This is a genomic window from Vibrio penaeicida (assembly GCF_019977755.1).
Lineage (GTDB): Bacteria > Pseudomonadota > Gammaproteobacteria > Enterobacterales > Vibrionaceae > Vibrio > Vibrio penaeicida.
Genome location: NZ_AP025145.1, coordinates 1,614,803 through 2,076,175 on the forward strand (window position 1 = coordinate 1,614,803; position 461,373 = coordinate 2,076,175).

At 44.2% G+C, this 461,373-nt stretch carries 393 protein-coding genes, 1 tRNA gene and 5 pseudogenes (2 of these 399 only partly in view); 134 read left to right on the forward strand and 265 right to left on the reverse strand.

Annotated features, from left to right (window positions below; translation table 11 throughout):
- From LDO37_RS25505 to LDO37_RS25575, 15 genes are all read right to left on the reverse strand, one after another.
- Positions 1-91, reverse strand: partial view of a phage tail protein gene (locus LDO37_RS25505; protein ID WP_126608509.1) — the 5' portion only. It extends 2,492 nt beyond the left edge of the window; the window shows 91 of its 2,583 coding nt (coding positions 1-91); its start codon is at positions 89-91; its stop codon lies beyond the left edge, outside the window.
- Positions 88-723, reverse strand: coding sequence for a phage adaptor protein (locus LDO37_RS25510; protein WP_104402610.1), 636 nt, complete (start codon positions 721-723; stop codon positions 88-90). Before LDO37_RS25510 ends, LDO37_RS25505 begins: the two co-directional genes overlap by 4 nt.
- Positions 723-1,313: a hypothetical protein gene (locus LDO37_RS25515; RefSeq protein ID WP_185829853.1), complete on the reverse strand. Its 591-nt coding sequence runs from the start codon at positions 1,311-1,313 to the stop codon at positions 723-725. The genes LDO37_RS25510 and LDO37_RS25515 overlap by 1 nt, the downstream gene beginning before the upstream one ends.
- 6 nt (positions 1,314-1,319) lie before the next feature.
- Positions 1,320-1,742, reverse strand: coding sequence for a hypothetical protein (locus LDO37_RS25520; RefSeq protein ID WP_126608507.1), 423 nt, complete (start codon positions 1,740-1,742; stop codon positions 1,320-1,322).
- A gap of 19 nt (positions 1,743-1,761) precedes the next feature.
- Positions 1,762-2,073, reverse strand: coding sequence for a hypothetical protein (locus tag LDO37_RS25525; RefSeq protein WP_224055534.1), 312 nt, complete (start codon positions 2,071-2,073; stop codon positions 1,762-1,764).
- 80 nt (positions 2,074-2,153) lie between these two features.
- The gene (locus tag LDO37_RS25530; RefSeq protein ID WP_126608506.1) at positions 2,154-3,368 is read right to left on the reverse strand and encodes a N4-gp56 family major capsid protein; all 1,215 of its coding nucleotides are present in this window, start codon (positions 3,366-3,368) and stop codon (positions 2,154-2,156) included.
- A gap of 70 nt (positions 3,369-3,438) precedes the next feature.
- Positions 3,439-4,419 (reverse strand): hypothetical protein, encoded by a 981-nt coding sequence (locus LDO37_RS25535; protein ID WP_126608505.1) that lies wholly within the window; start codon positions 4,417-4,419, stop codon positions 3,439-3,441.
- Positions 4,420-4,921: 502 nt separating this feature from the next.
- Positions 4,922-7,006, reverse strand: a complete 2,085-nt coding sequence (locus LDO37_RS25540; RefSeq protein WP_185829855.1) for a portal protein — start codon at positions 7,004-7,006, stop codon at positions 4,922-4,924.
- Between the two features lie 5 nt (positions 7,007-7,011).
- On the reverse strand, positions 7,012-8,658 hold the full coding sequence (locus tag LDO37_RS25545; RefSeq protein ID WP_126608504.1) for a terminase: 1,647 nt from the start codon (positions 8,656-8,658) through the stop codon (positions 7,012-7,014).
- Positions 8,655-9,314 (reverse strand): hypothetical protein, encoded by a 660-nt coding sequence (locus tag LDO37_RS25550; protein WP_126608503.1) that lies wholly within the window; start codon positions 9,312-9,314, stop codon positions 8,655-8,657. Before LDO37_RS25550 ends, LDO37_RS25545 begins: the two co-directional genes overlap by 4 nt.
- A gap of 76 nt (positions 9,315-9,390) precedes the next feature.
- Positions 9,391-9,663, reverse strand: a complete 273-nt coding sequence (lysC, locus tag LDO37_RS25555) for an Rz1-like lysis system protein LysC (protein ID WP_224055539.1) — start codon at positions 9,661-9,663, stop codon at positions 9,391-9,393.
- Positions 9,599-9,856 (reverse strand): hypothetical protein, encoded by a 258-nt coding sequence (locus tag LDO37_RS25560; protein WP_185829852.1) that lies wholly within the window; start codon positions 9,854-9,856, stop codon positions 9,599-9,601. The genes lysC and LDO37_RS25560 overlap by 65 nt, the downstream gene beginning before the upstream one ends.
- A 34-nt stretch (positions 9,857-9,890) precedes the next feature.
- Positions 9,891-10,499, reverse strand: coding sequence for a lysozyme (locus LDO37_RS25565; RefSeq protein WP_126608501.1), 609 nt, complete (start codon positions 10,497-10,499; stop codon positions 9,891-9,893).
- The gene (locus tag LDO37_RS25570; RefSeq protein ID WP_104402621.1) at positions 10,496-10,696 is read right to left on the reverse strand and encodes a hypothetical protein; all 201 of its coding nucleotides are present in this window, start codon (positions 10,694-10,696) and stop codon (positions 10,496-10,498) included. Before LDO37_RS25570 ends, LDO37_RS25565 begins: the two co-directional genes overlap by 4 nt.
- A 99-nt stretch (positions 10,697-10,795) precedes the next feature.
- The gene (locus LDO37_RS25575; RefSeq protein WP_126608500.1) at positions 10,796-11,596 is read right to left on the reverse strand and encodes a TIGR02642 family protein; all 801 of its coding nucleotides are present in this window, start codon (positions 11,594-11,596) and stop codon (positions 10,796-10,798) included.
- Positions 11,597-12,286: 690 nt separating this feature from the next.
- Here LDO37_RS25575 and LDO37_RS25580 point away from each other — a divergent pair.
- Positions 12,287-14,776, forward strand: a complete 2,490-nt coding sequence (locus LDO37_RS25580) for a reprolysin-like metallopeptidase (RefSeq protein ID WP_185829851.1) — start codon at positions 12,287-12,289, stop codon at positions 14,774-14,776.
- A 135-nt stretch (positions 14,777-14,911) separates the two neighbouring features.
- Here the strand turns inward: LDO37_RS25580 and LDO37_RS25585 are convergent, their stop codons facing one another.
- From LDO37_RS25585 to LDO37_RS25595, 3 genes are all read right to left on the reverse strand, one after another.
- The gene (locus tag LDO37_RS25585) at positions 14,912-15,406 is read right to left on the reverse strand and encodes a pilus assembly FimT family protein (protein ID WP_185829850.1); all 495 of its coding nucleotides are present in this window, start codon (positions 15,404-15,406) and stop codon (positions 14,912-14,914) included.
- A 295-nt stretch (positions 15,407-15,701) separates the two neighbouring features.
- Entirely contained in the window at positions 15,702-15,926 is a 225-nt protein-coding gene (locus LDO37_RS25590) for a maltose ABC transporter permease (RefSeq protein WP_224055546.1), read from the reverse strand.
- Between the two features lie 231 nt (positions 15,927-16,157).
- Positions 16,158-16,403, reverse strand: coding sequence for a GDCCVxC domain-containing (seleno)protein (locus LDO37_RS25595; RefSeq protein WP_126608497.1), 246 nt, complete (start codon positions 16,401-16,403; stop codon positions 16,158-16,160).
- A 431-nt stretch (positions 16,404-16,834) separates the two neighbouring features.
- On the opposite strand from LDO37_RS25595, the gene LDO37_RS25605 reads away from it, so the two are divergent.
- Together LDO37_RS25605 and LDO37_RS25610 are read left to right on the forward strand one after the other, a co-directional pair.
- Complete coding sequence (locus LDO37_RS25605) at positions 16,835-17,563, forward strand: AHH domain-containing protein (protein ID WP_126608496.1); 729 nt, start codon at positions 16,835-16,837, stop codon at positions 17,561-17,563.
- Entirely contained in the window at positions 17,563-18,135 is a 573-nt protein-coding gene (locus LDO37_RS25610) for a hypothetical protein (protein ID WP_126608495.1), read from the forward strand. The genes LDO37_RS25605 and LDO37_RS25610 overlap by 1 nt, the downstream gene beginning before the upstream one ends.
- A gap of 216 nt (positions 18,136-18,351) precedes the next feature.
- Here the strand turns inward: LDO37_RS25610 and LDO37_RS25615 are convergent, their stop codons facing one another.
- The 7 genes from LDO37_RS25615 to LDO37_RS25645 form a co-directional block, all read right to left on the reverse strand.
- Positions 18,352-18,927, reverse strand: a complete 576-nt coding sequence (locus LDO37_RS25615) for a hypothetical protein (protein ID WP_224055608.1) — start codon at positions 18,925-18,927, stop codon at positions 18,352-18,354.
- Between the two features lie 41 nt (positions 18,928-18,968).
- Positions 18,969-22,220 carry a VWA domain-containing protein gene (locus LDO37_RS25620; RefSeq protein ID WP_126607840.1) on the reverse strand — a complete coding sequence of 1,084 codons (3,252 nt, stop codon included), beginning with the start codon at positions 22,218-22,220 and terminating at the stop codon, positions 18,969-18,971.
- A gap of 250 nt (positions 22,221-22,470) precedes the next feature.
- Entirely contained in the window at positions 22,471-22,791 is a 321-nt protein-coding gene (locus LDO37_RS25625) for a hypothetical protein (RefSeq protein WP_126606412.1), read from the reverse strand.
- Positions 22,778-23,482 carry a replication protein P gene (locus LDO37_RS25630; RefSeq protein WP_126606396.1) on the reverse strand — a complete coding sequence of 235 codons (705 nt, stop codon included), beginning with the start codon at positions 23,480-23,482 and terminating at the stop codon, positions 22,778-22,780. Before LDO37_RS25630 ends, LDO37_RS25625 begins: the two co-directional genes overlap by 14 nt.
- A 13-nt stretch (positions 23,483-23,495) precedes the next feature.
- Entirely contained in the window at positions 23,496-24,434 is a 939-nt protein-coding gene (locus LDO37_RS25635) for a replication protein (RefSeq protein ID WP_224056070.1), read from the reverse strand.
- Positions 24,431-25,033: a hypothetical protein gene (locus LDO37_RS25640; RefSeq protein ID WP_126606398.1), complete on the reverse strand. Its 603-nt coding sequence runs from the start codon at positions 25,031-25,033 to the stop codon at positions 24,431-24,433. The genes LDO37_RS25635 and LDO37_RS25640 overlap by 4 nt, the downstream gene beginning before the upstream one ends.
- A gap of 20 nt (positions 25,034-25,053) precedes the next feature.
- Positions 25,054-25,269: a helix-turn-helix domain-containing protein gene (locus LDO37_RS25645; protein WP_104403501.1), complete on the reverse strand. Its 216-nt coding sequence runs from the start codon at positions 25,267-25,269 to the stop codon at positions 25,054-25,056.
- A 118-nt stretch (positions 25,270-25,387) separates the two neighbouring features.
- Between LDO37_RS25645 and LDO37_RS25650 the strand changes: the two genes are divergently transcribed.
- The 6 genes from LDO37_RS25650 (at position 25,388) to LDO37_RS25675 (ending at position 30,266) form a co-directional block, all read left to right on the forward strand.
- On the forward strand, positions 25,388-26,116 hold the full coding sequence (locus tag LDO37_RS25650) for an XRE family transcriptional regulator (RefSeq protein WP_126606399.1): 729 nt from the start codon (positions 25,388-25,390) through the stop codon (positions 26,114-26,116).
- Between the two features lie 150 nt (positions 26,117-26,266).
- Positions 26,267-26,635, forward strand: coding sequence for a hypothetical protein (locus LDO37_RS25655; RefSeq protein WP_126606400.1), 369 nt, complete (start codon positions 26,267-26,269; stop codon positions 26,633-26,635).
- A complete protein-coding gene (locus tag LDO37_RS25660; protein ID WP_126606401.1) occupies positions 26,628-27,701 on the forward strand; it encodes a YqaJ viral recombinase family nuclease in 1,074 nt (357 codons plus the stop codon). The genes LDO37_RS25655 and LDO37_RS25660 overlap by 8 nt, the downstream gene beginning before the upstream one ends.
- Before the next feature lie 10 nt (positions 27,702-27,711).
- The gene (locus tag LDO37_RS25665; protein ID WP_126606402.1) at positions 27,712-28,668 is read left to right on the forward strand and encodes a RecT family recombinase; all 957 of its coding nucleotides are present in this window, start codon (positions 27,712-27,714) and stop codon (positions 28,666-28,668) included.
- 220 nt (positions 28,669-28,888) lie between these two features.
- Complete coding sequence (locus LDO37_RS25670; protein ID WP_104402999.1) at positions 28,889-29,134, forward strand: excisionase; 246 nt, start codon at positions 28,889-28,891, stop codon at positions 29,132-29,134.
- Entirely contained in the window at positions 29,118-30,266 is a 1,149-nt protein-coding gene (locus LDO37_RS25675; RefSeq protein WP_126606403.1) for a phage integrase Arm DNA-binding domain-containing protein, read from the forward strand. The genes LDO37_RS25670 and LDO37_RS25675 overlap by 17 nt, the downstream gene beginning before the upstream one ends.
- A 191-nt stretch (positions 30,267-30,457) precedes the next feature.
- Here the strand turns inward: LDO37_RS25675 and LDO37_RS25680 are convergent, their stop codons facing one another.
- The 5 genes from LDO37_RS25680 to LDO37_RS25710 all read right to left on the reverse strand — a co-directional run bounded on the left by LDO37_RS25680 (position 30,458) and on the right by LDO37_RS25710 (position 35,952).
- Positions 30,458-30,778 carry a hypothetical protein gene (locus LDO37_RS25680; RefSeq protein WP_126606404.1) on the reverse strand — a complete coding sequence of 107 codons (321 nt, stop codon included), beginning with the start codon at positions 30,776-30,778 and terminating at the stop codon, positions 30,458-30,460.
- Positions 30,779-31,718: 940 nt separating this feature from the next.
- Entirely contained in the window at positions 31,719-32,351 is a 633-nt protein-coding gene (locus tag LDO37_RS25685; protein ID WP_126606405.1) for a hypothetical protein, read from the reverse strand.
- A 1,427-nt stretch (positions 32,352-33,778) separates the two neighbouring features.
- Positions 33,779-34,414: a hypothetical protein gene (locus LDO37_RS25690; RefSeq protein WP_126606407.1), complete on the reverse strand. Its 636-nt coding sequence runs from the start codon at positions 34,412-34,414 to the stop codon at positions 33,779-33,781.
- Between the two features lie 132 nt (positions 34,415-34,546).
- Complete coding sequence (locus tag LDO37_RS25700) at positions 34,547-35,062, reverse strand: hypothetical protein (RefSeq protein ID WP_126606408.1); 516 nt, start codon at positions 35,060-35,062, stop codon at positions 34,547-34,549.
- Positions 35,063-35,196: 134 nt separating this feature from the next.
- Positions 35,197-35,952 carry a DUF5677 domain-containing protein gene (locus LDO37_RS25710; protein ID WP_126606409.1) on the reverse strand — a complete coding sequence of 252 codons (756 nt, stop codon included), beginning with the start codon at positions 35,950-35,952 and terminating at the stop codon, positions 35,197-35,199.
- Positions 35,953-36,310: 358 nt separating this feature from the next.
- On the opposite strand from LDO37_RS25710, the gene LDO37_RS25715 reads away from it, so the two are divergent.
- A complete protein-coding gene (locus LDO37_RS25715; protein WP_126606411.1) occupies positions 36,311-36,550 on the forward strand; it encodes a hypothetical protein in 240 nt (79 codons plus the stop codon).
- A gap of 826 nt (positions 36,551-37,376) precedes the next feature.
- Here LDO37_RS25715 and LDO37_RS25725 read toward each other — a convergent pair.
- A complete protein-coding gene (locus tag LDO37_RS25725) occupies positions 37,377-37,886 on the reverse strand; it encodes a hypothetical protein (RefSeq protein WP_224055954.1) in 510 nt (169 codons plus the stop codon).
- A gap of 39 nt (positions 37,887-37,925) precedes the next feature.
- Positions 37,926-38,084: pseudogene (locus tag LDO37_RS30380) on the reverse strand (DUF4365 domain-containing protein); the annotation flags it as partial.
- Between the two features lie 472 nt (positions 38,085-38,556).
- Here LDO37_RS30380 and LDO37_RS25735 point away from each other — a divergent pair.
- Positions 38,557-39,670: pseudogene (locus LDO37_RS25735) on the forward strand (IS3 family transposase).
- Positions 39,671-39,924: 254 nt separating this feature from the next.
- Here LDO37_RS25735 and LDO37_RS25740 read toward each other — a convergent pair.
- From LDO37_RS25740 to LDO37_RS25750, 3 genes are all read right to left on the reverse strand, one after another.
- Entirely contained in the window at positions 39,925-40,290 is a 366-nt protein-coding gene (locus LDO37_RS25740; RefSeq protein WP_126608616.1) for a hypothetical protein, read from the reverse strand.
- Positions 40,272-40,751, reverse strand: coding sequence for a type VI secretion system amidase effector protein Tae4 (locus LDO37_RS25745; RefSeq protein WP_126608615.1), 480 nt, complete (start codon positions 40,749-40,751; stop codon positions 40,272-40,274). The genes LDO37_RS25740 and LDO37_RS25745 overlap by 19 nt, the downstream gene beginning before the upstream one ends.
- Positions 40,752-42,345: 1,594 nt before the next feature.
- Positions 42,346-42,690: a hypothetical protein gene (locus LDO37_RS25750; protein ID WP_126607806.1), complete on the reverse strand. Its 345-nt coding sequence runs from the start codon at positions 42,688-42,690 to the stop codon at positions 42,346-42,348.
- 1,536 nt (positions 42,691-44,226) lie between these two features.
- Here LDO37_RS25750 and LDO37_RS25760 point away from each other — a divergent pair.
- The 3 genes from LDO37_RS25760 to LDO37_RS25770 all read left to right on the forward strand — a co-directional run bounded on the left by LDO37_RS25760 (position 44,227) and on the right by LDO37_RS25770 (position 45,506).
- Positions 44,227-44,499, forward strand: a complete 273-nt coding sequence (locus LDO37_RS25760; RefSeq protein ID WP_126608258.1) for a type II toxin-antitoxin system TacA family antitoxin — start codon at positions 44,227-44,229, stop codon at positions 44,497-44,499.
- A complete protein-coding gene (locus tag LDO37_RS25765; RefSeq protein ID WP_017053840.1) occupies positions 44,496-44,993 on the forward strand; it encodes a GNAT family N-acetyltransferase in 498 nt (165 codons plus the stop codon). Before LDO37_RS25760 ends, LDO37_RS25765 begins: the two co-directional genes overlap by 4 nt.
- A gap of 105 nt (positions 44,994-45,098) precedes the next feature.
- Complete coding sequence (locus LDO37_RS25770) at positions 45,099-45,506, forward strand: hypothetical protein (protein WP_126608259.1); 408 nt, start codon at positions 45,099-45,101, stop codon at positions 45,504-45,506.
- 751 nt (positions 45,507-46,257) lie between these two features.
- On the opposite strand, the gene LDO37_RS25775 is transcribed toward LDO37_RS25770, so the two are convergent.
- Positions 46,258-46,593 (reverse strand): hypothetical protein, encoded by a 336-nt coding sequence (locus tag LDO37_RS25775; protein WP_126607678.1) that lies wholly within the window; start codon positions 46,591-46,593, stop codon positions 46,258-46,260.
- A 350-nt stretch (positions 46,594-46,943) separates the two neighbouring features.
- Between LDO37_RS25775 and LDO37_RS25780 the strand changes: the two are divergent.
- Positions 46,944-48,057 (forward strand): annotated as a pseudogene (locus tag LDO37_RS25780) (IS3 family transposase).
- Between the two features lie 304 nt (positions 48,058-48,361).
- Here LDO37_RS25780 and LDO37_RS25785 read toward each other — a convergent pair.
- The 6 genes from LDO37_RS25785 to LDO37_RS25810 all read right to left on the reverse strand — a co-directional run bounded on the left by LDO37_RS25785 (position 48,362) and on the right by LDO37_RS25810 (position 51,535).
- Positions 48,362-48,538: a hypothetical protein gene (locus LDO37_RS25785; protein WP_224055503.1), complete on the reverse strand. Its 177-nt coding sequence runs from the start codon at positions 48,536-48,538 to the stop codon at positions 48,362-48,364.
- A gap of 8 nt (positions 48,539-48,546) precedes the next feature.
- Positions 48,547-48,825: a GNAT family N-acetyltransferase gene (locus LDO37_RS25790; RefSeq protein ID WP_224055504.1), complete on the reverse strand. Its 279-nt coding sequence runs from the start codon at positions 48,823-48,825 to the stop codon at positions 48,547-48,549.
- A 132-nt stretch (positions 48,826-48,957) separates the two neighbouring features.
- Complete coding sequence (locus LDO37_RS25795) at positions 48,958-49,341, reverse strand: hypothetical protein (protein WP_224055505.1); 384 nt, start codon at positions 49,339-49,341, stop codon at positions 48,958-48,960.
- 158 nt (positions 49,342-49,499) lie between these two features.
- A complete protein-coding gene (locus tag LDO37_RS25800; protein WP_126609048.1) occupies positions 49,500-49,952 on the reverse strand; it encodes a GNAT family N-acetyltransferase in 453 nt (150 codons plus the stop codon).
- Between the two features lie 1,017 nt (positions 49,953-50,969).
- Positions 50,970-51,257, reverse strand: a complete 288-nt coding sequence (locus LDO37_RS25805; protein ID WP_104403463.1) for a type II toxin-antitoxin system RelE/ParE family toxin — start codon at positions 51,255-51,257, stop codon at positions 50,970-50,972.
- Positions 51,254-51,535 carry a type II toxin-antitoxin system Phd/YefM family antitoxin gene (locus tag LDO37_RS25810; RefSeq protein ID WP_011080399.1) on the reverse strand — a complete coding sequence of 94 codons (282 nt, stop codon included), beginning with the start codon at positions 51,533-51,535 and terminating at the stop codon, positions 51,254-51,256. The genes LDO37_RS25805 and LDO37_RS25810 overlap by 4 nt, the downstream gene beginning before the upstream one ends.
- A 402-nt stretch (positions 51,536-51,937) precedes the next feature.
- Between LDO37_RS25810 and LDO37_RS25815 the strand changes: the two are divergent.
- Positions 51,938-52,895 (forward strand): annotated as a pseudogene (locus tag LDO37_RS25815) (IS110 family transposase).
- Between the two features lie 43 nt (positions 52,896-52,938).
- Here LDO37_RS25815 and LDO37_RS25820 read toward each other — a convergent pair.
- Positions 52,939-53,307, reverse strand: coding sequence for a hypothetical protein (locus LDO37_RS25820; RefSeq protein WP_224055563.1), 369 nt, complete (start codon positions 53,305-53,307; stop codon positions 52,939-52,941).
- Positions 53,308-53,343: 36 nt separating this feature from the next.
- Here LDO37_RS25820 and LDO37_RS25825 point away from each other — a divergent pair.
- Positions 53,344-54,497 (forward strand): IS3 family transposase gene (locus tag LDO37_RS25825; RefSeq protein WP_224055256.1). Its coding sequence is split into 2 segments (ribosomal slippage): positions 53,344-53,590 and positions 53,590-54,497, totalling 1,155 coding nucleotides; the frame shifts between segments, so codons are not numbered across the junction.
- 667 nt (positions 54,498-55,164) lie between these two features.
- Here the strand turns inward: LDO37_RS25825 and LDO37_RS25830 are convergent.
- The 10 genes from LDO37_RS25830 to LDO37_RS25880 form a co-directional block, all read right to left on the reverse strand.
- Positions 55,165-55,506, reverse strand: a complete 342-nt coding sequence (locus LDO37_RS25830) for a hypothetical protein (RefSeq protein WP_126610338.1) — start codon at positions 55,504-55,506, stop codon at positions 55,165-55,167.
- 733 nt (positions 55,507-56,239) lie between these two features.
- A complete protein-coding gene (locus LDO37_RS25835) occupies positions 56,240-56,686 on the reverse strand; it encodes an SMI1/KNR4 family protein (protein WP_126608696.1) in 447 nt (148 codons plus the stop codon).
- A gap of 137 nt (positions 56,687-56,823) precedes the next feature.
- Positions 56,824-57,429 carry a DUF6680 family protein gene (locus LDO37_RS25840; RefSeq protein ID WP_126608697.1) on the reverse strand — a complete coding sequence of 202 codons (606 nt, stop codon included), beginning with the start codon at positions 57,427-57,429 and terminating at the stop codon, positions 56,824-56,826.
- Between the two features lie 168 nt (positions 57,430-57,597).
- Positions 57,598-57,918 (reverse strand): GFA family protein, encoded by a 321-nt coding sequence (locus tag LDO37_RS25845; RefSeq protein ID WP_126608698.1) that lies wholly within the window; start codon positions 57,916-57,918, stop codon positions 57,598-57,600.
- A 652-nt stretch (positions 57,919-58,570) separates the two neighbouring features.
- The gene (locus tag LDO37_RS25855; protein WP_224055564.1) at positions 58,571-59,047 is read right to left on the reverse strand and encodes a hypothetical protein; all 477 of its coding nucleotides are present in this window, start codon (positions 59,045-59,047) and stop codon (positions 58,571-58,573) included.
- A gap of 42 nt (positions 59,048-59,089) precedes the next feature.
- A protein-coding gene (locus LDO37_RS25860; RefSeq protein ID WP_224055501.1) for an IS3 family transposase occupies positions 59,090-60,201 on the reverse strand; the annotation gives its coding sequence in 2 pieces (ribosomal slippage) (positions 59,090-59,949 and positions 59,949-60,201; 1,113 coding nt in all).
- 59 nt (positions 60,202-60,260) lie between these two features.
- Entirely contained in the window at positions 60,261-60,740 is a 480-nt protein-coding gene (locus LDO37_RS25865; protein ID WP_224055565.1) for a hypothetical protein, read from the reverse strand.
- 569 nt (positions 60,741-61,309) lie between these two features.
- Positions 61,310-61,801 (reverse strand): hypothetical protein, encoded by a 492-nt coding sequence (locus LDO37_RS25870; protein ID WP_126606841.1) that lies wholly within the window; start codon positions 61,799-61,801, stop codon positions 61,310-61,312.
- Positions 61,802-61,955: 154 nt separating this feature from the next.
- Positions 61,956-62,294 (reverse strand): hypothetical protein, encoded by a 339-nt coding sequence (locus tag LDO37_RS25875; RefSeq protein ID WP_126606840.1) that lies wholly within the window; start codon positions 62,292-62,294, stop codon positions 61,956-61,958.
- Positions 62,295-63,310: 1,016 nt separating this feature from the next.
- On the reverse strand, positions 63,311-64,057 hold the full coding sequence (locus LDO37_RS25880; RefSeq protein WP_224055567.1) for a hypothetical protein: 747 nt from the start codon (positions 64,055-64,057) through the stop codon (positions 63,311-63,313).
- Between the two features lie 275 nt (positions 64,058-64,332).
- Here LDO37_RS25880 and LDO37_RS25885 point away from each other — a divergent pair, with 275 nt between their 5' ends.
- A complete protein-coding gene (locus LDO37_RS25885; RefSeq protein ID WP_224056071.1) occupies positions 64,333-65,289 on the forward strand; it encodes an IS110 family RNA-guided transposase in 957 nt (318 codons plus the stop codon).
- Positions 65,290-65,311: 22 nt separating this feature from the next.
- On the opposite strand, the gene LDO37_RS25890 is transcribed toward LDO37_RS25885, so the two are convergent.
- From LDO37_RS25890 to LDO37_RS25960, 14 genes are all read right to left on the reverse strand, one after another.
- On the reverse strand, positions 65,312-65,881 hold the full coding sequence (locus LDO37_RS25890; protein ID WP_126607347.1) for a hypothetical protein: 570 nt from the start codon (positions 65,879-65,881) through the stop codon (positions 65,312-65,314).
- 153 nt (positions 65,882-66,034) lie between these two features.
- Complete coding sequence (locus tag LDO37_RS25895; RefSeq protein ID WP_185829773.1) at positions 66,035-66,436, reverse strand: GIY-YIG nuclease family protein; 402 nt, start codon at positions 66,434-66,436, stop codon at positions 66,035-66,037.
- Positions 66,437-66,597: 161 nt separating this feature from the next.
- Complete coding sequence (locus tag LDO37_RS25905; RefSeq protein ID WP_126607345.1) at positions 66,598-66,912, reverse strand: hypothetical protein; 315 nt, start codon at positions 66,910-66,912, stop codon at positions 66,598-66,600.
- A 647-nt stretch (positions 66,913-67,559) separates the two neighbouring features.
- The gene (locus LDO37_RS25910; RefSeq protein ID WP_224055618.1) at positions 67,560-68,348 is read right to left on the reverse strand and encodes a hypothetical protein; all 789 of its coding nucleotides are present in this window, start codon (positions 68,346-68,348) and stop codon (positions 67,560-67,562) included.
- An 812-nt stretch (positions 68,349-69,160) separates the two neighbouring features.
- The gene (locus LDO37_RS25915) at positions 69,161-69,919 is read right to left on the reverse strand and encodes a maleate cis-trans isomerase family protein (RefSeq protein ID WP_126609594.1); all 759 of its coding nucleotides are present in this window, start codon (positions 69,917-69,919) and stop codon (positions 69,161-69,163) included.
- The gene (locus tag LDO37_RS25920) at positions 69,916-70,974 is read right to left on the reverse strand and encodes a carbon-nitrogen hydrolase family protein (RefSeq protein WP_126609595.1); all 1,059 of its coding nucleotides are present in this window, start codon (positions 70,972-70,974) and stop codon (positions 69,916-69,918) included. The genes LDO37_RS25915 and LDO37_RS25920 overlap by 4 nt, the downstream gene beginning before the upstream one ends.
- A gap of 9 nt (positions 70,975-70,983) precedes the next feature.
- Positions 70,984-71,898: a fumarylacetoacetate hydrolase family protein gene (locus tag LDO37_RS25925; RefSeq protein WP_126609596.1), complete on the reverse strand. Its 915-nt coding sequence runs from the start codon at positions 71,896-71,898 to the stop codon at positions 70,984-70,986.
- Between the two features lie 61 nt (positions 71,899-71,959).
- Positions 71,960-73,090, reverse strand: coding sequence for a cupin domain-containing protein (locus tag LDO37_RS25930; protein WP_126609597.1), 1,131 nt, complete (start codon positions 73,088-73,090; stop codon positions 71,960-71,962).
- A 45-nt stretch (positions 73,091-73,135) separates the two neighbouring features.
- Positions 73,136-75,460, reverse strand: coding sequence for a bifunctional salicylyl-CoA 5-hydroxylase/oxidoreductase (locus LDO37_RS25935; RefSeq protein ID WP_126609598.1), 2,325 nt, complete (start codon positions 75,458-75,460; stop codon positions 73,136-73,138).
- On the reverse strand, positions 75,457-75,996 hold the full coding sequence (locus tag LDO37_RS25940; RefSeq protein ID WP_126609599.1) for an acyl-CoA thioesterase: 540 nt from the start codon (positions 75,994-75,996) through the stop codon (positions 75,457-75,459). The genes LDO37_RS25935 and LDO37_RS25940 overlap by 4 nt, the downstream gene beginning before the upstream one ends.
- Before the next feature lie 12 nt (positions 75,997-76,008).
- A complete protein-coding gene (locus LDO37_RS25945; RefSeq protein WP_126609600.1) occupies positions 76,009-77,472 on the reverse strand; it encodes an indolepyruvate oxidoreductase subunit beta family protein in 1,464 nt (487 codons plus the stop codon).
- A gap of 9 nt (positions 77,473-77,481) precedes the next feature.
- On the reverse strand, positions 77,482-79,659 hold the full coding sequence (locus LDO37_RS25950; protein ID WP_126609601.1) for a thiamine pyrophosphate-dependent enzyme: 2,178 nt from the start codon (positions 79,657-79,659) through the stop codon (positions 77,482-77,484).
- 390 nt (positions 79,660-80,049) lie between these two features.
- Positions 80,050-81,705 (reverse strand): phytoene desaturase family protein, encoded by a 1,656-nt coding sequence (locus tag LDO37_RS25955; protein ID WP_126609602.1) that lies wholly within the window; start codon positions 81,703-81,705, stop codon positions 80,050-80,052.
- A gap of 72 nt (positions 81,706-81,777) precedes the next feature.
- A complete protein-coding gene (locus LDO37_RS25960; protein WP_126609603.1) occupies positions 81,778-82,563 on the reverse strand; it encodes a cyclase family protein in 786 nt (261 codons plus the stop codon).
- Positions 82,564-83,003: 440 nt separating this feature from the next.
- Here LDO37_RS25960 and LDO37_RS25965 point away from each other — a divergent pair, with 440 nt between their 5' ends.
- Positions 83,004-84,512, forward strand: coding sequence for a catalase (locus LDO37_RS25965; protein WP_126609604.1), 1,509 nt, complete (start codon positions 83,004-83,006; stop codon positions 84,510-84,512).
- 160 nt (positions 84,513-84,672) lie between these two features.
- On the forward strand, positions 84,673-85,140 hold the full coding sequence (locus LDO37_RS25970; protein WP_126609605.1) for an ankyrin repeat domain-containing protein: 468 nt from the start codon (positions 84,673-84,675) through the stop codon (positions 85,138-85,140).
- 107 nt (positions 85,141-85,247) lie between these two features.
- Here the strand turns inward: LDO37_RS25970 and LDO37_RS25975 are convergent, their stop codons facing one another.
- The 6 genes from LDO37_RS25975 to LDO37_RS26000 all read right to left on the reverse strand — a co-directional run bounded on the left by LDO37_RS25975 (position 85,248) and on the right by LDO37_RS26000 (position 92,758).
- The gene (locus LDO37_RS25975) at positions 85,248-86,360 is read right to left on the reverse strand and encodes a GGDEF domain-containing protein (RefSeq protein ID WP_126609606.1); all 1,113 of its coding nucleotides are present in this window, start codon (positions 86,358-86,360) and stop codon (positions 85,248-85,250) included.
- A 175-nt stretch (positions 86,361-86,535) separates the two neighbouring features.
- Entirely contained in the window at positions 86,536-87,333 is a 798-nt protein-coding gene (locus LDO37_RS25980; RefSeq protein ID WP_126609607.1) for a FadR/GntR family transcriptional regulator, read from the reverse strand.
- Entirely contained in the window at positions 87,302-88,252 is a 951-nt protein-coding gene (locus LDO37_RS25985) for an ABC transporter ATP-binding protein (RefSeq protein ID WP_126609608.1), read from the reverse strand. The genes LDO37_RS25980 and LDO37_RS25985 overlap by 32 nt, the downstream gene beginning before the upstream one ends.
- Entirely contained in the window at positions 88,249-90,129 is a 1,881-nt protein-coding gene (locus LDO37_RS25990) for a dipeptide/oligopeptide/nickel ABC transporter permease/ATP-binding protein (protein ID WP_126609609.1), read from the reverse strand. Before LDO37_RS25990 ends, LDO37_RS25985 begins: the two co-directional genes overlap by 4 nt.
- Positions 90,126-91,073, reverse strand: coding sequence for an ABC transporter permease (locus LDO37_RS25995; protein ID WP_126609610.1), 948 nt, complete (start codon positions 91,071-91,073; stop codon positions 90,126-90,128). Before LDO37_RS25995 ends, LDO37_RS25990 begins: the two co-directional genes overlap by 4 nt.
- A gap of 128 nt (positions 91,074-91,201) precedes the next feature.
- Complete coding sequence (locus LDO37_RS26000; RefSeq protein ID WP_126609611.1) at positions 91,202-92,758, reverse strand: ABC transporter substrate-binding protein; 1,557 nt, start codon at positions 92,756-92,758, stop codon at positions 91,202-91,204.
- Between the two features lie 157 nt (positions 92,759-92,915).
- Between LDO37_RS26000 and LDO37_RS26005 the strand changes: the two genes are divergently transcribed.
- From LDO37_RS26005 to LDO37_RS26030, 6 genes and pseudogenes are all read left to right on the forward strand, one after another.
- Complete coding sequence (locus tag LDO37_RS26005; protein ID WP_126606921.1) at positions 92,916-93,575, forward strand: DUF1028 domain-containing protein; 660 nt, start codon at positions 92,916-92,918, stop codon at positions 93,573-93,575.
- Entirely contained in the window at positions 93,572-94,792 is a 1,221-nt protein-coding gene (locus tag LDO37_RS26010; RefSeq protein ID WP_126606923.1) for a M20 family metallo-hydrolase, read from the forward strand. Before LDO37_RS26005 ends, LDO37_RS26010 begins: the two co-directional genes overlap by 4 nt.
- 286 nt (positions 94,793-95,078) lie before the next feature.
- Positions 95,079-96,650 (forward strand): hypothetical protein, encoded by a 1,572-nt coding sequence (locus LDO37_RS26015; RefSeq protein ID WP_126606925.1) that lies wholly within the window; start codon positions 95,079-95,081, stop codon positions 96,648-96,650.
- A 400-nt stretch (positions 96,651-97,050) separates the two neighbouring features.
- Positions 97,051-98,202: pseudogene (locus LDO37_RS26020) on the forward strand (transposase); the annotation flags it as partial.
- Positions 98,195-99,025, forward strand: a complete 831-nt coding sequence (locus LDO37_RS26025; protein WP_126609953.1) for a hypothetical protein — start codon at positions 98,195-98,197, stop codon at positions 99,023-99,025. The pseudogene LDO37_RS26020 and the gene LDO37_RS26025, both read left to right, overlap by 8 nt.
- A 562-nt stretch (positions 99,026-99,587) precedes the next feature.
- Positions 99,588-100,313, forward strand: a complete 726-nt coding sequence (locus LDO37_RS26030) for a hypothetical protein (RefSeq protein WP_224055620.1) — start codon at positions 99,588-99,590, stop codon at positions 100,311-100,313.
- Between the two features lie 42 nt (positions 100,314-100,355).
- Here LDO37_RS26030 and LDO37_RS26035 read toward each other — a convergent pair whose 3' ends face one another.
- A complete protein-coding gene (locus LDO37_RS26035) occupies positions 100,356-100,781 on the reverse strand; it encodes a hypothetical protein (protein ID WP_224056072.1) in 426 nt (141 codons plus the stop codon).
- Between the two features lie 747 nt (positions 100,782-101,528).
- Between LDO37_RS26035 and LDO37_RS26040 the strand changes: the two genes are divergently transcribed.
- Both LDO37_RS26040 and LDO37_RS26045 read left to right on the forward strand, forming a co-directional pair.
- The gene (locus LDO37_RS26040) at positions 101,529-103,031 is read left to right on the forward strand and encodes a DUF1800 domain-containing protein (RefSeq protein ID WP_126609878.1); all 1,503 of its coding nucleotides are present in this window, start codon (positions 101,529-101,531) and stop codon (positions 103,029-103,031) included.
- A 4-nt stretch (positions 103,032-103,035) separates the two neighbouring features.
- Positions 103,036-104,808, forward strand: coding sequence for a DUF1501 domain-containing protein (locus LDO37_RS26045; RefSeq protein ID WP_126609877.1), 1,773 nt, complete (start codon positions 103,036-103,038; stop codon positions 104,806-104,808).
- 13 nt (positions 104,809-104,821) lie between these two features.
- Here the strand turns inward: LDO37_RS26045 and LDO37_RS26050 are convergent, their stop codons facing one another.
- The 4 genes from LDO37_RS26050 to LDO37_RS26065 all read right to left on the reverse strand — a co-directional run bounded on the left by LDO37_RS26050 (position 104,822) and on the right by LDO37_RS26065 (position 108,483).
- Positions 104,822-105,529: an SDR family oxidoreductase gene (locus tag LDO37_RS26050; RefSeq protein ID WP_126609876.1), complete on the reverse strand. Its 708-nt coding sequence runs from the start codon at positions 105,527-105,529 to the stop codon at positions 104,822-104,824.
- Position 105,530: 1 nt separating this feature from the next.
- Positions 105,531-107,081 carry a cryptochrome/photolyase family protein gene (locus tag LDO37_RS26055; RefSeq protein ID WP_126609875.1) on the reverse strand — a complete coding sequence of 517 codons (1,551 nt, stop codon included), beginning with the start codon at positions 107,079-107,081 and terminating at the stop codon, positions 105,531-105,533.
- A gap of 189 nt (positions 107,082-107,270) precedes the next feature.
- Complete coding sequence (locus LDO37_RS26060; protein WP_126609874.1) at positions 107,271-107,951, reverse strand: hypothetical protein; 681 nt, start codon at positions 107,949-107,951, stop codon at positions 107,271-107,273.
- Positions 107,952-108,033: 82 nt separating this feature from the next.
- Positions 108,034-108,483 carry a c-type cytochrome gene (locus tag LDO37_RS26065; RefSeq protein WP_126609873.1) on the reverse strand — a complete coding sequence of 150 codons (450 nt, stop codon included), beginning with the start codon at positions 108,481-108,483 and terminating at the stop codon, positions 108,034-108,036.
- A gap of 140 nt (positions 108,484-108,623) precedes the next feature.
- Between LDO37_RS26065 and LDO37_RS26070 the strand changes: the two genes are divergently transcribed.
- The 3 genes from LDO37_RS26070 (at position 108,624) to LDO37_RS26080 (ending at position 110,268) form a co-directional block, all read left to right on the forward strand.
- Positions 108,624-109,247 (forward strand): cytochrome b/b6 domain-containing protein, encoded by a 624-nt coding sequence (locus LDO37_RS26070; protein WP_224056088.1) that lies wholly within the window; start codon positions 108,624-108,626, stop codon positions 109,245-109,247.
- 9 nt (positions 109,248-109,256) lie between these two features.
- Positions 109,257-109,694, forward strand: a complete 438-nt coding sequence (locus tag LDO37_RS26075; protein ID WP_104403242.1) for a MarR family winged helix-turn-helix transcriptional regulator — start codon at positions 109,257-109,259, stop codon at positions 109,692-109,694.
- Between the two features lie 154 nt (positions 109,695-109,848).
- Entirely contained in the window at positions 109,849-110,268 is a 420-nt protein-coding gene (locus LDO37_RS26080; protein WP_101113001.1) for a VF530 family protein, read from the forward strand.
- A 68-nt stretch (positions 110,269-110,336) separates the two neighbouring features.
- On the opposite strand, the gene LDO37_RS26085 is transcribed toward LDO37_RS26080, so the two are convergent.
- The 3 genes from LDO37_RS26085 to LDO37_RS26095 all read right to left on the reverse strand — a co-directional run bounded on the left by LDO37_RS26085 (position 110,337) and on the right by LDO37_RS26095 (position 111,871).
- Positions 110,337-110,786 carry an acyl-CoA thioesterase gene (locus tag LDO37_RS26085; RefSeq protein WP_126608522.1) on the reverse strand — a complete coding sequence of 150 codons (450 nt, stop codon included), beginning with the start codon at positions 110,784-110,786 and terminating at the stop codon, positions 110,337-110,339.
- Between the two features lie 179 nt (positions 110,787-110,965).
- The gene (locus tag LDO37_RS26090; RefSeq protein WP_185829856.1) at positions 110,966-111,466 is read right to left on the reverse strand and encodes an RDD family protein; all 501 of its coding nucleotides are present in this window, start codon (positions 111,464-111,466) and stop codon (positions 110,966-110,968) included.
- 45 nt (positions 111,467-111,511) lie between these two features.
- Positions 111,512-111,871, reverse strand: coding sequence for a RidA family protein (locus LDO37_RS26095; RefSeq protein WP_126608520.1), 360 nt, complete (start codon positions 111,869-111,871; stop codon positions 111,512-111,514).
- 429 nt (positions 111,872-112,300) lie between these two features.
- On the opposite strand from LDO37_RS26095, the gene LDO37_RS26100 reads away from it, so the two are divergent.
- Entirely contained in the window at positions 112,301-114,244 is a 1,944-nt protein-coding gene (locus LDO37_RS26100; protein ID WP_126607471.1) for an acyltransferase family protein, read from the forward strand.
- Between the two features lie 81 nt (positions 114,245-114,325).
- On the opposite strand, the gene LDO37_RS26105 is transcribed toward LDO37_RS26100, so the two are convergent.
- The 4 genes from LDO37_RS26105 to LDO37_RS26120 form a co-directional block, all read right to left on the reverse strand.
- Positions 114,326-115,870: a glutamate synthase-related protein gene (locus LDO37_RS26105; protein ID WP_126607472.1), complete on the reverse strand. Its 1,545-nt coding sequence runs from the start codon at positions 115,868-115,870 to the stop codon at positions 114,326-114,328.
- Positions 115,871-116,196: 326 nt separating this feature from the next.
- Complete coding sequence (locus LDO37_RS26110) at positions 116,197-117,075, reverse strand: LysR family transcriptional regulator (RefSeq protein ID WP_126607473.1); 879 nt, start codon at positions 117,073-117,075, stop codon at positions 116,197-116,199.
- An 82-nt stretch (positions 117,076-117,157) separates the two neighbouring features.
- Positions 117,158-118,057: a zinc-dependent metalloprotease family protein gene (locus LDO37_RS26115; protein WP_126607474.1), complete on the reverse strand. Its 900-nt coding sequence runs from the start codon at positions 118,055-118,057 to the stop codon at positions 117,158-117,160.
- 87 nt (positions 118,058-118,144) lie between these two features.
- Positions 118,145-118,828 (reverse strand): hypothetical protein, encoded by a 684-nt coding sequence (locus LDO37_RS26120; protein WP_126607475.1) that lies wholly within the window; start codon positions 118,826-118,828, stop codon positions 118,145-118,147.
- Positions 118,829-119,192: 364 nt separating this feature from the next.
- On the opposite strand from LDO37_RS26120, the gene LDO37_RS26125 reads away from it, so the two are divergent.
- Positions 119,193-119,981: a hypothetical protein gene (locus LDO37_RS26125; RefSeq protein WP_126607476.1), complete on the forward strand. Its 789-nt coding sequence runs from the start codon at positions 119,193-119,195 to the stop codon at positions 119,979-119,981.
- Between the two features lie 82 nt (positions 119,982-120,063).
- Entirely contained in the window at positions 120,064-120,537 is a 474-nt protein-coding gene (locus LDO37_RS26130; RefSeq protein WP_101113009.1) for a peroxiredoxin, read from the forward strand.
- A 52-nt stretch (positions 120,538-120,589) separates the two neighbouring features.
- Here the strand turns inward: LDO37_RS26130 and LDO37_RS26135 are convergent, their stop codons facing one another.
- On the reverse strand, positions 120,590-120,961 hold the full coding sequence (locus tag LDO37_RS26135; protein ID WP_126607477.1) for a GNAT family N-acetyltransferase: 372 nt from the start codon (positions 120,959-120,961) through the stop codon (positions 120,590-120,592).
- A gap of 98 nt (positions 120,962-121,059) precedes the next feature.
- Positions 121,060-122,265 carry an ROK family protein gene (locus LDO37_RS26140; protein ID WP_126607478.1) on the reverse strand — a complete coding sequence of 402 codons (1,206 nt, stop codon included), beginning with the start codon at positions 122,263-122,265 and terminating at the stop codon, positions 121,060-121,062.
- Between the two features lie 374 nt (positions 122,266-122,639).
- Here LDO37_RS26140 and LDO37_RS26145 point away from each other — a divergent pair, with 374 nt between their 5' ends.
- From LDO37_RS26145 to LDO37_RS26180, 8 genes are all read left to right on the forward strand, one after another.
- Positions 122,640-123,911: an ABC transporter substrate-binding protein gene (locus LDO37_RS26145; protein WP_126606850.1), complete on the forward strand. Its 1,272-nt coding sequence runs from the start codon at positions 122,640-122,642 to the stop codon at positions 123,909-123,911.
- A gap of 109 nt (positions 123,912-124,020) precedes the next feature.
- Positions 124,021-125,160, forward strand: a complete 1,140-nt coding sequence (locus LDO37_RS26150) for a Gfo/Idh/MocA family protein (protein WP_126606849.1) — start codon at positions 124,021-124,023, stop codon at positions 125,158-125,160.
- Positions 125,157-126,044 (forward strand): sugar phosphate isomerase/epimerase family protein, encoded by an 888-nt coding sequence (locus tag LDO37_RS26155; RefSeq protein WP_126606848.1) that lies wholly within the window; start codon positions 125,157-125,159, stop codon positions 126,042-126,044. Before LDO37_RS26150 ends, LDO37_RS26155 begins: the two co-directional genes overlap by 4 nt.
- On the forward strand, positions 126,041-126,988 hold the full coding sequence (locus LDO37_RS26160; protein WP_126606847.1) for an ROK family protein: 948 nt from the start codon (positions 126,041-126,043) through the stop codon (positions 126,986-126,988). Before LDO37_RS26155 ends, LDO37_RS26160 begins: the two co-directional genes overlap by 4 nt.
- 115 nt (positions 126,989-127,103) lie before the next feature.
- On the forward strand, positions 127,104-128,225 hold the full coding sequence (locus LDO37_RS26165; RefSeq protein ID WP_126606846.1) for an ABC transporter ATP-binding protein: 1,122 nt from the start codon (positions 127,104-127,106) through the stop codon (positions 128,223-128,225).
- An 11-nt stretch (positions 128,226-128,236) separates the two neighbouring features.
- Positions 128,237-129,157: a carbohydrate ABC transporter permease gene (locus LDO37_RS26170; protein ID WP_101113017.1), complete on the forward strand. Its 921-nt coding sequence runs from the start codon at positions 128,237-128,239 to the stop codon at positions 129,155-129,157.
- Positions 129,154-129,990 carry a carbohydrate ABC transporter permease gene (locus LDO37_RS26175; protein WP_126606845.1) on the forward strand — a complete coding sequence of 279 codons (837 nt, stop codon included), beginning with the start codon at positions 129,154-129,156 and terminating at the stop codon, positions 129,988-129,990. Before LDO37_RS26170 ends, LDO37_RS26175 begins: the two co-directional genes overlap by 4 nt.
- Positions 129,991-129,993: 3 nt before the next feature.
- Positions 129,994-130,698 carry a 6-phosphogluconolactonase gene (locus LDO37_RS26180; protein WP_126606844.1) on the forward strand — a complete coding sequence of 235 codons (705 nt, stop codon included), beginning with the start codon at positions 129,994-129,996 and terminating at the stop codon, positions 130,696-130,698.
- Between the two features lie 111 nt (positions 130,699-130,809).
- Here the strand turns inward: LDO37_RS26180 and LDO37_RS26185 are convergent, their stop codons facing one another.
- Positions 130,810-133,002: a hypothetical protein gene (locus LDO37_RS26185; RefSeq protein ID WP_126606843.1), complete on the reverse strand. Its 2,193-nt coding sequence runs from the start codon at positions 133,000-133,002 to the stop codon at positions 130,810-130,812.
- Positions 133,003-133,507: 505 nt separating this feature from the next.
- Between LDO37_RS26185 and LDO37_RS26190 the strand changes: the two genes are divergently transcribed.
- The 14 genes from LDO37_RS26190 (at position 133,508) to LDO37_RS26255 (ending at position 151,080) form a co-directional block, all read left to right on the forward strand.
- The gene (locus LDO37_RS26190) at positions 133,508-134,707 is read left to right on the forward strand and encodes a DEAD/DEAH box helicase (RefSeq protein WP_126610236.1); all 1,200 of its coding nucleotides are present in this window, start codon (positions 133,508-133,510) and stop codon (positions 134,705-134,707) included.
- A 381-nt stretch (positions 134,708-135,088) separates the two neighbouring features.
- Positions 135,089-137,344, forward strand: coding sequence for a PKD domain-containing protein (locus LDO37_RS26195; RefSeq protein ID WP_126610237.1), 2,256 nt, complete (start codon positions 135,089-135,091; stop codon positions 137,342-137,344).
- A gap of 585 nt (positions 137,345-137,929) precedes the next feature.
- Positions 137,930-139,474 carry a purple acid phosphatase family protein gene (locus tag LDO37_RS26200; protein ID WP_126610132.1) on the forward strand — a complete coding sequence of 515 codons (1,545 nt, stop codon included), beginning with the start codon at positions 137,930-137,932 and terminating at the stop codon, positions 139,472-139,474.
- A 386-nt stretch (positions 139,475-139,860) separates the two neighbouring features.
- On the forward strand, positions 139,861-140,634 hold the full coding sequence (gene agaR / locus LDO37_RS26205; protein WP_126610131.1) for a transcriptional repressor AgaR: 774 nt from the start codon (positions 139,861-139,863) through the stop codon (positions 140,632-140,634).
- A 381-nt stretch (positions 140,635-141,015) separates the two neighbouring features.
- Complete coding sequence (gene agaR / locus LDO37_RS26210; RefSeq protein ID WP_126610130.1) at positions 141,016-141,792, forward strand: transcriptional repressor AgaR; 777 nt, start codon at positions 141,016-141,018, stop codon at positions 141,790-141,792.
- An 8-nt stretch (positions 141,793-141,800) separates the two neighbouring features.
- Positions 141,801-143,108: a D-tagatose-bisphosphate aldolase, class II, non-catalytic subunit gene (locus LDO37_RS26215; protein WP_126610129.1), complete on the forward strand. Its 1,308-nt coding sequence runs from the start codon at positions 141,801-141,803 to the stop codon at positions 143,106-143,108.
- Positions 143,108-144,280 carry an SIS domain-containing protein gene (locus LDO37_RS26220; RefSeq protein WP_126610128.1) on the forward strand — a complete coding sequence of 391 codons (1,173 nt, stop codon included), beginning with the start codon at positions 143,108-143,110 and terminating at the stop codon, positions 144,278-144,280. The genes LDO37_RS26215 and LDO37_RS26220 overlap by 1 nt, the downstream gene beginning before the upstream one ends.
- Before the next feature lie 2 nt (positions 144,281-144,282).
- On the forward strand, positions 144,283-144,756 hold the full coding sequence (gene agaV / locus LDO37_RS26225; protein ID WP_126610127.1) for a PTS N-acetylgalactosamine transporter subunit IIB: 474 nt from the start codon (positions 144,283-144,285) through the stop codon (positions 144,754-144,756).
- A 34-nt stretch (positions 144,757-144,790) separates the two neighbouring features.
- Entirely contained in the window at positions 144,791-145,567 is a 777-nt protein-coding gene (gene agaW / locus LDO37_RS26230; RefSeq protein WP_126610126.1) for a PTS N-acetylgalactosamine transporter subunit IIC, read from the forward strand.
- Complete coding sequence (gene agaE, locus LDO37_RS26235; protein ID WP_126610125.1) at positions 145,557-146,441, forward strand: PTS N-acetylgalactosamine transporter subunit IID; 885 nt, start codon at positions 145,557-145,559, stop codon at positions 146,439-146,441. The genes agaW and agaE overlap by 11 nt, the downstream gene beginning before the upstream one ends.
- Before the next feature lie 113 nt (positions 146,442-146,554).
- A complete protein-coding gene (gene agaF, locus LDO37_RS26240) occupies positions 146,555-146,995 on the forward strand; it encodes a PTS galactosamine/N-acetylgalactosamine transporter subunit IIA (protein WP_126610124.1) in 441 nt (146 codons plus the stop codon).
- Positions 146,985-148,229, forward strand: a complete 1,245-nt coding sequence (gene nagA / locus LDO37_RS26245) for an N-acetylglucosamine-6-phosphate deacetylase (protein ID WP_126610123.1) — start codon at positions 146,985-146,987, stop codon at positions 148,227-148,229. The genes agaF and nagA overlap by 11 nt, the downstream gene beginning before the upstream one ends.
- Positions 148,220-149,074 (forward strand): tagatose bisphosphate family class II aldolase, encoded by an 855-nt coding sequence (locus tag LDO37_RS26250; protein ID WP_126610122.1) that lies wholly within the window; start codon positions 148,220-148,222, stop codon positions 149,072-149,074. Before nagA ends, LDO37_RS26250 begins: the two co-directional genes overlap by 10 nt.
- 338 nt (positions 149,075-149,412) lie before the next feature.
- Positions 149,413-151,080, forward strand: coding sequence for a metallophosphoesterase (locus LDO37_RS26255; protein ID WP_126610121.1), 1,668 nt, complete (start codon positions 149,413-149,415; stop codon positions 151,078-151,080).
- A gap of 89 nt (positions 151,081-151,169) precedes the next feature.
- Here LDO37_RS26255 and LDO37_RS26260 read toward each other — a convergent pair whose 3' ends face one another.
- From LDO37_RS26260 to LDO37_RS26275, 4 genes are read right to left on the reverse strand one after another with little or no spacing between them, the layout of a single operon-like run.
- Entirely contained in the window at positions 151,170-152,231 is a 1,062-nt protein-coding gene (locus tag LDO37_RS26260) for a threonine-phosphate decarboxylase (RefSeq protein ID WP_126610120.1), read from the reverse strand.
- Positions 152,228-153,220 (reverse strand): adenosylcobinamide-phosphate synthase CbiB, encoded by a 993-nt coding sequence (gene cbiB, locus LDO37_RS26265; protein WP_126610119.1) that lies wholly within the window; start codon positions 153,218-153,220, stop codon positions 152,228-152,230. Before cbiB ends, LDO37_RS26260 begins: the two co-directional genes overlap by 4 nt.
- Positions 153,221-153,760 carry a histidine phosphatase family protein gene (locus tag LDO37_RS26270; RefSeq protein ID WP_126610118.1) on the reverse strand — a complete coding sequence of 180 codons (540 nt, stop codon included), beginning with the start codon at positions 153,758-153,760 and terminating at the stop codon, positions 153,221-153,223.
- Positions 153,761-153,820: 60 nt separating this feature from the next.
- The gene (locus LDO37_RS26275; RefSeq protein WP_126610117.1) at positions 153,821-154,504 is read right to left on the reverse strand and encodes an ArsR/SmtB family transcription factor; all 684 of its coding nucleotides are present in this window, start codon (positions 154,502-154,504) and stop codon (positions 153,821-153,823) included.
- Positions 154,505-154,594: 90 nt separating this feature from the next.
- Between LDO37_RS26275 and LDO37_RS26280 the strand changes: the two genes are divergently transcribed.
- Positions 154,595-154,942, forward strand: coding sequence for an NIPSNAP family protein (locus LDO37_RS26280; protein WP_126610116.1), 348 nt, complete (start codon positions 154,595-154,597; stop codon positions 154,940-154,942).
- Positions 154,939-155,265 (forward strand): antibiotic biosynthesis monooxygenase family protein, encoded by a 327-nt coding sequence (locus LDO37_RS26285; protein WP_126610115.1) that lies wholly within the window; start codon positions 154,939-154,941, stop codon positions 155,263-155,265. The genes LDO37_RS26280 and LDO37_RS26285 overlap by 4 nt, the downstream gene beginning before the upstream one ends.
- Before the next feature lie 28 nt (positions 155,266-155,293).
- Here the strand turns inward: LDO37_RS26285 and LDO37_RS26290 are convergent, their stop codons facing one another.
- The 5 genes from LDO37_RS26290 to LDO37_RS26310 form a co-directional block, all read right to left on the reverse strand.
- Entirely contained in the window at positions 155,294-155,995 is a 702-nt protein-coding gene (locus LDO37_RS26290) for a cupin domain-containing protein (protein ID WP_126610114.1), read from the reverse strand.
- A gap of 98 nt (positions 155,996-156,093) precedes the next feature.
- Positions 156,094-157,041 carry a DNA-binding transcriptional regulator DsdC gene (dsdC, locus tag LDO37_RS26295; RefSeq protein ID WP_126610113.1) on the reverse strand — a complete coding sequence of 316 codons (948 nt, stop codon included), beginning with the start codon at positions 157,039-157,041 and terminating at the stop codon, positions 156,094-156,096.
- A gap of 64 nt (positions 157,042-157,105) precedes the next feature.
- On the reverse strand, positions 157,106-158,476 hold the full coding sequence (locus LDO37_RS26300; RefSeq protein WP_126610112.1) for a cytochrome P450: 1,371 nt from the start codon (positions 158,474-158,476) through the stop codon (positions 157,106-157,108).
- A 126-nt stretch (positions 158,477-158,602) separates the two neighbouring features.
- Positions 158,603-159,280, reverse strand: a complete 678-nt coding sequence (locus LDO37_RS26305; protein ID WP_126610111.1) for a hypothetical protein — start codon at positions 159,278-159,280, stop codon at positions 158,603-158,605.
- Between the two features lie 35 nt (positions 159,281-159,315).
- A complete protein-coding gene (locus tag LDO37_RS26310) occupies positions 159,316-159,963 on the reverse strand; it encodes a class I SAM-dependent methyltransferase (protein WP_126610110.1) in 648 nt (215 codons plus the stop codon).
- A gap of 191 nt (positions 159,964-160,154) precedes the next feature.
- Between LDO37_RS26310 and LDO37_RS26315 the strand changes: the two genes are divergently transcribed.
- Positions 160,155-161,483: a D-serine ammonia-lyase gene (locus LDO37_RS26315; protein ID WP_126610109.1), complete on the forward strand. Its 1,329-nt coding sequence runs from the start codon at positions 160,155-160,157 to the stop codon at positions 161,481-161,483.
- 63 nt (positions 161,484-161,546) lie between these two features.
- Here the strand turns inward: LDO37_RS26315 and LDO37_RS26320 are convergent, their stop codons facing one another.
- Entirely contained in the window at positions 161,547-162,005 is a 459-nt protein-coding gene (locus LDO37_RS26320) for an RNA-binding S4 domain-containing protein (protein ID WP_126610108.1), read from the reverse strand.
- A gap of 59 nt (positions 162,006-162,064) precedes the next feature.
- Positions 162,065-162,760 carry an HAD family hydrolase gene (locus LDO37_RS26325; RefSeq protein ID WP_126610107.1) on the reverse strand — a complete coding sequence of 232 codons (696 nt, stop codon included), beginning with the start codon at positions 162,758-162,760 and terminating at the stop codon, positions 162,065-162,067.
- A gap of 173 nt (positions 162,761-162,933) precedes the next feature.
- On the opposite strand from LDO37_RS26325, the gene LDO37_RS26330 reads away from it, so the two are divergent.
- Complete coding sequence (locus LDO37_RS26330) at positions 162,934-163,557, forward strand: LysE family translocator (RefSeq protein ID WP_126610106.1); 624 nt, start codon at positions 162,934-162,936, stop codon at positions 163,555-163,557.
- A 35-nt stretch (positions 163,558-163,592) separates the two neighbouring features.
- On the opposite strand, the gene LDO37_RS26335 is transcribed toward LDO37_RS26330, so the two are convergent.
- Together LDO37_RS26335 and LDO37_RS26340 are read right to left on the reverse strand one after the other, a co-directional pair.
- A complete protein-coding gene (locus tag LDO37_RS26335) occupies positions 163,593-164,105 on the reverse strand; it encodes a GNAT family N-acetyltransferase (RefSeq protein WP_126610105.1) in 513 nt (170 codons plus the stop codon).
- A gap of 48 nt (positions 164,106-164,153) precedes the next feature.
- Positions 164,154-165,278, reverse strand: a complete 1,125-nt coding sequence (locus tag LDO37_RS26340; RefSeq protein WP_126610104.1) for a hybrid sensor histidine kinase/response regulator — start codon at positions 165,276-165,278, stop codon at positions 164,154-164,156.
- A 164-nt stretch (positions 165,279-165,442) separates the two neighbouring features.
- On the opposite strand from LDO37_RS26340, the gene LDO37_RS26345 reads away from it, so the two are divergent.
- Positions 165,443-169,393: a response regulator gene (locus LDO37_RS26345; protein WP_126610103.1), complete on the forward strand. Its 3,951-nt coding sequence runs from the start codon at positions 165,443-165,445 to the stop codon at positions 169,391-169,393.
- Positions 169,394-169,475: 82 nt separating this feature from the next.
- On the opposite strand, the gene LDO37_RS26350 is transcribed toward LDO37_RS26345, so the two are convergent.
- Positions 169,476-171,782: a response regulator gene (locus LDO37_RS26350; protein WP_126610102.1), complete on the reverse strand. Its 2,307-nt coding sequence runs from the start codon at positions 171,780-171,782 to the stop codon at positions 169,476-169,478.
- A 416-nt stretch (positions 171,783-172,198) separates the two neighbouring features.
- Here LDO37_RS26350 and sstT point away from each other — a divergent pair, with 416 nt between their 5' ends.
- A complete protein-coding gene (sstT, locus tag LDO37_RS26355) occupies positions 172,199-173,413 on the forward strand; it encodes a serine/threonine transporter SstT (protein WP_126610242.1) in 1,215 nt (404 codons plus the stop codon).
- A gap of 80 nt (positions 173,414-173,493) precedes the next feature.
- Here sstT and LDO37_RS26360 read toward each other — a convergent pair whose 3' ends face one another.
- The gene (locus tag LDO37_RS26360) at positions 173,494-174,591 is read right to left on the reverse strand and encodes a tetratricopeptide repeat protein (protein WP_126610241.1); all 1,098 of its coding nucleotides are present in this window, start codon (positions 174,589-174,591) and stop codon (positions 173,494-173,496) included.
- Between the two features lie 525 nt (positions 174,592-175,116).
- Between LDO37_RS26360 and glgX the strand changes: the two genes are divergently transcribed.
- Both glgX and LDO37_RS26370 read left to right on the forward strand, forming a co-directional pair.
- Entirely contained in the window at positions 175,117-177,066 is a 1,950-nt protein-coding gene (gene glgX / locus LDO37_RS26365; RefSeq protein ID WP_126610240.1) for a glycogen debranching protein GlgX, read from the forward strand.
- A gap of 292 nt (positions 177,067-177,358) precedes the next feature.
- Positions 177,359-179,062 carry a sensor domain-containing diguanylate cyclase gene (locus LDO37_RS26370; protein WP_224055623.1) on the forward strand — a complete coding sequence of 568 codons (1,704 nt, stop codon included), beginning with the start codon at positions 177,359-177,361 and terminating at the stop codon, positions 179,060-179,062.
- Between the two features lie 2 nt (positions 179,063-179,064).
- Here the strand turns inward: LDO37_RS26370 and LDO37_RS26375 are convergent, their stop codons facing one another.
- On the reverse strand, positions 179,065-180,060 hold the full coding sequence (locus LDO37_RS26375) for an arginine deiminase-related protein (protein WP_126610238.1): 996 nt from the start codon (positions 180,058-180,060) through the stop codon (positions 179,065-179,067).
- Between the two features lie 602 nt (positions 180,061-180,662).
- On the opposite strand from LDO37_RS26375, the gene LDO37_RS26380 reads away from it, so the two are divergent.
- The 3 genes from LDO37_RS26380 to LDO37_RS26390 all read left to right on the forward strand — a co-directional run bounded on the left by LDO37_RS26380 (position 180,663) and on the right by LDO37_RS26390 (position 183,913).
- Complete coding sequence (locus tag LDO37_RS26380) at positions 180,663-182,528, forward strand: ABC transporter ATP-binding protein (RefSeq protein WP_126606481.1); 1,866 nt, start codon at positions 180,663-180,665, stop codon at positions 182,526-182,528.
- Between the two features lie 148 nt (positions 182,529-182,676).
- Complete coding sequence (locus tag LDO37_RS26385; RefSeq protein ID WP_126606480.1) at positions 182,677-183,288, forward strand: outer membrane protein; 612 nt, start codon at positions 182,677-182,679, stop codon at positions 183,286-183,288.
- 376 nt (positions 183,289-183,664) lie between these two features.
- A complete protein-coding gene (locus LDO37_RS26390; RefSeq protein WP_126608361.1) occupies positions 183,665-183,913 on the forward strand; it encodes a hypothetical protein in 249 nt (82 codons plus the stop codon).
- A 128-nt stretch (positions 183,914-184,041) separates the two neighbouring features.
- On the opposite strand, the gene LDO37_RS26395 is transcribed toward LDO37_RS26390, so the two are convergent.
- Positions 184,042-184,116, reverse strand: a tRNA-Gly gene (locus tag LDO37_RS26395).
- A gap of 116 nt (positions 184,117-184,232) precedes the next feature.
- Positions 184,233-184,697, reverse strand: a complete 465-nt coding sequence (locus tag LDO37_RS26400; RefSeq protein ID WP_126608360.1) for an Lrp/AsnC family transcriptional regulator — start codon at positions 184,695-184,697, stop codon at positions 184,233-184,235.
- 410 nt (positions 184,698-185,107) lie between these two features.
- On the opposite strand from LDO37_RS26400, the gene LDO37_RS26405 reads away from it, so the two are divergent.
- Positions 185,108-186,061, forward strand: a complete 954-nt coding sequence (locus tag LDO37_RS26405) for a nucleoside recognition domain-containing protein (RefSeq protein ID WP_126610353.1) — start codon at positions 185,108-185,110, stop codon at positions 186,059-186,061.
- A gap of 35 nt (positions 186,062-186,096) precedes the next feature.
- Here LDO37_RS26405 and LDO37_RS26410 read toward each other — a convergent pair whose 3' ends face one another.
- Together LDO37_RS26410 and LDO37_RS26415 are read right to left on the reverse strand one after the other, a co-directional pair.
- The gene (locus LDO37_RS26410) at positions 186,097-186,759 is read right to left on the reverse strand and encodes a DUF1223 domain-containing protein (RefSeq protein WP_399482030.1); all 663 of its coding nucleotides are present in this window, start codon (positions 186,757-186,759) and stop codon (positions 186,097-186,099) included.
- A gap of 128 nt (positions 186,760-186,887) precedes the next feature.
- Positions 186,888-187,844: a DHH family phosphoesterase gene (locus LDO37_RS26415; RefSeq protein WP_126610356.1), complete on the reverse strand. Its 957-nt coding sequence runs from the start codon at positions 187,842-187,844 to the stop codon at positions 186,888-186,890.
- Between the two features lie 241 nt (positions 187,845-188,085).
- Here LDO37_RS26415 and LDO37_RS26420 point away from each other — a divergent pair, with 241 nt between their 5' ends.
- A complete protein-coding gene (locus LDO37_RS26420) occupies positions 188,086-188,445 on the forward strand; it encodes a diacylglycerol kinase (protein ID WP_126610358.1) in 360 nt (119 codons plus the stop codon).
- Between the two features lie 87 nt (positions 188,446-188,532).
- Here the strand turns inward: LDO37_RS26420 and LDO37_RS26425 are convergent, their stop codons facing one another.
- Complete coding sequence (locus tag LDO37_RS26425; RefSeq protein ID WP_370693391.1) at positions 188,533-188,700, reverse strand: alternative ribosome-rescue factor A; 168 nt, start codon at positions 188,698-188,700, stop codon at positions 188,533-188,535.
- A 147-nt stretch (positions 188,701-188,847) separates the two neighbouring features.
- Between LDO37_RS26425 and LDO37_RS26430 the strand changes: the two genes are divergently transcribed.
- Positions 188,848-189,618 carry a DUF4344 domain-containing metallopeptidase gene (locus LDO37_RS26430; protein ID WP_126610360.1) on the forward strand — a complete coding sequence of 257 codons (771 nt, stop codon included), beginning with the start codon at positions 188,848-188,850 and terminating at the stop codon, positions 189,616-189,618.
- Between the two features lie 202 nt (positions 189,619-189,820).
- Entirely contained in the window at positions 189,821-192,982 is a 3,162-nt protein-coding gene (locus tag LDO37_RS26435; RefSeq protein WP_126610362.1) for an Ig-like domain-containing protein, read from the forward strand.
- A gap of 88 nt (positions 192,983-193,070) precedes the next feature.
- Here the strand turns inward: LDO37_RS26435 and LDO37_RS26440 are convergent, their stop codons facing one another.
- Together LDO37_RS26440 and LDO37_RS26445 are read right to left on the reverse strand one after the other, a co-directional pair.
- The gene (locus LDO37_RS26440; protein WP_126610364.1) at positions 193,071-193,382 is read right to left on the reverse strand and encodes a hypothetical protein; all 312 of its coding nucleotides are present in this window, start codon (positions 193,380-193,382) and stop codon (positions 193,071-193,073) included.
- On the reverse strand, positions 193,379-194,353 hold the full coding sequence (locus LDO37_RS26445) for a hypothetical protein (protein WP_126610365.1): 975 nt from the start codon (positions 194,351-194,353) through the stop codon (positions 193,379-193,381). The genes LDO37_RS26440 and LDO37_RS26445 overlap by 4 nt, the downstream gene beginning before the upstream one ends.
- A gap of 298 nt (positions 194,354-194,651) precedes the next feature.
- Here LDO37_RS26445 and LDO37_RS26450 point away from each other — a divergent pair, with 298 nt between their 5' ends.
- The gene (locus LDO37_RS26450; RefSeq protein WP_167404888.1) at positions 194,652-195,029 is read left to right on the forward strand and encodes a VOC family protein; all 378 of its coding nucleotides are present in this window, start codon (positions 194,652-194,654) and stop codon (positions 195,027-195,029) included.
- Positions 195,030-195,083: 54 nt separating this feature from the next.
- Here LDO37_RS26450 and LDO37_RS26455 read toward each other — a convergent pair whose 3' ends face one another.
- The 23 genes from LDO37_RS26455 to LDO37_RS26565 all read right to left on the reverse strand — a co-directional run bounded on the left by LDO37_RS26455 (position 195,084) and on the right by LDO37_RS26565 (position 223,223).
- Positions 195,084-195,698, reverse strand: coding sequence for a fumarylacetoacetate hydrolase family protein (locus tag LDO37_RS26455; RefSeq protein WP_126610367.1), 615 nt, complete (start codon positions 195,696-195,698; stop codon positions 195,084-195,086).
- 33 nt (positions 195,699-195,731) lie between these two features.
- Entirely contained in the window at positions 195,732-196,184 is a 453-nt protein-coding gene (locus tag LDO37_RS26460) for a MarR family winged helix-turn-helix transcriptional regulator (protein ID WP_126610368.1), read from the reverse strand.
- A 28-nt stretch (positions 196,185-196,212) separates the two neighbouring features.
- Positions 196,213-199,881, reverse strand: a complete 3,669-nt coding sequence (locus LDO37_RS26465; protein ID WP_126610370.1) for an AAA family ATPase — start codon at positions 199,879-199,881, stop codon at positions 196,213-196,215.
- Positions 199,878-201,158 (reverse strand): exonuclease subunit SbcD, encoded by a 1,281-nt coding sequence (sbcD, locus tag LDO37_RS26470; RefSeq protein WP_126610372.1) that lies wholly within the window; start codon positions 201,156-201,158, stop codon positions 199,878-199,880. Before sbcD ends, LDO37_RS26465 begins: the two co-directional genes overlap by 4 nt.
- Positions 201,159-201,575: 417 nt before the next feature.
- Positions 201,576-201,986 carry a VanZ family protein gene (locus tag LDO37_RS26475; RefSeq protein ID WP_126610373.1) on the reverse strand — a complete coding sequence of 137 codons (411 nt, stop codon included), beginning with the start codon at positions 201,984-201,986 and terminating at the stop codon, positions 201,576-201,578.
- A gap of 25 nt (positions 201,987-202,011) precedes the next feature.
- A complete protein-coding gene (galU, locus tag LDO37_RS26480; protein ID WP_101113084.1) occupies positions 202,012-202,878 on the reverse strand; it encodes a UTP--glucose-1-phosphate uridylyltransferase GalU in 867 nt (288 codons plus the stop codon).
- Between the two features lie 126 nt (positions 202,879-203,004).
- Positions 203,005-204,312 carry an HlyD family type I secretion periplasmic adaptor subunit gene (locus LDO37_RS26485; RefSeq protein WP_185829962.1) on the reverse strand — a complete coding sequence of 436 codons (1,308 nt, stop codon included), beginning with the start codon at positions 204,310-204,312 and terminating at the stop codon, positions 203,005-203,007.
- A gap of 10 nt (positions 204,313-204,322) precedes the next feature.
- Positions 204,323-206,023, reverse strand: coding sequence for a type I secretion system permease/ATPase (locus LDO37_RS26490; protein ID WP_126610376.1), 1,701 nt, complete (start codon positions 206,021-206,023; stop codon positions 204,323-204,325).
- Between the two features lie 211 nt (positions 206,024-206,234).
- A complete protein-coding gene (locus LDO37_RS26495; protein ID WP_126610377.1) occupies positions 206,235-207,140 on the reverse strand; it encodes a hypothetical protein in 906 nt (301 codons plus the stop codon).
- A 385-nt stretch (positions 207,141-207,525) separates the two neighbouring features.
- Positions 207,526-208,779, reverse strand: coding sequence for an O-antigen ligase family protein (locus LDO37_RS26500; RefSeq protein WP_126610379.1), 1,254 nt, complete (start codon positions 208,777-208,779; stop codon positions 207,526-207,528).
- Positions 208,780-208,782: 3 nt separating this feature from the next.
- Entirely contained in the window at positions 208,783-209,541 is a 759-nt protein-coding gene (locus LDO37_RS26505) for a heparin lyase I family protein (RefSeq protein ID WP_126610381.1), read from the reverse strand.
- A gap of 1 nt (position 209,542) precedes the next feature.
- Positions 209,543-210,265, reverse strand: a complete 723-nt coding sequence (locus tag LDO37_RS26510; RefSeq protein ID WP_224055625.1) for a WecB/TagA/CpsF family glycosyltransferase — start codon at positions 210,263-210,265, stop codon at positions 209,543-209,545.
- Complete coding sequence (locus tag LDO37_RS26515; protein ID WP_126610384.1) at positions 210,258-211,376, reverse strand: glycosyltransferase; 1,119 nt, start codon at positions 211,374-211,376, stop codon at positions 210,258-210,260. Before LDO37_RS26515 ends, LDO37_RS26510 begins: the two co-directional genes overlap by 8 nt.
- A gap of 2 nt (positions 211,377-211,378) precedes the next feature.
- A complete protein-coding gene (locus LDO37_RS26520) occupies positions 211,379-212,263 on the reverse strand; it encodes a glycosyltransferase family 2 protein (protein ID WP_126610385.1) in 885 nt (294 codons plus the stop codon).
- Positions 212,264-212,288: 25 nt separating this feature from the next.
- Positions 212,289-213,416, reverse strand: coding sequence for a glycosyltransferase (locus LDO37_RS26525; RefSeq protein WP_126610387.1), 1,128 nt, complete (start codon positions 213,414-213,416; stop codon positions 212,289-212,291).
- 13 nt (positions 213,417-213,429) lie between these two features.
- On the reverse strand, positions 213,430-214,842 hold the full coding sequence (locus LDO37_RS26530; RefSeq protein WP_126610388.1) for an oligosaccharide flippase family protein: 1,413 nt from the start codon (positions 214,840-214,842) through the stop codon (positions 213,430-213,432).
- Positions 214,835-215,815, reverse strand: coding sequence for a polysaccharide pyruvyl transferase family protein (locus LDO37_RS26535; protein ID WP_185829963.1), 981 nt, complete (start codon positions 215,813-215,815; stop codon positions 214,835-214,837). Before LDO37_RS26535 ends, LDO37_RS26530 begins: the two co-directional genes overlap by 8 nt.
- 4 nt (positions 215,816-215,819) lie before the next feature.
- Entirely contained in the window at positions 215,820-216,815 is a 996-nt protein-coding gene (locus LDO37_RS26540) for a glycosyltransferase family 2 protein (protein ID WP_126610391.1), read from the reverse strand.
- Positions 216,816-216,824: 9 nt separating this feature from the next.
- Positions 216,825-219,035: a GumC family protein gene (locus LDO37_RS26545; protein ID WP_126610392.1), complete on the reverse strand. Its 2,211-nt coding sequence runs from the start codon at positions 219,033-219,035 to the stop codon at positions 216,825-216,827.
- Positions 219,036-219,062: 27 nt separating this feature from the next.
- The gene (locus LDO37_RS26550; RefSeq protein WP_101113098.1) at positions 219,063-219,596 is read right to left on the reverse strand and encodes a polysaccharide biosynthesis/export family protein; all 534 of its coding nucleotides are present in this window, start codon (positions 219,594-219,596) and stop codon (positions 219,063-219,065) included.
- An 8-nt stretch (positions 219,597-219,604) separates the two neighbouring features.
- Positions 219,605-220,855, reverse strand: coding sequence for an outer membrane beta-barrel protein (locus LDO37_RS26555; RefSeq protein ID WP_126610394.1), 1,251 nt, complete (start codon positions 220,853-220,855; stop codon positions 219,605-219,607).
- A 13-nt stretch (positions 220,856-220,868) separates the two neighbouring features.
- The gene (locus tag LDO37_RS26560) at positions 220,869-222,269 is read right to left on the reverse strand and encodes an undecaprenyl-phosphate glucose phosphotransferase (RefSeq protein ID WP_126610395.1); all 1,401 of its coding nucleotides are present in this window, start codon (positions 222,267-222,269) and stop codon (positions 220,869-220,871) included.
- Positions 222,270-222,575: 306 nt separating this feature from the next.
- A complete protein-coding gene (locus LDO37_RS26565; protein ID WP_224055626.1) occupies positions 222,576-223,223 on the reverse strand; it encodes a LuxR C-terminal-related transcriptional regulator in 648 nt (215 codons plus the stop codon).
- A gap of 562 nt (positions 223,224-223,785) precedes the next feature.
- On the opposite strand from LDO37_RS26565, the gene LDO37_RS26570 reads away from it, so the two are divergent.
- Entirely contained in the window at positions 223,786-224,268 is a 483-nt protein-coding gene (locus LDO37_RS26570) for an acyl-CoA thioesterase (RefSeq protein WP_126608608.1), read from the forward strand.
- A gap of 297 nt (positions 224,269-224,565) precedes the next feature.
- Complete coding sequence (locus LDO37_RS26575) at positions 224,566-224,817, forward strand: hypothetical protein (RefSeq protein WP_126608609.1); 252 nt, start codon at positions 224,566-224,568, stop codon at positions 224,815-224,817.
- Positions 224,818-225,307: 490 nt separating this feature from the next.
- On the opposite strand, the gene malG is transcribed toward LDO37_RS26575, so the two are convergent.
- From malG to malE, 3 genes are all read right to left on the reverse strand, one after another.
- Positions 225,308-226,198, reverse strand: coding sequence for a maltose ABC transporter permease MalG (gene malG, locus LDO37_RS26580; RefSeq protein ID WP_126608610.1), 891 nt, complete (start codon positions 226,196-226,198; stop codon positions 225,308-225,310).
- Between the two features lie 10 nt (positions 226,199-226,208).
- Positions 226,209-227,780, reverse strand: coding sequence for a maltose ABC transporter permease MalF (malF, locus tag LDO37_RS26585; RefSeq protein WP_126608611.1), 1,572 nt, complete (start codon positions 227,778-227,780; stop codon positions 226,209-226,211).
- Between the two features lie 123 nt (positions 227,781-227,903).
- Entirely contained in the window at positions 227,904-229,085 is a 1,182-nt protein-coding gene (gene malE / locus LDO37_RS26590) for a maltose/maltodextrin ABC transporter substrate-binding protein MalE (RefSeq protein ID WP_126608612.1), read from the reverse strand.
- Between the two features lie 397 nt (positions 229,086-229,482).
- Here malE and malK point away from each other — a divergent pair, with 397 nt between their 5' ends.
- Positions 229,483-230,592: a maltose/maltodextrin ABC transporter ATP-binding protein MalK gene (gene malK, locus LDO37_RS26595; RefSeq protein ID WP_126608613.1), complete on the forward strand. Its 1,110-nt coding sequence runs from the start codon at positions 229,483-229,485 to the stop codon at positions 230,590-230,592.
- 74 nt (positions 230,593-230,666) lie between these two features.
- On the opposite strand, the gene LDO37_RS26600 is transcribed toward malK, so the two are convergent.
- The 4 genes from LDO37_RS26600 to LDO37_RS26615 form a co-directional block, all read right to left on the reverse strand.
- Entirely contained in the window at positions 230,667-230,837 is a 171-nt protein-coding gene (locus LDO37_RS26600) for a hypothetical protein (RefSeq protein ID WP_185829862.1), read from the reverse strand.
- Positions 230,838-230,978: 141 nt separating this feature from the next.
- Positions 230,979-231,632 carry a LuxR C-terminal-related transcriptional regulator gene (locus LDO37_RS26605; RefSeq protein ID WP_325050018.1) on the reverse strand — a complete coding sequence of 218 codons (654 nt, stop codon included), beginning with the start codon at positions 231,630-231,632 and terminating at the stop codon, positions 230,979-230,981.
- Between the two features lie 584 nt (positions 231,633-232,216).
- A complete protein-coding gene (locus LDO37_RS26610) occupies positions 232,217-232,417 on the reverse strand; it encodes a restriction endonuclease subunit S (protein ID WP_126609409.1) in 201 nt (66 codons plus the stop codon).
- Positions 232,418-232,496: 79 nt separating this feature from the next.
- The gene (locus LDO37_RS26615) at positions 232,497-234,413 is read right to left on the reverse strand and encodes a methyl-accepting chemotaxis protein (protein WP_126609408.1); all 1,917 of its coding nucleotides are present in this window, start codon (positions 234,411-234,413) and stop codon (positions 232,497-232,499) included.
- 273 nt (positions 234,414-234,686) lie between these two features.
- Between LDO37_RS26615 and LDO37_RS26620 the strand changes: the two genes are divergently transcribed.
- Genes LDO37_RS26620 through LDO37_RS26645 form a run of 6 tightly spaced genes read left to right on the forward strand, consistent with a single transcriptional unit; the run spans position 234,687 to position 241,568 of the window.
- The gene (locus tag LDO37_RS26620) at positions 234,687-235,643 is read left to right on the forward strand and encodes an AAA family ATPase (RefSeq protein ID WP_126609407.1); all 957 of its coding nucleotides are present in this window, start codon (positions 234,687-234,689) and stop codon (positions 235,641-235,643) included.
- Between the two features lie 9 nt (positions 235,644-235,652).
- Positions 235,653-236,573 (forward strand): DUF58 domain-containing protein, encoded by a 921-nt coding sequence (locus LDO37_RS26625; protein WP_126609406.1) that lies wholly within the window; start codon positions 235,653-235,655, stop codon positions 236,571-236,573.
- A 1-nt stretch (position 236,574) separates the two neighbouring features.
- Positions 236,575-237,063 (forward strand): DUF4381 domain-containing protein, encoded by a 489-nt coding sequence (locus LDO37_RS26630; protein ID WP_126609405.1) that lies wholly within the window; start codon positions 236,575-236,577, stop codon positions 237,061-237,063.
- Positions 237,060-238,022, forward strand: coding sequence for a vWA domain-containing protein (locus LDO37_RS26635; RefSeq protein ID WP_104402807.1), 963 nt, complete (start codon positions 237,060-237,062; stop codon positions 238,020-238,022). Before LDO37_RS26630 ends, LDO37_RS26635 begins: the two co-directional genes overlap by 4 nt.
- On the forward strand, positions 238,015-239,946 hold the full coding sequence (locus LDO37_RS26640) for a VWA domain-containing protein (RefSeq protein WP_126609404.1): 1,932 nt from the start codon (positions 238,015-238,017) through the stop codon (positions 239,944-239,946). Before LDO37_RS26635 ends, LDO37_RS26640 begins: the two co-directional genes overlap by 8 nt.
- Entirely contained in the window at positions 239,940-241,568 is a 1,629-nt protein-coding gene (locus LDO37_RS26645) for a BatD family protein (protein ID WP_126609403.1), read from the forward strand. The genes LDO37_RS26640 and LDO37_RS26645 overlap by 7 nt, the downstream gene beginning before the upstream one ends.
- 144 nt (positions 241,569-241,712) lie before the next feature.
- Here LDO37_RS26645 and LDO37_RS26650 read toward each other — a convergent pair whose 3' ends face one another.
- The 3 genes from LDO37_RS26650 to LDO37_RS26660 all read right to left on the reverse strand — a co-directional run bounded on the left by LDO37_RS26650 (position 241,713) and on the right by LDO37_RS26660 (position 245,966).
- Positions 241,713-242,936 (reverse strand): sensor histidine kinase, encoded by a 1,224-nt coding sequence (locus LDO37_RS26650; RefSeq protein WP_185829915.1) that lies wholly within the window; start codon positions 242,934-242,936, stop codon positions 241,713-241,715.
- 32 nt (positions 242,937-242,968) lie between these two features.
- Entirely contained in the window at positions 242,969-243,640 is a 672-nt protein-coding gene (locus LDO37_RS26655) for a response regulator transcription factor (protein WP_101111509.1), read from the reverse strand.
- Between the two features lie 301 nt (positions 243,641-243,941).
- Complete coding sequence (locus tag LDO37_RS26660; protein ID WP_126609401.1) at positions 243,942-245,966, reverse strand: sensor histidine kinase; 2,025 nt, start codon at positions 245,964-245,966, stop codon at positions 243,942-243,944.
- Positions 245,967-246,358: 392 nt separating this feature from the next.
- Between LDO37_RS26660 and LDO37_RS26665 the strand changes: the two genes are divergently transcribed.
- Positions 246,359-247,879, forward strand: coding sequence for an HD domain-containing phosphohydrolase (locus LDO37_RS26665; protein WP_224055628.1), 1,521 nt, complete (start codon positions 246,359-246,361; stop codon positions 247,877-247,879).
- 424 nt (positions 247,880-248,303) lie between these two features.
- On the opposite strand, the gene LDO37_RS26670 is transcribed toward LDO37_RS26665, so the two are convergent.
- A complete protein-coding gene (locus LDO37_RS26670) occupies positions 248,304-249,074 on the reverse strand; it encodes a coiled-coil domain-containing protein (RefSeq protein ID WP_126609400.1) in 771 nt (256 codons plus the stop codon).
- 692 nt (positions 249,075-249,766) lie between these two features.
- Here LDO37_RS26670 and LDO37_RS26675 point away from each other — a divergent pair.
- Positions 249,767-250,768, forward strand: a complete 1,002-nt coding sequence (locus LDO37_RS26675) for an adenosine deaminase (protein WP_126608384.1) — start codon at positions 249,767-249,769, stop codon at positions 250,766-250,768.
- Between the two features lie 109 nt (positions 250,769-250,877).
- Here the strand turns inward: LDO37_RS26675 and LDO37_RS26680 are convergent, their stop codons facing one another.
- The 5 genes from LDO37_RS26680 to LDO37_RS26700 form a co-directional block, all read right to left on the reverse strand.
- Positions 250,878-252,764, reverse strand: coding sequence for a methyl-accepting chemotaxis protein (locus tag LDO37_RS26680; protein ID WP_126608385.1), 1,887 nt, complete (start codon positions 252,762-252,764; stop codon positions 250,878-250,880).
- A 268-nt stretch (positions 252,765-253,032) separates the two neighbouring features.
- Positions 253,033-253,926, reverse strand: coding sequence for a heme o synthase (cyoE, locus tag LDO37_RS26685; RefSeq protein ID WP_126606856.1), 894 nt, complete (start codon positions 253,924-253,926; stop codon positions 253,033-253,035).
- A gap of 2 nt (positions 253,927-253,928) precedes the next feature.
- On the reverse strand, positions 253,929-255,011 hold the full coding sequence (locus LDO37_RS26690; protein ID WP_126606857.1) for a COX15/CtaA family protein: 1,083 nt from the start codon (positions 255,009-255,011) through the stop codon (positions 253,929-253,931).
- Between the two features lie 20 nt (positions 255,012-255,031).
- Positions 255,032-255,604: a hypothetical protein gene (locus tag LDO37_RS26695; protein ID WP_101111515.1), complete on the reverse strand. Its 573-nt coding sequence runs from the start codon at positions 255,602-255,604 to the stop codon at positions 255,032-255,034.
- Positions 255,582-256,412 carry an SURF1 family protein gene (locus tag LDO37_RS26700; RefSeq protein WP_126606858.1) on the reverse strand — a complete coding sequence of 277 codons (831 nt, stop codon included), beginning with the start codon at positions 256,410-256,412 and terminating at the stop codon, positions 255,582-255,584. Before LDO37_RS26700 ends, LDO37_RS26695 begins: the two co-directional genes overlap by 23 nt.
- Between LDO37_RS26700 and LDO37_RS26705 the strand changes: the two genes are divergently transcribed.
- Positions 256,411-256,626 carry a DUF2909 domain-containing protein gene (locus LDO37_RS26705; protein ID WP_101111517.1) on the forward strand — a complete coding sequence of 72 codons (216 nt, stop codon included), beginning with the start codon at positions 256,411-256,413 and terminating at the stop codon, positions 256,624-256,626. The genes LDO37_RS26700 and LDO37_RS26705 overlap by 2 nt on opposite strands.
- Positions 256,627-256,656: 30 nt before the next feature.
- On the opposite strand, the gene LDO37_RS26710 is transcribed toward LDO37_RS26705, so the two are convergent.
- From LDO37_RS26710 to coxB, 4 genes are read right to left on the reverse strand one after another with little or no spacing between them, the layout of a single operon-like run.
- Positions 256,657-257,532, reverse strand: a complete 876-nt coding sequence (locus tag LDO37_RS26710) for a cytochrome c oxidase subunit 3 (RefSeq protein WP_126606859.1) — start codon at positions 257,530-257,532, stop codon at positions 256,657-256,659.
- Entirely contained in the window at positions 257,529-258,122 is a 594-nt protein-coding gene (locus LDO37_RS26715) for a cytochrome c oxidase assembly protein (protein ID WP_126606860.1), read from the reverse strand. The genes LDO37_RS26710 and LDO37_RS26715 overlap by 4 nt, the downstream gene beginning before the upstream one ends.
- A gap of 14 nt (positions 258,123-258,136) precedes the next feature.
- Positions 258,137-259,732 carry a cytochrome c oxidase subunit I gene (gene ctaD / locus LDO37_RS26720; RefSeq protein WP_101111520.1) on the reverse strand — a complete coding sequence of 532 codons (1,596 nt, stop codon included), beginning with the start codon at positions 259,730-259,732 and terminating at the stop codon, positions 258,137-258,139.
- Positions 259,729-260,844, reverse strand: a complete 1,116-nt coding sequence (gene coxB / locus LDO37_RS26725) for a cytochrome c oxidase subunit II (RefSeq protein ID WP_224055940.1) — start codon at positions 260,842-260,844, stop codon at positions 259,729-259,731. The genes ctaD and coxB overlap by 4 nt, the downstream gene beginning before the upstream one ends.
- Before the next feature lie 502 nt (positions 260,845-261,346).
- On the opposite strand from coxB, the gene LDO37_RS26730 reads away from it, so the two are divergent.
- Together LDO37_RS26730 and LDO37_RS26735 are read left to right on the forward strand one after the other, a co-directional pair.
- Complete coding sequence (locus tag LDO37_RS26730) at positions 261,347-263,059, forward strand: phospho-sugar mutase (RefSeq protein ID WP_126606861.1); 1,713 nt, start codon at positions 261,347-261,349, stop codon at positions 263,057-263,059.
- 198 nt (positions 263,060-263,257) lie between these two features.
- Entirely contained in the window at positions 263,258-264,004 is a 747-nt protein-coding gene (locus LDO37_RS26735) for a substrate-binding periplasmic protein (protein WP_185829740.1), read from the forward strand.
- Between the two features lie 23 nt (positions 264,005-264,027).
- Here LDO37_RS26735 and serB read toward each other — a convergent pair whose 3' ends face one another.
- A complete protein-coding gene (gene serB, locus LDO37_RS26740) occupies positions 264,028-264,936 on the reverse strand; it encodes a phosphoserine phosphatase SerB (RefSeq protein WP_126606863.1) in 909 nt (302 codons plus the stop codon).
- A 350-nt stretch (positions 264,937-265,286) separates the two neighbouring features.
- Between serB and LDO37_RS26745 the strand changes: the two genes are divergently transcribed.
- The 3 genes from LDO37_RS26745 (at position 265,287) to LDO37_RS26755 (ending at position 269,260) form a co-directional block, all read left to right on the forward strand.
- Positions 265,287-265,925 carry a response regulator gene (locus LDO37_RS26745; RefSeq protein ID WP_185829741.1) on the forward strand — a complete coding sequence of 213 codons (639 nt, stop codon included), beginning with the start codon at positions 265,287-265,289 and terminating at the stop codon, positions 265,923-265,925.
- Between the two features lie 366 nt (positions 265,926-266,291).
- Positions 266,292-267,710, forward strand: a complete 1,419-nt coding sequence (locus LDO37_RS26750; protein WP_126606865.1) for a coniferyl aldehyde dehydrogenase — start codon at positions 266,292-266,294, stop codon at positions 267,708-267,710.
- Between the two features lie 23 nt (positions 267,711-267,733).
- Positions 267,734-269,260: an AMP-binding protein gene (locus LDO37_RS26755; RefSeq protein WP_126606866.1), complete on the forward strand. Its 1,527-nt coding sequence runs from the start codon at positions 267,734-267,736 to the stop codon at positions 269,258-269,260.
- A 180-nt stretch (positions 269,261-269,440) separates the two neighbouring features.
- On the opposite strand, the gene LDO37_RS26760 is transcribed toward LDO37_RS26755, so the two are convergent.
- On the reverse strand, positions 269,441-270,568 hold the full coding sequence (locus LDO37_RS26760) for an AraC family transcriptional regulator (RefSeq protein ID WP_126606867.1): 1,128 nt from the start codon (positions 270,566-270,568) through the stop codon (positions 269,441-269,443).
- A gap of 602 nt (positions 270,569-271,170) precedes the next feature.
- On the opposite strand from LDO37_RS26760, the gene LDO37_RS26765 reads away from it, so the two are divergent.
- Complete coding sequence (locus LDO37_RS26765) at positions 271,171-273,453, forward strand: lipoxygenase family protein (protein WP_185829742.1); 2,283 nt, start codon at positions 271,171-271,173, stop codon at positions 273,451-273,453.
- A 13-nt stretch (positions 273,454-273,466) separates the two neighbouring features.
- Positions 273,467-273,814, forward strand: a complete 348-nt coding sequence (locus LDO37_RS26770; protein ID WP_126606869.1) for a hypothetical protein — start codon at positions 273,467-273,469, stop codon at positions 273,812-273,814.
- A 156-nt stretch (positions 273,815-273,970) separates the two neighbouring features.
- On the opposite strand, the gene LDO37_RS26775 is transcribed toward LDO37_RS26770, so the two are convergent.
- The 15 genes from LDO37_RS26775 to LDO37_RS26845 form a co-directional block, all read right to left on the reverse strand.
- Complete coding sequence (locus LDO37_RS26775; protein ID WP_224055629.1) at positions 273,971-276,643, reverse strand: ATP-binding protein; 2,673 nt, start codon at positions 276,641-276,643, stop codon at positions 273,971-273,973.
- A gap of 5 nt (positions 276,644-276,648) precedes the next feature.
- Positions 276,649-277,683: an amino acid ABC transporter substrate-binding protein gene (locus LDO37_RS26780; protein ID WP_185829730.1), complete on the reverse strand. Its 1,035-nt coding sequence runs from the start codon at positions 277,681-277,683 to the stop codon at positions 276,649-276,651.
- Positions 277,684-277,729: 46 nt separating this feature from the next.
- Complete coding sequence (locus tag LDO37_RS26785) at positions 277,730-279,364, reverse strand: Na/Pi cotransporter family protein (RefSeq protein WP_126606676.1); 1,635 nt, start codon at positions 279,362-279,364, stop codon at positions 277,730-277,732.
- An 18-nt stretch (positions 279,365-279,382) separates the two neighbouring features.
- Positions 279,383-280,123 carry an amino acid ABC transporter ATP-binding protein gene (locus tag LDO37_RS26790; RefSeq protein WP_126606675.1) on the reverse strand — a complete coding sequence of 247 codons (741 nt, stop codon included), beginning with the start codon at positions 280,121-280,123 and terminating at the stop codon, positions 279,383-279,385.
- 11 nt (positions 280,124-280,134) lie between these two features.
- Positions 280,135-281,265 carry an amino acid ABC transporter permease gene (locus LDO37_RS26795; protein WP_126606674.1) on the reverse strand — a complete coding sequence of 377 codons (1,131 nt, stop codon included), beginning with the start codon at positions 281,263-281,265 and terminating at the stop codon, positions 280,135-280,137.
- Between the two features lie 12 nt (positions 281,266-281,277).
- Positions 281,278-282,447: an amino acid ABC transporter permease gene (locus LDO37_RS26800; protein WP_126606673.1), complete on the reverse strand. Its 1,170-nt coding sequence runs from the start codon at positions 282,445-282,447 to the stop codon at positions 281,278-281,280.
- Positions 282,448-282,506: 59 nt separating this feature from the next.
- Complete coding sequence (locus LDO37_RS26805; RefSeq protein ID WP_126606672.1) at positions 282,507-283,526, reverse strand: amino acid ABC transporter substrate-binding protein; 1,020 nt, start codon at positions 283,524-283,526, stop codon at positions 282,507-282,509.
- 221 nt (positions 283,527-283,747) lie between these two features.
- Positions 283,748-284,836 (reverse strand): DUF917 domain-containing protein, encoded by a 1,089-nt coding sequence (locus tag LDO37_RS26810; protein ID WP_126606671.1) that lies wholly within the window; start codon positions 284,834-284,836, stop codon positions 283,748-283,750.
- Between the two features lie 15 nt (positions 284,837-284,851).
- Positions 284,852-286,390, reverse strand: coding sequence for a hydantoinase/oxoprolinase N-terminal domain-containing protein (locus LDO37_RS26815; protein ID WP_126606670.1), 1,539 nt, complete (start codon positions 286,388-286,390; stop codon positions 284,852-284,854).
- A gap of 30 nt (positions 286,391-286,420) precedes the next feature.
- The gene (locus LDO37_RS26820) at positions 286,421-287,503 is read right to left on the reverse strand and encodes an ABC transporter ATP-binding protein (protein ID WP_126606669.1); all 1,083 of its coding nucleotides are present in this window, start codon (positions 287,501-287,503) and stop codon (positions 286,421-286,423) included.
- Positions 287,504-287,640: 137 nt separating this feature from the next.
- Complete coding sequence (locus LDO37_RS26825) at positions 287,641-288,747, reverse strand: type 2 periplasmic-binding domain-containing protein (RefSeq protein ID WP_126606668.1); 1,107 nt, start codon at positions 288,745-288,747, stop codon at positions 287,641-287,643.
- A gap of 31 nt (positions 288,748-288,778) precedes the next feature.
- Positions 288,779-289,579: an ABC transporter permease gene (locus tag LDO37_RS26830; RefSeq protein WP_126606667.1), complete on the reverse strand. Its 801-nt coding sequence runs from the start codon at positions 289,577-289,579 to the stop codon at positions 288,779-288,781.
- Positions 289,579-290,499 carry an ABC transporter permease gene (locus LDO37_RS26835; RefSeq protein WP_221768508.1) on the reverse strand — a complete coding sequence of 307 codons (921 nt, stop codon included), beginning with the start codon at positions 290,497-290,499 and terminating at the stop codon, positions 289,579-289,581. The genes LDO37_RS26830 and LDO37_RS26835 overlap by 1 nt, the downstream gene beginning before the upstream one ends.
- Positions 290,496-291,263: an aspartate/glutamate racemase family protein gene (locus LDO37_RS26840; RefSeq protein WP_126606666.1), complete on the reverse strand. Its 768-nt coding sequence runs from the start codon at positions 291,261-291,263 to the stop codon at positions 290,496-290,498. Before LDO37_RS26840 ends, LDO37_RS26835 begins: the two co-directional genes overlap by 4 nt.
- A 105-nt stretch (positions 291,264-291,368) precedes the next feature.
- On the reverse strand, positions 291,369-293,228 hold the full coding sequence (locus tag LDO37_RS26845; RefSeq protein ID WP_126606665.1) for an integrase arm-type DNA-binding domain-containing protein: 1,860 nt from the start codon (positions 293,226-293,228) through the stop codon (positions 291,369-291,371).
- Positions 293,229-293,996: 768 nt separating this feature from the next.
- Here LDO37_RS26845 and LDO37_RS26855 point away from each other — a divergent pair.
- Both LDO37_RS26855 and LDO37_RS26860 read left to right on the forward strand, forming a co-directional pair.
- A complete protein-coding gene (locus LDO37_RS26855; protein ID WP_126606664.1) occupies positions 293,997-294,254 on the forward strand; it encodes a hypothetical protein in 258 nt (85 codons plus the stop codon).
- 39 nt (positions 294,255-294,293) lie between these two features.
- Positions 294,294-296,366 carry a hypothetical protein gene (locus tag LDO37_RS26860; RefSeq protein WP_126606663.1) on the forward strand — a complete coding sequence of 691 codons (2,073 nt, stop codon included), beginning with the start codon at positions 294,294-294,296 and terminating at the stop codon, positions 296,364-296,366.
- Positions 296,367-296,798: 432 nt separating this feature from the next.
- Here LDO37_RS26860 and LDO37_RS26865 read toward each other — a convergent pair whose 3' ends face one another.
- The 21 genes from LDO37_RS26865 to LDO37_RS26965 all read right to left on the reverse strand — a co-directional run bounded on the left by LDO37_RS26865 (position 296,799) and on the right by LDO37_RS26965 (position 329,214).
- A complete protein-coding gene (locus LDO37_RS26865; protein ID WP_126606662.1) occupies positions 296,799-298,034 on the reverse strand; it encodes an ATP-grasp domain-containing protein in 1,236 nt (411 codons plus the stop codon).
- Positions 298,027-298,788, reverse strand: coding sequence for a DMT family transporter (locus LDO37_RS26870; RefSeq protein ID WP_126606661.1), 762 nt, complete (start codon positions 298,786-298,788; stop codon positions 298,027-298,029). The genes LDO37_RS26865 and LDO37_RS26870 overlap by 8 nt, the downstream gene beginning before the upstream one ends.
- 128 nt (positions 298,789-298,916) lie before the next feature.
- Positions 298,917-300,344 (reverse strand): FAD/NAD(P)-binding protein, encoded by a 1,428-nt coding sequence (locus tag LDO37_RS26875; protein WP_126606660.1) that lies wholly within the window; start codon positions 300,342-300,344, stop codon positions 298,917-298,919.
- A gap of 322 nt (positions 300,345-300,666) precedes the next feature.
- Positions 300,667-301,026 (reverse strand): hypothetical protein, encoded by a 360-nt coding sequence (locus LDO37_RS26880; RefSeq protein ID WP_126606659.1) that lies wholly within the window; start codon positions 301,024-301,026, stop codon positions 300,667-300,669.
- A 3-nt stretch (positions 301,027-301,029) separates the two neighbouring features.
- Complete coding sequence (locus LDO37_RS26885) at positions 301,030-301,404, reverse strand: hypothetical protein (RefSeq protein ID WP_126606658.1); 375 nt, start codon at positions 301,402-301,404, stop codon at positions 301,030-301,032.
- Between the two features lie 320 nt (positions 301,405-301,724).
- Positions 301,725-301,991 (reverse strand): hypothetical protein, encoded by a 267-nt coding sequence (locus LDO37_RS26890; RefSeq protein WP_126606657.1) that lies wholly within the window; start codon positions 301,989-301,991, stop codon positions 301,725-301,727.
- A 536-nt stretch (positions 301,992-302,527) separates the two neighbouring features.
- Positions 302,528-314,626: a SpvB/TcaC N-terminal domain-containing protein gene (locus tag LDO37_RS26895; RefSeq protein ID WP_126606656.1), complete on the reverse strand. Its 12,099-nt coding sequence runs from the start codon at positions 314,624-314,626 to the stop codon at positions 302,528-302,530.
- A 488-nt stretch (positions 314,627-315,114) separates the two neighbouring features.
- Positions 315,115-316,854, reverse strand: a complete 1,740-nt coding sequence (locus LDO37_RS26900; RefSeq protein ID WP_126607559.1) for an ABC transporter ATP-binding protein — start codon at positions 316,852-316,854, stop codon at positions 315,115-315,117.
- A 10-nt stretch (positions 316,855-316,864) separates the two neighbouring features.
- Positions 316,865-317,812 carry an acetamidase/formamidase family protein gene (locus LDO37_RS26905; protein WP_126607560.1) on the reverse strand — a complete coding sequence of 316 codons (948 nt, stop codon included), beginning with the start codon at positions 317,810-317,812 and terminating at the stop codon, positions 316,865-316,867.
- Positions 317,802-319,415: an ABC transporter substrate-binding protein gene (locus LDO37_RS26910; protein ID WP_126607561.1), complete on the reverse strand. Its 1,614-nt coding sequence runs from the start codon at positions 319,413-319,415 to the stop codon at positions 317,802-317,804. The genes LDO37_RS26905 and LDO37_RS26910 overlap by 11 nt, the downstream gene beginning before the upstream one ends.
- A gap of 14 nt (positions 319,416-319,429) precedes the next feature.
- Positions 319,430-320,356, reverse strand: coding sequence for an ABC transporter permease (locus LDO37_RS26915; RefSeq protein ID WP_101111539.1), 927 nt, complete (start codon positions 320,354-320,356; stop codon positions 319,430-319,432).
- Positions 320,353-321,201, reverse strand: coding sequence for an ABC transporter permease (locus LDO37_RS26920; RefSeq protein ID WP_126607562.1), 849 nt, complete (start codon positions 321,199-321,201; stop codon positions 320,353-320,355). Before LDO37_RS26920 ends, LDO37_RS26915 begins: the two co-directional genes overlap by 4 nt.
- Complete coding sequence (locus tag LDO37_RS26925) at positions 321,201-321,782, reverse strand: ANTAR domain-containing response regulator (protein ID WP_126607563.1); 582 nt, start codon at positions 321,780-321,782, stop codon at positions 321,201-321,203. Before LDO37_RS26925 ends, LDO37_RS26920 begins: the two co-directional genes overlap by 1 nt.
- On the reverse strand, positions 321,779-322,903 hold the full coding sequence (locus tag LDO37_RS26930) for a transporter substrate-binding protein (protein WP_126607564.1): 1,125 nt from the start codon (positions 322,901-322,903) through the stop codon (positions 321,779-321,781). The genes LDO37_RS26925 and LDO37_RS26930 overlap by 4 nt, the downstream gene beginning before the upstream one ends.
- A gap of 473 nt (positions 322,904-323,376) precedes the next feature.
- Positions 323,377-323,832 (reverse strand): GNAT family N-acetyltransferase, encoded by a 456-nt coding sequence (locus tag LDO37_RS26935; RefSeq protein ID WP_126607565.1) that lies wholly within the window; start codon positions 323,830-323,832, stop codon positions 323,377-323,379.
- A 35-nt stretch (positions 323,833-323,867) separates the two neighbouring features.
- Entirely contained in the window at positions 323,868-324,437 is a 570-nt protein-coding gene (locus LDO37_RS26940; RefSeq protein WP_126607566.1) for a hypothetical protein, read from the reverse strand.
- Between the two features lie 102 nt (positions 324,438-324,539).
- Positions 324,540-324,929, reverse strand: coding sequence for an SMU1112c/YaeR family gloxylase I-like metalloprotein (gloA2, locus tag LDO37_RS26945; RefSeq protein ID WP_126607567.1), 390 nt, complete (start codon positions 324,927-324,929; stop codon positions 324,540-324,542).
- A gap of 108 nt (positions 324,930-325,037) precedes the next feature.
- The gene (locus tag LDO37_RS26950; protein WP_126607568.1) at positions 325,038-325,781 is read right to left on the reverse strand and encodes a sporulation protein; all 744 of its coding nucleotides are present in this window, start codon (positions 325,779-325,781) and stop codon (positions 325,038-325,040) included.
- A gap of 101 nt (positions 325,782-325,882) precedes the next feature.
- Complete coding sequence (locus LDO37_RS26955) at positions 325,883-326,230, reverse strand: hypothetical protein (protein WP_126607569.1); 348 nt, start codon at positions 326,228-326,230, stop codon at positions 325,883-325,885.
- A gap of 52 nt (positions 326,231-326,282) precedes the next feature.
- On the reverse strand, positions 326,283-328,271 hold the full coding sequence (locus tag LDO37_RS26960) for a YadA C-terminal domain-containing protein (RefSeq protein WP_224055631.1): 1,989 nt from the start codon (positions 328,269-328,271) through the stop codon (positions 326,283-326,285).
- Positions 328,272-328,779: 508 nt separating this feature from the next.
- Complete coding sequence (locus tag LDO37_RS26965; RefSeq protein ID WP_126607593.1) at positions 328,780-329,214, reverse strand: hypothetical protein; 435 nt, start codon at positions 329,212-329,214, stop codon at positions 328,780-328,782.
- A 269-nt stretch (positions 329,215-329,483) separates the two neighbouring features.
- Between LDO37_RS26965 and LDO37_RS26970 the strand changes: the two genes are divergently transcribed.
- Positions 329,484-330,116, forward strand: coding sequence for an SDR family NAD(P)-dependent oxidoreductase (locus tag LDO37_RS26970; RefSeq protein WP_126607571.1), 633 nt, complete (start codon positions 329,484-329,486; stop codon positions 330,114-330,116).
- A 99-nt stretch (positions 330,117-330,215) separates the two neighbouring features.
- Here LDO37_RS26970 and LDO37_RS26975 read toward each other — a convergent pair whose 3' ends face one another.
- From LDO37_RS26975 to LDO37_RS27010, 8 genes are all read right to left on the reverse strand, one after another.
- Positions 330,216-331,229: an acyltransferase family protein gene (locus LDO37_RS26975; RefSeq protein WP_126607572.1), complete on the reverse strand. Its 1,014-nt coding sequence runs from the start codon at positions 331,227-331,229 to the stop codon at positions 330,216-330,218.
- Between the two features lie 385 nt (positions 331,230-331,614).
- Positions 331,615-332,091 carry a GNAT family N-acetyltransferase gene (locus tag LDO37_RS26980; protein ID WP_126607573.1) on the reverse strand — a complete coding sequence of 159 codons (477 nt, stop codon included), beginning with the start codon at positions 332,089-332,091 and terminating at the stop codon, positions 331,615-331,617.
- 470 nt (positions 332,092-332,561) lie between these two features.
- The gene (locus LDO37_RS26985; RefSeq protein ID WP_126607574.1) at positions 332,562-333,008 is read right to left on the reverse strand and encodes a methyltransferase family protein; all 447 of its coding nucleotides are present in this window, start codon (positions 333,006-333,008) and stop codon (positions 332,562-332,564) included.
- A gap of 65 nt (positions 333,009-333,073) precedes the next feature.
- A complete protein-coding gene (locus LDO37_RS26990) occupies positions 333,074-333,661 on the reverse strand; it encodes a Crp/Fnr family transcriptional regulator (protein ID WP_126607575.1) in 588 nt (195 codons plus the stop codon).
- Positions 333,662-333,707: 46 nt separating this feature from the next.
- Positions 333,708-335,207 (reverse strand): SgrR family transcriptional regulator, encoded by a 1,500-nt coding sequence (locus tag LDO37_RS26995; protein WP_126607576.1) that lies wholly within the window; start codon positions 335,205-335,207, stop codon positions 333,708-333,710.
- A gap of 27 nt (positions 335,208-335,234) precedes the next feature.
- Positions 335,235-336,239 (reverse strand): Gfo/Idh/MocA family protein, encoded by a 1,005-nt coding sequence (locus tag LDO37_RS27000; RefSeq protein WP_126607577.1) that lies wholly within the window; start codon positions 336,237-336,239, stop codon positions 335,235-335,237.
- Positions 336,240-336,681: 442 nt separating this feature from the next.
- Positions 336,682-336,816 (reverse strand): entericidin EcnAB, encoded by a 135-nt coding sequence (locus tag LDO37_RS27005; protein ID WP_126607578.1) that lies wholly within the window; start codon positions 336,814-336,816, stop codon positions 336,682-336,684.
- Between the two features lie 124 nt (positions 336,817-336,940).
- Positions 336,941-337,336 carry a RidA family protein gene (locus tag LDO37_RS27010; RefSeq protein WP_126607594.1) on the reverse strand — a complete coding sequence of 132 codons (396 nt, stop codon included), beginning with the start codon at positions 337,334-337,336 and terminating at the stop codon, positions 336,941-336,943.
- Between the two features lie 173 nt (positions 337,337-337,509).
- Between LDO37_RS27010 and LDO37_RS27015 the strand changes: the two genes are divergently transcribed.
- Positions 337,510-338,205: a helix-turn-helix transcriptional regulator gene (locus tag LDO37_RS27015; RefSeq protein WP_126607579.1), complete on the forward strand. Its 696-nt coding sequence runs from the start codon at positions 337,510-337,512 to the stop codon at positions 338,203-338,205.
- Between the two features lie 30 nt (positions 338,206-338,235).
- On the opposite strand, the gene LDO37_RS27020 is transcribed toward LDO37_RS27015, so the two are convergent.
- A complete protein-coding gene (locus tag LDO37_RS27020) occupies positions 338,236-339,117 on the reverse strand; it encodes a LysR family transcriptional regulator (protein WP_126607580.1) in 882 nt (293 codons plus the stop codon).
- Positions 339,118-339,320: 203 nt separating this feature from the next.
- Here LDO37_RS27020 and LDO37_RS27025 point away from each other — a divergent pair, with 203 nt between their 5' ends.
- Together LDO37_RS27025 and LDO37_RS27030 are read left to right on the forward strand one after the other, a co-directional pair.
- Complete coding sequence (locus LDO37_RS27025; protein ID WP_126607581.1) at positions 339,321-340,508, forward strand: MFS transporter; 1,188 nt, start codon at positions 339,321-339,323, stop codon at positions 340,506-340,508.
- A gap of 202 nt (positions 340,509-340,710) precedes the next feature.
- Entirely contained in the window at positions 340,711-341,313 is a 603-nt protein-coding gene (locus tag LDO37_RS27030; RefSeq protein WP_126607582.1) for a LysE/ArgO family amino acid transporter, read from the forward strand.
- A gap of 123 nt (positions 341,314-341,436) precedes the next feature.
- Here the strand turns inward: LDO37_RS27030 and LDO37_RS27035 are convergent, their stop codons facing one another.
- From LDO37_RS27035 to LDO37_RS27050, 4 genes are all read right to left on the reverse strand, one after another.
- Positions 341,437-342,720, reverse strand: coding sequence for an extracellular solute-binding protein (locus tag LDO37_RS27035; protein ID WP_126607583.1), 1,284 nt, complete (start codon positions 342,718-342,720; stop codon positions 341,437-341,439).
- Between the two features lie 69 nt (positions 342,721-342,789).
- Positions 342,790-343,662: a carbohydrate ABC transporter permease gene (locus LDO37_RS27040; protein ID WP_126607584.1), complete on the reverse strand. Its 873-nt coding sequence runs from the start codon at positions 343,660-343,662 to the stop codon at positions 342,790-342,792.
- Positions 343,662-344,801: a carbohydrate ABC transporter permease gene (locus tag LDO37_RS27045; protein ID WP_126607585.1), complete on the reverse strand. Its 1,140-nt coding sequence runs from the start codon at positions 344,799-344,801 to the stop codon at positions 343,662-343,664. Before LDO37_RS27045 ends, LDO37_RS27040 begins: the two co-directional genes overlap by 1 nt.
- Complete coding sequence (locus LDO37_RS27050) at positions 344,788-345,888, reverse strand: cellulase family glycosylhydrolase (protein ID WP_126607586.1); 1,101 nt, start codon at positions 345,886-345,888, stop codon at positions 344,788-344,790. The genes LDO37_RS27045 and LDO37_RS27050 overlap by 14 nt, the downstream gene beginning before the upstream one ends.
- A gap of 193 nt (positions 345,889-346,081) precedes the next feature.
- On the opposite strand from LDO37_RS27050, the gene LDO37_RS27055 reads away from it, so the two are divergent.
- The 5 genes from LDO37_RS27055 (at position 346,082) to LDO37_RS27075 (ending at position 349,843) form a co-directional block, all read left to right on the forward strand.
- Positions 346,082-347,089 carry a LacI family DNA-binding transcriptional regulator gene (locus LDO37_RS27055; protein WP_185829781.1) on the forward strand — a complete coding sequence of 336 codons (1,008 nt, stop codon included), beginning with the start codon at positions 346,082-346,084 and terminating at the stop codon, positions 347,087-347,089.
- Between the two features lie 15 nt (positions 347,090-347,104).
- Positions 347,105-347,524, forward strand: coding sequence for a GFA family protein (locus LDO37_RS27060; RefSeq protein WP_126607588.1), 420 nt, complete (start codon positions 347,105-347,107; stop codon positions 347,522-347,524).
- 14 nt (positions 347,525-347,538) lie between these two features.
- On the forward strand, positions 347,539-348,072 hold the full coding sequence (locus LDO37_RS27065) for a cysteine hydrolase family protein (protein WP_126607589.1): 534 nt from the start codon (positions 347,539-347,541) through the stop codon (positions 348,070-348,072).
- Positions 348,073-348,123: 51 nt separating this feature from the next.
- Positions 348,124-348,708 (forward strand): NAD(P)H-dependent oxidoreductase, encoded by a 585-nt coding sequence (locus LDO37_RS27070; protein ID WP_126607590.1) that lies wholly within the window; start codon positions 348,124-348,126, stop codon positions 348,706-348,708.
- Between the two features lie 112 nt (positions 348,709-348,820).
- Positions 348,821-349,843, forward strand: a complete 1,023-nt coding sequence (locus LDO37_RS27075) for an alpha/beta hydrolase family protein (RefSeq protein WP_126607591.1) — start codon at positions 348,821-348,823, stop codon at positions 349,841-349,843.
- Between the two features lie 49 nt (positions 349,844-349,892).
- Here the strand turns inward: LDO37_RS27075 and LDO37_RS27080 are convergent, their stop codons facing one another.
- Positions 349,893-350,747: a helix-turn-helix domain-containing protein gene (locus tag LDO37_RS27080; protein WP_185829782.1), complete on the reverse strand. Its 855-nt coding sequence runs from the start codon at positions 350,745-350,747 to the stop codon at positions 349,893-349,895.
- Between the two features lie 226 nt (positions 350,748-350,973).
- On the opposite strand from LDO37_RS27080, the gene LDO37_RS27085 reads away from it, so the two are divergent.
- A complete protein-coding gene (locus LDO37_RS27085) occupies positions 350,974-351,132 on the forward strand; it encodes a hypothetical protein (RefSeq protein ID WP_185829783.1) in 159 nt (52 codons plus the stop codon).
- A 426-nt stretch (positions 351,133-351,558) separates the two neighbouring features.
- Positions 351,559-352,455, forward strand: a complete 897-nt coding sequence (locus LDO37_RS27090; RefSeq protein WP_224055943.1) for a LysR family transcriptional regulator — start codon at positions 351,559-351,561, stop codon at positions 352,453-352,455.
- Positions 352,456-353,128: 673 nt separating this feature from the next.
- On the opposite strand, the gene LDO37_RS27095 is transcribed toward LDO37_RS27090, so the two are convergent.
- Positions 353,129-354,064: an ornithine cyclodeaminase family protein gene (locus tag LDO37_RS27095; protein WP_126607916.1), complete on the reverse strand. Its 936-nt coding sequence runs from the start codon at positions 354,062-354,064 to the stop codon at positions 353,129-353,131.
- Positions 354,065-355,207 (reverse strand): alanine racemase, encoded by a 1,143-nt coding sequence (locus LDO37_RS27100; RefSeq protein ID WP_126607917.1) that lies wholly within the window; start codon positions 355,205-355,207, stop codon positions 354,065-354,067.
- Positions 355,208-355,298: 91 nt separating this feature from the next.
- Here LDO37_RS27100 and LDO37_RS27105 point away from each other — a divergent pair, with 91 nt between their 5' ends.
- Positions 355,299-356,213 (forward strand): LysR substrate-binding domain-containing protein, encoded by a 915-nt coding sequence (locus tag LDO37_RS27105; RefSeq protein ID WP_126607918.1) that lies wholly within the window; start codon positions 355,299-355,301, stop codon positions 356,211-356,213.
- A 174-nt stretch (positions 356,214-356,387) separates the two neighbouring features.
- On the opposite strand, the gene kdgR is transcribed toward LDO37_RS27105, so the two are convergent.
- The 4 genes from kdgR to LDO37_RS27125 form a co-directional block, all read right to left on the reverse strand.
- Positions 356,388-357,176 (reverse strand): DNA-binding transcriptional regulator KdgR, encoded by a 789-nt coding sequence (gene kdgR, locus LDO37_RS27110; protein WP_101111571.1) that lies wholly within the window; start codon positions 357,174-357,176, stop codon positions 356,388-356,390.
- A 651-nt stretch (positions 357,177-357,827) separates the two neighbouring features.
- On the reverse strand, positions 357,828-359,522 hold the full coding sequence (locus LDO37_RS27115; RefSeq protein ID WP_126607973.1) for a dipeptide ABC transporter ATP-binding protein: 1,695 nt from the start codon (positions 359,520-359,522) through the stop codon (positions 357,828-357,830).
- Positions 359,522-360,685 carry an ABC transporter permease gene (locus LDO37_RS27120; RefSeq protein ID WP_101111573.1) on the reverse strand — a complete coding sequence of 388 codons (1,164 nt, stop codon included), beginning with the start codon at positions 360,683-360,685 and terminating at the stop codon, positions 359,522-359,524. Before LDO37_RS27120 ends, LDO37_RS27115 begins: the two co-directional genes overlap by 1 nt.
- A 2-nt stretch (positions 360,686-360,687) precedes the next feature.
- Positions 360,688-361,695, reverse strand: coding sequence for an ABC transporter permease (locus tag LDO37_RS27125; protein WP_101111574.1), 1,008 nt, complete (start codon positions 361,693-361,695; stop codon positions 360,688-360,690).
- Between the two features lie 372 nt (positions 361,696-362,067).
- Here LDO37_RS27125 and LDO37_RS27130 point away from each other — a divergent pair, with 372 nt between their 5' ends.
- Positions 362,068-363,300, forward strand: a complete 1,233-nt coding sequence (locus tag LDO37_RS27130; RefSeq protein ID WP_126607974.1) for an aspartyl protease family protein — start codon at positions 362,068-362,070, stop codon at positions 363,298-363,300.
- A 124-nt stretch (positions 363,301-363,424) separates the two neighbouring features.
- Here the strand turns inward: LDO37_RS27130 and glpK are convergent, their stop codons facing one another.
- Entirely contained in the window at positions 363,425-364,915 is a 1,491-nt protein-coding gene (gene glpK, locus LDO37_RS27135; protein WP_101111576.1) for a glycerol kinase GlpK, read from the reverse strand.
- A 293-nt stretch (positions 364,916-365,208) separates the two neighbouring features.
- Here glpK and glpD point away from each other — a divergent pair, with 293 nt between their 5' ends.
- Positions 365,209-366,765 carry a glycerol-3-phosphate dehydrogenase gene (gene glpD, locus LDO37_RS27140; RefSeq protein WP_126607376.1) on the forward strand — a complete coding sequence of 519 codons (1,557 nt, stop codon included), beginning with the start codon at positions 365,209-365,211 and terminating at the stop codon, positions 366,763-366,765.
- A 346-nt stretch (positions 366,766-367,111) separates the two neighbouring features.
- Positions 367,112-368,077: a GlxA family transcriptional regulator gene (locus tag LDO37_RS27145; protein ID WP_126607377.1), complete on the forward strand. Its 966-nt coding sequence runs from the start codon at positions 367,112-367,114 to the stop codon at positions 368,075-368,077.
- Positions 368,078-368,111: 34 nt separating this feature from the next.
- On the opposite strand, the gene LDO37_RS27150 is transcribed toward LDO37_RS27145, so the two are convergent.
- The 20 genes from LDO37_RS27150 to LDO37_RS27245 form a co-directional block, all read right to left on the reverse strand.
- Positions 368,112-370,040 carry a hypothetical protein gene (locus LDO37_RS27150; protein WP_224055632.1) on the reverse strand — a complete coding sequence of 643 codons (1,929 nt, stop codon included), beginning with the start codon at positions 370,038-370,040 and terminating at the stop codon, positions 368,112-368,114.
- A gap of 15 nt (positions 370,041-370,055) precedes the next feature.
- On the reverse strand, positions 370,056-370,697 hold the full coding sequence (locus tag LDO37_RS27155) for a protein kinase domain-containing protein (RefSeq protein ID WP_224055633.1): 642 nt from the start codon (positions 370,695-370,697) through the stop codon (positions 370,056-370,058).
- 8 nt (positions 370,698-370,705) lie between these two features.
- Positions 370,706-374,164, reverse strand: coding sequence for a type VI secretion system membrane subunit TssM (gene tssM / locus LDO37_RS27160; protein WP_126607378.1), 3,459 nt, complete (start codon positions 374,162-374,164; stop codon positions 370,706-370,708).
- 1 nt (position 374,165) lies between these two features.
- Positions 374,166-375,308 (reverse strand): type IVB secretion system protein IcmH/DotU, encoded by a 1,143-nt coding sequence (gene icmH, locus LDO37_RS27165; RefSeq protein ID WP_126607379.1) that lies wholly within the window; start codon positions 375,306-375,308, stop codon positions 374,166-374,168.
- Between the two features lie 7 nt (positions 375,309-375,315).
- Entirely contained in the window at positions 375,316-376,632 is a 1,317-nt protein-coding gene (gene tssK / locus LDO37_RS27170) for a type VI secretion system baseplate subunit TssK (RefSeq protein WP_101111581.1), read from the reverse strand.
- Complete coding sequence (gene tssJ / locus LDO37_RS27175; RefSeq protein WP_126607380.1) at positions 376,632-377,102, reverse strand: type VI secretion system lipoprotein TssJ; 471 nt, start codon at positions 377,100-377,102, stop codon at positions 376,632-376,634. Before tssJ ends, tssK begins: the two co-directional genes overlap by 1 nt.
- Complete coding sequence (locus LDO37_RS27180) at positions 377,102-378,055, reverse strand: type VI secretion system-associated FHA domain protein (protein ID WP_126607381.1); 954 nt, start codon at positions 378,053-378,055, stop codon at positions 377,102-377,104. Before LDO37_RS27180 ends, tssJ begins: the two co-directional genes overlap by 1 nt.
- A 33-nt stretch (positions 378,056-378,088) precedes the next feature.
- Positions 378,089-378,784, reverse strand: a complete 696-nt coding sequence (locus LDO37_RS27185; protein WP_126607382.1) for a transporter substrate-binding domain-containing protein — start codon at positions 378,782-378,784, stop codon at positions 378,089-378,091.
- On the reverse strand, positions 378,781-379,920 hold the full coding sequence (locus LDO37_RS27190; protein ID WP_126607383.1) for an ABC transporter substrate binding protein: 1,140 nt from the start codon (positions 379,918-379,920) through the stop codon (positions 378,781-378,783). Before LDO37_RS27190 ends, LDO37_RS27185 begins: the two co-directional genes overlap by 4 nt.
- The gene (locus tag LDO37_RS27195) at positions 379,917-382,115 is read right to left on the reverse strand and encodes an MFS transporter (RefSeq protein WP_126607384.1); all 2,199 of its coding nucleotides are present in this window, start codon (positions 382,113-382,115) and stop codon (positions 379,917-379,919) included. The genes LDO37_RS27190 and LDO37_RS27195 overlap by 4 nt, the downstream gene beginning before the upstream one ends.
- A gap of 9 nt (positions 382,116-382,124) precedes the next feature.
- The gene (locus LDO37_RS27200; RefSeq protein WP_101111587.1) at positions 382,125-383,279 is read right to left on the reverse strand and encodes a D-alanine--D-alanine ligase family protein; all 1,155 of its coding nucleotides are present in this window, start codon (positions 383,277-383,279) and stop codon (positions 382,125-382,127) included.
- 165 nt (positions 383,280-383,444) lie between these two features.
- Entirely contained in the window at positions 383,445-386,051 is a 2,607-nt protein-coding gene (gene tssH, locus LDO37_RS27205) for a type VI secretion system ATPase TssH (RefSeq protein WP_126607385.1), read from the reverse strand.
- Positions 386,052-386,059: 8 nt separating this feature from the next.
- Positions 386,060-387,043, reverse strand: coding sequence for a type VI secretion system baseplate subunit TssG (locus LDO37_RS27210; RefSeq protein WP_126607386.1), 984 nt, complete (start codon positions 387,041-387,043; stop codon positions 386,060-386,062).
- Positions 387,025-388,806 (reverse strand): type VI secretion system baseplate subunit TssF, encoded by a 1,782-nt coding sequence (gene tssF / locus LDO37_RS27215; RefSeq protein ID WP_126607387.1) that lies wholly within the window; start codon positions 388,804-388,806, stop codon positions 387,025-387,027. The genes LDO37_RS27210 and tssF overlap by 19 nt, the downstream gene beginning before the upstream one ends.
- Positions 388,799-389,215, reverse strand: a complete 417-nt coding sequence (tssE, locus tag LDO37_RS27220; protein ID WP_126607388.1) for a type VI secretion system baseplate subunit TssE — start codon at positions 389,213-389,215, stop codon at positions 388,799-388,801. Before tssE ends, tssF begins: the two co-directional genes overlap by 8 nt.
- Complete coding sequence (locus LDO37_RS27225; protein WP_126607389.1) at positions 389,212-390,567, reverse strand: type VI secretion system contractile sheath domain-containing protein; 1,356 nt, start codon at positions 390,565-390,567, stop codon at positions 389,212-389,214. The genes tssE and LDO37_RS27225 overlap by 4 nt, the downstream gene beginning before the upstream one ends.
- 46 nt (positions 390,568-390,613) lie before the next feature.
- Entirely contained in the window at positions 390,614-392,092 is a 1,479-nt protein-coding gene (tssC, locus tag LDO37_RS27230) for a type VI secretion system contractile sheath large subunit (RefSeq protein ID WP_101111593.1), read from the reverse strand.
- Entirely contained in the window at positions 392,092-392,601 is a 510-nt protein-coding gene (gene tssB, locus LDO37_RS27235; protein WP_101111594.1) for a type VI secretion system contractile sheath small subunit, read from the reverse strand. The genes tssC and tssB overlap by 1 nt, the downstream gene beginning before the upstream one ends.
- Positions 392,602-392,676: 75 nt before the next feature.
- Complete coding sequence (locus LDO37_RS27240; protein WP_101111595.1) at positions 392,677-393,210, reverse strand: Hcp family type VI secretion system effector; 534 nt, start codon at positions 393,208-393,210, stop codon at positions 392,677-392,679.
- A gap of 26 nt (positions 393,211-393,236) precedes the next feature.
- The gene (locus LDO37_RS27245) at positions 393,237-394,628 is read right to left on the reverse strand and encodes a type VI secretion system protein TssA (protein WP_126607390.1); all 1,392 of its coding nucleotides are present in this window, start codon (positions 394,626-394,628) and stop codon (positions 393,237-393,239) included.
- 668 nt (positions 394,629-395,296) lie between these two features.
- On the opposite strand from LDO37_RS27245, the gene LDO37_RS27250 reads away from it, so the two are divergent.
- The 3 genes from LDO37_RS27250 to LDO37_RS27260 are packed head-to-tail and all read left to right on the forward strand — an operon-like array spanning position 395,297 to position 398,159.
- Positions 395,297-397,288 carry a type VI secretion system Vgr family protein gene (locus LDO37_RS27250; protein ID WP_185829948.1) on the forward strand — a complete coding sequence of 664 codons (1,992 nt, stop codon included), beginning with the start codon at positions 395,297-395,299 and terminating at the stop codon, positions 397,286-397,288.
- The gene (locus LDO37_RS27255; protein WP_126610050.1) at positions 397,288-397,851 is read left to right on the forward strand and encodes a DUF6931 family protein; all 564 of its coding nucleotides are present in this window, start codon (positions 397,288-397,290) and stop codon (positions 397,849-397,851) included. The genes LDO37_RS27250 and LDO37_RS27255 overlap by 1 nt, the downstream gene beginning before the upstream one ends.
- Before the next feature lie 11 nt (positions 397,852-397,862).
- Complete coding sequence (locus LDO37_RS27260) at positions 397,863-398,159, forward strand: PAAR domain-containing protein (RefSeq protein ID WP_126610049.1); 297 nt, start codon at positions 397,863-397,865, stop codon at positions 398,157-398,159.
- A 33-nt stretch (positions 398,160-398,192) separates the two neighbouring features.
- Here the strand turns inward: LDO37_RS27260 and LDO37_RS27265 are convergent, their stop codons facing one another.
- The 3 genes from LDO37_RS27265 to LDO37_RS27275 all read right to left on the reverse strand — a co-directional run bounded on the left by LDO37_RS27265 (position 398,193) and on the right by LDO37_RS27275 (position 402,785).
- Entirely contained in the window at positions 398,193-398,588 is a 396-nt protein-coding gene (locus LDO37_RS27265) for a hypothetical protein (protein WP_126610048.1), read from the reverse strand.
- A 68-nt stretch (positions 398,589-398,656) separates the two neighbouring features.
- Entirely contained in the window at positions 398,657-400,534 is a 1,878-nt protein-coding gene (locus LDO37_RS27270) for a S8 family serine peptidase (protein ID WP_126610047.1), read from the reverse strand.
- Between the two features lie 355 nt (positions 400,535-400,889).
- Positions 400,890-402,785 (reverse strand): sigma-54-dependent Fis family transcriptional regulator, encoded by a 1,896-nt coding sequence (locus tag LDO37_RS27275; protein WP_126610046.1) that lies wholly within the window; start codon positions 402,783-402,785, stop codon positions 400,890-400,892.
- A 346-nt stretch (positions 402,786-403,131) separates the two neighbouring features.
- On the opposite strand from LDO37_RS27275, the gene LDO37_RS27280 reads away from it, so the two are divergent.
- The 6 genes from LDO37_RS27280 (at position 403,132) to LDO37_RS27305 (ending at position 409,087) form a co-directional block, all read left to right on the forward strand.
- Positions 403,132-404,220, forward strand: coding sequence for an ABC transporter ATP-binding protein (locus LDO37_RS27280; RefSeq protein ID WP_101111603.1), 1,089 nt, complete (start codon positions 403,132-403,134; stop codon positions 404,218-404,220).
- 5 nt (positions 404,221-404,225) lie between these two features.
- Positions 404,226-405,329, forward strand: a complete 1,104-nt coding sequence (locus tag LDO37_RS27285; RefSeq protein WP_126608550.1) for an ABC transporter ATP-binding protein — start codon at positions 404,226-404,228, stop codon at positions 405,327-405,329.
- The gene (locus LDO37_RS27290; protein WP_101111605.1) at positions 405,326-406,189 is read left to right on the forward strand and encodes a carbohydrate ABC transporter permease; all 864 of its coding nucleotides are present in this window, start codon (positions 405,326-405,328) and stop codon (positions 406,187-406,189) included. Before LDO37_RS27285 ends, LDO37_RS27290 begins: the two co-directional genes overlap by 4 nt.
- Positions 406,190-406,200: 11 nt before the next feature.
- Positions 406,201-407,001 carry a carbohydrate ABC transporter permease gene (locus LDO37_RS27295; RefSeq protein ID WP_126608549.1) on the forward strand — a complete coding sequence of 267 codons (801 nt, stop codon included), beginning with the start codon at positions 406,201-406,203 and terminating at the stop codon, positions 406,999-407,001.
- A gap of 11 nt (positions 407,002-407,012) precedes the next feature.
- A complete protein-coding gene (locus LDO37_RS27300) occupies positions 407,013-407,285 on the forward strand; it encodes a DUF2160 domain-containing protein (protein ID WP_101111607.1) in 273 nt (90 codons plus the stop codon).
- Positions 407,286-407,365: 80 nt separating this feature from the next.
- Positions 407,366-409,087 (forward strand): ABC transporter substrate-binding protein, encoded by a 1,722-nt coding sequence (locus tag LDO37_RS27305; protein WP_126608548.1) that lies wholly within the window; start codon positions 407,366-407,368, stop codon positions 409,085-409,087.
- A gap of 135 nt (positions 409,088-409,222) precedes the next feature.
- Here the strand turns inward: LDO37_RS27305 and LDO37_RS27310 are convergent, their stop codons facing one another.
- From LDO37_RS27310 to LDO37_RS27365, 12 genes are all read right to left on the reverse strand, one after another.
- A complete protein-coding gene (locus LDO37_RS27310; RefSeq protein WP_126608547.1) occupies positions 409,223-410,965 on the reverse strand; it encodes a toxin-activating lysine-acyltransferase in 1,743 nt (580 codons plus the stop codon).
- Positions 410,955-411,395, reverse strand: a complete 441-nt coding sequence (locus LDO37_RS27315; RefSeq protein ID WP_126608546.1) for a toxin-activating lysine-acyltransferase — start codon at positions 411,393-411,395, stop codon at positions 410,955-410,957. The genes LDO37_RS27310 and LDO37_RS27315 overlap by 11 nt, the downstream gene beginning before the upstream one ends.
- A complete protein-coding gene (locus LDO37_RS27320; RefSeq protein WP_126608545.1) occupies positions 411,388-412,833 on the reverse strand; it encodes a protein adenylyltransferase SelO family protein in 1,446 nt (481 codons plus the stop codon). Before LDO37_RS27320 ends, LDO37_RS27315 begins: the two co-directional genes overlap by 8 nt.
- Positions 412,834-412,846: 13 nt before the next feature.
- Positions 412,847-414,016 carry a glycosyltransferase gene (locus LDO37_RS27325; RefSeq protein ID WP_126608544.1) on the reverse strand — a complete coding sequence of 390 codons (1,170 nt, stop codon included), beginning with the start codon at positions 414,014-414,016 and terminating at the stop codon, positions 412,847-412,849.
- Between the two features lie 15 nt (positions 414,017-414,031).
- On the reverse strand, positions 414,032-415,333 hold the full coding sequence (locus LDO37_RS27330) for an HlyD family efflux transporter periplasmic adaptor subunit (protein ID WP_224055634.1): 1,302 nt from the start codon (positions 415,331-415,333) through the stop codon (positions 414,032-414,034).
- Between the two features lie 27 nt (positions 415,334-415,360).
- Positions 415,361-417,001: a peptidase domain-containing ABC transporter gene (locus LDO37_RS27335; RefSeq protein ID WP_224055635.1), complete on the reverse strand. Its 1,641-nt coding sequence runs from the start codon at positions 416,999-417,001 to the stop codon at positions 415,361-415,363.
- On the reverse strand, positions 416,992-418,317 hold the full coding sequence (locus tag LDO37_RS27340) for a TcdA/TcdB catalytic glycosyltransferase domain-containing protein (RefSeq protein ID WP_224056073.1): 1,326 nt from the start codon (positions 418,315-418,317) through the stop codon (positions 416,992-416,994). Before LDO37_RS27340 ends, LDO37_RS27335 begins: the two co-directional genes overlap by 10 nt.
- 289 nt (positions 418,318-418,606) lie before the next feature.
- Complete coding sequence (locus LDO37_RS27345; protein ID WP_126606647.1) at positions 418,607-418,792, reverse strand: hypothetical protein; 186 nt, start codon at positions 418,790-418,792, stop codon at positions 418,607-418,609.
- A 56-nt stretch (positions 418,793-418,848) separates the two neighbouring features.
- The gene (locus LDO37_RS27350; protein WP_126606648.1) at positions 418,849-419,049 is read right to left on the reverse strand and encodes a hypothetical protein; all 201 of its coding nucleotides are present in this window, start codon (positions 419,047-419,049) and stop codon (positions 418,849-418,851) included.
- 65 nt (positions 419,050-419,114) lie between these two features.
- Positions 419,115-419,321 (reverse strand): hypothetical protein, encoded by a 207-nt coding sequence (locus LDO37_RS27355; RefSeq protein WP_224055636.1) that lies wholly within the window; start codon positions 419,319-419,321, stop codon positions 419,115-419,117.
- A 65-nt stretch (positions 419,322-419,386) separates the two neighbouring features.
- Positions 419,387-419,581 carry a hypothetical protein gene (locus tag LDO37_RS27360; protein WP_101111617.1) on the reverse strand — a complete coding sequence of 65 codons (195 nt, stop codon included), beginning with the start codon at positions 419,579-419,581 and terminating at the stop codon, positions 419,387-419,389.
- Positions 419,582-419,739: 158 nt separating this feature from the next.
- The gene (locus tag LDO37_RS27365; RefSeq protein WP_126606799.1) at positions 419,740-420,579 is read right to left on the reverse strand and encodes a hypothetical protein; all 840 of its coding nucleotides are present in this window, start codon (positions 420,577-420,579) and stop codon (positions 419,740-419,742) included.
- 396 nt (positions 420,580-420,975) lie between these two features.
- Here LDO37_RS27365 and LDO37_RS27370 point away from each other — a divergent pair, with 396 nt between their 5' ends.
- The 3 genes from LDO37_RS27370 to LDO37_RS27380 are packed head-to-tail and all read left to right on the forward strand — an operon-like array spanning position 420,976 to position 422,042.
- Positions 420,976-421,296 carry a hypothetical protein gene (locus LDO37_RS27370; protein WP_126606800.1) on the forward strand — a complete coding sequence of 107 codons (321 nt, stop codon included), beginning with the start codon at positions 420,976-420,978 and terminating at the stop codon, positions 421,294-421,296.
- 38 nt (positions 421,297-421,334) lie between these two features.
- Entirely contained in the window at positions 421,335-421,676 is a 342-nt protein-coding gene (locus LDO37_RS27375; protein WP_126606801.1) for a hypothetical protein, read from the forward strand.
- 42 nt (positions 421,677-421,718) lie between these two features.
- Entirely contained in the window at positions 421,719-422,042 is a 324-nt protein-coding gene (locus LDO37_RS27380; protein ID WP_126606802.1) for a hypothetical protein, read from the forward strand.
- A 65-nt stretch (positions 422,043-422,107) separates the two neighbouring features.
- Here the strand turns inward: LDO37_RS27380 and LDO37_RS27385 are convergent, their stop codons facing one another.
- Both LDO37_RS27385 and LDO37_RS27390 read right to left on the reverse strand, forming a co-directional pair.
- Positions 422,108-422,578 carry a hypothetical protein gene (locus LDO37_RS27385; protein WP_126606803.1) on the reverse strand — a complete coding sequence of 157 codons (471 nt, stop codon included), beginning with the start codon at positions 422,576-422,578 and terminating at the stop codon, positions 422,108-422,110.
- 150 nt (positions 422,579-422,728) lie between these two features.
- A complete protein-coding gene (locus LDO37_RS27390; protein ID WP_126606804.1) occupies positions 422,729-423,871 on the reverse strand; it encodes an ROK family transcriptional regulator in 1,143 nt (380 codons plus the stop codon).
- A 210-nt stretch (positions 423,872-424,081) separates the two neighbouring features.
- On the opposite strand from LDO37_RS27390, the gene LDO37_RS27395 reads away from it, so the two are divergent.
- The 4 genes from LDO37_RS27395 to LDO37_RS27410 all read left to right on the forward strand — a co-directional run bounded on the left by LDO37_RS27395 (position 424,082) and on the right by LDO37_RS27410 (position 428,927).
- Entirely contained in the window at positions 424,082-425,074 is a 993-nt protein-coding gene (locus LDO37_RS27395; protein WP_126606805.1) for an extracellular solute-binding protein, read from the forward strand.
- Positions 425,075-425,181: 107 nt separating this feature from the next.
- Entirely contained in the window at positions 425,182-426,264 is a 1,083-nt protein-coding gene (locus tag LDO37_RS27400; RefSeq protein WP_126606806.1) for an ABC transporter ATP-binding protein, read from the forward strand.
- Positions 426,261-427,949: an ABC transporter permease gene (locus LDO37_RS27405; protein WP_126606807.1), complete on the forward strand. Its 1,689-nt coding sequence runs from the start codon at positions 426,261-426,263 to the stop codon at positions 427,947-427,949. The genes LDO37_RS27400 and LDO37_RS27405 overlap by 4 nt, the downstream gene beginning before the upstream one ends.
- Positions 427,950-428,036: 87 nt before the next feature.
- Positions 428,037-428,927: a hypothetical protein gene (locus tag LDO37_RS27410; protein WP_126606808.1), complete on the forward strand. Its 891-nt coding sequence runs from the start codon at positions 428,037-428,039 to the stop codon at positions 428,925-428,927.
- 96 nt (positions 428,928-429,023) lie between these two features.
- On the opposite strand, the gene LDO37_RS27415 is transcribed toward LDO37_RS27410, so the two are convergent.
- Positions 429,024-430,730: a glutamate decarboxylase gene (locus LDO37_RS27415; RefSeq protein WP_126606809.1), complete on the reverse strand. Its 1,707-nt coding sequence runs from the start codon at positions 430,728-430,730 to the stop codon at positions 429,024-429,026.
- A gap of 337 nt (positions 430,731-431,067) precedes the next feature.
- Between LDO37_RS27415 and LDO37_RS27420 the strand changes: the two genes are divergently transcribed.
- Positions 431,068-431,544: a hypothetical protein gene (locus LDO37_RS27420; RefSeq protein ID WP_126606810.1), complete on the forward strand. Its 477-nt coding sequence runs from the start codon at positions 431,068-431,070 to the stop codon at positions 431,542-431,544.
- Here the strand turns inward: LDO37_RS27420 and LDO37_RS27425 are convergent.
- From LDO37_RS27425 to LDO37_RS27460, 8 genes are all read right to left on the reverse strand, one after another.
- Positions 431,538-433,040: a sensor histidine kinase gene (locus LDO37_RS27425; RefSeq protein ID WP_126606811.1), complete on the reverse strand. Its 1,503-nt coding sequence runs from the start codon at positions 433,038-433,040 to the stop codon at positions 431,538-431,540. The genes LDO37_RS27420 and LDO37_RS27425 overlap by 7 nt on opposite strands.
- 1 nt (position 433,041) lies before the next feature.
- A complete protein-coding gene (locus LDO37_RS27430; protein WP_126606812.1) occupies positions 433,042-434,748 on the reverse strand; it encodes an ABC transporter substrate-binding protein in 1,707 nt (568 codons plus the stop codon).
- On the reverse strand, positions 434,745-436,274 hold the full coding sequence (locus tag LDO37_RS27435) for an HD domain-containing phosphohydrolase (protein ID WP_126606813.1): 1,530 nt from the start codon (positions 436,272-436,274) through the stop codon (positions 434,745-434,747). Before LDO37_RS27435 ends, LDO37_RS27430 begins: the two co-directional genes overlap by 4 nt.
- 413 nt (positions 436,275-436,687) lie before the next feature.
- Entirely contained in the window at positions 436,688-437,251 is a 564-nt protein-coding gene (locus tag LDO37_RS27440) for an Lcl C-terminal domain-containing protein (RefSeq protein ID WP_126606814.1), read from the reverse strand.
- Positions 437,251-438,822 carry an Lcl C-terminal domain-containing protein gene (locus tag LDO37_RS27445; RefSeq protein WP_126606815.1) on the reverse strand — a complete coding sequence of 524 codons (1,572 nt, stop codon included), beginning with the start codon at positions 438,820-438,822 and terminating at the stop codon, positions 437,251-437,253. Before LDO37_RS27445 ends, LDO37_RS27440 begins: the two co-directional genes overlap by 1 nt.
- Before the next feature lie 9 nt (positions 438,823-438,831).
- Entirely contained in the window at positions 438,832-441,090 is a 2,259-nt protein-coding gene (locus tag LDO37_RS27450) for a proprotein convertase P-domain-containing protein (RefSeq protein ID WP_185829736.1), read from the reverse strand.
- A 9-nt stretch (positions 441,091-441,099) separates the two neighbouring features.
- On the reverse strand, positions 441,100-443,253 hold the full coding sequence (locus LDO37_RS27455) for a TonB-dependent hemoglobin/transferrin/lactoferrin family receptor (protein ID WP_126606817.1): 2,154 nt from the start codon (positions 443,251-443,253) through the stop codon (positions 441,100-441,102).
- A 3-nt stretch (positions 443,254-443,256) separates the two neighbouring features.
- Positions 443,257-445,263, reverse strand: coding sequence for a prolyl oligopeptidase family serine peptidase (locus LDO37_RS27460; RefSeq protein WP_126606818.1), 2,007 nt, complete (start codon positions 445,261-445,263; stop codon positions 443,257-443,259).
- A gap of 555 nt (positions 445,264-445,818) precedes the next feature.
- On the opposite strand from LDO37_RS27460, the gene LDO37_RS27465 reads away from it, so the two are divergent.
- The 8 genes from LDO37_RS27465 to LDO37_RS27500 all read left to right on the forward strand — a co-directional run bounded on the left by LDO37_RS27465 (position 445,819) and on the right by LDO37_RS27500 (position 454,017).
- Positions 445,819-447,063 (forward strand): extracellular solute-binding protein, encoded by a 1,245-nt coding sequence (locus LDO37_RS27465; protein ID WP_126608993.1) that lies wholly within the window; start codon positions 445,819-445,821, stop codon positions 447,061-447,063.
- A gap of 96 nt (positions 447,064-447,159) precedes the next feature.
- Positions 447,160-448,146, forward strand: coding sequence for a carbohydrate ABC transporter permease (locus LDO37_RS27470; RefSeq protein ID WP_126608994.1), 987 nt, complete (start codon positions 447,160-447,162; stop codon positions 448,144-448,146).
- 1 nt (position 448,147) lies between these two features.
- The gene (locus LDO37_RS27475; RefSeq protein WP_101111633.1) at positions 448,148-449,014 is read left to right on the forward strand and encodes a carbohydrate ABC transporter permease; all 867 of its coding nucleotides are present in this window, start codon (positions 448,148-448,150) and stop codon (positions 449,012-449,014) included.
- A gap of 6 nt (positions 449,015-449,020) precedes the next feature.
- Positions 449,021-450,370: a GH1 family beta-glucosidase gene (locus LDO37_RS27480; RefSeq protein ID WP_126608995.1), complete on the forward strand. Its 1,350-nt coding sequence runs from the start codon at positions 449,021-449,023 to the stop codon at positions 450,368-450,370.
- The gene (locus LDO37_RS27485; protein WP_101111635.1) at positions 450,370-451,461 is read left to right on the forward strand and encodes an ABC transporter ATP-binding protein; all 1,092 of its coding nucleotides are present in this window, start codon (positions 450,370-450,372) and stop codon (positions 451,459-451,461) included. The genes LDO37_RS27480 and LDO37_RS27485 overlap by 1 nt, the downstream gene beginning before the upstream one ends.
- Before the next feature lie 22 nt (positions 451,462-451,483).
- The gene (locus LDO37_RS27490; RefSeq protein ID WP_101111636.1) at positions 451,484-452,497 is read left to right on the forward strand and encodes a LacI family DNA-binding transcriptional regulator; all 1,014 of its coding nucleotides are present in this window, start codon (positions 451,484-451,486) and stop codon (positions 452,495-452,497) included.
- An 80-nt stretch (positions 452,498-452,577) separates the two neighbouring features.
- Positions 452,578-453,513 carry an alpha/beta hydrolase family protein gene (locus LDO37_RS27495; RefSeq protein WP_221768567.1) on the forward strand — a complete coding sequence of 312 codons (936 nt, stop codon included), beginning with the start codon at positions 452,578-452,580 and terminating at the stop codon, positions 453,511-453,513.
- A gap of 18 nt (positions 453,514-453,531) precedes the next feature.
- Positions 453,532-454,017 carry a YbaK/EbsC family protein gene (locus LDO37_RS27500; RefSeq protein WP_126608997.1) on the forward strand — a complete coding sequence of 162 codons (486 nt, stop codon included), beginning with the start codon at positions 453,532-453,534 and terminating at the stop codon, positions 454,015-454,017.
- Positions 454,018-454,152: 135 nt separating this feature from the next.
- Here LDO37_RS27500 and LDO37_RS27505 read toward each other — a convergent pair whose 3' ends face one another.
- The gene (locus tag LDO37_RS27505; RefSeq protein WP_126608998.1) at positions 454,153-455,499 is read right to left on the reverse strand and encodes a DEAD/DEAH box helicase; all 1,347 of its coding nucleotides are present in this window, start codon (positions 455,497-455,499) and stop codon (positions 454,153-454,155) included.
- A gap of 358 nt (positions 455,500-455,857) precedes the next feature.
- Between LDO37_RS27505 and LDO37_RS27510 the strand changes: the two genes are divergently transcribed.
- On the forward strand, positions 455,858-456,148 hold the full coding sequence (locus tag LDO37_RS27510; RefSeq protein WP_101111640.1) for an Lpp/OprI family alanine-zipper lipoprotein: 291 nt from the start codon (positions 455,858-455,860) through the stop codon (positions 456,146-456,148).
- 139 nt (positions 456,149-456,287) lie between these two features.
- On the opposite strand, the gene LDO37_RS27515 is transcribed toward LDO37_RS27510, so the two are convergent.
- From LDO37_RS27515 to LDO37_RS27535, 5 genes are all read right to left on the reverse strand, one after another.
- Entirely contained in the window at positions 456,288-457,187 is a 900-nt protein-coding gene (locus tag LDO37_RS27515; protein WP_101111641.1) for a L,D-transpeptidase family protein, read from the reverse strand.
- Between the two features lie 144 nt (positions 457,188-457,331).
- A complete protein-coding gene (locus LDO37_RS27520; protein ID WP_224055639.1) occupies positions 457,332-458,834 on the reverse strand; it encodes a cryptochrome/photolyase family protein in 1,503 nt (500 codons plus the stop codon).
- Between the two features lie 7 nt (positions 458,835-458,841).
- The gene (locus LDO37_RS27525; RefSeq protein WP_126609000.1) at positions 458,842-459,678 is read right to left on the reverse strand and encodes a MerR family transcriptional regulator; all 837 of its coding nucleotides are present in this window, start codon (positions 459,676-459,678) and stop codon (positions 458,842-458,844) included.
- A 27-nt stretch (positions 459,679-459,705) separates the two neighbouring features.
- A complete protein-coding gene (locus tag LDO37_RS27530; protein ID WP_101111644.1) occupies positions 459,706-460,659 on the reverse strand; it encodes a YbgA family protein in 954 nt (317 codons plus the stop codon).
- 231 nt (positions 460,660-460,890) lie between these two features.
- Positions 460,891-461,373, reverse strand: partial view of an FGGY-family carbohydrate kinase gene (locus LDO37_RS27535; protein WP_126609692.1) — the final stretch only. The gene runs 1,161 nt beyond the window's last position; the window shows 483 of its 1,644 coding nt (coding positions 1,162-1,644); its start codon lies beyond the right edge, outside the window — the gene reads right to left on this strand; its stop codon occupies positions 460,891-460,893.

The window sequence follows — 461,373 nt, forward strand, 5'->3', positions numbered from 1 at the left end:
GCCCTGCATTTTGGCTGGATACCAACTCCACCACAGCATAAGCCAGCGTATGACCACCGGCGTCTGAGAGTGTGCCTTTAAAACGGATCATCTTGGCGTCTCACTCAAGCGGATCCGCTCATCGTCTGTTGTGTCGGTCTGGCTTTTGCCTGTTAATAGCAATTGGAACGACTGCAAGTGATGCAGGGCTTTATTGTGTTCACTCTCGTTCTGACCGTCTTTGGAATACGCCCGGTACATCATGAAATCAAACACCATCACCTCATAGATGACAGGCAGAGGAAAAGCCTCGGTTTCACTCTGGATCCGAGTTTGACGAGCATACTCGTGCTCAACAGAGACTGGTACACTGGGCGTGGGAAACAAGAAATACGACAGGTCATCATGATCGTTGCGAGTCCAGTTGGTGGGCTGGGGATCTTTGAGCGTGCGCCAATTGGGGTAATTCTGATTCAGACGATACAGATCCACGTATTGCAGTGCGTAGCCATTCACGTGATTAACAGACAGCAATTTGTACGCATTGACTGGCAACTGAACGCGTCCGGTATCGGCTAACACTTGAGTCGTGTCCGTCACGCGACCCAGATCGGGACGGAGCAAAAGTATCGAGGCAATGGCGTCGTTCAAATTGCTGATATGGGTGGGTTTACTCCATCTGGTATAGCGCTCATCCACCAATTCTCGGGATACGCGCCCAATCAGTTCAGACACAAGAGCCATCAGTAAAACTCCCGTTGATGCCTGACGGGCGGCAATGAGAGCGAGGGATGATTCTCCAACCGCCAACGACGGGCTCGGCGCTTACCTTCGGTAAAAGCCTGTTCGTGAAACCTCACTCGTTCTAGATGGAGTGCACCGGGCACCGCATACAATCGGCTTGCCGCACCGTGACAAATCGCTTCTTGCCAATCTTCCCACAAGGCAGCAGGAAAAAAGTGCGTGGTGAGTGCTGGCTCCACGGCGATCACCAGATGAACTCGCTTCCACGGCTGCAATGCGTAAATCTGATCCAAACTGAGGACTTCATAATCACGCTCCGCCATTAATGGCTGACCGTCGGCACTGACGGAGATCAAACCGGCGGACTTAATGTCCCCTAATGTGCGGTGGTTGAGACCCGAACTTTCAATCAGGTTTAACGTGGTGCCCGCTCGCACCCAATCCAGCCCCCGTGTATGGACAATCACTTGACTGTCTCGACAAAATTCCGATGCCGAACGGATCAAGGCCACGTCCATGTCCGCATTGAGCGGAACGTCAGTCATGTGTCGGAGTACTGGGTAAAAATCCGAGACAGGCACCATCTCCATCAGATGTTACCTTAGGGCATCCCGCACACGCTGCTTGTACTGCTCCGCTGTCTCTTTCCCCTCTTTCGGTGCGATAGCCAAATCTGCCGCTTCAATCAATGTGGCGATTCGACCGCAGGCTAACTTGCTCAGGTCGACGCTTTTTTCGTTGATCGTCACCACCATAGATTGTTCGGCTTGTTGCACGTCACGTTGCGCCTGTTGCTCCACCGCCTCTTGTTCCCGCTTCGCTTGCTCACGCGCCATTCGTTGGATAGCCTCATCAACCGCATCGGCTTCCACAAACACTTGGTCAAATCGAAGTAATATGGCGGCGTTTTCCGCCGGGACTTTGATGGCTTGAAATTGAGGGAACACCAAACGCGTTCCAGTGACCGTGTCACGCTTAACCGCTTTGGGGCCCACATACGCAATACTGACTTCGCTCATTGGTTCATCCTCTAGGTTGTCAATACCCGACTGCCACGTATTGTGGGGTCACCGCCAACTCACCATTGGCGACCCCACCCGTGATGGTGGCACGTAACACAGATTTGCGTTCGGTGTACGCTTCACACGGCAGTGTCTGCACGCCAGCCGTCGCAACATCCACTTGCGAAAGCAGTGGCGTGTCTCCAAGCGCAAGATCCAATTTGACGTTCAGCCCCAAACCGGAACTTCGGATCTGAACCCCCATGACCTTGATGCCAATGGGCACTTCAATCAAATCGACGACATCATTGACCGCGACATTCTGCAGTAAGGCACCGGCGAAGGCCACCGAGACATTACCGTGGGTGCCGACATACATGCGATCGTGCATGGACGGCGCTGTGATGGTTGCCATGATCTTCTCCTTCTTTATCCACTTACTGCGGTATCGAGAGCAATAACGCCATGGTCATTGACTCGCCCTTGTTTGTCCGCAAAACGAATTTTCTTCAGCCCATTCATCCAACCGATGGTGATTTCAGTGCGGTTGCCCGCATCCACTTTCTCTTCATGAATGGAAAACTGACTGCCGTGTTGCGTTTTCCCCCACGCCGTCGCGACGGCTTGCCCACCGATGAGCATGCCTCGATCAATGGTGGTGCCCGCCACTTTGTCCGAGACACTGGCGTGGTCGGTGTTATCCGACACTTTCACACGAGAACCTGCATTAAATCGTACGGGGATCCCTTTGTATTTGCGCACTAAGATGTTACCGCGCATCGCACATTCACCAGAGAAAACGGGGTGCTTGAAGTTCCTCGCGCGATTCAAGGCGTTCGCCGCCAGTTGCTGCCAATCTTTGTAAGTGGTGGTTTGCTTCCAATCGTGCCACTGCCTTGGCGTCACCATTAGCAGGTAAAACGGTTCATCCCCAGACAATTCATCCCCGTGGTATCGGATCGGCTGCAATGGATGCGCCATTTCTTCCAGATACAAACACAGGTTGTCGACCGTGCCCAAACTGAACTGGTCAGCCTGATCCAACAGCTCAAATGCGGTGGCATCCCCCCCAAAGAAATGACGGTCATAGGTAGGCGGCATCAGATCATTGACCATGATTTCTCGAAATTCATCATGCCCCTCTAGCGGCACAATGACATCGTCATGGAGGTAATCTCCTCTCGCACCCGCAAATTGAAACGTGGCAACCTGATCTTGCAGGTTATTGAAATAAGGTCCCAGCAGAGTTCTCGCGGTTTGACGCAGGTCGTGAACCGTACGTTGCTGCGACATTTTACCGCCCGCATCCACTTGATGACGCCCTTGATTGATGCTGAGCTCAAAGCTGGTGAAATCCAGTGATTCACCTCGTCCAGCAATCTTGCGATCCCCCATGGTTGGGCGTTTGGACAAATTATGGACAATCTGCATGTCCACAGTGTCCCCTGCACTCTTGCTGAGATCGGTGACTCGGACAATAGGGGCATGGGGAGAGGTTTGCCTCTCCCGTTTTTTCTTGTCGCCCTTGGCCCTTTTGGGTGACGCTTCGGTCAACATGTTGACAAAGCTTCGGTGACGCAGGCTCGCGGTATACAGCGCAACTTGCTGTATCTTTCGCGCCTGCTCCTTAGTGATGGTGGTCATGGTGCTCGTCCTCAAACGAAAACACCCGCCAGAATGGGGCGGGTGCTTTGCGATTGGCGTCTACACGCCGTTACAAACTGGCGAGGAGATGCTCCATGTCTTCGTCACTCATTGCCCCCATCATCGCCATCAGTTCGTCTTCATTGGCCGTCGCCATCCGCTCTCGAACAGAAGGTTCGTGAGTGGTGGGCGAGCCGACCTCACTGGGTGAGACGGGCAACGAATCTGATACGACAGACAGTTGCTCCTCGACATTGGCTTGAACGGATTGTTGAGAAGGACGTGGCGTCGACGGCGTGACAAACGCAGCATGAGTCTGACGCACGACCTCCTCAAAACGTTCCGTGAGCGGTTTATTCGCCCACTCAGGAGAGACACGCAATGCATCATCGATGTCGAGCGCCTTTTGCCATTGCTCTCCGCCTACCCGTTGCCATTGAGTCAGCTCCGCGTTCTGCGCAATGGCTTCCGATACAGGATCGGAGGCTTGTGCAGAATCCACTTTGCTGTCCACATGGTTGACTTTGGCAACCAAGTGCCTCAGCACATACGCCAAATCGGGGTAGTCTTCGGTGAGCGCATCCAGCTGCTCATCTGAGATGTTGACCTTTTCCGGTAACTCATCTGGCGGGATCCCCAGCTTCTCCAACTGCTTATTTCTCAGTTCCAATCGCCGCTGGGTTTCCTCCCAATCCAGCTGTTGGCTCTGATACTCGTCCAGTTGAGCTTTCAACGCTTTGTTGGTTGCCCGCTCCTGCTCAAGGACGTGATAGGGAATAATATTTTTCCCATCTTTTGCCTCGATGGCATCGTGAGAGGGTAACGCCTGAGTGCGTGGCTCATCCTCGCCAGCAGATGCCGAGTCTGCTTGCTCACTGTCGACAGGGGGCGAAGGGTTGGGCTCACTTTGGTCGTCATTCGATGGTGGCTCAGATTTTGATAAGACGCCCTGTTCATCAGGTGCATCCGTCTCATGCTCAATCTTATCCAATATGGCGTCCAGTTCTTCAGGGGTTTGAGTATCGGTTAGATCTAAATCGTCAATGTCCATTGGGCTCTCCTATGGCAGACGTATCGCTGTCTGTGCGGCTAAAGTCACTGCGAGAATGACTTTAGCGGCGCAGACAAAAAAGGCCCCGAGGGGGATCGGGACCAAGTACGACAGGATAAGGAAACATCATGGTCTCTTAGGTAGCCTAAATACCAAACCACAAGCGCCTCACCTGGGAAGGAAGGTGAGGTGAAGTGGGATAGACCATGATGATAAAAATATAAATAACTTTTTACCCATTATCAACACTAAAATTGTGGTTATTGAGTGGCAGTACGAACAAATAAAGGGGCAATGACAAAAAACACATAAACAAAAAAGGTCCCGATAGGTTTCGGGACCAAGAGATAGGATTAAGAATCATCATGACCGTTATGTGGGTTGGTCGTCCATCCAAACCGCATACGCCTTACTTGAGTAGGCGTCAGAAGCAAGACCAGCCATGATGGATAAAATTTAACCAATCTCTGGGCGAATTTCAATACAAAATATGTGGTTAATGTCAAGATAATGCAATATCGTCAATCTGCCTTTGCAGGTGCTCAGAAAACTGCTGTTGGAGCAGGGCGATGTCTTGGCTGAGTTTGTCAATCTCTTTAAGGAGTTTCGCTGTCTCTGCTTGCGTTTTGGCATTCGCATAGTGCTGACTTTGGGTGGACATGGTCTCTCTGCCCGCTGTGGCGCGGGTTTTCAATGCCTCCGCCTCCAATTTATCGACGTTCGCCTTCATTTCTCGCATTTGCAGATCAAGCTGTGCCTGCCGAGCGACCTGATCCGCGAGAAATTGCGCTCGCTCGTCTGGTGTCATATCCTGCTCCGCTTTCGGCACATTGAGTGCTCCTCTCACCCGTTCCATGAATTCCGATTTGTTCGGGATATCCGACAGCTCTGCCACCAAATCGATAACCGCCGCTTGCACGTCTGGCGGCAATTGAGCCGTAAGTTTCATCATCCTATCCGCCAGTTGCGCCTTATACGCTGTGGTTTGTTGAATGGGGGCAAGCGCAACGTGCGACCTGAGCCGGGAAATGTCATTGCTCAGCCCCTCTGGCGTTTCTTCATTGATGATCACCGTTTTGCGTTTGTGTTTGTCATCTCGATTGATCACAACACGGTGATTTCGGACGCCTTTGAGATCTTCAATCAAATACCCCAACAGCAATTCCCCCACCAACTGGCAGCCAAACCGATAATTGTCATTGATTTCCGCCAGTGTCGTCGCCCCCTGCTCCACCAAATTGGCGATCGCCACGCCAGACTCTGCCGCGCCCTCCTGCCCGAGAAACGCGGAGTATATCCCCATGGTGTCTTGTATGAGCTTCATTGACTCTTGCATCACTTGAAACTGTTGCGACGCAACCGCAAAGTCTTGTTCCACTTGAAAGGTATCACTGAGGCTTTTTCGATGACGGCGATCAGAATTTAATGTGATCAAGCCGTCTGGCTTTTCGACTTCCTCTAGGACTTGAACCCGACTCATGTTCGTCGCATCTTCATCCATAATGACCCGTTTAGCTTGCAGCAACCAAGTCAGCTTAATGCGTCTAAGGTTGACCTCATTTTGGGCGGGGATCGCGCGTGAAATTAAGCCATAAGGCTCGCCTGAGCCGTCTTTTCGGTAGCCAAAAAACGGCACAATCGGGAACATCCCTTGCGGGGCATGGCTTGGGCGACTGCCTAAGAAGTGCGGTCCGGCGTACCAGTATTCTTTGATATGACTGATCTGCCCCGATTCCAGTTGAGCTTTACCCAGCGCCAGTGCACTTTTATGTATCGGGTTGTTTTTGCTGAACACGATGCGTCGACCGCTAGGCAAACGCAGAATGGGCGCCCGTTCAATGTGTCTGCGATAGATGATTTGCAAGCGAATTCGCTGTCTGTCTTGGCTCAGGTATTCGGTATGGCTTCGGCTCCACCCTTGATACTCTTCCCACGCACTCATCAGATCCGGCTCGATGCCTTCGGCCAAGTCGGTCTCAATGAATCCTTCCCAGCCATTGATGGCGTGTTTGATGATCGGTGCTTTGCTTGGCAGCAGCGACATCAGATCATCCACATCAATCCATCGTTGACGCATGATCCAACGACAATCGGACCAATCGCATTCGGTAGATAGCCAATCCCAATACACTTCATCTCGAGGGACATACTTGATTTTGTACCGCGCCCCTAACGGGTTAGGGTTGCGATACACTTCCACCAATCCGATACCACACTTGATTTGACCCGCGTACGCTTCGGATCGGGCTTTATCGAGTCGACCGAGCCGCGCTGCATCCGCAAACAACGAATTCAACCCTTCCGCCAACGCTTCAATCTGGTCATCGGGTTCGTCCGCCGTAACCATCAAATCCGTTCGTGTTTTGGCTTCCATTCCCAGTACACCGTCGACCGCCGGAGCAATCAGATTGTGTAAGGTTTCTGGCTGACCGCGCTCTCGCAATTTTTCCATCACGGCTTGAGGCAACTGATCACCCTCATAATACGCATGGGCGATGTTGGCGTTGCTGCGCCAAGGAGGCTGGGCATCAATGTCCGCCATGAACGCCAGTAAGTGACGATGGCGAGATGAGGACGTGTCCGACATACTCATCAGTGGGTCATCCAATGGGCTTTCCGTGTTGGCAGTTCGTCGCTAGGGCGACGCACTGGCATCCGGACTCGCATTTCCTGAGCAATCATGTAGCTCATCAACTGGTCGTCATAGCACCCTTCCTGTGCATTCATACTGCCTCTGGCGTCGTACACAAAGGTGTGAATTTCGGAGACCGTACCCACCCAACGGATCCCACTTTGTTGGTCGGACAGTAATGACTTCAAACCTTCCGTCAATATGGGCTTGCTGTGACGCGTAGTCAGCCAACCAAGACGCTCGGTCTCGTCTTCGCTATCACGGTCAATCAGCTGCTCAGCATAGATCCGAGAGGGAGGATAGAGCTCCTTAAGCTTAAGAATAAAGGCATGCCCATGATTGTTGCGCTCCGGTCCCACAAACGCATTTCGGTACCACTGAGCGATATGCGCCGTCAACATCGCCAGCCTTTCCACATCTAAATACCCAAACCAGTGTGCCACTTGCTCTCCCGTACTCTGCTTTACCACGTCAATCGAACTGCGATCACCGTGCTCCAGACCTTCCGCGATATCGATCCCCATGGCGTAATCCTCATCATCGGGCAACTCCCAAATCAGCAGTCGATTCATCAGCGTCTGCTGACCTTGCGCATCCAACCTTGTTGGCAAATGGGACTTAGTGCGCCGACCGGTCTGTGGCTCCATGTCGTACAGCAAGATGGGAGCTTCGCAATGGGCTTCAGCGTGCATCGTATCGGTCGCACTGAACACTCGACGCCCCGACACCAGAAACGCTTCGATGGGCGTGGAAGGAAACTCCTGTTTCATTTCCTCTCTTTGTTCCGCCTCTTTTTGGATGTACCACTGCTTTTGTTCGTCACTCAATGTGGTGTTGGCGGCACGCTCGATGGCAACAAAATAATCCATATGGTGACGACTGAGCACCAACTCCGATGTTGGCACTGGCAACTGATATTTGGGCTCCTGCCACCACGGGAAAAAATGAAACTTCCAGTCCATTCGAGATAACGCCGCATCATGGTGGCTCAGTGCTAACGCACGCATCGTCATAGTGTGAAAGTCCCCGCCCACCCCTTCGGCCGTACTTTCAATAAAAGCAATGCAATCTGGGTGAATGGTATTGAGTGTTCCGGTGCGAACTTCCCGAGCTTTTTCTGGGTACTTTGCACAGATTTTACCGTGCTCCGAAATATGAAGTCGCTGCACGGTCCCAGAGCGAAACGACGTCCCCACTTGGATGCTCGACTGATGCCCAAACAGAATGTATCCCCCAGAAGCACCACTGCGTCTGGACAGAACACGAAATCGACGTTTAAGCCAGGAAGGCAAATTATCAAAGGGAACCTCGACTTTGGTGCGGAAGATCTCCCCAGCCGACGTTTTGTCTTGCGCGATGATCCCACATTTGAGGTTTGCGTTGAACAGCGCCTCATCCAGCAAAAAGATGTCAATGGCCGTCGAGAAGCCCATTTGGCGTGCTTTAAGGATCAGGTTCAGCCACCACATTTGGGTCAGTAAACGCTGTTGAGCCGGTCGAAGCACAAACGGCACCAACTCCCCTTTCTCATTTTCAATCTTGTACAAGTGGTTCAAACGCCACCAACGGTCACCGAGTCGCGCCTTGATGTCCTCCACCACACTCATGAGGGTAAGCCTCCGGTCCCCATGGCTTGCAGCTCCGTTAACATCTCATCCAAAGGCGTACCATCCCCTTCCTCTTCTTGAGCCAGCTTGTCGCTCTCCAGCCGAAGTTTGCGTGCCGCTTCTCGGGCTTTCTCAGTTTGAGCGCGATCGGCATCGAGAGCGGATAAGGTTTTCTCAAGCGACTCCACACGTGCCGTTAACGCATTCAAATCTTGCCCTGCTCGCTGGACGCGCTCATGCAAACTCATTCGCCGCTCTTGGTCATCACACAGACCAAGCTCGCTGATCAGTAGCGCCAAATATTCAAACCCCGATTGCAGTCGAACACGGGTCATCATTAGCTCGTCAACCAAGGTGGCACTGCGCGCCAAATCAAACATGTAGCGCTTTTCTTCGGGATAATAACGCGCGTAAATACCACTCTTCCGAGCGCGTTGATTGCCCGTTTGAAACTGACCCGAAACCCGCTTTCTCTGCGCACTCTGACGTCCTGTCTGCGCACTTTTACATGGCGCAGATTTGCGCACTTTGATGTACCGTCTGGCGCTGTGGTAGTTGAGCCCATGTTGCTCACACCATTCTCGCGCTCCAACCCCGTTTTCCCGATTCTCGCGTTCAAATTGTGTCTGCAGCTGTGCCCAGTCGGTCTTTGCCATCACCAACCATCACGATGGCGACTGCCCTTTTTGGCGTCGCATTCTTAACCCAGCCCATTTAATTATCCGCATGATGTCACTCCTCCGTATCGGATGCTTGTTGGGCGGCACGCCATTTCAAGTAGGATTCCGCTTGAAACGCACACTCTTTCAACGCCCGTTTTAGGTTAGGAATATCCGTTGAGAGCGTTTGTATTGGCGTTCGTCCCACGAGAGATGGCTTGTCACAAGGAACGATGAGCCCTTCTGGCGGCAAAATGCGGATCATCTGAACCGATACGGGTTCAATAGGGCTGGTGCAAGCGCTCAATAACAGCATCGGGCCAAGGGCGCTGATAACAGGTTTCATCTGCGAGGGCGTTCTGATAAAAGAGCCGTTCGGCTTTCAGCGCTTTGCGCTTTGCCTGCTCTCGTTGTAAGCGCTCAGCATAAAGTCGGGTGCTCTCTGCATTGTGTTTTTTGAGTTGTTCGATCACGGAGCGTTGCTGATCTACTGACGTTTGGCTCTGTATCAAGTGCGATTTGAGTTGTTCTATTTCCACCTGGTAACTCCGATTCTGGAGCCACAAAAGCCCACTAGGCACCAAGGTGATCAAGGCGAGCCCTAACCACTTCATCAGTGGTGACAGCATCAGCATTTAACTGCTCCAGAATATCGGCGTCTAAAGGAGATTGCCCTAACGCCTTAAGTGCGTCATTGATGGACATGTCACCCAAACATACTTGTGATGTGATCTGCCTTCTGACCACAATGCCTCGGCAGCGGTTTTCAGCTAAGCGGCAGTCTTTATTATTTACGAACCGCCAACGCAGCGGCTCAAGACAAGCTCGCGGGTAGTCTTGCTGCTCCAGTAGCTGATACATCGTAGAACGCTGGAACGCATGAGTTCCAATGTTGTACGCCAGATCCAGTGACGCCATGTGGACATGAGCAGGTAATTCATGAGAGAGCGACTCCAAAGGGGTGTTGTGCCGACTGAGAGATGCCCCAAACATGGCGTCACACTCTTCGGGTGAGAATCGTGCGTCAGGCTGGATCCCCAACGTTTCACCATAACAAGCGGTCCATACACCACCGCTGTCTTGATAAGCAATCAATCGGTACCCTTCAAATCCACCCGTGAGTGCGATCACCGCAATGAGTAAAGGTTTGGTGAGCTGATTGAGTTGAGGTCCGGCTCTCATTGCAGCTTGATCCCTTTTTCTCGGGCAATTTTTCGCATCGCTCTTTTATGACGAATGTTGATGATCAGCATGGCGAGTCCAAGCACCAGCGAACAGAGAAACTGCCACCACTCCAAACTCAGCGTACTGAAGAAGGCACCGGTTGCACTGAATAAATACACCAGCCAAGCGGTCACACGATCGAACACATCCGTCATGTTTCTATCCTCGAAGAGCGGAAACGAAAAAGCCCCACCCATGAGGGTGAGGCTTGTGATGATGGGGTAATAATGAACCAGATTTAGGCCAAGTTCAAGTCACACGACCTGTTTCTCCTTCACCAAGCGTTCTTCCAAATAACGCACAGCCTCGTCGTGCTCAAGGTGTAAACGCGAACTGACATGATAAAAGAACGGTTTCAGTTCATCTCGCCACACCGGTTCCGTCACTCTGGCTACCCCAAGTGCACGAAGGTGCTGGCGTATCTTATTTGGATCGGGGGCGATCCGCCCATGACCGCCACACTCATGACACGTTTTCCCCGGTTGACTCACTCCGGTACCTCGACATTTTGGGCAGTGTGTACTTTGTGTGGCTTGCGCAGTCGCGTAGGCATCAATGCGTGTTTTTTCCCGAGCGATGAGCTGTTCATAGTGTTCCACTTCCTTTTGGCGTTCGTCCAGCCGATGCGGCGTCGTCCCATCAGAGAGTTGAGTTTGAAGGCGTTTGCTCTGAATTCGCCATTGTTTGATCAAACGTTTGCTTCGACGCCCTTGTTCACTGTGCTTTCGCCATAGTGACGTCAACTTTCGGCGTTGCGGCAAAATAGGTTTACCACAAAAGACTTCAAAGGCAATGTAGGCGACGTGATTGGCAAGATCTTTTCGCTGTAAAGGGGCGTCGTTCACCCATTGGTGCAAGGCGTCAATCACACGTGAAATTGCGGGGTGGTCATCCAGCCAGCGAGCCATAATGAGATCGCTCCCTAAGGGATGTTGTCTTTGCATCAACCCCAATATGCCGATGATCACATCCCCAGTCAGGACGGCTTTCCCCCGCTCAACGGTGGGTGTTTTTTCCAGATGCATTCGCATCAAAAGTTCAAGCGCTCTGCTCATGGTGCCTCCTATCCGCGTTTATTCAGACAAGGCACTGCCGCATACCAAGAACGCGTTTCGATGAAAAGCGACCTTTGATAGCCCATGCATCTCGTCATGACAAATTCACGTTAGAACACCATTATACACTGTATATAAAAACAGTCCCAGTCAGCTTGGCGCTTTTGTTTCTTCAAGTTGAAAAAACTGCACTCCAAACTCATTCGTATGTATAGAAAGACCAAATGGTGGTGCGTACGAGTTAGAAACAATAAATGAAACCACTCAGTAAGCCTGATGAACAACACGTTACAAAGTCGTCAGCTGAGATCCGATTTGATAGTTCGCCACATGTCCGACTCCGTAGCGAACATTCTCTTAAATTCCTGCTTATTATCAATCTTTTATAAAATAAAGCGTAAATTATTAATCGTATGAATAAACTCTCATTTTGAGTTCAACATCGTTTCAATTCATTGAAATGACACGAAAAACCTAATCCCTACTATTGGTGCGACTAATGAATTATGTCATTGATATTAGGCAACTTATGGTTTTCTCAATAGAGTGAGCATTCCTACCTTGGGCGTCACAGACATGCTTTTTTTACTGTACGCAAACGTTCTATTGTGAGATTCAGCGAGCTGCATTTACCCAAATATCACTGTGTTTACGTATGTCCGAAAGGATATGTCACTCTTGGAGCCCGACATGAAAAAAAATATGAATCGATGGATTAATGTCTGTTTTGCTTTATCTGCAACAGCCCTTGGTGTGAGTCAAGCAATAGCGGCTAATGACGTCCACTCAGCAATGTTAGAAAAAGAACACATAAATCAGCCATCAAGCACCCAGTTTTGGCAAGAAACGGTGGAACACTCTTCTACTTCCGAAGTTGACCGCCAACGTTATATCAAGCCAGCTAAATTCCGCTTAATCCAGTTAGAGCTTGACCACCTTAAACATCATCTGAATCAGACCGTAACGGCTTCTACAGATCTAGCGAATGAAAGGGTGGCAAGCGTCGATCTTTCTATACCATTGCCGAATGGGGGTTACGAAACCTTTGTTGTTGCGCCAAACCAAGTGCTGCCGGCAGAACTGGCTGCGCGCTATCCCGAGATTAAAACGTTTAGCGGAACCAGTGCGGAAACTAAGAATACTCGGATCGTACTGGACTACACGTCGCAAGGGTTTCATGCGATGGTGACATCAGAGAAATACGGTACGTTCTATATCGACCCTTATGAGTCAGGAAATACCAGAACATACATCAGCTATTTCAAAAAAGATTATCACAAAACAAAGGATCTGCGTCTTCTCGAAGAAACACTGACTCGCAGTGAATCGCAGCTTAACAGAGGCACTTCATTCCGTTCTGGTCGCTCAGGTTTTGGAACTTCAGATATGTACCCGTTAAGAACATATCGTTTAGCAATAGCAACGACTTATGAATACTCTCGCTTTCATGGTGGGACAAAACAGAGCGTGATGTCAGCCGTTGCAACCACAATCAACCGGGTGAATGAGATCTATGAGCGTGATTTGGCCATACGCCTGCAATTGATCCCGACCACTGATCAGCTATTTTCCCTCGATGTAAACGATTACTACACAAACAATCGCTCAGATTTAATGCAAGGAGAAAGTCAGGTCGTCATTGATAAGGTGATTGGTCAACAAGGTTACGATGTTGGTCATCTGTTCAGTGCAACGGGCGGCGGAAGTGCACTTATCGGATCCGTTTGTACCCGAGGCAAGGGAAGCGGCGTTTCTGGGTTAGGTATGCCGATGGGCGATGCATTTGATATCGACATCGTCGCGCATGAGATTGGTCACCAATTTGGTGCCGAACATACTCACAATACAGGGTGTAATCGCGTCTCTTACAATGCGGTGGAGCCGGGAAGCGGTTCCACAATCATGGGATACGCAGGTGTCTGTGGACCGAATGTTCAAGTGAACTCCGATGCTATGTTCCATAGTTACAGCATCGGGAATGTTCGTCATTTTATGGATCGTGGGTATGGCAGTGGATGCGGTACGTCTGAGATGTCGTTAAACACACCTCCACTCGTCAGTGCTGGACCAGACGTGACGATCCCAAAAGAAACGCCATTTGTGTTGACGGGGTCGGCAGTAGATACAGAAGACCAAGCTGAATTAACTTACAGTTGGGAACAAATTGATCGAGGTGATTTAGTCGCACGTCCAACAGCGAATCAAGTAACCGGTCCCACATTCAGAGCAAAACTGCCAACAGTATCACCCACTCGTTACCTGCCGAACCTAGACGCAATTGTCAACAACCAGACGCCAACCTGGGAGGTACTTTCTTCCGTGGCACGCAGCTACAAATTTCGGTTAGTGGCTCGGGATAATAACGTAGAATCGCCTCAAGTGTCTTGGGATGAGCGTGTGATTACTGTCGATGGAACCGCGGGACCATTTGTGGTCAGTAAACCGAATACAAAAGTAAACTGGCTGCCCGGTTCAACGCAGACAGTGCGTTGGCAAGTTGCTGGGACCGATTTACCCCCAGTGAATGTAAGTTTGGTGAATGTTCAACTTTCCTTAGATGGTGGTAAAACGTACCCACATACACTAGCTGCAAACGTGCCGAATACAGGGACAACGGACGTCGTGCTCCCAGATCTGATAAGCAAAACGGCTCGAATAAAAGTTGAAGCCGTTGATAATATCTTCTTCGATATTTCAAACGTAGACTTTTCAATCTCAGCAGGGTTGGACGTGAATCAAGCTCCGAAATTCACATCGGTAGCACCGGTTAATGCGACCAGTGGTACCGCGTATCTTTATCAGGTGAGCGCCAAAGACGTAGATAGCCCAGAGATACGATTCAGAGCCAAAACCAAACCTGTGTGGCTATCGTTTGATGCCAACACATTGCGACTAAGTGGCACACCATCGGACGCAGATATTGGTAGCCACCAAGTGGTATTGCAAGTATCAGACAGTCAGATTGTTACGAGTCAAACATTCCAGATCACAGTAACAGGTGGGGTAACACAGACCTGTGGCGCTGCTGAACCGTGGGATGCCAAGAGCGTATATGTTTCAGGTGATCAAGTAATGTTTGGAAATAATACCTTCGAAGCGAAATGGTGGACAAAAGGGCAACAGCCAGATACCACAAAAACGGATGGTGACTGGAACCTGATTGACCCGTGCCAACCGTAGTAAAATGATTTATTGCTTAATATTTAAGATGCCATGAAATCAGGCGAGTCTAGGCTCGCCTGATGCTTTTTAAACAGTAGGCAATCTTCAAGCCCATTAACTGTTAACGCTCACCGCCTTTTGAAAAAAGGGACATCACATAAACTCAGCTCTTCCCCAAAAAGTACCTTTAAATTCCACGACATCGGCAGAATTAGCATAAAACTTTATGACACTCTGCCTACCTTCGATATCAAAATTGCTCAGTGTTGGTTTACCATTGACGGCGCTAAATTTGATATAGGTCTCAGGGTAGGTTCGCTCTATTGTGATTTTTGGATGGCTATCACTTCGAATAGAAAAAACAGCGCTAGCATCACACACAGGTGTGGTTGAACTGGTCGTCAGTAATACACACCAATCTTGTGTCACTTCGCTGTTTTGGGGCAATCCAACAAAATGTAAGTACATCAGTTTGTTTTGAGTCACCGCATCATTACGAGACATATTAAAAATATCCCCTAATTCACTTTGAATTTTAGTTTCTCGATTGGACTCAATAATGCTGGAAAAACTGGGGGCAAAGGCACTCATGAGGATCGCCATCACCGCCAGAGTGATAATAAGCTCTATCAGTGTAAATCCACTCATCAAGTGTCTTGTTTTGCAGCGATGTTCCATATCAAAATCGGGGGTATGAGTTGAAATATTTGAATGGAATGTTGCCACATATGTAAATCAAAGCTCACATAGATTGGAAATAATGAGACGTACCACTCGCAAAAAGGCAGCAGAAACATAAGACTCTGCTAACATAATAAATGAAACCTTTGTTTTTGGGCCGTTAACCATCCAACTATTTGCTCGATCCCAATATTTTCGGATGGTCGTAGGCTCTTTTTTTTTACCATAACCTTTCCATTCCCCCTCTTAATCACATGCTTTTTCAAATAAAAACATAACCGAGCCAACTTGGGAGTCCAAATACCAAGCTCCAGAGCCCCAAAACAGCGGCAAAAGGTAGGGTAAGAGGAAAGAAGGCAAATACCATCATATGAAAACCACCGATATTGATTGCTAGCCAGAACCAAAACATCCATCCAAACAATAGGATAGCGTAAGAGCTGATTGCTACCCATCGGACAACATTTGCTTGTAGCTTCTTCTCCATTCACAGTGTCTCAAACTTGATAAACAGCAATTATAAATGCACAAAGAAAATATAAAATAATACATTTTCTTAAATGTGATATATGCGCTCATATTTGCATATTATAATGCTGGGCTCGATTAAGTCAGTGCCTAGAACGTTACTCTTTACACACCATAAAACTCCCCCCTTCTCCCTAAAGGTTCAAAATATTGTTTAAAACCAACCGATAATGTAGTTTTGAGGGTTTAACTAGTGATGTGAATGTTTTGTTGCACGAGTCGGTAAAATGTTAGAAGCATTACGCTGCTTTTGAATGGGCGGGCACGGCACACTGCCATACGAACAAAAGACACAACAATCGTTTGCTTTTGGTTTAAGCAGCACACCACACCCTTTACACTCGTAGAAATACTGACAACAATCCGTAGACATTGTCTCTACGCTTTTGTTACCACAACTTGGGCAAACGAGTTCGGATTCAAGTTTTATTTCCATAATTTAGCCCTATGCAAACAACCTTTTATTAGCATAGTCAAATAAAAGAGGTACGACACCTATTGTGTATTCAATAAGTTGTAAACTCGCTCACCCACGCATCGAAAGCTAGCTCTTGGAAGTGAACTCACTTCCTGAGGGGTATGATGATCTTTACAGCTAATGACAACAGTGTTTGCCAGTTTATCATGCCAACCTTGCTTGCGTTTGTCCCAAGCAACCCACAATAACCCTAGACCAAGTGGCAACGTAAAAATAAAGTACCTGAGCTAGCCTACTGTAAGGTTGGTTTATCGCCTGTTTCCGCATCGACTATTGCTACTAAGCAACCACCTTTAAATCTGTGCACATCCTCTAAAAAGCTTATATTCCTCTTTTATGCATCAAAACTCATAAGCATTATCCTCAACATACTTTTTGGGGATATATGTATGAAAAATCAATATCAAAAGCTCACACCTCCGCCAAGACCTTCCAATCCTACGCCTCTTGAACTCGCCATTCATCGTTACGAACAAGATTGTGCCAAGTTTCATAACAAGAGAAATTCTACCCTTCCTGAGGATTCAACAAAAAACATCGAATATCAGGAAGCTGCAAGACAAGATTGGCAACATTTAAAGGTACTTCGTAAACAAATTGTTGCGCGGGTATACTTGCAAAATCAACTTAGTGAATATCGCTATTCCACACAAAAAGCATCAGATGACGGGGATTTAGAGTCTCTTTATAACGAAGAGCATCACCCTACGGATCGTCTTGCTCCAAATCTGACAGCGATTGGAGAGCCTAAACCAACCACAAATCACGAGCCTCACCATATCATCCCTGGGAAAGGGCGATACCGTCAGGATGAACTCATGAATGTCAGACTTAACCTACATGCCTACGGCTATGGCATTAATGACCCACTAAACGGTGTCTGGCTCGTAAATTTCAAAAAGAATAAGCCGTTGAACTGGGATTCTCCTAAATCCCCCGGTCATAGGGAGATTCACAGGTACAATTACGAGACTTGGATAATTTCAAAATTCATGCTTGATACATTACCGAAAGAAGTGTTCACAAACCGACTCATCGACGTGAAAAGCAGACTAAGAACCGGGTCACATCCGGCACAAATTTTAATCGCAAAAGATACAAAATGGACAGATAAATAATGACAGAAATATACCAATTGATGGAGCTTCCAGAGGACTTTAGAACGATTAATCTTAACGTAATGTCCCTAGCATCCATGTTAAATGGTGTTAACTTTAACGAACTACGGAAACAGCCAACATCCAATATCAGTTTGCGCCCATATTGGAATACAGAGGTGTCATGTTTCAGTAAAGAAGTCTTAGGCGACAATACTGATATTCCGGATGTTTTTATCTGGCTTAGAACCTATCTCGTTTTAAGTTCAGAAGCGGAAAAAGTCCTTTCTCCTTACCTTGAATCTAAAGGTGAACTGTTACCAATTCGAGTTGACGAAAAACAAATGTACATATTTAACTGCCAGCAGTTTGGTAAAGAAGATGCGGCGCTGTGTGCTAAAAGATACCTCAATGGAATCGAGGATGGATACGACACCTTGGCATTTGACCAAGACGATATCGCCGAAAAACTCATATTTAAATCGAGACTAGTGGGTCCAATGTTGTTTGTAACCGAAGAGTTTAAGTCGATATATGAAAACCATAAATTCGAAGGGCTTCGTTTTGAACCCAACCTATTAGCGGTTTTTTAAGACCGAATACACCTGTACTCATAAAAATCTGACAGTGACTCATTTTTTGGTACGGCACCTGTCAGATTTCTTATTTTACGTTCTTTTCGGTCTCAATTTTAGGAATGCACTGACTACATAAGTCCTACCTAAACCCGAGAAGTAACCTGTTAATATGGTCGCGTCGTTGTGAAACTTTAAATCCTTATTCCTTTCTTGATGTAGCGTGAGAACCTTCTAACTATTAAGCTCATTTATTTGGCTTATCGCTTCTTCAGATACGGGGTTAACATCTTGAATTCCATTAACTTTTGCTTTGCGGAGTTTATGGTAAAACAAGAAAAAAATTGGACATGAGAATGCCCCACTTTCCGGATTTACAATACACGGTGTGTACTTACCATTGTAACGGGCATTTCGACCTTTCAACGAAGCATCTAAATGGTAGCTCCAATTTGTGCCTGTTGTTTGAGCAACAAGAACTTCCCCAAAGTAAAATACACTGAAATCAATCATAAATAAGGTTTCAACTGAGTATTTACCTGTAAGTGCAAACAAGGCATCAAACTCGACCCAAAATGGGCCGTTACCTTTATCTTGGATATTGTCAAATTCGGAATGGACAACGAGCCAGTCAAACAAATAATCCAACGAATCAACGGAAAGATCCAAACGCTCCCTATCAATCCCTTTATCGTCAGCAAAAGCTCGTAACGTTTCATTAATATCAGTCTTATTACAAAGAAACTGCGCCACAAAATCATGAGCCTTTTTCTTTGTATTTAATTTCGTTGTTGCTGAAAGTTCTATCATCTAAATATTGCTGCTAAGATTTCTCTTAGCAGCCCTGAAAACTATGGTAAATGGATAACTGGCTTGATCTTTTTGCCACCAGGAAACTTAGGACAATCGAACATATCGGTCAGTGCAGCTGGGAAACCAATACTATTCGAAACGGCACTTGGATAAAAATGCCATTCGATCTCATCTAAAATGTCTTGACCATTAACTGGTTGATTGATTATCTCACAATCTTTTTCAATCTGGTTCCTTACAAATTTAGAATTTCTAATCTGCCCTACTTTTGACTCAAGACCTATCGTCCGATTATCAGCGGTCTCAATAGCGACATCAATATGCCTCACACTCCCTTGAGGCATTTTCTTACTCGGTACAGAAGTAGAGTAAACTTTGCTCAAATTCATAGATTCAAAAGTTCGCGAATTAGGATAGAGGTGATTCAATGCCATATATTCGGTATAAAACTCCCCCAAACGTCCACGAGCGCGTTTTACCCCATTAATTGTCGCATTACCAAAGTACCCATTCACCGCCCCAAACTGACTAGCTTCAGAACGAATTTTCTTCGTACTGACTTTGCCATTTTTTACCAGTTGAGCCAGGTTTTCTAAAGTTCTAGGTTTAGTGCCTGAAACTAGCTTCAGTAAATCGCTTGGAGTAAGCGAACTGTCGTTAGATACAGCTGTCGACCTAGCACCCGAAGTTGCAAGATTTTGCTCTTCACTACTTAAAAATACATCTGCAACCATTCCAAGCTCAGCAACCAACGCTGCGCGCTTGTAATCTTCCGGAAGGAAAGGAGCCTTGGCGATCAGTGAAAGAACTGCCGCCCTTTTTTTCGGAAAACGACGGACGAACGAGTTGACAAAAACAGGTACTTTGGCAACGTTAATCGCGTCACCTTTCCCTGGAACCAAGGCTGCCAAATTGAGTAACGCTTCACCAAAGTCGGCTTGACTTACATTGATAAAAGCATCACGGACATCTCCTACAACTATGAAACCGGAAACCAATCCCCCCATCAGCGCAGCCGTTGTATTAGGTGCCATAAAATCATCACCTTCAACTTCCAGCCCAACAATTAACCCTTTTGTAAACTCCAATCTTGTAAGCAGTCCCTGCTGTAAAAGCAACGAACTCAGAGAATCCTGATAATCTTGGTCGATATTCCAAGTTGATGGTTCAGCATTTGGGATGATGATAGTATTTTGGTAAGTATTGAAATCAACGAATGGAAACTCAGATGTCGAGATTAGCTCAGTCCGATACCCTAAACTTTTGGCAATCTTTTCATTGGAAAGAGTAAATCCGGCTTGATTTAACCTTGCATTGGTAGGGTCTAGATCTAAAATGTATGAGTAAACGCCTGATAGTAAGCCATAATGTTGATGAGCTACTTCGAGGCTGTCCTCAATGACATCTAAATCCGTATCCACATTGACAAATGAAGTTTCAAAAAAGCCTTCAACTCCATCTAGTACTCCATCGCCATCACTATCAACAATTAAAGGATTGGCTTCTCCATCCAGCTCTATCGCGTCGTTAACCCCATCACCATCAGTATCAGCGACAGTAGGGTTTGAAATCATCTTGTGATAAGAGCCTTCAAACGTGCCATTGTTAATAGTTTGATAGCCTTTACGACTTCCAAGCAGAGCTGCTGATTGTGTTGGATTTAGAGAAGTATTTTCTGTCAGGCTGACACGCTCCCCAACTTCAATACCATCCAACAGACCGTCACCGTCTGTGTCAGGGTTGTTTGGATCTGTGAAGAATGTTTCTGTGCTATTGGCAACTCGAATGCCCTGTATTTCTTGACAATCTGTCAGTCCATCTTGATCTGTATCGACCAATGTATCGCCAGAGATAGTACTGAACCTTTCGAACACTTCAATAAGCTCATCCGCGGTGTTTACGTGTTGGTAAATCCCGTAGGTTGAGTCAGAAATATCGCGAATTAGACTTTTGTTTGCGCCACTGCCCATTGTGATACCAAGCACTCTGATATTCTTTTGAGCCAATTCTGCAGTCAACGAATGGTCATAAGATCCGTCTCCATCTGTAAGTAAAACAACAGCCCAATCTGAAGCAGGTCTAGCGTTAGCAAACTCCTCTAATGCCTTGCTTACACCGTTGCCAATGTCTGTCCCCCCACTCGCGCCGACTGAATCTAAAGCAGATTTAATTGCGACTTTATTATCCGTTAGAGATTGCAGCAATTTCGCAGTTCTATCGAAATCAATAACGGCACCCCGATCAATATCTTTCAATCTATCAACAAGATGCTTCGAACCCACAATTCTAATATCATTTGGATCACTCCATCTCATACTACCTGAACTATCTAAAACAAAAGCCAGTTCGAGTGGGCGCACTTTATTCGAGTCGGAGGGTTCACATACATTTGGAATATTCGAGTAATAGGATTCCCACGCCTGCTTATCAAACAAGCCATATTTCGAAAAATGCTCAAGCTCCAGTGACACTACCTTTGATGTTTCATCAATAACGATCTGACGCTCTGCGTTATCTGCTGGTACCCACAGTTCTTTTACTTCATCAAAAGTGAAGATACCTAAATTATTCGGATCTACGCTGTCGTCATAAGGAAAAGAAACATGCGCCCTATCCATTGATTGGACTTTTTCATCATCCAAATGGATTTCATACGGTTTTCCCACCAATCCTGGGGGTTGCAAGTTATTTGGCAGACCGAGCTCAAATATCTTGACGTGTTTAGCAAGATAATCATCCCCCGTTAGAGATACTTTGAGTTCCCCAGGTATACCAGTGGAAGTAACTAAGTTCTCGAGAACGGAAACGGTCAACGGATCGAGCCCCAAGTCATACTCTTCTTTGTCAGACAAACCATCTTGATCGGTATCAGCAACCAAAGGGTCAGTTCCAAACTGGTCAATTTCATATTGATCTGAAAGACCATCTTTATCGGAATCAGAGTCTAAAGGGTTGGTGCCATGTTCAAATTCAATTAAATTGGTTAAACCATCACTGTCGTGATCTTCATTAGCATCAGAGACACCATTTCCATCAGTATCAGATAAATCAGGCTTCCCAAATGGATATAGAAGCGTAATCTCAAAGTCATCAGGCAAACTATCGCCGTCTGTATCGATTTTTCCTGGAATGGCCCCAAACTTACTTTGTATTTCAGCACTGATTTTTTCTACTGGCGCTGGTGGTGAAACTGTAGTGTTGGTATCGCTTGTATCTCCCGAGCCTCCACCACACGCAGTAAGAATGACACTGGAAATAGCAACCGCGAGAATTTTCCTTTGCATTAACATCAAACCTCTTGATTATATTGATAAAAATATACATAACACGACGCGTTATATAAATTCATGAAATCATAAATCAAGCGAATACTAATGAAAGTTCAGACGACACTAAAAACTCTATCGTGTTAAGTCACTCGCATTAAAAATGAAACAAAAAAGCACGAATTAATGCTGTTAATAAAAGTAGGAATAAATCAATCCGTAATATTTGCAATAAAACTTCACCCCAAAACTTATATATCCGCATTAAATAATTCTACATCTCGCATTGCTCCAACATAGCCCTAACCACCTGAATGGCCTCCCCGGACTTGATTAATGCCGCGTCACAGCGATACACCTGCCAACCGAGTCGCATGGCTTCAGAGTATTTTTTGAGATCGTCCGAAAACCCTTTTCCTCTTGTATGACGACCATGATTCCAGCCACCACCTTCAATTTCTACAGCGAATTTCTGGAGGCTCCAAGCAAAATCAAATCGCCATTGCCGCACTGGGTGAAAACGAAATTCCGTCTCCGGCACAGGCAATTTCAAGGCTCGTATCTGCAAGGCAAACTCCGCTTCAAGTCGACTCATTATCATGGTTATTCCTAAACCCAAATCGGCACTTCAGCTCTTGTATGATTTCCAGCGAACGATCTCGGCTAGTGGGTGAACCGACAGGTCTCTCAGGCAGCGCTTTGGGTACCACCCCTTCAAATGACTCCCCTGCTATCACCCGTTTCAGAACTTGCCCATAGCACTGCACAAAGATCGGATATGTATACGATTCAGGCTGTATCCTCAGTACAAACCACCCTGTATTCATACCTGCGACATACACGCCAGGATGTGACCAACGGTGACTGAGTGGATCACTGGCATGGCTGCAAGTTTCGAGATACGCATTACGCTGAGCTGGGATACCAAAACGTTCATGGCAATCCACGCACCATTCAATGAACTGTCCAACGCTTGGGAAGTGCGCACAGCCACTTTGCCTCGCCCGTCTTAAACCTTGCTGTACCATCACCTGCGTCACGATGTTATTTTCCAAAAAACCTTTGGTCCATGTGCGCTTGACTTGATTGAGCGTGTCTTCGTCAGGCAATGAATGTCGCCATGCTGGAAAAATGGCTTGCAGCTCAATGAACAACGCATTGACGACGTTCGCTGCCTCAGTTTGCCGTGCTGTACTCGGCTCACGACACACCGCAGCATGCTTATGGTTGCTCCTTGTCGAAGCGGTGTTACCAAACTTGCCACCCAACGTCGAAATGCTCTTCATGACAAGCCTCTACCTACCAGCCTAGATCATCCGCCCAACTTGTATCCCCACTGTGGAAATCCGGCGGCAAATAGCGTTTTTGCGTGATGGGCAGGGGGGTCAACCAGCGCCTCTCTCGGACAAACCGAGTAATACCGACCACAAACGGGCATCCAGATTGGCGCTCCCAATCCCGACTTTGACGAGCGGCCATCTGCAACCATTCCAACGCGAGCTTGGCATCGCTTTCCGTTAGCCTTTCGGCTTTCCAAACCTTCCAAACATGGGCATCGGATCCTCCTTTTCGATGAGCCGGATAGGCATCAAAGAACGCTTTAAACAATTTGGGTTTCTTCCGGCAAGGGGAGTTTGTAGACAGATCTTTTATATTTGTTTTTTGTAGAGTGTTTTTCTTTTGTGGGGGTCGAAACTGACTCTTCTGTGAGTCAATTTCGACTTTTTCGAAAGTCAATTCTGACTCTTTTTGTGCGCTGTCTGAGGGGGTCTTTTTGAGTCGCTTTTGACTCTGACATGAGTCGGTTTTGACTCTTTTTTCTTCCTCAGACGTCCCGTTTAAAGATTGGATTTCTCTTTGAGCTGACCGAATTGAGCCATTTCTGATATTCATTACCCATTGCGATGTCACGGGATTAATGCCAATTTTCTTACCATCACGCAGTAAGATCCGACGTTGAATCAATGAGGCTTTCACCTTTCCAATATTACTTCTATCGATCCCTGTCAGCTCACTCAGTTGTTCATAACAAATCCAATCTGAAGATTTATGGTATCCAAAGGTCTTAAACAAGATCGCCTGAACCAATCGGCTTTCCCGACTGCTTAATGAAACTTTGCACAAGGCCAACCCTATTTGATTCGCGACCTGATAATAGCCCTCTTTTAGCGATGCTTTGTGCGCGGTTTCCTGTTCACTTTGGGGGAATACAACGATATTTTCGATTTGAGCATTCATAGTCTCCTCCTTCCTTGGTTATCGTGTAAGTTGGACAATTCAGGGTAATGGTGTTCAAGAACGTCGATCGCAGCCAAAGTAGTGGCAACGGACTCTTTCAGTTCTCGGTGGGCTTTGTATATGGACGGGGATGACTCAGGGTTGTCTCGTAGTTCAATGACGGAAAGCTGAGCCTCCATATTTTCTTTCGTGAGTGACGCCGCTATCCGGTCACAATTGAGATGATCTTTTTGCTGAGATGTCGTCCCTATGTATAAATCGGGTAACGCATAGACGTCATTGAGATATTGGATACGGATGTCACATGGCAGTGCTGCCACTATGGCTTGTTCAATATCCCAGATACGATCTTTGAAATCATGGATACCATCATAGTGTCCAAGCCACCGAAAAAGCTTTTGAGCATTCACCCTCATATCATTGTAAATGTCATCGCTTTGGTTAAACGTAATGCCCTGCTCTTCCAAGACGGAAGTTAGCCCTATTCGTTCAACGGCCTCAATGATTTCAGCGGTAATGGTCGCGCGGCTGGTTTTAGGTAACTCTAGCCAATTGTTGATTGCCGAGTTCAACAATCTAAGGCGTGATTGCTGTTTCATGGTTAGTTGCCCTCAAATTGCTACGCTGACACTTGTTTGCTTCCCTGAGTCAACATATTGAAGAGATCACCAACAGAGATTGAATAATACCTTGAAAGCTTTGAAGCAGTAGTGCGATTTGGTAATTGGATGCCGCGCTCTATCCTAGAAAGTGTAGAAAGATCTATTTCTAATGAAGTAGCAACGGATTCCAAAGTCATGTTTTTGTCCGTTCTTAGTTTACGTAGTTCAGTCATCTCATACTCTCCGATTTAGAGTAATACAACTTAAATATTGCGCATAGCGCAATTGATTGTCAACAAATATTGCGTTCAACGCCTTGCGTTACTCGCAAATTGCATCAAGATAGAAGTCATGACAAAAGAAAAAAAACCAAGCGGTGTCGGAAATATAGTCCGTCAATTACGCATGTCTCAAAATATGACACTTCCCGAACTCGCTGATAACATTGAAGGCTATGATGGTGGGAATCTTTCTAGATTTGAGCGTGGGCTACAAGGGATAAGTGAAGACAAGCTCAAATCTATTGCAGATTATTTTGGGTTAACAATCTCACGCTTGTACAACATGGCAGAGATAGACAGCGTTTCGAATCAAAATGATAGTAGATCAGATACTGTTAATTCTAGAAATATTGGAAACAAAGGAATTTTACTAAGTGCCAATGAAGTAGAAGTCCCTTTCATTGATATCCAAGAAATCTCACCTCAATGTGACAGCTTGTATTTAGATGATGCTGAAGGCTGCAAAATTAAGCTGAGCAAACCTACATTAAACAACTTAGGTATAGAGCCTAGCCATATAGCTTGCATTAAAATTCATGGCAATAGCATGGAGCCTGCTCTACCCGAAGATTCTATTATTGGCATAGATACATCTTCAAAAATAATACAAGATGGGAAAATGTACGCTATCAATCATAACGGAATGATTAGAGTTAAGTTACTTTATCGGTTGCCGGGAAATGGAGTGAGACTCAGAAGTTACAACTTTAGCGAATATCCAGATGAGAACTATGATAACCAGCAAAGCGAGTGTATTCGCGTAATTGGGAGAGTATTCTGGTCCTCAGCGTATTTCTGATTAGAGCATTTCAAATAATTATTGATCCTTAAGCCCACGAATTTTGTGGGCTTTTTGTCGTCTGCGCATCACAGGAATAAAAAAAACTTGCAATTTGCGCATTACGCAATTTATATTTAAATGCGTAAAACGCATTTTTTGGAGGTTGCAATGACTTCACCATGCATAGTAACTATGGATCTACATCGTTATCTCGCCGAACAAGAGAGACTGGATAGCGTCTTAGATGCACTAGATTCCATCACTAAAGAAGTGACCGAAGACCTACTTCATTACAATGAAGTTCGCATTGGCTCTCAAAGGTGGGCTTTTGATGATGTATTGTCTGTCGCCTTTGAAACCGAAGAATTCTGTGACATCTGTAAAGCCTTGGCTCAAAGCACAACTGAGCCAGAACGCTTCCTCGCTCAACGTACCCGCTATCAATACATGATCGAAGCCGCTGCTGAAGCCCTTGCCAGCACACTTGCGGAACGTATTTTTCATCTACGTAAACACGGAGGTTATTACCATGACTGACGATAGTGCTGTTTCACTCGCGTCCATTCACAAGGAACATATTCACTCTGTACTCACACTTGCCCATCGTGCCGGTATCAGTAAGTCAGAAACCGAAGGATTTCAATTTCAAAGACGATTAGGGATCGGCGGAACAGACGTTGCGCCTATTCTCGGTATCTCTCCTTACCGAACACCTCACGACGTATGGCAAGAAAAAACGGGACGCATTACTCCCCCTGATTTATCCAATAATGACCATGTGCATTTTGGCTCGGAATTGGAAGAGACAGTGGCACGCGAGTATACCCGACGTACCGGATTCAAAGTTCAGAAACGAAACAAACCCATCATTCATAAAACCATGCCGTGGCTCAGAGCCAATATTGACCGGCACATCGTCGGCGTAAAAAAAGGATTGGAGTGTAAAACGGCGGATAAATGGGCAAACAGAGAATCTTGGGGAGAAGGGAACATCTACGTGGAACAAGATGGTAGCGTAAAATGCTATGAGGAATGTGACGAGGTTCCCGACCAATACATGCTTCAAGAGCTCCATTATATGGTGGTGTGTAACAAAAAAGCGTGGGATCTTGCGGTACTCATTGGAGGGAATGATTTTCGAATTTACACCATGAGATGGGATCAGCCCCTCGTCGATGTCGTCACACGGAAACTGCAGAATTTCTGGTTCGATCACGTCATAGCCGATGTCCCTCCCCCTCCAGTCAACTTACATGATTTGGAGACCATGCACGCCAAAGATAACGGAAAAAGCATCGTCGCCACAGACGAAATCGTCGGAGTTTTCAGACGCTTTAAAACCCTCAAAGATCAAATAAAAGCGCTAGAGACTGAAGCATACGGTCCCATCGTTGCGGGTAAGCCTATAGGTGGGCTCGATTTCGCCATCAAAAGCTTCATGGGGGATCACGCCGATGTACTACTGGATGAGGAAGGTAAAAAGCTGTGCTCTTGGAAGTCGCAAAGCAGCAAACGTATCGATGTCACTGCACTAAAAAAAGCACACCCAGCCCTAGCGGCACAATATACCACGACAAACCACACTCGAGTATTTAGAGTGTAAGGAGGATCTTATGAGTGTCCAACTCTCTGATCAAGAACTGGCGATACTGAACGCTGAGCCAGAATCGGTCAACTCTAACGTAGACATTACATCAATGATGTTCAATCCAGATCTCATGCCGAGACTAGAAAGGTTCGCAGAGTTAATGGCATCGGGCAAGTCCACCGTGCCTACCCACCTTAGAGGCAATCCAGGTGATTGCCTAGCTGTGACCATCCAAGCCATGCAGTGGCGAATGAACCCCCATTCAGTGGCTCAGAAAACCCACCTCGTCAACGGCACACTTGGTTATGAAGCGCAACTGGTCAACGCCGTGATCATCGCTATGGCACCAACCAAAGATAGGATACATTTTGAATGGTTTGGTGATTGGTCTAACGTCATCGGCAAGTTTGCTAACAAACAAAATAGCAGCGGTAAGACTTATCAAGCCCCCAACTGGAAACCGGACGATGAATTGGGCTTGGGTATTAAAGTCTGGGCCACTCTCAAAGGCGAAGAAGAGCCTCGTGAGCTGGAACTGTTTCTCACTCAAGCTCAAGTACGTAACTCCACGCTATGGGCGTCTGATCCGAAACAGCAGCTTGCGTACCTAGCAATAAAACGATGGGCACGACTTTACACCCCAGACGTCATCATGGGGGTGTATACACCAGATGAACTGGTATCTATCCAAGAAAAAACCATCAATCCACCTCCTATTAAAGAAGGGACACAAAAAGAAAAGCTCTTGCATAGATTAACGGCAGAGGCGCATGACGACTATCAAATTGAACAAGAGGAGCCTATTACCTTAGAAGCCATTCTACTCAAGATTGAGTACGCTCAAAGTGAGCGTGAACTGATCAACGTCGTCGCAGACGCTCAGGCACTAAAGAAAACAGAGCAAACCAAAGCACGTGAAGCATACAAACAGCAGCTCATTAAACTAAGAGCACTGGAGTGTACCGAACGAGACCAAAACTAACAAAGGCTCGGATTGCGCCATTTTGAACAGAATGCGCAATTCCGATACAGAGTATTAGGAAGCCCTATGGACGTCTTGTCACTCGCCAACAATATTGGCTATGGTGACTACCTTCTTGCCGCACAAGACTGAACACTTAGGGGATACCTTACGCACTCTCATCCATTGCGGTAAAGAAAAACGATTCACCAGATCGACACCAAGGAGTAAGGAGGCACTCATGAGCCATTATGAATTGATCGACATCGCCACTTGGGCAGAGAGCGTATTTCCAAATGAACGCTACTGCAAAAACACCTTGTCCCACTGGGCAAAAACCAAACAAATTTTCCCACCTCCTGTAAAGGTAGGTCGTAAGTGGAAATGTGAGCGCGATGCCCGTTTCGTCGGGCTGACCGACACCACACAATCTGATATTACCGATCCGCTAGTCGAAAGGATTTTTAATCATGGCAGCCAGACCTAGAAGCCATCAAATCGATGTCGAAAACCTCTACCAAAAGTTCGATAAAAGAACGGGAAAAGTATATTTCCAATATAAAGATCCTAGAACAGGTAAGTTCCATGGATTGGGTTGTGACAAAAGCCGAGCGATGAGTGTCGCTAAAGACTTGAACCAACGCATCAACCAGCAATTGGCGGATCACTTCTCCTATTTGTTGAATGCTGATTCAGGTCCTGACGCCAAAGGGGTTTTGAGTACAAGAAGGTGGTGTGAACAGTACCTAAAATTGCAAGATGACCGATTAAAAGAGGGAGAAATCGTCGAGTCAACCATCAAGTCCAAACGGACAGCGATTCGGATCATTAATGCACGCTGTGGTCACCTACGAATTGATGAAGTGACTACGCGTGTCATTGTCGCCATATTGAATGAATATCGAAAAGCCAACAAAACCCGCATGGCACAAGTCATTCGAGGTACTTGGATTGATATTTATAAAGAAGCGCAATACGCTGGTGAGGTCGAACCTGGCTTCAATCCCCCACTGGCGACTAAACCACCTAAATCAGAAGTCAAACGCTCAAGGTTATCCGAGTCCGACTGGGCACCGATCCTCGCAGCAGCCATAGAAGAGCACTCTCCTTTCTTGGTCAATGCCATGAAGTTGGCGTTAACCACGGGACTGAGGCGAGAAGACATAGTCCGACTCAGATTTAAGGATGTGAAAGATGGTTATTTGCAGGTCGCAACCAACAAGTCTCGTGGTAAAACAAAACTGGCGTTTCCTCTAGCGTTAACCAACCCTTTACTGAATGAATCGTTGGAAAGCATCATTGATGGATGTAGAGAAAGGAAGTTCATCACGCCTTACCTCATCCACCACGCTCGAAATGGCTATGGAGTAAAATGTGGTGACAAAGTACACCCTGGTTCATTGACTCAAGGCTTTCGAGAAGCAAGAAACGCAACCCTTTTAAAGTGGGAAGGCACCGAACCAACATTTCACGAAATACGCTCTCTTGCTGAACGAACGTATTATGCGATTGGATTGGATACACAAACTTTATTGGGTCATAAATCGCAGACGATGACAGATCGATACCACGACAATCGCGGTCGTGAATACACCAAAATCGCCCTCGTTCCACAGTGATCTAAATCACGAAAAAAGCGCCCTTTTTAGGGGGTTTTGGAGGGAATTTTTGGAGGGATTTTGGAGGGGATTTTTTCTTCAACGAAAACAAACTCTTAAAAGTGGTCTCAGTGTGCCTTAAACACTAAATTCACCGCAAACCAAAAGTGCCACGCGTTGTTTGTCGGTTTGAAGCTTTTGTTATATCGAATCTACTCATGTTCACGCAAAGCTGAAATTACACAATTAGAATGAGTGCTATCTACAACATAACTTAGTTTTTTACCCCGCGCCTTAGCGGACAATGCATATGAATATAGAGCCTTATCATACTCAGTTCCACTCATATTGATTTGCCCCCTATCATATGAACAATGAGCCGCAAATTGAGGGGAGGTTACATATGCAACTCCATTATTTAAATACAACTCCCAGTCTGTCAGCTTTTGAGTAGGCCAATATCTCTTGGCATTTGCTCCAGCAGTAAACAGTACAGTAAAAATGACTCCTACAATAAAGAGCTTGTTTTTCATATCCCCTCCATCCTTTTAGATATAACGCCAGCTTAAACCGCAGACAACGCACAAAACAAGATGCTGCATGACGCCTTAAACACTTAAATCACTGCAAACTAAAAATACCACGCGTTGTTTGTCGGTTTGAAGCTTTTGTTAGAGCGATACAAACAAAAAACTCGCTTGGCAATGAAGCACTTAGGATGCATTCAATGAAAGGCATCTTAACCAACAAAATCTTCTGCAACCAGACCACAGAACCCAAAACACCGATTCAGTCATAAATTTAGGGGAACGAGCCGAGAGCAAAGCTTCAAAATTCAGCAAACCCAATTTGATTTGAGAGCTTGCAGCAACTTGGATTGCGACGACTTTTCCACCTTGATACTGGTTGAGAAATCGAACTCAAAAACACTGAAACCAGCAATTTTCGACAACCTTACAACCCTTAAATCATCAAAGCGCTATAACGCCCAGTTAAGTAGCCAAAAACGCACAATTACTGTTTCTGCAAACTACCGTAAACACTAAACACACCGCAAGCTAAAAATGCCACGCGTTTTTGGTCTGCTTGAACTGTTTGTTGTAGCGCAACGAATAAACAAGCCAACTTGGCAATGGTGCATATAGCCTGCATCCAATGGACGACATGATAAACAACAATACCTGCTGCAACCAGACCACAAAACCCAAAACACCGGATCAGTCGAAAATTTAGAAAAACGAGCCAAGAGCAAAGCTTCAAAATTCAGCGAACCGAATTGATTTTGAAAGCTTGCGGCAACTTGGATTGCGACGACTTTTCCACCTTGATACTGGTTGAGAAAACAAACTCAAAAACATGAAGCCAGCAACTTTCGGGAACCTTACAACCCTTGAATTTTCAAAGCGCTATAACGCCTTGCTAAGCTGTGAGTGAACGTGTGCCATGTTTGAGCGAAGCGAGTTCGGCACACGTTTACGAATCAGACTTAAGCAATTTGTTAGCACTACTTTTGTGCAAATGTTCAACAACGTCTTTACCAAACGCAACTTCAAAAGATTGAGTTGAAGTATTCACATTCAGCTTCAAGTTTTTGTACGAGCCAGAGCAATTGTTTTTTACATAATCATTTATGCTCTGCTCCGTATTTTGAGGTAGAACAAATGTTGCTTGTTGACCGTATGCTGCATTCATCGGTAACTGATTTCCTGATCTATCTAATTGAGCAACCATCATCGCTATTGTTGTGTCCGAAGAACGCATTGTTAAAGAGTTTATGTGACTTGGCTTGTCGCCAATGCAAGTAACGTTGACCGCTAACCTAGGAGTTAGATCTGGAGGAAAAACAAAAATGTTGAACCTGATTTGTAGTTTTTCACCATTGTTTTTTCGTTGTTGCTCAGCTAGCCAAAGTGAAGTAAATACTGCACCTAACGCTCCCAAACCTGCTACCCAACTGCCAAGTGCGCTCAAAGCTGGAATCACAATATCTTTAAGATTAACTTGGTTGAAACTAACTCCAAAACTTACACCAACCACAAAACTAAGTGCGGCAATCAAAATGCCGACTACAACCAGAGAGATTATTTTTATGTGCTTCCAATCCACCGAAATTTCCTTTGTAGTGCTAATGCCCAGTTAAGTAGCCAAAAACGTACAAATACTGTTTCAGTAAACTACCCTAAACACAAAACTCTCCGCAAGCTAAAAATGCCACGCGTTTTTGGTCTGCTTGAACTGTTTGTTGTAGCGATACAAGCAAACAGACTTTACTTGGCAATGAAGCACTTAGCTTGCATTCAATGAGCAGCATCTTAGCCAACAAAACCCTCTGCAACCAGACCACAAAGCCCAAAACACCGATTCAGTCGAGAATTTAGGAAACGAGACTAGAGCAAAGCTTCAAAATTCAGTGAATTCAATTGGTTTTAAAACTTTCAGCAACTTGGATTGCGACGACTTTTCCACCTTGATACTGGTTGAGGAATCAAATTCAGAAATACTGAAGCCAGCAACATTCAAGAACCTGACAACCCTTGAATTATCAAAGCGCTATAACGCCCAGTTAAGTAGCCAAAAACGTACAAATGCGGCTTCTGCAAACTACCCTAACCACTAAACCCAACGCAAACTAAAAATGCCACGCGTTTTTGGTCTGCTTGAACTGTTTGTTGTAGCGATACAAGCAAACAGATTCGCTTGGCAATGAAGCACTTAACTTGCATTTAATGACCTGCATCATAGCCAACAAAATCCACTGCAACCAGACCACAAAACCCAAAACACCGATTCAGTCGAGAATTTAGGAAAGCTAGCCGGAAACCAAACTTCAAAATCTGATGAAGATGAGTGATTTTGAAACCAACACTGGCTTGGCTTGCGAGAATTTACCGCCTTGATTCAGGTTAAGGAATCGAACTCAAAAGTCCTGAAGCTAGCAACTTTCGAGAACCTGACAACCCTTGAATTATCAAAGCGCTATAACGCCCAATTAAACTGCCAAAAACGTACAAATAACGCTTCTGCAAACCACCGTAAACACAAAACTCACCGTAAACTAAAAGTGCCACACGTTTTTGGTCTGTTTGCATTGTTTGTTAGAGCGATACAAACAAAAAACTCGCTTGGCAATGAAGCACTTAGCTTGCATTCAATGAAAGGCATCTTATCCAATAAGACCTTCTGTAACCAGACCACAAAACTCAAAACACCGATTCAGTCGAGAATTTAGAAGAACAAACCGAAAACGAAGCTTCAAAGTGCAATGCCCCTAATAAGCTTGAAGGCCCTACAAAGACTTGGCTTGCGAGGATTTACCACCTTGACTCAGGCTAAGGAATCGAACTCAAAAACACTGAAGCCAGCAATTTTCGAGAACCTTACAACCTTTAAATTACCAAAGCGCTATAACGCCCAATTAACGTGTGAGCAGCGCATACACTGAACTTGAACACTACGCCGTAAACACTAAACTCAACTCGAAGTGAGAGCGCCAAGCGTTGCGAATCACTGTTGAATTGTTTGTTATAGCACAATTATTTAGAGTAAATTTGCTCCAAATCATCGAGCTTTTTAACTATAGTTTCATACCCTTTATCAAAGGTTTCATTGAGTTTAAGCAAAGCTAAGTGTTCATCTGCTACAGCTTGAGGGTTGTCTCGTGACGGGCATGGATTTTGATTGTAGTAAGACTCGATTCTTAGCCAATTTAACTTCCATTGCGAACAATAATTCCCCCATTCAGATTGATTTCTTACGACAATACCATCCAATTGTTCGCAACAACTTTCTAGCTTAGCGAATGCTTCAACCAAATTTACATGACTCTCTTCACTACGCTCTTTATTCCGCATCGAGGCAAAGATTGACCATGAAATTTTGAGAGACCTCACTTCACGTACTGCAACATGAGCATCCCAAATAATGGTCAAATATTTCCCATACTTCATTTGTTTTATCCAGTTATCAACGCCCACGGCTGCTGCGGCAGCAGCTACTAAAGTACCTAAACCAGATAAAAAAGCACCAAAATTACCTAAATCACTTAAAATACTTGAAAGTTGCTCGCGGTTTTCAACCCATAAGGAAACATGGGTTAACACTCCGATTAGTGCAACCCCAGCCAAGAAAAACACAAACCCATATTTAATAATCAACTTAATAATCGCCAATACCTCCTTGTGCCATAACGCCCTGTTAAGGTGTGAGCAACGCAATACCGAAGCTCTCGCATACCACCTTAAACACTAAAACCAACGCATAGTAAAAGTGCCACGCGTTGCGAATTACTCTTAAACAGTTTGTTAGGCATTGGATCCCAAAGGTCTGCTATAAACTGAGTCAAAGCCTTGTTCAGCCTGTTCTCGTATAGTCTTACTGCTTCCTGACATACTGTGAGTGATAACTTTCCAACGATAGTTCCGAAATGGTTGTTCGTTTAGGTCGATTCCATTCTGACCATTCAATTTCATACAAACGGTATAGTTTGTGCCATCTTTGTTCTCGTTATATTTACTATTAAATAGGTGGCTTTCTACTCGCTTTTTAACTCTCACACCATGACCTCGGTAAATAGCTTTCAATCCATCAACACTTAGTGAGCATGGGTTTTTATCTGATTGATAATCAGTAAAAATTACGTATAGTCCCCTACCATAGATAAGTTCTGAGATATCTTCGTGACTAACCACATCGACAACTTTCACTTTTTTGTCCGAGATATCGGAGTAATCAAAACGCTCAAAGAAGGAAACAAAATGTTTATGAAAGCTAGCTTTTAGCTCCGCCTCTTTCTTGGCTAAACTTTTAATATCGTACATTTTCCCTCCGAGATGCCTAACGCCCTGTTAAGGTGTGAGCAACGCAATACAAAAGCCGCCGCATACCACCTTAAACACTAAAACCAACGCATAGTAAAAATGCCACGCGTTGCGAATCACTCTTGAACAGTTTGTTATGTTTGTTCTTGATAGTTTGCATATACTTGTTTAGCTACATTCAGGTGAGAAGATGTTAGTTGTAGAATCATAGTTGTATACTCTTCCTCTATCTGACTATGAAGACCTTTACCAAAGTCGTTTTCAGACATTTTAAAGTACCCCATAGGAAAACTATGTGCGTTTGCTGAAAGGAACTTATAGAGCCCCAGAAAGTCTTCTCTTGCTCCTCCATACGCTTCAATAATTTCCTCTTTGGAAAGCAAAAACGGATCTGTACCTTTCAAATAGTGTTTCTGCTTTTTTTCGGGTAGATCCATAAAGAATGAGTTTGCTTTTAAATCCTGTTTAACTTCATCTTCACGTTCTGAGCATAATTTTGCTTCCTCAAGGGAGCCTCGAAACTCAAAAATCTTTTTTCTTGTAACAGCGTCGTGGAGAGAAAATAACAAAAATCGACAATTTTTCTCGTTCTCAGATATTCCTAATTGTGCCAAATACATAAATGAGTTTAAAGCGTCAATTACATTGCGTAGCAATGTACCATGAGATGCATAGTCCCAGACTTCTGAGGTACATTTTGATCTAGGGCTCGATAACAGTATTGTTCTAGCGGTTGTACACATACGGACAAAAAGAGCTGATAATACCCAATCCACACTGTGAACGGCTAATTTACTTGAATTTTTAATCGAAAATTCCTGTGTAATTTTCAACGTATTTTCAAGCTCTTGACGAGCAATAACGTATTCTTTGCTTAGTTGATTATTCAATTTTATCCTCCGAAAACATAACGCCCAGTTAAGTAGCCAAAAACGTACAAATGCTGCTTCTGCAAACTACCGTAAACACTAAATTCAACGCAAACTAAAAGTGCCACGCGTTTTTGGTCTGCTTGAACTGTTTGTTGTAGCGATACAAGCAAACAGACTCACTTGGCAATGAAGCACTTAGCTTGCATTCAATGAACTGCATCTTAACCAACAAAACTTTCTGCAACCAGACCACAGAACCTAAAACACCGATCCAGTCGAAAATTTAGGAAAACTAGCCGGAAGCCAAACTTCTAAATCTGATGAAGCTGAATGGTTTTGAAGCTTACAACGGCTTGGCTTGCGTGGATTTACCATCTTGATTCAGGTTAAGGAATCGAACTCAAAAACATTGGAGCCAGCAACTTTCGAACTCCTTACAAACCTTGAATTATCAAAGCGCTATAACGCCCAGTTAAGTAGCCAAAAACGCACAAATACCGTTTCTGCAAACTACCTTAAACACAAAACTCACTGCAAGCTAAAAATGCCACGCGTTTTTGGTCTGCTTGAACTGTTTGTTGTAGCGATACAAGCAAACAAACTGACTTGGCAATGAAGCACTTAGCTTGCATTCGATGAACTGCATCTTAACCAACAAAGCTTCCTGCAACCAGACCACGAAACCCAAAATGCCAATGCAGTCGAGAATTTAGAAGAGCAAACCGAAAACCAAGCTTCAAGATTTAGCAAACCTAATAGATTTTCGGACCAACAACGACTTGGCTTGCGAGGAATTAACCACCTTGATGCTGGTTGAAAAATCGAACTAAAAAACACTGAAGCCAGCAACTTTCGAGAACCTGACAACCCTTGAATTTTCAAAGCGCTATAACGCCAGCTTAAACCGCAGACAACGCACAAAACAAGCCGCTGCATTACGCCTTAAACACTAAATTCACCGCAAACCAAAAATGTCACGCGTTGTTTGTCGGTTTGAAGCTTTTGTTAGAGCGATACAAACAAAAAACTCACTTGGCAGTGAAGCACTTAGCTTGCATTCAACGATAGGCATCTTAACCAACAAAATCTTCTGCAACTAGACCACAATACCCAAAGCACCGATTCAGTCGAGAATTTAGAGAAACGAACCGAGAGCAAAGCTTCAAATTCAGCGAATTCAATTGGTTTTAAAAACTTACAGTAACTTGGTTTGCTGAGAATTTTCCACCTTGGATTTGGTTGAGAAAACGAGTTCAAAGGCACCGAAGCCAGCAACTTTCAAAAACCTTACAACCCTTGAATTTTCAAAGCGCTATAACGCCCAATTAAGGTGTGAAGCACGCGACCACGACACTTAATTTGACCATCGTAAACACTGAACTTAACTCAAACCAAAAATGCCAAGCGTGCTGAATCACTCTTAAATTGTTTGTTATAAAAAATCACCACTGAAGGTCATTTTCAGTAAAAACTCTTTTTTCAATTTCTGATGTCGTTGTTAAAAACTCATGCAGAGCTAAAAATGACTCCCCTAATTCGTTGAGGCTAAGCTTCAGTGAATAATACTCACACTCGCCATCGAAGTGAGTTGGAATAATTTCGTCAGTGTCTGGTTCTACATACCATTCTTCAAATGATTCTCCGAAGTAGTACTCCCCCGTTTCTGAGTCCTTGCCCATATAGCATTCAGCAGACCATTGAGACTCACTTTCCATCTTGTGAGCATCAATATCCATTTCAAAGTCAGCCCAAGGAATAAAGTATTCCAGTGCTTTTTCGAGAGTCATGCCTGGCATATAAGTCATGGGAAATGTAACTGAGCCAGAAGCACTTGAAATAGTCATTTTGTAACGAGGCAACGACTTATTTACCCAATCTGCAAAATGCAAAAATACATCTTCACCATCTGATAGCTTTTGCATCCAAGGAACATCAAGCTTAAGCTTATTCATTCTTTTGACATAGGGCTCGGGCTGGGTGAGCCTGCTCAAGTGATAGAAGCTCTTTTCGGTTAACTCGTTAGATTTCGGAACCTTAACTTTCCAGTTTTTTCCAGTATTTATAACGGTCTCTTCACTAATACTTTGCCAGTAAAGCTTATCTTGTTCAGGGTGTATAATACTAAGATCACTTGCTCTCGAAACAACCACCCATTTTGAGAAAAATAGAACTCTAATCTACTTACTCCCAACCGCTCTACATTTGCTTTCATACACCCTACTCGAATGATTTTTTATAACGCCCAGTTAAGTAGCCAAAAACGTACAAATGCTGCTTCTGCAAACTACCGTAAACACTAAACCCAACGCAAACTAAAAGTGCCACGCGTTTTTGGTCTGCTTGAACTGTTTGTTGTAGCGATACAAGCAAACAGACTCGCTTGGCAATGAAGCACTTAGCTTGCATACAATGAACAGCATCTTAACTAACAAAATCTTCTGCAACCAGTCCACAGAACTTAAAGCACCAACTCTGTCGAGAATTTAGGAAAGCGAACCGATAGCCAAGCTTCAAAATTTAGTGAACTTAATTAGCTTTGAAAGCTTGTGTAATCATCCCCTAAACTAGGGACATTTAGAATTAGAGTTCTTCGGTTTAAACTAAACCAAATGGAGAACACTGATGAAAAAATCACGCTATACAGAAACGCAAATCGTCAAGATTCTGAAAGAAGTTGAGGCTGGCAGGTTGGTCAAAGAGGTCTGCCGAGAGTATGGCATATCAGATGCCACTTACTACAACTGGAAGTCCAAGTACGGCGGCATGGAAGCCTCAGACGTGAAGCGACTGAAGGAGCTTGAGGATGAAAACCGACGCCTGAAGCAAATGTTTGCTGAACTGAGCCTCGACCATAAAATCCTTAAGGATATCGTCGAAAAAAAGCTGTAAAGCCCACGATTCGGCGAGAGTGGGTGGATTACGTCAATAATTGTCACTGTGTGAGTCTGCGTAGGGCTTGTCGTTTAGTCGGCATCAGTGACTCGGTCTATCGGTATCGACCAGATAAGCACCGAGATACCCCTGTGATTGCCGCCTTGCAAGAAGCCGTTGAACGTTATCCTGCATATGGTTTTGGCATGTTATTCAAAGTGCTTAAGCGATGGGGGTATCGCTGGAACCACAAACGAGTGCATCGACTCTACTGCGAACTGAAGTTGAATAAGCGCCGTCGTGGAAAGAAGCGGCTACCAACAAGAGAGCCTGCCCCTCTCTGTGTGCCAGAAACGTTCAATCAATGTTGGTCAATGGATTTCATGAGCGATTCACTGATGTGTGGTAGACGCTTCAGGACGTTCAATGTTATCGATGACTTTAACCGTGAAGTGCTGGTACCATTGAAATTGACTTGAATCTTCCCGCTCAAAGAGTTGTTCGCGTGTTGGAACGCATCGTCGCCTGGCGAGGTTATCCGAGTCAGTTACGTATGGATAACGGTCCAGAGTTTATCTCAACGGCTTTAGCTGAATGGGCGGAACAACATGACATACAACTCGAATTCATACAGCCAGGCAAGCCCACACAAAACTCGTTTGTTGAAAGGTTCAACCGGACCTATCGAGATGAAATACTCAACATGTATGTGTTCAGAACGTTAAAAGAGGTACGTGAGCTAACAGAAAACTGGGTTCGAGAATACAACGATGAACGTCCCCACAGCTCGCTGGGTGACCTGACCCCTTGGGAATATCTTGCTAAGTTGAAATTGCCGGAAGACTCTAATTTAGGGTGTCACTAAAAAAGGGATGTTTACACTTGCAACGGCTTGGTTTTCTGAGAATTCTCCACCTTGGATTTGGTTGAGGAATCAAACTCAAAAAACACTGAAGCCAGCAATTTTCGAGAACCTTACAACCTTTAAATTATCAAAGCGCTATAACGTCCGCTTAAGCCGCTGCCAACGCACTACAACGGCTACCGCATTGCACCTTAAACACAATTACCACTGCAAACCGAAAATGCCACGCGTTGGCAGTCGGCTTGAAGCGTTTGTTATAACTCTGATTTCGCCTTAGAGTACAACTTATTAATATCGTCAGAGTTAGAAAAATCTATACAATAAGCCAATTCTATTACGCCACCACTTTTTGACTTATAACCAACAATATCGTGTTTTTCCAACAGATCGCTAACCTCAAAGAACACCTCCAAAGGCAACTCAGAAAACTCTCTATAACCTTGCATTGCCGTTACCGCATCTTCAGCAACATCAGAACCCCTATAGAAGGTTGCAATACAAGAAGAAAGAGCAAAATTTTTAAACAAACGTTCTTCACTTAGAGTACTGAGTGGGCTGGCAACCACCCCGAAGCCATAAAGAGCAATACAGATAGCACTTACTAATCTTCTAATTTCCATAAGTAAGCCTTTTTTGCTTCAGGAAAGTAACAATTATCCGTACATCTTGAACCCGTCCAAATGCTTGCATGTCCGGATGCGTCTAGCCAAGTATCCACATCAACAACCAAGATACCTTTGTAGCCTGCCAATTTATTGGCGTTAGGATTTTTAACCACAACCTCTGGTTCACCAAACTTTTGATACAAGAAATTAATTAGATCTTTCACCCTATAGATATACCAATTGCCCTGACCACCAGATACGGTTTTATTTTTGATGTAAGGCACTTTGAAACCTGCATAGTTAAGTGCATACGACATACGGATTGCACAGGCATTTTCAAATCGCCCCTGCTCTGGAGTTAGAACATTGATGTTGTGATTTACTTTACCGCCGATAGTAGTACCCACTTCGGATACATCTCTATTTACTTTGGCAAAAGCAACTTTCATTTTTAATAAGCTCGGACGTGCAGCCATTGAAATACTTCCCTATCGTTTACTTGTGCAATAAGGTCTCACAAAAGCCGCTAAGATAATAATAACAAGTTAGCTTATTTAGAAGACCTTCAAACTTAGAGGCGTAACAATGAAACTGACAAAAGAGTTATAACGCCCAGTTAAGTAGCCAAAAACGCACAAATGCTGTTTCTGCAAACTACCCTAACCACTAAACCCAACGCAAACTAAAAATGCCATGCGTTTTTGGTCTGCTTGAACTGTTTGTTGTAGCGATACAAGCAAACAGACTTAACTTGGCAATGAAGCACTTAGCTTGCATTCAATGAACAGCATCTTAGCCAACAAAACCCTCTGCAACCAGACCACAAAACCTAAAACGCAGATTCAGTCGAGAATTTAGGGAAACGAGCCGAGAGCAAAGCTTCAAAATTCAACGAACCGAATTGATTTTGAAAGCTTAAAGCAACTTGGATTGCGAGGATTTACCACCTTGATGCTAGTAGAGGAATCAAACTCCAAAACACTGAAGCCAGCAATTTTCGAGAGCCTTACAACCCTTTAATTATCAAAGCGCTATAACGCCAAGTTAAGTAGCCAAAAACGCACAAATGCGGTTTCTGCAAGCTACCCTAAACACAAAACTCACCGCAAACTAAAAATGCCACGCGTTTTTGGTCTGCTTGAACTGTTTGTTGTAGCGATACAAACAAACAGACTTTACTTGGCAATGAAGCACTTAACTTGCATTCAATGAAAGGCATCTTAACCAACAAAATCTTCTGCAGCCAAACCACGAAACCCAAAACACCGATTCAGTCGAGAATTTAGGGGAACGAGCCGAGAGCAAAGCTTCAAAACTCAGTAAATTTGACTGGATTTGAAAGCTTACAGCGGACTTGGTTTACGACGACTTTTCCACCTTGATACTGGTTGAGGAACCAAACTCAAAAACACTGAAGCCAGCAATTTTCGAGAACCTTACAACCTTTAAATCATCAAAGCGCTATAACGCCCAATTAAACTGCCAAAAACGTTCAAAGCCGTTTCCGCATACCACCTTAAACACAAAACTCAACGCAAACTAAAAGTGCCACACGTTTTTGGTCTGTTTGAATTGTTTGTTATGAACGGACTTTACGGTAACCACAGATTTTCAGCAAATACAGAGACCTAAGACACAGAGCCAATTCACAAAATGTTGGCAGCTACTCGATAAACTCACCACGAGTTAACTTAAAACACCCGCCAAGTAATAAGCTTTTCGATGCCCTGCCGCCCCACGAAAACCACGGTGCAGCAAATGGCTGCTAGAGAAAATTACTTGGCATAATCAGCCAAACAGCCGAATTGCCTTTCGATGCCCCCAAAGCGGCATTTCACCAAAGAAACAAAACGGACTTTCAGGCTAAAATCATTTCAAAACAACAAAGACAGCAAATACGAGCGAAGAGTCTTAACCCCTAATTTTGCTGGATTTTTCTAGATGCTTCATAACGCCAGCTTAAACCGCAGACAACGCACAATTCAAGCTGCTGCATTACGCCTTAAACACTAAAATCACTGCAAAATAAAAATGCCACGCGTTGGCTGTCGGTTTGAAGCTTTTGTTATATTACTTAATATCGAAGTATGTTATGGCACAATATCTGGAATCACCCCATGGTGACTTTAAGGTCGGTTCATAACCAATTTGAACTGCTGACTTGGATACATAAGCCGATAGAATTAAAGATAATGTTGCCTTGTCAGCAGAAGCGTCAAGAAATACTCCACGGTCACATCCACCTTGTAAGCCCGAAATTTTGACTAGTGCCATATCTCTGGCTCCGTGATTACTGTGATCGTTTGTATGCATTCTAACAGCACCCATAGCGCCAGACGGCAAGTCAGCTGTAATTTCGGCTGCATTAAGCATACCGCTGATACTTAGTGTTAATACTGCTAATGTATATTTCATATACTCATATACCTTCTCTGTATTGTTAAAATTGCAAAATAATATAACGCCCAGTTAAGTAGCCAAAAACGCACAAATGCTGCTTCTGCAAACTACCCTAAACACAAAATCCAACGCAAACTAAAAATGCCACGCGTTTTTGGTCTGCTTGAACTGTTTGTTGTAGCGCAATGAATAACAAACTTACTTGGCAATTACGCACTTAACTTGCATTCAATGAACTGCATCTTAGCCAACAAAATCTTCTGCAACCAGACCACAAAACCCAAAACACTGAATCAGTCGAGAATTTAGGAAAGCTAGCCGGAAACCAAACTTAAAAATCTGATGAAGCTGAATAGTTTTGAAGCCTACAACGGCTTGGCTTGTGAGGATTTCCCACCTTGACTTAGGTTAAGGAATCGAGCTCAAGAACACGAAAGCCAGCAGCTTTCGAAATCCTTACAACCCTTGAATTATCAAAGCGCTATAACGCCCAGTTAAGTAGCCAAAAACGCACAAATGCTGCTTCTGCAAACTACCTTAAACACAAAACTCAACGCAAGCTAAAAATGCCACGCGTTTTTGGTCTGCTTGAACTGTTTGTTGTAGCGATACAAGCAAACAGACTTTACTTGGTAATGAAGCACTTAGCTTGCATTCAATGAACTGCATCTTAGCCAACAAAATCCTCTGCAGCCAGACCACAAAACCTAAAGCGCAGATTCAGTCGAGAATTTAGGGAAATGAGCCGAGAACAAAGCATCAAAATTCAGCGAACCGAATTGGTTTTGAAAGCTTGCAGCAACTTGGTTTGATCTGAATTTCCCACCTTGATGTTGGCTGAGGAATCGAACTCAAAAACACTGAAGCCAGCAACTTTCGAATTCCTTACAAACCTTGAATTATCAAAGCGCTATAACGCCCAGTTAAGTAGCCAAAACGCACAAATGCCGTTTCTGCAAGCTACCTTAATCACCAAACCCACCGCAAACTAAAAATGCCACGCGTTTTTGGTCTGCTTGAACTGTTTGTTAGAGCGATACAAACAAAAAGCTCGCTTGGCAATGAAGCACTTAGCTTGCATTCAATGAACTGTATCTTAGCCAACAAAACTTACTGCAACCAGACCACAAAGCCCAAAACACCGATTCAGTCGAGAATTTAGGGAAACGAACCGAGAGCAAAGCTTCAAGATTCAGCGAACCGAATTGATTCTGAAAGCTTGCAGCAACTAGGATTGCGAAGACTTTTCCACCTTGATGCAGGTTGAGGAATCAAACTCAAAAACACTGAAGCCAGCAATTTTCGAGAGCCTTACAACCCTTAAACTCTCAAAGCGATATAACGCCCAATTAAGGTGTGAGGCACATAATACCGATGCCACCGCATACCACCTTAATCACTAAAATTAACGCATAGTAAAAATGCCAAGCGTGCCGAATCACTCTTAAATTGTTTGTTAGTTTGCGTGCCAAAGTGACACAGGAATTGCTTATTGCACACTTTAAGACCATAATACACATGTGACATTTTGACACAACAGGAGATAAAATTATGGCTACTACTTTGCCTCGCATCACCGCTAGAGTTGATGTCGATACACAAGACTTACTTACTAAGGCTGCCGCGATCGCCGGCATGTCTAGCATCAACTCGTTTGTTCTAAGCGCTGCAATCGAAAAAGCTAAACAAGTCATCGAACGTGAACAGGCTTTAAAACTGAGCCAAACTGATGCGATGTTGCTTATGGAAGCTTTAGACCGTCCTGCGACACAGAACTCAAAACTAAAAGCTGCTGCTGATCGATACGAGAGCAAAACTCAATGATGAATACGGTACTTCTAGATAAAGCTAAACACGATAGAAACCGATTCAACTGTGGCATCGAAGCTCTCAATAATTACTTAAAAGTAATGGCGAGTCAGCAAGCAAAGAAGGACAACACCAGAACGTTTGTTTTGGAAGATGATAGCGACAACTCACATGTCATTGGCTTTTACACACTAACAATGACACCAATTGACTTAAAGGCATTGCCTGATAAGTTACAAAAAAAGCACCAATCATCCACCTCCGGTGGTCTGATTGCCCGTCTTGCTGTCGATGACCGATACAAAGGGAAAGGCTTTGGTGAGTGGCTGCTTATCGACGCACTCAGAAAGCTATTAGCCGCTAGTGATAGCGTTGCATTTCCAGTTGTTATCGTTGATGCCAAAGACGGAGCAAAACATTTCTATGAACGCTATGGTTTTCAAGCATTTCAAGACGCTGAAAACAAACTCTTCATCACCATTGCAGATGTGAGAGCAAGCTTAGGCTAGTTAACCGCTAGCCTTTGGCAAACTAACGCCAGCTTAAACCGCAAACAACGCACAAAACAAGCCGCTGCATGACGCCTTAAACACTAAATTCACCGCAAGCTAAAAATGCCACGCGTTGTTTGTCGGTTTGAAGCTTTTGTTAGAGCGATACAAACAAAAAACTTGCTTGGCAATGAAGCACTTAGCTTGCATTCAATGAACGACATCTTAACCAAAGTGAGTTTCTGCAACCAGACCACAATACCCAAAACACAGATCCAGTCGAAGAATTTAAAAGAACAAACCAAAGCCAAGTGTCAGAATCCGGCGTTCCCAATTGGCATGGAACCCCACAGCAACTTGGTTTGCGACGATTTTTCCACCTTGATACTGGTTGAGAAAGCGAACTCAAAAACACGGAAGCCAGCAATTTTCGAGAACCTTACAACCCTTAAATTATCAAAGCGCTATAACGCCAGCTTAAACCGCAGACAACGTACAAAACAAGCCGCTGCATCACGCCTTAAACACTAAATTTACCGCAAACTAAAAATGCCACGCGTTGTTTGTCGGTTTGAAGCTTTTGTTAGAGTGATACAAACAAAAAACTCGCTTGGCAATGAAGCACTTGGCTTGTATTCAATGATCAACATCTTAGCCAACAAAACTTACTGTAACCAGACCACAAAACCCAAAACACCGATTCAGTCGAGAATTTAGGGAAACGAACCGAGAGCAAAGCTTCAAAATTCAGCGAACCGAACTGAATTTGAGAGCTTGCAGCAACTTGGTTTGCAGAGCATTTCCCACCTTGATGCTGGTTGAGAAAGCTAACTCAAAAACACGGAAGCCAGCTATTTTCGATAACCTTACAACCCTTGAATTATCAAAGCGCTATAACGCCCAGTTAAGCAGCCAAAAACGCACAAATTCTGCTTCTGCAAACTACCTTAAACACAAAACTCACCGTAAGCTAAAAATGCCACGCGTTTTTGGTCTGCTTGAACTGTTTGTTGTAGCGATACAAGCAAAAAGACTTAACTTGGCAATGAAGCACTTAGCTTGCATTCAATGAATTGCATCTTAGCCAACAAAACTTACTGCAACCAGTCCACAAAACCCAAAATACCGAATCAGTCGAGAATTTAGGAAAACGAGCCTAGAGCAAAGCTTCAAAACTCAGTAAATCTGACTGGATTTGTAAGCGGCTTTTAATTGTTGGCTATAATGTTGAACGAAGTGAAAACAGCCAACTGTTAAAAGTCCGTTTGAATGCCTTGTTATATTAATTTACATACACCGATGTAATTTTGTGCCAAGAGCCATAACAGCCATCAGTCCTTATTGTTACAGATTTATTTTGTGCATGAGCTGATAAAAGAGCTGAGACTAGCCTATCTGAAGCATTAGGTCCAAAGCCAGCCCAGCGCTTAGCCCAACTAGCCCCGTCTGCACAGTCACGGGCACTACTGGCATTTGTAATTATATTGGTTGTAGCTTCAATAGCCATAGCACCATCTTGCTGAAAAAATATTCGATTGATCGAAATAGTATCATCTGCAGCAAACACTATTCCTGGTAATATTGCTATGAACAATAATGATAATTTCTTTAAATGCATTGCTTCCTCTCAAGTAATATAACGCCCAGTTAAGTAGCCAAAAACGTACAAATGCTGTTTCTGCAAACTACCCTAAACACAAAACTCACCGCAAACTAAAAATGCCACGCGTTTTTGGTCTGCTTGAACTGTTTGTTAGAGCGATACAAACAAAAAACTCGCTTGGCAATGAAGCACTTAGCTTGCATTCAATGAACAGCATCTTAACCAACAAAACCTTCTGCAACCAGACCACAAAGCCCAAAACTCCGATTCAGTCGAGAATTTAGGGAAACTGTAATCATCCCCTAAACTAGGGACATTTAGAATTAGAGTTCTTCGGTTTAAACTAAACCAAATGGAGAACACTGATGAAAAAATCACGCTATACAGAAACGCAAATCGTCAAGATTCTGAAAGAAGTTGAGGCTGGCAGGTTGGTCAAAGAGGTCTGCCGAGAGTATGGCATATCAGATGCCACTTACTACAACTGGAAGTCCAAGTACGGCGGCATGGAAGCCTCAGACGTGAAGCGACTGAAGGAGCTTGAGGATGAAAACCGACGCCTGAAGCAAATGTTTGCTGAACTGAGCCTCGACCATAAAATCCTTAAGGATATCGTCGAAAAAAAGCTGTAAAGCCCACGATTCGGCGAGAGTGGGTGGATTACGTCAATAATTGTCACTGTGTGAGTCTGCGTAGGGCTTGTCGTTTAGTCGGCATCAGTGACTCGGTCTATCGGTATCGACCAGATAAGCACCGAGATGCCCCTGTGATTGCCGCCTTGCAAGAAGCCGTTGAACGTTATCCTGCATATGGTTTTGGCATGTTATTCAAAGTGCTTAAGCGATGGGGGTATCGCTGGAACCACAAACGAGTGCATCGACTCTACTGCGAACTGAAGTTGAATAAGCGCCGTCGTGGAAAGAAGCGGCTACCAACAAGAGAGCCTGCCCCTCTCTGTGTGCCAGAAACGTTCAATCAATGTTGGTCAATGGATTTCATGAGCGATTCACTGATGTGTGGTAGACGCTTCAGGACGTTCAATGTTATCGATGACTTTAACCGTGAAGTGCTGGTACCATTGAAATTGACTTGAATCTTCCCGCTCAAAGAGTTGTTCGCGTGTTGGAACGCATCGTCGCCTGGCGAGGTTATCCGAGTCAGTTACGTATGGATAACGGTCCAGAGTTTATCTCAACGGCTTTAGCTGAATGGGCGGAACAACATGACATACAACTCGAATTCATACAGCCAGGCAAGCCCACACAAAACTCGTTTGTTGAAAGGTTCAACCGGACCTATCGAGATGAAATACTCAACATGTATGTGTTCAGAACGTTAAAAGAGGTACGTGAGCTAACAGAAAACTGGGTTCGAGAATACAACGATGAACGTCCCCACAGCTCGCTGGGTGACCTGACCCCTTGGGAATATCTTGCTAAGTTGAAATTGCCGGAAGACTCTAATTTAGGGTGTCACTAAAAAAGGGATGTTTACAAAACGAGCCGGAAGCCAAACTTCAAAATCTGATGAAGCTGAATGGTTTTGAAACCCACAACGGCTTGGCTTGCGAGGGTTTAACACCTTGATTCAGATTGAGGAATCGAACTTAAAAACACTGAAGCAGCAATTTTCGACAGCCTTACAACCCCTAAATTATCAAAGCGCTATAACGCCCAATTAAACTGCCAAAAACGTAAAAATACCGTTTTTGCATACCACCATAAACACCAAACTCAACGCAAACTAAAAGTGCCACACGTTTTTGGTCTGTTTGAATTGTTTGTTATGTGCGTATTTGATACAAGTGCCCTGACTCAAATTCGTTCTCAGCGGTGCACTTTATTTGCCAGCCGAGTTTATGCGCCACTTTTTGGCTACCCACATTATCTGAAGCAATAAAGACTTTAACTTGGATTAAATCAATGGATTGAGCCAGTTTGAATATTGCGGACTTACACATTAGAGACGCTAACCCTTGCCCCAAAACTTCTGACGAATGAAATACCCAAAGTCTAACTCGCCATCAAGTTGAGTAACTCCGCAAAAACCAACAATTTCGTTAGTTTCAATAGACCTGAAAGCAAACCTAGTTTCTGCCTGTTGCTCGTTAGCAAACCAAATCTCGGCTTCTGCATTAGTCAAAGGTCTTCTAGGTCCCAAAAACCTCATAGTTTGCTCGTTTTGAAGCAAGTCAAACACAGAGCTTCGATCACTATCAACTAATTGTGAAATAAAGATTTTATCCAAATATCCCTCCTAGCACATAACACCTTGTTAAGTAGCAGATAACTACCGCTACATTCAAGCAAAGCCACCGTAATCACTAAACCTAATTCAAACCAAAATCGCCGACTGTTAGCTGTCTGCTTGAACAATTTGTTAAACGTCTTTCCAACCTTGTAGCCCTAACTTTGTAAGAACAGTCAGGAAAGGGCTATGCTCAGGATCAAACGCAATCCCCAACTTTGGGCTAACAATAAACCCATATTTATCAAATAAATTATTATCGGTTTGTTTTACATATTTCCCCAATTGCTCGAAGGTCACAGAAACTCCTGCAAGTTTTATCGACGGCGTAATCAGAGTAACCTCATGTAATCTATCCTCTTTATCAAAACGATAAACGTATGAACCAAAATCAAATTCAGTTAATCCAAGTGAATTAGTCTTAATGGAGTTGGGTTGTCCCTTAATTTCCCTTACAGCACGACTAGAGGTATCCAAACTGATACCGTCTATTTCTAGAAATGGAACTATAACCACTGTAGATTCCTCTCGAGGCGTTTAACGCCCAATTAAACTGCCAAAAACGTACAAATACCGCTTCTGCATGCCACCTTAAACACTAAACTCAACGCAAACTAAAAGTGCCACACGTTTTTGGTCTGTTTGAATTGTTTGTTAGCGCACTTTGCCAAAGACTAGAAAGTTAACCTCGCCAAAGTATCACCACAACTGTCTTTACCATACTCTACGAAGCCAAGACTTATATAAAGCTCCTTTGCAACCGTGTTATCTGGACAATAAACTATGTGGATTGCTTTAGGTTGATTCTTCTCTATTTCATTCAGCAGTAAAACCATTAACTGTCGCCCATAACCATTTCCTTGGTATGATTTGTCCACCATGACCCTTGGAATGTAGTATTCCTCAGGCTTTTGCTCCTTCATCCACAATGCATTTACCCACTCGGTATACATTGCAAATCCTACAACCTTACCATCAACCGTTGCTGCTCTTGTCTGATAATCAGGATTAACTGATGACTCGGCAATTGAAAATGCATTTGAAGAAACAAAACCGATTTGCTCCTCCTTTAATTTTAAACGAAGAACATCGTGTATATTGTGCTTTGTAATTCTGTCTAGTTTCACTATCCGTCCTTTGATATGAGCCTTGTGCGCTAACGCCCAGTTAAGTAGCCAAAAACGTACAAATACTGTTTCTACAAACTACCCTAAACACAAAACTCACTGCAAGCTAAAAATGCCACGCGTTTTTGGTCTGCTTGAACTGTTTGTTGTAGCGATACAAGCAAACAGACTTAACTTGGCAATGAAGCACTTAGCTTGCATTCAATGAACAGCATCTTAGCCAACAAAATCTTCTGCAACCAGACCACGAAATCAAAAACACCGATTCAGTCATAAATTTAGGGGAACGAGCCGAGAGCAAAGCTTCAAAATTCAGCAAACCTAATTCGATTTGAGAGCTTGCAGCAACTTGGATTGCGACGACTTTTCCACCTTGATACTGGTTGAGAAATCGAACTCAAAAACACTGAAGCCAGCAACTTTCGAGAACCTGACAATCCTTGAATTTTCAAAGCGCTATAACGCCCAGTTAAGTAGCCAAAAACGTACAAATGCTGCTTCCGCAAGCTACCTTAATCACCAAACCCACCGCAAACTAAAAATGCCACGCGTTTTTGGTCTGCTTGAACTGTTTGTTGTAGCGATACAAGCAAACAAACTTAATTTGGTAATGAAGCACTTAGCTTGCATTCAATGAACGGCATCTTAGCCAACAAAATCCTCTGCAACCAGACCACAAAACCTAAAACACCGATCCAATCGAAAATTTAGAAATACGAACCAAGAGCAAAGCTTCAAAATTCAACGAACCGAATTGATTTTGAAAGCTTACAGCAACTTGGATTGCGAGGATTTGCCACCTTGACTCAGGCTAAGGAATCAAACTCAAAAACACTGAAGCCAGCAATTTTCGAGAGCCTTACAACCCTTTAATTATCAAAGCGCTATAACGCCCGCTTAAGCCGCTGCCAACTTAATACAATGGCTACCGCATTGCGCCTTAAACACAATTACTACTGCAAGTAAAAAATGCCACGCGTTGGCGGTCGGCTTGAAGCGTTTGTTATAACACAATTGCTATACGTCACTTTCCGTCAGCATTTGACGACAATTTCGCACCGTTAGAATGCGAATTTCATGGCTAAGGCTATATATGATGCGATAGTGCCCAAAAATAATTTCACGAAAGTTGGTATGAGGTAATTCCGGCACCATACGACCCATTTCCGGCATACTTGAGAGAAGCTCCGTTTTATCGAAAACCTCATTAACCCAATCTTCTGCTGCTACTGGATTGTCCAACGAAATAAATTCAGCTGCATCACCTAACTTTTGCAATGCTAGTGGTGACCAGACTACTTTCATTTCTTAATACGTCCTAACACTTGAGCACGAGCGTCCTCATTAGAAACACCTAAGCCCGAAGCTAGTTGTGCTTCAGCAGTACGCATTTCTTCAAGTAACTCGATCTTCTCTTGCATTGCTTCATATTCTGCGACATCAAGAACAACAGCTACACCTTTACCACGCTGTGTTATTACTAGTGGTCTGCGAGTTTCGTTGATCTGCTTGATAAATGACGTTACGCCAGCTCGAAATTCAGACAAAGGCTGAATATCTTGGTCGAAATGGATACGGCTCATGTTGAACTCCCAATGGTACAATTTAATGTACAAATAATAGTTTAACTAGTCATTTTGAGCAATAGGCTGATTTTGTGCTATAACGCCAGCTTAAACCGCAGACAACGCACTAAGCAAGCCGCTGCATTACACCTTAAACACTTAATTCACCGCAAACTAAAAATGCCACGCGTTGTTTGTCGGTTTGAAGCTTTTGTATGGATAATCTTTCCTGAATTCGGGTAATGTGAGACCCAGGCTTTAGCTGCAACTAAAGCTTTCTATGGGGTAGTTCGATTGAAGCTAGGCTCCTCTGTCGAGAGACCGATAACAAACATGAACACCCCATAGGACTCCAAGCACAAACCTCGGATAGTCGACTGGGTCTCGAACCCGCATTTCGCAAGCAAGAGTTAGCTTATTATGAATACCAATACACTTCAAAACATTAATATCGGCGTTGATACTGGCAAGACGCAACTCGATATTTTTATACGACCACTTAATCTCTTTTTCGCTGTGTCAAACGACGACAAAGGCATCAAAGACGCCATCAAAACGATAAAAAAACATTCACCTGAACGTATCGTCATTGAAGCAACCGGACGACTAGAAATGCCTTTTGTCCTAGCATGTGCCGAAGCTCAATTACCGATTGTCCGCGCCAACCCTATTCACGTTAAACGCTTCGCTGGAGCCATTGGTCGAAGAGCTAAAAACGACCGATTAGATGCTGAGCTTATCGCTTATTACGCAGAAGCTATCAGTACTCGAAATCTCCATCATAAAGGCAGAAAACATTCGACTGATGAGTGACTTAGTCATACGTCGCAATCAGCTACTCTCTATGCAAACAATGGAGAAGAATCGAATTCAGGTATTGCCCAAATCTCTACATTCGACCATCAAGCCAGTGCTGACTGCCATGAAAAAACAGATTTCAAACATCGAGGATAAGCTGGTTAAACTCATCGAATCGTGTCCAGACTATCAGACCAAAAACGACATCCTGCAAAGTGTTCCTGGTATTGGAAACATTGCCGCTGCATCCATCATCAGCAACGTTCCCGAGCTGGGTTACATCACCAACAAACAAGCCGCTTCACTCATTGGTGTTGCACCCATTACTCGAGAAAGTGGGCGCTACAAAGGCAAGCGAGTGATTCAAGGAGGAAGAGCGCAAGTTCGAACTGTTCTGTATATGGCGATGATGTCTGCTATGCAGTGTAACCCTGTTTTCAAAGCGACTTATACCCGCCTCGTTCAATCAGGAAAACCAAAGAAAGTCGCTATCATCGCCTGCGTTCGTAAGATGGTTGTCATCTTAAACTCAATGCTAAGAGATGGCGCCATGTGGGATGAAAATATATCTAAAAATTAACTATTGACGCCATAGTCGTTTGTTAGCTGCTTTTACCAATGGATTACATGAAATTAAACTTAAATTCCCCATCAGGATCTTCTACATGAATGACATCATTATAATTAACAGCTTTAAAACTAGAATTTTCATGCAAAATACTAATTAGCTTGTTTTTGACAACTTCTGTTTTAAGTGCCGCAGCTAGAGCTTCGTGAGAAAGCTTTATAAAAGGAGTAAATACATCGTCAGTATCTGCCCAATCAGCATAAATTCCCCTCAGTTTCACCGATGCCTCGTCTTTCTCATCGCCTACGCAATGAATGATAAACTCATAATGGGAGTCTTTAGGGTGTTCATTAAACTTTAAACCATCCTTATTCCAAATATTCCAATATAAATCGTCATGATCCGCCCCAGCAGTTTTGGACACCAAGTTAAGTGAGTACAATCACTAACGAGGTGAACAATGACAACTAACAAAAAAACTAGAATTAAACATTCCCCTGAATTTAAGGCAGAAGCTTTGAAGCTATCAGAGAAAGTGGGAGTTGCTGCGGCAGCGAGGCAGCTCGGGTTGCATGAATCCCAGATCTACGGTTGGCGTAAGGCAATTAAAAAAGACACCAGTACCAGTCAGCGTGAAAGAGATCTCGCTGCCGAAGTCGCCAAGCTCAAAAGGCAATTGGCTGAGCAAGCTGAAGAGCTAGATATCGTAAAAAAGGCCGCCACCTACTTCGCGAAAAATCTAAAGTAGATTGCTATGAATTTATGCTAGAACACCTTCTGTGTTTCAATGTGGTCCGCATGGCTAAGGTGTTCGAAGTTTCACGAAGTGGGTTCTATTACTGGATTAAGCATCGCCACAAGGCCATCCAGCGTGAGGCAATACGCCAAAAGCTTGATGAAAAAGTCAAAAAAGCTTTTGACAATAGTAAGGGGCGTGATGGCTCAAGGCGCATCCAGAAAGAGCTAGCTGAGAATGGGGATAGCCGTAATGTTAAAACCATTGCCGCCAGTATGAAGCGTCAGGATTTAACGCCGAAAGCGGCACGCAAGTTTAAATGTACGACGGATAGCAAGCATAAGATGCCCGTAGCGCCGAACTTGCTAGCTCAAGACTTTAACGCAACGGCTCCGAATCAAAAATGGGCGGGAGATATCACGTATCTTGCCACGAGCGAAGGCTGGTTGTATCTGGCTGTCATCATCGACCTTTACTCACGACAAGTGATCGGTTGGTCAATGGATACGAGGATGACGGCAACTCTGGTCTGCGATGCATTATCAATGGCTCTGTTCCGTCGAGGGTTCCCTGAGCATGTTACTGTCCATAGTGATCGAGGTAGCCAGTATTGCTCAAAAGACTATAGGGACATAATAAGTGCTTATAACCTAAAACAAAGTATGAGTAGAAAAGGAAACTGTTGGGATAATGCGTGTGTTGAGAGCTTCTTCCATTCTATGAAAGTCGAGGCGATCCAATACGAACCGATCATGACAAGAAATGAGATGCGCCAAACGGTCTTCGAGTACATTGAGGTTGATTATAATCGGATGAGAAGGCACAGTGCTCTTGGGTATCTAAGCCCAGTTAACTTTGAACAGCAAAATGTCGCTTAATGAAGTGTCCAGTCTTGCTGGAGCAGATCAAACTTATGAACTAAAGCCGTACTCGGCAAATCTTCTTTCATCATCAAACGAATAACCAAATTGACCTCCTAATGCTGACAAGAAACCTAACGCCAGCTTAAACCGCAGACAACGCACAAAACAAGCCGCTGCATGACGCCTTAAACACTAAAATCACCGCAAACTAAAAATGCCACGCGTTGTTTGTCGGTTTGAAGCTTTTGTTAGAGCGATACAAACAAAAAACTCGCTTGGCAATGAAGCACTTAGCTTGCATTCAATGAACACCATCTTAACCAACAAAACCTTCTGCAACCAGACCACAGAACCCAAAACACCGATTCAGTCGAGAATTTAGGGAAACGAGCCTAGGGCAAAACTACAAAATTCAGCGAACCGAATTGATTTTGAAAGCTTGCAGCAACTTGGATTGCGACGACTTTTCCGCCTTGATGCTGGTTGAGGAATCGAACTCAAAAACACTGAGACCAGCAACTTTCGACAACCTTACAACCCTTAAATTATCAAAGCGCTATAACGCTCTGCTAAGTGGCTGACAACTCAACCACAAAACTCAAAATAATCACCGTAAACACAATACCCAATTTGAACCAAAAATGCCAAAGGTTGACAGTCCGTCTTTAGCAGTTTGTTATGTTTACCTCTCCAATCCAACAGAATGGATTTTACAAAATTTTCCGCTTGAGCCAGTCCACAGTTGATCTGTATAAGCAGCAAAATATACCTTTGAATTTGCATGAAATGCAGAAAGCAAAAATGCTGCAATGTTTTTATTACCCAAATTATCACTAGAATCTAACCAATAACCATCATCACACCCAGCGGACGGACTATCTACGACAATTACTATTCGATTGTTATGTTTTGTATTTTCTCCATATGTATACAATTTTGAAATTGTCGAAGTACCACTGATATTAGCGGCAGAAATATTGATAGAAAACACAACTGCCATCACTGTACAAATTTTTTTTAACATTTATTTGTCCTCATATTAAAAGTAACATGCATTAGAGAAACTTGATTTAATTTCCCTCAGTTTCTTTCTTTTCTACTTTTTATGTAAATCGCAATACAACTTGATAGTGTAGCATCCACCACATAACGCCCAATTAAACTGCCAAAAACGTACAAATGTCGTTTCCGTATACCACCTTAAACACTAAACTCAACGCAAACTAAAAATGCCACGCGTTTTTGGTCTGTTTGAATTGTTTGTTATGAACGGACTTTACGGCACCCTCAAACTTCCAGCAAATACATAAGGTTGAGACACAGAGCCATTTCACAGAATGCTGGCAGCTACACGAAAGACCCACCACGGATTTACTTAAAACACCCGCCAAGTCTAGAGGTTTTCGATGCCCTGCCGCCCCACAAAAACCACGGTGCAGCAAATGGCTGCTGGAAAAAATCACTTGGCAAAAATACCCAAACAGCCGATTTGCCTTTCGATGAAACTAATGCGGCATTTCGGCAAAGAAACACAACGGATTTGCAGGCTGAGATCATTTCAAAACAACGAAAACATCAAATACGAATAAGGAACATTAACCCTTAATTTTACTGGATTTTTCTAGATGCTTCATAACGCTTTGTTAAGTTGCAGCTAACTGCCACGACACTCAAGCAAAGCCACCGTAATCACCAAACTCAAACCGAACCAAAAATGCCACAGGTTAGCTGTCAGCTTGAACAATTTGTTAAGTCGATTACTCACCAACACACAGAGAATCTAAAAACACTGAAAATGATGGGGATAAATTAGTCATATTATGTTCCCAAGGTTCACCATCATAGTTAGCTTCTTCATGGTCCCAGTGAAAAACTGCTCCCTTGGTTGGTTCCTTTAATGATATACAGAACACGTCCCCTCCAGGACTTTCCGCTATTGGAAGATAACCTTCAGGAATCATTCCCTTTTGCTCACTTATTTGACGTAGAAGATCATCATGGTATGTTTCCCCTCGAATAGCATAAAAATAGCCTACGTAATCAAAATGCTGATTTTCGTGTCGTACGCCATCTAAGATTGGCCTGCCACCATTGTGTTTAAGCAAAAAAGATTTATATTCCACCGGCAATTCAAACCCAATATTTTCTTCCACCGAGTGCAAATCAACTTCGCTTATTGAAGTATGAGAATCTTCAAAAATCATTATGTTACCCTTATGACTTAACGCCTTGCTAAGTTGCAGCTAACGAACACAACACTCAAGCAAAGCCACGTAATCACTAAACTCAACCAAACCAAAATCGCCGATCGTTAGCTGTCTACTTGAGCAATTTGTTATGTTTATTTTTCCACCGGTTCTACCTTTTCGTTACCTGTTACTTCAGGTTGAACAACCGGGTCTATTGGATGGTATGGAGGTAAATAGGTTATGTGCATTGGTAACGAACGCTTGCCTTCTAAAATAGCTAACACGCCTTCACGGACTTTAGTCTGTTCATTTTCGACGCGCCCATGCGCAATAGGACTATAGCAATCTCTTTTAAGCTGGACTTCATCGAAGTCATAACCTAATGATTGAGCCATAGCGTAAAGAAGGCTTGTAAATAAATCATTACTCCGTTCAATCCACGCATCGAGTCTTTCATCAGGAACGCTATTATTTAAATGATCGTTATATATTTTCCAAGCATTCGTAACTTTTTTATCAGCTTCGGACTGCCAACGTTTCCCAAAAACAGATTTCCCGTAGAAATCAAGATCTATCATATTTAGAGCAGAAACATGAGCTCCCGATAATCTCGTTGCACGCGTTTCCATCAGAGTGTGGAACAATTGAAGTTTTCTTCTTTTTCGTTCTGTTATATTTTCAATTATCTTCTGAGCTTGGACTGCCAATACTGGACCGATAATAACCGCTCCAATTGTAATCCAATCTTTGATTTCCATGTTTAATTCCATACTTTCCTCGATAAACATAACGCCTTGTTAAGTAGCAGCTAACTACCACCACGCCTAAACAAAGCCACCGTAACCACTAAACCCAGCCAAACCAAAATCGCCGACTGTTAGCTGTCTGCTTGAACAATTTGTTAGAGCCCCGTGCATGACGTTGTTCTACTTACCTACCCCATGTATACACGCAACATTCACTGCATATTGGTCAGGTCGAGAGCGCCTTTGATGATGAGTGTAAATGCCACAGGTTTTACAAAAGTAGTGTTTCGCCGTCATCGTGTGAAACTGATAAAGAGTTAAATTGTTCAAACCAGATTTAACTTGAAGAAGCGCTAACGGAACAGGCGTCATTTTTGAGTTTCGAATAGTACAAATTGAACAGGAGCACCCGTATTGTTCCAGTTCCCCACTTTTACTTTGAAATTCAATTTGTACTGCACCACAGTGACAAGAGGCTTTAAAAGAGTATTCGTTATTCACAACTGCACCATATCCTTATAATTTGCCTCAGAGGGGCTATAACGCCCAATTAAACTGCCAAAAACGGACAAACGCCGTTTCCGCATATCACCTTAAACACCAAACTCAACGCAAACTAAAAGTGCCACACGTTTTTGGTCTGTTTGAATTGTTTGTTATGAACGGACTTTACGGCAACCTCAGAATTTCAGCAAATACAGAAGGTTGAGACGCAGAGCCAATTCACAAAATGTTGGCAGCTACACGATAAACCCACCACGAGTTGACTTAAAACACCCACCAAGTATTGAGTTTATCGACGCCCTGCCGCCCCACAAAAGTAATGGCGCAGCAAATGGCTGCTAGAAAAAACCAATTTGGCAAAAATAACCAAACAGCCGATTTGCCTTTTGATGAAACCCAAGCGGCATTTCACCAAAGGAACATGCCGATTTTCAATTAGGAAAAATTCAAATCATGATGAAAAGAAAAGTAAACTTTGAACCTTAGCCCCTAATTTTACTGGATTTTTCTAGATGCTTCATAACGCCCTGTTAAGGTGTGAGCAACGCAATACCGAAGCTACCGCAAACCACCTTAAACACTAAACGCAACGCATAGTAAAAATGCCACGCGTTGCGAATCACTCTTAAACAGTTTGTTAACCCTATGCTTACTGCCAAGCCACAAAGTCAGATATATTGTCTAGGCGCTCAACCACCACAGCTCTCCCTAAACAACGACTCCAATAAGTTTCACGATCGGCTTGCTCTCCAGCACCTGACCATTCAACTACTCGTAAGGGAGTACTTTGTAAGTAAGGTTTTAGTAGCATATTTAAATGTGTATCAAACCCTGAATATCCAAAGAGAATGATTTCCTCTGCCTCGGATAAAGCAAATTGAAGATAATCCCAATATGTAGAAAGGGCATGAGACGCAGCGATAACTGAAGGTTTATGTTTTACATGAGTTAGCACAATATGTTTGCTTGGTATATCTCGCCCTAAATGAAGACTGTCTCTCGATAATTTAACAATATTACCACCATCCTCCATAAACAAAGGTGAGCCGTGGAGGTGCAAGTAATAACCAAAGTTATTTTCGAACCTCCGCTCTAAAGCATCTGCTGAAAACCCACGACCAAGCATTCCATCGATAAGGCTACCGTTATAGCTGTAAACATCCCTTTTTTAGTGACACCCTAAATTAGAGTCTTCCGGCAATTTCAACTTAGCAAGATATTCCCAAGGGGTCAGGTCACCCAGCGAGCTGTGGGGACGTTCATCGTTGTATTCTCGAACCCAGTTTTCTGTTAGCTCACGTACCTCTTTTAACGTTCTGAACACATACATGTTGAGTATTTCATCTCGATAGGTCCGGTTGAACCTTTCAACAAACGAGTTTTGTGTGGGCTTGCCTGGCTGTATGAATTCGAGTTGTATGTCATGTTGTTCCGCCCATTCAGCTAAAGCCGTTGAGATAAACTCTGGACCGTTATCCATACGTAACTGACTCGGATAACCTCGCCAGGCGACGATGCGTTCCAACACGCGAACAACTCTTTGAGCGGGAAGATTCAAGTCAATTTCAATGGCCAGCACTTCACGGTTAAAGTCATCGATAACATTGAACGTCCTGAAGCGTCTACCACACATCAGTGAATCGCTCATGAAATCCATTGACCAACATTGATTGAACGTTTCTGGCACACAGAGAGGGGCAGGCTCTCTTGTTGGTAGCCGCTTCTTTCCACGACGGCGCTTATTCAACTTCAGTTCGCAGTAGAGTCGATGCACTCGTTTGTGGTTCCAGCGATACCCCCATCGCTTAAGCACTTTGAATAACATGCCAAAACCATATGCAGGATAACGTTCAACGGCTTCTTGCAAGGCGGCAATCACAGGGGTATCTCGGTGCTTATCTGGTCGATACCGATAGACCGAGTCACTGATGCCGACTAAACGACAAGCCCTACGCAGACTCACACAGTGACAATTATTGACGTAATCCACCCACTCTCGCCGAATCGTGGGCTTTACAGCTTTTTTTCGACGATATCCTTAAGGATTTTATGGTCGAGGCTCAGTTCAGCAAACATTTGCTTCAGGCGTCGGTTTTCATCCTCAAGCTCCTTCAGTCGCTTCACGTCTGAGGCTTCCATGCCGCCGTACTTGGACTTCCAGTTGTAGTAAGTGGCATCTGATATGCCATACTCTCGGCAGACCTCTTTGACCAACCTGCCAGCCTCAACTTCTTTCAGAATCTTGACGATTTGCGTTTCTGTATAGCGTGATTTTTTCATCAGTGTTCTCCATTTGGTTTAGTTTAAACCGAAGAACTCTAATTCTAAATGTCCCTAGTTTAGGGGATGATTACATAGCCATCTACTAAATCATTATCGATAAACGAATTGTACAAAAGCTTGTCATAATTCAATGTTGCAACATGCGACTTGGTTTCCCGAATAAAGTTAACTAATGCGTCCTCAAAGGCTTGAGGCAACGTACCATTATAGTTATGAAGTTTGGTCGCTACCTTATGAATATAAGTAGCAGTTATTTCTGGAAATGACTGACCATCTTCCGTAAGCCAGTGAATATCACCGTCACCGATTGAGTTTAGAGATTTACAATGCGTTATTGCTTGATGAAGTAAATCTAGTTCATCTTCTCCTTGAGGCGCTCCAGAGCGACCAAGGCAACGCTCTATTAGTTGCTGCTGTTCTAAAGTTAAGAAATCTTCACGTTCCCAGATATCTTCCAAAGCAGCGGTTAAAGAAAAATGAGCAGGATCTAATGACATTCCTAACCCATTCCCAAAAATTATTAATTTCCTAGCCAAAATTTACTCCTAATTCTAATAAATAGGGTTAACGCCCAGTTAAGTAGCCAAAAACGTACAAATGCTGTTTCTGCAAACTACCCTAACCATTAAACCCAACGCAAACTAAAAATGCCACGCGTTTTTGGTCTGCTTGAACTGTTTGTTAGAGCGATACAAACAGAAAACTCGCTTGGCAATGAAGCACTTAGCTTGCAATCAATGAACAGTATCTTAGCCAACAAAACTTACTGCAACCAGACCACAGAAACCAAAACACCGATTCAGTCGAGAATTTAGGGAAGCGAACCGAGAGCAAAGCTTCAAAATTCAGCAAACCAAATTGATTTTGAAAGTTTGCAGCAACTTGGATTGCGACGACTTTTCCACTTTGATGCTGGTTGAGAAAGCGAACTCAAAAATACTGAAGCCAGCAACATTCGAATTCCTTACAACCCTTAAATTATCAAAGCGCTATAACGCCTTGTTAAGTAGCAGCTAACTACAACTACACTCAAACAAAGCCGCCGTAATCACTAAACCCAACCAAACCAAAATTGCCAAACGTTAGCTGTCTGCTTGAACAATTGTTATGTTTTTATTCTTACCACCATCATTGAAAAAAGTACTAAAACTACAAGTGGTAAATACCAAGATGCTACTGTAACTGGAAGCCGCTCAAATAGTGTTAAATTCAATTCTTGCAATGATTCTAATACCCCCTGCTTCAAGAACGTTAAAATAATTATCGGCGATACTAACTCAGTAATATAAGCTAATAGCACACCAAGAGTAATAAGTTGAGAGTTATGAGCTAGTATTTTTAGCTTTACAGTTAGCAACACTAATAGAGCTGTAAATAGTAAACTTAAGACTACAGCACGAACTAAATCAAGTACTAGACTAGCTTCCGGAAATGGAAGTTGTGCGATCAAGTGCTCGACGTGAAAGGTTTGAAGCAAAGTGATTATAGCTAGGGCAGCAGACTTGGTATACCACTCAGAATGATAAACAGTTGAGTATAGAAAACATACAAGCAGGCCTGCAATCAGCGGAACACCGTAAGAAACCAGCTTTTTCATAATTCCACCATCCCTGTTAAAAATATAACGCCCAATTAAACTGCCAAAAACGTACAAATGCCGCTTCTGCAAACTACCCTAAACACAAAACTCAACGCAAACTAAAAATGCCATGCGTTTTTGGTCTGTTTGAATTGTTTGTTAGGGTTCGAGGTTAATTGTCTACGTAGAAATGTTTTTCATGAGGTACTGAGCTCCCCCAGTTACAATGCCCTATGTTATCGGCAAGAATAAAAGTTACTTTTTTTCCACCCATAAAAGCGGCAATAGCTACAGAAGCATGAGCACGACCTGCTTCCGTGGTGAGATCTATATACACTCGTCTAGCGCAACTTGGTAGCCCTGACTTAGGTGCCCCGTCCATATGAACATGCAACACATTACCTTCTGGTGTTAATCGCGTGGGGACACCTGGTCCCATTGAAGCGGCATATGAAATGGCAGGAACACTACACGCCACCAAGACTATTGCTCGAAGTATACATTTAATCACAATAAGCTCCTTTTTTGATATTTTGACCCTAACACCCGCTTAAGCCGCTGCCAATGCACTACGAAAGTGAACGCATAACACCTTAATCACTAAAATCACCGCAAACCAAAAATGCCACGCGTTGGCAGTCCGCTTGAAGCGTTTGTTGTAGGGCAACAAGTAACAAGATCGCTTGGCAACGAAGCATTTAATCTGCATTTGATAAACGCCATCCTAACCAACAAATCCTTCTGCAACCAGACCACAGAACTTATAACACCAACCCTGTCGAGAATTTAAGAAAACGACCCGAGAGTAAGGCTTCAAAATTCGGTGAACCAGAATGATTTTGAAAAACCTACATCGACTTGGCTTGCGATGGCTTTACCACCTTGACTCTGGCTGAGAAATCGAATTCAGAAACACCAAAGCCAGCAACTTTCAAGAACCTTACAACCGTTGAATTATTAAAGCGCTATAACGCCCAGTTAAGTAGCCAAAAACGTACAAATGCGGTTTCTGCAAGCTACCCTAAACACAAAACTCACCGCAAACTAAAAATGCCACGCGTTTTTGGTCTGCTTGAACTGTTTGTTAGAGCGATACAAACAAAAAACTCACTTGGCAATGAAGCACTTAGCTTGCATTCAATGAACAGTATCTTAGCCAACAAAACCTTCTGCAACCAGACCACAAAACCCAAAACACCGATTCAGTCGAGAATTTAGGGAAACGAGCCGAGAGCAAAGCTTCAAAATTCAACGAACCGAATTGATTTTGAAAGCTTACAGCAACTTGGATTTCGACGACTTTTCCACCTTGATGCTGGTTGAGGAATCAAATTCTAAAACACTGAAGCCAGCAATTTTCGAGAGCCTTACAACTCTTTAATTATCAAAGCGCTATAACGCCAGCTTAAACCGCAGACAACGCACTAAACAAGCCACTGCATGACGCCTTAAACACTAAAACCCCTGCAAACCAAAAGTGCCACGCGTTGTTTGTCGGTTTGAAGCTTTTGTTATGTGCGTAGCTTATTAGATACTGAATACATAGTTTGGATACTCATCATTAAGTGCTTCCACTACCTCAAACCAAGCACTTTTATGGAGTAATTTAGGGGGAATAGCTTCTGGAGTTAAAGACCAACTCTGTAAGTTAAAACCCCAAGATACCCCTCCCACTGGATAGAACACCCCTTCAATTTCAGATAGTCCAAACAATTTTCCATTCCAAGTTAATGTTATATGAGGAGCCGAAGTCCAACCAGGATTGTCTCGAAAAACCTCCCCCACACTATAAAATGGATTACTGCTATCACGTTTCTCTTGGCTGACAACATCAACAAAAACCCAGTTTGGTCCAAAGTTACCTAAGGACGCATGTTTACCAGAAAACTGTACATCACCCGATGTTTCCACAATATGTAGCCAGTGTGTAACTTTTGAGAAAGAAACCTCAATTGATGGGAACTTTGGAGCAAAGCAATGAGTATTACCTGAAGCGACAAACCGGATATCAAAAATCTCAGTTTGATTCCACAGGTCAATACTGTATTTTTTTATCGTGGAATCATTCAAGCATGAATAATAGCTACCATTTTCAATATTTGTTGAGAGATATGAGTTCCGATAGACACCGAACGACAGGTAGGCACTAAGAGCAACTATGAGTATGAGCAACAAACAAAAAATATATTTTTTCATACCTTCTAAATTCACCTCCATCGACAGCACATAACGCCAGCTTAAACCGCAGACAACGCACAAAACAAGCCGTTGCATTACGCCTTAAACACCTAAATCACCGCAAACCAAAAATGCCACGCGTTGTTTGTCGGCTTGAAGCTTTTGTATGGATAATCTTTCCTGAATTCGGGTAATGTGAGACCCAGGCTTTAGCTGCAACTAAAGCTTTCTATGGGGTAGTTCGATTGAAGCTAGGCTCCTCTGTCGAGAGACCGATAACAAACATGAACACCCCATAGGACTCCAAGCACAAACCTCGGATAGTCGACTGGGTCTCGAACCCGCATTTCGCAAGCAAGAGTTAGCTTATTATGAATACCAATACACTTCAAAACATTAATATCGGCGTTGATACTGGCAAGACGCAACTCGATATTTTTATACGACCACTTAATCTCTTTTTCGCTGTGTCAAACGACGACAAAGGCATCAAAGACGCCATCAAAACGATAAAAAAACATTCACCTGAACGTATCGTCATTGAAGCAACCGGACGACTAGAAATGCCTTTTGTCCTAGCATGTGCCGAAGCTCAATTACCGATTGTCCGCGCCAACCCTATTCACGTTAAACGCTTCGCTGGAGCCATTGGTCGAAGAGCTAAAAACGACCGATTAGATGCTGAGCTTATCGCTTATTACGCAGAAGCTATCATACTCGAAATCTCCATCATAAAGGCAGAAAACATTCGACTGATGAGTGACTTAGTCATACGTCGCAATCAGCTACTCTCTATGCAAACAATGGAGAAGAATCGAATTCAGGTATTGCCCAAATCTCTACATTCGACCATCAAGCCAGTGCTGACTGCCATGAAAAAACAGATTTCAAACATCGAGGATAAGCTGGTTAAACTCATCGAATCGTGTCCAGACTATCAGACCAAAAACGACATCCTGCAAAGTGTTCCTGGTATTGGAAACATTGCCGCTGCATCCATCATCAGCAACGTTCCCGAGCTGGGTTACATCACCAACAAACAAGCCGCTTCACTCATTGGTGTTGCACCCATTACTCGAGAAAGTGGGCGCTACAAAGGCAAGCGAGTGATTCAAGGAGGAAGAGCGCAAGTTCGAACTGTTCTGTATATGGCGATGATGTCTGCTATGCAGTGTAACCCTGTTTTCAAAGCGACTTATACCCGCCTCGTTCAATCAGGAAAACCAAAGAAAGTCGCTATCATCGCCTGCGTTCGTAAGATGGTTGTCATCTTAAACTCAATGCTAAGAGATGGCGCCATGTGGGATGAAAATATATCTAAAAATTAACTATTGACGCCATAGTCGTTTGTTATGTGTTTACTGGCTCGATGATTTCTTCGTACATCAATTGCCCAGAGTCAATTTTACTGAAATCAATTTCAATTACTGACTCATGCCCTGAAAAGTCTACAAACTTAAAACTAACCGCATTTACCAATTCTTTAGTTGCTCTATCAACAACGAATGGCATATAGACATGTTGCGCCGTATCTTTTTGAAATACACAAACGTTAGGAAACAGCAGCTCTCTTGGTGGTGAAATTCTGTGAGCAACACCATTAAAGTTGCTATTTATGTTTCTTGGTACAAAAATCTTACCCGTAAGATGTGCACCATCCTTATATTTAACTGAAATAATTACGTCTTTGGGGTGAAAATTACTACCAAGCGAGGAAATACTCAATTTATACAAATAGAAAACGCCTGCCGACACCACTTGCCCTGTTTGATTGTCGGTCATTGTCATATCATCAATGCTTATGCATGAAATAACTTTTCCGACCAATTTCGACTTTTTCATTTTTTCGTACACATATGGTGCAAGCCATGCCGATGCACCAATTATGCTTACTACCAATGTTAAAGTTTCTTTGTCCACACATACTCCTAGTTTGAAAAAACTCATAACGCCCGATTAAGCCGCTGCCAACGCAATACAACGGTTACCGCATTGCGCCTTAAACACTATTATTACTGCAAACCAAAAATGCCACGCGTTGGCGGTCGGCTTGAAGCGTTTGTTATGTACGGTCTATAGAGCATCGCTAAACAGTTTTACCATAAGTTCACTATGTTTCCCTAGTAACCCTTTGGTTTTCAGAGCCATGGCTTCATTCACAGTCATATTCCCGTTTTCAATTTCACTGACAGCATAATGAAGTGCTTGAGCATCATGTATGCAATTTTTAGAGATAAACTCCTTGAGTGACTCGCTAGCCCTAAACCATTCTCCGTGTAGCCGATATTCTTGAAATTGAGTATGGATATCATTTTCTGATAGCTCACCCAAATAACCTCCCAAGAAATTGAGTTTGTCTGGAGAGCCTGTTTGTAATTGTTTTAGCCTTTGTTCAATCAAAGTCATTGTTTTTCCGATCTTTATTAGACCAGTACACTCTCCTTGAATGAAATACACAAATGGATTACTAAACATATATAGCTCCCGATTTCCACACAGTACATAACGCCCTGTTAAGGTGTGAGCAACGCAATACTGAAGTTCCCGCATACCACCTTAAACACAAATCGCAACGCATAGCAAAAATGCCAAGCGTTGCGAATCACTCTTAAACAGATTGTTATACCCGTACTGTGTTAACTGTACACACCCCAATCACGAGGAACAAGCCAGTTAGTTTGCCATGTAACAAACTCACTTGGACAGAACTCGTCGTTTAGAAATTCCATCGTTACGACTTGACCTGGTAACAAAGATAAAACGTGATTTTTCTGATCACTTTCGTAATCCCAGAGGTGGAAACGATCGTCTTTATTGTGTGCTCTTCTACTTGGTCCGAAGTCCATAGGAGCACAAAGTCGAGTTAACTGACGACCATCCTCTTTAGAGAAAAATGTAAGGTTAATTTTAGTCTTGGCATGAATTGAATCAATAAATTGAGCTTTCTGCATAGTTTACTCCTTATATGCAACTTGAAACCCAATATAACCACACTATTTGCATTGATAATGTGCAATTTCTCAAATTTATCGGATAGGGTATAACGTCCAGTTAAGTAGCCAAAAACGTACAAATGCGGTTTCTGCAAACTACCTTAAACACAAAACTCAACGCAAGCTAAAAATGCCACGCGTTTTTGGTCTGCTTGAACTGTTTGTTGTAGCGCAACGAACAACAAACTTACTTGGCAATGACGCACTTAACTTGCATTCAATGAACTGAATCTTAGCCAACAAAACCTTCTGCAACCAGACCACAAAACCCAAAACACCGAATCAGTCGAGAATTTAGGAAAACGCGCCAAGAGCAAAACTTCAAAACCCAACGAACCAAATTGCTTTTGAAAGCATACAGCGACTTGGTTTGCGAGGATTTACCACCTTGATTCAGGCTAAGAAATCGAACTCAAAAACACTGAAGTCAGCTACTTTCGAGAACCTTACAATCTTTAAATTATCAAAGCGCTATAACGCCCAATTAAGGTGTGAAGCACGCTACCACTGAACTTAATTTGACCACCGTAAACACTACGCTAAACCCAAACCAAAAATGCCAAGCGTGCTGAATCACTCTTAAATTGTTTGTTATACAAATTCTACTATTGATCGTATGTATTAATATCGACGGCTTGCTCTGTACCTAGCATTTCCTTATTTAGATTCTCTTTTCTGTTGTTAAGGCGATGAAAGAGCCCTCCAAATACGAATGCAACTACAGCTAATATTATTGTCACACCAATTGCCCCATTATTTACTTCTGTGGCAAAAAACAGGTTACCAAGGACTCCAAGAAAAGCACCGAGAAAAACAGAGCAAAGTGTCAGCAATATATTGATATCATTATTATATTCTGACAAACGATTTAATGAGTCAGCAGAAACCAGCTGAACCTCCATATCTTTTGGTGCTGGCATTTTGATAGGTGCCGCCAATTTACGACTCTGTTGCGCGATTTCATCTATAGCTTTACGCAAATCTTCTTTGTCTACACCATTGTTAGTAGGTGTATCGTTATCTAGTCGTCGCCCCAAGTCCTCAATTTTTTGCTCGAGTTTCATCAGCCCATCAGTATTATCGCTCTCAATGACAGCTCGAAGCCTCTTTGAACTTAAACCATTAACTCTGTTTTCATATATTAATCTAAATTTATAGTTTTCATCTTCTGTAAGTGAGGGTTCAAAGCCGAAATCAGTCAGAATTCCTGTTATCTTTGGCTGATTAAGTCGAGCCCCTTCTTCACTCATTTCGAGAAGCAGCTTAAGTAACGAATCTCTATCAATATCTTCTAACGTATTTTGAGCGATAAGTCTTGTTTCTAAAAATTCCTCCAGGGAGAATCGCTTATTTCTAACCTTGTTTTCTAAGGCGATATATTTGTTACTAGCCAATTTTTTCTCCTATTTGTATAACGCCCAGTTAAGTAGCCAAAAACGTACAAATGTTGTTTCTGCAAACTACCTTAATCACCAAACTAACCGCAAACTAAAAGTGCCACGCGTTTTTGGTCTGCTTGAACTGTTTGTTGTAGCGATACAAGCAAACAGACTTCACTTGGTAATGAAGCACTTAGCTTGCATTCAATGAACGGCATCTTAGCCAACAAAATCCTCTGCAACCAGACCACAAAACCTAAAACACCGATCCAGTCGAAAATTTAGAAATACGAACCAAGAGCAAAGCTTCAAAATTCACTGAACCTAATTAATTTTGAAAGCTTGTAACGACTTGGTTTGCTGAGAATTTCCCACTTTGATTCAGGTTAAGGAATCGAACTCAAAAACACTGAAGCCAGCAACTTTCGAATTCCTTACAAACCTAGAATTATCAAAGCGCTATAACAACTTATTAGACCGATACAATCCGTCTATCTCTGTAGCTTGTATCCACCTAACATGCTTACGCTATTTTCTTAAACTATTTTAAATTCATGCGATTATGCCACGAAATTGATTTCATAGGGTTGTGAAGTCTGGAAAATGTCGAGCTAAAACGCGATTGTACAAAAAAGTATCAGATTGGTTGTATGTACAGTAAGAAATGAGCGTGTATCACAATCGTGAAATATACACTGGCTAAGGCATAAAAAGCTGCCTGCCTTGGGGGAGACAGACAGAAATGTAGTGCTCGGTTAAGGGTATCTGCTTTTATTGTTCGCGCCAGTTTCCATTCGGGACTCTAAGCTTCTTATAGTCTGAAATTATTAGTATTTTCCTGAAAGCAGTGACCCAAAATCAGGAACGTGGGTGTCAATGCCTAGCTCTTTCATCATTTTGTATGCCGTAGCAACGGATGACGAAATAACAGGGATACCAATACGATCTTCGATAGGCTGTATCGAAGGCAAGGAAGGCATCTGTACACATGCAGATGCCACCAGCACGTCCACCCCTGAAGTTTGCAGCTTCTTGGTTATCTCAATAGGGGCTCTCGGATTTTGTGTGCCTACCTCTAAGTTATTTGATATCTCCAATGAAAGGCTATCAACTACTTCAATCCCCTCATTTTCAATGTAATCAATCACAAGCGCGGTGAGCGGCTTCATGTATGGTGCCAACAGCGATATTCTTTTAGCGCCTAACGCATGAAGCCCTTCAACCAATGCGCCAGCGCTCGTTACTACAGGGCAGCTAGCCCCATTTTGTGTCGCCACATCACACAAGCGTTTTTCCGATTCGCGGTGGTACCCTCGCCCCATACTCATTATCGCGACCAAACAGGCATACCCCATCACATCCACATGCGCATCGGATAATTCCAACGCGCACCGCAAGCTGTCGCTGTCCATTTTTTCCAGTTCAGATTTAGTGACGTTCTTCATTCGCATTCGCGAAGAATGAAACGTAAATCGTTCAGGGTGAACACTTTCTCGCGCTCGGAAAATCGCGGGTACTTCCGTTTCCATTGTAATGTTGGAAGACGGAACAATTTGACCAATACGAAAACGTTGTTTTGTCGTCATAAGTCGCGCTCCTTAGCTTCATAGGTTTTATCTATGTTTGTCTCTGCGAAATTATCCGAGGTGATATTTTCCGAGACTAGTGCATCACCATCGTGAAAATGGGCAGGCTGAATCGGATTGCGATTCACATGAAGTTGGAACACATCGAATCGGTTGTAGTGCCCCGTTATGTCATGCATCTGCCTTGGTTGAATACATTTGTTTAGATCAATCTCCGCATAAACAATACCTTCTTCATCAATGAGAGGTTCACCTATTACACGCCCGTCGGGGCCAATAAACCCAGTGAACGCACTGCTTTTTCGCTTCAAGAGCGCTTCAGATTCTGGATGCGACTCTTTAAATGTGTCGATGATTTCCTGCGAAACGGTCGAGCAAGACACCGCCGTAAACACCTTACCTTCAAACGAGTGCGCAGAAGATCGGAGCTTTATGGCTTCTGCCATATTGTAATCTGGCGGTGCGACGGGCAATGAAATGTAGTTTGCGACATGCATCAGCTCCCCTTGAGCAAGCAAAGAGAAGCGAGCCAGAGTATTGGTATTCTCACCACAAGCTAACGCCCCAAGCGGACCAACCGACGTTTCATGTACTTTCAGTTGTGAACCGTCTCCCGGTGCCCAAGTGAGCTTTTCCGCCCACGTTGGCACGAGCTTTCGGTGCTTCCCTATTATCTCGCCCTCATCGCTGATGATCACAATCGTGTTATAAAGCGTCCCAACGCCCACCGAACTTCGCTCGTTCACACCAATCACTACATTCGCCTTAAAACGAGCGGCTTGCTGAGCAATTTTCTCGATTTCCGGACCAGGGATCTCAATTGCACACTTACACAGCTTTTCAAACCATGGGCTGCCTTCTGGTGGTGTCATGATCCAGTTCCAATAGGGGTAACCAGGAATGAAGACTTCAGGAAACGCAATCAATGTCGCGCCCTCTAGCGCCGCCTCTTCAATAAGATCGCATGCTTTATCAACGGTCGCGTCTGTATCGAGGAAAACAGGCGCAGCTTGAATGGCAGCAGCTTTAAATACATTCAGTTCTAATGCTGGCATAACGCCCCCTTACTTTGCCGCGACAACGGAATGTCTGAGGCTGCCCACGTACTCAAGCTCGGCCTCAATCACATCACCAGGCCAAACCCACTCTTGAGGTTCGCGCCCTGCCCCTACGCCTTCAGGCGTTCCCGTCGCGATAATATCGCCGGGTTCGAGCGTGATCCCTTTGCTGATGTCGTTGATGAGTTCGTTCACTTTAAAAAGCATATGACGAGTATTCGAATCTTGTTTCGTCTCACCATTCACCTTTAAACTCAAATTCAAATCCTGCGGATCAGGGATTTCATCTGCCGTCACAATGCACGGACCAAAGGGTGCGAACGTGTCTTGCCCTTTTGAATAAATCCATTGACCCGCACGGCGGCAATCCCGAGCACTCATATCGATAAGCAAGCTGTAACCAAACACGTAATCCAGCGCAGACTCTTTCGACACCCCTTTGGCTTTGGTGCCCATAACAACCGCCAGTTCGACTTCCCAATCCAATTGTTGGGTGATCTCGGCATTGTGCTCAATCACATCATTCGGTCCTATCACCGTCGTGGGCGGTTTAGAGAAAATCACAGGCTCTTTCGGCAATGCTTTATCGGTATCCAAAGTGCGGCTCGATTCAGCAACATGCTCAACGTAGTTCAAACCGATTCCAAAAATGTTCTTCTTAGGACGGGGGATCGGGGCCAGTAATAACGCATTAGCAAGTGGAGTACAGCAATCTGCTGGCCAGTTTTTATCGTGGTTTTCGAGCAATTCCGTTGCAACGCGAACGGCATTCGGTCCCAGCTCGATAAAAGACTGCATGCAACTGGGTAGATCAATATTGTTATGGCTCGCGAGAATGGCAAGATCAATCACTTGGTTATCGACCAATGCCCCCAAACGCGATTCCGATTGAATGTGTGGGCGAAAAGTAACAAGACGCATAATAAATTCCTTTTTCGAGTGAATACTAGTGTGAATATTCTTTTTGTTAGGGCTGTTTAAACTAGCGGTTTGGCATCGCTTGATGCCCATCGTTTTCTGCTAGTGCTTCCTCTCGATACAAACCCAGAGCTTCAATGGTGGGCAAATCGCTGAAGCAAAACAGGCACGCATCTTCCGTATCAGAGGCGTTCACGTGTTCATGAAATGCCCAAGAAGGCACGCAGAAAATGTCTCTCTCCTTCCAATCAAAACGTTTGCCGTTAATGATGGAATGACCTTTTCCTTTTGCAACATGGTAGATAAAGCTGCCTGTGTGGCGGTGCGCTTTGCCCTTAAAACCGGGTCGTAACATTTGCATGCTCGCGCCCATGGTTTTCATCACATGCCCCCCTGTAACGGGGTTGGTGTAATGCATCAAGATATCGTCGTAGGGGTTACCATCGGACACTGCCGCCATCTTCGTTAGCGCGTCGTAGGTGGGTTCCCATTGGTATTTAAATAATGGGGAATAGGGCTTATCCCAATACACATTTTGAGGACGTAACGCTCGCCCAGCCCAAAGCCCGATGGAATTATCGACGGGCTGAGTAATTGCCTGATTTAAGTCTGGGTGAACCTCGTAAAAACCCGCTTCGAACGCGTTAACCAAAGGAATGTCGAGCCCATCTTGCCAAATACACGGCGTACCACCTTCTTCAACCCCGTGTTCGTGCCATGTTCCGTTGGGGGTGAGTACAAAGTCGTTAGCGCCGAGAGGCATTTTTTGCCCGTCTACAATGGTGTAAGCGCCACTGCCTTCCATAATAAACCTGAGAGCAGAAGAAGAATGCGCATGCGCACTGGCTGCCTCGCCGGGGAACATCACTTGTAACCCTGAATACAACCACCCCACCGCGGCAGCAACGTCTTGACGACCAGGGTTATTCAGGTAAACAACGCGCCTCCCTGCTTGCTCAGGTGTCACCAATTCTGCCGACTTAAGCACTTTACTGCGAAGATCTTCGTAACGCCACAACACAGGTTCAGACTCCGATTTTGGCTCCCAAGGTTCTATTTTGTTCGCCACCGTCCAAAGTGCGCCCGTATTAAGCGTTTTAAGATCTTTGTAGTAAGAAACCAATTCAGGGGTATCGGCCACATTGGCTCGACCGATCACGTCTTCAATATAATCATCGTAATTTTCGGTAGACATGGTGTTTCTCCTTTAAAGGGATAACGTTTTCGCGTTAAGTAACGTTTATTTGTTGGATCGTTCCGTTTCAAGCACTCCGCGATCTTTAGGTAAAGCCGCTATGTAGGGGCGAGGCAGTGGCAAAGGCCAATCCATACGGTTGCACTCTTCTATTAACCAATTTGGGTTGAGCATGAAAGGACGCGCTAACGCACACAAATCGGCCCGCCCCGCTGCGATAATGCTATTTACTTGGTCCGCGTCTGTAATGTTGCCGACCGCGATGGTGGGTACGTCGCCTTCATTGCGGATACGATCCGACATTGGGGTTTGATACATGCGCCCGTACACGGGCTTTTGTTCCGGTGTCACTTCACCAGTCGAGACGACGATCATGTCGGCACCGGCTTGTTTAAAGAGACGGGATATTTCTATCGCTTCATCGACTGTGGTGCCATTTTCCACCCAATCGGTTGCAGAGATACGAACGGAAATCGGTTTGTCTTCTGGCCATGCTTCGCGAACGGCAGCAAACACTTCAATAGGGAACCGGACTCGGTTCGCCAATGACCCTCCGTATCGATCCTCACGCTGATTGGTTATGGGCGAAATAAAGCTCGACAGCAGGTACCCTTGGCTTGCTTGAAGCTCTAACCAATCAAACCCAGCTTCATCGGCTCTTTTGGTGGCGTCCACAAAGTCTTGAATCATGTTAACCATGTCTTCGCCTGTCATTTCTCTCGGCACGGGGCTAACGTTGGGTAAGTAAGGAATAGGAGAAGCAGACACCGTCATCCAGTTACCTTCTTTTAGCGGGTGATCCGGTTTTTCCCAGCCGAGTTGAGTGGAACCGCGACGCCCTGCATGCCCTAATTGAATCCCAATGCGTGCCGAGCTGTTTTCGTGAACGTAGGCGGTAATGTCTGCCCACTTGCGCTGTTGTTCTTCATTCCAAATCCCAGTACAGCCCTCTGTAACGCGTCCATTTTTCGACACCGACACCATCTCGGTCATAACAAGCCCTGCACCACCTAGAGCACGAGCCCCCAAATGCACCGTATGCATATCTGATGGCATACCATTGTTGGCGCTGTATAAAAGCGTTGGTGACACAACCACTCTGTTCGCTAATGTAACGCCTCGCACCTTATAGGGAGAAAGCAACGGCACGGCGCTTCCATTGCTAGACACCTCACTTTGAGCCTGTTGCAACCATTTTTCGTAGCGATTAATCCACGCAGGATCACGTAGACGGAGGTTTTCATGAGAGATCCGCTGTGAACGCGTCAGCAAAGAATACGCAAACTGCTGTGGCTCCATGTCTTCATAGCGTTCTACGTTTTCAAACCACTCCGTCGAGTTCCTCGCCGCGTTTTGGATCTTCATGACTTCTACGTTGCGGATTTTTTTGTAGTACTCCAAGCCCGATTTAATGTTCGATTGAGACTGCCTTAAACATTGAGTCAGCTCTATGGCATCTTCTAAGGCTAACTTGGTGCCAGAACCAATCGAGAAATGCGCGGTGTGCGCGGCATCGCCCATAAGAACCAGTGGTACGGTTTTCTGGGAATTTTCATCCGGTTTAATCCAATGCACCCAGTTCTCGCAAATCACCCGAGGGAATTGAATCCAAATGGCAGAACCGCGCAAATGGGAAGCATTGGATATCAGTTTGTGACCATCCAGCCATGGGGAAAACAACTGTTCACAAAATTCGATGCCTTCTTCTTGGCTCATCTTATCAATGCCGGCTTTGTGAAACGTTTCGTCGGTGGTTTCGACAATGAACGTCGACCGGCCTTCTTCAAACTGATAAGCATGAACTTGAAACCAACCGTACTTGGTGGGCATAAACAAAAAGGTAAACGCATCGAAGATCTTTTCGGTTCCTAGCCATACAAAGCGGCACTTTCTTACGTCGATGTCTGGCTTAAATTCCGATTCGTATTTAGTTCGAATCGCACTGTTAATGCCATCGGAAGCGATAACCAGATCCGCGTCGTATTCACGAGCGATGTCTTTTTCATTCTCTACATTGGTTTCAAAAACCAACTCGACCCCGACTTCTTCACAACGAGCTTGCAGAATATTGAGTAATCTTTTCCGCCCAATACCAATAAATCCATGCCCAGAACTGCGAATGGCTTCGCCTTTAAAATGGATATCAATATCGCCCCACTTGCTGAATTCAGATTCAATGGTTTTTGCAGAAACTAAATCGGCTTTTTGTAAGTTCTCTAGCGTCGCATCGGAAAACACGACGCCCCAGCCAAAGGTATCGTAGGGACGGTTCCGCTCTATCACTACAATCCGATTTTCGGGGTTTTCTAGCTTCATTAATAAGCCGAAATACAGCCCAGCGGGTCCCCCGCCAATGCAAACAATATTCATAGGGTGCTCCTTTGTTTTTGCGTCCCTTCATTGGAGGAAGAGAGTTCGTTAGTCGTAGTAGGCTCTTGAGTAGAAATCGCTTGAGGAGAAGGCGATTCAGAAGACCGCTCTTGGGCAGAAGCATTTAGAAAGTATTGAATAGCCACATTCAGCTCTTCAGGAATAGGAATCGAGCAGTGCGTTTCTAAAGAGGTCGTCACTAAGGTTTGTTGAACCTTCATTCTCGGATCGCCGTTCTGCCCGATACAGCGGTATTCAAGGGTGAACGATTTCGTTCCGAGGCGTACCACTTCGAGCTCTAGGTAAACGTCGTCTCCCATCTGGCTCACTGCGGTAAAATCTGCCTCTAAGTGGACAATAGGCATTCCGAATTTGGCGCGCCCAATGTAGCCAGCAAAACCACCTTCGAGTATGGAATCAACCCAGGCTTCTAGCAGGTCATTGAACATGACAAAGTACTGCGGATAGAACACGATACCTGCCGGATCGCAGTCCGAAAATCGTATTTTATAAGGTAAAGAAAACGAACGTTTCATTGTTCCTCCTAATTAATCTAATGAGTATTGGGCTTTAAGGGCGCTCAGTTTTGCGCCATGTTCATCGGCTAGTGCCGCTTCCCTGAGCTCTCTCAAAAGGTCAGGTGTTATTTGCTTCGGGTACTGCCGAGTAACAGACATAACCTGTCGGTAGTTATTCATCCCGCGCTTGTGGGTGTCTCCGTAACCCTTCACCAATCGCTGGCACAGCGCGATTTCTTGGGCTATCGCTGGGTTGGTTAATGCGGTGTGCTTGATACGTTCAATCCAGTCCAAAATGGCGGCTCGTTCGTTCTTGTAACGCAGAGTGATTCGGCGATATTTCTTCCAATTAGCCAGTAAAAACAGCAATAAAAAACCTGATAAAGAACTTGTTCTCACCACTCGCCCCTCTTGGGTCAGCTTTTTGACCAAGCCAGATAGTGCCTTCGAATGCTTTAACCAACGCCCTAAGGAAGCGGGCAGTGAATCGCATATTTCATCCAATCCGGGGTGCATGAACTCTTCGATTTGCAGCAGCTGAGTTTGGGCTGCCTCCACTTCTTCTCTTACCCGTTGAAAACGCGATGCACGCACTTTTAAATCCGCCACTCTCATTACGTCTTCATAGCTAAGCCAAAGCGCCAAATGTCTCGCCACAACCTCTAAAAGCTGTGGGTGCTCAGTCAGTGACATCTCATTCAATAGGTCGACGTATTCTTGCGCGTAGTGCAGATCTTGATAATCCAGTAAACGTTCAATGCCATTACTGATCGTCTCTTGGCACTCTTTCGGAAAGTCGTGGCTTAAGGGATGAAGTGAAAGACGTTGGAACGTTGGCTCGGGTTGAGACCTTTCGGTCGATCCATTCGATGTTAAAAGACAAGCCGCATTAAACGCATTCAGGCTTTCTTTTACGCCAATGCCGCCTTGTTTGATGGTGTGCTCAAACGCTTCTCTGGAAAAAGGCAACACACCTGATTCGCTCAACGCCCCAAACAACACAGAGCTGATCACGCTTTTGTTTTCTGCAGCCACTTTCGCCATATCGAATTTTATTAGGCGTTTAGAGGACTTTTCTGCGTGCGCAATCAAAGAGTGGCTGTCGACACGCCCATCGCCCATATCGGAACGCTCTTGATAGGAATACACACGATGTGTTGAAGAAATCAGCACTGTTTGTGACGCCGTGACTAAACCTCGCTGTATCGCACGCCCTGCTTCCATTAACTCCGACGTAAGTACGATGTCGACGTCTTCGGGAATGGGCATTAAAGCCAGTACAGGGACAGCGTTATGCTTTTCCGCAATGTCTCTAGAAAACAGCTCCACGTAGTAAATGGTTGAACCGGTTCGTTGGGCTACCCCAGGGACGGATGTCGTTTGGGCATAAAACCCATTCGCTTCGGCTAAATGTACGATCCAGTCGGCTAATACGCCTCCCCCTTCTCCGCCCATGGCAAGAATGGCAATTTTAATGGGTTTGTTCAGATTCATGTCTCCTCCTTACCCTTCTGCACGGCTAATTTGGCGCTCATAGATATCTTGAAGCCAGTGAATGATTTTGCTTTGAAAGCGCTGCCACAACGCTTCCAGTTTTTTAGGGTGCGTTATGATGCGTGCGCGATAAAATGACGGGCAAAGCACTGCAGCGTGGGAAACCTCGCCACATAAGCCGCACCCGACACAGCTGTTTAACACCGTGGCGACCGGGTCTTGCCTTAATGGGTCTGGGTTCGTTTTTATGGAAAGCGATGGGCAGCCGGAAAGGCGAATGCACGAGTGATCACCGGTGCAAGTATCCGAGTCAATCCCAAAGCGTTCGCGTGCATTTCTGACGCCATTGGCAATGTCTTTTCGAACTTGTCGCTTCACCCTTCTCTGCTTATTGAGCATGCACTCACTTTGGGCAACGATGACTTTGGGGCCTCCCTCTTTTGTTGTGAGCGCTTCGCGGAGGGTTTTCATCATGTTTTTTAGGTCATAAGTTCGCTCAACGGTTTTTATCCATTTCACGCCGACGCCTTTCGCCGCCTTCTCAATATCGTGCCCTGTACTTCGACTTTCGTTTTTGGCGACCGACGACAAAATGTCTTGCCCACCGGTTGCCGCCGTATATCGGTTGTCGACCACCAGCGTTACATGATCGCTTTTGTTAAACACGGCATTCGCGATACCGCTGGTTAATCCGTTGTGCCAAAAGCCACCATCCCCCATCACGGCTATCGCGCGCTTTTGCGATTCGGTGTGAAAAGCGGAAACGCCGGCACCGCCCAATCCATAACCCATCGTGGTATTACCAAGATTGAAAGGCGGTAAAATGGAAAATAAATGGCAGCCAATGTCGGCGCTCACGTGATGAGTTCCGATATCTTTTTCCAGCATTTTTAATGCCGTAAATACTGGACGTTCTGGGCACCCCGTACAAAAGCCAGGGGGACGAGGGTTAATCAGAGTGTTTAGCGGCTCTGGCTCGACTTCCTTTACTGGGCTTGGCTCACTAATTTCGACGACCGAGATATTGGAGCCGATGGATTTGCAATCGGTATTGTGTGAAATATCATACTGACCCAAAAACTGCGATATGCCTTTGATCAGCGTTTTGGCGTTGTACTCACCGGCTAAGGGCAACACGTCTTTACCGTGCAGTTCTGTGGTGATTTCTTTTTGCTTAAAAATGCTGGCAATATTCTGTTCAATGAAATTGGGTTGTCCCTGCTCGATAACCAGAACCGCATCCTTACTTTTGCAGAAGGATTCGAGCTCATCGTCCACCAGCGGATAGGTTACATTCAGCACGTATAAAGGGATGTCGGACTCACCATAAATATCGCTCACACCCAGTTTTTCGAGGGCTCGAATCACATTGTTGTAGCAACCGCCTTGGAGAATAATGCCGATGTTTTTTTCTTTGCCGAAAAAGAACTCGTTGAGATGGTTTTGCTGAATGTACTCCACAGCCGCGGGCCAACGCTTCGTGATCTTTTCTTCTTCGTGCAAAAAGCTCGCTGGAGGTAAGACAATTCTGTCGATGTCTCGATAGGGGTTTTCGATGGCGTCTTTAGGTGTGTATTTCGCACGAACGTTATCGGACGTTTCAAACTGACCGTGTAAGTGACAAGAACGAATGCCAATTTGCAGCATAACAGGAGTATTACTGGCTTCGGAAAGCTCGAATCCCGTTTTTACAGCATTCACAATAGCGGGAATATTGGGACGCGGATCCAACAACCAGATTTGCGATTTCATGGCAAAAGCGTGGCTTCGTTCCTGCATGATGGAAGACCCTTCGCCGTAGTCTTCCCCCACTATGATCAACGCCCCACCTTTGACACCACCCGAAGCCAAGTTGGCAAGTGCATCACTGGCAACGTTAGTACCCACTGTCGACTTAAACGTGATGGCACCGCGAAGGGGGTAATTAACCGACGCCGATAACGTTGCCGCAGCGGTGGCTTCACTTGCGCTGTTTTCAAATCTCACATCGTATTCCGACAGCACTTCTTGTGCATCGGCTAACACATCCAGTAAATGCGATATGGGCGAACCCTGATAACCCGCTACGTAATTCACACCCGATTCCAAAAGCGCTTTCGTCACGGCGAGTATCCCTTCGCCGCTAAACACTTCCCCTTCACCTAAACGAAGTTTGCTCATTTCGTTTACAAAAGATCGTTCAGCCATGTCTTCCTCTCACTTCCTTGTTGACTGCATTTTTCAACAGCGTTTTCTGCGTTGTGTGCGGTGCGATTGCAGCGTCATTACCGCAATATTGGCGACAGCACTTTCTGCGCGCGTTGCTGTATTTCTGCTTGCTGTGTCTTATTAGTACAAAGCACCAGAGGCTCAACATCAATCGATAAGAAGGGGTGAAAATCGCTTTCTCGCGAGTAGTGGATAGAGGGTGCAGAGACCGGATAACTTCTTCGTGTATAAGAAGAAATTAAGTTTGGATGTGCAGGCAAAATCGCGCTGTAAACGAAAAAATCACACCCTAACGAAACGATAGAAGCGTGATTTGATTGAGGGGAAAATCTCTATTTATCGAAGCAAGAAATCAAGACAAAGAAAAAATCAAGACGAAGAAAAAAAGCGTTTCTTGAGCAGTTGCCGTGCGACCAAATAGCCCGACGTGGCACCTAAGCCGGGGCCGGGGTGGGTGCTCGCACCAATATGCAGTACATTTTTCACCGATGTTTGGTGGCATTTTGCCGAGCCAGTAGGGGCAAACGGTCGCAACCAGAAAAACTGATCAGGGCTGCACACACCGGAATAAGGATCACCCCCCACTAAGTTGCAGTTTAACGATTCCAAATCCGCAGGGCTGTAGGATTTACGCCCCACAATCAATGACGAGAATCCCGGCATCACGTTTTCTAGTCGATCTTGTACACGCTGTGCAACCGCTTCACGAACCGCTTCTGTCCATTGCCCATCTTCGGGTATTGAAATTTGATCGAGTTCATCTCCTTTCAACTTAGACGGCAGTTCTTGCATCTGAACCCACAAGATCCAGCCTCCTTCCGGCGCTCGGCTTGGATCGACGGCTGTCGGCTGCCCAATTCCCAGTGTCGGTTTTGCCGGAATGATTCCATTGTTGGCTTGTGTGACTGACAAACACACTTGCTCCATGCTTTCGGTTAAATGGACAAGAGGCACGTTCAACAGTTCTGGCTCAGTCCATGGGGGCGGCGCACTAAGTGCAAAATGCACCTGCATGCCTCCGCGACCGAATTGATAGCCTTTTGCTCGCCTTCTCACCTCTAAAGGAGCCTGTTTTTTGTTCTTCAAAAATCGTCCGTAAAGCTGATCAGGAGCAACGTTGCACACCACATGCTCCTTCGCGGAATAGAGGGTCTGGTTTGCCACTACGCCCTTAGCTACCTCGGAGTCACCTTTAGCTGAAAACGCATTCTTCTTCGTTTGGGTGACCATTTCGTCCACGTTTGCATCATGGATAATGGTTCCACCATACTCTTCGATAACCTGTGTTAAAGCGCGAACGAGGTTATTACTGCCCCCTTTCACTACCGGCATTCCACCTGCGACGACCGCTGCGAACGTGAGCTTTCCAATCAGAGCCGAACTGGCTTCATCTGGTCCTAAACCCGTATGAAGAACCCAAGGCGCGATCAGCGCTCGGGTCTTGTCATGCTGAAATGTTCTAAGCGACCAGCGACGACAGCTTTCAAGGGAGTCCGACATAAAAGAAAGTAACCCGTTCGTTCCGCGCTTTCGCCATTCGCTAACAATCAAACGAATGAGGTTCCAACTGAACGGTTGGTTATTGAGTAAACCAAAGGTAAGAGAGGCATCCTTCCCAAACAGCGTTTCTGCGCTTGTCCCGAACGCGCTGCCATCTCCCGGACAACAAGCCTCTAACCTTTTCACCGTGTCTTCAATATCACTTTTAAGTGCCAAACCAGTGCCATCAGGAAAAACAATACCGGTTGAGTAGTCATTTTGAACAAACTCCACGCCTTTTCTATCGAGTGCCTCTTTAAGCTCACCGTATCCAGCCCCTCCAACAAATAAGGGATACCACATCGACATAATGTCGTGATGATAACCAGGAAAGAGTTCTTCAGTGCGAATACACCCTCCAGACACCGAGTTGCGCTCTAAGATCAACACGGATTTGCCGTTCATTGCGAGGATCGCGGCACACACTAAGGTGTTTATGCCGCTGCCAATAAAAATCACATCTGCATCAATACTGCTTTTTTTCATGCTACTGCCTCTTTGCCTAATCCTTTTTTTCAATGAACAGCTATACTCGTTCGCCGAATCGTTAAACCTTGCTTAACCGCCGACCAAGGCAAGAACACGGAGCGGGCTGCCCGACCCACCTTCTATTTTCAGTGGTGCAGCGACAATCAAAGCACCAGTGGCAGGGAGCTGGTCCAAATTTTTGAGGCACTGCAGCCCGTATTTATTGGCGCCATGCATTAGGGTGTGGCAAGGCAGTGGCGTCGGCCACATAAAGGATTGTCCTGCGTCAGTATTAATGGTTTCGACGCCAAAGCCCAGCACATTTCTTTCGTTGATCATCCACTCCACCGCATCTTGAGTCGGTCCTGGTGTGTGTGTGCCGTCTTCCTTCATGTTTAAGAAAGCAGTAGGGTCGTTCACTCGTTTCGACCAATCGGTTCGAAACAAAACCCACGCACCCTCTGGAATGGTGCCATGCTGGCTTTCCCACGATTCAAGAAAATCTACCGTAAGTAACCAATCGGGGTCGTCAGCGACCTCTTGACTGGCATCCACCACTACAGCAGGGGCGACAAAGTTATGAACGGGAATGGTATCGACCGAGTTTTTGGGGTGGTCTTTTCCGCTGATCCAGTGAACAGGGGCATCGAAGTGGGTGCCTGTATGTTCCCCACAACGAAAGTTATTCCAGTACCAGCCTGGGCCATTTTCATCGTATTGGGAAATCGTTTCTTTTTTAAATCCCCAAACCTGACCAAATTCTTCCGGTAACTGAAGGGCTGGGAATTCTTCATTCAATGTTTGGGTAAGGTCGATAACCTTAACTCCACCATTGCCCAAACTTTCTGATAGTGCATTTAGAATTGCGTCCGACATAGCTCTTTCCTTGTAATAGCAACCATGGGTTATGGTTATAGGATTTGAAAATGGCTTCTATCCGGATCAAGAAAACTGTATCCAATCGATGCACTAAACTATTCAAACTGAATACAAAAGAAAGGGAGATAAAAATAATAGGATGACGACAAGTAATATGAATAACTGCGCAGGTTCGCTTCTTGATGGGTATTAAATTACGGATTTATATAGCATTTCAAAACACCTTTTTGAGTTGCTTGTCAATTGATTTAGATTTGCGCTATGCTATTCATTCTCTCCTTTCGCACCAATATCACATCAAGTTGCACAGAACTCGCATTAATAGAAATCACCAATTGATTTTATAGAAGAAACCTATTTCCAATCATAAATGTAAAGACCCTATACTGCTTGTTGGCAGAAAAGAGCTTTGAATCTTGTATATAAAGGAAGCAAATATGCAGGTCGTCAAAAGCTTACTTATCGTCTCAATTGGGGTTGCGTCTAGTGCACATAGTACAACAATGACACGTGACAACGGCGCACCAGTTGGCGATAACCAAAACTCGATTACCGCGGGTCCTACAGGTAGTGTCTTACTTCAGGATGTGCATTTAATTCAGAAACTTCAACGGTTTGCTCGTGAGCGCATACCAGAAAGAGTCGTCCACGCCCGAGGGACAGGTGTGCATGGTGAGTTCGTGTCTAGTGGGGACTATACCGATCTCACTTTGGCTGCACCGTTCGCCCAAAAAGGGAAGAAAACGCCTGTTTTTGTGCGTTTCTCTACCGTTGTTCACTCAAAGGGTTCACCGGAAACATTAAGAGATCCTCGCGGATTCGCGACCAAGTTCTATACGGATCAAGGTAACTGGGATCTGGTTGGGAATAACCTTCCTGTGTTCTTTATTCGTGACGCCATTAAATTCCCGGATATGGTGCACTCTTTGAAACCATCACCTGTATCTAATGTGCAGGATCCGAATCGCTTTTTTGACTTTTTCAGCCATGAGCCAGGGTCTACCCATATGTTGTCTTGGGTTTATTCCAATATGGGTGTACCAGCAAGCTATCGAAAAATGGACGGTTTTGGCGTTCACGCATTTAAGTGGATCAATGCTGAAGGCGACGTTAATTACGTGAAATTCCAGTGGAAAAGCCAGCAAGGTACGCAGGGATTACGCCCGAAAGAAGTGGTTGAAATGCAAGGTAAAGATTTCAATCATTTAACCAATGATCTGTACAGTGAGATCAATAAGGGCAATTTCCCTAAGTGGGATTTGTACGTAAAAGTTCTAACGCCAGAAGCTTTGATGAAGCTGGATTACAACGGTTTGGATGCCACCAAAATGTGGCTCGATGTCGAAGATAAAAAAGTCGGCACCATGACGCTAAACCGAGTACCCGATAACTTCTTCCAAGAGACAGAACAGTCGGCGTTTGCGCCTTCTAACCTCATTCCTGGAATAGAACCTTCAGAAGATCGCTTATTGCAAGGTCGAGTTTTTTCGTATGCCGATACTCAGCTTTATCGCCTTGGAGCGAACCACTCGCAGTTTCATATAAACCGTGCCCGTGTAGATGTGCTTAACCACAATCAAGAAGGGGCATCGAACAACGGCAACACTAAGTCGGACATTAACTATCAGCCAAGTCGACAGTTAGCGCTGGCAGAAGATACTCAGTTCCGAGCCGTACAAACAGAGTTACAAGGGACGGTGCAACAAAAGGCCATCAGTAACCCACGTAACTTCTTCCAAGCTGGTGTGTTTTACCGAAACCTAACACCTCAGGAGCAAGAAGATTTGGTGACGAATCTAGCCGGCGACCTTGGTCGAGTGAGCGACGAGAAAACCAAACATATCATGCTCAGCCACTTCTATCGAGCAGATGAAAACTTCGGCATGGCGATCACCAGTGCTGTTAATGGTGACATCAACAAGGTGAAAAAGATCGCAAGCATGTAGCTGATTTGAAAATGAAATAAGTCCATCTAAGCCCCGTGCGCCACTTCCCCTGCTCTTTTCTGCCAATTAGAGTGGTGGCGTACGGGCACCTTAAACTTGGCTTGTTACAAAAAATTAAAAGTTACTAAGAACAGAAAGTCACTGAGATTAGGAGGTTGCTATGAAATCCCTACTTGTTCGAATCTTGCTTGTTAGTGCTATCTGGCTGCCATCACTTAGCTTTGCAACTCAAGCATCCCAACCCGATTCGCTGGAGAGTCAGCAAAAGTCGTTAATTCAATATTTCTTTGCCGCAGCTCGAACAGGAGAAGAAGAGGTCGTACGCACCTTTGTGAAATCAGGCTTCCCCATTAACCAAATCAACGCTCAAAGCTATACCGCACTTATGGTCGCCGCCTACCACGGGCAATCTGAAATCGTAAAAACATTGCTCCACTTCGGCGCAGATACTTGCATCCAAGACAAGCGCGGTAATACCGCTATCATGGGGGCTTTGATTAAGGGAGAGTTTTCTATCGCCACAACCTTGTATGGCTATGATTGCGACCCTACCTTAAGAAACAAAGCAGGCATGACACTAGAAGAGTTTGCAGAGTTTTGGGGGCAAAAAGACTTGTTAGTAAAGTAAGAAGCAGGTTGCGTGTTGCAGTTTGGAAGTAAAAGGTAGGTCTTGAGGGAAAAGGCTAGCTCGTCAGCGAACAAACCAGCCTTTAACCTCGCATGTGAACCATTGGGTTACCTAGAATTAGAGCTAGAAGCAAATATGCATTGCTGCTGATTGGCCAATTTCGCTTGATACATGGCGTTATCGGCAGCCTTTTTCACTTGCTCTAAATCCTGCCCATTTTCCGGCGCAATGGCTGCACCAATACTGACACCAACGTTATAATAATGACCATCGTACATGATTGGCTCACTCATCAACGTTTGGATTTTACTGGTTATTGTTTCTATATCTTCTTTTTCACGAACCTGCTCCAGCACCACAATAAACTCATCACCACCCACTCGGCTCGCAAACCCTTCATGTTTCACGACGGTTTTTAGCCGCTCTGCCGTCACTTTCAAGCAGTGATCTCCAGCATCGTGTCCATAGGTATCATTCACTTCTTTAAACTTATTTAAATCCAAAAACAGGAGACCAACGTGATACTGAGTATTTTTATTCCGCTTGAGAGCCTGATAAAAAAGATCTCGCATTAATTTAAACGTTGGTAGCTGAGTGAGGTCGTCGTGATTCGCTTGCCACTGAATGTAGTCTCTTTGAAGCTGCAGCTCGTGCATTAAACGTCGAGTGGCATCCCGATATTTATACAGCGAATAGCTGGTGATACTGAAAAACATCATCATGCAAATCACGTATCCAGCCCAATGTGCTGGGCTGTGAATCAGGTCGGCTACCAGTATTTTGGGCGTTAGGTAGTCCATGATAAAGGCAATTCCCACCAACACCGTAAAAATGGACACCGCCGCAATATAGCGATTTGTCCACGTTTGGCTAAAACACATTGAGACAACAAAGATAGACAAGGGAAAGAGTAGAATACTGCCAGCCATAGGCCCTATCGATATAAACCCTAAAGCAAAATTAATGAATAGGATCACCACTATAAAAATGGCTTTCTTATGCGTTCTGATTTTTTTGCGGCGAAACGTTATGAGTAATAGGCAACAAACCAAAAAAAAGTTGATGGCTAAAGTCAGGTTAAGCCCATAATTCCATGTACGTATCGCAAGAGCAGATAACCCAACGATACTGTACAAACTGCCTAACACGAGAATGAGATTAATCAGCTTCCTTCTCACCGACGCTTCTAAATGAGCGACTTTATTGTTCTTCAGGTACATCTTGATTCCCCACCAGATAAAGCAAAAAGCTTCTATAGTCTTAAGCAAAGTGTGGGTAATTTGGAATGGAGAACAGATTCAAAGCTGATATATTTTTCATAATTTCTCATTTATTAAGCAAATTAGAGACCTTGCATGAATTTTGTGTTGCAGCTTTAGCTCAATGTAGCCCCTATCAGTCATGCCCAACAGGTGGCAAAAAGCGCTTTGAAAGCTCCAATTCTTGTTGTTCCATACGCTCCTGAGCCATTGTCATATGCTCGACCATGATGTCTCTTGCTAACTCCGAATCCCCTCGCCTAAGTGCATCAATTAGCTTTAATTGATAGGCGGTACCTTTAGCCCACAGTTCTCTATTGGGTGGGTTATACAACTCGCGGGACACCGTCATATCCGTTAGCATTCTGCTCATAAACCGAATCATAAACCCAAGCATTGAGTTGTCCGCTAATTCCGCTAATACGATGTGAAATTGCAGCGAGTCGACATGATGATCTCGCTCTTCTTCTAAGTTCTTAGCAGGTTCGGCGTATTTATTGATGATACTTTCTAACCGCTGTAAATCGGCTTCTTCCAGCTTCCCCGCTAAGGAAGCGGCGAGTTCCGGTTCCAGTGTACGGCGCAATTGGTAAATGTCCGATACGGAAAGGTTTTGAAAGTAGAAGTAGTTACTCAATAGGTTACTGGCCAATGGCTCTGAAACCGCGTTAACGAATGCCCCACCTTTAGGGCCGGTACGAGTGCGTATAAGCCCCTGAACTTCCAAGATGCGCATGGTTTCTCGGATCGTACCCTTTGACATTTTAAACATATCGATCAAGACATGCTCCTGAGGCAAAGGGTCACCCGGTTGAAGCCCGTGTTCCACAATCCACTGTTTTATTGCTTCAGCAGCACGATACGGACGCCTCAATTTGGCGGTGTTTTCTTGGTTCAGACTGTTACTGGTGAACGGGGTGGTGGCACGCGACAAACTGATTTCCTTCTAGCTCATTCAATTTCGGAACGCTTTCCATACATTGGATACTGGCGTTTGGGCAGCGGGAAGCAAAAGCACACCCTTTGGGTGGGTTAAGAGGATCCGGCAGTTCGGTTTCTTTGTCTGGCACTTGAATCGCCCTGCCGACCACTGGTGCACTTTCCGCTAGCAACTTAGTGTAAGGGTGTTTGGGTGATTTGAAAATCTGTTCTGCACGACCCAGCTCGACTAATGACCCAAAATACATCACCGCCACGCGATCACTGACCGCTTCAACCACTGCTAAGTCATGGCTAATAAACAGGTATGTCAGATTATTTTTTTCTTTTATGTCGGCTAATAGATTAAGCACTTGTGCCTGCACAGAGACATCCAATGCTGAAACGGGCTCATCTAGCACCAATATTTCTGGCTTAGCGACCAGCGCTCTTGCTATCCCAATTCGTTGAGCCTGACCACCAGAGAATTCGTGAGGGTAACGCTCTAGAAACTCTTCCCTCAGGCTGACTTGCTGAAAGGCATCGAGAATGCGTTTCTCTCGCTCTGATTTGGCGAGCCGGTGAAGCGCCTTAAGTGGGGCTTCCATCGAGGCTTTAATCGTTCTTCTTGGATTAAGGGAACTGACTGGGTCTTGAAAGACGTACTGTATGTGTTGCCCTAATTGCGAACTACCTTGCGAATCTTCTTGCGTGAATTCTAGGTCTCCGCTGCTCGGCTCCAACAAACCCACCAGCATACGCGCCAATGTCGATTTACCGCACCCCGACTCCCCTACAATGCCTAACGTCTCCCCATGCTCAACATTCAACGTTAAGTCATTCAGCGCTTTCACCCCTTTTCTGTTTTGATTAAACCACCCTTTTGATACCCAGTAAGTTTTCGACAATGACTGTATGCTCAAAATAGTACTCATGCTTTCGCCTCCTCTGGGTAATGACAACGTACAAATCGATCTCCTGTACGTTCTTGTGCAGGTGGCTGCTGATGACATGATTCCGTCGCTTTGGTGCAACGCGCAGCAAAGTTACATCCGACAGGTAAATCGCTCGTGAGTGGGGGTAACCCTTCAATGGCGTGTAAATGTGTTTTTCCGCGACCCAATTCAGGAACGCATTGAATGAGCCTACGAGTATATGGGTGCTTTGGTGATGTCAGGACATCGCTCGTTCCACCTTCTTCCACGATTTCGCCTGCGTACATTACCGCTACGCGATCGCATAGCTGCGAGACCACGCCAAAATCATGGGTGATAAACAATATGGCGACACCTCGCTCTCGACGTAATTCATCAAGAAGCGCCAGAATTTGACCTTGCACCGTCACGTCCAGCGCGGTGGTAGGCTCGTCGGCAATGATCAATTGGGGGTCATTAATCAATGCCATGGCGATGGCGATACGTTGGCGCATTCCACCAGACAGTTCGTGCGGGTAGGCATTCATGCGTTCTGCGGCATTGGGGATGTGAACCGCTTCCATCAAGTCGACGGCTTTTTCCCTAGCTTCAGATTTGGGCATTGAGTGATGGACAAGAATCGCCTCAATCAATTGGTCGCCGATTCGGATTAAAGGATGCAACGTGGATAAGGGATCTTGAAAGATATACGCTACTTTGTCGCCTCTAAATTGTCTTAATCGTTGGTAAGGCATACCAATAAGTTCTTCACCGTCCATATGAATCGATCCGCCCGTAATCGCACCTGGAGGAGAAGGAATCAATCCCATAATAGACAGCGCCGTGACCGACTTACCGGAGCCGCTTTCGCCCACAATCCCCAAGCACTCTCCGGCTTTAATGTGGAATGAGACGCCATTGCTGGCTTTGTAAACACGTTGCCCAATGTAAAATCGGGTATGCAGCCTCGCAACAGAAAGCAGTGCGTTTTCCGGATGCTCGTGGGTCGGCTCCATAGCTCTATCTATGTTCACTTTGGTGGCTGCGGCTGGGCGAGATAGGGCTCCGGATTTTAGCCTTGGATCTAGAGCGTCACGGATCCCGTCGCCAAGTAAATTCACACAGATGACAATCAAGAAAATCATAAGCCCTGGCACCACACTGGCATGTGGGTAAGAAATCAACGCATTACGAGCTTCACCCAGCATAGAACCCAAATCCGCTTGCGGAGGCTGAGAGCCTAATCCAAGAAAAGAAAGCCCCGCGGTTTCAAGAATCATCCAGCCAATCGTGGTCGACATGGCCACCACAATAATGGGAATCACATTAGGCAAGACTTCAAATAGAATGATTTTGAGATGAGACATGCCCGCCAATCGCGCCGCATCAATAAATTCTTTATGTGCAATTCCGACTGTAACCCCCCGAATATTTCGAGCAAAAAAGGGAATGTTGACCGCCACAACGGCAACAAGCGCATTCATTAAACCAGGGCCGAGCGCCGCCACAATGGCGAGAGCCAAAAGGATGTAAGGGAACGCCATCAGCATATCAATAGTGCGCATGAATACATTATCCACGCGGCCGCCAAAGTACCCCGCCACAATGCCTATCGTGCTCCCAATAACAGCAGCCCCCACTGAGGCAGAAATCCCCACCAGTAAACTGAGTTGCGTTCCCCACAATAGCCGAGAGAACAAGTCCCGACCTAAATGATCGGTGCCTAAAACATGGTTTGAAGAAAAGACTGGCAAGAATTTGTTGGCAGTATTAATGGCATTCGGGTCTTGCAAACCCAGCCATGGCGTTAAGGCGATGGTCGCTATGAGCAAACTAAAGACAACCAACGCGATCGCGGTTAAAGGGTTCCTAAGCAACAACGAAAAAAACAACTTCATGAACGGATCCTCGGGTCTAACCAGCTTTGCATCATATCCACGGCAATGTTGAACAACACATAACACATAGCGACAAACACCACGCCGCCTTGAACCAGCAAAATGTCTCGTTGCAAAATCCCGTTCACCAGCATTCGACCAATACCCGGCCACTGGAAAACCATTTCGATATAAACCGCACCTGAAATCACAAACCCAGCCTGTATCCCAAGCACAGGAATGATCGATACCATGGCGCTTTTCAGGGCGTGCTTCCAAACCACCGAATGCTCACTCACGCCTTTTGCTCTCGCCGTTCGGATGTAATCCAACCGCAGCACTTCCAACATGGCGGAACGAGCCAAGCGGGCAATGACGCCTGTTGCAACCGAAGCCAAAGCCAATGAAGGCATTACTAAGTGGGCAATGAGATCAGGTAAGTCTCCTCCGCCATAAATGGCGTACATGCCAGAAACGGGGAACCAGCGAAGTTGTATCGCAAACAGAAGAATCATCATCATTCCCAAGAAAAACGAAGGAATGGAGATGCCAAGTAAAACAACCAATGTCGTGAGTCTATCGGTCAATGAAAACTGTCGAGCGGCCGACACCACACCAACCACTACACCAAAAAAGGCGCACAGAACAAAACTGGTTCCTGCAAGAATCAAGGTGGCGTTGAAACGCTCCAGAACCTCGTCTAATACTGGGCGATTAAGAGAGTATGAACGCCCCAAATCGCCTTGAAGCAGGTTCGATACCCAAATAAAGTATTGCTCTATCAGGCTTTTATCGAGCCCCAGTTCTTGGTTCAGTTTTTGGACATTTTCTGGCGTCGCGTACGATCCTAATATCGCCGTGGCAGGATCGCCGGGAATCAAAGACATGATTAAAAACACAATCACCGTGATGCCAAATAAAACAGGCACCGACGCAATCAGCCTTTGCAACAGGTATTGACCCATACCTTTACTCCATTGGTATCTGGGAAATAAGAACCGGAGCGAAAGCTCCGGCTGCTGTCTGCTCAATAATTCTAAGCTTAGTCAATAAAAGTCTTAGCTAATGAAAAGCGTATTACGTGAAACGCACGTTACTTACTCACGTTATTCAAAAGCAGGAAGAAAGAAGGCTGCAGAGCAAAATCATTGACCGCAGAACTGGTAACGGCATTTTGCTTCCAGTTAGCTACGAAGACCCAAGGTGCATCTTCTTGAACAATTTTTTGCATCTCTTTGTATAACTTCGCTCGCTCCGCTAGATCCGTAGATTCACGTGCGGCGTTAAGCAGCTTATCTACTTCTGGGTTGGAGTAGTAACCTGAGTTAAAGCCTCCTTTATCTGGCCAAGCTTGTGTGCGCAGCGCAAGGTAAGGCAGTGTATCGGGATCGTTCGTCATCCACGCCATTTCTGCCATGTCGGCTTTTCCTTCTAGCCCTGGGTTAACTTTGCCAAGGAACGTATTCCATTCGTACGTTTCGATGCTCACATCTAACCCAACAGCTTTGAGATCCGCCTGAATGGCAGTACCCATTGGAATAGGATCCAACATGCCTGAACCGCCTTCCGTGACGTAAAACGTCAGTTTTGCCCCTTCAACACCCGCTTCTTTCAACAGCGCTTTGGCTTTTTCAGGGTTGTAAGGGTACGGCTCTAAAGACTCATTGTATGCCCAAGCAAACGCTGGTGGTGTAGGGCCAGCCGCTACTTCCGCAGTGCCTTCAAGAACGTTTTCGACTAAGGCTTTTTTGTTGATCGCGTAGTTTGCCGCTTGACGCACACGCTTATCTGCAAACGGTCCTTCTTTCGCATTTAGGATTAGGAACCAAACATGTGGTCCCGCTTGCTGCTCAACAGAAAAGCGATCAGAGTTAAATTCAGCTAGCGCATTGGGCGGTACTTCAACCATGATATCTAAGCTACCAGCCAGCATTTCCGCTACGCGAGTGTTGGCATCGGTAATTGGGCGGAAAACGACCGCTTCCAATTTGGCTTTGTCTCCCCAGTAGTCTCCATTGTTCACGACAACCACTTTGGCGTTGGATTCCCATTCAGCAAATTTGAACGCACCCGTACCAGAAGGATGGCGACCAAAGTCCTTTTTGTGCTTTTTCACTGCGTCCGGTGACACGATAAGCCCTGTAGGGTAAGCAAGATTGGACAAGAAGGGAGCATAAGGGGCATTAAGCGTAAACTCGACCGTATTGCTGTTAACCACTTTTACGTTCTCAATGGCAGAGAAGAAAAAGGAAAGAGGGAACGGTCCTGTGTTGTGATATGGGTGGTTTTCATCCAGCATACGGTCAAAATTAAACTTCACCGCCTCTGCATCAAAACGGCTTCCGTCATGAAACTTCACGCCTTCGCGCAGAGTAAAGGTGTAGGTTTTTCCGTCTTCACTGATCGTCCAATCCGTGGCTAGTGCAGGCTCAACTTCCAGCGCGCCATTTTTGTAGCGAACTAAGCCTTCATAGACATTCATCAAAATACGGAAATCGTTCACCGCCGTGACAGCGTGCGGATCTAAGCTTTTAGGCTCTGCAATCTGCCCAACAATCAATACATTTGGCGGGGTTTGCGCGTATGCATTTGGGATCAATACCCCAATTAGCATTACACCTATTGTGAGTAGTCGGTGGAACACGTTCATTGTGCTTTCTCCTTCCTTAGTGTGTTTTTTACTCTTCCTGGCTATTGTTTAAACAGATTTATCATGATAAATATAATGTAGCAAGTATTTATTATGATAAATATAAAATGACTATAACAAATCGCTTACTTTTTAAGCATAGGCAAGAGGACGGCAAATGACTTTTTCGTTGCTGATGAAAGATCCACAAAGCGACGCCATTGGAGGCGTAGCCGCAACAGGAAACCTATGCGTGGGTGGATGGGTGCTTCGCGCGGATCCATTAAGCGGGGTATCCGCTTCACAAGGCTCCGATCCCAGCACACTATGGGGCAACGATGTGCTCTCTTTGATGAAAGACGGGCTTTTGCCTCAATTAGCACTCGAAAAAGTCGTCATGTGCGATAAGGGAAAAGAGTACCGTCAGCTCTCAGCACTGAACATTCACGGGCAAAGTGCGGTATACACTGGCGCCAAAAACACTCGATACAGGGGGAGTATTCAGTTCGATCACGGCGTCGCGGCAGGAAACTTATTAACGAGCGAGGAAGTGTTGTCCCGAATGGCTGCATTCGCTCAAACATCGACTTTGCCTTTTGCCCAACGGTTGATTCAAGCGTTGGCGTTGGGTGAACTCGCAGGTGGGGATATTCGAGGGCTCCAATCTGCCGCTCTTTTGATTGTTTCCCCCTCTAATCCGCCCCTATCACTTCGCATTGATGACAGTGCTGATCCCGTCAAAGCGCTGCAGAACCTGTATGACAAAACTTGTGATCAGCAATATCAGCGCTGGCTTACATCCGTCCCCACCCACCACAAACCTGAGAATCATTCATGAAGAATTACGGTGCAATAGCTCAAGACTGGTTAAGCCAGCTTGCCCAGTTTTCAGAAACACAAGAAGGCGTAACACGCAGACCATTCACGGTCGAGCATAGAAAAACTCTCGATCAGCTGACGATATGGATGGAGCAAGCCGGGCTTGAAGTCAGGCTCGATAACGCTGGCACCTTGATTGGACGCTATAACAGCCCAGTTTCTTCCAAGACGTTACTTTTTGGCTCTCACCAAGATTCCATCCGTAAAGGTGGTAAATACGATGGCATCATGGGTATCGTACTGCCTATCATCGCCTTAAAAGACATAATCGACCAAGGCGTTGAGCTGCCCTTTTCGGTCGAAATTTTGGCGTTTGCTGATGAAGAAGGTGTGCGCTTCCCAACCGCTTTGATAGGACCAAGAGCGCTGGCTGGTACTCTGGATACATCCGTTATGAAATTAAAAGATGCGGATGGTATCAGCATTCAAGAAGCCATGGCTCAGTTTGGGTTATCAAGCGATGATTTGGGCTCGCTTATCCGAAACCCGCAAGAACTGCTGGGTTATCTGGAAGTCCATATAGAACAAGGACCAATTTTAGAAGCGAATGATTTGGCACTCGGTGTGGTGAGTGCCATTTGTGGGATAGAGCGACACGAAGTCCAATTTGTTGGTGAATCGGCACACGCAGGAACTTGCCCAATGGAACTCAGAAAAGATGCATTGAGCGCCGCCGCCCTACTAATAGCCGAGGTAGAAGCATATGCGCGCTCAACCCCAGAACTGAAAGCCACCGTTGGCAGGCTCAATGTTGAACCGAATGTTGTAAACGCCATCCCCAGCCACGCAGCGTTCAGTATCGAGATTCGCTCGCCTAATGACAACGTTCGCTTAGCCGCAGGAGCTCATTTTCATCAATATGCGGAGAAGCTAGCAGAAGAAAGAGGGCTGGACGCCAGTGCCTCCAAAACTTACGAGCAAATTGCCCAGCCATGTTCACCAGTACTTCAATCTAAATTGCAAAGTGCCCTAAGCAACGTAGGGCAGCCTGATTTCGTCTTGCCTTCAGGGGCAACCCACGACGCCTCAGCCATGGCAGATCTCACCCCAATGGGTATGCTGTTTGTCCGGAGTGAAAATGGGTTAAGCCACAACCCCGCTGAATTTACCACCAGCGAAGACATGAACCTGGCCATTGAAGCGCTCATTGAGCTTCTGACCAACTGGAAAAACTAAAACCTTTATACCAGATGACAGGCTAAGAGGTTTAACTAGCCAAGAATGGGGAGCCAGTTTTTAAAGCTCCCGTTTCTGTACAAAAAATTTATGAACTGTCCATTTTTGATAAACAAAATAACAACTTGATAATTACATTTGGAGCTCAAAAATAAGATATTTTACAATCTGAATTTTATAATTGAATTGTCATCATAGAAGCTCTAAAGCCCCATTGCTGGGGGTATTTTATAAAATTAACATCCTTGCCCCGTCATTTATTAACTAGCCCAGCAAGGATCTTTCTGTGACACTATCTAAGCTTTTTTCTACCATTTTTTTAGTATTAACATCACTGCTTTCTGCGTTTAACTCCTGTGCTCAAATAACCCCCAAAGAGCCCAGTTTATTTGAACAATACAGCTGGGGTGCAATACCTCCTAAGTACCAATCTTATCTATCCGATCCCAACAACCAGCACATAACAAAAGCCGTTGTCACCGCTATTGCTGCAGAAGACTACCTCGCGAAAGAACCTGTGCTAAAGCGAATACAACCTGTGGTAGATGATTGGATTCAAGGTAGAAGAATGTTTTTGACCACAAAAGTGGGGGATGCATTAGAGTTACTAGAATCTGGACAAGGAAGCCATATAGACTTTCAACCTGAGCCTAATATTCAGCGGTGCGCCATTATTTCTGGTGAAACCTGTTCTGAGAAATCGAAACACCTACCCTATCAGGAGCAGCGTAAAGCCGAACTCGCCTGCAAAATTAACCATATTGAGCAAAACTGCCAAGATTGGCAGAAACACACTACCCCTTTTTATAAAACCACTCAGATCATCGCAGGTCACATAGCCTTGGCACTCTGGTTGGATGTAAATGACCTTGTCCCATGGAGCCTTACCAATAATACTTCTGAAGAGCTGCATTCAATGTGGAAAGAGAAAAACGTTCTGATGGCTTATACACCTTATGAAATGTTGAATACCAAGTCTCGTCGTTTTACCAACACATATCCTTCTCTGGATTTGGTGACAATTGCTGATATTGCTTCATTCTTCTCACCTAAATTTACCTATATCTACAACTCCTCTCCTTATGAGAACTACCAATGGTTGATGAAAAGTTTTGGAACGAAAATTTCACCTTCAAGCACTCAAGAAGAAATACTAAGAGAACTTTTTACACTGACTCAGAAATTTGAACACGGCTCCAGCTCCGATATCTTCTACAAGAACAAAGCTGGACAGTCCACCGCCATTGATGTGGAGAGCAGTATTGATGTACCGAGATACATGCCCGTTCCGTTTTCTTTCCTTCGATTAAGAACTCCGCACATGGCAATTAAGGGCTGTCACAGCGCAACTCGAATTGTTCACTCGTTAGCAAAAACACTGAATATTCCATCATCGATTATTTTGGGTGACAACAAGTTATCTGCCGATGAATCGCCATTTTCTACGAATCACTCCATGCTGTATTTTCCAACAATCGACCGTTGGCTTAGCCACGGTGATGATATCTATGGTGAAAGGGATCTTTTCCGATACATAGAAGATAAACTGGACATCACCATCCCGAAATCCCAGTTTACCCAAGCATCTGAGCTTGCTGCCTGTCGTGGGCAAGAAAGCGTTGGGTTGTGTATTTCTTCACGTTGGAAAATCAATAAAACACTCGACGGTTACCTCGCTGACCCAGCCAATCACAAGACTTGTCTGGAAGTCATTCGCGATATTCTTCCAGGTAATCACAACGCGCTTATTTTCAGTGACAGTGAGCGAAGCGCCATGCTCTCAAGGCTAGGTTTCTCGAACGATGCGTCATTCGAACAGGCATGCAAAAAAAAGTGGAGCGATATCTTTGGTAGTTAGATCTGCTAAGAATTAGGTCTGTTGATCCAACTCTTAGCTTTTGATTTTTCGAAAACACATCAATTCGTGAAGTGCCTCATAGTTAGTTGATTTGGGAAAAGAATCTTGATTGAAGACGATATGCATTAAATATAATATCAATGAAATTTTTATTCTTAGTAATCATAATGATAGAAGTAATATATAATTTCATTTGGGTAATGATTGGCATATCGTTTTTTTTCAGTATCGCCATGATATTTGTAAGGAAAGATCACAAAAAAAGCATTAATACCATCCGGAAAAGTGGTTCGTTTAGAGAGCTAAGTGATGAGGAGCATAAAGCATTCAAATTTTTGTGATCCGCCCCAACAGTTTTGGACACCAAGTTAAGTGAGTACAATCACTAACGAGGTGAACAATGACAACTAACAAAAAAACTAGAATTAAACATTCCCCTGAATTTAAGGCAGAAGCTTTGAAGCTATCAGAGAAAGTGGGAGTTGCTGCGGCAGCGAGGCAGCTCGGGTTGCATGAATCCCAGATCTACGGTTGGCGTAAGGCAATTAAAAAAGACACCAGTACCAGTCAGCGTGAAAGAGATCTCGCTGCCGAAGTCGCCAAGCTCAAAAGGCAATTGGCTGAGCAAGCTGAAGAGCTAGATATCGTAAAAAAGGCCGCCACCTACTTCGCGAAAAATCTAAAGTAGATTGCTATGAATTTATGCTAGAACACCTTCTGTGTTTCAATGTGGTCCGCATGGCTAAGGTGTTCGAAGTTTCACGAAGTGGGTTCTATTACTGGATTAAGCATCGCCACAAGGTACATCCAGCGTGAGGCAATACGCCAAAAGCTTGATGAAAAAGTCAAAAAAGCTTTTGACAATAGTAAGGGGCGTGATGGCTCAAGGCGCATCCAGAAAGAGCTAGCTGAGAATGGGGATAGCCGTAATGTTAAAACCATTGCCGCCAGTATGAAGCGTCAGGATTTAACGCCGAAAGCGGCACGCAAGTTTAAATGTACGACGGATAGCAAGCATAAGATGCCCGTAGCGCCGAACTTGCTAGCTCAAGACTTTAACGCAACGGCTCCGAATCAAAAATGGGCGGGAGATATCACGTATCTTGCCACGAGCGAAGGCTGGTTGTATCTGGCTGTCATCATCGACCTTTACTCACGACAAGTGATCGGTTGGTCAATGGATACGAGGATGACGGCAACTCTGGTCTGCGATGCATTATCAATGGCTCTGTTCCGTCGAGGGTTCCCTGAGCATGTTACTGTCCATAGTGATCGAGGTAGCCAGTATTGCTCAAAAGACTATAGGGACATAATAAGTGCTTATAACCTAAAACAAAGTATGAGTAGAAAAGGAAACTGTTGGGATAATGCGTGTGTTGAGAGCTTCTTCCATTCTATGAAAGTCGAGGCGATCCAATACGAACCGATCATGACAAGAAATGAGATGCGCCAAACGGTCTTCGAGTACATTGAGGTTGATTATAATCGGATGAGAAGGCACAGTGCTCTTGGGTATCTAAGCCCAGTTAACTTTGAACAGCAAAATGTCGCTTAATGAAGTGTCCAGTCTTGCTGGAGCAGATCAGCTAGACCTCTACCCTCTAATGTCTGAAGGTGAATACCAGTTCTTAGCTTCTATGGCATTAGCTTCTACTGGCAAAGATAAATACAAATATACGGTCGTCGACAGAAAAGCAAACACCTATTACGATGAATATAAACTCCAAGAGCTCGCTCAATTTGTAGAAAAGTACTGCCTGACAGAAATTGATTGCGACCGAGCCAAAAATGCCATTATTTCAATCTGGAAGAAAGACTCGTCCGAGCGTTGCCTGAACAAAGAATGTTGGGCAGATATACTAAATGGAGAGACCGATTTTGGTTTTGCATTAATGAGCAAAAAAGACGCAGAAAAAAGTCTAGGCACCGCGTTTAAAAAAATACACTTCACTCAAAAAAGGCAGTTATTTTCAGCCTACATGGATAAACTCAGCAGTCAAAGCCAAGTGTTTGTTTATCTTACATCTAGAGAGCGCCTTTATTCTCCTCCAATTGGATCTATGATGAAAAAATGGTCTGGAGACGTGAACAGTAACTTAACTTCAACGAAGCTAAATACACTTTTAGAAGACATAAACACGTCTTCAAAGATTCAAACGCGAGGCTACATTACCGAAATCGGAAACCACAAAGGTAAACCTGTTATTCACATCAATACCAACATCGCAGAATCGTTAAAAACAACCATGCTGGCAGTGCTAACTCTGGTCATCGTTTTTGTTTCGGCACTGACCTATCACCTATTCCAACTTTGGACCTTGCGACGAACACGCAAACCGCATAAGAACAATGGCGATACTGTCGAAGTCGCCTAACGGAACGACCAAGGAATAACCGAGCCATCGTAAGCCAGTAACAACTCACTTTTCGATGGTTCGGTACTTTTGATCACTGTTAGTAGAGCATACATTCTTCATTGAAGCATTCATTGAGCTTCTAACCAATTGGAGAAAATGAGCCGATTAGAAAGGTATTATCAATAAATACCTAAAGCTAAAACCCATAATCTCGTGCTACAAAAATAGTACAAAGCCTAGATATTTCAGACTATTTCCTCAAAATGAAGAAATGGTCGAAACTCTTCTTTTTAATGAACATTCAATTTCATATTTAATGAGCCGATTATCAAACTATTTTTCATTTTTCGTTCAAAATATAAACAAAATTTATACATCATACCTCACGTAGTGCTATGTAAACTCTCCGTTTTTAACTTACGTAATAAATAACAATATAATCACCACCAAGACGTGAGTTTTACCTTTTTGGTAGCCGTACAACAGCACTATATATTATTTAAATTAAACTGGTTATCTACTGATATTTTCATTAGCCGTGTTAAGATAACGTCAAATCAACCTAGCATAAGTATTTAGCGTGAAAAAAATATTAACCATATTGTTACCCATAATTCTTATTCAATTAGCCATAAATATTGTATTTAACAACGATAACAATGGTTCAAATTTGGTTTCACAAGATGAAACCCCGTGTTTTAACCTAGAAAAATCACATGAAAATCCAATAAACTTAGATGAGCTAGTCTTAGCCCCTGTACAAATTGCGAACAGATCTAATAGTCATGAAGAGAAAATCACCAAGGATTTGGAAAAAGTCTTTAATACAGAAAACAAAGACACCATCCTTAGTAATAGCCCAGAAATTAAATTAGTTGAAGAAAGACTTAGTGATAAATCAGTTACTAACACCAGTGGTTACTCACAATACAACGAAATCATTTCGAACGTATTAGCTCGCGAAAATGAAAAAGACTTTAGAGACTATCTCATTGATTTCAGAAATGAAAGACTAGAAACTGATTGGGCTACTCTCATGGAAAACAATATAAAAGACTTCATATTTTTAAGAAGTAATCACTTAGAGCTAAACTTGGATGGCGTATCATGCGCATCCCAGAGCTGTCAAATAAAAATAAATAGCCCTAACGCTCTAAGAACATATGTCCATAGCCTATTTATTGATATGTCACAGGAGAGTTGGTGGGAATTTAAGAGAATATCAGCACAAGATACAAGTGGGCATAATGGAATTACTTATGCTGTATACTTATTATCCCCTGACACTTCATATAATGACAATTAAAACAATAAAAAAGTTCAAAATATTGATATCAACAGTTCATATTTAGGGACTTAATAATAAGATAGTATTGTTTATTGAACTAATAAAATAAGACAATAAAATGAAAATCTCCTTAGAAATTTGAATAACATTAGTATCCATGAATAAAGTACGTAATATCTTATTAGCAACAATTCTTTCATTTTCTGGCCTAGCAAATGCCACAAGCTGTGTACCAGGTCTAGATGGACCAATCGGACCAACCGGACCAATCGGACCAATCGGACCTGGTAGTCTTACAATAGAAAATGGATCTGTTGAAAATTTACCTCCTGTTAAGTGTAAACTTAAATGCACTTTAGATTGCGAACCAGACGACAATGGAGACACAAAGTGCAAAACTAATTGTACCGTAGAATGTGAAACAAAAAGCCCTTCACCTATTGACTCCTCAATAGGTGGAGCAGGTGGATGTGGTGGTGATTTCATGCGTCCAGACCTACCGTATATCTATCCTGTTCAAGATTGGGATTCAATTGGCAAATAATCTCGGTCAAATTAAGTTGTAATAAATTTAATTTGCATCTCAATTTTTGAGTCATCGTCTATCAGAAAAAGACTGGTCTGTGATGACTCATCTTTTCGGCTATACTAACTAAATTCCTTCCAATGTGGGCAAGTGTAACCTATTTTCCTTAAGGTACGTTTTGTTATAACAACTCTAATAATTCGGTGTCTGTAGTACCTGATTAGATGCGCGTAACTTTGTAAACACACAGACAGCGTTGCATGTTTTAGCTGTTTACTCAAAATAAATTTCACTCGTTTCTTGACATATATGTATCGAGAGGTTGGTGTAGGTTTACGTAATCTAAAGTGATATCTATCTCAATGATAGAAACCTTCAAATCAACTGGGCAAAGAGCCAATTAGAAAACAAACTCTAGTAAGCATCTGGAACTCCCCCCCCTCTAAATCTCGTGCCAAAAAAAATAGTACAAAGCCTAGATATTTCAGACTATTTCCTCAAAATGAAGAAATGGTCGAAACTATTCTTTTTAATGAACATTCAATTTCATATTTAGTGAGCCGATCATCAAACTATTTTTCATTCTTTGTTCAAAATAAATACTGATAGCACAATCATTTTCATAATTACTCTTAATTGAGCTCGCAAAACAAAACCAAACAGTGAGCCAATAAATAAAGAAATGTCAGCTTAGTTAGGAGAAAAATATGGAGAACTTGACCCACCAGCAAGCATCGCGTTTTCTGGACATGGCTACCATGGGCGTTAAACAGGATGAACTCGCAACATTTCAAACACTGGACGACAGAGATTCATGGATAAACCTGCAAATCGAACTCCCCCATTTTAACCAATTAGAGCGTACTCAGTACCAACAAACACAACGTAACTTGAACGAGCCTACCCAAGAGTGTCGCGTCGGAGCTTGGTTCGATTCCGCGTTATGGGATCCGGCACAGCTAAGGCAGAGGGTCGCATTCGCACTCAGTGAAATCTTTGTCGTAAGCGATCGCGACGCTAATCTCACCGGGCATCCTGAAGCGCTGGCCCATTACTATGATCTACTGCTCGATGGAGCATTTGGTCGGTACATCGACTTACTCAGAAGCGTAACGCTTTCCCCTGTTATGGGGACATTTCTGACCATGGCTGGCAATAAGCCCGAAAACATGACCGGGCAGCTACCGGATCAGAACTACGCTCGGGAAGTGATGCAGTTATTTTCAATTGGGCTATATACCCTCAACAATGATGGCACTGTCGTATCGGATGGCACAGGAACCCGGCTTGAAACCTATACCGACCAAGACATTGAAGCACTTTCTCGCGTGTTTACGGGTTGGGAGATCGACGGAGAAAATCTGATCAGCCCCATGGTTGAGAATAATGAATGTCACGATATGAATGAGAAGTGGATTCTGGGTGAGCAATACGCTGCTGGGCAAACCGCTTTACAAGATCTAGAACAATTTTTACTTCAAATCAGCCGCCACCCAAACACTGCCCCATTTATCTGCACGCTATTGATTAAGCGCTTAGTCACTTCCAACCCCACCCAAGATTACGTTGCCCGCGTCGCGAGTGCATTTACCGTATCAGATGGTGATTTGTCTTATGTGATTCGAACAATACTCACCGACCCTGCGGTTCTGGAATCAGCTAGCCCTCAACTTGCCAAAGTACGAGAGCCCATATTGGCAATGACCTACCTGTACCGCGCAATGGATGCGTACCCCGGCAAAAATGGCGATATTGTTTATAACCCTATGGACTACAAAAACACGTTCAGACAATACCCTCTCGGCGCGCCGTCGGTGTTTAATTTTTTCCAACCCAGCGATACCCCATCCGGTGAGTTGTTGGATCGGAACCTTACTTCTCCTGAGCTTTCAATCATCGACTGGCAGTCACTCATTGATTTGTCGAACCTCTTTTACCGCTCTCTATTGGATTTTGGTCAAAACCGCAGTAACTCGAATACGCAAACAGAGCTCTACATTGCCCCCGTTGACTTAGAAGAACTGGCGGAAGCAGGGAAACGAGATGAGTTAATCGAAGCCATCAATACACGTTTTCTCAATGGGAGTGGATCGCCTAATGTCCTTGAGCGTGTTGCTGCGATTTACGATGGACACAACAACAAGTATTACGCTGTGCCAAAAATGCTGTTTATGGCGCTGATTTCCCCAGAATTCATGGTACAGGAGTAACCTTATGTCTATTACACGCCGAGATTTTTTAAAAGGTTCATCTGCAACTGCCCTTTCTGGCATGGTGCCTCTATCTCTAACGATACCCACATCCAATGCGCTGGCAAGTGAACATAACGATTACAAAGCGCTTGTCTGTCTATTTTTGCATGGCGGCAATGACTCTTTTAATTTGCTGATACCCGATGGTGGTGCCCACTATTCCGATTACGTTACCGCCCGCCCCGATATTCACGTATTGCCAGAAGACTCGTTACCCATTCCCAACACAGAAGCAAATCAAGCAGTCGCACTTAACGCAGCGATGCCGAACCTTGCCGCCATGATGAACGAAGGCACCGCCACCACATTGGTCAACATTGGTACCCTGATAGAGCCGACAGACAAAACCAATTGGAGTGATGTTAAAAAACCCAGCAATTTGGGCGCTCACAACAAACAGCAAAAAGCGTGGCAGACCAGTTGGGGGGACGGCGAATACCACCCATATGGCTGGGCAGGCATGATGATGGATATTTTAAGTAACGACGCTGCCATTGTGTCGGATTCTATTTCCTTTACCGGAAATTCACTGCTCACCGGAAGCAGTTCAAACGATATTCAGGTGTCCTCCGGTGGCGTGAGAGCAATGTACCCAATCAGCCATTCGAACGGAGTAAACAATCAGTTTAAAAAATTAACTGCGACAACGTTTGACTCTCCTTTCCAACAAGAATATGTAAATCGGTTGCAGGGTATTCTCGATTTCCAAGTAGAAATTGACACCATTCTTAATACCTACCCAGCTGATACGCGTATTCCCAGTTCCTATTTAGGGAAGCAACTTCAAATGGTTCGCCGGATGATGCAAGCTGCGAGTTCGTTAGGGCACAGCCGGCAAGTATTTTTTGTTCATATGGGCGGGTTTGATAATCACAGCAATCAAAGAAGCAAACATGATGGGCTACTGGGTGCGATAGACCAAGCGGTGAGCGCCTTTCACATGACCCTAGATGAGCTCAATTTATCTGACCAAGTGGTGACATTTTCGATGTCGGATTTTGGTCGTACAATTCAAAATAACAGCAACAAAGGTACTGATCATGGTTGGGGCAGCAATCAAATTGTGGTGGGTAACGCCATTAATGGCGGCGTGAATTACGGTACTTTCCCTGATTTTGTACGAGATGGAGAGAATGCTTACGGGAATAAGTTCATTCCTACTCAATCTTCCGAACAGATGGGCGCGACGCTCTGTCGATGGATGGGATTAAGTGAAGAAGGGGTTGATGTGATTTTCCCATCACTCCACCCACAGAATACGAACCCATTTGACAGTCGATATTTAGGGTTCTTGGGAGATTACCGCGCTTCCTCTCTAGAAAGTGAGTTATTGATAAAAAACGTAAACGCCTCTGTAACGCGCGTCAATCACACACCACAAATGGCAATCGACGGAGACATCACCACGAAATGGACAGCAAAAGGAACAGGCATTCATTTCCTTGTTGAACTCTCGAGCACAAGCTACGTGACTCAACTGCTTATTGCGCAGGCTAAAGGGAATGTTCGCCAATACTTCATTGATGTAGAAGTCAGTAATAATGGCATCGATTTTGAGCCGTTAAACAGCGCAGTTACCCCCGGAAACACAACGGAGTTCATTCCTATTTCTATTCAAAGATCTGGCGTTAACTTTATTCGCCTTACCTGCAACGGAAACAATGATCCTGTGAATACACACTTGCAAGCGTGGAATAATATTCAAGAGCTAAAAGTGTTAGGTAAGGTGAATTAAACGGGAAAGCATTCTACCAAGGAATAACCGAGCCATCGTAAGCCAGAAGTAGCCCACTTTGCGATGGTTCGGCACTTTCAATGACGGCAATCAGATCGCGTGCAACTCGCTCTGGAGTAAACAACTTACCTTCGGGAACATTACGCTGAAAAGGCTCAGAGAGATGAGTATCGGTGGTTCCCGGATGCAAAGCGAGTACGGTTGCTTTGGGAAGTGTGCGACCCCACTCGATACTCAGTGTTTTAATGATCATGTTCAGCGCCGCTTTGGATGCTCGGTAGCTATACCAACCACCTAAACGGTTATCGCTGATACTGCCGACTTTGGCTGAAATCGCGGTAAACATAGGGTGGTGACTTTTTCTGAGTAAGGGAAAGGCGTACTTGGCTAGCAAAAGCGAAGGCAGGGCATTCGAATTCATCGCTTCTATAAAATACGTACTGTCTATTTGCTGAATATTCTTTTCAGGCGAATGGTCGTGTGAATGTAAAAAGCCAGCAGCGTTGATGACCCAATCTAGTGATTGAATTCGACCTAAGGCATTTTTTACGGAATCGTCGCTAGCAGCATCCATTTGTATCCAACGTAAATTCGGATCAGATAATTCTGGCAGGTTGCGTCGATACGTCGCGAAAACGCCATCTTCGGGGTATTCTTTTAGCAAGTGTTTCACCATTGCCAGACCTATACCTCCGTTTCCGGCCACCACCAATCTATTCAAGTTAGAGCTCCTCAATGCGTTGTAAATTCATATCCGCGGTCTTTAAGATCGCCTCTTGCACTTCTAAATCCATGTTGTCCCAGCTTCTGTAGATCATTCCGATACGTGGATTCTTACTAAGCAATTCTCGGTGTTGATTCATGAATCGCCAGTAAAATCCGTTAAACGGACAAGCTGTATCACCGCTTCGCTGCTTAACGTCGTAATGGCACCCTTTGCAGTAATCACTCATTTTATTGATGTAAGAGCCGCTGGCTGCATAAGGTTTGGTCGCAACAACGCCACCGTCAGCAAAAAGTGCCATCCCACGAGTGTTCGGCATTTCGACCCATTCAATCGCATCTACGTAGATACCCAAGTACCAAGCATCAACTTCATCAGGATGACACCCCGTTACCAGCGAGAAATTCCCCGTGATCATCAAACGTTGAATGTGATGGGCATAGGCGTAATCTAACGACTGACTAATCGCTTGTTTCATGCAGTGCATACGAGTTTCGCCCGTCCAAAAGTAATGGGGAAGCGGGCGCGTGGCACTCAAATGATTCTTCTGCGCGTATTCCGGCATGTTTGCCCAATAAACCCCACGAATATATTCTCTCCATCCGATTATTTGACGCACGAACCCTTCGATTTGATCAAGTGATACCAAGCTATTGGGTTGTTCATAACAAGTGAGTGCGGCATCTACGACTTCCATTGGCGACAATATTTTTGCATTGAGCGCAAAAGACAGGCGGCTGTGATACAGACTCCATTTGGCTTTATGTTGCTTGGTCATCGCATCTTGAAAAGTGCCAAAAAGGGGTAAGCAAACCTGACAAAAATGCGCCAACAAGTTCAGTGCTTGAGAACGATTTACCGGCCAGAGCAGGGAGCCATCGATATGCCCGATGGTTTTTACTTCGTGCCTTTCCAAACGCTGCAAGATGCCATTAACATCGTTAGCAAACACAAGTGGCTCGGGAAGCTGTTCAATATCAGCGGATTTGAGCTTCTTGCGATTATTGGCGTCGTAGTTCCACTTACCTCCAACAGGCTTATCGTCCGCATCCAGCAAAATGCCATATTGCTTACGCATGCGCCGATAAAAGTGCTCCATTAAAACATGCTTCCCTTTAGGAAACTGGGCAGGAATGAGCTCCGCATTCAACATGAAATGTTCTGTGTCTGCATTTCGAACTTCTACTCCCTCAATGCGTAAAGATTCTAATTGCTGAGCTAAGCGAAATTCATCTGGATTTTGGTATTCAAGATATGCAGCCCCAGTTTGTCGACACAACTGGGTCAGAAGTTCAGAGAGGTCTTTGTAGGCTTGTGTGTCATCCAGCGTCATATACTTAACTTGATGACCCGAATCTAACAACCAACAAGAGAAGGCTTCCATTGCGGAGAAGAAAGCACATACCTTCTGTATGTGGTGTTGAGCGTAATCCGTTTCTTGTTTTAGCTCCGCTATCAGATAAAGCGTCGATTCATCCACTTGGCGAAACCAAGAATGCTGATAGTTCAGTTGATCGCCCAAAATTAAGCGGATTCTTTTTGTTTTCATAAAACCTCAAAAGTCGGTGTTTTGATTTCACCCTCTTTTCTTACGTCCTACGAATTCAACCGATCACCCATTTTTTCTATCTACTAATCAATCGTTTTTCTATTCTCACTTAAAGCGCTTTTCCACTCTCACTAAAAAGGCAGCCGAAGCTGCCCTATCTATACGCTTATAAAAGCGAGCAATACACGATCACTTTCTGAGTAGTGCGTCCAAATTGACTTTGTTACCCAAAGGCTGAACCTGAATATCGGCATAGTCCATACGAATGGCTTCAAATTGTTTTGCTAATTCGCGGACATGAGCTTCATCTTTGGCGATAAAGGCAACATGGTAAACGGGTCTTGTTACACCGTCACTTACTTGTTGAGTATTCAAATAAGCAGAGGTCAAAAAGCCCGCTTGATTTAAGCTAACCACACGCTGCAGATCAATCCCCAGTACTCGGTCTATTTCTATTGGATCAACACCTTCTTTCCAAGTCATGGTAATACCATAGTTGTACACCATAGGCGTTTTATCTAGCCACTTTCGCCCCAATGCTTGTATCGCGGCAATCTTCACTAGATCTTGTTTGTACAAAGGCAGCTCTTTAAGTGTTGCTCTTACTTGCTGTTCATTATCTCCACTGATCACGAAGCGAATCAAGCGAGTGGGCTTTCCGTCCAATTCGCTATCATAAATGTACATATCTTTGACATCACCTTTTTCAATCAATTGTCCGAATGATGCCTTTTGCTCAGGCATCGCTTTCAGCACTTTGGAGTGGTCTTTCGTGTTCCATGCCAATTCAACACCAAAATCAACCGCATTGGCCGACATTGCGAACAACATAGCGCCTACCAGAAAAACAGCTTTAGAAAATTTATTCATGGTTTACCTCAATTTATAATGATGTTCGATATCTTCGCTGGGTACAGAGTTTGCGAAGAGACCGAGTGCTTATATAATTCGCCTACCAACGCGATCGATAGCTTCGGTGACAAGAGCGACACGTCTTTTCTGCCTGCTTTAACCCTTGTTCCGCTAACGATAAATCCTGCTCTTTACTCCCTTGCTGAAAAGAGACATACCCGTTGTGAAGTTCAACCAACAGGGCATCAAACTTTTCAGGCTTACTCCAAACTAATGCTTTTGCCTTACTCCCACTCTCGCTTCCGTGTGGAAACGCATTGAACAATAAGCCGCTGTTTTCAACCAGAACATCACTCGCTTTAAGTGCCGCGTTCCAATCTATTTCAGACTTCCCGATCAAATCGACGGCTTCATCGGTCTTGGTTTCAATAATCGAAAATGCTTCTTGTCTCGATTCAATGGCATCGCCGTGCTTTGCCAATGCACAGGCTGGCATAAACAACGCCACGTATGTCACTAGCTTGGTAAACCTTTTGTTAGACGCTCTCATCTTTTGGACACCTATAAGTTCGATTGACGCCGTTATGTGCGCCTTTTTGTTACGACCAAAATAATTTACAATACAATAATTGCATTTGCAATAGTTGCAAATTACATTATTGATAAAGAAATCAAATGAAGAGCGACATTATGAAAATTTGGGATTTACCAACTCGTATTTACCACTGGCTACAAGCCGTATTATTTATTGCACTGTTAGAATCAGGTTTTTCAGGTAATGGACCACACATCCAAATAGGACTTGTACTTTTCACCTTGTTGATGTGGCGGATATGCTGGGGGGTAATAGGGAGCACAACCAGTCGTTTTCAACAGTTTTTGGCATCACCCAGTACTGTCGTTAGGTATGTTAAGACCGGAAAGTCGAACCAAATTGGACACAACCCAGCAGGCGGGTGGATGGCGTTCTTGATGATATTCGCGTTGTTATTTCAATGCTTATCTGGAATGGCAATCGCAGGGCAGTTTGATGGGTTAGCATTTGCCGAAAACGTTTTAGCAGACGATGTATTTTTCGTTATTGAAAGCATGCATATGATCTGTGCTAGGCTCCTTCCGGCTCTCATTGCTTTGCATGTTGGAGCAATCGTTTTTTATAAATACAAAGGTATATCATTGACTTGGGCAATGGTGACTGGCATTCAAAAACACATAAACACCAACGTAACCGTCTATTTTGCTTCGAATATTCGTGCCTTAGTGGTGCTAGCCATTGCAATTTCCGTTACCATTGCAATAGTTGCATTTGCATAAGAGATGACTATGAGCGAAATATTTGAAAGAGAAAAAAGCTTTGGGTGGAAAGTGAACGTTGTCGCAGCGCATGTCGCAAAACTACTGGAACAAGAGCTGGCTAAACACGATTTTCCAAAAAGCTTTTGGCCCACCATGATGTGTCTTTGGGAACAAGAAGGCATGACTCAGCGAGAGCTTTCAGATAAATCTCGTATCGAAAACTCTACGACCACCAGAACCCTCGATAAACTGGAAGAACGTGGCTGGGTTGAAAGACAAGCCGATCCAAATAGCCGCCGTTCTTACCGAATCTATCTAACAGAGGAAGGTCGAAAGCTAAAAGGGACTTTGCAGCCTTTGGCTAACCAAGTGAATCAAAATGCGTTATCCCATTTAGAAGAAAAGGAACAGCAAGAGTTACTTCGGCTACTCACAAAAGTCATGGACGGTGTCGCAGGAAAGTAAGCGGATTCGGCTAGAATATATTCAAGGTGCTAGGCAGCTTCTTATCTATAGATTGAGTATTACGGTAGGGTAATAGGCAAATTTCTGTTAGAGTCCTGCCCTTCTGAACTAGACCCAACCTGCTTCGGTAAGCGTAAGAATTTAGGAACTTGCTATGATGACAGATGAAGAAAGAATTGAACTGCAACAAAACAACCCATTGCACGGGCTTAAGCTAGAAACCTTGCTGCAAGAATTGGTCGATTTTTACGGTTGGGATATTCTTGATACTGCAATGCGATTCAACTGCTTTAATACCAAGCCATCGATAGCAAGCAGCGTTAAATATTTAAAAAAGACCGATTGGGCGAGAGAGAAGATCGAAAACTTCTACCTTTACCGCTTCAAACGTATGCCACGAGCTTCCGCTGAAGAATATGACTTGCCGCCGCGTGCTCGCACGTTTCCACATGGTCTTAAGCCGAAAGATCCAATGGTATTAACCGTTGATTCTATTTTAAAGTCACAAGCTAAAGCGGCTTCTGCTCACAAAGAGCGCTCCTCGAAAAATCGAAACTTCCGCCGCCAGAAATAGCACGGACTAAAAAGCCAAACAGAGTTATTCTTGTTTGGCTTTTTTGATCAGGTATTCCACAACTGAGGTTATTTATCCAGTGCGTTTCCTACCTGCTTTTCTAACGCCAAAATCGAAGCTCTAACACTCTCTGGAATATCGGTTTTAACATTGTCTTTAAAATCAAACATCACTCCTGTCGCGGTACCGATTGTCGCGATTTTTCCCCACTTCTTACTGAACGCTTGGTATTCCATCGTAATACGATCATCTTGGATGTCGATAACTCGGCTGCCAATAAAAAGGGTGTCTGGATAGGTGATCGGCAATTTGTACCGACACTGTGTATCTCGTAACACGGGACCTATGTGCGTTTTAGACATGTCGACTAAAAGACCGATTTTATTGAAGTAATCGAGTCGAGCGGTTTCAAAATAGCGGAAATACACCACATTATTCACATGCTGAAGTGCATCCATTTCTCCCCAAGCAACTTGAATTTCAGTTACCACAGGAAAGTCTTTAAGCATTGAATCCATACTATCCATCCTTGATTTAGAGTTTTTATACTAGTTATTGCTGCAAATGAATGTAATGTTGATGCTCGATTTTTGTGAAAGGTATGCAGTAATTTCCAAAGTAGCTCATAGGAAATTTAGTAAACCCGATCGGGAGATCGGGTGAAAGGCTAGCTGGGAGGCACTCGCTATTCGGTAAGTTACTCGTTAAACAAAGGTTTAGGTGGCTTACTGATATCTATAACACGCGTTCCGGCAATAAGATCATGGATACAACGTCTATCTTTTCTAAATATAAACAATACGTTAGCAATTATAACCACGATATTTACAATGGGAATAAAATAGACGATTCCCATAAGAAGCATACGTTTAAAAACAAAAGGCGAGAAGCGAGCTTTCTGCCCATCGCTTACGTTAACAACGGCTATCTCGAACACATTCTTGCCAATAGTTTGGCCGTATTTGTGAATAAAATAGCTTTGGCACAACACGTAAATTGAGAAGTAGTAGATCAAAGCGATAATCTGTGTAGTTACTGATTGAAATACGATTTGAAGGCTCGGAAATACATAGTAACTGCCTATAGCAAGACCAGAAAATACGAGATTATCAATAAAGGTTGCCCAAAACCGAGACCACCTTGAAGCTAACTTCGGCTCCATTGAATTGACATGTTCATGATCCTTTTGTTCCACCATATTGTTATTCCATTCATGGTAAATAAAGCGCGACATTATATGGTGTTAATCCTCGTTGTCACGTACCACGGTCACAGTGACTTCAATCAATACGTCCCCTTCTAGATCCACACCTAAGCACGCTCTTTGAGGCCAGTGATCGGGGTTGCTTCCCATCCAGTCGCACCAAACTTTGTCCATTTTAGGCTTATCAGACATGTTAGCGATGTAAACCTGAGCAGATACGATTTTGGATTTGTCACTGTTCAATTCAATCAGGTTATTTTGAATGGTTTCCAACGTAAGTTCGGTTTGCCCAATAATATCGAGAGACGTATCTGAAGACGTGGCTACCGTCCACACAAGATCTTTGTAAGCCGATGATTTGTTTCTTCCCTGGTAATTACCGCGTTTCCTTTCAATCATGGTCATTGCCCTTTCTCATTTCTGAAGCACGCATTATTCCTTTTTCTCGTCAATATTGCTGCAAAAAGTCGATGTTGAATGCACTTGAAAAAACATATCAAAAGACGAGCAAGCAAATATCTCGGCAACCATTTGATATAAAACAAATTTTATTAACATTGATATCAATTATGGTTTATGCCGTTCTAGAGCTTGTTAAATATCGCTTCCATCCTTTACTACATTTAACTTACGGATGTTTTAAAAGACATCATGAGCCTTTCATTATGAAAGGATGACATAAAGCTAACCCGTCTCTAACACAAATGTTTGAAATAAGGACTAATCCTAATTCAACATCAAAACTCTGCTCATTTCTCTAATAACATAGAGCTCAATAAGCAAGGTGGAAATTTGGCATAACGACAATATGAGAATTAGAAAAGCGATATGAAATTTAGAAAAGACATAAATGGGCTTAGGGCTTTAGCCGTAATCGCAGTGGTGTTATTCCACTTTAACCCGAGTTGGGTACCTGGGGGGTTTGCTGGGGTTGATGTATTTTTCGTCATCTCTGGTTTCTTAATGACCAGTATCATCTTTAAGGGGTTAGATTCTGGCGACTTTTCCATACTTCGATTTTATTTCGCCCGCGCTAACCGCATTATCCCTGCCTTAGCGGTGATATGCCTTTTCCTACTTATATTTGGGTGGTTTTACTTAACGCCAGTCGACTATAAAGACCTCAGTAAACACACAATAGGAAGTATCGGGTTCTTCTCAAATTTGGTGTATTGGAAAGAGTCGGGTTACTTCGACGCCGCCTCTCACGAGAAATGGCTACTTCATACTTGGTCACTGTCCGTTGAGTGGCAGTTTTACATTATCTACCCTGTTATTTTAGTCGCGCTCAAAAAGACCTTATCGCTAGAAACATTAAAGAAAGCCGTATTAGCGGCTACTGTGATTGGCTTTTTAGGCAGTGTTTTGATGACCTATCGCTGGCCAGATGCGTCTTACTACATGTTGCAAACTCGTGCTTGGGAAATGCTTCTTGGCGGCGTTGCATTCTTGTACCCACTCTCTTTGAGTTCAAAACATAAGGCAATTACCGAATATACCGGTCTGGTGCTCATACTGGCGTCGTATTTTCTGATGTCCGAGCATTCTTTATGGCCTGGGTATTTGGCACTATTTCCTGTTCTTGGTGCGTATCTCATTATCGCCGCGCAACGAGATAGCAGTGCGATAACACACAACGTATTCATGCAAAAAATCGGGCTTTGGTCTTACTCCATCTACTTATGGCACTGGCCGTTAGTGGTAGCAGGGGTTTATTTTGAATTACCTTATTGGATGTGGATCGGCATTCCAGCTTCCGTGCTATTAGGATTTGTAAGCCACGCGCTGATTGAATCAAAACGTCGAGCCATTCCTGCATTTAGCATTCGCCCATTGCTCACCTATCAGCCACTTTGGTTTGTAGCCATTGTAGGCATGTTAGGCTCCGGTATCTTTATTACCAAAGGGGCTGAGTTCCACTATGATCCAAGCGTACTGGTTGCCAGTAACGAAGCGAACAACAAAAACCCAAGAAGAGACGAGTGTTTAGTTCGAAGCAATCGAGATGAGTTTTGCCAGTATGGTGAAGGAAAAGTGGGCGCCATTGTATTGGGTGACAGTCATGCCGCCAGCATTGTGCGAAGTGTCGAAAAGGTGTTGGATGGTGAAAGCTTAGCCGATTGGACAATGATGGGTTGCCGAACCATCAAGGGGATCTATAACACCAGAAACCACGGTATCCCTGATCATTCCTGCGGCGATTTTATCGAAGGTAAGCTCGCTAAATTGCCTCAATACCCTAACGTACCGGTGGTGATTCTTAATCGTTACGCCACATTGCTACAAGGTCCAAATGAACCTGAACTGGCTCATCGAAAAGATAAGGTAGAAGAGTTTTTCGAAGGTGAAGAGATCATTGATAAACGCGGTGAGGCTTATTCAACACAGGCGCTCGGCAAGATGTTCGACACAATATGCGCGATTTCTGAATCGAACCCAGTATACCTGTTGGAACCCATCCCTGAGTTAAAACGCAATGTCCCAAAAACCATGGCAAAAGAGTTACTCTGGGGAAATATCGAATTTAGGGTATCCATTTCAAGAAGCGAATACGATGAGAGAAACCAAGCCGTATTTCACATGTTAAATACACTGCAAGATCAGTGTAATGTGCAGATTTTGCAGACATCCCAATACTTCTGTGATGACCAATCTTGCTATGGCGACATTGATGGTCGTCCAGCTTACTTCGATGATGATCATCTTAGCGAATACGGCAGCGTCGCGCTTTTATCTGAATTCCGTAAAATTGTTAACTCACGGCAGTTTTAGGTAAGTTGTTTTCAATATAAACCGCGCCTACTAGCCAGTAGTAGGCGCGAGATACATTTGCGAGTCACTCAAAACCTCTATTTATTCAAAGCCAGAGTATCGAACCCCCGAAAGCTGCGCCATTTCTTTATGCCATGTGGCCAAATCTTCTTTATTGAACTTCGAAAACGAATCATGACCACAAGCGCGAGCCATTACCTGCATAAGCTCCGTAGAGGCTTCAAAGAAATTCTTTAACTGGTTCGATGCTTTAGCCACATTCAAACGCTGACGCAAATCGGCTTTTTGAGTGGCAATACCGGCCGGACAATTGTTGGTGTTACACATACGTGCAGCGACACACCCGATAGATTGCATTGCACTGTTTGATATCGCGACACCATCTGCGCCAAGCGCCATCGCTTTTACAAAATCCATAGGGACTCTTAGTCCACCCGTTACGATCAATGTCACCCTGCCGCTCGCACCTACCTCATCCAAGTAACGTCTTGCACGCGCTAGGGCGGGAATAGTCGGAACGCTGATATGATCTCGGAACATTTCTGGTGCTGCGCCTGTACCGCCCCCTCGCCCATCTAAAATGATGTAATCGGCGCTGGCGTCCAAAGCAAACTGAATATCTTTTTCGATGTGGTTTGCACTGAGCTTAAACCCAATAGGAATACCACCGCTCACTTCCCTTACGCGATCGGCAAACCGCTTAAAATCGGCAGCGGTGTTCAAGTCTTTAAACGTAGGGGGGGAAATTGCGGATTCGCCTTCCGGAATCCCTCGTACTTGAGATATTTTCCCGATGTTTTTCGTCCCCGGTAAGTGACCACCGGTGCCTGTTTTAGCGCCCTGCCCACCTTTGAAGTGGAAAGCCTGTACTCGATGGAGTAACTCTTCTTTGTAGCCAAAACCTGCACTCGCCAGCTCGTAAAAATAGCGTGAGTTCGCCGCTTGCTCTTCTGGTAACATGCCTCCTTCACCGGAACAAATCCCTGTACCAGCGAGCTCTGCGCCAGTGGCGAGTGACACCTTCGCTTCTTCCGATAACGCACCAAAACTCATGTCAGACACAAACAACGGGATTTTGAGTGTCAGTGGTTTTTTCGCTTCTGGACCTATCACCAATTCTGTATTCACGGCCACGTCTTCTAACAAAGGTTTTGTTGCCATCTGAGCGACCATCACTTGAAGATCATCCCAGTGAGGCAATTGGTATCGCGGCACCCCCATTGACGTCATGGGTCCATGATGGCCAAGCTTAGACAAGCCTTCTCGAGCCAATTGATGAATAAACTCTACGGTGGGTTCTTCTTTTGTCGCTGTGGCGGCGGGTGTCGAAGCACTACCTGCCTGCTGAATTTGTACGCCCGGTCCTTCTTTGCCTACTTGTTCAGAGCTGAACTGTTTATGGCTACCATCACAAAAAGGGGTATTTGCCGAATGTTTACATTGGCATAGGTAAGATTCTCCATCTGATTCTGCGGTAAATTTTTTCGGTTTGAATTCCGTTCCTGCATGGGAGCCATCACAAAACGGCTGACTTTTGGAGCGTCCACACGCGCAGAAGTAGTAGTCGTCTCCTTTTTTAAGATCGACTTTAACGGGCTTGTTATCAGCCACTACAGGTTTGCTCATCAGGTATTCCTTATTGTTTCCAGTGTGTTCATTGGCATCACCTCCTAGCAAAAAGTACTGTGGCTGCCTTATTTTTTTATTGGCGCAACGCCTTTTTAAGCATAGGTTGATGAGCAAGAAATAAACATTTCAAGGTATGAGATTGACCGTTCTAAAAATTAGAATGTTTGAAGAAAATGCCGAAGTGCTCACTCCGAAAGTTGAGATTCCAAGAGTTTGCACGTCTGACGGTTTGGAGAATGGGTTAGAGGAGGTAGCTAAGCTATCGTTTGGTAGCTAGGCTTTCGTTTGGTAGCTAGGCTTTCGTTTGGTAGCTAAGCTTTCGTTTAGTAACAATGCATTCGAAGTTCTTGTACAAAAGCTTTTGCTGCCAGGCCAAGCCTGTCTTCGTCATCAAGAATCAAATACATTTGATCTGTTCTTTTGTTGTTAAAGGCGAGTGGTAACGCTTTCAACTTTCCGCGTTCTATTTCAGAGGCAATGGCGTGTTCTGGCAACCAAGCAAAGCCAAAGCCTTCCGTAATCATTTGAATTGACGTTTTCACATTGTCGACTGTCCACCGCTGGTCAGACGATTGCCAACCATCGTCTTTCTTGTCTTTGGTCGCAGAATCGCGAACCACAATTTGCCTATGACCTTTTAAGTCTTCAAGCGAGAGCTCTCTATCCAGTTGATGAAGGGGGTGCGATGGATTGGCCACTGCCATAAACTCGACTCTGCACAATTCTTCATTAAACCGATCGTGCAAAGCAAAACCAGAAATTGCGAGGTCTACTTGAGCTTGCTCTATCACTTCGCTTGATCCCCAAAGGGTAGTTTCACTGAGTTCTATTCTTAACAGTGGAAAAACCTGAGATACCTTCTCGAGCGCTTGATAAATCAAAATGGGAGGGAAAGTTTGGTCGACAGCGATCTTAAGTTGTGTTTCTGCTCCCTCACTCAGCATTTCACTTAATGCTTCGACCTTGACGGCTTCATCAAGCAAATTACTGGTTCTTCTAAGTACCAATTCCCCTGCTCGGGTTAACTGCGCTTTACGGCCGACTATTTTAAATAGTTTGAGGTTAAGAGACGTTTCCAACTTTTGAATGGCATGGTGAATACTCGAAGGGCTTTTGTGTATCGCCTCTGCCGCTTGATTGAATCCACCATATTCAGCCACCGCGCGAAACATTCGCCACTGTTCTAACGTTGTTTTTAGCATCCATGCTCTCCAAAAAATAAAGAGTGCAGGTAATCCCGCACTCTTTATTTTTAAGCGATGACTAAAGCCAATGCAAATTCTGCTATTGAGCGATACCTATTTCTTCAACCTGCGGCTGCGGTTTATTCATGACTTTTGCGATAAGCGGAGCAGTATAACGAATGGTTTTCACTGCGTTTGCCATGTCTTTTAATCCGCACGGTTGCTCATTACACTGGATATCTGGGTTTGAGAATGTGTAAGTGCGTTTGCTAACTCCGAATTTATGTCCATAAGCCATGGTCGTCGCAAACTGACCGTTTACACCATAGCCATAAGCACCCGAATAAGATTTTCCATTGGTATGTGGAAGCTTGCCTGAGTACTGCTCACGTGCATGATACAGCCCCATATTGTGCCCTAGCTCATGAGCCAAAGTGTCGTCTTTACACTCGTTGGTATAAACGTGGCTATAAAGCTTGCGTTTAATGTATTTTGGGGAATTATCGTGGAAGTACTTGGTGAGCAAGTGCGCTCGACCACATTTTTTTGTTGCTCCGTAATCAGGCGAATTTTTGATGTCTAAAGTACGAAACAGCGTCACCATATCGGCCCCTAGCTCTGCCCGTTTCCCTTCGACACCTTTGAACGCTTTGTTTGTATAGCCTTTGGTATCTGGCGTAATGTTGTTCAGCGCCACCTCTTGTGAGATTTTCTGCACTTCTTCGTCATATTTTACTTCCATAGTACCGACGAGGTTGATGCTGACATCCGTTTTACTCATTTGATGGATCATATTGGCAACGTTCACTTTGTGTTGAATCGCACTAATGGGATCATCACTGTAATGCGCTTTTAGCCCAGGAGTGTAAACACCAAGCAAGTCAATTTCGGTTACCATCGCTTCAATAACTTCTGTTGGCTGTTTTTGCTCTGTCTGAGCGTATATGACAGGTGTGAAGAATCCTGCGGTCAAGACTGCCGCAATGCCTACTATTTTCATGTTCGTCCTTTTGTATAACGAGTATTAAGGTGTGTTTTTGATGTATACCCAAGTGATCTAAAGTACTTGGGTATATAGTTTGAAATATTATTGGGGAGAGGGTTCTTCGAAGTACTCTTGCGGTACTTCATACAACCACGCTGTATTATTTAACCCTGTAACTTTATATTCAGCATCAGGGTGACCGATAAATCCAAATACATTTTTCTTACCAAAAGTAAATACAGCTGGGTAATCATAACCATTAGATTTAAAAATTCCTGACCAAGTTTTTGTATTATTTACTTGCTTTTTATCTTGAGTGATTGAAATTAAAACTTCTTCACCATTGGGAAGTAATAAACGTACGCTATCTCCAGATGATAAACTCGAAAACTCGCCAATATTACGAAATTCGATGGCGGATAGGCTTTCATCACCTACGCTAAGCGGTTTAACTTTATCTATTGGTAATGTATCCGTTACTTCAAACCAAGGCTCTTCAATTTCCAAATGAATATCCTCGCCCAAATCGGAACGAAGGCTATTTGTATCTGCGACGGCTCTAGAGGAGTTGGCTGTGTTGTTATTTGATAATTGCTTAACGGCGCTACTCTCGATTTCCTTCTTTGCATAACGCCCAGTGTCGTTTTGGCGTGATGAATGAGAGCCTGTATTATTTTCGGTTCCTTGTTTTACTTTCTGGTTTTGTTGTGAGGGGTTTTTATCATCGAGAAATACCACAGCAGCAACACCCAAAATCAAAACGAAGTACAGTATAATTTTACTCATAACAATCACCCTTATTTAGATGAGTGCATTATTAATTTAGTCTGTAAATTTATAAAAACAAAAATGTTATTAGTGAATACACTATGGCTGAAAATCACATTTTTAAAAAACTTATTTGTTTATCGTACAGCGAACACAGTTTCACTCTTAAATATAAGACAAAAGCTAACGAGTTTCAGATGTTCAAAAAATAAAAAGGATCGTGATTTTTAGTTAACTATCCTTTTGCAAATTACTATTTTCGTTGTAGTAATTTTACTTTATGCCTCGATTATTGATCCCATTACACACGCTTACAGAACTCCATTGCTGAATTTGTATAATTCTTCGCTATAAATGGACTTTCACAAAGTGTAATACCTCAATGGTCATATTGCTTCGATTGCTACGCGGTTTCCTCCAACACTTAACAACACAGACCAAGAAGTGGCCTCAGCTCGTGCTGTTCATTCTATGTGCGTCAACCAGCCATTTAACACTGGCGGAATCAATAGAAGTGAAGAACGAGGGCATCACGCTGGCATTAGAATTTTCTGAACAAGCCAAGCACTACGATAAAGATCGCTACGTTCAGGCAGCCGAAGAATGGTTGAAATACGTTAAGTCTGTTGGGGACTCACCTCACCATACGCTTACCCTTCATATAAAGATAACCGATAGTATTCAACCTGACGGTGAAGCCATTATCGACGAATACGTCGATATAAATGGCGCAGCGTTTCCCGTAACAGCAACAATGTGGATTCATTCACGAACCCATGACGACTCATTTGATCCAACTGACTATCAAACCACTTTGCGACATGAGCTTGCGCACGTATTTGGTATTGGCATTCTCACCGTACCCTACACTGAAGCGCATACGTTAATGCAAGGACCTGCTTATTGCTTAAAAGAAAGCCAAGCCGTACGTTGGTATAACCACCTATACGACAACAATTACCCCTGCTTACCTTTGTCTTTATCGGGCGATCATTTTTATGATCACTATCTAATCGAAGACCCTATCCGCTATGACCTTCAAGGTCATGCTATTCCCCCTCTTACACCTGAGGTGGCGGCCAATGGTGAAAAAATCGGCATTATTACCATCGCTTTACTCGAGGATTTAGGCTACGGAGTGGAATACCCTGAAGTCTCTTTTTTGGAATAGCCCCATAGGTTTAGTGTTTTTCCACCGCTTAAATAGGCGTACACTCGTTTCACACCAGCCTATAACAAGAAGGATTTAAGCAATGATTGAACAAGGACAAACACTCCCAGAAGGTTCACTGAGCGAACTAACAGCAGATGGCATGGCAACCCATGAGGTTACTGAGCTGTTTGCCGGGAAGAAAGCCGTGCTGTTTGCCGTACCTGGAGCTTTTACGCCGACGTGTTCAGAAGCACACTTACCTGGCTATGTTGTACTTGCTGATCAGTTCAAAGAAAAAGGAGTAGACTTCATTGCCTGTGTATCGGTTAACGATGCATTTGTGATGCAAGCTTGGGGAGAGGCGCAAAACGCTAACGAAATCCTAATGCTGGCAGATGGCGATGCAAGCTTTACTAAAGCACTTGGATTGGTAAAAGAGACGGGATCTTTTGGTGGCATTCGTTCTGAACGCTATGCGATGATCGTTGAAAACGGCGTAGTGACCACACTGAACGTAGAACCGCCTAAAACGTTTGAAGGCAGTAAAGCAGAAGCGATTCTGGCGCTGCTTTAATCGTTGTGATTAGAACCGCTCAAGGCAGTTTTGGTCTGCCTTTTTATTGAGTTCATTCCACCCACTTTTTCATATCAAAAAACAAATCATCTTCAGAAATCACGTCAAAACCCAGCTTTCGATACAACTCTAACGCAGGCACATTATTTTTAAAGCAGCTAAGAGTAACGGGCAGCGCTTTGCCTTTCGCTTCTTGCTCAACTCTATTCATCGCTTTTTGCGCAAGCCCACGACCTTGTGACTGATTGAATACAACAAGTAAATGAACATGCACACTCTTGGACGTGGATTTGTGTATAACTAAGCCCACTTTGTTCCCCTCAAACTCTAACCAAAAAAACCATTCTGGCTTTAGCCTATTGGTGAAACCGTTATATTGATAGGCTTCGTCCCAGCCCAATGCCTCATCAATGGTAGGCTTCATGTATTCTTTAAAAATTGGGTAAGCGTTGGAATATTCGCTCTCAGAGAGAGGCGTTAAATTTAAATTGCTATTCAATGTTGTCTTAATATCCGTTCTGGCTATACGTCCAAATTCACTGCTTTAAACGTTGGTGGAAGTTGATGGGAACATTCAAACAAATCGTGCATATCAGGATGACATAAGCCAAACAAAGGAAGCGATGCTGCACCTATAGAAACGGTGTGAAGGCTGTCTTTAGCAAGCGTAATTCGTTGGCGAGTCCGCTCGTGGCGTTCACAAATAGAAGGAAAAAGCGGCAGTGTTGCATCCACCAGCCTTTCCATAACACGTTCGGATAGCTGACTTCCCAACACTATGCTTTCTGGCTCAAATAAGTTTTCAAGGATGTTAATGGCAAATCTTAAGCGTTGACCGGATTCATCAATCCAACGTTGAACCACTTCATCATGCTCCCAATGTTCATCAATAAATGCAGGAAGCTGAAGATCTGAACCAGAATAATTCAGCATGGTTTTTAGCGCTTGTAGCGACAAGTGAGTTTCAATGTAATCTGTCGAACCTGAATTGTGCCAATGAATTCGACCAATTTCTCCGGCATTACTCCATGCCCCTTTATAAGGCTGGTTGTTGGTAATAATACCTGCCCCCAAACCGTTACCAATATAGAGGTAGATAAAATTATCCAGCCTGTCTCCACGGCAGCTAAAACTGTGGCTAATAGCGGCAGAGGTTGCATCGTTTTCCAAATAAACCGGATAAGCCAGCTTTTCACTCAATTTGTGCGTTAAATCCAGCTTGCCCCACGCTTGCCAAGCATTAGCAACTGGGTGGTGCTCCGTGTCATCTTTGAGCAGGGTCGCAACGGCCACCCCCACTCCGATGAGCAACTGGCGAGAATTCGGTACCATATCGAGCAACCTGTTTACCACTCTATCAAGTTGGCTTATCACGTAATCAGGCTCTAGGCTTGTTAGCTCTGCTTGGTAATCTGCCAGCAAATTTAGGTTGAGGTCCACTAAACTTGCATTCACAAACCCCTGTTCAATCTGTAATCCAATAGACAAACACGAAGCAGGGTTCACTTCTAGCAACGTTTGGGGCTGCCCTCGCTTACCTTGCACCTTACCTACTTCTAGGACATAGCCTGTTTGAATAAGCTCTCGAACCAAGTTGGTGATAGTTTGGTTCCTCAGCCCAGACTGCTGTGCCACGCTCACACGGCTAACCCGAGGGTGCTGTCGAATAATTTCGAATACCACACTCAGATTTGAACGCTTGGTATGTTCGTGGTTCTTACCTTTCACCTTGACTTCCTTGTTGAACTCTTACTTTCGAAAGTTTGTCTGTGCCTAAAATCAGCGATTCCTTAGGTTACCTCTGATCGGAGGAGAAACAAGTTAACAAAATCCCACAATTGGAAAGCCGTTCGGTTTAATGATGAAAATATCCCCAAGTGCCCCCAATAATCCTTCCACCCTAACTCATTGAATTCACAAAAACTACGAAATAAATTCAAATTCAGATCACAATTAATTGATCAAAAAATATACAACAATGACCTTTCTATCATTTAATTCCATTCAATGGATTTATTTACTCAACTCGAAAATGTGCGATTCCAACGCATCCGCAAATTCAGGTTGACTCGGGTCGACAGACCCTAACACATGGAGGTGATATGAATAAGTTCTTACCACTTTTAGCGCTGAGTATATTGGCGGGTAGTTATACGCTTAATGCTCAAGCTGAAGAAGTCACAGTGTTTTGCAGCTCATCTGGCGTGGAGTTACAGCTCTGCAAAGATGGAACGAACGCATGGGCAAAAGAAACCGGCAACAAGGTGACTGTTGTTACCTTGCCAGCAAGTTGGGATGACGTATTGCCTCTTTATCAACAACTGCTGACGGCTAAATCTAAAGATATAGATGTACTTATCTTGGATACCATTTGGCCTGGGGCGTTGAAGTCTCACCTTCTCGATATGAATGAGTACGCCAAACCAGAGAGTATTTCTCAACATTTCAAAGCCGCGGTAGAAGGCACAACGGTTAACGGAAAAGTCCTTTCTATTCCTTGGTACATGGACACTGGCATGCTTTTCTATCGGAAAGATTTGCTCGAAAAATATGGTTACAACCCACCCCAAACCTATCAAGAACTCACAAAAATTGCGCAAGACGTTCAAGCGAAAGAGAGAAAATCAGGAAATCCAGATTTTTGGGGATACGCCTGGCAAGGTCGGTCATATGAGGGCTTAACGTGCAATGCGATTGAGTGGTTTGGCTCGACCGATGGCGGCACAATTATTGATGAAAATGGCGACATTACCGTCAATACTTCTGCCAACCGCGAAATTCTCAAAACAGCGTCAAGTTGGATAAATACAATCAGCCCACCGGGCACGCTAAACTACGACGAAGAGTCGTCTCGTGGTGTTTTCCAAAATGGGAACGCCCTTTTTCACCGTAACTGGTCGTATGTATGGAGCCTTGCCAATTCGGAAGATTCCGTCATCAAAGACAAAGTAGGTGTGGTTGCACTGCCGAAAGGCACCCCTGATGGCATCCACGCTGGCTGTTACGGCACCGCACTGCTTGGGGTATCCAAGTATTCTCGCTCTCCTGAAACCGCAGTGAGCTTAGTGAACTACCTGACGGGCATGAGCGAGCAAAAACGCCGCGCAATTGAAGCCAGTTACAGCCCCACTCTGCCTGCGCTGTACAACGATTCTGATGTTTTAAAAGCAAATCCGTTTTTATCCGACATGCAGACATCGTTCGCCAATGTGGTTGCCCGCCCTTCACAGGTAACTGGCGATCAGTACAGCCGAGTGAGCAACACCATTTGGAAACAAGTTCATAAAGCACTGTCTGGAGAGGTCAGTGCCGATAAAGCGCTTGAACAAATGGAGTCGGAGCTGAAAAGGCTGAAAAAACGCGGTAAGTGGTAAACCATGCCGTGCTTTGGCAGGCAGTAAAGCGAATTGGGTTACTGCCTGCCATACTTTTACTGGATTCAGATGATTTCGTTTCGAACATAGATAAGGACGACAAGCTGTTATGTTGAACTCACCGATTAGACTTGGGCTGATTGGGCTAGGAGAAGCGGCGCAAAGCCTTCATTTGCCGACTTTGTTTCACCATCCCGACAAATTTTGCGTCACCGCAGTATTCGATATCAGCCCAACCTTGGTCAACGAAGTTTGCCAACGCTACCACGTGAAAAGCGGCTATCACACCGTTGAAGAAATCGTAAAGGATGACGCTGTTGATGCGGTCATAATCATGTCGCCTGATCCACTTCACTTCGAACATACCAAACTCGCCATCGCCCACAACAAATCCGTTCTATTGGAGAAACCCAGCTGTTTGTTACCACGACATGTTGAAGAACTCATCAAACTGGAAAAACGGCATCAGGTTTCTGTCACCGTTGGTTACATGCGTGTCTATGCTAAAGCCTTTTCATTGGCTCAAGAAAAACTGGATGAACTGGGAGATATAAAAAGCGTGCGCGTTAGGGATTTACAACGTGAAGGTGACCACTTCCTTCCGCAAGTCTCTGATTTGTACTACCCCGACGATCACGATAAGCGACAAATCGAACACGCTAAAGAAGCCGAACAAAAGCAAAGAGAGGAGTTACTCGGCAGTCGAGCACACTCCAACTTATTGTGGAAAGCTTATCGCGTGCTAACAGGCGCAGCCATTCACAATTTGGCCGCACTGCGACATCTCATTGACTCGCCTAAAAGAGTGGTGAGTGCGTTTGCTAATTCCAACGGTGAACACATTTCCATGACGATGGATTACGGATCCTTTTTTGCCACTTATGAAATTTTAATCGATAACATTCCTCGCGTGGATGCCAGTATCGAACTGACCTCTGATACCAAGAGGCTCAAAATCAATTACCCAACGCCTTACATTCGAAACTTGCCTACCACTCTTGAGTTTCAAAGTGGAGAGGGGCACCACCCTAGCGAAACTCATGGTCCATTTTACCAAGATCAATTTAACCTTGAGCTTCTGTATTGGCACCAAACCCTTACCCAAAACGCGCCGGTTTTAACGGGTCTTAAAGTGTCTCAGAAGGATCTTAATTTGGTCATGCAAGCCATCGACTCTATCGCAATCAATCTTGGAATCAACGATATCCCTAGCGATACAGCAACTAATGTGATGGGAGAACACGAATGACTAGCCAGATAACGCTCGCCACCTGTCCTTGCTCTTGGGGAGTTTGGTACCCAAAGGATCACCAACAACCGAGTTGGCAAAAGTTTCTGGATGAAGCCAACTTTTGCGGATACCGCACCATTGAACTGGGACCTTACGGCTACCTTCCGACGAATATTCGGGAGCTCAAGTACGAACTGGAAGCCCACAACTTGAACGTTTGCGGCGCCGCACATATGTCGGATCTCATAGTCCCTAACGCACTAAATACCATTCGATCGGATATAAGCAATATTTGCCCTACCCTGAAAGAATTAAATGCGCGCTATTTTGTGTTTATGGACGGCGACAGCCTTTATAAACACCCAAGCGATCGCAACCTCAACCTTACGGATTGGAAGCACATCATTAAGGTGATTTCTGAATCAGCAAAAATTGTAAAGGAAGAGTATGGATTGGATTATGTGTTTCACCCCCATGTTTCTACCTGCATTGAAAACGAACATCAAATTATCCGGCTGCTGAACGATACCCACCCCGACTACGTGAATCTCTGTTTCGACACAGGGCATCATCTATACACGGGTGGAGTACCCGAAGATTTCATTAAAGAATTCGGTTCGCGAATTCGCTACTACCACTTGAAAGACATGAATTCCGCTATTCGAGAGAAAGTGAAGCAGAAAAACCTCAGTGATGATGACGCTTTTGAACTTGGGGTGATGGTGCCGCTGGGTAAAGGCAACGTTAACTTCAATGCAATTAAAGCAGAATTGGACAGGCAAAACTTTCGCGGTTACGCGGTGATCGAACAAGACATTTACCCTGATATTCACAATATGGCACTCACGCATGCCAAAAGTAACCTCGCTTACATCAAACAACTTGGAATGGGGGTGTCATGACCCCCAACGCACTGAATACATACAACGTCCAATCCGCCAATGCCTTTGTGGGTATCGACATTGGTGGCACAAAAATGGCGTCGGCACTGGTCGATATCAACACCGGTCACATCCTGTGTGAAACTCAAGTTGCCACGCAAAAACAACGCCCAACAAAAGACATCATTACTGATATTCACAAACTGCTGTCTTACCACCTTGAGTTTGCGAACATCAAAGATATTCCGGTAAAAGGGTGCGGCATTGCCTTTCCAGAATTGGTGAACAATTCAGGAGAAATCGTCAGTGATTGGAATTTCGATCTTCGTTCACTAAGCCACTCTGATTTTCCCCTTAACAATGTGTTGTTTGAAAGTGATGTGCGAGTAGCTGGTCTGGCTGAAGCAAAACTGGGAGCGGGCAAGCCATACCAATCGTTCGTCTATGTGTCTCTGGGGACTGGGCTGGCATACACCTTATTTAACAATGGGGTGCCTTGGCGAGGGAAAAACGGCTACGCCATTCATTTTGCGAGTAGTGCCCTCACTGGGTGTACAGCAGATATGAAGCCGCTGAATTATCTGCCTGAAGCGCTGGTATCTGGCGCGGGGTTACTAGATTGCTGGAACATGAGCCACCCCGCGCAGCGCTATCACGATTTACCTGAACTGTTATTACAAGCGGAAATGGGCGCATCGAAAGAGCGCCAATACATTAAACTCGCTGGGGAGGTTTTGGGCAGTTTACTGGCACAAATGGTCAATATGTTAGACCCAGAAGCCATCATTTTTGGTGGTGGATTAGGTTGTGCTCAAGGCTTATACCATCACTGTATTGAAGCTACTCTGCGCGACCGAATATGGGCAGAAGATTGCAAAACCATTCCTGTTCATAAAGCGTATTTTGCAAGTAAAGCAGGGACGATTGGCGCGGCGCTTGCCGCATCTAAAATGGCGAAAGGTTAGGTATTTAAGTTCGCAAAAATAGGTGTGTTTTTAATCTGCGAACAAGGAAAGCTTAAACAAACACGATCTCAATAATATCTGGATATGTAGACTCTGGGAAAAAGGAAGACAACCCATGGAAGTTTTGTCTTTACATCAGGTAAACAAAACATACAGCAAGACCCCTGTTTTGCGAGACATCAACCTATCGATTCATCAGGGCGAATTCATTGTGTTCGTTGGTCAATCTGGTTGTGGAAAATCGACCCTTCTGCGCCTTATCGCGGGGCTTGATCTTCAAACATCTGGTGATGTTCGAATAGATGGCACAAACGTCAATGACGTTGCACCCGGGCAGCGTGGGTTAGCCATGGTGTTTCAGTCCTATGCGTTGTACCCACACATGAACGTTTGGGACAACATGGCATTTGCCTTAAAAACAGCTCGGCTTCCGAAACATGACATTTCAGAACGTGTCACTAAAGCCGCCGATATCCTTAAACTGGGATCGCTACTCGATAGAAAACCCGCTCAACTATCAGGCGGACAAAGACAGCGTGTCGCCATTGGCAGAGCGATAGTTCGTGAGCCTAAAATCTTCTTATTTGATGAACCCCTAAGTAACCTAGACGCCGAACTTCGCGTAGACATGCGGGTCGAAATCGCCACACTCCATAAAAAACTCAACGCCACTACCATTTACGTCACACACGATCAAGTTGAAGCAATGACGTTAGCCGACAAGATCGTTGTGCTCAATAACGGTGTCATTGAACAATTCGGATCACCGCTTGAGTTATACAACCACCCTATAAATCAATTTGTGGCAGGGTTTATTGGTTCACCCAAAATGAACTTTATTGAAGGAGATATGGAGGCTGACGGCTTTCATTTCCATGGTTACCACCTCGATATGGTGGATTCCAAAATTATGGGTAGAAAAATAACGCTTGGCATTCGTCCAAAAGACCTCTCTCTAACAAGCAACCCAAAGAAAGCCGATCTAAAAGCCAAAATTACTCACACCGAAATATTGGGTGATGAAAGTTACGTGTATTGCAACGTTGGGTCACGCATGAAACTTGTCGTAACACTGGATGGGCAGCAGCATCTTGAAGCTAACCAAGAGGTGTATCTGGTTTTTAACTGGGATCATGTGCATTGCTTCGATACCCGTGGCATCAATATCGATTACCAAAATAGCGATCGCCCACAATGCGATAGCGAATCCACTCAGCCGCGAAATACGGAAGAATAGGTTGAGCCCGTATGAATAAAGAAAGTAAACCATCCGTCGGGTTCCGGCTCAACCAACAAAAAGTCTACGAAGCGTGGCTCTATATTCTCCCTATGGCGCTTGTGCTGGCGGTGGTCGCCCTTTATCCATTGCTCAAGAATTTTTACTTCTCGTTTACGGATGCTTCGTTAATGGAGCCCGAACTTGCGAGTTGGATAGGGTTAGAAAATTACACTTACTTGCTCACTGATTCATCGTGGTGGAATTCGGTTTGGAACACGCTTTATTTTGCGGTGGTGTCTGTGGCACTGGAAACCGTCATTGGGCTTGGTATCGCTCTAATTTTGAATGCGAACTTGCCTACCAAAGGCATTATGCGTGCGGTCGTGTTGGTGCCTTGGGCTATCCCGACCATCGTCTCTGCAAGAATGTGGGAGTGGATGTTCCACGATCAATATGGCGTGATAAACCAAATTGGCATGTCGATTGGCATACTGAGTGAAAAGATCGCATGGACAGCGGACCCACAATGGTCGATGGCTGCGATTATCTTCGTCGATGTTTGGAAAACCACCCCCTTTATGACGCTGTTGATCTTAGCTGGTTTGCAAATGCTCCCAAAAGACATCTACGAGGTGGCGAAAGTGGATAATGTCCCTGCTTGGCGAGTCTTTTGGCACATCACGTTACCCCTGATCAAGCCAGCCATTTTGGTGGCGGTAGTATTCCGATTGTTGGATGCGCTGCGTATGTTCGATTTGGCGTATGTGTTAACAGGAAGCAGTGAGTCAACGATCACTATGTCGATATTTGCGCGTAAGCAGTTGGTTGATTTTCAAGACATGGGGTATGGGGCAGCGGCTTCAACTCTGTTGTTCTTCATTGTTGCCTTAGTGACGATCGGGTATTTGTACTTATCCCGCAATAGCTTAATGTCTAAGGAGTCAAGATGAAGAACTCCACCAGAAATCGCCTCAGCAAAGGGCTGTTCTACATTTTGGTCGCCATTATTGCGCTGTATACCCTATTTCCATTCTATTGGTCTATCGTATCCTCGTTTAAGCAAGGGGCTGATTTATTCAAAGTCGAGTTTTTCCCAAGTATCCAGTGGGACAACTACATCAGCGTCCTCAGCAATGGTACGTTTTTACGCAATATTCTTAACTCGGTTATTGTCGCGACCGCGGTTGTTGCTGTGTCGCTATTCCTTTCTGTCACCGCGTCTTACGCTCTGGGACGAGTCAACTTTAAAGGAAGAACCACCATTTTGATGGCGATACTGAGTGTATCGATGTTTCCTCAAGTGGTGATTCTGTCAGGGCTGCTGGGCATGATAAACCTGCTTGAACTGTACAACACACTCTGGGCGTTGATCCTTGCCTATATGATCTTCACCCTGCCCTTTACGGTTTGGGTCATCACCACTTTTATGAAGGAGCTGCCCCAAGAATTAGAAGACGCCGCAAGAATGGATGGCTGCTCTACCTTTCGAATCATTACCCACGTGTTCTTCCCAATACTGGGGCCGGCTTTGGTTAGCACAGGTTTACTGGCATTCATTGCGGCATGGAACGAATTCTTGTTCGCCCTAACTTTTGTTCTCAATGATGAAATGCGCACGGTTCCTGTAGCCATTGCCCTCATTTCTGGCGCTAGCCGTTATGAATTACCATTTGGTGCCATTATGGCCGCTTCGGTCATTGTGACGGTTCCACTCGTTGTATTGGTTTTAGTGTTCCAACGAAAAATTGTATCGGGGCTGACAGCAGGTGCGATTAAAGGATAATTTATGAACGTCACTCAATTGAAAAACCACCAAGAAGTCTCGGCTTACCTCGCCCGTATGCTCACTAGCCAAATTCAAGTTACACCAGATTCAAGGATCATACTCGCTTCTGGTGGTACACCATCTTTAGCGTATGAAATTACAGGGGAACAGCTACTAGGAGTCGATACCTCCCGCGTCACCATCATAAAACTGGACGAATGGGTTGGGCTACCCGAAACCAGCGGCAGCAGTTGCGAGTATCAACTGACCCATGAAGTGATAAAACCATGGGGGATTGAACCACACCACTATATTTCTTTTAATGGGTCCGCGAGTGATATTTTAAGTGAAGCGCTGCGCGTTAAAAGCCAGCTAACCGCATACCAACCTGCACACCTTTGCGTTTTGGGGATAGGGCTTAACGGACATATTGGATTCTTAGAGCCTTCCCCTTCTTTGCCGCATCGTTCAAGCGTTGTACCACTGCATGCTATGTCGAAAAACCACCCTATGGTCAAAAATCAGTACGAGGTATCGCTCGGTATCACCATTGGAATTGGCGACATTATGGAGTGTGAAAAAGTCGTCTTAGTAGCAACGGGGGAACACAAGCAACAAATTCTCGCTCGATTGCTGGAGAGTGACATTTCCACATCACTGCCTGCTAGCCTATTGAAACTGCATCCCAACGTTGAATTGATAGTAGATGATAGTGCGATGTTTTAAGTTTCAGTACTAATGTTAAGGAAGATATAGCCAAGTGATCCTGTATCCTTTTCTTACGATACGTAGGACGATCTGAGTATTGAGCAGCTAACACCCAGATCGATGGCGAGTCTACAATCTCAAATATTCGCTATACAGATAGTCAATTTGGTTTCTATCATCATTTTTAGAGATTGTGATGACGCAACTGAATTCCGCACCGTTCATATCATCAAATCGAGGTTTTCTTGGATCTACCCCTAGCTCAGCAATGGTGTATGACGCTTGATCTGCATTAGGAATCAACTGACCATTCATTCGCCACTGATAAGACTCAACTTTTTCATCGTCCTTCAATTCACTGTCAGCACTTACTGAGAGAGTATTACCCACAGCAGGTGTTCCAGAAATATGCAACAGAGGGCGAGCTTGGCGGAATGCTTTACTGCTGAGTTTAGGCGCATCAATTGTTTGATGGTTAATAGCCGAAAGGGTTTCTTCAATAACAGGTTCATTATTACCATCCAAGATAATATCACCATTTCCGTCTCTGGCGTACCTGACATAGTCGCCTATCACATCTGAATTACCTCGTAGATCCACATCACTAATGGTATTTTCGAAAGACAGATTGTTGACGATTTCACCAGTCCAAGGAACGCGAACACTAGTACACAAACGAACCGAGGAGACACGATTGTGATTAATCAGCATGTCGAAACGTCGCTGTTCATTTTCTCGATCATTTGTATTCCCTAGGTCAAACCCAGAGATAATAATTCCTGACACCATCCCCAAGTGACCTTCGACGGTGTTGTCATAAATACTAATGGAATGCGATATATTCTCAGACGCAGCTCCTATGCCAAAGGTATTTGCAGCGGCTGAATGCCCCACCGGAAGCCCCCCTGAGAATAGTAAATTATGTCGGCAAGTACCTTGACGACCACTCAAGCTCACACCAAAATATTTCCCCCCTATTTTACAATTCTCAACCAGATAGTGATTCCCTTCGATGGCTATAGAGCCCTTCAGGCTAGTTGACTCGCTAGATTGCAAGCATACACAATCATGTATCCAGAGATCATAACAACGACCACTCAACCCATCGTCTTCTTCACTGAATTGTATGCAATCCGCACCTCCACCTAGTGGTGCATCAAAATAACTGAATGCGATCTCCATAGGTCGTTGTGCGCCAGCTTCTCTGTTAATTGATTTGCCATAAACTCCGTCTCCATACACATTCTTTATACGTAAAAAATCAATTTTAGTCCCTTTTGACCTAAGTAGCCTTATTCCTGACGAGTTAGCATGATCATTGTTCCCAGACACAGTTAGTCGGAGTAACGCTAATTCATTCGTGGTATAAATATACAGAGGAACATTTCCATTTAGATTAGTACCTGATAAATCTGAATTCTCAGAATCAAACTCAATATCCTTAATTTCTGTGTACCCACTGTCTGTAATGACTTTGTTGTTTGGGTATTTCCTAACTTCGACTAGATATAGGCGGTCATTGCTATTATTTTTTGCTAACGCCGTATTAGTTGTTAGGATCATCTTAGGTTTATTTAAGAATGGGTCACCAAAAGCACCAATCGTTTGATTTTTGCTTATTATGATACCAAATTCGAATATATCACCTCGCCTATAGAATATTTGTCCATATGACGTGTATGGGATTGGGATTGAGATTTCTGATTCCAGTATAGGTTTGTGTGGCTGTTTCCCGTCATTGCCTGTATCCCCGCTTTGAACAATGAATAGTGCATCCGTTGTGTCATCATAGACGGATACTTCCAGTTTAGTAGTTTGAGTCAGACCATTTCGTATTCTGGTTACTTCGATAATACGTGATTCCGTCGTCACAATTTGGGAGGAATCCTGAACACTTAACACACCATCGATTAGCTGAAACCCCGCTGAATCTCCAGATAAATTCCATAGATCTCCGAACTGGTTTTTGCCTATACGACCTAGAACGTAACCGTTAGGTGCATCGATCCCGACTCGCAGACATTCAAAAAAAAGATATTCACGATCACGCCCTTCCAAGGTGTCAAAAGGAGGCGGTAAATTATCCATATCAAGCTCAGGAATTAAGCTTCGCTGACTACTAGCGCTTGTATCTCTTTTCACACTATATAAGTGTTCCCACAAAGGATTAGATATCGGCACCCCCGGAGAAATATCTGCCGTTGCTAAATAATGATGAATAAAGCCGTCTTCAATAATTCGAACTTCTGAGCCCTTGATATAATCTAAATCTATATCGTGAACTGTTATCGCGTAGTCCCTTTTCTTTAACTCTATGGTCATATTATTTCTTCCCTAACTTTTTGTGACGTTGATCTAATTAACTATTGACGCTTTTATAAATTAACACCACAATATCAGTCACTCAATATTAGAAAAGAGTCATATCGAATTTAAACAATCCATCGTAATATTTATCCCTCTCAAGGTAATTTATATTTTTAAAAATTTAATATTTAAAACAATAAAGCATTAGTAAATAATGACTAACGTATAGAAATATTAAATTGAAAGCTAATTAAATACTAAGTAATCACTCATTCTGAGAATTCGAAAACTTGCTTTATCATCAGACCTCAATATTTTCCCTCACAAATGTGTACCAATCGTCTCACTCTCTTTTCATACCACTCTTGGTTTCCATGTGGCATAACCTTAAAAATTCCCCCACTTCAACAGCAATCTAAGGTGACTTGGTAAAGGCAAAACACAGCAAACCATGCTAGAATCTGCGCCACTATTTGCACCGTGTTATAGGTGCACGCTTAAATATCAATTGGATTTCTTCATGCCATTTTCCAAATTAGGACTCAGTCGTCCGATCACTACCGCTATTGCCGAGCAAGGTTACGACTCCCCAACGCCGATTCAGGAACAATCCATTCCGGTTGCTCTGCAAGGGAAAAACATCATTGCAGCGGCGCAAACTGGAAGCGGTAAAACCGCTAGCTTCGTGCTGCCTATTTTGGAACAACTGAGCCAATCAGAAACTCAGCGTAAAAAGCGTTTCAGAGCATTAATCTTAACGCCGACTCGTGAACTCGCCGTTCAGGTTAATAAAAGCATTAAAGTGTACGCCAAACATCTGAACCTAAAATCGCTTGTGGTTTACGGCGGTGTAGATGATAAGCCTCAAAAGCAAAAGCTGATTGAAGGCATCGATATTCTGGTGGCGACACCAGGGCGTTTGCTGGATCTTTACACTCAACGTGCCGTGCATTTTGAAGAAGCGGAAATATTGGTTCTCGACGAAGCCGATAAAATGCTCGACATGGGCTTTATCGACGACATCAACAAAATCATCGAGCGCTTGCCTGTTGATGTGCAAAACCTGCTGTTTTCTGCCACGCTTTCTCGTAAAGTTCGTGACCTTGCGAAAACCGCTGTACCGAACCCTGTCGAAATTTCTTTGCACCTACAAAACGCTGAAAAGCCAAAGATCGACCAGTGGCTAGTGACGGTAGATAAAGACAAGAAATCAGCATTGTTGAGCCATTTGATTCAAGAGAATGACTGGGACCAAGCACTTATCTTTATAGAAACCAAACATGGTGCAGCGAAGTTAGTTTCTCAGCTAGAGAAACGCGGTATTCAAGCGGAAGCATTCCACAGTGGTCGCAGCCAAGCTATTCGCGGGCAAGTCTTAGCGGATTTTAAATCTGGCAAAGTAAAATACTTAGTGGCGACAGGCGTTGCAGCCCGTGGGATAGACATCACCGAACTCAGCCGAGTGGTGAACTACGATTTACCTTTCCCGCCAGACGAATACGTGCACCGCATTGGCCGTACGGGTCGTGCAGGTAAATCAGGTGAAGCGATCTCTTTTGTATCCAAAGACAACTTCAAAAATCTTTGCATGATTGAGAGCCTAATGGGTGAATTGATTGTGCGTAAAGAAGTGGAAGGATTCGCACCAAGAAAAGAAGTGCCTATTTCTATTCTAAATTATGTGCCTAAGAACAAACGTAAGCCTAAAGATAAAAGCTAAAAGCGCTCGCAACCTATTGTGAGATGTTTGGTAATACCCTCCGTTACTACTCCCCCATAGCAAAACCTCATCGACTGAGCCCTCAACCGAGGGCTTCATCACGAAAAGTACCCCCACGTGTTACGCAAGTCACCTCAAGCTACTCACTCCACTTGGTATTCAGGTAACAAATCCGTCTAAGCGAATTTTATGTTCAATGAATGCAAAAACTATGACAGGTTGAACGAACCTCACGTACATAATTATTGTTATTTCAGTTAATTACCGAAGTTTGCGAGTGATTTATAAATTAAAGGTCAGTGCGATTGTTTCTAGAGTATTGGGTTGATAGCTTGCCAGCAGAAGTATCCGATATCTATTTAAATAAGAGGTAAAAGATCTATGAAAAGCTTCACCTTGCGCCCTTTATTCGTTTCCACAGTGTTGGCAACGATGACACTCTCCGCTGCTCATGCCGCGACCACAACTTGGCCGGGTCAAGAAGTGGGTGTATTAACCTATAACCTGACGGCCGACAAGCTGATTAAAACCGGTCCGATTCGCTTAGGGCAGATGGATTTAAATATCTCCGATGCAGAGCTTGATCAAATTCGAGCCAGCGCCCCCGATCAAGCTACAGCAGACAAGCTTGTCGAAATTGCGATCCTGAAGCGAAAGGTATGGCGAGCACCTTATTCTTTCGTCATCCCAAATGAGCGACCACATTGGGCAATGGCCATGGCGCACGCTGCACAGCTTTTCAAAAACGTGACAGGGATTGATGACCCTTACCACAGCGCAAATCTATATGCAGCCAAAACGCTGCAAGAAAGTGCAGTTGGCGCCGACTATGACGCCAAAACCTTTACTTATCCGACGCCTCCCACCTATAAAGACCAAGATCCAAATCACTCCAATTATGGTATCTGGAGTACGCTACATAACGGCAGAACCAAACACGATGGTTTCTTCCAATTAGAAGGACATATGTATTCTGCTTACGGCGAAATGATGAGGATGTTCCCTAATCGTTTCTACAAAGGCATCAAACCAGATTCGGTTTACAAAGCAGTCGAACCTTATGAGATGACCTCGCCTATCTATAATGCGGTGTTTAAACCTGAACAAGGAAAAAACAGTTTTGTTCCAAGCGCCATCGGTGCATCGTACTACAACATTTTTGCTTACTACATTTTGGCGCGATCTTCAGATAACTTCGGCGAATTTGTCGTTGAATCAAAAGATCCACTGGCATTAACTAAGCTGATTTCTGTCGGTTACAACCGAGGACTGAGCCCTAACAGCATGGCGTTGAATCCTTTAAAACCAGATGTAAGAGCGCACTGCGCGTCTTTGACTGTCATTGACGAATGCTTCGACCCAGAAAACCAAGGTGGTTTCGGAACCAGTTACCTCTATCAAGTGCCGTACAAAGCAGTAGAACTTAAAGACGTCGCCGAAAATAACGGTCCTGGCTACCCAGGTTACTACACCAGTCAAATTGACTGGGCAACGGTAAGCAGCTATTTGGATGCGCTTGGACCACTCTACACACCTGAAGAAATTACCTCGGCTAAAGCTTCTGCAAAAACAGCATTTGATGCGGTTGCGAAACAAGGAAGCATAGATTTTGCGAACCAATTTGGCGGTGTTCTTGATGCTATTTTGTTGTCACTTCCAGTGGACACGCCTTGGACACAGTTATGTAAAGCTGATGGCGGCGCGTATGACGCATTCAACCGTGATGGCACCTTTAAAGGTGTTGAGCACAGCTACCGATGCAAGCCAGAGACTGTGAGCAAGCCACTTATTTTAGGTACTCGCGTTGGCGACAGAGCACCAGTTGCGAGAGCCGGTGATGACCAGATCATTAGCCACGAAAAAACCGTTACACTTGATGGCTCTAAATCTTTTGACCCAGACGGCGACTCCATCACTTATTCATGGAAACAAGTTAGCGGCGCACCAGTAACTTTAACAGCACAAGGTTCTCAAGCATCGTTCTCTGCCCCTTCCGTCACGGCGACAAGCGTGCACAACTTCCAACTTACGGTCACAGGTAATGGAAAAACAGGCACCGACGAAGTGGTAGTAACATTACGACCTAACCAAGCACCAGTTATTGCTTACAAACCCGTGAAAGATATCTTTATCGGCGATACGGTCACAATTGATGCAAGTAAAACCATTGATCCTGATGGAGACACTGTCAGCTACCGCTGGGCTGGGTTACCTGATGGTTCCGTGGTAAACACAACCACACCAACAATCAGCTTCAAAGTGCCAGCTGCTACTACCTACACAATTGAATTAACTGCCACCGATTCGCTAAATAATACAGCGGTAGCGGCGATTCCTGTTGTCGTTGAACTGGTAGACGCAGGCTCCACATGGGATCCAAACAAGATTTACCAAAAAGGGGATATCGTTCGTCACCGCAATAAAGAATTTACCGCGCAGTGGCATACTCAAAACGAAGAACCAGGGGTTGCGGAAGTGTGGTTGCAATCTTACGGGTCTGAAGTGACTGAGTGGGATCCAAAACGCATCTATGGCAAAGGTGATCGAGTGCTATACAACGGCGCAACTTGGGAAGCGAAATGGTATGCCAATTTTGAGAATGTTCCCGGTATCGATGGCGCTTGGAACAAAGTATAACTAACCACTATTACTTATTGCTAGTTAATTAAAGGAGAGCATAAGCTCTCTTTTATTGTGACCTTTATTCCATGTTTATTTTCAAATAATGTTATAACCTCTCAAATTTAGAACCATACAATGAAATTTAACCAACCCCAAAGAAGAAGTTAAATAAAAAAACAGTAAAATATAATTTATTAAAAACCACATTCCATTTAAGCTAACACCCCCCATAAATCTTTTAAAGAACTCCGCTCTTAATGAATAACAAACTCAAAACTCACTGATAATTATAACTTTTATCATCCAGATCCGAAAAGTTAGCGTCTTAACAACAAAAATGTGAACTGTGAACAATCAGAAGCTGAAATATAAAAATAATAATTAAATAATAAAACTTTCACTTTTTCCAAAACTCTAACTCTCACTTCCCTTCTTTGCATAGCGTCATTTAAAGCGTACATTTTCTTTTATTAAAAACGAAAGAAAAAACATCATAAAAGTTTAATGGAACAAATGTGATCGAGTTAAATAATAAAACTATTTTTAGCTGATTAAATACTTAAACACGATTCTAACATTGATAAATCGCTAGGAGAAAACATGAAAAATCCATGGCTAACAACCTGTCTATTAAGTGGTGTTGGTATTTGTACATCTGCAATTGCTAACCAAGAATTTCGCGTTCACCCATATTTACAAAATCCGACGGATAGCGGCATGACCATCATGTGGTTATCAAACAAAAAATCACCTGGTGAAGTGACACTACAGCAACATGGTAAGAATATAGTGTTCACTTCAACACCAAGAGAAGCCAAAGAGTTACGTTATTTTCCGACAGAAATAGAGAAATATGGAAAAGAGTTAGCCAGTTCCAGCGCACCTTACATTCATAGTGTCACCCTATCTGGCTTGAATGCTGGAACAGAATACAATTACGCAGTTACACAAAACGGACAAACCTATAATGCCACTTTTACCACAGCACCGAGTAAAGATGGGAACGTTCGGTTTGTCGTGTATTCCGATTCAGAAACAGAGCCTGAATCGACAGGTCGAACCCGTCGCTGGTCTGAACCATTTGGCGACTTTAACCGACAGTATATAGTTGACCAGACAATAGGCTACCAACAGAACATGAACGTGATTTCATCAAGACAGCCAAATTTTAACGCCATTGCAGGGGATTTGGTTGAGTCAGGGAATGAACAACGTGATTGGGATGAATTTTGGCGACACAATTCCGGCGAGCTAGGTAATGTGGCTTCGCGTGTTCCCATCTTGCCAGCAATAGGTAACCACGAAAACTACCCAGGCCCTGATGGCGGCAAAAATGAGTACGTAGAAGATCTCTCTGCCCAAGCTATTGCTCGCTACCAAACCTATTTTGATGTACCAGACAACGGTAGCAAACGCTCTGTGTTTAAAGACAGATATTACCGAGTGGACTATGGTCCCATCACATACATCACTATAGACACGTCCGACGGCAAAGCCGACAAATCGAGCCAAGATACCAACTGGCGTTTGACAGGGATAAACGCCCCAGATTTCAACCCAGGTTCAGAACAGTATCAATGGTTAGAAAAACAACTGGCAGACGCCCAAAAAACAGCCCAATTCACTTTTGTACAGTTTCATCATGTACCTTATTCCGTCGGTCCACATGGATTTCCGACTGGCGACCAAGGTTTTGAAAAAGGCCAGGATAACCAGTCTGGCGTGCCTGTAAGAGTCCTCACTCCGTTGTTCAAAAAATACGGTGTCGATGCCGTATTTGCAGGGCACGATGAGATGTACGAGCACTCCGTCGTAGAAGGTATTCATTTTTACGATGTTGGTATTGGCGGCGACGGGCTTCGCGGCCCCTATTTCGGTAAAGATGGTAAATACGATGTCCCGCTAGATAACCCTCACCAAGTTTTTCTCGCTCACCTTGACGCTCCGGAGAAATGGGAAGGCAAAAAGCTGGTTAGTGGTGGTAAGCACTACGGTCATTTAGAAGTGAATGTTCAGAAAAGCGAGAAAGGAACATGGTCGGCGGAAATTGCCCCTGTCTACGTATTCCCAATGATGGACAAATCCGGATTTATCCAAAGCTGGGAAAGAAGAGTGTACGACGATGTTGTTACTTTAACCAACTGAGCGAACTAGTTGTTATGCGTGCCAGCGCGTACAAGCAAGCATATGAGTAACCGGGTATATGGGTGACTGAATATATTAATAACTAAGTATATCAGTCACTAACTCGATGGCTTCCTTGTCTACGCTGGCACATTTTTTAAAGCGAGAAGCCTTATTGTGCAACTGTAGGATGTTTGTTACCCCTAAATTATTCGATAAAAAGTGAGCCCGATTATGAATGAGTTTGATCGCTTAGATTTTAGATAGTTTGAGTTACTCGATAACTTAAGCTGTTTGAAACTTAAGCTGTTTGAAACTTAAGCTATTTGAAACTTAAGGTGTTTGATGCCAAGGCAACGTGAGCTAAAGTTAAGCATATACCAATAGCAGAATACGTTTAACCGCCAATGACTGACACAGCAAAACGTCGCGAAGCCATTTTGAGCCACATCCAAACTCACCAGCAAGGTGATGTCAATGATTTCGCGGAGCAATTCCAAGTCTCTAAAGTCACCATTCGAAACGATCTAAATTACTTAGAAAAACAAGGGTGTGTGACTCGATGTTATGGCGGGGCAAAGCTAAACCATCAATTTGCATTCGATCAACCCTTAAGCGACAAACAACAAATCAACAACCGTATTAAGTCCGAGCTCGGTGCTTACGCCGCGAACTTGATCAAGGATGGTGACACCATTTTGCTTGATTCCGGATCCACCACCGAACAAATTGCCCATCACTTAAAAGGCAAACATAATTTAACGGTGATGACCAACGCCATTAATATCGCCTACCATCTTGCCACCCAAGATGGCGTTGATGTTATGGTCACTGGTGGCGTCCTTCGTAAAAACTCTTACTCACTCTACGGTGCGGCTGGAGAGCACCTACTTGCAAGTTACCGTTTTAACCTCTTGTTTATTGGGGTAGATGGGTTCGACAAAGAAACGGGAATCAGTACGTCCCATCAAGGGGAAGCTGAGGTCAACCGAAAGATGCTTGCGTCAGCGCAGACCGTTGTCGCCATTACCGACTCGTCGAAGTTCGATCGCCAAAGCTTTTGCTCGATCGCACGCCCAGAACAAATCGACATACTGATTACCGATAGCGGTATTCCGGTTGGCTACGCAGAAGCTCTCAAAGCCAAAGGCATTGAAGTGCACATCGTCACCGTCACTTAACCGTATTATGTGGTAAAGCCTCCCACCCCAATTCCTTTCTTCAATTCAGTATTATTCAAACCTTTTATCTACCCCTATTACTAAAAATGTGATCTTACGCATGAGTCACTTCGAAATCTTGCTATAGCTCACTCTTTCATTGCCCCTTTCAGTTCTGAAATCGCAGATCAATGGTGTGATGGTATCTATTGACTGAAACATCAAAATTAAAACGAAAGTCAAACCTTTCACTTCTCACGAAACGAAAGGATTTTAGCCCCAAGAACGAAAGACAATCACCTGTGATCGACCTTTCATTTTTGTTTCACCATGCCTGATTTAATTCACAACAACAGACACAAGAACATTTCAGCTGTCGATGAAAAAAGAAAGGCAACGGTAATGACGAGTACACAAAGACGACAAAAAATCATGGAGCACATTCGTTCGCAAGGCTCAGGAAAGGTCGATGAGTTTGCAGATGAGTTTGATGTGTCGGCGGTAACCATTCGCCATGACCTCAATTTGTTGGAGAAAGAAGGCTGCGTTTTCCGGTGTTACGGTGGCGCAAATTTGAATCCGAATTTTGCCTTCGATCAGCCTCTTTACCGAAAAGATCAACTTAACCGCAGTACCAAGCAAAAAATTGCTCACGCTGCAGCAGCACTAGTGCAAGATGGGGAAGCCATCATACTCGACTCGGGCTCAACCATTGGGCTAATGCCGCAATACCTCACGAATAAGCAGCATCTTGTCGTTCTCACTAACGCGCTGAATACTGCGTATCAACTCAGCAACAATGAACAAATCGACTTACACGTGGTCGGTGGCAGTTTGCGCAGAGCGTCGTGCTCATTAACTGGGCATCACGGCGAACAACAAATTCGCTCTTACCTGTTCGATAAACTGTTCTTAGGAGTCGATGGGTTCGATTTGGGCGCAGGCATCACTACACCAGACAGCCTCGAAGCTCAAATCAACCGCACCATGTGTGATGTCGCAAGGCAAGTCATCGCGGTGACCGACTCCAGTAAATTCGGGCGTAAAAGTTTTTGCACGATTCGAGCCGCTAATCAAATCGACGTATTGGTCACCGACAGCAACATTCCTCATACCACTCATCAGGCACTCTTAGATATGGGTGTCGACGTCATTCTCGCCGATCAAACGGTCAATTAGGAACCACAATGAAAACTCTACAATCGCTGATTGAACAACATAAGCAAGGGCAAACCACTGGCATTTATTCCGTGTGCTCTGCTCACCCTTTGGTGTTGGAAGCCGCTATCAAACAAGCGGCTGCAGACAACCAATTGGTTTTGATTGAGGCGACGTCCAATCAAGTTAACCAGTTTGGTGGCTACACTGGCATGACACCTCTGAACTTTTCTGAACACGTGTTTCAGCTTGCAGAAAAACACCGTTTCCCCGCCGAGCGCATCGTTTTAGGTGGCGACCACCTAGGTCCTAATTACTGGCAGCATTTACCAGCACGTCAAGCCATGGAATATTCCGCGCAAATGATTCACGACTACGTGAGCGCGGGATTTAAGAAGATTCACCTTGATTGCTCCATGGCTTGTGCTGACGATAAGTCACCACTAAGTGAAAGTGTTATGGCAGAACGGGCTGCACAGCTTTGTGTTGTCGCGGAAAGCGCATGGAATGAAGCAGGTGGAGAACCCCCTCTGTATGTCATTGGTACAGAAGTACCCACACCCGGTGGTGCCCTAGAGTCGTTGCAAGAAGCAGGATTAGAACTCACCAGCCCAGAAAAAGCCATAGCGACATTAGACGCGCATCACCAAGCATTTTACGATGTAGGGCTGGAGCATGTTTGGTCACGCATCATTGGTTTAGTTGTCCAGCCGGGCGTCGAGTTCGATCATCACTCAATTCATCACTACCAAAGCAGGGCGGCTCAACCTTTGAGCAAGGTAGTGGAAGATCTGCCTCACCTTGTCTTTGAAGCACATTCGACCGATTACCAAAACCCACAGGCATACCATGAACTGGTTGACGATCACTTTGCGATTCTCAAAGTCGGTCCCGCGTTAACTTTTGCATTGCGCGAAGCACTCTATGGGCTTGAACGTGCTGAACAAGAATGGTTGGGGAGCCATGAAGCTTCTCACCTGCGCGACACGGTTGAACAAGTGATGCACGAAGAACCAGACTACTGGCGTTCTCATTACTCGAGTAAAGGACATCAACAATTCCTTGATTGCAGCTACAGCTTAAGCGACCGAATTCGCTATTACTGGACACACCCTAATGTCAAAAAAGCGCAAAACGCATTATTTAGCAACCTCGAGGCACGCCCATTACCTCTGACTTTACTCAGCCAGTATTTACCAAATCAGGCAAAAGCCATCCTACAAAATCAAATTCAAAACCTACCTGCTGACATTGTCATACACAAGATCATGGAAGTGACCAAAGTCTATTCCGCCGCTTGTTATTCCAATTCAGTGACGAGTAAGGAGACAATTTAATGACGACCTACTTAGGCTACGAACCCGCTTGGCTAGACCAGCGCAATGGCATTCACACTGCTCAAGAAATTGAACATCAACCGCGTTTGTGGCGACGTTTGGCAAACGATTTAGAAAGCCAATCGAATTCAATTAACGCGTTTTTATCGCCTCTATTATCGCGTTCAGATCTTCGCATCATTCTTACAGGCGCAGGCACATCGGCATTCATTGGTGACACTGCCATGCCTTTTGTTCAATCGAAGTTGAGCTATCAAGTTGAATCTATTCCAACCACCGATTTGGTTTCAAACCCAGAGCAGTACATTAACCCAGAGCGCCCTACTTTACTGGTCTCCTACGCTCGGTCTGGTAACAGCCCAGAAAGCGTTGCCGCGGTCGAACTGATTGATCAGCTCGTTCCCGAATGTTTTCACTTAATTCTGACGTGTAATGAAAGCGGAGCACTTTCTCGCTACGCGAATACCGCTGCCAACGCGTACTGCATGATCATGCCTGAAGGTTCTAATGATAAAAGCTTTGCCATGACGTCAAGCTTCAGCTGCATGCTGATGTCTACGCTGGTTTTATTAGGGGGCAACGATACAGATCAATCGCACACCAACATCGCCACCATTGCCAGCTTATGCGAGAACAAAATTGAGCAATGGCAATCCGCCATCAAATCGTTGTCTGCGCTGCCGTATGAGCGATTAATTGTGCTTGGTAGCGGCGGGTTTTCAGGGCTGGCGCGTGAAGCGTCGCTAAAATCGTTGGAACTCAGCGCCGGAGCAGTCATGACTGCGTTCGATTCTTCCCTTGGGTTCCGTCACGGTCCTAAGTTCACCATCAACGATAAAGCGTTGGTTATTCAGTTTATCTCCAGCGCCAACTATACCCGCCAATACGATATTGACTTGTTCAACGAAATCCAACGAGACCAGCAAGCCTTAAAGCACATTGCCCTCACTGAAAAAACGTTAGACAACACCAATGTATTCGAGCTTGGACAATTAGATGTGGATGAAGAATGGCTCTGCTTTCCTTACATCTTGTTCTGCCAAATGTTGGCATTTGAGAAATCACTTCAACTTGGGCTAGGGCCCGACAACCCTTGCCCAACAGGCGAAGTTAACCGAGTAGTACAAGGAGTGACTATTCATCCATTTAACAATGACATTAAAGGGAATTAATCATGCCAAATATCGTTTTAAGTCGAATTGATGAACGCCTCGTCCACGGGCAAGTGGGCGTGCAATGGGTCGGCTTCGCCGATGCCAACATTGTGGTCGTCGTTAATGACGAAGTAGCCGAAGACACTATCCAGCAAAACCTGATGGAAATGGTGCTGGCAGACGGCATCGCCATCCGGTTCTGGACGGTGCAAAAGACACTAGACACCATCCACAAAGCCGCTGACCGCCAACGCATCTTATTGGTTTGCCGTACCCCTAAAGATTTTCGCCTGTTGGTGGAAGGCGGTGTCCCAATTACCAGTATCAATGTTGGAAATATGCACTTTGTGGATGGAAAGAAACAAGTATCTAAAACGGTTTCGGTCGATGCCGAAGACGTCGAGGAGTTTCATAAACTCAACGCGCTTGGAGTGAACTGCACTGTACAAGGTGTTCCTACAGAAAGCGCAACGGATCTTTTTACGCTTATTTAGCAATAAGTATTTTAATAAATAAGGACAAACTCTCATGGAAATAGGACTCTTACAGGCGTTGATGCTCGGCATCCTTGCCTTCTTTGCTGGCCTTGATTTGTTCAATGGTCTCACCCACTTTCACCGACCTGTCGTACTTGGCCCGCTCGTGGGCTTGATCCTTGGCGACGTTCAAACCGGCATTTTGGTGGGCGGTACGCTCGAACTTATATGGATGGGCTTAGCGCCGCTCGCTGGTGCTCAGCCTCCCAATGTGATCATTGGAACCATCGTGGGCACCGCCTTTGCCATATCCACCAGTGTTGAACCGAATGTTGCCGTTGGGGTTGCGGTGCCATTTGCTGTCGCAGTTCAAATGGGGATTACCTTGCTCTTCTCCGCTATGTCGGCGGTGATGTCTAAGTGTGATGCCTTTGCTCGCGATGCCGATACTGATGGTATTGAACGCGTCAACTACTTCGCACTCGTTGTACTTGGCTCTTTCTACTTCCTCTGCGCTTTCTTACCGATATACCTTGGCGCAGAACACGCAGGAGCAGTGGTAAGTACCCTTCCAAAAGAACTGATTGATGGTCTTGGTGTAGCAGGTGGAATCATGCCCGCCATTGGCTTCGCTGTCTTGATGAAAATCATGATGAAAAACGTATACATCCCGTATTTCATTATCGGTTTCGTTGCAGCTGCGTGGCTAGAGTTACCTATCCTCGCGATAGCGGCTGCCGCAACAGCCATGGCGATTATCGACTTTATGCGCAAGTCAGAACCCACCTCTGTAACAGCATCAACTAAGGATCTTGAAGATGGAATCTAATGTGAGCAATGAATTTGACCTCCGCACTCAAAATACTGCGGTGCAACCTGCGACAGGCGTGGCTCAGGATGAGTACGAGGATAAAGAGGTTGGCGCGGAACTGACGAAAACGGACATTAACAAAATGGTTTGGCGTTCACTGCTTTTGCAAGCGTCATTCAACTTTGAACGTATGCAAGCAGCGGGTTGGTTGTACGGTCTCATCCCCGCACTGAAAAAGATTCACACCAACAAGGCGGATCTTTCCAAAGCGATGCAAGGGCACATGGGCTTTTTCAACACCCACCCATTCTTAGTGACGTTTGTTATGGGCATTGTGCTGGCAATGGAACGTTCCAAACAGAATATCAACAGTATTCAAAGTACTAAGATTGCGGTTGGTGCACCTATGGGGGGGATTGGTGATGCCATGTTCTGGCTAACGCTTCTGCCTATTTGTGGTGGTATCGGTGCCGACCTAGCCCTGCAAGGCTCCATTATGGGAGCAGTGTTCTTCATGGTTCTGTTCAACGTAGTCCACTTTGGCTTGCGATTCGGGCTGGCGCACTACGCGTATCGAATGGGGGTTGCTGCTATTCCCATCATTAAAGCAAACACCAAAAAAGTTGGGCACGCTGCATCCATGGTTGGGATGACCGTTATCGGCGCATTGGTCGCAACATACGTTCGCTTATCGACTACCGCTGAAATTACGGCAGGTGATGCCGTGGTCAAACTGCAAGCTGATGTTATTGATAAGCTCATGCCTGCCTTTTTGCCTCTGCTGTATACGTTAGCCATGTATGCCTTGGTAAAACGAGGCTGGAGCCCTCTAAAACTGATTGGCATCACCGTAACACTCGGTGTCGCAGGTCGCTTTATGGGCTTTTTGTAAACTCGGCTTTTTCACGAAACATTGCTTTCACAAAACACTGTTTTTCACGAAGCACTGCTTTTCATGAAACAAAAAAGGGGCTGAATCGTCAGCCCCAAAAAAAGGAATAACACATGATTGCTGTCATTTTGTCTGGTCACGGAGGGTTTGCTTCCGGTATTGCGCAAGCGATTCTTCAAATCATTGGTGACCAACCACAATTTAAATCTATCGATTTTCCAGAAGAAGCCACAACACCGCAACTTGAGGAAGCAATGCGCAAAGCCATTGAAGAAATAGACTCGGGTGACGGTATCATTTTTCTTACCGATCTCCTTGGTGGCACTCCGTTTCGCACCGCTTCACTGATTAGCCAAGAACGCAGTGACATAGAAGTCGTCACTGGCACGAATTTACAGATGGTAGCGGAAATGCTGCTCGATCGAGATGAGCTAAAACTCGCGGAGTTTCGAGACCAAGCTTTGGCATGCGCTCATCGTGGTATCACATCCCTCGCCGCAGAGATGGCGCAAAAAACCAACCAAACTACGGTGGCAGAAGAAGATGGGATCTAACCAAGCTGATCATCAGCACTTGCAGAATCGGCAATCCAAACCATGCCACGTTCAAAACACCTATCGCGCCAAACGGATTTTACAGGGTGTTCAATGGCTAGATGACGCCGTGATCAGCGTGGACAAGCATGGAAAAATCAGCGCAATCGAGCCATTCGACGCATCCTGCCACACGTCGGTGGTCGATCTTGGTGAAGTTAGCCTGTTACCGGGGCTAATCGATTCTCATGTGCATGGTGCGAAAGGATGTGACGTGATGGATGCTAAACACAGCAGCCTAAATACCATGTCTCTATTCTTTGCTACTCAAGGTGTTACAGCGTTTGTTGCAACAACAGTAACTGCTCCCGTCGCAAAAATTCGCGCGGCATTAGCGCAAGTCGCACAAAGTAAAAAGCAAGGGGTAGAAGGCGCAGAAATTCTCGGTGCTTACCTGGAAGGTCCCTATTTTACCGCTAAAAATAAAGGAGCACACCCCACTCAATGGTTTAGAGAGCTCTCAATCGAAGAGATTGACAACTGGATTTCTTACAGCGACAACCAACTAATCAGCTTTGCGTTGGCGCCAGAAAAGCAGGGAGCGATTGGTACTATCCGGCACCTACGTTCACAAGGAATAAAGGTCATGCTGGGCCACACCGATGCCAGTTTTGACCAAGTACAACAAGCCCTAGATGCTGGCGCTAACGGTATTGTTCATTGCTATAACGGCATGCGAGGTCTACATCATCGTGAGCCTGGGGTGGTTGGAGCCGGTCTTATCCACCCAGACTGCTACGTCGAGATGATCGCGGACGGCCATCATGTGCACCCTGCGGCTATCGCGGTAGCACACCGGTGCTGCGCGTCGCGCTTAACCTTGATCACCGATGCCATGTGTGCTGCTGGTATGCCAGATGGTGATTACACATTGGGAGAATACACCGTAACAATGAAAGACGGTGTAGTTAAAACTGATGCAGGTGGCTTGGCAGGCAGCACGCTCACACTAAATAGCGCGGTGCACAACATTCAGCAGTGGCTCGACTTACCGCTCGAACAAGCATGGCTAATGGCATCACTGACACCCGCTCAATCGCTTGGTATTCAAGATCAATTCGGCACTTTGGAAGTTGGCAAACGCGCTTCCATGGTGGCAATAAATTCAAATTTTTCCATTACTCACACTTGGGTTCACGGGCGTCTCGTATTCAACTCGGTTTCAACGCCCAATCAGGAGGCTTTATGTATCTAATTTCTTCGCGTGAAATGCTTAAACGCGCACAACATGGTGGCTACGCGGTTCCCGCATTCAACATTCATAATCTCGAAACCGTACAAGTTATCGTAGAAACCGCCTCTGAAATGGGATCACCCGTTATTTTGGCAGGCACGCCGGGCACCTATGATTACGCTGGCACCGATTACCTTGTCAGTATCTGTAAAGAAGCTGCCCACAAGCATTCCATGCCGCTAGTGTTACATTTGGATCATCATGAAGATCAACAAGATATCCGCAATAAGGTTGAACATGGCATTCGCTCGGTCATGATTGACGGCTCTCACTTCGTATTTGAACAGAATATTGAGATCGTGCGTTCTATCGTGCAGCTTTGCAGTCGCTATGATGCCAGTGTCGAAGCAGAGCTCGGTCGCTTAGGTGGGCAAGAAGATGACTTAATTGTGGACAGTGCAGACGCCCTGATGACCGACCCGTACGCTGCGGCAGAATTCGTACGTCGAACAGGCATTGACTCTTTGGCGGTCGCTATCGGTACCGCCCATGGATTATACAAAGCCAAACCCAAACTCGATTTTGATCGGCTAGAAAAAATTCGAGCGGAAGTGGATATTCCCTTAGTACTTCATGGTGCATCAGGCATACCAGATGACGTCGTTAAGCGCTGTATTGATTTGGGTGTATGCAAAGTGAACGTAGCGACAGAATTGAAGATCGCATTCTCTGATGCGGTTAAGCAGCACTTTGCTGACAACCCTAGTGCGAACGACCCTCGCAAGTACATCACACCCGGCAAAGCGGCAATGAAACAAGTGGTTATGGATAAAATTCGTATGTGCGGCAGCGAAGGAAAAATCTAAAAAAAGCGCTTTTTCATTCCAAGCCAGCGTCATCTCTTTTTTCACAACACCATCCCCCATTAGGTGTTTTACAAGGGGACCAAACTCTCGGTCCCCTATTTTTTGATACAACAGTAATCACCCAATCCGAGACGTTGCTAACATTTCTCCAGCTATAACGAAGAACAATACATAAATATCTGAGTTCCGATACTCAAAAACACTACTGGCGTCTTGAGCTTTTGTCGCTTTGCTTTCATATGTTCGTCACACCAATGCCTTAACTCACCTCTATGCTGTGCCCATAACTAATGCACACAAATCCATACCCAAAGAATTTTACCCAAGGAAACAAACCGATGCCTATAAGATACTGGCTCATGCTTGTCGCTGTACTTGCCTTAACAGCGTGTAAAGACAACAAAGAAATGTTCTTCGATTACGGTTCAGAATGGCGCTACATGGACAGCGGTATAGAACCATCACCTAAATGGAATCAGCCAAGTTATGACGACTCGGACTGGAAGAAAGGCGAAGGTATATTTTCTTATGGCTACGACCACCCAATTGATGGCAATACAGCGCTTACCAACTACAAAACAATGAGCTTTCCTGAGGCGACACCGAGTGCCTACTATTTCCGAAGAACCATCAAGGTAAACAACCTTTTAATACTGAAAGATGTGTACCTAAAAATGCGGGTGGATGACGCTGCCGTTATTTGGGTAAATGGCGTTGAGATCGCACGTTCTCCTCTATTAAAACGCAATCAAACGCTCACCAATACCACCTCTCCGATGAAGTATTCAAAGTATGCTGAGGAAGCCGAAAACACATTTGTGCTGCCTTCCAAAGCTTTCGTTAAAGGCGAGAATATCATTGCTGTTGCGGTATATAATCAGGTCAACCATTCCACGAATGATGTTCAGTTCAATGCATCGCTAAATAAAGAACTTAACTACAAAGGGGAACCAGACGGTCCTTACGTTACCCAACTTTCCAATGGATCAATTCGCATTGAAGCAGTGAGCCAGTCGGGGTTAACCAGACGCACCTATGACCAAGTCCCGAGCAAAGGAATTAAGGTTGACCTACCTGGTGAGTTGGGCAGTTTTAACGTGCAGCTTAACGAAGGCGTTACACCACCGCCTTACCAATACGATAAACCCACTCAGTTTTTTGTGACTTCCGATTTCGAAGGCAACATAGAGGCGCTCGTTTACATGCTGGTTCAGGCTGGCATTATGGACAAGGAATACAATTGGACGTATGGCTCTGGGCACTTGTATCACTTAGGTGATCTGTTCGACCGAGGTGAATACGTAACTGAAAGCTTATGGCTTTTCTATCACCTTGAAAACCAAGCGCAGCGCGCTGGTGGCGACGTACATTTCATTTTGGGTAACCACGACCTAATGAACTTTTATGGCGATTTCCGCTATGTTCACCCTCGCTATTTTGAAAATGCCAGTTTGATGGGCAAAACCTTTCTAGAACTTCACGCCAAAGACACCGTGCTTGGTCAATGGCTGCGTTCAAAAAACATTATGGAAATCGCGGGTGACACGCTGTTTGTTCACGCTGGTTTTAATAACGATCTTATCTCTGCGTTAAAAGACGGTCGCTTGTTATTGAAAGACATCAATGCTTATGGGCGTGAACACATGGATGCGGGTTACATCCGATATGACGATCAAGGCAAGCCGATTAAAGACGCATATTACTTACCTTCACGACTCTACTGGGATCGCGCCGTGCCACGAGAGCAGTTATCGCAGGACCAACTAGAACAAGGACTTGCCGAATTTGGGGCGAAAGAAGTCATCATTGGGCATACTGTTTTTGAAAAGCCTTCTTATCTATACGATTACCATGTCATTGCCGCAGATGTGGATCATCAAACCAATTACAGCGTAGAAGGAAGAGTTCAAGGCTTGGAATACGAGAATGGAACCTACCACCATTTCATTGCGGATAAAGCGTCTGGCATTACTCGTAAGCCTGTGGAGCTTCTAGCACCGCGCTAACCCCTTACTCTTACGCTAGTTTGCTTTAGGTAAGTACCTTTTTAATTCCGCCCCCTCTCCATCTGAGGGGGTATCATCTTGAGGGAGTATCATCTTGAGAGATTGCTCCAAATATCTCTAAGCGTATCTTCCAACCTAAGCCACTGAGATTGCTCACGAGGTAAACCAAATCGTAAAGCATCGCCTTCATCGCATAATCTAACTAGGATTCCTCTTTCCGCAAGTTGCATATGCCGCTTTTCTGCTTCTGCGCATTTCACTGTATGGAAAAGTGTTTGTCCTTCAATCTCTTGGAAAAATACGCTGAGTAGCGTTCGCATTTTTTTCCCATCGCTCATCAACTGTTCGCGGTTGTTCTTTTGCCATTTCTGGTCCAACAACGCTTGCTTCGCGACGTAACGAGTTGGTCCGGGAACGGTCCAAGGACCTAACCTAGACTGTACTTTTGCTAGCCAATCGGCAGATGCGAACAAAAAGCCCAGTCGCATGCCCGCCAACCCAAAAAACTTACCAACGGAACGAAAAACAAAAAGATTGCTTGGTACCCCTTGTGGATAGAGCGTCAAGGCAGAGTGATCAGGCGTCATGTCCATAAACGCTTCATCCACCACTAAACAGCCGTGTTCGGGCAGAGCAGATAACCACGATTGAATAATACGTGGTGCAAACTTGATCCCTTGCGGATTGTTTGGGTTAATCACGAGTAAAACGTCGCAATTGGCAATGGACTGCTCGTCTGGTTTGCCATCGTAAAAACTCAGTTCCGCAAACCCTTTAGCCACACATTGCTGCCACGCGTGCTGATGCTCCTTGTACCCCACCTTTGGCAGTAAGACTCGAAGCGCCTTAGTGCTAAACATCGGCAAAGTTGAAGCTTTGTCCAACACGCGGTGCTCGCATAGTAGAGATGGCAACAACTGAATACCCGCTTGGCTGCCCGCGATAGGTAAAAGGTGTGGGGATTGATAATACCGCTGCGCGGCTTCGATAAGTCCATCCTCATCTTCCGGTAAGCGGTTCCACACGTTTGTCGGTATATCGCTTACAGGGTAAGTGTATGGGCTCACGCCAGTGGATAAGTCCAGCCAATCTTCGACGGGAATGTCAAAACGAGCAGAAAATTCCAATAATTTGCCGCCATGATGAATCATAAGTTGGCTCCTGAAAGCAGCGTGTTCCAATCCAGCATTACAAGGCCGAGCAGTATGAGCGCGCCACACCACAATAGGCTGGTTCGCACGACCAGTCGACAAGCTCTTGGGATGTCTTCTGGCTTCGCGAGCTCCCCAGATCCCATGTGAATTTTATTATGCATTTTTCCATGATACATCGCAGGACCACCGATTCTGATGTTAAGTGAACCCGCGCCCGACGTCATGACTGGACCGCCATTAGGGCTAGAACAAGCTTGAGCTTGTGCTTTCCAGCATTCCATAGCCTGCTTGGTGTTACCAAGGATCGCATAACTGACAGCGGTAGCTTTTGCAGGTAGATACCCCATAACGTCGTCCGCTTTGGCGGCGATAAACCCAAAGCTATTAAATCGATCGTTTTTGTACCCCCACATAGCATCCAGGGTGTTGGTTAGCCTGAATAAAACAGCGCCCGGAGCGCCAAGCAATACAAACCAGAAAAGCGTGCCAAAAACCGCATCGTTCCCATTTTCTAGTACCGATTCTATGGCTGCGGATGTGATTTGATACTCGGACATCTGCTCGGTTTCTCGGCTTACTATCCAACCAACTTTCTCTCTTGCTTCGGCAAGATCCCCCGCCTGCAAAGGCTGATGAATCCAACTTGCATGTTCAAGTAAACTCTTCTGACCGATACAAAGGTAGAGAATCACCGCTTGAAAGAAAAACCCCCATAACGAAGAAGATCCACTCACCCAAGAAGCAACCCAAAAAACACCGCCAACAAAGGGGAAGATAACCAACAACCAAGCCACTGATCCTTTGATTTTGCTTTTCAAAGTATCTCTTGAGGCTGGAGTATTTATCTTTTCTTCAAGCCAATAAACGACGTTGCCAAAACCTATTAGGGGATGCCATTTTTTAGGCTCTCCGAACAAGGCATCCAGCACCAGTGCACCGCATATCGCTATAGCCGACATAAATACGCTGTTTACCCACCAATCCATTTAAGAAGCCTTTTTCCCTGATTCCAACTTTCCGACAACAATGTCGCCATTTTGGGGTAGCGAGAACTCCGCACCGCCGATAAACAATTGTTGCCAAGTACGAATCCACTCTCCATGCCCAACCACAATCACAGGTTGATCCGATTGTTGCCGAGTCACAGCGTAGATAAACGCTCGTATTCTGGAGTGGTAATGCTCAATAGTTTCAGGCATCTTCTTGTTTTTCCGAACGAAATCAGCCCCTAACGGTTTGCCTTCTAATTCTCCAAACGCCCTTTCCCTCAATCGTTTATCAACTACAAGGTATCCTCCCAATTCATTGGCCAATATTCTGGCGGATGATAGAGAACGACCTAAATCGCTGGTGTAGATAGGAAAGAGATTATTAGACTGATATTTAAAGACTTTTCGTGCTGAATGGCGGATCTGCTGGATTCCTTTTTGGGTCAAGCGGCTGTCGCGCCACCCTTGCAAAATGCCCGCTCGATTCCATTCTGTCTCTCCATGTCGAACTAGCACTATGGACCGTGTAAATTGCATATAAGAAAAAGCCTTAAAACAAAGGGATAAAAGAATTTACAGTGTAAAATTTCAAGTGATTTATTCTGGATGAATTTGATATTTCTGGTGGAAAAGACGCAAACCTCTCTGGGTAAATTCAATCGCTCTTGAATCCATATCACGCAAAGCCCATTTTTTTGACAATGCATCATCCAAAATCCATTGCCCTAGGCGCCCTGCAAGATGGTTGCGCCTTTCACTCCAATCTAAGCAGGCTTTGCAAAGAGGGCGTTTACTTTTCTTCTGCTCAGCCCCATCAAACCCGATGCTTTGGAAGTAGTGCAAGCCTTCATCTGTTAGCGTTGCGTCGTCTACATTGTCGGAAACCCACCCCTTTGACACCAAATGATCAAACAGCGATACCCCTAACTCCCCTGCTAGGTGGTCGTAACATACTCGCGATCGTCGAAGCCTTTCGTTTTCAGGTCCCGTTTTGATGCCTAGCGAAGACAGTGAAACTGAAATATTAAGTAATGATTCCAGTAGCGCCGCAATGTTTTGATTTTTAAGCTGAAAGTATTTGTGACGACCTTGTTTTCGGACCGTAAGCATGTCGCCTTCCACCAGCTTCTGTAAATGGCTGCTCGCCGTTTGTGCGGTGATATCGGCTTCGAGGGCAAGCTCGGTTGCGGTAAGTGCTTTTCCACCCATCAATGCCATTAGCATTCTTGATCGAGTTTTGTCTGCGATGAGTCCTGCCACATGGGCAATGTCTGGTTCCATGAGAATAAGTCCTTTCAGTTCGATGCTCATCGAAGCATGCGTTTTCTCGGGCTCGTAGACTGTAGCAAAAGTAGTAAGGAGACAACAACCATGACCATCACTTGTTTTATTGAATACCGAATCGACCCATTCAAAGTAAGCCTATTTGAACAGTATGCTGAAAATTGGAGCAAGATTATTCCAGAATGTGGCGGCGATCTATTGGGGTATTTTGTGCCTCACGAAGGTACTAACTATTGTGCCTACGGGCTCATTAGTTTCCCTTCTTTAACCGAGTATGAGGTGTATAGAAAAAGGTTAAAAGAGTCGGAATCGGGGCAATCTAATTTCTCATTTGCTAAAGACCAACGCTTTATCATTGAGGAAAAAAGAACGTTCCTTAAAGTTGTGTCGTCCACCTACAAACAAGCCCCTCGCTCTTTGGAAAGTATTGTATGATTGCCGTGATATTTGAAGTCGAACCCAAAGCGTCGGGCAAGGAAGCGTATTTCGATATCGCGGGGCAACTGAAAGAAGATCTGAACCAGATAGAAGGGTTTATTTCCGTTGAGCGGTTTCAAAGCCTAGTGACACCCAATAAGTTTTTGTCGCTTTCATTTTGGCAGGATGAAGCCGCTGTAAAGCGTTGGCGAACCTTGGCAACACACCGCGTTGCGCAAGATAAAGGCAGAAAAGAGTTGTTTACCCAATACCGCCTAAGGGTTGCACATGTGGTCAGAGATTACGGGCTGGAAGAACGGGCGCAAGTGCCATTGGACTGACAGTAAATCTGTTTTGGTTGACGCTAAATTAACGCCTGACAAAACCTTTACCAATTTTTCGGTATAAGGTTGCGCCATTATCTGAGCGCAGAATTACGCGGCTGTGTGGTTTGAATCTAACCCAAGAGTGTGCGGTAAAGGTTTCGTCATTGATTTGAAGATCGCCGTCCAATACAAAATATTCAGCGACCTCATCAACAACGTCTTCGACGAGTCGACTACCCGTTGTCAAGCGAATTAACTGGGTGTCTTCATACTCCGATTTCCAGAGTTGCAATGACGCAATACCACTTGCATTGATCTGCCAATCTGCGGCATTGGTATCCAAAATGAACGACTCGTGATTTTCTGAATCTGGCATTTGTGCCAGCTTTACAAAGATTTCACATCCCTCTTTCGAATGCGGTCGATGAGTTGAGCTTACGGGATTTCGAACGTAAACACCTTTTGGATAGTCGCCGTTTTCATCAGAAAAAACGCCATTTAAAGTAATAAATTCCTCGCCACCTGCATGGACGTGTGATTCAAAATAACTTTCTGGCTGATACCGAACAACAGAGGTCGCTCTGCGAACCACTTCTCCCCCCAGTCTTTCAAACATAATACGCTCAACACCAACCATAGGCGTTGCGGCATACGTTTGTTCTTCTGCCGCTAAACGGACGGTTTCATCAAATTCCACATTAAATTCTAAATGTGGTTGAGCAGCGGTTTCGGGTCTATTTTTCATCTTTCTGCCTTCCGTTAATTTATGTTTTCAATATAAGGAATGAGCGCAAAAGGGACGAACCATTAATTCTTCACAGCCAGTATAGATTTTCTTTACCGCTATTTAATCTCTTCTGCGTGTTTGCGAAGCCACGCTAAAAATTGAACCACTTTCTTAGGGACATTTTCACGAACATTGACCGCATAGTATTGCTGTTTACACACCACACCACCATCGCCAAAAGGCGCTATCAAGGCTCCATTCGTGAGGAGATCATTAACCAAGTGTTTCCTGCCCATCGCGACACCGGAATGATTCACTGCCGCCAACACGGCAAGATCAGAGCGGTCAAAAGACATACCCGAATATCTACCGTTTTTAAGATTAATACCGTTGGCATTCGCCCATTCATCCCACTCGCTTCTACCCGAATCGGTATCCCACGCTTGATCGTCATGGAGCAGCGTGACTTGATCCAAGAATTGAGGCTTTTCGAGCAAATCGTATTGCTCGGCATATTGAGGTGAACATACGGGAAAAACGGATTCAGACAGAATCTCTGTGCATTGTAGAGACGTGTTTTTCTTATCATCAAAATAGATGGCGACATCAATGCCGTACCCTTGAAGCTGGATATTTTCGTTCCCAGTGAGAAGCTTTAGTTCTATTAATGGAAATTGTTGTTTGAAGTCTGCTAGCTTCGGAACAAGCCAACACTGAGCGAAAGAGGGGCGCGAATACACGGTTAGCGTACCCGATACATCACCGTTTTTTATGTCTAAGACATCTTGATTTAAGGCGAATAAAGTTTTGCGCACTGACTGGTACATGCGCTCACCTTCATCTGTTAGAGAGACTTTTCGGCTGGCTCGATGAAACAGCGCAATGCCCAGCTCGTCTTCGAGTTTAGACATTTTATGCGAAACGGCACTAGGCGTAATGGAGAGTTCTTCGGCTGCTAAAGAAAAAGAGCAATGCCTCGCCGCGGCTTCAAAAGTATGCAGCTTAGATAACTGCATACTACTCAGGGTTTGTTGTTTTGAGAATCGATCCTGCTTGGTGTACACGTCTCTCTCCATGAATCTGTATTTACTGAATCATGAAGCTAGCACAAGTCGACTCTCGATGGGATTATCGCTTGTGAATTTGCACCTTATACCCTACCGGAGACATAGTGAACGCGAATTGCTCGACAACATCCTCCTGACCTTGCTGTGGCTCCACGCGAAACGAACTAAACAAAGCATGAAATGCCAGTTTAATCTCCATCATCGCAAGTGAGCGCCCTGGGCAAAGTCTGGCTCCGGCACCAAACGGCTGTAAGTTTGAAAACGAAGCGCCACCTTGTTCTAGCCAGCGATTTGGATCATACGTCTTTGGATCGGCAAACAACTCAGGATCGAAACCATTGGCATGAAGCATAACAAAAACAGGGGTTCCCTTTTTTACTTCAATATCGCCGATATGGGTATCTTCAATAGGTTCTAAATAAAGTTGGGGGGCGACAGGTTTTAAACGCATGGCTTCGTACATAATGGCAGTAATGTAAGGGACGCGTGGCAACGGCCAGGACAGAATATGTTCACTTCCCAAGTTTTGCAGTTCTTGGCTCAAATCTGCCTCTGAAGATTGGTCTCCGCTGACTAAGTATGACATCCACGCAAGCGTATTTGCGGTGGTATCCTCACCAGCCAATAATAGCGTGAGCGCGTTCGCGAGAATATCGTTGTCCGTGAGTGTGGAATCTCGGTTTTGCTCGATCAGCATAATCTGGAGCATGTTTTCAGGCATGTCGATAAGTGCCGGTTCTTGCGTCAATTTTCGCCTTTGCTTTTCAATACACCCCGTCACGAACTGCTTTACTTTTTCTAAGCTTGCGTCAAATTGTTTGTCTTTCTTTGTTTTAAAGAATCGCCACATTGGTATCGGTGACTTACAGCGCTGATTCACAATAGGGAAAACATCACCTAAGGCATCCGCTAAAGGCGTTTCTATTTGTTCTATGGAGTTAAAATCTTCACCAAACGCGAGCAGCGAAGTAACGTCGACCGTGTACTTTTTAAACTCGTCAACCAACTCTACTGCTTCTCCAGTTTCCGCCAGAGACTCAAAACGTTTTTTAAGCCGTTCAGTTACTACCGCAAGTTGCGGATAAAAGTGCTTTAGATGGCTAGGTTGAAACATGGGTTCCGTCAGTTTTCTTTGGTGCCGCCAGCGTTCGTCCTCTGCGGAAAAAATACCGTTCAAGCCAACTTCATCAAATACATTTTCAATGCTTTTAAGTCGACGAAACTCATCCGGTCGGGATTTAAGTACTTGCTTCACCTGAGATGGGTCCGCCAGCACCAATACGTTTTTTAGCCCTAGCCGAAGGCGGAACTGAACCCCGTATTCTGCTATCCAACCCAGCATTTGCTGATGGATATTGGGTTTCTTCAAGTAACCAACATGACCGAGTATTCCAGCGGTGGGTGGCATGGGAAGTTGCTCTATTTGCTTCATCCGTTTTTCCTGAAATAGTAATTTATTGGATTGCTAACAAATTAAAAGGCTAACAAAGTGTTAAGAGAGACAGGGTAAGCAGATGTAAGCAAAATTTCTTGGAAAATTTAGGCAAACTTGGACAACTTAGACAAAAAAGAACACGATAACTAGGTTATAAAAAACCAAGCCAATGAATAGAGCAGCGAAGGATTTCCACGCAGATGCATTATTCACCTCCCCTACCCAGCGATGGAAGGCAATAACAGACACATACATTCCATATATGGCAAAGATGGAAATCCAAAATTTCGCATTTTCAATGCCACCTGAAATATTTGGCTTAAGCTTACTCGTATCCTCAATTACGGTTAATAGTGAGATGCAAATCATCATTAACCCATACGCGTAAAACGTCAGGATCATGGTTGAACGTAGGTTGAGTTTGCGCCTTTCTAACGCACAAAGAATGAGATAATGGGTAAAAGCGATAATGGCGATGTAGGCTGCAAACCCCACCACGATGAATTCTTGCTCGATAAATCCTAAGGAGCGCTCATCTTTTAGTACATAGGGCGGAATAACAAAAACAAGCACGATAGATTCAATGAAATAGATTAGAGCGCGTTTGATGCCTGTTCTCGATTCGTCAATATGATCGACAAAGGTGTGAGGATGCCTAAACATTTTATACGTCGCCGAAAATATCACGAGGTACTTAGTAAAAAAGACACTAAGAAGATCCAGAAACTCCCTTCGATTTTCACCATTCCCCATGATATGCCTGCTCGGTTTTGCTTCACTCTCCTTTTGTTTAACATTCATCGGAGTACGCACCAAGCCCCTCAGAAAACAAATGCTTATGATTTCATATTTGCGACATCTTCAGCGGATGGTTTTCGGGCAATCATAAACATTGAGTCACCTCCGGGCTGCCATTCGTATTCAATGTCGAAACCCGCTTTAAGCAGTTTTTCGGTTAAGCTGTCTTTCGTCATTCGGTTCACAAAAGGGGCTAGATTGAGTGTTTGCATTAACGGAATTAGCAAACGCCATGCAATATTCAGTTGCCCGATGAGCGCCGTACTCGAAACGAAAATACCATTGGGTTTTAGCAAGTCGAATACTTGTGCAAGCACGATGTCGACATCATCCATTAAGTGAAGCACATTCAGCCCGAGTACCGCATCGAAGCTTTGCTTCGTCAAATTGAGTTGGTCAAACGTCCCCTCTTTAAATTCTATGTTGCTGACTCCCTCTTGTTCCGCTTTGGATTTTGCAATCTCCAACATGTTTGAGGAAATATCGATGGCAACAATGCTGCTTACATAAGGGGAATGGTTGATTGCTGTTGTACCCGTTCCGCAACCAAATTCTAGAATGTTCCAGCCTTGTTCAAAGTAACTTTGCGTTACCTCCAGCTTCTTTTGATATACCGCCTCGTCTCTGACTGGTCTTTTGGCATACTTGGGTGCGCTTTTATTCCAAAAGTCTTTAGCTTCTTTCACTTGTATTCCCCTTATCAAAGTGGCGATAGCGAACGTTTACTCTATTCGAATTCAAGATGTCTTAGTTGAACTGGATTCACACATACGTGATTATTCATCATTTGTTATTTATACAAGACACAGATTAAATAGACCTTTAACCCAAGTAACCACAAGATGCTAGGTTCACGTTATATGGAGTACCCAAAGGAATGGTCGCGTCTAATCACTCGGATTTAATTCAGCGGTTCCCGTTGCTTAAAAAACTTATCTCACTTGAAGAAATCTGCTGGTTTAACCCCAATGCCACCAACTTAGAAACAGGGTTGCCTTATGTGGGCTTAGGCATAGACGATATTCAGCAGGCGAGCCACCGATTAAAAAGGTTTGCCCCTTACATTAGTGAGGTGTTCCCTGAAACGAAAATCAACCAAGGCATGATTGAATCGGAATTGGTCGAGATTCCACATATGCACAAAAAATTAGAGCAGCTCTACGACACAAAAGTAGCAGGGAGATTAATGCTGAAAAAAGACAGTCATCTCCCCATTTCAGGATCTATCAAAGCACGAGGTGGCATTTATGAAGTTTTGACTCATGCTGAACAGTTGGCGATAGAAGCAGGGCTGCTCAAGGAAAGTGATGATTACCGCATCATCAACTCCGACGCGTTCCGAGCGTTCTTCAGCCAATACAAAATAGCGGTAGGGTCAACAGGGAACCTCGGTCTGTCGATAGGTATTATGAGTGCCAAGCTTGGATTTTCAGTGTCCGTTCATATGTCAGCAGACGCGCGACAGTGGAAAAAAGACAAGCTTCGACACCACGGTGTCAATGTGGTGGAATACCAACAAGATTACGGGGTGGCCGTCGAACAAGGGCGTAAAGAAGCTGAAAAGGATCCACACTGCTTTTTTATCGATGATGAAAATTCACAAACCCTTTTCCTAGGGTATTCCGTTGCTGGAGAAAGGCTGAAACAGCAGTTAGAAAAGCAAAACATCACCGTAGATGAAGATCACCCGCTGTTTGTGTATTTACCATGTGGAGTGGGTGGCGGACCTGGGGGCGTCGCGTTTGGTTTAAAAATGGCACTCGGCGACCACGTGCACTGCATTTTTGCCGAACCGACCCACTCTCCTTGCATGATGCTTGGCGTACACACGGGTTTGCACGATCAAATATGCGTGCAAGATTTGGGGATTGATAACGTAACTGCGGCCGATGGCTTGGCGGTTGGCAGAGCTTCTGGCTTTGTTGGAAGAGCCATGGAACGTTTGCTAGACGGGTACTACACCTTATCAGACGAGCATATGTATCGCTTACTGCGAGAACTGTCGTTAACGGAAGATATACAACTAGAACCGTCCGCTTTGGCTGGTATGGCAGGGCCATTTCATGTTTGCACACACCAAGACTACTTAGACAAGTTCGGCATCGATAACACCAAATTGGACAACGCCACTCACATAGTCTGGGCAACTGGCGGCGGTATGGTGCCGAAGGAAGAAATGACCAGGTATACCAATCACCCACGATAAAATTCAATTATTCAGCAATGATACGTGAAACAAAAATCGAGCCCGTAAGCTCGATTTTTTCACTTAAAACTTTATTGAACCACGCCCCGTTTGCTCATCACGAGGGGATGAGTTTGGTTTCTTCTCGGGTTGTTCTTTCTTAGCCTTTTTGCTGGTCGCGCTGTTTTTATTGCTAGAGCTAGACTTTTTATTACCTGAAGCTGGCTTTTTATTCTTAGGAGGACTCGCCTTACGACGTTCTTGCTTAATGGATTTCGCTTCTTTGGGTTCTGGTTCTGATACTGGCGCATCGCAAATGATAACGTAATATTCCTGATTGAATTCAATCAAGTCACCATCGTAAAGCTTTCGACGCTTGCGAGTTTCTAGCTCACCATTAACGGCTACATAACCCTCTGAAATGGCGTATTTCGCTTCACCACCACCACTCACCACATTAGCAATTTTTAATACTTTGTAGAGCTCTATTGGCTGAGATGCGACCTCAACCCCTAGCGCTTCTACTTCAATCTCTTCACTCATTAACGAATCTCACTAGAAAGGACGCGACATTGTAACGATTTTTTCCGGGCATGTAGACATTAATGGCAACCAGAGCATTTATGCTCCAACAGTTTCAAAATGTCTTCAGGCTTGCTCCACAAGTGGAAGGGGGTTTCTGCCGTAAGCTCTTGCTTCGAACCGTAGCCCCACAACACGCCTGCACTCTTCAGTCCATTTTTGTGTGCAGCAGTCAAATCCACGGCTCGGTCTCCAACCATCAAAGAACGTGCTGTAATAACCCCTTTCTTTTTTAGAGATTCCAATTGTTGCCATTTCTCAATACCAACGTCGCCACCATCAACGAATGCAAAGAGATCTCGAAGACCATGCATTTCTAGAATTTGACTGGCGTAATCTGCTCGTTTAGATGTGCAAAGACCAAGTGTAAATTGTTCAGATTGATGGAGGGTTTTCAGCGTTTGGGCAATGCCAGCGTAAAGGGTATTTTCTTTGTATCCGATTTTGGAATAACGTTCGCGGTATTTGTCGACGAGAGATTGTATGAGTTTGGGGTCGTTTTGCTTGGTGATGTCGTAAAAAGTGAGGTCTAACGGAGGGCCGATGTAATTGAGTAAGTGCTGCTCTGGGTAACTGGGGAAGTTGTGCGCTTGCAGCGAATAATTTATAGACCGTATAAAGCCTTGCCGGGGTTCGACGAGTGTACCGTCCAAATCAAAAATTATGGTTTGATAATCCAATATTCCCTCCTTGCTGTCCGAATTTTTAGTGTTCATGGTACTGCTTTTTATAGCCCTTAGATAGTAACGAAACTGTTAAAAAAACACCATTGAAAATTCATGTAAATTTAGTGGGGTCTTAATAGTGGCATTAATCTGGTTTGCGTTAGACTTCACTCCCATTTACAGTGAACGTTGTCGCGTTCTGATAAGCAAACAAGGAAGTGGTAATGATCAGTATGGAATTTCTTCTCACAACCCTAATCGTCGTTTTAATACCTGGGACGGGTGTGATTTTTACAATTTCCGTTGGGTTGTTTCAAGGTCGACGTGCCAGTATGGCAGCAGCCTTCGGCTGTACTTTAGGTATTATTCCAGCGCTTCTGGCATGTGTGTTGGGTTTGAGTGCCATTTTGCACACCAGTGCTTTAGCGTTTCAAATAATAAAATACGCAGGCGCCGCGTATCTGCTTTACCTCGCTTGGGGGATGTGGCGTGCTAGCAACGAAGGGAAAATGACATTTTCTAAAACAGAGAATTCTTCATTTCGAACAGTCTCCACTCAAGCATTCCTTCTCAATATCTTGAATCCCAAGTTATCGCTGTTCTTTTTGGCTTTCCTTCCACAATTCATCCCTAGCAATACTGAAGCCACGCTTTTTAGCATGCTGGTATTAGGTGGAATATTCATGCTGATGACGTTTGTGGTGTTTGTTGCCTACGGTTTGTTGGCTCATCAGGTAAGCCAATACGTGACTCAATCTAAACGCGCAATTGCGTTGATTCAAAAAGTATTTTCAGCCAGTTTTGCGGGGTTAGGCGCTAAACTGGCACTAAGCGAAAACTCGCTCTAAGAACCAATACTCCTACTTAACTTACTCAACTGACCTCAAGATTCGAAACCCAATACATCCGAATCATTTGAGGTCAGTTGAATTTCTAAAATGGGCAATTGTCGCCCTTCTGGTAATGATGGATAAACGCCAACTTGCTTGGCACCATATTTTTGATAGAAACCCACGGCATTTGGGTCTGACACAATGACTAACTTTTCAGCTGATTTCTCACTTATTCGAGCAAACATGTCAGTCATCATTTGATCGCCAAACCCTAACCCTAGAAATCGCGGTGAAACAAAGCAATCTTCTAGTTCGAAGACTTTACCTTCAGACTGGCTAAATGAATACAAGCAGCACAATAAACCGTCAGGGGTCACGCCTTTATAAAAGTGACGGTGCATAAAGCACGCCTCTGTAATGGTAAGCCCTGTGCGCCAAAGCTCGATTTGCTCTGGGCTATATCCCCAAGATGCTTTTGAAGCAAAGATCAGGGTATTGATGTTTGGAATGTCTTTAAGTTGCGCTTTAATGAAAGAACAGCGCGCTGTTGGAGAGTCTGTCATGGAATCCGTTACTGCAGTTACCCTTGTTCATTGGGCAATGATGACAATTTAAAGTTCAAAAGGAAGCTGCATTTGCCACACCAAGCCTCGTTCATCCGATTCTAGTTTCGCATGCCCCGCAAGAGAGGTATTGATGATATTTGCGGCTACCGTTGCACTCAAGCCAACATGCCCCGCTCGCCCACGTTTAGTGGTGAAAAATGGCCTAATTACTTCCGTCAAAATCTCGTTTTCAACGCCCACGCCATTGTCCCAATAAGTAATCGTAAGATGCTGCCCTGCTCGCTGCCACGAAATATGGATATTGCGTTTCTCTTCTGTATTTGAATAGGCATGAACTAAAGAGTTTTCTATCAAGTTGTTGAACACTATCCCAAGAAGTTTCGCATCGGTTTTTAACAGCTCTTTTTCACCATCCAGCCGAACCATTACTCCCGATTCTGCCAGTTTGGCGTGGAAATGCGCGATAACTTTTTCGATAACTTTAATCAGGCTCACTTCTTCAATGTTCAATTCATTTTCCGTATCAGAAATCGATTTAAACATTTCCATCATGTCGGCAACCCGATTTAAGTTATTCAGGTTTAGATCAACACTGTCGTGGCAGAAGATGATGAAATCTTTTAGTTTCGAACTGGTGATCTTTTGATCCCTAAACTGCTGTTCAAAACTCAAAATGGTCTCTCTCATATGGGTAGAGGTAAGAATGCTTGTCCCTAGCGGAGTATTAATTTCATTTGCTACCCCAACCACTAGGTTATTTAACGCGGAGGTGAGCTCTTTTTTAAGGAGTTTTTTCTGTGCTTCACGGAGTGTCAGTTGAGTCTTTACTCTCGCCAATACTTCTTGAGGGCGATACGGTTTAGAAATGTAATCGACGCCCCCCGCATCCAACGCTTCGACAATGCTTTCCACATCCGTGAATGCACTCACAAAAATAACGGGGATGTCACTGGTATCGGTGTTCTCTTTTAGAATTTTACACAACTCAATCCCAGACATACGGGGCATTTTGATGTCTGAAATGATCAAGTCGGGTTTTTGTTTTTCCACCAGCTTCAAAGCAATGTGTCCACTGGTTGCAGCACGAATACGATACTCCGGCTGCTGCATGATAAGTTGCAACATCCTTAAGTTTTCTGCCACATCATCGACAATCAAAAGTTCATACATAGATCACGTAACACCCCGTTTTTTAAATCAAGTATAGACGAGGAAAATGAGAGTTATTGAGCCAAATGAAAATTTCTGAAATCAAGTCGTTGTCTTCTTGGGAAAAGTGCACATTGTTAACTATGCTATTTAGAGTTGTGTTCCCGTAGTGACGTGGTAATTCCATGAAAATGAAAACTCTATTCAGTCTATTGTTTTTACTTATGTTTATCGTAAATATAGGTATCATTTTCGTCGTCGATCGAACGATAGATGTTTTCGAAGAAGAAGAACAAATTCTCCAAGAACAAGCCAATCTAATAAAAATGGGAAGCGAACTTAAACAAAGTTCTGATAATTTGACTAAATTCGCACGCGCATATGCCCTAACTGGAGACATCAAATGGAAAGCACTGTTTGAAAGGGTTTTGGATGTCAGAAACGGAAAGGCACCCATTCCAGAAGGTCACGACTTTGGCTATTGGGATGTGATCGCAACGGAACCTCATTTAAATTTCACCCTAACGCCCGGCTTCATGGGAGAAACTTTTTTACAGAGAATACACGACGCTGGAATGTCCGAAAATGAGGTCAATTCACTTGCTGAAGCATTATCTAAATCGGACAAACTTGTTGAGTTAGAAGAGAGGGCTTTTGAACAAGTCGAGCTTGCCACCTCTCAAAGCAAACAGAACGCACTCTCCCTTTTGTATGGGCAGGATTACTTTGATGAAAAATCAAGAATCATGTCTGCCATAGAGACGGCCTATTTATCCAGCATGGACAGGCTAATCAGCGACCAAACTTCTACAGAAAGGCTCGTAGATCGGAATTCTCAAGTACTGTTCGTAGGTATCCTTATCCTCGGTTTCTTTTTAGTTCTATCCTTTGCGTTACTTTGGTTGGTTTATATCGCGCCACTTGGTCGAATGCAAAACCAAGTCATCTCTAAAGTGAACGATCAAGACTACGACTTCAAACTCAGCGAACGAGTACAAGGAGAGCTAGGTGCATTTTCCAGTGCCATCAACTCATTACTCTTTAATTTACGAAATGAGCTGAGAATTGGACAAACCGTTCAAAACTATAATGATGTGATTCGTGGTAAGGAACAGCTTGACGACGTTGTATCCGCGACCAAACAATTTCTAAACACTCACTTCTCTTTTCCACTCATCACTTTTTATCAAAATAAAAACGGTGATTTAGTCTCCATAAATAGCTTTGGCAACATCTATGACCCGACCCCTGAAAACGATACGTTTCCCTATTACTGCTTAGAGACTGGCACGCATCTGGTGGTTGAAGCAACAGATGACGCCCCATTGAAACTGGGGATGGGTGAAATGACCATGGAGCTACTCGAACTTCATGCATTTCCAATACAAGCCAACAATAAGCCGCTTGGTGTCATTCAAATAGGCACCATTAAGAAGCTAAACAAAAATACGCTTCGGATCCTTAACGAACTGGTAGAGAACTTCAGTATTGCCTTTCAATTGGGTTTGAACATAGAAATGCAGCGAGAGACAGAGCAAGAGGTCACGAGACAACTGGAGCTCAATCAGCACATTATCGACTCCATTCCTAACCCCACTTACTATCGCAATAGATTAGGGGAATATTTAGGCGTTAACGAACAGTTTTGTGAGTTTATGGGGCTGAAGGTAGATCAAGTACTTGGAAGTCATATCGAGACGCTCTTTAACGAAGACACCGTACACGTACTTAAACGTTATGAGTTGGAACTTCTGCAAGGCACAAAACGTCTAGAGTTCGAAATGGTACTCACCAATGGTAATGAAGAAGAACGAGATCTGATCGTTTATGAAGCGCCATTTTATGACCAGAACAATGGCATTATGGGTATCGTCGGTACCTTTATGGACGTGACTGAGACAAAACAACTAGAACGAGAATTAATAGAATCAAAAGACTCTGCGGACAAGCTCAGTAAGATAAAAGGCGACTTCTTAGCGAATATGAGCCACGAGATCCGAACGCCAATGAATGCGATTATGGGGATGACCCACCTCGTCCTTTCGTCCAGTTTGGAAGAGCAGCAGCGTGTTTACGTGGAGAAAATCGATTATGCCAGCAAACAGCTTCTGGGTATCATCAACGACATTTTAGATTTTTCGAAAGTCGAAGCGGGCAAACTTCAAATTGAGAATACGGCGTTCAATCTCGATAAAGTTCTCGATAACTTAGCGAATGTATTGTCCGTGAAATCTGAAGACAAGGGTATAGAACTCATTTTTAACGTCTCGCCCAATATTCCGAATCATTTAACGGGCGATTCGTTAAGGCTGGGTCAAGTGCTTATCAATCTCGCGGGTAACGCTGTCAAGTTTACCGACAATGGCGAGGTGATCATCAGTGTTTCAGAGGAATCCCGGACGGGCAACCTTGTGGTTCTGCGATTCACCGTAGAAGACACTGGAATCGGGATGACGCCCGAGCAGATCAACAACCTTTTCCAAGCCTTTAATCAAGGTGATACGTCTACAACTCGTAAGTATGGTGGGACGGGGCTGGGGCTGTCGATATCCCAGCAATTAATTCAACTCATGGGCGGCGAGATTATGGTGAGTAGCCAATATGGCAAAGGCTCACATTTTTGGTTTGAATTGGAACTGGAAATCAGTGAAGAAACAGAATCAAAAGAACGCTATCTCATTACCCAGCATAAAAGTGCATTGGTCATCGATGATAATGATACTGCGAGGCTTATCGTTGCAAGCATGCTGAACGATATGATGTTTGATGTCGACGTCGCATCGAACGCAAAAGATGCTTACCAGATACTTGAACACCAGAAAAAGCAATATGATTTACTTTTAGTGGACTGGCAAATGCCGGAAATTGATGGAATACAAGCTATTGAGCACATAACCGAGCACCAACTTTGCCCCAATGCAAAAACAATTTTGATCACGGCCTACGGCAATCAACTCGATTTCAACAACCAATATGCTCACCTTATCGACGGGCTAGTCTTGAAACCAGTTAACCCCTCCAACTTGCTTGATACCATAGTAGATGCATTAGGAAGCTACATTGCTGAAGACGTCCAACAAGCGTCTACTGACTCCCCAGCTAAACACAATATTTCTGGAACCCGAATACTATTGGTGGAAGACAACATCACGAACCAAGAGATTGCCTCAACCATACTCGAAAATGAAGGGGCGACAGTCAGCATCGCGAACCATGGCTTAGACGCACTCGATTTATTAGACAAGAACACATTCGACGTTGTGCTAATGGACATGCAAATGCCCGTTATGGACGGATTAACTGCCACCAAAGAAATTCGGAAACGATACGATGAGTTCACTTTGCCAGTGCTTGCCATGACAGCAAATGCCATGCGTGAAGATGTGGAAGCTTGCCTTAATGTCGGAATGAATGCTCACATAGCCAAACCCATTCATGTTCCTGGGCTTTTGGCCAAAATTTCCGAGTTCGCACAAAACCTATCAAACAAGAAACCCGAGGCAAGCCAACCAAAGCCAGCCTTAAATGGTCATGCTAAAAAGCCGGAGAATAACGTGAACTCAGAACATACTTTCCCAGAGGTCGAAGGCATCGATCTTAAAACTGGTTTACATCGGTTATCAGGTAATGCTGAAATCTATTTCTCGACGTTAAAACGCTTCTTTAAGTCACAAGTAAACGATATGGAAGAGTTATTGGATATGGCTAACGAGCAAGAGTTAGAAAAAGCCAAAGACAAGCTGCATGCGATAAAAGGGGCATCGGCAAACCTTTCTGTCGATTTCCTTTATCAGCAATCCTCTAGAATGGAAAAAGAGATAAAGAACGGGCAGCCGATTTCTAAGGATGATGTGAAGAAAATGATGTCTTTTGTAGAAATGGTTAATTCTCAAATTCACGAAGCGGAAGAAAAACCACAAAATAAAATAGCGATCGATAGTAGTTTCCACAAGCTAATCGAACAACTCAACACAGCGTTACTTGAAGCGGATACCGAAGCTCTTACCATTATTGAGGAATTGCAAAAATACAACCTTGGTGATGCTTCACCCCTTAACGAAATGAGCGAATTACTGGATAACTTCCAGTTTGACCAAGCAGCGGATATGTTAGCAAGGCTTAAACAATCAATTTAACCTCAGCTTCACGGTCACAAGCTCAGGTTAACTAACTTTATTGAACTGTTCGACTTAGTACTTTCGGTGTGGTGCTTTTGGTTTAGTGAGTTGTTCGCTTTTTCGAAAGCTCGCTACTTTCTGAGTTGGATTTGGAGTCTTTAACTATGAATTCAAAGTTGGAAACATGCTTTCTAAGCACTGTGGACAACTTACTTAAGCTAACCGGCTTTGAAACAAACCCATCCATCCCGACTTCAAAACATCTCTTTTTCTCTTCCGCAAGTACGTTGGCAGTCAATGCGACAATAGGCACCCTTAAGTTAGATTCATTTTCCATTTTGCGAATAGAAAACGTAGCTTCAAACCCATCCATTACCGGCATCTGACAGTCCATTAAGACCAAATCATAATGCTCTACTGCGCACTTTGATACCGCTACTCGTCCATTCTCTGCCACGCTAACATCAACCCCTAAACGTTCCAGCATCTTTTTCATGACAACTTGATTGGAAACTTGGTCTTCCACCAGCAAAACTCTCAAAAGCGATTTCACTACGGGTTTTCTTACAAGCAAATGTGGAGGGGGTGCCAATGGTTCTTTCTCGAATGCAGACTTAACTTTACGTTCAAGATCATCAACATCATAAGGTCTTACTAGGCAGGTATCGACACCATGTTTGATGGCTTCTTTATGATCAAATTTGGATGAGGATATCATCATAATTGAGGGTGCTTTATCCCCAAGCCCTTCTTTTATTTGCTTAACAAAATCAAAACTGTCGAGATACGCTAAATCATGATCTATCACTAAAAGCTGATAGGCCAACCCTTTCTTAAGTGCAGTTTTCAACATCGTAGTAACGTAGCTAATATCTTGGCAGCATGTCGACTCCCAGCCCATTTTGTCCAATTGAATAGACGTAATTCTCATATTCAGGCAATAGTCGTCGAGTAGCAGCGCTCTTGGTTTATCAAGTTCGTCATCAATCATCACAGACTGCTCAGAGGAATACGAGAACCGTAACGTAAACGAAAAGTGAGTCCCAACCCCGGGCTCGCTATCCAGCCTTAAGTGCCCTCCCATAAGATGTATTAGGTTTCGGGTTATGCCTAAACGCACCCCTGTGGTATTTCGTTCACTGCTATCGCTGGAAATATTTTGCTCAAATATTTCGTCTTGCTGAGGCCGTTCAATTCCAACTCCGCTGTCCTTGACTTCAAAGAGTATCGTTTCGGAATTGTCATCGTAAGAGAGGTGTTGAACATCCAAAAGAACATAGCCACTATCCGTAAATTTAATGGCATTACTCAATAAATTTCGCAGTACCTGTCGAATACGGCTTTTATCACCAAGTAATCTTGGACTGATACTGGAATCTAACGTGCATTGGAATAGAAGATCTTTTTCCGTTGCTTTGGCACGAAACATCGCATCAATGTCGTCCACCAATTCATTGATGCTAAAATCCTTTTTAACAATATCCAACCGACCAGTTTCCAATTGGGACATATCATGAATATCGCTTACCAAATCCTGTAAATTGGCGGTAGCGCTTTGGATAAGAGCAGAAAACTCCTTCAGTTCTTCTTTACTGGGTTCATCTTTCAATAGTGAAACCATTCCAACGTAGCTATTTAACGAATTCCTGATTTCATGGCTCATCGTCGACATTAAGTCACTTTTCCGTGCCTTCGCAATTTCAGCTTGCTGACATACATTAGATAGTTGAAGAAAGGTTTCTCGAATTCGTACCACTGCATTATTGTATCGCTCGTTAAACTGCGACAGTTCATCTTGGAACCAGTGTGATTGAAAGTGAATTTTGTTTGGAAGGTTGTTCTCGTCGATTTCCCCAACTCGGTGAGACATTTCGCGAATTGGCTTGATGATTGAATTTAATAGAGTGATGTAACCAATCAATACCACCAATAGCGCCAGTAAGCTTTGTGTCGCAAACTCCTTATACGAAAACCTGTCTTGCCATTCGATTTGATTTGGCGAAACTAAGGCTAGACTTAACGTTTTATCAGAGTACCCTTCTTCGAGCTCCCAATGAGATACCACTGAATTTTGCGAAGAGAATTGACCAAGCTGAATATCGTTTGACCCTGACATCGCTATTTTTACGCCGTCGACCTCTGCAAAGCGATATAGCTCTTTAACCACAGCCTCAAGCTGAGGCTGATCTTTCACCTTTATATAACGCTGAATCTTGGGAACAAAATACGTATCAACAGAAGCTACAATCGCTTCCGTCCTTTCAGAATTTTTCTGTTGCTCCCAATAGGCATTTGACAGCGTCGACAAAACAGCAAACAGGCTGCCTAACAAGCACAACAAGACCAATATCTGACGGGACAGACTTAACCTAGCTTTCCAACTTAATACGCTACTTAAGATAGTCATAAGAATAACCTTGTAACGTCTATTTTTATTCTTTAAGCATAGCTGGAAAAATCCAACTTCATAGAAACTCAGTTGCTTATTGGTGCTTTTTAAATTAGCTCAAAAGATTTTCATTTCTAATCAATAATTTGCCGAGCCTAATAAATCATATTGCCTACGAATATTTTCTAGAAATCTTCCTTACGTCACAATTATGAATACTAAGTTAAAGCTTATTTACAGAATATACACCTAGATAAAACACCAATCAGTAAATTTTAAAACATAAATAACTCAATTAACCTAGACAATAAAACTGCAATCTATAAGATCGCATCACCGAAACGAAGAGTTCGGATATTTATAGGACACAATCAGGGTGAATGAGTACTTCCACCCTAACTTAGGCTAAAACTTATTACATTACAGGAAAGATTATGAACAACTCTTCCGTGTTATCACGGTTAGCAAACGGAAATCTTGTCTTACAGATACTCTTAGGCATTTCTTTTGGTGTTGCACTCGCCTTAACCTCACCAGAGACCGCAATAAAAGCGAGTATGCTAGGTGATCTTTTTGTTGGTGCACTAAAAGCGGTTGCCCCCATTTTAGTATTCATTCTTGTCGCCGCCTCCATCGCCAACCAAAAGAAAAATCAGCACACAAATATGAAGCCCGTTATTGTGCTCTACCTTTTGGGTACATTCTTTGCGGCTTTAACCGCCGTGGTGATGAGCTTTGTTTTTCCTACGACGCTAACACTAGTCGCAGGGGCAGAAGGAGCCACACCTCCTCAGGGCATAGCGGAAGTCTTGCACACTCTTTTGTTTAAGTTGGTAGACAATCCAGTCAGCGCACTGATGAATGCGAACTACATTGGCATTTTGGCGTGGGCAATTGCTTTGGGGCTAGCATTGCACCATGCGTCAGATACAACTAAGGCTGTTTTTGAAGATTTAAGTCATGGTGTTTCGCAGATCGTTCGCTTTATTATCAGGCTTGCTCCGTTTGGTATTTTCGGACTCGTGGCATCAACGTTTGCAACCACTGGCTTCTACGCTCTTTTCGGCTATGCACAGTTACTGGCAGTATTGTTGGGATCAATGTTCATTATGGCGCTGATCATTAACCCAGTCATTGTTTACGCCAAAACGAAACAAAACCCCTATCCTCTCGTTCTAACCTGCTTGCGAGAAAGTGGTGTAACGGCTTTCTTTACACGTTCAAGTGCAGCTAATATTCCGGTCAATATGAATTTGTGCTCCAAGCTTAAACTGCATGAAGATACGTATTCTGTCTCTATCCCTTTAGGGGCGACCATTAACATGGGTGGCGCAGCCATTACTATCACAGTTCTTACACTGGCTGCAGTACATACCATGGGTATTCAGATTGATGTAATGACAGCCTTGCTGCTATCAATTGTCGCCGCCGTATCAGCGTGTGGGGCATCTGGTGTGGCGGGCGGATCTTTACTACTGATTCCGTTGGCTTGTGGGTTATTTGGGATTCCAAATGACGTCGCGATGCAAGTCGTTGCCGTTGGTTTCATCATCGGTGTGATTCAAGACTCCGCTGAAACGGCTTTGAACAGTTCAACTGATGTGGTGTTCACGGCCGCTGTCTGTAAATCTTTGGATAAAGATTCGTGATAAAAAATGCCCCGCTTCAACGCGGGGCATTTTCAAAGGGACTTTTCAAAGAGACTATTACCAAGCTAAGTAAGTTTGCGCTAACTCATTGCTTGGGTGAAATCAGAAGATTTGCTGGGTTGTTCCGTCTTTTCTTGCTCTAGCGTTCTTACCACAAACTCGTCACCATGAATCTCTGGGAAATATTCATCGCGCTTGTACATTTTATTTAATGCCTTGATGATCGAGTGCCTTTTGATTTTCCCTTCTTCTAGTCTTGCTAAAATCGGTTTAGTTAGCCCTTGAAGACCGACAATGGCATCGATACCAATCACATTACCAATTTCATCACGACGTTTCTTGGCTTTCGAAAAGCCTGAGTGGGCGGAAAGAAAAAACCAAATGTAAGCAAGAGCATTACCTTGAGCATCGGTATCAGCCCAAAGCTCGCCGGCATAAAATTGCGCTCTCCCACTGCCCGTTTCGGCTGCTCGCTCAAGCCAATAAGTAGCACGAGTATGATTTTGTTCAACGCCTTGTCCTTCAGCATAATGCCGCCCCAAACGAATCATTCCTTCGATTGAACCATTATTTGCTGCTTTGTAACTCCATTCAGCCGCTAAGGCAGAGTTAGGGGTAGGGTTAGATTCCGCAACGTACCAATCACTCATGTACAACTGAGCATCAATATTCCCTTCTTCGGCAACCTCTTGGATTAAATCAATGCCTTTCTGTAAATCTTGATCAATACCATGACCTTTTAACAAACATAAACCCACTTCAAACTGAGCTTGTTTGTCGCCACCTCTTGCCTCTATCACTTTACCCCAATACTTTCCTTTAAGGTTCATGATGTGATTATCACTAAAGCGATTACACAAACGAACAACGCTGTACATGGCAATTTCATTGTCCGCATTTGCAGCCCGTTCATACCAATGTAAAGCCTCTCTCGGATTCCCTATTTCTGCTTCTTTCGCCAAGAATAGCTGAGTTGGAATGTGACCCGTTTCTGCTTTGTAAACACGCTCTTGGTGATCTTTTGCTTTAGAGGCTTCCATTGCCTTTTTATATGCGGCTTCGCGAGCAACTTTATCTCGTTCTTCAGCGCGCTTTTTGCTGCTGATTGTCATCATACCGACCCCGACTAATATGAGACAGATAACGGAAGCGCCAATGGCAATGGTCATTACATTCATAGGAAACTGCTGGTGGTGAATACAAGCTGTATTGTACCGTTTTTGAGGGGGCATTTTTAGGGGGAATTGTGTTAAAAGGTGTCGTAACAGCCAATTTAACTATGTAGCTCAAAAAAATCAGCCAGTTACTTAACCTATCAAATATCCAACATCAAACAATCGAACGCTGTTTTAACATTTTGCGTAAAAATATTACGTCGATTTACACTCAAACTGACCCATACCAAACGAGAGCATCTTCAAGATTACACCTCACATATGATGTGAAATGGAAATATTCCTTCTCTAAAAAAGAATGCTCAGTAAGGTTGACGTACGGTCATTAAAAATCATACTTAAACCATTACTCAAATTCATGCATATAAACATTTACGTCAAGTCCTGTCCATTCGACATGTCGAAATGCAACATGCTGAAGTCTGAATGACCAAAACCTGAATAAGCAGTACATGAATAAACTTAAGCATATCGTAGCTGTTGTACTGCTCAGATAATTGAACTTGAAGAATAAAAATACAGTTAGCCATGGATAAAAAACGAGCACGCCCATTTCCACTCGGAGCGACACCAGACTCGACAGGTTGCAATTTTGCCGTTCACGCCCCCAGTGAAACGGATATTCGTCTTGCCTTGTTCGATAAAAACAATGAATTTGTCAGCTATACCCTCCAAAGCTTTGGGCATGGTGTTAAAGCCGTTTACCTAGAGGGTATTGAGCCAGGACAAAACTATGGTTTTATCGTGCCATTTGAAGATTCCGAAATATTAATCTCTGATCCTTATGCCAAAGCACTCAGTAAGCCTCTTCACTACGTGCCACCGTATACGCCTGAAAAAAGCTGGGTGTTAGCCAAAAGTGTTGTTACGTCGTCGGAATTTGACTGGCAAGGTATTGAACCGCCAAGACGTGCTCTTGAAGATACGATTTTGTTCGAAACGCATGTCAAAGGCTTAACTAAACTACACCCCGAAATCCCTAGGGCGCAAAGAGGAACTTATCGCGCGTTAGCAAGTAAAGAAATGCTCGCGTTTTACGAAAAACAGGGCATTAATACCATTCAGCTACTTCCTATCGCTGCCTGTATGCACGAGCCACATTTGCTTGAAAAAGGAATGGCAAACTATTGGGGTTATAACCCATTCGTCTTTATGGCTCCAGATCCAAGATACGCAGAGGCAGACGCAGTTAAGGAACTGAAAACAGCCATTAGAGAACTTCATCGCAACGGCATAGAAGTCATTTTGGATGTGGTATACAACCATACTGCCGAAGGTGGTGCTGACGGTCCTGAGTTTAATCTTAAAAAGCTCGATCCTTTACACTACCTCGTTCACGACGACCACTTCTCAAACTATACAGGGTGTGGGAATACCTTAGACCTAACACATCAACCCACCCTCAACTTAGTCATGGACACACTAAGATATTGGGTACAGGAATACCATATTGACGGCTTCCGGTTCGATCTGGCCGCCACACTCGGGAGAAACCGTGAACACTTCAACCATAAAGCGTCCTTTTTTCAAGCCGTAAGACAAGACCCTTCTCTTCGTGAAACCAAGATAATTGCTGAACCTTGGGATATTGGTCCAAATGGGTATCAAGTTGGTGGCTTTCCTGATGGTTGGAATGAATGCAACGACAAGTTCCGTGACATTAGCCGTAGTTTCTGGCGGGGCGACCAAGGCTATCTTAAAGAGTTTGCCACTCGGCTAATGGGCTCCAGAGACATATATTCTGCAAGCCGCTGGCCTGAGAAGCTTACGATCAATTACGTCACCTACCATGACGGCTTCACGCTACAAGATTTGGTGTCTTATAAGCACAAAAATAATCTTAAAAATGGCGAATGTAATCGTGACGGGCATGGAGACAATCGAAGCTCAAACTACGGTGTGGAAGGCGACACAAATAACATGCTCATTAAAGCTATGAGAGAAAAACAAAAGCGGAATTTCATGGCTAGCTTACTGTTTAGTTTTGGTGTCCCTCATATTCTAACGGCTGATCTTCTGTCGCACACTCAAAATGGTAATAACAATGCCTACTGCCAGGATAATGAGCTTAGTTGGCTAAACTGGGAGCTGTCTGAGCGGCAGAAACACTTCAAAGATTGGCTGGCGTCGCTTGTCGCAGCAAGAAATAAATACATGCTCCCATTTGTACGAGCATTTAGTGGGGATTCTCGAAACGACAACCGAATTACTTGGCTCCGAACCGATAGCGAAGTCATGTCTCATGATGATTGGAACATTGTCAGCGCGATCGCACTTCACATGGGAATAGGTGAAGATGGTCGTGAGCTTTTGTACCTAATTAATCAATCAAGCGTCCCTGCAAGGTACAAATTGCCGGCATCTAAGGATCAGCACTGGCAAATCATATGTGATACCTCTTTGAACCATAAGCTTGATGAAGAGGTGCATGGTGAGCAGTTAGTCACGCCTATGACACTCATGATTCTACACAATTAACGCTATACCCAAGTCATTCTTGCGGAAAATATCACCGTATTTCCACTTGGGTACGCCCAATTCATTTATTTTATAAATTAGCTCACTTCATTTACAGAACAAATAACCGTTCTCGCCATATACATCCAGTCGATATGCATTGATACGCGCCTAATTTAGGTCTAAGATAACGAATACAAAAATGGGATCTACTTCCAAATTTTAATAAAAAACAACGTCTATGGCTTTACCAAAAATATTAATAAAATTCATTCGTCCATTTATTGTCTTACTGATAATTGGAATGTTATATATGGCATATCAAGAACTTAAGGAGACAGAAACCCAAGCATATCAACAATCACAGGCAAATATTCGAACTGCAAGTTCGCTAATACATGCTCATTTAGAATCAACGGTGAGCAAGTTCTACATATTAGAGCAGACATGGCTTGAAAAAGGCTTTGGATCTTATCAGGAAATGGTTCAACAGATCTTGCTAGAGACCCCTATCTACTCCGATATTATTCTTCATTCTGAATCAAAAGATAACTACCGTTCTTATCGTGGAACTTCTTTAACAAAAAGCTCAGTTAAAAACTTAAGTTGGAAAAGGCTGCATAGCTACGGTGACAAATTTTACGTTTCTTCTATCTATGAAAAAGAGCCTAGTCACTGGGTTTTTGCGGTCAAACACTCCAACCCTAAACTGCTTTTTAATATGTGGATTGAATTCGACCTCTTTTACACGACACAGCATTTTAAAGATCTCAAAACCTTAGAAAGCGGCTACGTCTTTGTTGTCGATGCCACCGAAAAGCGGTTGGTATTTCACCCAGATCCACAACGTGTTGGAACCCGCTCAATCAGCTACAGCGCGGGAATTGAAGAGCAAGTAGACAATGGCGTTCGGTTTGGAACCATTGAATACTATTATAAGGATGACAATAAAATTTCAGTATTTGATGCTGACAACGATTTAGGGTGGGTATTTGTTTCTGGTACCGGGCAAGCAGACATTCTCGCCAGTTCTTATCAAATTAGCCTTACAGCAATCATGTTTTGTTCTTTATTGTTTTTAACGGTGGCGGTGAACTACATTACATTGCAGTTAAACCAAGAGCTCGAAAAATTAAATAGAGCGCCGGATCTTTTGACGTTCAAAAACCAACTCAAAACCATATTTCGTCGGTTCTTTAGCCACAACGGACTTCAGCTTTGCCTATATGACCAGCAGCAACACACCTTTTCCACGATCGATTATCACGGGAATTTAAACGCGATATTGCAGAACAAGCATTTAGCGGACAGGTTAACCCACCAAAAAAACCTGAGCTACACATTAGGAAAGCATGGCGATGAACTGGCTCAAACGTTAAAAATACATTCGCGCCATTACACTATCCCACTCATAGTTCGAGAAAAATTACTCGGTGTTGTCTACCTTTCTTGCGCTATTCCTACTTATCGCACCCTAATACTTCTTGTTAGAGATTTCGCTCAAGTTTCTTTATCTAACTTATTTCTTAATCATCAGCTCAAAAACAAAGACGGCATGACTCAGCTAGACAATAAGCAGTACTTTTATTCTCGCCTGAACCAACCCGTCGAGCATTCCAATCGCTACCTAGCGTTTATCGACATTGATGACTTTAAGGCTATCAATGATAGGAATGGACATCTATGCGGCGATCAGATCATCACTGAAGTGGCAAAAACAATGAGCTCACTGTTCCCTGCTCCAACGGTTATCAGCGTTGCTCGATTCGGAGGTGAAGAGTTTTGTATATTGTTTGATGCAACTACCGCACAAGAGGCATTTGAACGAATAGAACACCTGAGAGATGAAATAGAAAATATTGATTTTATGTATGAAGATAAGGAATTGAACGTAACGGTCAGTATTGGGCTAACTAAAACAGAGCAAGATCAACACTCATCGTTAGAAAGAGCTGATCTTGCATTGTGCCGAGCAAAAAATGCTGGGAAAAACCAAGTAGTGATGAAAGCCGCTTAGCGTTAAAGCGTGGCAACTCGTGGAGAAAGGAAAATTTCTCCTAGCATACACCGCACACTACCACCACCAATTGTCTCGATGGTTCCCACATCAAATGGAAGCAGTTTGCCATGTTGAGCAAGCTGCTTTCTTTGAGTCTCGCTAAATGCATTGAATGCAGACTGTGACATGGCAATTATCTTATCACCATTAACCGACTGCAATTCCAAGATATTGCCGCAGAACTTGTTCATTTGTTCAATGCTTATACTGATTACTTGGCGGTCTTTTGCTAGCGATTTCAGTACGAAGCGTCTCTCGTACTCTGGAATAACCTCATCACAAATAACACAAAATGATTCACCCACCGCCATCATCACGTTGGTGTGATAAATTGGGTGACCTGTTTCAGGTAGTGCTGTTTGAAAACTGATCACTCGGTCGTAACCAATTTGCTTGGCGTAATCTTCGAGAACTTCTCGGTCACAACGCTGAGATAAAGCAGCATAAAGAGTTCGGTTAACATGATCTTTGACCATCACTCCCGTACTTTCCAAATACGCTTCTTTATTTGTATAACTTAAAAGGCTGTCGTTTGTAGAACGAACGTTTCTACCCGCTTTTTCAAGCGCCTGTACAAGTGCTTCTGTTCTAACTTCGTGTCTTCGGTTTTCACACGCCATAGGAAAAGTAAAAAATTCGCCATTTCGAGTCGTACTGAACCAGTTATTAGGAAAAACGGCATCAGGTGTTTCAATCATCGATTCAGGGTAATCAAATTCGACGACTTGAATACCATTCTGGCGTAATGTTTTTGCCATCAATTTGAATTCTGACATCGCTTTTTCACGAATAACTTCTGTTGATTCGTCTACTGCGTGTTGAAATTCATTATCCGCTGCTGTTTGCGCATTAAACGCAAATTCTTTCGGTGGGACCATAACAACACAGTTTGCATTCTGGACACCTTGCTCACTGTACAACAGAGAGTCGACATTTTGATTAGGAGAATTAAACATATTTTCCCTGACAACTTTGATTGGAACACCTTTGAATTGTAAACACAATGTTAACCGTTATTTCACTGTAATGACCTCATTTTGAGAAATTGGAAGCCAGCAATTAACTGCAATAATCCAGATATACCGCAAATATCACTGAACACTTATCGGGATCACATATTAAGCTAACAAGATTAACATCGTCGACATATTCATCCGATAATCTATAAATAGTCGAATAGTTTCACTTCATTTTAATACTTAGTTAAAACAAAACATTAAGCTGTTCACCTACAAAATACGATGTCCAAGTAACGATATTGATTAATAACAAATTAATTTCATCATCACTAAAATATCAATGCATTAAGTTGATTACATTTCACTAATGTTGGTGTAGAGTAAACGGCTCGGATATTCTCTTGTGTACAGAGAACATCTGTTTTTTCCTTAACTACTTCAAGCCTTTACCTTGAGAACTCTTTAGTAGTTAAGGTTCGAATAGAAGAGCTCCTCTCCTCTTTGAATCGATCACCTTAAAATTAAACAAATTAATCAGTTGCGCTAATAAGCCCACTGCCCAATGTTGGCAGCGGGACGTATTCTATTAGGAAGGATATATGTTCAAACTGTTCGAAAGCTTTACGAAGGCTTTTCCCAAGGATGAGCCCGAACAACCACCAAAAGGCATTTTCGCTTTTTGTCGTCATTATACGAGAGGGTACGAAATCCCACTGGTCATCATGGCCATTTTCGCCACCTTAGTTGCCGTTATTGAAGTCTCTCTATTCGGCTTTATGGGGCAACTTGTCGATCTACTCAGTCAAAGTAACCCAGAGACCTTTTGGCAGGAAAACAAAGACACCCTACTTTGGTTTGGCTTTTTGCTGCTCGTTGCTATGCCTATTCTTGTTTTGGTGTATTCATTACTTATTCACCAAACTATGTTGGGCAACTACCCAATGTCCATTCGTTGGCTAGCCCACCGATATCTGCTGAAACAAAGCCTCTCTTTCTATCAGGACGATTTTGCAGGTCGCGTAGCAACGAAGGTGATGCAAACATCGCTCGCCGTAAGAGAAACCGTAATGAAAACGTGCGATGTTTTTGTTTACGTTTTGGTTTACTTCACATCGATAGTGGTCATTCTTGCACAAGCTGACTGGCGGTTAATGATCCCAATGCTAGCTTGGTTAACGGCATACGTGAGTATTCAAGTTTACTTTGTCCCGCGCTTAAAGAAAGTCGCTGCAGAACAAGCTGATGCGCGTTCTACAATGACAGGTAGAATTGTTGACAGCTATACAAACATCGCCACGGTGAAGCTGTTTTCACACAGTAAGCGGGAAACCGAGTATGCCGAGGAAGGTATGAAAGGGTTCCTAGACACCGTGCACCGCCAAATGCGCTTGGTAACGGGCTTCGATGTGTGTGTTGAGATCTCTAACTACATCATGGTATTTGCTGTAGCCAGCATGTCTATATTCCTTTGGATGGATAATGCCATCAGTGTTGGTGCGATAGCCATTGCTATAGCACTGGCGTTGCGCATCAATGGCATGTCGATGTGGATCATGTGGGAAGTGACGGCGTTGTTTGAAAACATGGGTACGGTAGTCGATGGTGCTAATACGCTATCAAAACCAATAGCCATTGAAGATAAAAAAGACGCTAAAGATCTCAGTGTAGAACATGGTGGCATCAGCTTTGATAATGTCAGTTTCCACTACGGTGAAAACAAAGGTGTCATCGACAACCTTAACCTCGACATAAAACCTGGCGAGAAAGTCGGATTAGTCGGACGCTCTGGCGCAGGTAAATCCACATTGGTTAACCTCCTACTTCGCTTCCACGATGTTGAAGGTGGCAGTATCAAGATCGATGGCCAGAACATATCTGAGGTCACTCAAGATTCACTTCGAGCTAAAATTGGCATGGTCACGCAAGACACTTCGCTTCTACACCGCTCGATTCGGGACAACATTTTATATGGCAACCCCGACGCATCTGAAGAAGACATGATCAATGCAACGAGACAAGCTCAAGCTCATGAGTTCATCGATACGTTAACCGACCCATTTGGTAATGTTGGTTATGATGCTCAAGTCGGCGAAAGAGGTGTGAAACTGTCCGGCGGGCAAAGACAGCGCATTGCTATATCACGTGTACTACTAAAAGATGCGCCTCTGCTTATTATGGACGAAGCAACGTCGGCACTCGATTCTGAGGTTGAAGCGGCAATTCAGCATAGCTTGAATGAGCTTATGGAAGGGAAAACGGTTATTGCCATTGCACACCGTCTCTCAACCATTGCGGCCATGGATCGCTTAATTGTTTTGGACAAAGGTAATATCGTTGAACAAGGTACTCACCAAGAGCTTGTTCGGTCTGATGGTATTTATGCACAACTTTGGGCACACCAAACTGGTGGTTTCATTGCAGAAGATTGTGAATTAGAAGCCAGAGAAGAAACAAGCCAAGTGTAAGCTCACGCTAGTATCATCTATAAAGGCGGCAAAAATGCCGCCTTTCTTATTTCCCCTTCGCACTTACACTTACTTACTAATCTACCACTCAATAATGTGACATTCATCGTAAAATGTTCGCCTCTTAAACGATGCCTTCACAAAAAATATGACTAAGTTCTACCTTCCATTTTTGCTCCTTGCAATGCCGTTTCAAACGAATGCTTACGAAAAAATTAATGATCTGATGCTGAATGTTAAGATCGGAAAAGCGAACCTGTCCGCCGTGAACAGCGTTGAAAATTTGGAAGGAACAATACTCGGTCTTGGTATTACATTCCAAACCAATGAATATACGGGTAGTGCGCATACTCTCATTGGATTTGAAATGGGAATGGAACAATTTTCCGAAAGTGGAGAAGCCGTCGATTTTGCAGGAAGTAAGATGCAAAGTGATGTGGTGTTGAATACTTTTTCACTTTCTCCAGTATTCACTTATATCCCAATGCAAAACATACAGCTTTACGGTAAAGCCGGGCTTGGGTTTGCCTTTGGGACCATTCAAGGAAGTAACCCGCTTCATTCAGGGTCAATCGACATGTACAGCCATGGTGCATCTTTGGGGTTTGGAGTTGGAGTTAGATACCAAATCAAGAGAATCTTGCTGGGAATTGAGTACACCAAACAAGACTTTACATCCACGTTTTTCAGTGCGCAGACGCAATTTAATGGCAAAGGACGTATCAACAGCTTGATGCTTTCCGCTTCCTATCAATTCTGAAAACAAGCATTCTATTGATTAACTCAGCACAACTACATTCAATCTTCAAACTCAAACAATTGAGCCTTAAAATAAACTTGTTTCACGTATAAGAATGGGTTGCGAAAGTTATATGTAACATCGAAAAATATATTAATCAAATAAATTCAATGACATATTATTAATCATAAAGTAATTGGAAATATGAATTACATAATGAAACATTGACCACCTAGATGTCATATAAGCTACTGGGTAAATTGCATGCACAACGCATAACCTCTAGCTTAACAACACAGAGCAAACGCCTTTAGAAGGCATGCAGTCTGTATTGTTGGTTAGAGTACTCAAAAACAATAAACAACTTTGAGCGACATCGAAGGAATAAAAACAGCATATGAATCAAGACTTTTTAAACCTAACCCGCACCCAAACAGACTTCATACAGCGCCACAACTCACCCTTAATTACGTTATCGATTCAAGTTCATTGCATTGGTAACACAAAAGAAGTGTATACAGTGGCAGACAAACGGAACGCTGTAGGGAAAATAACACTTATAGAGACATACAAACAGATGGATGGTGAGTGGATGTTTAGCACTTCTATCGAAACGTACACGGAGTCCGGTGAGTTCTTAAATTAAGGCATACCTGAGAAAAGCAAGGTGAAGGAGTACGCTCTTTTAATCACGAAAATTCTATAAAGATAAAGCTGGGTATTGATTATTGGTATCTAAAGGGAAGTATAAGAGATTTAAGCAGTACGAAAGGGTGGAGCGTGCAGCGGGAATCGAACCCGCATCATCAGCTTGGAAGGCTGAGGTAATAGCCATTATACGATGCACGCATCATCGTGGAACGAGTTCTATATTGCCACAAGCATTGAGAATTGGAACCCCTAAAGGTCACTTTTTTCTTAGAAACTCAACTGGTTGCTTGATTTTAAATCAACATGAACAAGCATTAATCGAATATTTGAATTCTCGTGTCGTATTTTACCTTGTTCATGGAGATCAAAGTTCGAAAGTTCTTCACGTTTGGATTGGAATACAGCAACTCATCGCAAAGTGATTCATAGCTCTCCATTGTGGGAGAATCAACAATTAATACAAAATCGACCTCGCCCGTCACCTTATAGCACTCTTTTACTGCCATCGACTTGTTTACTTTATCGATGAACGCGCGGTTCAACTCCAGTCGGTCTCGCTCCATGATGACTTCCACAACCATATGAATCATAGGACCAAGCTTCTGATGGTTGATCAAAGCCACTTCCTTGCTGATCACTCCTTCTTCTTTAAGCCGTTTCACTCTTTTAAAACAAGCGGGAGCTGAGAGCCCAACAGACTCCGACAGTTCGACATTAGTGACCGAGCTGTCTTCCTGTAAACGCCTTAAAATGGCTTTGTCTAACTTATCTAAAAACATACTTACCTTACTAAATTTTCACTTCGATAACCGCTTATGGTGAGCCTTGGCTTCTAAAGATATGCGGCTCACTATCGCTTAAATTACGAAACAGGGTCTGCTCGCCCCCAAACAATCTAGCACTTAAGTTTACTCAAGGAATGGCGTTTCACTTTTTAACTTTCGTTATGGAATTCACGTCCAATTTAGCCCAAAAGTCTCGTATGTTGGTGCAGTTTATGCTTCAAAAATTACGCCCCCTCAACACTTTGATTGTGCAGTCATTTTAACTTCTTGAAACATTATTAATGAAATAAGATAGAAAAAGAAATTTATGAAAACATTTCCCTCTTAAAACTAAAATTATTTTCCGCCTCTTGGAATAAAATAGAGACAGCCAAATAACTTACGATAATGAATGAGGAGTGCCTATGAAAGCCATTTGGAAAGGAGGCGTTAACCTAATAAAAGACATAAACCATGTTTATTGGACGCTACTAAAAATAATGGTACCTACTCTCATCGTTGTGAGAGTGTTAGATACGATTGGCGGGACGCAATATCTAGCTTCAGCACTTTCGCCAATAATGGAAGTGTTAGGGCTTCCTCAAGAGTGGGGATTAGTTTGGGCAGTCGCCATTCTCACCAATATCTACACTGCTATGGCGGTTTTCTACGACATTGCGAGCCAATCAAGCTTTACAGGTGCACAAATCTCGGTTCTTGGGCTGCTAATATTGTTCGCGCATTCGTTACCCATTGAAGGTGCGGTAGCAAAAGCGACAGGAGTCCCATGGTGGATAACGCTCTCATTTCGAGTGGGCGGTGGCTTAGTGATTGGATGGATTGCTCATATCACATACCAAATCGGCGGATGGCAGCAATCCCCTGTTTCATTACTCTGGAAACCTGATCCTATTGGTCACAGTTGGTCCCAATGGGTTCTAGACCAGAGCCAAATGTTAATATCGATATACATTATTATTGCCGCATTGATGACCTTGCTAAAACTACTTCGGTTACTGGGAATAGAGAGGTTGCTCCATATAGCCCTCTCCCCACTAATGAAGGGGCTCACCATTGGAAAAGAGGCGACCAACATCACTATTATTGGAATGACGCTAGGGCTAAGCTTTGGTGCTGGATTGCTGATCAATGAGGTAAAGCATGGGAAGGTCTCAAAACGTGACACATTGATCGTCGTCTGCTTCTTGGGCTTATGCCACAGCATTATCGAAGATACCTTATTAATTCTTCTGCTGGGGGCAGACATTTATGCAGTGCTTTGGGGAAGAATAGCGTTCTCGATCATAGTGATCGCGATATGGGCGCGATTAATAAAGCGCCCAAGCCCTCACACCCATATAATTACTGATAGCAAATGATCGTTTGTATTTAAACCAACTGCGATCAACAAACCTCAGCGAATGTAACCCGCAACAGTTTGAACTGGCTGACTCTGATTCCCCTGAGTCAGCCACACAGCGACAGCATCCGCATTATTAGATGCCATGATATTTTGGAAGTCCCAGTGTTGTTCTGCATTCATTTGGTATTTATTCAAAACCACAAAATCATGCTCCAACTCTCGCCCTCTGTTTTCTCCAGCTTTAATCTTTGTTTTTTCATCCATAGCCAGTAAAACTAAGTGCGCTGTATATTTACCTTTCTGATCGTATTTTAATGAGAAGTCATCTTGATTCTTTTCTAGCGTGAGTACCCCGCGATCATTCTGGCTTTTTGTAGGAAGCGGGCTTCGTGAGAAAAATCCACGCCACTCTTTTCCATCAACAACGAACCCAGGCGTATAGACAGAACTGATCGACCCATACGCACGATACAAACGCTGTCTTTGACTGTAAGCAGGATGAGCGAATTCATCTTTCCACCCCAAGTAATCCCAATAGTCGACATGAAACGCAACTGGAATGATCTCTTCCCATAGTTTTGCTGAAGATTGGAATTTACTTAAGAACCGATCGGCTGGCGGGCAACTCGAACACCCTTCAGATGTAAACAACTCAACGAGTTGTGCTGGTTGCCCTTGGTGTGTCCAAGTTTGAGCTGATACAGATGTTGACATTAAGAGGGCTGGCGCACTAAGCCCAAGTATAGTGAAATAGCGGTTGTTCATGGGTGCTGTCCGTTGATTGACTCAAACAGACAGACCTACAAATTCACAAATTTCTTTCATTTTACTTGCAGAGGACCCTAACGGTAGTAGGACTCTATACGTTCAATAAAACGCGGTAAATCGGAAGGCTGTAATGCGTTTATCCCTGCCGCGGCTTCACGCCCTCCCCCAGTTGGAAACTCACTGCAAATTTGCCCAGCACCTTGTTTGTTATTTAACGGTGCGCGCAGGGAAACTGTGTAAGAACCATCTGAATTACTGGTTAAAACCGCGTGAGCAGACGTCGGAGTTGAATTGGCTAAATGGTTCCCTAACACTCCACTAATCCTTCCAGACCAAGGCTCATCGGGTAACTGGATGACCGTTAGCAAATCCGATTTATGGGTCGCGTTCGCTGCTAAAGCGTTAGCAAAGTCATTCTCGTAAGCAGATTTAAGTACGTGATAAGGCGAATCCGACTGCTGAATCGCATCAAATGGAGACGAGTAAGGCAACAAAGCGTTAAACAAATCGGCTGGGTGATAATGCAAATCTTCGACTGCTGCACCGTAACCATTGTAATTCACCAGCGTACCAAACTCTTTTAATTGCTCTTTCTGTGCCTTGGTCAATGGAATTTGATCAGCAAGGGCATCCGCTCGTGCAATCATATTATCGCCGTATGCTGCGGTGATAGCCCACAAGCGGTATTTCCCAGCTAAGAGTTTATCAACAATCAGAGCCGTACAAGTGTTTGGGTCGGTATCAATATGAACTTGAAGATTATCCGCTTCAGGAATGTCGCCCGGTCTATGATGATCGGCGTAGAAAACCTTTGTACCGACCTCAAGCGCATTTAACAAATCGGCTTTGTTCTTTTCCATTGAGATATCGAGAACGGTCAGGTCATCACCTTGCTGAACATCGATTTTACTGATGAGCTTTATGTCACGCTTAACGCCAGTAACGAGAACTGCGTCTTTAGGTTGGTCCAGCCTGAGCTGTAAGAGGGCGATTATGCCATCTGCATCGCCGTTAAAAATATCGTAATTCATCCATATCTCATTCTATTGCACAATCCTTATGCTCAACTCGCTAACGCAACATTGGTAGAGCACACGTATAGAGTAAGTGTTGCCGTAATCCTGTCAACGAATTTAAAACTATGAAAATAGAATAAAATATTCTCTAAAAAACATATGGGATGAACACTATACCAAGCTTTCCGAACCTAGCATCTAGAGGTGACTTAGGTATACAATGCGTGCTTTGTATTGAAAACACTGTAGGAAAATAATGAAACCTGGTGCTACCGGACTTACTCGCGTTGTGCATGCGACACGCTACTCAATGAAAGGTTTAAAAGCGGCGTGGATAAATGAAGCGGCTTTTCGTCAAGAAGTGGTATTACTCGCATTTCTCAGCACATTAACGTTTTTCTTGCCCGTAACTCCGCTAGAACAAGTTGCCATGATAAGTGTTGTGCTTTTGGTGATCATCGTTGAGCTGCTCAATTCTGCCATTGAGGCTGTGGTAGACCGATTTGGTTCAGAATGGAATGAGTTAAGCGGGCGCGCTAAAGACATTGGGTCGGCAGCGGTGTTTGTCGCCTTGTTACTGGCAGGACTTGTCTGGATAGGTATTCTGCTCCTATAGATTTGCCAAGCTACAGGTTTACCAAGCTAAAAAATACCAAAGCTTTAAAACGTTCTTTAACGAAAGAGCCCTATTCGAAGAAAGCGATTATGCCGCTTGCTTTGAATAGGGCTCTTTCCCTTTATGCTTGTTGCCTCGGCTAAAACTGCCTTTTCCTTTCTTCGCTTTAACCACTCGGGTTTTATACAGCTCACTGGTGACTATCGCTTTAAGCGCATTGTCTTGAATCACGCCTCTACCGTGTTCGTGTTGCATCTCAACCACATTTTCAGTGGCAAGCTTCGCATTTTTGCGTTTCTTTGCCATTTTAGGCTCCTTTGTTTAATTCGCAGGCAATATTGGCTTTCGTAGTTAGGAAAGTCAATGCTAATTTTAGAAGCATAACCTCGAAGGAATGTCTTTATGAAATATACATTTTCTACCTGTTTTTTTGCGGCACTGCTTTCTGCCTCCTCATTAGCACAGAACAATATTACTCTTAACTATTTAACGCCACTCAATGACGAAGAGAAGACCGTAAAATCTTTACTCATAGACAGCGGGGTTAACGAATTGGTGGTCGGATTTGGCGACACTCTGTTTCCCTTCAAAAATACACTAACGATTGAATATGGTTCTGACGACGGTCCGCTGTTTGATCCCGAAACCAATAAAGTTCAAATGCCCTACTCTTTCGTCACAGAAGCGCATCACCATTTCGCAAAAAATGATTATCAAAAGAAATACGGCAAGAAACCCGAGCTAGGGGCAATAGATACAGTACTTCACACCCTGATCCACGAACTGGGGCACGCATACATCGCAGACCAGCAGATCCCCGTATTAGGTAAAGAGGAAGATGCAGTTGATAATCTGGCCGCCATCATAATGATTGAGTATGTAGAAAACGGAGCAGATGCCGCTATCAGTGCCGCAGATATGTTTGATTTCGAAACACAAGGACAGCCAGACAAGTACCAACTCGTCGAATATGCTGGTGAGCATAGCTTTAATTTACAGCGTTACTTTCAAACACTGTGCCTTGTTTATGGTAGCGACCCTGAAAAATTTGCTGGCTTACTCGATGAAGTAGGAAAAGAGTATCGAGAGGAAAGAGAGTCTTTTTGCGAATATCAGTACAACACCACCAGAGACAATTGGCACACTTATCTGGGTCAAATAGATAAAGAGTGATGGTGTATACCCAATAAGAGTGGAAACGTATTGTCCATTTTCTTTACGTTCTCCGCTTTTTGTTTAACGCTTTAAAAAACCGACACTTACCCTTCCTATACAATTTTTCTTCCTAAGCACGTTTTGCTTATCTCGTCATTTTTACCCGAGATAGAACTTAACAAACCCAATGTCCTTCCAGACCCAATGCCTGAGCCCAAATATGCATTTAAAAACACTTCTTTTCACCCTTTTACTAAGCAGTCTTGTATCGGGCTGTGGAGGAGAGTCACCCCCCTCTTCTCAATCTAACGGAAATGGAAATAAGCCAACCACTCCAGGAAATCAAAAACCCACTAAACCGACCCAACCAGAACACCAAGTTTCTGATCACGAACTGCTGCCTTATTCTTTCAATGCTGTCGTTCAAGTTGCTGGGCGACCACATACTGTGGAACTGCAAAAATTTTCTGTCAGGCAAGAAAACGCCACCTTTTACGTGTTGAACACAGACAAATCTAGCCAAATAGAACCTCTAAAATACATTCCTGAGGTACGCAGCTACCGAGGCAAAGTGATTGGTCAACCAGAATCGACTATCGTCGGGTATGTTGATGGCAATAATCAGTTTTATGGCAGAGTTTTTTATGGTGGTATCAAATCTTGGGAGATAAGGAATCTCAACGTAAAAACAAAATCAACGGTTGTTGCCAGTGCATCCACAACGCTGAATCGGTCACCAGAAGATTTGAAACCAATCTCAACCTCTCATGTACTTCCTGAGCCTTCTTTAGAGAGCCCAATACCAAGTATGAAGGATTTCTACTTACAAAGAGCAGATATCACTTTTCATGCAACGGAAGACAGTTACACAAAAATATTCGGAAAAAATCTAGAGTCAGCCATTGGCGGCATGGATTACATAGCAAATTTACTGGACTATTTGTTTACAAGAGATGCGCTGATTCGTTTCAGTTACCCCGGTGGCTTGATCACTCAGAAATCAGGGAGTGTTACTCAACCAGCTCAGCAAACGGCACTCAGAAATGCATTAAAAGGCAAATTCTCGTTGTTTCACTATTTCACTGGTCCAAGAAACTCCGGCGCAAATGCTGGGCTTACCAGCTTCTGTGAATTCAGTCTATCGGCTTGGTGTACGCTGCATGAAGTCGGTCATGCATTTAATTTGGGGCATGATATTGGGGTAGAAACCAACAGTGTTATGGGTGCGGTTGAACTGATCCCAACCAATGCAATATCGGTGATCAAATCTTCTCCAGCAGCAACACGAGGAACGATTGTTGGAGCATTGCGGTCCCCTATAAGCCCTAACGCGAATATCGATCACATTGATGTGTCGCGAGATGGTCAAGCCACGCTCAATGTGTTGGACAATGATTTCGATGCCAACGGTCCACTTTCTGGAGGTACTATCAAAATTCATAGTGTGGACACGCGCTCGCTTGCCTATGGCAATATCTCTTGGGATTCCAATGGTAAAGTCACCTACCAAGCGCCTAAAGGGTTTGTTGGAGACGACCACTTTCATTACACCATCATTGATGACACTGGGATGAAAGACGAATCGGAAGTCCATGTAAAAGTCATATCCGATTCTAGAGTCGCCTTTTTTAAGAAAAGTAACGCTACTCGCCACACCAATCTACAACCCTACAACACAACAAAATATAGAACGACCCCAGTGGACCAAGTTCATAACCTCGCGGGCAAAGAACAATTTATTTCGCTTCTTCACAGCAACGCTAAGTACCCAAATTTAGGGTTTACCCAGCAAGTATTAAAAGAAGGCGGATACGATACCGTTTATGAAAAAAACAACACGATGGCACTACGTGACTATATGCCGCACGAGCTCGCCCCCGGTCGTTCCAGCTTTTCGGTGTCGTTAGTACTCACTCAAGACAATGATTTTATTTCTCGTGATAGTAATGGTGACTTTCACAAAACCATCCAAGAGCTTTCATTGATAGGGCAAGGGAAACTCGATGACGGCTACGCTTTGTCATATTTTAACGGCAATCAACATCGCGTTGCGCTGAACGGATCACCTGCTAAGGGGCTAGGATGGACGCTGGTGTCTCGCCAGTTCTTCACTCAGCAACGTTTTAGCCAGCGCCCACATGAGATTCATGCGTTTGCCTCACCGGATTCGGTCACAGTGAATGACAATAAGCCACATGTCATCACTTGGGTAATCAATCGAGAAGCAAACACGGTGACGACTTACGTCGATGGCGTAGCTATCCCAATGGCATTAGACAGCAATCCGACTCACTTTGTAGAAGATGTACCTTTGCCTGCAGATTTTGGGGGAATTTATCCTGGTGGAACACATTATTGGTACAGTTCCGGGAGAGATTTACATACAGAGTCTTACGGCCCTTGGTTTATGAGAACCACAAACTCCGATGCTGGGAAGAAAAACCCGAGTATCTGGGAAACATCAACGGAGTTCCTCTCCAAAAACATGGACGTCGATAACGTACAGATTTTCACTTATGCGTTGGCTCCTGCACAAGTCACACAAATTGCTCAGGGAGTTTACCCTGCTTATACGAATTCACCTTATAACGGTCAGGCGGTATTCTTCGATAAGCCCATTACGTTGACATGGGAACATGATAAAGCCAGCAGCTTCAAACTGGTGTATGGCTATGAGCCATCCCTCAAGCATCCAAAGTTCTCTCAAGAAATAGGGGCAAGAAACACTCAAACGGTCGCAATTAATGATGCCCATGAAGCCTTATATTGGCGTATCGATAGTAATGTAAATGGAAAATGGGTAACTGGGCACACTTGGTCTGTTCGAAATCAACTCCAGATTGGGAATATGTTGTCACTCTCGTTTACCCAAGACGAGCTAACCAATTCGGCGCAAACAAATGCTGCTCCGTGGAGGAAGAACATCGAAGAGGACTTCGGTAACGTCAGCGTAAAGGTCAGTAATCAAACGGACTCTAATGGACGCTCAACACTATTGCTGCGAGGTGACAACGCCAACATCACATTTACCAACAATGGTGGTCGAGAGATTAAGCAACTCAACGTATCGCTGGGATCCTATAACCAAGAGAAAGTTGGCGAGCTCGCGATCCAGTACCGCTCAGGCAGCCAATGGAAAGACGCAAAAGTACTGCATAAAAATGGATTGCCGACAGGGCAAAATTACAACGGCATGTACTCACACTCTTCCGGAGTGGGAAACGGAAAAGGCGGACCGGGAAAAAATCGTTATGCACCAGCATCTACTGATAATTTAAGTTCATATAAAGTGTCATTTCCATCTGGGGTCTTTGAAGCGAGAATCATTGTTCGAGGACATAAAAACGTTGTGGCGATCATAGACCACGTGACTTTGATGTAGAAAGGTTGGATAGAGATTAGGGTTAACAGACCTTAATCTCTACTCATTCAAACTGATACCCAAGTGACCTAAAGGTACTTGGGTATACTCAAACTACTGCGTCCAAAATTTTATCAATGGCCTCAATCACCTTCTTGGAAATCTTCAATAGTTTGGCGTGAGAATCCAGAGCGTCTTCGGCCTCTATCGCTACGTTTTGCTGTTGTTTTAGCAGTTCGATGGCAATCGCAACCTCACTCGAAGGCTTCTCCGATTTTGCCAATACCCAGCGATCCAGCCGTATAAACAACTCATGCTGTTGCTCTCGAATCTCGAATTGTTCGTCACCGGTTGCTGATTGCGCTGCGCGGTTAAGCGCCTTCATACTAGCTTGAATTTCTTTGAAAACGGCGTCCGTCATTTGTCTTGTCCTTTGCAACTTAGCTTACTATCAATGACCTCAACACCTTCTTCACAGTTTTCTAGTAAACCTTTTGTTGTATTGAATCGCGCAGTGACGTCTTTCATCCTAGCTTGAGTTTGTACCAACGTCGCCTTAGTAAACGTTCCGCTATTGAGGCTTTCTGCCACCTGATTGTGGCTCATTCGGAAAGTATCAATGGCTTTGATCGTTTGCTGTACGAGAATTGGTGTCGCGGCCATTTCTTCCCATTGCGCATACAATCGCTCTATCTCATCTCGGCTGGCTTTTAGTGGCATCTGACGAATGTTTGCTCTTCGATTGAAATCCTGAACTTCTTCGCTTAAAACGTATGAACGTGATAGATAGATTGCTGTACCAATTTGATGTTCTTCAATCAATTCGACTAACCTGAGACTAAGCTGAGAAACAATTGCATCGGAGTTTGTAATGACTTTTTTAAGCGCCCGCTGCTTTTTATCTTCACTGTAGCTCCCAACTAGAGCCACCAGCGCACTTTGAGCTATCCCTTCCTTTTCTTTCGGTATGGGCAGGCTAACCCATTGTGACGACTCTGCGGCTTGATACAAATTCAAAGCTGCCAACTCCGCATCAGCCTCATTATTGGCAGAAGCCAGATCATTAAGCGCTTTTGAATAAGCAAGAAGCGCTTTTGATATTGCAATAATGGGGGAATTTTCTGGAAGTTGGTAAGTTGCTAAAGGCTCAAACTCATCGGAATTTAGCTTTGCTTTAGAGGAACCATTATATTTAGCCGCAAGATGGGTGAGATCGCGGTGAGATTTCGCCTGATTGTATTCACTAACGACCCCAGATACATGTTCAAGCATGTTGGTCGCAGACTGGCTGAAATCTGCAACTTTATTTTCCGGTACGTTAGAGCACCCCGAAAGTACCAATATCGTAGCCATTGCTACTGCATTTTTCGTAAACATCCTTTTAACTTTCATCGCTCACTTCATGTGTTGAAAAACATACTTGCACATATAATGTTGACTATTTGTGACTTCATGCACGAATTTTTAGATAACACCACCCTGTCCGGCATTTAATTACATCTTTAATTTCAGTAGTTTATATTTATAGCACTGCGTATAATTGAGCATAATCACTTGGTTGTTCCTTAATATGAGACCCTTACTTCATTAGCCGATATATGTTACAAAGTTTGCGTAGGCTAACGCTACGCTCGCTCTTTTATCTCGGTGCTAGAATTACACCCGAGTAGACAATTTGAAAGGAAACATGATGTCTGTTGATCGATTGATGACCACACTTTGTACCCACAACTTACTCGCATCTAAACAATTTTATCAAACACTGTTTGGGTTTAATGTAGGCTTTGAAAGTGAGTGGTTTATCCAGTTGGTCCACCCCAAAAGCAATGTTGAATTGGGGCTTATCACAGCAGAACATGAATTGGTTCCCCCTCGGTATCAGGGAGCGGCTAGTGGCTTATTTGTTACTCTTGTCGTCGAAGATGTCGACGCTGTATTTAAAGCCGCTGAACAGAAAAATTACGTTGTTCTTCAAACGCCTGAACCCACATTTTATGGTCAAAAAAGGCTATTATTAGAAGACCCGGCTGGCGTTCTTGTTGATGTTTCCACACCACTTCCTATCTGACGTCGCTTTATTACGCATGATCCAGAAACATAAGATAGCAGAAACGGGATAGTGCTATTTTGCTACCCATTCCGTTTCGATCAATGTTTTATCTTGGCATTTAATGCGCGCTAAAAAGAGATCGCCCTTTTCAATGGTTCCGACTCCTTTTGGCGTGCCCGTCATAATGACATCGCCATCCTCCAAACTGGTGTAACTTTGCAGCTCATCCAAAATTTGAAGCGGCGGATAGAGCATATCTTTAGTGCCACCAGACTGAACACGAACACAGTTTATGAAGAGTTCTAAGGTCAAATTGGGTAAATCTCGCTGAGAAATAGGAACAAATCGGCTGAATACAGCACTGCCATCAAATGCCTTTGCTCTCTCCCATGGTAGCCCTTTGCCTTTCAGATTGGATTGAAGTGTTCGCTTGGTTAAATCCAACCCAAATCCAACATAGCTAAGCTTACCTTCCATTATCACAAAGCAAATTTCTCCTTCGTAGTGAAGCGTTTCACCGTGGAATGAGTGGAGCGTAGAACTGATGGAACTATTGGGTTTATTGAACACCACCATTTGGTCTGGAACACTGTTGTTCAGCTCAGCAATATGTTCTGAATAATTTCGACCAACACATAGTACTTTTGAGGGTGTCACTGTCCGTTGTTCAACCTGAATGGTGTTCATCGCTAATCCTTGAGTTAATGGTTCATCCTAAAGTTAGTCGCGATCGAGCTTATTGAGCAGCTTTTCACATAGCTGCTTCATTTGAATCAAATCTTCAAGATCCATATCTAAAGCACACAGCATGGCACTTGGCACTTTTTCAGCTTCTAACTTCAGTTCTTGTCCTTGCTCGGTTAGATGCAGCTCTCTCACACGCTCGTCATGTTGTGCTCGCCGCCTTTCCACCAGCCCTTTGCTCGAAAGCCGTTTCAGTAGTGGCGTAAGTGTACCTGAATCTAAATAGAGTTTATTGCCTAGCTCTTTGACATTAATACCATTTTGTGACCAAAGCACCATCATTACCAGATATTGCGGATAGGTAAGATCAAGCTTTTCAAGCAGCGGGCGATAAGCACGTACCACGGCATTGGTAGCGCTATAAAGTGGAAAGCAAAATTGATTTTCCAATTGTAGAACTTTTCCGCTCTCTATATCTTTCTTCGTCATTATTTGTTCTAAACCCTAATATGCCAATTTATACTCGATATTCGGATGCGAGCTCACTGATGCCAAGCCCACTTTTCTTAGACACTTTTAATTGAACCGGAATACGTTCTTTCATCGCCTCAATATGGCTAATAACACCGATCATTTTTCCAGACGCGTTTAAGCTATCCAAAGCATCCAATGCTATATCCAAAGTTTGCGCATCCAATGTGCCAAAGCCTTCATCTAAGAATAATGAGTCTATACTCGTCTTGTGACTCACAAGATCGGATAAAGCCAGCGCCAATGCTAGGCTCACCAAGAAGCTTTCGCCTCCAGACAGTGTTTTCGTATCGCGTTCACTGTCGCCTTGCCATAAATCCAGCACACTGAGCTCTAAGCCTTCACCTTGCTTGCGTTGCAATTGATATCGACCGTACAAGCGAGAGAGCTGCTTATTCGCCAGATGAATCAAGTTGTCGAGTGTTAAGCCTTGTGCGAACTTTCTGAATTTATCGCCTTTTTGGGAACCAATCATGGAATGCAGATACTGGATATCATCGTAGACGACCCGATAGCTCTCTATTTCTTCAAAAAGCGCCGCCTGATCATTTCGCCTTTGCTGATCCGATGCCAACTCTTGGTTAATTTCCCCTTCCCGCTTGGTTCGCAGATCCAGTGCTTGCTGAACTTCCTCTAGTTTAAAAGCCAGCGCTTCTAAGCTGTCTTTATCCCATTCGGGGGCATTAACGTGCTCATTCATTTCCTTCAGTTTCTTTCTGCAACTTTCAAGTAACGTTTGAGACTGCGTGATAGCATGGCTAAGGCTTTGTTGAAGCGCCTTTAATCTACCTTTTTCATCCTCAGACAACAGCGCGGTTTGGTACGCTTCTGTGTTCTCAAATGGGCTGGTTTCCAGAGCTGTTAGCCAAGAGCTTTCGGCTTCTTTAAGCGATTTTTCTGTGACATCTAAGTTTGTAATCAAGGTCGATTTTTTGCCTAGCGCGTTCGCTAGTTTTTCTTGAGACAGTTTTAGCTGACCATCAACACTCTTGTGCAAGTTATCTAGAGTCGTCACTTTTTCACGAATTTGATTTCGTTCATTAGTAACCACCTTGTCTTTAAAGGCTTCAAAACGCTTCGACTTAACCTCAGTCAGAGCATGCTCTGTATTTTTTACTTGCTGAAGCTGGACGTTTAATTCATTCGATAATTCTGCTTTCTGCTTTGCCAAAGTATCGGAGTGGTTTTGAGTAACCGCGATGCTCTGCTTTAACTCTTCTAACCTTTGAGTGGACTGTTGATACTCTGAAATTTGTTTTTCCAATCCTTCAAACCACTGTTGGGTGTTTTGAGAAGGAAAACTCAGCCCTAAAGATTCAACCTGGTATTTAAACTCGTTTTCGGCTGTTTGTGTTTCTTTAGTTAAATCCTGAGATCTAGCGAGTAATTCTTTGGTCATTGACTCGGACATTTGTAAGTCTTTATCCAGTAACTGCAACCGCCCATCTAATTGCTGTAATTTTTCAGATAGCTCATTTTTGCGCTTTTGAGTGTGTTCTAACTCTTTGAATGCGGATTTATTCTGTGAAAGGTGTGTTTTGGTAAACGTAATTCTTTGTTCCAAACCTTTAACTGCATTCAATGCGCTGTTTGTATCTTCAATAGAGATCGGCACTTCCAGATTTGGTACTTTCTGATACCACTCAGAAGCAATTTTCCCTAGCTCAACTTGAAATGAATCGGCTTTCTCTTGGTTCTCTTTTTGGTGACGTTCTAACGTGCTCACTTGAACCGAAAGTGCTTCACCAGATTGTTTAATCTCTTCGAGTTGTCTTTCAGCTTCACGCTTTTTTGACACAGTTTCAGGTAGTGCTTCAATACCATTTTCCAGTATAGGGTGCTCTAAACCACCGCACAGAGGACAAGGGGTATCCGGAGACAATTGAGCGCGGTACACTGCCAAATGCTCCTCTTGAGACACCAACTGATGCAGGGATTGCACCAGTTGATTCTGAGACTTGTATTGTGATCGCATGCTATCGCGTTGTGTAAGCAATACTGCGAGATCTGATTTCTGCTTATCTCGTTCCTGATCGAGATTTCGTTTCTCGTTGTTTAACTCGCTCCAGCGCTCCTGACTATGCTGAAGCTGTAACGTCAAAATTAGCTGTTGATTTAGCCGCTCCAACTCTGAATCCAGACTCTCGACCGTGCCATTTTGACAAAGTGCCTGAAAAGCAGCGGTGGCTTTTGTTTCTTCATCATTCAGCTGTTGATAAGCAGGGGTGAGCTGCAACTTCTCCGATTCTAGCTGGCTCTTTTTCCTTGCATGCTCACTGAGCTCAGACTCTGCCTGCTTTAGCTTTTGGATTAGGTGTTGGCTTTCCTGCCATTGGTTTTGAATAAGAGAGGTTTGTACTTTCCACTTTTCTAAGTTTGGGGCAACCTGCGCAAGCGTTTCATTTTGCTTTAGAAACAGCTCCGTATTCCGCAATTCATTACTTTGAGATACCGCCAATAGCTCAATGCGCTTTAATTCCTCTTGCATGTCATTAAGTTTGGCTTCGGATTGTGCCACCGACTTTGACTCTGTCTGTATCTTGTTTGCCAGTTGTTCCATTTGGTTATCCAACGGTAAAACCGTCTGAGTAATCAAATCTTCTAGATCATGCTGCTCTTTTTTGGCGTTAACGAGCGCTTGCTGGGCTTCATCAAGCTTTTGATTCAGGGATTGGAAAGCCTCTTCTAATTCCGTCGTTTCACGAGTTAAGCCAGTGATTTCAAGTTGCTGCTGCGAATGAGACTGATGCAGTTCGATACACTTGGAATAGAGTGGTTGAAGGCGTTCAGCGGGCTCAGAAAACGAGAGCTTGTCAAGGTCGTTTTGTGATTCTAATTGAGATTTCTGTGCGGCTTCCAGTGCAACTTCTGCACTTTGAAGCTCTTTTTCTAAACTCGCTTTATCATTCTTCCAACGGATGCTCATGTCTAATTGCTGTTTAGACAATTTAGCGTCGGATTGCAGGGGAGCCAAGCTATCGAGCTCCGCTTTCAATTCACTGCAATATTCCGCACTGAGTAACTGCACGCCTTGCGCTTTAGACTCTAGCGCGACCATTTTCTGTTTGGATTCTGACCAATATTGATGAACGCGCTCCGATATCAAGCCATAAATTTCGGTACCCGTTAGCTCTTCTAGCAGCTCCGCTCTTTCTGACTCTTTCGCATTAAGAAACGCAGCGAATTGCCCTTGAGAAAGCATCATTGATTTAGTGAAACGATCGAAGTCTAGACCCGTTACGTGCTCAACAACTTCTAATTTCTTTTTGGCTTGTGAGGCAATGATTTTGTTGTTTTCAACTTCAGCGAGTTCGACAACGGCTGCCTGTAGGTTCCCGTCGGATTTGCCATGGGAACGTCTCATACTCCAAAACGCACGATATGCTTTCCCTTTAACGTCAAATTCAACCTCAGAGAGGCATTCGGCTTCTCCTCTTGTCATCACTTCATTGTTGGAAGGCGTGAGCAACCCAAGGCGTGGTGTTTTGTGATAAATCGCTAAGCATATAGCATCGAGAAGCGTGGTTTTTCCTGCCCCCGTAGAGCCTGTAATGGCAAAAAGCCCATTATCGTTAAAGGGCGCTTGGGTGAAGTCTATTTTCCACTCACCTTTGAGCGAATTGAGGTTTTTGAATCTTAAAGAGAGGATCTTCATATCATTGATTCCTCTACTTCCGACACTATCTTCAAAAATGTGTGTTGTAATCGCACCTTTCTTTCAAGCTCTTCTTCAGATTCAAACACCTCTTGACCCAACCTTTTCTCAAACACATCAGCTGGTTTAAGCTCATCTAACGTCTCGCTCTTTTCTTGCGTCAGTGACTTTCTGCGTGAAGACTGGCTGCGTTTAAGTTGCAGCACTTCTACAGGTAAGTTCTCAACCAGTAGCTGAATACGCTGTTGAAGATCGGAAAGATAGTCGTCTATTTCTACCTCAATGCTAACCCACGTTGAGCCATCTCCAACCCGATGTTCATTCTGAACCTCTTTTGACGAATGCTCATCTAACTGGTAATCATTGAGCTGAGTTTCAATTTCAGCTAAAGAGCCTGAAATGGTTGCCATTGCTTGGAAGCGAGGAACAAAAATAGGTGTGATGGTTGGTGAGATATTTTGTTCAAAATCCAGCAACAATACTTGTTTCTCTGATTTCAATTCATCAAAGCTTAACGGAATAGGTGAGCCGCAATAACGAATGTGTTCCTTTTTAGCCACTATTTGGGGGCGATGAATATGCCCCAGCGCGATGTAGTCTGCGGGGGGAAAACCATCTGCGGCAAACCCTTCTAGGCTGCCTATATAAATATCCCTGACCGATTCAGATTGTTTCACTCCCATTGCAGTGAGATGCCCAGTCGCAACAATAGGGATAGCTCTATCTGAGCTTGCACGTTGTAATTCTTTTTGTCTAATAAGTGCGTGGCTATAAACGCTCGCATAATGCGTTTTAATCGCATCTGCCAACGCTACTTTTTTGTCTATCGATGATTCACCAGATTGACTGACCACCAGATCCCTTGGCCGTAAAAAAGGTATAGCGCACAGTAAAGCACCAATATCACCCTTGTCGTCTTTTAGTTCTATTACTTGCTGATCATTTTCTTCAAGACTGCTCGCGATTACGTGCGTATTGAGATAAGCGAGAATCTGCTTTGTTTCATTCAGTACTGAAACAGAATCGTGGTTACCACCCAAAACAACCAACGCACACTGCGTTTTTTGCAGTGCAACAACAAATTGGTTGTACATTTCTCGAGCATAGCTTGGCGGCGAGCCCGTATCAAAAATGTCACCCGCGACAATCAGCGCGTTAACTTGATGCTCAGTGATCTGCTCTAGAAGCCAGTCTAAAAAAGCCTGATGTTCGTTTTTTCTGCTCTTGGTGTAGAAGTTTTGACCTAAGTGCCAGTCTGAAGTGTGAATGATCCGCATGTCATTGTTTTTTTCGTTTTTATCATGCAGCCAGTTTATACCTAAGTAACCTCAAGATGCTAGAAAATGGTATTAGGGTAATAACAGGCAGTATTTAGGCGTATCACTTGGTTAATGAAGTGCAGGTAAGAGTCTAGGGTCTGTTGACCTTTCGAGATGATTTTTGCAGCAATTTGTGGGTGATTTATACAAGGCAGAGCTTGTTCGGTGTAGTCGCTCTACATCAATAAGCGATAACGCAGTAGAAATAAGCCACAAATGCTGCCCAAAGGGTTCGACTAGGCGTCCCCGCTCTATACCTTTTACTCTTTGTTGCAAGGTATTTGCTTAGAATGACTAGGCTACACACCTTGCGCCGCGATTAAAAGGCATAGAACTCGAACAAAATTTAACCGCGAAAGGTCAACAGACCCTAGGCTATTTGAGATCTTTCGAAAAAAAGAATGAAACTTGGTAAAGCAAAACACCACCAAGGCACCCAAAAATATTACACGAGAGATCAACCCAAGAAAATTGCCGGCTGGGAATCCAGATCTGGGAAAATTCGTCAATCAGCATTAATAACAGCAACAAACTCAGAAGCGGTTTTCTCGTTACTTTGCTTGCGAGCGTTGCTGTAAATCCCAATATAAAAGCAAAAGAGAAATGAAAGGCGAGATCATAGTGCTGAATAGCATAACGCAGGTCACCGGAAAGCAAACCGATGCTCTGCAGTATAGAAAGGCTGCCTACCAATGCGAGGCAGCTAAAGAACAGACCAATCACCAAGCTCTGTTGAGCTGAGTTGGAACGATTGGTCTGGTTATCGAGTTCTTTCATCTTTGTCATAATCTCAGGGGAGTATCCCCTTCAATTATTTCTTACCTGTTACCTTTTTGGCAAGTTTTGAAGCGTGACCTTTAAGATAAACATTTTCGTAGCAGTAATTGGTCGCTTCGATATAACCTTCAACGCTACCACAATCGAATCGCTGACCGTCGAATTTGTATGCTAGAACACATCCAGATTGCGCTTGTTTAAGAAGTGCATCCGTTATTTGGATTTCACCGCCTTTGCCTGGTTCTGTTTTCTCAATCAATTCAAAAATATCAGGCGTTAAGATATAACGACCAATGATCGCAAGATTGCTTGGTGCGGTACCCGGTTCAGGCTTTTCTACCATATCATCAACACGGAATAGTTTGTCTTTAATCATTTCACCAGAAATCACACCGTACTTGTGAGTTTCTTCTTCTGGTACTTCTTCAACCGCAACTATCGAGCAACGAAACTGCTTGTAGAGTGCGACCATTTGCGCCAATACGCCTTCGCGCTTGTTCACACAAAGGTCATCCGCTAGAACGACGGCAAATGGCTCATCACCGACCAATTCACGCCCAGTAAGAATAGCGTGACCTAGCCCTTTCATCTCACGTTGACGGATATAGGTAAAATTAGCGGCATCAATGATTTCACGAATATCAATCAGCAGCTCTTCTTTGTTTGTTCCACTGATTTGGTGCTCTAATTCGTAGTTTTTATCAAAGTGGTCCATTAGAGAATGTTTACCACGCCCGGTAACAATACACATATCGGTCATTCCAGCCTGTATTGCTTCTTCCACACCGTATTCAATCAATGGTTTGTTAACGATAGGCATCATTTCCTTAGGCATTGATTTTGTTGCTGGTAAAAAGCGCGTTCCATAGCCCGCTGCCGGAAAAAGGCATTTCTTGATCATCTCAACTCCGTTTTCGTTGTTCAGTTATGGGTTAACCCATAAGATTTAAATTGGTGTTATTGGTTAAAAGGTCAACGACCTTTCGTATCTCACTTTAAATAAGTGATTGTTATATATGGTTCAGCATCAGCTTTCTCTGAAGGCTCTCAGTAAACTGACTTTCAGTGGTTCTAGTAGGTAGTCTAGTGGTCGTTTTTCTTCTAATAGTACATAGACTTCCGCTGGCATCCCTGGATACAACTCCAAGTCTGGGTTGTTAGATATTTCTTGGCTATTTAGCTTCACTTTTACTTTGAAACCACTCAGCTCCTCACCATCAGAATTTGTTCTGTCAGCATCAATGTAGACAACCTCACCTTGCACTGGAGGCGTCGTTCTGAAGTTAAACGCAGAGAGACGAATCAACGCTTGTTGACCAATCCTAACCACATCTATGTCTGTAGGGTTAATGATCGCTTCTACAATCAAACTGTCGTTGTCTGGAACAATTTCCATCAAGCTTTCACCTGCCCCTACAACTTCACCTGCTGCATTCACTTTCAACCCTAATACGACACCACTAGCTGGGCTCTTTACAACCGTACGAGCCTGAACATCCTTGGCGAGGTTTAATTCAGCCTCCAAGGTGATAAGCGCGTTGCGAACCTCTGCGATTTGAGTTTCAACCTCTGAGCGATTTCTTTGCTTAATAGCACTTTTTTGCTGTTCCAGTTCAGAAACAGATAATATTTGCCCATCCAATTCCGCCTGAACCGAAATAATGTCGGAGACCAGTAAGACTTCTGAACGCTTGAGTTCCAATAATTTTAAACGCGAAGTGAAGCCTTCAGCGAGAAGCTGATCGTGCATGTCTATTTCGTCGTTAAGAAATTCCAATGCTTGCTTTCTCTGTGCCAGCATCTGAGATGAAAAAGCGCGTCGATTACGTGTCTGCTTCAAACGTGAATCGACGATATCCAGTTCCTTAGTCCGCATGTCCATACGGCTAGTAAACAGAGAACGTTGATTCGCGATGAGTGTGTCAATTTCCAAAGCAAGGTGAGGAAATTGAACTTTATCGATAGAAGGAACATAACGGGCTAAATCATCTCGCTCTGCCAGCAGTCGTTGATACTCTATCTGGCGGCTAATCCAAGTAAGTTGGGTTTGTTTTAGCCGACTCTGAAACGTGATGTCTGAGATTTTTATCAGCGGAGCACCTTTCTCGACTTTCTGACCTTCTCGAACATACACTTGGGCAACAATGCCACCTTCTAAGTGTTCAATGCTTTTCCGTTTACTCTCGACAATAACAATTCCCGAAGCTATCGCAGCGGAATCCAGTTTCGCAAACCAAGTCCAAGCCGCGAATAAACCTAAGCTCAACAACAAAAAGATTGTCGCGCGCTTTATGAGACGATTGTTGTCGGTCATTAACTGTGTTGAGTCATTCATCATAAAGCCTTTAGTATTTTATCGCTTGGTAGTTTGAGTGACTGGCGATATTCACGCTTTTCTTATCCAGTTTCGTTTTGTTTTCATACGCTTCAGAAATGACACCATCTTTAAGTTCAACGACATAATCAGCCAGCTTCATCATTAACGGAGAACTGCTTACGAAGATGATCCCTACTCCGTTACTTTTTAACGTTTCGAGGTGTTTAACTAAATATTGAATCGTTTGGTTATCAAGAAATGCCGTCGGCTCATCCAGAATGAGAAGTTTAGGTTGATAATAAAAACAGCGAGCTAAGGCCAAACGTTGCATTTCACTACGAGACAGTTCCACCCCTTCTAACCCCAGCATGGTTCCATAGCTTTGCGGGAGCTTCGCGACGAAGCTGTGGCATAGTGCTGCTTTACTCGCTTTTACAACATTTTCAGGGACATCCATATCTAAATGATCACCAAACCCACTGATATTGTCGGATACACTCGCATCAAAAACATCAATCACTTGGGGTAAATAACCGATGGACTCAGCAAGACGCATAGTATCCAGCTTATCGATATTGATCCCATTGACTCGTACTTGCCCTTTGGTTGGTACGTAATAATTCGCCAAAAGCTTGAGCAAGGTGGATTTACCTGCTCCGGATGCCCCTTTGATCGCCAAGCAATGACCTGGCTTTAGGTTGAAGCCAATATTGTGAACCAAAAGCCGGTCGCCTAGCCCTCGGTAAGTCACTTGGTCAACAGACAGCTCTATCTCTTCTAATGCGATATCCATTTTGCTGTCTTCTTGATGACTAGAAAAAACAGCACTGATTCTTTCAAACGCTTCTTTCGATTCCAACCAATTGAAGTATTGGTTTGCACCTTGATCAATCGGTGCCAGTATTCTGCCTAGTAATATTGAAGCGGCTAAAAGCGAGCCGGCCATTATCTGTTCGTTAATAACCAACCAAGCACCTACCGCAAAAACACCAATTTGAACAGTCATCCTGATCATCTTAATAATGCTTTGACCATGATTAGTGAATCGCTTTGAACGCTGCTCTTGTTCAAGGGTACGGCTGTGTTTTTGATTCCAGCGCTCCAGTACTTTTCCGGAAGCTTGATATGCCTTAAGTAATTTCCCCTTACTGAACAGCTTTTGAACTGAGGACGATTGCTGGATCGCCATATTCTTCGCTTCGTTCATGTTTTTATGTGTCAACAGAAGTAGCAAGCCACTCGCAGCCGATAGCACCAGTGTTGCTGCAAGCGCGTAAGCGCCGAGTACTGGATGAAGAAGAAATAGAACAATGATGAAAATGAGCGACCAAGGAAGGTCCGATAAGCTTCGATGAAAAGGAGAAGATAGGTATTGTTTCGCCAATTGATGATCTTTTACTGCTTTGTGTGCAGCTGCCGCATTCTTGGAGGATAAATTAAGGCTCTTTTGAATCAACAATTCGCCAAACGATTGATCATAAATAGACGATAGATTATTGAGAACTTGTTGTCGTGTGTAGTCCATCGCAACTTGTACGATAAGGAGAAAGACAGCAATTAAAGCAAGAAAAAGGAGTGTATCCGTACTGCGAGAAGAGAGTACACGGTCAAACACCTGCAAACTGTATATTGGCAATACCAGTACTAAGAGATTTGCAAATACGGAGAATATTTGAAAATAGAAGAAGTTTTTCTTGCGATAAGAAGTGAATGTAGACCAACGTTTCATAAACGATTTCTGCCTGTGAGTCTTTTAATATTTATTATGTTTCTAGCCTGCTTAGACTCTTAAAATAAAAAACCTAAGACAAAACGAGTATAAAGTGCCTCAGGCTTCACGGGCATACTCAGAATGCATATTGGGAGTAATTTCACCCCTGTGCATGAGCCAAGTACTAAAAGGGATCGCACTTAGCAGGCGATCCCTCATTATGACTGACTTATACTGGAGCAAAGTCCGTATCAGTAGTCAGGATCTGATAGGCATCGTCAGCCGTGTAAACTGTCACCGAGTAGAACGCATCAGCATTCAGACCTTGTGCCTGCAAGTACATTTCTTCTGCAGAACTCAATGCGCTACTGGAATGTCCAGTAATGCTTCCGTCCAGTGTCAGGTCAATGTTAGACAGTACTAAACCAAATCCAACTTCCGATTCAGCATCATTTGCAGCCAGTAAGGTGCTGTCAATGGTGAGTGCCGCTGGTGCAACTTTCCCTGTACCTTTAACTACTTCAAAATTTTCAAACGTCACCGTATCCGTGCCGCTCAGTTTTAATACATCGAAACCAGAACCACCGTCAGCATCACGCCCAGTTACGCCTGCAGCAGGACCAAGTAAACCAGATACATCAACCACATCATTACCCGTACCCGCATCAATATCAAAGCGAGTGAATTGCGAGTTCTTAGCATTTGTGATTGAAATGGTGTCGTTTCCCGCACCTGAGTTAATCTCGAAGAGATTGCCCCAGTTAATGCTGTTTGAATATGCGGAAACTGCAATATTGTCGTTGCCTGTACCTGTGTCGATTTCACCACGCTTTGCATTCGAAACAACAATAGATGCACCATTATTGTTTTGGTTATCGATATCTACATCGACAAAGTTGTTTACGTAAACAATTTGATCAGTACCATCAACTTTCGCTTCTTTGTACCCTGCTTTATTCCAGCTATCAGAAGAAAGGATCGTGGCGCTCAAAACACCGCTCGTAGACTCAAGGTTTACACCATCCGCAGATACCGACCCCACTCCAACGAGAGATTGGGTTGCATTTCCTGCAGTAAGACCTGACGCTGAGCCTGTGCCATCTGTATTAGTTGTCCCTACATATGTTGTAGTCATTTCCATGTCTCCAAAATTATAAATAACACAAGTTAACTAGCACCAAGATTTAAGGCTTATTATTTTTGGTGCCACATTGTTGAAATCATGAAAAATTATATTGACCTTAACATCAATTTGACACTGCTCTGACAGACAATAATGACAAAATAGGACTGCAGCATTAGAGTTTCCTAACCTAACACGCCTCGTTTAATTAAATAGGGTGAGAAGAACTAAATTACGGCATTAAAAAGAAAAAAAAATTTTCCAGGAAATCATTAAGAAATCTAATCAGTACTAGATAATTGATCATGCCCAATGATACAAACCCAATAAATAAACCGGTTGAGCCCATAAAAATCAAATAGTTAACCAGATTAATACTTAGCTAAAAGTTTAGAACCTATACATCTAAACTTTCGTCTGGTATCTCACGTGAATGGCAAAATAAAATCATACTTAGTAGTAATACCCACGTGAATGCATTAGTTAATAGAACACCACTGGATGCAGAAGCAATTGTCAATCCACCTGTTATGATACTTACCGCAATAGCCAACTGCTGCTCATATCGATGAGTTAACGTTTTTGCCATCACCGCTGAAAATATACTTTTTCCTATCCAGAGAAACGTCAAAATGCTGCCTGGAATACCTATCCCCAATATCAGATCCATATAGGAACTGTGTGTTGTTTTTGCTGACCAACCAAATGCAGACGAATATTGATACATTATTTCAGGTCGTGTGAAGACACCAAAACCATATCCAAATAGAGGTCTATCCAAGATCAAATCAAATAATACGTCCCACAGCCCTGTACGGCCCGTTAGGGTTGGGTCTTTCCCCAAAAAATACAAAATATCGTGTAGGAATACATTTAGTAAAGACACAGAGAAAACAAGACCGACAAAGTAGAACAGTAAAAGCACTATTTTTTGTCTAATAAGAGGTTTAGATATAACAACAAGAATAACAAAAAAGGTAGAGACAACAACGACCATTGTCAGTAGTGCTGTAATAGACTTAGACATTACGACCATAAGAAAACAAATTAGAAATAGACCTAACTGCTTAACATCTCGACGTTTTGATTCAAACCACCATTTCTGGAAAAAAATAATGCTGATAACGGCGAAGAATGAACCAGCTCCATTTTTATGAACAAATAGCCCTCTCCATGCCCCAGAGTGAACTCCACTCATGATGCCATATTGTGGAAAAACAATAATATAAACGAAATTCAGAAATACAACGACAGTAAGGAACTTCACCAAATTGTCGTATAACACTCCGGGACCATAATATTGATAGTAAAGCAGCATAGGAATCGATACCACAGCCACTGAAATAAGATAGCGTAATGCCAACGTCAAGTTCGGAGAAAACAATATAGAGAAAACAACGAACAATACAACGAGGTTGGCGAGTAAACTCACTTTGAATTTTTTAATAACAGAGAGACCAGAGAAAAAGAGAAAAACAAGCAAAATTCCAAGTAAAGCCATCTGCATGAGCTTTTGTGGCATAAAAGTAATCTGGCTAAGTTGATGCTGAGCAGATGGGTAACCAACCCCCATATTCGTTGCTCTAATAAGAACTAGGTAGAAAAGTGACGTTAAGCAAATTAAATTAAATGTGTCTCTTCGTATCAGCATACGTTAGTTAAGCTCCAGTTCCTTAATTTTCATGCTTATTTCAGGATATTTATCCCAGCTAGTTGGCTTATATATACCTAGTTTGATAAATGGCATCTTTGCGTCATTAAAGGTGTTAGGACCACACGTCTCACTTAACTTACTGCCATTTAGATAGGTTTTCAGGCACGCTGAAGCCTTTGTAGATAATGTCCCTTCGATCTTAAACTGATGCCATTGTTCAACGGCATAATCCACATCACTAAATAGCGTCCTCGTGCCTATCGAATTTCTTGGAGAGGCACATGTTCCATCAACCGTGCTTGACACCTTTTGATGATCCCAACGATTAAACATTCTCAACTTCCCTGAACTCGTTTCCAACGCCAAAATGGGACAACGCCAATTTTCACCCTTATCTGGAAAAGAATGGATCTGAAAATAACTGTGCCAACGATTTGAATATGCGTAATTATCTTTTACTTTGAATTTAAAGCTCAATGAAAATGGTACATCTCGTTTTAATGCTTTTTGCACTGCAATCTCACAACGCTTTCGACCTTTTTGGGGTTTAAGGGTGAATTCAATTTCAGAGCTCAATTTGGATCTTTTCCAAAGAGCGGGATGACATTCATAAACAAGAGAAGCCTCTCGATTAGTTGTGATGAAATCTCCTGGTTCCATTAATTTTTTTGAGTTATTAGCAAAGGCTACATTTGAACCCGAAGTAAACCAAATCAAATAGCACAATATAGCAATCGAATGAATTCGGATATTCTGCATACTATTTACTCATCTTTAATATTATGGAACGAAATAAAAACATCACATTTCCAACAACATAGCGACGAAACAAGCGCTTTGGCTCTTTCATTAATCGAAACACCCATTCAAGACTCAACTTTTGTACCCAATCAGGTGCTCTTTCCACCTTTCCTGATATGAAATCTAAAATTGCACCACCGTTAATTGTCGAAATATTAGGGTAAGCTTCACGGATAACTTTGGATACAACCTCTTGCTTAGGCATCCCCATCGCCATAACAACGACATCTACAGAATGCTCGCATAGATGATCTACATAGGCAGAAGGTTCTTTAAAACCATCCAATACGGTAACAACATTAACACCTTGAGATTGTAGTTTCTGTATAGTAATCGTAAGTTCTATGTCAGTTGAACCAAAAAGTGCGACTCTCTTATTTTGAAATACTTCTTTAAGCAACATTGGAATAAAGCAAGTACCATTCAAATTATAACCAGGTGATTTACCTAATAACTTAAATAAAATTTTTACACCGATTCCATCACGAAACACAATATCGCAAGCAAGGATGGCTTCAAAAAAGCCTTTATTTTGACAAGCTAGATTAAAGGCATGTGCATTAAGAAAAGCGATATTCAACCGCTTTCCTTGCTTAATTTCATTCTGGCAGTAAGAAATCGCATCTGACGGAGATTCAAATACAATAATTTTAGATATGAATTGACGAAATTCGTTAATCATAACTACCTTGCTTAATAAAGCTCAGAGCTTGCTTCGCTCTTACTTTCCAAGTATTTTTCATAGCGAACGCTTGTCTAGATTCTTTCAAACCCAATGAGTCTGAATCAATGGCCTTACCTATCAATTCAATGAATGCTTCATCCGTTTCAGCAAGGTTAACCAACTTTTTTCCGTCTCGGTCAAAATCACAAGCGCTTGAAACTGAAGGGATACCAGCTGCGCAGTATTCATAAAGCTTAAGGGGGTTCCGGTATTGATTAAACGGAGATGCACGATACGGACAAATGCCGACTTTAAAAGAAGACATTACACTGGGAAGTTGCTCGTATGGGACAAGCCCGGGCAGCTCCAAATTGTCGAATCGTTTTGCTAACTCAGATATCGCAACACTGTTCACTTTCCCTATTAGTCTTATCGACACATTAGGATATGCAATGCATATTTTTTCAATTAAATTCTCATCAGTAGACTCATCAATTGATCCTACAAAGCCGATCACGTTTTCAGATTCCGTTGAATTGCTGATAGACGACACCAAGGTTTCACTTACTGCATTAGGAAGGTATACGACTTTCGCGCTCTCAGAAATTCCAGAAAGCCTTTCAACCAACCGATGACTGGTCGCAAAACACACGGTGCTATTCTCAATGCATGACTTTAAGGTGCTTTGATAAGCTTTATGTTTGGAGAATGGGTATTGAGCATCACCATCGTAATTATCGTAGTGCGTGTAAGCATAAGGAATACCTAAATCCTGTAAGTACAGGGATTGATCCGGCTTATAAAACCAGAGGCAAGACACTTTACTTCCTGATTTTCTACCCGCCTTTGCTACTTGCCATTTTATGGGTAACGAAACCGCTAAATACCTTAGAACTTTGTTGTTTAGCGTCCAACTACTGGGGAGTAACGTAACAAGAGGAAACACTCGGGTATTACCAACTTGTTCTTCCGCTAGATATGCTTTGTCCACTTTCAAACACCATTTCGGTCGTTTGAAATAGAGTAACGGTATGTTATCACTGACTAAAGCATCACTAATCGCGTTAATAAATGGGCGACGATGAAACTTTTTATATTGATCTGAGATCGAAAAAATCGCAATGCTCATAATTACCGCCCTTCTGCTATGCCATCGCTAACAAAGATACCTTTATAGAACCCCATCATCCACGCAAGTCCACAAACATACATGACTGGACAAAGCACAAAAAGCATCATGGGGCTGAAAGCATATTTGAGATTACGTAAATTTATTCGCGTGATCTTAGCTAGCATAATGAATGGCAGAAGTAGCGCTAGAAGCCATCTGATTCCTTTATCTTGGTATCGAAGGAAAAACAAATTATTCCCTGTAATATAAATTTTCTTGATGACTTTTTTGAATGGTGAATCCTGAATTTGATAGCCAATCACATCTGGGAAAAAGTAGAGGGTGTAGCCCTTTCTCACTAATCGTTCCGTTAGCTCTGTGTCCTGCATTCTTGGGATATCACGGAACCCACCAATCTCTTCAAATAGAGTTTTTTCAAAAATCAATAATGCCGAGCTTAAATTTGCACGGCGTGATGGCGTACGAGAAGCCTGAGACTCATGATTAAAATAGTAATGTTCAATATAGGAAGTAAGTGTAACTTTATTGCTCTTATCAAGCTCAAGTGCACCTCCAAATATTTTCTCCCCACCTTTGGCATGTCTAACAACACTGACTAAGGCTTTTTCATCTAGAACAACATCTGCATCAGCAAAAACCAAATACTCTCCGCTTGCTGCCCTTGCGCCAATATTACGACCACCACCAGGGTTAAAACGTCGCTGTTCTTTTAGTAGACGTACAAACGAAAATTGAGCACAGATTTTATCAACGTCATCATTAGGAGAGCAATCAACGACGATCACTTCAGCATTGACATGATCCAACTGTTGTGCGAGCGCAGATAAGTTTCGCCTAAGGTTTTTCTGGGATTGATAAGACGGAATAATTATGGAAAGTTTCACAGATATATCTCTCACATATTACTTGTTACTTACTTTGCAAGACCGCTTGATAAATATTTTCAAGCTCTAGACATTGCTTCTTTAGGTTATGTTTTTCATGTACAAATTCGATAGCATTTTGACTGTATCTTTCCCACAAATCACGATCATAAGATAAATTCAAGATAGCGTCCGCTAACCCATCGACATTTTTTTCGCTAACAACAGTGCCCGTTTCCCCATCAATAATGGCTTCAGGCATACCACCACTATTAAAAACTACAGCGGGTGTGCCGAGCGCTTGTGCCTCGACAATCGTAAGCGCTAGCGCTTCTTCTTGACCATTCGCCATCTTTACACTCGGCTGAACATAAACAGTGGCTTTTTGCATCCAATGCTTAACCTGTTTTTGTGTCTGTCTTCCTGTAAATTCAACATTGATTTTTTTACTTTTGGCTAAAGTTTCTAGGCGCGATTGCTCGTCGCCATCTCCAATAAGTACTAGTTTATAATCTGGTGCTAACTTTTGAATTTTACCCATCGCTTCAATCAGAAACTCATGCCCTTTAATGGGGATCATTCTTCCTACACACAGAATGATTTTCTCTCTAATAACCTCAGGGGATGGAGCGAAGAGCTCAACATCAACACCAATATAGTGCCGAATAATTTTGCTTTCCGGAAAACCAAGACGAATTAAGCGCTCCTTAATAGACTCGGATACGGCTATTAGATGTGTTGCTTTTTCTGCTAAAACAGAGCGTTTTTCCATATAGCGAAGATGCAATCGTCCGTGATTTTCAAGGTTGGGGCGGTCAATGACATCAAACCCATGAAACGTGACAAGCAGTGGTGACTTAAGCTTCTCTGCTAAAGGTAACGCTGTTAACCCATTGGGACCAAAATGTGCGTGAATCAACTCTGGCTCTAGTAACTTGAAACGCCTAAGGAGATTAGGTAAAACAATCCCTAGCTTAAGTAGTTTATCGGTAAAGTTCCCCAAAAAACCCGACTTCACAATGTGCGTTCTTGATTCTGGTAGCGACAAACCAGTAGCAACTCTATCACTGCCAAAATAATGAGCGTTGTAACTCGTTAGGGCTTCACCTTGTGCACGTATGAATGTTTGAGAATGTGCAAGTAGATGATTTGAAAAAATAACTATGTTCTTCATAAATCTAACTGCTTTACCTATTTAAAAATTGACGAAATTCCTGCCGCCAGGACGGGTAAACCAGTTGCATACTAATAAAGTAGCTCGTGACCCCAATCAAACAAGTTGCAAAAAACACAAAAGCCAAACTAGATTCAACAAATTGTTCGAATATGAAAATCGAAACAGCCATGCCAAAGGAAGCAAGCCATGCAGGTGAAACAGGCTTAATTTGGTTATACCAACTCAACCCAAATATTTTGTTATATCCTGTCATGCTAAATGGCATGGTCACAAACACACGAGCAAGCATTGCTAGTGCCGCAGCAAGCACGCCGTAAGTAGGCGCAAAGACGGCAGTAATGGCAAGCGCTACGATAGTGCCAAAAACATCTGACGCGAGTGCTGTACTTGGCTTAGCAATTGCTGTAAATGAAACAGGCACATAAATTCGGACCAAACTTAACACAGCCACTATTGCAAATATCTGGGTTGGCAGTATGGCGTCTATCCACTTCTCACCAAACAACCATGGCACAAGAGTGGGCGCAACAAGTGCCAAGCCAATAAAGAGCGGTGTCACTATCATTGCTGTGAATTTAGTAGAGGACTGAAATAGCTGACAGAGTTCTCCTTTTTTACTCTGACGTCGAGAAAAAACAGGCAGTGCATAGCTAAGTAAGCCGCTGGCAATGGCACTTCGAGGCATTTCAACCATTCGCCATGCGAAGCCAAATAACCCAACTGTTGTCGCTCCAGCCGTCATACCTAATACAATTGGAATGCCTCGAATGGAAGCATCCCAACTTAGGCGGCGTACACATAGCATCCAGCCAATAGAGCTCAGTTCAAAAAATATTTTCCGATGAAATGCGCCCCCTATAGAGTGTTTAGACACAATCAAAAGATAAGCAAACCCAACAACTTCGATAATGATTGATTGCGCTACAACTGCAATACTACCGAAACCATAGAATGCCATCGCCACACCAGACAGAGCACCAATCAGTCTCGAAATCATGGTACGTTTGGCCAAAGTATCAAACCGACTTTCGCGCCTCAATTTTGCAACGTATAGAGAAGACACACTCACCAAAATAATGTGCAGAAGAGAAAATGCTATAAGGTTAAACAGAGTAGGGTCTAGTTGCATCAGCCCACAAATGGTTAACACTGTCGCACAAAGGAATAGGCTGATGCTTATTCCTCCCCAAAAAGCGGTATCAAAGTGAGTCGAATCTGGCTTATTGTGGCGAACTAACGCATCTTCAAAAAGATTTCCGAATATAAGGGCGATCCCCTGCCCAATGGACAATGCCAAAACCGCAACACCAAACTCAGTCGGCGTTAACAATTTTGCGTAGATAAAGAAGGTCGCAATCGAGACTACTGTCATGCCGAACTTCTCTACGGCAATCCACAGCAGTTTTACAATTCGGTTATTCATTTGCTGCTTTCTTAATGCTTTGCGGTTCTTCACCTTCGAGTTTTAAACCGAGCCAGCAACTCGCATAACGTTGTAGTTTTCCGTAGCTGTTGTCTCTCATAACAACATCGTTTCCAACTAAAAGAGAAAGAATCATTCCATGAAGACGATCTGTATCAACAACGCTATAAGACGTAAATTTCTCTACACCCCGTTGAACCAAATTGTTGCTATACCACTTCCAGAACGCATCAAGACCCAAGTTCAAAAGAAGTTTGTTTTCATACCTAGCCAGCCTTCTGGCGATATTGTAGCAACGTTCATCAAAAGGTTTGAAAAGGTCATCCCAATCAAATCTGTCGCCATCTTCGCTTGTATCTGTTGCTTCAATATCGCGTCTTCTCAGACTTAATGTTCCTTCAGAAGTCCGGACAATACCTTTCCAACGATCAGACATTGCAAACGCCATATCAGGCAACAGTTTCAGGTGTTCATCATCAAACGCCTCACTCATCACCTCGAATGAGTGCTCATCTCGGACAAACATATAAAGATTGTTATGAGACTTAAACAGCGGAACCTTCTGAGTTAATTGAGTAGGATCCTGATAATGAACAGACTGCGGCATGATCAGAATCGTGTTTTCCGGAAACGACTCGATTACACGCTCGCGTAACGACTGATGATGCGGGTATAAATCACCGAAATTACCACCACCATGAAGCACAAGAACCGTCTCTTTTGGAATTTTCTTACTGAACAAGCGCTCTTGATTTCGTTCAGATATACGTGCTGTGATATTTACATCCAATGCCCTAAAAAGCGCTTCAGTTCCTTCAGCAATCAAAAGGTCACCAACATTAAGGTGAACTGGATAATCGATAAAGATTGCATCTTTGTTCTCTAGATGTGGTCGAAAGTTTTCAACCAACGTTTTTTTCAACGAATCTAGAATTTGTTCGTCGAATCCAATGATAGGGGCTGATTGTTCCACGATATTATCCTTTAGGCTTTACTGGCACAGGTTTAGCGCTACTCAAACGCATCTTAATGCGTTGCATAACGCTCATTCCTTGTGTGGGTGAACAGGAGTCCATATATGCCTTAGCTTGGGTGTCAGAATTGACACTTGGCTGAGTCTTCCATGCAGCTATTGCTTTAGGCACCATAGAAAATCCTTGGAAAAGCCCCTTAAATGTCGACCAAATAAGGCCAGAGCGAACACCTCGCCAAACTAAAATACCCGTGTGGAATATCGCAGTTGGTAGAAAGGTTTTAAATTTAAAATGAAGATACGTTTTGTTTCGAACGTCAAATGTCCAGCGTCCGCCAGTCCAAGCAACACGGTGCTCGGCAGAAACTTTGTGACCAATGACGACTTCCGGCGTGTACTTAATTTTGTAATGGGAATTCATCAAGCGCTTCGACAGATCAACTTCTTCATGTAAGAAAAAGAGGTCTGCATCATAGCCATTGATTCCATCAAAGGCGTCACGTCTAAGCATGTGACCAGCCCCAACAAAACGATCAGTGTAAAAAGATTGCTCTGAAGCTTCTTCCACATTTTGGTGGTAAGACCAACTTGTCAGGTCATCTTCTTGGCTGCCAAAGCGAAGAATGCGGAACGCTAATGCGCCGATGTCTGGTTCGCCTTTCATGATTTCACACGCTTTTGCTAACTGATGCTCATCAATGAATTCAGCATCATTGTCCAGCGCGACAATAAAATCTCCGGTGCCCTGATCTGAAGCTTGGTTTCGCCCTCCAGGAACACCTAAGTTGGTGCGATTACATACAAGTTGTATACGGGAATCTTTAAGGCAATGTTGACGTAGCCGTGCCAATCCATCAGGCTTCGAACCTTGGTCGACAACAATAATCTTCAGCTCAATACCCTGTTGAGTCAGCGCGCTGTCTATGGCATCAAGCGTGTCGTCAATTCGATCCCAAGAAAGAATCGTAATATCAACGGTTGGTTTATCTAGCATTTCCATTATTTTGACCTAGCTTTGCTCGTAAGTACCGTAGTACTGGTAAGCATCCTGAGTTTTACTCTGATCTTGATTTAAAATGACACCTTCAATGACGCTCTTGTATTTGAGCATTCTTGAGATAGCGAAATTCAACTGATTTACTTTTGTGCTATTGGCTTTAACAACCATTACACAGGAGGTAGTCACATTAGCAACCAACATTGGGTCGGTTACAACATTCACTGGTGGTGTATCTATTATTATTCTGTCGTACTTATCACTCAGTAATTCAATCATTTCTTTGTATTGATCCGAACCGAGCAACTCCTGAGGATTAGGGATTAGCAATCCAGATGTCATAACATCCAACCCAGATTCTTCATGGTGATAGATACAATCTTCTAATTCAGCACCCATAAGAAGGTAATTCGTCATCCCAGGTTTTGCGTTGCTAAGGTGAAAGCGCTCTCCAACTGAAGGCTTGCGAAGATCACAATCGATCAGGAGCACTTTTTCCATTGCGGCAAATGATTCAGCTAAGCTAACCGATACCGTGGTTTTTCCTTCACCAGGAACAGAAGAAGTTACGGCAACACACTTACGCTTGTTCTGCATAAGAGTTAACTTGAGAGAAGTACGAATACTCCGTATCGATTCCCCGAACTCTTTATGTTCTTTGTCCAAGAAAAGCTCTGCACCAATCTTTTCTTTGCGATATTTTTTCGCCTTGATTTTTGGAACACTTCCTAAGCCAGAAAGCCCGACTTTATTCTCTACATCAACACGTCTTTCGAAGGTGTTTCTCATCGCCTCAAGAATAAACGCCATTGCCAAACCAAACACAAACGCGCCGATCGCAGCAATCAAGATAATCAACACCTTTCGAGGCTTAGCCGGAACCAAGGGGATGCTTGCGCGATCTGTAAAGCGCGCAATCGCATTTTGATAGTCACTGGTTGCAGATGTTTCTTTCTGGCGTGTTAGGAACAAATCATACAGTTGTCGATTGGTTTCAACTTCACGCCTACGAGTTTCAAACTCCGCTTTCTTTAACGTGACGGACTGGAATTCCTTTTTCTTCGATTCAAGCTCTCTTTTTAGTCCTCGTTCTTGTGCAAGAGCTGTTGAAAGCTCTTTCTCAATTCCCACCACTAACTGGTTAAGAATTTTGCTAGAACGAGATTGGAGTGCTTTCAATTCAGCCTGCGCTCGAATCATCTTGTCATGTTTCGGACCGTATCGTTTAGACAGCTCAAATACTCGCTTTTCCGCGTCCACTTCGTTAGAGCGAATATCGCGAATCTGCGGGTGGTTAGACACTTGCTTGATGGCATATAAACTTGAGAGGTCAGCGTTACTGTTTTTTTGCAAAACAGAGTACAGAGATTCAGCAGCCAATCTGCGGTCTCTTGCTTCAGACATTTGATTGGTTAGGTTGGTAAGTTCCGTCGTCGCTAAACCGTCTATCCCAGCGGCATCCACCAAACCTTCACGTTCCATAAAACGCGCTAACTTTCGTTCCGATAGTTCAAGCTGGTGTTCAAGCTCTCCTAGACGGGAATTGATCCAAATAGACGCTTGCTGATTAGCTTCCAATTGCGATTCAATGTGGTTTTGAATGTACGCTTCACCCACCGCGTTTGCGACATTCGCAGCCAATAAAGGATCATCCGAAAGATAAGTAATACTCACTAACTGGGTTTCTTTTACTGGGCTAACCGCGAGATTACGCTTGAATTCACGAAGAATATTCTGGCGATGACTATCTCTGAGCTGCTCTTCAAGAATAGGGCGAGGCTTTTGGATAAAATCAGACAACAACGGCAACTCATAGAAAGCGTTTTTTACGTCTTTAATCAATACCTTGATACCACTTGGATCCGACTGTTCAGTCGCGATATCGTTAGCATCAATAACACCAATACCCAGTTCACTGATTACCTTTTCTGCAATTCGATTTGATCGAATGATTTCATACTGTGTTTGATAATATTCTTGCTTGCTGGTGTCGACACCAACCACTTGCTCAATCGAAATCACTTTGTTTTGCTGATTTTCAATTAGCAAAGTGGACGTCGCTTTATATTCCGGCGTTATAGTAAGAACATAAAAAGTGACTAAAATCACAACAAAAAGGGTAAATGCTATAACGGATATTAGATTTTGCTTTACTAACTGAATGTATTTACTTAGGTCAATGAACTCGTCATTGCGCTTTAAGTCATCGCTTTTAACTATCATAAAATTTGAATTCTGATTCTTGTTGGATTAGAAAAAACTTTGCTCAATGACAATGATGTCACCTGGGTTAACAGCTTTGCTCAACGAAACGCCTTTTTGCGTTCCTCCCTCACCATTAGGGGTGATATTGATTTTTTTGCGTGCTGCTCGATCAGTAAAGCCACCAGCAAGCGCTATAGCTTTATCTACCGTAAGTCCAGGTTGGTATTCATAGCCCCCAGGCTTTTTAACTTCGCCGTTGACATAGATCTCTCGGAATGAAATGAAGTTGACCATTACCTTGGGCGTTATCAGGTAATCCCCTTTCAAGCCTTTTTCAATCGCAAGTTTGAGTTGTTGTGCTGTTTGTCCTTTTGCGGTCATTTCACCCAAGTATGGGTAATCGAAGGTTCCACTTGAATTAATTAACAATTCGTCGAACGAGAGATCTGGCTCTCCGTACACACTGATTTGAATACGATCACCAGGTCCGATTTTATATGTAGTCGCAAATGACGCCGAAAACGCTTGAAGCGGAAACAGCAGTAATAATGCAACGAAAGATAAAAATGTTTTATTCATAACCCCAACTAATATGCAATAGAACCAGAAACTGACCATACCGTTTGGTCGTAGCCATAACCTTCCCAACTCGATGTTTTATCTGTTTTTCTGACTCCAACGAAGAAATCCACTAATTCACTAAATTCATATCCAATATTCGCAGACCACTCAAAAGACTTATCATCTCTTAACACACCATTCTGGAATGCACCGGTATATTCTTGAGATTGAGCCACTACAATGGCTCTGGTGTATATCTGAGGTCGCCAATAGTGCTTCCAGCCGAGACTAAGATTCGTGTCTTTGACGTAGTCACCATCTTGATCTGGGTCTCTGGCAACCTGTTCGGTTTTAATGCTCCATGTAGAGTGATAAAAAGGATTCCAATCCACCCCTACTAACCAGCTCAAACCTGCAAAATCTTCACGCTCCGCATCGATAAAGTCTTTATCTTGCAGACCAATTTTTGCATAACCTTTTATTTTCCCAGTGGGATCCCACTCTAAACCTACAAAATAGCTATTGGTATTGCTGTCCTGAGAAGGCACACCATTTGCGGTAAGAGCATACGTTTTCTTTGCAAACTCATACTCTAAAGTAGCTTTAGTATTAGCCAGCCATTGATAAGAAAACTTCAACCCAGCGTAGCGATTGTCATAATCTCTAAAACGTGTGCTCCTGCCATCGTTCGAGCCACCAATATCCCGAAAATTCTTGTACTCGATATCGCTGTAACCAATTTTGGTCTCTATTTGCCCTTTAGCTCCGTTTGCTCCGTAGGTATAGGTAGTCACGGCAGAACGTTGGCGGTAATCCAAAGGGCTATCGATGGCGGTTGAGGTTCCATCCCCTTCACTTAAGCCTGTACCACGGGCTTCATGAAGGTCGGCAATTCGAAAATCGGCACTTACAGCATGGCGAAGACCAAGCCTCAGTAGATTTTTGCTTTCAAATGTGTGATCTGTGAAATTATCTTTTGAGCTTGAGAAATAGCGACCATCACTCAGCCTGTATGACAATACAAATTCATGTTCGCGAGGTTGAAACCTCAAAGAAATGTTCGGGTCTAAGATCAGAAATGATGTAGATACTGCGTTTTTCGATTCAGACGCTCGCAACAAGTTGTCATTTTGTCCGAATTTCGCTTTAACTCCAGGCGCTATCTCAATCCCTGACTCCGTTACAAAAGGCTCTGCAGCTGAGGGGAGACTTTGGGCAAAAGCAATGACTCCCAACACCAAACAGAAAGACTTTTTTAAGGAATATTTCATCGTCATAAGGTACTCGGTTTTAGTAAGCCGCTTTGCCAGTGAACCCTTTAAATATAGTCAGAAATACGATCTTTAGATCCATTCCAAATGACCAGTTTTGGATATAGGCCAAATCGAACTCAACGCGTTTTTCCATTTTATCGATAGTATCTGTTTCACCACGGTATCCATTTACTTGCGCCCAACCTGTAATACCCGGCTTAACTTTATGGCGTAACATATATCTATCAACAATTTGGCGAAATTCTTCATTGTGGCTGACAGCATGTGGGCGAGGTCCTACAATCGACATGGAACCTTGAAGGACATTGAAAAACTGAGGGAGTTCGTCAAGAGATGTTCGACGAATAAATGCCCCAAAGCGCGTCACTCGTGGATCGTTTTTGGTCGCTTGTTTAACCACCGCACCATTATCCATCACTTTCATTGAGCGAAATTTCCACACTTTGATTTTTCGACCATCCAACCCATATCGATCTTGCTTAAACAACACAGGCCCAGGAGAAGAAAGTTTCACACCCAATGCAACCGCGGCTAGCACAGGTGAAATCATCAATAGAATGATGGAAGATAAAACGATGTCTTCCACACGTTTAATCCACGAAGAAAACCCATTAAACGGTGTATCGAAAACGCTTAAAGTGTGGACGTCACCGATGTGGTGCCATCGGGAATGCAAAAGGTTATACGTGAAGAAATCAGGTACTAAATAAGTATTGGCAGTCGTATCAGAAAAACGTGCAAGGAAGTCTGAGATCCGTTTGTTCGCATGCAATGGCATTGCAATATAAACATGCTCAATCTCGCCATTTTTTGCACGTTCCAACGCTTTCTCTACATTACCCAATATCTTATATGAGGTCGATTTCTGTAAGCGCTCTGCGTTTCGTTCATCGTAGAAACCATCCAAAACGACACCGTGTTGGTTGTTGCGTTCAATTTCACGCGCAAGCTTAAGACCATGCTCAGTAAAGCCGATAATGACCGCCCGACGTGTATTGAAGCCTTGTTTGCGCAGGTTCAATAACACAAATCGGTAAACACAACGCCAAAGCATTAATAAAATAGGAGCGACGACAAACCATGCACCAATAACAACACGTGAAAAATCTACGCCTGTTTTAGTAAAATAGCCAAGAGCAAGAAGAATAACCGTAGCAACAAACCATGGAAGTAACGTAAGTTGGCACTGCTCTCGTAATGTGTTGGTTCGCCACGAGCGATATAGGTTGGCGCTTTCTGCACCCAAGAGGTAGGAAATAATTGCGATAACACCGATCAAGTTGTAGTCGCGATTGAATTCACCGACATATAAGAGGGTTAATACAAAAAGCGACCCACCAATAATTCCGATGTCGGCTAAACGAAATAAAAATGCAAATTCAGTTTCATAAGAGCGGATCAAGCCCTTTTTTTGCATATCCATATCTGACCGCTAGTTGTGTTGATTTAAAGTACACAGAATTTGCGCACCCCTTTTCCATACGAAATACGACTTAACCAACGTGACAGCACAGATAATTATGCTTTGTTTGGTAAGTGTAATCGTAAAAGCCTAAAAGAGCTACGCGACTAGTTATTATGATTGTTAATTCGGTAGATAATTTATCGAAAAATTGAAATTATTTAAGTGGTTAAAAGAATGATTTTGTTAGGCACCAAAAGTAGTACTTCATTTCATCCTAATTTAGTGCCCAAACATCACCTGACTACAGTACCAACAAAATTATAAGTGTTTTTTCGCCCAAGCCATTGCTTGAAGACGGTTTTTAACTTCTATTTTTTTAAAGATATTATATAAATGCGATTTGATCGTATGCTCACTTATGAATAACTTATCCGCAATTTCTATATTGGATTCCCCTGTTTTTAACGTTTCAAGGATTTCTATTTCTCTACGGGTCAAATCGACTTGAATGGCCTCATCTTCCATGTAGCTTGAGTCATTTTTTTGATAAAAGCTCAATAGCTGATTGATTACTTTTCGAGGTAACCAATTTTCACCTTGGGAAATTGAAAGCAATCCATTGCATACGCTTTCAAGATCATCCCTTGTTCCAAAACACCCATGGAGCTTTTTCCATTTAACTAACTCTTTAAATTCAACATCTTGCTCACTATTAAGCAAAACGACAGCGGTAAGCCCCTCTGATTTGCCCAACGCCGAAGCGACCCAATCAATGTTATCCTTAACACTCAAATCCACAAGTGCAATAAACTCCTCTCCCATGAGCAGTTCGCTTTCTAAGCCATCATAATCTACTACTGTCACCAATAATGGGACGTGTGATTCAACATAACTTTTGAAATAGTTACTTTGAATGTTCTTGTTGGTAATGAATATTATATTAGCTTTATTACTTGTGTTATCCATACTAATACCAGTTTCCCATCAGTCTATGTTAATGCCTTTTCTGTAGGAGTATCTCCGTACTCATTGTTTTCCAGCATCATTCTTATCTAGTCAACCGACTTAATAAAGTAAGCAGAAACTTGAGAGTATACAATCGACAAGTGACTTTGCAAAAAAATCCATTCTATATATAACGCTTTATAACTGCTTTCTTACTATTGAGACGGTAAATACCCACTAAGAATCTTGTTGTATTTATAAAACTCGACTATTTACTTACACTTTCTAATACCTCACTAAGTCTAGTACTAGAATATTAGTGCATTTTTGAAACCCCAGCCAAAAAGTACTAGTATTTCGCCCATGAAGAGACGGTACGATATTCCATGAACACACTAACATTAAAATATCGTTAATATTTGAGGTTCCACACAAATTTAGTGCTATCCACATCGGTATATGAAATTTATTGTTGATATATTTCGTTTTTATTGAATTTTATTTTCCCCAGAGTTATTGGCATCACAGACCAGTACGAGCTCCATGAACTACACTTAAGTTTTAAGCATTACGACTGGATATTATGAGCATCAGCCAACGAGAAATAACCCTGCGCTTTCTAGCAGAACCAACAGACGTCAACTTTGGCGGAAAAGTTCATGGTGGCGCCGTCATGAAGTGGATTGATTTGGCCGCATATGCGTGTGCGGCAGGGTGGAGTGGAAAGTATTGCATTACCGCTTATGCGGGTGGTATCCGATTTGTTGCACCAATTCGAGTAGGTAACCTTGTCGAAGTCACAGCTAAGGTTATATACACAGGTCGTAGCTCAATGCACATTGCCCTTGATGTGCAAGCTGGTGACCCTAAATCCGCCTCCAAAATACTTACCACACACTGCATCGTCATTATGGTTGCTGTGGATGAAAATGGTCAACCTACTCAAGTACCTGAGTGGATACCTACTGACGTGAAAGATATTGAGCTTCGTGAATCTGCCATTCGGCTGATGGATATGAGGAAACAAATTGGTGCGGAGATGGAAGCACACGTTAAGGATAAGTAGTATTTTCATTTTCGGCTCATATTTAAAAATAGCATCTCGTGTAAATGGCTTCTTAATTATTTTAATGTGAATGTGATCCAAATTTTAGTTTATCCAAATAAGCTCAACACTGAGCTTATTCAAACCTTTCCTTAGGATCACCTTTTCTTATGCCTTACTCCGCCTCTAAAGAGCTCGGAAAGAGTGGCTACGCCATATTCTTTTCTTATTGAAGCTCCTGTCATCAATGTTTCATCTTTCTTTGTTCTAATGCTCTCGCACTATCATCATTCGGTTTGGCGCACAGTAAATTGAGCAATGATTAAATTAAGTGAAGAAACAATCAAAGATTTGAAATCTGTGGAGTACCAATGGGTTCGCACACTTTATGCTGAAGGTTATCAGCCCTTTGAAATCAATCACTACATCCAGGCTTGTTTTGGTGGAGATGATGTTTTTGCGGATTTATTTAGACGAGTAGCCCTTGATCAGGAGAGCATCTACGTATTAATGCGGCACTTAGGATGGGCTCCTTCCAATCGCGAATACTTGTATGGCAAAGCGTTTTGAGCTGCCTAAAACGTTAGTGATAATCACTACGCTCAATTTAAATTTACAATTTTCTCATTAATTAGATTGAACTGCCCCGCAATTTCTTTGATAAGTTAGTTAGTAACTTTCGAATGGGCTTTGCACTCAAACAAATCCTGTTATATTGATTCAATCTCTCATTATTCCTAATTAATGTTAGATCCTTACTATAAAATATAGAACACAACATGGATTTATAAATACTTTCATAAAGCCACGAGAAGAAGTTTGAGCGTTTTTTCTGTTTTCTTTTGCTGTGCTATATAAAGTTTTTGCAATAAAAAGCCCAAGCTCAGAGCTCGGGCTATCGTTACAAAAACTGTTAGACAAATATGTAAGGAACTCAGCTAACAGCCAGCTATGCGTAACCAAGTAATTTGCAGCGTACTTAAATCAACTGATCAGCGGCCAAACCAATACGTTGATAGTACACAGATTATTATATTCGTGAATAATTCACGAACTCCTATTATCCTTTAACTCCTCCCGCTGTCAATCCTCCAATAAGCCATCTTTGCGCCAGTAAGAACACGATAGTTATCGGAATAGCAGATAAAACCGCCGCAGCAGCGAAATCTCCCCATAGATAATTTTGTGGGTATAAGTACTGTTGCATACCAACAGCTAAAGTATAGGTATCAACATCAGAAAGTAGCAAGGATGCGACAGGAACTTCTGTAATTGCCGCTATGAATGCCAAAATAAATACAACGGCAAGAATAGGCACAGAAAGGGGCAGTAAAACCAATCTGAAAGCTTGCCATGGTGTCGCACCATCTAAGGCTGCTGCTTCTTCCAGTGATGAGTCAATTGTTTCGAAATAGCCTTTAATCGTCCAAACATGCAAGGTAATACCGCCCAGATAGGAAAAAATTAGCCCACCATGCGTATTTAGACCCACAAATGGAATGTACTGCCCTAACCTATCAAACAAGGCATACAATGCCACCAGAGCCAGTACAGCAGGAAACATCTGAAAGATCATCATTGCTTTCAATAAGGTTGTTTTCCCACCAAATCTTAGCCTTGCAAACGCATAAGCAGATGTCGTCGACAACGCCACAATAAGCACCGAGCTGATTGCGGCCACCTTAACTGAATTCCATAGCCACAATAAAACAGGGAATGGAGGCGGCGTCACAGAGCCATCAGCATGAGTAACTGTAAACCCAAGCGCCAACTTCCAATGCTCTAGAGATGGGCTTGAAGGAATGATTTCCCCCGTTGCAAAATTGCCTTCTCGTAAAGAGATCGCAATAACCATAACTAATGGAAATAAAATCAACACCAGAAAAAACCAAAGCGCAATATGCGTTGCCCAAACTCTGTATTTCAGCGATTGTCCTTGTACCATTGGCATAATTCTACTCCTAACGCTCAGACAGTTTGGTAAATTTAAGATTAAGGAGAGCCAGCCCACCCACTAGTAAGAAAATCAGCGTTGCTATTGCACTGGCAAGACCAAAGTCTTGTCCGCCAGAGCCTTCAAACGCGATTCGGTAGGTATAGCTCACTAACAAGTCGGTATAACCCGCGGGCTCCGATGTTCCGATACGGTTTGGTCCACCTTCTGTGAGCAACATGATCATAACGAAGTTATTAAAATTGAATGCAAAAGTCGCAATGAGTAACGGTGTTAGTGGTCGCATCATCAGCGGCAGCGTTATGTGGACGAAGTTTTTTATGGGACCAGCACCATCAATAGCAGAGGCCTCATACAAATCATTAGGAATCGCTTTTAATAGCCCCATGCATAAAATCATCATATACGGGAAGCCCAACCATGTGTTTACAACTAGCACCATGGTTTTGGCTAAAATGGGATCGGAGAACCAAGTCGGGCTGATCCCAAAAAGTGCATTCAACACCATGTTTATCTCACCGAAGCTTTGGTTAAATAACCCTTTAAAGATGAGGATAGAAATGAAAGACGGGACCGCATAAGGAAGGATCAGCATAACTCTGTAAACGGCTCTCCCCCTTAATGCCTCCCACTGAACAACGCTCGCTAATATCAAGCCAATAAACAGGGTGAACACCACCGTACAAACCGAAAACACTATCGTCCATATGAAGATATTGATGAACGGTTCTTTGATTCCCTCATCTTTCCAAACACGTTCAAAGTTGTCGGTTCCTATGTTCACAACATATCCTGGAGAAATGGGGTCGCCTTGAAACTTGCCGTTTGAAAACGCTTGATAGTAGCCAATGTCGTCGTTGGGCTTAAATATTTGTTGGGTTTCTTGGTTAACCAGTGTTCGCCTGTCTTCAAGCAGATGATACTTAGGCCGAACGGAACCAAATTTCCTCAATCCGTTCATTGTCACTTCGTCACCATTTGGCAGCGCGAGACTGAGTGTAGAGAGTGTCTTACGGTGCTTTATGACGGTTTTCATTTTTTCTTTGCTACCTATAGGGTTAGCAACAGAAGACATTGGGATTGTGGTCGATGTTATGTTGTCAAACTCAATGACTGGAGATACCGCCCACTTCCCCGACTGATTAATAAATATCCGGAAACCGTTCTCAGAGCTGTGCAGTTGAAACGGGTAGTTCTCTCCGCTTTGAAAAGTTTGACCAAGCAGAACAGACTGAGCTCGTTCGAATGAAAGTTGGTTCTTTGCACTGTAATTCGTCAATGCTAAACCAACGGTATAAACCAACGGAAACACGACAAACAAAATCATCCCCGCAATGCCTGGGTAGATATATCGATGCGCGTAGGTTTTCTTACTACCAAAGATTGCGACGGCAAGCGCGGTTAACACAACTGTGAGTATCGCAAAAGCAAACTCACCTTGAGCATACATTAGAATACTAACGTAACCGTTAACCAAAGAAATCCCTCCCAACACCAACCATTTGATGATAAGTCGTGCTGAGAATGAAGGTGAGGATACCGTTTCGCTTAACGATTCAGTATTAGAAAATGACGGCATATAAAGACTCGCAATGCAGCAAAGAAAAATGAATTCGCACCACTGAATAGGTAAAGTGGCGCAAATAAGATCACGGGCGCGCAATAACAGAAAGTAACCTGAGATTTAGAGCAATCTGTCTGGTTATTTAGTCATTTGCTTTTCAGCGTCGTTTAACGCGGCTTCTACCCCCTGACGACCATCGACAATGTTAATGACGGCATTTTTTGCCGAGCTCCAGAAAGCATTCATTTGAGGAATATTAGGCATCACTTCCCCATTTTGCGCATTGATCATCGTCGCTGCTATCCGCGTGTCTTTCGCAATCTCTTGTTGGAAGGTGTTTAATGCGACAGCCCCCAAAGGCTTGTCGTCATTGATGGTGCGCAAGCCTTCGTTTGTCAGTAAGTAGCTTTCAATAAACTCAACCGCCAAATCCTTGTTTGGAGAAACCGTGCTAATGCCTGCGGTTAATACACCGACAAACGGCTTGGATGGCTGACCATTGAACTTCGGAAGTGTCGCTACCCCGTAATTAATGCCCGATTTCTCTATATTTCCCCAAGCCCAAGGTCCATTAATTGTCATCGCAACGTTGCCTTTGTTGAACTCAGACTCCGACACCGAATAATCCATATCTGGAGAAATTACACCTTTATCAGCCAGTGATTTAACGAAATTCATTGCAGCCGCGACACCTTCTTTATTGATGCCAGCGTCTTTTACGTCGTAGCCACCTACTTTACTCTTAAATGCATAACCACCATCCGCAGCCATGAGTGGCCATGTGAAATACGGTTCTTTTAGGTTCCACATAATGGCTGATTTTCCGTCTTTCTTTAGTTTTGCATTGAGTGCTTCCATCTCTTCCCAGTTTTGCGGAGGGTTCGGCACTAAGTCTTTGTTGTAAATAAGAGATAAAGATTCAACAGCGACGGGGTAACCAATGAATTTGCCTTTATAGGTCACTGCGTCCCATGCAAAATCGACAATGCCTTCTTTGATTTCCTTGGAAGGGTTCACTTCAACTAATAAACCCGATTCTGCGTAGCCACCAAAACGGTCGTGTGCCCAAAAAACAATATCGGGTCCATCTCCAGTAGATGCGGTTTGTGGAAACTTGTCTTGCAAAGAATCGGGGTGCGCTACCGTCACCTTGATACCAGTGTCCTCTTCAAACTGCTTGCCCACTTGGGCTAACCCGTTATAGCCCTTATCACCGTTAATCCAAATCGTTAACTGCCCTTCTTCAATGGCCGCATTTGCAGCGAAAGATCCAAGAGACGCTAGGGTGCAAAGCGCAAATGCACGTACTGGAGCATTCATATTGTTATCCTTTTTAATATGTAGAGATACGCAGATAATGATGATAGAACGACAGGGAAACATCATCATCCTAAATGCTACGCCTTACCACAGACGCTGACGTTTCGTGACCGTCATTGTATTTATCAATAACTCCAGATCACAAAATATGACGATTTTGTGACTTCCACCTCGCCCACTAACTTATAGGCACGTTAGAGGTTGTTGATTGTACTCGGGGTCTCCTCCTTAACTACTCCCCCCATGCCTCACTTGCTTAGGATGACCCATTTAGTTTTGCAATCGGTCATTATAAAGCACAATTATTTTTGAGGCTTCTAGAGGTCTTTGATATTTTAAAAACCCTCTAATCTCGAAAAATCTTTATAGCTCAAAAGGTTAATCTAAGGAAAGCGATATGGCGAGCGTTACGCTTAAAAACGTGTCAAAAGCTTATGGCGACACACTTATCTCAAAAAACATCGACTTAGAAGTCGAGCAGGGAGAGTTTGTCGTATTCGTAGGACCTTCAGGCTGTGGAAAATCGACTCTACTTCGATGTATCGCGGGGCTTGAAGATATTACATCGGGCGATCTCTACATTGGTGAAACAAGAATGAACGATATTGAGCCATCCAAGCGAGGAGTGGGCATGGTCTTTCAATCTTATGCTCTTTACCCTCACCTCAATTTGTTCGACAACATGTCATTTGGCCTCAAATTGGCTAAAGCCAATAAAAACGAAATAAAGAAGCGAGTTACTGAAGCCGCCGACATTTTGCAATTAACCCCATTGCTCCAACGCCAGCCTAAAGCTTTGTCTGGTGGTCAACGTCAACGCGTGGCTATAGGGCGTACACTGGTTTCGCAGCCAGACGTTTTTCTGTTAGATGAACCACTTTCTAATCTGGATGCGGCCCTAAGAGTCCAAATGCGCAGTGAGATCACTAAATTGCAACGCCAGCTTGGCTGCACAATGATCTACGTAACCCACGATCAAGTTGAAGCCATGACAATGGCAGATAAGATTGTGGTTTTGGATGCCGGTTATGTTTCTCAGATAGGAAAACCTTTAGAGCTTTACCATTACCCTAAAAATCAATTTGTCGCTGGATTCATCGGTTCACCAAAGATGAACTTTATTGATGTAAAAATAGAAAAGGTCGAATCAGATCAAGTTTTGGTTCAAACAGAGGGCAATCAAGCATTTTGGATTCAAGTCGATGGATCCACGGTGAGCTCTGGCGAAAAAATGGCATTAGGCATAAGACCAGAACACCTTGTTGAACATTCGGCATCGGACCATATTATAAATGGAACGGTTCAAGCGGTTGAAAAACTAGGCAATGAAACGCAAATTTACCTGAGCTTGAATGACTCAGACACGCAAGTCATTTACAGGGCACCAGATACCATAGAGGTAGAACCCAACCAACCGTTTGCCGTCGGAATTCCCGCTCATCGATGCCACTTGTTCCACAAAGATGGAAGCGCATGCCAGCGTTTGTACAAAGAGAAAGGTGTTTAAAACAATATGGCTTCTAGGGGGACATAGAAGCCGTAGTAGCTACAATGCAAGGTGGGCTGTTGGCTGTGGAACAGCTAACTCGAAGTATCAGACCACTTTATCCGGTTATACACTTCCTCATGAAGCGTTTGGTTAGATTGTTCAAGATGCAAAATCAATGATTCAATTTTATCCATCCAATTCAAATCTTTATTTCGATCGAGAGCTTTATCATCAATATTCGTTTTATGCTCTTTGTCAGCCATTGCTGTGCTCCCCATAAATCCACTCTCTTCCTAAGTACCTTTATTGGTTTGCTTTTATTTGGGCTATAACGCCCAAGCAAAAGCACTTAGGTAAACCATATTACAATCATAGTCCAACTTTTTGTGGGAGGAGCAAAGTCGTTAAACAAGTTCTTCTTGGCTGATGTTTTCTTTTGCCCAAATCAAGGCTTGAAGACGATTTTTTGCGTGAATTTTCTTAAATAAATTATGCAGATGCGTTTTGACCGTATTTTCACTAACAAACAATTTGTCGGCGATTTCTGTGTTCGTTGCACCCTTAGCCAAATGTCGAATGATCTGTTGCTCACGGCGAGTCAGTTTTGAATAAAGCGCGTTAGTGGTGCTCTTTTGGCGCTGTCGATAATACATGATGTATTCTTGAGCCAACTTGCGGCTTAACCACATCTCGCCATTTTGAATAGCATTCATACCTTTTGAGAGCGTATCAATATCATCATCCACATAGAACACGCCCACCAAACTCGTCCAATCCAACAGTTTTCTTGAATCGATGTCTTTCTCACAATTCAGTAAAACCTCTTGGCTTTGCGGAAAGTAGCGATTTTTGTACTGCAAATATTTTGGTAAAAAACCAGAATTAATAGCACTCATGTCAATAACAACAAAATTATCTGTCTCGATAGATAAACCTAACTCTCGACCTTCTAATATCGAATCGAGCTGTAAAACCTTCACATATATGTGTAATTTTTCTTCTAAAGACCGCTGAAGTAGCTGTGATTGCATTGTGTTATTTGTTATTAGAGTAAACACCACAGTGTTCCTTTTAATTATTTTGCCAACCGAGTTGAGCTGTATACGTTATAAATATAAACGGTAATGTCAAGGTACACACTTCAAATACAACAAAATGCGTATTAATACAATATCTAACTTATTGATTAAAAAGAAGTCTCACTTATGAGAAACGCCTTTTATTCTATATTTCGAATTGTGTTCGAATAAATTTATCGAATGAAGAACCCATTAATAAAGTGACCGAAATCACTAAACCTTGAATATATTTAATTCTAAACATCACTTAAATCTTTATTATTTAGAATGATGTCTTGCCTATTTATAATAACATTATCCACTTTAAGTGGTTATATTGGTATTGATTTTAATATCAATTAATAGAAATTTGAGGGAACATGCAAAACTCAGGTTCACATTGGTGAACCCGGTTCAAATAAATGGTCGATCGTACTGTTATATATTGGAGAAGTCTCAAAGCAATATACTCACGCTATCTCAAGGTACAGGAATCAGGGCTCCCAAAGATGAGGTTATTTGGGTATAAAAAAAGCGCCTGAATAGGCGCTATTATTCTCTATAATCCCACGTTAGAAGCATTTCTAATGTACGGGCTTGATGCCTTTCTCAGAAAACTTGCCGAAGTACTCTTCCATGATTTCTGGAGTCAGCTTCCCTTCCGCTTCAAGTTCTTTTAATTTGGCGACAATTTCTCGTTGCTCTTCCAAAGAAGGAAGCTTTACTTCAGGCTCACTGACGACTTCTTCAGTCATTTCAGCAAGATCTTTTTCGAAATCACTCATAACGTACTACCTTAAAAATAATTTCCTAAATTCTAACTATTCATCACCGTGGATTCCAGCAGAAATGAAAGCTCAGCCCTTAGAGCTTAAAGTTGCTAACCATTGCATCCAAACGTTTAGATAGCGACTGTAGCTCTGCACTCGCATCCGCAAGCTCTTGTGCAGTGCCTGTAGTAAGCTCATTAATTGCATTGATCTCTTCAATGTTTTCATTGATGGTATGCACCACCGTAGACTGCTCTTCAGTAGCTGTTGCTACTTGGGTATTACGGTCAGAAATATCGCTTATGCTTTCTGAAATGCGTCCAAGTACTTCTACAGCTTGGTCGGTCGATTCCACCCCTTCCATCGTCACTTCTTGACCAGCTTCCATAGCAGAAACCGCATCTTGAGCATCCGCTTGAAGTTGGTTAATCATTTTCTGAATTTCTTCTGTCGAATCAGCGGTACGACTTGCAAGGTTTCGTACTTCATCGGCAACAACAGCAAAACCTCGTCCTTGCTCTCCAGCACGCGCTGCTTCAATGGCTGCATTTAACGCCAACAAGTTAGTTTGCTCGGATATATCGCGAATAACATCCAGTATTGAGCCAATGTCTTGTGTGGTACCCGCCAGTTTCTGTACGACGCCACCAATATGATCAATATCAGATGCTAATCGGCTAATTGCATCTTTAGCGCGGAACACAACACCGCGGCCATCTTCGGTATTCGACTCTGCACCACTTGCCGTTTCCGCTGCCGTTGCCGCATTGGACGCAATTTCACTGATCGTGGCACCCATTTGGTTGATAGCAGTCACCACTTGAATGGTCTGGTCACGCTGATTTTGACTGTTGTCGTGCGTAATATGAGATTTCTCAGCCACGCCTTCCGCTGCAATCTGTAAAGCATTACTGGTTGCTGCAACCTCTTTTACAGAGTTATGAATCTTTTCGATAAAGCCATTAAAGCCCTGAGAAAGCTTTGCAATCTCATCATTACCATTGATTTCTATGCGTTGTGCTAAGTTGCCGTCCCCTTCACCTAGCTGGCGGAAGCGCTCCGCAATCACATTAATAGGTTTGGTAATGCTACTCGCGAGAATCAAGCTTAATACAACAAAAATTAATGCGACAATTAGGGTGGTCAACATCATTTTTTGCGCAGTAGAATCGAGCTCTGCAAACACCTCTTCTACAGGGACTTGCGCCACAATAAACCAATCCATCGATGCCACATATTGGCTTACAACGAATACATCTTTACCGTCATATTGCGCACGAACGATGTTATAACCCGATTTATTTAAAAGCGCTGAAGCTTCAGAGCCATAAATACCCGCGAGATCAGAGTCCGATTTTGACGATTGCTTATGAATCTGAACCTTTCCCGACGAATCGGTTAAAAAGACAAAACCCGATTGCTCTATCTGAAAGCTATTCAATAGAGAAACCATATCGTTTAAAGATTTAGAAAGACCAGACATAGTCTTACCAGATACAATCTGATAGTTGGCGAACATTTTCACTTCGCCTGTCGATTCGGTAAATACACTCACCATGGTTTCCTGACCTGATGAAGTAAAACCAAAAAACCAACCATCTTGCTGACGATTTAATTGGCGCAAAAAGCCATTCTGATTCCAATAGTAAGCGGTGTCACGATTGGCAACTGACGCATCATTCAATTTGTATTGGTTACGAACATTATTCAGTTGGTCAATCAACATTTTTTCCGTAGCTGGATCGCGCTCTGTAGAGCTAACAGCTTGCTGAATAAACGTGTTGTTTGCAATTTGCTCCGCAGCAGAAAGAAGCTGAGTCACTTCTTGATCGACTTCAGAGCTGACGAGGTTAAGCATGGAAGGAAGTTCAATTTCAACCAAACGATGCTCCAATACATCACGAGCTTGGTTTTGAGCCATAAAGCCAACAATACTGGTGGAAGCCAATACCGCGAATGCCATGCCAATTACGATCTTTTGCTTAATGTTCATAGACAGAGAACCGAACATACGATTGCCTTTTTAAAAAACTTTGGTAGGAGGAGTCTCCAGTACTCTTGATCTTGTCAATACAATTTGAGACGGAGGAGGTAACAGTTTGTAACGTATCGGCAGAGTATACAGAACCTTTACTGACTTTATTACAAATAACTTGTAAGCATTTTAAGAAATTGCACACAGTGTCTTGATTTTTCTAAACGAACCAATATCTTGTTGCTGAACTTTTTAAGAATTTATGAGTCGGACTTGTCGACTAATTTGTAATTTGGAGCCTTTCAACGCATGCAAGTGAACTTATTTCAACAATTGCAGACGCATTTAAACTCACAGGTCATCGGACAAAGTGAGCTGGTAAAGCAAATTCTTGTCGCTTTACTGGCAGACGGTCACATTTTGGTAGAAGGACCGCCAGGGTTGGCTAAAACGCGCGCCGTAAAATGTTTAGCCGACTGTATTGAAAGTGATTTTCACCGAGTTCAGTTCACGCCAGACTTACTGCCAGCCGATCTCACGGGCACGGATATCTATCGCCCAGAAAATGGGTCGTTTACCTTTCAAAAAGGTCCCATATTCCATTCACTGATTCTTGCTGACGAAATAAACCGAGCACCAGCCAAAGTCCAAGCAGCTATGCTTGAAGCCATGGCAGAAGGACAAGTAACCGCTGGCAGCCAAACCTATTCGCTACCGGAACTCTTTTTAGTCATTGCGACGCAAAATCCAATCGAGCAAGAAGGGACATACCCGCTGCCTGAGGCTCAGCTGGATCGTTTCCTACTGCACCTTGAAGTGGATTACCCTGATGCTGAAAGCGAATTGGCTATCCTTCGTCTAAACCGTGGTGAAGCGCTGAGCGACGAGAAAACAGAACGAGTCACAATCAGCCAACGAGATATCTTTGCCGCACGTAAAGAAGCCCTTAGCTTGCATATGGAAGAATCCATAGAGCAATACATCATTCGTTTGGTGATGGCGACACGCCAGCCGAGTCAATACAGTGATGAACTTGCTCAGTGGCTAGAAATGGGAGTGAGCCCGCGTGCTACTATCGCTCTAGACAGAGCGGCTCGCGCTCACGCTTGGCTTAGCGGTCGTGACTTTGTGTCACCAGAGGATGTACAAGCGATGGCTTATCCAGTACTGAGACACAGAATGCTGTTAAGTTATTCTGCACAAGCACAAGGCATTAGTGCCAATCATGCCGTCAAAACCATTCTTTCACTGGTCGGCAGCGCGTAAGAGTTCACTATGTCCAACATGCCCCCTTACGCCAATGGCGCTTTTCTTTCCATTGAAGAGCTGCTCTATTACAAAAGTCAGACTGCAAAATGGCTTCCCCCTGCGAAAAGCTTGTGGTCTCAACTCAGTGGCAGTCATCAAAGCCGCAGTAAAGGTCGTGGAATGAATTTTTCTGAAGTTCGCCAGTACCAAGCCGGGGATGATATTCGCTCCATCGATTGGAGAGTCACTGCTCGTACCGGAAAGGCTCATACGAAGCTGTTTGAAGAAGAGCGTGAGCAGCCCGTTATTTTGCTTATCGACCTCAGTAGCCAAATGCGATTTGGCTCTTCTTTGTTGCTTAAATCCGTTCAAGCGGCTCATATGGCAAGCCTAATCGGATGGTTAACGGTTCAAGCGGGGGATAGGCTCGGCACCGTGATATCGACGGGTAACGAGATAGTCGACGTTAAACCTATGGCGCGTGCAAAAGGGGTATTGAGCGTTATTGAAGCTATCATAGAAGCTCATAACCATGCGTTGCAAAACGTCGACCAATCACCAGCATCTATCAACTGGTCTACGTCACTGCAAGAGCTTCATAGACTCAGCCCTAAAGGCAGTGAGGTCATCCTGCTGAGCGATTTCATATCGTTTAGCGAACCCGATTTCACCCTTCTTAGCCAAATAGCTCAACACAATCGTCTACGTGCCATTCAGTTTTATGATCCTCTCGAACAAGGGGAAACAAGGTACAAGGGGCAAAATGCGGTTAGTGATGGCAAGCAAAGTCGATGGGTGGATTTTTCATCTTCCAAAACCAAACACAGTTTTCGTCAGGATTTCAGCGCGCGTTCAGAAATGTTAAAGAATGGATTTCTGAAACAAGGCATTCATTTTAGTCAAATTTCGGCTGGCGATAACCTGATGAACCAATTACACAGAGGTTAGAATGCAAAACAGCCCTCAATCTCTTAATTTAGCACCCCTTCAACTGCCTCAAGAGCCTGAACTATGGCCTTTGGCTTGGGGTTGGTGGGCAGTGGCTATTGTTGCCATTCTCGCTATATTGGGTGCCGCATTACTTTTTAAACAATACCGAGCAAAACGTCACGCAAAGCGAATAGCACAAGATAAACTCAAGCAAATTAAGTCGGCGAAGGATGGCATGCAGTTATTGCGTCAAGCGGCTCTGAGTTACTTTCCAAGAGCACACATTGCTTCGCTTTCAGGGCGAGATTGGTATGCATTTCTAGATCAACAACTCAAAGCGCCTCGGTTTCTATCCAAAGCCAGTACTTGGGATGAACTCCTATACATGCCCAGCAGTCAATCGGGTAGCACTTCTCAACCAACTGAGCTTTTGAGTGATATTGAATATTGGATTAACCATGCCCTTCCACCTCGTCGTTCGGCTTCGAGCAGCAAGGAGGGAAGATGATCGACTTTGAATGGCTATGGGCATTTCTACTGCTTCCACTTCCCCTGCTTGTGTACTTTCTTGCCCCAAAAACGCAGGAAACACAAGCCATTCAGCTACCGAGTATTCCGGATACGCAGATGGGAGAGACGCCTAATCGAAATGGTCAAAAGCTGCTGCTACTTGGCATTTGGGTATTACTTGTTACCGCAACCGCTCGTCCAGTTTGGCTCGGCGAGCCCGTAGAGTTTTACCCTGAACATCGAGATATGATGCTGGTCGTTGATCTTTCGTACTCCATGAGCAAAGAAGACATGCTGGAAGATGGCGACTACATCGACCGCCTCTCTGCGGTTAAAAACGTGGTCGGCGAATTTGTGGCTAAGCGAAAAGGGGATCGGCTTGGACTCGTCTTATTTGCTGATCACGCTTACTTGCAAACCCCACTGACTCTCGACAGACAAGCCGTTAAATCTCAGCTTGATCGCACTGTGCTAAAGCTCATCGGAACTAGCACTGCGATAGGTGAAGGTATCGGCCTTGCGACTAAAACGTTTATAGACAGTGACGCCCCACAAAGGGTTATGGTGCTGCTTAGCGACGGTAGCAACACTGCTGGAATAATAGACCCTATAGAAGCCACAAAAATTGCCAAAGAATACGGTGCAACCATTTATACCGTGGGCGTAGGTGCAGGAGAAATGGTGGTCAAAGACTTCCTATTTGAGCGTGTGGTAAATACAGCAGAAGATCTGGATGAGAAAACGCTGATTCAGATTGCAGACATGACGGGCGGGCAATACTTTCGCGCTCGTAACAGTGATGAGCTTGCCACCATTTACGACACGATCAACGCACTCGAACCCGTATCAAGTGCTAGCCAAACCTGGCGCCCTAAGTCCGAATGGTTCTGGCTACCGCTTTCAGTCGTTCTCTTTTTGTCTTTGGTTCTAGCATCACTTAGGAGGAATCATGGCTGATTTTCTATTTATGAATCCTTACTGGCTTTTAGGAATTCTCCCTGCAATTGCATTGAGTTTCTGGATAAAAAAAGGGAGTTCCTCTAAAGGGTTGATTGCAAGTCATCTTGCTCAAGCCATGGGTATTTCACAGAATCGAGCACGTTACATACACCATTTCTGGTTTGTGTTTTGGTCCATCAGTTGTATCGCTCTCGCTGGTCCGAGTTTCGAAAAACAGACTCGTCCAGCATTCAATGTCAGCCATGCTCGCGTATTGGTTTTGGACATGTCACGCTCTTTATACGCCAACGACATCAAACCCAATCGATTACAACAACTTAAATATAAAGCGCTCGATCTCCTCCCTGAATGGAAAGAAGGCAGTACTGGTTTAGTCGTCTTTGCCGGAGGTGCCTATACCATTAGCCCTTTAACAACAGACAGCCAAACACTCGCGAGCCTTATCCCTGATCTAAAGCCCGAAATAATGCCGCATCAGGGCAGTAACGTAGTAGCGGCTGTCGAATTGGCGATAAAGTTAATGAGCGATGCTGGGCACCAAAAAGGCGACATCATATTGCTCGCCGATGAACTGACAGAAGCGCAGGCGAAAAGCGTTACAAAGTTACTTGGAAACAGCTGGCGAATGTCTGCCGTTGCTATTGGCACTGAACAAGGTGCACCTATCCTACTCCCTGAAGGTGAATTGCTGAAATCTCCAAGTGGAAACACGGTAATTGCTAAAACCGAATTTGATGGATTTAATTTAGTGGCTCGTCACTCTGGTGGGGTATTCTCTCCGCTGCGTGGTGACGGTAAAGATGTAGAAGCCATTTCAGCGCTTTCGATTACGCCATCCACTTCCTCTGACAGCGACAGCCAAGAAATCAGCGATCGAATTAATAACGGTTATTGGTTGTTGCCCGCTCTCGTCATTGCAGCTCTTGGATTGTTCCGCAAAGGGTTTGTATTTGCGATTGTTCTATTCGTCTTCCCAATGCCTAAACCTGCGCTTGCCTCTCCTTTCCAAACAGACGATCAAGCCGGATTCCAAGCCTACCAAAGTCAAGACTTTGAAAAGGCCGCAAAACTCTTTGAATCGAAAGAGTGGGCAGGTGCAGCTTGGTATGAAGCAAAACAATACGATAAAGCAATCGAAAGCCTTGAAGGTATTCAAACGGAAGGCGCTCAATACAACTTAGCCAACGCATTGGCGCAAAAAGGTGAGCTTGAGAAAGCACGAGACCTGTATGAATCTATTTTGGAAAAAAAACCAAACTTCGAAGATGCAAAACGAAATTTAAGCATTGTTGAAGAAGCGCTGAAGCAACAGCAACAGCAACAGCAACAGCAACAGCAACAGCAACAGCAACAGCAGGATTCTCAAAGCGATTCGAATCAAGAACAACAGGACGAGCAAAACGCCTCTTCTCAAGAGGATAGCGCTGATTCTCAAAACTCGCAGGATCAGCAAAGCCAGCAACAACAAAACGGTGAACAGTCGCAATCTCAACAATCTAAGGGGTCGTCAGAAAATTCAGACGATGCTAGCCAAACAGGCGAGCAAAACGCACCTCAGGATAACAAGGAGTCCGACGACTCCAATGATTCTGACCAGAAACCAGACTCTGACAGAAAGCAAGGCGCTGAGAGAGAAGAAGGTTCTGAAGGAAAGCAAGATTCAGAAAATGAGGACGAAAGTGAGTCTTCACCTCAACCCGCAAGTTCTGAGCGTAAGTCTGACGATGATTCTGAGGAAGATACTTCAAACCAAATTGCCACTGGCTCTCAAACCCAAGGCAGTACCCAAGAGGTCGATCCTCAAATTAGGCAATTGGAACAAATCCAACAACAAGCGGATGCAAGCCGTCTGCTTAGAGCACAAATGATTTTACAAGAAAGACAAAACCCTGCTTCTCAAAGGTCTGAACAATCATGGTAATTCGTAACTTCTTATCATCCGTACGGTGGTTTTTCTCCTTCACTGTCTTATTGGCTCTTGCAACACCAACTGCATTTGCAAACGATGCCGTTGCAACGGCAACAGTGAGCCGAACCAGCGTCGCCAAAGATGAAGTATTTCAACTCAAAGTGTCAGTCAATAAGCGTGTATCGAACAGCAAAGTCGACTTTTCTATATTGCAGCCTGCCTTTTACATGGGGCGACCTAGTTTTGGGTCGTACACCAATTCGGTTAATGGAAAAACGACCGTTAGTAGTGAGTGGACCGTAGCACTAGCCGCAACCCAAACGGGCATTTTGAAAATCCCAAGTTTCGATATAGACGGTGCAAAAACGGCTCCCATCGCCATTCAAGTGACTAACGACAGAAATGCGCGTACCCAAGATGATGTCATTCAGCTCGCCGCCAATATTGAAAAAAGCGATTTGTATGAAGGCGAACGTACAACGCTTCATGCAAGACTGATCATCAAAGCGGATCTTCGGCGCTTGCAGAATACCAACATTGAGTCAGCCTTTGGTGAAGGATTATCTATCGAACCGATTGGTGAAAGTAACCAATACCAATCGGTTGTCGATGGTGTGGAAGCGACGGTTGTCGATCAGTCGTTCTACGTCATTCCTGAGCGTGCAGGTACATTAACGCTGCACCCTCCTCGCCTAAAAGGGGCACTCATTGAAAGCTCAGGGACAAGAAGCAGCGGTACTCGACTCATTCAACTTGATAAAAGTGCTCCTGCCATCACCTTAACGGTGAAAGCGAAGCCTTCCACGTATCAAGGTGCGTGGCTCCCTACACCATCGTTGATGGTGGATCAGCTTTGGCAAGATGAAGAAGGTAATCGCATTACTTCTGATGCCTTCACAACAAAAGTAGGTTCTCCTATACAACGAACATTAGTGATCCGAGCAAAGAATTTGAGCCAGCAACAAATGCCAAACTTAAAGGTGACCTATCCTGCACAAATTCGTGTGTACGATGAAGCGCCTCAGTTCTCTCAAGGGAATAATGGCGACATTATCATGACCGTTAAGCAGGTATTGATCGCAAAGGAGACAGGACAATTCGAATTGCCTGCGGTAAGTGTTCGATGGTGGAATAGCGAAACGGGTCGAGAGCAAACATCAACCGCCAGCCCTATGTCCGTTACAGTAGAAGAAGGCGAAGTCAGTGATTCTATTCCAGTCGTGCAGCCAGTTTTACCACAACAAACCATCACTGTTACTGACAGCGGCTTCTGGCCATATCTAACGGCTCTATTCGCTCTGCTTTGGTTAGCCACGTTGGCGCTTTTATGGAACGTTAAACGCAGTCCAAAATATACGCCATCTAAACCTATCAACATGAAATCAGACAATTCTATAGAGCAGCTGATTCAAGCAGTAAAAAACAAAGATGGCATTTTGTTCGATAGAATATTTAGGGAGTGGGCGGAAACCATACAACTCAACGACGCTATCCTCAGCCAAGCTAACACTTTCAGACAAAGCTTGTATGGCAAGGGCGAAGTGATATTTGATGAGCACAAATTTATCAGTGAAATCAATGGTGCAAACAAGCAAAAAATTGCAGATTCTTCCAAAGTGCTTGCGTCACTTTAGAAAAAGCCGGCAAATAGAAAGCGCGCTATATTTAGCGCGCTTTCTATACTCAAACCACCTCAAGGTGATAGGTTCACCAGCTTCTTATCTATAGATTGAGGGCTTGGTTTTCAGGCAAGGCACCAATTTGTAGATCTAGTGGTTCTACGCTGATAGCATGTCTTTTTTCTCGAACTTCACGGTAACGTGCACCATCCCGTCTTTAGCAGCAAAATCGAAATGCCACAGCTGCGTTTGACATATCCTTTTCACCAACTCTAATCCCAAGCCAAAACCACTGGATTGACGCCCTTGGTAATTCGCAGAGTTTGAAATACACACCGCCTCATCACCCACTGATATTTCAACTTCACCATGTTCGGCGTACTGAAAGGCATTTCGAATCAGGTTACTCAGCACAATATTAAGTAGATCGGGGTTGGCCGATAGCTGGCTCTCTCCTTTCACATTAACTGTGAGTGATTTTTGTTGCCTGAGGTAACTTAAATCTTCCACCAGCTGTTCACAACAATGCCGTAAATTCTGATCGGTTTTGTCTAACGGTTGTCCTGATTCTCTTGCAAGCCACAACAGAGATTGTGTTAATGACTGCATATTATCCAAGGCATAGCGAGCACGCTTTAAGGGTCTTGAAGGAGGGATTTGCTCATCTATGGTGTCGAGAGACGCCTGCATTATTGCCAAAGGTGTACGGAGTTCGTGGCTTGCGTGTCTTAAAAACTGGGTTTCACGTTCATTGAATCGGCTAACGCGATCAATGGCATCTTCCAACTGTTTAGCCAATTCGTTGAGCTCGGTAAATCGATATTTAGGGCGAGGCTCTTCTTTCGGCGTACCTAATGTCGAAGCCCACCGATTAAGGTGCACAAATGGCGCGCCGATACTTCTCATCCACCAAAGCGCAACAAGCACTAAAATGGCAGAAAAACAGATCAACGACCAAATACTTTGCTCAATGACTGTATTCGCAAACTCTTCAATAAGCCATTCAATGTCTTCCACGGGATATTGGCTAAGAAGATAGACATATTCTCCATTACTGAGAAGGTGAGACATGATGGAAATATGGTATTCCTCACCGTTTATCTCTTTCATTATCGCAGTTTCATCTTCCGCATGGACATTCTCAGCCGACCCAAACGTTTTTTTAATGTGGTCGGGAAGGATTTCCCAGCTTCGATACACTTTTGTGGAAGACAGCGTTGTTACGCTAGAGTCAGGGTCTTTCTCTAAGTGGCGAACCATGGCTCGAACATCCATCCAAGCGGCCGTATTCGATACTTTTTCAAGACTCAGAGAATACTGAACCATTGCGATAATGATCATATCGATCACAAGGAAAAAACCGAAAAGAACCAACTTTTGCATCAGGTCCTTTTTCAAGGATATGGAGTACGCTTTCATTCCAATACCTTCACCTGAATACCAGCATTAATGCGTGTGTGCAGTAGAGGAGAACCAAAGGGTTTGTCTAGAACCTTTCTCAAATTACTCAGCTGTACATTAAGATTCCCCGGTTCTACCGGATCATCTGGCCAAACGGCATTTTCCAATTCAGGTCTAGGGACCACCCTAGGGCTTTGAATAACCAAATAATGAAGAATACGCCACCCGATGGGCGTCATTTTCAATTTTTTTCCTGACCGATAGGCTTCTTGTGTATTCAAATCGAGTTCTAAATCGCCGATGGATAGGTTACTCGAGACATTCGGCTTCGTGCGTTTAGACAGCGCCTGCAATCTCGCCCAAACAACAGGCATCGGGCAAGGCTTTACAACAAAATCATCGACACCACTACGGAAGCCTTCCAGCTCATCTTCAACCGTGTCGTATGCGGTCATCATCAATACAGGAGTTTGAATACGCGCTTCTCGCAGCATTCTACATACCTCATATCCATCCATTTTGGGCATGTTTACATCCAATATGATGACATCTGTATCGCCTTGTAGCGCGAGCGAGAGCCCGCTTTGTCCGTTATAGGCGAAATCACACTCAACACCTTTCAACTCTAAATAATCTGCAAGTGCGCCAGCAAATTGGTTATCGTCATCAATGATTAAGACTTGCATGTTTTTTCCTCGTCCCTTTCTTCCGACACGTTACTCGTGCTCTGTCTTTCTGAGCCAATTCTGGTCCCAGATTTAGCCGAAAAACTAGCATGTAATCGGTTAATATGACCTTAAGTTTACAGGGTTCGTGGCGAAGAGAAGTCACCAAATGATTGGAATGCGACAAAGCGCGATCAGAGATTGAATCTTCGATTAAGTTTCGAACAAAATGGAATCTAATCAGCCAAAAGATGGTCGCAATAGAACTATAGAAAGAGAGCTCTAGAGTTAGATCTCTAGAATCAGGTCCCTAGAATTAGAGCTATGCCGATTCTTGCTTATCTTGAAGATCTAGTTGTAGCGGTACGGTAATAACAAACTCAGCCCCATGTCCAAGCTCAGAAGAGCACTCAATTTTCCCTTTCAACAGCTGGTTAACTATGTTGTAGATAATATTCGCACCTAATCCACTTCCGCCTTTCCCTCGTTTGGTAGTGACAAATGGTTCAAATATGCGCTTAAGTATTTGTTCGTCAACACCTTGTCCTGTGTCCTTGTAGCAAATAATTAAGTTTTCTTCGTTGGTAGAGACATGTATGAAGATATTCTTATCCCCGCTCCATTCATCAAATCCATGTCTGATACTATTGGCAATAAGATTGGTATAAATCTGAATGTAACAGCTCGGATAACTCTCGATATGAATGTTATCGGGGCAATCCACCTCGACACTCACATTGGCTACTTTTAGCTCATGAGACAATGAGAGCAACACTTTCTCTAAGTTTTCTTTCACATTAAACGGGTAGACAGACTCACTACTCTGATCAACCGCAACTTGTTTGAAGCTTGATACCAGTTGCTCCGCCCGAGAAAGGTTTGCAGTAAGAATCTGAGCAGACTCTTTTAGCGACTCTATCGCACCAGAAAACTGTTTTTTAGACAGCTTCCCTGTTTCAAATCCCGTTTGCAGTACGTTTACTTTTTCGTCTATAAAGCTTGTTGCTGTAACGCTTATACCAAGTGGCGTATTGATTTCGTGAGCAACCCCTCCAACCAAGCTACCGAGAGAGGCCATTTTTTCCGCTTCAATTAACGATTCTTGCGTTTCTTCAAGCTTGCTAAGAGTATCGGAAAGTTCATGGTTTGCTTCTTCTAGAGAGTGTGTTCTGTCTTTCACTTTTTGCTCTAACTCTCGGTTTAGCGAGATCAATTGGTTTTCCGCGTTCGTCAAATCGGTAACATCTATACCGAAGCACATGACTCGCTTTTGCTCTTTATTTTCAACAACACGCCATTGTAAAAACCGTTGCTTCCCTTCTTGATCTCGCATTGTAAAAACCAAATCGAATTCGGGAATATTTTCGATCAATTCCTGCTCGCTTTCCCTCTCTACGTCTTCATTCACAAAATACCCAAACCAGTTTTCTCCTATCAGGTCACGTTCTTCCACCCCAAGAAGCGCCTCCACTTCAGAGTTAACCAGTTGAATTTCAAATTGGTCATTTAAAGAACAGATCAAAGAAGGCGAAGATTGAATAATTACACGGGTAAAATCACGTTCATATTCAAGCTGGTTGTTCATTTTTTTACGTTTGCCGAGCTCCGAATCAATACGATGGTATAAAGCATTAATAGATTCGACTAACGTATCCAGCTCATCTTGATGATTACTTCTATCCAAACTCAACAAATCCCCCGATTCGTTGCTGTCCAGTTTGTGCCCTTGAACGAAAGAGGAAATGCGATTGATGTGCTTGATCACAACGTGATAAACCACATAAAGAACGCACATCGCGACAAGAAAAATCTTCACTAATTGAGTTTGAAGAATAACGATGGATTTTTCCCAAAGTTTTCCATAAATCAGCTCATAAGATGCTTCAATTCTTAGCCCACCAATTTTTTCCTCTTTGTGGACCAAATCATAGAGATGGCTTAACTCATTGAGGGGGCTTTGCTCTCCAATTTCTACCACAGAGTTAAGCGTGCCATTGTGAAATGAAAAGATACCGACGTACTCAACGCTAGAAACGTTCAAAATACCGTTTGCTTGAATCAGCATCTGCTCTTCATCCAAATTCCACAAGCTATTTGAAATAGAGGACGTTAAGCTTTGCTCTAGCGAACTGATGGAATCTTGAAGGAGTTGAACTTCTTTTTTGTAGTCCCAGTAAAGTTGTACAGCCGTAATAGTGACCGCAAGTACAGACGTACACAAAACAATATAGATCAGCAATCGAACAGCAAAACTGTGCCTATTCATTGTCTTTAACGTTGAAATGATCCCATCAGACTTACTTGCGCTAGAAGTGTCCGAATTATTATTAGGAACACCTGAACTCATCGGCTTTCCTCATCCACACATGATGCATCTAGTTGATTAACGTAAATATAATTAAAGTTCAAACCATTGAATATTCCCACGCTAACCCCATGTTCAAATCACACTCAGCCCATGAGCTCTATGCTCAACGTCTAACGTTCTAAATAGTATAGACAGTGAAATTAGATTTTCTTGATATTGTAAGTAAATTTCCTTGTACGATCAGAGCTATGCTCCTGCTTTCTACCTCTTCGGTTAACTCAGAATTAGAATTTGTGCTTTAAACGAAAACTTTGTCTACACTTGTTTCAGACGGATGATTTTTTGCGCTGCCTTTTCTCTCCAACTTAGATACAGCATTTTGGAGTACAAAAAGGGGGCGTAAAATGGAAATAGATTGAGTTATGGGGTCAATGATGGGAAATGATGATCAATTCCTCTTTTCAGATCATGAAGAAGAATCGGAAATTGAAGAACATGAGACATGGAAGGTCTTAATCGTTGATGACGATGCTGACATTCATAAAGTCACCCAGTTTGTTCTCAACGATTTCGAGTATCTGGGAAGAAAGCTTAACTTTGTAAACGCATACTCTGCAGCAGAAGCTAAAGAGGTATTTGTAGAACACGACGATATCGCAGTTGTATTTCTCGATGTAGTTATGGAATCTAACCATGCTGGGCTTGATCTTGTCGACTGGTTACGTGTAGAGCAAGGAAACAAAACCAGCAGAATCATTTTGCGAACAGGTCAGCCTGGTGATGCTCCTGAATCCGAAGTCATTAAAAAGTACGAAATTAATGACTACAAAAACAAAACCGAGCTAACAGCGACAAAACTAAACACCACCCTTTGCGCAGCGTTGCGTTCTTATCGCGACATTATGGTGATCGAAAACACCAAAAAAGGGCTTAATACGATCATCAATTCTTCAGCATCTATTTTGGTTGAAGGAGACGGTGGGCATTGGCTAGACGGGATTCTTTCTCAACTTTCTGCTTTGCTGCATCTTGGCGAAGTTCACGCGTTTAACTTTGCTGCGCAAGAAGTGGAAGGAAAATGGCAGGTCGTCGCATCTTCCGAGGGTGGCGAAGGGCTCATTGGTAAGGAACTGAATGAGTTTATATCCTGCTCCGTTGACGATGTCACCACGACTAAAGATCGCTTTATCCAAGTAAAAGATGAAGAATTTCTCATCCCAGTCAAAGTGAATAAAAGCGTTGGTCTACTGATCGTACACTGCCCAAGAAGCAGCATTGAAGAAAACATTGAAATACTCGATATATTCATCCGAAACATCACCATCGCTTATGAGAAAGTCATTTTGCTCAATGAGGTTCGTGATACCCAAAAAGAAATTGCCTATCGTCTTGGGGAAGTGGTGGAGACACGCTCAAAAGAATCGGGGAGCCACGTTAAGCGAGTAGCCGAAATATCGCGCTTTCTTGCATCAAAATATGGCTTACCACCTGAGCAATGTGAAAAGATAAAACTTGCGTCGCCGCTACACGACATTGGCAAAATTGCGATTCCCGATGCCGTACTCAATAAGCCAGGAAAGCTCGATGCTGATGAGTGGGTTACCATGATGTCTCATGCTAGTGTAGGCGCAGAGATCCTACGCGGTTCTAACCTAGAGATCTTGAATATCGCAGCGAACATTGCTGGTCACCATCACGAGAAATGGGACGGTTCAGGCTACCCGAATAAAATATCAGCCGAATCAATCCCAATTGAGGCTCGTATCACCGCACTGGCAGACGTTTTTGACGCGTTGGCTTCCAAACGTTGCTACAAAGACCCTTGGCCAAGTGAAAAAATATTCGAATTATTCCAACAAGAAGCAGGGAAACATTTTGATCCTAAGCTGACCGAAATTTTTCTTGAAAACTTCGACGAATTGCAAGGGATACGGGGGTCATTTCCCGACTAGCAATTTCATTTCTATTTCCTTAGCCAGCGGATGCCGCTGGTTTTTTTTTGTGTGTAAACGGCTACCTAAACCTAAGAGCCCAAGTTTCAGGATTCAGACCTCTATCTTCTGTGTCAGTTCAAGGAAAAGAACGCAGTGAAATAACAAGTCCCCTCCCACTACTTTGACGATGAAATAAAGCAGAAAAGGGTTTCCAAGAGCAAGGCCGTTGGATACAAGCTATCGAATTCAAACAGAAGTAAACCTAACCTCGTATAAGCATCTTAAAGACTCGAACTTCCCTTAAGACATTCCTTGTTAGAGCGAAATGGAGTTGGGTTTCTAAGAATGAATGGCATCTGACTGTTTATGAAGCCATTAGATTAGAGTTGGAAAATTTAAAAGGCGCACTTTTGAGTGCGCCTTTCTTGATACTTTATCAGTTCTAATTGTGCTTAATGCATACCGCATACGAATACAAGTAAGTGCTGTAATATGGATAACGTAGATACGCATACCAAGTGCGTGACTGCCAAGAATTAGCACCTACAACGCCAGAAGCCTGATAGGGTCGTGACTGCTCATACCCACGGTAACCAGAATAATGGGCTGAACCACCGCCTGTCAGTATGGAACCAGAGGGACAAGTTGCGTAGGCCGAACCAGAAGAATTATAACCAACGTAGACATAGTTGTAGACTCTATACTGAGTAATGTTGCTCCCATTACCGACATCATCCACTTCACATACTACACTGCCATTTGACAAAATCTCTCTAATCGCCTGACCAGACGGACAAGTACCAGACACAATTTGCTGCTTAGTCAGGAGCATATTGTTTATCGTTACAATTTCGTCCTCAAGATACGAAATCAGTGCATTGTTATTGTCTACTTCCGCTTGCAGCGCACTTATGTCTCCATCATTACTGTTTATTTGCGCCTGAAGGGATTCGTTCTCGACTTGAAGCGCTAAGATAGCATCTTCATTAGCACCGACTCGCTCTTCAATCGTGTCCACTCTTGCGACTAATACGTCAACTTGCTCTTCTAATGTACTCACTCTTTCTTCAACCGAAGAGATTTGATTTCTAAGCTCAACAAAAGGCTTTCCATTAGGGCTCCCGCCTTTACCTGCCCACAAATACATGGGTGAACATATTAGCCCTAGGGCTGTGGATGCAAGTATTGCTTTCTTGGTATTTGACGCATACATAGTTTCGCTCCGACTCTGGCTTAACCAGTCAGTAATTAGTTTTTAATTATGAGTTTTTCATCACTCAATCCTTGCGCGCTAACTAAAATCTAGAATATAAATCTCATTTTGCAAATCAAAATGACAAATAAGTCAACAAGCAATATTTGTATTTTAAATCATATAGATAAAAGAATAAGACTCAAATAAAGAGCTAACCACCTTAATTAAAAGAGTATTTCCAATATATTATTATTAATAAAAGAAACAGCAAAAAATAAAACTTTATAAATCTAAAATGAAATAACGATCAGAATGCAAAATAGGCATATTATTATAAGTAGAAACATCAGAAAGGTACGCGTAAATAACATGATGAATTCGGTAAATTAACCTTAATTAACCACTATTAATTTACGTTTCAAATAAAGCTCAAAAAAATAAAAGGGACAATCAGAATTAAACTTGGTTGCATATAATATCCGTTAACTATCCAGCCACAATACCCAAGTAACCTCAAAATGCTTGAGCATGAATCCCATCAATAAGTAATCCCCTCCCCCTCTCAGTTTTCAGGATACCTTTTAGCGTAACATTCATTCTGAACTAAACTAAGGTTACTCCCCAATAACTAAGTACCTAATAACTAAGCATCAAATTAATAATTAGTTGTTACTCAACTTCTCAGAGTAATCGTGACATAAGGAGTTTCTATGAAAGCATTCATCCAGCACCTCCCAAAAGTAGAGCTCCATCTGCATATAGAAGGGTCTCTTGAGCCAGAATTAATGTTTGAACTGGCTAAACGCAACAAGGTTTCCATTCCATTTAGCAGTATTCAGGAGGTAAGAGATGCGTACCACTTCCATAATCTGCAATCCTTTTTAGATATCTATTACCAAGGAGCCAATGTACTGGTTAAAGAGGAAGATTTTTATGACCTTACATGGGCATATTTGCTGAGATGCAAGCAAGATAATGTGGTACATACAGAGATCTTTTTCGATCCTCAAACCCACACCGACCGAGGCATTTCATTTCACACTGTTATCAGCGGTATCTCAAAAGCACTGGATAAGGCGGGATCAGAGCTCGGAATCAGCAGTCAAATCATCATGTGTTTTTTGCGTCACCTCGATGAAGAAGCTGCATTGAACACCTTACAAGAAGCGTTACCCTACAAAGAAAAAATCATCGGTGTCGGTCTGGATTCATCCGAAGTTGGGCATCCACCAGAAAAGTTCGAGCGAGTATTTGCAAAAGCACGCTCTGAGGGTTTCTTAACGGTAGCGCACGCTGGAGAGGAAGGTCCTGCACAAAACATCATTGATGCCTTGGATATGCTAAAGACATCTAGAATCGACCATGGCGTTCGCTGTGTTGACGACGAGGCACTGGTTCAGCGACTGGTCGAAAACCAAATTCCATTGACTGTCTGCCCACTTTCCAATACCAAATTAAAAGTATTCGAGCATATGAGTCAGCACAACATCGTCGACCTACTCAGAAAAGGCGTGTGCGTTACCATCAATTCGGACGATCCAGCCTACTTCGGTGGCTATATGACGGATAACTTCCTTGCCGTCTCAGAGGCTCTCAATCCAACGCGGCAGGAACTAGCGCAGTTTTCTCTAAATGCTATTGAAGCCAGCTTTATTTCGCCACCATACAAAGAAACATTGCGCGATACGGTCATTAAGTTATCTTGCGAATAATTAGGGTGATAATTGAAGCCTAACGCGTAGATATAGATAAACAAAAAGCCCCAACTTTAGGGCTTTTGAACGTTAATGCGGTAAAGTCTGTTGAACTAGTTAACCTACTTTATACTTTAAAGCGATTCACCGAGCGTTGTAATTCGCTGGAAACAGAGTTCAATTCCAACGCTGTCTGGACATTGCCTTGAACATCTTGAACAGTACTGCGAGCCAGATCGTTCACATTCACCACGTTTTCATTAATATCCGTCGCAACATGAGACTGCTCTTCTGCAGCTGTAGCAATCTGATTATTCATGTCCTGAATTTTGCTAATTTCTTCTTGTATCACTTGCAGTGATTGACTTGCTTCGTCCGATTTTACTAAGGTCTTCTTAGCGTTTTCAGCGTTTTCTTCCATTAAACTCACAGACTGTTTCGCTTGCTCTTGAAGCACCGAAATCATAGATTGGATTTCATTGGTGCTTTCCTGAGTTTTATTGGCGAGGTTACGAACTTCATCTGCCACTACAGCAAAACCACGACCTTGTTCGCCAGCACGGGCAGCCTCAATCGCGGCATTCAGAGCGAGTAAGTTGGTTTGCTCAGCAATACCGCGAATAACGTCTAAAATCCCACCCACATTCATCGTTTCCTTTTCAACTTCCAAGATCGAAGATTGAACACTTTCGATATTATTAACCAGCAAGTTGATGTCTGTGTTCATTTGGCTAACGACACCAAGCCCCTGAGTGGATGACTCACTTGCATCGTTGGAAGAAGTCGATGCTTGCATTGCATTTTGGGCAACTTCAGCAACGGTTGCTGTCATTTCGTTCATTGCGGTTGCCACTTGCTCTAGTTGCATCATTTGAGACTCGGATGAGCGGTTTACCTGATTTGAAGAAGATTCGAGTTGACCAGATAAATCGGTAAGGGCGGCAGACGAGGTATTAATATTTCCAATGATCTGTTTAATGCTTTCCCCCATGATCAATGTCGAGCGATACACCCCTGTTTCGCTTCCTTCAAGTGGGCGAATCATCGTTAAATCGCCATTAGCAATTCGGTTAACGAACTCTTCAATCTCTTTAGGTTCACCACCGATTGGGCCATACATCAATTTTTCGACCGCAACATACACGACAACGATACCAATAACCGCAAAAACAAGCCCTGCAATCCCATTGATCTTCACCATAGTATTCGAAGGTTCGTTAATATCGTCCCACGACGCCCAAGCCCAAACAGACCATCCCAACGAATCAATTCGGGAAGACACAACGTAAAAATCCCCCTTATCAGGCACGTTGTAAGAGTGTTCACTGCTTTTATGAGTGCCGAATTCGCGATAGCTTGGACGCAACTCATAGATGTTCTTACCAACAAAATCAGGGTAACTGGCGGCCATTAAGAAACCATCAACACGTGATACAAATAGATTTGGCTCAGCCGAGAGTTCATTAATGTAGTCGGTGATATCGCTCATCTTTAAACTCAGACCAATTACAGCTTTTATCTCACCATTTCGACGGTAAGGGATCACCGCCGACATGGTTAAGTCCCCTGTCGTAGACAGATAAGGATTGGTGACTGAACGCGCTGCACCACTAAAGCCTTGAATAAACCATTCGCGCTGCTTTTGTTTGGCATTGAAGTCGGGAATCAGACCGTTAACATCGTACGTCGTGCCATCAGGCAACCCAACATACATATTCAGCACTTTTAAGCTTTGCTTGCCGTGTGTCAGCGCATCGATAACGCGCTCGCTTATCTCCGGTACGCCCTCACTATCAAGCGTTATACCTGCACTTGTCGTTTCCAATGCTGTGAAGTATTTGTTCATCTTGCTTTCGACAGCTTTCGCAACTAAAAATGATTTATCTGAAAGGTTCTTACGATAGTCGTCGGTTGTGGCCGTTTTGAATTCAAAATATCCAATGACGGAAGTCACAAGAATTGTAAACGCGATCAAGCAACCGATTGCGGTTACCAGCTTAGATTTCACACTCATTTAAATTATTGTCCGATAGTTTTGTTGGCTTCGTGTGAAATCTATCAGTAAGGATGGGTGACTTGGAAACACATTTTGCACTAATAATTAAACAAAATTATCGCTTTCTTTAGAGCAACACAACAAGAGAACGGTGTGAATTCTTTACAGAAATACCCTAATTATTGGAAATTTCTTCTTTGAGCTTAAAGTTTCAAGCTCAAAGAAGAACTAAAGAATCCATGAAAACAGCATCAGAATTGAGCTTTTTGAGAAATCATTAATTTCACTAACGTAGAAAATGATCCACCAGTAAAGCAACAAATAAGAACATCAACTGATAGATAGAGAAGATGAAGGTACTCATGGCATCTCCCTCTTCCTCATGATATTTCAGTTTCCACGCTTTATAGATGAATCCAGCACTTAAGAAACTTGATACAACTAAGTAAATCAGACCGCTCATGCCAACTAAAACAGGGAAGAGGCACGCAATGGCTAATAATATCGTATACAGCAGAATACTGGTTTTTGTGTATTCCACACCATGAGTGACTGGCAACATGGGAATGTCGGCGCGTGAATAATCGTCTTTCCTGTGTATGGCTAACGCCCAAAAATGAGGAGGCGTCCAGATAAAGATGATCATCACAAGTAGCCAAGCATGGGAATGCAATTCATTGGTGACAGCCGTCCATCCAAGTAAAGGCGGCATGGCACCTGCAATTCCGGCTATCACGATATTTTGAGGTGTTGCTCGCTTTAAATACAAGGTGTACACCAGCGCATAACCCACCAAGCTTGATAGCGTCAGCCACGCCGTTAACTCATTCACCCACCAGTACAGCGCGACAAACCCAGCGATACCGAGCGCAATGGCAAATATAAACGCATTGACGGCTTTGACATGTCCTGAGGGCAAAGGGCGCTGATAAGTTCTGGCCATTATGGCGTCAATTCTGCGGTCAATTAGGTGATTAAATGCCGCTGCACTCGACGCCATTAATCCAATCCCAGCTAATGCAATCAATGCCGTCACAACGGGAAACTGCCCTTTTATTGCCAAAATCATTCCTACTACTGCCGTCAGTAGCATCAAAGCAACGACTTTAGGTTTCGTGAGCTTGTAATAGTCTTGCCACGACGCGCCTTCTATTCCTGCTCTAGAAAGAGATTTATCCATACTCAAAGCCCTCGCTCTTGTTCCATAAGAGGTTGCGGCACGCTACGCCACACATGGAAATTGATGTAAATCGTACACAACAGTAAAAGTGCCGCACCAAGGTTATGCGCCACCGCTACAGGTAATGGGAGATTCAATAAAACATTACTCATGCCAAGTCCAATTTGAGCGATAAGTAACACCATTAACATAAACGCTCCCTTGCGAAGCTGAATATGCGTTTGCTGAAACAACTGAAACGCCAACCCTATTAACACAATAGAAGTCACTACCGCTCCGATTCTATGCGTAACGTGAATGGTCATTCTTGCCCCATAGTCCAACACCCCAAATTCATAGTTTGTGTGTCCTTCTTGGCGGAAATCAAAGGCGTCAGAAAAATTCAAATAGCCAACCCAATCCCCTTCACAAATGGGTAACTCCGTACACATTAATGCGGCGTAATTGGAAGAGGTCCACCCCCCTAGAAAGATTTGAAAAACGACCACCGCAAGAGAGAAAGACGCCAGAAATTTCAGCATTGGCGTATTAACAACGATAGGTTCATGCGGAGAAGTTATTGAAGAGGGGTTTCCATCGCTCACCGTAAAGTGCGCAACATCATTGAGTTCATAGCCTACTTCTTGCTTCAGGCGACAGTAGAGCAAAAACAACAGGCTAAATAAGGTAAACCCACCCATTAAGTGCAACATGACAATCACAGGCATCAATTTGAGCGTCACTGTCCACATTCCTAGCGCCGCCTGAAAGACGATAAGCAGCGACAGCGAAATGGTAATCACACGCCCGCCATGGCGAGATTGAAGCGTCAAATAGCTAATGGCAAAAACAACCAATCCAAGCGTTCCCGCTAAATAACGATGAATCATCTCTAACCAAGCTTTATAAGGCTCGACTTCGTTTTCTGGGTAGAGGAGTTTGGCGGTGGAAAGTGCCTTATCTGTCGAAGGCACACTAAGATGACCGTAACACCCCGGCCAATCTGGGCATCCCAACCCTGCGTCAGCTAGCCGCGTGTACGCGCCCATTAAGATAACCAAAAATGTCAGAATCAGGCTTACTTGAATCAGTCTGATGATGTTCATACACGCCCCCTATTATAGAATTACCCCACGCGAGATAGCTTCAATAGTTTCTTAAAGTCGGCGATTAGCCCCTTACTTTGCTGTACTAATAATTCAGGGTTAAGCTGCTTCGGGTAATGCATAACCAATTGACCTCGCGGGTCTACAATGATGTATTCATTAGTGTTGAAATCAGAAAGAAATTTGTCGTTAGATTTAACGCGATTGAAGCTGTAATCCTGCAGTACCGACGTATCGCTATTTGGGTGAATGTATACCGTTGGTTTAACGCGCTCTTGGTACTTTCCTAGGGATACATAGCTTTGTTGCAGTAAGTGCAACTGCTGGCGGCATAACGCATTGCATTCTTTCGGTAGAACATAGCCAAGCTGCCATTGTTTTTCAGTTTCTGAACCCATGGAATAATCGGTTAAGTAACTAACTGGCTCAACCAAAACCCCCTGATTTGTCACCCCGGGTTGATACCAATTCATTTCCAAAATAACTTTGGCAACAATGGCTGGCATCGCAAACAACCCCACCAGCGCAAGTAAAATGATGCGCCCACGCTTTACATTGGGTGCTGAATCTCTATCCATGTTTTGAACTGTCATCGTTTTCTCCCTTGGGTATCAGGCGAATATTGAGTGCTCTAAGCAGCACTAACGCCATAATGAGCGCAAAAACTAATGCCATCGAAAACCACTGCAACGCATACCCAAAGTGTTTTTGAGAAGACATTGGAACTGGGTGCCAAGGCTGAGGGTATTCAAGGTTTAAGTTGCTGGGCTGAATAACAAAAGGCAGTAAAGGAAGCCCAAGCTCTCCTTCCAATGCCTCCAAATTCAGGTTTTGAATTCGTTTGGGCCATCCACTTTCTGCATGAAGCTTGTCACTAACAGGGTTGCTTTGTTTTTGATACACCCTCCCCTCCAGCGACACAGGTTGGGTTAGCTCTGTAAAACTGGGTAATATACGGCGATCATGCCCCGCCTTCACAAACCCGAGCTCTAGCAGCACATAGCGTCCGTTGCCCTGATAACCCGATGTCACTTTCACTGGTTGAAGCATCAAATACCCCACTTGTCCATTCCACACTTGGTTATCAAGCAAAAACGTACGATGCGAAACAGGCATAACATCCATTTTCACTTTTGCTCCGGTCAGGCTTTGCTGCGCATCACTTAAATATTCCTGACCGAGATTGGGACTTATACCGTTTGCCTTTTTGAGCAAGGTATCTAAAGGCTCCGGTGCCATCGTCGCGCGCTGGGCTAATGCCTTTTCGTAGTCTAACTTTTGCTCACCACGTCCCATTTGCCAAAAGCCCAACTTGATCAGCAGAGTAAATACCACCAAAGTGAGAATTAGGGCGAACCAAAATTTTGGTTTTAACGTCAACGCAACCCAGGGAGACAACATGGCAGCCTCACTGTTTAAACTCGTTCTGGTCTTGACACTCTGTTTCATTATCTTCAACCTTGGTCGCGCTTTAGTGGTGATGGTAAAAGGCAAAAGCGATAAGCCTGCCAGTCACTTCTTGGGTCGCCGTTTAATTTTCTCCGCTTTGGTTATCGTATTTTTACTCATTGCGCTTCAGGCGGGCTGGATTGAACCCAACCCTAGACCTTACTAACGCCAGCTCTACTCATTCGGGGTAGAGCGTCTAAAGCACATACACAAAGATAAATAGACACAGCCAAACCACGTCCACAAAGTGCCAGTACCAACTGCCCGCTTGAAACGCGAAGTGACTTTCAGGTGTGAAGTGGTCGTAGGCAATTCTTGCCAACAATACCGACAAGAAAATAGTCCCCAGTAACACATGCATGCCGTGGAAACCTGTTAACAGGAAGAAAGTGTTACCATACACACCAGACTGCAGCGTCAGCCCCATTTCTTGATAGGCGTGAACATACTCTTCCACCTGATAAAACAAGAACGCAATTGCCAAAATGATGGTAATTTCTAACCACACTACCAACGCCATTCGGTGGTTTTTCTCTAAACTGGTGTGCGCCATATGGAGAGTGATGGAAGAAGTCAGAAGAATGATGGTGTTCAGCAAAGGCAAACCTTGCCAGCCCATTGCTTCTGTCGTTTGCCCAGAAGGAGTTAGAGTGAGTGGCCACATTGCTTCAAAGGCAGGCCAAAGCACTTCATGAGTCATTTGGTTGTTATCTGCGCCCGCGAGCCATGGGACAGAAATCATTCGGGCATAAAATAGCGCACCAAAGAAGGCGCAGAAAAACATGATTTCCGAGAAAATAAACCAGCTCATGCCCTGCCGGAAAGAAATATCAATTTGTTGGGAATAAAAACCCGACAAAGATTCACCAATCACGTTTCGCATCCATCCGATGAACATCACCAGAAAAACGACAAATCCGCCTATTAGAAAGACTTTCCCAAACACACTGCCGGTTTCTAAATTTTGTACAGTAACGCCAGCACCGACTGCAATAAAAAACAAGGCAATCGCGCCGACTATCGGCCAAATACTGTGTGAGGGGACATAATAAGTTTGGTGTTGTGTTGTCATTGCACCGCTCCTTGATCCGTTTCTGAGCGTGAAATTAGAGCCACAGTTTTCTTATCTTCTGGCTCTGTGATATTGAATAGCGTGTAGGAAAGTGTCAGCGTATGGATAGAATCGGGAATCGTCGGCTCGATATAGAAAATTACGGGCAGTTCAGCGCTTTTATTCCCTTCCAGTGGCTGGCGATTAAAACAAAAGCATTCAATTTTATTGAAGTACGCCGCGCCATTTCCTGGAGCAATAGAAGGAACAGCTTGACCAATCAATGGTGAACCATTGAGGTTTGTCGCCATATACCGTGTTTGAACCACCTGCCCAGGGTGAACATCCATGACCTTTTTAGCGGGTATGAACGTCCACGGCATATCAGGTTTTACATGTGCCATGAACTCAACACGAATCACACGTGATGTATCCACCTGCATGCCGACTGGGCTACTCACAGCTTCATTGTTGGGTTTACCGTTAATACCAAGCTGTTCGCACATAATGTCGTACAGTGGTATCAAGGCAAACCCAAAGCCGAACATGCCTAATACACCAAGCAAAAGCCAGAAGGTCAGTTTGCGATTTGAAGGTTTTGCCGTATCCATCGCTGCATCTCCGATCAATCAACTTTAGGCGGCTGACTGAATGTGTGATGAGGTGCTGGGCTTGGTACTGTCCATTCCAAACCTTCCGCTCTTTCCCATGACCGCGCCTCGGCTTTCTCGCCTCCTTTGATGCATTTAATCACCAACCAGAGGAAAATAAGCTGAGACAGACCAAACGCAAATCCGCCAATCGACACTATTTGGTTCACGTCTGCAAACTGAATGGCGTAATCGGGAATCCGCCTAGGCATGCCCGCCAATCCCAAAAAGTGCATCGGGAAGAACAGAACATTCACCGAAATCACCGAACACCAGAAATGCCATAGACTCAACCGATGATCGTACATGTGACCTGTCCATTTAGGCAGCCAGTAGTAGGCGGCCGCCATGATCGAGAAGACGGCGCCAGAAACGAGAACATAGTGGAAGTGAGCCACCACAAAATAGGTATCGTGGTATTGGAAATCAGCGGGCACAATCGCCAGCATCAATCCCGAGAACCCACCTATCGTAAACAGCACAATAAATGCGATGGCAAACAACATGGGCGTTTCAAAGGTCATGGCTCCGCGCCACATCGTTGCCACCCAGTTGAAGACTTTTACCCCTGTCGGTACCGCAATCAACATGGTGCAATACATGAAGAAAAGTTCGGCAAACACTGGCATCCCAGTGGTGAACATGTGGTGCGCCCAAACCAAAAACGAAAGCAGCGCGATACTGCACGTTGCGTACACCATGGAGTGATAACCAAACAGCTTCTTACCACTGAAGGCTGGAATAATGGCCGATACGATCCCAAAGGAAGGTAAGATCATGATGTACACTTCGGGGTGCCCAAAGAACCAGAAAATGTGCTGGAACATCACGGGGTCGCCCCCGCCTGCTGCATCAAAGAAACTGGTGCCAAAGTACTTGTCTGTCAAAACCATGGTAACGGCGCCGGCCAGTACGGGCATTACAGCTATCAACAAAAATGCCGTGATTAACCATGTCCAAACAAACATTGGAAGCTTGAACCAAGTCATACCAGGTGCACGCATGTTGACAATGGTCACGATCACGTTGATCGCCCCCATTATGGAACTGATACCCATAATGTGGACAGAAAACACGAACAATGCGGTGCTATCTGGTCCATACGTCGTCGACAATGGCGCGTAGAACGTCCAACCAAAGTCCGGACCGCCACCTTCCATAAAGAGCGAACTGATTAAAATGAGAAACGCAAAAGGCAATATCCAGAAGCTCAAGTTATTCATGCGTGGCAGAGCCATATCTGGCGCACCAATCATGAGCGGAATCATCCAGTTTGCCAGTCCGGTAAAGGCTGGCATCACCGCACCAAATACCATCACCAATCCGTGAACCGTCGTCATCTGATTGAAAAAATGCGGGTCCACTAACTGCAAGCCAGGCTGGAACAATTCGGCGCGAATGATCATCGCCATGAACCCACCGGTTAAAAACATCGCAAAGCTGAACCACAAATACAGTGTGCCTATGTCTTTATGATTGGTCGAATATACCCAGCGAGCCAGCCCTGAAGGCGCTGCATGATGATCGTCATGATCATTTTCATGAGAATTTACATCGGTTGAACTGTTCATTGTCCCTCCTCGCTGCGCAAAGTATTCACGTCTGACGCTTGCGCCATATCGCCTTTGTCATTACCCCAAGCATTTCGCTCGTACGTTACTACTGCGGCAATTTGCTCATCGGTTAACTGATTTCCAAATGCTTGCATGGCTGTTCCTGCCACCCCATTTAGAACAACATCAATATGGTTGTTTACATCACCTAATGTCACGGGGCTATCTTTCATTGCAGGGAAAACGCCGGGAACACCCAACCCATTAACCTGATGACACACCGCGCATCGGTCGTTGTACACTTGCTCGCCCATTGCCATGAGTTCGTCCATAGAAAGCTCTTTAGAAAGGGCGGCTTTTGCCTCTTCTGCTGCTTGCTTCGCCACCAATTTTTGAGCGACCAACCATTCATCGAACTCTTTTTCTTCCATGGCATGCACCACTATCGGCATAAAGCCGTGATTCCGACCACACAACTCAGCACACTGACCACGATAAACACCCGGTTCATCGATTTTGGTCCACGCTTCATTGATGAATCCTGGCACTGTATCTTTCTTCACGGCGAAATCCGGCACCCACCAAGAGTGGATGACGTCGTCGGACGTTAAGAGGAACCGGACTTTCCGGTTGATGGGAAGCACAAGCGGATTGTCGACTTCAAGGAGGTAATTAGCCCCTTTCAGTTCATCACCTTCAATCTGCTTAGAGGATGTGGTTAACAAGCTAAAAAATTCGACATCCTCACCGAAATAGCTGTAATGCCACTTCCATTGAGAACCGGTAATTTTCACCGTGATATCGGATTGGCTGGTATCTTCCATATCGATAAGCGTTGTAGTGGCAGGGACTGCCATCGCAACCAATATTAAAATCGGAATCACAGTCCATATGATTTCCACTTTCGTACTCTCATGAAAGTTCGCCGCTACAGCGCCCTGAGATTTACGATGCTTGAAAATGGCGTAAAACATGACTCCAAAAACGACAACCGCTATGGCACAGCAGATGTAAAAAATCAGCATATGAAGGTCATAGACCTGCTCACTGATTCGGGTTACACCCCTTGTCATATTGTATTGGCTTCCAGACCATGCCACCGTTGGGATTAGCGCACCCCATAAACACAAAGACGTTAATCTTTTCAAAAGATCTCTCCTCTGTTTCCGCTTACAGGCTAGACACGCTTGGTAGCGCAGCGTGAATACCTCATAAGCATCAGATCGCCGTCCAAATCCGTTTGTGTTTTTATAGACGGTGATCTACTTCGCATTTCCATACAGTAATGTGATGGAACGCATGCCATGCGACTTTGGGATTATTTCCAAAGTGCTAACTATTTGTTATGGCTTTGTTAATAACCCTAGATTCTTGGCGGCAATTGTTCAAGAATTAAACGACTCTCTCCATTTTGGAATTAGACTTTGATCCCCAATTTGTCTTTTATTATTCCTTTTGTTGCTTATGTTTCGCTGAAATATCTTGTGTAAAAAATTTCAAAAAAGATTCATCGCGATTTAATCGATTGCGACCACATCGTGAGAGCTAAACCACAAAAAATGGTGTAATCATTAATGGATTTCAATTAATTTAGAGACATAATATTTAAGTACCCTTTGACAGGAAAAAACGATGAACGAATTGATGAAAAGCTGGCTGGAAAGAGACCCAGATCCTCGTACACGTGAAGAGCTGAATACACTTCAAAAAGAAAACCGCTCTGAAGAAATTGCAAACCGATTCAAAGGACGTTTAGAATTTGGTACCGCGGGATTACGTGGTGTTGTCGGTGCCGGTCCTAACCGCATGAACCGATTGGTTATCCAAGAAACCGCGACGGGCCTTGGTCAGTACCTGTTAAAAGCACAACAAGGTGCGGCAGAAAAAGGCGTTGTCATTGGTTACGATGGTCGCCCTGATTCGAAACAATTTGCCCACGACACCGCTTCTGCTCTCGCTGCGCAAGGCATCAAGGTTTACTTAACTCACGATGTTGCGGCTACTCCGATTGTTGCTTTTGGTGTACTACACCTTGGTACAGCCGCCGCTGTTGTGGTCACCGCCAGCCATAACCCGCCTGAGTACAATGGCTTCAAAGTGTACTGGGACAATGGCGCTCAAATCATTCCACCACACGATTCAGGCATTGCAGCTGAAATCGACGATGCAGCTCAAAAGCCTCTTAACCTTATGCCACTTGAAGAAGCCGAAGAAAAAGGCTTACTCGTTTGGTTGAAAGACGATTACTACCAAACCTACCGCGACACCGCGAACGCTAGCCCATTGTTGCAAAGCGATCCATCGCAACAAGCCGAGAACCTTTCTCTTGCCTACACAGCTATGCACGGCGTTGGCGCAAATATGGCTGAAACGCTGCTTGCCGATGCTGGATTTACTCAAGTACACAGCGTAGCTGCGCAACGCGAACCCGACGGCAGCTTCCCAACCGTTAATTTCCCTAACCCTGAAGAGAAAGGGGCGATGGATCTAGTGATTGCAGAAGCGAAGAAGCACAACGCAGAATTAGCCTGTGCGAATGACCCCGATGCAGACCGCTTTGCAGCAGCCGCAAGAAAAGCGGATGGCGAATACCAAATGTTAACGGGCGATCAGGTTGGTGTGTTGTTTGGTCACTACCTGCTTAATCAAGCGCAAGATAACCAAAAATTAGTGGGTGCAACGATTGTTTCCTCTAGCCTTCTGGCCAAAGTGGCGGAAGCTGCGGGCGGCACGTTCTACAAAACGCTAACGGGTTTTAAATGGCTGACTAACGTCGCTATGCAAGAGCAAACGGAAGATAAGCAGTTCCTTTTCGCTTACGAAGAAGCGCTAGGCTATACCGTAGGTACATTGGTTTGGGATAAAGATGGTCTAACCGCTTTGGTTGCCTTTGCTCAACTGGCTGCTCGCTTGAAAGCGCAAGGCAAGACCGTTTGGGATCAGCTAGAAGAGATTTACCGACAGCATGGCATGGTGATCAATGCTCAACACAGCATTGCTCTTGACCCTTCTGCGCCACCAATTGGTGACACGCTTCGCGCTAACCCACCTTCAACAATTGCAGGTCAGACGATCGCAAGTATTGAGGATTTCAAACTGTCCAAGCAAACGTTCAAAGATGGCAGTGAGAAAGCCTTAGAGTTCCCAATCAGTGACGTATTGATTTATCACCTCAATAACGGTTCACGTGTTGTGGTTCGCCCTTCTGGGACGGAGCCTAAGCTGAAGTGTTACTACGAAGTGGTTGAACCATTTAGTGCAGAAGAAAGCTACGCTGACGCGCACAAGCGTGCTGAAGAAAAGATCGACATGTTGATCAGCGAGCATCAGCACTCTCTTCAATAAGCCCTACATTTCAATCCAATAGTTTAGAGAACGAAATCTCAGACATCGAGCCCTCTACAGGAGGGCTTTGTCGTCTATTTCATCATGGGTTATGCCATTACAATTAGTGAAATCATTTTAATAGCTAGGATTTAATAGGCGAATTCAGAATTCCGACTAAGCTTACTAAAAATATAAATGGCTTTTTGGAATTTCGTGATGCTTAAAATATTGGGTCTTTGCCTTTTGGCTTTTGTCTTGCCTGTTCAGGCTGATGTCAATCGAACACTTAAAGTATGCTGGGAAGACGAAGCCAAACCGCCATTTTTGATGTTCAGTAGTAAAAATGAACCTTATGGCATCATGGTGGATGTCGTAGGCGCTGCGCTAAAAGAGAATGGCTACACGCTGGAACATATTATTCAACCGTGGAAGCGCTGCTTACACTCCATTCAGAGTGGTAAGGTTGATTTGGTTCCCAATGCCTCATACAAACTGCAGCGCACGGAGTTTTCACGCTACTCTTACCCTATCTATGAAACCAATATCGCTTTGTTCTACAAAGCGAAACGATTCAGTTCGCCACCTCAGTTTTTGTCTCAGGAAGACATTGCCAACTATAAAGTTGGTGGTGTCTCTGGGTTCAACTACAGCTTTGTTCATCCCGATGTGAATATTGATGTAGGGGCAAAATCGCGCGAACACTTAGTAAAAAAACTCATCGCAGATCGTGTTGATTTCGCTTTGCTGCAAGTAGAGGTACTCAACTATTTAGCTAAACAGAATAAGGTCGATATCACATCGCTGGATTACGTCCCTTTCCCTGACAAAAAATCCAAGGCGTACCACGTAATTTTTAATAAAAAGACAAACGACTCTGAAAACTTGAAAATCCTGTTTAATCAAACTTTTTTAAACATGAAACACAATGGTGAGCTTGAAAAAATAAAAGCAAAATATATGTAACTACTTTTGATACCGTCACAAGTTTATGCTCTTACAAACCGCGTTTCTTTCAAGCCCATTGCGTACAGTATGGTGGTTAGGTCAGTGTGTTGAATAATCAAATCGCAATCAGATATTAGCGTCGGTTTAGGGTGGTGACCAACGCCTAGTCCACTTCCTTTAAGCATGCACTTATCGTTCGCGCCATCCCCAACTGCACACACGTCCACGCTCTCGATCTGAAATGTTGTCGCACATTTTGCTGCAATGGCCGCTTTCTCTCGTCCATCGATAATTATTCCTTCCACTTGCCCATTTAACGTTCCATTACGAACATTGACATGATTGGCATAATACGCGCTGAACCCACACATTTCTGCTACGTATTGGGCAAACACAGACAGGCCACTGGTAATCAAAACGGTTCTACACGCATTCGCTTCTAGTGTTCTCACTAACGTTTTAGCACCTTGGCTTAACTTGATTTCACCACAAAGCGAAAACATCGTCTCTACCGGTATTCCCTCAAGCAATTGAACCCGACTCTTAAAGGATTCCTGAAAATCCAGCGCGCCATTCATTGCGTTTTCGGTGATGGTTTTTACCTCAGACCAAACACCATTTAAGCTCGCGAGCTCGTCCATCATTTCCTGAACAATGATCGTCGCTTCCATATCGGCAACCAGCAACTTTTTTTGTCGTGCGTCTTTATGCTGAATCACACAATCAAATTCCAACCCTTTCGATTCTGCCTTCGCTCTCAACTGCTCAACAAGAAAAGCGGCATTTTGATCATTGATGTCTACATGAAAATCCGCTGCTTTTTCATAGGAGAGCCACGTAACGTGTTTGAAGCGAACCCTATATTGGGAACACAGGGTTAAAATAACCATAAAAATGGAAGACCATTGATGACCATTATTTGCCTTGGTGACGACAGTCAGTACATGCATAATTTATCTCGACGTTATCTATATTGTTGTACTGCGGATAAAACCGCCATTGACCCACAACACTCATATAGATTGACGAAAAAACAGACGCTCTACCATTCACCTAAAGACATAATCTTTGCTCATAACTTTTAGCACCACTTTCAATATTATGGGGAAAATATGTACAGAAGTAACAACCCCACACCATACTAAGTATGTCGCAAGCATTACCTCTCACGAGAGCTACGACTTTAGTTATAGCTAAGCGATATATACTTAGTTATAAGCCTTTCGTTTTGCCAAGTTGGTCATTGCGTAACATAGGGCTTCTGTGCATCCTTTCTATTCACCCAATTCAAGGAAGTAGCATGTTAAACATACTGATTGCGGATGATCATGCATTAGTTCGAAAGGGAGTGATCGCAGCACTTTCAGAGCATGTGAGCTCAGTTAACTGCGAAGAGTGCACGTGTATTGCCGACGTAATGACAAAGCTCTCCGGTGGTGATGCAGATTTGGTTTTACTGGATATTTGCCTTCCAGATGCCGATGGATTTTCAGGGCTGAAATCCATTAAATCTTCCTACCCTTCTGTTCCTGTCGCCATACTTTCTGCTAGAGACGACGAGCAGTCCGTTCGGGGTGCATTGGATGCAGGGGCTGACGGATATATACCCAAAGCCAGTTCAACTCAGGTCATGTTGAGTGCTATTCAGTTAATTTTAGAGGGGGAAGTCTATCTCCCTTCATTGCTCCTCCAAGCAACACAGTCTCAAACCGATGGATTAGCAAACAGTTCATCGAATGCGCGCTCAGCTTCCGGTCTGACTAAAAGGCAGCAAGAAGTTCTTCAACTTATTGAGAAGGGATACTCAAACAAAGAGATTGCGCGCGAAATTTTCTGCACTGAAGGAACAGTAAAAGCACACGTCACTGCCATTTTTAAACTGCTAGGCGTGAACAGCCGAGTCAAAGCCGTGATTGCAGCCAAAGCCATTCAAGAATAATCATACCTGCTAGAGGTCAAACACAAGGCGACCTCTCTTTCTCCTTTGCCCCATATCCCTTAGACCTTAAGAGATAATCTTTTGGCACGAATTCATAACGCTCCCTATCGGGCAGTAAGAGATACTGTTCATCATTAACGAGCGCCAATTTACAGCAGCCCTTACGTTGTTTTTATATCGGTTTTCAAGTGAATACACCGATGCAAACCGCAAGGTTAATAATCGCTGATTGGGTAAACCATTCATTTTTAGGCATGTATTTCAGCCTATTCATTATGCGCTCCAAGGATTTAGGACATTTAACTAGGTGAGAACTGTATTGGCTTTTTGTACAGCGGCTCTCGCTAAGGCATTAGGAGCAATGAGATGAAAAACGAGCCAATCGACTTACAGCTAAGCGTTCACTATTTACGGTTAACGAGCGCTTTCAACGCTAACCCTTTTCCCAGCTACGACGCTCGTATTGAAAAGCTGAAATTGCTCAAGCACACCATTTTGCGCAACCAAGACTGCCTGCTAAAAGCATTAAGTCAGGATTTTGGCTACAGAAGTGATTATGAAAGTATTGTTGGTGATATTTATACGACCGTTTCAGCCATCAATTACACGCTAAAACACTTGAAAAGCTGGATGAAGCCTAACCGCCTTAAAATCGGTATACAGCATCAACCTGCTCACTCAAGTGTGGTGTACCAGCCTCTCGGAGTAGTGGGCATAATCGCCCCTTGGAATTACCCAATCAATTTGGCACTGACCCCTCTAACCGCCGCTATCGCTGCAGGTAACCGAGTGATGTTAAAAGCCTCTGAACATACACCAAAAACGAACCAGCAACTAAAACATATCTTGTCGGAAGTCTTCGAGGCAGACCAAGTAACCTTCATCCAAGGCGGTGCAGAAACGGCCATCGAGTTTACTAAGCTAAAGTTTGATCATATTTTTTTCACGGGTTCAACGACCGTGGGCAGAGAAGTTATGCGTGCCGCCGCCGACAATTTGGTTCCTTGCACATTGGAATTAGGAGGCAAATCGCCAGTAATCATCGACCAGAATGTGGATATTCCGAAAGCGGTAACTCGCTTCATTTTTGGAAAAACATTCAACGCAGGGCAAACATGTGTGGCTCCCGATTATGTGTTTTGCCCCACCAGCAAAATTAAACAACTGGTTGAAGCGGTTTCGAACCAATATAAAGAGATGTACACGGAAGAATCTGAAACCATCGATTCCACCCATGTCATCAATCAAAATCAATTTGACCGCCTTTCCGAACTGGTGGAAGACGCAGTAGCAAAAGGTGCAAAAGCTCACACCATTTCTCCGCTTTCCACACGAGACCAAGATACCTTTTTCCCACTCACGCTGATTACTGATTGCCAACCGGATATGCGTGTGATGCAAGAGGAGATATTTGGTCCCATTCTGCCCATTGTCGGGTACGAACAAAAAGAAGAAGTCGCGCAGAGTATTTGCGCTGGCGATCGCCCTCTCGCCCTGTACCTAATCGGTGACGATAAAGACTTCCAAGATTACATACTCACCCACACCCACTCCGGCGGTGTGTGTATTAATGATGCAGCCTTCCATGTCACGGTGGAAGAGCTTCCATTTGGTGGTGTGGGTCAATCAGGATTTGGGAAATACCATGGACGGGAAGGTTTTCTTACCTTTTCGAATGCAAAAGCCATTTTAAAAAGAGGCGGGCATCTTTACCCGATGTCATTTTTGTTTCCGCCCTACGGCAACAAAATGCACGCACTTTTTTACAAGCTTTTTGTCCGCTAACGCGAAAAATAAGGTGAGATACTATGAATAGTAATGCGAATTTAGGGAAAATGATCGAGCTTACGTGTGCTCGTTTCGGCGACAGGGTCGCATTTGAATGCCAAGGAAAGGAAATCACCTTCAATCAAGTTGAACATCAGTCTAGGCAGCTCGCCATATGGTTTCAGCAACACCCAGAGTTGATACAAGGTGACCGTATTGCTATCCAACTGCCCAATGTACTGCATTATCCCATTGTGGCTTATGCCGCTTTACGCGCGGGGTTGGTCGTTGTAAACACCAACCCACTCTACACCTACCGAGAATTAAGCCACCAATTGGCGGATTCAGGCGCGAAAGCTTTGGTTGTGCTCGATGCAAACAACATCGATATAGAACAGATCAAGTTCGATACGAATGTCAGCATTTTTCTGCAAGCCAGCCCCGTTTTGAGCGAAAATTCGCTAGTCACTCCCATTGATAGCGCCATAGAAATGGCTTCTGGAGAACTGGCTCCCTACGATCCTTCCTACTCTGATATTTGCGTATTGCAATATACTGGCGGCACGACGGGCCTAGCAAAAGGGGCGTGCCTAACTCACCATGGATTAATACAAAACATCCTTCAGTTAAGCCATCGATTGAATAAGCAGCTGAATGATGATGGGGAGATTTCCATTTGCCCATTACCGCTGTATCACATTTACGCTTTTGCCGTGAATATGCTGCTAATTTTCTCATACGGGGGCAGAAATGTCCTCATACCTAACCCTCGTGATATTGATTCGATGATCACTGCAATCGAGCCTCACTCCTTCACCATGTTCTCTGGGATCAACACGCTTTTCGTTGCCTTATGCCACCACCCAAAATTTAAGTCTCTGAATTTTGATAGTTTAAAATTAACGCTTTCTGGTGGGGCTGCGCTGACGGAAAATGCTCGAAAAATGTGGTTAGACACAACAGGGAAAACCATATCAGAAGGCTATGGGATGTCGGAAACTTCGCCCGTCATCGCGCTCAATGAACCTGGAAATGAAGAATATGGCACCGTCGGTTTGCCGCTTGTCGATACGAAAGTGGAAATCTGGGATCTCAACGAAAAGCCCTTAGAATCGGGAGAAGTCGGCGAAATAGTGATTAGCGGCCCGCAAGTTATGGAAGGGTATTGGAATCGTTCTCAGGAAACTGAAGAAGTCATTACCTCAAGCGGCTTTTTTAAAACGGGGGATCTTGGGCTCATTATGCCTTCTGGGGCAATCAAAATTGTCGACCGACTCAAAGACATGATTTTAGTGTCTGGTTTTAACGTCTACCCGACCGAAATTGAACAGGTATTATGTGACCACCCATCCATTATGGAAGCCGCCGTTGTCGGAGGGGAGGATCCGAAAACAGGCGAGGCGGTTCTAGCCTATATCACCGTGTCTAACCCGCTCACCATTGATGAAGTTGTCGCCCATTGTCGCGAGAATTTGACCGCCTATAAAGTCCCTAAAATGATACAAATTCTGCCAGAGCTACCAAAGTCGACCGTTGGGAAAATTCTAAGAAGAGAGCTTCGCCGATAAATCTGCCGTTGTCGCTGTAAAGCGCTCAACCTAACAAAGCCGACATCGTCATTAAGCAGAGCATTCCACTCTCTCGGAATGCCTGCTTTCTTTTTCTACCAAAAACTTCACACAAACTCGACTGCAACTTGATCCGATGCGTTTTTCACCAGTAAAGAATGAGGCAAGTTGGCGAGTTGATTAACCTTGTAGGCTGACATGAGATTGGCTGGTATCGCTTTTTATATCGCTTGAGCTTTCGACATCTCTCGAATTTTCTGTGTCATTCGAACTTTCTATATCACTAGAGCTTAGGTAACGAGCTCGGTATTCACCCGGGGTGCAATTCGTCCAACGCTTAAAGGCTCGATTGAAATTTGCTACGCTAGAAAAACCCACTAGATAACCAATTTCTCCCAAACTGAGATGGGGTTGCTTAATGTACTCCATTGCTATTCGCTTACGTGTATTCTCTAAGATTTCTTTGTAGCTCGTGCCTTGTTCATTGAGCTTGCGCTGGAGGTTCCGAAGGCTAATGCCCAGTTGTTTCGCAATATCAGATTGAGATGGCGCACCTAAAGAGAGGTGATCGGTAATACTGTTGATGATGGTATAGGTTAGGTTTTCTTTATCAACGCGAGATAAGAACTGATCAAGTACTTTCTTGTGCACTTGATTGATCATAGGGTTACAGCCCAACGCGCGTTTTTTGGCTTCCTCAAGATCATAAACAATCGTATTTTTTTCAGCACCAAACTCCACTTCACAGCCAAAATACTCTTCCAAATACTGAGTATTGACGGGGCGGTCGTAAGCAAACGTCACCAATTTAACATCGGGTTCGTAACTGGCGATCTCGCGTGAAAACTGAACCAAGGTTGCCATGAATGTTTCGGTGGATATTCGGGATAACACGTTCCTACCGCTATCGGGGTATTTATGAACGATAAGCTCCGTGACCATTTTGTTGTCGTCAGTATGAACTTGCATACTGCAACAGTTTGAAATGACACGTTTGTACTGCGCAATTCGCTCGAACGCATCAAGCAAACTATCGGAAGATATCATTGCGTAGCCCAGAGCATGAAAAGTACTGGGATGAAAGTTTTTGGCAACTTGTGTGGGGAAGTAAAACCCGAGCGCTTGTTTGTTACAGTGAATCAACAAGTCTGAAAGTCGTTCAATGCCTATTCTTGCTTCAGGGTTATTAATGCAGGCAGGGTCTATATCAAATTGATCTAGAATGGCACTTGTTTGTAAATTGGCATCATTCATTGCCTTAGTGATGGGTATGAGCCATCCGCTCAGTGTTGAATAATACTCGTTCATAAAGCTAAACCACCCAAACCAGTCAGTTAACACAAATTTAACATAAACCGTAAGCAATCGTAATGATACCAATAATGAGATTGTGGGTATTATTCTTTGTGTTTCAACATTAAGACTTCACGCTGCTCATCTGCCCATTCCTGTGTGCCAATAGAACCTAAAAAACGGAGAGTTACATCATTATTACCCTTCGTTCTTCCCCAATTCTATCGCTTATTTATCAGAATATTAGCGACTTATTCAACCACACTAACCCGCCTTTTTCCCTTCAACAGCAAGACGTGCGCACAAAGACAATCATGTGGCAGGTAATGACAATTGAAACAATAAAAATACGATTAACATGACGTCATGGGTTCATCATTTAGCGTTGATACTTTCCGCCTAAGATCATACCGTTTGTACGAGAAACGTACTTGTTGACTAGGTATTCTCAACATCAGATTGAGCTATGGAATAAATGAGTGAAGCCCGGAAAAACCGGAGAGAAACACGGCAAACGGATCACATTATCGTTCGTCGACATTTAACTATAGCCCCACATCATCAGCCTATGCTGAGCGGTGTTGCGGTAACTACACGACATGAATGCAGGTATGTTTATGAGTGACATCGAAAACAACAAGGCGTTTCTGGATTCGCCTGAATTTCATCAACTACAACAACAGATTGCAACCTATGAACGACTCAGGCAATCGGGGTTGCCTGAACAAGATGCGATGCAAAGAAGTTTGCAATATGACACCCAAGAAAAGTTAGATTCCATCGTGCTGCCAAACTGGGAAGATTGGGAGCGAATTTGCCCCAAAGATGCCGATCCAAACTGGCGACCTCAAGCAGTCACTGGCTCCCGCATCAACGAATTACCTGAATTTCCATTTCCCGTTATTCCACAGCATGCGACTGAAGAACAAAAAGCCGCGCGTAAAAAGCAAATTGAGCAAGCTAAGAAGAACAACTGGCATGATTACAAACGTCTTCTTAATGTCCCTGTTCACGGAAACGTCGATTCAATAGAAGTGCGAAACAATACGCCATGGACAGTGAGGGGAACAGAAGAAGAGCGAAATGCCCGCGCACAGGAATGGGACTTTGGGGTAAGCGATGCCTGCCTTGCACGTGCGGATGACTGGGCGCTGTTTGACGCGAGCGTACGCCACATCAGCAAAAACCTCGTACGAATTGCCTTAATAGGCGGTCCAGCGGTCATTAGCGGTCTCATACTTTTGCTTGGAAAACTGGTTGAGTTAGTCATTACAGGGCAGGCAAAATTCGAAACCGTCGACCCAATTGTTCTAACGGTGCCCCCTGTAGCCGTCTGGTCTGCGGATGATTTACTGTTCTACCCTTACGATATTGATAGCGACACCGGTGCTCGTAAATACGACCCTCAATATCCTCGCCCTCCGTGGCACGAAGATTTCTTTAACGATGATGTCATCGCACACCTTCAGATTGCACCTGAAACCCCAGTTTTTGATTACTTTCAGCCCCTCAAAGAGCCAATGAGTAACTTTCCGTTTACGGATGCAATGTTCAACAAAATCGAAGGGTTTAAAGACGACAACCTTGCCGATGCCATGAGTGAAGGGCGAGTGTTTGTGACCGACTTTGGGGATTTTCATGACGAAGTCATGGCGCAATTCCAACCCGATAGAACAGCAGACGACATCCCACAAACGGGGGGAAGACTGTATCCCGCCATCGCAATGTTTGCGGTTCCGAAAGGAAGCGATAAACTGAAAACCATCGCAATACAACCCACTCAGCGCCCACCTTTGAACGACTGGGAATGGTGGTGGTGGTACAACTTTGGATTTGGTAACGTTCCTCATCCACCATCAAAAATCATTACACCAGCTGATGATAAGTGGACTTGGAGAATGGCGAAGAATACCTTTACCACCATGTATTCCATGTCCAATGTGATTGATCACTTATCTACTCACGTATTTCTCTGGCCGGTATCCACCAGTTTTTATCGAACCATACCGGAAAGCCACCCACTTTCAGCCTTGGTACTGCCACATTTAACATCGCTTTCTTTTAACAATTACCTTGGCGTATTTTTTGACCCTTCCACCAAAACGTCCAACCCTGATGGAACAGCGGTATATGGTGATGGCTACGGCGGAACATTAACGGGTGTGGTGAAAACCATTTCAGGCATCAGCAACAAATCGTTTGTTCACGGCACCATAAGACGCTCTAAACACTATCACTTTACCCAACATGGACAGCCATTTGATCGCAGAGAAAATGGAGAGTTTGATGTTATTGGGGATTACCCACAACACGATGATGACATTGGGCAGTGGCAAGCCATACGTGATTGGGTAGAAGGGTATATCCATCTCTACTACAACAGCGATAGCGATGTTGCTAACGATACTGAAGTACAGGACTTTTTCGAAGATGCGTATGGTGCAGGCGTGAATGGATTCCCAGCTTCCGCCTCTACTCGACAAGAGCTGATCGATACCATTAGCCACCTTATTTACTGGATGTCAATTAACCATGGGTTAGGGAATTTATCTGGATTCCAGCCAATAGGCGCACTTGGGTACTATTCACATCTCGCGTTGGACCCTGCAGGTCGAAGAACAAAAACCGACTGGTTACACGCTTGCCCTAGATTAAACGTCGGGATGGGACTCTTTGAATTTGCTAGAAACTTTCTCGATGTACCGGTTCCTTGGCACCGAAGTTTTGGTAAATACCCGCAAGGTAACTTTATGCATGATCCTCGTGTTTACACACATTTACACCAGTTCCAAAGTGAATGTAAAAACATCGATGACACGCTAAGAGCGAAAAACCGAAACAGACGTTGGGCATATGAGTTAAAACTCCCCTCCACGTTAACAGTAAGCCCATGGAATTAATTGGAGAATCAATATGTTTAAAAACAACGTGAATCGCCGACAAATGATGAAACTTGTAGGCAAAACATCTGTGGCGGGTTATGCCTTAACCTCTATAAGCCTCAATGCTTCTACCAATCTTATATCAGTAAAAGGTGAAAACGAGGCAAGTTCTCCAGAAGCGTTTATTCAATCGATTCTCAGAAAGAAACTTGGGAAGCTTGATGAAGTGACTGAAGAAGAAATCACGTTTTTCGCGAAGCAATATGTGGCGTTCCATGGTGAAGATTTCAATTACAAGAAACAGTTGGAATCCCCTATTGATGAGCTCATGCTAATGAAGGAGTTTGTACAAAGTGTTAAGTATCGACCAATCGCGTAAATAGCACTTACTCTCTAAGCTTTGCCAATCGCCCTCGGTGTTTGTCTACACTGAGGGCGATTGGTTTGCTCATATAAAACATATGGCTCGACTCTCGTAAGCCAAAGAAATGAAGCAGGGATGAACTGTTAGCTCTCTGTATTTGGCCCTCTGTATTTAACTCTCAGTATTTAGCTCTCTCCAGATATGCCGTAATAGAGCACCTAGCTTCCCAGCACTGACAGGCTTGGTAAGAAAATGAGCACCAATAGATTCTGCATTCACTCGAACTTCTGGGCTAGAATCTCCAGAAATCACCACACTGGAAAATTCAGGTCGACTGGATTTACGTTTCAATTCCGCCACCACATCCAAAGTAGAGTACCCATCGTCTAAGTGAAAATCGGATATCAGGATAAAAGGATCGGTATTCGAGAACTCAAAGCGTTCAACATCTGAATAGTATTTAAATTCATGAACTTTGCACCCCCAACGCTCCAGTAGTTGCCTAGTGGTATCTAATACTTGAGGGTCGTTCTCCACAAGCAAAACAGGTAAACCGTCCATTTTTCTGGTTGGATAACTTTCCTGGTCGGGTTGAATTTTTGGGGCATCGCGTTTGCCTCTTGGTAATGCGACAGAAAAACCCGTTCCGCGCTCAGACGAATAGACCTTTATGTCCCCTTCCATCAGTTTTACGAGCTGCATCGTGATAGCAAGCCCTAAACCAAGACCCGACTTGCCCTCTGTCTGCGTTTTTTTGCCTTGGTAAAACTCTTTGAATATTTTTTGTTGCTCATGCAGTGGAATACCCGATCCGTTATCCCAAACTTGTATCTGAATCTGCTCGGTTCTATTTCTTACTCCTAACAGGATTTTCCCCTGTTCAGAATAGCGCACAGCATTGGACAATAAGTTGCGCACGATTCGCTCCACCATCGCGAGATCCGCAAATGCATGTGAGGAAGTGGGCACATAATGGAGCATCGATTCTGGTTTATTCAAACCATGCCGATACTCTTGAGCAAGGCGAGCGAGCATTCCATCCAACGCAAAGTGTTCTAACCTTGGTGTGATCGCTCCGGCTTCTAGCCGTGAGAAGTCAAGAATATCTGTAAAGAGCTGATTCATGCTTTGATGCGCAAAGTACAGGTCTTCCAGCCGCTCGTAATACTGAGCATGTCGAGCGTCTTCTAAAAGTGGTTCCAATAACAGCCCCATCGCGTGTAATGGTTGCCGGAGATCGTGGCTAGCAGACGCTAAGAATTGAGATTTGGCTCGGTCGGCGGATTCGGCTTTCTCCATGGCACATATCATCGCATTTTCCGCCGCTTTTCGGTTGGTGATGTCCGTATGCACCCCAACCGTCCCACCTTGCTCTGTTCGTCGCTCAATGATGGAAACCCAAGTTTCGCTGCTTAACTCCAAATCCAAATTTTGGATTTGGTTATCTCTCAGTGCCAACCTTTTTTCTAGGTAATTTTCCGGTTGAATGACCTTATTGTGACGAGCTAACCACAGCAACAAATCGGAAAAGTCTCGCCCCTCCATATCCCATGTTTCGGGGAATCCGTACAACTCCCGATATCGAGCATTACATAAGATGAGTTTGTCTTTTTCATCATATAAAACAAAACCTTCTGTAATACTCTCTATCGCATCCAGTAACTGATTCTGAGCCTGACTGGCAGCATTTCTTGCTTGTTTTAATTGGTGCTCTCTGTCTTGGATTGTATCGACAAAAAACTTCAACGTGCCCGCCATGTCTGTGATTTCGTCATTGCCTTTCAACGGTATGCGGACAAGCGTTCCTTTCGCGTGCGCTTCCATACTGGTTTTCAGGGTTTGTATGCGGCTGATAACCGAGCGGTCGATATAAAGGAAAATACCGACACCGGCAACAACGCATATAATGGCGGCAAGGACTAACTGAATGGTTCTCTGTTTTGTCTCTTCAACAATATCTTGGTTTTGACGCATGACCTTTTGTTCGATTTGGTCAATGATCACCGTAGTAACAGACAAAAATCGGCTAACGCTTTGCCTATGTTGGGAAAACACACCATCCAACTCAGACTGAACTTGGAATTTTCTTTTATTCAGAGCAAACAGACCGTTGTCTCCCTCTGCAAGTTCAACAATTTTGGCTAACGCTTGTTGGTGCTTTGACCTATTTTCCTTGTCAAAAAGCGAAATGTTAGACGCCAACTGCTGCTCTAACGTATCAAATTCATTCTGATATCGGCGCAGCAAAACAGGATGTTCAACTCCGTTGAGTTGATTGAGTAAACTGGACATATTGGCGAACATCAGATACCAGTTTGAGTGATAGGTTTGCTTGGTTCCTCCTTCAATCGTATTGTGCGCTTTTGTAAAATCAGACTGCAATTGGTTAATCTTGGCAAGCGTACGTCGCCGGCTGTCATCCCACCTAATTCGCTTTGATACCAAGTGGTTAAGTTCATGAAAACTGTCCGATAAATCAGAACGATAACCGTTCAAACGCTCTGCTTGTTCAGTATTCACAGCATTGGTGGAGAGCTGCTCGATGGCATTCCCCAACAGTGAATCTTGATCCCGAACTTGAAACATTACAGACTCGTTTGCCTGCAATGAACGAGCGGTCATCATGGAAGGAGCAAAAGACATCAGTGACGCGTTAAATTGCCTTAAGTCAGATGCCGCTATGATCGCTTTGACACCATCAACAGCAACATCATTAAAACGCTTTTGGAATCCATTGTAAGCATTGATGGCCATGGCACTCACCAGCACCGCCAGTAATACCAAAACCCCAAGAGAAAGGAACATGCGTACCGAAATTCCGTAACGAGAGCGAACAAGCTTCATATTAATTACCGAAAAGGCGCTGGTTGATGTAAGCCACCGTTAGTCCAAAGTTCGTTCACCCCTCGATTTATTCCCTCAATAGATGCCTCACTTAGGTTCTGGCTATACAACTCTTCATAATTACCGACATCTCTAATAATTCTGAACGCCCATTTGGCATCCAAACCTAGGCTGCCTAGCCACGCTTCGGGGGTATTCAGTAGTCGCTTCGCCTCTGGGCTGAGCTTGGTATCCGCGTTGGTAACATTTTGACTACTCAACCCTAAGTACTCAGCAAGAAGAGGGACTTGGCTGCTCCAACGCACCACATCGAACCAGTTAGGATCATCATCTCTGACATAGGGTCCTAGCGGCTCACGAGAAATCACATCACTCAGTAAATGATAGCCATTAGGGTCATCCAGCAACCCTGTTAAACCACCGAGCAAATCGGTGACTTCCGAGGTCATTAACTGACAACGGCTCCGTAAGAATGCATGCCATCGCCCGGCTTGACTCTCGGTTTCAAGTATTTCGAAGGGTAAGTTGTTCTGCTGGATATAATCTTTAATGTTTTCAAGTGATGTGGTTCCTTTGGTTACACACACGGTCGCTTTATCCAATTCTGCAGCCCGATCGATTGCTACTGTTTTCTTCCCATTAACGTATTTATTGATGAGCAGCCTCTGTTCGTCATACAGGGTCACCCCCGTAAAACTCAGCCCCAAACTCACATCGCGCTGAAATGTCCATGTCGCTGTGCGAATAATCACATCAACTTCTTTGTTTGCCAACGCCTTAAATCGCCCTTGGCTATCCAAGGGGATGTATTGAACGGCTTCGACATCCTTAAGAACGGCGGCAGCGATGGTTCGGCAGAAATCAACATCAAACCCTTTCCACTTCCCATCTCGACTTCGCGTTGCAAAACCGAAATCGTCAATCCCGACCCCGCAACGTAAATACCCCCGCTCTTGAACAGCTTGTAGTGTCTCTCCTCCCCACACCCGTTCCGCTTGAAATAGGACAACAATCAATATGCCCAACACGATTTTTTTCATGCACATTCCTTTCTGCAATGATACTTTTTGGTTAGACCCTGTTGCTCTAGACCATTCCCTCAAAAGGCTTTTTCTCTTCAAAGGATAGCAACATCGGCTTCACAACGGACAAAATTTGAGCATCGATGTAACAAAGATCGCGAATCAAATCCATGTGATACGCGCTGGTCTCTAAACTTTCTATTTTGCCTGCTTTAATACGCCGAATATGTTCTCGAACGCCCTCTTCTTCCATTTCGTTTATTTGCTTTCGTTCGTGGTAAATTTGCTCCGCCATCGCCTGATCATTGGTGATAAACGTGCCAAGCATTAGCTTTAGTCGCCGATGAACGTGTTTGTGTATCGACAACAATTCCTGTTCACCTCCTGATGAGAAATGCCTATTTTGGTTAGCTTTGGTGGCTAATATTGTTGCCATGCTCTCAGTAAGATCACCGATATGCTCCAATTTCGTTGAGAACACGAGAATTTCCGTAACACGTTTACTTTCAAATTTATCCAACTCCGTCCTACTGACGGCTGAAAGAAAATGGCGGATTTTTTCGTGCAATTCGTCAATGCTATTATCGAGCGCACCTATTCGCTCTGCCGTTTTCAAGTCGTTGTTCACAATCGCGTCGCGAGTGAGGAGTAACATTTTGTCGACCACATCGCCCATTCTCATGGTTTCTCTTAACGCAGCGGCAAGCGCCGTTTTCGGATCGCCGATGTAATCGCTGTCTAAGTGCCGTGTATCGTCAGAAGCAGGCTGTTTCGAGTTGGAGCCTAAAATAGTGGACATGAAATCGGCGACAGGATGAATAAAACCAATAAAGAACAAAGCAATAGCGATGTTAAACATCATGTGAAAATGGACCAGCTGACGTGAATCCGAACTGTCTATGTAGCGCATTAACTCAGGTAGGTATGCCAAAAAGGGGCTGACCACTAACACGCCCGAGAGCTTAAACAATCCATTTCCAATAGGGACACGCCGAGCGATAGGCGCGTCATTCAATGTCGCCATGATAGGAGGTAACGCACTGCCAAGGTTCGCCCCTAAAATCATGGCAAAGGCTAATTCCAGGGGTAAAACTTGGTTGGAGACCATTGAAACAATCAGTAAAACAACCGCTAAACTGGAATGCAGCAGCCAAGTCAGCAGTGCCGCCAAAATAATGCCCAACCCAATTTCGCTTTCAAGTGCGCCAATGAGATGAACTAATAACGAGGATTCATTTAAAAACGCGGACAACTCCACCAAGATTTTCAGCGATAAGAGCATGAGCCCCAACCCAAACAGCGCGTAGCCAGAGCTTTGTACGACAAACGCCTTGCCATGCTTACGAAGTAAATGCCCCAAAATCATCAGGAAAGGGGATATCCAACTGGCATCAAAAGTAAGCACCTGTGCCACTAACGTCGTGCCGACATCTGCCCCCAGCATAACGGCCAATGCTGGTGCGGTGCTGATCAACCCACGAGCAGAAAAGGAGGCCACCATTAACCCTGTTGCTGTGCTGCTTTGCAACAAAGTGGTGACCCCTGCCCCTACAAGCAAAGCGGAAAATCGATTGGCAACACTCATGCCTATGGCGACTTTCAAGTCATGACCAAACGCCTGAGTGATGCCTTTTCGTACCATATTCATCCCCCACAAAAGCAGGACTATCGCCCCGAACAGAGATAATAAAGTTTGCATAATGACCTTTACTTGGAATTAGTGAGAGAGTATTTGACTCAAAAACGATCGTGTTCTGTCGACTCTCGGATGATTAAAGAAATTCTCAGGATCGTTCTCTTCCACGATCTCCCCTCCGTCCATAAAAATCACTCGGTCAGCCACTTCTTTGGCAAACCCCATTTCATGCGTTACGCACACCATTGTCATGCCTTCTTCTGCGAGCTCGACCATCACATCCAGCACCTCTTTTATCATCTCTGGATCAAGCGCAGAGGTGGGCTCATCGAACAGCATGACTTTGGGGTTCATGCATAACGAGCGAGCAATAGCCACGCGTTGTTGCTGACCGCCCGATAACTGACCTGGGTATTTGTGGCTATGCTCTGCGATGTTGACCCGCTTAAGAAAGTTCAACGCCATCACCTCCGCTTCTGCTTTTGGCATGCTGCGTACAAGCATCGGAGCGAGCGTTAAGTTCTCTAAAATGGTCATATGAGGGAACAAATTGAAATGCTGGAAGACCATTCCAACATCGCTGCGCACATTCTCTATATTTTTGAGTGAATGATTCAGCTCTACCCCTTCAACGTGTATTTCCCCTTCTTGGTGTTCCTCCAAGCGGTTTAAGCAGCGTATTAGCGTCGATTTACCTGAACCAGAAGGTCCGCATAAAACGATTTTCTCGCCTTTTCTCACTTCAAAATCGATGTTTCTTAGTACGTGAAATTGGTCGTACCATTTATTCAACCCTTTCACTTCAATCATGACTTCACTCATTTTCTTTCCTTTTAATGATGAGATTTCGCACCCTGTTCTTCTAAATGCTTTCCATAGCGACTCATGGAGTAGCAAATTACCCAATACACGAACGCCCCAAACACGTAAGACTCTGCTTCAAAGCCAAGCCAATCTGCGTCTTGCGTTGTTGACTTCAGCATCCCCAGTAAGTCCAATAGACCCACAATAAGAACCAAAGAGGTGTCTTTAAAAAGCGCAATACAGCGACCAATGAGTGGGGGTAAAACATGGCGTAGCGCTTGTGGGATCACGATGTAAAACATGGTCCACCGATAATTCAGCCCCAGTGCTTTTGCCGCATCAAACTGCCCGTTGGGTATCGCCTGAAGCCCACCCCGAATGACTTCTGCTATGTAAGCGGATGAAAACAAAATGATGCCCACTTGAATTCTAAGCAGGTTATTGATGTCCATGCCTTCGGGCAAAAAGAGAGGCAACATAACGGATGCCATAAACAGGATGGTGATCAGTGGCACGCCGCGAATCGTCTCTATTGAGGTGACACACCAAATTCTGAGTAGAGGAACGTTAGAAAAACGACCAAGTGCCAACAGAATGCCTAGCGGCACTGAGATAATGATGCCCACACAGGCCAGTAGAAGGCTGAGCATTAATCCCCCCCAGCGAGATTGATCCACTTCCGGCAGCCCTAACGATCCTCCGCCAATTAACCAGTAGGCGACGAACGGCAGTACCAGCCACAGCGACACCATTCGCAACCCTTTCACTTTTTGCGTAATGGTCAGCCCTATCACCCCAAACAGTAGGATTAGAGACAGCGTGGGCCGCCATACCTCTTCGGGCGGATAAATCCCAACCATTAATATGCGAAAATTCGCAACCACAAATGCCCAGCACGCTCCCGCACCTTCTACACGGCACGCTTGCGCACTGCCCTGCCATACACTGTCGATGAACGCCCAGCTAATGAATGGGGGAAGTCCCCACATCAGGATGGTAATGGATAGTAAGGTCAACAAGCTGTTGTACCACCCATCAAACAAATTTTTATGTATCCAATGAACAATCCCTGTCACTTGAACGGGCGGTGTCATAGGTGGTTGAGGGATGAACTCTATCGGCTCGCTGTTCACAATGGATCTTTCTATTACCGTCGTCATTGCTCGCTCCTTCTAGCGCTCGACCAGTTGAACTTTCGAGTTCAATGCATTCATTAACCAGGAAATCACAAGGTTGATTGCCATATAAACCGCCATCCACATCGCGATGATCTCAATCGCTTGGCCGTTTTGACCTATGATGGTTCCGCCAATGGACACCATGTCTGGATACCCAATAGCAACGGCTAATGAGCTGTTCTTAACCAAACTTGCGTAGTCGTTGGTTGTCGCAGGGATCGTGACCCTAAGCGCCTGAGGAAGGAGGACCCGAGTGGTGATGTAAGATGATTTAAGCCCGAGCGCTTGTGCCGCTTCTATCTGTCCTTTATCAACCGACTGCAATCCACTGCGCACGTTTTCTCCAATAAATGCTGCGGTGTACAGTACAAGCCCAACAAGCAGAGCAAGAAACTCGGGGCGTAGAGATATACCTCCCGCGAAGTTGAACCCTTGCTGCACGGGAATATCCCATGTAATGGGGTTACCTAGCATCAAGTACGTTAGCGTAGGCAACACGATGACAATACTTAATGCCAACCGACCTGTTGGCAACGAATGCCCCGTTCTTTCACTGTAGTTTTTTCCCCATTTCAGCAAAATCCCAAACAAAGCCAATGACACAATCAAAGAGAAAACCAGAACCGAGAAGCCATCGCCGGCCAGAGGTTTGGGGAGATAAAGCCCACGCACGTTTAGGCGTATATGTTCAGAAATTTCAATGCTTTCTCGCACATGCGGTAGGCTCGCTAGAACAACGGTATACACAAAAATGAGTATCAGGAGCAGTGGAACATTCCGAAGTGATTCCACATAAACAGAAGCAAGCTTTTTAACGATGTAGTTTTTGCTCACTCGACATACCCCAACGAATACGCCCAATATCGTGGATAACACAATGGCAATGAACGACACGTACACCGTATTCACCACACCATTAACAAATGCCCACCCATAGCTATCAGTAGGAAAATAAACCAATAGCGAATCGCCAATAGGCAACCCAGCTTCTTGACTCAGAAATTCAAAACCAGACTCAATCCCCCTTGCTTGAAGGTTTGATTGAGTATTTTGAAAAATTAAAAAAGCGAGCCAGAAAAGTGTTCCGAGCACCAACACCTGAGCGCTCAGCTTCACAAAATGAGATTCACTGGCTTTTAACCGACTTATTGTTGAAATAGCCACACATTTTCCCTCAATAGGTGGCTTGGTTTAACATCGACATAAACCAAGCCATGTCAGTGTTAACGGATTGGGTAAGCGTACATAAGACCGCCATTGACCCACATTGAATTGACACCTCGCTCTAACCCTAGCGGCGTGTTCTTTCCTAAGTTACGTTCAAAGATTTCTTCGTAGTTTCCGACCGCCAGCAACGAACGTTTCAACCATTCAGGGTCGAGGCTGAGTGCTTTACCCATATTCCCAGAAGCCCCTAACATTCTTTGCACACTAGGATCCTTGGATATTTTGGTCTGCTCGCTCACGTTACTTTGAGTGATGCCTTTTTCTTCGGCTTGCATTAACCCATTGATGACCCAAGTGACGAGATCTTTCCATTGGTTATCACCATGGCGAACCAAAGGCGCGAGTGGCTCTTTGGAAATGAGGTGATTGAGAATCACGTGCTTAGAGGAGTCTGGTAGCGTTGAACGCCACGACGCCAGTTGGCTCACATCGGTCGTAAAAGCATCACACCGACCTGACTTGTACGCATTGAAGGCTTCCTTTTTTCCCTCAAAAACCACCGCTTCTAGCTTGATGCTATTGGCTCGCGCAAAGTCGGTCAGGTTGAGTTCTGTGGTTGTGCCAGTCGTCACACACACTGACGCCCCATTAAGTTGCAAGGCGTGCTTGATGCCAAGCTGTTTATTCACCATAAAACCTTGACCGTCGTAATACACAACTTTAGTAAAATCGACGCCCTCTTTGGTGTCGCGTTTCATTGTCCATGTGGTGGTTCTTGAGGTCATGTCGACCTGGCCAGAAGCCAATGCGACAATTTTCTGCTTCGACGCTAGCGGAACAAATTTCACTTTTTCCGCATCACCGAGCACCGCGGCAGCGACTGCACGGCAAATATCCACATCCAGCCCCACCCATCGCCCACTGCTATCAGGGTTGGAAAACCCAGGTGTACCTTCACTGACTCCGCATGCCAGCTCGCCTTTCTTCCGAATATCGTCGATTGTTCCAGCTTGAACAAAACCCGATCCGAATACTGCTAGAGCGGCTAATGCACTCCATACCTTCCTTGTCACCATAAATCCTCCATTCGTGTTCATGGCATACAGGGGACTTACCCTGTTTATCCAGTGTATGGAGTCTTATGGAGAAGAAATATTGGGCAGAAGTAGAAAATAAAAGAGGCATTGGTTATAGAACCTCTTCCGATTAATCCGAAAGGAATACGACTTTCGACAGCGCATAGAAAATAAACTGGGGGCAACAGATATATGCCGCCCCAATTACTGACGAATACACGCTATCGAACTTGAGGGTTAACAGACAAATATGGCGCATCTATGTTGAAAGCGGTGGGTCCAAACGCTTGTAAAGCGGCTTCCGTTCTCATAATTTCCGGAACCGCCACCGCCATGACGATAACACGCTGTCCATAACGTAACGTCTCATTAGTGATGGGAATACAGGTTTCCGCATCCAAAATCGTGATGATATCAGGCACAATCGCCAGTATTTGCTCCCCTTGCTTCGCCAGTAAGTTTTCGTTTTGGAACGAAATCGAGCACCGCTTCGCATTCGATGTGTTTTGTATGGTGACCGAGCCTAATGTAAACCCTGCTTGCGTCTTTCTATCTAAATCGACCACCTTTCCAGAAAACAACGGCTTTGCATACTGGTAATCCGTCGTCGCTAAATATTCGACCAAACGCTCAAATGGATCGTATCCCCCTCGCCTTGTATGGTGGATGATGTCTCCAATCGCTTTCGCCATAGTGAGCGTCCTTTTCACCGCCGTGCGCTTTACGTCTGTACCATTCATTGGGTAATTCGCAAAGTAACCCGTGCCGCCAAACGTTGTGGTTATGCTTCTGGCAATTCGCTCCATTTGAATATTGTCGTCGGTTAACACCGTGGCCACATCCCCTTTTTCATTGGCTAAGCCAAGCGGCGTACCTTTAACACCATTTACCGAAAAGGTTTCCATTTGCAGTTCTGGAAATGCTCGACCTTGTCCGTCGGCATCCACCACGGGAATCCCCAATTGGGCAGCAACATACAGTGGAATCGTGGAATTGATTCCCCCCACCTCAGTAGGCATAGTGGCGTCCGCCCGCTTGCCGAGTTTTTCTTCCACCGCTTTTAATGCTAAAACGGGCTCCTTTCCCGAAGGGATTTTTTCCAACAATACCGTGGGGGCACCTATCATCGCCGTTGGGATCACCAAAGCTTCGTCGTGAAGAGAATCTGGGTCAATAATCTCTATGCATTTGCCCTGTGAAAGCACTTTCTTCACCATGAGCCCACCAATGTACGGGTCTCCCCCCCCACCAGCACCAAGAAAGGCAGCGCCCGTACACAATGCATCGACATCTTCAATTTTTAGTTTCATTAATTTAAGCCTCGATTAAATGGGAAGATTGCCAACCGCTTTGACTCTTAATCGGGTTGGATTGCCGGGTAGATAACTGATGGGAATGAGCTCGACTTCGATAATGGATGTGCTTGAAGCCGTTGCCCCAGCCGTAGTGGCATGATCGCACGCAATCTGATGCGCTCGCTCTAGCACTTCCTCTCGATTCTGGGGCGTAATCGAAACGACTTGTTCATACTCGCCAGAGACTTGGGCAATCGTTGCACCCACCGCATTCGCCACCGACGCAAACGGAGGATGAATCACCTCGCTGACACTGCTCACAGGCCAATCGACCAAAATGGAGCCACCTCCAACCACCAGAAGGGGCAAGTCTCTCGCTTCTGTTTTCATCTTTTCTACCGCGCCGTCAATGTGCTTGATCATCGCACCCCGAGCGGCTTTGATGGTCTGTTCAGAAAGGTGCGTAACGAGCTGAATATCCCCCACGTTTGCCCAGCCACCCGCGACCGCAATATCCGTAGCAGTAAGCGTTTCTCCACCAAAGCAGAGGGCTTTTTCTGTTAACTCATAGCCAACCGATTCCGGTCCAACAGCAGAGCCCTCATTTTTGACCATAGATCCTCCGCCTAAACCTACCGCCAAAATATCGGGCATTCGAAAATTCGTTTTCACCCCACCAACATCGACAAAATGGGTGGATTGACGTGGAAACCCTCTTCTCAACATACCGACGTCCGACGTTGTCCCCCCGATATCCACCACCATGGCATCTTCTATTTTTGCTAGATAGGCTGCCCCACGCATGGAGTTAGTGGGACCAGAAGCAAATGTAAAAACAGGATATTTTTCAACGATATCGGGTCGCATCAAGGTGCCATCATTTTGGCTAATGTATAAGGGAACGTTTAACCCTAAGTCTTTAATGGCTCGGCTAAACGCGCTGACAACATCTTTGGCGAGCTTGGCTAACGATGCATTGATGATGGTGGAGTTTTCGCGGGGTAAGAGACCAAACTGCCCTAACTCTCCAGACAAAGACACTGCAACGCCGGGGATTTCATTTTGTATTATTTCTGCTGCTCTTTGCTCCATCGCCCCATTTATCGGTGCAAAAACGGAACTTATCGCCACCGAAGTAATGCCACACTTTCGCATTTTCTTGGCTGCTTCCGCGAGGGCGATTTCATCAAGCGGCGCAATTTCAGAACCGTCAAACTCATACCCGCCTCGAATTTCGTAGCATTGGTTCCCTATGGCTTGGGTGAGATCTTCTGGCCAGTCGCTCATGGGGGCAATGGCGCTCGCTGCAGGCAAGGCGAGGCGCACTATACCCACAGGCAGAAGTGAGCGGCGCTCTATCACGGCATTGGTAAATTGAGTCGTCCCAATCATGATGCTGTCAATATCCGACGCATGAATGCCTTTGGATGTCATGGCGGTGGTGATCGCGGACACGATTCCTGAATACACATCTTTTGTCGTCGGAGATTTAAACCACGAAATCACATTGCCTTGTTCTAAAATGACTGCATCGGTGTTTGTCCCACCGACATCTACTCCAATTCTCATTTTTTCACCTCTCCCTTTCGACTCCGTAAATCAAGCATCTGAAAGTATGATGACCGCACTGTGCTCATCCCAATACACCGACACTTCATCATCCTTTTTTAAGCCCGTCAGCTCAGCTCGATTCGGCACTTCCAATATCAAATTGTGCTTTTCGCTCGTTACTTTGTAGCGCTTCAATGCCCCCTGATAATCCTCACCTGAAATGGTTCCCTTCAATTTAGGTTGCTCATTGGTATTATTCGGAAACAGGCGAAGCAGCTCAGGTCGCAACAGCAAATGGTGGCGAGTGTTGTTTGGAATTTGGTCGCTCCCTGAATATTGAGCCAACATCTCTGCACCCTCGCCCAAATTCACCACATATTGGTCACCTTGCTTTTCGACCACAGTGATCTCGAGTAGGTTTGAGTTGCCAATGAATTCGGCAATGAACCTTGAAGAGGGCATTTCATAGATTTCCTCAGGGGTGCCCACCTGGAGCAGTTGCCCTTCATTCATCACAGAAATACGATCAGACATCGTTAATGCTTCCGACTGGTCATGCGTGACATAGATTGTTGTAATGCCTATCGCACTCTGGATCTCTTTGATCCAATATTTCATCTCTTCGCGCATTTTCTTGTCTAATGCCGAAAGCGGTTCGTCTAGAAGCAAAATTTCCGGTTCAATCACGAGCACTCGGGCTAACGCAACACGTTGCTTTTGCCCACCAGAAAGCTCTCTTTCATAACGCTCTCCAAACCCTTCCAAACCCACTTGTGTGAGTGCGTGATTCACCTTCTCATGGATGATTTCTTTCTTGATTTTCCTTTCAACAAGACCAAAAGCAATATTGTCGAATACCGTCATGTGAGGAAAAATGGCGTAATTTTGAAATACGATGCCAATGCCTCTCTCTTCGGGGGGAAGATGGGTAATATCTCTCCCATTAATCAAGATCTGGCCGTCAGTCGGTTCTATAAACCCCGCGATCATCCGCAATGTGGTGGATTTTCCGCAACCAGACGGACCCAACAGTGAGAAAAACTCACCTTTCTCAATACGGATATTGGTATTAGAAACGGCGGTTGTTTTCCCAAACGTTTTATTGATTGATTTCAGTTCTACAAATGACATTTGCTGCCTTTTTACATACGTTCAAAGCCGTGGCTCACTCAAGTTCCAATGTCGGAAATGAACCAAGTGAGGGTATGATTAAAAACGAGCAAAAGTTCCGGTTCACTCGTTCTCAATCCATGCTGTCAGTCAAACAATCACAAACCGTAGATTTCATTCAATCGGTCGGTGATCTCGAGTTTGTTTTCAACAAAGAAATCCCAATCCGGCACCCAGAACGCCTCTGTCGCGGATTCGGTATTTTCTACGCCAGCGGTCGCTAATGATTGGGTAATTTTGGCTTTTGAGTTGGTCGGACGCCAAAGGAACTTATCGCCAAACGCTTCCAAAAACGCGGGATCTAACGTGCGGTTCATTAACGCAAAAGCCAGCTTCTTCTGCATTGGGTTCGAGTAGCGGCTGATGGTTTTGGTTTGGGTTAAAATGGGGTGACTATCCCATTCATAAATATCAACAGGAACGCCTTTTTCTTTCAGAGACAACGCTTCGCCTTCAATATGAACCGCAATATCCACTTCGCCGCGCTCCAACAAAGACAGCATATTGAACGTAAACTCACTGACTTTCATGGGCATGCCTTCTTTGATGGCTTTGAATGCCGCTTCCATGTCGTATTGGTCTTTACCGAACTCTTTCGCACATGCCATAAACCAGCAATGCATCAAGCCATTTTCGGTTCCATAGGTACCACGCTTATTGGCAAATCGGCTCAACCAGAAGTCGCGGAAAGAGGTCACTGGATCCCCTCTGTCGGTTCGGTATACATAGACATAAGGCTGGTAAGCCCAAGTCACCCCCGCACCACTTGCAAACGCAAATTTCCAGCAATCCCGTGCATTAGGGACATTTTCGATGATTTCATCCACCGATAGGAAGTAATCGCCGGCCTGTTTGGTTTGAGTTAAGTTCGGTAAATTCCAGTTTGCGATGTCGTAGACGGGATCCTTTTCCCCTTGAGTTACAAACTTAGGGAACCATGGGAACGCACTGTCCCAATTGATTTTGCAGTTAAAATCTTTTTCAAACTGATCCGTTAGACCAGCTCGGACGAACTCCTCCCATCCTCCGCCCCACTCTCCTATGTTGAGTGTCGCACCACCAGCATCAAACACTTCACCTTGGTACTGGGCGTCCTTCGACCAAGCGTGGTTGATGTAAAACGTTGGCAGTGCAGAAACCGCACCTATCGCTAGCCCTTTTTTGAGCGTATCTCGGCGAGATGGATCAAATTTTTTGTCAGACATATCGTTAATTCCTTTTAAATGAAAGTGTTGTTTATTGACGTTCCATCAATCGCCGGAGGTTAACCAGCCGATTTGTCAGCAACACCGAGGCTATGACGACAACAATGGCAAAAATGCCGGCTGCCGCCGCAGAGGGATCAAACTTGTAACGAAGTGAGTTATACAGCGCAATGGGAAGTGGCTCGTTGTTAGGCGTCGATAAAAAGAGCGACACTTCAAACTGGCCAAAACTCACGATAAACGCAAAGATGGAGCCAGCTTGTATACCTTGCGATATGTTCGGCAACGTCACTCGACGAAAGGTTCGCCATGGGGATGCGCCTAAGCTTCTTGCTGCGTCATCAAGAGACGCATCATAAGAGGCCAACGCCGCGCCAACGGTGCCAATCACATAAGGAATAGAGTAGAGAACATGGCCAATCCATAGCCCCCACACGGTACGAGCCATTCCCAGCTGCGTTGATATATAAAAAGCATAAAGAGCATACCCGACGACAACACCTGGAAGCACAATGGGGGATAAGAAAAATGCTCTCAGTGCCGAACGCCCAATAACATCGCGCCTAGCCAAAAAGAGAGCGGCTGCCGTACCAAACAGAGTGGCAACGATCATGGTCATGAACGCCAACTTGAACGAAAAGAAAAACGCAGATAAATATTTCTCTGATTGCAGGAATGATATCACCCAGCGAATCGAGAGCCCTTTGGGTGGGAACGTTAGAAACTCTCCCGCGGTTAACCCCGATAATACGACAACCACAATGGGCATGAGCAGATAGCAAAAACCGAATATCGCCAGTGCTAGCATAGGTAAAGGTATGACACGTCCCATTACGCTAACCCTCCTGTTTTTTGGTTACTGACACGCAAATAAACCCCAACAGCAATGGCACACAAAACAAATAACACTACAGATATCGTGGCACCAAACTGGAAGCGAGCGCCTTCAGCAACTTGCTGAAAGATATGGATGGGAAGTACACCGACACGGAATCCTCCCATCAAAGCGGGCACGATGTATGAAGAAATGGAAAGCGCAAAGATAAGGAGCGATCCCGACAAAATACCAGGCATTGAAACAGGTAACGTGACTCGCCAAAACGTTTTGACTCTGCTGGCACCTAGAGAGCGGGCAGCTTCTTCTAGAGAGGGGTTGATGCCTTTAATGACCCCAACGAGCGTTAAAATCATAAACGGCATGGAAAACTGGACTAGCCCTAAAACCACGCCCAAGAAGTTGTACATAAAGGCAACGGGGGACTGGTTTTCTATCAACCCTAACCCCATTAGGAAATTGTTGATGAGCCCATTATCACCAAAAATAACCATCATCCCGTAGAGCCTGATCACCATATCCAACTGCATGGACACCAAAACCAATATAATGAGAAACGTATTCAGCCGAGGGTTTCGGGTTTTGGCGATAACGAATGCCATCGGATAGGCGACGACAACCGTTATGAATGCCACGATGATCGCAAGGGAAACTGAACGACCCGCCGCCATGATGTAATTCGAACGTTGAAAGAAGCGGAAATAGTTGTCCAACGTAAAATCGGCAATCACTGCGATTTGCCCGACTTTTTGAGGGTTAAATGACGTGGCAAACATCAAACCAACAGGGATAACAAAGAAAAGAAAGAAGAACACAATGAGAGGGACAACAAGCAGCCATTTACGCGATGTGTTCTTTAGCGTGCCACGCTTTACGTGATGGCCTGCCATTACCTGCTCTGGCTGAGAACCGGTCATACCGACTTCCTCGCAAACTTATCGCGAATCAAGGGCCAATCATCAAACCCTTTAATGGGTTTAACGTCAGGTGTTGGAAAATGGGATAAGCGATCCACGTCATTTTGGTCGGGATTTTCAACCAGCGATTTGGCATAAAGAATGGCGGTGGGCAGAGGATCCACCACGTTTGATGGAGCGATGCCTAGCTTCTGAGCCAAAGGTTCAGCCAGCCCAAGCATGCCTGTACAACCAAACAGAATAGCATCCACTTCACCACTCTCTATCAGCGGTTTAGCGGCGGCGGTTGACGCTTTCAATGTCTTATCTGGCGCGCTGTCCAAATCCAAAACGTTGACCCCGATGCCGAGTACGTCCACCAATTTGTCTGATAACCCGTGCATGGCTCCCTTTGACAAAAAGGCTCTCTTTTGTCGATCCAGCACCGTAACAATGGCAAATTTGCCATGTTGTGCAGCGTGAAAGAAACCACACTCTCCAGCACCAATCACGGGTATAGAAACCGACTCTCGAGCCGCCTCCAATGCGGGATCCAACATGCAATCGATGATCACCACATCAGCACCATCCGCTTCTGCGCGAATGGCTTCTTGAACCACACCAGGACTTGCAAGCACTTCGTCCAATGCGGATTCAACGGATACTGGACCAAGCTCTATCTGGCCTTGCGTAATACGGCAGCCCTGAGGGGTCAATCGTTCAAACACATCTGGGCGACGAAAACCTACTGTGGTAATCGGTGTGACGATTCGGATCTCTATCATTCCTTTAGCTCCTTAGCACGTATCCCTTGCACTAAGTTTAGATTGATTCAAACCTATCGACTTTCCAATTACCCATATGGGTGGTTGTACAAAAAATAATCACCACTATCGAATCATATTCAGCTCTCGAGCTCGATACACCGCTCGCATGCGATTATCAACTTGCAAGTACCGATACAGATCTTTGAGGTGATATTTTATGGTGTTCACACTCACTCCCATGATTTGCCCCATCTCTTTGTACGAATACCCCACTTGCAATAACTCCAAATACTGAACTCTCAACTGTTCATTTTTATCCAACACCGGAGAAACAGAATCCTGAGAATGAGAGCCAACAGGGTGGGAAAGCGACCAATAGTGGTTCAGCTCGGATAGCCTTGTCTTCAAGGTAGAATGACGTTCAATAACCACATACTTCCCATCCAACGCACTTTGGACAATGGGCTTGGCTTCATCGCCTTCATCAATAATAAATCGTTGGAATTCTTGGTGGCTCAACAATCGTATAGCAGAAGTCAATGTCGCGACGGAATAGGTATATTGCTTCATTCTCCAATGTGCAGTGGAACGAATCACCCTCATTTTGGCGAGCGCCAGCAGCTGCCCACCTCGAATGGCAATGTCTTCCATTTTTTCAGTGATCTCATGCGCCTCTCGAGGGTGGTTAGAGCGTACTAACCAGCGACTGACGGCCACCATCACACTACCACTGTGCACGCCCCACTCAGATTGATTTATTTGGTCAAAACGAAAGGGATTAATATTCAGTGAACCTAAAATGTCTTTGGCTTGGTTCAGTTCATTGCTCAACGTCAGTATGTGTACCCGCTCTAGAGCAATGATTCGAGACAAGCGTGGCACTTTTCGATGTTCGGCATTCAATTCACAATGAGCCGTTGCCGTTAACGCCCCAGGTAACCCTTTTAATGCGAAAGCGAGTCGAATTTTAATTCGGTAGGCGGCGGCCAGTACGTCAAGCCAAGCATCATCATTTTCGACATCTCGCAATCCTTGGTTGAGCAAGGCTTCGGCTCTGTCCAGATTGTTGCTTTCATACGCAACTTCCGCTTGGAGTACATAGCTTATCGAGCGTAGAGAAGAATTTTCCACTTCCATTCCAGAAGAGTGACTCAAGTACAATGCATTCAGCTGTTTTTCCAGCTCATAATACTGCTCTGCCGCCCCTTCTAAATCCCCTCTTAACAATTTGATTTGCCCTAGGTAAACATACAGATGTAACGAACCAAATTGGGCCTTGCCTCTTCTGTAATACCTGATCGCATTTTGTGCATACTCTTGAGCTTGGTCGAGCAACCCATTCTGCATGGCGGACAAAGATAAGTGGTTGAATGCCATACCTAACCCAACCATGTCGTTGCTCGGTAAATGATCCAGCACCCACAGCAACGACTGCCGATCGGCATCGGTTGAAAGCCCATCTTCGTATGCTCTGATATGTGCACCAATGAGAACCAGCTCGCATTGCCAATGGATCGGAGAAACATGCCTATCGCGAGGTTCGTCATAGCGTTTGTTGAAGATTTCGCGAGCCTGACTGACATTCCCATGCTTTGCCAAGACAAAAGCGCTCGTTAACATTTGCTGAGGGTGAATCGTTGGAATTGACGCCACTTGATCCAATATAAAGCGGGTTTCTTTTGTCGCCACGTGGGTTAAGAACAAACGCCAATTCTCAGGTGTTTTTCTAACCTGCTCGTCCTTTTTTATTTGGTTGTGAGTGCCTTTAAATTCTTGAACTTTTTGACGAGCCAACCCGACGGGAGTTTCTTTTACACTGCCTAAACCAAGATCCGTTCTCTTACCATCGAGTGTGATTCGAAGTATCCATGACTTCCTTCCCGATTTTTTCACCACAAGGTACAAGCCGTTGCCATCTCCATACCTTCCAGGCTTGTCGACTTGGTTCACATAGCTATCGGTTAGCTTCCCTTGCAACGCCATATCCTTCACCGCTCACAAAATGTAACAACCTTGTTACCACATTGTTACCACACTTAGATCGAAAGAAATATAAATAGAACGCATTTTGGAGCAATAACCTAATCAAAGTTTGGAATAGCGCTGTAACATTTCTCAAACTGACTTGATTGGCTGACGATGATGTCAGATTCGAAAGGCTGTTCTCATCTTGCACTAGACCCACACCACGAAATACAAAGTAAATCCATGAACCTCAATGTTTCTCATCGTTCGATCTACCAAGGCAGAATTAACTCACTGTCGTTAATACCATTTATGTTGTCTTAGAGTGTGTGTTGAATTTTTCCCTTACTCAGTGCCCACGCTAATTTTTACCCCCTCATTTGGGGGGGATGCAAAACCGTCTCACAGCGATAGTCTTTGTTGTGAACATGTTTCAGCTATGACGCATAACTAGGGTCTGTTGATCTTTCGAGATGATTTTTGCAGCAATTTGTGGGTTATTTATACAAGGCAGAGCTTATTCGGTGTAGTCGCTCTACATCAATAGGCGATAACGCAGTAGAAATAGGTCACAAATGCTGCCCGAAGGGTTCGCTTCTATGCACTTTACTCTTTGTTGCAAGGTATTTGCTTAGAATGACTAGGCTACACACCTTGCGCCGCGATTAAAATGCATAGAAGTCGAACAAAATTTAACCGCGAAAGATCAACAGACCCTAGAAATATACCAACAACTGGACAACTCAAATCAATACAAATAGACAGAAAACGTTTAAGGATGAACCTATGAGTAAGTTAGTGGCTACTACTCTGACAGCTAGCATATTTATGCTAGTAGGGTGTTTTGGCGATGACAATAATAGCAATAGTGACAATCATGGTAAGACTGTATCAAGCAGTCTTAGTGGGCGTGTTGCTGATGGGTACCTAGCAGGGGCAACCGTCTGCTTGGATACCAACCTGAATATGGTTTGTGACGCGCTTGAACCATCTGCTATCTCAAATAGCGAAGGGCAATATAACCTCAAAATATCGAGTGAATAGGCGAGCAAATATCCTGTTATTGCAATCGTGACTCCGGATGTGACCGATAAAGACACCAACGACTTTGTCGCCAACGCTTACACTTTGGTTTCACCACCCGGTTATGCCCAATTTATTAGCCCAATTACGACATTGCTTGCCCTTTCAGCGCAGGATTACTCCACCGAATCACTGGCAACCAGCGCTTCCATTCTTCGCACCAAATTAGGGGTATCTGACGAAGTCGATTTGTACAGTGACTTTATCGCTGCGCAAACGAACAATGGCAACAGCGACAGTTATAAGAAAGTACATAACGTCGCCCAGTTAGTGGCACGCAAGCTGGGGCAGCACCTTACTAGCTTCAACAATGGTGACAACGAAGGAGAGATTGATAAAACGAAGCTGGTTGTCGCGGTTGATTCCGTTAGTGAATCTGTCTCAGAACTGGCCGAACTTGGGGATCTCAGTGGTTTTAATGCGGATGCCATTGCTCAATCCAAATCGGCTGAGTGGAATGATGATGTTAAAGATATTGTTCCTTCCGAGAAGTTTGCTCAAATTGAAAATGAAAGGTCGCTCCCTACCGCGCTAAGTGGCGGTGTCTACCAATTTATCGATGTTGACGGCAATAAAACGGATTTCATCACCGTTAAGTTGGATGTAACAGACGAGGGTTACGGCAACAACAAGACTATCGCCGTCATCAACACCAATGGGGATACTTATACCTTTGAGCCCACAGATAGAAGTGATGTTGACCTCGACTTCGACGGTCAAGTCGCGTTTGTGAAGACGTTAGCCGGAGACACTTTAGTCAGCGATACATACACTTTTTCCTTGACCAAAGGAGAAAGTGACTCCCTTGAGTTATTTAAAGATAGCTACGTACAACCCACGTTAGAAAGTTATAACAACAGTCTACTCAGTGCCGGTATCTCTCGGGTTTATACGCCTTTCAATGAGACATTTCTCTCCTTTCCGGTAGAAGATGATGAGCTTTTCTACCAAGCCTTGTTATTGGATGCTGACGACAACGTGATTTACGAAGGGCGAGTAGAACAAGGGCGAAGTGTTGTTTGGAATGATAAGCTCGTTGAAGTACAGACAGCCGCCAAACTGTTGGTAAAAGCGTCCGATGGCTCCAACCACCGTGATAGTCACTATACAAGAGAACTGTTTAAAACCGCGTTGACAGAACCGGAAGACACACCCTTCATAGATTTCGCACGTACGTATTTCCGCAATGCTTATGACGTTTCTTCTAGCAAATCCAAACAACGTTATGTTTTCCAATTCAATGCTGAACATGCCGCTGAGGAAAATGCGTCCACCTTGGTAAAAAAAGTCAATGCGTTCAAAATTGAATACTTTAATCCTAATACATCGAGTTACGTAGAAGTGCTCAGTGCCAATGTGCAGGATTCAATATTTGAAGAACTAGGGAAAAGCGCAGAAGCTGAGCAGAATGATTACGATTTGTGGTACCAACTAGACAACGATGGATCTGTGACTTATTTGGATGCCTTCTTCCAAGGCGATACGTCTACCGCTGAAATGGCGGTCGGTACGTACCGTTATTCTGTCACCGATACCAAAGGAAAAACATTCTACAGATATGACTATTATGGTGGGTTATCAGCAGGGTTTCCTGAATTAGTCGTAAGCAGTTTTAAAGCGAAGGAACTCAACGCTGACTGGTATCAATTGTCCATCGATTCGGCTGAAGGAGGTGACGGTTCGCTAGTGTACGAATTTCAGTTTAATGTCCTCTACCAAGGTAACGATGGAGAAGATCACAACTATCTGTTTGGTTTGGATAGACAACGAGAGCCCATCGCTTTAGTGAAGAAACAAACACTCGAAGATGCTATCGCAGAATTTGAAGAGAAACGTGGTGTAGAAGTGGATGAAGTTTTGGTTGATGTCTCCATCTTCGACGGAACGAAATCTTACCAAATGGACAATATATTTGAACATAACGTTCCCCTTCTCCAATTTATTCTCAACAAATTGAATCAAAACATCAGCTTTGGGCCCAGCAATCCATGCACCTTCCGTAACATTACTAATGGTGTTTTGTATATGAAGTACGGCATCGCACAGCTTGAATTCGCTGGCGAGCAATTCTAAAAAAGGTTGAAAACCTTGCTGATGGGTAGGGGCCTGATAGAGCAAGTCGATTAAGTGGCTAAAGCGAAATAAAGAATCCTTTCTTATGGTCTCCGCCATATTTGTTTTTCCTCCTCAATGGTGTTCACCAATGAACTGCGTTACCAACGCATGATTATTGGAAAGCAGTTCACATGCTCAAATCCTAGTTACTGATAATGTACGCATTATATTGCACAGATTCTGTTTTAAAAATGAGACTTTATGTGTCTTGATTCTTAGAAGGGATATAGAAGTGGTGGAATATTGGGGTTAAGTAATCAGTGCTCTACTATCAAAAGTTGCCAGCAACACAAATAACACTTCGTCAAGTATGGTTAGCCGTTTCATCGTAATTAACCGAATTTGCCATATCTTCACACCATCGCAATGGAAGATATGGCAACAATGGCGCTATGCCACGTAAGATAGTGGGCTGTAGTTAGCCATAGATTGGTATGCGGTCTCAAATGAGGTGTCTGAGCCACTGCAAATGACGTAAGCTGTAAAATCCAAGTTAGACGAACAACCGTCATGAACGTCTCCGATGTTGGAGACTCGCTTGAACTCGGTATCCATATTTGCCAGTGCAGGCAATGGATACAACGCATTGACTTTGCCTACACCTTTTGGGTAAACGAGATAAAATGCGTCCAACATACCTTGAGTTTTACGCTCTAGCAATCGACCAACCTGGATCTCAACATCTAGGTTTAGGAGGTTAACACCCGTTGCTTTTTCGTACATTCGGGTAACCAGCATGCCAGGTGGTCTTGCACCCGACTCAAGGAACACAAGCTCGCCATTTAGTGTGACAAATACTTCAGTATGGTACACCCCATTCCCAGCATTTAGTGCCCTGAGTGATTGTTCTGTAAAACGAATCAGACGACGTCTCAGATCGCAGCCTTCTCCCATAATCTTTCCACCAAGAGGCGTCCCTGTCTGAAAATCGATGGTTGGGGCTAGGTATTCCGTGCATTCTGCGAAAACCGTTTCTCCTCCAAACAAGGCAATATCGCAATGATACAACTTCCCTGAAATGTACGTTTCTGCTTCATACAGGTTCAGCGCATCTTTGACTGCGTCTTTGGCGTTCGTAAAGTCGTGCTCATTCTCGATGATGTAAACGCCATTACTACCTGCTGACTCCGAAGGCTTAAAGACAAAAGGGCAACCCAATTGTTCTGCATAATACGCATACGGGAGAACCTCTTCATGAAATGAGGAAAACTGAGGTATTTGAATACCGGCTTCTGCCAGCTTGTTTTTCATCGCTACTTTGTTTCTAAACAGCTCAATATCAGGCGTATCAAATTTTTCATCACCCAATTTAAACCTGCGTCTGAGTGAGTGGGCCAAGCTAGTATTGCCCTCATCAAAACAGACAATCGAGCTGCTTGGCGTCAGATGGGAACTTTGAAGAATTCGAGAACCGAGCACCTCTAAATCGTAGGTAACTATCACACCATCATTGACCGCAACAGGCACTTCAATTACATCATCAAAATGACTTCTCAGCGAAGGTTCTAAATTTTCGAGTTCACTATCTGAGGCGATGAGAACCAACCGATGTTCTTGGATAAGATCGGCTTCGTAATTTAATTGACCAAGTTGTCGAGTGGAAATAATGAATAAGCTGTCACGCATTTGAAGTCCCTTCTTTTTTGTTTAAGTCCAACTTAGCTTGATAAAAAATCATGAATGACATTCCAGTCACCAAAAGCATTTCCAGTGCAGAGAACTCCAAATAACCAAGGACCAACATCATGATCATACAAAAGACCGGAATGATAGGGGTGAAAAGTGCCGAAACTGCTCCCCCCAGTTTTTTTATCGATAACTGCATTAAAAACAGTGGGATAATACTGCCAGTGAAGGCGGTAAACAAAATCAACCCTATCTCGTGGGAAGAAAGCTCACTGATGGTTCCCTGTGAAAACGCATAGGTTCCACAAAGCAAGCTGACCAAAATAAACCGGAGAGTCAAAACCTGAAAAATAGTCGCTTCAGCCTCTTGGTGAAGCTTGGACGTTTGCTTCATATAGATAACGGCAAACAGAGAAGAAATCATGGTTACAACGATACCAATGGCAGTATTGTTCGCATCGGACGTAGAAACAAACCCTGCAATAAGAAGTGAAGACACGAAAACCGCCAGCTTGAACAAGAAAGCCGTTTCCCTAATGCCTGTGCGTTTTCGGGATAGCAAATGCTCAAACAACGGTAAGCAAGAAAAAAATACGATTACATAGACCGTTGGTGGAACGTGCGTCATCACGTAATACGCCAGTACCGTATTCGCGAGCGTTGAGATGTTAATTCCCAGTATATCTTTCTTATTGTCTTTAAGAATTTGCAGAGTTTTCTTGCCGTTTTTCGCATCTAACAACATGAAAAACAAGCAAGACACACCATAAGTTAAAAAAGTGGAAGTGATGGGGTCAACTGACTTGACTATCTCAAACATCAAAATGAAGGAGATGGAAAATACTAGGCAAAACCCTATCGCCTCCTTGTAGTCCCAGAGCCTCATGCAACCTCCGAAACAAGCTTCGAAGATTCGCACTTAGTTAACCGAATCAAGTCATCTGTAATCTTACGAGCCTGAACCGCAGAAGAGCGAAGATAGTTCAACACCAGCAACTCGCCTTTTGCCGCCCCCCCAATCAAGTAGTAAGGCACCTCACTTTCAGGGATCTCTACACGCATGGCATCAGTATCAATAACAACCCCGCCATACTTGTTAAACTCCGCTCCCATAGCTTTGTAACTTTGTTGAAACGCTTCGGTAAGAGGCTTACTCATAATACCCGTCGCATTAATCACCCAATCATAATGCTGCCCCTCGAGAGCCTGATGCCCAACGAGCATACCCTCGCGTAACGACACAACATCGCTGACATCGCCTTTTGCCAGACGTAACATGCCAGAGCGAATCAGACTCTGCAGTTTTTTGGCATTCTGGATAGGGAATGCGGATACGTATCGTCCGAAGAACGGTTGTGATAGCTTTTCGAACTTTGTTTTCTGGCTATCGTCCATCATCGGCCATAGCTCGTTTACTTGTTCTACAAAAAAGCCAATGGCTCGTTGCCAGTTGTTATCACCTGATTCACACAACTGAATATCCGCATCCAATAACAAAGCACCATCATCACATTCTGAGTTTTCAATCGTCTCCACAAATGACTCAAGCTTAGTAAGGAGCGAGTCAATGTTGCTGTCGTCTTCTGCAATGATTCGCTGATCGGGTTCAATGAGCAACGCATCTCGAACACTTGGCAATTTTCCAGATCTCGAGACCATGGTGATGTTGGCACCTTTATTCCCCAGCGCAACCGCAACATCAATTGCAGATAGCTTGCTGCCAATCACCAATACGTTGTCCTGCGGTTCGATTTGGTCGATAAACGTCGTTTCAGGGTAAGGGTTTGAAATGTAGGAATCTGAAACTTGTAAGTCTTCTCTTGGCTCTACTTGCTCTACGCCTGTCGCGTTAATAAGAGCGTCAAACTGATGCTGAGAGCCGGTACTATCCTTAACAGTGAATGTACTGCCATCCCAGCTAAATGAATCCACCGAGCGGGGAATCACTTCTGTGGTGCAGCCAAACACACTCACAAAGCTTTTTGCTTGATGAAACCTATCTAGGCAGTACTCACGAACCATACTTCTTGGCACAAAATCGGTCGCTGTAATACCTTTATCCTGATACTTAACGGATGTCCACTTATAGAAATCCATCAGATCCTGATAAGACAAGGAAGTCACACCCACACTCGTGTTAGTGAGTGTACTTTCCGATGGCGAAATGAATCCAGAGCTGTTCATTAGACCTAGTGGGTCAAAGAGCGTGATGTTTTTCAAGTTGAAATGCTGGCTGCGAACCAGCTCCATGTACACAGATACGGCACTTGGACCCGCACCTATGATTGCGATTGATGTGATTTTTTTCATTTTATAGTGCAACTGACTTTATTAGTTTTAAGGCGCGCATTATGCACACAAGCACATTACAATCAATTGCAATTAAAGAAATTAAGACCGCATTCATAATTCATGCTGTTCAGAATGGAATATTGGACATACACACTCAAGTTACCGTATAGCTCTGGGTGCAGCGACAAAGTCTTAGAAAAGAAAGGAGCAACTTGGAGTATTGTTGATTCATACCTGAGTCCTTTTCTAAATAAGGTTTTTTAGCCACTATCCTGAACTTTCATCCTGATAAGAAAAACCTTCATAGAGTGCCTTATACTTTTGTTCCTTTGTTTAAGGTTTATTTGCTAACAATAATTCTTCCGCCTCCTGGTAGTTTTTCCTCCCAGCCGCACGATGCTACAACGCTGTGTCCTCTTTCACTGAGATTCATCATGATATTACCTACTGCTTCGAGGTATAGGTCAAAAAGCATATCAACAGTATTTACAATTTCTACTGTAAATCCATAAGCTAAAAATCCGTCATCAATGTTGTGACAAGCAGACGAGCCTAAATCGTTGCGCTTAACATCCAGCTCTAGCGCATTCGTCAATACCGTATCAATCGATACGGTACCATCTACGATCCTGCTTACATGAGTGATTAAGTCAGCAAGCTCTACATTAGCATCGACAAAAATCTTAGTGTAAAACTTCATTTTCTATAAAATCGGTAATGCACCCAGCACAGAACGAGCGTCTGCGATGAAGATCAAATAACCTTCACGTTCAGCTTTAACTTGCACAATACTTATTTCTTTAGCTGAAAGCTTGACATCGGACACTTGGTTCATCAATGCCTCAAAAGCATGCATGTACGCTTCATCTTCATTTTTCAAAATGCGACGTTGAATATCCAACCTACTTGAATAGACAGATTCAAACTGACCTATTGGCAATACAGCGCTGCTGCTGAGCTCACTGTTTTCTTGACTCAACATAGCTACAAGATCTCTTGTGTATACCGAGTCCACTGACTCGGAATTGCTGATTTCGACAAATAGAAAGCTCTTTTCTAAATAGGGATTTTTCACCATTCTCTTGAACTACCATGTTTGGAACAACTAAGTAGCTTTGTCTGCTTTAATGTCTTGGCACATATCCCAAACTTGTACACCATAGATGTCTGACTGCGGGATCTTCTTATCCCCTTCCGTGGTTTTTTCGTAAATATTAACTTCGTCAAAGTTACGATTTTTCTTGCTTGCATGTGCATAAGGCTTTCATCAACATCTAAAGAGTAAAAAATGATAAATTTTCCATCTTTCCTTCCAAGGGTGACGTCTTTATACCCTCCAGATTTTTGCAACTCTTAAAACGCCGTATCAATAAACACCAAACCTGATTCGAAATTCCTTCATTCAAATGTGCCTGAGCCAATCGCGCCAACCTCATGAACAATGAAGCTTCTATTCGTTAAATCCTCTTCAAATTCATCCCAATGAATAAATTCCAACTGACATAATTTGTCTACCCCAAGAGCCCATTCATCCTTGAAATGTAGCTTCACACTGAAGCCTTCAATGTCCTCACCTTCAAACTTTATATGGCAGAGTAGAGGGGATATTTTCACATTGTTCTTTCTTCCATTTTTAAACAAACTCACTTTTGCCGTGTATTTCATATCTACTCCACATCACTATAACGGCGGTTTCACACCTAATGAATCAGAGCAACTATATTGGGAAAACGCTAAAACCGTGACCAGTTTCAGTTGACCACTACACGCTCATATGGACTCCTTTGAACTGCCAGTTCTATCAAGGAGACCATTTTCACATCAATGTACGGCAATACGGCAGAGCCTTGTCAAGTAACACTTCCAGAGGCAGTGGTTTACCAAGTTTGAATTAACATGTGCAATCAAAGCATGAGCCATAATAAAACCAATATGAGATAAAAGTTACGTTCAAAAATATTGCCACAATCAATAAGTAACGAGTACAACCTTGGACATCATGCAAACCAAAAAATAAAACAAAGATAATGGAAAAGCACGAAGGGGCTATCATGTAGATGGCAAAAACAGGTACTCCAGCACCACATAAAAGTGGAACACTAGCAAGATACACAACATAGGTTGTCAGCAGCACACTAACTAGTGAAGCAGAAAAAATCAGGGCTTTTTTAATTTTCAATAATTTACTCACTCTCAGAAACCTACTCTAGCCCAAATTCTTTTATTTCTCTCGCAAGCTGCTGTCTGCGCGAGTTACCTTCCTCTCCAGATGGAGCATAATAAAAGTGACCATCTTGTTGCGACATTTGCTCAATTAACGTTGGGACTGATTTTATTAACTCATAATCCGACATCCCTGCATATATAGGATCTCCTTGACCAATTAAGTCAATAATATGAATATTTCCAATGTTTTCATGATTATTTAAGGCGTCAACCAGGTCTTGATTAATAGGAGCCCCTATCAGCACTACATTATCCACCTTTTGCTCAGAAGATGATGCTATCGTCAAAGCTGTCTGAGCAGCGACAACAGAACCATGCGAATAGCCAACAAAGTTGAGTTGTTCACCCTCAGGGAGAGATAGCTCAATCTTACCTTGCATTCGACTGTACTCATTTGCTCCCCTGTCATTATTTCTAAGAACAATCGTTCCAGCATCAGTAATCATATTTCCAGTAGATGCGTATTGAGCGGTTGCAGCCTTCACGTTGGAAATACCAGCCCCAGCCAACTCAGTAACCATGCTGTCTATGTAACCTCCGTCAACACCTGCTCCACCAATGAACCATGTCTCATTACCATCAGGGTCTTTCATAACAATAGGGCTATTATAACTATAGGTATACATGGCTAAGTTTTTCGGGTTATACATACCGCCATTTGTTAACTCGTTTCTATTGTTACCCAAATACTCCCCAAGTATCGGATCTGGGCTCTGCCACACGCTCGTCCTTGGATCGTAGTAACGCGCACCGAAGTAGTACAGCCCTGTTACTTCATCCAGCTCTTTACCTGTGAAGTAGTAAGGTGTTAGCTGGGTGTTGCTCTTCTCATGAACCCAAGTTTCACCGAATGGGAAGTATTCAAGGTGCTCATGCACTTCACCGTCTATATCGGTAATGTAGCTGGAGCTACCCAAGTGATCGCCGTGATAGTAGTACTGCTTGGCTTCAAAGTTGATGGAACCATTACCACCACCGCCGGAGCCGCCACCTGAACCACCACCATTACCGTTACCACCCGGGTCAAGACCCGCATCGACCATAGCTTGATAAAGCGCAGCTTCCGCCGCTTCGAGGTTACTTTGTGCCACTTTCAACGCGTTATGGGCGGCTTTTTTGTCCTTCCCTTTCGCGGCTTTGAATGCCTCTAACGATTGGTCGTAAGCCGTTTGCGCCGCTTCGACTGCCGCTTGTGCATCCAGTACTTCTTGGGGCAATGCTTCCGATGCCGTATCGGTTGTTGTCTCTGTAGTGGTCTCCGTCGTGCTGGTCGCCGTACTGTCTGTGCCAGTGATAAGTGTCGAGCTTTCATTTTCCATCACACGGGTGTGAATACGCTGGCTACCTGCATAGTAGTGCTTAGTCGCCACTTTACCCGCTCGGACGACGAGATATGCATTGATGTAACGGGTTTCGCCTTGACTGGTTGATTTGATGACACGCTCACCACCCGCATCATAGATGTAGGTGCTAGTGTGACCGTTGTCGGTTACTGTGCGAATGCGGTTTTCTTCATCCCAAACAATGTTGCGGCGCGTGCCGTTGTCATCATTCGTCCAGCCCATCTGGTTACCGTTTGCATCATAGCTGAAGGTACGGTTGCCAATGTTGCTGGCTGCGTGCGGCTGAGCAGAGCCCGCATAGTCGTATTGCCAATTGTAGCTGGTGCCTTGTAGATCATTCCAGCCCGAACCATCCAACGGCAGGCGTTCATGCAGCTGATTCTTGGTGGTGATGTTATGGATGCTGTCGTAGCTCATCGAGAGGCTGTAGCGCTCCTGATGCCCCTGACGGGATTCCCAGACCCCGCTGGCATTGACAAGTTGGTAAAGATTGTCATAGCCGAAGATCTGATTAGTTTCCCCACCAAACAGATTACTGTCTACAGGTACACTCCCAGCGTTGGTAATGCTTAGAACATTACTCATGGCACCGTAAACATAGCTGTTGTCCTGGAAGATACGGTTGCTGTTAGTTGCTGTGAGCGCATTCAACCTACGACGTTCTGCCTCATAGCTGTAGGTCATGACCGTGTCGTTACCAAATTGCATGTACACACGTTGGCCAAACTTGTCATACGTTAGGGCTTTGAGCGGCTCGTACGTGTACTCTCCCTTGGTGCTGCTCATCGCCTTAAGGCTGCCGCCACTGTCGTAATCGTGAACCAACAGTTCGCCATCTGGGTAGGTCAGCTCGCGCAGACGGTTCCAACTGTCGTAGCGATAGCGGGTTTGATAAGTCTTTGGTGCACTGCCCGTCAGCGTAGTTACGGTACGCTTAGTATGGACGATTTCACCCAGCGCGCCGTATTTGTAGTACTCGGTGCCGGAAGCATCACTGACCCGTGATAGGCGACCTGCGGTGTTATCCGAAGCACCTGGTTCACCGTAGTAATAGTTGACGTTGTTGATGGCATTGATCGGATACGTGATGCCAGACAAACGCTCGTAGTCGTAATCGTAGCTGACTGCCATACCCTGCTCACGCAGATTGGCCGTGATTTTCTGCACCACGTTACTGGCGTTGTCGTACACACTTTCGGTCAAGCCCATATCTGGGCTGTCGATGTGGGTACGACGACCTGCCAAGTCGTAAATCACGCTGGTGACATTGTTCAGGTCGTCCGTCACATTCAACAACTCATTCACCGCGCTGTATTGGTAGCTGGTGAGAATGTTAGCGTACCCGCCGATCGGGTTGTGCTGCGCGACGGTAGTGATACGGCCGCGTACGTCTTTATAGGTTTCAGACTCGTTGCCATTGGCGTCAACGCTTTGGTGCTCAAACTGCTTTGCGCCGCTGCGGTCACTGCCAAAGCCGTAGGCATTGGTTAGGGTATTACCATCCGGCAGTGTAGTGACAAGTACACGGCTCAGCACATCGTAAGACTTACGGGTTGGGTTAACCGTATCGTACTGGCTGTTGAAGGTATCGGGTGTGCCAGTGGCTTCTTCAACTGGATACCACTGCGCGATATCGCGGCCAAAGGCATCGAAATGCACTCGACCCGACGCCACCATCATGGCTGTACCTTGCCCTGTCTGACCATTGTCGATCGCCATGTCTTTCTTGGTCTGGATCACACGCATCAAACCGTCTACAAAAGTCACAGTGTCGATGGTGTCAGACTTGCCTTCGTCGAAGTGTGCGGTGGTCGCATACGGCACTGCGGCATCTGGGAAGTAGGCAAAGTCGATGGTAGTCACACCATTTTCAATCTCATACGGCGCGGCAACCGTTTCAATACGCCCTTTCGCATCAATGGTAAAGTGGATTTGCTGCGCGTTGGTGTCGGTGTTGCTCAGCGTTGCACCAAAACGATAGTCAAAGGTGCTGGATGAGGTATAACCGAAGCTGTCGGTCACGCTCGCCACATAGGTTTGTACCGTATCGTCCATCACATACGTCAGGGCGTAGCGCTCACCTTTGTGGTTTTCAGGGCGCGTCACCATGGCGAGGTTGCCATAGATGTCATAAGTGATATCGGTCGTCAGCGCGGTGGTCGCATCGGCGTAAACGCGTACTCGCTCCACACTGCCCAGAGCATTGATATCCGCTTCACGTTGGCGAAGCACATTGCCCGCCGCATCGCGCAGCACAATGGATCTTGGTGCCGACACTATCCAGTCGCTCACTAACTCGTGGTAAACCACAGTAGCTGTCCAGTCGTCAGATGTGCCTACATCACCGTGATCAGTTTGCACCACCACATTACCGTAGTCATCGTATTGGTAATCGATGCGGGTTTGCTTCTCGGCAGACCCTGTCCCTTCATAGAAGAAGGTTTCTGTCGTCACCAGTTGCGGAAAGGCTGAGGTGAAGTCGTTCTCTTTACCCAGCGCATCCAGCACGGCACCGCTGAACACGTCTTCGGTTTGGTATTGGTTAACGGTTTCGGTATAGGTGTTACCGATGCCATCTTTCATCACGCTGGTGCGCGCCAAGCCTTTTTCATAGTAGTTGTCGTTGATGTAGTCCGTTGATACAGAGCGATAGACCACGTCACCATTGGCGGTATCCAGCTCTTGTGTTGTCACGTTAGCAAAGCCATAGAAATCGCGCTCACGACGGTCATGGTAACCATCTGCGTATATAAAGCGCTGTTTCATGGTGTCGGCACCATCACCTGCGAATCCATCGTTGGTGACCACATTGCTCAGTACCCAACGGTTTTGCGGCATATCGAAGGTATTCCCTTCGCGGTGGTAATCGACGGTGAAGCTCGCTCCTAATGGACGCTGAACCGATTTCAGCAGGTTGGTGCGGCCAATAGTGCTCTTCTTCACACGCAGATCGGTTTCTTCGCTAGATTGCAGCACATCTGGATAGCCGTCACCGTTGACGTCATTAAGTGAATAATTTTCCTGAGAAGTCCCGTCATTCGAGTAAGCGCCAGCATTCATACAGATTTTGATCACTGGAACCAGTGGTGGTATTGGAATGCACACCGTGAACGATCCGTTGATGGACACGGTTTCACCACTGCTGACTTGAATTTCATTGGCGCCAGTCCAGCTCGTCCAATCGGCGAAGCCACTACCTTTGTTGATACGAACCAGAATATCTGAGCCTGTAAACTTAGCCTCATCCAGCAACCCGTCACCATTCACGTCATAGAGGGTATGAAGGTTGTGAGTTTCAAAACCGTTTTTGCTGATACCCAATTTGATACTGGCCGCACCAATGTTGATACCCAGTCCACCACCAGACGCTTCACTTTCGCCTTCTTTAACCTGGCCGAATCCCCAAGCTTCAGGCGCTGCAAATGAATAACCGAGGTTTATCTGAGCCGTACCATTGTCATAGACACGGTCAGGTAGCCCATCAGCGTTGATGTCGCGCCAGCTTATATTGGCGTGATCTTTGGTTTTGCCACTGGTGCCGGAAATACCCGCACCTGGCATAGAGGTGTTCGCATTGATCATTGCCTCTTTTACAGAGGTAGCGGTTTGGTTGTTAGCCGCATTGCTACTGCCCACACTGAAGTTACCGCCCAGTGTGACACCTTGGTTTTGTGACCAAGAGGTGCTCGGATGACCAAGACCGTTGTTTATGGCGCCAGACTCAAGCGCACCAAGCATATCGGTATACTGAACCTGAGACTCACCCACGATGTCTGGGTAGCGGTCACCGTTCATGTCGCTGAAATCCGTCAGAATGCGAATATCTTGATCGGTTTCACTGTAACTGCCACTTGCACCAAATCCACCAATAGGCACACTGCCACCTATTGAGTACCCATCAAACGATAGAGTGGTCAGTTTGTTGATGGCTCGAATGGCTTGGCTGCCATCGGTGCCTGTCGGAATTGCTGATGAAGGGGCGTATTCGTCTTCCCCAAAACGAGAGCTCGACATATTGCTTTCGTTAAGTAGCGAAAGCTCATCATACCCGCGCCAAGCATCAACCTGTGCAATAGGCAGCATCATGACAAAGATACTGTTGGTCGGATCGTAGGCGTTATCCGCCAGATTATTCTGGTCGAGGTTATTAACATCCGGAGGAGAAGCTAACGCATCCGTCAGCGCATCATCCAATTTGAGTTCGGATTCAATTATGGGTTGATCTGCTCTCGTACCATTGCCGTTATAGACAAACTGACCCCAGCCGCGGTATTCCGGACCGAACAGGTACTCTTGAGAAACGGTGTAAATACCCGCATTCCACGCTGAGACGACACCTTGAACATCAATATCTACGCCTGCTTCCTGCGCCAGCAAATCCGCTATCGCTGGGATATCGGTATGGTACTCAATAAACAGGGTATCGCCTGTTAATACATCTAAAGAGACGTCGGTAGGAGGGGTATTCAAGCTACCCGCCGTTACTTCAAACGTCTGCTTCGCCAGCAGCGCGTTTTCTTTTTTCACCGTAAAGGTAACCGTGCCCGATTCCGTACCCAGTGGAGTGGTGATCACAGGCGTGAAGATGACCGTACCATCGGCATTCGCGATCCAACGCTCTGTGTTACGGCTAACTTCATTGTAAATATTGAGGGAAGCCACCGTCTTGAATGCGAGAACAGCGGTGCCGTTTTGAATTTGACCATCGATGGTTGGGTCATCCGCCGCGACATAAGTAGCAACAGGTTCCCATTCAAACGCCGACCAATCCACATTGGTATCGGCGTCGATTTCAAACCGGTAGGTGTCACCCGTATTCACATCCAAAGTTAATGCGACGTTTTGCTGTGCCGCTGGCAACCCGTACTGGGTTTCCCATACCGTAGTTGTTGTCGTATTCACACCGTCAGAGGTGATTTTTAATACTCTTGCCGTCACATTGTCGCTAGTCACGGGCTTAGTCAAAACACCACTGATTTGCACGGTGCCATCAATCGGCATCCCCAAATCACCACCAGAGAGTACATAGTCACCCGATGCCGAAGCGCTATAAACGGACAACCCATTCGCGTCGGTTTCAGCTGGTTTGTCGGTATAGGTAATAACAGGTGCCCATGAGACTTCATCGTAGTTCCCATCGAAGATCGACTGGACACGGAAGTAGAGGCGATCACCTTTACTCACGCTAACCGCATTCACGCCTGTTGGGGTTTTAACACCATAATCATCCGCATTAATGGTGGTTGCCCAAAGTTCAACCGCAGCATGTTGAATGGCTACACGTACGCCGTCGGCCTGGGTGTATGCCTGGCGATCCGCACTGGTGTTTTCCACCAGATTAACAGGAGCATGGATGCTAACAATGCCGTCGTAAGGCGCTTTCCAAGTTCGTACGGTATCGTGCAGCGGGTTCTCTGCTTCAAAGTTGGCAAGCTCATTTGGATCGGTCTCGAACCAACCGTCCGTCACCAGAGACCCGGATTCATTAACGGGGTTTGGCGTGTTCGCACTTGATAGCACAAAGTGCGGTACGGTGGCATTGGTACGCTGGTTGTAAAGCACGCGTCCGTTCGCCACGATATCGGTTAAACCATCACCATTCACATCACTGAAGTAAATGTCGTTGACCGTGGTACCACCACCACTGGTGATCCCCAGATCGCCACTGAAGCTACACGCACCGATAACCGCTTGGAAACCAGAATTCCGCTGGCTGCCTTTATCGTGATAAAACGCGCTCGCCGAACCAGTGAATGCTTGGAAAGCCGCAAAGCTCTCACCTTCACCGGGACCGGAAAGGTTTTTCTGGTAACCAATGGTACCGCCGCTGATCAACACTTTATCTGGCAGACCATCCCCATCGATATCCGACATCACAAGGATGCCGTCATTTTCAGACTTACTGGATCCTCTTTGGAAACCAATCGTCATCGACTTACACATCAATTGCTGATCATTAAAACCAATACTGACGCCAAAGTGGTTACCGCCACCGTCGGATAGCGTGCCACTTAAAGAACTGGCACCATTACCTGCAAACGAATCTGCAGCGGCAACTGTAGCTAAGCGCTCGACTGTTGCTTGAGGAGAAAGATCTTCACTGACAATTTGGGTGTCGCTGCTGTGAGCAGACATAGCAGCATTCGCCAGTTGCGTGTTCAAGGCATCGATATCGCCGGATGACGTTTGGGTTGCCCCGTCAGCCGACACCTTCGGTAAGTACGAGTCAATATCCGCGACTGGCGCGAAACCCGCATTAACTAAATCCGATTTGCTCAACGGCTTCAATGCACCAATATCAATGGGTTCACTGGCTAATGAGTGAGAACTGTCGTAAACAAAAGCCCCCCACTGGCGGTACAGTTGCTTGTTGGCACTGTCGCTTCTAACGTGCAATCCTGCTGGCACGTCCACACCTTGCTCCACCACAGTAACACTGGGTGTCCAGGCACTCAGTACTGTTTCATCCACATCCTGTGGTAAATGGAATTCGAAATATACAGGCTCGCCAGCCGTGACATCCAACGTGATGGTGTTGAAGATGTTAGCTAATGATAAATTCAACGATTCTTTGGCTAACGTTTGTTGGTTGCCTTTTACGGTGAAGGTCACCGTTCCGGATGCCGGTAAGCCAGCAGGTAAATTGGGTTGAAGTGTGATAATGCCGCTTTCGCTTGCCACCGTTGTACTTTCTACCGCATACCCGTAAAGTGCCAATTTAGGATTGAGGGAGTAATCAAAGCGTGGTGTGCCATCACTGCGATAGAGCAAATCAGCACGAATATCGCTGTCGTTTGCCGCAATGTAATGAACGTTCAGTTCAGCAGACAATTTAGTCCAATCCACATTGGTATCACTGTTGATGACTAGGTGAAGCTTGTCGTTCGCAGTAACATCAACATCCCCCACTGCCATTGTACTTGTGCCAATGCTTTCACCTGCGGCATAGCTTTGCTGCCAAATCACAGATTCGTCGCCGCTTATTGTCGTTCTTATTACGCTTGCAATCAGGTCATCAGACGTAATCGGTTTGGTTAGGGAACCACTTACTAGAATGGTGCCACTGAACGGTGCAAGCCACTGAGTACTACTTGTAGATACAAAATCGGTAGAAGAGTGGTAGACATGCTGCGGTAACGCATTGGCATCCACCTCATCCATTGCTCTGTCGGTATAGGTGATCTTGGGATCCCACAAGACTTGATCATTACCGCCATCCTGCAAGGAGTTAACACGGAACAATACGCGGTCGCCCTCAGTTACAGAAACCGAATCCAGTGCGGTAGTCTGCTTAGGCGAGGTGTCATTGGCAGCGATGTATGTTGACCAAAGTTCCGTACTTTGAAGCTGAATCGAAGCATATACGCCATCAGAGTTTGACGATTCAGGCGATCCAGAAACCAAAGACACTGGCGCAGCAATGTTAACAGTACCAGTGTAAGGTGCTTTCCAAACCCTTACGCTATCTAAGTTTGCAAACGTATTGACAACCGTTTTACTGTCGGTAAATGTTAATCCGTTCAACGCGTCGCCAGAACCGATAAAGATCTTGTCTAGGAAAACCAAATCAGCAATCCCATCGCCATTAACATCGGTCACTGAAATGCGTGCATTTTGGCCTGCGATCATGTCCGGCGATGCCTTGCACTGCCCAGTTTCAGTGTAAAAAGCGTCCTGCGCTGACACCATTAATTGCGACGCACCATAGGTCACTGCCCCTTCAGAAGACACGGTAGCAGGGCGATAGCTGATGCCAGCAGAGCTGACGAAAAGTTTATCCGCCAATCCATCACCATTGATATCTCTAAACGCCAACAACGTCGGCTCGGCAGATGAATAACACGCTTGTGCTCCAGAAGAATCTAGATCGGTCGGTGATGAAGCCACAGTTGTCACATCAGTGCTCGCACTTTGCTCTTGCGAAGTTTGTTCGGAAAGCAAATAGCGGCTGTCTGCCATGCTATACGCGTCACCCATACTCCATGCCTGAGAAGCCAAGAATGGCTGATAGTTGCCACTTTGATTGCGAACATCATCGTAGTAACTCAGAGAGTGGGTGTTGAACAACTGCCCTTCGGTATCAAATTGCTGGATAGAAGACAATAGGGTTTTATGAAACGCACCTTCCTCATAGTTAAATTCGTAAGAGCGTACTGGCTGACCTTGGAAGCGAATATCAACCTTGCGCAGTAAGTCAGCGGTAACGCGTTTGAATCCGGTGCGTGCATCGATCATGACGTCCTGACGACGCGCTTCTGCTAAGTCGCGATCACGCGTGAAATCAACCGTATATGCACCTTGCGAACTATTAAAACCGGTATAGTTAATCGATTTGATGTAAAGCTGCTGACCCTGAACACCACCAGTACCATTGCCAATACCGGCATCGAACACTTTTTCGTAGTTATAGGTCACCGTGTTGCCGTAGGTATCCACCGTTTTAACTAATGCCCAATCTGAAATATTCCCTTCGGCAGTGGTCAATGTTGCAGCGGGCAACATGTTGGTTCCATCCCCTCCAAAGAAATGCTGAGTACCGTTTTTGTTGGTGACTTCCCACCAATAATTGGTTGGATTAGAACCATGACGAATGATGCGGTTAAAACTGCCTTCCACCCGTGGGTAAAAACGTTTTTCACTGGTACGAGTGACGGGAGTGGATCGGTGTGCCACGGGAGCCAATTGCTCACCCGCGAACAAATAGGTTTCGGTTTCCGTCGCGCCATCGTAACGCGGCACACCCCAACGGGTGTCCAGAGAAACGGTTGGCAAGCTAAGATTCCAGCCCATGCCCATCCAGCCATTGCCTGCAGCAGAGCTGTAACTGACCTGAAGCTGTGGTGCCATCCTCTGACGTCCACCCGGCAGCTCAATCGGATAGCTGGTACGTGCATCCCCCATAACATTGGCTTTGGGAGCCTGAATTAGGTTGATCGACGCACCCGGATTGGCGGCTTTCATGTCCTTAAGCTGAGTGGTTCCAAACGCTTGGGTTTCTGGAGAATCCGGCGTTTGAATCACCGCATTGATCATGTCGGTAAAGTGATCCGTTTTCGAAACGATAACGCCGTCTTTCGTTGCCACCTCATTTCGGGCTAGCTGAACCCAACGATTGGTCTCGTCATCATAGAAATAGGTGTATACGTCTTTTTCGGAGTAACCTTCAGGGATCTTACTTCTGTCATAGCCGAGCGACAGTTCGTTTTCCTGATGGAACTTAATGCCATGAGGTAAGAAACGATACGCCGATGCATCACCACTGGTGACATTCACCATGCCTTGATCAAGCGCCGGGATCTCACGCTCGCTCATGGTGAAAATTTCGATATCACGCTGCATTGACAGCGAGGATTTCTGAATCGTTAATGCGGCTTCTTTTAGAGTAATGTCGGTGTCGCTTAGTAAGGTTGCCACCTCTCTTGAGACTTGTCGTTCAGAAAGGGGATCGCTTGATTGCAATGCCTGAACACCAGCAGCGGTGATAAGAACCCCTTCATCGCTCACGCTGGTTAAAGGCGCAAAGGTTAAGGTTTCATTTAACGTTTCTCCATCAGATAGCTCAGCCTTAACTTCAATCGCAGGAGAATCAGCAGGAATCAAGGTTTCAAAGCTACCATCCACCGCGGTGATCACTTTATTGCCAATGGTGAACGCAACGGATTCACTCCCCTCTCCTTGGACGAACCCTCTAACGTAAGCATGCCCTTGATATCGAATGTCTGGTTGAGGCTCAAAGACAACTAATGTGGGGTGAGCCGTCTTACTTTCCGCCAGTTCATACGACAGTTTAAGGTTTTCAACTTGATACTTTAGATGAGAATCAGAGCTTGCATAGGGAGAAAAACGAATGAGGTTTTTACCTGCTTTTAGCCAATCTACATCTATCGCTTCGCTAACAGATGCAGAACCCGATGACTTGGCTTGTAGAATGAGGCCACCTTGTGAAAAGCCATCATTTACCATTCGTATTGTACTGGCGTTCCCCGATAGCCCTTTTACGTCGTAGCTGAGGGTAGCCGATTTAATTTGCTCGGGATGGTAAGGTAGATAAACATCAAATTGATTGTCATTTTTAGCATCTCGGTATTTACCTGGAGCAGCGCCAAGCAGTGCTTGTTTGCTCGAAACAACGCTTTTTTGTACCAAAGCCACTTCCACTGGCGGAGTCAGCAAATGTGATTTGAGTGGAGAAACTTGATCAGATAAAAAGCGAAGTTCGTTTAACGCTTTGGGTTGAGAGTTTTGAGATATTAATTGAATTCTAACCGCCGACGTACGAGCGTCTTTATTAACTGCTAGTGTATTCCATTGCCCTTCCGGAAGGTGTTGCAAACTTATTCCGGTCAAAATAGGAATGGCTGTCCATAGATTATTAACTTTTCTCTCGACGCTGAGTGTATAGTCTGCACTTCCATATATTTGCACAGCATGTAGAGAAGATTCCTTCTCAAAATATCGCTCTATAAGCAACGCCGACGGGCTATTAAAACCCGTATTTAGAGATTCATCGAATAATCTAGCTTGATTAAGATAAGAATGATTATTAATTTCATCTTCTTTCCCATACTCTAGAAAATAAGGGAGGGGTTGATTGTGCAAAATATCATTATCGTTACTAGATAAAGACATCAACGCAATATTCTGTATTGCCATCGCACTATTAGAGAACACCATGGACGCAATAACAACGTAGCAAACCACTGACGAAAAACGATGAAAATATCCATTCATAATAAGCTCTTCTTTTTGTTTTATAACGTTTTTAACTTATTGAATATACTCACTCTCACCTTGCACTAAGAACAACTTAATAAATAGAGCTAGAGTTACCACTTAATGAATATAACCTTAGAGGTCGTTACCACTTGCATAAGAAACAAAATGACCAGCCAAAACTCTATTATTAAGTAAAAGCTTTAATAAAGTTATTTTAAAAATATCCCACTATTTTCTTATTAATTAGAATGTATATGAATCAGATTTGAAACATCTCGACACTATCACTTTCAAATCTTAAACATGAGATATAACTTGTGATAGGAAATTTACATTCAACTTATTTGTTTAAATGAAATTCGAGTTCATTGTGAAATAATAATTTTTTGCCGAACAGCAAATTTTAAAGAGAAGTGATAATTATTAACAAAGAAAAGAATTTATACGCTATGTTTGCGTCTTATATATACCCAAGTAATCTCAACATACTTGGGTATTAAAAATCAGTAATTCAACGCAACGATATGTTCATGCCCAACGTCTTCGTATTTGAGCACTTCATCTATCACAGACACATTGCGAATGGGATCTGGCATTTTGTGTTCCGAGAGCACCATAGAGAGATCGCGTTTTACATCCACATCCGCAATAGGTACGGCTTGCATTAAACGCTGAGTGTAGCTGTGACGAGGTGAACTGAGCACCTCATCTCTTGGGCCCATTTCAACTATCCGCCCGCCATGCATTACCGCCACTCGGTGTGATACTTGCTCAACGACGGCCATATCATGTGAAATGAACAAATAACTTACACCCAGTTTCTTCTGCAATCGTTCTAAAAGCTCAAGAACTTGCGCCTGAACAGACACATCCAGTGCCGACACGGATTCATCTGCCACCACCAGTTTGGGCTGAGACGCAATTGCTCGGGCGATGCTGATCCGTTGACGTTGCCCACCTGAAAACTGGTGAGGGTATCGATTCATGTGATTCGGTAACATGTCGACTTGTTCAAGCAATAACGCGACATGATCACGTACATCTGAAGCCGGGCATATTCCATGAATCAGCAATGGCTCTTTAAGCAGTTGGAATATGGTTTTTCGTGGATTTAAGGAACTGTAGGGGTCTTGAAATACCATTTGAATATCTTTGCGAATGGCGCGTAAACCCTGACCACGAAGCCCGTTTAGCTCAACACCATTAAGGTTGGCGCTGCCACAAAACGGCAGCATGTTCATCAACGCTTTTCCGATGGTGGATTTACCGCAGCCGCTCTCGCCCACTAGCCCTAAGGTTTCACCCGGTTTTATCGCAAACGACACATTTTCTACCGCCCTCACTTCCAGCTTTTCTTTTTTCCACCAAACATGTTGAACCGGAAACCGCACACAAAGATTGTTTACGTCTAGTAAAAGTTCGCTCTGAGGTACGTCTTCAACAGGTTTGGCATGCCCCAATTTAGGCACCGCTGCCAATAGGTCTTTGGTGTAGTTTGCGGTGGGAGACAAAAACAAGCTGCGCACATCCGATTGCTCCTCAACGATACCTTGATTCATCACCACAACTTTATCCGCCATTTCCGCAACCACTCCCATGTCGTGAGTGATCATCAAAACTCCGGTATCGAAGTCGCTTTTGAGTTCATTGAGCAGCGATAAAATCTGCGCTTGAATGGTGACGTCTAAAGCGGTTGTTGGCTCATCTGCAATCAAAATTTTAGGGCGACACACCAGAGACATGGCTATCATGATGCGCTGCAACATTCCACCAGACATTTCATGAGGGTACTGATGATAACGCTTCTGCGCATGAGGGACTTTCACCGCATCTAACATACTGATCGCCATCAGTTTGGCGCTGCCGTAATCGATGCTACGATGCGCTTGAATGGCTTCGCACAGTTGCTGACCAGCGGTCATTAGAGGATTTAGCGATGTCATCGGCTCCTGAAAAATCATGGCGATGTCGTCCCCACGCATCGCACGCATGCTTTTTTCCGGCGTGGTTAATAGGTCTTTCCCCTCAAACCAGATATGACCACTTGCCACTTTCGCAACGGGCGGCAGTAACCCCATAATTGCGGTGCTGGATAGCGATTTCCCGCTACCAGATTCGCCAGCAATACAAACGGTTTCACCCGAATTCAGAGTAAACGATAAATCATCGACCACCCTGTTAAATTGCTTCCCTGCCGCAATATCGATGGAAAGGTGCTCCACCGACAACATCGCCTTATCCATTCGGTGACTCCTACTCGAACACTACGTTAGGCATGTAGAATGTGACGAGCCAATTTGGCGCATCGACAATTTCACTGATCCTTAAGTCGCCACACACTGAGCAGAGCATGTAAGCTTGCTCTGGTGCCATATGATGTTGAGCGCAAAGCAAATCCACCATTTGGCTCACAGCGCTCCGTGCGCCAGCCATCAGATCTGGCTCTACCCCCGTAGTGACTTGATACCCTTTACTGTCTAGGTGGTTAGTCACGGGGCCGGTTGTGGTGAAATAGGGCGTATCGATTTTTAGGTTATCTACAACATCCAGTTCGACCACCACATTCATTGGGCTCTCTATCGCGGTTCCGCATACTTCCCCATCACCTTGAGCTGCATGGGTATCACCGATAGACAATAGCGCCCCTTCCACTTCAATAGGCAGATAAAGCGTGGTACCAGCCGACAAATCTCGGATATCCATATTGCCCCCCACTCGCCTAGGGGGCACAACAGAATGGTCACCGTTTTGTGCTGGAGCAACGCCAATGGTGCCAGCAAACGGCTTAAGTGGCACGTTGGCGCACTGTCCAAAAGCCGCTGGGGCTAGGGTTTGCGTGTCGTACGACCAAAGGTTCAATGCTGGGGATTGAAATTGGTCTGCCAGCAATCCAAAACCTGGAATATTGGCGGTCCAGCCAAACCCGCTGGGCTTGAATTCGTGAATGGTCATTTTCAACACATCGCCCGGTCTCGCACCTTCAACGAATATAGGCCCAGTTACTGGATTGATTTTGCCAAAGTCCAGCCCTGCAATGTCTTCAGCCGTAGAAGAGGTGGTGAGTTGCCCACCAGAGCTGTCTAAACATTCAAATTCCAATGTGGTTCCCCGCGCCACATGGTACGCGGGGGAAATGGCGTTATTCCAACCATGATGATGGTGGACGCTATGGATGGTTTTCACAAATGAGTTATTGCACATCTTTAGCCCACACATTTTCATAGTTAACAGGAATATGAACCGGATCAACGAAGATACTGGTGTCTCCACCTAAGCGTTCAGAACGAATGGTAAAACGACGTTCGTTAAATACAGGCACCCAAGGTGCATCAGCCATCAAGTCGACGTAGATGCTTTCCCATTCTTTCATTCGTTGTGCTTGCTGTGATTCTGCCACCATGGCATCGGCTTTTGCTGCTCTATCATCCAGTGCTTCGTTGCAATACCAAGCCCAGTTCCAGCCGCCATCAACTGCGCCACCACAACCAAGAATCGGTCCATAGAAGTTTGACGGATCAGGGAAGTCTGCAATCCAAGCCATGCCGCCAGACCAAATCATTGGCGCTTGACTGGCGTCGCCCCCAGCGGCGATCACATTGGCTTGCGCGAGTGCTTTAATTTCGGCTTTCACGCCAATTTTCGCTAAATCTTGTTGAATGGCCTGTGCAATACGTGGCTGAGGATCGGTATTCGCGACGTAGATTTCAGTGCTGAAACCGTCTTTAAAACCTGCTTCTGCTAGCTTGTTTTTGGCCATTTCTGGGTCGTACGCGTAGCCTTTGTAAGACTTGGAATATCCGGGCATAGCAGGAGGCAATGGTTGGTTCGCTGGTGTGCCGCGCCCATTAATGATTTGTACAATGCGACGTTTATTGATCGCCATATTCACAGCTTGGCGTACCTTCACGTTATCGAATGGCTTCATCTTCACGTTCATGGTGATGTAGCCGGTGTGTAATTGGTCGCCAGCAATAATTAAAGGTTTGTATTGCGGGCTGTTTTTCATTTGAAGAAACTTCGCTGGTGGGATGCCATCACCCGCAATATCCACTTCTCCTTTTTCTAAACGAAGCAGCGCGACCACAGGCTCTTGCCCAACTTCAAATCGAATCTCATCCAAATAAGGTAGGCCCGATTTGTTGTAAGCTTCATTGCGTTGGAAGGTGAGGTATTGCCCTAGTTTCCATTCACCCAACTTAAATGCCCCTGTTCCGACAGGGTGCTTACCAAAGTCTGCACCCCATTTTTCGACGGATTCTTGTGGCACCACAAAGGCAAAGTTGATCGCCAACACATGAAGGAAGGTGGCATCAGGGCGAGACAGTTGGAAGCTAACGGTGTAATCGTCGACCGCTTTAACACTTTCTAGCTCTTTGGACTGGCCATTGTTAAACGCCTCAAACCCTTCTAGCGAGCCAAAAAATCCAGCGCCTGGACTTTGAGTCGCTGGGTTAATGGTACGTTCAATGGAATACTTCACGTCTTGCGCTTTGACTTCACGACCGTTGTGGAAGCGAATACCTTGTTTAAGCTTGAAAGTATAAGTTTTGCCGTCGTCAGATATGGTGTAGCTTTCAGCGAGATCCGGTTCCAACTCGGTGGTACCCGGCTTGTAATCCATCAACCCATCAAACAGTGCTTTGATCATCGACCAGTTTTGCCAGTCGTAACCTATCGCAGGGTCTAGCGTTGAAACATCATCCTTGTAAGTCACAATCATGGAGCCGCCTTGCTTCACTTCTGCCGATGTCAAAAAAGACACCGCCATCAAAGATAAAGCCGCGGTAATAGCTAACTTTTTCATCACACTTTTCCTTGTTACAGTTTTTTTAAGTCAATCCTTGGATCAACAAACGGTGAGATCAGATCAGCCAGCAAATTCCCCAATACAATAGCTACCGCAGAAACCAAGGTGACGCCCACAATAATGGGTATATCGACACGTTGAATTGCTTGCCATGCTAGCTGCCCTATGCCCGGCCAACCGAATACAGACTCCACCACCACCATGCCGCCAATGAAAATACCTATGTCGATTGCTATCATGGAAATGATCGGCAAAATCGCGTTAGGGATCATGTGTCGGCATATAATCCTTGTGTGGCTGAGCCCTTTGGCTTTGGCCGTTCTTATGTAGTCTTGATGCAGCACTTCGATCATCGAAGAACGCATCATCCGCGCGTACCACCCACTGCCCAATATTCCTAGCGTAATGGCGGGAAGCACCAAGTGTTTCCATTCACCATATCCCCCAATCGGGAACCAAGACCATTGCACAGCAAATAGATATAAAAACATCATTGCTGCAACGAAATGTGGAGACGATACCCCCACAAATGAAAAAATCATCAACCCACGGTCAATCAAGCTATTGCGTTTGAGCGCAGCAATAATGCCCAGTGAAAGCCCTATCACGAGTTCGACGCCAATTCCGGCTATCATTAGCTGTAAAGAAGCAGGGAGGCGAGAAGCAATCAACTCTGATACTTCCGTTTTTTGTAACCACGAGCGCCCCATATCTCCTTGAAGCAAGTTGGTTAAGTAGCGCCAATATTGCTCATAAAAAGGTAAATTCAACCCAAGTTGTTCGCGAATATTGTTGACGGTTTCAGCAGTTGCGCTGCGCCCGGCGATTTGCCTTGCAGGATCGGCCGGCAGCAAATAGAGCAACAAGTAGGTAATGAAGGTCACGCCTAGCAGAATAAAAGCCGCATGCAGTAAGCGCTTCAATAGGTAGTAGCTCATCTGGCTTCTCTCCCATTCAGAGTTGGGTCGAGTGCATCGCGGAGTGCATCCCCCAAAATGTTAAAGCACAGTGAAAGCAAAATAATCACGCTACCAGGGATAAACACCAGCCAAGGTGCCACACTGAAATAGGTTTGATTTTCGAAGATAATGTTGCCCCAGCTAGGAATAGGAGGCTGTACACCTATCCCTAAGTAAGAGAGCGTCGCTTCAAGTAAAACGGTGGTTGAAATGCCAAGTGTCCCCCATACCAACATCGTCGGTACTAAATGTGGAAAGACATGGCTGAGCAATATTTTTGCTTCTGAAACCCCAATCGCTTTTTCCGCAGCGATGAAGTCTTTTTCGCTGATCGCCAACGTTTCTGAATACACAACCCTAGCGATTTGGACCCAATTGACCATGGCGATGACCATGGCAACAATCCACAAGCTGGGGGTAAAAATGGCCGCAAGCGCTATCGCCAAAAGTAGCGCTGGAAAAGCCATCATAAGATCGGTGAACCGCATCAATACCGTGCCAATCCAGCCTTTAAAATACGCTGCGGTAACCCCTACTGCCGTTCCAATAATGATGGCAATGCCATTGGCAACGAGCCCAATAAGCAAAGAGGTTTGAGAGCCGTAGATAATGCGCGATAAAAGGTCTCGCCCCAATAAGTCTGTTCCTAACCAAAAGGTTTCATTAGGAGGGAGAGGCGCGCCTTCTAACGTTAGCCCTTCAAAGAACTGCTCAGTTGGGTCATAAGGTGCGAAAAGGTGTGCACCCACCGCTAGGCAGACAATAGCGCATATGACCACCATCGAGATAACGACCGAGGGGCGCGACAATAACTGATTCCACATTAGCCTTGACTCCTAAGCCTTTCATAGCTCATGTTGCCTTGCGATAGCTCTAGACAAATTTGCTCCACAGGTAGGTTTCTGTGCATCGAATATTGTCGCAAAACCTCATACGCTTTTTGCTCGGTGAGCTTGTGTGTTTCCATCACTTTGATCACCGCTTCTATTACAATAGGGCGAAGCTTATGACGTGTTCTCAAAGTATCTAATTCTTGGTGTAGCGCCGAATGTTGCTGAGAGAGTTTTAATGCCATGTGAAATGCAGAATACAACCCCACCTGGTGAATGGGTTTGCCAACAACCGACATCGCCCCCATAGAGATGGCACGTTCTATTTCAGTGGGGGAGCCATGAGCCAGCAACCCAACAACGGGCATGGATTGCCGAATCGGTTTTTGCACAGCAATATCAGCAAAATAGTGTTGCACGTCAATGAGTAAAAGATCCGTCGGTTTATCGTCGATATGGTCGCTGATATGGCAATAAATCCCCATTCGCTCGGTCGCTTTTTGGATCTGGCTGCATGTTCGCTCATCTGCTGAAATAACCGAGATCTTACTGATGGATAACGTTGAGATACTCATTTGACCACCCTAAGCCGAGCAGGCATTTCTAGCTCATCAACATCGGTAAGGAACCCCTGAGCAATAAGATAGGGGTTGGGTTCGATTGGGGCGTAAGATTTCACCATGCGAAAATCCGACCCATCTCGCTCCCCAATAAAGCAGGGTAACACCGCATGCTGATTATTGGAGATAGCTAACGTGTGCCCCATTGGGGTTTCTGTTCGTACTTTATGTAGAACTGAGCGTACGGACGTTACGTCATCACTTCCTGCTAATGAAATAGCATTGGCGAGACTAAGAATAGAAAGATAAGCGCCGACAAAGTTGCTTGAGACGGGTTCACTGTCTGATATTGCCAATTTTGCTGTATCGGTAAATTGGGGGTCTATCGATTGCAAAAAAGTCAGCGCAGTGAACAAACGTAAATTTGGCAAGGCGCGAATGCTTGCCAGTTCACATTCACTGAGGTTGCTGCTCAAGACTGGGAGGGAGTCGGCGCTCCATGCATCATTAAGTTGATGCAAAAACGCGTAGCTGGATTCTCCAACTAAATTATTAATGACAAAATCAGGCTGATGGGATTTCAGGTTCTCTATCGACAATCGGAAATCTTTGGTATCGAAACGATAGTAGCTGTCTTCTACTATCTCTCCGCCTATGCTAGCGATAGCATCTCTGGCTATACGGTTACTTTCCCATCCCCAAACATAATTGGAGCCAAGAAGTGCAACTCGCTTACCAAAACGTGGAACCGCATATCGAAGCATTGGCAATAAGTTCTGATTAGGGCAAGCCCCATGGTACACAACATGCTCGTCGCATTCGTATCCTTCATAAGGTGAGCCATACCAAAGCAGTGCCTGATACTCATGCACATCTGGGATCACTTCCTTGCGTGCACTCGATGTTATCGTGCCGACAATGTGTTTTATCCCTTGCTTCAACAAAGACTGAGCGCCTTTGATGTATTCGTCCATGTTGCCTTTCGGATCGATATGATGCCCTTTCAACTGGAATTGAAAACGTTCATCTGCGTTCACTTTTTCAATCGCATAGCGAGCACCAAGTAAGGCGTTGTAACCTATCTTTCGATAAGTGCCCTCTGTTGAATAAAGTAAACCTATGTGAAACGTATCCATACCTAACTTCCACGGCTAATTGTTCTAAGCTCTGCTTCCAAGCAGCTGAATTTTGCAAATAAAAAAGCCTAAATGAATTCGAATAACCGAATTCATTTAGGCTTCGTTACCTTGCTACGCATTTTTATGAGTCTTAATCGAAGCATGCTTCGTGCTCATCCTTTTTCTTGAAATTGGCTCGACAAGAAAAAGTGCATCAGTACTTAATTAAGCCCTGAATACCATTTAGTTTTACACCCCACATAATTTATGGTCAATATGTTAAATAGCGATCCTAAATAACCTTGTAAACACACTGTCTCGAAAATGGAACACCAATATCAACATCACATACTCATTAAAAGGCATATAAAATATAGAGATAAGTATTGAAACTTCAATGCATTAGCTTAAAACACAAAATCAAAGAAAATGTTATAGCATTCCAATAGTTAAATAACATTCTCTTATTTAAGACAGTTGCATTATCCCCTTTAGGGCTGGGTTACATCCCAGCGAAACAGGATATCCTGCAACCCTTCTTCATTGTCGCAGTCTCCTATACTCGCTAAAAAGCCGTGCTTTATATAAAAGGATTGCGCACGTTTGTTGACTTCAAATGTTCTTAACTCTAGGAAAGAGTCTGCTTGGGACTTTGCCATCTGTATGAATTCACTACCAATACCTTTCCCTTGATAATCGGGGTGAATATACAATTGGTTAATCTCATTGGGTTTTATTGCGATGAACCCAACGGCGTGTTCAGAATCGTTCACGGCAACAAAAATACGATAAGACAAGGGGAGAATATGGGAGAGGAAATGCATCTGAGATTCAAAAGAATGCACGGGGTTAATTCCCAAGCTCTGACGCATGTTTTCACGCCAGAATGTGGTTATTTCTTCTGCATGACATTCTTTAAAAGGCACTATTTTGTAGTTTACAGCCATATCACCTCCTTTGATTTGCCTTCAAGGTGTTTTAACTAGTATTCAAACACGGAATACGACCAGTAACTTTCGCCTGTGGATTCCGTTTGTTTCCATCCTTGGGATTTGAGCTGTTTAGCAATGAGTCTATTCATTATGCCATGTCCTAGCAAAAATACGCTCTCATGTTGGTTCGCTAACGCACTTAAATAATTCGCCCCTAACCTCGCTCGCTCTTTTGCTTCATGAATAGGCTCTCCATTTTTAGCAAAGCCAAACAACCAACAAAGTCGAAAAATCATAGCCCAGCAGAGAAAATTTAGCTTGGGGGTTTGCCAGTTGAGATAGGGTAAGTCGGATTCTCGAAAGCACTTTTGTACGTGATGTACCTCCTCTACCCCGAGTAATCTCACAGACGAAATCGCCCATGGTAACTGGCTGCTCACGGCTATGTTACAGCCTTGTGCCGCCTTAATCGCTTGCTCACTAGGAAGCGTAGAGAAATTTAAATCCGACGATTCGTATTCAAGCACAAGCGATCCAAGATCATGGGAAGAAAACCTTTGGCTTTTCAAACTGTGCAGATCGAGTTCTGGTTGCCCATGCCGCATCAAAACAATTTTCAATGGCTCGTACCAACTAGCAAAAAATGAAATGCGATAGTAAATCGAAACATCTAATGTTGAAGTTAATTTGTGCTAAACAAACCAGCCATTTTGAACAGAAAACTAAGTAGAAACTTCGTAAAGTTCGAGTGGAAGCCCATCAGGATCTTGAAAAAATGTATAGCGACTTTGAGTAAACTCATCGATTCGAATGGGTTCAATCTCAACATTATTCTTTTCTAGGTGTTCAACAACGTCTTCGATACAAGTAACTGAAAATGCTAAATGTCTCAGCCCTCTGGCTTCTGGTCGAGTCGGTCTTTTAGGTGGGTTGGGAAAGGAAAACAATTCGATCTGGTTGCCATTTGGAAGCGCCAAATCGAGTTTGTAAGATGCACGATCTTCTCGGTAGTTTTCGGCAATAATTTTCAGTCCCAAAATGTCACAATAAAATGCCTTAGAGACAGAATAATCGGAACATATGATCGCAGTATGATGAATTCCCTTTAGCATGATCTGTCCTTATCATTGAGTCCTCCCAACGCTTCTCGTTTTACGCGTTCTACGCTACGTAAAGTATCGGGAGGATTTTTGTGCTTTTCGTAAGCCAGTTTAAAGACTTTAAACAGAAAGAACGCGAGATACCGCAGCTTGCACTTCTCGCGCAGAAGCGTTTCGGTTTAGCGTGAAGGATACATATTGATCTCCACGAAGACTCATTGCTCGGTCAACTTCAGCCAAACAATGAACCACGTCGCCCTCTAGAATAAACGATAGTTCAATCTCTTTGCTGGTGACAAAGCCATTGTTGCGAAATTCAATTTCCTGATAACAACCTGAGTGCGACTGAAATGTGTTCGCGCGTAAATGCCCTTTTTCAACGTCTGCTTTTACCATCGTAAACCCTGCTGATTCGATAGCAGATATCACGCTGGAGACGACAGGGAGAGGTTTCACCTCGACAAGATCTCGGTCTTTAGGGTCGATAGCAAAATCAATATCCAACGTTGTTTCTACCCAAACATGACATAGGTTGTTTAGTGCATTCAACGCAGTCACTGGCGTTTCGTCGTGAAGCTTGAGTTCAAAATTGACTTGTTTCTCTTCACCCGGGCCAATAACAAAAGGCTCCACCGCTTGAAGATGCCCCAACACAAATGATGGGTAGCTTGTGCCACTGTCTGATTCCTCTTTTACTTGAGTGCAAAGTTTCAGTTTTATCGCATCAATTTGTTGCTCAACATCACCGCCTTGAATATGAACAGTCCCTTCTAACGTTTCACCTTGAGAAAGGCTCATGTTGTGCAACACCGTATCCACTTTCGCCGCACCAATACCTAATGACGCCTTTAACTTTCCAAACATCTGTATTCCTTATTATGTGTTGAGACAGTGATTAGATATGGGTTGTAGCACGTAGATTCAAGCATCAATAACGATACATCACTCGAAAAGCTGCCGTCGACTTAGAGAAATGATTCTTCTGACTGCAACTGCTCAAGCTTCTTTTCCCAACGCGCAAGTTTGGTGCTCGCCACTTGATTCAGTACGTGTTCCATTTCTTCAATATTGCGTATTCCTTGTTTATTCAGTTGCAAAAATGCAATATCAAGCGCACAAAGCGCAACATCAATGGCTTCGCCAACCACACCATCTTTACCCCCTTTTTCGCTAGGCAATTTTTTCTGCTCAACCTGAATCTCAACAGCCAACTCCCCTACTTCTTCTGTCAGTTTGAAAAAATTAAAATCAAACGTTCGAGTGTAACCTTCTACCCCAGCAATAGAGGCTTGAATGAGTTTTGTTGTAAGCACAATGACCTCAATAAAAAAGGGCGCAAACGCGCCCTAGGGATTAAAAATTCACTTAAAACGCGTATTGCACACCTGCACCAGCAGATAGCTCCGTTTTAATACCGTGACCTTGGGTAACGTTAGTAGTTGCAGACATTGACCAGTTAGAATCTTGGAAGCTATGTGCAAAACCAACGGCTATTGCTTGAGCTTTACCAGCAAAGCCAGTACCGACACCAAATGCCGTTTGACCACCTGACACCATTGGGCGAGCATTGTTAATAGCGTGGGTTCCAGCCATCACTCCATCCATGCGCTTGTCCATTTTATCGAAGCGTTCATTGTACTGAGCTGCCTGTGATTCGAAGTCTGTACGCAAGTCATTAATAGCCTGAGTATTTTTTGAGATATCACTTGATAACGAGTTGTACGCGGCTTCCCCAGTTGACGCAAGCGATGCCCCTGATTCACGAATACGATCAAACTCTTCTGCAATTTTACTCGCTACACTGTCATTAATATCAAAAGTATCGTTTTTGCTACTATCACCTATCTCTTTTTGCAGTTCCTTATATGCTTCCACCGCTTCTTTTCGAATTTCCGCTTTTGCTGAATCAATAGCAGCCTTACCTTCAGCATACATATTTTTCATTTCAACTTTAGCTACTTCATACGCTTGCTCACCCGCTATATCTATTCGCTTATTAACCTCTTTTGAGACAAATTCCGCCCCACCATCAACATCAATATTGGTTAACGTGTCGATCTTCTTATTTAGTTCGTTATAAGCCAATTCTGCATCTTTTCGAGCTCCAGAAAACGCTTGCCCTGTGCGCGCTTCGATGTTACTCATCCGAGTATTTGCCGCGTTCACAGCAATTTGCCCTTGTTTCGCTAACTCTCCACCAACAGAAGTAATTCGCTTGTTTACTTCATCTGAAGCGATATCGACAGCACCATCGATATCAACCCCCGCTACGGCATCAATTTTTGTATTTAAATTGTTATAAGCCAGTTTTGCGTCATTTCGAACGCTAGAAAACGCTCTCCCTGTGCGTTCTTCGATGCTATTCATCCGAGTATTTGCCGCGTTCACAGCAATTTGCCCTTGTTTCGCTAACTCTCCACCAACAGAAGTAATTCGCTTGTTTACTTCATCTGAAGCGATATCGACAGCACCATCAATATCAACCCCCGCTACGGCATCAATTTTTGTATTTAAACTCTTATATGCACTCTGACCATCCTCGCGTAGAGAATTGTTCATTGAATTTAAACGAGTATTGACTAAATCAACGCCTTGCGCTTTTGCTTTGGCAAGTGCAGAAGCTCCATCTTGACGCACTGAGTCATCCAATGCCGCCAAGCGCGTATTCATATGCGATAGACCATCAGCTTTGACCGTATCTAATGCATGTACTGCGTCTGCTCTTACAGCATTATCCATGGCTGAAATGCGATCCGTTACGTACTCAACACCTTGATCTTTTGCTTTGACAAGTGCAGAAGATCCATCTTGACGTAATGAGTCATCCAGTGCCGCCAAGCGCGTATTCATATGCGATAGACCATCAGCTTTGACCGTATCTAATGCATGTGCGGCGTCTGTTCTTAGAGTACTGTCCATAGCTGAAAATTGTCGCTGAACGCTTTTTATCTCAGCTTTACCTATAGACTCAATTTTTTTAACTCGCTTTAATAAATTAATTGGATCTGTAGGGTCACCATTTACATCAGGCAAATCATCTATTTTCCCATTAATTTTTCTACCATTTACAGAAAACACCTTTCCATGTCTGTCGAAGTTAACGTGATGCTTTCGACCGTTTGCGTCGGTAACTTTGTATGAACTCATACCTCCATCAACCGTTCTATCTTCAATAATGGCTTTGTTTCCATGATCATCAATTACAATACGCGTTTTTCCAGAATCAACGACGGTGAAGTTATCGCGAAGATGTTTATCAACACTTTCAATATCTATAACAATAGGAGCGATTGCTGCAGAAACATTAATGGAGAAAAAAGAAGCAATGGATAGAGCGATAAGAGATTTTTTCATCTTAAAACCTTTGATTGGTTAAGACGTCCATGTTTCACATAGAGAGCCTTATCCATCCAGCTCTCGATCCAAAAGATTTGTCGTCAAAACCAATACCCACACCCGAAACTGTAAGCAATAAAAAAGCCTCGATGTGTCTCATTCTTGACAACGAGGCGTATAGTACACATGCTGACTTTAGATTTAAAGGTTTTATGTTGAATTATTTAATATAAAACCTTAAATGGTTTTTAAGGCATTGAAAAGCAAGTGATTTTAAAAATATATTTTTAAAATGTCCGTTCAGAATTTCAAGTGCTAACGATTTTCGAGGAAAGATCCACTTGGATAAAAAGAAAAAGGCGTTATTCAAAAATGATTCGTAACAGTAACAATCTATAAATAAAGGAGAGTGTGAAAAGGTAACCAAACAAAAAAAGGATTACATCAAACAATGATGAAAATGACTATTTTGAAATGATTGTGCCTACTGAGAATGAGGCGTCGAATTGAATTTAATGTATTGCCATCAACTGAGCTTTTCGAGGTACCAAGTCCCGTGACACGGTCCGTTGTTTAGGTTCCACTTCCCATCAATTCTATCGCTCGTGACCTTGCCTGCAAATCGATAATCCCATTGGCTATGGCTTGCATACAATGTCAGATCTTTGTTCTCTGATACCCAACCTTTAAGCGGTGTTCCGTTGTATGTGAGAACAAAGGTGACCAGTCCATCAACCACGTCGCCTTCTATTGTTGTTGGCTCGCATAAGCTGCTGCTTGATTCATTGATCCGACGCCCTACCCATTTCCCATCAAATTCACTCGATACACTAAAATCAGGCGCTTCAGGCAATTTAGGGAACGAATCTGGGTTACTTGATGCAAACCAATCAAGTTTGCTCCCTACCAGCAGAAAAGCCACAAAGGAAAAAGTCAGTGTATACGCCGCTATTTTTTTCATCATTCAGTGCAACCAAGAAGCAATAACCAAATGAATTATATGAAATAAAATTCAAAATCGGGTGATTCGATGTAAACCCTGCGATTCGCTTCTCAATAGAAAACAACCAGCTAAACGGCGTTTCTCCACAAGGAATATACGCCACTTGTATTCAACCTTTGTTCCGTCTTGATCGGACCAGTGTGTACGTAAACGATTCCGTGTTTAATCTATTGGTAATCTTATAGTTAGACATGTAAATTATTCTTATTCACATTTGGAGATTTACTATGAATACCGTCGTTATTTGGGGAGCCGCCAGCGGTTTAGGTGCTGCTATGGTTGAGTACTTTCATCAGCACGATTATCAAGTTATCGCTGTTGCTCGCACACCAGAGAAAAACCCTCGCCTTGCAGAACTTGGGGTTAAAGCGTTGATCTGTGATGCCACCGTTGAAGCGCAGGTAAAGGAAACCGTCGGTCACATTCCGAAAGAAGCATTGGTTATTTCGACCATGGGGAGTTTTCGCGCTGAAGTACCCGTTGATTACATTGGTCATCGCAACTTAACTAATGCGCTAGAAGGGCACGACATAAAGCGCTTTTTGCTGGTCACCTCTTTGGGCTGCGGAGATTCGTGGCAGTACTTATCAGAGCGTTCAAAACAAGGGTTTGGGGCAGCAGTACGTGAAAAATCTTTGGCGGAATCTTGGCTTCAAAGCAGCAACGTTCCTTTCACTATTTTAAGACCGGGCGGCCTGAAAGATGGTGAAATCACAGAGAAAGGTGAGCTGTCTCAGAACGATGAAGTGCATGGGCTGATCCATCGCAGTGAAGTCGCGCGTTTAGCGCAAAAATTGCTTACTAATGACAGTGCACTTGGTCAAGTTTATCAGTGCATTGACCCAACACTCACTTGGTAACACCCCAAGGTATATACTCAAGTAGCCTTTAGTATCCTATTTCTAGAGAACCCAGCAGAAAGTGAACTGTTTTGCTGGGTTGTTTAACGAAGCCGCACGTTATTGGTCACGTGGCAGGAAAAAGCGAGAAATCGGTGCAGACAAGATAAAAGGAATACGAAACGCCTCAATGATTTTGTGCGCCACTAAAGGTGCCAGTGTGGCCACTGCCATACCGACAATCAAATGCACCGATGCAGACTCAATCCCCATCCCTTTTGTTAAAACCACTCTCACGCCACTGCCAGCCAATATATGCATGACATAAATCGACATCGACGCTACTCCTAGCGTTTTCAAAAACCCAAACGATCCTTTAGATAACGTGATGGATAGTGACGTGACAAACGCTATAGAGCAAATAGCAACAATCAGTGATTCTGCCCCTCTCTGACTGTAATCCATACCCCACAAGCCGTGATATACCCACTGAATAAAGGCAAATAAAACTAACGTAACGCCCAGTGCCGCACCAGATTTAAAGAAGCGATCTAAAGCGTACTGAGTGAAGATTATTCCTAAAAAGAAGAACACTAGATTTTGAGTTAAGAAGTTAATCAGAGTGACATTTGGCAAAAATGAAGCAAATACGTACAGCAATACCGTGACGACAAAAAGCCCCACCCCCAACGCTTTAGAACCGATGGAATACACGACAGAGCTGACTAGAAACACAAAGAAAAGCGCATATAAGAACCAAAACTGGGCTCTTGGCTCCCAAAGCAACGCAAATACATCACTGAAAGACACATTCCCGTTAGTGTAGTTCGATAAAACGGCTTCAATACTGCCTTGCAATAAAGACCACAAAACGTACGGGTAGAAAATGGTGTCCATCTTGCTGAACATCAGTTTCTTAGCACCTCGCTTGGAGAATGAACGATAAAAAAACAACCCTGACAAAAAGAAAAATAGCGGCATGTGAAAGCTATAAACCACGCTATCTACCATATGATAAAACGCAGTAGGCATATCTATATTGGCGTTGAACAACCCTCTCGCCACATGCCCATACACTACAAGTAGAATACCTATACCTTTTGCGTAATCGACCCAATCCGTTCTATTTTCCACGTCCTACCCTATTTTATTTTTGCTTATTGGCTGAGTTACGACGATCTGTTAAAGCTCGCCAAAATCCCTCAAATAATGCCTTAAATGCATGACTCTTATTTGAGACGACTTGACTTTTTCCTTACATCTCAAGCCAGTGAAACTGCAAAAACAAAACAAAACCATTAATTTCAATTATTTAAGTAGATATCACTCATTATTGTTACAGTACTAGCTCAACAGGATTTGAACCAGCTTCACAGCCTCAAGTTTCAATATTCACGTTATATTGGATACTTGAAAGGCTCAGCTGGCTTTTAATTTTGGGGGAGGTATGTTTAACAAACTCAATACAATGGGGGGTTACTATTTCAATTTAGCTTGCACCTATAAATAACGATAAAACTTAACTCGTTAACATTTTCATAAGCCGAATATCAATGATGGTTTCGCCGTCGTATTCCGTTTTTTCGAATTCACCAGTCTCAACAAAACCAAGCTTTTGATAGAACCTCATTGCCGATTGGTTACTGTCTAGAACGTAAAGAGAGATCGTTTTGATAGCCTCTGATTTTACCACTTGATTAAACGCATTCATCAACTGTGTTCCGACGCCTTGTCGGTATAGATAAGGAGAAAGGTAGAGCTTGCTTAATTCGATAACGTCCGAATGGGTGGGATTGATGTAGTAGGATAAAAAGCCGACCACTTGCTGGTCGCGCTCAGCAACAATAACGCATTCACTTTCCGTTTGAATGATGCTGTTCCATTCTTTTCTTCTTACATCTAGGTTATAACCTGATATGTATCCTTGAGGCATTAAGCCTTCAAACGCCACGCCCCAAGAATCCACATGTATCTGGGCAATTTGGTTTATACCCAAGTAACCTCAAGATGCTAGGTTCAGCGAGAGTTAACTGGATTTCAGGCAAGGCATCGATTGGTAGATCTAGTGGTTCTAAATCAAGAATCGATAACGCAGTATGAAAGCCAGTTAAACTCGCCCTTGGGAGCCCATATTCTGCCCCACTTCATCGTCTAAGAACTTGGAAAGGACTCGTCATTCCGCTGCGTTCTTGTCCTTGAATTGAAACAGAATATGAGGCTCTGAATCCTACACCTTGAGGTCACTTGGGTATATCTCTTTTAGTAACGCGGATCTTATCTTTACAGTCATTGTGTTTTCTCAGTACTTCTTTTTCTATAAACTTACCTGTTTTCTCACCAAGTAAGGCGGCAAACCTTAACAGAATTCATCATGCAAACTGACGGGAATAGCATGAAGTGGCACGCATTTTACCCTTATTTCATACACGCTAAATCAGCGACCTTTTGGGTTAACCTGACTTCGAGTTAGATCCAACGCCTAACAGAATTTTGATATAAGCTGTATTCTTCACCAAATTTCTTGATCATTTCTCGCTCTTCATAGGCGATATACCACCGATCCGAAACGACAACATAGAACACAACCAACAAAAACGATGAAATAGCTGCGCCGAATAAAACAGCAAATCCAAACAACGCAATGGAGAACCCAAGGTACATAGGGTTTCGGGTGAATTTGAATGCGCCCGTTGTTACCAGCTTTCCCGGTTCATCAAACGTCATTATGTTGGTTCCAACTTTGCGAAACAAAGCGCTACTTCTACCCGCGAGGGCAATACCAAAAGCAACAAACAATAAACCTAGAAGTGAATAAGGCATAGCGATTAAATGAGGTGAATTGGAGTACCAGCAAATGGTGCCCATCGCAAAAACCGTCAGCACAAATAAATAGGGGGGAAGTAACTTTTTCATCTGCGTATCCTAAAAATTCAATGAGGAAATGCAGTCTACTCATTTAAAAAATGGCGAGCCTTAACCTATGTTAATCCCAATTCTCTGCGTATACGTGAAAGCGTGACATTAGTAATACCAAGGTACATAGCCACATGACGCAATGGAATGAGGTGGCTTTCATCCGCAAATTCGCTTAGAAAGTTTTGGTAACGTGTCTTAGCATCCAGTAGCAAGAACTCGGCCTCTCGGCGTTCCTTCTTCAGAACCAATTGCTCATATACCTTTCTGACAAAGGCGTTCCAATAAGGGTGTTTTTCCGACAAGGATACAAGGGAAGAATAAGGGATAGAAGCAAGACTGCATGGTGTGATGGTTTCAGCGTAAAAAGGGCTTGGAGAATTCGCAACCAGCGAACTAATACTCGTGAATGCGCCTCCCGCTTTTACTAAGGATTTGTTTCGCTCCACCCCTTCCAAATCGAGATAATAATAACGGCCAACACCCTTAAGTAAAAAATGCACCTCTGTAACGTTATCACCCACCGAAAAAATCGATTGTTTCTCTTGGAATTCAGTAAATGAAAACTGCTGAAGATCAATGGTGTCGTATTGAATATTCGGCACGACCCGAGCCAAGAAATGTTTTAATCGCTGTTCAGATGATTCGCTCATTTTCCCTACTATCTTAAATTCCGTCTAACGGATAGATTATGTCGAACTACCATTCTAACGGCAGATCCGAAATCCAGATATCGCCCAAGTCACACCAACCAAACCCGTTCACTCGTGCATTCTTAATTTTTTTGGAAACGGCCAAATTAAACGACTCTTGCTTCAATTCCTCCAACATACCGAGTGCTTTTGCTTTGGCTTTTAGTGCTTCTAACCCTTCCAATGCATCGGCATGATTTGTACGCGAACGAATGCCCTTGATATCACTCTGAAAACAATCTGAACGAAATGGGTATAAGCAAAAGAAAGACAACCACGAAATAAACGCATCGTTTTCATCAATAATACTGCAAAAAGCCTGTTCGAAATCTTGGTGGTAGTGCCCATAGGGGACAACTTCAACGGTGTGATTTTCACCGTTCGTGTTTAAAGCAGCAAAACTTAGCGCTTGGCATTCCGATGTATCTTCGCTGCTTATCTTCGAGTTGTCGCTGCAAAATCCAATATCACTACCATCTTCCTTGTTCAGGATTTTTAAAAATGTAGACGGCTTTTGGCTTTCAATGGATTGGGTTTGATCGGGCATTTGTAGGCACACTTGGTTTACTGCGCAGCTTTTGCTTTTCGCCCACTCTGAGTAAACCCACAATTCAACACGTTTCAATATTGCAGTGCTATGGCTGTATCGGTCATTCCGACTGAGTCTAAGCATCTTTGAGGAAAAAACATCAAGGGAAAAAGTACCTGACCCTATCAAACGTTCACTGAAAGGCAGTTTAAAGATTGATGCTTCCGCTCGTGAAAGCAACCGAGGTAAATGCCAATCTGCCTGACTCAGCGTGATTTCTATTAGCTCGTTCGACGTCGCCTTCACACTTGTTATGTGTCGATACAAACGCGACCAATATTGATTCGAAACAAGAGCTTGCAAGCATCTCACCACGTCTTGAGCACCCAGCAAACTTCCATCATGAAAATGCACGCCGCTGCGAACTTGAAAATGCCAGCACGTCGCACTGGAATTGCTACGCCATTGATAAGCAAGATCACCTTCTAACTTGCCATTATGGGTAGAGGTTAATCGTTGGCAGATCTGAGTCACCAAAAAACGCTCCGTACGGCGTAAAGAACTGAACGGGTGTAATCTTTCTAGCTCTCGATGAAATGGGATATAAGCGATGCGTTGAATAGCTTCTTGCGATTGCGCTAGGTAAGCTTCCAGCTCTTTTTGAGGATCTCTGCCCCCGAAAGACAGCACATTAAGAAGCTGCTCTACGTTACCGGAATCAGCCAAAGGATTCGCGATTTCATAACACGCTTCTATCGGCTCAATACGGCAAGACAACCGTGCTTTTTTGTTTCGCCCAGATTGGGCAACCCAATCGATCCACCCTGCTGCTACCATTTTTTTCAATAGCGTTTGAACGTGCCGCTCACTGACGTGCAAGAGCGCCGCCAGTTCACTTATCTGACATTCCGATGTTCCTGGACCATAAGTGCTAAACAGCCGTTCGTAGATATCGAGTTTGCGTTTAAGGTTTTCCATTCCATCCTTTTCTTTGTGTTACGGGTTTTATCTCTGCGTTAAATGTGCATAACCCGCGTCTACTAAGCTGTGCTCCATAATCGACAATACCTGCTCGGTCACGTGAGGTTTTAAAACAGCAGATAGGTGCTTTTCATCAAGCAGGAGCTGCGAAAAATGTTCTATCTCGTATTCAAACCCATTCCCTTTAATCGGGTGGTTTATAGCAAATGACCCATTTTGAGTTTCGATGCTGATATGGCTGGGGTTCCACCACTTATCATGAATGGTAATGGTCACACCCTTGCCTTTTAATAGTGCCTCGCGAGGCAGGTTTTTTACGATGGAAGCAGAGATTGTTCCGCTTATCGCTCCATCAAATTGGAAGAGTGCATCTTCATCCACTTTGGACTGTGTAAAAGAGGTCGACATTTTAACGGCTGGAGTGGAAACCTTAACATTGAGTGTGTCACACAAATCGCAGAACAGCCATAAACCGTAAACGCCTACATCCAATGTCGTCCCGCCTGCCAGCTCGTGATTGAAAATGAACAGGTCTGGGTCGAAATCATGCTCATTACCAAAGCCCGCTTCTATCGAAGTCAGTTGAATTTGGTTATCTACTAAGTAGCTCTTCAACTCTTGGTATGCGGGAAACGCCACCGTTTTCATGGCTTCTAATAGCAAAACACCTTGTTGTTTTGCTAATGCGCTCATGGCAAGCCAATCCGCCACGTTCGTAAAAGCAGGCTTTTCCACTAGGACATGTTTTTTATGTTTAAGGAACAATTCTGTCAAAGGTTGATGGTAAGGATGGACAGTCGCCACGTAAATAGCTTGTACGTTCGGATCTTTCGCTAACGCTTCGTAGCTGCCATAAAAGGTATCGCAGCCATATTTCTCTCCAAAACCTTGAGCTCGGTTTTGGTCTCTGGCTGCCACTGCATACAACTCGGCATTGTCGCAATGTTGTGTTAAGGCGGTAGCAAAGCGCGTCGCGATGTTTCCTAACCCTGCGATGCCCCATTTTATCTTGTTGTTTGATGCGTTCATTGTTTAACTCTGTGATTTAGCTTAATACGCAACAGTTTAGCGAGAGACTACGCTATTTAATATGGAACAAAGCCGCTGAGTTGTTCTGTGTTTTTCTCTCAGAAGTGTTTTTCCAACAAAAAAGCAGCGTATTCAAAATACGCTGCTTCTTAGGGTCTGTTGATCTTTCGCGGTTAAATTTTGTTCGACTTCTATGCATTTTAATCGCGGCGCAAGGTGTGTAGCCTAGTCATTCTAAGCAAATACCTTGCAACAAAGAGTAAAGTGCATAGAAGTGAACCCTTCGGGCAGCATTTGTGGCCTATTTCTACTGCGTTATCGCCTATTGATGTAGAGCAACTACATCGAATAAGCTCTGCCTTGTATAAATAACCCACAAATTGCTGCAAAAATCATCTCAAAAGGTCAACAGACCCTAATAATCCAATAAAAAGTGAGCCTATTACTCAGTCGCGTCGTGGATAGTCTCTTTTGTATCTTTCCAAATCTCGGACGAATCGTCTTTAACGCCTTCCCACGTTTTTGCGCAACCACCGAGAACAAAACTCATAGCAACAATTAAAAAAGACACTCTCATAATGTAAATCCTTACTCGTTATTATCTTGTTGTGAATTCTAACAAAGAAGGAAAAACAATGCCTGCGCAATAACTAGACGATTCCTAACTGACTTAGCTATGAGAGCGATAAGCTTGGTATAGTTCAATCTGCGGCTATTGCTTCTATTTCAAATAGCAACTCAGGTAGTGCAAGCCGGGTAACCCCTAGTAGCGTCATCGGGGGGGCTGCGTTGACTGGTCCCATTCGCATTCCGAGAATATCGAAGTGTTTCATCGCTTCATCCACATCAGTAGTATAAATACGCAATTGAGTAATATTAGCGAGCCCCATATCTGCTGCTTTTAGTACCGCCTCAAGGTTATCCATTGCCAATGCGATTTGGCTCCGCATGTCCCCAATGTATTGCGGCGCACCTTCTGCATCCACCGCTGTTTGCCCTGCGCAATTTAGCTGACGACCCGCGCCTTCAATAATTTCAGCTTGGCTGTAGCCAAGATTAAGAGACCAATTCCATGGGTTAACGGCTGTTCTTTTCATCACTTCTATTCCTATGTTAGGTGAGTGGAATAGAGCATAACGGCACCCTACTGACAGCATGGTGTCAGTAGGGTTAATTTAATATACTCACCTAATCAAGGGCATATCACTGAGCTAACGCCACAAGTACAAAATTCAGTGATGACAACAAATTTCTACGCAGGAGCAAAAGAATGAGACGAGCAGATAGGCTACTAAAAATGGCTCATTATCTTAGAAGCCGCCATCGCGCCGTCACCGCACAGCAAATTGCCGAGGAATTTCAAATCTGTACTCGCACTGTTTACCGAGACATTCAAGATTTGGTTACATCGGGCGCACCTATTTATGGCGAAGCAGGCGTAGGCTACATCATCGACAAGAAATACTACCTTCCCCCTGTCACCTTTGATATTGATGAGCTAGAAGCAATCGGCCTTGGCATAAGCATGGTGCGGCAATGGACCGATGATCCCTTTGCTTTGAAAGCGACAAGCGCTCTTGAAAAAATTCAAGCGATCTTACCGGCCCAGCTTCAAGGTGAATATCAACAAATCACTACCTACTCCATGCCAAGTGAAGCGATTCTTCCGTGGAGCATCAGTTTCTCTGACTTACGAGAATGCATACGCGAAAATCGAAAAGTCGATATTCATTACTGTGACGATAACAAGAAAACGACTTCCCGAACGCTGCGCCCACTTGCACTGATATTTTTCAGCCCCGTTTGGCTGCTGGTTAGCTGGTGCGAAAAAAGGAAAGACTTCCGCCATTTTCGCCTCGATCGTATTCAATCGATGGTGTTAAGTGACGAGTATTTTGAAGATGAAGAGGATAAAAATCTTGAAGCGTATAAAGCCCAAGATGAACAATGTGAGGGGATAGGGTGATTCTTTCCCTTTCCGTAGCGAGCGCAAAAGTTACAACAACAATTTTGGCTGAATAAAATCTATGAATACCGAAATACGCTTAGCGACGGACGACGATCGGTAATACACCGCATTGATCTGTTCCCTATCTGCATTTGGGAATTTTTCTGTTTCAAGTAATGGAATTAGCCGACCTTCCTCGATGTCTTTTTTCACCATAAAGCCCGACAAACACGCTATGCCATTACCTGCTAATGCCAGTTGACGGACGGTCTCGCCATTACTGGATACAAATTTCGGCTCTAATACATCAAACCCTTTTAACGGCCATTGGTTCAACACTCTAGCCCCTGAGAAGCCGATGGTGTCATGCACCGAGAGGTCGCTGGTTTTCTGAGGAATGCCACGACACGCTAGATAAGCCGGTGAAGCAACCATGTATAGCGTGCTTTTACCAAGGGGGCTGGCGTGGAGTGTAGAGTCGTTCAGTCTCCCAATTCGAATCGCCAAGTCGGTTTTCTTCTCTAATAAATCCACAAACCCTTCATTCGACGTCAATTCCAATTGGATGTTAGGAAACGCGTCATTAAATGGCTTCACTAATGGCACTAACTGATGAAAAACAAATGGGCTTGCTGCGTCCACTCGCAACCGACCTTTAGGCAGGTCGCCACGGGAAATGACTTCTTCTTCTGCTTGCTGGATTTGCCTTAAACCTAGCCTAACCGTATCGACAAACTGACGCCCTTCTTCTGTAAGCTCTACCCGACGTGTCGTTCGATTAAAAATGGAGACGTTGAGCTGACGCTCAACCTTACTCACCGCACGCGACACTCGTGCCACTTGTATGTTTAATGCTTCGGCTGCAGCAGAAAATCCCCCTGAATCCACCACTGCCAATAACATTTCTAAATCATCCGATCGGGTTAACATGCCTACTCTCTACATTCGTTAGCTGAAATCATTTTATTGCATATTCAACAAAAGTCATTTGTTAAAACCTCTATTTTTAACAATTATTGGATTCCACATAATTCGCCTCTATTCATTGGAACAAGTACGAAACACACCACTATTGAACGATACGTGCTTCTCAGAGCTATCATTCTCAGAACTGTCATGGAGAGAACAACATTATGCCTATAGCCCTTCTCGCATTAACGCTCAGCGCTTTTGCTATCGGGACCACCGAATTTGTCATTGTGGGGCTGATTCCCACAATGGCTGCCGATTTACAGGTGTCCTTACCCTCTGCTGGATTATTAGTTAGCCTATATGCGCTTGGCGTTGCGATCGGCGCGCCCGTTTTAACCGCACTTACTGGAAAATGGAATCGCAAACACGTGCTTCTTTTCGTGATGAGCTTGTTTGTGGTCGGAAACTTGGTGGCTTGGCAAGCGCCAAACTACGATACGTTGATCGTTGCTCGCATATTGACGGGGCTGGCTCATGGGGTATTTTTCTCGATAGGTTCAACCATTGCCACAGGGTTAGTGCCAAAAGAAAAGGCCGCCAGCGCGATAGCGATTATGTTTACAGGTTTAACCGTGGCTCTGGTAACAGGTGTACCTTTGGGCACCTATATTGGCCAAACTTTTGGCTGGCAAGCCACTTTCTTAACTGTCGCCGTACTTGGTCTAATTGCTTTGATTTTCAGTTTGCTCCTTGTACCAAACAATTTAAAGCAACCACCAGCCACCAAACTCTCTTCGCAACTTCGAGTGCTCACTCACCCTCGCTTATTACTTGTCTATGCCATAACTGCCTTGGGTTATGGCGGCACCTTTACCGCGTTCACTTTTCTAGCGCCTATTCTTGAGCAAGTCTCTGGGTTTAGCTCTAGCGCCATTGGTTTGATTATGTTGGTTTACGGCGTTTCAGTGGCTGTGGGGAATATTTGGGGCGGGAAAATGGCCGACAAAATGGGACCAATCAAAGCCCTCACCATTATCTTTTCTGGTCTTGCGACTATTTTAGTTGTCTTTAACTTTACGGCGGTTAACCCTATTGCAGCGACGGCAACGATTTTAATTTGGGGCGCATTTGCATTCGGGAACGTACCTGGGTTGCAAGTCTATGTGGTCAACTTGGCAGAAAAGCACACACCCGACGCGGTCGATGTCGCATCTGGCTTGAACATCGCTGCATTTAATGTCGGCATTGCTTTAGGCGCGTGGGGCGGCGGGCTTATTGTGGCAGAAGCGGGATTAATGCATACCCCTTGGGTGGGTGCCGTTATCGTTGTTATAGCCATTGCTCTCACTCGGCTCAGTGGAAAGCTCGACAAGAATAAAAAATTCGAGCTCACCAAGCAGGCAGCGTAGCCCTACCAAGTTTTAACCCTCTAGCTAGTTTTAAACCCAACCGACACGATCAGTCATGGCGTGTCGGTACACTTATCCTACAACTTCCATTCCACCCCTTTAGCTTTACTTATGCATCATCAGAATAACTATTTGAGTAAAGAGTCACTTTTCAGGCATGCTTATTTAAGAGTTGCTCATTAATGACGTAAAAGGAATTTGAATGTTATCAACTTATATAGCCGGTTTTAGTCTTAGCCTTTCGCTTATTCTGGCTATTGGTTCGCAAAATGCGTTTGTGATTAAGCAAGGAATAAAGAAACAACATGTCTTTCTGGTGTGTTTGGTATGTGGCACATCCGATGCCATCCTGATTTCTATGGGAGTATCCGGCTTTGGTGCGCTGGTTCAGGAATTCCCCTCGATAGAGCAATTCGCCCGCTTCGGTGGGGCAGCGTTTTTGCTGGTGTATTCTTTTTTGAGTTTCAAATCGGCATTTAAAGAATCTCATGCCATGAACCTTGTAGGTGAATCCGAATCATCTTGGAAGAAAACGGTACTGATATGCCTAGCGTTTACGTGGCTCAACCCTCATGTTTATTTAGATACGGTGGTGCTACTCGGTTCCATATCTACTCAATATGAAGCCACCAAGTTTTACTTTGGACTCGGCGCTGTCAGTGCATCGTTTGTCTTCTTTTTTAGCCTAGGGTATGGCGCTAGGTTGCTTAAACCCTTGTTTCAAAAACCTTCTTCATGGAAAATACTGGAGTTTCTCGTCGGCGTTATGATGCTATTTATCGCGATAAGCTTATTGTTAGGCTAAGTTTATTGAGCCTTACATTACAAGTAGTAAAAAGAATCGGTACGTGGATGGAAATAAAAAAGGACAGCCGACTTTCGCAGCTGTCCAAACTCCGTGCGCCACGGAAAACGTTAAAGGACCTTATTAACGTAAATCTTCAACATCAATCTGCGCGTCTTCCAAAGCGTCATCAACCGACTTCCCCGTCAACCAAACAGATTGAAATTCACGGTTAAGAACATCTTGAATGGCTCCATACTTCACTGATGGCGGTGTGTCACCCACTATATCGGCAGTCTCGACGTATTCGTTGCGATGTGGGAGTCGTTGGTAAGCACTAGATTCTAGGACCGACTTCCTAACAGCCATATGCCCAGTGCGTGCCCAATCCAAGTTATGCTTGTATATCCATGCGAGTGCTTTCATCGCAGCATCGTATTTTTTAGCATCCTTTTTCACACTGGCTGGCATTACCCATATGTGTGAATCCGCCCATGTAGCAGGCTGATCAAACAGCTTGGGGAAACTGGCGATTTGATAATCGGTTAACGCTACGTTGGTGTCCAAAGCTTGCTGATCATAAAAATCGACGACCCATGTACCATTCACTAACACCGCCGACTTTCCGTCTAAAAATGCTTGTTGCGATTCAGCATAATTAAGCTGGGGATTGGCGTACCCACTACCAAACAGATCCGTGATGGTTTTCAACGCATTTCGTGTTTGCTGTGTATCCACCGTAACTTCATTTGAATCAAAGATATTGCTGTTTTGTTGCCACAATAAAGCAAGCACTAGTCGGACACCGATTGGAAATTGAGCAAAATCTGCCGCCAGATAATCTTTACCCGTTTTTTCCTTCATTTGCTTGGCATGCGCCAACAATTCGGAGGGTGTGGTCGGTAACATTGGTTTGCCATTGCTGTCGACTAACCCAGCTTGTTCAAACAAATCTTTATTCAAGTGCCAAAGGTTGGCGTGAAAATCCATCGGTACGCCGAATGCTTTTCCTTGATAACTCACCGCATTACGTGCGCTGTCAGTCCAATCACTGGTGTCTATCCCATATTGTTTTAAGTCGGCGTCAGTGAGTTCAGCTAAAATGCCAACACTTGCAAACTCTGGCACTCGATGTTTGTGCATAACATGAACATCTGGTGGTGTACCACCCGCATAGCTGGCTTTTACTTGATCGTAATAATTTCCCCAGTCCGTAGGAAGCGTCGTCACCTTCACCCCATTGTTTGCACTGTCAAAGGTTCCAATAATCGATTGGATAATACATGCTTCACCAATAGCGTCTGCAACGACATTAGAAGGTTGCTCACATGCACCAAAAAATCGACCTAACGTAATCTCTGTATCCGATGCCAACCCTTCTGTTGAAAGGGTAGCGAACACGAGTGTTGCTATTAATTTAAGTTTCACTTCAAACTCCTTTTCCTTGCTTAAACGCAAGCGTTCCTTAGCCTTGTGAGCAAACTTCTGTTGCCCATGTTATTTCTCTCCGCCTAAAGCGAAGCCCTGAATAATGTACTTTTGAAACATTAGATAGGCGGCAATAACGGGCAACGACGCAAAAACGCCAGATGCCATCAACCGGCCTAGCCCTTCAGACTGTGCGAAGTTGCCCTGAATCGAAGCCAACCCAACGGTTATCGTGAACATATCGGGGCGCTGAGTTGAAACCAGTGGCCACAGATAATCGTTCCACGAATACAGAAAAGTGATGATGCCCAACGTAGTGAGAACAGGCTTTGCCAGCGGCATAAATATGTAGATAAAGCATCGTATATGACCAACACCGTCCAGCCGTGCGGCTTCGGTGAGTTCATTCGGTACTTCTTTGAAAAATTGCGTCATCATGAACACGCCAATGGGCAACGCGACGCGAGGCAATACCAGTGCTCCGTATGTGTTGTGCCAACCCAAATCAGCAAATAAGGTATACAGCGGTATAAAGATGGCTTGCTCTGGAATAACCAGCCCTGCCAGCACAATTGGGTAGAGAATTTTTTTACCCACAAACTGAATGCGAGCAAAGGCATACCCCGCCAAACTGGATAGTAATAGCACTAAGAAAGTGGTGCTTCCAGAGACGATAACGCTATTTAGGAACCACCTCGGCGTTTGCCCATACGAAAATAAGGATTGATAATTTTCACTCGTGAAAGGAACAGGGATTAAGCCAAGCAAGGTGTTTCCTGTCTCTCTTGCCAGTAATTCGTTTGGTTGAAACGACAAAGACAGCATCCACAAAAAGGGCATTAACCATACCGAGGCAAAAACAACCAGTAATGCCAACATGATTGTATTTGTAGTTCGTGGCGAGAACAGCGAGCGTCGGGTCGAATTTGTTAGTCTATTCATTATTCATCCCCAGCTTTACTGAGCCGCATATGTAGCAGGCTAAAAAAGAGCATGAGAGCAAACAAAATCATTGCCATCGCTGATGCGTAGCCAACTTCAGAGTCTCGAAAAGCGGTTTGATAGATGTAACGAACTAAAACTTGCGTTCTGTCACTGGGGCCCCCTCCAGTCATTAGGTGTGATTGCCCAAATACTTGAAAATGAAGCACAATAAGCATCACAACAACAAAGCTGGTTGTTCGCCTTATTGAAGGCAACACGATGTACCAAGTTAGCCGCCATCCTCTCGCGTTATCTAATCTAGCGGCCTCTAATCTATCTTCTGGAATGGCTTGTAATCCAGACAAAAACACAACAAGTGCGAAACCAAGTGACCACCAAACCGTTGTGATTACTAGGGCTGGCATCGCAAGGGATTCATCGGTTAACCAAGACGGTGGGGTAATACTGAAAAAATGGAGAATATTGGCGATAAACCCTTGTTGAGGGCTGTACATCATCTGCCAGATAAGAGTGACCACGGTGACAGACAGCACTTGCGTACCAAAAAAGATCGTTCGCATTACGGCAGAAAGCCGAGTGGGCTTATTCAGCTTCATTGCCAACATTAGAGCGAGAATCGTAATGGAAGGAACGGTTAGAGCGACAAATTCCAACGTGTGAATCACCGATTGCCAAAAGCGGCGATCACCCATTCTAAAACGGCTATCCGTGCCCACCCCAAGGACAAATACCACAATAAAAAGAGCCGAGACCAATATGAACACCTTGCTCACGGAAGCCCTTCGCTGTGTCACCCACCGCCACGCCATATAAGCAATAAGGCATAACAAAGGTAATCTTAGGTACCAGAGTTGGGTAACATCAAAGTGCCAACGGCGCGGAAAAAGCAACTTTTGATAATGGTCTAAACCAATGAACGTTTTTGCGTCCGGATTAAAAGCCACCTCTAATAGATTCCAATCATGAAAACTGATCCAAACGCCTTTCATGAATGGATAAAGAAGAAACGCAAACATGATAACAGCATAAGGAGCAACAAACGCCCATCCAATGATACTGTCTTTTCGAGCTCTATCTTTTCGAGCACTATCTTTTCGAGCACTGGCTTTTTGGATATTGGCTTTAAGGTGCTTCATCACAGTGACTCCCAAACGAGAATTGACGAACCAAATCCACTTCTTCTTCACTGTAGGGGTGACCCATTTCATCTAAGAAGTCATGAAACCATAGAGATTCATCGTCCTGATTCACTTCAATGGATGGCCATGGAAGTGACGTTTGAATTTTGCCTCTCACCAACCCCCACTGCATCACACCGACGGAATACTTCTGCATAATTGGAAGTATAGATGCGTAATTTGAATCGCAATGACGAGCAAGCCACTCTGTGCAATACATTGGTCGGTCAAGCACTGCCAAACGCTGAACAATTTTCTGCATTTCTTGTGGATTCACATACGCGTGAAAGGTAATAACATCCGAGAGCTCTAAGCACATTTTGTCGGTAGGGTGCAAATAAGCCGTCTCACCAGCGTTATCGGTTGGGACGTGCCAAGCGCCTATTGTCAGTGGTTGCTCTGGCGAAACTTGACGAGCCCATTGAAAACAATACTTTGCTAACGATTGACTGTACTGTTCGAGTTCTTCGGTAAATTCAAATTCACCGAACTGAGTAAAAATCATGCGATTCGTCGGCTCGTTATACAAATCCCACATGATGACTCGTTGATCGTCGCTGAACTGCGCGATGATGTCGGTAACGTAGCGTTCGATGAATAACCATTTACTGGTATCCATGACCATATTCCGACCAGGAGAACCAACTCCTCTGCTATTGTGTACTCTCGGGATGGGCGCTTTTTGAATTCCTGTATGACCAGGCTCACCTCCAAACTCACAGTCATCTAATAACGTTAGAATCACCTTCAACTCAAAGCGCGCACATACTGCGAGAAAATCATCCACTCGTGAAAGCAACGCTTTGCTGTCTTTTTGCCATTCCAAAAACGGGAGGTTTGTTCTCACACAGTTAAACCCAACATGCTTAGCCCAGCTCAGCTCTTGCTCTATTGTAGGGAGATCGAACGTGTTCTCAGACCACATTTCGTTCCAATTAACCGCCGTCCTTGGTAGGTAGTTAAATCCACAAAGCAAAGGCTGACTCTTCCACCATTTATTTACTTTCTCTTTCGACCAGCGCTCCAGTTTTCTTTCATCTTCCATGCTCTAAAAACCTGCATATTTCCGTTGTAAACCATCATTAATATAATTAGCTAATATTATTAGTTGTTCAAATAATAATCACACCAATGTGATCTAACACGACTTTCTTTCGGTTGGGATACACCCATAAGGTAGGGACACGTACACTGAAAACCAGATAACCAAAGCGATAAAAATGAAAGGCTTCCAAGACATGAAACGTGTAACCATGACAGACATCGCACACGCAGCCGGCGTTTCGCAGGGAACCGTGTCTTTGGTTTTGAACAACTCCCAATCTCTTAAACTTGCTGAAGAAACACGCAAGCGAGTACTTGATGCAGCCGATCAGTTAGGCTACAAACGAAAAACGCCTATTGATCACAACAGAAAGCGAAAAATTGCCGTTATTGTGAACGACCTCGTTAGCTTGGATCCGTTTGTTGATGCCGTTGATGCCATCACAGAGAGTGCTCGGGAGAACAATCGCATCGCCGTGTTATTCAATACGGCAAATAATGAAGATTTAGAAGACGATATCTTTAAAGAGATTTCTAGCAACGACTACGACGGTATTATTATGGCGTCCTCTATGACAAGGGCACTGGATAAATCGCATCGCTTCCTAGAAGGTAAACCAACCGTACTGCTTAACTGCTTCATTGAATCCAGCAATACGTATTCTTCTATCGTCCCTGACGACCTTACAGGCATGTATAACCTCACGAATCATCTAATCGAATCTGGTCGGAAAAATATTGCATTTATTGGCGGCGAAGAATGGATGATGGCAACTCAAAAGCGTCGAGAAGGATTCGTGAAAGCACATTCAGAACACGGTTTAGCGGTGAATGAAGACTGGCTATTTAATGCCGATTGGTCGATGAATAAAGCGTATCAAACTACCTTAAAACTATTGAGCCAACAGCCAATCCCTAACGCAATAGCCTGTACCAGTGATCTTATGGCAATGGGCGTGGTCAATGCACTATTGCAAAAAGGGGTCAGAATACCGGAAGATATCGCTGTCTGTGGCTACGATAATCAGCCCATTGCAACGGATTGTCACCCACCATTAACCTCCTATAGTTTACCCTATGAAGAAATGGGTAAAATGGCAGTGGAAATTCTCCTGCAAAAAGTCGAAGATCCAACAAGTTACTCGGCTAAATATGAAGCTCACGGAAATCTGGAAGTACGTGATTCTAGCCCCAACCACTAACCGACATAAGATGATATGACGACTTCAAATACCCACAAAGGCTCCTGCCTTTGCAAAAAAGTCTCTTTTGAAATTGTGGGGGATATCAAGGCGGTCACGCACTGTCATTGCAAGATGTGCCAAAAGTCTCACGGGGCGGCATTCGCTACATACGCGGCCACTCGAAAAGAGCATTTTTCTCTAATAGGAGAAGAGCATCTAGCAAGCTTTCGATCTTCTGAAGACGTGACACGATCTTTCTGTAACCACTGTGGGGCGAACGTTCTCTGGCAGGATTTAGGAGCATTTAGTGGTGAATGGACAACCTTTGCTCTGGCGTTACTTGATACTCCATTTGAAAGAGAAAAGCAGAAGCACATACATTTGGAATCCAAAGCCCATTGGCTATCAATCAATGATTCTCGACTAAAGCACTCTACTGATTCGAGTGAATGAAAGGACACAATAGAATGAAATCAGCACTCCTTGTAATAGACGTACAACAAGGTTTAATGGAACCTAAACCGCAACCGTTTGAAAAAGAAAAAGTCATAAACCGAATCAACCAAGCAACAAGCTGGGCGAGAGCGAAAGATATTCCCGTCGTATTCGTGCGCCATGAAGCCCCGAACACCATCGTTGAAATGGGCAGTGAGGGCTGGCAAGTACACCAAGATTTGGAGCAGGTTGCCTCGGATTCTTACATCAACAAAACCACACCCGATTCATTCCACAACACCCATCTGCAAACCTTACTCGACGAACACCAAATCCAACATCTCTACGTATGCGGTTACGCTACAGAATTTTGCGTAGACACAACCACTCGACGCGCTGCAGGTTTGGGCTATCCGGTAACACTGATTTCAGATGCTCATACCACGCATGATAAGCCTCACGCGAGCGGAAGTACTATTCGCGAACATCACAACTGCACACTTCCAGCGATTCAAAGCTTTGGCGTTAAGTTAGCGGCTATTCCTACGGCTGAGTTAGTTTCTTAAGGTATCCCCTGACTCTATTGACCCTTATTAAATTCCCCCTAAGGAGACACTGTGAATACATTGGTTGTTGTAACGCACCCTATTCAATCGAGCCTCTGCCAACATCTAGCTAAAGAAGTCATTGAACACCTCGAATCGAAAGGGCATTCGGTTACAGTTAAAGATTTGTACAAAGAACAATTCGACCCAGTATTGAGTGAAAACGAACGCCAAAGCTATTACGCCGATCATTTCGATGCTTCTAAAACGCAATCTGATATTGAACAACTCGAAAACGCAGAACACTTAGTTTTGGTGTTTCCTACTTGGTGGTTTAACTTTCCGGCTATATTGAAAGGTTGGTTTGACCGAGTTTGGGTGCCGGGAAGAGCATACAACCACTCCGCAGATATGAAAGCCATTACCCCTAATTTGGGAAATTTAAAGAAAGTTACTGCAATCACTACATTGGGTTCTCCATGGTGGGTTGATCGCTTTGTACTGCGTCGCCCCGTTTACAAAATTCTTAAATTTGCCTTGCTTGGGGCTTGTGCTAAAAACTGTTCGTTCCAAATGTTTTCTCTTTACCAAAGTGAAGTTGCCAAACAAAACCAAGTGACCAAGTTCTTAAACAAGGTAAAAAACAATATTCTGTAGCAGACGAAATGTAGCAAATTAGGTTTTAGGGCGTCCTCGATCGTGTTATAGGACGCATCTAGCCTAGCTTTTTCGCAAAATGGCATCTCTATCCACACAATGAGAAATCGCCATGAAAAAGCCTTATTCACTCTTTTTGTTCGCCTGTCTTTTGTTTCCATCACTGTCGAATAGCCAAGATATCGGCTTTCTACAAACATCCATCGAGTCAGACACTCGTCCTCTCAACCTGACCATTTGGTATCCAACACGTGATAACACGGCACTGAAGGTAAAAGTGGCTGACAATATCGCTTTTGAAGGTATCTCGGTAAGAAAAAATGCTCAGATTCACCATGAAAAGCGTCCGCTCGTCATACTCTCTCACGGCTATCGAGGCAGTTGGCGTAACCTGAATTGGTTAGCAGAATATTTGGTGGATTCTGGCTACATAGTGGCTGCACCCGATCACCCAGGAACCACCACATTTAACCCTTCTCAGGAACAAGCAGCGATGTGGTGGGAACGCCCAAGAGACATCAGCCGAGCGATCGATTGGATGCTGACAGACTCTGAATTTCACTCAGTCGTTGATAGGAAAAATATCGCTGCTATTGGACACTCTATGGGCGGGTGGACGGTGATAAACCTTGCGGGGGGTAAAACAGACTCGACTCAAATTAAACAAGAATGCTTGGCTCACCCTAACCCACAAGTTTGCAAACTGCTCCCTGAGATGGGGTTGGATAAGCCAACAAAACAACACAGCCATTTAATCGATGAACGAATTAAAGCAGTAGTGTCGCTCGATCTCGGTCTGGCAAGAGGCTTCACGCCTGATAGTTTGCAACAAGTAGCCATACCGGTTTTGATCCAAGCAGCAGGCACCAACACGGCTTATTTACCCTATGAATTGGAGTCGGGATATCTTGCTTCAATACTCCCAGAAAAAACAACGCGCTATGAGTTAATTCAAGATGCAACACATTTCAGCTTTATGCAGCTATGTAAACCTGGTGGTCGAGCGATTATCGAAGAAGAACACAAAGGCGATGGCATGGTTTGTGATGATGGAATGAAACGAACTCGGCAAGAACTGCATGCAGCAATGGCAGAATCGATTAAAAATTTCTTAGCGGCGTCACTCACCCACTAAGCAAGACACCGCTGATTCAGCAGCCAGATTTCTCTTTGGATCGGTTTAATTACTCATTGGATCGGTTCATCTGGCGGTATTTACTTGGCGTCGAATCTGTAATTCGGCTGAATTCACGGTTGAAATTGGACTTACTGTGAAAGCCAACCATTTCATAAATTTCAGTAATGGAGTGATTGGAGGTTTCCAGTAAGTTCATGGCATTCTGGATTCGGTACTCATTGATAAACTGAGAAACGTTCTTCCCTTTCAGGGTATTTACGGCAATAGATATGTTTCTTGCAGGGATACCGGACTTTCGTGCCAATCGGTTTAAATTTAGGTTGGGATCAAGGTGCAGTTGAGATGCAAGCAGTAAGTTCTCGACAGTGTCCAACACCTGAGCATGCGTATCTTCTTCGCTATCTGTAGCCTCTTCACTATCTGTAGCCGAAGCATTCAGTGTGACCGTTTCTTTTTTCTCAACGGAATCGGAATTCGATTCCAAAGAACTAGATTCCAAAGAGCTAGATTCCAAAGAAATAGTACCGCCCGCAATGCTGACCGCATAAGCGAGAATAGGAAGAATTAAGACATGTCCTACCGACAATATGGTCGTGATATTTTGACCTTCAGATAAAGCAAAATCCAGTACGATCCCCACATCAACAACCGCAGAAAACAACAATAGACCGGATGTGAAATAGAGCGACGTTTTAAACGCATCGACTTGAGAAAATTTCACCCCTTTCCATTCATCTGGAGAGAGTTGAGTCAACTTAAATAAAGCAATTGCGTACCCAACATAAGTGCCAATAATGAACAAGTCGATAAAATCACGCATTTCATTGAACTGGCTAATGCCAATGCCGACTAAAGCTACAACAGCGACGTGAAGCAGCTTCCAGTGACTTTTATGGCTCATAGCATGGGAATAACACCACCAAGTCAAAGGAGGAACGAGTGAAGCCACAATAGGCTGAATACTCCTCACCCATGACCATTCCGTTGTCCATCTTGCTCCAACTAAACTGATGGTCAATGTGCTACATAAAATAAAAACCAGTGCTGGAAAATAAGATTTGTCGTGCCGCTTTAGCAACACAGTAAACAACACTAATAGGAGTATAACGACAACAAAGGGGAGTGGAATGGATGGCATGCTGGAGAAATGTCCTTTAGAGAACCGTGAAGATGCGTCAAGCATATACCCATGTCACAGCAAGATGCCAGACATTAGCCGTCCAAAAGCCACTCTATACACATTGAATGGTCATGATGCAAACTGTCTCGAACTGTATACGCATTAATATATTGTTACATATTGTGACCATGCGATTGAGGAAGATGAAAGCACTTAATCTGAATGAAATACACACAATCCCAACACAAAAAGTGACCTCCATTCCAGTTATTTTATGCAATGAAACAGACTGTATTCTTTATGCAAATAAATAACTGAAAAATACAACTTTCTTTCAGAAAATTGACTTGATAATAATTCTATAAAATCTATAAGATGTGTGTACTAAAAATAAGAAACACAATATCTTTCTAGGAAAAGCTAACCATGGTGACCGTTCACTTTCCATACTCATTTCCTACTTACTCACATATACCTTTATGAACTTTTTTCATAGCCATTGATTTAATAAAATTATTTTAAAAAACTTCGAGAAATATTTCTTATTATTTCGTTGATAAACTTTCATATATGGAGAAGTGCTTTGGAAAATATGAAGCGATACTGTATTTTTTCTGTTGTTGCCAGTGCAGGAAGTATGACAGCAGCATCCAAAAGATTAGGGATGTCACCGTCTGCAATCAGTCAAAATATATCGCAACTTGAAAACGCCCTTGGGGTGACATTATTACACCGTTCAACCCGGGGATTATCCGTAAGCGAGGCTGGACAAATATTATTGCAGGGTTACGGTCAAATGCGCTCGCATTTTGAAAGCTTAGAGCAAAAATTGTCCGATTGCCGTGAAGGTGTAAAAGGTGATGTGCGCATTACATGCAGCACTGGTCTAGCACAAGCGACCATTGCTAATGCTCTTTCCCCTTGTCTTTCTAGTTACCCAGATATTCGGTTAAATCTCGTCGCAGATGACAAAATGAGAGATATCGTTCAAGAGAACATTGATATCGCTATTACGCTCGGGGAAACAAAAGACTGCAACTTAGTTTATCGTCCTTTAGGCAGTATTCCACGTGTGTTGTGTGCTTCTGAAAACTACCTTTCAACCTTTGGCATACCGCAGTTGGGTTCGGATTTGATAAACCATCACTGGATAGTCAATTCGGACAGCGACACCATCGAAGTCGTCTGCAAAACTGCAGAGTTCGAAGAGAAATCTAACTTAAATGTTCGATGTAAAGTCAATAACGAGATGACGGCACGTTCATTTGCCCTATCTGGACACGGATTGGTTCTTTTACCCCTGCCTTTTGTAGAAGATAATTTAAGGCGTGGAGAGCTAACCACCGTTTTAAATCATATGACATGGCCCGACATTAAAGTGCAAGCTCTAACCATTAGCCGAACTGTACCTAAAAAAGTCGATGTTATGCTTGATGCGTTAAAGCGTTTTTTTAAACCGGAAGAGAAAAAAGCAAAGGCTTTGCATTAAATCACCAGCAAGGATGATGATTCAAGGACCTGAACGAAGAACAAAGCCTTTGCGGGAACCTGTTTTAGTAGTGGCGCGATAGTTGAAAGTTTACATCCACTCTTCCTGTCACGGTGGAAAATGGATAAGCATAATTGCTTACTTTACATACAAAAACCTATTAATGGTTTTTAGGCACAACGCAATTGTATTTCTTATTATGTTTAGCAATTGTGTACTGCTTTTGTGCAGTACCTTAAATACCATAAAGTACCTCCTGACGAATTATTTCTTATGAATTATGAGGATGAATAGTGAATACCCATTTAATTGTGGACTCATTCACAATCAATAGATATGTCACCCTCGACCTAGCAAAAACATAATATCGAATAAGGAGGAATTAGATAATAGGTAAAAACTGAAATCTGTTTTAAGTAATATGATTATTATTTAAGGTATTTCTTAATTAAACAAATAAAAAAGCAAACGATTACTTTTAAAAAACTTTAAATCAGTCGTAAAATTAATGTCGACAAAATGTAAATCAAAAGTTCTCATGTCTTATAATTGATAATATATTCAATTAATTTCACTTACCACCCTCAAAATTCAAAATTTTCTAACTATAAATATATTAATCACCTAAACAATTCATCAAAGAAATGCAAATTTAATTTTCCACTTATGCCTCTTATTTGACCTCCGAAAGCTTAAGTAGCCGCTTGGCAACAAATAGATCTTGCAATGCAATCCCAGAACTATCAAAAATCGTGATCTGTTTGTCGGAGTTTCTTCCCTGATTCGATTGAACAAGTACTTTATGCATTTCAGTTATTTCTGTCTCGGAATTGACGTGTTGGAATTCTCCGATCACTCTCGACTGCTTTTCGTAGTCACAGAATAACGTGGCACGTTCGAACAGCTGTGTTGGGATCTCCTTCTTACCCACCTTATCAGCACCCATTGCAGAAACATGTGCTCCAGGCTGTATCCAATCGGCATCAAACAAGGGAGATTGAGCCGTCGTCACCGTGACAACAATATCGGAACACTCGCAAGCTTGTTTCGCTGTCACATTTTTTCCGAAGCCACACGCATCCGCGACCAAACCATCATTTCTTAGCTTCTCGACTAAAGCGATTGCTCGCGCTTCATTGCGCCCAACAACCCATATCTGTTCGATATCTCGAATGGCACAGACCGCACTGACCTCGTAATACGCTTGATGCCCAGTACCAAAAACGGTGAGTATTGAGGCATCTTTGCGTGCCAACGCATCCGTTGCGACTGCATCAGCCGCTGCCGTACGATAAGCATTCACTTCCCCTGCTTCAATGGTTGCCATTAGCCCACCCGTTTCTGGATCCAGTAAAAAGATCGCAGTATTATGGCAAGGCATTCCTTTATGCGAATTTTCGGGCCAATAGGAACCTGTTTTCCAGCCCACAACATTGGGGGTACTGGCAGACTTTAGCGAAAACATGCTTCCAGGCTGATCACCAGCCGCATTGACGACAGGAAACAGTGTCGCACTCTCCCCAACCGCAAGATAAGCATCCTTTACCGCGGCGTACGCCAGCTCGTGAGTAATCCGTTGTCGTGTTGTTTCTTCGTTAAGATAAATCATTTACCACCCCTGAATTCTTTGCCAAGTCTCTGTTGAGTTATCGACATCAACGACATGATAGGTTTGATGCATAGACGCCGTAGCACACGCATGATTGGGTAAAATTCGCAGTTGCGTGCCTACGGGCAATAACGAGAGATCAAACTGACCTTTTTCGTGTTCTATGATTCCATGCTCTTGATTGAGCTGGGACACCCTCAACCCTTCAACCAGATTCCCATTTACATCGCTCACTAGACCAAATGAATCTTTTTCATCAGCAGAGCTAAGGCCAGGATCACTGGATAACGCCATCCAACCCGCATCAACAATCAACCACCCTTTTTCAACGTTATGACCGATAACACTGGTTACAACGGACAAGGCAATGTCGCTGGGTTCGCAAACACCCACTTTCGCCATCACCAAATCAAAAAAGCAGTACACACCCGCACGAACTTCCGTTATGCCGTCATACTCTTCACCAGAAAATGCGGTCGGCGTCGACCCCACACTCACCACTCTGCATTCGATACGATTATCAGCAAGCATTTTTGCAGCGCGCCGAGCACACGCAACTTCTTGTTTCGCTGCCGCGGCAAGTTCTTGCTCAGACTGGCAGAAATACGACTCTCCCGCATGCGTTAGCACACCTCTAAATTCAGCGCCTCCACGTTGAAGAATGTGAGCGATTTCGACCAAAAGTAGAGAATCTGATCGAATCCCGCCTCGGTGACCATCGCAGTCCAATTCGATCAAAGCTGGAATAACACACCCAGATTTTTGGCAAAAAGCCGCAACCAATTTTGCTTGTTCAACACTGTCTAAAATAACGGCAATGTCCACACCACCAAGAAGCAGCGACTGTATTCTTGGGAGTTTGCTTGCCGTAATGCCGACTGCATAGATGAACTCACGATACCCTGATGCCGCCAATACTTCGGCTTCCTTGAGCGTAGAGACTGTCGCTGGAGAGTGCTTCTCTGGTAATACATAATGAGTTGCTTCAACAGAACGCACCGTTTTCAAATGCGGGCGTAGTGCAACACCATGGCTTTCCATCCTCTGCCTTAAACGCAAGACATTGTGTAAGAATTGTGCTTTGTCGAGCCTTAAGTAGGGCGTATCAAGCTGCGTTGGCTGTTCGTTTCTATCTTGGTTCATCACAAACTCCTAACGTGTTTTCTTTAGTGTCACTCAAATATGTTTGAGTTAAAATTAATCAATACCAATACACTGATTAAGTTTGAACCAAATGATCACCACAGAAGATTTAAAGTTCATTCAAGTGGTCGCAAGCCATAGAACTCTATCGGACGTTGCCCGCACGCTGAATATCACGCCGCCTTCGGTGACGTTGCGGCTTCAACATATCGAAAAAAAGCTGTCGATCTCTCTGATTCAAAGACCCTCTCGAACCGTATGCTTAACGGAAGAAGGTCGGTTGTTGTTAGACAGAGGCGCATCCATCATTCGAGAGCTTGAAGAGCTTCAACACGTGATCGATAACAACAAACAAACCGTCAGCGGAAAACTGCGAGTACTTGCACCACTGGGGTTCGGCAATGACTATGTCACGCCTTTATTAGCGGAATACAAGAAACAACACCCACAACTAGAAATAGAACTTGAGCTTTCAGACAACCCAACATGGTCACATCACCACAAGTGGGACATCATTATTTACATAGGTAAGCTGCAAGACTCCTCTTTGCGAATGGTAACCTTAGCTAAAAACCAGCGCTTTCTCTGCGCTTCTCCTGATTACCTCCGCCAATACGGTGAACCTAAAAAGCCCGAAGATCTTCACCAACATCAATGCATTTCGCTGAGAGAAAACAATGAAGATGTCACGCTGTGGTCGCTGACTCATAAAAAAAGCAAAAAAGAACAATTGATCAGAGTAGAGCCTTCGATGGCGAGCAATGAAGGTCGGGTTGTGAAAGATTGGGGAATCGCAGGAATGGGGATCATCATGCGATCGCAATGGGACGTTCAGCCCCAAATCAACAGCGGCGAGCTAACCCGGATAATGTGCGACTATGAATTACCGAGTGCAGACATCATTGCGCTTTTGAATACCACTGAACAGGAGCGCTCGAAAAGGGTGAGTGGCTTCTTAGCCCTCTTAAAAGAGCATTTATTGCCCGCACCGTGGAAAGCTCAGTAATTAAAAGCTCGTTCATTAAAAGCTTAGTCATCAAAAGCTAAATCATTACAATCAGACACTGTAGAGATCAAAAAAGGAAGGTGAAATCACCTTCCTTTCAAATCACACCATCTCTAATAGCCGTATTCTTTTAACGAAGCCAAAGAGCGTGAGTCTTTTCTTGATGCAAAATCGTTATTTCCCGTGAGGGTACGCTTTACAGCCAAGTTTTAGCGAAATTCGAGCCGCAGCAGCATGAAGCTCCGCGATATACTCTGTTTTCTTCTCTTCAGTGAAACGAATTGTAGGCAAAGAAACACTCATACCTGCAACGACTTGATTAAAGCGATCGTAGACTGGTACAGCGAGGCAGCGTAGCCCAACTTCCTGCTCTTCGTTATCTTCACCAAAGCCTTGCTCTTTCACAGTTGGTAATTCACCAAGTAAGGATTCCACATTTTCGTGGGTCTTGTCGGTCGACTTGGTGAACTCAACAACTGAAAGGATATGTCGAATGTCCTGCTCGTCTCGCTCAGCCAACAACACTTTACCGATAGCGGTGGTGTGAAGCGGATTGCGACGTCCAATACGCGATTGCATACGCAGGTTGTATTTCGAATCGATCTTGTGGATGTAGATAATACCATCGCCATCGAGCGCACCTAAGTGCAACGCCTCGTTAGTTAGATCGGAAATTCGGCGCATTTCAATATCGGCAAGATCCACCAGATCCACATACTCCAATGCACTTGCACCAAGTTCAAACAGCTTAAGCGTTAATGAGTAGTTTTCACTTTCGCCTTCCTGAGATACATAGCCCAACGTTTTCATGGTTTGGAGAAAGCGATAAACGGTGCTCTTAGACATCATAAGACGCTGAGCTAATTCACTGATACCAATATCCTTTTGTGTACTCAGTGCTTGTAAAATACCAAATGTTTTCAGAACCGAAGATACGGATTCAGGTTGCTTTGTTGTTGTCATTATTACTCCACAAATAGCTTGGTTATGGGTAAAAAGCTCTAGCGTCCCCTGCCAAAGCCAGTGGCAAAATTGCCATTCCGTTGCGTTTTAATCGAATCAAAACAGACCAAAACGATAGATTTGCCACTATTCCCAAAGTCTGTAACCAATTTAAAATAATGTTCTATAAAAAAAAAGAGCGTTAAACTTTTTTTTTGAACTGAGCCTAGGTTAGCGTTCAAACTTTTTCTATAAACAAATGAATTATCTGGAATTAGTTACTACCGCATAACGATTTTAGTCGTCTTGTTTCACTGCTGCAACGAATATTAAACCTACATATCCAGCTCAGTTTATTGAAAGCTCAGAAATAAATAGTATTAATTTTATAAACTAATTGATATTTAATCTTTGTTATAAAGCTACAGAGAAAATAAGCATTCATTATGAAATCGATTAACTCATTAAAAGATGCATATTCATTTCTTCATATTGAATGAAAACTCAGTTTATATTTCATGCAACTCCCTGATTTTTAAATGTATAGCTCTGTGACTTCAGCCAATGCCTTGTAGACAAAAAAGCCTCCAAAAAGGAGGCATTATTTATCGCAGATGCTCAAACCGCCTCAAACGAAATGAAGTATTTCCCTACGTTATGTCGTTGCATCAGCTAAGCCGTCGCTAGGGTTTCCGGCGGTAACTCCGCAACCGGAACAGCAGAGATCAATTCACGCGTGTAAGGTTGCTGAGGATCATGAATAACTTCATTTACGCTTCCTTGCTCCACAATTTTTCCATGTTGAAGCACAATCACACGGTCACAAAAGTATTTCACCGTCGCAATATCGTGCGTTATCAGAATAAATGCCGTCCCATAGGTGTTTTGGAACTCTATCAATAGATCCAACACCTGTGAGCGCAGGGATACATCTAGCGCCGCAGTCGCTTCATCGGCAATCACCACTTTTGGCAGGGTAACCAGAGCACGGGCAATAACAATCCGCTGGCGCTGACCACCCGAAAAGGCGTGTGGGAAACGGCTTGAGAATTCCGGTGGTAGACCGACCCACTTCATCATATTCCTAACACGCTCTTCTCTCTGCTTACCACTCATTTCAGATCGCAGCAGTTTTAGCGGCTCTTCAATGATATCGAACACCGTCATTCTTGGGTTAAGCGACGACCAAGGGTCTTGAAAGATCAAACGTAAATCAGCGAACAGTGGATCTCGCTTAATTCGTTTGTAATCCGACAGCTCCAATTCGACTTTGCCTTGTTTATCGACATATTGAATAGAGCCGGAAGTGGCGGGCGCCATCCCTAAAATCGCTCGTCCTAAAGTGCTTTTCCCTGATCCCGACTCTCCAACAATACCCAGCGACTCCCCTGGGTGAAGCACTAGGTTTGCATCGTCTACGGCCGTCATGATCTGCTTTTTCTGGAACATTTTTGCCGGTTTTTCAAATTGTTTTGTTACCGAAATAACGTCCAATATCGGTTGATCATTCTCACCTTCAATCAATGAAAATGGTTTTTTAACTTTTGATGGCTTCTCTAGCGCTCGGGTCGCATGCATCAGCTTAATGGTATATGGGTGCTCTGGTTGCTCAAATATCTGGCGCACACTGCCACACTCCACCAGCACGCCCTTTTCCATGACCGCCACACGATCGGAAATTTGTGCCACTACACCCAAGTCATGAGTGATGAACAAAATTGCCATTCCGATCTCTTTTTGAAGCTGCGAAAACAGCGCCAATATTTCGGCTTGAGTCGTTACATCCAAAGCCGTGGTTGGCTCATCGGCAATTAATATGTCGGGACGACTCGCAATGGCCATAGCAATAACGACACGCTGACGTTGCCCACCAGATAACTCAAATGAGTATTTGTTGATCAAGCTTTCTGGCTCTGGCATTTGTACTTGAGTCAGCAGTTCAACCGTTCTTTCGTGAGCAGACTTCTTGCTAATACTTGGGTCGACTAAACACAACACCTCTTTAATTTGGTCGCCAACGGTATGCACCGGACTTAGCGCAGCCATCGGCTCTTGTGAAACTAAAGAGAAGTTAAAACACCTTAGGGCGCGCATTTCTTTGCTGCGAGGATCAATCTGAGTAATATCGATGATTTGCCCAGAGTCGGTGGTGAGTAGTATTTCACCTGAATCGATTCGACCGGGGCGATCCAACAACTGCATGATGGCACTCGATGTGACCGATTTCCCTGAGCCTGATTCACCGATAACCGAAAGTGTTTCGCCTCTGTAGAGGTCAAACGACACCCCTTTTACCGCATGAAAGTGCTCCGTGCTGGTCGGGAAGCTTACGTTTAAATCTTTAACCTGTAGAATTTTCTCAGCCATTATTTTGCTCCCTGATCATGGTATGGGTCGCATGCATCACGCAGACCATCGCCGACGAAGTTCATTGCCAGAATCACAACAACCACTGCTGCTGCCGGAATAAGTAACCAAGATGCTTCTGCTAGTGCTCGAATGTTTTGAGCTTCTTGCAGTAATACACCCCAGCTAACCATTGGCGCTTGCAAACCCAATCCGAGGAAACTCAACGCAGTTTCACCCAAAATCATGGCCGGAATCGCCAATGTCACCACCGCAATAATGTGACTTAAGAAGTTAGGCACCATGTACCGACGAATAATCTCAAAGGGAGTATTCCCATCCAACCAAGCGGCCGCAACATACTCTTCACTTCGCAGAGACATGAATCGGCTGCGTACCACTCGCGCCATATCTGGCCAAGAGACTAACCCGAGAATTATAGTGATCAAAAAGTATTTCGTTAGCGAACTCCACTCTGAAGGCAGTGAAGCTGACAGAGCCATCCACAACGGCAAAGTGGGGATCGACTTCATAAATTCGATGCTTCGTTGAATGAAATTATCGATGGTTCCACCAAAGTATCCGGAAATACCACCAATCAGAATCCCGAGCACAAAGGTCGTAAATACCCCCATCAGACCGACAGACAACGAGATTCTTGCGCCATAAATAAGACGGGAAAGCATGTCGCGCCCCATTCTATCTGAACCAAAAATGAAGAATGGCTGTCTTTTATTTTCAGGCACGATGAATTTGTAACTCATCGGGATGAATCCCATCAGTTCGTAGCGATCCGTCTTACCGAAAAACTCGAAATACACTTTCTTGTTTTCATCAAGCGTGTAATGGCGCTTCAACGTTCGTAGATCCGTTTTACTCTTGTAAAATTCCAAATGCGGTGCCCAACGCCAGCCATCATCAGTGCTTTCAAATAAGCTAACGGACTGAGGTGGTGCATAGGTGTAGCGGCGCCAGTTGTCGCTTGGGTCAAAAGGGGCAAAAAACTCGGCGAAAATCGCTACAAAGTAAATCAGAGCCAAAAACCAAATGCTGTACCAAGCCAATTTGTGCTGACGTAACTTAATGCCGATCAGCTGCCACTGTGTTGCGGTGCTCAAATCAAGTGGCTGCTTTTTCTTTCTTCCAAGTAGGCGACCGAACCAGTTCATTGTAGACGTTGTCATGATTAAAACTCCTTAGACACGCCAACGCGTACACGGGGATCTACCCAGTACAGCAGCAGGTCAGAAATCAGGGTACCGATAATGGTAAGAATGGACATAATAAGAAGCACGTCGCCAGCGACATACATATCCTGAGAACGCAATGCCGACAGCATTAGCGGACCTAAAGTAGGGATGTTCATGACTTGGCTGACGATAATATCGGCACCCAACAACGCAGGAAGCATCCACCCAATCGTAGAAACAATGGGCAAAATAGCGATTCGAACTGGGTACTTCATAATAAGGCGAGCTTCGGACTGCCCTTTCGCACGCGCCGTTTTCACATAAGGCTTTTTCAATTCATCAAGAAGGTTCGCTCGCATGATTCGGATGATGCCTGCAAGACCAGCTGTACCCACTACCAATATGTAGATCCAACTGCGAGAAGCGGCGTCCATGAACTTCGCCCACGACATAGGTTGATCAAGGTACGCTTCGGAATACAGACCAGATACAACCGTATCGAAACTGTAGTAGCCAATCAGCAACGCAACGATCGCGATAACGAAATTTGGTGTCGCCATACCAATAAAGCCAAATACAGTGGCGATGTAGTCACCAAAAGAGTACTGACGAAGTGCGGAATACATCCCAATAGGAATAGCGACTAAAAATTGAAAAAAGAAAACAGCAAGCGCAAGGCATACTGTCGGCCAAACTCTAGGCTCTATTGTGTCCCATACTGGCTGGCTGTTGGTAAGTGAAATGCCCAAATCACCGGTCATTAACCCCATCATCCAGTTGGCGTACCGCTCAAGCAGTGGCTTGTCGAGCCCATACATTTCGCGGAGTGTATAAATCATCTGCGGATCGACGGTTTGACCCATCGCTTGAAGTTCTGCAATTTTAGATGAGGCAAAGTCGCCGGGCGGTAAATCGATCACCGCAAACACGACAATGGAAACGGCAAAGATGGTGACGAGAATCGACACCAGCCGCTTACCAGCAAACAGAAAAAAACTGTTCATTCATTGTTCCTTAACTTCGAAACCCATTGTGGCTGTTGATCATTCTATTGCTCATAAACAGAAGACTGAGCAAAGAGATACGTGTCTCTAAATGCACATTGAAAAGCGTCCTTTCCCCTGGTGCATTTTTATTAGAACGCATCAAATAATATTTTTGAAACGCTTTTTCATATTTTTGCCAATCCAGTCAGCAAAAATACTATGAAGCGTGATCAACGCCAAATATTTGTATCAGTAATGATTTGCAGAAGGGAAGTTTTGTAAGAGGAAAGTCAATTATATTAGCAGTATCAATTTTGCAACAACAGTTCCCCTTCGATTGCTGTAAAACAAGTTACGTACCTTCCCGATACGGAATCATCAGGAACTACTATGAAAAAACTTAATATAATATTTATCAGCGTCGTACTTTTGCTTGGCTGCACAAGCAACACACCACAAAACGGTTTACATGAGGTTTTACTGACTAAGCCATACACGGAAACTAGCCGTTTCCATACCGTCGTTCCCGTGCTTACTATTAAGAACAAGATGTATCTCTACGCCAGTATCAATGGAAAGCGGTATAGCTTTATCTTTGACACAGGCTCACCCACAATTCTGACCAAGCAGGTTGCCACCGATCTTGGGTTAGAAATCATGGGCACCAACAAAGGAAAAGACGCAAATGGAAACCTCGTTTCCATGGATTTGTCGATTGCAGATTCAATATCAATAGGTGACGTCAATTTTCGCAATGTCCCTGTCTTTATATTCGATCCATCGCACCTTACAGGGGCGTCATGCTACTTAGAAGGTGGGGTCATAGGCTCTGAAATTCTTCCACTAGCAACCTGGCAGCTCAATTTTTATGATAGTGAGATTGTCATAACCAGTGACAGGCGAAAATTGGACTACATTAACAACGCCTCCCGCGCTTCGCTTAAGCAGGGCGGCTACCCACACGCGCCGATTTTTGAACATCGCATAAACGGGAAATTTAAAGACAATGCGCTGTTTGATACAGGCAATACTGAGTTACTGAACCTTAACCCGCTAGCGCTGCAACAAATGATCACTGACGGAGTAATCCCTAACCCCAAAGTTGAGGGGCATGGTTCATTTGGCGAATCAGCCGGTGGAGAAGCAGAACCAACCACGTATTATCAAGCCGCCATTGAAAGTATGAGTATCGGTGGATTGGAGCTGGAAAATTTCTACGCTTGGAGCCGCACAACCACACCAACACTGATTGGCGCAAAACTGCTGGAAGATCATATAGTCACGCTGGACTACCCAAATAGAAATGCCTATTTCTATTCACTTCACGAAAGAAAAAGAGATAAAGAGAGCGCTAAGGAGCCTGTCAATTGGGGCTTTCGAACCAGTATCGGCGAATTAAACGCTCTTAACGTGAGTTTTCTCGAGTCCCCTTCAATTGCAGAAAATGCTGGGCTCCAATTGGGCGACCGAGTTCTAAAAGTGAGTTACCGAGATACCACCTATATCGCACCGGAAAAGCATTGTGAAATACTTCGCTGGCTACCCAGAGCATATGATGGTCAAAATCTTGAGCTAAAAGTACTGCGTGGTGACGACCATAAAATCATTCGAATGGAGCGATAAGCAGTAAAAAATCAATAGAGAAGCAATGGAAAAACAATAGAACCATCCGTTTTCACTATGGAGACAACGGATGGTTCTACGCCCAAGGAACCTACTTTATTTTTGAACTTATTTATTCTTTAATTTATTTTGCTTGAGTTTGACGTATCGCTTGCTTCCATCCTTCATAGAGACGTGATTGCTCTTCTCGTTTCATCTGTGGTGAGAACACTTTGTCCACTTGGCGCTTATCGTCTAACTCTTTCTTATCTTGCCAAAAACCGACAGCTAACCCCGCGAGTATAGCGGCACCTAATGCCGTTGATTCGGTTACCGAAGGGCGCACCACTTTGGTGTGCATTATGTCGGATTGAAATTGCATGAGGAAATCATTCGCAACGGCACCACCATCTACACGAACCTGATTTAGCTTAATACCCGCATCTTCTTCCATAGCTTCAAGAACATCGCGGCTTTGGTAGGCAATAGACTCCAATGTGGCGCGTATGATGTGGTTTCGGTTAGTGCCTCGCGTAATGCCAGTGAGCGTACCTCTGGCATGAGGATCCCAATACGGTGCACCAAGCCCTACAAATGCAGGCACCAGATAAACACCATTCGAATCCTCGACTTTCTCAGCAAAATATTGCGTGTCGGAGGCATCGCGGATCAAGCCTAATTCATCTCGTAACCACTGCACAGTTGCTCCGCCCATAAAGACACTGCCTTCCAAGGCATACGCTATTTCATCGCCTATTTTATACGCGATGGTGGTTAGCAACCCATGCTTAGACTGAATGGCTTGATCGCCCGTGTTCATCAACAAGAAGCAACCCGTTCCGTAGGTATTTTTCACCATGCCCTTAGTAAAGCACTGCTGACCAATCATCGCGGCTTGCTGGTCACCTGCAATGCCGGAGATAGGGATTTCTGTCCCACCACCTATGTTGGCATAGCCGTACACTTCACTGCTCGACTTCACTTCAGGCATCATGCTGCGCGGAATATTAAACAGCTCCAACAGCTTGTTATCCCATTCCAATGTATGAATGTTGAATAGCATAGAGCGGGATGCATTCGATACATCAGTCACATGGGATTTACCATTGGTGAGTTTCCAGATCAACCAAGTATCGACCGTTCCGAACAAGAGCTCCCCTTTTTCAGCTCTCTCTCGCACGCCTTCTACGTTATCAAGAATCCATTGAATTTTAGAACCAGAGAAGTACGCATCAACCACTAAACCCGTGGTTTGTTGAATGTAGTCTCCCCAGCCTTGCGCTTTAATTGCATCACAAGTTTCAGCTGTGCGGCGGCATTGCCAAACAATCGCATTGTAAACAGGGTGTCCCGTGTTTTTGTCCCAAACAATGGTGGTTTCACGTTGGTTGGTAATACCGATTGCGGCGACTTGCTCGTTATCAATGTCCGATTGAGCTAAGACTTCAGTTAAGGAAGAACGCTGCGTCCCCCAAATTTCCATTGGATCGTGTTCAACCCATCCGCCTTTCGGATAGATCTGACTAAATTCACGCTGTGTCGTGCTCAAAATATTAGCACTCTGATCGAAGATGATAGCGCGAGAGCTGGTTGTTCCCTGATCCAAGGCAACGATGACTTTGTTGCGTACTTCCATGAATGCTCCGTGACCCTTTTTGATTAAATTAACTGCATTCTTCCATCAAATGTTCGTTTTCGCAACAAAACACTCAAAGGTTAATTCGATGTAAACGCATAACTGTGAGCTCGGTTAAACCTAAACATTATAACGTTTGTATTGGCGTAACATTACAATTCAAGGTCAGTATTCGATAGGTTACAAGGGCTTTACTAAAATATTTTGTTGGTTTTTTACTCGACCTACTTATGAGTTTGTGTATATACTGCTCAATAACGAAAACAAACGAACATTTACGAAGGTAGAGAACTATGTCAACGCAAGCTGAATTCGATAAAACGACTTCTGCTAAACATCACTCAAGCAAGAGTGAAGAATACGATGTCGTGATCATTGGTGGCGGAATCAATGGTGTAGCAGTCGCTGCGGATGCGGCAGGTCGCGGGTTAAAAGTCGGGCTGTACGAGATGTCGGATCTCGCTTCAGCGACATCGTCTGCAAGCAGCAAGCTCATTCACGGTGGTTTACGCTACCTTGAACATTACGAATTTCGCTTAGTGAGTGAAGCACTCGCAGAACGTGAAGTGCTATTAAAAAATGCACCTCACCTTGTTGCTCCTATGCGCTTTCAGTTACCTCATCGTCCTCACCTTCGCCCTGCATGGATGATCCGTGCTGGTTTGTTTCTTTACGATCACATTGGTAAACGTGTCTCTCTACCCGCAAGCCACGGCGTTAACTTTGCCCAATCCAGCCCATTACTGCCAGAAATGAAAGTAGGCTTTGAGTATTCAGATTGCGCGGTCGATGATGCTCGTTTAGTGGTTGCAAACGCTCAAATGGCGACGCAATTTGGCGCGACTGTGGAAACTCGTTCTCGATGCATCGACGCCACTCGCAGCGCTGATGGTTGGGAAATCGAGATTGAAAATACACAAGATCATTCAGTGAAAACCGTAACGGCAAAGGCACTTGTTAACGCTGCTGGACCTTGGGTGGACCGCTTTTTTGATAGCCAGCTTAAGATGCGCTCTCCTCGTGGTATTCGTCTAGTAAAAGGCAGCCACATCGTTGTTCCGCGTTTGTACCCTGAAAACCATGCCTTTATCTTGCAAAACGAAGACAATCGCATTGTGTTTGTTATCCCATATCAAGACAAATACTCCTGCATTGGTACGACCGATGTGGAATATCAAGGCGATCCTTCAAAAGTAGAAATCAGCCAAGATGAAATCACTTATCTGTGTGACATTGTGAACCAGCATTTTGTGGAAAAAGTCTCTCCAGGCGATGTGATTAATACGTGGTCAGGTGTACGTCCACTTTGTGATGACGAATCTTCAGACGCACAAGCAGTAACGCGTGATTACACCATCGAGCTGGATGATATGTTTGATGATGCCCCATTATTGTCTATCTTCGGCGGTAAGCTCACCACTTACCGTAAGTTAGGGCAAGCCGCAGTAAACAAGCTCGCGCCATTCTTCCCTAAAATGAAGGAGGAATGGACAAAGTCAGCCATACTTCCAGGTGGCGATTTTTCCAATCGCGAACAGCTTTCGACTGCACTTCAGCATAGTTACCCATGGCTCAACCAAGACATCATCCGTCGCTGGGTACGCGCTTATGGAACACTAAGCCATCGAATCATTGGGCAAAGAACCAGCATAGAAGACATGGGCACCGATTTCGGTCACGGATTATATCAAGCCGAAGTGGATTACTTAGTTCAGCATGAATGGGCAACCACAACGGACGATATCTTATGGCGACGATCCAAGCTTGGTATAGAGTTTAGTGAATTGGATGTGGAAAAACTTGAGCTCTATTTAAACAAACCTGAAGCAAGGTTAGGAATCGCCGTTTAAAAAAGTCTTTTAGATCAATACAGTATTTTACTTATCAGCTCCTGCAACACTTACCTCTTATTGCCTACCCGGCTCAAAAATAGCCGTGGTAGGCTCTTTATAAATCCAACCCTCTGCCAATAAAGTGTCATTTTTACTCGCAATGTTTTTCTTTCTAAATATAATGCCTATTTATAACACGGGATACGTGACACCCAATTTCAGGGTATTTTCACTCTGATTTTTTCATACTAAAGCTCATAAAATTATAAAGTCACGAAGGAAAAACAATAAGAAAGAACGCCAAGGAATGGTGAAACTGGTCGGTTGAACCTTAATAATAAATTCCATCATATATAGGCGTTTTGTGGAAAAAAGACCCATAACATTAACTGCACTTGCATTTGCTGACGCTCCGGTTACTTCAATCTCTGGACCAATCGAAGTTTTGACTATTGCCGCCTTTCTTGCTGGCGCACCGCAACCCATAATTAACATCGTAACTCAGGACAACATGCCCGTTAACGGTTTGGGGGGAGTAGCACTTTCCCCTACCATCGCAATGGAAGATGTCAGAGAAACCGACATACTGCTAGTCGGCTCTGTCGGTTTTCCAGATAAAGAACTCAAAGCTTGTTCAGAAGCTGCACTTCAATGGCTAAAAAGCTTTGAAAGCAAAAACATCCCCATCATTTCCATCTGCACAGGTGCGTTTGCGCTCGCCAAAGCAGATTTATTGTCGAAGTGTAACGCTACAACGCACTGGCACTTCGCCAACATGTACCGTGATATGTTTCCGGAAATCAAACTTCGCGTTGAACGTCGCGTTACATGTGATAATAACCGTTACTGCACCTCAGGTATCAGCGGTTATAGCGATGTCATGATGTTGATCGTAGAGCAACTCTTTGGTTTAACTGTACGCGAAAATTGCCATCAATTTATCTTTGGTGACACCGACCAAGTGCAGCAAAAATCGCTGGCTAAATTTATCCCTTATCGCCAGCATAACGATTCATTAATCCATCAGCTTCAAGACTGGATGCACAGTAGCCACAATTATCAGTTTTCGGTATCTGAATTGAGCAAACGCATCCACTTGAGTGAGAGACAGATGAAGCGTCGATTCAAACTGGCGACCGGACAAACACCGATTCAATACATTCAGCAGATTCGGCTTTCCACAGCTAAAGACAGATTGGAGAAAACTAAGCAGACTGTAGAGGAAATTAGCCGAGCAGTGGGTTACGAAGACGTGCGATACTTCCGGGAATTGTTCAAGAAATCGAATGACATGACGCCCTTGGAATATCGAAAGCGTTATCAGCATTAAACAAATGGCGGGGATATCCCGCCATTTTTTTATGCTACTGAGGTTTTACTGCTAGCAGCCCTGCACTAACTAACCCCCGTGATACATTTGAGTAGTCATTAGAAGTTAGAGGATTAGGGTTCATCGCACTCATTCCCACCATTGCCAATGCGCCAGATAATGACTTGGTCCCAGATTGCTTAGCCAAGTTATTTTTCGTCTGGTTCATTCTCGCTTGATTATCGATATCGACAGCGGCCTGATTAACCTCTTCTGGCGACATATGAATAGAGTCACCAACACCCAGCGTTTCCAAGTATTTGTCTAATACATGGCGCTCTGGGCTTGAAATACGATCGTGCAAGGTTTGTACGCCATCTTGAACTGAAACGTTACTGAATGTTGGAATTCGCCAAATTTCTTCAGCCAGTTTACGGTAATCCGCTTCAAGTAAATTCAGTGCCATGGCAATAGAATCTGCACAACGACCCAACGCTATTTCGTTGACATTTCTATTGTATTTAATGTCATTCTTCCACTTAGTTTGTTTGCTTCTAAGGTGCTTGCCAAACGAGTCCCAAAGCAGAACTTTTAACAACATAGGATTTACCATTGTACCAAACTCTACGTTTGTCCCTACCCCTACTGTTGCCCCTGCTGAACCTTTGAACGTAAAATCACCAGAGCCTTTAACTATGGCTTCTAAACCCGCGGATGCTCCTATACCTGCATTTACAGAACCGGTCACGCTGCCTGACAACATGTTGAGTCCACGAGCTTTCAACGTAAACGTACTGGTTCCCTGAGCTTTTGCTCCCGCAAAAACGCTCGCACCAATTTTAGTTTTGATCACTTCATCGCCAGCAAAGATATTTGCTGTGTTCAACGTACCAGTAAACTGAACCTTTGCGCTAGCACCAACAAATAGCTCTCCTTCATTTTTCAGAGACATAAAGTCTGCGACTGAAAGTTCATGAGATATGGTCAGTTTCATACCCGCTTGCGCTGCTAGCTGCGCATCAATTTCTAGGTCAATACCCGGAATGAGCTGCATGGAAGCAAAAGAGTCATCTTCGTCTTCTTTTTTGTCAGTTTCCCATGCTTTACTTGGCGACTTATCGAAACTGAATTTGGAGCTTGTCTTTTTGCCCGCTTCTTCACCCAGCTTCTTTTCTCGAAATCCAGCAGCACCACCCTGACCTATTTTTGTATGTGCGCTGAACTTACTGTTTTCACGGCCAAACACTTCAGCCGACGCGTTAATCTGGTTCTTCATTTTTCCGAAGTCCCAGGTTTTCTCAAATGCTATTTTCGCTTCAGCAAATAGAGATTGAGATGCTTCATAACTTGCCGAAAAATCTTCGGCACTGAACTTTCCTTCAGAAGAGGACTCAGCACCTTTTTTGGAAGATTTCTGAAACAGCTCATTCAACGCAGGCCAAAGATCCGCATTACACTTCAAGTGTTTTTGGTAAGCTTCCAAAAGTGTATGAACTTGCGCCTCTAAGATCTCGACTTTCAACTTACCCAATTCAGCTGCAACAACAATGTTGCTATGTGAGCGTTTTAACACTTCTTGTTTGTTATGCAGCATTTGAAAGAACGCACGGTTTATCAGTTTGGAACGGACCGACTCCGTAGGTGATCGGTGTGGCTGGATAACCTTCACGACACTGCCAAACTTCTTCGTCACTCGTTCTACAAAAAACTGCCATACAGGATGCTTAGTAACCGCTGCACTATTGCTGTTACCTGACTGACGATACAAATCAGCCTCAACCTCGGAATAGATAATATCTATCGCCTTCTCTAAATATGGTAAGGCTCTATTGGAGTGCCTTCTGCCGCATGCGAGAGACAGTTTTTTTAACCACTGCTCAATTTCTATTGCACACCCTAAATTATTGATTAATTTTCCACCGTCTCCTTTGATTGATGACACATCAAAATCGAGATTGGCGGCGGCAAGCTGTTTTTTATTCATAGGCTTTCCTGTTGTTTAAACCTCAATGCTTAAGGCATCTCGCCATGTGAAAAGCGTTGAGCGTATTGAGTTGTCACGTGCTACAGACATGACCTGATCGATGATTTGAAGTAGCGGAAACCAGTCATCTCCCGTATCCACTAGCCCTTCTCCACTCAATTGATTGGGCGATGCAAACATTGGGGTTGCCTGCCAATCAGTGAGTGCTTCCCGAGAAGTTCCAATGCGATGACTGGCCCCGAAATCAATCAATCGAATTGTTCTTAAATTAGGGACATAAAGTATGTTGGAAGGCTTAATGTCACCATGCACCCAGCCGTTTTTATGGCAGTGTTTGATTGACTGAATTACGTGTGATAGTAACGACGTAAACAGCGCCACATCCTGCGGGTTAAAGTCACTCAGAGGTATAGCGTGTTGATCAAATTCCAGCGTAAGCTGCAGGTTCGACCAATCCACATCCAGTACCTTTTGAATTTGACTGCCTCTGCATTCCTGAAGAGCAGCCCATTCACGCTCAAGTGGCTCTTTTGTCTCAAATTGTTTGATGTAGCGATCCGGTGACTCACCAATTGTTATTAACTGGTGAGCTTTAACTCGCGTGACTAATTCTCGACCACGTGACGTATTCATCGGATTCACTACACCGTCTAACATGCCTTTTCCTATAACTGCCTAGGCAAAGTAAATTGAACAAACAGAGACTTATCCAACGGTTGGTTGGAGTCGCGCAGCGTGTAGTCCAATACAATGTTGCTCTGGTTTATTTTGTAATCCAGTTTGCGAATCAAGCGGCTGGCTGTCGAACTGCTACGGTTCGAAAAAATGGCTCGGAACAGCGCCCACTGACCAGTATAGGACTGCGACACCACTCGGTTTTTACCGTTATAGAATTCCGTGCTGAGGTAACCGTCCACATCAGAGGTTGGCCATATCACGTCACGCCATACTCGCGGGCCATGTTTATAGCTAAACAGGCTTTCTGCTTCCCTTAACTGGAATTCCGTGACATTGGTGCTCATTGAACTCGCTTTGAAGCCAATTCTCAGTGCGAGCTCTTCTCCAGAGGAACCAAAGAAGATCTTACTGAGCTTCCTTGCACGTTCGAGTTGCTTACGCGTATTTACGCTGATAGGAAGGGTAAGACCACCCACTTCGTTGAATTTCAAGCGGTCGTTATCCCAATAAACAAAAGGTTTTAGATACTCATCGACATAAAGTTCAAGACGACCACTGGTTTTAAAGAATTGAGTAAAGTCATCCAAACTCACTTCACCACGCCCATGTTGAGTAAATGGGAAACGGCCCTCAATGGCAGACACATAAAACTGGTAAACACGCTCGTCCCACTGAATATTCAGATAAGACACGCTGCCACGGACGACTTGCCCCCACGCTTGCTTACTCAGATCTTTCGTCCAAGAGGCCACTTTGCTTGGCGCTTTACTGCCCGCTTTTCGAAAATTCACAATTGGGTCTGCACTACCCTGAGCATGCGCAATAGCATAAGCGTGGAAGGATTTCCCTGGATTGGTGCTAGACAGTGCGGCGTCAAAGAACGAGTTCAGCTCATCCACCTGAGCAATCAAAGCGTCGATCGGCTTGTCATTTCCTTTATCTTTACCGCTGCCATTTACAAAGCGAGAGAAAGGTAGAAACGCTTCATTCACGACGAAAGAAGGTTGTAATCTCAGCAGCTTATCACCCACAGCTCGGTTTACTTTGTTAGCTTTATTTAGCGCCTTTTTGGCTTTTTTAAGACCAAGCTGACCAGCGACGCGTTTTTGTCCTTTGGTATCAGGCTGCTCAGCGACAGCCAATGTGGTGTTAACCACCACAGCGTCTAATACGTCCAACAGCGGACTGGTTGCAGGCGCACGAGCATTTCTGAGAGCAAAGCTTAGATCAGATGCATTATTGAACTGCTTAACCTGAATGTTATTGACCAGATCCTTCCACTGATAAATGTAATCCGCGAAGTACAGGCGCTGCACTTGCTTACTCAATTCCGTAAGCTCAACCACCGATGCACCAGACATATCACCCTGAATCGCCTTGAACTCGCTCATTAGGGTATTCAAGAGCTCAGATTTAGCGCTCAAATCAATCTGCGCGTAACCTTGCTTAGTGAAGACTTCAGGGATCAAATAACCGTGAAAATCACTGGAAAATTCAAATAAGCTGTCAAATTTTTCACCCAGTTGACTGCGCAAATCCACTTGAGTGCGGTATTCAGGCATGGCTTTGATACGCGCGTAGATCAAGCGCTCTGGCGATAAGCCTTCTAGGTTATTGGTCGCCACGGCAATCAGATCTAGGTTGGGTTGAAGTTGGTTGTCATAATTACCGTTGAATACATCTTCAATCAGCAGCGACAAAACGGACAACTCGTCCGGGGATAGCTCCCCCTGATCCTTTAAGTTGTCTAATAAGTAGGTTTGCAGCTCCTCAAAGTTAAGCTGTTCCTTATCAAACAACATCTGGTAGTAGCGAAGAATTTCAAAAATCCTGCTTGGATTTCCCAAATTCACGTAAACGTACAATTCACTGCTGATCAGTTCTTCAAGTTTGGGCAGTAAGATTTGATGCAACTGCCTTTCGTAGGCGAGGTAGACGCTCTCTGCAGTATTCGTCTGCTTCACACTGACCATTTCATGCCAAGGTCTAGGCTGTACCCCTTCAACAACAACACTTTCCAACTCAGATAGCACCGCGATCATCTCGGACATAGAGTAATCATTACTCAGCTCATTGATGCCACTTTTGTAGAAGCGAATCTGCGCCAACGCTGCTGTACGCCAATCTTCATCAACGTTCCAGTTATCTTTTAACTTGAGCCCAGCAATGGAAATCAGCGCCACAATAGAGACTAATACCGCAGAGCGAAACGCAAAGTAACCAGCATGACGCCACTCATTAACGCCCACAATGTTCTTCTCAGGAAGAATGACTTTGTTGAACAAGCGTTGGGTAAAGTAACCTCGGCGGTTTGGCTGTTGGTCTTCTTGCCTAACCGAGTTAAATTCGGCCCGCTGCGCAACTACTTGCGTCAGTAAATCGTGTTCAACGCCTTTTTGCCCCGAGGACATCATATAAGCGCCACGAATCCATACCGCTTCTCGAACGCGATTCTCGCGACCGATATCGGTCAGCAATTCGTTGACTCGCTCTAAAAAAATTCGAAGCTGATAAGGCCATGCGATGATCGAACCTGATTTTTCGCTGTTCACGTTTCGAAGCAACTCGAATTGCTGCTCCGCGATAGACTGAATCAATTTGTGGCTTTCTGCTTCGAATTGATGCTTGTCGTAGCGACGCAATTGATCGCATTCGAAGGTAATACCGAATGGGTTCTCAGAGTCACATGCCGTGAAACTTTCAAAGAAGCCCGTAAAGTCCGCAATGGAGTCTGCTTTGGAAAATGCAGCATATACAGGTAAGTTGAGATCCAGCTCTCCCCCCATTGACAGCACGGCTTCCTGATAAATACCGGAAAGCTTGGCTCGTTCTTTTTTGTCACCGATCATGAGTCGATCACAACCGATCACAGCAACAATACCGTTTAAGCCTTGTCTTGGACGGTACTTAAGAAATTGCTTTGCCAGTACTTTCCAAAGTGCTTCGTCGATACCCTCGCTGTCAAATATCCGATGGCCGACCTCCACCACAACAGCATTATCATTGATCCAGAAACGCAAGTACTGTTCGGTATCACTTTCGTCTAGGTAGCGATCGTTAACAGGTTCAAACCCGTTTTGCAGCAAAATAGCGCTTTTAGCGTCTTTTTCACCACCAACAACCAAATACCAAGGTAAGTTGTATAAACTCTCTAGTTTGTTGCGCCCCTGTCCCAGAATTTTCTTGGTCGCGACGCGGAACAATTGTTGAATAACTCGCGTATCTTGCTTAAGCAGAACTTCAAGATCGTGCTCTTCCGACTCTGCTTGGCTAAGGTTGCGTTGTTTCCACCACCAAAGTGCAGTGAAGATTAGGATAATGCTCGTTAGGCCGGTCGCTACCCACTTCAACCAAGTAGGTTTCCCTTCGGGTAAATACACCCAAAGTGTTATGCTTCCTACAATGGCAGCGACGGCTAAGACAATGGAAAAAATCTTTTTAAACATCTTACTTCTGCGCTCTTCTTATCGTGGCGTTTAGTCCAAAACGTACATTCAGTTCGTTTTTCAGTTTTCGAATTTCGCTCAAGTCATCGCCCGCATGAATGTATAACTCAACACCATGATCCGACTCACGAGTGAACGACTCGTAACCGGCTTGATTCAGCTCTGAAGACAAGCGAGTAGCATCTCTAGAACGAGAGAAAACGGCCAGAACAATTTCCCACTGCTGAGCAACCACTTTGCCCTGCATCCCCGTTATCTCTTCAAGGTTTTCTTGCTCTCGCCCCAGATCTTCATCCGTACTTAGGTAAAGCAGTTCTCCGCTGGTTTTCTTTAAGCTCACACCAGACATATCAATAGCGCCGAATTGTGCCAGTAGCGGCTGAGATCGGCTGTGATACCAATACTCGGTAAAACCATATCCAGTGGCGAGAATCAAAAACGTCAGTCCCAACGTTTTTCCCATGCTGATCATCAGCCAAGGTTGTTTCCCTTCGATCAATTTAGGGGTTTGCGGGACTGGCAAAGCGCTTTCATTGCGATAGCGACGAATCAGCCCGTAAGCGCGGGAAGTAATATCATGCAATTGACTTTCATCTTCATGGCGATAACGCCCTTTGAAGCCAAGGGTCAGCAACACGTACTGAAGCTCAATGAAGTCCGAAAGTTTGTTTGGCTGCTGGCAAGCTTTCTCAAGCAAGATGAAAAAGGCTTCGCCGCCGTTGCGTTGTAAAAAAACCTTGCTCAAAAGCGAATGATTTTCCCAGCGAGCACGCTCTCCCCATGGGGTGTAGAGCACCGCTTCATCAAAGGCAGCACACAACACGAAACAACTTTTTTCGATAACATTGGGGTGATAATCCAAGTGCAAACCGCGTAAACGGAAGGCTTCAATCGCATCCAGCAATTGTTGGCGAAAGCGGTTAATATCGCGTGGCGCACCTTGGCGTTTGATCGTAACCAAAATACCCAATAGTTCCGTTGCCGCATTCATCAGCGGACTGCCGTATACCGTTAGGTTTTCAATTAACTGCTCGGTACCCGACGTGTCCGCTTTCGGGCTCAGATTACTCCGCTCTTTACTTTGTGTATTCGCTGCTTGGCGATGAATTTGAACCGTGGGTTCTTCGTTAAATAGTCCTGCCATTGCCTACCTACCTGATCACATGAAAGTCAACGTGGATATCGTCGATTCTTTCATCGATATGAAGGGCAATCGCTTCGTCTCGTTTCACCAAGGCTTGCCATAAGTCGGACTTAGTATCTATTTCAAAATACGCCGCATCATTCAGCGATTTCAGCTCTGACGGTGCATAAGGCAAATGGCGAAGTGGTACGCCAGATAAGGCATTACGCACTAGCCCTGCTATATCACCGTTGCCAGCAAGTTTTGCTGCACGGGGGAATTCTTCGCTCAGGCGCGTTGCACCCATCGACGAAGACACCACCAACACAAAACGGCCTTGGTTGTACAAACTACGGTCATCGACCAAAGTGCGGAGCAAACGGCGGCTCGCAAACAACTGTCGGTCCCACTTGAGAGTGGAAACGTTATCGATTTGAACTTCACGCAACAACACCAGTAACTCTGCAAACACCGAAGAGAAAATGCTGTAGAGATCGTTTTGGTTCCAAGCAGGGAAAGACTTCGGCATTTTGCCTTCTAAGCCTTGCATTTGACCCGCCATCGAAACACATTCGAGGTATAGATGACGCGTCAGAAAGGTGTTATCGAGGTTCCATTGCTCTAATTTCGGCATCCATGCACCCATGACTTGTAGCCATAGGTAATCTCGCATTAAAGACTGATAACTTTTGCTGCTGGTTTCGGCTTGCAGTCGTGCATGGATCGCACGCGATCGATACTGCACTTGCGCAAACACATCCGCCACCGAATCGGTAAGATAGCTGGACACACCAAAATGCAAGCTCTGAGGGATAAAAGCCTGATTGAGGATAACTGCACCTTCAGATTTGTGTTCACTGATTTCAGCCACGGCAATTAGAATAAAGTCTTTCAGTTCATCGCCTTCGAGTTTTAGCTGAATGTTCATTTGCGCCAGCTCAAGTTGCACTGGGTCACTGTGCTCGCGGCTGGTGTCGTAAACGGGGTGTTCATTGGCACTGTGTCTTAAACGTACATCTTCACCAACGTCAATGGTCCCCGGTCTTGAAACTGGTAAAGCGAGATACACTTTTTTATGGCTGGTGTTTTTAGGCACATCGATAACAAGTGCCTGTTCGATTTCAAACGGTGTCCCGTCAGGGAAAATGCCTTTCGCTCGACGTACTGACACCTTACCAATGCTTAGCATGGTTCGATCCAACTCAAGATGAGTTAAACCGTAAGAGTTAGGGCTGATCTGTCCGACAAATTCGCGAGTAAAATGCTCAACGTAGCGTTCTTGTTGTTGAAAATGTTGTGGGGAAAGGAACATACCTTCGCTCCAAACCACTTTATTATTATCCATTATTTTTCTTCTTCTCCCGACACGGACAGGTTGATGCCATCCACTTCAATATTGATTGCTACTGAATTGAAAACCACAGGTTCGTAGATCACTTTATTCTTAGCTTCTCGGTAATCGGCAAATCCGGCTATTACCCCAATGAACTTCACACCAGTTCCTAACGGGATCACTTCTTGACGTGTTTCTCCGGGTAACAAACTTGGTAACTGACGAGCCAGAGCCAATTCCGCTTTCAATACGCCCTGCTCATCGTTGAAAATTTGAATAAAGTCGGCTTGCTCAAACGCATTGCTGTTGGTCAGCTGATAAATACGCAGCTCAACTGGTGAGGGTTTCCCCTCTACATTGGGATTGATGTTGGAAGCAGCAGTGATGTTGATGATCAGCTTTGGTTCCACCAACTCGTCACTCCATAAACTGCACCCAGAAAGCAACAGTAATAAGCTCAATACGCAGATACGACGAAACATCACTTCTCCCCTTCTAAGTTACGCTGCAAGCGCATCGCGTCGCGGAAGTACGCTTGAAACTTCACCTGCCAATCTCGGTTTTCAACCTGTCTGGTGAAATAGCGCTTGTACATATCCCAGTACTTCGGCTTACGAGACCAAAATCCACTTCCAGACAAGTCATCGAACATCGACTCCATCGTTTTTGGCGAAATATCAGAAAATAAACGGGTTAACGCCATTTCCAGTGCTTTGTCTGTGCGCTCTTGCAAACGCTGCTCTTGGCTTTGTCGTTCCACCATGGCAAACGCTGTGGACTGAGCCACCGTGTTGATATCGTTGTTTGTTGTTGGCTGAGTCGCTGCCACTTCTCGCAATGGAAACGATGCATGAAGGTCACTGTCTTTCAGTGGATCTTCATCGTCTGTTTGGAATTCGAGATCCAAATACGTTTGCTGCGTTTGCTTTATGGTATCCGTGTGCAAAAACGGATCATCGTCCACCACATCCAGCGTCGAAATAGTGAAATCGGGCTGGTCAGATACCTCAGGAACATCCTGAATAAATGGCGTAATCTCATTGCTGAATGGGTCATCACCAAACGGCGAGGCGACAAGGTTTTCCGAACCGCTTTGTGCTTTCGCTTGATCCGGTACAAAACACGAAACAAGCAATCGGTAACGACCAATGTCTAACACGTCACCATCGCTCAATGTCGATTGATTACCGTTACCTAAAGGCACATCAGAACCATTGATAAATAAACCATTGGTGCTGTTGTCTGCGATTTGATATCCGCGTGAAGTCTTACGAACGATGGCGTGCGTACCTGAAATTTCTCGGCTCGCGTCGCTCAATTGCAATGTCGCACCAAAGGCACGACCAATGTCCCCACCTTCTTCAGGAAATGCCTGATTCCACTGAGCAATGCTTTCACCATCTGGAGAGCTAATAATTCTAATTGATAGAGGCATTTGACTGACCTTCAATAAATTCGATAGTTGGAATTAACGGCACTGAGAAATAGCGTCATTAAACTCGTTAAGAAAGTTGGGATACTTCTTCGTAAACGCTTTCGAGAAATACACGCCCAAGGGTTGAGATTTCACCCTCGTACGAGATATCGCTCGGTAGCTGATACCCATTTTCTTAATGGTTTCGTCGATCACCGCGTCGTTACCCAAAATTGCGCCAACTTCTCCGCCGAGCATCAATTCAATAAGGGCTTTTGGTGTTCTTGGCTTTTTACTCACGCGGTAACCATTTTTATGTAGCCAGAACCATTTGTTCGAACCAAACAGTGCCGCGACTTCGACCTGTGATTTGAACGTGATGTTGTTCATTTCCGCTGAGTCCGACAGGGAGAACCAACTCCAGTTTTGCTCATCTAGCGGAGCAGAATATTCCGCATACTCATCGCGTTTGCTGTTATGAGACGCGAGGAAAAACCCGTGTTGAGAACCCACCTCTGTCATAAGCTGTGCGCGATCCCATTTGGTCATGGTGAGCTGGTAAGGTTGGTCCATTACCCGCATCACGCATTTCACTTTGTCGATACCCGGGCCTTTCATTTCACCCTTTTCTTGGTATTGATAAGGGAACCACTCTTGGGTCGCCAATAGCAGTCTCTCTGGGCGATTAAACGCCAATGCCGACTCACTGACCCCAGCACTAATCAGGGCTATCAAAAGAATTCGAATCATGGCTCGTTATGCTCCATGCTCATGCCAGAAGAACGCACAACGTTGCCATCTCGTGCGTAAATATCACTGGCCATTTCAATCAAAACAAAAGGCACTTGTGTGTTCACTCGCTCAGCTTGTTTGAAGCTAATGGAAATATCGGGAGGTGAGAGAACCCCAACAGGTAAGGAAGCTGGCGCAATGCCTGTTTTTAGAATGTCGAGACCGTATAACGCGGCTTGGTGAGCATTGTTATCAAACCCAACCCCCACCGACATCAAAGCACTTTGCGCAGTGCCGTTAACCGCGTCTGGAACCGCCGTCAATAGAGGTAAAAATTCCGAGTAAATATTAATTTCATCAATACGGTTCAGTAGACTAGAGCTCCCCGTCAACCAAAGCAGAGAGTTGCTCAGAGATTGATCATCGACCTTCATGGCGTTTACTTGTTCTCGCATAACACGACCAAGCGAACGCTCTGGTTCGCGTTCATCCACTTCAATTGGAAAAATGCGAATACCTTGTTTTTCCGCTTCGTTTTTTAAAGGGAGATACTGAGTCAGATAGGCACTGGTGTTTGACTTGGCATACAGCACACCAATTTGCGTCAAGTCGGGGCGGAAACGGCGCAAGAAGCTCAAGGTTACGCCCGCTGGCAAATTCAGCGATGTGTAAGCGAAGTTGTTGCCACTCGTTTGATAGTTGTCCGTCAATCCCATCAACACCGGATCTTTGGCGTTCACAGACACAACTGGCAGCTTACCCCCAGAATAGGCTTTATGGAGTAACACAGTGGCACGAGATCCCACGGTGTAAATAAGGCTGGCTTCTTTTTCTGCTCGTAGGGACCAGTCTCTTAGACCGGCCATTGTGTTAGGCAGTAGGAAAACACGAAATGACACGCTAGGCATTTCGCGGCGGTACACCTTAAGAATCGTCGACAGCGCCACATCATAAGAATCGGCTTTTCGAGAGACCAGTACCCAAACCACAGGGTGTTCACCATGTGGCGAAAACAAAACGTCCGAGTCATTGGCGTTAATTTCCCATTGAGCACGCTTTTCATTTTTTAGATGCTCGCCTAACCATTCAGGCCATTCTGCATGGCTCATTGGCGCTAGCAGTACATTGACCAAAAGCAAAATTATACGAATCATGCGACTGCTTCCTGTTTTGGTTCACGATCAAATATCCACATGAGGAAACCAGCTGCGGTAAAGAAGGCAGAAAGCGCAAAGAACGCGTATTCATTCCCCAGACGAGTAAGCAAAATCCCAACGACTATCGAGCCTAAAACATGCCCTAATCGCTCCAGAAAACGATAGGTCGATGCCACAGAATTGGCATTCGCACCTTGTGTTGCGGTCACAACGTGTGTCACTACAGGCGCGTTAATGAGACCATGGGAAACGCCCATAACCAGCATCGCGGCCGTCGCGGTCAACACTAAATAAGTGACATCCTCAAATAGGAAGGCGACAGACAGCACGCCCAAAGACATTGCTGCCACTAAGCTCCCAAGACAAAGCGCCCATTTGGCTGAACCGATTCGGTCGATCATTGGGGACACTTTTCCACTGATGAACAAAACAGAGAACGCATAAGCCATTAGCACCTGACCAATACTTTCACGCTCAACACCAGCATTGGAAAGCAGGATGGGCACAGCAAAAAAGACCACGCCCGTGAGCATCATCTTGGTGGGAATACCAACCAGTAACATGGTGCGCATAAAAGCAGGCACACGCATCAATGCAGCGGAGTCTTTTAACATCATGGTTAAATTCTCTTTCAATGATCCAGAGTTGCTGCCTTGAGGCACCATCGAAGGCAGAGAAAGACTGAAGAGATACATAAGACCACCCACTAATACAGACAGCATAAAGATGCCCTGTACACCAACCGTATCAGCCAAAAGTGCGCCAATCGCGGCACCGGAAATAAAGCCCGCATTGAAGCAGAAGACAATGATTCCAGCAGCCTGGGTTTTATTCGATTGGTCACTGCAACGCAGAATATAGCCTTGCACCGCGATGAAGATCGTCGCTTGCCCAACACCAGAGATGAAACGCGCCACCAATACAGTAATTAGTTGAGAGTCGTAGGCAAGTAATAAACACCCTGCAGAAGAGAGTAAGACCCCCACACCCAGTACCTTGCGAATGTCGTAGACTTCCACTAGTCGAGACACTGGTAATAAGGTCGCGGCAAAACCCACGAAATACAGGGTAAAGAAGTAAGACGACCAGCTTTCGCTTGCACCGCTCTCTATCGCGACCTGAGTCAGGTATTGTGGCAACACAGGCGCCATCAAAGACTCCATCAGTACAGTCACCAACAGCAACGGTTTAATTTGCGCGAGCACCGTATCGTTCTTAGGTTGCTGCCCCGAATGGCTAAGCAGTCGGATAAAGGCGAAGCAAATAAAGGCGCACCCAGCGAACAAAATCGCAAAATTCTTTAAGGTACGCACCAACTGCGCCAGCAACGCCTTTGGGTAAAACGCGACGGTGACTTGATTGCCTTTGGCATCCCCGATGAGAAACTCCGCCATGTTCTCAACCGACATACCTTTACCATTCGCGCTGCTTTTAGCGATCTCCTCTGTGCCTTGAGAAACCGAAATAGAAGACACTTCCGGGTTAGATTGGCGAAAACTGCCTAGCATTTCGCTTATGCCACTCACCTGATGGTGGCTGATACCGGCGTTCAAAACAGGAGCCAAGCGCTGAGTCACAATGTTTGCCATTGAACTGGCTTTGTTTTCCAAACCAGATTTGTACAACGCCCCAACCATCAAAAAAACACTTGCCGACATCGCAAGGAACACCCCACCGAACGCGGTGAAGTAGGTTTTCGGATTTTCGCTGCGCAGGACAAAGAACACGAACACCGCGGTCAGTACGATCACCAATACCATCATGGGCTGAAAGCGTGCATTTATGGTTTTTTCAATCTCGTGATCGCTAAGCAGCACTTCCAGTGCCCCGACCTGAGTAAACTTGTTACTTAGAGGAATGGTCACTAAGCTGCCCACAAAACGCTCGTCGGTGTAGCGATATAGCTCCTGTTGACCGGAAATCACCCGAATATCAACCACAGAGGAATCGGCTTTAGCAATGGGTGAAAGCACCTTTTCCAGACCAGCGATGTCTTGCAACGGTACCCCCGAACTCAGTACCTGTTCGATACCAATTCGCGCGGCCTCCGTCTGAGCCAGGACCGCATCGCGGCTCTGTTGTTGGTAACTTTTCAGCGCTTGCGCGTAACCCACGACGAAGATCAGCGTTAGCGACAAAATAACCAGTAATGCGCCAAGTAACAGGCGACTATATTGCTTAAACGTATTCAACGAAAACTCCTAGCTCGTACTCAGTGCGTCGAATTGTTCGTTCAAGCAATGAGCGACAGCCATTGGTCGCTTTTGTTTAAGGAAAGACAATCGGTTAAACACCAAAGATTGCACCAAATCGGTGTAATCCATGCCTTCACGTGCTAAGTCATGGCACACTAAGCTGATTTTCTCGCCTTCTGGTCGCTTCAGGTCTGGCTTAGGGTTGGTTTCGAGTACATACAAATTGCCCTCTTTGTCCATGCGAAGATCCACACGAACCAAGGTTTGCAAACCCAGTTGGCGGTAAATCTTCTGCCCAATGTCGGCCAATTCGCCACGCAGCTTTTCGTCGTTTACCGCCACTAGTCGATCTTGAGTGATGGGCTTTACATCCATCGACGTAAAAATGGGTTCATCTTCGTCAAGAACACGCTCCGTAATGGAGAACGCCATTGGCGTTTCAGACTGAGTGAGCTTTCCTTCTTTAAAGACGTATTCACCGGCGACAGCCACGACAAACTCGCGCCCGCCTAGGAACGGTTCGATCATCACGGTATTGCCCGTCGCTTGGCGCACTTTTTCTACAATCGCAGCAAGATCATTGCGATCAAAAACCGGATAAACGTGTATAGACGCACGACCCGACACTGGTTTCACTATGAATCCTTCGTTGAATATTGTTTCAATTTCATCGATCGCATCTTGCTTCACCGCATCATCGAAACACTCATCGATACCAATCGTCACAAATGGAGCCGTAGGCAGACCTGCGGCTTTAATTTCATGTTTAAACAGGTGTTTGTTATCCAGAATACCTGCTGTCATTGGGGAGTGACCGACGTACGGCACACCTAACATTTCAAGGGTGGACGGAAGGTGACACATGGAGTCAAACCCTTGCAGCCCGCCGCTGTTGGTGATGACTAATTCGGTCCCTTTTTCTCTAAGTTGCTGTGCCAAATTAAGGTCTTCGGCAAATACTTCCACATCTTGGAAACCCGACTCACGCAGGGCGTTCGCAATATCATGCGCAACAGGCGCGTACGTTTTAGTCGAGCGAGGGCTCAAGTTTTCAAAAATATAACTGCCCTCCTGACCTTTATCCCCACCGTGAATCACGGCGACTTTTAAGTTCTGGCGAATCCATTCCAGTTGCGGCTTAGAAAAAACTGAATGCGTCATCTGTTTATACTCATGGTGTTGTGTTGCTAAAAAGGCGCTTCAAATGGCAACCCGGCAGCAATCAATGTTTAAAAAAGTAAATAATTAAAGTAATCGTTATTGTTATAAGTGGGCAGACATACTGCCCATTCGCACCGAGATCTCACGCCTCGTTATCATTTGTTTTTATTGAATTTTAATCACAAAACGGCCGTTTTCAGTGTGTACCTTGACCGCTTCTACAGGTTTGCTTTCACTCATGCGAACAATGCACTGGTTTGCCAGTTCTGGCATTAGTTGACGATTGATCAACTGCTCAACGGCACGGGCACCGGTTTCAGGTGAATCATTCATGTTTACCAGCAGTTCAATGACATCTGGGTGATAGTCAAAGCTTGCCCCATAGTGCGACTGAACGCGCTTACGAATGCGATTCAGTGACAGCTCGGCAATTTTGCCCAATTCTTCATCGTTCAATGGGAAATACGGCACGATAGTCGCCCGCCCAAGGAAAGCAGGTTTAAAGTGATTCTGAAGCTCTGGGAAAATAGTTTGTGTAAGCGCAGGAACATCAGGTCGACCGTTTGCACAAGCATTCACCACCGCACCATCAGCGGCGTTCGACGTCATGATGATGATGGTGTTGCGAAAATCGATGTTTCGCCCCTCACTGTCAGAAATCGAGCCTTTATCAAAGATCTGATAAAAGATGTCGTGCACGCCCGGGTGCGCTTTTTCCATTTCGTCCAAAAGCAGCACCGAATATGGGTTTTTGCGCACCGCTTCGGTCAGCACGCCACCTTTTCCATATCCGACATAGCCCGCTGGTGAGCCCAGTAACATCGAGACTTTGTGCTCTTCTTTGAATTCCGTCATGTTGATGGTGGTAATATTGCGTTCACCGCCGTAAAGCAGATCCGTTAGCGCCAGCGCTGTTTCGGTTTTACCCACACCACTTGGCCCACACATGAGGAAAACACCAACAGGTTTGCGTGGATCTGTTAAACCAGCGCGAGAAAGACGAATCGCTTGAGAGAGTTCCGCTATCGGTGTGACTTGACCAATCACTCGCTCACCGATATGAGACTCTAGATGCATCAGTCTTTCCACTTCTTGGCTCAACATATTACCAACCGGAATACCCGTCCAAAGTGCTACTACGTCAGCGATGGTTTGCTCTGTTACCTGAGCCAGTACCAATGGTTGCTCACCCTGCTTGTCGCGCAGTACCTGCATTTTCTCTGCAAGCTGTGCTTTGGCTTCAAGGGAGGTGATTGAACCTTTTTCTTTAAGCTCTTCATCCAACTGGATTTGCAGTGCAATGATCTCATCCACTAGCATGCGTTCTTCGTTCCAACGCAGTTCAATCGACTGATGTTCTGCTTCAAGAGACGCCAAACGCTGTTTCGCTTCTTCCAAACGTTCGCTTTCAACCGACCACAACGCCGACTCGTGAATCAAGGTATCGATTTCGTTATTGGCGTAGCGAATCTGCTCTGCGATCGCTTCCATTTGGCGAGGTGCTGCGCTTTGGCTCAAACCAATGCGAGAACACGCCGTGTCCAATAGGCTAATCGCCTTATCAGGTAGCTTGCGTTCTGGTAGATAACGAATGGAAAGAGAGACCGCTGCATCAATTGCTTCTTGCATCACTTTTACGTTGTGATGCTTTTCCAAGCTACGCTTAACGCCACGAAGCATGTGGATCGCGTCTTCTTCGCTGGGCTCATCCACCGACACCACTTGGAAACGACGAGTCAACGCAGCATCTGATTCAAAGTATTGCTTGTATTCCGCCCATGTAGTTGCGGCAAGAGAGCGAAACTCACCTCGCGCCAACGCTGGTTTTAGGATATTTGCCGCATCGTTTTGACCAGCGATACCTCCCGCACCGATCAACGTATGTGCTTCATCAATAAACATGATGATGGGTGTCGATGATTGTTTGATCTCGTTGATCACATCTTTCAAGCGATTTTCAAACTCGCCTTTAATGCTCGCCCCCGCTTGTAGAAGAGAGAGATCCAAACTGCGAAGCTCAACGTTCATCAAAGCCGGTGGTACATTACCGTTCACGATCTCTTGAGCCAATCCCTCTACTATCGCAGTTTTGCCCACACCAGGGTCGCCCACCAAGATCGGGCTGTTTTGGCGACGTCGACATAAAATGTCGATGGATTTACGAATCTCCTCACCTCTCCCAGTAATTGGGTCGAGCTTGCCGCTGCGTGCGGCTTCCGTTAAGTTTTGCGAGTACTTGTCCAAAGCTGGTGTGGCGGAATCACCACTGGCTGCGACCATGCTCTCGGCAGGTTGCGTTGTTTGGCTGGGTGTATTGACCGCCAAAGACTGACTGCGCAACCATTCAGAAGACAATACGGACACCCACTGACTAAGTACGCCATTGTAAGCGCTCTGACCAACACGCTGTTTCAGCACCATTAATACGTGAAATTCATTGACCACCGATTGCTGATTGTTCAGTGACGCGATCATCCAAGCATCTTTGAGTAATTCGACTAACTCCGGCGACAACGAAGGCGACACGTCGGTACCACGAGGCAAGCTTGCTAGGTGGTTATTGCAACGCTCGATCAACGTCTCTTTAGCTAAAGACGCTTGTTGAATTGCAGCATCCCAACCTTTCGATTGTTGCAGCAACTGAAAAAACCAGTGTTCAGGCTCAATAGAGAAATGAACTCGGTTGACGCATTCCCCAGCAGCAGATTCCAGAGCACTTTTCAGCGAAGGGGTCAGCCTTTTGACCAAGCTTTGCAATTCAATATTAATCATTCTTTTTCCTAACTTTTCGTCAGTGGCATTTCTACAAACTGTTGGCTATTGGATTGGTTGTTCATCCATGCGGATTGCCCAATTCTTAGCCCACTTTTATGGCTACCAGAGAGCTTCAATCTCGGCAAATATTGGCTGTTAACCTTCATGTAAAGGGCATACTTGGTGTTTACCCCCATGTAACTGCGAACCATGTGGTCCACAGCATGAATCATTTTTTTGTCGCTACGGATCCTCAGGTAGTGCGAGTAATCTTTCGGACAGATTTTGATATTCAGTTTTTGACCGGTCATTGGCGTTGATTTACCCGCTAACGCGCCCATCCCTAATTGTTGATTCTTCCCAGATAGCCCAAGCTGAGTCAGTGAACATGGCGTTAATGGCAGATATTCCAAACCACTACGCTCGACTTCAAATTGAGCTTCGAAGTAATCTTCCAGCATGGCTTTAAGTGCTAAAGGGCAAGTCAACTTAAGCCCCAATAATCCTGTGTACTGCACCAAGTGAGACTCGGGCATCGGCGCGACTTCACCCGATTGACCCGCAAGGCTCGATAGCATCTCGGTGATGGACTGACGGTGACGATTCCAGTGGAATGTTTCTTCTTCCATCTGGTAGGTCAGCTCATGTTTTTGTTTGGTTTCGCAGTACAGTCGGTAGTAACGGTTATTGAACGTATCGAAGAAATCGAGTGGCGCTTCATCGCCTTGTTCAAATCGCGCCTTTAATGCTTGGTTATACATAGCGCGAGGTATGGTTCCCGCATTGCCAGACAAAGACGCCACCGAGGTTTTTAAGGTGTACGCGCCATTTCTCTCTGAGGACACTTGCGAAACTTCCGATTTATAGTAGGCAGGAAGAATCTCTGCGCTAAAATTCACCGCAGGTCGTTGACCATTCGTGTGAGCTTGATGCTTGAAGATTTGCCACGCTTTTTCTAATTGCCCTTCAAACGTCCCCTGAGACAAGCGAATTACAGCAGACTCTTGCACCCAGTTCTCCTTGGGAAAGAGAGGTAAACCCCATCCTGCCCTTCAAGATAAATATCCACTTGCGTAAAGCTGTTGAAGCCAGCGAAATAGGCAAAGAAGTAATCCAGCAAATACCCAAACATTGAGATACCGCCATTGACGTTTGCGGCATCGAGTGTGATGGATATTTTGGTGCCATAGGCAAAACACGTTTTGCCAGAAACGCGGATCGGAGCCACGACTTGCTCTTGCTCAATCTTGTGCAATGACTCGATGTAAACATGGTTCTGCACCGCTTGATTGTGGTTGTAGAGCTCGAATACATTCTTAAGCGTTGCTATTGGGTTATCTGTCCCCAAAATAGCGTGATAATTGAAATGTAAGTGGCACAGCAGCGCCCACACATTTTTATTGGTGTCTCGGCTGCGCACCGGAAGCGTTGGTCGACGTAATAGCGTCATAGATGCAGGGATGGTCAGAGAATCACGACAGCTGATTTGGCTGGTAACAGGTAATGAACCAGCACGAACGCCATCGCTCGCGGTTGTTGTAACAGACCAAATACGAGGCTCAGAGGTCGCACTCACATGCTCTAAATCCGCCACTTTCAGACTGCTGCTCAATACGCCTCTTTCATGAGTATTTTGTACCAACTGCCAGCGAAGCGCGCACTCTGCATCATTGTATTTTTCACCGTAGATCTGCGACACCGAGAAGGGTTCACCTTCCGTGACATCCAAGACGTCATCAACGGAAAAGACTTCAAGGTTACTGCCTTGCCCAGAATCCAGATGGATCGGGTACTGCTTCTGACTGAAATCAATTTGGACTGGCTCCGACACCTTGCTTTGCAAGTTGACTAAAGGTGTACAAAACAAAGAAAAATGATGAGCTTGTAGGCTACGCGCCATCTCAACACTCACCTCATTCAAGAAAATTTGAATGCGAAGTTGAGACCCCGTGGTTTTACTGATCACGTCACCCAGATCCAAGCTGAATCCTTGGAAGCGCTCAGAGAACATAAAGAACTCCGTCAGCAATTTAAAGCCGCCAAAACTCGCTGCTTGATAGGGCAATATGGTGTCTTCTGCGTCAAACCCTATAGGCTGCATCGCAGATTGACCCAGCGTGAAGCAGGTGTCGTTGTTGCAAACACACACCTGAGCAATTCCTTGCGCTATCACATCATACAAACGCAACGCAAAGTGGCTTTCGCCTTTGAGATGCAATTTCAAGCGATCGATGCCCAGCTCACTTAATTCGATGCCTTCGTCTGTAGCATCAATCGTAAGTTCTAACATCGCTTTTGCGCTTTCAGCGCCAGCAGGTTTGGCAATATCAAAAGGAGCAAACAGCACCTCGGCAGACGTGACCGTAATTGGGAACAGATCCAAGTCTTCCGTGGTACGAAATACGACAGGTTCATCTGAACCGTCAGAAACATCGAATTCAGTGCCTTTTGGAATGCAGTGCTTTGCGTTGGCATCCTCTGCGATATCAAAATCCAGCATACTGTAGGATGGAACCGGTTTGAGGTAATGCGGGAACAACAAATTAACCAAGCTTTCCGTCAGCTCTGGGTAGGATTCATCCAAGCGCTGCTGGAGCTTACCGTTCATTAAGGCGACGCTTTCAATCAAACGCGCGACTTGCGGATCGTCGATACTGTCTTTTCGAATCCCCAAAGCATGCGCCGCGCCCGGATGACGCTCCGTGAACTGAGAGGCTTCGGAACGTATAAAACGCAGTTCCTGTTCAAAATAGGAAAGCAAAGAATCAGACAAAATTCGACTTCCTTACATCAAGTTTGTTACTGCTGAGATCCAGAAAAGAATCCAGCACAATGGCTTCATCGCCCAGATCTGAATGCACAACGGCAGAAAGACGAAAGCTCAGTTGGTTATCACCCACTTTGCCTTCTTGCACCTCAATCTCAACTTGGGTTAGACGTGGCTCGTAGTAACGGATTAGGTTTTCGACCTCGGCGACGATCTCGTCAGTATTGCTCTTGCTTTGAGCTCTCGCGATGTTGTGCATGCCCAGCTCAACAATGGTGCCTTCACTGATCGAAACACTGTTGGACCACAAAGGGGCACGGCTTGAAATTAAGCCACAAACGTTATCGATGATGGCATCACGCACACCGTCGATATCGTCGCTCCAACTTTGTGTCAATTTCGACATTAAGCTCATTGGGTTTCTCCGATATCGGTGCCTAATACAGAGGTCGTGAGTACTACTTTGGCGTCCATCATTTCGTACTGATATTGGGGCTGTAGCATGATTTCGCACAGGTAACGTGTGTTATCGTGCGGCGCTTCTTCAATGCGCACATAACACGAACGTAAAGGGTAACGTGCAAGAACAGTATCTTCGCCGTAACTCACGTTACTGATGAATTGGTCTAACCAACGCTCTAAGCTGCGACGGCAACTTTCCGCGCTGTCGTATCGACCGACCTGATCGCGAATCTGCGCTTTGATGTAGTGACCAAAGCGGCACGCCATTAAGTTGGTTTGCAGCATGCCAAGCTGACGGCAAGATTCATCCGGTGCCTGCCAAACCGACTGGTTACTGAAAAAACCTTTGTGATTGCTAAGGTAAAGACTAGTTAATGGCATGAAGCCTTGTGATGACCAAAAGCCATCATCTTCACTGAATAAGTCGACTTTGGTGCGAATATCAATAGAGTTTTGAACAACTGCGCCATACGCTCCTGATTCATCATAAGAACGAAGAAAACCAAACCAGCTAATGCGATCGAATTCGCGCATCACATTACCGACCATGAGGTACGCACTGTTTCCCCATAGCGCATTTTTTTCTTGTTTTTTCTCACTAAACACAAACCCCGCAGGGTATTGATAGTAATGCTGACGCATAAGATATTCAGGCATCACCAAGTGAAGAAAGCGAGAGGCGCTTTTTTCTCTCAATAACTGCCATGACAAAAAATCACGGCTACTTAGGATACGATCGATACGTGCGCAATCGTGGAGTTGCCTGCGAGGTTCGTCACCGAAAAAGAATTCATCAACACCTAAAACCATCGGGCAAAATGACATTTCCCCTAGCTCAGAAAGCAGTTGAAGGGTGTAAAGATCGTCGTAATCCAGATCATCGCTATAATCAGCCGAGGCTTTGTGATCAACCATCACAAGCCCAAAAGGCGTACCACCAGCGGTATCGAACTCTTTTGAGTACAGTTTCCTGTATAGGGAGGACTGCTTTAAGTCGAACGAGTAGTTGAGGTCGGCAGAGACCATACTCCAGCTCAGATCTAACAATTTGATTTTGACTCGCCGCTGCGAAACCTGGATTTCAGTCAGCGACTTAAGCCCTGTCCAAGACGATTCCAATTGCTTGAATTGGTTGTGCTGAACCACGTCAGAAAGCTGATCGCTGATGCGGTTATCCAGTTCAGCCATTAAACGGGTAAGCAAAGCTTTAAATTGAACCGTCGACTGAGCTTTGGCGTACCCGAGCAGCTCCTGCCAAGCAGGGCTCTCGAAAAGCGTACGGTTGATGTCAGTGTTTGGATTCATTAACGACTCAATTCAAAGCATTCGGGGACAATGTCCCCGAATGGGATTAACCAGGAATGTTGGCGACCATGCGAAGCGAGGTCGTCAGTTCTTCCATTTGCAACCATGGGCGCAAGTAGGCGACAGCTGAGTAAGAACCTGGGCGACCAGCTTGCTCTTCTACCGTAACTTTTGCTTCAACAAGTGGATGTGTGGCTTTTGCGTCATTGCCGATGGCATTCGGGTTGACGTACTGGTTGATCCAAGAGCTCAGCTCTTTCTCAACATCGTTTGGATCAAGGTTTGAACCAATGCGATCACGCCCCATAACTTTCAGGTATTGTGCGATGCGGCTACTCGCCATGGTGTATGGCAAGCGCGCTGAAATAGCCGCGTTGGCTGTCGCGTCTGGATCAGTGTAAGTCTTTGGTTTGTGAGCTGTTTGAGCACCCATGAACACAGCGTAATTTGTGTTCTTGTAGTGCACTAATGGTAAGAAACCAAGGTCGCTCAGCTCTTTCTCACGCTCATCCGTTAGGTTTACCTCGGTTGGGCATTGCTGCAGAAGGTCGCCCGCATCAGAGAAGTGCGTGAAGTTTGGTAGGTTCTCTACTTTACCGCCATTCTCTGTACCACGAATTGCTGTGCACCAGCCGTATTTCGTGTAGGCCTGAGTCATAAGAAGACCGAATTCGTATGCCGCGTTGCTCCATACAAAATCGTTGTCTGAAGAAACGATCTGCTGACCGTTGTCACGAGTTTGAAGCTCTTCAAACGCGAATGACTTAACCGGTACCGTTTCTGAACCGTATGGCAAACGAGCCATGGTTTTTGGCAGCGTTAGAGCCACGTAACGAGCGTCGTCGCTTTCACGGAATGCGTTCCAGCTCGCGTAAGCTGGAGAATCGAAACCAGCCGCAACAGGCTTACCTTCAGCAAAGCTACCAAACGAGTTAAAGTCGAACATGCCTGCGTTGGCAGCCGCAACAAATGGCGCGTGAGAGGCAGAAGCCACTTCACCCATGTAACGCAATAGCGCGATGTCTTCATCGCCGTAACCAAATTCGTAGTCACCAAGCAGTGCACCGTATGGTTGACCACCTGCTGTACCAAATTCTTCTTGATACACCATGTTGAAGAAACGGCTGCGATCGATCGCTGGAGCATCTTCAAATTGTTCTAGCAATTCGTCTTTGGTGTAATCAACCAGTTTGATTTTTAGATCAGGACCTAATTCACTGTTTTTAACCAGCTTCTGAAGCCCCAACCACGAGCCTTCTATTTTCTGAAACTCGTTGTTTTGCATAACGGATGAAAGCTGCTCAGAGATTTTGCTGTCTAATGCGCTGATCGCTTTTTCAATAGTTAAGGTTAGGTTTTTATCCCAAGTCACCGTGCCTTCAAGCGCCTGAGAAGTCATGATACTCAATAGCTCTTTGGTGGTATCAACAGGCGTTTGCGCCGTTGCACTGATCGCGCGATCTAAAAAGCTTTGTGCCGTTTCCGCTTCGCCTGCACCTTGTGCTGCTTGTTGTTCTACAGACATTATTCCGCTCCCTCTTTGTTCAGACCCAGTTCTTCAGCCAAACCATTGATGGCGTCCGCACTTTGCAGAACTTCTTTCAACAGACGCTCGAGATCTCTTGAACGATCAGCTTTGCTTAATAAGACTTTCAGCTGCTCACGGGTTTTCACAAGCTGCTTGAGTGGGTCGATCTGTTCAACCAAGTTCTCTGGGTGGAAATCTTTCATCGAGCGGAAGCTCAGATTCACTTCAAACTGGCTGTCGTCGTTTGCAAGCTTGTTGTCCACTTTGTAAGAAAGGCGCGGATGAATTTGCCCCATTACCGTATCGAAGTTGTCTTTATCGATACCTGTAAATTCGCGCTCTTCAAGATCCACTTTTTCAGATTCTGGTTTGTGACCGGAGAAGTCACCAATTACACCAACAACAAACGGCAGTTCTTTGGTCTCTACAGCGCCATTCGTTTCAACATCGTAAGTGATACTAACGCGGTTTTTGCTGACGCGTTTATGTTGTGAATTCAATGCCATAACGGTGTCCTAAAATGAGATATTTCATAAAAAAGACACGCCACAAAAGAGTGGCATGTCTTAGGGATGGGAGGATTACTTACCAGATGTCATTTTTCCGGCTGGAATATCGTAAGTTACAACACCACCACTCGTACTAATATCACCACCTTCAGTTTCGTAGTTGTGCTTCTGAGAAATTGATGTGTAAGAAAGAGATAAGCTCTCGTATGGTTGAGAACCGTCAGTACCGCTTACGTTGTAAGTCACAAGACGTGCTTTCTCGAGTTTCACCTGAAAATATACATCCACACCTTGACCATCGTTAGACGGCTTAGTGAATGCAACTTCAACGGTTTTTCCTTCTTTACCTGGGTTGAATAGGTAGCAAAGTAGATCTTCAGATGCACCATCAACTTCTTTGGTTACGCTTACTTCACTAACGCCAACCATGCCAGAATCAGCATTCGTTGCATTACCAATATCCATGGACACGTTACGAGCACCGCCCCAAGAGTAAGAGTTAATTGCAAACCAACCCTCATTAGTTCCTTCAGCGGTCTTTAGATCTTTCATTGTTGCCGCACCTTCAACTTGAAGCCCAGCAACACGCATGTAAATACTTGCCATGATTTTTCCTTATTTATAAAAAACGATTACCAACTCAGAGCCGACGAAGCGGATGCTTTAGGTTCGTTATCTTGTTTAGATGGGGTATCAGCAGGGGAAGTCTGTGATACATGCTCTTCGACATCTGGCTGCTCAGAAACGGGAGGAGCAGCTTGAGGTGCCGGTGTGTTTTTAATGTCATCCGTCGGGGTACTCACCTCCGGCAACAAGATCTGATCGAGATGATTTAGCCCGGCGGAATTAAAAATTGTGCTCAAGGAGTCGCTGTTTTGCTCCGACATCATTTCTTGCAGCAGTTCCGGCAGAGAGAGGTATCCCCATCGAATCGCTTTTTCTAGCAAGAAAGAAATTGGGCTGTGTGGCTCGCTCTGGCGAAAATAATCAGAAATCTCTCGCAATAAATGAAATGCCAGATCTCGATTCATGTTGTTCACGTTGCCTAATTCGGAAAGGTTGTCCGCGCGTAACTGCTGCGGGGCAACATGAGCAGGTTCAGTTGATGTGAGAGCGTTGCTGGATGAAGGTATGTTTTGAGCTACAGAAGCGGTGTTTTCCTGTGCTACGGATTCTTCTATCTCTAACGCTGCCACTTTGGGCTCTGTTTTTGCCGTAAGCTTGATGCCGCTTAAATGCACAAGAGCGTTTTCAACACGTGTGAGCAGTGATTTGGCGAACTTGAAGTTCGCTCCTTGTGTACTCACGCTTTGCGCATAGGTTGCAACTGATGCAGACAGACGGTCCAACTGAGCGATACATCGAGCAACGTTCTCCAATTTGGATTGAATTGCCGAGCGCTCTTGTGCAACGGTGGTCGATAATGAAGACTTAAGTTGGCTTATTTCACCTTTGCGTTCTGCACTTTGAAAATCAAAGAATGTCACACTTCCAACCAATGGAAGTTGCAACATAGGTGCATAAAGAATCGAGCTTTCTTCGCTATCTCCCACCAATTGGAAAAACGCCTTCACCTTGGCTTCTGCCTGTTCAGCGGCTTGCGCTTTCTCACCTTCCGATTTCAGCTTTTCTATCGGAAGTACGGGGTTTAGCGCTGCCCAATGATTTTCAACCAAGTCTGCCAACCATTCTAGGCTGTTTGCTGCGCTCTCTATCGTTTCATCAAGAAGAAATTGCGCAGCAACAAACCAAGAAATTAGCTCTATATCCCTGGTTGTATGGGAAAATTGTTCTAGCAGAGTATTTGACAGAGCTTGCCAGCTCGCCACACATGCTTCTTCTAGGGCTTCTTTCTCCTCAGCACTTGGGTTTTGGCTAAGTTTACGCAGCGATGTTTGAGCCACGTTAAATTCATTTCTCAAAGGACGAAATGCACTTTTGTTGAGTTTCAGGAACACACCGCATGCTAAATCGTCGCTAATCGGAGTAGAAAGTTGCTCAATTTGATGCTTTAAAAATGGCATGTTTTCCTGCTTTATTATTGCTCAATCAATAGTTCTGTTTACTTAAAAAACATAGGGACGAAACGTTATAATATTGCTCACCCTTCGCTAGCGCATTCAATGACAGTAAACAACCGAACGAGTTTGTTTGGCTGTTCATTTAATTGGGGTAAATAACATTTCGCTAATATAGAATTCTATAAGTGATATTTTTATAAACTGAGTGAAGAGTATATATTTGAGCTAGATTTTAAAAAGACCTATTTACGTCAAATTTAGACGGGGTTTAGGTCACAATCATATTAAAAGCCAAATTAAAAATAATACAGATACCAATTAAACACCTGTTTATAAAGGACTTATAACAAAAAAGCATTAAAGAAAACCTAAATAAAATATATCTTAAACACAGCCCTTAAAGTCTTACATTCAACAAGGGATTAATGTTTATTTTTTTCAACCACCCTTTAAATATAAGGGGGTTAATCGATTACATAGGAATTACCTATTAAATTAAAAGTTAATTCCTATTGAATTAATCATGAACTCACAATAAATTAGAAAATATATAAAAATAAAAATGTCTAAAACACCTATTAGTATAGATGTCAATTTTATTTAATCATTTTAAGCGCCCACCCTTTAAACAATTCAAGAATTTTGTTTATTTAATAGTGATTTAAGTGAATATGAGCAACAGCGAATTAAAGCACCAAAGTCGTTCCCTAATAGCAAAACTATCAGACAACAAAAATTACATCGTCACTCAATTAATTGGCGAGGAGCGTGTTTCTGAGGGGTACCTTTTCTCATTGTCTATCGCTGCGAACTCAGAAATTGATGTGAAAGTTTTGGGTAAATCGGTCAGCGTTACTTTCAACCAACCGTCTGGCAAACGCTACTTTACTGGCCTGTGCAGCTCCCTTCAATTCACAGGTCACAGCCGAGAAAAACAACAGTTTTACTATCAAGTAGAAATGGTTGATCCATTCAAGCTATTGACTTATCGACGCAGTCGCCAAGTCTTTCAAAACATGACGACTAAGCAAATTATCGAAAAATTGCTCGGCGAATCTGAACTGAAAAGCTTTGTTCAATTCTCAGTATCAGGCAGTGGGAAGAAACACGAATATTGCGTGCAGCTCGACGAAACCGACCAAGCCTTTATCCTTAGATTACTGGCGAATGAAGGTTGGCTCTTTTATGTACGTCATCAATCCAGTAAGCCATTGGTCGTCATCGGTGATTCTAACCAACGTTTCGAGAAGTTGACTCATTCAGCCCTAAGCTATCAAGAAGGGGGCAACAAGGCACTGCCCACTTTATCTACGTGGAGCCAGTCCTACCAAATTGGTACGGGGAAAGTGTCGTTAGCAGACCACACACAAGCACTAGCGGAAAAGTTTGAAAGTGGTGAAAGAAAAAGTGCCGAAAGCTACGCTTCCACAGCCCTTTCTCAGGAGCTTTTCGCTTACGGATTAGAAAACAAAAATGAAGCTCGCGATGCAGCAAAAAGACAAATGGAAGCCTTAGATCTCCAAAAATCAGCTTCGCATTCAGCCTCGAACATCGCAGAACTGGCGTGTGGATATAAATTCAAACTAGAAAACCACCCGCTGAAATCGATGAATCAGGAATACGTAATTTCCCGTATCTCTCATCAAATTTCGAGCGAAGAGTCGCATGGTGACATCAGCTACAACAATCAATTTACTTGCATCCCTGATTCTTTGGCGTTTCGTCCAGAACGTCGTGAAAAACCGCGAGTTCATAGCCTGCATACCGCGGTTGTAACCGGCCCTAAAGGCGAAGAAATTTATTGCGATAAAATCGGTCGTGTGAAGGTACAGTTTCACTGGGATAGAAACGGAAAGAACGATGAAAATAGTTCGTGTTGGCTCCCCGTTTCTCAAGAATTGGCAAGCAAAGGATTTGGGACACAGTTTACGCCTCGAGTGGGTGATGAAGTCTTGGTCCAATACATTGATGGCGACCCAGATCGCCCTGTCATCACTGGCTCCCTTTACAACAAAAACAATGCCGCGCCTTACAGTTCAGGTTCCCAAAGTGGCATCAGAACCCGTTCTACTCCGAAAGGAGGCAGTAAACAAGGTAACGAGCTTCGCTTTGAAGATAAAAAAGACAAAGAACAGGTTTTACTACGTGCCGAAAAAGACTGGGTACTGGACATTAACAATGACAGCCAATCCACCATCAAGGGTATGAAAACGACCAAAGTCGAAAAAAGCGTGTCGGTGTCTGCCAAAGAAGACATCACGATAGAAAGCGAGAAAAAGCTTACTGCCAAAAGTAAAGACAACTGGACAGGTGACAGCAACAAAGATCTGAGCCTGAATGCCGGTTCAAACGTGAACGTGTCCGCTAAATCCACAGTGAGTGTCGACGGCAGCCAAGTTTCAATTACAGGAAAAAGCAAGATTGAATTGAAAGTTGGAGCAAGCAAGATCGAAATCAGCGCGAGTGGTATCAAGATTGAAGCACCCCAGGTATCCGTTTGCGGAAAGGCGAAAGCTGAAATGAAGGCGGCAATGGTCAGCGTAGAAGGTCAGGGCAAAGCTGATATTAAAGCGGCACTGGTTTCAGTAAACGGCAGTGCAATGACGCAGATTAAAGCGGGTGCTATGGTTCAGATTCAAGGTGCGATTGCGAAGGTAAACTAATGACGTTAATAAAAATTCCGCACCAACATGTAAAAGATATTTTGGATCTGTATGAACCCAACGACGCATTCGCTGAACTGGCAAATAAGCACACGACATCAATAAAACTGATTTCTCACGCTATGGAGCAAGAGTTATTCGCTGATGCAGTCACTTTTTTGGCCCATGCCCTGCCCGTTCGCGAATCTATATGGTGGTCGGTCACTTGCGCTTCTTCACTCTCCCACTGGAATGAAGACGAAGCCAATGCCATTCGTGCTGCCAAAGCTTGGGTACACACCCCTGATGAAACCAGCCGCCGATTCGCCGAACAGATGGCAGATAAAGCGAGTTTGGAAAACGGTGCTGGCTGGGCAGCGCAAGCTGCATTTTGGAGTGGTGGCAGTATGATTAAACCGGAAGATCCAATGGTCCCGCCGCCACCGTATTTGTATGCACAAGCGGTAGCGGGCAGCATCAATCTTTCTGCGGTTCTGCCTGATGGAGAACAAGCAAAGGAGCGCTACCACATTTTTGTAGAGATGGGATTAAACATCGCATCCGGTGGAAACGGACAAGTTTAGGAGGAAATACCATGTTGCCAGCAGCAAGAGCCACAGACATGCACTTATGCCCAATGCAAACGCCTGCCCCTGTACCTATCCCTCATGTTGGTGGACCACTACTTCCATTACCAACAACGGTTTTGATAGGGAATTTACCCGCAGCAACAATGGGGCAGGTATGCGTTTGTGTAGGGCCACCAGACAGCGTTGTTAAAGGCAGCGCCACGGTGTTGATTAACAACAAACCTGCAGCTCGAACGGGGGATACAACCGCGCATGGTGGGGTAATTATAATGGGTATGCCAACGGTCCTCATTGGAGGTTAAGAGATATCCAAATGTGCTAGGTGATCTGTTTGATCATGGCTGAAACGGGTTGGCATCTTCATGCATTTCTCGTTTCGGCACGGGTTCTATGTAATTTACACAAGGTTCACCAGCAACATTATTCACTTGTTCTGATCTCATCTTCACTATGAACACGTTGTCGTGAATCAGCTCACTGAGCACGTCAATCTCTTTGGCTTTCAGTTTTGAAAAAACATCCCCTTTACAGTGAGTTGAGAACTTAACGTAGTATTTCTTTAGCTGTTTACTGCTGTCTTTGTTACCGCTGTCTTTGTCATAGCTCTCTTGATGACTGTTTTCTTTGCCATAGCTTTCTTGGTCATTATTTATCGAATTATGAGCGCTCGCGGTTACGACGTTCATCAACAACCCGATAGCAATCATTCCTAGCTTAAGATACTGACTCAATATGTTTTCCACCTAATCAAGGTATTGGGTAAAAAAATAAAGTGCCTCCGAAGAGGCACTGAAGCTATTTACAAATTACATACGTGTGACCAGCTGTTGTCACTTCCTGGTACTGAACGTGTCCACCAAATTGCTTGGTAAACCGCACCATTGTGAACAAGCTTGTCGCCACCAGCTGCATGGTTGGGATTACCTGCCCAATCTACTTGCGGCCAATCAGGGTAAACATTCACGCCCGTCGCATCACAAGCAGTCGGATCGGGAATTGGCTCACCGCCATTACAACCAAGATCTAAGTACTCTTTTGCCGCTACAGCATTGACCAAACCGTGACCAGTGCGGTTGTCTTTACCTGCTACGTCAATATCCGTTGCTGTTTTGGCAAGTGCTTTACGAATATCTGCTGCGGTACATTGCGGGTGGTAACTCCAAACAAGTGCCGCGACACCGGCAACATGTGGCGTCGCCATTGATGTACCGTTGTAGTATTGGTAGTCCTCACCTTTAGTTACGCTAACCGTAATAGGCTGGCCCACCGACCCTGCAAGCTCTTGGCCAAGCATACGGTCTACAGAAACTGAAACAATAGGCGCTTCGTTTTTCTCGTCGACCAAGAATGGGTTTTGAAGCCCTGTCAGTTCAGTATTACTGTAGACAATCGCAGCTGATGCACCTGCAGTGTTACACGCTTTTACCGCATTGATTTCTGGGCGATACGTGCCTTTTTGGTTTTCGATTCGTTCAACCAAACACACCTTGTTTTTCATATCACCACAAACGTATTTACCGGTGCTGATATCACACGCTGCTAAAGCTAGCGTCTGAGAACCATCGATTGGGGTAGGCACAAATTTAGACTGTGCATTTTTGATATAGCGGTTGTGTGGAACAATGCCACGAGCATAGAAGCTTTGCCCGTTAAGCTGGATATCCGCCAATATCCCTTCACCCATGGTCACTGTAGACAAGACGGATACACCCGGTGCAGATACCTCCACTTGATTGGTCGCTTGTGAGAAATCGGCATGATCAAGTGCCGTATCTACTGCGGCGACGGAAACAACCGAGTCGTAAGAAGCTGGGTAGCTGTGTGCTGTATTACCGGCGTTACCTGCCGCAGCAATGAGCAGAACACCATTTTTCTGATGACGGCTAAATGCCGCTTTCTCTGTTGCGTTTGAGCGCTTACCCCCCAAGCTCATGTTCACAACGTTCGCCCCGTTGCTTGCACAGGTATCAATGGCTTTTACAAGATCGGAAGAATACGCCCACCTGCCGTCTTTAAAGACCTTAACAATGTGCAAATTCACATTTTGGTTCGGCATCACGCCCACCACACCTGCATTATTTGCAATGGCTGCGATCGTACCCGCAACGTGTGTACCATGCGCGTTACCTGCACCGGGGATACTCCAATCGCCTGTACCTGTGTCGTTGGTGCCTGTTACTTGGTTAGTCGCCAAATCATTGTGCGCAACATCGTATCCTGAATCGATAATACAAACCGTACGATTACCCGCATTAGTATCAGCAAGCAAAGTAGCACCTACCGAATCTTGCCCCCATGGCGTGACTTCACTGAGCAGGAATCTAGGCTCGTCAATTTCCACATACTCAACATCTAGATTTTGCTGAAGGGATTTAAGACCAGTGTCGTTTAATTCAACACTGTAGATTGAACGGTTACCGAGTTTATCGATCTGTTGTGCGTTAACACGATCCAATACAGACTCTTGAATCATTCGTGCACCTGAAAACGGGCTTAGTCCATATTTTTCAGGGGTGCTTGAAAGGTCATTCTTAAACTTGACTAAATATTTTACTGGCAGCTCTGCCTCTGAATTACCACTAAATTCATCGGCTACAACATAGCTGGAAGTGAACATCGCCAAAGCCAACACTGTGGGTTTGAAAATCCCGATATTTTTCTTGTGTAACTTCATCATTTACTCATTTCCTTAATAATAAGCATTTATGCAAATCGCTCTTGAAGGCGTCCTATAAGATGCTTTCCAAAAGCTGACCCGCTATAAGTCAACGCTTACAATTTGAGCAAATAATTTATAAATTTAAATTCAATGCAATGGATTGCACTCACTCTTTCAACATTTTCAGTTAACATTAAAAAATTAAACAGAATGCCTTATAATTCAATATGTTAATAGCGATATTCTGCTTATGCATTCAATTTCATTACATAAAACCACACAACTCAAATGGATTAATAAGAACCAAAACGATCAAATAGAAGCCACAAAACAATCAAACAAACCACAAACTGTTCACAAGATAGTCAGTAGCTCATTTTAAACCACTTTCCCTTAGGCGTTTGTATAACGTATTTCGGCTAATATTTAGCTCTTTCGCGGTTTTAGAAATATTGCGATTCATCCGTTCATAAGCTTCCAACCAGTCTTCTTTTTCTTTGAGTTCGTTTTCGCCGATTAACTCATTGTTAGGTGCAATAAAGGGGCGAATATTCGACTCTTGCTGTGTATTGATATGAACATCGGATAAGAAGTCATCGGGCAGATCATCAACTTGTATGGCATCGGGTTCCGCCATAGCAAGGGCGATCTGAATCACACTTACCATTTGACGAATATTGCCTGGCCAAGGGTGAGATTTGAACAAAGACAGTACTTCCATTGAAATCTGCCCAGGTTGTTCATTGGAAGAGAATTTACTCAGTAGGTATTGGACTAACGCGTCTTTATCTGTTCGCTCACGCAGCGGTGGCAAAGTAATGTTTAGCCCAGAAACTCGGTAGTATAAATCTTGGCGAAATTTCCCAGCTTCCACGTCTTGTTTGAGGTGTCGGTTGGTGGCAGACACCAGTTTGAAATCGACAGGGTAAGATGTGGTTGAACCAAGGGGAGTCACTTTTCTTTCTTGGAGAACACGTAACAAGCGAGCTTGCACATTGAGCGGCATATCTCCGAGTTCGTCTAGGAATAACGTACCTTTATCGGCTTTTCGAATCAACCCGATATACCCTTTTGTGTGCGCCCCCGTAAACGCGCCTTTTTCGTATCCAAACAATTCGGATTCGACCAATTCAGAAGGGATCGCCGCGCAGTTTACTGCAATTAACGGGGCACTCGCCCGCTCACTAGAAAGATGAAGCGCGTTAACAAACACTTCTTTACCCACACCTGTTTCACCATTAATCAAAATAGGAATGTCGGTGTTCAGGATCTTGCTGGATTGTGTGATTGCCTTCGACAACCTTGGGTCGCCCATGTTTAAACGATCCAAGTCCAATACATCGTCTTTCGCGACGCCTTTAACGGAGGAGGGTTTAGGTACATTGCGAAAATCCAACGAACGACCTTTGGGGATCTTGGGTGGCATCACGATGCCATGAAAGTTGAAATTGTGCTTTGAGCGCAAAACCAGTGGAGTATAAGCAGGGTGAGCAAGCAATTGATCCATTCGAACATCAAATAATTGATCGAGATTTTGCAGCGCTAAGTCACAACCGAGCACCACTTCTGCACGTCGGTTTGCCGACACGATTGTCCCTTGCTCATTGAATACAAGGAGCGAAGACCATTGACTATCAATGTTCTCTTCACTGGTGTTGAACCAAAACAAAAAATGATCAGAGTTAAAGCGCGACACAATCAACTGATTTTCGATAGCTTGTGACATCAGCTTTACCATGCCAAGCGTATGGGCTGTGGGCATGTAGGTATCACTGGAAATCGACAGCACTCCAGTCATGCGTCTTTCAGCATCAAACAGAGGCGCAGCAGACCCAGTCATAAAACGATTTGATGCGAGGAAGTGTTCATCATGAAAGACTTGAACAATAGAACCTGTTTCCAGTGCCGTGCCTATCGCATTCGTCCCAATAAGCCCCTCTTGCCAATGAACACCATGATCAAACACATGAGGCTGGTTTTCTTGGAAGAAGCGCTGCTCCCCCCAGCTACTGAGTACTTGCCCCGTCGTGTCTGCCAGCATCACTAGGCAATTACTGTTGGATAGAAGATTGTCATAAAAAGGCAGCACTTTTTGCTGCGTCGTTTGCAGCAGCCCATGGTGTTTATCCAGCGAGAGACCAAAGTCCGATTCGCTGCTCATTTCTATTTGTGGGGTGCTGGTATGCGCCAGCCCAGCATCGCGGCAACGTCGCCACGAGCTCTCTATGATCGACTGATGGGAACGATCATTGTTTTTATATTCGTCCATGAAATCCACATATACAGCTAAGCAAAAGCTCGAAAGTGCGAGCAAAAATGTTCGAAAACGAAAGTAATGTTCAATCAGTGTTCAACTCAAATTAGCACAAACTGAACACTTTGAACACATTTCGTTAACAAATGTGATCTTGCACTGTTAACACTAAAATCCGCTAAATCTCATAAAGTTAAAGTGATAATTCTATTAATTCATTGTTTATTCAAGAGTTAAAGTGTTTAAAACGGTCAATATTTTCGTTTAACAACAAATTGGCACATTTCTAGCAATAACGAACATTATCGAAAATTTTTTGTATCCAAGAATTAGACATAATTTCGAAGTTAAGGAGAACTTAGTGTCATTAACACTTGAGCAGGTAAGCAAAATTGTGGACAACGAAGTCCACATCAATGAAGCCAGCCTCACGTTTGAACCGGGGTCGTTTAACGTCCTGCTGGGGAGAACGCTCGCAGGTAAAACTTCATTGATGCGATTAATCGCTGGGTTGGATAAGCCCACATCCGGAAGAATTCTGGTCAATGGTGTCGACGTAACAGGCATGCCTGTACGTGAGCGCAATATTTCTATGGTCTACCAGCAATTCATTAACTACCCCAATCTAACCGTATTTGAGAACATCGCTTCACCTTTACGTTTGGCTGGCATGGCGGAGAAGGAAATTCAGGAACGTGTTCACGCCACCGCCGATATGCTGCGCATTACCGATTTCTTAAAGCGAGTGCCTTTAGAACTTTCAGGGGGTCAACAACAGCGTACCGCTATGGCAAGGGCTCTAGTGAAAGACGCTGAAATCATTTTATTTGATGAACCCTTAGTCAACCTCGACTACAAGTTGCGCGAAGAATTGCGCCAAGAGATGCGAGAACTTTTCCAAACTCGCCATACCATTGCAATTTATGCCACGACAGAACCAAACGAAGCGCTTGCGCTAGGTGGAACCACCACCATTTTGCATGAAGGCAGTGTGGTGCAATCGGGTAACACAGCGGAGGTTTATCACAAGCCTAGCTCGGTAGAATCCGCAACCTTGTTCAGCGAACCACCTATTAACCTTATGCCTGGCAAAGTCACCGACAGCGAAGTGTGTTTTGATGAAAAAGCCCACTTCCCACTTAACCAGTCTTTAAAACACCTTGGGCAAGGGGAGTACATTTTTGGTATTCGCCCAAGCCACCTCAGCTTACTGCCTAAAAACGATGACGACATCGAGCTATCTGTTCAGGTAGAAGTCGCCGAGATCAGCGGATCGGAAACGTTCCTTCACGTGTGCAATAACCATTTTGAAATGGTGCTGCATTTACCCGGTGTACACAGTTATGACGTTGATGAATCCATCAAGATTTACATCCCTATTCATAAGTTTTACGTGTTCGGCATGGATGAAGAATTGATCCATGCCCCTAGTCATCATCTTCTGGGGTAATTGAAATGGTTCAGATAACTCTAAATGCGTTAGCGCATACTTACGACAAAAAGAAAGGACCGGATTCAACGTACGCGATCCAAGAAATGACGCACACTTGGCACCAAGGTGGCGCATTTGCCTTACTTGGCCCATCGGGTTGCGGTAAATCCACGTTGTTGAACATTATCTCTGGCTTGATGAGTCCATCCGACGGCGAAGTGCTGTTTGATGGTGTAAAGGTGAACGACATTCCACCGCAAGACAGAAACATCGCACAAGTTTTCCAGTTTCCGGTGATTTACGACACCATGTCGGTGTACGACAACTTGGCATTCCCTCTTCGTAATATGAAAGTGAATAGCGCCAAAATTCACTCTAAAGTGACCGAAATAGCTGAGATCCTAGAACTCACCCCCGTTCTGAAAAAACGAGCAGAGCACCTTACAGCGGATGAAAAACAAAAAGTATCCATGGGTCGCGGGCTGGTTCGGGATGATGTTTCCGCGATTTTGTTCGATGAGCCACTCACGGTTATCGACCCGCAATTGAAGTGGAAACTTCGCCGTAAACTCAAGCAGATCCACCAGCAATTCAACATTACCATGGTTTATGTTACCCATGATCAGCTCGAAGCCTCGACCTTTGCCGACAAAATTGCGGTGATGTACGAAGGGCAAATTGTGCAATTTGGTACACCACGTGAACTGTTCGAAAAACCCAACCATACGTTTGTGGGCTACTTCATTGGCAGCCCCGGCATGAACCTTATTGAAGTGATTCCAACAGAGCATGGTGTGCGTTTCGACGACATTGACCTCCCACTTTCTAGCTCCCTTCTAGAAAAGGTTCAAAGCGCCAACACCCATAACATCAAGATCGGCATTCGCCCTGAATTTGTACACGTGTGGGAGAAAGAAAACAGCTCTGCCATTAGAAGTGAGGTTTCCCATGTGGAAGACCTTGGTACTTACAAAATTCTTACGCTCAAAGTCGGTAATCAAGAAGTGAAAGCGCGCTTACAGGAAGACCAACCTGTTCCTGTGAATGTCGCGTATATCAGCTTTCCTGAGCAATGGACCATGGTGTATTTGGATGAATTTTTAATTGGCGAGAGGGAAAACTCATGAACAAGGTGAACAACAACAAAGCCTGGTTTTTAGTGTTGCCAGTATTCCTTCTGGTGGCTTTTAGTGCGGTCGTACCTTTAATGACGGTCGTGAACTATTCATTGCAGGATATTTTTGATGCCAATACTGCCTACTTTGTAGGGACAGAATGGTACAAAGAGATGCTGAACGACGAGCGTCTTCAAGGGGCTTTGTTTCGTCAGTTTGGATTTTCATTCGCCATTTTAATGATTGAAGTCCCACTTGGAATCATGGTGGCGCTAGCGATGCCAGCAAAAGGCAGAGGCTCAGTTTTTTGCTTAATCGTACTAGCGCTACCCCTCCTCATCCCGCTTAATGTTGTAGGCACCATTTGGCAGATATTCGGCCGTGCCGATATCGGCTTGTTTGGGTGGGCACTCACCAGTCTAGGCGTCGACTATAACTACGCAGGTAATCCAGTTGATGCTTGGTTCACTGTGCTCCTTATGGATGTATGGCATTGGACATCGCTGATTGCCCTACTTTGCTATTCGGGCTTGCGCGCCATTCCAGATGCGTACTACCAAGCTGCGCGTATCGACCGCGCTTCTAATTGGGCTATTTTCCGATTCATTCAGCTGCCGAAGCTAAAGAGCGTTCTGTTGATTGGGGTTCTGATCCGCTTTATGGACAGCTTCATGATCTACACCGAACCATTTGTTCTAACAGGTGGTGGCCCTGGTAACTCTACAACGTTCCTTAGCCAAGCACTCACTAAAATGGCCATTGGCCAGTTCGATATTGGTCCAGCTGCGGCGTTCTCCATTATCTATTTCCTAATTATCTTGCTGGTGAGTTGGTTGTTCTACACCGCAATGACGCACACAGAGAACAAGTAGAGGATTGAATCATGACTAAATCAAAACTATTCGGCCTCATCGCATACGTGATATTTCTGCTGCTGCCGATTTATTGGTTACTCAATATGTCGTTCAAAGAGAATCAGGAGATTCTGAGCGGTTTGAGCTTCTTCCCTGAAAATTGGACGTTTCGTAATTATCAGGTGATCTTCGAAGACCCAAGCTGGTACATGGGATACATCAACTCCATCATCTACGTGGTGATGAATATGTGTATCACGCTTGCCGTCGCCTTACCTGCTGCGTATGCATTTTCACGCTATCGCTTTGTTGGCGACAAACACCTGTTTTTCTGGTTACTAACCAACAGAATGGCACCACCTGCGGTTTTCTTGTTGCCATTCTTCCAGCTGTATTCATCGGTTGGGCTGTTTGACACCCATATAGCCGTCGCACTCGCACACTGTCTGTTTAACGTGCCGTTAGCGGTTTGGATTCTTGAAGGGTTTATGTCGAGCGTACCTCGTGAAATCGATGAAACTGCCTACATCGACGGTTACACCTTCCCGAAATTCTTCGTCAAAATTTTCTTACCGATGATTCGCTCGGGAATTGGGGTTTCCGCCTTCTTCTGCTTCATGTTCAGTTGGGTCGAGTTGCTCTTAGCAAGAACGCTCACCTCGGTCGATGCTAAACCGATCTCTGCAGTGATGACCCGAACCGTAAGTGCCTCGGGTATTGATTGGGGCGTATTAGCGGCTGCGGGTGTGCTCACCATTCTACCGGGCATCTTAGTAATTTGGTTTGTGCGTAACCACGTGGCGAAAGGCTTCGCCCTCGGACGAGTTTAAGGAGAAACAACATGAACTGGATGGCATGGACTACTCCATCAGCACTGTTTTTTACAGGGATCGCCTTGATCCTTATCACTATGACAATTTTGGAAATCAAATACCCGTGTGTAGAGCGCAAAGGCTTTTTGCCTATTTCAACTACACGTGGCGACAGACTTTTTATTGGGTTACTGAGCGGAGCTTTCATTCATTTGGGGTTCGTTGGGCTTAGTGAAATCAATATTTGGGTGCCTTTTACTGTCTCTGTAATTTGGCTATGTACCGTACTGAAATGGGGATGATGACGCGATAAGCATACGTAAAGGTATGTAAAAACATAACGTTATAACGTGAAATATATAAATAACAGGAGTTATTAGTAATGCAAAAGGATATGAAGAAAACCTACTTAGGACGTTGTATGTCTCTGGCTCTGCTGATGACAGCCGTGTCACCAATGGCGTCTGCCGATATGGCAGCGGCAAAGAAGTGGCTGGAGTCTGAATTTACGCCATCGACCCTTTCTGTTGATAAGCAACAGGAAGAAATGCAATGGTTCATTGATGCCGCTCAGCCTTTTAAAGGCATGGAGATCAATGTTGCTTCCGAAACCATTACCACTCACGAGTACGAAGCGAAAGTCTTGGCGAAAGCGTTCTACGAGATCACAGGAATCAAAGTTAACCATGACTTGATCCAAGAAGGTGATGTTGTAGAAAAGCTGCAAACCCAAATGCAAACAGGTCGTAACATTTACGATGCGTACGTCAACGACTCCGACTTGATTGGTACACACTTTCGTTACGGTAAAGTGGTCCCTATCAGTGATTTCATTGCGGGTGAAGGCGCTGTGGTAACCAACCCAATGCTGGATCTGAAAGACTTTATCGGTCTGAGCTTTACCACAGGACCAGACGGCAAAATATACCAACTTCCAGACCAACAGTTTGCCAACCTTTACTGGTTCCGTGCCGACTGGTTTGAGCGCGAAGATTTGAAAGCCAAATTTAAAGACGCTTACGGTTATGAGCTGGGTGTTCCGCTTAACTGGTCAGCATACGAAGACATCGCTGAGTTCTTTACGGACAAAGTAAAAACCATCGATGGCGAGCCTGTATACGGCCATATGGATTACGGTAAAAAAGACCCATCTTTAGGTTGGCGTTTCACCGATTCATGGTTCTCCATGGCGGGTGCCGGTGACAAAGGCATTCCAAATGGATTACCTGTCGATGAGTGGGGCATTCGTATTGAAGGCTGTCAGCCTGTTGGTTCTGATGTGTCTCGCGGTGGTGCAACGAATGGTCCTGCAGCCGTTTACGCAACGACTAAATACGTAGACTGGTTGAAGAAGTACGCGCCACCAGAAGCTCAAGGTATGACCTTTGGTGAAGCGGGCCCAGTTCCGGCACAAGGTTCTATCGCACAGCAAATCTTCTGGTATACCGCCTTTACTGCGGATATGACCAAACCGGGCTTGCCAGTGGTGAACGAAGACGGCACACCAAAATGGCGCATGGCACCTTCGCCACGTGGTCCATACTGGGAAGACGGTATGAAGCTGGGTTACCAAGATGCAGGTTCTTGGACCTTCTTGAACAGCACACCACTTGATCGCCGTAAGGCAGCATGGCTGTACGCGCAGTTTGTTGTGTCTAAATCTGTAAGCTTGAAGAAGACATTGGTTGGTCTAACACCAATTCGTGAATCGGACATCAACTCTCAGGCGATGACAGACGCAGCGCCTAACTTTGGTGGCTTGGTCGAGTTCTACCGCAGTGATGCGCGTAAGCAATGGACACCAACAGGTACAAACGTGCCAGATTATCCAAAACTGGCGCAGCTTTGGTGGCAATACGTTTCTGAAGCAGCAAGCGGTGAGAAAACACCACAAGAAGCACTGAATGGCTTGGCGAAAGCGCAAGACAAAGTACTTCGTCGCCTAGAGCGTAGTAAAGCTCAAGGTGAGTGTGGTCCTAAACTCAACCCAGAAAAAGGCGCAGAATACTGGTTAGCTCAACCGGGTTCTCCAAAAGCCAAACTGGCCAACGAGAAACCACAGGGTAAAACCATGGCATACAAAGATCTGATCGCTTCTAAGTAAGTGGCTTCTAGATAAGTCGCTTCTGAATAAGAAGTTCAGATCACCTAATTTGCTTCTGGCTTAGGGAATCTAGAAGCAAACCAGCCAGCAATGTGTAGGGCGTTGCTGGCTTTTTTTAGAATTCTTACGGGGCTTCTAAACCACACATTCAGATTCTAACTGATGGGCGCGCTTAGATTCTCTTTCGATGTTAAGGAAAAAGTTAACAAACTGATTGAAATCGTAATTCTTACCTTCTTTGAGCAGCGAGGAAGCGAACACCCTTCTTTGTTCGTTTGTCACTTTATCGGACAAAAACACATTGGCTAGATACAGTGCCAGTGGATAGTTTGTACTGTAGCTTACCTTGCTCGAATCGCTATATTGCGCGAGTTGCTCTTTGTAGTCGGAGAGATATTTAGAGCAAGATTCGACGATACTGTCGCCACGAACGCCTTTAACGTAATTATTATCAATAAGGTACTGAGTTAATAACAGCTCCCCCGTTAGCGCTAAGAATTCTTTGATAATCGGTCTATCTTCAATGAGCCCCTCACTTTCCAGCGAATTCATTTCAAAATGAATGGCATGGGAATATTCGTGCGCTAGCGTGAGTGCCGTTGGAACAGAAGCATTGTATGGCGAGTATACGTATATTGGCTGCTTTCTCCCCATGTACTTACAAAACGGTCTATCGATACTGTCTGACAGGGCTCTGGGATCGACATAAACACGTTTATTCAGTGATGACAAATCAAAACTGTTCGACGGAGGCTGGTCGCCACCGACCAGAATTTTTGTCCACGCATCGTTCATCATGTCGATCACTTCGAAATAGCTAAAAGGTAAGAACACCTGCTCTAACTCATAATCCACGTAATCGACTGAATAGTCCTTTGCCAAGCGAGACAGCCCGAGTAACAAATCCATATCAATAGATTGTTCTTGGTGCTTGCTCGGCAGTTGAGCATGCGAAGTTAAGAGAGATGAACATCTCGACATAACCTGTTCAGACTGGGTTGCCATAAGGGTATACGTCTCTCTTGTCTGCGTGTCGTTTCTATCTAGAAGTAACCTCAACTCGTACTTTCTGAGCGTGTCACTTAAGTCAGAATGTATTTCCTGAGCTTGGTGAAGGCTGAGTTCACTTATCGAGTTCAGTTTTTCTAGTTTTCTTAGCATTTTTCTCTTTTGAAAATTGCTTCCTCGAAAAGCGGCCTTTCTTTCATTTCCACCGACCTTCACTCTGTCTGCCAAAGCTACCGAATCAAGTAGAAATACTTCATTCAAAAGGTACTTACACATTTGACTGACCCCACCCCATGGCGCGATCATATCAAAAACAAACAACCGCTCGCCTGAACACCAATCCGCTTGCTCCAACTGTTGAAACTCATTACTGATAGCGCTGTGGCGTTTTTCACTCATTCGTGCCCAGCTTACGACGCCAAAGGGGAAGTCGTTGGAGTCATAAAAAATATGAAAATACGCATTGCAAATTGGTGGGATAACACAAACGGAAATGTACTCGGCCGCTTGATAGTTATGGTGAAGATCAGAGCAAGCCATAAGCTCAAAAAAGTTGCCTAACGCTCGATAAAAGTCATTATCAATATGCACACGTAATGGATTGATTAACCTACTCCAATCTGAAGATGGGTTGACTTCAAAATGTTCAAGTACTTCACCACAAGCAAAGACCTTAAACGACTGTGGTCTCCCTTCATTCGAATACGTTATTTCAACATCCTCATTTTCAGTGGCGCGAGACAGTATCTCGTACAGTTTGCCCAATGAATAATCGGAACTGCCGTCAAGTGTAAAAATGAGCGCGCAGACACCAAGGGTTCTTTGGTAAGACAACGGTTCATTCAGGACTGGAGGGATGCTAACTAACATGACTTACCTCGCGAACCTTAATGTTTCCCTTCTTTCCAAGGTAGCTGATGATATCTCCAGGAAAAAAAGCAGAAGCCATGAATTTTTTTACTGAATCTATCTTGCACTCACTGTTTGATACAAAGTGAGTGACCAAATAATGCTCGCCTTCTTTCCAACCGAGGTAATGGTGCCAATTGGTTAAGGCGCTGACGACGGTTTCTGGCGTATCTAAATCCACTTTTTTCCAGATAAAAAAGGCGACTGGGTGATTATTTTTATTGAAACAGATAAAAATATTATCCATTCGAATAGCAGGCAGTATCTTATTTAAAACATCAAACTGAGTGATATCAATTTCTTTGTCATTATGGGAGAGTATCGCAATCACACAACCAAGCTTATAATAAATATCATTAATACTGTTAGACGCTGTATTTTGGCTAGGCATTGTAATACTCCTTTATTTTATTAGAACGTTTGATCTTATTCTCAAGATATTCAGAGAAAACCGAATGAATATTATCGCTTTTTATCATTTCGGATATTTCCTGTCTGATTAAGTCATAATGCAAATAATCCATATTCAGATTAGATTCGTTGTAGAAACAAAACTTTTGGCGAATGTACTCATCGTATTCCTCACCGCTCTCCGCTAGAATCTCTTTGATATCAAGGAACATGGAATGCTCTAAGGAGTCACTGTCAAAGTCACGATCGGCAAGCTTGCCAAACAGTGTATCAAGTGTATGAAATCCACCCCCTTCGTTATGGTAAGTCACACCATATTTCTCTTTCGCCCCTCCCATTGTTAGATAGCGATAAATATTTTTTGACAACCTCTCGTAAGTGCTTCTCAATGGTGATTGCTCTGTATATTCGAACCCAAAGATAGAGCTAAACCTTAATTGGCATTGGTTTTCAAAGTGCTTATTGAACTTTTCCACATAATCAGAAGACGAAATATTGATGTCTTTTCTGTACCAATTAATCGTATCTATAAAGCCATTAATGGAACTCACTATATTCCGTTGCTCATAAAGAAAACCAGGGTTACCCAGTGACGTCGATATATTTTCGTAGCTTCCTAAAGAAGATATCGTACCAAAATCTAAATATTTCCCGCTGATCCCTATATTTGAAGAAGTTATAGAACCATGACAAATACGGAGTAGACGAGCACAAGCCAACTGTTCCGCGAATCGTTTTACAATGCCGTCCAAAATAGCCTCTAGCGTACCGCTACCAGTATAAATGGATGAACATATCTCTTCGAACTGATCGATTGCTGCTTTTACTCGCAGCGATTCCGACAAGAGCGGTTCGTTTCCTCTCGGCTCAAAATACGGTGACAGCTCAAAATGCCCCATACGCACTTCATTTTCTCTTACTGCTATCGCGTATCGCTCTTCATCATCTAGAATGTTTCCTAAATCGATAATGGCTAAGCACCTCACCGCACCGTGTGGAAGCATCGCGTGGCATACCTCACCCCATAATGCTTCATTGAGCATTTCCGTTAAGCTTGCCATGCCGGTTCGATAGTGATCTGGCGTTATAGAACCGATCAAAGGGGTGGGTCCGATACCTTTGCATTGAAAATCACCCTTGAGCCCAGCTCGACCACCACCACCATTGCCAGCTAGGAGCTGACCGCCGTATCGTTCAGCGTAGAACGTTGATTGATCCGCCTGCTGGTTACTTTCATCGACTGGCAACGTGGAAAAAGAATAGTTGTCTAAAAGCCACGTATCAATGTCATCTATATGGTCTAGACCGTAGTCTCTAATCAAGTCCAAATTTTTCCATGCGACGCTTGCACCATTGACTTTCGATGTCACAAAAGGAACAAGGCTCGTAGTCGGTAAATTAGACATCTTCTCTATCATATTCTGTCCCCTACTACCTTGTTAGCCACTGCTTTCTGCTACCCATAACCTCTAACAAGAAACCTTTGATGTTAGGGACAGTCAGTACAAAGTCGACAATGAAGGATGTCCAAATTGCGCTCAAAAATGACTCGACCTTGATCGGTTTGTTGAGGTTATTTCGGCTGATATTGACAAACGCATAGACCCAATGCAGCAACAGGAAAACGCCGTACACGCTAAGCGAAAGAACTGGGTTGGCAAATAGTGCAAGAATGAACGCCGGAACCCAAATCGCTTGTACAATGGAATAAATAAACCACGGAACCACGGATAAGAACTGGAACTTTTTCTCGTTATAGGCGACTCGCAATGCCTCAACTCGACCTCGCGACCAGCGTGTTCTTTGCATCCAAAGCTTATTAAGTGTATTTGGACAATCTGTGTAGGCAATCGACTCAGGAGAATAGATAAGCTGCCACCCCTTAGATCTTGCCTTCCATGTCCAACAAATATCTTCAACCAGCCATTCATCGAACCAACCAACGTCCACCATTGCTTCTCTCTTGTGGATCGTAAACGCGCCCGCCAGCGATCCCGTACTGTTGATGTTGCTTTGCGCGAGTTTAATGCCATGAAATGCACCACATAACTCGAAATATTGCAGCCTATTGACCAGTGAGTTTTCTTTTCTGTTCAAAGGTAATACAGCACCACAAACCGCACCGATAGATTCATCTGCGTAGAGTTTTGCCATAGCAGTATCTAAAGCATGGCGATCTAAGATGGTATCACCGTCGATGATTAAAATAGCGTCATGCTCGTCTTTGATATGCGGTTCCGCATAAGAGATTGCTTTTGATTTTAATCCGGTGTTTTCAGGTGTTTTAATGTAGCTATAATCAAACCGTCGTTGACCATCACCCACCCAATTTTCAACGTTGTACGAGGTGCCGTCCGTTGAAGAATCATCAACAATCAATACACTCACTTTATGAACCGTATTTAAAGACTCAATACAATCCAACGTTTTAATCAAATTCTGACCATCGTTATAAGTAGGAATAACGACACTGACGTGCTTTTTGCTAATAATATTGTCATTTTTCCTCTTAACAATAAGTAGCCAAGGGATCATGGCAATAAGAAAAAAAACGTTTATATATAAGGGTACTAAAAGAAAATTAACTATATTTTCCATCATCTAAAACCAACCTATTTATCGCTCAATAAGTGAATAATTGAGACTATCCATTATGGGGTACAAAAAGTAACTTGCGACTGTGCGTTTTCCTATAACGAGATCCACTTTAACAGACATGCCACTTCCTAAAATTATTCGTTCTTCACTGCTATCTAAGAATGCTTTATCCATCGATATTGATATTTCATACAACATCTCTCCTTGGACATCAGTACTGTCCTTTGATATATATTCTATTTCTCCGTTTACATATCCATATTTATTGTAGTTATAAGCATCTATTCTTATTCTGGCGGGAAGCCCCACTTTTAAGAAGCCAATCTCGCTAGATGGAATAAATGCTCTTACTCTTAAATTTCCATTTGATGGGACGAGCTTTAAAATTATTTCACCTTGAGGAATGAAATTCCCAACTATATTTTGTGGAAGTTCAGATATTTCACCAGTTACACTTGCAGTGAGGTATTCTCTCTCCAAGGTATTTTCTAAAAGCAATATTTTTTCTTCGAGCCTTTCTATTCGTTCTTCAATCTCGAACTTAATATTTCCTACATAGTATTTAAGTTCATGTCTAATTGAATTAATGTCGAACTCTATAGAATTATGATCTTTTTCAAGTAAGGATATTCTCTCTACTTGCTCATCTAGCTTTAATTTATGTATATCCCTATCATGTACTATCGCTTCGTATTCTCGAGATTTAATCAACCCTTTTGAAACAAGTTGGGAATCAGAGTCTATATACAGTTCGATTCTTTTTAACTTTGAGAGACTTACCTTTTTCTCTATTTCGGCAATATTCATCTGCACGCCAATCGATTCCATTTCATTTCTAAACTCTTTAATTTTTGAAATGATAACGATCGTCTTATTGAGAACCTTCCTTACGTAGTCCTTATCGATATATCCTTCGTAGCCAGATAACAGCCTTTCATTACCAATATGCTCGTCAACAGAAAACCCATTTAATACATTGAGTTGTTCTCTCAAGTCGTCTCTTTCTTCTAGGAAGATCTTTAGGTGATTTTCTTCGTTTGATAAGTCGTATCTCACTAAGTTATCCCCAGCATTGACTTTAATGCCATTGCTAACAAAGACATCCATCACTTTGCCACCCAAGGTGGAATTTACGTGCATGACGTCATTTTCAGGAATGATCTTTCCCTTTGAAACCGCAATAACCTCGACTTCATAGATAAATGACAAAAATAACGATAGTAGCGTAATTAGAGTAATTATAAATGGCACATATTTTAATCTTGGAAATTTTGGATTCTTTTCGTTAGACAGTCTGTTATATTCAAATTCATCTATCATATTATCCACTCGTGGTCGCATCCAAAATCATTTAATACTGGGTGTAAAATCAATTACATCATCAGAAATATTGAGTATTTCTTTTCTATGAGTCGCCACTAACACAATTCTATCTTGGGAATATTCCTTCAAGTTACTCACGATTATTTGTTCTGTTTCAGAATCTAATGCACTGGTGGGTTCATCCAATAATAAAACGTCTCGATCTGCTGCAATACACCTAGCAATAGTAATTCTCTGTTTTTGACCGCCAGAAAGGTTATTACCACCTTCTCCAATTAAGGTGTCGAATCCCTCTTCTAGATCAAGAATAAAATCATGGCAACAAGACAATCGACAAACATAACTGAGCCACTCGTCATCCTTTCTTGAAGAATTAATAAGGATATTATCTTTTACAGTACCATTCACAATATGACACTCCTGTCCAACGTATGCGATATTGTCTCGAAGACTTTTTAAATTAATTCCATTTAAGTTTTCTTCATTGATGAATACCTTACCGCCATCAATATTAATAAGTTTTGGAACAATTTTTAATAACGTGGACTTTCCAGATCCTGATTCTCCGATTATGCTGGTAATGCTGCCTTTATTACATTCGAAGCTTATGTTATCCACGACCACTTTTTTATTGATATAGGTAGAGACAGAATCAAATTTAATATTATGTATTTGCTCTACTTTTTTCCCAGTGTCAACTTCACTGGTTTCTTTGAATACAACATCTACTCTATCTTTTGATAATTTGAACTGGCAGTATTCTTCCCAAAGCGATGCTAGCCTTATCAATGGTTGGGTCACTCTATCCTTGATAAGAGTAAATGCAACTAGCTCTCCTAGTGACAAATTGCCATTCAAAACTAAATAGGCACCTGAAAATATAATCAGGGTTTCAAAAATCTTAGAGATTAAGAGTGACGCTTCTGTCGAAAGTGCTTCTGTATTTGATAGCTTGAAACCTGCTGTAAGTGAATGACTCAATGAAGACGATATCTTTTCCGTATACTTTTTCTCTTTATTTGAGATTTTTATCATTTCGATATTATTAATGCCGTCTAGCATTGAATTATTTAGGCCTATGTTTTCTCCAAAAAAACGTTCATTGTTTTTTCTTATCTTGGGTCCAAGATAAAAGTACTGCATGATATGGAAAGGTACCGATGCCAGAATGATAATCGTCAGCAATGGACTAACCAAAAACATAACCAGTGCGTATACAAAAAGAAACAGAAAATCAACTAAATATGAAAGGAGCCAATTACTTATGTAATCTTTAATTCGATAGAGCTCTCCAACTCTGGTGATGTGCTCTGCTGTCGATCTCTCTCTAAAAAATGACATGTTTAACGTCATTAACTTTTTAAAGAACCCACCAGAAAATTCGGAGATAACGCAGCTACTAAACCAGTTGTAAACATATGATCTGTAATAACTAATTACAGACTCAACCAATGCGTTGACCACTAAGAAAAAAGAAATGACGAGTAATGTTGAGTATCCAGAAGAGATCAATACCCGATCGATTATTGCCATAAACGATAAAGGAATCGCCAGCGAGAGGACGTTACAAACACACGCCATCGCGATAATTACAAATATTGTCTTTGCGTATTTCTTAATTGTGTTTATGAGTAAAAATTGATTATCAACTCGTGCTACATCCATGATGATTTACTTTGTTCATTAGTGTGAGTAATTAAGTTTCCGCAAACAATTCCATACTTTTCCGACTGCAGTATTGCGGCAACTTTTATGGGGTCATGCTGTTTACTAAGTTTCAACACCTTGTATGCCAATCCCAGTAGTACTTCCAAAATAACGTTTGGTCCCGTAAGAGAGATAGTGGTGTTAGGGATGTCAACTAATCCATCTAATCGATATCCGACTAAGCGCCCTAAATAACCTTTGTTGTATATTTCATTGTATTTCTTGGCGGTTTCATAATTATCATAATTTTTATTTTCTATTTCTCGATATCTTTTTAAAATTTCTATAATTAAAATTGAGAGTGTCCTAGATTCTTTCTTAGCCACTATCACATTATTATAAAACGCATTTTTTTCTACTTTATCCACTCCTAGCATTAGAAACTTTTCATGCATCATAAAGGGCTTTTCTACAATATCTTCTATATTGTGCTCTCTAATATCTTGTTGTAGCAGTTTTATGTGTTCATGCGAAAAACGTTCAAGATTACAGCCATGTTTTGCTAGTACGCTATTTTCTTCTTTTTGTTTTTTTGAAAATTTTTCTAGGTATAGTGAACTTTTGTATTCTTCTATTTCTTTACAATAAAAAACATCATGAGGTAAGCTATTTTTTGCGACTTTAAAAATATGGTCTAAGCAGGGAAGCGTATCGACATCTAAATACACCCCACCAAATTTTTTCAATATGCAGAGTCTTAAAATATCACTTGCACATGCAAGGTTAGCTCTAAGAATGACTTCCTTTGTATAACATTTTTCTACTTCATTACTATAAAGAACCCTTTCTTCCCTTATATCTCTCACATCAACGAATGAGTAATTATTTTTAATTTTACAAATTTCATTATTTCTATCAAATTCTTTGATATCATGAGACTCTAAAAGCTCTTCGAGCGGATTTTCTCCTTTTATACTCAAGAATTCTTCGTAAAGTGAATCTTGTCTTTCGAGTAAAACTTTTACTTTTTCCTTTAAACGGTCTTTGAGATTGAGTTGCTCTCTGTATACACCTGATAAAATAAATTCACTGTCATACCACAGTATTATTCTATAACTAGGGTAATGATGCTTCCAAACCCTCAAATATATATCTATCGCTTCGCTCGGAATACCTAACCAAACAAAATGTAAAATCTTATCTGATTGACTTTTTTTAAAATCAATTCCTTCATTAATTTTAATACTTTGAATACCAACATAACTTGTATCATTTATTGAAATTGAATTATATTGTTCCAAAAACTCTTTAGATAACTTGTCGGATATTTTCATATAATTGTTAAATCATTTCGAAGTAAATAGTAATATTTATTTTAATAACCCCGAGAATAGGGGAACTGCAACATATTCTGTTCCAGTTCGATGACAATGGTATAGAACAAAATACGGACTGCTATGGAAGCTGCCTTACTGCATTACCGGCTCCTGAGTTAGAACGACTAGATTTCATATCGATGTCTTGTCAGAAAGCCGGTTATTCCTACCATTACAAGGGGCTCACTATATAAGCATCTTGAGGTTACTTATGTTATAGCTGATTATTTACCAGCCATAACACAATTTAAACGCCAGCCGCTCCAGCTGCGGAGCTACCAGTTCCTGTTCCCGACGTACTACCGCCTGATACTGCTCTGGCTCCCGCCACACTGCTACGCCCAAATCCAGTTTCTGCTACCAATTGATCTAAATCTGTAAAGATAAACGTTGATTCATCCGTTTTGTGTTGTTGACATCTAACCTTAATCACTTTAATTCCTTAATATTTTTCATTGCATCTACGCTAGTGTTAATCGCTAACGCTATTTAAACGCCGGCCGCTCCACCAGCGCAGCTACCGCTACCAGTACCTGTTGAGGTGCTAGAAGAGTTACTTGCGTTTGCAATGGCTTCTGCTCTGCCCGCACTGCTGCGACCAAACGCTGTGTCGCTAACCATTTTCTCTAGTTTTTCTTCGTTGAAAGCTGAATCATCGGTTTTGTGTTGCTTACAAGTTACTTTGATCATGTTAAGTTCCTAGTTTTAATAAAATAATTGAAAGATTGTTGATTACTGTTAGCTTGTGGCAGTCATTAAACGCCAGCCGCTCCACCAGCACAGCTACCACTACCAGTACCAGTACTTGTTGAAGTACTAGAAGAGCTAAATGCTTTCGAAAGGGATTTTGCTGTACCCCCGCTGCTGCGACCAAACGCTGTGTCGCTAACCATTTTCTCTAGTTTTTCTTCGTTGAAAGCTGAATCATCGGTTTTGTGTTGCTTACAAGTTACTTTGATCATGTTAAGTTCCTAGTTTTAATAAAATAATTGAAAGATTGTTGATTGCTGTTAGTTTGTGGCAGTCATTAAACGCCAGCAGCTCCACCAGCACAGCTGCCGCTACCACCACCTGTAGATGTACCACCGTTTCCGCCAGCAATAGCGCCAGCTGTTCCACCACTGCTACGTCCGAAGGCTGTTTCATTTACCATTTGCTCTAACTTTGCTTCGTTAAAGGTAGATTCGTTTGCTTTGTGTTGCTTACAAGTTACTTTGATCATTTTAAAACTCCTGGTTTTAGTAATTAATTAATTGCTACATACAATTATTACGCAATAAAATCTTAGATTAGCTCTAAATATCACACCTATTATTATGGTGTTATTGTTATGCTTGACGATCTAGAGCCAAATATCATAAAGCACATTAAAACTATTATTTATAATCCTTGCCTAGCATTATTTATTTCAATCGAATGCTCAATCATTATTCTTCTGTTATCCCCAGTGGCTTCATTACCACAAGGCTTTCCATTAAATTTAATATCTGGGCTTGAATACACTTTCAGGTTATCGAGGAAAGTTCCGCTTCCCCCAACGCCGATATACATTAATGTTGTCTTTCCTGAACATTGATATCCACCAGTGTAAGATTTAATAAAACTATCATCATGGATATAGTGTTTTTTAAGATAGTCAATATCGGAGTTTTGATGCAACGCCCCAGCTAAATGACCGATCTCGTGCTCCAATATATGGCTGGCTGTGCTATACGACAATATAAATGCACTCTTACTCAGGTTGAAATTGACCATCCCATCGAAATTTTCTGTTCTCGATTTATATCTATTACCGTAAACAATAGCTAAATAAACACCTGGCTGCTGATCATGCAGCTCTATAACGCCTTCGTACCCTGCAGATTCAAGTATATTCTTTGCCATAGATACTGGATCACTAAAATGTATTTTGTTTAAATCCACCATACTGGTATCAATGAATATTACTTCTCCTACGTGGCGCTTTATTGGAATACAAGATTTTCGTAATATCTCATTTGATGTAACGACAAACTTATCCAATCGATTCTTAATAATCGCCTCTTCTGTACTCACCAAAATATCTGCATCTACATAGAAGTTTACGTAGGTATCGACATATTTATCTTGGCTACATTCAATCAACGCTAATCCAGAGCGATCAGTATTGACGATTCTATATATCGTTAACAGAACTATAATGATAGCTCCAATGATTAATCCTACTTTTTTAATATTCATGTTTAGTAGTCTTATATTCCAGTCTGCTGCTCTCTTGAAGTGTTGCCATTCTATTAAATCTATAAATAAATAAAACTATCAATTCTTATAGTGAGATTATTGATAGCTATCATTTCTAATAGGTTTAATTGAGTAATATCTATTTATTAGGGAGAAGTTACGCTGGTTATCTTGGAGAGGAGAGGGTTCGTTAAAGCCTTTCGACTGAAGGTTATACACATATGGTCAGCAAATCATATTTTTCTCATAAATAACTGAGAGTTAGGCTGAATTTCTTGATCAATGTGCAAAAAGTATCTATCTACCGTGGCATACTCAAAGGCAATCAATAGCACTCATGATAATTTACATATTATCAATAAGTTAACCTACTAATTTAAGCCTCAAGGTAACCCCATGAAACGACTTTTTACTCTATCTGTGCTTCTTATGACCTCTCATTTCGCAACGGCCAGTTCTGGATGGCGTGAGATCACTCAACTAGGATGCCACCTTAACGATGGTACTTGTTATGCAACCTTGGATACGGCAGTAGGGCCATCGAAATGTCGTTCGACATCTATTCGTTGGAATAAAGATAATGCTGCCTCTGGAAAGGAAACGTTAAGCTTACTCATGACGGCATCTGCAGCTGGAAAAAAAGTGAGGTTTAATGTCGTCGAACAATGTTATGGCAACTATCCAACTTTTAACTACATTGTTGTACAAATGAAATAAACCAACTTAACGAACCAAACCTTCTTACGGTCATTACTATGAAAACCATTCTATCTGTGCTCTTTATATCCATGAGTTTAACTAACATCAGTCACGCATTTACACCGGAAGCATCGCCTACTGGCTCTATAAAAAGGCTCATTGCTTATACCAAATTTGGTAATGGGGATGTATACGTTCAGCTAAACACAAACAGTACGTCTTGTTCGCACGGCTACTTCATTGACAAATCGAGCGCGGGATATGAATCAACATTGAGTATGCTTCTAGCTGCATACCAGGCAAACACTTCTGTCACGCTTTACGCCAACCCAGAAAAGAAATGGGCAGGCTCTAGCAATTCAGTATGCGAGCTGTATAGCGTCGTTTACTCACGATAATCCATTCAAAAACTCGTGAATCAATCAACTACGGAAGGATCTATGTTTAAAAAGGCTTTATGTATTTCCACAATACTGTTTTTTGGAAGTGCGAACGCAACACCTTATTCCCAAGACACCAACACGGTGGGAAAGATCTTCGCTAACCCCAACGGTGCGATTGCGCTGCAACTAAATGGTGGGTTTCCCAACGCAATTCGCACCAATCAATGCCCTGGAAATAATGGATGGGCAGGTGTCGCTACATCTGATGGTGTCATCAAATCTATGATCCTGACTGCAAAAGCATCTGGGCATAAGCTGACAGTAACGATACAAGGCTGTGAGGGTGGCTGGTTCAAAATAAAAGATCTGTATCTAAACTAACTTAAATCCAAAAGTAACGGCGCCTAGCCCTCATTTTATTCGGGTTGGGCGTTGGTTGATATTCTCTATTTCTGCATTCCAAACCGAAGCATGCTACTAACGGCATCATCCAGTGATTTTTTTGCCTCTCCTTTGAGGCGTATCGCTTTTGAGCACGTATCGATGGCTAAGACCTGTTCTATGTATATGCGATTTTCTGGAAATCTCTTTTTTAAGTTGGTGGTCAGTATCGCTTTGTTTTTCGATATTTTCTCGCCTATTTCCTTATACTTCGATGTATCACCATTACTTGCTTCTGCTATTGCAGGAGTAATTATGGTTTGCTCAATAAAATCATCGTACTTTTTTAGCTCCTGACGAATGTTCTCAATCTCTCCCGCAGGGTATTGAGGAGGAGAGGATTTTAGCCTGTCATTAACAAGGAAGTGAAGATGAGCTCGGCAATCCTGTACTTCCTTGAACGTTGCTGCTGAAGCTACTGATTGGAATATAAAAACAACAAAAACCGCTAAAATACTACATCCTTTTATACTCATATCGAAAACCACCTTTATTCCCGTAACGTGTAAACGCTGATAGTAGCAAAATGGTGACTTCAAATATATAGGTAGAATTGGTCGTTTTGGATAATAAGCCTTACACAACACTTGTTGCACAGTTTGAAAATCGCATACCTGCGTTGAGTTCTAACGGTCGGATTTGTGAATCCTACCTTGGTATCTCGCTGGGTTGATAAGTTCATCGATGGGCAGTACCGCAGCACCGAGCTGAGGTTGCTCATCCGTTGTAGCTCTCAATATTTTGGGTGGATTAATAGAAAAATCTTCACCCAATTCGTTCTCACCACTCACCGCTTTTTGGATCTGATTAATCAAACTAGAATGTAATGTGCCTCCAATCACAATCGCATCTGGAGCAAAAGTCCGAGCAATAACTAAGCAGAGCCACTTTATCTGCTCTATCGAGCGCACCACCCATTCTTTTACACAAGGCATCGCAAGGTGTTCATCCGTTAATTGATCCAGTCGCTCTAAACTAATGCCTTCTTTCACTAAGGTGTCTAACAGGTCTTGACCCGATGGTCTTGGCTTGGATTTAGGAAACAGCCCCGAAAACTCCGCAGCCACTTGACTGTGCCCTAAGTAAAGACTTTGATCGATAACGGCTGCGCCACCAATGCCGTATGACAACCAAATGTAACAATAATGTTGATGAGACTTACAGACACCGTAGTAAAGCTCTGCAAGACACGCTGCTTTTGCATCATTAATATGAAAAACAGGAAACTCAAAATATTTTGCTAAATCATTGTGAAAATCAATAGAAGGCCAGTCAGCAAATTGTTGTGTTTTAAGCGTTCTTCCTGGTGTATCGGTGTGCTGACCAGGGTAACTGACCCCGCACCCAACCACCCTAGATACATCACTCCCAGATTGAGAAAGCTGTTGATGAATGCTCTCACTGGCTTTTGTCAAAATGGTATGAAACCCACGGTCCTCAATAGAAAACTGCTCTTCTGAAACAATGTTTCCCTCAAGATCTGCCACACAAGTAAACAATGTATCTGGGTCAAAATAGACTCCTGTCGTCAACAAACTTTCGGACTTGAGCTTTAGCAACTTGGAAGGAAACCCTTTTTGACCTATTTTTGAAGGATCCGGTATCTCTTCTACCACATCGTGTTCAAGCAATTCGCTGATTAATCGAGTGATGGTTGCTGGTGTAACACTGAGCTCTTTCGTCAAAGTAGCTCGCGTTTGAGGTCCGTGCCTTCGGATGTGTGCCACGATCCGGCGAATGTTCAACTTCGCAAAAATGTTTACAACCATTTTTCAATCCATTTACTTCATTTTATTCGTTTTTCTGATCATCTCACTGTCCGCACCCCAATGAAATCCAATATAAGCAAATTTTGATCAACTTCAAAATTAACCTCACTGTAACATTTCTGTCATCAACATTAATTTACATTATGTAAATTAATGTTAGTATCAAAATCATCAATAAGGAAGTTGACAAAAGCAAAAGGGAGAAAAAGTATGCGATTTATGTACAGATATACGTCAAAAGTACTATCTATAGCAGCCATAGGGCTTGTGGCACTGAATTCACATGCCGCAGAAGTGATCACTGTGTATACAGCCGCACCTCAAAAGTTTGTGGATGCCCTCGTACCCAAGTTTGAAAAACAGACTGGCATTGAAGTGCAGGTTATCAAAGCAGGGTCTGGGGAGTTACTAAACCGCCTCACAGCAGAAAATGACAAACCTGTCGCGGATGTTCTGTGGAGTGTCGATGGAACTGTAATCGATTTCAATCCTAAGCTATTTAGCCCGTACAAATCTGTACACGCGAAAAGCATCATTCCTGGGCTGGTTAAAAGTGAAATATGGTCTCCATTTACCGCCGTGGTCATGGTCTTTATCGTCAACGAAGCAAAACTGAAAGGTCTTCCTGTACCTTCAAGTTGGGAAGATTTGTCTAAGCCCATCTATAAAAACTTGATTTCCTCTGCAAGAGCAGATCGTTCAGGCTCGGCATTTATTCAATATGCAACGGTCATGCAGACCTATTCAATTGAAGAACAAGCCGCCCTTATTTACAAAGGCATGTTGAAAAACTTTGTCCTCTCCAATAGTTCTGGAGCCGTTCCTCGATTTGTTAATGATGGCGAGTCACCGATCGGAATTACTTTGGAAGACGCAGCTCTTCAATATAAAGAAGGGGGAGGGCCAGTGCAGATCGTATACCCATCTGAAGGGACAGCACTCGCACCCGATGCTATTGCAAAAGTTGCGGGGAGCCCAAATGGCAAAGGTGCTGAGAAATTCATTGATTTCATTCTCTCAGAAGAAGGGCAAAAAGTTGTCGCTTCTCTCGGTCGCCGACCAGTACGCGATGATGTGGAATCCAACTCACTTCTTATCCCGTTAAATCAGGTCCCGGTAATGGATTACGACTTTAAATGGGCGGCAGAAAACCGCTCTCGCCTTGTAGAGAATTGGGCAGATTGGGTGCTAGACGTTCAGTAATTTTCTCAAATAAGTTCTATATCGCTTCACGCCTATAGAACCATGTATTAAGCAGTGGCTTATGGGAGAGCCACTGCCTCTTCTAATCAAACTAAAGAGGTGCTGATATGGCCGCCGTACAAATTAATGGAATAAAAAAGCAGTATGGTGACGTTGTCGCATTGTCAAACATCAATATTTCTATTGAGTCAGGTTCTTTCTACACCCTATTGGGGCCTAGCGGGTGTGGGAAAACAACCTTACTTCGTACAATTGCGGGATTTCACCGTCAGAACTCCGGAACCATTTATGTTGATTCGAAATCAATAGAGAATGAGCCAGCGCACCAACGAGATGTTGGAATGGTGTTTCAAGATTATGCCGTCTTTCCTCATCTGAGCGTGGAAGATAATGTCGCATTTGGCCTAAAGCAACGCAAAGTCGCCAAAAGAGAAATGGAAAACCGTGTTATAGAGGCATTGAAGATGGTGCAACTGTCTGAATTTGCCAAGCGCATGCCCCACGAGCTCAGTGGAGGTCAGCAACAACGGGTCGGGCTTGCTAGGGCTATCGTCATTAACCCAACCGTATTGCTTATGGATGAACCCTTATCCAACTTAGATGCCAAGTTACGAGTCGACTTACGGGCTGAACTGCGAAAGATTCAGCAACGAATGGGCATGACAACGGTATACGTGACACACGATCAAGAAGAAGCGCTGGCGATGTCGGACACGGTTTGCGTTATGTACAAAGGCATTATTCAACAAGCCGCACCTCCGTTTGAAGTCTATAACTGCCCAGCAAACCGTTTCGTCGCAAACTTTGTTGGAGGAAACAATTTTCTAAAAACGTTCAATCAAGCCAACCGATTGGCATTGTTGAGTAACAGCCAAGTTATTGGGGATTACCCAGCTAATTTTAATCAATCTAAGGGCATTGTGGCAGCAATACGTCCAGAAGCGATAACTGTGCACACGACGCCCTCTAATGAAAGCGACTTTGTCGTCAAAGTGACTGTTGAACAAGTAAGTTTTATCGGTCGAGAAATGGAAGTACACGGTCGAACCGGCGATGGAGAAGAACTCAAAGCAGTAACTCGCCCAGATGAAAACATCATGAACATCAAAGAAGGTGACAAGGCCTTTATGGCATTTGACCAGAAAGACGTTTCTTTGTTTGAAGATACTGAAACGGGGAGAAGATTATGAGTACCTCACATATTGCTTCACCGGAAGGAATATTCTTCAAAATCAGACAATTGGATTTCTGGTCACTCACTTCCATGGCGACTGTCGCCATATTGTTCGTTTTACTGATATTACCCATTTTCAGTGTATTTGTAGTGAGCTTTTTTGATGCCGATACAGGTGCATTCACACTTGATAACTACATTAAGGTTTTTACTAAAAACTACTACCTGACAGGGCTGAAAAACTCACTCTATGTCGGCTTTATGGGAACACTTGGCGCATGCTTAATCGGTGTACCCCTTGCGTTCTTCACTGCGCGATTCCACATTTTGGGAAAACAATTTATATCAACTTTAGCCATTTTAGTTCTGGTAGCGCCTCCGTTTATCGGCGCATATGCGTGGATTATGATGTTTGGTGCGAATGGTTTCGTTACTAACTTTTTTGCGCAGTTCGGAATTGAAACACCCACGATTTATGGCGCGGGTGGTGTGATTTTAGTGTTCACTTTAAAGTTTTTCCCTTTTGTGTATTTGATGACGCAAACAGCCCTTAAATCCGTAAATAAATCTTTCGAAGATGCCGCAGAAAACCTTGGATGCAATGCGCTTGAACGTTTCTTTAAAGTCACCTTACCGCTTGTTTTTCCAGCCGTAAGTACCGGTGCCATCATATGTTTCGTTCTATCTATTGCGGATTTTGGTACACCAGCGATTCTAGGGCGCGGTTTCAGAACCCTTTCAACCATTGCGTTTTCAGCCTACACCTCTGAGCTAGGTGGAAAACCAACGATGGCGGTGACCATTTCTTTAGTGATGATGGCGATTTCCATGCTTGCGCTTTTGGCTCAACGTAAAATATTAGCTAAGCGTCGTTATGCCAGTGCACTAACTAACCGACCAGTAGTATTCCAGTTAAAAGGATTACAAAACGTACTGGTTCACGTGTTTTGCTACACCGTGGTATTGGTCGCAATGTTGCCAACGATGGTGGTGGTATATACCTCCTTCTTGCAGACCAATGGTCCAGTATTCACAGGCGGATTTAGCCTGCAAAGTTACGCTCGAGTAATCAGTGATGCACCCGAAGCTATTGTGAATAGCTTTACTTTTGCGCTTATTGCTGTAGCGCTCATCGCTGTGTTCTCTGGTCTTATTTCTTATCTGATTGTTCGTCGCGATACCAAAACGTCCGGCATGATCGACTTGTTGATGATGGTCCCATACCTCGTCCCTGGAGTTGTGATCGCCATTGGCTTCGTCACCACGTTCAGGACTGGGTATTTTGACCTCACTGGGACAGCTGCGATTATTGTCATGATCTACTTTATCAGGCGACTGCCTTACGGCGTACGATCGACAACAACCAATCTAAGACAAATCAAGCCTTCACTGGAAGAAGCCGCTATAAACCTAGGTGCTAACCCATTAAAAGCGTTTGTTACCGTAACAGTTCCGCTGATATTACCTGGACTAATAGTTGGGGCGTTAATGAGCTTCATCACCGCCATTAACGAGCTGTCATCGACATTAATTCTGTACAACTCCGGTACAGTGACGATGCCAATTAAAATCTACATTTCTGTATTGGATGGAGAGTTTGGTATTGCCGCGGCGCTATCGACCATTCTATTGGTGAGCACTGGCCTTTGTGTTTACACGGTTTTCCGTTTCTCTGATGACAGTGAATCATCATTTGTTTAAACATTTCATCATTAGAGTAATACCATGAATATAAGTGCCTTTTCGCGTTCAAAGTATCGTAATAATCAAACCTCGGGGGATGACGCTATGCTGATCATTCCTGGCAATGTCATTGCAATATTAGATGGAGCAACTGACCCATATATGATGCAGGAAAGTTCTGGTCGATATGCGTCCCATTCCGTTGGGGAAATTTGTGCCGGGCTTTTCAGTGACAAGCGAATGATGGAGTCGTCCTCAGGGTCTATTTTACGGGCTATCTCCAGTCGCTTTGCTCAACAGTTGACAAGAAAAAGCTTTATTTATGGTCCATCAACAACCTTGTCGATGGCTATCTTTATTGATCAACATGTCCGAATAATTGGCATTGGAGACTCAGGTATTCGAGTAAATGGTACCGACGTGTACTGCTACCACAAACCGGTCGATTCAATCGCAACAACCGCAAGAGTCGCCATATACCAAAGCCTTAAAAAAGCGGTCACGGAGCTCGATGCGTTAGAGCAGCTAACACGGGAAATGTCTTTTCACGGCTTAGAACGAGGGCTGAAATGCCAATTCATCAGCAAACATGATGTCGACACAATACTTGCAGAGGTACTTGATCAACACAGTCAAGTTGCGGGAAGTGAAGACATCGAACAGTTTGTTCTTAAGGGGATTGTCAGCCAGAAAGCTTACGCCAATCGAGAAGGGCACGCCCTTGGATTTAGTACCCTAAATGGCAGTGTCCCTTTGATGGATGACGTCATTGACACAACCATTAGCTTAGACGATGTAAATACATTGGAGTTTTTCACTGACGGTTATTTAACCATACCGCATGGAACAAAAATCCAAGACTGGGAGAAAGAACATTCGCGTATCGAAGAACTCGATTTCGCAAAAGTTTCGAGCTGTAAAAACTTGAAAGGTTCGACAACCACAGAATTCTTTGACGATCGTTCAGTGATATCAGTGGAAATGCCAATACGTTAAATCTTGTATCCTTGAATGAGAGTTTGGTCGCTACCGTCCCCCAATTTTCGTAGCGACCCTTTTTGTTCTTCTATCTTATAGAGCTAAACAAACTCGTTACTTCGCACCTGCAATTACACTGCGCTCGCGGGATTCAGACAACTGCAAGTAAGTCACTTTAACGCACGCTTTTTCTACCAGATCGCTCGACGATTTAGCACTGTCAGCATCGAATGTCACCGTCGCTTTGTATGTCTTAGTCGAATCCTGAATTGCTCTCACTTGTTCTTCGAGTTTGATCACTGAATCGATATAGTTTTGGATAAGAATACCGACCATATCGCGGCTAATACCTTCTTTCACCACCATACGCATAACAGCAATTTGCGGTGTTTTTACTATTTGCGTTTGCGTTGGTGGGCGCCTTTCAAGGGGCATTGAAAATGCAGGTACCACCCACCCAAACTGTTTCAGCTTGTCTGAAATATCATGGACGGAGTAAATATAGTTTTTGGTATCGTTATTCGTTAATGGCTGATCTTCAGAAGTTAGATTCAATCTAACAGCTGATGCTGGGAAATATTCTGCGTGATTAACCACTTTAAATATCGACTTGTTTTCGAATATTGTCGTCACTGGTGCGTCGTCACCAGCTTCTTTATCTTGCTCTGTCACTGTTAACCTCAAAGATCCCAACCCTGCTGATAGATCCTGAGCAAGAGACATTAAATTTTGAACCACAGCGCTGTAACCATGCTTACCTAAACGTAAGAAGTTATAGTATTGAGCCAGCACCATCGAACTGCCACGAGAGAAGTTTAGGCTGTAGGTGGATTCATCAAATCCAAGCACATTCGTTGTAACGAACAGTTTTTCTGGGATCTCATGGAAGTCTTTCCAAAGCGCCCACCCTACCCCTGGGTAAACTAAACCAAACTTATGCCCAGAAACATTAATGGTTTTTACCTGCTCTAGTTTGAAGTCCCATTTTAATTCGGGTGTTTCGCTGTGATCACGAAAAGGTTCGATAAAACCGCCACTGGCTCCGTCAACGTGTAAAGGAACATCCAAACGACAATCTGGATCAGGGTGATTTTTAAGTTCGACCAACACGTTATTGATGGCTTCAACCGGATCATTTTGCCCTGTGTAGGAAGTCCCCATCACCGCAACAACGCAGGTGGTGTTTTCATCCACTGCCTTTCTGACTTCTTCTGCGGTAATAACGTAGTTAGTTTCTTCCGTGATCGGAATCCACTTGATATCCACATCAAAGTATTGTGCGTATTTTACCCACGTAATATGTACATCCGAGCCTATTACAATATTGGGTCTATCGTAGGAACGCCCGTTCGCTTTGCGGTTCTTTTTCCATTGCTCTTTATGAGAAAGCGCACACAACATTAGGGCTTCTGAGGAACCAATTGCCACCGTTCCCCACCCACTTGGAATGTCTTTGTTGTGTGCCAATTCTTCCGCTGTTTTCATGTCATTGGGCGCGTTAAACAAATCAAGCAACATACGCACACAACGCTGTTCAATTTCCAACGTTCGGTTGTACACCTCACCATCAATATAGTTCTTACCCAAGTTGTCTTTAATGAGCTGGTTGGCTTCTTCATCCATCACTGTTGTCACGAAAGAAGCCATGTTCAATGTTGGGTTTCCATCCAATTGAAGTTCATCTCGGATAAAGCGATACACCGCTTGTGGATCATGCTCCATCTCGGGCATTTTGTTATTGGGGGTCTCTTCACGGAAAAGGCTGCGACCATACGTTGGAGTATTCGCAGTTTGGAATTTTATGTCTTTTTGATTTCCCATCACTAGCTCTCTGCTTGCGTTGTTTACGTTGGATTTCAACTGAGCGTAGGAAAGGAATTTTATGAGTTCAAACTCATATTGAGATATTTCTTCAAGTCATAGAAGTGATCTCAAAATGATGTAAAGGATCCAATATGACACTTCCTCCAAAACCATCAGAAAAACGGAACAAAGAATCATACTGAGATAATAGGTATGCGTATGATTTCACGTTTTATCCCCTCACAGGATGTTGCTGCTTTGTTAAGATATTCATGAAAACCAATTCATAAAAATCCAATTCATAAAAAAACCAATAGATGAGCAATGCAGATTACAGACGTTAAAAAGGAAAATTATGGCAAAGCCAAATGAAGTAGATATCTCTCGTCTCAGCCGCTACTTTGCGATTGAAGCGAATAATGAATTTTGGACACTTTCAGAGCAGTCGGCAACAGATGCAGAAAAACAAAGAGTGCTGGTCACTGCCTTCTCTTCCCTTTATCACTGGACCAAAGTCGGAACACAAGAGAACATTCAACTGGCCAACTTAGCGGTTGCTCGTGCATTGGCACTTAACGAAACTGAGATAAGCCTCACCTATGCTCGGGAGTCGTTTGATTTCTTTGATGGGACAGGCGCAGATTGGATTCAAGCTTTTACTAATGCCGTATTAAGCCATGCACTACAGGTAAACAAACAACTCGAACAAGCCGAAGAATTTTACAATAAGGCTCTTAAGATTCAAGCAGAGCTAACTGAAGGTGATAGAAAAGTATTCGATGCTACTTTTTGTCACATTCCCAACCCTCTTCACATTCCCGACCCTCAGTGAGAAACTAATTTTGCTGGGCCAGGGATCTCAATGAAAAACGTCGTCCCTTGCCCTTTTTCACTCTCACACCTTATCGAACCGTTTATTCTTGCCAACACATTGAACACAATGGAAAGCCCTAGTCCCGTCCCACCGTTGTTTTTGGCGGTACTGAAAAATGGGTCGAAAATCTGAGGCAACGTCTCTTCATCTATACCGTTCCCATTATCTTGTACCATGATGGTCACTTTATCTTCTTGATAATCGCCCATACGTACCACAACTTTTGGGCTTTCAATGTTTTCAAAAGCATGGTTTTTAGCGTTAAGAACTAAGTTCGAAATTGTGTGATATATCGCACCTGAGTCTGTTTCCACTTCAATATTTTGAATATTTTCCAAATTAACATCCACACCTTTCATATTTGGGCTGATTGCCAAAATGGTATCTTTGGTTTTGTCTCCGATATTCAAGCTCTCTATCAATGGCTGCATATTGTCAGATGAAAGCCGTTTAAAACGTTGAATTATTTCGGCGGCGCGATGGAGGTTTTTGATAAGAACTTGTATTGTTTCAATTGAAGAAGAGACAAAGTCAGTCAGGTGATTTTTGGTCAGTTGACCACTTTCAACACGCTCTCCTAACTTACTTGTGCTGTTTTCTATGAGGGTTGACGAAGTAATGCCTATCCCAATGGGAGTGTTAATCTCATGTGCGACACCGGCCACCAGTTTACTCAAAGAAGCCTGCTTCTCTGCCTCAATCAGTTTCCCTTGTACCGTTTTTAACTTGGAAATATTGTCTTCCAATTCGCTGTTTTTCTCTGTGACCTCTTGAATATGTGCTTTCCGTTCATCAAGCCTTTTCTTTACCAAATTCAATACATAAAACAGGATAACTTTTAGAATAACGGCCTCGGTTACCGTGGTGAGAATCACCGCCCAAAATGCCCATTTCGAATCTTCACCCGCTTTATCGTATATCACCTCACTGATATCCACGAGGTGGTTATTGTAGGCGGCTACGTCCGCTATTAATTTGTCGTAAGCGTTTTTTGCATCCGTCGTAATGTGCATAAACTCCGCAATACGAATGTTGTCGTCGGAATAGTTGATAGTCAGTAACACCGCTTCTTTGTACTCCGCCCAAGATGAACGTATGTCTTCAGTGACAGCCAGTAACTCTTGATGTGAATTTTGCGCCGCTCGATAGTTTTCTATCGTCACGTTTATCGCTTTTGTCTCTACTTTAATTTTCTCAATGATCTCTGCTTTCGCATTGCGATTGGGAGCCATTACAAGGTTCATGGTTAGCTGCCTAAGCTCGGCTAAAGGCTGCGTCAATTCCGCGTTGTTTCGACTCACCTGAGCAACAGAATCATGAACTTGTTTGATGGAGTTATTCACGCCATTCATACTGTAGACGTTATATATCCCTTGCAAAATCAAGACACTGGTTGTTGCCAGAAACAACACTAGAATTTTCTTTGATAAGCTGTCTCCCGCAAACGCACCCATATTACTTGCCCTCTGTCGCCGTAATCTCTATCGGGGTTTTGAGTACTTCCGGATACGGAGTATCGCCTCGAACCGACCAATGAAAATCGCTTACCTGTATTTCCCACAACGGGAAGATAGCGGAGGTTCTTGGTTTAAATACCACTTCCTTGTTAATCGCAATGGTGTTGTATGGGCTCGGCAAGCTGAGTTGATAGTTCATGTGCCTTATGTATTGCAGAAGATTGGATAAAACCGTCGTGTACTCTGTTGAGCTATAAGGCGTAGATATAAACTTAGAGACATGCGCTTCCAAATCTTTCTCGGGCGGGGTCGTAGACCAACTTGAAGCTGTATCAAAAATAAAGAATGAGACCCAAGGGCTTCTGAACCAATCAAAATTGGGCCACAAGACAATGTCGAATTGAATGGAATTGGTATTGTTATGCGCACCGATGGCATTACCAAACATTTCCGACTCAGACTTGGCGATGATGAACGTCACTTCAAAGTCATACTTTTCAATAAAGAATTTTATATCCTTCAAGATGTATTGCATGCTTTGCTGAGCTAACAAACGAATTGGGATCTTTTGCTCTTCTTTAAACCCATGTTTCTTTTTGTATTGGCTGATGAGGTTCTGCAGTTCTTTCTTGCTTCTCATCGGGCGGTTTATACCTTCTATTTTATCTAGCGCCTCTTTCATTCCAAAGAGTTGTTCTGCTACGGATACGTAAGTGCTCACTCCCTCACCGTTCATGGAGAGAGAAACCAGCGACTCTTGATCAATAATTTCATTGATCACCTCGCGAATTTCTCTTTCGCGGAATATAGGGTGCCCATTGAAGAGGTTAAATCTCGAAATATAGGTGTTGGTAGATTGGAGACGGCTCAATTTAGAATATGGTGCGAAAATGGTTTCTACCTCATCTGAAAACAAGACGGGAGTGATGTCGATTTCACCTTCAGATTGCAGTGTTTTTTGTTTCGCTTCTTCCTGAGACATGCCCATAAAGAGCGTAATTTTTTCCACTTTAGGTGAGTTTTCATCCCAATAATGTGGGTTAGCGACTAGTGTTGCGGTATCGGTTCTTCTGTCACCTTCGATATACCCTTCCTTCAAAATATAAGGACCTAAACCATAAGGTCCTGCTTCCGCCAAATTGGGACAAAAAGGCTTACCGTTCCAACCAAATTTCTTAAGATATGGCTCGGTATAAAAATGAAGCCATATGGCGTCGTACATTAGCAGACCGTAATCCTCGCTTAGATGGAAACGAATTTTATGTTGAGAAACCTTTTCAACTTTTTCCAATATTTTATGGAGTTTGGTGAATGTATAGGGCTTCTTCATAAAATAGTCGATATTCATCAGCACAGAATCGGCATCAAAAGGCGTCCCATCCTGAAACTTAACCCCTTTTCTTAGTTCGAACTCATAAAGACGTGGCGACAAAATGTTATGGCTAACGGCCATGTCATATTCCCAGCCTTGCTGGTTATTGGCAGGCCTTACCAAACCAGCGTTAATCGAGTGAGAGCTTGCTATATAGGGAAGGTTGGGTAAATAAACTTTGGCGTGCGAGCCTGCTCGGAAACTGTTTGTAATAGAGTCTACACTGGTGTCTTTTCTAAACTGCTGTTTTGCCTCGCTTGTGGGTGAGGTAATGGAAATCACAACACATAATGTAACTGTCGATAACTTGGTTAAGCATCTAATAAAATTCATATAACAGCCTTTGATCTCGGATATTTGTTCATTAGCGAAACGCATTCATCATAAATTCCAATAAAAACGTCACATAACGTTGGATCGAAGTGCTTAGATTTTTCTTGATGAAAATAGTGGGTAATGTCGTCTTTTGATTTAGGGGGGACACTAGACCTTTCCATCATCATGGATTCGAAAGCAGCGGCGATGGCAATGATTCTTCCCTCAATTGGAATATCGCTCCCTTTCAATCCGGAGGGGTAACCTGAACCGTCCCATTTTTCGTGGTGCGTTGAAGCAATAACAGAAGCGGTTTGCAGCACTTCAAGAGGAGAGCCCGACAAGATTTCTCCGCCTATAGAAGTATGAGATTTCATTACTTCCCATTCTTCATTCGTCAACGTATCGGATTTAAAGAGAACTTCATCAGGGATGGCAATAGTACCTGTATGGTACAGCGGTACAGCGGTTTTGATTCTATGAGCATGTTCTTCTGTTAAGCCGGAGTGAATAGCTAGAGCGTAGGACAACATGGACAGTCGTTGTATGTGGTTTTTGGGTTCTTTGCAGCGTTCAGTAATCACTTCACCAAACCGATAAGCAGCCTCTCTTTGTGTCGCTATCATTTCCTCTAATAAGAAGAACTTATCGTATGCAATAGACGCGCTTCTAATTAATATTTCTATTAGCTTTCTATGGCTTTCAATATTATGCCGCGGTAAGTTGATTGAAATGATGCCCAACGAATTTCTAACACCCAGCGGTATGACAAACTGAGAAGGAGAAACCTCTACTATTTGACCGTTAAATTCGAAACTTTCCACATCCCGGTTATCCAAATAGCGAGTAAGTGGTTCGCCAATTTCGACGCTATTTTTATCCGTAGATGAAACTACAGTCCACTCTCCATCAACAGGAGAGGCGCAAAATCCAAAGCCGTTAGTGCTTTCCAACCTAAGGACCGAAACCAACTGTGAAAGTATACCTTCCAGCCATGTTTCAGTAGTCTTTTCCTTAAAAACATTCGACGTTAAATTTGATATAACTTTTAACGCTTTCTCTGAATGTTCAATCGTCAGGATATCGTTGTAGGAACGTACAGCAGAAAAAACAGTTGTCGTCAGGCGAGTCGAACTTAGCTCCGTCTTGTTTTTATAGTCGTTAATATCGTAGTTGTGAATTACAGACTCTTCCGGCGCGTCGCCTGGTTGCCCCGTTCTTAGAATAATACGGCTATGCTTATTCCCAAGATCTTCACGCACCCATTTGGCGAGATCCAACCCTGCTTGCCTCGTTTCCATGACCACATCAAGCAGTAAAACTGCAAAGTTCTCATTATCCAGTAATTGCTCTTTCGCTTCCTTGGCGGAGTAGGCGTGAGAAAACCTGAACTTATGATCTAAAAACTCACTGTCATTAAAGACCATTTTAGTAACTTCATGGATATCCTGTTCATCGTCCACAACAAGGATATCCCAGTAGTCTGCATTACTAGGTTGCTCAACTTCTTCGGGCTGGGCAAAACAAAAATTATCATCACTCATAACAGTCACAAGGTTGAATTTTGTAAGGGGAACTAATTTACTTCAATGTTAAACATATTGTTTTTATTATTTATTAACTTATTATCTAGGTTTAGAATAAGACCGACCAAAGTTCAACACAGAGAACTGTATTAGAGATAATTAATTGAGCCTTTCAGACTAAAGTGATGAGCTGAATCGAGTAGAAAAATCTCGAACGATTTGTTCTTAAAGGCATTGCTAAGGTCTGTTGACCTTTCGAGCTGATTTTTGCAGCAATTTGTGGGTTATTTATACAAGGCAGCGCTTGTTCGGTGTAGTCGCTCTACATCGATATCACCCTTTTCGCAGCGAGCTCTCTTCATTTATCAGAAACAAAAAAGCCAGCCTTTGAAACAAATACTGACTTTTTGTGATCCTGAAGCTTTTAGATATTACTTGCTGTCTGCGACCATTATAATTGCGTAGTTTGCGCCAGCTTTATTGGGTTCTTGAGTGTATATTTCGCCATGTACAGTGTTAAAAACAAGTACTGCGTCACCTGAACCAACAGGTGTTGAACTCCAAATCGTTCTTGTTGTGACAGCATCTTTATCAATGAAATTAGGAAATGCCTTAGAATTTAACATTGGTGTATGACAACCTTTTTCAATCAATGATTGCAGCTCCTTGATATTCGGTAAGCGCCAGCTTGTCACACCCGCAAATTGATAGAGTGAATCTAAAGGCGAATTAGCGATGTCATTAGCTCTTTGAAGTGCTGGTTGCCATAAGAACTCTGCTGACTTACCGTTACAAGAAGATTGCGCCGCATCCCATGTTTTGCCTACAGGACACCTCATCCAAGTTAGACCTGTCTTCAAATCTTTTACAATGCCGGAATCCTCAACAACAAACCTGGAATTCGGAGCTGAACGACTGATGTTTGAGCTACAAATTTGAGCGAACGCACTTACGGAAGTCAGTAATAAAACTGATGAAATCAACCACTTTTTCATTATTTAGTCTCCTTATTCGCAACCAAACGAGTTGGGAAAATCCAAGATTCGGATGTGTCATCTGAATAAGAACCTGTAAAAATCCCATATTCATCGAATGCTATTGTGCCCAAGCTCCAAGCAAGTTTTCTTATTTTTCCAGTGTAAGAAGCCGCATGTGTTGGGCTCACTAGGTGAACATAACTAAAGTAAACCACCCCATCTTCCTCCTCACGGTAACTGTTTGCGTAGAAGCTGTCAGACCATACAATGCCGTGTTTTAGGTAAGGTGCCTCATCTTCTGAGCCAATAGTTTGGTTAGGGAAGTACTTCATATTCAGACCCGCAATCACCTCACCTGGATCACTCGGTGCTTTATTCGGAAGAGGGCTAGTACTGCTAAAATCTATGATTCCATACAGCTCATCTCCCGTTGGCAAACGCCAAGTAGATAAACCGCAGATATTTCGTTTACTTAACTCATCAGCGTACTGCTGAGTCGTACAAATTCCGTCGCCAGTAGTCTGACAAGTAGCTGTCAAAACGTCGCCTTTGTTAGAAGAAATACGATCTTTGATTTCCAAAGCAAACAGGCGATCTAAATGCTGGATGGAGGAGGTATCATTAGATTTCACTTCCCAAACCAATCCGGTGCGTTCATCGGATACGCATGACCATTCAGTGGCGTCATCTGCCAGCTCGTTACCCTGAGCATCCAGTTTTTTGAATTTAAAACCGTTGCCAGTGTTAGCCTGCTTATCCGTGACATCAAGACCATGCATAGCATCCTGACCTGGGTAATCCGATGGATTCTCGGTCTGGTTTTCTGTGTTTGAAGCATCCGAGAAGAATTTAGTCAGACCCGTATCATTCAATGGCTGCAAAGTGAATTTGGCTTTCGACAGTTCAGTCACTGCTTTAGTCAGATCTTCAGCCGATGCGTTAGCTTCCGTCAACGCTGTGTAGTCTGCTAGCGAAAGTCCAGCAGATGCCAGAACGTTGGGGCGGTTCTTATCACCTGCCGCTTGAGAGAGCTTGACCACATTCGCTTCAAGTACACTTAGCGCGTTGGCATTGAGGTTATTTAGCAAAGAGCCAGAAAAGGCGATATTCGCGCGCTTAATTTCGGTTTCTACCTGAGAAACCGCCTGAGTCAGCGTTAAACCGTTATCCATTGCGCCAGAGATCAGTGTCGTGATGCCATTGATAACGTTGTCGCTTTTCATTCGACGATTCGGCGCAGCCAAAACAGTCTGGCTTCCCGCAGAGGCAGGGTTAACACTGCTTAATGCAGAAGCTTGCGCCACACCTGTGTCCAGTACCGCCAAAATGGGAAAATCATAAATACTCAGGCTGGTGCTGGTGATGGTAAAAGCGCCATTACGTGCAGTTGTGCTCGCCTCGGACGCATCACAACGGTAGTTTTGGTTTGCATCCACACATACTTTTGCGCTTGCAGGGACATTTGCTGTCGTAATGTTGCCAGACAAATTATAAGTCGGAAGGCTGGTTGAGCTGGCAGAATCGCCGCCCGAACCACCACAACCGGCTAGCAGGAGAGCTGCCGAAAGCAGGGTCAGTTTTGTTTTCATAATGAACTCTTAGTAGTACTTGCGGTTCCGAAGCCAGGCTCCGGTAAATAGAATGAGCAAACTTAGCCAGGCAATGGATGCCCCGCCTGAAGATTGCGTCGTCGACGGCTTTTTATTGTTGTCTGTCGTCGTATTCTCACATTGATATCCACTCAGTTCGCTGACACCCCATTTCAATAAAGTGCCTGTGTCCTGGTGTACAAAGTCGGTGATTTCCAGTCGCCAGATGCCATACATACTGGTTCCTTTCAGGGCGTCTAACTCTTTAGAGTTGCCCGCAGCAAAGTAGCGTTTGAACTTGTTACCGCTGCTGTATTCATGCGGCTTAATTCGGATAACAACGTTATCTGGGCTGGTCAACTTGAGTTCGATATCAGTCAGCTTTTCGTGCTCTAACTCGAAATAAATCCCAAGGTTGTCTGAGATAGATTTTTTAGCGTATACGTCATAGCTGAACGACTTAACGCCTAAGTTATTGTTCTGGTCCGCATCGGAAATGGGTGCGTTGACGGAAGTGACTGGTGTGACAAAGATCGGCTGTCCGTAGATAAATTTCTCAGTAAGCTGCCAGCGACGAACCGATTGGTTACTCGTTACCTGATATTGAATGTCTAAAGCCAAATCAAAAGGCTTGGCACAGACACCATTCGCCAGACCAGAAACATGAACCTTCTGGAGAGCCGAACTGGCATCAGAAAAACTGACCTCTTTCGCCAAATCGGTACGGGCTACACCTTCGATACTGCTCAGGGATAAGGTGCGCTGGATCTGCAGATCAATGCCGTGCTCGGGATCGATAAATTTAGGCGTATTGACCACGCGAAACGGTTCTTTAATCAACCCATGAATATCAAAATTCGCTTTTAGCATCTGAGCGTATTCCTTACCCGAATACAGTTTGTTGGCAACAAAAATCATGCTTTCTGCCAGATCATGCATCTTCATACCGCGACCTAAGCCATACATGGATTGCAGCACAATGGTGTCAAACTCCGAGAAAGCGACCTGACCGTATTTGGCGACCGATTGTTTCAGTGACTGGAACAAAGGCGTTGACCAAAGTTCATCGCCCAGTTCTCCGCCCACATATTCGTGTGGTCGGTATTCGCTTCTTTCAAAGTAGCGAGCACGCTGATTCCAAAGGCTCCGGGTATTTTTCTTGAAACCGAACAATCCATCCCAGTTAGCGAAGGTATCCAGTTCAAAAGATTCGCTCTGCGCGTACTGAACGCGGTAGCTGTATGACCCTGCCCAATAGTCGCCGAAACCTTCTCCGATGGCTCCGGTATGACCATAGCCCCAGTCCGGCACAATCTGATAATGGATGCCATGCCCTAATTCATGGATAACCACATCGGCATCTATTGCGTCTGGCGAGCCTGTAATTCCGAACATGGCGGCTTTAGGACCGAAGTAATATGTCGAGTTATCTTGCGACAGTCCCCTTCCGTCAAAGCGAACGGGTTCAGAAAACAAATCAGAACCCAGTGAAGACAGGTATTGCAACGAATGATCAAGATGGTAAAACGCCATAATCTGCGCAAATTCCGGCATGTCATAAGTCACTGAACTCAAGGCTGCTTCAGAAGCAAATTCAGCAACACCTTCCTGAGCCAGAAACGAGCTGGTCGGGCTGGTTTCCCAGGCTCCAGTACCCGCATTTTTCTGTTGCAGCTCCTTCGCATCCACCTGACGCACACGCTCATTAGCCAGATACAGCTTGCCACCAGATTCAAGAACAGATACAGGCTTGCTCACGTAACGAATAGAATGCGGGTAGTCTTCCAGATTTTTCCACAAGGTATCGGGCTGCGGAACCTTATCCATGGTACGAAGATCTGGGTCGAACACATTGACGTTCACAGACTTGATGGAACCTGTTGCCAGTTCTGGCGGCTCAAGTGCCTCAAGACGCCTCGGATTTTCTAGCTCAATCGCAGTGATGACTAACCCGTTTCGAACAACTGTATCTTCAAGGCTTTTGAATATACGGGTAACACGCTGATCGTTATCCACACTCAGAACGACCGCTCTCTGATGTTTGTATTCGCCACCCACCAACACATCGAAGTTATAGTGCTTGCCGAGCTTACTTTCGGTAACGTAACGCAAACGGAATGAACCAACATCAGCATAACGCTGGCTCACATAGTTCAGTGCTTCACCATCACTGGTCACTGTGGTTGCATTACTCGGGTAGTCCCATTCCCCAGCCATTGCAGATGAAATAGAGGCACAAAGCAGGGTCGGCAAGAGGTACTTTTTCATCATGCCTCCCTAAAACTCGTATTTCGCGTTAAGTGTGAAATAGCGACCAGGTTCGGTTGAGAAAGAGGTCTGATGCTTACCCAATCCAGCGATGTCCTGATAACGCGTAAATTGACTGTCCAGCAGATTGATCACGTTAGCGCTTAGAGTCAGGTCATCCCAAAGGACAACGCTTGCACCTGCATCCAGTGACTGCCAAGCTTGAGTCTGGTCACACGGCACTTCCACTTGCAGTTCATTGTTGCAAACAGGCGTTCTGGTCATTTCAGCAGCCCAGTTCATTCGAAGGTAGCCACTCAATGCATTTTGTTCGTAGTCGAGCTGAACGTTGCCTTCCCAAGGAGTCAGAGAACGGATGTAATTGCCATCGCCATCTTTTCCATCGACTACGCCGGCTTTGGTCGACACTGCCCATTGCTCATCAATCTGGTATGCCACAGAGAATTCCATCCCCTGCGTAAACACATTTTTCTTGTTTACATACTGGTACAGCGAATTGCCGTTTGGATCCCGACCTATTCGCTTAACATCGATGAAGTTTTTGTATTGGGTGTGGAAAACCGCCGTCGACCAGGACCACTGACCGTCCTGATATTTAGCACCCAGTTCGTAGGAATCGCTGGTCTCTTTTTCCAACTCTAAATTCGGAATAATGTAAAACGGGTCGAATAGGTTAAACAAGTGAGGTACAAAGCCGTAGACCTTGTCGTAGCTCGGGGCACGATAGCCATGGTTGTAGCTGATATAACCATTCAGAGAAGGCGTGAACTTGTGGGTAACAGACAAACTTGGCGACCATTCTGAGCTGCGGGTATTGCTGATTTCGTAGCCACCAATTTCGCTTCTTGTTTCAGGCTCGAGGTGGTGAAAATCAAAGCGTGCGCCAAGATCGAATATCCAGTTGCCATGGGTTGCTCTGTCTTTTATGTACGAACTGAATCTGTGAGTAACCACTCCGGCAAACGGCGACTTATCTTGCTCGTCCAAACCATTTGTGTCGAATGTCTTTCGGCTAACCGGGCGGTTGTACGAACGACGGTCTACTTCTACACCGTAAACGATCTGATGCTGCATATCTACGAAGTCAGTTAGTTTATTGGCGTCCAGATTGATGCCCATCGCACTGTCGTTAAACTCACGATGATCATCTTCATTGCGGTACTCCGTGATGCCTCTGTTATCACGATATATCGAGTAATTGCGATCGCGCTGCGAAGTGGAATCACGCAGATAGCCCTTGGTATTCAGCTCATCGTAAAATGCATTTGAGACGGTATGCTGTGTCCCAAGTTCCACGCCGATCGTCCGGGTAAAAACTTTGTCGTTGTAGTGGCTAACGTCCCATTTGCCATCCGGCTGAACGATATGCGTGCCTTCATCGCGATTAACACGGTTAAGGTAGTAATTTGCTTTGGCTTTAAGAATAAAATCGTCGTGCAGATAATGGTCAACCACCGCATCCAAATTGTAGCCGTCGATATCACGATTATAGAGATCCTGCTTGTAGTTTCGGGTCTCCTCGCCCAACCAGTAGCTTGCACGAATTAAAGCTTCGGTATCTTGAAAACGAAATGCAGAAAGCGCATAGCTTTTGGTTTTGTTACTGATCTGGGTGTAGGTAGTTCCTACCTCGGAATGGAAATCTTTACCTTGCAAATAGTCCTCTGGCTTCTTGGAAACCAGTACCACAACACCGCCAATAGCACCGGAACCGTGAATGTTGGAGCTCGCCCCTTTCACAACTTCGATTTGCTTGAGGCTGTTGATATCAAAAGTGTCGCGACCTGCGCCATCATTGAGATCCAGCGCACCGTAGCCATCCGACATTTTTACACCATCTTTCACAATGGCAATTCGGTTTCCAGTCATCCCTCGGATTACGATGTTCTGAGGTCGACCCGCTCCGCCAGTAACAGAAACGCCCGGTTCGGTGTCCAGCGCATCATAGAGTTCTGTTGCCCCTTCCTTTTCCACCTTGTCCAGATCAACCACAGAGATGGATCCCGGTACTTCGAACAGAGGAGTGTCGATTTTGTTAGCCGTAACAACAACGGTTTCGACAAACTCCTGTTCATTTTGAGTAGAAACTGTGCCGCTTTCAGCGAAGCAGATATGAGAAAACAACGCAGCCGATACTGCGACAGATAAAGGAGAAAGTTTCATCAATTACTCCGCTGATGAGTGTTGAACAAGTGAAAGGAGAAAGGCGTACTCTTCCGCCTGAAAATTCAGAGCGTGTCGGCGATCCGGTCTGTGACCAGAAACGAAATCGGTGCGCAACAAGTAAGGGTGGTCTGCGGTACTCAGCATATTTAGGCGAGCGACATACTTAGCACCTTCCCAAAAAGGTACTCGACGATCCTGATAACCCACGCGGACTAGAATAGGCGGGTAGCTTTGTTTTTTAAGGTTTTGATACGGATCGAAGTTCAGCATCACTTCACGCTGTTTGGCATCACTTGGGTTACCCCATTCCAAATGCTGTTGGTCGCTCAATGGGATAGAGCTGTCGGACATGCTGTTTACAACATCTAAAAATGGCACTTGCAATACCGCGCCTTGGTAAAGTTCCGGCTTTTGATTGATCGCTGCTGCGACTAACGTACCGCCAGCGCTGCCTCCGATTGCGAGAATAGGGCGGTCACCGTCCTCATAGTTTTTTAGATACTGAGATACCATGTGAAAGTCATTGATGCCGTTTTGCTTGTAGATGCCACGGCCTGATGCATGCCAGTCATTTCCAAGGAAACCGCCACCGCGAACATGCGCGATAGCGTAAATAGCGCCTTGATTTAACAAGCTAACTATTTGAGGCATGAAGTAAGGACGCATGGCGACACCATAGGCACCGTAACCATACAAAATAACCGATGATTGCTTGGTTAGCTTGTCCTTGCGATAAGCCAAGGTGACAGGAATACGCACTCCGTCTTGCTTAACCCAAACCTGTTTTGAGACATAATTTTCGGTATCGTGGCTTGGATAGACATCTTGAGAAAGAGCAGAAACCTGCCCAGTATTCACATCCAATTCCGACCATTTAGGCGGTTGAATCAATGACATGCTGCGCAAACGAATTCGATTACTGCCATAGTCACCGTTTCTTTTCACCCAAGTGACAGCACCATTCTCATTTAATGAGTTCTGCCACACGGTTTTTCCATCTCTTACAGCCGTTAGCTTGCGGTTTTGATGAGCCACCGTCGAAACCACTAACGCAGATTCGAAAAGATAAAAATTATCAATGGATTCATTTTCAGTCGGTTGGAACGCAAGGCTAAGTTCAGAAATATCGGCTTTGAGTGGCTTTTGCCAAATAGCAAATTCGCCTTGATGGTTGGAATTCAAAAACAGCTGCTCGTTGGCGATATCTGCAAAATACTCCAGCCCATCTTTTCTGGGGAATATGGTTTTCGACAATGCCCCTGTATTCAGATTAAGAAGAAGTTGCTCTACACTGGACTCATTATTAGATTGAACAATCGCCCAATTGTCATCGCTAGCCGGATAGACAGACACCAACCACGCTGGATCGGTTTCTTCAAATACGGTTATCTTACTTTTTGAGTTGAGATCAAATCGAACCAATTGGTAGGGGCGCTGAGTCGTATCTTCTTGACCGACGGCATACAGAGAACGATCGTCTCTCGACCACAGCACTGTGGCTTCAGAACCACTGGTAACCCATGTTTCTAAACCGGTTTCAAGTTCAATCACAGAAATCTGATGTTGCCCTGTCCCAGAAACATCTTCCGCCAAAGCTATCGCGCTTAAATCGTGGCTTAGTGTCCAATTAGCAAGGCGGTAATAAGCGTGCTTCTCTTGCCGAGCACTGATATCCAAAACAACTTCAGCCATCGCGTTTAAGCGATTTTTTCGCAGCAAAACTTGTCGACCATCTTGAACGCTAAGTTTGTACTGCTCCCCTTTTATCACCAACCAAGGTTGAGGGGCTTTTTCGACATCATCGCGTTGCCACTTATCGAGTAGTAAGTCCTTAAGCGGCTTTATGTCTGATAAGGTTTTGTCGGTTTTGGTATTTTGTTCAACCAAAAACTGCTTAACGTTCGTATCACTTCGGCTGTCATCTCTGAGCCATTGGAACTCGTCTTGAGCCAAAACATGAAAGCATGTGAGACCAGTGAATAAAATCAGTGAAGAACGCCAAAGCATGAGCAACCTTAGAAATATAGAGAGAACTTATAAAAGGTCGCGCATGGTGCACCCAAACAATAATGATATCAATTATCATTTACATTGATATTTGACACGAATCACAGATTTAACACCTATATGCTCATAAAACAATCCAAGGTAAACAACATCAACGGTAGAAAGCTCAACCATTCAATAGAAATAAACTCGAATAATAATTCACAAAATCAATAAGAAGCGATGAAAAAACCTGTTATGGACTCATACTTCAACTAAAAACCTGCCATTTAACAATTTGAAATGTATTTTCATGATTTCAAATAGTAAATGAAAATTGTGATAGGAGTCACATTAAAAACACATAACGTTCCATTCATGATTTATTGCTTTTTTTGATGCCATGAAACAGTTTCATGGCATGTATTGAATTTGCCCAGCCTTTCAATTTTCCTGAAATTCCTATTTCTCCCCTCTAGTCTGATGAGACGAAGTTCACACTATATCTGCCACAGTTTATTGATACTGCCCACGCACTCTGTTGCCTGCACCCAATAAAACCCATAAGGATATGATATGAAAGTGTTTCAAATTGCCGCATGTTGCGCGCTTGCATTAGGCGTCGCTTCCACCGTTCATGCCGAAGAAAACAAAATCCGATTTGATGGTTTCCCCGATTTTGACAGCAGTTTAAAGGTCATATTGCCGGAGTTTACGAAAGAATCTGGAATCAACGTTGATTACCTGATGAACAATCATGGCGACCACCACACCAAGCTCACTACTAACCTGGCGACCGGATCTGGTGCTGGTGACGTGATCGTTGTCGATGTTGAAAAAATCGGTCCTTTTGTCGCATCAGGTGGCTTAGTTAACCTTTCAAAACAATACGGTGCGGATAAATTCCAAGCTCAATTTGCACCTTATGCATGGGCGCAAGGCAAAGGAGGTGATGGAAGCATGTACGGCATACCCGTCGATTTGGGTCCTGGCGTAATGTATTACCGAACCGACATCTTTGAAAAAGCGGGTATTGATGTAAAAGAAGCCATTAAAGATTGGGATGCTTACATCGCTGCTGGGGTCAAATTAAAGCAACAGAATGTCCAGCTTATTGCGTCAGCTGCAGATGTCGCGCAAGCCATTATTTTCACGACAGTCCCAGAAGGTGAAGGCCTGTATTTTGATAAACAGGGTAATTCCGTTGTCACTTCGCAACGCTTCGTCCACGCGTTTGAAGTAGCGAAAAAGATCCGAGACAACGGATTAGACGCTCGAATCTTAGCTTGGTCGAATGAGTGGTATGAAGGTTTTCGCAAAGGCACATTTGCAACCCAACTTTCTGGTGCTTGGCTTTTGGGTCACCTAAACAATTGGATTGCCCCAGATACCAAGGGGAAATGGGCCGTTTCTCACTTACCTGATGGTATTTATGGCAGCTGGGGTGGGTCTTTCCTCTCTATTCCAAAACAATCAGACCATCCAGATGAAGCGTGGAAGCTGATTGAATACATGACAACAAATCGTGCAGTTCAACTTAAGCACTTTGAAACTATCGCGGCGTTCCCAGCCAACACAACAACCTACGACGATCCTTTGTTCGAACAAGAAGTTGAATTCTTAGGTGGGCAGAAAGCGCGATTACTGTTTGCAGATGTGGCGAAAAATATAAAACCCGTACAGCCGAGTAAAGGCGATCATGTTGCCCGAGCCATCATTCTAGAAAATGCATTAATGGAAGTGCTCGATGAAGGCAAAGACATCGAAACTGCGCTCAAAGAAGCAGAGCGTCTAATAAAACGCAGAACACGTAACCTGTAATAAAAGTTACTGGAATTGAGAACGTAACTTGAATCTAAGGCATCACTTGGATTTAAGGCGACACTCAGATTTGAAGCAATACGGAGCCAGCAGGATATGGATACTGCAAACAGTAAAGCAACCGAAATTCCAACGAATACACAGGAAAAGCGCTTTCAGATGAATGCGCTAACACCTTATGGATTTTTGTTGCCATTCATAATTATTTTTTCCGTTTTCGGTGTCTTTCCCCTGCTGTTCTCGGTCTACCTATCATTTCATGCATGGAACCCTGTTGAAGGGTTAGCCGCAATGAAATATGTAGGAGTGGAGAACTACGAAATTGCGCTCACCGACCCTTGGTTATGGCGTTCGCTTAAGAATACCCTGTGGTTGGCCATCACATCAGGCGTAGCTCAGCACCTAGTCGCCATACCTGTCGCTTATATTTTGGTTTCATTAAGCGATCGGCTTAGGCATTGGCTCACATCGGCTTATTTTTTGCCATTCATTACATCGACCGTCGCGGCGTCTCTTATCTTTTTCAACATGTATTCCCCTAACAGCGGAATCATCAACCAAACGCTCATCATGCTATCCGACAGCACACTATTTGGGTGGGCATTTAGCTGGGTAAGCGACTATCAACCCATACGGTGGCTCGACGATTCAACCATGGTAAAACCCGCAATCGCAATCATGGTATTTTGGAAATACACCGGTTTTAACATCGTCCTTTACACCACTGGCTTAATGACCATTCCAAAAGACATTTTAGAGGCTGCCAGAATGGATGGAGCCAACGCGTTTCGTCGGTTTTGGAGTATCTCACTTCCAATGATTCGACCGTTTGTTTTCTTTGCTGTCACCATGACCATCATAGGTAACCTACAGTTGTTTGAAGAACCATTCGTATTGACAAGGGGGACAGGGGGAACCGGTCAATCTGCGCTCACCATCTCTATGTACTTATACAAAGTCGGCTGGGAATGGCTAGAGATGGGGACGGCTTCCGCTATTTCATGGCTGCTCTTTGCGCTTATCGCCTTTTTCACCTGCATTCAATTTTTCTTCTTCGGGAAGAAAGGATTAGGGGAACAATAATATGAATCATTCTATCGCCCCTCAGAACACACGCGTGACGGAAGTCATCGTTAAGGTCGCACTGGTTGCTCTGGCAAGTGTATTAATCATCTCCGCCTTGATGACTGTATTTCCATTTATTTGGTCGGCACTGCTTTCAACTCGTGATCGAACGGAAATATTCGGCTCAGGCATCAGCTTTGCTATTGGTGATAGCCTCGCGATTAATTACGCAAAGTTGCTTGAAATCATGCCTTTTTGGCAAGCGATGTTTAACTCCATTTACGTGGCTTTTTTAGGTACCACAATTTCGCTTTTGTTTTGCTCGATGGGAGGGTATGCCTTCGCGGTATATCAATTCAGAGGGAAAAACGTCCTATTTGGCATGTTGGTTGGATCCATGATGATACCGCCAGTTTTGAGCCTGATACCCTATTTCATGATCGTGAAGTTTTTAGGGCTTATCGATAACCATATGGCAGTGTGGCTACCCTTTACGACAACGCCGTTTGGCATATTCCTAATGCGCCAACATGTGGTTGCCTCTATCCCAAAAGAATTGCTCGAAGCAGCCAAGCTAGACGGCGCTGGAGAATTTCGCACGTACTGGAGTGTGGTTCTTCCTCTTATGAAACCTGCACTCGCCACATTAGCCATCGTTCAATTTGTGTTTTTCTGGAACAGTTTTATGAACCCACTCGTGGTACTCACTTCGCCAGAAAACTATGTCATTACTCAAGCATTACGCAGCGTACAAGGTATTCCCAACACACCTTGGGGAGCCGTCATGCTTGGCACCACAATTTCCATTCTTCCTCTGGTAACAGCCTACCTATTTGCTTCGCGGCAAATGATCAGCGGCTTAACCTCTGGAGCCGTAAAAGGATAACGTTTTATGAACAAATACCAGCTTCCACACGACTCATCCATGCTCTCTAAAGACTTTGTATTTGGGGTCGCGACCTCTTCTTACCAAATCGAAGGAGGAGTCACAGCAGACGGTCGATGCCCTTCCATTTGGGATACGTTCTGCCTTCGCCCGAACACTGTCGATAATAACGATAATGGCGATATTGCTTGTGATCATTACCATTTATGGAAACAAGACATCACCATGATCAAAGAGTTGGGAGTCGATGCTTACCGATTCTCGATAGCATGGCCACGTATTATCGACAAAGACGGCATCGTTAATACCGCTGGCTTGGCATTTTATGAACGCATTATTGATGAATGCCGCCAGCAAGGGCTCAAAGTTTACGTCACCTTATACCATTGGGATTTACCGCAGTATTTGGAAGATCGTGGTGGTTGGCTGAACCGCGAAACGGCCTACAAATTTGCCGAATACGCCAATATTGTTAGCCAATACTTCGGAAATAAAATTGATTGTTATACCACGCTGAACGAACCCTTTGTGTCCGCTTTTCTTGGCTATCGCTGGGGCATTCACGCACCTGGGATAAAGGGAGAGAAAGAAGGTTTTCAGGCATCGCATCACCTTCTGCTAGCACATGGTTTAGCGATGCCACTTCTGCGTCAAAATGCACCGGCTTCGAAACACGGCATTGTGCTCAATGTGACTCCTGCTTATCCAGAAACTAAAGCGGATGAAAATGCCGCAAAATACGAAGATGCCGAAAGCTGCCATTGGTTTATGGAGCCCATTTTGCACGGCAACTACCCTGATTTGGTACTGGAGAAACAAAAGGAAAATCTGCCCGTTATTTTGGAAAAAGACCTACAAATAATCAGTGCTCCCATCGATTATCTGGGCATCAATTTTTATACCCGTTCTGTAGTGCGATACGGTTCCAACCGTCAGATTCAAAGCGTCAGCCAAAACGACGCCGAGCACACCCATATTGGTTGGGAAGTTTACCCTCAAGCACTGACTGATGTGCTTCTGCGTATCCATGATTACTACAAGGAGCTGCCACCAATATTTATTACTGAAAACGGCGCAGCAGTGAACGACAAACTCGTGGATGGAGAAGTCCACGACGAGCAGCGTATTCGTTATTTTCAAGCTCACCTCAATGCGGTAAACAACGCGATTAAATCAGGCGTAAAAGTAAGTGGTTACTTTGCATGGAGCCTAATGGACAACTTTGAGTGGGCATTTGGGTATCAACAAAGGTTCGGCTTGGTCTATGTCGATTATGCCACGCAAAAGCGTACTCTAAAACACAGTGCCATTGCGTATCGAAACATGTTGGAAGACCGCTCTAAAGGAGGCAACTAATGGCCAAAGTTGAATTTAAAAATTTGAAAAAATCCTACGGTGACGTGGCAGTTGTAAAACAGTTTGATTTCACGGTAGACGACGGCGAGTTTGTGGTTTTTCTCGGACCATCAGGCTGCGGGAAATCGACGACTTTAAGGATGTTAGCAGGGCTGGAATCGATATCTTCAGGGGAAATCTACGTAGGCGACAAATTGATGAATTCTGTCGATGCCAAAGACCGAGATCTGGCGATGGTGTTTCAAAGTTACGCCCTTTATCCACATATGACGGTTTATGAAAACATCGCCTTTGCGCTTAAATTGAAAGGCATGTCTAAAAGTGACATCGACACAGAAGTTCGAAAGGCCGCTGAAATGCTGGAATTGGCACCACTTTTAGACCGAAAACCAAAAGCATTATCTGGCGGGCAAAGGCAGCGCGTTGCGATGGGACGAGCCATGGTTCGAACCCCAAAAGTCTTTTTGTTTGATGAACCTTTATCCAATCTAGACGCGAAACTTCGCGGAACCATGCGCGAAGAAATAAAACACCTGCATAGAGAATTAAAGACCACGACCATTTACGTCACTCACGACCAAATCGAAGCCATGACGCTGGCCGACAGAATAGTGATTCTAAAAGACGGTTATGTTGCACAGGTCGGAACGCCAACAGACGTATTCCAGCGTCCTGCCAACAAGTTTGTCGCGCAGTTTATTGGTAATCCTTCAATGAATATGCTGGATGCGCAACAGGTACAACACGAAGGCAACTGGAGTATTAGATTGGGATCGCTTCTTATCCCTATGCCTGAACGCTTCATTGCAAAAGCCAGAAATGAAGCCTCTGTACATTTTGGCATTCGCCCCACCGATCTCTATTTGCGCGCCGAGCAAATAAGTCATTCACGCTACTACCCTTTACCGATTAAAGTTATCGATAAAGAGCTACTTGGTGCGAGCATATTAGTGAAAGGCATGTTGGATGGACAATCGCTCACTATTGAAACCCAAGCGGCAGAAGTTGACGTCGACATCTTATCAGTATACTTAGATATGGATGCTATCCACCTTTTTGATATTGAAAGTGAACAGTCGTTGGCTGACTGAATTCTCCATCTTCTGAGGAATCATGACGAGAAAGAAAAAAGAATCCACCGTATATGATGTCGCCCGCCACGCTGGGGTTTCAGTTAGTACCGTGTCGCGTTTTTTAAACCGAAGCAGTTATGTTTCAGAACAAAAAAGTGCCAACATCGAAGCCGCTCTGAAAGCGACGGGCTACAAGCCTAACGTTCAGATGACGCTTGGCTCTGGAAAGCGCTCAATGACCATTGGGGTTCTGGTCCAAAACCCAGAAAGCCCCCATACCAATCGAATGTTGATCAACATGGAAAGCACGTTGATGGCACATGGCTACTCATTGGTCATTGCTTCCGGTCATTGGAATAACAGCCAAGAACTGCACGCGCTGGATTACCTCGCTCAAAGCCATGTTGATGGCGTCATCATATTTACGGGTAGCTTAACCGAGATGCAAATTCTTGAGTTCAGTGATGCTACGCCAGTCGTTGCGGTGGGCTATCACGTCAACGGGAACAACGTCCTTTCTTTATCGATAGACAATGAGCTTGGCGGATACATGGCAACGTTACACCTTCTGCAACAAGGACATGTTGCAATAGCGCACATCAAAGGGCATTCCAATCAACCAGACTCTCGGTCGCGCTTTTTAGGGTATAAAAAGGCTCTAGATGAAGCCGGTATCAAGGCAGGGAAATCATTGGTAAAACAAGGCGATTTTAGTTCAGAGTCGGGGTATGAGAAAACGCTGGAGTTGATCGACTCAAATACACACTTTACAGCGCTGTTTGCAGCCAATGACCAAACTGCATACGGTGCAATAAAAGCGCTGCATGATCGAAACATGAAAGTGCCAGAAGATGTCTCTGTTATAGGTTTTGACGATCTTCCAACGTCACTTTTTTTCACGCCAGCATTAACCACGCTTCGTCAACCCATCGAAGAGCTGGGTGCCGTATGCGCCGACGCATTACTCAAGTTGATGTCTGGTGAAAACCACCAAACGCGAATGCCCCCTATTGAATTGATTGTTCGCCAATCCACCAAATCTCCATTTCGATAAAATTAACTGTTCTCATCCTACACTCATCGTCGTCCTTAACGATCTTCGTCCATAATTAGTCTGACGCGTGGAGCATAATGATGAGTGAACTTAAACCCGTTCTTCTTAGCCTGTTAACAGTCATGTTTTCAATGACTGCGCAAGCGGAACAAGCCCAAACTTTGCCTCGTTCCGATAGCAGTAATATTCATTACTATTTATCCATTGAAAATGAAAAACCCTCCGACACCTTGCTGGTTCTTATTCAAGGTTCTGATTGTAATAGTGTTACCAAAGTTGAAATGATTAAAGAGGGTCTACCAACAGTTGCACCCGATGCCGATCTTTTAACAGTCGAGAAATACGGTATTACTCAGGCGCTTTCCTACGACGAAGATCCTGAGCGAACAGACTGCCCAGAAAATTTTGTTCAAAAAGACAGCATTAGTCAGAGGGTTGATGACCACCTCAAAGTTATCTCTCACGTCCGATCTCAACATCGCTATAAAAACGTTTATGCCGTCGGTGGCAGTGAAGGAGCGCTTGTCGCGAACTTCCTTGCGCAATACCCAGAAACCGTTTCCAAAGTAGTGGCTTTTAATGGCGGTGGCGCGCGTTTTATCGACGATCTTGAACATGCAATAAAGTCGGAGATAACGGATAAAAAAACCTATACTGAAGTAATGCAAGAAGTCCAAGAGTTCACTCAGTACGTACTTAACAGCGAACCTGTTGAGTTTAATGTAAGTGGTCATGGCTTTGCATGGTGGCGAGAAATATTAGAGCTAAACCAAACGGACGTATTAAGAAAAACGCAGGTGCCTGTTTTACTTGTTCAAGCTGAAAAAGACAGCAGCGTCTCCGTGAAATCGGCATTGGAGCAATTTAACCTTCTTAAAAAGGAAGGGAAATCTAATATTGAATACCTTTCGCTTGCAGGGCTGGACCACGCTTTTAATGATAAGGATGGGCAAAGCCAAGTGCCAACGGTCATTAAAGATGTTCAACATTGGTTGGAGTCTGATAAACCAAAATAACCCAGCGAGAAAACACAGATGGAAAACAAGCCGATAAGCTCAGGCGTAGAAAGAGTCAAACAGCATTTGGAAAACCACGGAGGGCATTTCGATGTGTTAACCCTCCCCGATTCTACCCACACGGCAAAAGATGCAGCTAATGCCATTGGCTGCAACGTTGAACAAATAGCCAAATCTTTGGTGTTTGTCGATAAGCTTTCAGAACAACCCATAATGATCATCGCATCGGGTACGAATATTGTCAGCTTAGACAAAGTGGAAGAAGCAACTGGATTTGTTCTTGGCAAAGCCACGGCAAAACAGGTTAAGACCTTTACTGGCTTTTCTATTGGTGGCGTTTCCCCCATCGCCCATATTCAACCCATCATTACTGTGCTGGACGAAGACTTAAAACAATACTCTGAAATATGGGCAGCAGCGGGTTCACCAAATTCCGTATTCAAGCTCCAATCTGAACAGCTTCAGTCTTTAACGCAAGGCAGTTGGTTGAGCCTTTGCCAATAGATTTATTTGTGGCGATAGTTTTATTTGTGGCGGTAGTTTTATTTGAGACAAAAGCTTTATTTTGGCAAAAAGCCCAGCTTAGTTAGCTGGGCTTTTGTATTCATTGACGGAGCATTTTTTCATTAACTCGCCATTTTAATCGTCGCTAGGCGGCTGTGGCTTTTTCTTCTTCGGCATAAATACCTGATCACCAACCGCCACATTTGTGAGGAAAGTTTTATCACGCTTGGCTGGCTTCTTAGCGCCTTTCTTCGCTTGTGGCTTGCGCTTCTTCTTCGCATCACCTGCGTTTTTGCGATAATCAGGCTTACGTGGTTTGATGCCTTTGAATTTACCTTCAAGGCCTTCCAACACAGAGAAAGAAAGGTCTTGTTGTAAGAAATTCTCGACTCGCTTAAAGCTATCCCAATCTTTAGGACCAACAAGCGACACGGCATTTCCTTTGTTACCTGCTCGTCCAGTACGGCCCACACGGTGCACGTATTCTTCAGTATGCTTTGGCATATCGAAGTTAATCACGTGAGTCACGCTCGCAATGTCGAGCCCGCGAGAGGCGACGTCGGTGGTCACCAATATTTTAAACACATGGCGCTCAAATTGGCTCATGATGTTGTTGCGCTGCGTCTGGTTTAAATTGCCGCTCAACGCCATGGCCTTCAGGCTCTTTTCGTTCAACTCTTTGGTTAAGCGCTCAGTATCCGCGCGAGTTGCTGTGAAGATGATGACCTGGCGGTACTCAGACTCTTCCAAGATGCGATTCATGATCGCTTCTTTGTGATCAAGGTGATCACAAAGATAGAAAGTTTGCGTAATGTCTTTGTGTTCTTCGTTCGCGCTGCCAACAGAAATGCGTTTTGGTGCATTCAGCATTTCAGAAGCAATGTCGTTCACTTCCGCATGATCCAGCGTCGCTGAAAACATGAGCGTCTGACGACGGCGATGTTTCGCTGCATTGTGAATTCGGCGAAGCTCTGGAGCAAAACCCAAATCCAGCATTCTGTCTGCTTCATCAAGAATCAGCGTATCCACGCCATCGAGAAACATAGAACGATGCTCAAGGTGGTCGGCCAAACGTCCTGGCGTCGCGACAATGAATTTAGGGTATTTACGAAGTGCTTTAACCTGATCGTTAAAGTTTTCACCACCCAAAATAAGAGTCGCATCATAAGATAAACCACCTAACATGGCGCGAAGTTCACCGTACACCTGCTTTGCAAGCTCACGAGTTGGCGCCAAAATGACCCCTCTTGGATCTTTCGCAGAGAAAGCTTTGGTTTTAAGCGCTTTATGAAGCAACGGTAATACGAATGCTAACGTCTTACCCGATCCGGTTTTAGACGATGCCAACAGGTCTTTACCTGCAATAACAACGGGAATGGATTGACGTTGAATATCAGTTGCTTGCTTGAAGTCGTAATGCTTCAGGTTTTTCAATAAGCGGTTATCTAGCCCTAAGTCTTTAAATTGCAAAGGATTCTCCAATAAGGTGGTACAAGGTGTTTTATCAGCGCCGTATGATAACTCTTTTTAAGGACCAGATCACAAAAAATAGTCGCTATTCTTACTAACCCTCATGTGTATCGTTTTGTCACGCTATCTACAAATTTGTCATTTTCATGTTAGATTTTAGAACGATGCCATCAGATGGCGGATTTTTGTGCCATATTAGAGACTGGTGACCACATGTGAGTGGTACTGATTTACGTTTTCTCACAAGCGGCACTATGATTGAGTAGCAACCTTTCATACCTAAACAATCAAAGCCATTTAACAAAAGCTTTATGTGCGGGAATTTAGGGAATAAAACAAGCTATAAAAAAATGTCCAACAAGGAGTTCTTATGAACAGCAAATTACTTTTAGCAGCGGGTATTTCTTCAGTTCTGTTTTTGGCAGGTTGTTCTGGCGCGCCAGACACAGCTTCCAGTAAACTGGATGAGCTAACTAATCAGGTTCAGCAGCTCAGTCAGCAAGTTTCTTCGCTTCAATCTTCTCAAGAAAAAGCGAGCATGAAAGCAGAAGAAGCAGCTTCAGCAGCGAATGGTGCTAAGAGCGCTGCGATGTCGGCTCAACAAGAAGCGGCACGTGCAAACAGCCGTATCGATAACATCGCGCAGTCTTATACTAAGTAAGCTCAGAGATTAAGTAAGCTCAGAGATTAAGTAAAAAATGGGTGCATTGGTCACCCAGATATTTTCGCTTGCAGCCGGATTTAAACGGCTGATATCAAAATATGTAACCTGAACTTGGGTTATTGAGAGATTAGGTTATTTATGGCGTGGCAATTTCGATTGGCACGCCATTTTGTACTTGAACCGCGGCCTTCGCTTTTGCATCTGAAATATTAAACTCATCCATCCACCAGCCAAGTTCCATTGGCAACTCTAACCTTGCTTGAACGCCTTTGCTGTTGGTTAGTGGCTCATGCACTTCAATAAACACACTTCTGTCCGGTTCCAGCGACATTTTGATTGGTTGATTAATGATCCTTACCTGTTCACCTTTGTTCGCTTGTTTAAACAGCCATTCGATGTCTTTAGGCTCCATTCGGATACAGCCCGCGCTGACACGCAACCCAATGCCAAAGTCTTTGTTGGTTCCGTGAATCAGATATTCTCCAGATCCATACGCCAAACGCATGGCATAGTCGCCTAAAGGGTTTTCTGGTCCTGCGGGAACCACTCGTGGCAAGCTGATGCCTTTTTCTGCGTATTCTTTGCGGATGGATTTAGGGGGAGTCCATGTTGGGTTTGGAATTTTGCTCGAAATTCGCGTTACCATCTCAGGCGTATCTCGCCCAACCCGGCCAATCCCTACAGGGAACACGTGAACAATGTCTTCGCCTTTAGGGTAATAATACAATCGCAGCTCTGGCAAATTGATAACAATGCCCTTTCTAGGCGTATCCGGAAGAATAAAGTGAGTAGGAATAGTTAACACGGATCCTTCAGGAGGAAGGAATGGGTCGTACCCTTTATTGGCAGCCATAAGTGAAAGAAAACCAACATCGTATTGTTTAGCGATTAGGGCGAAGGTTTCTCCTTCTTGAACCACATGTCGCTGCACGGTCCCTGCTATATTGCTGCCTTCAATAGGCAACGGAAATGTTGCTGCCGAAACCGACGATGCAACCAAGGATACCAACCAAACACCAACGACCGCTTTCTTCATCCCTACTTTTGCCTCTAATTCTTTCGTTCAACACTGCTTTAGATCAGCCTAGTTCTTCAACTAAGTAAGATCATGTCAGCAACGCTTGCGCATCGTCAACACCATTACCTCGGGTTCTGATGATTGAACCCGAATTAAAATTACTTAACCTTTTGCTTTCTTATACATACTCAATGCCAGCTCGCGCTGAGTTTTATGGTCAACAACACGCTCAGGATAATTTAGCGTATGGCTTTCTGACCACATCCAAGGTTGATGTATGTATTTCGATGGCACCTGTTTTAATTCCGGAATCCACTGGCGCACAAAGTCGCCTTGAGTATCAAACTTTTCTCCCTGAGATATCGGGTTAAAAATTCGAAAGTACGGCTGCCCATCACACCCTGTTGAAGCCGACCATTGCCAGCCCCCGTTGTTTGCCGCGTAGTCTCCGTCTGCAAGTTTTGACAGAAAATAGTCTTCACCCCAGCGCCAATCAATCAACAAGTCTTTGGTTAGAAAGCTCGCCACAATCATTCTTAGCCGATTATGCATCCAGCCAGTAGAATTGAGCTGCCTCATTGCTGCATCGACAATCGGATACCCTGTTGTGCCATTTTTCCAACGTTCGAACCAATCCTTGTCATTGTGCCACTCAAGATCAATCGCCCAGTCAATAAACGGTAAGCCTTTGCTCAATTTTGGTTCAAAATCGAGCAAATGTTGATAAAACTCTCGCCACACTAATTCACTCAGCCAAATTTGTTCACCTTCATTGAGGTCGTCCATACTTTGCTGGTAAGTCAAACGAGCGACGCACTGCCTAACAGAAAGAAAGCCGAGCGCCAGATAGGGTGACAACTTGCTTGTCCCTTCTATAAAAGGAAAGTCTCGATCTTCTTTATAGCGATCAACGCTTTTTGTATGACGAAGCGCGTTTTTTTCTGTACTGAGAGCATTTTGCGAACTTAAGGCATTGTGAGAACTGTGAGGACTTTCTGCACAAAAATCACGAAGCTGATGAATCAGTGCTTCCGTACAAACATCATATTGATTGCTGTCCGCCCGAGGATAACTGAAATGGCACTTAGAATTGAATTGGCTAACCAGTGGCTGAAGAAACGTCACTTCCGGCACCTCATCGTTGCCCTTTTTTAAACGTGGAAAGACAGAAACACCAGCCAGAGAAACCTGATTTAGCCACGCTCGCTTAAATGGCGTGAAGACTTTGAAATACTCACCTTTTTTGTTGAGAACACTTCGCGGAGGTAGGACACATTTGTCGTGATAGAGATGAACGTTTTTTGATGGTGGACACTGGCTTTCAATGGACGAATCTCGCTGCTTTTCGTTCCATTCATATTCAATATTGGCGTGTAAGCCTTGAATTTTGTCGTAAGTAAGTAGCTTAGATATTAAATCGGCTTGCTCCGCAAAGGTCGACACCTCGGCATAAACCAAGGGGACATTTAACTCGTGTAATTCTCGCTGCAATTCATACAAACGCCGATAAATCAGATCCGCTTGAATGGGCGCCATATGGTGGGATTCCCATTGCTGCGGTGTCGCGATATACAGTGCAATGACAGGCTGTCCGGTTGCTATTGCTTGTGAGAGTGCGGTGTTATCCAATGTTCTTAAATCACGACGAAACCAAACCAATTGCATACTATTGTTATTCTTCTATCTGATTGAAATACACTTGCTGGATAAGCGGAGAATACCCCACTTCATACGCATCTAATGCTGCGAAGGACTTAATGTCTCCAGCCGTCTTACTGCTGATGTTTTTACTGCAATGAAAGTAAACTTGAGAAACAGATTCTGAGTTCACCATTTCAGGTAACCCACTCACGTCTTCAACGCCTTCCAGCATAGTGACGCGGTTTCCGCTGTCTGAAAGCAAAAGTGCATGAATTCGAGTGTCCACACTTCCGGGGGTATCAAAGCTCACAAGTAACGCTTTTTTGTTTTGAGATACTTTCTCGCTCTGTAGAAACTTGTTTTCCGATTCAATGATCCGGTTAGATACCGCCATAACTAAAGAGCGAAACAGAGAGACTTGAAGGGAACGCTGCGTCCCTTTTACGGAATCCAAGGCTTCTTGAACAGGGTAAATAACCTTATTCACAATGTGCTGAGTGGGGTACTCCTTAAATAAAGCGGAGAGAATTTTATCGCCCTTCTGAGCATCCATCTTGGCAATGCACTCGAGCAGAGAATCCACTTCTTTCAACGATTCTTCACTCGGTTCAGCGAGATCCGATTTCGAACCGCCGCGGATTAACTCTTTCACCTTCCCAATAGGGACCCCTTTGTTGAGCCACCCCTGAATTTCACGGATGTCATCGATGTCCTTTTCGGAAAAAAGACGATGACCCTTTTGAGTTCGTTTGGGTTGAATCAAACCGTAACGCCTTTGCCATGCGCGCAGCGTAACGGGTTTGATTCCAGTCATCTCAGAGACCTCTCGAATAGCAAATCGAGGGTTTTCCTGATTAAGATCTTTCATAGTTAAAGGTTTTCATAATTAAGGTTCTCACAGCCCATATCTTAATCTCAGTTCTTGTGGATATGGGTCTAAAAATCGTTGAGTTTCTAAGTATTGGTCTGGGTACGAATTCAGGTAGTGTTTGATCAGTGTTAACGGAGCAAGCAAAGGTAACAAACCTTGGCGATATTCATGAATAGTATCCGCCAATTCTTTCTTTTGGTTTCCATTCAGATCGCGTTTGAAATAGCCCTGAAGGTGCATCAAAACATTGGTGGTGTTTTTGCGACTTGCGCGGTGCTTAAGCGCATTCATGAATTCGTTACGATATTGAATATAAAACGCTTCGGAATCGTAATGCTTAATGTTAGCAACCAGACGACCAATGGAGCGATAAGATTCAGGGTGATGCGCCATTAAGCTGAGTTTGTAGCGTGAATGAAACTTAACGATTTTCCCAGGCGTCGGTTTTCCATCCATAGATTGGTAAAAATCATGCAGAGCGTAAACTCGCGCAATGAAATTTTCTTTTAAGAACTGATCGTGCAAGCGCCCATCTTCTTCAACAGGGAGCCACGGCATTTTTTCCATTAGTACTTTGGTGTAAAGCCCAATGCCATTTTTGTCGGCGCTGTTTTTCTTGTACACCTTAACTCGCTCCATCCCACAAGTTGGAGATTTTGCACAAACGACATAGCCGCATAGGTTCTCAGGGATCAATTCTTCAACTTTGCTTTTTGAAAAATCCATCATGCGATCCGTGTACTCTTGGTCAGGGTTCTTTGTTTCAACAAGAGCAACTCGTTCTTCATTACTAATGAGACGAATGGTAGGGCGCGGCACTGGTAGCCCTATTCCAACCTCAGGGCAGACGGGAACAAAACTGACGTACTCCGAAAAGTCTTTCGTTAAAAAGTTATTAATTTTGTGTCCAGAGTCGAAACGTACTTTCTCTCCGATTACACACGAACTTACACCAATTTTAATTTCATTCGCTGCCATAGTTTTCTCCCTAACCACATCAGCTGGATCACTGAGTTGGTTAACCAGGTTGGGTGGATGTTTTGTACAATTATTTTTCTTGTACAAGAATCTATAGCATTTCGATCACATCGATACAAAAAATAATTTTGTATCGTTTATTGCTTCGCTGTAAAACCGCTCTAAATATTTCGACTTAATTCATTGATATTAATAATATAAATGGTATGAACATGATGTATTTATAACGCTTTAAATTTCTCTAAATTTTTTGTTCACTTCTTGAATTTCAATGAAAGCCGCATAACGCTGACGGTGTATATTCACCACTTCTTCTGCCGCAGTGGAATATTGCTCGCCGAAATGCGACATGGTTTCCATTGCTTCGAACACGTCATTAAATGCACCAGCCGCAACCGCAGCCATAATGGCGCTACCGAGTATCACAGGCTCACTTGCAACAGGTGCAACAACCGGAAGCTCTGTTGCGTCGGCCAAAATTTGACGAATAAGTGGATCTTGCCCCGCACCACCACTCACGACTACCTGCCTAACTTGAATGCCTTCTGCCGACTGTGCATCAATGATCTGTTTCAACCCATACGCTAAACCACATAGCCCCGCCACATACAATTTAACTAAGCTCTCGATCGAATCGTCCATATCAAGCCCTAATATCGCCCCGCGAGCATCTGGATCGGCGTGAGGCGCTCTATTCCCAAGAAATTCAGGAAG

Coding starts and splice junctions, on each gene's coding strand:
- LDO37_RS26385 (WP_126606480.1), top strand. CDS start 182,677: ATGACTAAGTTCTACCTTCCATTTTTGCTCCTTGCAATGCCGTTTCAA.
- LDO37_RS27030 (WP_126607582.1), top strand. CDS start 340,711: ATGTTATCAACTTATATAGCCGGTTTTAGTCTTAGCCTTTCGCTTATT.
- LDO37_RS26290 (WP_126610114.1), bottom strand. CDS start 155,995: ATGAAAAATAGACCCGAAACCGCTGCTCAACCACATTTAGAATTTAAT.
- LDO37_RS25630 (WP_126606396.1), bottom strand. CDS start 23,482: ATGAAGAGCATTTCGACGTTGGGTGGCAAGTTTGGTAACACCGCTTCG.
- LDO37_RS25610 (WP_126608495.1), top strand. CDS start 17,563: ATGACAGAAATATACCAATTGATGGAGCTTCCAGAGGACTTTAGAACG.
- LDO37_RS25985 (WP_126609608.1), bottom strand. CDS start 88,252: ATGAGTACTATTTTGAGCATACAGTCATTGTCGAAAACTTACTGGGTA.
- LDO37_RS27025 (WP_126607581.1), top strand. CDS start 339,321: ATGCCTATAGCCCTTCTCGCATTAACGCTCAGCGCTTTTGCTATCGGG.
- LDO37_RS26680 (WP_126608385.1), bottom strand. CDS start 252,764: ATGAGTGTGAAATCTAAGCTGGTAACCGCAATCGGTTGCTTGATCGCG.
- LDO37_RS27515 (WP_101111641.1), bottom strand. CDS start 457,187: ATGAAGAAAGCGGTCGTTGGTGTTTGGTTGGTATCCTTGGTTGCATCG.
- LDO37_RS26755 (WP_126606866.1), top strand. CDS start 267,734: ATGAATAGTAATGCGAATTTAGGGAAAATGATCGAGCTTACGTGTGCT.
- LDO37_RS26090 (WP_185829856.1), bottom strand. CDS start 111,466: ATGGTGGAACAAAAGGATCATGAACATGTCAATTCAATGGAGCCGAAG.
- LDO37_RS26935 (WP_126607565.1), bottom strand. CDS start 323,832: ATGGCTGTAAACTACAAAATAGTGCCTTTTAAAGAATGTCATGCAGAA.
- LDO37_RS26950 (WP_126607568.1), bottom strand. CDS start 325,781: ATGTTTGGAAAGTTAAAGGCGTCATTAGGTATTGGTGCGGCGAAAGTG.
- LDO37_RS26795 (WP_126606674.1), bottom strand. CDS start 281,265: ATGACGACGGTAATAGAAAGATCCATTGTGAACAGCGAGCCGATAGAG.
- LDO37_RS26910 (WP_126607561.1), bottom strand. CDS start 319,415: ATGAAAAAGTTAGCTATTACCGCGGCTTTATCTTTGATGGCGGTGTCT.
- LDO37_RS25765 (WP_017053840.1), top strand. CDS start 44,496: ATGATGAATACGGTACTTCTAGATAAAGCTAAACACGATAGAAACCGA.
- LDO37_RS26260 (WP_126610120.1), bottom strand. CDS start 152,231: ATGATTCATCATGGCGGCAAATTATTGGAATTTTCTGCTCGTTTTGAC.
- LDO37_RS25620 (WP_126607840.1), bottom strand. CDS start 22,220: ATGTTAATGCAAAGGAAAATTCTCGCGGTTGCTATTTCCAGTGTCATT.
- LDO37_RS26220 (WP_126610128.1), top strand. CDS start 143,108: ATGACGACCTACTTAGGCTACGAACCCGCTTGGCTAGACCAGCGCAAT.
- LDO37_RS25770 (WP_126608259.1), top strand. CDS start 45,099: ATGCCACGCGTTGTTTGTCGGTTTGAAGCTTTTGTTAGAGCGATACAA.
- LDO37_RS26380 (WP_126606481.1), top strand. CDS start 180,663: ATGTTCAAACTGTTCGAAAGCTTTACGAAGGCTTTTCCCAAGGATGAG.
- glpD (WP_126607376.1), top strand. CDS start 365,209: ATGTCAACGCAAGCTGAATTCGATAAAACGACTTCTGCTAAACATCAC.
- LDO37_RS26735 (WP_185829740.1), top strand. CDS start 263,258: ATGCTTAAAATATTGGGTCTTTGCCTTTTGGCTTTTGTCTTGCCTGTT.
- LDO37_RS26930 (WP_126607564.1), bottom strand. CDS start 322,903: ATGGATACGTTTCACATAGGTTTACTTTATTCAACAGAGGGCACTTAT.
- LDO37_RS27390 (WP_126606804.1), bottom strand. CDS start 423,871: ATGGTTGTAAACATTTTTGCGAAGTTGAACATTCGCCGGATCGTGGCA.
- LDO37_RS26330 (WP_126610106.1), top strand. CDS start 162,934: ATGATCAGTATGGAATTTCTTCTCACAACCCTAATCGTCGTTTTAATA.
- LDO37_RS26250 (WP_126610122.1), top strand. CDS start 148,220: ATGTATCTAATTTCTTCGCGTGAAATGCTTAAACGCGCACAACATGGT.
- LDO37_RS26025 (WP_126609953.1), top strand. CDS start 98,195: ATGTCGCTTAATGAAGTGTCCAGTCTTGCTGGAGCAGATCAGCTAGAC.
- LDO37_RS26315 (WP_126610109.1), top strand. CDS start 160,155: ATGGTCGCGTCTAATCACTCGGATTTAATTCAGCGGTTCCCGTTGCTT.
- LDO37_RS27075 (WP_126607591.1), top strand. CDS start 348,821: ATGAAAAAGCCTTATTCACTCTTTTTGTTCGCCTGTCTTTTGTTTCCA.
- nagA (WP_126610123.1), top strand. CDS start 146,985: ATGGGATCTAACCAAGCTGATCATCAGCACTTGCAGAATCGGCAATCC.
- LDO37_RS25965 (WP_126609604.1), top strand. CDS start 83,004: ATGCAGGTCGTCAAAAGCTTACTTATCGTCTCAATTGGGGTTGCGTCT.
- LDO37_RS27520 (WP_224055639.1), bottom strand. CDS start 458,834: ATGCAATTGGTTTGGTTTCGTCGTGATTTAAGAACATTGGATAACACC.
- LDO37_RS26475 (WP_126610373.1), bottom strand. CDS start 201,986: ATGACAAAGATGAAAGAACTCGATAACCAGACCAATCGTTCCAACTCA.
- LDO37_RS26420 (WP_126610358.1), top strand. CDS start 188,086: ATGAAACCTGGTGCTACCGGACTTACTCGCGTTGTGCATGCGACACGC.
- LDO37_RS25930 (WP_126609597.1), bottom strand. CDS start 73,090: ATGTCTACCGAAAATTACGATGATTATATTGAAGACGTGATCGGTCGA.
- LDO37_RS25595 (WP_126608497.1), bottom strand. CDS start 16,403: ATGGAAATAAAACTTGAATCCGAACTCGTTTGCCCAAGTTGTGGTAAC.
- LDO37_RS27130 (WP_126607974.1), top strand. CDS start 362,068: ATGAAAAAACTTAATATAATATTTATCAGCGTCGTACTTTTGCTTGGC.
- LDO37_RS27475 (WP_101111633.1), top strand. CDS start 448,148: ATGAATCATTCTATCGCCCCTCAGAACACACGCGTGACGGAAGTCATC.
- tssH (WP_126607385.1), bottom strand. CDS start 386,051: ATGATTAATATTGAATTGCAAAGCTTGGTCAAAAGGCTGACCCCTTCG.
- LDO37_RS26530 (WP_126610388.1), bottom strand. CDS start 214,842: ATGAATAACCGAATTGTAAAACTGCTGTGGATTGCCGTAGAGAAGTTC.
- LDO37_RS26075 (WP_104403242.1), top strand. CDS start 109,257: ATGAGCGAAATATTTGAAAGAGAAAAAAGCTTTGGGTGGAAAGTGAAC.
- LDO37_RS26045 (WP_126609877.1), top strand. CDS start 103,036: ATGTCTATTACACGCCGAGATTTTTTAAAAGGTTCATCTGCAACTGCC.
- LDO37_RS26770 (WP_126606869.1), top strand. CDS start 273,467: ATGTTTAAAAACAACGTGAATCGCCGACAAATGATGAAACTTGTAGGC.
- LDO37_RS26400 (WP_126608360.1), bottom strand. CDS start 184,697: ATGTTTTTAGATAAGTTAGACAAAGCCATTTTAAGGCGTTTACAGGAA.
- LDO37_RS27315 (WP_126608546.1), bottom strand. CDS start 411,395: ATGCCTAGCCAAAATACAGCGTCTAACAGTATTAATGATATTTATTAT.
- tssB (WP_101111594.1), bottom strand. CDS start 392,601: ATGGCATTGAATTCACAACATAAACGCGTCAGCAAAAACCGCGTTAGT.
- LDO37_RS25945 (WP_126609600.1), bottom strand. CDS start 77,472: ATGAATCTGAACAAACCCATTAAAATTGCCATTCTTGCCATGGGCGGA.
- LDO37_RS25585 (WP_185829850.1), bottom strand. CDS start 15,406: ATGAGTGGATTTACACTGATAGAGCTTATTATCACTCTGGCGGTGATG.
- LDO37_RS25565 (WP_126608501.1), bottom strand. CDS start 10,499: ATGAGAGCCGGACCTCAACTCAATCAGCTCACCAAACCTTTACTCATT.
- sstT (WP_126610242.1), top strand. CDS start 172,199: ATGAACAACTCTTCCGTGTTATCACGGTTAGCAAACGGAAATCTTGTC.
- cyoE (WP_126606856.1), bottom strand. CDS start 253,926: ATGGATAAATCTCTTTCTAGAGCAGGAATAGAAGGCGCGTCGTGGCAA.
- LDO37_RS26630 (WP_126609405.1), top strand. CDS start 236,575: ATGCAAAACAGCCCTCAATCTCTTAATTTAGCACCCCTTCAACTGCCT.
- malE (WP_126608612.1), bottom strand. CDS start 229,085: ATGAATGCTCCAGTACGTGCATTTGCGCTTTGCACCCTAGCGTCTCTT.
- LDO37_RS26035 (WP_224056072.1), bottom strand. CDS start 100,781: ATGAAATCACCACCACATCCACCTGCTCCACCTATTGAGGAGTCAATA.
- LDO37_RS27040 (WP_126607584.1), bottom strand. CDS start 343,662: ATGAATAGACTAACAAATTCGACCCGACGCTCGCTGTTCTCGCCACGA.
- LDO37_RS26135 (WP_126607477.1), bottom strand. CDS start 120,961: ATGAAGCCTACCATTGATGAGGCATTGGGCTGGGACGAAGCCTATCAA.
- LDO37_RS27310 (WP_126608547.1), bottom strand. CDS start 410,965: ATGTTAGTTAGCATCCCTCCAGTCCTGAATGAACCGTTGTCTTACCAA.
- LDO37_RS27285 (WP_126608550.1), top strand. CDS start 404,226: ATGGTTCAGATAACTCTAAATGCGTTAGCGCATACTTACGACAAAAAG.
- LDO37_RS27500 (WP_126608997.1), top strand. CDS start 453,532: ATGGAAAACAAGCCGATAAGCTCAGGCGTAGAAAGAGTCAAACAGCAT.
- LDO37_RS27245 (WP_126607390.1), bottom strand. CDS start 394,628: ATGCCATTTTTAAAGCATCAAATTGAGCAACTTTCTACTCCGATTAGC.
- LDO37_RS27530 (WP_101111644.1), bottom strand. CDS start 460,659: ATGGCAGCGAATGAAATTAAAATTGGTGTAAGTTCGTGTGTAATCGGA.
- LDO37_RS26785 (WP_126606676.1), bottom strand. CDS start 279,364: ATGCAAACTTTATTATCTCTGTTCGGGGCGATAGTCCTGCTTTTGTGG.
- LDO37_RS27100 (WP_126607917.1), bottom strand. CDS start 355,207: ATGAACCAAGATAGAAACGAACAGCCAACGCAGCTTGATACGCCCTAC.
- LDO37_RS25530 (WP_126608506.1), bottom strand. CDS start 3,368: ATGACCACCATCACTAAGGAGCAGGCGCGAAAGATACAGCAAGTTGCG.
- LDO37_RS26750 (WP_126606865.1), top strand. CDS start 266,292: ATGAAAAACGAGCCAATCGACTTACAGCTAAGCGTTCACTATTTACGG.
- LDO37_RS27250 (WP_185829948.1), top strand. CDS start 395,297: ATGAGCAACAGCGAATTAAAGCACCAAAGTCGTTCCCTAATAGCAAAA.
- LDO37_RS26300 (WP_126610112.1), bottom strand. CDS start 158,476: ATGAAGCAAATAGAGCAACTTCCCATGCCACCCACCGCTGGAATACTC.
- LDO37_RS26110 (WP_126607473.1), bottom strand. CDS start 117,075: ATGCTAAAAACAACGTTAGAACAGTGGCGAATGTTTCGCGCGGTGGCT.
- LDO37_RS26875 (WP_126606660.1), bottom strand. CDS start 300,344: ATGAAAAAAATCACATCAATCGCAATCATAGGTGCGGGTCCAAGTGCC.
- LDO37_RS25580 (WP_185829851.1), top strand. CDS start 12,287: ATGAAAAAAAATATGAATCGATGGATTAATGTCTGTTTTGCTTTATCT.
- LDO37_RS26635 (WP_104402807.1), top strand. CDS start 237,060: ATGATCGACTTTGAATGGCTATGGGCATTTCTACTGCTTCCACTTCCC.
- agaR (WP_126610130.1), top strand. CDS start 141,016: ATGACGAGTACACAAAGACGACAAAAAATCATGGAGCACATTCGTTCG.
- LDO37_RS27260 (WP_126610049.1), top strand. CDS start 397,863: ATGTTGCCAGCAGCAAGAGCCACAGACATGCACTTATGCCCAATGCAA.
- LDO37_RS26885 (WP_126606658.1), bottom strand. CDS start 301,404: ATGGTGAAAAATCCCTATTTAGAAAAGAGCTTTCTATTTGTCGAAATC.
- LDO37_RS27080 (WP_185829782.1), bottom strand. CDS start 350,747: ATGAGCCATAAAAGTCACTGGAAGCTGCTTCACGTCGCTGTTGTAGCT.
- LDO37_RS26705 (WP_101111517.1), top strand. CDS start 256,411: ATGGCAGCCTCACTGTTTAAACTCGTTCTGGTCTTGACACTCTGTTTC.
- LDO37_RS27150 (WP_224055632.1), bottom strand. CDS start 370,040: ATGAATAAAAAACAGCTTGCCGCCGCCAATCTCGATTTTGATGTGTCA.
- LDO37_RS27125 (WP_101111574.1), bottom strand. CDS start 361,695: ATGAACAGTTTTTTTCTGTTTGCTGGTAAGCGGCTGGTGTCGATTCTC.
- LDO37_RS25950 (WP_126609601.1), bottom strand. CDS start 79,659: ATGGCTGAACGATCTTTTGTAAACGAAATGAGCAAACTTCGTTTAGGT.
- LDO37_RS25540 (WP_185829855.1), bottom strand. CDS start 7,006: ATGTCGGACACGTCCTCATCTCGCCATCGTCACTTACTGGCGTTCATG.
- LDO37_RS25590 (WP_224055546.1), bottom strand. CDS start 15,926: ATGGAGAAGAAGCTACAAGCAAATGTTGTCCGATGGGTAGCAATCAGC.
- LDO37_RS27255 (WP_126610050.1), top strand. CDS start 397,288: ATGACGTTAATAAAAATTCCGCACCAACATGTAAAAGATATTTTGGAT.
- LDO37_RS26730 (WP_126606861.1), top strand. CDS start 261,347: ATGAACGAATTGATGAAAAGCTGGCTGGAAAGAGACCCAGATCCTCGT.
- LDO37_RS25855 (WP_224055564.1), bottom strand. CDS start 59,047: ATGCTTGGTCGTGGGTTTTCAGCAGATGCTTTAGAGCGGAGGTTCGAA.
- LDO37_RS26925 (WP_126607563.1), bottom strand. CDS start 321,782: ATGAGTATCTCAACGTTATCCATCAGTAAGATCTCGGTTATTTCAGCA.
- LDO37_RS25835 (WP_126608696.1), bottom strand. CDS start 56,686: ATGATTTTTGAAGATTCTCATACTTCAATAAGCGAAGTTGATTTGCAC.
- LDO37_RS25520 (WP_126608507.1), bottom strand. CDS start 1,742: ATGAGCGAAGTCAGTATTGCGTATGTGGGCCCCAAAGCGGTTAAGCGT.
- tssE (WP_126607388.1), bottom strand. CDS start 389,215: ATGAGCTTAATGTCGAAATTGACACAAAGTTGGAGCGACGATATCGAC.
- LDO37_RS27445 (WP_126606815.1), bottom strand. CDS start 438,822: ATGAAAACAAAACTGACCCTGCTTTCGGCAGCTCTCCTGCTAGCCGGT.
- LDO37_RS26575 (WP_126608609.1), top strand. CDS start 224,566: ATGATTAAATTAAGTGAAGAAACAATCAAAGATTTGAAATCTGTGGAG.
- LDO37_RS26495 (WP_126610377.1), bottom strand. CDS start 207,140: ATGACTACAACATATGTAGGGACAACTAATACAGATGGCACAGGCTCA.
- LDO37_RS27480 (WP_126608995.1), top strand. CDS start 449,021: ATGAACAAATACCAGCTTCCACACGACTCATCCATGCTCTCTAAAGAC.
- LDO37_RS25745 (WP_126608615.1), bottom strand. CDS start 40,751: ATGGCTGCACGTCCGAGCTTATTAAAAATGAAAGTTGCTTTTGCCAAA.
- LDO37_RS26200 (WP_126610132.1), top strand. CDS start 137,930: ATGAAAAATCCATGGCTAACAACCTGTCTATTAAGTGGTGTTGGTATT.
- LDO37_RS27350 (WP_126606648.1), bottom strand. CDS start 419,049: ATGATCAAAGTAACTTGTAAGCAACACAAAACCGATGATTCAGCTTTC.
- LDO37_RS26105 (WP_126607472.1), bottom strand. CDS start 115,870: ATGAGCAAACCTGTAGTGGCTGATAACAAGCCCGTTAAAGTCGATCTT.
- LDO37_RS26745 (WP_185829741.1), top strand. CDS start 265,287: ATGTTAAACATACTGATTGCGGATGATCATGCATTAGTTCGAAAGGGA.
- LDO37_RS26175 (WP_126606845.1), top strand. CDS start 129,154: ATGAAGAACTCCACCAGAAATCGCCTCAGCAAAGGGCTGTTCTACATT.
- tssC (WP_101111593.1), bottom strand. CDS start 392,092: ATGTCTGTAGAACAACAAGCAGCACAAGGTGCAGGCGAAGCGGAAACG.
- LDO37_RS25975 (WP_126609606.1), bottom strand. CDS start 86,360: ATGTACCTGAAGAACAATAAAGTCGCTCATTTAGAAGCGTCGGTGAGA.
- LDO37_RS27495 (WP_221768567.1), top strand. CDS start 452,578: ATGAGTGAACTTAAACCCGTTCTTCTTAGCCTGTTAACAGTCATGTTT.
- ctaD (WP_101111520.1), bottom strand. CDS start 259,732: ATGAACAGTTCAACCGATGTAAATTCTCATGAAAATGATCATGACGAT.
- LDO37_RS25775 (WP_126607678.1), bottom strand. CDS start 46,593: ATGCATTTAAAGAAATTATCATTATTGTTCATAGCAATATTACCAGGA.
- LDO37_RS26820 (WP_126606669.1), bottom strand. CDS start 287,503: ATGTCATTTGTAGAACTGAAATCAATCAATAAAACGTTTGGGAAAACA.
- LDO37_RS26620 (WP_126609407.1), top strand. CDS start 234,687: ATGCAAGTGAACTTATTTCAACAATTGCAGACGCATTTAAACTCACAG.
- LDO37_RS26115 (WP_126607474.1), bottom strand. CDS start 118,057: ATGAAAATAGTAGGCATTGCGGCAGTCTTGACCGCAGGATTCTTCACA.
- LDO37_RS26410 (WP_399482030.1), bottom strand. CDS start 186,759: ATGTCAACATCTGTATCAGCTCAAACTTGGACACACCAAGGGCAACCA.
- tssM (WP_126607378.1), bottom strand. CDS start 374,164: ATGTTTAAAAAGATTTTTTCCATTGTCTTAGCCGTCGCTGCCATTGTA.
- LDO37_RS27510 (WP_101111640.1), top strand. CDS start 455,858: ATGAACAGCAAATTACTTTTAGCAGCGGGTATTTCTTCAGTTCTGTTT.
- LDO37_RS26810 (WP_126606671.1), bottom strand. CDS start 284,836: ATGAAACTAAAAATTGAAGATGTCGATGCATTGTGTACGGGCGCTGCC.
- LDO37_RS26440 (WP_126610364.1), bottom strand. CDS start 193,382: ATGACGGACGCCGTTTTCAAAGAAATTCAAGCTAGTATGAAGGCGCTT.
- LDO37_RS26645 (WP_126609403.1), top strand. CDS start 239,940: ATGGTAATTCGTAACTTCTTATCATCCGTACGGTGGTTTTTCTCCTTC.
- agaR (WP_126610131.1), top strand. CDS start 139,861: ATGACTGACACAGCAAAACGTCGCGAAGCCATTTTGAGCCACATCCAA.
- LDO37_RS27460 (WP_126606818.1), bottom strand. CDS start 445,263: ATGCTTTGGCGTTCTTCACTGATTTTATTCACTGGTCTCACATGCTTT.
- LDO37_RS27355 (WP_224055636.1), bottom strand. CDS start 419,321: ATGATCAAAGTAACTTGTAAGCAACACAAAACCGATGATTCAGCTTTC.
- LDO37_RS25750 (WP_126607806.1), bottom strand. CDS start 42,690: ATGAAATATACATTAGCAGTATTAACACTAAGTATCAGCGGTATGCTT.
- LDO37_RS25990 (WP_126609609.1), bottom strand. CDS start 90,129: ATGAAGTTGTTTTTTTCGTTGTTGCTTAGGAACCCTTTAACCGCGATC.
- LDO37_RS26345 (WP_126610103.1), top strand. CDS start 165,443: ATGAAAATGAAAACTCTATTCAGTCTATTGTTTTTACTTATGTTTATC.
- LDO37_RS26215 (WP_126610129.1), top strand. CDS start 141,801: ATGAAAACTCTACAATCGCTGATTGAACAACATAAGCAAGGGCAAACC.
- LDO37_RS26610 (WP_126609409.1), bottom strand. CDS start 232,417: ATGAGTGATTTCGAAAAAGATCTTGCTGAAATGACTGAAGAAGTCGTC.
- LDO37_RS26340 (WP_126610104.1), bottom strand. CDS start 165,278: ATGTATGAACTTTTGATTGTCGATGATGTGGCAGAAAACTTAAGGATG.
- LDO37_RS27320 (WP_126608545.1), bottom strand. CDS start 412,833: ATGATAGAGAAGATGTCTAATTTACCGACTACGAGCCTTGTTCCTTTT.
- LDO37_RS26920 (WP_126607562.1), bottom strand. CDS start 321,201: ATGTGGAATCAGTTATTGTCGCGCCCCTCGGTCGTTATCTCGATGGTG.
- LDO37_RS27465 (WP_126608993.1), top strand. CDS start 445,819: ATGAAAGTGTTTCAAATTGCCGCATGTTGCGCGCTTGCATTAGGCGTC.
- LDO37_RS27275 (WP_126610046.1), bottom strand. CDS start 402,785: ATGGACGAATATAAAAACAATGATCGTTCCCATCAGTCGATCATAGAG.
- LDO37_RS26550 (WP_101113098.1), bottom strand. CDS start 219,596: ATGAATAAAACATTTTTATCTTTCGTTGCATTATTACTGCTGTTTCCG.
- LDO37_RS27180 (WP_126607381.1), bottom strand. CDS start 378,055: ATGCCTCTATCAATTAGAATTATTAGCTCTCCAGATGGTGAAAGCATT.
- LDO37_RS25675 (WP_126606403.1), top strand. CDS start 29,118: ATGGCAGCCAGACCTAGAAGCCATCAAATCGATGTCGAAAACCTCTAC.
- LDO37_RS26005 (WP_126606921.1), top strand. CDS start 92,916: ATGACTTTTTCGTTGCTGATGAAAGATCCACAAAGCGACGCCATTGGA.
- LDO37_RS26655 (WP_101111509.1), bottom strand. CDS start 243,640: ATGCAAGTCTTAATCATTGATGACGATAACCAATTTGCTGGCGCACTT.
- glpK (WP_101111576.1), bottom strand. CDS start 364,915: ATGGAAGTACGCAACAAAGTCATCGTTGCCTTGGATCAGGGAACAACC.
- LDO37_RS26555 (WP_126610394.1), bottom strand. CDS start 220,855: ATGACGATGAAATATTCCTTAAAAAAGTCTTTCTGTTTGGTGTTGGGA.
- LDO37_RS25935 (WP_126609598.1), bottom strand. CDS start 75,460: ATGAATATTGTTTGCATTGGCGGGGGACCCGCTGGGCTGTATTTCGGC.
- tssJ (WP_126607380.1), bottom strand. CDS start 377,102: ATGTTTCGTCGTATCTGCGTATTGAGCTTATTACTGTTGCTTTCTGGG.
- LDO37_RS26145 (WP_126606850.1), top strand. CDS start 122,640: ATGAATAAGTTCTTACCACTTTTAGCGCTGAGTATATTGGCGGGTAGT.
- LDO37_RS25650 (WP_126606399.1), top strand. CDS start 25,388: ATGACAAAAGAAAAAAAACCAAGCGGTGTCGGAAATATAGTCCGTCAA.
- LDO37_RS26545 (WP_126610392.1), bottom strand. CDS start 219,035: ATGATAGTTAAAAGCGATGACTTAAAGCGCAATGACGAGTTCATTGAC.
- LDO37_RS25645 (WP_104403501.1), bottom strand. CDS start 25,269: ATGACTGAACTACGTAAACTAAGAACGGACAAAAACATGACTTTGGAA.
- LDO37_RS27340 (WP_224056073.1), bottom strand. CDS start 418,317: ATGAAAATATCCGACAAGTTATCTAAAGAGTTTTTGGAACAATATAAT.
- LDO37_RS25995 (WP_126609610.1), bottom strand. CDS start 91,073: ATGGGTCAATACCTGTTGCAAAGGCTGATTGCGTCGGTGCCTGTTTTA.
- LDO37_RS27055 (WP_185829781.1), top strand. CDS start 346,082: ATGAAACGTGTAACCATGACAGACATCGCACACGCAGCCGGCGTTTCG.
- LDO37_RS26965 (WP_126607593.1), bottom strand. CDS start 329,214: ATGAAAAAAATAGCGGCGTATACACTGACTTTTTCCTTTGTGGCTTTT.
- LDO37_RS25940 (WP_126609599.1), bottom strand. CDS start 75,996: ATGAAACGTTCGTTTTCTTTACCTTATAAAATACGATTTTCGGACTGC.
- LDO37_RS26085 (WP_126608522.1), bottom strand. CDS start 110,786: ATGGATTCAATGCTTAAAGACTTTCCTGTGGTAACTGAAATTCAAGTT.
- LDO37_RS27290 (WP_101111605.1), top strand. CDS start 405,326: ATGAACAAGGTGAACAACAACAAAGCCTGGTTTTTAGTGTTGCCAGTA.
- LDO37_RS26625 (WP_126609406.1), top strand. CDS start 235,653: ATGTCCAACATGCCCCCTTACGCCAATGGCGCTTTTCTTTCCATTGAA.
- LDO37_RS25535 (WP_126608505.1), bottom strand. CDS start 4,419: ATGGACATTGACGATTTAGATCTAACCGATACTCAAACCCCTGAAGAA.
- LDO37_RS27375 (WP_126606801.1), top strand. CDS start 421,335: ATGAAAACCATTCTATCTGTGCTCTTTATATCCATGAGTTTAACTAAC.
- LDO37_RS27085 (WP_185829783.1), top strand. CDS start 350,974: ATGGATGGCATGCTGGAGAAATGTCCTTTAGAGAACCGTGAAGATGCG.
- LDO37_RS26450 (WP_167404888.1), top strand. CDS start 194,652: ATGTCTGTTGATCGATTGATGACCACACTTTGTACCCACAACTTACTC.
- LDO37_RS26815 (WP_126606670.1), bottom strand. CDS start 286,390: ATGAGAATTGGAGTAGATGTCGGTGGGACAAACACCGATGCAGTCATT.
- LDO37_RS25880 (WP_224055567.1), bottom strand. CDS start 64,057: ATGCAACGGCTTGTTTTGTGCGTTGTCTGCGGTTTAAGCTGGCGTTAT.
- LDO37_RS26865 (WP_126606662.1), bottom strand. CDS start 298,034: ATGCGTGACAGCTTATTCATTATTTCCACTCGACAACTTGGTCAATTA.
- LDO37_RS26125 (WP_126607476.1), top strand. CDS start 119,193: ATGGTCATATTGCTTCGATTGCTACGCGGTTTCCTCCAACACTTAACA.
- LDO37_RS25665 (WP_126606402.1), top strand. CDS start 27,712: ATGAGTGTCCAACTCTCTGATCAAGAACTGGCGATACTGAACGCTGAG.
- LDO37_RS26320 (WP_126610108.1), bottom strand. CDS start 162,005: ATGAGTGAAGAGATTGAAGTAGAAGCGCTAGGGGTTGAGGTCGCATCT.
- LDO37_RS27305 (WP_126608548.1), top strand. CDS start 407,366: ATGCAAAAGGATATGAAGAAAACCTACTTAGGACGTTGTATGTCTCTG.
- LDO37_RS26335 (WP_126610105.1), bottom strand. CDS start 164,105: ATGACAGACTCTCCAACAGCGCGCTGTTCTTTCATTAAAGCGCAACTT.
- LDO37_RS26640 (WP_126609404.1), top strand. CDS start 238,015: ATGGCTGATTTTCTATTTATGAATCCTTACTGGCTTTTAGGAATTCTC.
- LDO37_RS26515 (WP_126610384.1), bottom strand. CDS start 211,376: ATGAGCATTGCGATTTTTTCGATCTCAGATCAATATAAAAAGTTTCAT.
- LDO37_RS26390 (WP_126608361.1), top strand. CDS start 183,665: ATGAATCAAGACTTTTTAAACCTAACCCGCACCCAAACAGACTTCATA.
- LDO37_RS26280 (WP_126610116.1), top strand. CDS start 154,595: ATGACCATCACTTGTTTTATTGAATACCGAATCGACCCATTCAAAGTA.
- malF (WP_126608611.1), bottom strand. CDS start 227,780: ATGCCGTCATTTTCTAATACTGAATCGTTAAGCGAAACGGTATCCTCA.
- LDO37_RS26825 (WP_126606668.1), bottom strand. CDS start 288,747: ATGTCTGACAAAAAATTTGATCCATCTCGCCGAGATACGCTCAAAAAA.
- LDO37_RS26460 (WP_126610368.1), bottom strand. CDS start 196,184: ATGACGAAGAAAGATATAGAGAGCGGAAAAGTTCTACAATTGGAAAAT.
- LDO37_RS25895 (WP_185829773.1), bottom strand. CDS start 66,436: ATGTTTAGTAATCCATTTGTGTATTTCATTCAAGGAGAGTGTACTGGT.
- LDO37_RS26970 (WP_126607571.1), top strand. CDS start 329,484: ATGAATACCGTCGTTATTTGGGGAGCCGCCAGCGGTTTAGGTGCTGCT.
- LDO37_RS26760 (WP_126606867.1), bottom strand. CDS start 270,568: ATGAACGAGTATTATTCAACACTGAGCGGATGGCTCATACCCATCACT.
- glgX (WP_126610240.1), top strand. CDS start 175,117: ATGGATAAAAAACGAGCACGCCCATTTCCACTCGGAGCGACACCAGAC.
- LDO37_RS27325 (WP_126608544.1), bottom strand. CDS start 414,016: ATGATGGAAAATATAGTTAATTTTCTTTTAGTACCCTTATATATAAAC.
- LDO37_RS26540 (WP_126610391.1), bottom strand. CDS start 216,815: ATGGAAATGCTAGATAAACCAACCGTTGATATTACGATTCTTTCTTGG.
- LDO37_RS26060 (WP_126609874.1), bottom strand. CDS start 107,951: ATGAATAAATTTTCTAAAGCTGTTTTTCTGGTAGGCGCTATGTTGTTC.
- LDO37_RS26805 (WP_126606672.1), bottom strand. CDS start 283,526: ATGGTGACAAGGAAGGTATGGAGTGCATTAGCCGCTCTAGCAGTATTC.
- LDO37_RS26565 (WP_224055626.1), bottom strand. CDS start 223,223: ATGGATAACACAAGTAATAAAGCTAATATAATATTCATTACCAACAAG.
- LDO37_RS26375 (WP_126610238.1), bottom strand. CDS start 180,060: ATGTTTAATTCTCCTAATCAAAATGTCGACTCTCTGTTGTACAGTGAG.
- LDO37_RS25905 (WP_126607345.1), bottom strand. CDS start 66,912: ATGCAGAAAGCTCAATTTATTGATTCAATTCATGCCAAGACTAAAATT.
- LDO37_RS26985 (WP_126607574.1), bottom strand. CDS start 333,008: ATGAAAAAGTTACTTCCCCCCTATTTATTTGTGCTGACGGTTTTTGCG.
- malG (WP_126608610.1), bottom strand. CDS start 226,198: ATGCCAATGGTACAAGGACAATCGCTGAAATACAGAGTTTGGGCAACG.
- LDO37_RS27360 (WP_101111617.1), bottom strand. CDS start 419,581: ATGATCAAAGTAACTTGTAAGCAACACAAAGCAAACGAATCTACCTTT.
- LDO37_RS25955 (WP_126609602.1), bottom strand. CDS start 81,705: ATGAAAAAAAGCAGTATTGATGCAGATGTGATTTTTATTGGCAGCGGC.
- LDO37_RS26560 (WP_126610395.1), bottom strand. CDS start 222,269: ATGCAAAAAAAGGGCTTGATCCGCTCTTATGAAACTGAATTTGCATTT.
- LDO37_RS26790 (WP_126606675.1), bottom strand. CDS start 280,123: ATGAGTGAAGTCATGATTGAAGTGAAAGGGTTGAATAAATGGTACGAC.
- LDO37_RS25805 (WP_104403463.1), bottom strand. CDS start 51,257: ATGAAAGTAGTCTGGTCACCACTAGCATTGCAAAAGTTAGGTGATGCA.
- LDO37_RS27005 (WP_126607578.1), bottom strand. CDS start 336,816: ATGAGAGTGTCTTTTTTAATTGTTGCTATGAGTTTTGTTCTCGGTGGT.
- LDO37_RS27120 (WP_101111573.1), bottom strand. CDS start 360,685: ATGACAACGTCTACAATGAACTGGTTCGGTCGCCTACTTGGAAGAAAG.
- LDO37_RS26775 (WP_224055629.1), bottom strand. CDS start 276,643: ATGAAGCTTGTTCGCTCTCGTTACGGAATTTCGGTACGCATGTTCCTT.
- LDO37_RS27395 (WP_126606805.1), top strand. CDS start 424,082: ATGCGATTTATGTACAGATATACGTCAAAAGTACTATCTATAGCAGCC.
- LDO37_RS26305 (WP_126610111.1), bottom strand. CDS start 159,280: ATGAATGTTAAACAAAAGGAGAGTGAAGCAAAACCGAGCAGGCATATC.
- lysC (WP_224055539.1), bottom strand. CDS start 9,663: ATGAAACCTGTTATCAGCGCCCTTGGCCCGATGCTGTTATTGAGCGCT.
- LDO37_RS25680 (WP_126606404.1), bottom strand. CDS start 30,778: ATGAAAAACAAGCTCTTTATTGTAGGAGTCATTTTTACTGTACTGTTT.
- LDO37_RS26095 (WP_126608520.1), bottom strand. CDS start 111,871: ATGATTGAAAGGAAACGCGGTAATTACCAGGGAAGAAACAAATCATCG.
- LDO37_RS25615 (WP_224055608.1), bottom strand. CDS start 18,927: ATGATAGAACTTTCAGCAACAACGAAATTAAATACAAAGAAAAAGGCT.
- LDO37_RS26325 (WP_126610107.1), bottom strand. CDS start 162,760: ATGAACACTAAAAATTCGGACAGCAAGGAGGGAATATTGGATTATCAA.
- LDO37_RS27415 (WP_126606809.1), bottom strand. CDS start 430,730: ATGGGAAATCAAAAAGACATAAAATTCCAAACTGCGAATACTCCAACG.
- LDO37_RS26425 (WP_370693391.1), bottom strand. CDS start 188,700: ATGCAACACGAACACGGTAGAGGCGTGATTCAAGACAATGCGCTTAAA.
- LDO37_RS26040 (WP_126609878.1), top strand. CDS start 101,529: ATGGAGAACTTGACCCACCAGCAAGCATCGCGTTTTCTGGACATGGCT.
- LDO37_RS26435 (WP_126610362.1), top strand. CDS start 189,821: ATGCATTTAAAAACACTTCTTTTCACCCTTTTACTAAGCAGTCTTGTA.
- LDO37_RS25760 (WP_126608258.1), top strand. CDS start 44,227: ATGGCTACTACTTTGCCTCGCATCACCGCTAGAGTTGATGTCGATACA.
- LDO37_RS25660 (WP_126606401.1), top strand. CDS start 26,628: ATGACTGACGATAGTGCTGTTTCACTCGCGTCCATTCACAAGGAACAT.
- LDO37_RS26350 (WP_126610102.1), bottom strand. CDS start 171,782: ATGACTATCTTAAGTAGCGTATTAAGTTGGAAAGCTAGGTTAAGTCTG.
- LDO37_RS27380 (WP_126606802.1), top strand. CDS start 421,719: ATGTTTAAAAAGGCTTTATGTATTTCCACAATACTGTTTTTTGGAAGT.
- LDO37_RS25885 (WP_224056071.1), top strand. CDS start 64,333: ATGAATACCAATACACTTCAAAACATTAATATCGGCGTTGATACTGGC.
- LDO37_RS26675 (WP_126608384.1), top strand. CDS start 249,767: ATGAAAGCATTCATCCAGCACCTCCCAAAAGTAGAGCTCCATCTGCAT.
- LDO37_RS27115 (WP_126607973.1), bottom strand. CDS start 359,522: ATGGCTGAGAAAATTCTACAGGTTAAAGATTTAAACGTAAGCTTCCCG.
- LDO37_RS27405 (WP_126606807.1), top strand. CDS start 426,261: ATGAGTACCTCACATATTGCTTCACCGGAAGGAATATTCTTCAAAATC.
- LDO37_RS26835 (WP_221768508.1), bottom strand. CDS start 290,499: ATGACCGGTTCTCAGCCAGAGCAGGTAATGGCAGGCCATCACGTAAAG.
- LDO37_RS26150 (WP_126606849.1), top strand. CDS start 124,021: ATGTTGAACTCACCGATTAGACTTGGGCTGATTGGGCTAGGAGAAGCG.
- LDO37_RS27300 (WP_101111607.1), top strand. CDS start 407,013: ATGAACTGGATGGCATGGACTACTCCATCAGCACTGTTTTTTACAGGG.
- LDO37_RS25785 (WP_224055503.1), bottom strand. CDS start 48,538: ATGTGTAAGTCCGCAATATTCAAACTGGCTCAATCCATTGATTTAATC.
- LDO37_RS27490 (WP_101111636.1), top strand. CDS start 451,484: ATGACGAGAAAGAAAAAAGAATCCACCGTATATGATGTCGCCCGCCAC.
- malK (WP_126608613.1), top strand. CDS start 229,483: ATGGCGAGCGTTACGCTTAAAAACGTGTCAAAAGCTTATGGCGACACA.
- agaE (WP_126610125.1), top strand. CDS start 145,557: ATGGAATCTAATGTGAGCAATGAATTTGACCTCCGCACTCAAAATACT.
- LDO37_RS26485 (WP_185829962.1), bottom strand. CDS start 204,312: ATGAATGACTCAACACAGTTAATGACCGACAACAATCGTCTCATAAAG.
- LDO37_RS26080 (WP_101113001.1), top strand. CDS start 109,849: ATGATGACAGATGAAGAAAGAATTGAACTGCAACAAAACAACCCATTG.
- LDO37_RS25515 (WP_185829853.1), bottom strand. CDS start 1,313: ATGGAGATGGTGCCTGTCTCGGATTTTTACCCAGTACTCCGACACATG.
- LDO37_RS26500 (WP_126610379.1), bottom strand. CDS start 208,779: ATGCTGATACGAAGAGACACATTTAATTTAATTTGCTTAACGTCACTT.
- LDO37_RS26185 (WP_126606843.1), bottom strand. CDS start 133,002: ATGACCATAGAGTTAAAGAAAAGGGACTACGCGATAACAGTTCACGAT.
- kdgR (WP_101111571.1), bottom strand. CDS start 357,176: ATGACAACAACAAAGCAACCTGAATCCGTATCTTCGGTTCTGAAAACA.
- LDO37_RS25970 (WP_126609605.1), top strand. CDS start 84,673: ATGAAATCCCTACTTGTTCGAATCTTGCTTGTTAGTGCTATCTGGCTG.
- icmH (WP_126607379.1), bottom strand. CDS start 375,308: ATGGCAGGACTATTTAACGAAGAACCCACGGTTCAAATTCATCGCCAA.
- LDO37_RS25640 (WP_126606398.1), bottom strand. CDS start 25,033: ATGAAACAGCAATCACGCCTTAGATTGTTGAACTCGGCAATCAACAAT.
- LDO37_RS26915 (WP_101111539.1), bottom strand. CDS start 320,356: ATGAGCTACTACCTATTGAAGCGCTTACTGCATGCGGCTTTTATTCTG.
- LDO37_RS26840 (WP_126606666.1), bottom strand. CDS start 291,263: ATGATAGAGATCCGAATCGTCACACCGATTACCACAGTAGGTTTTCGT.
- LDO37_RS26510 (WP_224055625.1), bottom strand. CDS start 210,265: ATGATTAACGAATTTCGTCAATTCATATCTAAAATTATTGTATTTGAA.
- LDO37_RS27330 (WP_224055634.1), bottom strand. CDS start 415,333: ATGATAGATGAATTTGAATATAACAGACTGTCTAACGAAAAGAATCCA.
- LDO37_RS27095 (WP_126607916.1), bottom strand. CDS start 354,064: ATGATTTATCTTAACGAAGAAACAACACGACAACGGATTACTCACGAG.
- LDO37_RS27185 (WP_126607382.1), bottom strand. CDS start 378,784: ATGATTCGAATTCTTTTGATAGCCCTGATTAGTGCTGGGGTCAGTGAG.
- LDO37_RS26845 (WP_126606665.1), bottom strand. CDS start 293,228: ATGGCGTTGCAAGGGAAGCTAACCGATAGCTATGTGAACCAAGTCGAC.
- LDO37_RS26960 (WP_224055631.1), bottom strand. CDS start 328,271: ATGAAAAAATCTCTTATCGCTCTATCCATTGCTTCTTTTTTCTCCATT.
- LDO37_RS26415 (WP_126610356.1), bottom strand. CDS start 187,844: ATGAATTACGATATTTTTAACGGCGATGCAGATGGCATAATCGCCCTC.
- LDO37_RS27020 (WP_126607580.1), bottom strand. CDS start 339,117: ATGTTAACCCGATCGGATGATTTAGAAATGTTATTGGCAGTGGTGGAT.
- LDO37_RS27270 (WP_126610047.1), bottom strand. CDS start 400,534: ATGATGAAGTTACACAAGAAAAATATCGGGATTTTCAAACCCACAGTG.
- LDO37_RS25725 (WP_224055954.1), bottom strand. CDS start 37,886: ATGAATAAGCTTAAGCTTGATGTTCCTTGGATGCAAAAGCTATCAGAT.
- LDO37_RS26660 (WP_126609401.1), bottom strand. CDS start 245,966: ATGAGTTCAGGTGTTCCTAATAATAATTCGGACACTTCTAGCGCAAGT.
- LDO37_RS26000 (WP_126609611.1), bottom strand. CDS start 92,758: ATGAACGTGTTCCACCGACTACTCACAATAGGTGTAATGCTAATTGGG.
- LDO37_RS27425 (WP_126606811.1), bottom strand. CDS start 433,040: ATGGGTGCGTTTGCGGGAGACAGCTTATCAAAGAAAATTCTAGTGTTG.
- LDO37_RS27430 (WP_126606812.1), bottom strand. CDS start 434,748: ATGAATTTTATTAGATGCTTAACCAAGTTATCGACAGTTACATTATGT.
- LDO37_RS26195 (WP_126610237.1), top strand. CDS start 135,089: ATGAAAAGCTTCACCTTGCGCCCTTTATTCGTTTCCACAGTGTTGGCA.
- LDO37_RS26170 (WP_101113017.1), top strand. CDS start 128,237: ATGAATAAAGAAAGTAAACCATCCGTCGGGTTCCGGCTCAACCAACAA.
- LDO37_RS27485 (WP_101111635.1), top strand. CDS start 450,370: ATGGCCAAAGTTGAATTTAAAAATTTGAAAAAATCCTACGGTGACGTG.
- LDO37_RS26995 (WP_126607576.1), bottom strand. CDS start 335,207: ATGGAAAACCTTAAACGCAAACTCGATATCTACGAACGGCTGTTTAGC.
- LDO37_RS26465 (WP_126610370.1), bottom strand. CDS start 199,881: ATGAAGATCCTCTCTTTAAGATTCAAAAACCTCAATTCGCTCAAAGGT.
- LDO37_RS27295 (WP_126608549.1), top strand. CDS start 406,201: ATGACTAAATCAAAACTATTCGGCCTCATCGCATACGTGATATTTCTG.
- LDO37_RS26070 (WP_224056088.1), top strand. CDS start 108,624: ATGAAAATTTGGGATTTACCAACTCGTATTTACCACTGGCTACAAGCC.
- LDO37_RS25510 (WP_104402610.1), bottom strand. CDS start 723: ATGGCTCTTGTGTCTGAACTGATTGGGCGCGTATCCCGAGAATTGGTG.
- LDO37_RS27200 (WP_101111587.1), bottom strand. CDS start 383,279: ATGACGCATTCAGTTTTTTCTAAGCCGCAACTGGAATGGATTCGCCAG.
- LDO37_RS26155 (WP_126606848.1), top strand. CDS start 125,157: ATGACTAGCCAGATAACGCTCGCCACCTGTCCTTGCTCTTGGGGAGTT.
- LDO37_RS25570 (WP_104402621.1), bottom strand. CDS start 10,696: ATGACGGATGTGTTCGATCGTGTGACCGCTTGGCTGGTGTATTTATTC.
- LDO37_RS26405 (WP_126610353.1), top strand. CDS start 185,108: ATGAAAGCCATTTGGAAAGGAGGCGTTAACCTAATAAAAGACATAAAC.
- LDO37_RS27015 (WP_126607579.1), top strand. CDS start 337,510: ATGAGACGAGCAGATAGGCTACTAAAAATGGCTCATTATCTTAGAAGC.
- LDO37_RS27525 (WP_126609000.1), bottom strand. CDS start 459,678: ATGAAAGATCTTAATCAGGAAAACCCTCGATTTGCTATTCGAGAGGTC.
- LDO37_RS26490 (WP_126610376.1), bottom strand. CDS start 206,023: ATGAAACGTTGGTCTACATTCACTTCTTATCGCAAGAAAAACTTCTTC.
- LDO37_RS25925 (WP_126609596.1), bottom strand. CDS start 71,898: ATGCGTCTTGTTACTTTTCGCCCACACATTCAATCGGAATCGCGTTTG.
- LDO37_RS26830 (WP_126606667.1), bottom strand. CDS start 289,579: ATGGGACGTGTCATACCTTTACCTATGCTAGCACTGGCGATATTCGGT.
- LDO37_RS26255 (WP_126610121.1), top strand. CDS start 149,413: ATGCCTATAAGATACTGGCTCATGCTTGTCGCTGTACTTGCCTTAACA.
- LDO37_RS26765 (WP_185829742.1), top strand. CDS start 271,171: ATGAGTGACATCGAAAACAACAAGGCGTTTCTGGATTCGCCTGAATTT.
- LDO37_RS26710 (WP_126606859.1), bottom strand. CDS start 257,532: ATGACAACACAACACCAAACTTATTATGTCCCCTCACACAGTATTTGG.
- LDO37_RS27045 (WP_126607585.1), bottom strand. CDS start 344,801: ATGAAGCACCTTAAAGCCAATATCCAAAAAGCCAGTGCTCGAAAAGAT.
- LDO37_RS27000 (WP_126607577.1), bottom strand. CDS start 336,239: ATGAACGCATCAAACAACAAGATAAAATGGGGCATCGCAGGGTTAGGA.
- LDO37_RS27065 (WP_126607589.1), top strand. CDS start 347,539: ATGAAATCAGCACTCCTTGTAATAGACGTACAACAAGGTTTAATGGAA.
- LDO37_RS27400 (WP_126606806.1), top strand. CDS start 425,182: ATGGCCGCCGTACAAATTAATGGAATAAAAAAGCAGTATGGTGACGTT.
- LDO37_RS26100 (WP_126607471.1), top strand. CDS start 112,301: ATGAAATTTAGAAAAGACATAAATGGGCTTAGGGCTTTAGCCGTAATC.
- LDO37_RS26270 (WP_126610118.1), bottom strand. CDS start 153,760: ATGCAATTTACACGGTCCATAGTGCTAGTTCGACATGGAGAGACAGAA.
- LDO37_RS27420 (WP_126606810.1), top strand. CDS start 431,068: ATGGCAAAGCCAAATGAAGTAGATATCTCTCGTCTCAGCCGCTACTTT.
- LDO37_RS26180 (WP_126606844.1), top strand. CDS start 129,994: ATGAACGTCACTCAATTGAAAAACCACCAAGAAGTCTCGGCTTACCTC.
- agaF (WP_126610124.1), top strand. CDS start 146,555: ATGATTGCTGTCATTTTGTCTGGTCACGGAGGGTTTGCTTCCGGTATT.
- LDO37_RS26895 (WP_126606656.1), bottom strand. CDS start 314,626: ATGAATGGATATTTTCATCGTTTTTCGTCAGTGGTTTGCTACGTTGTT.
- LDO37_RS26695 (WP_101111515.1), bottom strand. CDS start 255,604: ATGACAGTTCAAAACATGGATAGAGATTCAGCACCCAATGTAAAGCGT.
- galU (WP_101113084.1), bottom strand. CDS start 202,878: ATGATCAAGAAATGCCTTTTTCCGGCAGCGGGCTATGGAACGCGCTTT.
- LDO37_RS27470 (WP_126608994.1), top strand. CDS start 447,160: ATGGATACTGCAAACAGTAAAGCAACCGAAATTCCAACGAATACACAG.
- LDO37_RS27335 (WP_224055635.1), bottom strand. CDS start 417,001: ATGGATGTAGCACGAGTTGATAATCAATTTTTACTCATAAACACAATT.
- LDO37_RS25960 (WP_126609603.1), bottom strand. CDS start 82,563: ATGTCGGACGCAATTCTAAATGCACTATCAGAAAGTTTGGGCAATGGT.
- LDO37_RS27440 (WP_126606814.1), bottom strand. CDS start 437,251: ATGAAAAAGTGGTTGATTTCATCAGTTTTATTACTGACTTCCGTAAGT.
- LDO37_RS25870 (WP_126606841.1), bottom strand. CDS start 61,801: ATGAAAAAGCTGGTTTCTTACGGTGTTCCGCTGATTGCAGGCCTGCTT.
- LDO37_RS26055 (WP_126609875.1), bottom strand. CDS start 107,081: ATGAAAACAAAAAGAATCCGCTTAATTTTGGGCGATCAACTGAACTAT.
- cbiB (WP_126610119.1), bottom strand. CDS start 153,220: ATGGATTGGTGGGTAAACAGCGTATTTATGTCGGCTATAGCGATATGC.
- serB (WP_126606863.1), bottom strand. CDS start 264,936: ATGCATGTACTGACTGTCGTCACCAAGGCAAATAATGGTCATCAATGG.
- sbcD (WP_126610372.1), bottom strand. CDS start 201,158: ATGCGGATCATTCACACTTCAGACTGGCACTTAGGTCAAAACTTCTAC.
- LDO37_RS26600 (WP_185829862.1), bottom strand. CDS start 230,837: ATGGCTGACAAAGAGCATAAAACGAATATTGATGATAAAGCTCTCGAT.
- LDO37_RS27155 (WP_224055633.1), bottom strand. CDS start 370,697: ATGTTAGACGGTGTAGTGAATCCGATGAATACGTCACGTGGTCGAGAA.
- LDO37_RS25575 (WP_126608500.1), bottom strand. CDS start 11,596: ATGAGCAGAGCGCTTGAACTTTTGATGCGAATGCATCTGGAAAAAACA.
- LDO37_RS27365 (WP_126606799.1), bottom strand. CDS start 420,579: ATGAATATTAAAAAAGTAGGATTAATCATTGGAGCTATCATTATAGTT.
- LDO37_RS26670 (WP_126609400.1), bottom strand. CDS start 249,074: ATGTATGCGTCAAATACCAAGAAAGCAATACTTGCATCCACAGCCCTA.
- LDO37_RS26430 (WP_126610360.1), top strand. CDS start 188,848: ATGAAATATACATTTTCTACCTGTTTTTTTGCGGCACTGCTTTCTGCC.
- LDO37_RS26880 (WP_126606659.1), bottom strand. CDS start 301,026: ATGAAGTTTTACACTAAGATTTTTGTCGATGCTAATGTAGAGCTTGCT.
- LDO37_RS26160 (WP_126606847.1), top strand. CDS start 126,041: ATGACCCCCAACGCACTGAATACATACAACGTCCAATCCGCCAATGCC.
- LDO37_RS26445 (WP_126610365.1), bottom strand. CDS start 194,353: ATGAAAGTTAAAAGGATGTTTACGAAAAATGCAGTAGCAATGGCTACG.
- LDO37_RS27225 (WP_126607389.1), bottom strand. CDS start 390,567: ATGAATCCAAACACTGACATCAACCGTACGCTTTTCGAGAGCCCTGCT.
- LDO37_RS26360 (WP_126610241.1), bottom strand. CDS start 174,591: ATGAATGTAATGACCATTGCCATTGGCGCTTCCGTTATCTGTCTCATA.
- LDO37_RS26690 (WP_126606857.1), bottom strand. CDS start 255,011: ATGAACATCATCAGACTGATTCAAGTAAGCCTGATTCTGACATTTTTG.
- LDO37_RS26130 (WP_101113009.1), top strand. CDS start 120,064: ATGATTGAACAAGGACAAACACTCCCAGAAGGTTCACTGAGCGAACTA.
- LDO37_RS25670 (WP_104402999.1), top strand. CDS start 28,889: ATGAGCCATTATGAATTGATCGACATCGCCACTTGGGCAGAGAGCGTA.
- LDO37_RS26120 (WP_126607475.1), bottom strand. CDS start 118,828: ATGAGTAAAATTATACTGTACTTCGTTTTGATTTTGGGTGTTGCTGCT.
- LDO37_RS25625 (WP_126606412.1), bottom strand. CDS start 22,791: ATGAGTCGACTTGAAGCGGAGTTTGCCTTGCAGATACGAGCCTTGAAA.
- agaW (WP_126610126.1), top strand. CDS start 144,791: ATGGAAATAGGACTCTTACAGGCGTTGATGCTCGGCATCCTTGCCTTC.
- LDO37_RS26650 (WP_185829915.1), bottom strand. CDS start 242,936: ATGCAAAAGTTGGTTCTTTTCGGTTTTTTCCTTGTGATCGATATGATC.
- LDO37_RS25550 (WP_126608503.1), bottom strand. CDS start 9,314: ATGGCAAAGACCGACTGGGCACAGCTGCAGACACAATTTGAACGCGAG.
- LDO37_RS26905 (WP_126607560.1), bottom strand. CDS start 317,812: ATGTGCAATAACTCATTTGTGAAAACCATCCATAGCGTCCACCATCAT.
- LDO37_RS27410 (WP_126606808.1), top strand. CDS start 428,037: ATGCTGATCATTCCTGGCAATGTCATTGCAATATTAGATGGAGCAACT.
- LDO37_RS26890 (WP_126606657.1), bottom strand. CDS start 301,991: ATGAAATACACGGCAAAAGTGAGTTTGTTTAAAAATGGAAGAAAGAAC.
- LDO37_RS25700 (WP_126606408.1), bottom strand. CDS start 35,062: ATGTACGATATTAAAAGTTTAGCCAAGAAAGAGGCGGAGCTAAAAGCT.
- LDO37_RS26525 (WP_126610387.1), bottom strand. CDS start 213,416: ATGAAGAACATAGTTATTTTTTCAAATCATCTACTTGCACATTCTCAA.
- LDO37_RS27435 (WP_126606813.1), bottom strand. CDS start 436,274: ATGAGTGATGATAATTTTTGTTTTGCCCAGCCCGAAGAAGTTGAGCAA.
- LDO37_RS26165 (WP_126606846.1), top strand. CDS start 127,104: ATGGAAGTTTTGTCTTTACATCAGGTAAACAAAACATACAGCAAGACC.
- LDO37_RS25810 (WP_011080399.1), bottom strand. CDS start 51,535: ATGAGCCGTATCCATTTCGACCAAGATATTCAGCCTTTGTCTGAATTT.
- tssK (WP_101111581.1), bottom strand. CDS start 376,632: ATGGATAATAATAAAGTGGTTTGGAGCGAAGGTATGTTCCTTTCCCCA.
- LDO37_RS27385 (WP_126606803.1), bottom strand. CDS start 422,578: ATGAGTATAAAAGGATGTAGTATTTTAGCGGTTTTTGTTGTTTTTATA.
- LDO37_RS25840 (WP_126608697.1), bottom strand. CDS start 57,429: ATGGAAATCAAAGATTGGATTACAATTGGAGCGGTTATTATCGGTCCA.
- LDO37_RS26190 (WP_126610236.1), top strand. CDS start 133,508: ATGCCATTTTCCAAATTAGGACTCAGTCGTCCGATCACTACCGCTATT.
- LDO37_RS27060 (WP_126607588.1), top strand. CDS start 347,105: ATGACGACTTCAAATACCCACAAAGGCTCCTGCCTTTGCAAAAAAGTC.
- LDO37_RS27010 (WP_126607594.1), bottom strand. CDS start 337,336: ATGAAAAGAACAGCCGTTAACCCATGGAATTGGTCTCTTAATCTTGGC.
- LDO37_RS26700 (WP_126606858.1), bottom strand. CDS start 256,412: ATGTTGTCTCCCTGGGTTGCGTTGACGTTAAAACCAAAATTTTGGTTC.
- LDO37_RS26065 (WP_126609873.1), bottom strand. CDS start 108,483: ATGAGAGCGTCTAACAAAAGGTTTACCAAGCTAGTGACATACGTGGCG.
- LDO37_RS27370 (WP_126606800.1), top strand. CDS start 420,976: ATGAAACGACTTTTTACTCTATCTGTGCTTCTTATGACCTCTCATTTC.
- LDO37_RS25915 (WP_126609594.1), bottom strand. CDS start 69,919: ATGACGACAAAACAACGTTTTCGTATTGGTCAAATTGTTCCGTCTTCC.
- LDO37_RS26505 (WP_126610381.1), bottom strand. CDS start 209,541: ATGCAGAATATCCGAATTCATTCGATTGCTATATTGTGCTATTTGATT.
- LDO37_RS27090 (WP_224055943.1), top strand. CDS start 351,559: ATGAAGCGATACTGTATTTTTTCTGTTGTTGCCAGTGCAGGAAGTATG.
- LDO37_RS26285 (WP_126610115.1), top strand. CDS start 154,939: ATGATTGCCGTGATATTTGAAGTCGAACCCAAAGCGTCGGGCAAGGAA.
- LDO37_RS26900 (WP_126607559.1), bottom strand. CDS start 316,854: ATGGATAAGGCGATGTTGTCGGTGGAGCACCTTTCCATCGATATTGCG.
- LDO37_RS26615 (WP_126609408.1), bottom strand. CDS start 234,413: ATGTTCGGTTCTCTGTCTATGAACATTAAGCAAAAGATCGTAATTGGC.
- LDO37_RS25655 (WP_126606400.1), top strand. CDS start 26,267: ATGACTTCACCATGCATAGTAACTATGGATCTACATCGTTATCTCGCC.
- LDO37_RS25545 (WP_126608504.1), bottom strand. CDS start 8,658: ATGAGTGTGGTGGAGGACATCAAGGCGCGACTCGGTGACCGTTGGTGG.
- LDO37_RS25920 (WP_126609595.1), bottom strand. CDS start 70,974: ATGCCAGCATTAGAACTGAATGTATTTAAAGCTGCTGCCATTCAAGCT.
- agaV (WP_126610127.1), top strand. CDS start 144,283: ATGCCAAATATCGTTTTAAGTCGAATTGATGAACGCCTCGTCCACGGG.
- LDO37_RS26455 (WP_126610367.1), bottom strand. CDS start 195,698: ATGAACACCATTCAGGTTGAACAACGGACAGTGACACCCTCAAAAGTA.
- LDO37_RS25605 (WP_126608496.1), top strand. CDS start 16,835: ATGAAAAATCAATATCAAAAGCTCACACCTCCGCCAAGACCTTCCAAT.
- LDO37_RS26780 (WP_185829730.1), bottom strand. CDS start 277,683: ATGAAAAAAATCGTGTTGGGCATATTGATTGTTGTCCTATTTCAAGCG.
- LDO37_RS26570 (WP_126608608.1), top strand. CDS start 223,786: ATGAGCATCAGCCAACGAGAAATAACCCTGCGCTTTCTAGCAGAACCA.
- LDO37_RS26275 (WP_126610117.1), bottom strand. CDS start 154,504: ATGGAACCAGACATTGCCCATGTGGCAGGACTCATCGCAGACAAAACT.
- LDO37_RS25830 (WP_126610338.1), bottom strand. CDS start 55,506: ATGTTAAAAAAAATTTGTACAGTGATGGCAGTTGTGTTTTCTATCAAT.
- LDO37_RS25635 (WP_224056070.1), bottom strand. CDS start 24,434: ATGAATGCTCAAATCGAAAATATCGTTGTATTCCCCCAAAGTGAACAG.
- LDO37_RS27450 (WP_185829736.1), bottom strand. CDS start 441,090: ATGAAAAAGTACCTCTTGCCGACCCTGCTTTGTGCCTCTATTTCATCT.
- gloA2 (WP_126607567.1), bottom strand. CDS start 324,929: ATGCTAAAGGGAATTCATCATACTGCGATCATATGTTCCGATTATTCT.
- LDO37_RS27050 (WP_126607586.1), bottom strand. CDS start 345,888: ATGGAAGATGAAAGAAAACTGGAGCGCTGGTCGAAAGAGAAAGTAAAT.
- LDO37_RS27190 (WP_126607383.1), bottom strand. CDS start 379,920: ATGATTCGTATAATTTTGCTTTTGGTCAATGTACTGCTAGCGCCAATG.
- LDO37_RS27240 (WP_101111595.1), bottom strand. CDS start 393,210: ATGGCAAGTATTTACATGCGTGTTGCTGGGCTTCAAGTTGAAGGTGCG.
- LDO37_RS27105 (WP_126607918.1), top strand. CDS start 355,299: ATGATCACCACAGAAGATTTAAAGTTCATTCAAGTGGTCGCAAGCCAT.
- LDO37_RS25740 (WP_126608616.1), bottom strand. CDS start 40,290: ATGGAAATTAGAAGATTAGTAAGTGCTATCTGTATTGCTCTTTATGGC.
- LDO37_RS26665 (WP_224055628.1), top strand. CDS start 246,359: ATGATGGGAAATGATGATCAATTCCTCTTTTCAGATCATGAAGAAGAA.
- LDO37_RS26010 (WP_126606923.1), top strand. CDS start 93,572: ATGAAGAATTACGGTGCAATAGCTCAAGACTGGTTAAGCCAGCTTGCC.
- LDO37_RS27455 (WP_126606817.1), bottom strand. CDS start 443,253: ATGAAACTTTCTCCTTTATCTGTCGCAGTATCGGCTGCGTTGTTTTCT.
- LDO37_RS26990 (WP_126607575.1), bottom strand. CDS start 333,661: ATGAGCGAATCATCTGAACAGCGATTAAAACATTTCTTGGCTCGGGTC.
- LDO37_RS26370 (WP_224055623.1), top strand. CDS start 177,359: ATGGCATATCAAGAACTTAAGGAGACAGAAACCCAAGCATATCAACAA.
- LDO37_RS26715 (WP_126606860.1), bottom strand. CDS start 258,122: ATGGATACGGCAAAACCTTCAAATCGCAAACTGACCTTCTGGCTTTTG.
- LDO37_RS26855 (WP_126606664.1), top strand. CDS start 293,997: ATGAGTAAGTTAGTGGCTACTACTCTGACAGCTAGCATATTTATGCTA.